Origin of the sequence: Maribacter vaceletii, assembly GCF_003634105.1 — a bacterium.
In the GTDB taxonomy this organism is placed as follows: domain Bacteria; phylum Bacteroidota; class Bacteroidia; order Flavobacteriales; family Flavobacteriaceae; genus Maribacter_B; species Maribacter_B vaceletii.
The window spans coordinates 1-461,373 of record NZ_RBIQ01000008.1 but is presented as its reverse complement, the minus strand read 5'-3'; the positions used below and the strand labels follow the sequence as shown (position 1 = coordinate 461,373).

The window sequence follows — 461,373 nt, the reverse complement described above, 5'->3', positions numbered from 1 at the left end:
TCGAGTAAAATAAGGAAAGGTATATTTATGGAGATAAATGATAAATCAGGAGTAACTAATTATGTGGCTCATTCTGAACGGTATAATACCATGAAGTATAATCGTTGTGGAAAAAGTGGTGTTTTATTGCCAGCAATTTCTCTAGGCTTGTGGCATAACTTTGGTTTTGTAGATAAGCAGCATAACGCAAGAGAAATTCTAAGAACAGCTTTTGATTTAGGTATTACGCATTTTGATTTAGCAAATAATTACGGACCACCATACGGTTCTGCTGAGGAGAATTTTGGAATGCTTTTTAAGAAAGATTTTAAACCGTATAGAGATGAGTTATTTATAGCTTCTAAAGCAGGTTATGATATGTGGCCTGGACCTTATGGTAATTGGGGATCTAGAAAGTATCTAATGGCTAGTATAGACCAAAGTTTAGAACGTATGGGATTAGATTATGTAGATATCTTTTACCATCATAGACCAGACCCAGATACACCTTTAGAAGAAACTATGGTTGCATTAGCAGATATAGTAAGGCAAGGGAAGGCGCTTTATGTAGGTATATCTAATTACCAACCAAAAGAAACTGCAGAAGCTGCGGCATTATTAAAAGAGCTACGTGTTCCTTTTATATTACACCAAGCTAGATATTCTATTTTTGATAGATGGGTAGAAGACGGACTTTTAGATGCTTTAGACAATAATGGAGTAGGATGTATTGCCTTTTCTCCTCTTGCTCAAGGCATGCTTACAAATAAGTATGTAAATGGTATTCCAGATGACTCTAGAGCAGCAAAGAATTTCACATATCTAGATAAGGAACAAGTAGAATCTAATTTAGGTAAAATTAAAAACCTTGCAGCACTAGCAGATAAAAGAGGGCAAAAACTTTCACAAATGGCAATTGCCTGGTTGTTGAATAGGCCAACTGTGTCTTCTGTTCTGGTAGGTGCTAGTTCTTCTGGTCAGTTAAGAGAAAATGTAAAAGCATTAGATAACCTGGAGTTCTCTAAAGAAGAAATGGATATCATAAATGCAAATTCTTAATTCTTTAAAAGACCTAAAAGTCTAAGGACTTTAAAGCTAAAAGATTTAACTAGCTTTGTAAATACTATGAATCCGGGTTCTATAGCTCGGATTTTTTTTGCAGTAAATACACTAACTCTTTTTGTAACCATTTCTTTATGTTTTTCATATTGCAACGCAAGGTAAGAGCAAGTAAACATAAATAGTATTGCACCTGGGATTACTAAAGAAGGAGAAATGGAGTGGCTAAAAAAGCGGTATAACCCCAAACCAGTGAAACTACCATATAAAATTATAAAATGAATAATATAGATAGACAGGGTACTTTGTCCTAAAGTAATAAGGGTCTTATTGCTTAATAGGTTTCTTGCTGTCATAAATAGAGCAAAAGCAACTAGAACGTCCCCAAAACGTATAAAAAGATAATTGTTATAATAGATAGATTTAAATAGGCTAATGCCCGTTACATTGGAAATTCCCATGAATACATTCGAAGAGAAAAATATTAATACCATTCCCAGTAAAAAACTTCCTGAAATAGCAATAGGGTAAAAACTTTGCTTTTCTTTATATCTATTAAATAAAACTGAAATTAATCCTCCAAGAGCAGTATATCCAAACCATGGGATTATTGTAAAAACAGAACCGCTATCCTTAGCAAAATAATTAGCTATAAATTGTGGTAAAAAACTAAAACTTGCATTAGCGTAAATAGGTTCCAGTATAAAGAGAATACCCCCTATAGCTCCCAAAATAGAAGGAAATACATATTTTTTTTGTTTACTAGTGAGTAAGTAAGCACCTAGAATACCAAGTAGGGAAAGTCCAATACAATGTAACACATCTACTAGGTAAAAAGCTTCATATATTTCGCCATGTAAAAGGCCTAGTAAATTAATACGTAATAAATAACCAAAGCCAATTAATTGTAAACCACGAATAATTCCTTTTTTTACTCTAGGGTTTTTAAAACCTTGTATAGGGCTTTTAATTAATAAAAATGTAAAAATGAAACCAGATACTGTAAAGAATACAGGAGCAGTAATGCCTCTAAAATATTTCCAAATAGAATAAAAAACATTAGAATTATCTCTAAATATAGGGTCTAGTAAGCCGTCTATAAAATGCCCTTGTAGCATCATTAGAATGGCCCATGCTCGCATAGCGTCTATAAAATAAAGGCGTTTTTTGTTTTTACTCATTACCCTTTGTTAGGTTATTATATTGAATAACAATTGTTTAGGTATTTTATTGCGGCAAAATTATGTAAAAAACTCGCAATTAAGGCGTATTTACTTTATTTTCGTTGAATAAACTTTTTAATCTATATCTATGGCAACTATATTGGCATTTGCGGGCAGTAATTCTTCAGAATCAATTAATTATAAATTAGTAAAGCATACGGTTTCTTTGGCAAAAGAACATTCTATTCAATTATTGAATCTTGCAAATTTCCCTTTTCCCATGTATAGTGAGGATTATGAAAAAGAAAATGGTTTTTCTAATTCTTTGGTTGAGGTTAAAGAAGATATACAAAAGGCAGACGGTATAATAATTTCTGTGAATGAGCATAATGGTAATCCTTCAGCTTATTTTAAGAACGTGTTGGATTGGCTCTCTAGATTAGAACGTAACTGTTTTGATGGTAAAAAGGTATTTTTAATGGCTACATCACCAGGAAAAAGAGGTGCTATTGGAGCATTAAGTATAATAGAGAATTCACTTCCAAGAATGGGGGCAGAAGTGGTAGTTACTTTTTCTTTGCCAGAATTTTATGTAAATTTTGATACTAAAAAGGGAATAACGAATACAGAGCTTGCTAAAGAACATCAAGACGCCTTACATTTATTTTTAAGTAAGTTGACATAATGTAAGCGCGTTATTTATTAAAAAAGTAATTGAATATTAATTACAACAAGGTCGGAGTATTTAAATCTCGATAACCGAGAAAATATCTTAAAATTTGAGAAAAACAGTAGCGTATGCTATCTCTAATATAAACCAATTTAAAAAGGCTGCTTTACAATGGGCGCAACAGTTTGATGAGGTTACTTGGTTAGATAGTAACAAGCATAAGTCTAATTATAACTCTTTTGATGCGCTCCTAGCAGTAGATGGTTTAACAGCCTTTGTGACGGATGCTACTAATGCATTTAAGGATTTTAAAGAATACCAAGCTACTACTAAAGATTGGTTATTTGGTTATTTTTCATACGACTTAAAGAATGATGTAGAGCACTTATATTCAGGTAATTGTGATAGATTACTTTTTCCAGAACTTTACTTTTATCAACCAAAAAAAATTATACGAATAATAGGGGGTACTGCGGAGTTTATTTATCTGAATATGGTAGATGATGAAATAGAGGAAGATTTTAAAACTATTTCATCTTTAGAATTAGAAAAAGATAAAAAGGAAATTTCGCTGGATATTAAAATAAAAATGCGAATTTTTAAGGATGAGTATTTTAGAAAAGTAAATAAAATGCTTCAATATATTCAGCGAGGAGATATTTATGAAGCTAATTTTTGTCAAGAGTTTTATGCTGAAGACACAGAAATAAACCCTCTAAAAGTATATAATAAGCTTAATACAATATCTAAAGCACCATTTGCAACCTTTCTTAAGGTTATGGATAAATATGTTTTATCTGCGTCTCCAGAGCGTTATATAAAGAAAGAAGGAAGTAAACTTATTTCCCAGCCTATTAAGGGAACAGCTAAGCGTTCTAAAGATAAAAAAGAAGATTATGAATTAAAGAGTAATTTATCTTTAGATGAAAAAGAAAGGGCAGAGAATATAATGATTGTAGACCTGGTGCGTAATGATTTGTCTAAAAGCGCAACCAAGGGCTCTGTGAAGGTAGAAGAGCTTTGTAAGGTCTATTCTTATGAGCAAGTACACCAAATGATTTCTACTATTACGGCAGAGATTCCTAAAAAAAAAAATATAGTAGAGGTGATACAAGAAACTTTTCCAATGGGAAGTATGACAGGGGCGCCTAAGGTCTCTGCTATGGAAATAATAGAAGAATTAGAGTCTTTTAAACGAGGTATGTATAGTGGGGCGGTAGGGTATATTACACCAGAACAAGATTTTGATTTTAATGTAATTATTAGAAGTATTCTTTATAATGCCACGGAAAAGTATGTTTCCTATGCTGTTGGTGGGGCAATTACAGCTAAAGCTATCCCAGAAAAAGAATATGAGGAATGTCTTATAAAAGCTAAAGCAATGCGACAGGTATTAGAAAGTTCTTAATACATTGGTTAGCAAAAAGACTTTAGTACCTTTGCGTTGTGCAAGAATATTTTAATACACATATAGAAAAATCGTTTCCAGAATTAAAACCCTCTAAATTTCTTTTAGCATGCAGCGGAGGAATTGATAGTGTTGTTTTAGCTCATCTATGTAACAATGCTAATCTAGATTTTGAGTTAGCACATTGTAATTTTCAGTTACGAGGAAAAGAGAGTGATGCCGATGAAGTATTTGTTAAGGAATTAGCAAAAAAAATTAATAAAAAAATTAACGTAACTAGTTTTAAAACAGTTGATTATGTTAATTTAAATAAGGTTTCCGTTCAAGTGGCTGCTCGCGAACTTAGATACACATGGTTTTCTACTTTACAAGAAAAAAATAATCTTAAATATTTGGTTACGGCGCACCATGCAGATGATGATTTAGAAACATTTATTATAAACCTTTCTAGAGGCACGGGAATTGATGGGTTAAAGGGTATGCCTTATAATACAGATGTTATAAAACGACCATTACTTAAATTTTCTCAAGAACAAATTATTGATTTTGCACATGTAAATACAATAGAATGGCGGGAGGACCAGAGTAATACAGATACCAAGTATTTAAGAAATAAAATAAGGCATCAAATAGTGCCACTATTAAAAGAATTACATCCTTCTTTTTTAGATAATTTTTTAAATAGCCAGCAGTATTTAGAGCAAACAGCTACAATAGCAGATAATGCATTAAATACAATTAAGAAAGATTTATTTCAGCTAAATGGCTCTCATTATAAAATAGCAATAGAAAGCCTTAAAGCTTTAAACCCTTTAAAGGGGTATATACACGGACTTTTTAAATTTTATGGTTTTACAGAATGGCAAAATGTAGCAGATTTGCTAGATGCTATGTCTGGAAAAGAAATACGTTCTAAGACCTATAGGTTGGTCAAGGATAGGGATTATTTGCTGTTAGAGATTCTAAAAGAAAATAAAGATGAGGTTTTTACTGTTTTAAAGGAAGATATATTTGTAGATAACCCCATACCTATTACTATTACTAATGTAGAAGAAGTAGCAGAATGTTCTTTAAATACGCTATATATAGATAAAGAAACGTTAAAATATCCTTTAACGATAAGGAAATGGAAAAATGGCGACTACTTTTATCCGTTTGGAATGCATGGCAAAAAAAAATTGGCTAAATTTTTTAAGGATGAGAAGATTGATGTCTTATCTAAAGAAAAGCAATGGTTACTTTGTAGTGAAAATCAAATTGTTTGGGTTATCGGAAAACGAGCAGATAATCGTTTTAGAGTAACTAATAAAACAAAACATATTTTAAAATTTGAAGTAAAAGAATGAGATATTTAATACTCCTATTTTTATCGTTTATAATCAGCTTTTTTGGATTAGCTCAGGACGATGAAAATCCTGTAATTTGGAAACAAGAGGTACATAAAATAAGTGATACAGATTATGAGTTGGTGCTAACAGGAACCTTAGCAAATGAATGGCATATATATTCACAATATACCCCAGATGGCGGCCCATTAAAAACAGAAGTAACTTTTGTAAATGCAGGGAAGGACTTTGAATTACTAGGGAAAACTGTAGAGAATAAAACGTATACAGAATTTAGTGATGTTTTTGAAGTGGAAGAAACCTTTTTTAAAGAACAAGCGGTATTTACTCAAAAAATAAAACTTTTAGACCCTTCTATATCTCAAATAAAAGTAGGACTCTTTTTTCAAATATGTAAAGAGGTTTGTATGAATAAAGATGAGGTTTTTACTTTTTCTTTAAAAGGAGAACCTATTGTAGAAATAGAAGAAACAGTTGATGCACGAAGCTTAGCAATGTCTTCGGCATTAAAACTAGATTTAAAGAATAAAGAAATTTTAGCGGACAATGTTGTTAGTATAGCTAGTTCTAGCCTTTGGATGATTTTTGGTTTAGGATTTTTAGGAGGATTAATAGCTTTATTAACACCTTGTGTTTTTCCTATGATTCCATTAACAGTTTCATTTTTTACAAAACATTCTAAAAATAAATCTAAGGGAATAGCCAGCGCATTACTATATGGTTTCTTTATAATAATAATCTACTTTTTGTTAAGCTTACCCTTTCATTTGTTCGATTCTGTAGACTCGCAAATATTGAATACAATAGCTACTAATGTTTGGTTAAATCTTGCCTTTTTTATTGTATTTGTTTTTTTTGCATTTTCATTCTTTGGGTATTATGAGTTAACCTTACCAAGTTCTTGGGCAAATAAAATGGATTCTGCATCTACAAAAACGGGAGGGTTTTTAGGTGTCTTTTTTATGGCTGTAACCTTGGCTATAGTATCTTTCTCTTGTACTGGACCTATATTAGGAGGACTTTTAGGAAGTACTGCATTAGCAGATGGTGATGTAGCAACAAACTTAACCGCAGGAATGACAGGTTTTGGCGTGGCGTTAGCTTTGCCCTTTATGTTATTTGCAATGTTCCCTGCGTGGTTAAATTCCTTGCCAAAATCTGGAGGATGGATGACAACTGTTAAGGTGGTTCTTGGGTTTTTAGAACTTGGCTTAGCGCTTAAGTTCTTATCTAATGCCGATTTGGTTGGTAATTGGGGATTTTTAAAACGCGAAATTTTTCTAGGATTATGGATTGTTCTTTCGCTGCTCTTAACTTTATACTTGTTTGGGGTGTTTAAATTCCCTCATGATGGTCCTAAACAAAAATTATCAATAGGAAGAAAAGTTACAGGAATAGTAAGTGTTGCCTTTTTAGTGTATTTAGTATTAGGGACAGTTAAGATTACTAATTTAAAATTGTTAAGTGGTTTTCCGCCCCCGGAGTTTTATAGTGTTTTTGAACAAGAGAATGATTGTCCTTTAGGTGTAAATTGTTTTAAGGATTTTGAAGAAGGTCTTGCACATGCTAAAAAAGTAAATAAACCTATTTTGTTAGACTTTACAGGTTGGGCATGTGTTAATTGTAGAAAAATGGAAGAAAATGTCTGGAGTGAGCCAGGAGTATTTAAATTACTTAATGAGAATTATGTTTTAATCTCTTTATATGTAGATGACAGAAAAGAACTATCTAAAGAAGCTCAATTTAAATTTAAATACGATTCTGGTCGTGTAAAGACGATAGAAACCATAGGGGAGAAATGGGGTACTTTTCAGGATATAAACTTCAATGTAGCATCTCAGCCTTATTATATATTGCTATCACCAGATTTAAAAGTACTAAATACTGCTATACAAACTACAGATGCTACTACGTATGAAGAGTGGTTAAAAGTAGGATTACAAAATTTATAGGTCAAACACAATATGTAGGAATAATATTACGTTTTAATGTAAAGTCCTTTTCTTTTTAAGAGGATATTTGGTTTAATATTAAAATAATATTCTAATGGTTAAATTAAAAAAAGCAGCTGTATTGGTATTGTTACTTTTTGGATTGGTTTCGTATAGCGTATTGTTTGTAAGGTATTTAATATCTCTTTTTTAGTTAAAATTTTAAATTAAAATTGTTAATAGTAAAGTAATAATATCAATAAAATATAGTTCCCCCTTTTTATAAAATGTAAAGCACCTTTTTAGGTGCTTTTTTTAGTTAAAATTTTTTATCTTAGAACCTCACCTATAAATAAAATTATGATAAGGTTAAAAAAGATAGCTGTTTTTCTAGTAATGCTATTAGGTATTTTAATTTTATTATTTTTTATAGTTACAGGGCTTCTTAAGCCAAATTACGAGGGTAACATAGAATTTAATTCTTTAGAAAAAGAGGTTTCTATATATTATGACACTTACGGAATACCACATATTTATGGAGAAACTCAAGAAGATGTTTATAAAGCTTTAGGGTATGTACATGCGCAGGATAGGCTCTGGCAAATGGAACTAATGCGAAGAATTGCAGCGGGTAAGTTATCCGAAGTTTTTGGAGAAGATTTAATAGCTACAGATAAATTTTTTCTATCTCTAGATATAGAAGAAGCAACAAAGAAAACGGTTGCAAATTTAGACCCAAAAAGTACGGTTGTAAAATTATCAAATGCATATATAGAAGGTGTAAATAAGTTTATTAAAGAAGGACCAACCCCTGTAGAATTTTATCTTACAGGAATAGAAAAAAAAGATTTTAAAATTTCGGACATGTATAACACAATGGGCTACATGGCGTTTAGTTTTGCCATGGCTCATAAAACAGACCCGTTATTAACCAATATTAAAGAGAAATTAGGAGAAACCTATTTATCGGATTTAGAAATAAATGTAGACACTAATACGGTTTGGTTAAAAAATTATAAGCCTCCAATCTCGGATACATTGCAGATTAAAAGAAAACTAAAAAATACAGTAGCTACAACGGTTAATAAAGCATTGGAGAAATTAAGTTTGCCATTGTTTGAAGGTAGTAATAGTTGGGTTCTTTCTCCAAAGAAAACAAAAAAAGGAGCCGTACTTTTTGCAAACGACCCGCATATAGGGTTTTCTCAGCCCTCGGTTTGGTATGAAGCTCATTTAAAGACTCCTGATTATGAAAAATATGGATATCATTTAGGAGGTATTCCTTTTCCTCTCTTAGGGCATAATAGAAATTTGGCTTATGGTTTAACAATGTTCGAAAATGATGATGTAGATTTTTATTACGAAAAAACAAATCCAACAGATAGTACAAAATATAAAACTGCAACTGGTTGGGAATCCTATTCTTATGTGTCAAAAACCATTAAAATAAAAGGAGAAAAAGATATACGTTTTACGTATAAGAAAACCAAGCATGGCCCTATATTAAATGGGATAGCAAAGCAAGTGCGAGGGGAAAAACCTATTAGTATGTCTTGGACATATACCTTGTGTGAAAACAAAGTTTTAGATGCTTTTTATAAAATATCTACAGCAAATAATTTTAAAGAATTTAAACAAGCACTTCCGGGTATTCATGCTCCTGGATTAAATGTAATGTATGGAGATGTAGAAGGAAACGTTGCTTGGTTTGCATCTGCAAAAATACATACACTCCCAGATGGTATAAATTCTAAAATGGTTTTAGATGGTACCAAAGGGAAAGAGGAGCGCTTAGAATACCTAGATTTTAGCAAAAATCCAAAGGCAATAAACCCGCCTTGGAATTATGTATATTCAGCAAATAATCAGCCAGACTCTGTAGAAGGTAAATTATATCCAGGATATTATTTGCCAGAAAACAGAGCCAAACGTATTACACAATTACTAGAGCCTAAAAACGATTGGGATAAAGAACAAGTTGGTACAATGATGCTAGATGTTACCTCTGCAGTTAACCCTTTGGTAGTTACAGAATTAGGTAAGGTTGTTGATGTTAAGTTGCTGAATGATAGTCAGATAGAGGTTTTAGATTTGTTAAAAGAATGGAAGGGAGATTATCCGATAGACAGTTATACCGCAACCATTTATCACCGCTGGATTTATTATTTTATTAAAGGCACTTTCTCAGATGAATTGGAAGAAGAATTATTCTCAGAGTTTTTAGGAACACATCTATTAAAAAGAATAATTGCACCTATGGCTGCTAAGTCAGAATCTGTTTGGTGGGACAATATAACTACAACCAATAGAAAAGAAACCAAACAGGATATAATAAATTCAGCTTTTGTAGCTGCTTGGAATTCTTTAGAGAAAGATTTTGGAAAAGATTATAAAAAATGGACATGGAATAAAGTACACACTTTAGAACATGAACATCCAATAGGAAAAGTAAAAGCTTTGCGTTCTTTTTTTAATGTTGGGCCTTTTCCTGTGCCAGGAACAAGAGAAGTTATAAATAATATGGGTTTTTTGTATAACAATACCGGTAAGTATAAAGTAACTTCAGGACCGTCTACTAGACGAATTGTAGATTTCTCCGATGTAGAGAATAGCATGAGTATATTGCCAACAGGACAGTCAGGAAACCCCTTTAGTCCTCATTATCAAGACCAAGCAGAGATGTTTGTGAGGGGAGAGTTCCGAAAAATGATGTTGAATAAAAAAGAGATACAAGAGACCTCAAAATCATTGCTTATATTTAGTCCAAATTAAATATTCTGAAAACGTAATCTGTATTTTCTAGGAGATGTTTTTTTATACCTATAAAACTGTCTATGAAAAAAAGAAAGGTTATTAAAACCAGATGCATAGCCAATTTCGGAAACCGACAAATCAGTATCCATGAGCATTTTACTGGCAATACTCACTTTGTATTCGTTTAAAAATGAAAAGAATGATGTATTAAAGGTCTTCTTGAAAAAACGACAAAATGTATCATTACTCATCGCAACTTCATTTGCTATATCGTTTAAAGAGATTTTATGTAAATGATGTTCCTTTAAATAGTTATATATCGTATTAATGCGTTCACTTTCTGTAGAAGATAAGCTGTTTGAAAAACTAGAACCTGCCAAAAGTTCAAACTCGTTGGTTAATGCAAGTTTTTGCAAAACCTGTAAAAAGCAAATTAATCGTTCAAAAGATTGTGATTCCACTAATTGCAATAAATTTTGTTTAATTTCCTTAGCAAAGGAGTTATTAAATTTTACACCTCTTTGAGAACGCTTAAGTAATTCCTGTATATGTTTTACTTCTTCTTTATCTAACCAACTAAGCAAAAGGTCTTCATGCCACTGTATCACAATACACTTAACATTTTCGGTTTGTTCCCCAATAGTTTTCCAACAGTGTGGTAAATTGGCGCCCACCATTACCAAATCGTCATGGTCAAACGTTTCCATGTTATTACCCACATAGCGTACACCAGTACTTTTTATGATATAGGTCAATTCATATTCTTTGTGAAAATGCCATGCAGCAGGAAATTCTTTATCTTCAAAAAGTTTTACGCTAAACGAGCTTCCAGGGGAGTTTCTTATGTCATGATATCTTGCCTTCAAAAAGTAATATTTTTTATTAAAAGTATATCTTTTTTGGAATTTATGATATGTAAGTTAGGGTGAATAACCAAAATGGTGTATAAAAATAGCGTTATTGTGGAAATAACACAATACATTAATCTATAAATTTGTAACTCTCAGAAATTTTATCAACTAAATTTAAAACTAATATGTCTAAAGACATTACAATTAGAGACGCTAAAATATACAAAGCAACTGCTCCATTAAAAAAGCCAATTTCGGATGCTACACATACTATTACAGAAATCTCATTTTTAGTATTGAGAATTCAATTAGAAAACGGTGTTGTTGGAGAGGCCTATTTATTATCATTTCAGTATTCACCAAATGCCATTGCTGGCGCAATGATAGATGCTGTACCTCATATTATTGGTCACAAAACCAATGAAATGGGTATTGTTTATAATAAGCTAGATAATTTAGGTGAATATTTTGGCAACCAAGGTATTAACCGATGGGCGCAAGCGGCTGTAAACATTGCTATGTGGGATGCTTGGGGGAAAACCTTGAACCAACCGATACACGAAATCTTAGGTGTTTGTCATGAGAAAGTATCAATCTACGGAAGTGGTGGATGGATTTCTTACTCTGTGGATGAGTTAATAGAAGAAGTTACAGGTTATGCAGACCGTGGTTTCAAAGCCGTAAAAATAAAAGTTGGTTCTCCAAAAGTAAGTACTGATATAGAACGTTTACGTTTAGTACGTGAAGCTATTGGAGATAAAGTAGATATCATGATGGATGCCAACCAAGGGATGGATTTGCCATCTGCCATGAAATTATCTGGAGCTGCCAAAGAATTGAACATCAACTGGTTTGAAGAACCTGTAAATCACCAAAATTTCCAAGCCTTTGAAATCCTTAAAAACCAAGCAGGTATTTCTTTGGCGATGGGAGAGCGTGAATACGACACTTTACCACTTAGAGAATTAGTAACAAGAAATGCAATAGATATTTGGCAACCAGATATTTTAAGAATTGGTGGTGTAGAAAAATGGAGAGAAAGTGCGGCGTTAGCACATAGTTTTAACTTGCCTGTATTACCACACTATTATAAAGATTATGATGTGCCGTTATTGTGTACTATTCCTAATGGTGTTGGTGCAGAATCTTTTGACTGGGTAGATCCTTTAATTGATAACCCTATGGTAATCCAAGATGGTTATGCAAAACCACATAATAGACCAGGTTGGGGATTCAATTTTATAGACGATACATTAATCGAAATCAAGTTTTAATGAGTTTACAAGTTTTTTCATTAGAAGGCCAACGTGCCATAGTAACCGGAGGAGGGGCAGGCATTGGGCTTGGAATTTCAAAAGCGTTAATTGAAGCAGGTGCAAAAGTAGTTATCACTGGACGTAGAGAAGGGGTTTTGCAAGAAGCAGTAACTGAACTTGGTGAAAATGCATCATACAGAGTGAATGATATTACAGATAGAGCAAGTATTCCTGTTTTAGTAGAAGCTATTGAAACAGAAGAAGGACCTATCGATATTTTAGTAAATAACGCAGGCATTCATCATAAAGCTTGGGCACAAGATACTACCGATGATGATTTTGAACGCATTATTCAAACCAACCTTATCAGTGTATTTGCATTAACACGCGAGTGTGCAAAATATATGTTGAAACGTAAAAAAGGGTCTGTAATCATGATTGGTTCAATGGCTGGGTTATTCGGTATTGACCGCGTAATTGCTTATAGTGCGTCAAAAACTGCACTTACCGGATTGGTAAATAGCTTAACAACAGAATATGCCAAAGACAATGTGCGTGTAAACGCCATAGCACCAGGATGGATTACCTCTAATATGTTCTTAAATGCTGTAAATAAAGACCAAGAACGCAAACTGCAAATCACCAATAGAATAGCCATGGACCATTTTGGAACTACCGAAGATATTGGAAATGCAGCCGTATTCTTAAGTTCAGAAGGCGCAAAATATATCACAGGTGTTATTTTACCTGTTGATGGAGGGGCAACCGTAAATTTCTAACCCACGTAGTGGGATTTGATATCTCACTCAAATGAAATTAGATTAATGTCATCCTGAACTTGATTCAGGATTTCATCAAAAAATTTAAATAAATGAAACCAACATACATCACAAGAGATTACTCTAAAAGTCCTGCATTTAATAACGAAACCAGATTGGTTTATGGGACCTCTGGCCTAGGAGGTGTTTGGGGAAAAGTAGACCAACGCGATTCTATCGATGCATTGTTATATGCTTTTGAAAACGGTATTGCTGCCTTAGATACCGCGCCATCCTATGCCAATGCCGAATATTATGTAGGTATGGCTTTAAGAGAATGGAAAGGTGATAAACCATTTGTAAGCACAAAAATTGGCCGTTTAAAAGGAAAAGATGCCTTTGAAGTCAAGTTAGATTACAGTACTGACGGCCTAAAGCGAAGTTTAGATAATAGCTTAAAAACGCTTGGACTAGATAAAATAGACTTATTATTTTTACACGAACCGCAATTTGTTCCTCTAGAAAATATTGATGAAGTTTTAAACACTTTAAAAGGCTTTAAGGCTGAAGGTTTAGTAAATTCTATCGGTGTTGGAGGAAATCCTTCAGAAGCATTTAAACCCTACATCACCAAAGATAATTTTGATGTGGTTTCGGGGTTTTTACACATGGATGCTTGTAATTTATCAGCGTTTAATGGTGAAATTCAATCCTATCAAAAGGAAGGAATTGCCTATTATGCAGCATCAGCATTACACTTTTCATTATTAGGAAATCGATTTGAAAAATATAAAAGTGAAGGTGTTGATGGCGAATGGATAACTCAATTAGATTTAGAAAATGCGATTCGCGTAAAAGCCGTTGCTGATAAATACGACATGTCTCAAGCTACACTAGCACAACGTTATTTATTTTCAATTAAAGAAGCAGACAGGGTGGTTATGGGCGCAAGAACACCTGCTCAAATTAAAGCAACAATAGATGATTGGAATGCGGGAAAACTTTCCGAAGACCTATTTAACGAAGTTACAGCTTGTATTTTAACTGAATAACATCATGAAAGTAGTTAGACTAAAAGAACCCGGCGTATGGGAACAATTGGAGGTTGAAAAACCAAGTGACGCAGTATCCTCTGGAAATGCACTCTTAAAAGTAAAGAAAATTGGTGTTTGCGGCACAGATTTACACGCCTTTAAAGGGCAACAACCTTTTTTCAGTTACCCTAAAATATTAGGACATGAATTAGCTGTTGAAGTGGTTGCCGTTGCAGACGACGTTACCAATGTGAAAGTTGGTGACAAATGTTCGGTTGAGCCTTATTATAATGATATTATTGGACAAGCCGTAAGACGAGGTAAAACCAATTGTGGTGAACACTTGCAAGTTTTGGGCGTTCATGTAGATGGTGGTATGCAAGAATATTTTGAATATCCTGCTAAATTTTTACATGCGACCAATTCTTTAACAGACGACCAATTAGCGATGATTGAACCTTTGGCAATCGGTTGTCATGCTGTAGATAGAGCAGATATTACACATGAGGATATTGTATTGGTTATTGGTGCAGGTCCTATTGGTTTAGGAACCATTCAATTTGCGCAATTAAAAGGCGCCAGAGTCATTGCCATGGATATTGATGATGCTAAATTGGAAAAATGTAAAAACATCACCAAAGTAAAAGATACCATTAACGCTTTAGGTAACGTTGAAGAAGAACTCACCACACTTTTAAACGGAGATTTACCAACGGTAATTTTGGATGCCACGGGGAATTCCACATCCATGATGAACACTTTTAAATATGCAGCCGCTGGTGGAACCATTGTTTTTATAGGATTATTTATGGGTGATGTGATGTTTCACGACCCGTCTTTCCACAAAAAAGAATTAACTCTTAAAGCAAGTAGAGCTGCAATGGGAGAAGATTTTGGTAGAATCATTCGCTTAATAGAAGCAGGAAAAATTGACGCCACTTCTTTTATCACGCATCGTATGAGTTTTGATGCCATTCCAACGGAATTTGAAAAGCTCTATGAAAAGAAAGATTTAATAAAAGCAATTATTGAATTTTAAATAAAAAACAACAACAACTAAACTAAAACATAATGTCATCAACAAAAGGAAGTAATTCAAAATTTTTAGTACCACTAATCATCGTGATGGCATTGATGTTTTTCTGGAATTTAGCAAGAAACATTAACGATGTTTTAATTCCTCACTTAAAAAGGGCATGTCAGCTCACCGATTTTCAATCCTCATTAGTACAATCTGCATTTTTTGGTGCTTACTTTATTGTAGCATTGCCAGCAGGGTGGTATATTCAGAAAAAGGGGTACAAAAACGGCATGATAACTGGGTTAATTATTGCCGCAATTGGTTCTTTTTTGTTTTATCCAGCAGTAGAAACACGAATATATTCATTCTTCTTGTTAGCTTTATTCATTATGGCTGCGGGTTTCGCTGTTTTAGAAGTTACAGCATCTCCATACATCACAAAATTGGGTAACCCAGAAGGTGCTTCCAGTCGTTTAAGTATGGCAGCAGCTATAGGTTCAGTAGGTGCAACTATTGCTCCTGCACTAGCAGCCATGTTGTTTTTACACGAAGTAGATGTACCACAGGAAACCATTGATGCTTTTACCCCAAGTCAATTAGAGACCTTTTTATCGGGAGAAGCAGATTTGGTAAAACCGCCATACATTATACTTGGTGGGATATTAGTTGTAATAGCTTTAATTGTAGTTTTTACAAAATTACCAACCATAAAAGATGAAGAAGGAGCTGGCAAAAAGCCACTACTAGATATATTAAAGTTTAAGCATACACTTTATGGTGTTGGTGCAGAGTTTTTCTATGTTGGTGCAGAAGTGGGTATTGTGAGTTTCATTATTCGCTATGCAAAATGGTTTAATCTTCCTGAACTTACCGAACAAAAATCGGCACAATACATTACCGCATTTATGGGATTAGTACTTATTGGACGATTATTAGGTGTTTACATTTTAAAGAAATTCAAACCACAACATGTATTGGCGTTTTGTAGCATTAGTGCATTTGCCTTGGTAACTTTGGCCATTGTTACAAATGGGTATTTCTCATTAACATGTTTATCTATCGTTGGTTTTTTTACCTCAATTATTTACCCAATTATTTTTAGTTTAAGTATGCAAGATTTAAAGGAATACACCAAAACAGGCTCTTCGGTGTTCCTATTGGGAATTGTTGGTGGCGCTATTGTTCCACCTCTAATGGGGTATATTTCAGATACAGTAGGTATTAAATATTCATTTATTATTCCACTAATTTGTTATGTATACCTATTGTTTTTTGCACTAAAAGGTTATAAAGTCAACATAAAAGCTTAGTAAAAATGGCTGTAGATACATTTAGACGATTTACTTATTTTATAACTTCTGATGATGATAACTTTTTGGAAATATTGACTTCTGAGACGTTTAAACAATTGCAATCTTTGGAAGGGGTAGAAGCATTTAATATCTATAAAAAAGATGGCGATTATTTTGTGGTTATAGATACTGATGCCTCGTTCAATTCAGAACAATTATTTGATGCTTTTAGTCATTTAGAAGATTTCAAAAACATATTTGTACAACATAGCGCCCCATTAGACCGGATATATGAATTAGACCAAAAAGTAGTTTATAAGCCAACCGAGGGGCAATTAAAAACGGCTGTTGCACCATACAAACGTTTTGTTTGGACATTGCTATTGGAACCAGACCTTATAGACGAATACAAAAGCGTGCATGCCATGGGAATGGCGTGGCCAGAAATTACCGCTAACATGAAATCTGTTGGCGTAAAGGATATGGAAATTTACATTCATAAGGAACAAGTGATGCTCATTATGGATACCATGCCTGATTTTAATTTAGATGAAGTTGGTCCAAAATGGCAGAAATTACCAAGAGAAGAAGAGTGGCAAGCCTATGTTGCCAAATTTCAAAAAACAGACACTGAAAGTTCTATACAAGAGAAATGGCAGGACATGATAAAGCTTTAATTTTATAACGAAACACTAAACTAAAACAAATGAGTAGGCACATTTTTTTATTATTACTTGTAATAACATGCTGTTTTAACTGTAGAACAAAAGAAGAAGACAAGCAAAAAGAAAAGAAAGAAGAACCAGAAATAGTATTCGAAGAAAATTGGGAAAGCTTAAAACAATACGAAATTCCACAATGGATGAAAGATGCCAAATTTGGAATTTTTATTCACTGGGGACCAAATTCAGTAGCAGAACTACATACTGATTGGTATCCGCGTTGGATGTATTCCGATAAAGGAGTTGCCAACCCGCAAACAGGAAAAGTTGTAAATGGAAAACCTCACCCAGCAGTAGCCTATCACAAAAAGAAATTTGGCGATCAAAAAGAATTTGGATACAAGGATCTAATACCTATGTGGACCATGGAAAAATTCGACCCTAAATCTTGGGTAGAATTGTTCAAAAAATCTGGGGCACAATATGTAGTGCCTGTTGCAGAACACCATGATGGTTTCGCCCTATATAAATCTAGCATTACCCCATGGAACGCTGTAAAAATGGGGCCTAAAAGAGATGTGTTGAAAGACTTAACCGATGAAATTAAAAAACAAGGGTTGATTTGCGGGGTAAGTTCTCACTTGGCATTTAACTACAACTTTTATAACCAACAACCTTACTTTGACAACTCAAATCCTAAATACTCAGATTTGTATGCACCACCTCACAAAATAGGAGATTCTGTAAGTGCAGATTGGTTGGCAAAAACGTGGTGGCCAAGAACCCAAGAAATTATAGACAAATATAATCCTGACATTTTATGGTTTGACTTCTACTTAGATAGACCAGAATTTGCTCCTTATCATAAAAAATTGGCAGCTTACTACTATAATTCAGGCTTAAAAAGAGGCAAAAATGTAGTGTTACAAACTAAAAATTATAAGTACGAATCTTATAAGAAAGGAACACACATGTTAGACTTAGAAAGAAGTAAAATGGACAATATCAAAAAAGAATATTGGCAAACTGATACTTCAATAGGAAAAAACTCTTGGTACTATACCAAAAACTGGATACCTAAAGATGCCAATGATTTGGTTGCAGACTTGGTAGATATTGTAAGTAAAAATGGGTGTTTATTATTAAACATTGGCCCAAGAAAAGATGGTATTATTCCAGATGATCAAAAGAAAATACTATTAGATATTGGTACTTGGTTAAAGGTAAATGGAGAAGCTGTTTATGGTTCAACATATTATGATGTTTACGGAGAAGGTCCTACAAAAACAGAAACTGGCCACTTGTCTGAAGGAAAAAACAAAGGATTTACTCAAAATGATATTAGATTTACAACCAATAACGGTTCATTGTATGCCACTGTTTTGAAGACACCTACGAAAGATATCAGCATCAAGTATCTAACAAAATCAAAGCTTAATATCAAATCTATTACCCTTTTAGGATTTGATGGAAAAATTGAGTTTGAACAATCGTCTGAAGGTACTACCATCAAATTACCAGAGGGTGTTGATTTAAACTATGCATGGGTATTTAAAATTTTATAATATTTATTTCATTAAAAAGAAATTAGAAAAACTTCAAAATCATTACTTATATTTAGCCCAAACTAAATAGGAGTATGCTTACAAAAGTTTATGGTAGTTCTGTCTTTGGGGTAGAAGCTACCACAATAGTTGTGGAGGTAAATGTGGATAAAGGAATTGGGTATCATTTGGTTGGTTTGCCAGATAATGCTATTAAAGAAAGCAATTATAGGATAGCAGCAGCCCTTTTAAATAATGGCTATAAAATTCCCGGAAAAAAGATTACCATTAATATGGCACCTGCCGATTTGCGTAAAGAAGGTTCTGCGTATGACTTAACTTTGGCATTAGGTATTCTTACAGCATCTAGTCAAATACAATCTGATAATTTAGAAAAATATATAATTATGGGAGAACTATCTCTAGATGGTAGTTTGCAACCCATAAAAGGAGCTTTGCCAATAGCTATAAAGGCTAGGGAAGAGGGGTTTAAAGGTTTTATACTTCCAAAAGATAATGTTAAAGAAGCTGCTATAGTATCCGATTTAGAAGTCTATGGCGTAGAAAATATTAAAGAAGTTATCGATTTTTTTGATAAAGGAACACCATTAGAACAGACTATAATTAATACAAGAGAAGAATTTGCTAAAAGTTTAGATTTTCCGGAGTTCGATTTTTCCGATGTAAAAGGACAAGAGAGTATAAAACGTTGTATGGAAATTGCAGCAGCTGGTGGGCATAATATTATTCTAATTGGTCCTCCAGGAGCAGGAAAAACCATGTTAGCCAAACGTTTACCCTCTATTTTGCCTCCAATGACCTTGAATGAAGCCTTAGAGACTACAAAAATACATAGCGTAGTTGGTAAGGTTAAGAATATGGGGTTAATGAGTTTACGCCCTTTTAGAAGTCCACATCATACAATATCGGATGTAGCATTAGTAGGTGGTGGAGCCTACCCTCAACCAGGAGAAATATCTTTATCGCATAATGGGGTTTTATTTTTAGACGAATTACCAGAATTTAAACGCGGCGTGTTAGAAGTCATGCGCCAACCGTTAGAAGATAGAGAAGTAACTATATCCAGAGCACGTTTTACGGTTACTTACCCTAGTAGCTTTATGTTGGTAGCGAGTATGAACCCTAGTCCTGGCGGTTATTTTAATGACCCCGATGCGCCCGTAACCTCATCACCAGCTGAAATGCAACGGTATTTAGGAAAAATATCGGGTCCTTTATTAGATAGGATAGATATACATATTGAAGTTACTCCAGTGCCTTTTGAGAAACTTTCCGAAGAACGAAAAGGAGAAAGTAGTGTAGAAATACGAAAAAGAGTTACAGCAGCTAGAGAATTACAAACAGAACGATTTGTAGGCCTAGAAAACGTGCATTATAATGCGCAAATGAATACCAAGCAAATACGAGCGTATTGTAAGTTAGACGAAGCCTCTAAAGAACTGCTTAAAAATGCCATGGAAAGATTAAACCTTTCTGCTAGAGCCTATGACCGAATTTTAAAAGTAGCAAGGACTATTGCCGATTTAGAAAACACGAATGAGGTAAACGGCACGCATATTAGTGAAGCTATTCAATACCGTAGTTTAGATAGAGAGGGGTGGTTGGGGTAATAGTGTGAAGTTGCAAACTTCGCAGAGCGGATAGTTACATTATTTATTAAAAATTTTAATTTTGTAATTAATTAATAATTTTTTTTAAAAAAGTAGATGTTGTCAATCCTGTATTTTATGCTCTTATTTTAAATTTATATAACGAAATCATCGACTAACCGTGATGTCAGTTATTAGATATGAGTTGTCATCCATATCATCACCTTCTTTCTCAAAATCTTTTTTATTTATTCTATCTAATTTGGTTTTTTCTTTTAAACGTTTTTGCTCCCTTTTGACCAAAGTAGTGTCATAAATAGATATAATAATACCAAAAATGAATAAATCTCCTAGAATTCCATGAGCCTCAACAACTAGATTCTCTTGAAAATCGTTTAATTTATTAAACCCAATTAATAAATTATCCACATGGTAAAGTACAATTCCAACACATATAGTAATTATTATAAAAATGTAAGTTGTTCCATAATTGTCTTTCCATCAAACTTAATTTAATAATTATTTAAAGCGTACTGTCTTATTAACCAAATATATTGATTTCTATGTGATTAATAGATTAGGGTATGGGATTATATGAATAATGATACTATTAAAAGAAAAACAATGGTATCTTCTTTGGAAAATTGGTATATTTCTGACACATCACTTAGAAGCCGATAAGAAGTTCAGCCTTTACGCTCTCTATGCTTTTTTTGTAGAAGTGGAACTAGACCCAAAAACAGATAAAATAATTGGTATGGGACACTTTAAAACAGGTGAGGAGCTGTATAAATACGTAGGTAATATTGATATTAATAAAATTTAAAATGGATAGACTGAATAGATTGGATAGAGCAAAATTAAAAGATAGGATTTTGAGATTTCTTCTTAGGAATAGAAATTGTGAACATTATCGATTTTACGCAGCATTAGGAAATCCTACCTTATATATACATGATTTTTTAAACATTGGATTGGAAATCTATAGGTATGAACCTCATGTGATGAATATTCATGCTTTCGCTAATGATATTTTTTTCGACGGAACCGATTTGACAGCCATTTTTTTAGAGAATGGAGGTTTTACGAAAATTGAAGAAGATTTGGAAAAAAATTAGAAGCTTGAAAGAGTATATTAGGATAATAAAAAAGAATACAAAAAACGCCCCATTTAGAATATTCTAAATGGGGCGTTTTACTATTGTAGTTGTAGATTTTATTGCAATACAAAATCTTCTTTTTTTAATCCGTTGTTAAATTTAACGTCGCTAAACGTAAATTCCCCAGCTAGGTTATATTCTCCTTTTTCGTTAGGGGCGTATACTTTACGAGATACAGGTACATATATTTCATCAATAACCGCATAGTTCACCATCATTTTTAAAACCGGTTTATTAATTCCCCATGCTGGTAAGGAAAAGTAAAACAAGTCTATTAAATGTGTTTCTGGGTTAAAGTATAAAATATAGGCGTCGTTTTGCTCTTTGTTAGTAACTGCACCGTCATAGGTAAGGCTAACTTTATCGTATACGATTCCGTCTGCCGTTTCTATTCCTAAATATTCGTAATTGGTACCAGGGTCTTGCAATTTATAGTTCATTGTAAACCAATAGGAGTTTACTTTACGCAAAAACACAGTAGCACCAATATTTTTAGCATCTTTAATTGCTTTGCCATCTAAAGTTAACTGTGCTTTACCGTCTACTAAAGATTGTACCGCATCGCCTTCTTGTTTTGGTAAAACATTTATATCATGGTGTGTGTAAATCGCCATGGAATGCTCACCATCAAAAATGTGCTTTTCGGTAGATAAGTCGTAACCCTTATCAAAGTTATCGTACTTGTACGAAAAAGATACGTCTTTCTTAGAGGCTAACTTTTCATACCCTCCATTTACTAAAACTAATGCATTTATTAGTTCTTTTGATTTTACATCAGTTTGGGCATTCATATATTGTAAGCCTATAAAAGCAATTAATACAAAGGCGATTAGTGATTTTGTTTTAAAATTAGGTAATGTCATAATACTATATATTTTGACAGGTATGTCGGGCTTAAAAAAATACCTTACAATTCATTATTTAAAATTGTAATAAATTTTAGGAACTCAATCTTTAGAATAAAAAACATTGTATTATAAATCTGATAATTATCATAAAATTTTGTTAGTAGCTTTTATATTTTTGTATTGTTATTATTGTGTTATTTAAAGTATATCAATACGTTAGATTAATTTATTTTGAAAAAAATAGAACAAAAATAGTATTTGCATAATTTTTTTTCTTAAATTTAAGTAGACGGATTTTTGAATCCAGAACTTACCCACTATATATTTAAGTTTGCGAGCATTTTACTAAAAAGTACGTCATAGGTTATTTACTATGAGGACTAATTACTTTTCTGATTGTAGTTATTTAGATGAATTTTAAACGAAAGCAATGTTACTTAAAAACAATAGAGAGACGCATTTAAATTCAGAAATTGAAATAGGAGATTCTTTAGTCAGGGTGGAACGTAGTTATAGAAATATAGTGCATCTCAAGAGCAAGTTAACTTCATATTCTTATGAACCAAGAACCTATAAATTATTTGAAGAGTTAGAAGATTTAAAACTTCATTTAGAATTGTTACACCTTTCCCATTTAGAACTGATAGATACCTTAAAAAATCCTATTAATTTTGTAGAAGCAAGACTGCAGCAGGTTAATGAATTATTAGACAAGTCTATTGTTGTAGAAGAGGGTGTTGCTAATTACATAAGTTCAGCCAAGTAATTTAAAAAGAACATTCATTTTTTATGTCTTTTATATAGAATGTGTTTTTTTCTTTAATAAGCTTTTAGTGCATTTACTATTTCTATTTCAAATTGTGTTTCTATATTTATATCAATTTTAGAGTGTATTTTAAAATTAGTATATATTCTTTTATTTTGTGTACTAAAAATATACACCTTAAAATTAGTACAATTATATGTTAAGTACTAATTTTGATATATGAAAGCAAGATATGCACTGTTAGATTCTTTTAATGAAAAAGAAGAAAAAAAACTTCATAAAAAATTTAAAAACCAATACCTTTTTTTAGATTTTTGTAGTGCAGCAATACCATTTAAAGAGCGTTTAAAGGCTAAAGAGCTATTAAATTTTTTAAACACTTTAGAGGGTTTTAAAATAGATTACTTGAGTATTGCTTCTATAGATCAATTGGGTAAAAATTTGCATGATATTCTTAGAACAATTAAGATATTTGACCAGTTAGGTATAACTATAAAAATAGATAATTTAGGTATAGAATCTCTGGTAAAAGGAAAACCAAATGAGGTTTTTTCTTTGCTGCTAACAGCCTTAGATAACATTTTTACAATAGAAAAACAGAATTTGTCCGAAGTGCAAAAAAGAGGTATTGCTATTGCAAAGGCAAACGGATCTTACAAGGGTCGTGTTAAAGGCTCTATAGAACCTAAGGAGATTGTATTGAAAAAACATAAAAAAGTTGTAGCAACTCTCTTAAAAGGTAAAACCTTAAGAGATACCGCCAAAATATGCAAAGTAAGTTTGGGAACTGTACAAAAAGTCAAGAAACTTATTTAAAAATTATAATTGAAACTCTCCGTTGTTATTCTGGTCTTTGTCTTCAAACTTTTGAGGCATAAAAAGGTCTTTTAATATATATCCGGTAATTACCGTTATACCTGCAGATAACAAATGTAATGCATATTCCCAATGTAAAACATTAAGTAAACCGCCAGTAATTGTGGCAAGTATGCCCAAAACTAGTGCAACATTCCAAATAATTTGTATTAATGTATTTTTAGTTTTTCTATCTTCATCCATAAAATAAGCAGTTCCCTCCATTATAAACCAAGCAATAAAAGTGAAAGCAGTTACAATTTGAAAAAATAGAGTATAAGGGAAATCTAATAATTTAAGAACACCATTAGTGGTCCAAAAAACTACTAAAATCATTTTAATATAATCTACAGTTTGTTTTTCTTCTTTTTTATTAAAACGTATAGTGTATAATACTCCAATTAATATAAAAGAAGCTATGATAACATGAAATGCATATGGCCAATTTAAAATTCTAGAAGCCATCCCTAACAATAAGGTAGCAATGGAAATACGTAATGGGGTCTTTAGTATTTTGTTTGTTGTAGACATAGCTTTATTTTAATTATATAGCTTTTATGTTGGCTTTTAAGCCCTCCATAATACCTATAATGTTATTCACTGTTTCCTTTAAATAATACCTAATCAAAACATGCGGAATTCTTATGGTTGTAAACCCATTTTTAAAGGAGTGCATGTCTTCCTCTAAATCATTAATAGCTTGTTCATGACTTAATTTGTCATATTGAGAGTCTATTTCTATGTTAAGCTTTACCCTAGAAATTGCAATGTCTATAGATTTTTTCCCATCCCACCATTCTAACATAGCACTTACACCAGCTTCTTTTAAGCCATAATATAACTGTATAGCTTCTAACGGAGTGTTGTTTTTTTCTATTAGTTTTTCTATTCTTGCTTGGTGTTTTTCACAAAGTTCTACGCCAAGAGATTCCATAGCGTTTTTATGGTCAAGGTATCCTAATTCTTTATTGCATTCTAAGCAGGTCATTTATTTCGGGGCATTAAAATTTGGGACTATTATAACCTAGTACTTTTAGTATTATTATATTCTTTCGATGTAATGCATACTACTTTTAGACGAACTGCAATTTTTTAGATGAACTGCACTTTAAATGTTAAATTTTGGCTAGTTTTAAGTTAGTATATAGAATGGTATTAATGGGAATGAATTTTTATCTTTACAATACAGATAGTTCCAAATGAATGTAAAATACATAGATGTTAATTGTGATGTAGGCGAGGGGATTGCAAATGAATCTGATTTATTTCCGTTTATTTCTTCTTGTAATATTGCCTGCGGAGGACATTATGGAACAAAAGAGACTATGAAAGCAACTGTAGACTTAGCAATTACGTATGGGGTTAAAATAGGAGTGCATCCATCGTACCCAGATAAAGAGAATTTTGGAAGAGTTTCTATAGATATATCAAAAAATGCATTTGTTAATTCTATAAAAAAACAAATAAGAGATTTTGTAGATGTTTTAAATGAAAAGAAAGCTGTTTTGCATCATATTAAACCGCATGGAGCTTTGTATAATGATTTAGTTAAGGATAAAGGCCTTGCTATAGCTTTTTTAGAAAGTATTTTAGCTTATAAAGAAAAGGTTGTACTGTATTCGCCGTATAAATCTATAATTGCAAAAGAGGCCAACAAACAAGGGTTTATGGTAAAATATGAAGCTTTTGCAGATAGAAACTATAATTCTGATTTAAGTTTGGTTTCTAGAAAATCTAAACAAGCATTAATAGAAAGTCCTCAAGAAGTATTAGAACATATAAAAGTTATGGTAGAACAAGAAAAAGTAAAGAATGTTTTGGGTGTTTTAGAGCCTATAAAAGCGTCTACTTTTTGTGTTCATGGAGATTGTGCTAATGCATTAGATATTTTAACCTACCTTTCTAAAGAATTACCAAAACTAAAAATAAAAAAGAGTGTCTAAATATACTATTTCAATAAGACCATTTGGACAACATGCTATATTAATAGAATGGCCAAATATTGTTGACGAAGCTATTTTGGAAGATATTTTACAGTTTAAAACCTATTTAGTAAATAATTTTTTATTTCCAGAGAAATGGGAGATTATACCAGCATACAACTCTTTAGTATTAGTGGAAAGAAATTTTCCAATAAATTTTAATGTTATAAAACATAATATAAAGCAATGGTATTCTGAAAAAAGTACCGTTGATAATAAAAGGGAAAAGAATTTATGGAGATTACCTGTTTGTTATGATTCTGATTTTGGAATAGATTTAGAGGAAGTAGCAAGTAAAGTAAATAAAAGTGTAGAGCAAGTAATAGCATTACATACCAAACAATCATATACGATTTACGGTATAGGTTTTCTTCCAGGTTTTATGTATTTGGGAGGCTTGCCTACAGATTTAGAAGTAAATAGAAGGCAGACTCCAAGGCAAAAAGTAATAAAAGGCTCTGTAGGTTTAGCAGGGAAACAAACAGGTATTTACCCTCAAGAATCTCCTGGAGGTTGGAATATAATTGGTAATTGTCCCGTATCTATGTTTAAGGCAACAAGGGAAAACCCAATATTTGTTAGTGTTGGAGATAAAGTTGAGTTCTTTCCTATAGAGAGAGCAGAATATAATTTACGCGTTATAGAAAATGAAGCCGGAGTTTATACTATTCAAAAAATTAAAATAGATGCTTAAAGTATTAAAGCAAGGTTTTTTTTCAACTTTACAAGATCAAGGAAGATTCGGTTTTAAGGATAAAGGGGTACCGGTATCGGGATCCATGGATACATATACCACAAAAGCTATAAACACTTTATTAGAGAATGCTTCTAATGCAGCGGTTCTAGAAATAACAATGACGGGACCTACGCTAGAATTTAATGCACCCACTTATATATGTATTGGTGGAGCAGATTTTGTAGTAACATTAAATAATGAACCAATTTCTCTATACAAAATATATAAAGTAAATACTGGTGATATACTTTTCTATGGTAAATTAAACATAGGTTTTAGGTCATATTTGGCAATAAAAGGTGGTTTTAAATCTACTGTAATTTTAAATAGTTCTTCCTATTACTATCCAATTACAAAATCTCGTTGCGTTAAAAAAGGGCAGGAATTAGATTATGAAGAATGTGTGGACTTTAGCCCAAAAATTTCTGAAATAAAAATAAGTTCTATTTTTAATAAAAATGAGCTAGAAATTGCTAAAGGACCTGAATATAACCTTTTAAATCCGTCACAAATAAAGCAGATATTTACTACAATTTTTTCTATATCAAATCAAAATGATAGAATGGCTTATCAGCTTCAAGAAAATATAGAAGGGGTAAATTATTCAATGTTAACATCAGCAACATTGCCAGGGACTATACAATTAACTCCGTCTGGAAAGCTTATTATTCTTATGAAAGACGGGCAAACAACAGGTGGTTACCCAAGAGTATTACAATTAACAGATAGAGCAATTAGTATCTTAGCTCAAAAAAAATATGGAGATACAATAAGCTTTAAATTAGTTTAGAAACTAGGATATTAAAAAAAGAATAAGTATTATTGTTTTATGAAAATAACAAAAACATTAGTTAGTATTATTATTGTCCCATTACTGGGATGATATAGTATTCTATTGTTTAGAAGCCTGTATCATATAATTATGATACAGGCTTTTTTATGACCTTAATAGTAGAAGTAAAAACTATTGAATATGATATGAAAGCATGTGTTAATTAATTGATTTTAAGTTAATTAGTTAAAATTGCTTAGACTTGAATTTGAACCAATAAAAAGTATAAATCAAATTGGTTTCAGTAAAGAATTATATTTGATTTGTTAAGAGTATCCAAGGAATATATAAAATAGAAAGAATAGTATAAATGGAATTAAATAAATACAGTAAAAACGTTACTCAAGATCCAACACAACCGGCAGCACAAGCAATGTTATATGCTATTGGTTTTAAAGATGAAGATTTTAATAAACCATTAGTAGGTATTGCAAGTACTGGTTACGAAGGTAATCCGTGTAATATGCACTTAAATGATTTGGCAAAATTGGTAAAAGAAGGAGTCAACTCTAAAGAAACTGTAGGTTTAATTTTTAATACTATTGGTGTTAGTGATGGTATTTCTATGGGTACACCAGGAATGCGTTTTTCATTACCTTCTAGAGATATTATTGCAGATTCTATGGAAACTGTAGTACAAGGAATGTCTTATGACGCATTAGTAACTGTTGTGGGTTGCGATAAGAACATGCCAGGAGCATTAATGGCAATGTTACGATTAAATCGTCCTGCAATTTTAGTATATGGTGGTACAATAGCATCTGGTTGTCATGAAGATAGAAAATTAGATATTGTATCTGCATTTGAAGCATGGGGAGAGAAAGTAGCTGGTACCATGGATGAAAAAAACTATAAATCCATTATTAAAAAATCTATCCCAGGAGCTGGGGCTTGTGGTGGTATGTATACAGCAAATACTATGGCTTCTGCAATAGAGGCCTTAGGAATGTCTTTACCATATAATTCTTCTAATCCAGCAATTAGTAATAATAAAGAGGAAGAATGTATCGCTGCAGGAAAGCAAATGCGCATTCTTATAGAAAAAGATATAAAACCTTTAGATATTGTTACTCGTAAGTCTTTAGAAAATGCTGTTCGTTTAGTAACCATTACTGGAGGTTCTACAAATGCAGTATTACATTTCTTAGCAATTGCTAGAGCTGCAGATATAGATTTTACTTTAAAAGATTTTCAGCATATAAGTGATACTACACCATTTATCGCAGATTTAAAGCCAAGCGGTAAATATTTAATGGAAGATGTGCATAGAATAGGAGGTATACCAGCGGTTTTAAAATATTTATTAAAGAATGGTCTTTTACACGGAGATTGTTTAACCGTAACAGGAAAAACTTTAGCAGAGAATTTAGAAAATGTTCCAGATTTAGAAGAAGGTCAAGATGTTATTATGCCTTTAGATAAGCCAATTAAGGCAACAGGGCATTTAAGAATGTTATACGGTAACTTAGCAGAAAATGGCTCCGTAGCAAAAATAACAGGAAAAGAAGGTTTGTTATTTAAAGGAACTGCAAAAGTATTTAATAGTGAGTATGATGCTAATGATGCTATACGAGGAGGTAAAGTAGAAAAAGGAAATGTCGTCGTCATTAGGTATGAAGGCCCTAAAGGAGGACCAGGAATGCCAGAAATGCTAAAACCTACAGCTGCCATTATGGGTGCAGGTTTAGGTAAAGAAGTAGCGTTAATTACAGATGGTCGTTTCTCTGGAGGAACACACGGTTTTGTAGTGGGGCATATTTCGCCAGAAGCACAAGAAGGTGGTACTATTGCTTTAGTTAAAGATGGAGATACAATTACGATAGACGCAGAAACAAATTCTATTAATGTAGAAGTATCTAATGAGGAATTAGCAAAACGTAAAGAAGCGTGGGTAGAGCCAGCTTTAAAGTTTAAAAAAGGGGTGTTGTATAAATATGCCCGATCAGTATCTTCTGCAGCACAAGGATGTGTAACAGATGAGTTTTAGAACATTAATTAATTTAATTAACCCGTAAAAATCTTAAAAGATTGTTGGGTAAGGCTTATGGAAACATTAAAAGCAAAAAATAAAGAAACTAAAAAAACTACTATGAAAATTAGTGGAGCAGAAGCTATAATTCATTGTTTATTAGAAGAAGGTGTCGATTTAATTTATGGATACCCTGGAGGGGCAATTATGCCTGTTTATGATGAGTTGTATAAGTTTCAAGATAAATTAACACATATTTTAGCTCGTCATGAGCAAGGAGCAACACATGCAGCACAAGGCTATGCAAGAGTAACTGGTAAAGTAGGTGTTGCAATGGCAACTTCTGGACCTGGAGCAACAAATTTAGTGACAGGTATTGCAGATGCTCAGATAGATTCTACTCCTATGGTGTGTGTTACAGGGCAAGTATTTAGACATTTACTAGGGTCTGATGCTTTTCAAGAAACCGATATTATTGGAATTTCTACTCCAGTAACAAAATGGAATTATCAAATCACAAAAGCATCCGAAATTCCAGAAATAATGGCTAAAGCTTTTTATTTAGCCCGTTCTGGAAGACCAGGTCCTGTTTTAGTAGATATTACTAAAAACGCACAATTAGAAGAATTTGAATTTTCTTATGAAAAATGTACAGGCGTGCGTAGTTATAATCCTGTTCCAAAACCAAAGGAAGAAGCAATAGATGCTGCTGCAGAATTAATAAACAATGCAAAAAAGCCATTTATAGTTTTTGGTCAAGGTGTAATTTTAGGAGAAGCAGAAGAAGAGTTAAAAGCATTAGTAGAAAAAGCTGGAATACCAGCAGCGTGGACTATATTAGGTTTATCTGCAATGGATACAGACCACCCTTTAAATGTTGGTATGGTAGGTATGCATGGTAATTATGGACCAAATATATTAACTAATGAGTGCGATTTACTTATAGCGATAGGTATGCGTTTTGATGATCGTGTTACAGGAAGGTTAGACGATTATGCTAAACAAGCAAAAGTTATACATTTTGAAATAGACCCTGCAGAGATTAACAAAAATGTAATGTCTGATGTAGCGGTATTAGGAAACTCTAAAGAAACTTTAAAATTAATTTTACCAAAGATTAATGAAAATAAACATGAATCTTGGCATAATGAGTTCAAAGAAAAATATAAAATTGAATTTGACCAAGTAATAAATGACCAACTTAACCCAACAAAAGAGGGGTTAACTATGGGAGAGGTGTTAAAAGAAATAAATATAGCATCCGAAAATAAAGCGGTAATTGTTTCCGATGTTGGGCAACATCAAATGTTCGCTTGTAGGTATGCAAAATTTAATCAAAGTAAAAGTAATATTACTTCTGGTGGTTTAGGAACAATGGGCTTTGCATTACCAGCAGCTATTGGAGCAAAAATGGGAGCAATGGATCGTGAAGTTGTTGCTATTATTGGAGACGGTGGATACCAAATGACAATACAAGAACTAGGGGTTATTTTTCAGCACAACTTGCCTGTTAAAATAGTAGTTCTTAATAATGAGCACTTAGGAATGGTGCGTCAGTGGCAAGAATTATTTTTTGATAAAAGATATGCATCTACTGTAATGACTAACCCAGACTTTGTGAAAATAGCAGAAGGGTATCATATAGAAGCAAAAAGGGTATCTAAAAGAGAAAATTTAAAAGCTGCTATACAGGAAATGATGGCCTCAAAAAATCCTTATTTCTTAGAAGTTAATGTAGAACAGGAAGATAATGTGTTTCCAATGATTCCTTCGGGGGCTTCTGTGTCAGAAATAAGATTAAAATAAATTAATAATAGTATTGCGCTATAGACAAAATAGATTAGAGAAAAACTAATGGAAAAAGAAACGTTTACAGTATCGGTTTATTCAGAAAATAATGTTGGCTTGCTTAACAGAATATCTGGAATTTTCTTAAAACGTCATGTTAATGTAGAGAGTCTTAATGTTTCTAAATCAGAAATAGACGGAGTTTCTAAGTTTACAATTGTTATTGTAGAAACACAAGAAGCTACTAGAAAAATTGCTGGTCAAATAGAAAAACAAATAGAAGTTATTAAGGCTTACTATCATAAAAATGATGAAACCATTTATCAAGAATCTGCTTTATTTAAAATAAAATCGAGCTTACTTTTTGATGAAAGACAAATTCAAAATATCATAAAAGAAAGTAATTCGGAAATTGTAACGGTTTCTAGAGAGTTTTTTGTTTTATCAAAAACAGGAAGACGTAATGAGGTAGATGCAATGCATGATTTATTAAAACCTTATGGAATTATGCAGTTTGTAAGATCTGGCAGAATAGCAGTTACAAAAGAAGAAATGCCAATATCGGCATTGTTAAAAGAATTTAATCAAAACTAAATAAATTAAAACACTTAATAAGTTCACAAATGGCAAATTATTTTAATACACTATCATTAAGAGATAAGCTTACGCAATTAGGAAAATGTAGGTTTATGGAATCTACAGAATTCTCTGATGGTGTATCTGCATTAAAAGGAAAAAAAGTTGTAATTATTGGTTGTGGAGCACAAGGTCTTAACCAAGGTTTAAATATGAGAGATTCTGGTTTAGATGTTTCTTATACGTTAAGAGATGCAGCTATAAAAGAAAAAAGACAATCTTTTAAAAATGCTTCAGAAAACGGATTTACAGTAGGTACTTATCAAGAGTTAATTCCTACTGCAGATTTATTAATAAACTTAACTCCAGACAAGCAACATACTGCGGTAGTAAAAGCAGTTATGCCGTTAATGAAAAAAGGAGCTACGCTTTCTTATTCTCATGGGTTTAACATTGTAGAAGAAGGAACACAAATTAGAGAAGACCTTACGGTAATTATGGTTGCTCCTAAGAGTCCAGGTTCAGAAGTAAGAGAAGAATATAAAAGAGGTTTTGGTGTACCAACATTAATTGCTGTACACCCAGAAAATGACCCTCAAGGTAAAGGTAAAGCAGAAGCAAAAGCATATGCTGTTGCAACTGGTGGTGATAGAGCAGGTGTTTTAGACTCTTCTTTTGTTGCAGAAGTAAAGTCAGATTTAATGGGAGAACAAACCATTCTTTGTGGATTATTACAAACAGGCTCTATTCTTTGTTTTGATAAAATGATAGAAAAAGGTATTGATGCGGGTTATGCTTCAAAACTTATTCAATATGGTTGGGAAACTATAACAGAAGGTTTAAAATATGGTGGTATTACCAATATGATGGATCGTTTATCTAACCCAGCAAAAATTAAAGCTTTTGAATTATCAGAAGAATTAAAAGATATTATGCGTCCGTTATTCCAAAAACATATGGATGATATTATGACTGGTCATTTTTCTAAAACTATGATGGAAGATTGGGCTAATGATGATAAAAACTTATTAGGTTGGAGAGCAGCAACTGGTGAAACTTCTTTTGAAAAAACTCCTGCAGGTTCTGTAGAGATTTCTGAGCAAGAATTTTATGACAATGGTGTACTTATGGTTGCTATGGTAAGAGCAGGTGTAGAGTTAGCTTTTGAGGCAATGACCGATTCTGGAATTATTGGCGAGTCTGCTTATTATGAGTCTTTACATGAAACGCCATTAATTGCAAATACAATTGCAAGAAAGAAATTATACGAAATGAACAGTGTAATTTCAGATACTGCAGAATATGGTTGTTATTTATTTGACCATGCTTGTAAGCCTTTATTAACAGATTTTATGAAGAACATGGATACAGATGTTATTGGTAAAAATTATGCAGAAGGTAAAGACAATGGTGTAGATAACGCTAAATTAATTGAAGTTAATAAAGCACTTAGAGAACACCCAGTAGAAATTGTAGGAGCAAGATTAAGAGCTTCTATGACAGCTATGAAACCAATTGTATAAATAAAATATCCCTCCCTTGGGAGAACTTAAGGGAGTACAAAACCTATGAAGTACTTCCCAACAATTGAGAATATTAAGAAAGCGGCGATAAACATTCAGCAAGTGGTGGATGTTACGCCGCTTTCTTCTAGTTTACGCCTTTCTAAACAATATGAAGCAAGTATTTCTCTAAAGAGAGAAGATTTACAAAGCGTACGTTCTTATAAAATAAGAGGAGCATTTAACAAAATTAGTTCTTTGTCTGCAGAGGAAAGAGCTAAAGGTGTAGTTTGTGCTAGTGCTGGTAATCATGCCCAAGGAGTAGCGTATGCATGCAAACATTTGGGTATTAAAGGCACTATTTATATGCCAGCTGTAACTCCTAAGCAAAAAGTGGAGCAAACAAAATTGTTTGGAGAAAGTTGGGTAACTATTGTTTTAGAAGGAGATACTTTTGATGATTCTTATAAAGCAGCAAAAGAATATTGCGAGTCCCAGAATAAAAGTTTTATTCATCCCTTTGATGATCCCAAAATTATAGAAGGACAAGGAACAGTTGGATTAGAAATTTTAAATCAAACTAAAAAACCTATAGATTATATTTTTGTGCCAGTTGGTGGTGGTGGCTTAGCATCTGGTTTAATAGGAGTTTTAAAATCGATGTCTCCAAATACTAAAATAATAGGAGTGGAGCCAGAAGGAGCTCCTTCTATGAAAACATCAATAGATAATACTATAAATACGGAGCTAAAAAACATAGATAAGTTTGTTGATGGTGCTGCAGTAAAAAGAGTAGGAGATTACACATTTGCTATTTGTAAAGATAACTTACATAAGATGGTAACGGTTGCAGAAGGTAAGGTTTGCCAAACTATACTAGATTTGTATAATAGAGATGCAATAGTTGTAGAGCCTGCAGGAGCATTAACAATAGCAGCTTTAGATATTTTTGCAGACGAGTTAAAAGGGAAAAACGTAGTCTGTATAATTAGTGGTAGTAATAATGATATTGCTAGAACAGCTGAAATTAAAGAAAGGGCTTTGTTGTTTGGGAAATTAAAGCATTATTTTATAGTTCGTTTTCCACAACGCCCAGGAGCTTTAAAAGAATTTGTAGCTGAAATTTTAGGCCCATCAGATGATATTACACATTTTGAATATTCTAAAAAATCTAACAAAGAAAATGCCCCCGCTGTGGTTGGTATAGAATTAAAAAGTCCTTCAGATTTAGAGCCTTTAGTTAAAAGAATGAAAGAGAATAATTTCTTCGGAGAGTATTTAAATGACAAACCAGACCTTTTTCAATATTTAGTTTAATATCAGATAGAAATTCTTTCATTATAAAATATTCTCGAAAACGTTTTCGTCTGTAACTCCTTAAAAATAAGGTATTCTAGAAGGTTCGTTGTTTTTTTGTTTTTCACTAACTTCGTTGTATAGAATTAAGTTTTAACACGACAAATTCATAAAAATATAACACATATGAGTAAAGAGGCAACTATTCCAGAGCAATATCAAATTAAAGAAGTTATTAATCAAAAACAGTATTTGGTTGATGGAGAATTAAAAGATTGGAATGGCAATTCTACAGAAGTTTTCTCTACTATATCTTCTACAAGTGATTATAAACCTACACTTTTAGGGACTATTCCAGATATGGGAGAACCAGAAGCATTAAATGCCTTAGATGCAGCTTTAGGCGCTTATAAAAAAGGACAAGGTGTATGGCCAACCATGCATGTTAAAGATCGTATTGAGTGTATGGAGACTTTTGTGGAAAAGATGAGCTCAAAACGAGAAGAAATTGTAAAACTTTTAATGTGGGAAATAGGAAAATCTTTACCAGATTCCGAAAAAGAATTTGACCGTACAGTAGAGTATATTAATGATACTATAGAGGATTATAAACAGTTAGACCGTAATGCAGCTAAATTTCAAAAGAATGCAGGGGTTTATGCCCATATAAAAAGAGGGCCGTTAGGTGTTGTCTTATGCTTAGGGCCCTATAATTATCCTTTAAACGAAACGTTTGCTTTATTAATTCCCGCTATTATAATGGGGAATACTACCATTTTTAAGCCAGCTAAACATGGGGTTCTTTTAATTACACCACTTTTAGAAGCTTTTCAGAGTAGTTTTCCAAAAGGGGTAGTGAATATTATTTTTGGTAGAGGTAGGGCAGTAGCAGCACCTATTATGCAAACAGGAAAGGTAGATGTGTTAGCTTTAATTGGGAATAGTAAATCTGCAAATGCTTTACAAGACCAACACCCAAAAAGTAACCGTTTACGCTTAGTTTTAGGTTTAGAAGCTAAAAACCCTGCAATTGTATTACCAGATGCAGATTTAGATTTAACTATAGATGAATGTATTGCAGGTACTTTATCTTTTAACGGACAACGATGTACAGCTTTAAAAGTTTTGTACGTACATGAAGATATTATCGAGGAGTTTAATAAACGCTTTACAGAAAAGGTGGATGCTTTAAAATTTGGTAACCCATGGGATGATGGAGCTAAATTAACACCACTGCCAGAACCTAGTAAGCCAGAATACATTCAAGGGCTTATTGAGGATGCTAAAACAAAAGGCGCAAAAATTTTAAACAAAAAAGGAGGAAAAACAACAGAAAACTATATTTGGCCTGCTGTCTTATATCCTGTTACTAAAGAAATGCGTGTATATCAAGAAGAGCAATTTGGCCCTGTAATACCGGTTGTTCCTTTTAAAGATATAGAAGAGCCTTTAGATGATATGGCGGAGAGTAATTACGGACAACAAGTAAGTTTGTTTGGTAAGGATATTTATGCCATTGCTCCGCTAATAGATTCATTAGTGAATTTAGTGTGTAGAGTAAACTTAAATAGTTCTTGCCAAAGAGGACCAGATGTATATCCTTTCACAGGAAGAAAAGATTCTGCTCAAGCAACATTAAGTGTGCATGATGCGCTGCGTTCTTTTTCCATTAGAACTTTTGTTGCTTTTAAAGACAATGAACTTAATACAGAAGTTATAGAACAATTATTAGATGCTAAAGTATCTAACTTTATTAGTACAGATTATATTTTGTAAAAATAGATTTATTTAAGAGAGGTTTTTCTCTAATAGAAAAAAGTCTTTAGGTTGATTCCTAAAGACTTTTTTTATATAAAATGTTCTGAATATTAATTCAAAAAAATGTAATTCAAGGGTGAAACAAAACATTTTAAAAATAATTCCGTTTTAAGTTTTGATTTACTAACCACAAATCAATAACCAAATCTAAAACTAAACTGTGAAACGTTTTAAAATCATAGTAGGAATAACCATTTTATTTGCACTACTTATACTTGTAATATCTTCTGTAAAGCAACCAACTACAGTTGAAAAAACAGATGTTTTGTTATCGGCAGAACAAATTAGGCTTCAACAAGCAAAAGCACGTAACTATTTACAAAAAAAGGAAAAACTAGAGCATGCTATTGGTAAATACTTTGATAAAGCAATTAAGTCGGGGGCTATTGTTGGTGCTGGTGTTAGTATTGTGCAAGGAGATTCCATTATAATTTCTGACGGTTTTGGTAAAAGAAATGTCAATAAAAAAGACGTCAATAAAAAAGATAAAATTAATGGCGAAACTGTTTTTCGTTTAGGGTCTTTATCTAAAGGTTTTGCCGGTGTTTTAACGGCAGATTTAAAAGAGGAAGGAAAACTGAATTGGAATGATAAAATAACAGATTATATTCCGGACTTTCATTTTGGAGATGACGAAAATACATCTCATATAAAATTAGCACATATTCTATCGCATACTTCAGGAACAGCATATCATAGTTATACTAATTTAGTAGAAGCGGGCTTATCTGTTTCTACAATAGCACAGCGTTTTACCCACTTAAACCCTATTAGTGCGCCAGGGCAGCAATATAGTTATCAGAATGCAATGTTCTCATTAAGTCAAGAAGTTATAAAAAAAGTTACAGGTAATGATATAACCGCTGCTTTAAGAAAACGTTTTTTTAAGCCTTTGGGCATGTCAACTGTTTCTATGAATCATAAAGCAATTATAAAAAATACAAATGTAGCTTTACCACATGCTAAAGGAAGAAAAGGTTGGAGAAGTTTACCATTAACAAATAAATATTATAATGCTGTAGCTGCAGGAGGTATCAATGCTAGCTCGTTAGATATGGCTAAATGGATGCGATTTTTACTAGGTCATAATCCGCAAGTAATGAATAAAAGTGCCTTAAAAGAAGTTTTTACGCCTTTTGTAGAGGTAAAAGGACATAGTAAATATTACCAAAAGTGGGCGGGTCATATTAAATCTGCTTATGGTTTTGGTTGGCGTATACACGAGTTTAAGGAAAAAAGCTCCCAGAAGAATATAAAAGTATATCATCATGGAGGTAGTGTTAATAATTATAGAAATGAAATTGCTATTTATCCTGAATCTGATTTAGGAATATGTGTATTACTAAATAGTAATTCTAAAATTGCAAGAACAGTTATTCCAGATTTACGCGCCATAGTAAGACGTGTCTACAAATCTCCAATAAAAGAAAAATCATTACAAAATACATATGCTATTGTTCAAAACGTAGAATAGTATTTGGGTAAATTCATTAAAGCAAAAAGCCCTCTAGCATAAACTAGAGGGCTTTTTGTTGTGAATTTAATCTTTTAAATATTACTAGCTAACCAATCTCCAACTTCACTAGTTTTGTAAGCTTTAGCTCCTTCTGCTAAATCTTCTGTTACAACACCTTCGGCTAAAGATTTGTTTACTACATCTCTAATAGATTTAGCTTCTTCAGTTAAACCAAAATCTTCGAACATCATTGCTGCAGATAAAATAGTTGCTAACGGGTTTGCTATATCTTTTCCGGCAGCTTGTGGGTATGAACCGTGTATTGGCTCGTATAATTTTGCTTTTTCACCTACCGATGCAGAAGGCATAAGTCCCATAGAACCAGAAATTACAGATGCTTCGTCGGTTAAAATATCTCCAAAGAGATTCATTGTAATCATTACATCATAAGAATTAGGCCATTGCACCAAACGCATTGCTACAGCATCTACAAATTCATAGGATACCGTTACCTCTGGATACTCTTTTTCCATTGCTTGTACAGTTTCTCTCCATAATCTTGAAGATTCTAACACATTAGCTTTATCTACGCAACATAATTTCTTAGAACGAGTCATTGCAAGTTCAAAGCCTTTGCGAGCAATACGTTCAACTTCCCCTCTTGTGTAAGTCATAGTATCAAAAGCAGTGTCATTATTATCTTTTCTACCTCTTTCTCCAAAATAAATACCACCAGTTAGTTCTCTTAATATGATTAAGTCTGTCCCTTCTATACGTTCTCTTTTTAAAGGAGATTTATCAATTAAAGAAGGAAAAGTAAACGTAGGTCTTACGTTAGCAAAAAGACCTAGCTTTTGACGCATTTTAAGTAAACCTTGTTCTGGTCTTACTTTTGCAGAAGGGTCATTATCAAAACGAGGGTGACCAATAGCTCCAAAAAGAACAGCATCTGCAGCTTCACAAACAGCATGTGTACTATCTGGATACGGTTCTCCTACAGCATCAATCGCTGCAGCACCTGTTAAAGCTGGAGTCCATGAAATATCATGTCCAAATTTTTCTGCTATTTTATCAGATACTTTAACTGCTTGATCTATTACTTCAGGGCCAATTCCGTCCCCAGCTAATAATGCTATATTTAATTTCATTCTATTTTGTTTTACAATAATTACTATTGCGGTTTAATATTTAGTTTATTTAAGTAGCTATTTAGATGATGTTTAACATCTTCTCTGTAGCTTTAATTGCCGATACGGTCTGGTCAGAATCTAATCCACGTGTGGTAAATTCTTTTGCGTTCTTCTCCCAAGTAATGCTAGTTTCGCAAAGTGCATCAGAATTACTCCCTGGAGGTATACGAACAGCGTAATCTATTAAGTTAGGAAAACTCATTTTTTTAATGCGATATACTTTTTTAATTGCATTTATAAAAGCATCAAATTGACCATCTCCTTGTGCATTTGCTTCATGAACTTCTCCGTCAATTTCAATGGCAATAGTTGTAGATGGTTTTAATCCTTTAGAGTGTGTAAGTACATAAGATTTTACCATTACCTTATTTAAATATTCTTGACTATCTAAAACATCAGAAATAATATATGGTAAATCTTCTTTAGTTACTCTTTCTTTTTTATCTCCTAAAGCAATTACTTTTTGGGTAACTTTCTTTAAATCCTCATCATTAAGTGTTAAGCCTAAATCTTGTAAATTTTTCTGAATATTGGCTTTTCCAGATGTTTTCCCCAAAGCATATTTACGTTTTTGACCAAAACGTTCTGGAAGTAAATCATTAAAATAAAGATTGTTTTTATTGTCCCCATCGGCATGAATACCAGCAGTTTGTGTAAAAACATTATCCCCAACAATAGGTTTATTTGCAGGTATTCTAAAACCAGTAAAAGCAGAAACTAATTTGCTTACTTTGTGTAAAGCAGTTTCATTTGCGCTAATTGTTACTTCTGGTAAAAAGTCATTTATTACCGCAATTGTACTTGCCATAGGGGCATTTCCTGCACGTTCTCCCATACCATTTACGGTAAGATGTAGACCATGACAACCGGCTTTTACGGCTTCCATAACATTTGCAACACCTAAATCATAATCATTATGCCCGTGAAAATCAAAATGTAAATTAGGGTAACGTTTTACTATTTCTGAAATAAAAGAAAATGTTTCTGTATGGGTTAAAATTCCTAATGTATCTGGAAGTAAAATTCTTTTTACAGGTTGCGTTGCCAAAAAATCTAGAAATTGAAATACATATTCTTTAGAATTACGCATTCCGTTACTCCAATCTTCTAAATAAATATTATTGGTATAACCTTTTTGTTTTGCAGAACTGAAAATTGCAGCAATGTCTGAAAAATGTTCTTCAGGCGTTTTTTTAAGTTGGTATTTTAGATGATTAAGGGAGCCCTTAGTTAAGAGGTTTTGCACTTTTGCACCTGCTTTTTCCATCCAATCTAAAGAAATACCTCCATCGGTAAATGTTAAAACTTCAACACGGTCCAGATTGTTAGTTTCTGCAGCCCATTCCGTAATCTTTTGTACCGCTAATAATTCACCATCAGAAACTCTTGCAGATGCAACTTCTATGCGATCTACTTTAAGTTCATCTAATAATAATTGTGCTAACGTAAGTTTTTCGGAAGATGAAAAGGATACTCCTGAGGTTTGTTCCCCATCTCTCAGGGTGGTATCCATTATTTCAAGTTTTCTTTTTTTCATGGTATGTAAAGCAATACCTGCTTAAATCTTATATTTTATAATGGTAATTCTTTTGCAAATTCGCTTATGTCAGATTTAATATTGTTTAAATAATCAATATCATCAAAACCATTAAGCATATTTTGTTTTTTGTACCCATTAATATCAAAAGATTCTTTTTCTCCTGTTTTTACAATTGTAACAGTTTGCTCTGGTAAATTAACAGATATTTCAGTTTTTGGATCGGCCTCTATTGCAGCAAAAACTTTTGCAGCAAATTCTGGACTAACCTGTACTGGTAAAACACCAATGTTTAAACAATTTCCCTTAAAAATATCCGCAAAGAAGCTAGAAATTACGCATCTAAATCCGTAATCATACACTGCCCAAGCAGCATGTTCTCTTGAGGAACCTGAACCAAAGTTTTTACCACCTACTAAAATTTTTCCAGAGTAAGTAGAATCGTTAAGAACAAAGTCAGATTTTGGAGTATTATCTCCATTATAACGCCAATCTCTAAAAAGATTATCTCCAAAACCTTTACGTTCTGTAGCTTTTAAGAAACGAGCTGGAATTATTTGGTCTGTATCTACATTCTCAATTGGAAGGGGTACAGCTGTACTATTTAATATTTCAAATTTATCGTATGCCATTTTGTAATTGCTATGCGCAGAAAGCTAAACGCTAAACGCTAGTTAAATTATAATTTATTTATTAAGTTGTTAAGACTTCTCTTAATCTTATTTGCTGAATCACTTAAATTTTTAAAATCATTCAGTTCTATTAAATTTAAATCTTTTACAAGAATTAAAAAATACTCTAACTCTGAAGCAGAGCCTCTAGCTATTGTTAAATACCTCTTAAATTCCTGATTCGATTCTCTACCGCAACCTTCTGCAATATTAGAAGGAATTGAATAGGAGGCTCTACGCATTTGACTAGTAAGAGAATAAAGTTCTTCTTTTGGAAAAGATGAAGTTAACTTATAAATTAATAAAGTTATTTCATGTCCAAGCTCCCAAACCGTATATTTCTTATAATCTCTCACTAAATAAATTACGTAAAATACTTATTGCTAACACTCTGCGTTCTTCGCATGGCGGTTAGCGCAAAGCGTTAAGCCAATTCTTTTTCCATTAATTCTCTTGGGTCGGTAACTTTTCCCGTTACTGCGGCAGCTGCAGCAACTAGAGGAGAAGCAAGTAAGGTTCTTGAACCTGGACCTTGACGACCTTCAAAGTTTCTGTTAGATGTACTTACTGCTAGTTTTCCAGCAGGTACTTTATCATCATTCATTGCTAAACAAGCAGAACACCCTGGTTCTCTAAGTTCAAAACCAGCTTCTGTTAAAATATCTAAAAGACCTTCTTCTTTAATTGCGGCTTCTACTTTATGAGACCCTGGTACTAGCCATGCTGTTACATGATCTGCTTTTTTTCTTCCTTTTACAATAGAAGTAAAGGCTCTAAAATCTTCAATACGACCATTAGTACAACTACCAATAAACACAAAATCGATAGGCTTACCAATCATATCCTCACCTTCATTAAAAGCCATATAACCTAAAGATTTTTTATAGGTAGCAACACCACCTTCTAAATCTTCTGCATTAGGAATACTTTTAGAAATTCCCATTCCCATTCCAGGATTGGTTCCGTAAGTAATCATTGGTTCTATATCTGCAGCACTAAATGTAAGTTCTTTATCAAACTCTGCACCCTCGTCTGTTTTTAAAGTTTCCCAATACGCCATTGCTTTATCCCAAGCAGCGCCTGTTGGTGTAAACTCTCTCCCTTTAACATACTCAAAAGTTTTTTCATCTGGAGCAATCATACCACCACGGGCACCCATTTCTATACTTAGGTTACAAACGGTCATACGACCTTCCATAGTCATGTTTTCAAAAACATCACCAGCATATTCTACAAAATATCCTGTAGCACCAGAAGTGGTTAACTTAGAGATGATATATAAAGCAACATCTTTAGGAGTAACCCCAAAGTTTAAATCACCTTCAATATTAATACGCATTTTCTTTGGCTTTGGCTGCATAATACATTGGGTAGATAAAACCATTTCTACTTCAGAAGTACCAATACCAAAAGCAATAGCGCCAAATGCACCGTGAGTTGATGTATGAGAATCTCCACAAACAATAGTTGCACCTGGTTGTGTAATTCCATATTCCGGACCTACAACGTGTACAATTCCGTTTTTTTCATGACCAAGTCCCCAGTGCGAAATACCATGTTCTTTTGCATTTTCTTCTAATGCTTTTAACTGATTTGCAGAAAGTGGATCTGCAACTGGTAAATGTTGGTTTATAGTTGGTGTGTTGTGATCAGCCGTAGCAAATGTTTTATTCGGAAATAAAACTCCAGATTTTCTGTTTTTAATACCTAAAAAGGCAACAGGGCTGGTAACCTCATGTACCAGATGACGGTCTATAAACAATACATCTGGGCCATCTTCTACATGTTTTACTACGTGGGAGTCCCACACTTTATCAAATAACGTTTTTTTTGTACTCATAATTTATTTGTATTCTAGCTAACAAAGCTATTAAAACTAGTTGTTTTAGGAAATTATTGTCTGTAAAAATTACGATGTTCAAGCTATCTTTTTGTGATATTTTGATAAGAATAATCGATATAGAGATAGGAATTATAAAAAGGTTGTAGATATATTACTTGTTTAACTAATATAATTCCAGATATTTTTGTGCTTTATAATCTGAGTATACATATGCCTTACTACTAAATTATTAGGATTTTCTAAAGAAGGGTCTTCTTTTAAGAGTTGTATGGCATGGAATCTTGCAGTTTTTAAGATGTCATTATCTTTTACAATGTCTGCTATTTTAAGGTGTAACATGCCACTTTGTTGGGTGCCCATAATATCACCAGGGCCTCGTAGTTTTAAATCTACTTCGGCAATCTCAAAACCATCATTTGTACGTACCATGGTTTCTAGTCTTGTTTTAGAATCGTTAGAGAGTTTATGACTCGTCATTAAAATACAGAAGCTCTGGTCAGCACCACGACCTACACGTCCACGTAATTGGTGTAATTGTGATAAGCCAAACCTTTCGGCACTTTCTATGACCATAACCGATGCATTAGGGACATTAACCCCAACTTCAATAACTGTAGTAGCAACCATTATTTGTGTTTCTCCTTTTACAAAACGCTCCATTTCATAATCTTTATCGGCAGGTTTCATTTGCCCATGTACTATAGATATTTGGTATTCTGGTTGTGGAAAATCTCGTACAATGCTCTCATAGCCATCCATTAAATCTTTATAGTCTAATGCTTCAGACTCCTGTATTAAAGGGTAAACAACATAAATTTGACGTCCTTTTTTTATTTCTTCCTTTATAAATCCAAAAACTTTTAATCTATTTGAGTCATACCTGTGTACTGTTTTTATTGGTTTTCTCCCTGGAGGCAATTCGTCTATCACAGAAATATCTAAATCGCCATATAAACTCATAGCCAAAGTTCTGGGGATAGGAGTAGCGGTCATTACCAAAATATGAGGAGGCAAATTATTTTTATGCCATAATTTAGAACGCTGGGCAACACCAAATCTGTGTTGCTCATCTATAATAGCCAATCCTAAATTTTTATATTTTACTTTATCTTCTAATAGGGCATGCGTACCAATTAGAATGTGAAGTTCTCCACTTTCTAATTGTTCATGAATTATAATTCTCTGGTTTTTTTTTACACTACCAGTTAAAATTGCAATTTTAATACCCAAATCACCTAAAAGCTCTTGAATACCATTAAAATGCTGATTTGCCAAAATTTCGGTAGGTGCCATTAAACACGCCTGGTAGCCATTATCTATAGCTAACAACATAGTCATTAATGCTACAATAGTTTTTCCAGAGCCAACATCGCCCTGTAATAATCTATTCATTTGTGCGCTAGTACCTAAATCTGCTCTAATTTCTTTTACCACTCTTTTTTGTGCATTGGTGAGCTCAAAAGGCAAGTGGTTTTTATAAAAATTATTAAAATGTGTGCCAACTTGGTCAAAAACAAACCCTTTAATACGCTGTTTTCTAGCTTTGCTTTTACCTAATAACTGTAGTTGTATATAAAAAAGTTCTTCGAACTTTAATCTAAATTGAGCTTTGGCTAATAGTTCCTGATTTTTAGGAAAATGAATATTAAATAAAGCGTCACTTTTAGAAATTAAACGCAATTCATGAATAATTTTTGGAGATAAGGATTCTGAAAATTGCCCCTTGCAGTCTAAAAACAATTGCTGCATCATTTTATTAATAACCTTGTTGGTTACACCAGTATTACTTAGTTTTTCGGTTGAAGGGTAAATGGGTTGCATAGCAATTTTAACCCCTTTTTCATGTTCTTCTAAAAATTCCATTTCTGGGTGTGGCATAGAAAATTTACCATTATACCAATTGCATTTCCCAAAAATCACATAAGCTTTATTAATTTTTATATTTTCTTTAATCCATTTTTGGCCACGAAACCAAACTAGTTCTATTTCTCCGGTATCGTCTACAAACTTTGCAACTAAACGTTTTCCTCTTTTTTGTTCTACTGTTTTTAAATGAATAATTTTACCAACAACCTGTACATCTGCACTGCTACGTTGTAGTTCCCTTATTTTATAGTATTTTGTTTTGTCAATATACCTATTGGGGAAAAGGTTAAGAAGGTCTTGAAAGCAAGAAATACCAAGCTCTGACTGCAAAGAATTTGCCCTATTAGGGCCTACTCCTTTTAAATAGGCAATGGGAGTTTGTAAATAATTTGCATTCATTCGTCTAAATTAGGGTATAGGGAATAACAATGCAACAAAGTAAAATGCTAAATTTGAAAGACGTTACTTATAACCCCCAAACTATGAAATTAATTTTTAAAGTTTTTTTTCTTTTTATTACATCTGGTTTATTTGCACAAATACAAGAAAAAGTAGACTTTATTAGAGCTGAAGCAGTAATAAAACCAATAGTTAAAGAAAAAGCAATAGAAGGTATTGTTACTTATGAATTTAATGCTTTAAATGATGTGAGCTATATTTTCTTAGATGCGCATGATATGGAGTTTACTTCAGTTTTATTAAATCATAAAAAGATAGATTTTTTAAATACGAAATCTAAACTATCAATAAAACATTCTTTTAAGAAAGGAAAGAAATATTTTATTACACTTAAATACAAAGTTTTTCCAAAGCAAACAGTCTATTTTGTTGGATGGGATACAAATTCTGACATGCTTAATATAGATGCTCAAATTTGGACACAAGGTCAAGGTAAATATACAAGCTATTGGTTGCCTTCTTTTGATGATATGACAGAAAAGGTGGAATTTGATATTAATATAGAGTTTGATAAAGACTACACCGTAATTTCTAACGGAAAACTTCTGGAAAAACAAGAAAAAGAAAATACGAATCTATGGGTATATTCTATGGATAAACCTATGAGTAGCTATTTAGTAGCCTTTGCTATAGGTAATTATAAATATGTAGAAGAGAAATCTAAAAGTGGCATTCCTTTAAAGTTATATTATTCCCCAAAAGATAGTTTGTTTGTAGAACCAACGTATAGATATTCTAAAGAAATTTTTAATTTTCTAGAAAAAGAGATTGGGGTTTCTTACCCTTGGTTAAATTATAAACAAATCCCTGTACATGATTTTTTATATGCAGGAATGGAAAATACGGGAACAACTATATTTTCAGATAGTTATGTAATTGACTCTGTATCTTTTATTGATAAAAATTACGTAACCATTAATGCACACGAATTAGCCCACCAATGGTTTGGGAATTTAATAACTGAAAAGAATGGAAATAGCCATTGGTTACATGAAGGTTTTGCAACATATTATTCCTATTTGGCAGAAAAAAAATTATTTGGAGAAGAACACTATTACTGGAAATTGTATGATAGTGCTAAGGCTATCGATGAAGCTCAAGTAAATGAAAAAGGGGAGTCGTTACTAAACCCAAAAGCAAGTAGCCTAACATTTTACGAAAAAGGAGCATGGGCATTACATATGTTACGTGAAAAAGTTGGAGACACTTTGTTTAAAAAAGGAATAACTTCTTATTTAAATAAATACCAATATAAAAATGTTGAAGTAGATGATTTTATAGAAGAAATGGAGTTGGCTAGTGGGCAAAAACTTACTGACTTTAAGGGCAAATGGTTGGTTGAAAAAACATTCCCTTTTGAAGAAGTAAAAAAACATTTGACTACTAAATCGGAAGCTATTAAAGTTTTAAATTTTATAGAAGAAGAGGTTGTAATAGCAAGCTCAAGTTATATACACAAAGAAAAAATAATAAAAAGCTATTGGGATAAAACAAGTTCTCCTGAATTAAAAAGTAGAATTATACAAGATTATTATAAATTTCTATCTCCTGATTTTTTAAAAGAAGCTCTCGAAACATCAAATTTAAAAATACGAAGAGCCGTAGCAAAATCAACTGTAAAGGTTTCAAAAGAGCTACAAGCTCCGTTTGAATCTCTTTTATCTGATAAAAGCTATATTACTCAAGAAAATGCATTGTTTGCTCTATGGAGTAGTTTTCCTGAAAAAAGAAATCAGTATTTAAATGCAACTAGTAATTTAATAGGTTTTTCCAATAAAAATATAAGGTTATTATGGCTAACATTAGCAATTGTAACCCCTGAGTATAATAGTTTAAACACTGGGATTTACTATAAAGAGTTGGTAGGGTATACATCTCCAAAATTTAGTGTAGATACTCGTATTTCAGCATTTCAGTTTTTAAATCAAACTATAGGCTTAAATACAGCAAGTTTAACCAATCTTATAATAGCATCTAACCACCATAGTTGGCAGTTTAAAAAATTTGCAAGAAATTTATTAGCAAAATTAATAGAAGATGAAGACTATAAACAGAGAATAAAATTGCAGTTGAAAGAATTAAAAACAGATAATTTTCGTTATATAGAAGAACTAGTTAGTAAATAATGAGAGCTTTAGTAATTTCAGGTGGAGGTAGTAAAGGTGCTTTTGCAGGTGGGGTATCCCAATATTTAATGCAAAAACTCCACTATAATTATGAACTTTTTTTAGGCACCTCAACTGGTAGTTTATTAATATCTCATTTAGCATTAGGGGAAATTGATAAGATAAAAAACGTATACACTTCCGTAAGTCAAGATGATATTTTTAGTAATTGTCCCTTTGTAATTCAAAATAAATATGGAGTAAATACTATTGGTATTAACCATTGGAATGTTTTTAAAAATTTTTATAGAGGTAGTAAAACTTTTGGCGAGAGTCATAATTTATTAAAGCTTATAAAAAAAACGATTACAAAAGAAGAATTTGAGGAACTAAAAAGTGGCCCAAAAGAGGTTGTTGTTACTGTTTCTAACTTATCCCATAATACTGTAGAGTACAAAAGTGTAAACGATTATAGTTATGATGATTTTTGCGAATGGGTTTGGATATCTTGTAATTATACTCCTTTTATGAGTTTAGCTCGTAAAAATGGTTGCGAGTATGCAGATGGAGGTTTAGCAAATATGGTACCTATCGAAGAAGCTATAAAAAGAGGTGCAACTGAAATAGATGTAATTGTTTTACAAACAGAAGTAAGTCATTTAAATAGAATGCCATCAAAAAATAGTTTTTCTTTGCTAACTAATATGTTCGAGTTTATGCTCGACCGTATTGAACATCAAAATATACGTATTGGCAAATATGTAGCCAACCATAATAATACAATTATTAATTTTTATTATACACCAACAGTACTAACAACGAACTCTTTAATTTTTAATGAAGAAAAAATGAGTGCATGGTGGGAGAGTGGTTATAATTTTGCCAAATTTAAAAATATAGAAACAAGTCAGATTAAAATTGAATGAGAGCCTTAGTAATTAGTGGAGGAGGTAGTAAAGGAGCCTTTGCAGGCGGTGTTGCCCAATATTTAATGGAAATTGAAAAAAGAGATTATGATTTACTTGTTGGAACCTCAACAGGAAGTTTGTTAATCCCTCAATTAGCTTTAAATAAAGTAGGAAAGTTATACGACTTGTACACGAATGTTAACCAACGAAAAATATTTAGTTTAAATCCCTTTATAGTACGTAAAAAAGGCGATAGGGAATTTGTTTCAATAAACTTTATTACAACATTTCTTCAGTTTATAAAAAAGAAAAGAACTTTTGGTGAAAGCAAATCTTTACGAAAAACAATCAGAAGAAATTTTTCAGTAGAAGAATTTAATGAAATCAGAAAAACACATAAAGATGTAGTTGTTACAGTATCTAACTTATCTAAAAATAGAGTAGAATATAAGTCGGTAAAAGAATTTACTTATAATGAATTTTGTGATTGGATGTGGATTTCTTGTAATTATATACCTTTTATGTCTTTAGTAAAAAAAGATGGCTTTGAGTATGGTGATGGTGGTTTAGGTTGTGTTTTACCAATACGAGAAGCTATTAGGCGGGGCGCTACAGAAGTAGATGCTATTATTTTAGAATCTGAGAAAATGGAACATAATAAGGTTCTAGGGAAAAACCCATTTTCATTAATGCTTAGTATCTATGGTTTTGTATTAGACCAAATAGAACATCATGATATTTCTGAAGGAATTTTGGCAGCAAAGCATAGAGGTGTAAAGCTAAACTTGTATTATACTCCAACAAAATTAACTGAAAACTCTTTAGTATTTAATAAAAAACTAATGACAGAGTGGTGGGAACAAGGTTTTAACTATGCAGAAGCAAAATTTAATGTGCTTAAATAATTAATTACCACAATTCTCCAATTTCCTTTTTTACAAAAGCTAATGCGGTACCAGAAGGAGAAGCTTTATCCATAGTTTCGGTTAAAACATCTTCTCTTAATTTATCAGCAGAATCTGTTTCACTTAAGGCAGCTTTACGAATCATTTGTATAGTAGCACTTTTTGCAGCCTTAATAATATTCCAACATTCGTCGGTCATATATATTTGTTGGGATAAGTTATGTTCAAATTCGTTTTCTATACTTTTTATAAGTAAGTTTTCATACTCGTTTTTATCAGAACTTTTAGGAGCAATACGAACAACTAAGCTTGGAATAGCAATTCTTTCTAAAAAAAGAGCCATTCTTTCGTATGCTTGTAAACGTATAGGCAATGTATTTGTTTGGCTATCTTTATGTAATAAAAAACGTCTTCTTCCTTCTTCATTTTTTGTATGTAATCTAAAAAAATAAAAAGCAACTGCTCCAGTTACAACAGCTGGTAGTAAATAAGCAAACATTTGTAAAATTCCTTCTTCGGACATGATTTTGGTTTTGGTTTCTGCATTAAAGAACGGAGTATTTATCTAAAAATTATGTAATAGTTAATTGTATATGCATTTTGTTTATTAATACTCGTTTATTTTATTTTCTTTTTCTAATTAGACTAATTGTGTTGTATTCTAGATCATTATGTATTCATAAGAATATGTTGTTCAGTTTTTGTAAAGGCATGTTTTTTTATTAAAAGATGTGAATATAATAATTTAGCTAGGTAAATAATATGAATATTATAAAGAGATATGCTTATTAATATCACTTTATAAAAATGATGAAAAAAGGTTTTATGAAAAAAATTGCAATGTTCCTCGCTTTAATGATTAGTGTGTATTCTTGTTCGCAAGATAATGTAGTAGAAGAACCAGAAGAAAAAGAAAATAAAGAAGACCCAAAAGATCCAGATCCAGACCCAGACCCAGACCCGGAACCTTTAACATGGAAAACAATACCGGTACCTGCAAATGCTGGAGATGGAAAAAAATGGGAATTTCAAGATGATATTTCGGATGATTTTGAATATGAATTTGCTGGAGAAAATAGCTTGTCAGAATTTGGTGGCGGAAAATGGACAAACTTTTACCATAATTCCTGGAATGGTCCTGGGCCAACAATTTGGAGGCATGAAAATGTTACGGTCTCAGATGGTAATTTAAAATTGTTAACAACAAGGGTAAATGGTGAAACAAAATCTTATGGAGGGTCTAATGGGACACTTACAGATAAAGCTACTAGATTAGGGTGTATTACTTCAACCAAGAGGGTAGTGTACCCTGTTTTTGTTGAGGCTAGAGTAAAAGTTGCAAACGCATTTTTTGCTTCAGATATATGGATGCTAAGCCCAGATGATACACAAGAAATAGATATATTAGAAACCTACGGAGCACAAAATCCAAGAAATGACCAGCAATGGTTTAGTGAAAGGTTTCATATAAGTCACCATGTGTTTATAAGAGATCCATTTACAGATTACCAACCTAAAGATGCTAGTACATGGCAAAAAATTGACGGGTATCCATATACTTCTAGTGATTGGGTTCGTATAGGTGTTTATTGGAAATCTCCTATTGATCTTGAGTATTATTTAAATGGAGAGTTAATAAAAGTAATGGACAATTTAGATAATGTTGGGAGTAAAGATGGTATAGATCCATTAGGATACACATCCGCTTCTGCTCCTCCTAATACTTCAGATAGAACAGGTTTAAGTAAAGAAATGGATATTATAATAAATGCAGAAGTTCAAAACTGGAATGCCGAAGCAGGTAGAATGCCTACAGATGAAGAAATAGCTAATTTCCCCGAAGACCATACCTTAAATGTAGACTGGATTAGAATTTTTAAACCAGTTGATGAAAACTAGAGAAAAAAATCCCGTAATACTAATTACGGGATTTTTTAAATTACTTATTTCCGTTCTTAATTCCTTCCCGAGCCATTAGGTAAAAAGCTTCGTAATTTGGATGTATTTTAAAATTAACACCTTCTTTAAAGCCACCATCTTTGGCATTTACATTAACTCTATCTTTAGCAATAGACATATCTTTTGTTAGATAGTTAGCGATAGATGTTGCTTGTAATGTGGGAGTGTTTAAATCTCCTGTCATACTTAGTCCTTCAACGGTGATAGTTGTTTTAGGATTAGCGCTTAAAACTGTTGCAATTTTTTGCAACCAAGCTTTTGCTTCTTCGGTTATAGTTGTATTAATATCAGAACCATACAAAGATGTTAAATCATTAGATATAACTACAACACCATTAGAAACTCCAATTTTAGCATTTTCTCCTAAAGTTTGTTTTGCATTTGTAAGAACCACAACAGCAGTAGAATCATGACTACTAATAGCGTCTGTAAAAACACTTAATTGCTTTTCTTTTTCTTCTAAACTTGCAAGCGCTTTATTTACACTTTCAGAATTTTTACTAGAAATTTGAGCAAAACTATTTAAGTTTTTTAATAAAGTACTATTTGCATTTTGCAAATCAACCACTTGTTTTTCAAAAGAGGCTGCTTTTTCTGCATTTACACTACCATTTTTTTTAGAGGATGCCAACTCTATGTTGGTAGAGTCTAATTTTGCTTTTAATAAGTTTACTTCATTTATTAAATCACTTTTTCTTTGAGCATGTAGCGAAAGACAAGAAATGAATAAAAGTGTAAAAATTGATAATTTAAAATTCATATTAATTTTTTTTACAAAAATAGCACATTAAGGTTATTTAATACTGCCTAAATGAGGGCAATCATATAGTTCTTGAACACCATTAAATGGAACTTCTGTTTTTTGATATTTATACGTACTTCTTAGGGTTCTACTTAAATCGGTGTCATCAACGTTTACTTGAACATCATCCATATTAAACTGGCATGGGTGCTCATAACCAGCAGCATGAGTAATTTCTGAAAATTCCTTCCTAAATGTTTTAAAATATTGCGCTAATCTATCCGATTTTAAAGGAACATTAACACCGTTTTGTAACCATTTGCTTTGTGTTGCAATTCCTGCCGGACACCTATTAGTGTGGCATACTTGCGCTTGAATACAACCAATACTCATCATTGCTTCTCTGGCAACATTTATACAATCTACTCCCATGGCAAATGCCATAGCTGCTTTAGCAGGGAAGCCTAATTTGCCACTACCAATAAATACAATTCTTTCTGTAAGCCCTTTTTCTGAAAACATTCTATATAAACTAGAAAAACCATAAACCCACGGTAAAGAAACATGGTCTGCAAAACTAGGAGGTGCTGCACCAGTACCGCCTTCACCACCATCTACAGTGATAAAGTCTGGTCCTTTACCTGTTTTAAGCATGATATCAGCAAGTTCTTCCCACTGTTTTAATTTTCCAATAGCCCCTTTTATACCAACTGGAAGACCAGTTTCATTTGCTATAGTTTCAATAAGGACCATTAATTCTTTTACATTGCTAAAAGCTTTATGAGTTGCAGGAGATAGTACATCTTTACCAACTTCTACACCTCTTATTTCTGCAATTTCAGGCGTTATTTTTGCTCCTGGTAAAACGCCTCCTTTTCCGGGTTTGGCTCCTTGAGAGAGTTTAATTTCAATAGCCTTTATACAAGGATTTTCTTGTGTTAGTTTTTTAAGTTTTTCTATAGATAAACTTCCTTCTTTGCTACGAACACCAAAATATCCGGTTCCAAAATGAAAAACAACATCACCGCCTTTTTTATGGTAAGGGGAAAGTCCTCCTTCTCCTGTGTTATGATACGCTCCTGCTTTATGCACTCCTTTATTTAATGCTTCTATTGCAGCTGCAGATAATGAGCCAAAACTCATTGCAGATACGTTTATAACAGAGGCTGGTCTAAAAGGTTTTTCTCTTTTATTATATTCTCCAATAACTTTAGCGCATGGTAAAAAAGAAGCATCTGTCTTGTTTGGATGATTTTCTGGCAGGCTATACGCCATCATTTGGTTCTTTATAAAAACATGTTGGTGTGCGTATAAATCTCTATCGGTTCCAAAACCTTCATAATTATTTTCTTTTTTAGCAGAAGCATATATCCAACCACGTTCAATTCTATTAAAAGGTAATTCTTCTCTATTATTTGCTACAAAATACTGGCGCATTTCTGGACCAATACTTTCTAACCAATACCTAAGATGGCCAACTACAGGAAAATTGTGACTTATGGTATGTGCTCGTTGTATAAATATATCTCTAATTGCAACTAATATAAGTCCAACTATAACCCACATCCACCATGAGATGTTTGAAAGAAATTCAAGAATAGTATCCATAAATATATTTATATATTACTTATAAAATTGCATCAAAAATAATACAAAATATAAACAAAGTTTCTCGATAATCTAGATTTAAATGCTCCGAGTCTTGCCTCGAAATCAAAATTAGTTTCCCTAATAAATGCCTCGTGGGCTTGCCCGGAGGTAGTTTACTTTTAAGTAGTAAAGAAAATTTAATTATTTAGATAGTCAATACTCATTTCTGTTAGTGCTTTTACACCCAATAACAAACCACTATCGTCTATTTTAAAATCTGGAGTATGGTGTGGAAAAGATTCTGTAGTACCAATAGACATTCCTCCTAAGAAAAAATAAAAACCAGGCACTTCATTTTGGAAATATGAAAAGTCTTCACCGCCAGTTACTGCCTTTTGTTGCAGAACTTTATCTATGCCAGCTACTTTTTGTAATGTAGGTAGCATTGTAGTAACAAGGGAAGGTTCATTATATGTTATATCTGTAAAATTTTCTAATACAATAGTGGCTTCTCCGCCATATGTTTTAGCAATAGATGGCACCATTTCTTGCATTCTTTTAGTAATTTGTTTCTGCATATCATAATCTAGTGTTCTAATGGTTCCAATAAGTTCTGCACTTTCTGGAATTATATTAAAACGCACACCACTTGTAATTTTACCTACACTAATTACTGCAGCTTCATTAGTAAGGTTAACTTCTCTACTAATTATTGTTTGTAGGCCATCAATTATTTTGGCACTGATTAAAATTGGGTCTATTCCTTTCCATGGCTGGGAACCATGTGTTTGTTTCCCTTTTACGGTAATTACAAAGCGTTGTACCGCAGCCATTGTACCCCCAGATTTGTATTTTATGGTTCCTACGGGAGTTTCAGAATTTATATGTAACCCAAAAATAGCATCTACATCAGGATTTTTTAAAACACCTTCTTTTATCATAAGTTTAGCCCCACCTTCTTCCCCAGGAGGAGGCCCTTCTTCTGCTGGTTGAAAAATGAATTTTATAGTTCCGTTTATTTTATCTTTATTTTTTGCTAAAATCTCTGCAACTCCCATTAATATAGCAGTATGTGTATCATGGCCGCATGCATGCATAACTCCAACTTTTTCTCCAAGAAATGTGGAAGTTACTTTAGATTTAAAAGGTAAATCATTACGTTCTGTAACTGGTAGCGCATCTATATCTGCTCTTAGAGCAACAACTTTCCCTTCTTTTTTCCCTTTTAAAATTCCAACTACTCCTGTGTGTGCAACTTTTGTTTGCACATCTATCCCTAAAGATTTTAGATGTTTTGCTATTTTTTCTGCAGTTTTAAATTCCCTATTGGATAGTTCCGGATTTTCATGAATATCTCTTCGCCAAGAAATTACTTTTTCTTCTATATTACTATATTCAGACTCAGAAATTGTTTGCTGAGCAATTACAAAAGAGCAACAAAGGAGTAGTAAAAAGAGTAGTGTATTTTTCATGGTATTTAATTGAATTACTAAATATATTCAAATTAAAAGGAATCTCCCTTTATTGTTCATAAATCTCTTCTTACTAACTTTTGGATAACAGTTATTATGGCTAAATTCACAGTTCTAAAAATTATTAGGATTTGAGTAGTTTTATTGATGGTTTAAATGATGCGCAAAAAGCCCCAGTTTTGCATAAAGACGGGCCAATGATTGTAATTGCAGGAGCAGGTTCCGGAAAAACAAGAGTGCTTACTTTTAGAATAGCCCATTTAATGGCGCAAGGAGTAGATTCTTTTAATATTTTGGCACTTACTTTTACAAATAAAGCAGCCCGTGAAATGAAAGCAAGGATTGCAAGTATTGTTGGTAATTCTGATGCTAAAAATTTATGGATGGGAACTTTTCATTCTGTTTTTGCAAAGCTTTTACGTGTAGACGGTAATAAATTAGGCTATCCTCCAAATTTTACTATTTATGATACCCAAGATTCCCAGCGTTTAATTTCTTCTATAATAAAGGAATTAGGTTTAGATAAAGATATTTACAAGTATAAGCAGGTGCAAAGTAGAATATCATCCTATAAAAATAGTTTAATTACGGTAAAAGCTTATTTGAATAACCCGGAGTTAGTAGAGGCCGACGCTATGGCGAAAAAGCCAAGAATGGGGGAGATATATCAACAGTATGTAGATCGTTGTTTTAAGGCAGGAGCTATGGATTTTGATGACCTTTTACTGCGAACTAATGAACTTTTAAACAGGTTTCCAGAAGTTTTAATGAAATACCAAGAAAGGTTTAAATACATTTTGGTAGATGAGTACCAAGATACAAACCATTCGCAGTACTTAATTATTAAAGCCCTTTCGGATAGATTTCAAAATATATGTGTGGTTGGGGATGATGCACAAAGTATTTATTCTTTTAGAGGAGCTAATATTAGTAATATTTTAAATTTTCAAAAAGATTATGATAATGTAATAATGTATCGATTAGAGCAAAATTATAGATCTACAAAAAATATTGTAAATGCTGCTAACTCTGTAATATCAAACAATAAAACACAACTAGATAAAGTAGTTTGGACAGATAATGATGAAGGACCAGCTATTAAAGTACATAGAAGTATTACTGATGCCGAAGAAGGTAGGTTTGTTGCAGGTTCTATTTTTGAGAATAAAATGCAACATCAGCTTAATAACGGGGAGTTTGTAGTGCTTTATAGAACCAATTCGCAATCCAGAGCAATTGAAGATGCATTACGAAAAAGAGATATTCCGTATAGAATTTATGGCGGACTTTCTTTTTATCAACGTAAAGAAATAAAAGATGTTTTAGGATATTTAAGATTGGTAGTAAATCCAAAAGATGAAGAGGCTTTAAAGCGAGTTATAAACTTCCCAGCAAGAGGAATTGGACAAACTACAATAGATAAGTTAGTGGTTGCCGCTAACCATTACGGGCGTTCTATCTTTGAAGTTATTCAGAATTTAGACCGTATTAATTTAAAAGTTAATGCAGGAACTAAAAGAAAATTGGTAGACTTTATTACCATGATACAGAGTTTCCAGATAATGAACGAAACTACCGATGCTTTTACACTTTCTGAGCATGTTGCTAAAAAAGCTGGTGTTCTTTTAGAGTTTAAAAAAGATGGAACTCCAGAAGGTATAGCTCGTATGGAAAATATTGAGGAGCTTTTAAATGGTATTAAAGACTTTGTTGAAGGGCAGAAAGAATTAGACGGTGCTACAGGAAATATAAGTGAGTTTTTAGAAGATGTAGCTCTTGCTACGGATTTGGATAATGACCCTGGAGATGATGATAGAGTAGCATTAATGACCATACACATGTCTAAAGGCTTGGAATTTCCATATGTGTATATTGTTGGTATGGAAGAGGATTTATTTCCATCTGGGATGAGTATGAACACTCGTAGTGAGCTGGAGGAGGAGCGAAGGCTGTTCTATGTGGCATTAACAAGAGCAGAAAAACAAGCATATTTAACGTATACACAAAATAGATATAGATGGGGTAAGCTAATTGATGCAGAACCTAGTAGGTTTATTGAGGAAATAGATGAAAAATATGTAGAAAACCTAACTCCTGTAGATGGTGGTTACCGTTATAAATCTTTTGTAGATACCGATATTTTTGGAGAGGTAGACAAAAGTAAACTTAGACAAACAAAACCTAAAAGAGGAACACCACCTTTAGTAGGTAAACCTACCGAAAATCAATTACGAAAACTTAGGAAAATTAAACCAGAATTATCCAAGCCTGTTGGGAATACAAATACAATAGACCCTGGACTTTCAGTTGGTTCTTTAGTAAATCATACAAGATTTGGTAGGGGAAAGGTGTTAAATTTAGAAGGTATTGGTAGCGATCGTAAAGCCGAAATACAATTTGATAAAGGAGATATTAAAAAGTTGTTACTTCGTTTTGCTAAATTAGAAGTACTTTAGGGTGTATTATGGCAGAGCTTATAAAATTATATGAGGAAAATCCCAATCCTAAACAGGTACAACGTATTGTTGCTGTTTTACGAAAAGGAGGTTTAGTTATTTACCCTACAGATACTGTTTATGGTTTGGGTTGCGATATTACAAACACAAGGGCATTAGAGAAAATTGCAAGAATAAAAGGAGTTAAACTAGCAAAAGCAAATTGGTCTTTTATATGTGCAGATTTAAGCAATATGTCTGATTATGTTAGACAAATAGATACAGCAACTTTTAAAATACTTAAAAGAGCTTTGCCAGGGCCTTATACTTTTATTTTGCCGGGAAATAATAATTTACCTAAAGATTTTAAGAAAAAGAAAACTGTAGGTATTAGAGTGCCTGATAATGCTATAGCTAGGATATTGGTAGAAGAGTTAGGAAACCCTATTGTATCTACATCTATTAGAGATGTAGATGAAGTGTTAGAATATACAACGGATCCAGAACTTATTTATGAAAAGTGGAATAATCTAGTAGATATTGTAATTGATGGCGGTTACGGAGATAATGTTGCTTCTACTGTTATAGACTTGTCTGAAGGCAAGCAAGAAGTAGTAAGAGAAGGAAAAGGCAGCATAGATATATTATAATACTATTTTTTTTGTAATAAAAAAAGCAGCCAATTGGCTGCTTTCTTATTTATAATTTAATGTGGAATTATTTTCCTCCAATTGCAGGATCTTTCATTCCTTCTTCAATCATACTATAAAATTGGTCAATTTTAGGAAGTACAACAATTCTTGTTCTTCTGTTTCTAGATTTTTCTGTTGTAGATAAAGGAACAAACTCCGCTCTACCAGCAGCTGTCATTCTCTTAGGGTCTACATTATAATCATTCTGAAGTATACGAACAACTGCAGTAGCACGCTTAACACTTAAATCCCAGTTATCTTGTAAAACACCACTTCTGTAAGGTACATCATCTGTATGACCTTCTACCATGAATTCAAAATCTGGTTTGTTGTTTACAACTTGTGCAACTTTTCCAAGTACTTTCTTTGCTTTACTTGTAATGTTATAGCTTCCGCTGCTAAATAATAATTTATCAGAGATAGAAACAAAAACAACACCTTTTTCTACACTAATTTCAATATCCTCATCATCTAAGTTTCCAAGAACACCTTTAAGACTTTGTACTAAAGATAGGTTAACAGAATCTCTACGTGTAATTGCATTGTTTAGTTTTCTAATAGTTAAATCTTTTTCTTGTAAGCTTTCTAAAGATTTTTCTAAGTTTTCTGCACCTTTAGTTGTTAGGGTAGTTAAGTTCCCCATATTATTAATTAACTCTTGATTGTTTGCTTTAAGGAAAGCATTTTGATCCTCTAAAGTTTTAATTTTTGCATTATCTTCTAAACAGTCATTTAATTTAACTGTAGCAGAATTTAACAAATCTTGAGTCTCATTTGCTTTAGCCTCTAACTCTGCATACTTTTTTTGAGATACACATGAGGATAACAAAAGGGTTACTCCTAAACATCCTAAAATAACTTTTTTCATAGTTCTAAAACTTAATATTTAAATAATTTATATTTTATTAATGGTTATCTAATAAATAAACACCAAAATTATACAATTGCAAAATTATATATACTGTAATTTAGTTAATCTTTTACTAAATTACTAAACCTTGCTACTTGATGTACGAAATGAGACCACACTATGGACTTTGTTGCATAGTATTTATTTATAAAGTTTTTCTTTTCTCTTTTTTTATACATTCTTCTAAAGTTTTTATAAAAGCTTAAATGTGCTTTTATAATAGCTAAACAATGTTTAGGTTTTAATTGAAAAACAAATCGAATACCAGCAATACCATCTAATAATAGTCTTAAGAAAATAATAATAAAAGCTTTTCTTAAAGGTAAATTCTTTGTGATTGAAAAAAGAGAGTTTCTAAAATTTAAGTATGTTTTTTTAGGGTTCATGTTACTTAATGTAGAACCGCCAAGATGATAAATACTAGAGGTGCCAACATAAAAAACTTTATATCCAATATTTTTTGCTCTCCAACATAAATCTACCTCTTCTTGATGCGCAAAATAATCTTCATCAAAACCGTTTAAGCTATGAAAAATATCACTTTTAATAAACATACAAGCGCCTGTTGCCCAAAAAATTTCTTGAATATCGTTATACTGTCCTGTGTCTTTTTCTAAAGCCTGAAAAATTCTTCCTCTGCAAAATGGATATCCTAACCGGTCTATATAACCACCTGCAGCTCCAGCGTATTCAAAATAGTCTTTACGCATATGGTCTAATATTTTTGGTTGAATAATAGATGCATCAGGAATATCTTTAAAAGCTTCAATGATTGGAGGTAACCAGTTTTTAGTAACTTTTACATCGGAGTTTAATAAGCAATATATATCTGCTTTTACATGCTGTAACGCATCATTATATCCTTTTGCAAAACCGCCATTGCTAGAATTTTGTATGATTTTTATAGTTGGGTAGTTGTTTTTTAAAAAAGAAATAGAGTCGTCTGTAGAGGCATTATCTGCAACATAAATATCTGCTCCTTCAGAATATTTCATTACAGAGGGTAGGTATCTTTCTAAAAGTACCTCTCCATTCCAATTAAGTATTACAACTGCTATATTCAAAACGGTGCAAATTAACGGCTAAAATCAGGAATTTGCCTTAAAAAGGAGTATTTTTCTTCTATAAAATTCATTTTACAGTATAAATGTTGCAATCCATTAGTAACCATTAAAAAGTTTGCATTTAATTGCATATTATATGTTGCTATTTGGTCAAAAGTATTTTGTGTGATTTTTATTTTTGGGGCTTTACATTCTACTAAAAGTTCTATACTCCCGTCTGAATTAAAAATAACAATATCGTATCTTTTTTTTAAACTATTGATTGTGAGTTGTTTTTCTACATTAATAAGACTTAATGGATATTTTTTTTCTTCCACTAAAAAGTGAATTACATGTTGCCTTACCCATTCTTCTGGTTGTAACTGCACAAATTTTTTACGAACAACATCAAAAATTTGCACCTTATTTTCGCTATTTTTGAATCGAAAGTTATATTTCTTAAAGTTTAAAGGTAACATTTCACAAATTTGATGATTTTTTTTTAATGGAGGAAGTAAAACAAATTGTATCGGATATTAAAGCAGGTAATTTGAAGCCTATTTACTTTTTGTTTGGAGAAGAGCCTTATTATATTGATAGAATATCGGAATACATTGAAAAAAATATTCTTTCTGAAGAAGAAAGAGGTTTTAATCAAATGGTTTTGTATGGAAAAGAAGTTACTATAGATGATATTGTTAGTAATGCTAAACGATATCCTATGATGGCTCCTTACCAGGTTGTTATAATTAAAGAGGCGCAACATTTGTCTAGGACTATTGAAAATCTTTTGGGGTATGTTAAAAACCCTCAAATGACAACTGTTTTAGTAGTTTGTTATAAATATAAGAAGCTTGATAAAAGAAAAAACCTTTATAAAGAAGTAAAAAAACAAGGTGTAATTTTTGAAAGTAAAAAATTATATGAAAATCAAGTTTCTGATTGGTTACGAAAAGTTCTTCGTTCCAGTGGATATACTATATCACACAAGGCAGCAATTTTACTAGTAGATTATTTAGGTACTGATTTAAGTAAAATTAGTAATGAGTTAGAAAAATTAAAATTAGCATTACCAAAAAACACAGAAATTACTCCTGCCCATATTGAAGAACATATTGGTATTAGTAAGGACTATAATAATTTTGAATTAAAAAAAGCTATTGGAGAGCGTAATGTTGTTAAGGCAACACGAATAATTAATTATTTTGCCCAAAACCCAAAGGACAACCCATTCATATTAACAATTACACTATTAAATTCTTTCTTTACACAGCTTTTACAGTATCATGGCTTAAAGGATCATTCTCCTAAAAATGTAGCTAGTAAATTACGTATAAACCCGTATTTTGTTAGTGAGTTTCAGACCGCTGCCAAAAACTACCCAATGCGAAAGGTTAGTCAAATAATTTCTCATTTAAGAGAAATGGATTTAAAAGGAAAAGGAGTAGGGGCAAGCGCATCTACTTCCTCAGATTTACTAAAAGAACTGTTGGTAAAGATTATTTAACCTTTTTAAATTAAAGGCGAAGTATTACATTAATTTTGGATAATCAGATGGGTTAGCCTCGTTCATAATTTCATAAGCTTTTTCAAAAATATCTTCAGCATTTGGTTTAGAGAAATAATCTCCATCAGAACCATAAGCAGGTCTATGCGCTTTTCCAGAAAGCGTAATTGGTTGGCTATCTAGATATTTGTAACCTCCTTGTTTGTTTACAATTTCGTCTAACAAATAAGCAGAACATCCACCAGGAACATCTTCATCTATTATTAGTAATCTATTGGTTTTTTCTAGACTTTTTAAAACGTCATGGTTAATATCAAAAGGTAATAAAGTTTGTGCATCTATTACTTCGGCATCAATACCAACTTCAATAAGTTCTTTTGCTGCTTGTTCTACTATTCTTAATGTAGAACCGTAAGATACCAATGTAATGTCTGTTCCTTCTTTTACGGTTTCTACTACACCAATAGGAACAGTAAATTCTCCTAAATTATTTGGTTTAGGTTCTTTTAGTCTATAACCATTTAGGCTTTCAATTACAAGTGCAGGTTCATCACTCTTCATAAGTGTATTGTAAAAACCTGCTGCTTGCGTCATATTTCTTGGGGCTAGAATATACATTCCTCTTAGTAGGTGAATTAACCCACCCATTTGCGAACCAGAATGCCAAATACCCTCCAAACGGTGCCCTCTAGTACGTACAATTAGTGGAGCTTTTTGCAAACCTTTTGTCCTGTATAGTGTTGTTGCTAAATCATCTGTTAAGGTAGGGAGTGCGTAAAATATATAATCTAAATATTGTATTTCGGCAATGGGTCTTAATCCTCTAAGAGCCATTCCCAATCCTTGTCCTATTATTGTGGTTTCTCTAATGCCAGTATCTGCAATACGTAACTCTCCATACTTGGCTTGTAGGCCTTCTAGTCCTTGGTTTACATCACCAATATTACCTGTATCTTCTCCAAAAATTAATGCTTCAGGATAATTTTTAAAAAGTTCGTCAAAATTCTCCCTTAGAATCATTCTTCCATCTACTTGCTCAGCATTTTCATCATAAGCAGGCTTAGTTATTGGAACATTTGTTGCTTTAGATTCTTTTTCGCTGTATAAATTAGAACTAAATTTTGTTTGCGCGCTCTCTAAATAGTTTTTAGTCCAAGAAATTAAATTTTGTTTTTCAAAAGTGTTTTCACCAATAAGATATCGCATTGCTTTTCTAGCACTAGTTGCTATATCTTTTTTAATTGGTTCGTCTATAGCTATAAGGTCATTTTTTATTTTAGAAATAAACACCTTGTTAGGGCTTTTAATTGCAGTTTTTTCTAGTAAGCCTACAAGTTCTCTTTTGGCATTTAATTGTGTAGTAAGGTGCTCTGACCAAGCTTCTCTTTTTGCAAGTCTTACTTCTTTTTTAATTTCTTTTTCTATAAGCTCTAGCTCTTCTTCTGAAGCTATTCTGGATTCTAAAATCCATTCTTTAAATCGTTTATTGCAATCATTTTCTCTTTCCCATTCTAAGCGATCATCACTTTTGTATCGCTCATGTGATCCGGATGATGAATGGCCTTGTGGTTGGGTTAATTCTGTAACATGAATAACAACAGGAACATGTTCCGTTCTTGCAATATCTGAAGCATTTTCATAGGCGTGCATTAATGCTGTGTAATCCCACCCTTTTACTTTTAAAAGTTCTAACCCTTTTTCATCAGTAGTTCTTTGGTAACCACTTAAAATTTTTGAAATATCTTCTTTTGTGGTATGATGTTTTGCAGGAACAGATATTCCGTACTCATCATCCCATATACTTATTACCATTGGTACTTGTAGGACTCCAGCGGCATTAATGGTTTCAAAAAACATGCCTTCACTAGTACTTGCATTACCAATTGTTCCCCAAGCTATTTCATTACCATTTTCTGAGAAATTAGAAGCGTCTATATCTTTTAAGTTTCTATATATTTTTGATGCTTGTGCCAAACCTAATAGCCTAGGCATTTGTCCTGCTGTACAAGAAACATCACTACTTGTGTTTTTTTGTTGAATTAAGTTTTTCCATGAGCCGTCTTCATTAAGGCTAGGAGTAAGGTAATGCCCAATCATTTGCCTTCCAGCACTCATTGGTTCTTTTTCTATATCTGTGGTAGCATAAAGGGCATGGAAAAAATCTTTAGGTTTTAATATTCCTATAGCCATCATAAAAGTTTGGTCTCTATAATACCCACTTCTAAAATCACCATTTTTAAAAGACCTTGCCATAGCTAATTGTGGAAGTTCTTTGCCATCTCCGAAAATTCCAAATTTTGCTTTTCCAGTTAAGACTTCTTTTCTGCCAAGTAGACTACAAGTTCTGCTTAAAAAAGCAGTTTTATAATCCTGCAGAATCTGAATTCTAAAATCTTCAAAAGAAATGTCATTACTGGTTTTTTCAGATATATCCATATTGAAACTATGATTTTTACAAAAATACCTAAACATTTAGATTAAAACAATGAAAACAAAAACAATTTTATTGCGTTATTTTTATAATATCGTGTTTAAATATGTGGTTATTGTAAATTTTGCGTACTTAAAGAGGTGTATTTTGTGAATATGAAAAAACTAAAACCATTTTCTAGTAAATAACCCAATTAAGGTTTTAGGACTAACTGTTATTATAAAACGAATTTTCTCTTCATAATTAGGCTGCGAAATTTCCCAACCATTGTTAGAGTAAAAAGGGAGGTATAATTCAAAGTAATCTGTTACTAAATTTAATCTTACTCCGGCATCATATACAAAGCGTTCCTTTAAGCCTTTGTTTTTCATAAAGCCAGCATCCCCATATACTTCAATCCACTTCCAAAGGTTAATACTTGCATTTGTTGTAGCCATCCAATCATTTGCATAAGGATTTTGTAGCATTGATTTAAACCCACCTTCTGATATAATAATTTGTTGGCTGTAAAGACCAGAATCTTCAGACCGACCTAAATAACTATAATCAAATAAATAATCTGTAGGACGATCTAGGGCAAAGCTATAAAAATTTGGGTCACTATATCCTGTGGTTTTATTTCTTAAAAATTTACCAGCAAAAAAACGAAGGTTTAACTGTCTGTTATTTTGAAAAAGTTTACGAAACTCCCATTCAAATACTAACTTGGAAAAATCATTGGCATGCTGGGCATCTATAAACCAGGAAGAATAATCTATTATTCCATTATTTGAGTTTCTATAACGAGCATTTAAAACACTATAATCTGGAGGGGTTTCAAAATCTCCTAAATTTTCATCTCTACTTCTAAATACATTTACATATCTAAAACTTAAAATTTCTCTTTTATTAGAACGTAAGTTATCTGGTTTCCAACCAAAACTAATAGAAGGTGTTATAGTAGAGTATCTAGAATTTTCTTGAAAGTGAAATGTAGAACCCCTAATAGAATAGTTAGCAAGGTATAGTCCAGTTTTACTTAATAATTTTTGGTAAGATAATCTGCCATAACCAACAAATGCTTTTTCTCTAAAAGAATAGGACGGAGAAAAATCATAAATAAAAGGTTTTCTTAAGAGTGTTTTATTATGTAATCGCATCCCTGGTGACCAACCATCGTATATATTAAAACTAATAGTAGGGACATAAAAAATTTGATTGTAATCTGGGTTTTCTGCATCTTGAAAAAACTGTAATTTAAGCTTTCTGTTACTTGATAAAAAACCTTTTAAGGATTTCCAGTTATCTCTTTGGTTAAATTCTGGTATTTTTTTATCGTAATTTAAAACTAGTTTATCTTCTCCTTTTTTGGGGATGGTAAAAGTTCTTTCTTCTTCTATATCTGTAAACCAATATTTTGAAACAACAGAATCTTTCTGTAATCCAAAAACAGAAATTGGCACATTGGTGCCTTCTTTATTTTTTAAAGTAATAATTAATGAATCTTTATACTTTTTTACATTTTTAATTTTAAAATCAATTTTTCGGTCAGTAGAAACATATGCGTTAAAAAACCAATTTATATCTGTAGTAGTAGATCGTTTTAGAATAGATTCAAAATCTAATACTTTAACCGTATTGCTTTGGTAATATTTATAAAAGGTTTTTATGCTTTCATCAATTTTTTCTTTTCCAATATATACACCTAAATATGTTAATCCTTGTCCCGCCTTATATTTATTAGCAATTTTTTGGTTAAACTTTATTAGAGAATCATTTGGTGTAGTTAATGATTGGTCTAAATTTTTACGAGCAGTAACATTATATAAAAATGGATACTGGTCATTAAAATCCATTTTGGCTAAATTAAAGCTTCGAATCCCCCAAATTTTAGATAATTTACCAAGAAGCTTTTGATTTGGATAATGTTGCTCAACGTAAGAAATTAATAAGTAGTTTGCTATAGCTTGGTTTACCCATTGGTCCTTTCTAGGGTCTAAAAAAATAGTTTCTCTTAAAATACTATTTAACGCAGTTTTTAAGAATTTCATTTCAAATTGAAATTGCTGCTCGTAAGGCCTAATAAATGATGGTAATTGGTTTATACCGTATAAAGGACTTTTGTTATAGTCTATTTGACTAACTAATAATTGAGGGTGTGGGTATTCCCCCAAATTTTCATGTATAAATTTTGTTACATTATTTATAGATATGCCCTGTGCAATGTTGTTATACTTAGGTGCTTCTATATCAGTTACCACGGTCATGTATGGCGTTACATGTGTTGTAAATTTTTTAGTAGTGTTTAATAGTATCTCACAGCTTTTTTGTTTTATTCCTTTTAGTTGTGCTAGTTGTCTTATAGGATACTTTGATGTTCCTAAATTTCTATAATTAGTAGTTAAAGATAGGCTGTCTGGATAATTAAAATTTACAGTAGTTTCAGTTACATCCGTATATAAATCTTCTAAGTTTTTATTGGAATACAATTTCCATTTTCCATTATAGACTGCGGGGGTTAAATACCAATCTTTTAAGTAGTATTCCCCTTTATTGTTGTAACCATAGGGAGTAAACTTACTCATTGGTAACTTAACTGTGTAACTAATAAATAGTTTAACGGTTTTGTTTGGTGGTAAAGGGTCGTTTAATCTAATTTTTAAAATATCCTTATTTTTCTCTCTTTCCCAATGCAGCCCCCTATATTCGTTATCTACTGCACTTAAAATTTTTGTGTGCCCTCTTTCATTGTCTTTTGCTAAATGTAGGCTTTTTTTAAACTCTTCAGCAAAACGTTTGGCTAAACCAGTATTTTTATTGGAATATGCATTAGCCCAATCATTAAAATATAAATAGCCTAAAGAATAGTTAGAGGTGTTTTTAAAAACAAACTCTTGTTGTATATTTAATTCTTTAGTTTCTTCATTTAGATGTACGGTAAGTGTGTTAATATGTTGTCCAAAAGTCTGAAATGAACTAAGGAAACATAAAAATATACTTACTAGAACTACTATGTTTGGGAACTTATGCACTAGAGATTAAAAATTAGGGCTAAGAGCACGTCCTTTGTAGAAAGAATCTATAATTGCTACAACTTCTTCTTCGGTATCTACAATTTTTATTAAATCAAGGTCTCTAGGGCTAATATTACCTTCGGAAAGCATGGTGTTTTTTATCCAATCCATTAATCCCGTCCAGAATTTAGTGCCTACTAAAATAATTGGAAATTTTTCTATTTTATTCGTTTGTATTAGAGTAATTGCTTCAAAAAGTTCATCTAAAGTTCCAAAGCCACCTGGCATAACAACAAAACCTTGAGAATATTTTACAAACATTACTTTACGAACAAAGAAATAGTCAAAATCTAAGCTTTTATCTCCATCAATATAAGGATTGTCATGTTGTTCAAAAGGTAAATCAATATTTAAACCTACAGATGTTCCTCCTGCTAAATTAGCTCCTTTATTACCAGCTTCCATTATTCCTGGTCCACCGCCTGTTATAACACCATAACCAGCGTCTGCAATACTTTTAGCAATTTTTACTGCTAGTTGGTAATATTCATTATTTTCTTTAGTTCTTGCAGAACCAAAAATAGATACACAAGGTCCTATTTTACTCATTTTTTCAAAACCATTAACAAATTCGCCCATTATTTTAAAAAGAGCCCAAGAGTCATTAGTTTTAATTTCGTTCCAACCTTTATGGTGTAATTCTTTTCTCATATTATTTTTACTATTTAATAGTGTGTTTTTTTATATAACGGTTTACAAACCTAATTCTTTTACTAAGAATTTTGCAGTATAACTTTTTTTGTCTTTACTTACTTGTTCAGGTGTTCCTTTTGCAACTACCATACCTCCGTTTCTGCCCCCTTCGTATCCAATATCGATAATATAATCAACCATTTTAATTACATCTAAGTTATGTTCAATAACTAAAACAGTGTTTCCTTTGTCGGCTAACTTGTTTAAAACTTCCATTAGAACACGAATATCTTCAAAATGGAGCCCCGTAGTAGGTTCGTCTAAGATATAAAAAGTGTTTCCAGTATCTCTTTTAGAAAGTTCAGTTGCTAGTTTTATTCGTTGGGCTTCTCCTCCAGAAAGTGTAGTAGATTGTTGCCCTAAGGAAATATATCCTAGACCAACATCTTTTATAGTTTTTAACTTTCTATATATTTTTGGTATTGCTTCAAAAAAAGAAACAGCCTCATTAATAGTCATTTCTAATACATCTGCAATAGATTTTCCTTTATAGCGTACTTCTAAAGTTTCTCTATTAAAACGTTTGCCATTACAGGTTTCGCATTCTACATAAATGTCTGGTAAAAAGTTCATTTCTATAACTTTTAGACCACCACCTTGACAGGTTTCGCAACGACCTCCTTTTACATTAAAACTAAAACGACCAGGTTTGTATCCTCGTATTGCTGCTTCAGGAGTTTTTGTGAATAACGAACGAATTTCGCTAAAAACGCCGGTATATGTAGCAGGATTAGAGCGTGGTGTTCTTCCTATAGGGGATTGGTTTATGTCTATAACCTTATCTATGTGTTCTAAACCAGTAATTTTTTTATATGGCATTGGAATTTTAACGCCGTTAAAATAATGAGCATTCATAATAGGGTAGAGGGTCTCGTTAATAAGGGTAGATTTACCACTGCCAGATACTCCTGTTATACCTATCATTTTCCCGAGAGGAATTTCTATATCTACATTTTTAAGATTATTTCCTGTACAACCTGTTAGTTTAATTTTTTTGCCATTTCCTTTTCTACGTTTTTTTGGAACAGCTATTTCTTTTTTACCAGTAATATAATCTGCAGTAAGTGTTTTATGTTTTTTTAAATCTTCAGGATTTCCTTCAGAAATTATTTGCCCACCATGTTTACCTGCTTTTGGTCCAATGTCTATTACATGGTCAGCGCGTTCTATCATGTCTCGATCATGTTCTACAACAATAACAGAGTTTCCTATATCTCTTAAAGCTTCTAAAGATTTTATTAAACGAACATTATCTCTTTGGTGTAGCCCAATACTAGGTTCGTCCAAAATATATAATACACCAACTAACTGAGAGCCAATTTGTGTGGCAAGTCTAATACGTTGTGCTTCTCCACCAGAAAGCGTTTTAGAGCTACGGTTTAAGGATAAATAATCTAAACCTACATCTAAAAGAAATTGAACTCGAGTTTTAATTTCTTTAATAATTTCTTCTGCAATGATTAGTTGGTTTGCTTCTAATTTTTTTTCTAAACCATCAAAGAAACTTGCTAAATCTGATATATCTAAGTTGGATAATTCAGAAATGTTTTTCTTATTAATTTTAAAGTTTAAAGACTCTTTTCGTAAACGAGAACCTTCACAGCTTGGACAAACAATTTTATCCATATATTCCTTTGCCCATCTTTTTATAGAGGTAGATTCTGCGTTATTAAACTGGCTTTTTATGAAATTAGCAATGCCTTCATAGTCAATTTTGTAGTTTCTTTTAACACCTAAAGTTTTAGATTCTATATCAAAACTTTCTTTTCCGCCATGTAAAAGAATGTCTAAAGCCTCTTGCGGAATACTATCAATAGAGTCCGTTATTTCAAAATTATAGCGTTGTGCAATAATATCTATTTGTTTAAAAGCCCATGAGTTTTTATAAGGACCAAGAGGAGCAATACCCCCAGCTTTTATAGAGAGTTTTTTATCGGGAAATATTTTAGTTTCATTTACCTCAAAAACATGACCAAGACCGCTACAATTTTTACACATTCCTTTAGGGGAATTAAAAGAAAACGTATTTGGTTCTGGAGAAGGGTAGGATATACCAGAAGTAGGGCACATTAAATCTCTACTAAAATAACGAGGTTCAGGCACACCTTCTTCTAATACCATTAAAACATTTTCCCCACTATACATTGCGGTGTTAATGGTTTCTGTTAGTCTTTTATCTAAATCCGTAGTTTCGTTAACTTTTAAACGGTCTATTACAATTTCTATATCATGTGTCTTGTAACGGTCTACTTTCATTCCCTTTACAATATCTTTTACTTCGCCGTCTACACGTACTTTCACAAAGCCTTGTTTTGCAATTTGTTCAAAAAGTTCTCTGTAGTGTCCTTTTCTAGATTTTATTACAGGAGATAAAATAGATATTTTCTTATTAAGATATTCCGTCTTTATTAGCTCTTTAATTTGCGCATCACTATAGCTTACCATTTTTTTGCCAGTAACATAGCTATAAGCATCACCAGCTCTTGCAAAGAGTAATCTTAAAAAATCATATATTTCGGTAATGGTACCAACCGTAGATCTTGGGGATTTAGAAGTTGTTTTTTGTTCAATAGCAATGACAGGAGATAAACCATCTATTTTATCCACATCCGGTCTTTCTAATCCTCCAAGAAATTGACGTGCATAGGCCGAAAAAGTCTCTATATACCTTCTTTGTCCTTCTGCATAGATGGTATCAAAAGCTAAGGAAGATTTACCACTACCAGATAAACCAGTTATAACCACAAGTTTTTCTCTAGGTATAGTAACATCTATATTTTTAAGGTTATGAGCTCTAGCTCCCTTAACTTCAATATTTTCCTCGTAGTTTATCATTTTTATGGCAAAGTTGCAAAGTTACTGTTTTGGCAATTAATATTAACACGGTCTTTATTTAGTTTTTGTTAATTCCTAACATAGTTTTAAATTCGTAATTATAATTTTTTGATATAATTTAAAGCATGAAAATTTTAGGAATAGGGTCTCGTATTAATCATAATGAATTTGGTAAAGGAGTAATTACAAATGTTACTTCTACTATGTATTGGGTAACTTTCATGGACAGTGGAATAGAAACTATTTCTTTGGATTCTGATTTTGAAATTATAGAAGCTGTTACAGATGATGTGGATACTATAAGTTTTTCTGAAGTAGAACAATCTTTAATTTCTATTTTACGAAAATGGAGTGATACTTCTTCTATAACTCCTATAGCAGATAAATGGAAAAAAGGAACTTTGGTAATACAGCCATTGGATGCTAACTTAGCAAATAAAGAAATTCCAATAGATACTTTTTTTCATAAAATTGTAATGGTTCGCGATAGAATTAGAGTTATGGAACAAAAAATTAATTCTAGTAAAAATTTAGATGACCAAGAAAAGGTAGATTTGCAACAATATATCACTAGGATTTATGGTAGTCTTACCACTTTTAATGTTTTGTTTAATAATAAAAGAGACCATTTTATAGGGGTAAAAAAGTAATTAATTAGCAATTCTATTTAGGTTTAATTTATTGTCATTTAATGTAAGTTTATTTTGTTTTAGTTTATTAATTACCAGTGTTATTAAATTATTTTTATTAAAGTATTTATTTAATACTTTAATTTTGGCACTATTATTCTTTAATTTCCTTTGTGAAGCTTTGAATATTTGATTTGTGTCTAGTACAATTATTTCAGTACTGTGAGTGTCATAATAAATACCATAATTTCTATTTACATCATATATTAACCATGGTTTTTTATTAACTCTAATCCTAAAATGTTTTGATAATAGAGGTAAAACATCGAAATCAGGAGCAATATTTATGTAAAAAATGCCATCATTAGATTCTTTAAATTGTATAGTTTTTTCTAAATATCTTTTTTCTTTTGCTACAGTTAAAGAAACATCCTCTATGTTAATTTGTTCTGAAATTGAAAAACCTATTTGTGCTGCTTGGTAGGGATTAAATAAGCTTTTGATATATAAATACAATACATTTTCTATATTTTTCTTTTCGCTTAAAAAAGTAAAATAAATGTTTTTTAGAGCGGTACTATTTTTATTTTGAATTGTATTCCAAACACGTTTAGCTTTTTTCATGTCTGTAAATATTATTTGAGTTTTTATAAATAAGTTGTTACTACAAGATGTTCTTTTGTTGATATTTAAAGTTTTTCTTTTTTCTTCGAACCCTACAAATACTGCGGTTAAAAAACCATTAAAACTGCCATCGTAAATTAATGTTTTTGTCTCTTCCATAATTAGCTAAATAAAGATAGTTGTACTGCATTAGTTTTCTTTATTGTTTTGCTATTTGCGATTGAAACAGTGTTTTTTGGAATATTTCCAAAAAATATAGGGATTCTTTTTTTTCTAGGAATCACGCTAATAAAGGTATCTTCCTCACCAACTGTAGCAATAGCGTGTAATTTGGAATGAATGTCTTTAAAAATCATAGTGTCTATTTTTAGTATCAATCCAAAAATATGGAATATTTCCTAATTATGGAAATATTCCAATATATTTTTTGGAAATAATCCTAATTGTGTATATTTGATATATGGAAAACGAAGCTATTTTAAAACGATTTACAGACTTAAGAAGAGAATTAGGGTATACTCAATCTGATTTTGCTAAACAAATTGGTGTTTCTAACACTACAGCAGATATAGAAAGAGGTAGAACAAAATTATCTGGAAAAGTGGTTGTAGAGCTTTTAAAAAAATATAAAATTAATCCTCTTTGGTTATTTGGAGAAAGTACCCAGCAATATATAGAAACGTCCTCTACTAATGTTATTCCAAAAGTAGTAACCGTTGATTCTGCAGATAATGATAATATGGTTTTAGTTAATGCAAAAGCTGCTGCAGGATATCCTCAAAATATTGAAGACACTAGTTGGTATAAAGAATTACCTGCTTTTGATTTACCTTTACCAGAGTTTAGAAATGCTACCTATAGAGGATTTCAAGTAGAGGGAGATAGTATGCTTCCTAATTTAAAACCAGGGGAGTGGGTTTTAGCAAAAGCTACTGAAGATTTAAAAGAAGTTAGCGCTAATAAAATATATGTAGTTGTACTGCAAGATGCTGTTTTGGTTAAAAAAGTTATTAGCAAGCCAAATTCTCCTAACGTTACTTTGGTGTCTTTGAATGAGTCGTATCCTCCTTATGATATAGAACCCCATCAAATACAAGAAATATGGGAAGTAAATAGTAAAATTACTTTTGGTATTGATGCTACAACGGAAAAAGGCTTGTTAAAACAGCTCCAGGAATCTATGGAGGAATTAAAAAGCCAAATAAATAAAACTAATAGATAGTATATTACTTATAAATGCATTTGTAAGAAGTATCTACACCTACCTTTACATTAAAAGATTGGTTAGCTTCTACTTCAAACATTTCATAAGGCTTATAGGTTTTCCAGTTAGACTCTCCTGGTAATTGTACTTCCATTTCACCAGATATTACAGTCATATATTCTTTAGAAGTTGTTCCAAAGGTATATTCTCCTGGAGCCATAACGCCAACGGTTGCTTTTCCTTCATTAGAGTCAAAGGCTATAGAAAGTACTTTTTCATCAAAATAAGAATTGGTCTTAAACATGTTTTTCTTTTATTATGAAGCACAAAAATAAATAGAATTTATAAGAGGAATATAAGCTTCACAAAGGAGTCTTATTTTGTGTTTTAATACGCTTTTATAGTTCCCATATCTAATGTTATAGGTCCTATTTTATGTTTGGAAGGAAGTAGAATACCACTTTTCATCCTCTTCCAACCTTCCCAACTTGCCTTAATACCACCTACTGGAATAATACTTACCCACATTTTATAACTCTTTGGTGTTCCATTTGGTTGCAGTAGCCATAAATACGAGTCTCCCGGAGTGGAGCCTCCAATCGTATACGATACTAATAATGCTTCTTCGCCATTTTCTAGTGTTACTATTTCTCTTTTGGTTCCTTTGTCAAAAACTTTAAAAGGAGCTACAAGCCAGAAAGAATCGTTATTAAAATAATCTAAAGCATTCTGTAATAATTCTTTTTTCTCTTTAGTGGTAAGCTTAGTATTTTCTTTGGTAATAGTACCTAGAGAATTGTTGTTTAAATTAAGTTTTGCAGTATAATCATCCCATTTTACAGTAACAAGCCCCATAGATTTATTCCATTTATACCTATGAGAACCATTCGCAAATGACCATTCTAAAAAGTTTGTATTAGCATATTTTTCGCCACCAATGGCTTGTGTCATTTTTTTTGCAAGAGCATCCGCTTTATTTCCTTCTTGTCCAGTAGGAACAGATTCATTGTAAAAAACATATATAATACCTATTCCTAAAAGAAAAAATACTAAAATATAGCTAAATATTTTTCCTGTTTTCTTTACATATTTCATAACTAATATCCTACAGCCGTGTCATCTCCTCTTTTATCTGCGCCGGCTTCTAATCTACCATCAGGTAAAACAAGAATAGCATCTACCTTACCAATAATTGGAGTACGTTCTTCATTTATTATGTATTCTTTTGCTTTTAATTCTTCTTTTAAAGCTTTAGAAAACCCATTAGGTTCAAAAATAACCGCATCTGGCAACCATTGGTGGTGAAAACGAGGGGCATTTACAGCCTCTTGCATATTTAAACTATACTCATAGGTATTAAGAATAGTTTGTGCTACAGCAGTAATTATTGTAGAGCCTCCTGGTGTACCAACAACCATCCAAAGTTTATTGTCTTTTTCTACAATAGTAGGTGTCATGCTGCTTAACATTCTTTTTTCTGGTGCAATACTATTTGCGTCTGCTCCAATTAAACCAAACATGTTAGGTATTCCTGGTTTTGCACTAAAATCGTCCATTTCATTATTAAGAAAAAAACCAAGTTCATCACAAAATAATTTAGAGCCATAATTACCATTTAATGTTGTGGTAACAGACACTGCATTACCGTCCTTGTCTATAATAGAGTAGTGGGTGGTTTCGTTACTTTCTGAAATTATATTTACTTCTCCATGAGATACTGTAGAAGATTTTGTTGCTTTATCAAAAGAAAAGTCTTTCATTCGATTTTCTAAATAATCATTACTTAGAAGTACATCCAATGGTATAGAAACAAAATCAGGATCTCCTAAAAAATAATTACGATCTGCATATGCTCTACGAGATGCTTCTGTGAATAACTGTATACTTTTTGTAGAATTATGACCAAATTCTTTAATGTTATGTGGCTCTATCATTTTAAAAATTTGTTGCATGGTTATGCCGCCACTGCTTGGAGCTCCCATAGAAATTATTTTTAATTCTTTATATTTAAAAATAACAGGCTGTCTCCATTTTACATTATATTTTTCTAAATCTTCCTCGGTAACAAACCCTCCATTTTTTTGAATAAAGGAAGATAGTTTTTTTGCCACATCGCCTTTATAAAAACCATCTCTTCCATGTTTAGAAATACTTTTTAATGTATTTGCCAGAGCTTTATACTTTATTGTATCCCCCGCTTTATATGGAATAGAAAATTTACTATATTCCCCATTTACTTTAATAAAGTCTTGTAAATAAGGTGCAATTTTTTTCTCTTGTTTTTCTGTAACAACAACTCCTTTTTCGGCCAAAGCTATTACAGGTGCTAAAATTTTAGAAAGAGGAAGGGTGCCAAATTTTTTGTGTACTTCAATAGCTCCCGCAACAGAGCCTGGAACTCCTACCGCTGTAGCTCCAAGTGTACTCATTCCTGGAATTACATTTCCTGTGGAGTCTAAATACATATCCTTATGGGCACTTAACGGTGCTTTTTCTCTAAAATCTATAGAACCAATATCTCCATTTTCTTTTCTGTATACCATAAAACCACCACCAGATATATTACCTGCAGATGGGTGGGCAACCGCTAATGCAAATTGTGTTGCTACCATAGCGTCAAAAGCATTACCTCCTTGTTTTAGTATGTCTGTACCAATTTTAGAAGCTTCTTCCCTTGCAGAAACTACCATGGCTTTAGTGGTGATTAAACCAGTTGTAGAATTATTTTTCTTTTTGCAACTGTAGATTAATGCAAGAAAGCATATTAATAGAATTTTTATTGTTCTCATAATGTGTAAAAATTAAAGCTCTTTAGGTTAAAGGGAAATATATTTTTGCCTAGAAAAGGTAACTAATTCTTCAAAAAAGGCAGTGAATTCATCTTCAAAAGCTAAATAATGTTCTTCAAGGTCTAAAATGGCAAAGTTCATTTTAGATTTGTTTTTTGTGCGCCTGTTCATTCCATTAAGTACACGGTTTATTCCTTCCATGTTAGAATAGTTGTAAATCCAATTTTCACTAATCATATAAGGCATCATACGTTTAACTCCGTCGGGTAAAATGGCGTAATTGTCTTCTAGCAAGTCATAAAAATCATTAACAAAAATATCTAATGGAGTGTCAGAATACTTTTTCCAATTTTTTGCAAGAAAGTGATCGTAAAAAATATCTACTATAACTCGGCTATAATGACTATAGTTTTTGTGTAGGCGCTTGCTGCTAATTTTTGGAATGGCATGCGTATCTGTAAAAGTATCAATAAAGCGGTGTAGCTGTATGCCTTGTTGCACACGTTCCGGTAAGTGTTTATACTTATTACTTCTAATACTATCAGCAATAAAATTGCCAATTGTAATATCATTATCACCAAAAGATAAATAAATGTGTGCTAAAAAGTTCATATAACGATAGAAGTTTTCTTAAGGTCGAATTTACGAAATGCTAAACTTAGGATAAGAAATAGACCTGTATATTTGCAAAAACTTTTTTATTTATTATATGACACTAATCAAATCAATATCAGGAATACGTGGAACCATTGGAGGACTTCCAGGAGATAATTTAACACCAATTGATGCTGTAAAATTTGCAGCAGCCTATGGAACATGGTTAAAAGGATATTCAAAAAAAGAAAAATTAAAAGTAGTAATAGGTAGAGATGCTAGGCTTTCTGGGCAAATGATTCAGAACCTTGTAGTTTCTACACTTACAGGTCTAGGTATAGATGTTATAGATTTAGATTTATCTACCACACCAACTGTAGAAATTGCTGTGCCTATTGAAAAAGCAGATGGAGGAATTATACTAACAGCAAGTCATAACCCTAAACAATGGAATGCCTTAAAGCTATTAAATGAAAAAGGAGAATTTTTAGATGCAGCGCAAGGTGCTGTTATTTTAGAATTAGCAGAAAAAGAAGAATTTACTTTTTCAGAAGTTGACGACTTAGGATCCGTTGTTGAAAACAATGCCTATATAGATATACATATAGATGAAGTTTTAGATTTACCATTGGTAGATGCAGAGACTATTAAAAAAGCTAAGTTTAAAGTTGTTGTAGATGGTGTAAATTCTACAGGAGGTATTGCTATACCAAAACTATTAGATGCTTTAGGTGTAGAAGTGGTTAAATTATACTGTGACCCAACTGGTCATTTTCCTCATAACCCAGAACCACTAAAAGAACACTTAGGAGATATTTGTGATTTAGTAGTAAAAGAAAAGGCCGATTTTGGTATTGTTGTTGATCCAGATGTAGACCGTTTGGCTTTTATAAGTAATGATGGAGAAATGTTTGGAGAAGAATATACTCTGGTTGCTTGTGCAGATTATGTTTTAGGAAAAACAAAAGGAAATACAGTATCTAATTTATCCTCTTCAAGAGCTTTAAGAGATATTACTCAGAAACATGGCGGTACTTATGAAGCTGCTGCTGTTGGAGAAGTAAATGTGGTAACTAAAATGAAAGCTAATAATGCAATTATTGGTGGCGAGGGTAATGGTGGTATTATTTACCCAGAAAGTCATTATGGTCGTGATTCTTTAGTTGGTACAGCTTTGTTTTTAATGCATATGGCAGAAAAGGGAGGTACAGTAGCCGAACTAAGAGCTAGTTATCCATCCTATTTTATGAGTAAAAAGAAAATACAATTAACTCCTGGATTAGATGTAGATGGTATTTTGGTAGCTATGGCTAAAAAGTATGATGGCGAAGAGATATCTACTATAGATGGTGTAAAAATAGATTTTGCAGAAAATTGGGTGCATCTACGTAAATCTAACACAGAGCCAATTATTAGAATATATACAGAGGCTAAAAGCCAAACTGAGGCAGATAGTTTAGCAGATAAAATTATTGGAGAAATTAAAGAAGTGGCTGGTATATAAATAAAATCATTTGTAGTATAAAAAAGAGGTTATCTTGTATAAGGTAACCTCTTTTTGTTGTAATATGCTTAAGCGTAAATTATATACAGTATTATATTAATTATAAAAAGATAATTATGAATAGCATATATTTTAAAGGGAAAATAACCAGTATTTATTTTTTTCTTTTTTTAATGGTAATTTCTTGTAATTCAGAAGAGGGTGCTATTAAAAAAGAAGTATGGGGTAATGTTACAGAAAAGGAAGTTTACTTATATACTTTTAAAAATTCTAATGGCATGGAAATGAAAATAACTAATTATGGGGGTACTATTACCTCTGTTATTGTACCTGATAAAGATGGGAATTTTGATGATGTTGTTCTTGGGTTTGATAATCTAAAACAATATTTAGCCCCACATCCTTGTTTTGGAGCTACTATAGGCAGATTTGCAAATAGAATAAAAGATGGTGAATTTAAAATAGATGGAAATATTTATTCGCTTGTTAAAAATGACAAAGGAAATACAGCTCATGGTGCAAATGAATTTGATAAAGCAGTTTGGGATAGTGAAATAGTTAAAACAGAAAAAGGAAGAGGAGTAAAACTGCATTATATGTCTAGTGATGGTGCCAACGGATTTCCAGGAAACTTAGAAGTTTACGTAACATATACTTTAACTAATGATAATGCAATAGAAGTTCATTTTGAAGCGGAAACAGATAAAGCCACCCATATAAATTTAACACAACATAGTTATTTTAATTTATCTGCTCTAAATGATAAAATTTATGACCATGTTATTACAATAGATGCCGATAATTATACAGAAATAGATGAAGAGATTGTTCCTACAGGAGTAATTTCTTCTTTAATAGGAAAAGATTGGGATTTAACAAAGCCAACGCGTATTGGGGATAATATTGGTAAACTAAACTTTAATGGCTATCATTATAATTATGTTTTTAATAAAAAAGAAAAAGAGCTAAAAGATGTTATTACGGTGATTGAGCCTAATTCTGGAAGAACTCTAAATGTAATAACCACTCAGCCAGGAGTACAATTTTATACTGGAAATGCAATTGATGATAAAATTGTAGGTAAAAAACAAATGAGCTATGGTCCTCATGATGCATTTTGTTTAGAAACCCAACATTTTCCAGATACTCCAAATCATTCTAATTTTCCTTCTACATTGATAAGACCTGGAAAAAAATATGATGAAACTGTTATTTATAAGTTTGGAGTTGTAAAATAATTTAAAGATATTCTTTAGGAACTCTATTTCTATGTTTCCACCTTCTATGGGTCCATAAATAATGTTCTGGCTTCTCTTTTATTTGTTGTTCCGTTAAGCGTAAGAATTGATCTGTTATTTCATTCTTTTCTGTGTTCGTTGCATTTGTAGTAATCGGAATAAACTCGGCTGTATAATAGCCTCTTTTTACTTTACTAACTTTTAGAAACACTACTGCTAAATCTAACTTTCTTGCCATAGTTTCTGCACCATTAAAAATAGGAACTTTTATATCCATAAACTCTGTCCAGTATTGTGCTCTACCAACCATTGGTGATTGATCACTCACCATTCCATAAACTGCTTTTACGTTATTTTTAGCATTAGCCATTACTGTTTTAACTGTTTCTCTTTGTGTAATTAAGGTTGTATTCCATCTAGCTCTTGTTTTTGTTATCCAAGAGTCAAAATGTTTGTTGCTAATTTTTTGATATACAGCATATCCTTTGTCATCAATATAATTATTCATACTTACATTCCATTCCCAATTGGCATAATGAGCGCATACTACTAAAATACTTTTATCATTTAAAATGTCTTTTAGTACTTGCATGTTGGTAACGTGGTATCTCTTTTTTACTTCTTCTTTAGAAAGGTTCATTGTCTTTACCATTTCTAAAAACATATCACACATATGTTTATAAAAATCTTTTTCTATTCTTCTGAGCTCAATATCGCATTTTTTTGGAAAAACTAAAGTAAGGTTATCCCGAACCACTTTTTTACGATACCCAAAAATCCGATATACAATGATATACACTACATCAGAGAAAAAGTAAAACAATTTATAAGGTAGTCTAGATATTATCCATAACAATGGATAGACTAAAACATAAACAAGCAACTGCATATTCTATATTATAATTGGCAAATATAGTTATATTTGAAAGGTATATAAATTTTTAGATAATGAACAATCTTCATGTAGCAACTATTGCTGTAATGGCTGCCAATATTATAGTTTCTTTTAAAGGGTTTAATGACACTTCTTTTTTTGAGCGTTATAAATTTGGTATAGGTCCAATTAAAGCTGGGCAAAAGGAACGCATGTTTACTTCTGGTTTTTTACATGTAGATATTTCTCATTTATTTATGAATATGTTTACGCTTTATTTTTTTGCCGATGTTGTTATAGATTATTTTGGACCGGCTAAATTTCTTTTAGTATATATGGTTAGCCTTGCTGCGGGTAGCTTATTGGCATTGTTTTTTCATAAAGATGAGCCGTATTATTCTGCAGTTGGAGCTAGTGGGGCAGTAACAGGTATATTATACGCGGCAATATTATTAGAACCAAATATGCGTTTAGGTATTATGTTTATTCCTATTCCGTTACCGGCATATGTTGTAGGTATAGGGTATTTGTTATATTCAATATATGGAATGAAAAGTAGATTGGGTAATATAGGCCACACTGCACACTTTGGAGGGGCAATTGGCGGTTATGTAGTAACATTGCTTTTTATGCCTAATTTATTGGTTACAGATACTCTAATTGTTTTGTTGTTAGCTGTCCCTATTATTATACTTATTGCTTTAGAAAGAATGGGGAAATTGTAAACTACTTTAAAAATAAAGCAAAACTTATCTGTAGTATAGTGTTAAATAGCTACACCTAAGTGTATTTCATCGAAAAATACAGGCGGAGGCATACATAAAGTTTAATTTTGACGTTACGTTAGAACCCAAATCTAATTAAACAACCTACTTTTATGAAAAAGACCCCCTTTTATGTAGTAGCCTTTTTAGGCTTAATGACATCGTGTGTAGATGAAACTACAGTATTCAGTGAAACCCAAGATGATATTACAATTGAAGCAAGTGAACAAGCGCTAGAAAATAGCATTGTTTATGATAATGCTGGTGTTTTAGATATTTTTGAAGAAGCTTCTACATCAGGAAAATCTGGATTAACTTCAAAAGATGAAGAAATAGCAGGAGATTATCCTTTAACTCTTGTAGCACAGGTAGATGCCCCTTCTTTTAAAGGAGGAGAAAATCTTACAGCATCGCATGTACATGTAGATGGAGACTATGCTTATGTATCTTATAATACAGTAGAAGATGGCTATGCTGGTGCAATGGACATTATTAATGTAAGTGATCCAAATAACCCAAGAGTAACATCAAGATTGTACTATTCTAATGCAGATATAAATTCTATTCAATATAATAATGGATATGTGTATTTTGCAGGTGGTGTAGATGCAGAATTATCTGTAAGAGCAACTTCAAATTCTTTTTTAGGTAAAATTGCTGCTTCAAGTGGCAGGTTTGCTGGAACAACAAATATTGAATATGTATTCCAAGAAGGTTACAATGCAACAGATGTTGTCGTTGAAGGTAATAATGTATACGTAACTAGTGGACAAGAAGGAACTTTGTCTATTTATAATAAGAGTACACTAAACTCTATTAATGAATCTGAATTTTTAGATTTACGTTCTGTAGCTGTTCAAGATAATAATGTTGCGGTTTTAGACGCAAGTAAAGGTGTAGCAGTATTAGACTTAAATTTAAATATTGTTAAAGAGATTGCTATTGATAGTGATTTTGGAATAAATACGAAAAGAACGTTAGATTTTTCTGGTGATAATATTGTAGTTGCAGAAGGAGCTAAAGGAGCAGGAGTATATAGTATTGCAACTGGAGCTTTAAAAGAATATATTCCAATATTAATTAACCCTAATGGGGTAGATTCAGGAGATGTTGTTACAAATTCGGTTGCAACTAATGAGGGTGTTTTGTTAATGGCAAATGGTGGTGCAGGATTATGTTTATCAGAAGAACAAAATGATAATACAGATTTAGTTGGTATTATTCAATTAGAAGGTTCTGTAAATTATGTTGCTACAAAAGGAGATTATGTTTTTGCAGCATCTGGAAAAGAAGGTTTGCAAATTATAAAATTAAATAAACCAGATGAAAGTTTAGCTAATCGTTGTTCTCAATTATCTTTATTTTCTGGAAGTGCAAACTTAAATGTAAATAGTAACCAAACACTAGAATATAGAGGTTCTAAAAGGTTTAACAGTTTAAATGTTAATGGTTCATTATTATTATGTGGTTCTTGGACTGTTAAAAATGAAGTTGGTGTTAATTCTAATGCTTTATTTGAGATGAATGGAACATTTGTAGTTGGTAGAAATAATAGTAGAAAAAACATTGTTGTTAATTCTGGAGCAACTATGCGTGTAGAAGGTAATTTAATAATTTACGGAGATTTAATTCTTAATGATGGAGCTACAATAGAATTTATTGGAGAAGATTCTGTAGTAAATATATTTGGAGACGTTAAAAAATCTGGAAACGTTTCTGTAGAAGGTAAATTTAAAGACGTTAGGAATAAGTTCTAGTTGTAGAAAACAATATTAAATTAAAAGCCCAAAACATAAATTTATGTTTTGGGCTTTTTTTAATGAATACTGTAGTTTAATTTAATAGCTCAGCAACTTTTTCTTCTATAACGTTATAGTTTAGGTATTTTTCTTTGTAATTAGGCTGTTTTTGTCCAGTGTAAAAGCAGTAGGTATATATGTTTTCTTATTTTTTTATTTTTTTAAATAAACAAATTAATCCAAATTAGGTTTTTTGTTTTTTTTTGAGTTTATAGTAATTTTATAATAGAAATATTAAAAAATTACTATATTTCGTATGAATTTACTTCATAATTTATAATTATTGTTTGTAATAAAATGACAAAAAACCTTCCGGATAATATTATACTAGAGAAAGTTATAAGTGGAGATACAATTGCTTTTAAGGAAATATATGATAGGTATTCAAAAGACATGTTTTATTATGCTTTTAAAATATTAAATAATAAAGAGGTTTGTGAAGATATAATCCAAAATATTTTTATAGATTTTTGGTCAAAACGTAATACATCTGATATAAAGAAATTAAAGCCCTATCTTTTTCAAAGTGTAAAATATCAAATATTCAACCATATTAGAAATAAGAAAATTTCCAATGAAGATTTAACAAGACTGAATTTGATTGACGTTTCTTTGAATATTTCTCAAAGAATGGAATATCTGGAATTAGAAGAATTAATTAAGGAAATTATAGAACAACATCTCCCAAATAGGTGTAGACAAATTTTTATCTTAAGCAGATTTGAGCATAAATCTAATCAGGAAATAGCAAACGAGTTAGGTATTACTATACAAGCTGTTAAAAATCAAATATCAAAGGGCATTCAGAAAATAAAATTGAGCCTTCAATCCGAGGAAGTAGTACTCCATATTTTTCTTATTTATTTTTCTATTTCGATGTAGCTCTAATTTAATTTTATTGGTGAAGTAACATTATTTGTTTAAGAATGATAAACTCATATTTTTTGCCTTAAAAAAAGATAAAATATTTAATATTTTATCTTTTTTTTTGATAAAACATCAAAAAAAATAAGAATGGACGTGTACCAAGAGTCGATTTTAGGTACTTAGTATTTGTGAAACATAATTTAGTTTAATTTTTTATGAATAAGAGACAAGTAAAAAATCTTTTTAAAAAATACATTAATGAGGAATGTACAAAGCAAGAAAGAGCTCTGTTAGATAATTATTTGGAGTCTTTTCAAGATAAACAAATATTGCTTAGGGATTTAAACTATGATACTGAAATGAAAGATAAAATTTGGAAAAAAATCATTTCCGAATCGACTCAAGATGAAAAAGTTAATAAATATTCATTTATTAATTATATAAAATACGCAGCAATTATAACCGTAATTATCTCTGTGTCTTTTTGGTTTATAAATAGTAAGAGTAGTACAGCAGAATCAAATTCAGAATTAATTATAGCAGAGCAGGCAATCATTCTTAAAACGAGTGATAGTGAAAAGGTTATAATTGATATAGAAAATCAGCAAAACTTAGTAGCAAAAGGACAGGTTGTAGGAAAACAGAATGGAGCAACAATTAATTATTTAAATAATAAGACTGTCACCGATTTAGTCTACAATGAAATTAGTATTCCGTACGGAAGAACATTTAATCTTACATTATCTGATGGAACTATGGTTCACTTAAATGCCGGTACTACAATGAAGTATCCGGTAAATTTTATAAAAGGAAAAGAAAGAGAAATTTTCTTAAAAGGTGAGGCATATTTTGAAGTGGCAAAAGATAAAGAACATCCCTTTATAGTAAATACTAATGATATTGGAGTTAGGGTTTTGGGTACCCATTTTAATGTAAATTCATATAAAAACACGGATTCATATGCTGTGTTGGCAGAAGGAAGTGTAGTTGTATATAAACAACTATTGAAGAGTGATTTAGAAACTCATATAAAAATAGTTCCTGGTCAAAAGGCATCTTTGCTTAAGGAGAATATAACAGTTAAAAATATTGATATTGATAAATACTTGGGGTGGCGAAATGGAAGATTGTTGTTTGATAATGAAGAGTTTAAAGATGTAGTTAAGAAAATTGAAAGAAAATATAATGTTAAAATTGAAAATGAATATTCAAAATTAAACAACTTGAAATTTAAAGGAGATTTTGAGGACGAATCTATAATTGATCTATTAGATACCTTTAAAGAAAGTGCAAGATTTAATTATGAAATAATAGATAACAAAATAATAATCAAAAAACCAATATAGATATGACTTGACTTAAAAACTAAAAAAACCGAGAAACGCGGGAACGTTTCTCGATTAAAAATGACTTTAACCGAATTGTAAAATAACTAATCAAAATCATACTAAAATATGAAAAAAACAGACAGGTTTTCTGTGTTTCTAGGAAACTTTTTAAAAAAGAACAGAGAAATGAAACTCTCATTATTGTTATTTGTTCTGGTGTTATTTAATGTTAATGCCAATACTTATTCACAGAATAAAAAAATATCACTAAACATAGAAAAAGAATCTATTGAAAGTGTTTTAAATAAAATAGAAAAACAAAGTCAATTTAAATTTTTTTATATCACTGGAGAAATTGATGTTTCAAAAGAAGTATCCATAACAGTAGAGAAAACTCCAATAAAAGAAATATTAGATATTCTTTTCAAGAAAAGTAATATTTCGTACACTTTGGTGAAAAAACAAATTGTATTAAAGAAAAGTGATAACTTAAAACAGCAACACAAAAAGTTAATTAAGAGTAAAAGTAAACTAGAACAGCAAAATTTTACGGTATCAGGTATTGTTACTGATGATGACGGTGCTCCATTACCAGGAGCAAATGTTATAGTAAAAGGCACAACAACAGGTACGCAAACAGACTTTGATGGTAAATATGAAATTGAAGCTAGTAGTGATGGTGTTTTAGTATTTAGTTACATAGGTTTTAAAACAAAAGAAGTTTCTATTAACAAAAAAACTTCTATAAATATCGTCTTAGAAGAAGATGCTGCTGGTTTAGATGAAGTTGTTATTGTTGGATATGCTAGTCAGAAAAAAGCGACAGTAACAGGTTCTATAAGTACATTAAAAGCAAAAGAAGTTTCTGAAATTCCTGTTTCTAATGTATCTAGTTCATTAGCGGGGCGCGTAACAGGTTTAAATATGAGGCCAAATGGAGGGGCGCCAGGAGATGATAGTCCAAATATTAATATTAGAGGTATAGTTACTACAGGTAGTACTACACCATTAATTGTTGTTGATGGAATAAGAAGAAATAATTTACAACAAATAAACCCAAGTTCTATAGAGACTATAACAGTTTTAAAGGATGCGGCAGCTGTTGCTCCTTTTGGAATTGGCGGAGCAAATGGGGTAATTCTTATTACAACTAAAAAAGGAAAACTTGGTAAGCCTAAGGTTTCAATTAATACATCTGTTGGTTTTCAAAAGCCAACTTACCTTCCGGAAATGGTATCTGCAAGAGATTATATGGCTATACAAAATGAAGGGTATTTTAATGATAACCCTAATGGAGCAACGCCACCTAATGATCCAAATTTAATTGCAAATTATCCAAGTTTACATCAAGATGACCCTTTTCTATATCCAGATTCAAATTTCACAGACGTTTATAGAAAAACTACACCAGTTACAACAAATGGTATAGAAATTGGAGGAGGAACAGAATTTGTTACTTATAGAGGAGCTTTAAATCGTTTTAAGCAAGAAGGAATTTTTGAACCAGTAGGGTATCAAAGATATAATTATGACCTGGCCTTAGAGGCAAAAGTATCTGGAACTACTAAAATTAGTATGTCTCTTATTGGTTCTATCGAAGATACAGATGGTATTGATGCAAATGAAAATTTGCCACATTTGTTTAGAAGTTTTTACAAATTTGTGCCAACGCAATCATTAGTGTATCCAGGTGGAGATAAGTGGGGGGAATCTTCTGCAAGCACACCTGTAGGGGTATTAAATTCTAACGGGTATGATAAAACAGAAAAAAATACATTATTAAGTAGCATTGCTGTTGAACAAGATATTCCATTTGTTAAAGGATTAAGTTTAAAAGGGGTGTTTAGTTTTGATACTAATACAAAACATAATAAAGGTTTTCATGTGCCATTTGTTTACCAAAATATAGATTTAAGTTCTACACCTTACACTTTTACAGATGCTGTGTCTAATCAAGAAGGAAATGGAGCTCCTTTTACATGGCTCCGAACTAGAAATGATAGGTTTAAAGGGTATACTTATCAAGGTTATATTAATTACAAAAGAACTTTTGGAGATCATAATATAACAGGTTTGTTTGTAGCAGAAGCAACTGAAAAAGAAGGAGACTGGTTTAGTGCTAGAAGAGAACGATTTGGATTAGATATAGACGAATTAAATTTAGGGAGTTCAGATTTGTTAGACTCTAGTAATGGTGGGTCATCATGGACTCAAAGTGAAATAGGGTATGTATACAGATTAGGGTACAGTTATAAAAATAAATATATAGTTGAGGCTTCTGGTCGATATGATGGGCATTATTCTTTTGCACCAGGTTCTAGATGGGGCTTTTTTCCAGCATATTCGGCTGCCTGGAGAGTATCTGAAGAAAAATTTATGAGTAATATATCTAGTATAGATAATTTAAAAATAAGAGGTTCTTGGGGTAAATCTGGAAACCTACCTTATTTTGAAAATAATGGGAATTTTACAATAGCGGATTATCAGTACTTAGATGGTTATGATTTACGTGGAAACGCTTATGCTTTTGGATCTGGTTCGGTAGTACAAGGATCAAGAATTCCTAATGAATCCAATCCAAATATTACATGGGAAATAGCAACTAAGTTAGATGTTGGTTTTGACTTATCTATGTGGAACGGATTACTAAATGTAGAATTCGATTATTTCAGAGAAGATAGAACAGATATGCTTCTTCGCCCTCAAGTTACTTTGCCAGTAGAATATGGGTTGGCAATAGCACAGGAAAATAAAGGAGAAATGAACAACCGTGGATTTGAAATAGCGGTAAGTACACATAAGGAGTTTAAGAATGGCTTAATTATGGATTTAGGAGCAAATTTTAGTTATTCTAAAAATGAAGTGGTAGAAACATTTCAATCGGATGCCCAAAGAGATAACCCTAATAGAACCTTAACAGGACGCCCTTATAGAACTCCTTTTGGGTATAAATCATTAGGACTTTTCTCAACGTCAGATGATGTAAATGGAGATGGTTTTATTAATTCGGATGATGGTTATAATGTGGTGCAATTTGGAGATTTGCGCCCAGGAGATATACGTTATGCAGATTTAAGTGGGCCAGATGGTGTGCCAGATGGAATTATAGATGTAAATGATGAGACAGTGATTGGAGACCCTTCTCAATATCCAGGGATGACATTTGGCTTTAACTCTTCTTTTAATTATAAAGGCTTTGATTTATCCTTGTTTTTTCAAGGAGCAGCAAAATCAAGCGTTAGTATGCGTACATTTTTAACGGTTCCATTTAGTAATAACGGAAGTAATTTTGCATATGAATATTTTGATAATAGATGGACACCAGATAATCAAAATGCAAGATACCCTAGAGCCACTACAGCGCCAACACCTAATAATGGTCAAAATTCAGATTTTTGGATGGAAGATACTAGTTATTTACGTTTAAAAACTTTAACTCTTGGATATTCATTACCTTCTTCTTTAACTTCAAAAATAGGTGTAGACTCTATTAGACTACATGTAATAGGGCAAAACCTATTAACTTTTAGTGGTTTAGATTTTATTGACCCAGAATTAGGGTATAGAGATTTGGAAAGAGCATATCCAGTAGGTAAATCATTTGCTTTTGGAGTAAATATTGGACTATAATTAATATAGATAATTACAAAAAATAATTATAAATGAAAAAAATAATATATAAAGGAAAATGGAATTCTATTCTTTATTTATTCTTGGTGTTATTAGTAGCATCATGTGATAGTGAAGAGTTTTTAGAAAATACAAATAAAGCTAAACTTACAGATGCTACACAATGGGCGTCTGATTCTAATGCAGATATTTTTATTAATGATTTATATAGTGAAATACCACAATTTAATAGATTTAGTGAGCAAATAGATTATTATACGGACGATTATAATATTAGTCATTATTACACAGCTTACCAATGGAGGAAAGGTATTTGCCAAGTACCAGGAAGTAGTAGTACTGGAGCATGGTTTGGTAGTCATGGTCCTACAAATGGATACTCGTGGGAATCTTTTTTCACAAAGGTTAGAAAGTGTAATACAGCACTTTTAAAGCTTGATGAAAATAAAGAAAATTTATCAGAAGATTTTTATAATAAAAGATATGATGAAGTACGTTTTTTAAGGGCATATTTTTATAGCGAGTACTTTATGCATGTTGGTGGACTTCCAATTTTACTAGAACCTTTGGATAGAAACACTGCTACTGAAGATGAGCTATTAGCTCCAAGAGCTACTTTTGAGGAAACTTTTAATTTCATTACAAGTGAATTAGAATCTATTGTTTCTAATGAAAATTTAAGTATTAAGTATAATAGTGGAGAAGGTGATGCAGGAAGGGCAACATTAGGTGCAGCATTAGTTGTTCAAGGTTGGATTGAACTTTTTGCAGCTAGTCCTTTATTTAATAGTGGAAGTGCCTATATTTCTGACCCAAGTAATTATGTGCATTTTGCAAATGCAGACCCATCAAGATGGGCAAAAGCTGCAGCTACAAACAAAAAGTTTATAGATGATTATGGAGGTGTTTATGCATTAATAGACGATTTGCCTAATTTATGGAGAGCTTCTAATGAATATAATTCTGAAGTTATATGGGATAGGCAAGCTATTGAAGATGTAGGAGGTCTTTCTAGTAATTATGAAAGAAGAGGAGGTGTTACTTATGTACTTGGGCAATATAGAACATGGGGTAATTATAACCCAACGCAAGAGTTGGTAGATAATTTTAAAATGGCAAATGGTAAAGCTATTACAGATCCTACTTCTGGGTATAACCCTCAAGCGCCATATGTAGACAGAGAAAAGCGTTTTTATGATTTTATAGTATTTGATGGAGCCACTTATAAATTAGATTGGATGCCAGAAGAAGATATTATTTATACGCGTATAGATGAAACTTATGCTGACCCCAGTAAAACTAATCAAATAGATTTAGCAGGAGCTACAGATGTTGGTGATTCTGGTTATTACCAAAAGAAAAGATTAAATCCAGATGCAGCGCCGGGAAGTGCTAGTGGACAGAATGATGTGTTTTATAGGTACTCTGAAGTATTACTAAACTATGCAGAAGCTCAAAATGAAGCTGTTGGTCCAGATGCGTCTGTGTATGATGCAATTAATCAAGTAAGAAATCGCTCAGATTTACCAAATTTAGAAACGGGATTAAGTAAAGAAGCTATGCGAGATGCTATACATTCAGAAAGGAGAGTAGAATTATGTTTTGAAAACAAGCGCTTTTATGATAATAAGAGATTAAAAACAGCAGAAGTTGTTATGGCGGTTCCAACACATAATATGGTAATTCGTAATTCCGTCCCATCTGATAATTCAGGGGTATGGGTATATAGTGTGGAAGAAGAAGAATTTGATACTGCAGCTTTTAATTTAAGACAGTATATGAGTCCAATTCCTCAAAATGTAATAGATCAGAACTCAAAAATTGCCCAGAATCCAGGTTATTAATATTGAGTGTCAGTTAGTTAGTTTTGCAGGTAACCCTATTAGGGTTACCTGCTTTTTTATTTTAGTAAGTTTAATTTAATAGCTCAGCAACTTTTTCTTCTAAAGCGTTACCTCTTAAGTTTTTTGCAATAATAACGCCATTTTCATCTAGTAAAAATGCAGCAGGAATAGCGTCTACATTGTATAGTTTCGCAATTTCATCATTAAAATAAGCTAAGTTAGATACTTGGTCCCATTCTAGCTTGTCATCTGCAATAGCTTTTTTCCAATCTTTTTCGTTTCTATCTAAAGAAACACCAATAATATTTAACCCTTTATCATGATATTTTTTATAAACTGCTAAAACATTAGGGTTTTCTGCTCTACATGGTTTACACCAAGCAGCCCAAAAATCTATTAAAGTAACCTTTCCTAAAATAGTATTTAAAGCTATTTCTTTTCCTTCTGGATTCTTTGCAGAAAACTCTGGTGCTTTACTTCCAATAGAGGTGTTTTTATTTGCAGCCTCTTTAGCTTCTATATCACCAATTCTTTTTAAAACGTCCTTCCCAACTTTGTTTTCTTTTATTTCTGGAGCAAGTCCTTCGTATAAACTTTTTAACTCTTCTAAAGGAACAGATTTAGATGCAACGGCACGATCAATTAGTAATGCAGAGATTAACCCATTAGGGTTTGCTTTTATATAATCAAGTTCAAAAGTTTTATATTCTTCTTGTAATTCTTTCATCTCATCACTTAAAGCGGCAATGGTAGCCTCGTCTTGAGACATAGTAGCTTTTTGTAAATCTTTCTGGATGGACATTGCTTTTTGTGAAGCAGCTTGAGATTTTTTCATATAATCAGAAAAGATGTCATTCTGTAATGTGCCTTCTGCTTTTGCTAAGTTTAAGCTATCTTTTTGAGCGGAGATTTCAATCTCTCCATTTTCTAATATAAGTACAGAGTAGCCAGGAAGCTTATCTATAAAAATATAATGCAATTCTGGTGTTACGGGCTTACCAGAAAATGAATAAAGACCTTTATTTGTGTAAGCAGTGTCTACAGAAACTGGTTGGTTGTTATCACCTATTTTTTTTAAAATTACCTGAGTACTGTCTGCAACATCTCCTCTAAGTGTACCATTAATTGTATAACCTTCTGGTTTACTATTACATGCTATTAGTGTAGCAATTAAAATAAGGGGCATTATAATTTTTTTCATATCCATTTTTTTCTGATGCAAATGTACTTATATATAGGATATAAAAAAAGCCCTTAACATTATTGAGTTAAAGGCTTATGTTATAGTAATGTATTCTAGAATTGGTATCGTATACCAAGGGCTATATCAAAATCAAAATTATCAGAAAAACCTTTGTAACCAATTACTCCAAATTCTGGCCTAAAATCTAAGGATAGTAATAAAGGGAAATCAAAATCGTATTCTATCCCAATATCTCCAGCTGCAAAGACAAAAAGACCATCATTGTCTTCTCCATTAGGAAAGGGGATAAAGTCTACACTTCCTAGTCCGCCTCCAAAACCATAATACCAATTAAAACCTTGATCTATAGGTAATACCCATTGGTATAAACCAGCTAGTTTAACTGCATCATAAGCTCTACTGTCTCTAAAACCTAAGTTTACTTCTATTCTATTAGTTCTGGACACCAAATGCTGGTAAGAAATTTCTGCACCAAAACCATCACTATCTCCTAATCGTAGCCCAGCGGTATGGTCCGCTATTTCTTGAGCATTACTGTTAAAAGCTGTAATACAGAATATTAGTAGTAATAATCTTATCATTTTCATAGTGTTTCTTTTTTAAGTTTAAAAAAAAGGAGCTCCTGTTCAATAGAGCTCACACAATAAAAACTTAAATTTGCATTCAAAATTGTGCCACTTTGGAAAAAATAGTCTTAGAAGAATTAGGGAACGCTTTAGAAGGTAATTTACGAATTGATGATTTAAGCAAAACACTGTATGCTACAGATGCTTCTGTCTATAGAAAAATACCTATGGCAGTAGCTTTTCCAAAGTCTATTTCCGATATTAAAAAATTAATTTCTTTTGCAACTGAAAATAAGATTGGTCTAATACCAAGAACAGCAGGAACTTCATTAGCAGGGCAATGTGTAGGGGAGGGTATTGTGGTAGATGTTTCTAAGAATTTTACTAAAATACTTCATGTAGATAAAGAAAAGAGGCAGGTTACACTACAACCAGGTGTTATTAGAGACGAATTAAATTTGCATTTAAAACCTTACGGATTGTTTTTTGGTCCTAATACGTCTACCTCAAATAGATGTATGATTGGGGGTATGGTCGGGAATAATTCTTCAGGGACTACTTCTATCCAGTATGGCGTTACAAGAGATAAAATTGTTTCTTTAAAAACAATTCTTTCTGATGGCTCGGAGGTAGAATTTAAAGATATTTCTAAAGAAGAATTCCATAAAAAAATGGAATTAGAAACACTTGAAGGATTACTTTATAAGAATATATATAATGAATTGAATAATAATTTAGTAAAAGAAGAAATTACTAAAGAATTCCCTAAACCATCTATCCATAGAAGAAACACAGGATATGCTGTAGATGAGTTGTTAGATAATGTTGTCTTTGGAGATTCTAAAAAGCCATTTAATCTATGTAATTTATTAAGTGGTAGTGAAGGAACTTTGGCTTTTACAACAGAAATTACAGTTACATTAGATGATTTGCCGCCAGCATTATCTGCGATGGTAATTACTCATTATAACTCTTTAGAAGATTGCTTAACAGATGTAGCGCCTTTAATGGAAAATAACCTTCATTTATGTGAGATGATGGATAAGGTTATTTTGGATTGCACTAAAAATAATAGAGAACAATTAGCAAATCGTTTCTTTGTGGATGGGGATCCAGAGGCTCTTTTAATGTTACAAGTAAGCAGCAATACAGAAGAAGGTTTAGAGCAACAAATTCAAAGGGTATTAAAAACAGTAAAAAAATCTAACCTTAGTTACGCAGAGGCTATATTAAAAGGAGAAGATATAGCTAAGGCAATAACCCTTAGAAAAGCTGGTTTAGGATTATTAGCTAACCTTGTAGGTGATAAAAAAGCAGTAGCTTGTATAGAAGATACGGCAGTTGCAGTAGAGGATTTAAAAGATTTTATTGGAGAGTTTACTTTGATTATGCAAAAGTATGACCAGAAAGCAGTTTATTACGCACATGCAGGTGCGGGAGAATTGCATTTGCGTCCAATATTAAATTTAAAGAAAAGTAAGGATGTAGGCTTGTTTAGAGATATTACTACAGACGTTGCTTTACTTACTAAAAAATATAAAGGTTCTTTTAGTGGAGAACATGGAGATGGTATTGTAAGGGCAGAATTTATTCCTTTAATGATTGGGGATACAAATTACCAGTTATTACGTAGAATTAAATCTTACTTTGATCCTAATAATATCTTTAATCCAGGTAAAATAGTAGATGCGTATCCTATGGATGTGTCTTTACGCTATGAAGTAGATAGGAAAGAGCCAGAAATAAAAACCCTTTTAGATTTTTCTGGCGATGAAGGGATTTTAAAAGCAGCAGAAAAATGTAACGGTAGTGGCGATTGTAGAAAAACCCACCATATGGCAGGTGCTATGTGTCCAAGTTACCAAGCAACAAAAGACGAAAAGGATACTACAAGAGGTAGGGCAAATGCATTACGAGAATTCTTAACAACATCAGACAAAGAAAATAAGTTTGATAGTAAAGAGTTAAAAGAAGTTTTTGATTTGTGTTTAAGTTGTAAAGCATGTTCTAGTGAATGTCCTAGTAATGTAGATGTAGCTACTTTAAAGGCAGAATTTTTATACCAATACCAAGAAGCAAATGGGTATTCTAGAAGAGCAAAAATGTTTGCGCATAGCACAAAGATGAATCGTTTAGGAAGTAAGTTTTCGGGGATAACAAATGCTATGTTTACTTCCGAATTTATTAGTGGATTAATAAAAAAAAGCTCAGGAGTTGCAAAACAAAGAGCTTTGCCAAAAGTTTCAAGTTATAATTTTGATAAACAATTGCAAGTGTCTAGTAATAAATTATCTGTGACTAAAGGAAAACTTGTTATTTATATAGATGAATTTACAAATTATCTAGATGTAGAGCTTGGAAAAGATGCTATTGATGTATTTACAAAATTAGGGTATGATGTTTCTCTTTTTTATGGGGAAAGTGGAAGAACATATTTGTCTAAAGGATTTTTAAAACAAGCAAAAGAACTTGCGCTTAAAAATATAGAAAATCTAAAACCTATTGTGGCAAAAAATATTCCTATCGTTGGTTTAGAGCCTTCTGCAATTTTAACTTTTAGAGATGAGTATAAGAGATTGTCTAAGGATAAAGAAACAGTAAAAGCTATTGCAGACAATTCTTTTTTGGTAGAAGAATTTTTAGCGAACCAAATTGCAAAAGGAATAATAACAAAAGATTTATTTACAACGGAAACTAAGGAGGTTAAAATTCATAACCATTGTCATCAAAAATCTTTATCTAATCAGAAAGTAACTTTTGATATGCTAAATTTACCAAAAAACTATAAAGTTTCTATTATAAGCTCTGGTTGTTGTGGTATGGCAGGTTCTTTTGGTTATGAAGAAGAACATTATGAGGTTAGTATGCAAGTAGGGGAATTAAAATTGTTTCCAGCAGTAAGAGCCGCATCAAAAGAGACAATTATAGCTGCAAATGGGACTAGTTGTAGGCATCAAATTTATGATGGTACAAAAAGACAAGCAAAACATCCAATTACTATATTTAAAGAGGCTATGCTTTAGCTTTTTTTAAGTTTGCTAAGTTGTCCATATTGTTTTCTCTATTGGATAAAGAGTTTATTAACTCCTGAAGGTTCATATTTTTTAGCTCTTCATCAGCAAAAAAGGGTATTAATTTGTCATGATTGTATTTGTATACTTTCCATCGTTTAAAAGAATACTCTAGTGCAGTTAAGTTCTCTACCCAATCTCCAGAGTTTAAATATGTACATTTTCCTTTCACTGTTATAAAAATTTCTTTTTTAGGAACATGGGTATGCCCGCAAATTACGTAGGAGTAACCACTGTCTATGGCAAGTTCCGTAACTGTTTTTTCAAAGTTGTCTATTTCTTTTAAATATTTTTTAAGACCTTTTTTTAATTTACTAGAAAGGGTAAACCTTTTTCTTCCAATTTTAGCGCAAAACCAATGTGTTAATCTGTTAATTTGTAAAAGTAGATTGTAGCCTGCGCCCCCTAATTTAGCTAACCACTTGCTGTTTTTTGTATCAAGATCAAAAACATCTCCATGAAAAAACCAAGCTTTTTTTCCATCCAAAGTCATTATATGTTTGTTATTTATTTTTAATGCTTTAGTAAGGTTTTTATTAAATTTTCTAAGGCTTTGGTCATGATTGCCTATCAGGTAAATAACCTCTGTGCCCTTAGAAGCCATTCCTAGTATTTTTCGCATTACTTTTAAATGAGAAGAAGGGAAATTTTTATCATTGGTTTGCGAGCTGTCTATAATATCTCCGTTTAGAACTAATGTCTTTGGTTGTATGCTGTTTAAGTAGTTTAATAACTCATTTGCATGGCAATTAGGAGCTCCTAAATGAACATCTGAAATTACTACAACTTCAATTTTCCTTTTTTTCAATGTAAAGTGCTTTCCTACAAATTAAGATATTTGAAAAAAAAATTAAATGAATTTAAAATCAATTTATTAGTTCTTCTACGTTAATAAATTATGTAAAATGTAATATTTAGGTTAGGTAATTATTAAGAGGGCTCATAATTTTTGTTTTTCTTTATTAACAATTACCTTTGACATAAATTATAAATTATGGCAGGTAATACCTTTGGAAACCTATTTAAATTAACAACATTCGGAGAGTCACATGGTGTTGCTATTGGTGGAGTTATTGATGGTTGTCCCTCTGGAATAACGTTAGATTTCGATGCTATACAAGAAGAGTTAAATAGAAGAAAGCCTGGCCAGTCTGCAATTGTAACACAGCGTAAAGAACCAGATGCAGTAGATTTTCATTCTGGAATATTTGAAGGAAAAACAACAGGTACTCCAATTGGTTTCGCAATTTTTAATACAAATCAAAAATCGCATGATTATGGCCATATAAAAGATTCGTATAGACCTTCTCATGCAGATTATGTGTACGATAAGAAATATGGATTTCGTGATTATAGAGGTGGAGGAAGAAGTTCTGCGAGAGAAACAGCAAGTAGGGTAGTAGCAGGAGCAATAGCAAAACAATTTTTAAAAGGGATTACTTTTGATGCTTATGTTTCTCAGGTTGGAGAATTACAATTAAATAAAAATTATAAAGAATTAGATTTTTCTTTAACCGAGTCTAATCCTGTTCGTTGTCCGGACCCTGCAATGGCAGAAAAAATGGAAAACTACATAAAAGACGTTCGTAAAGAAGGGGATACTATTGGTGGAGTAATTTCATGCGTTATAAAAAATGTTCCTATTGGTTTAGGGGAACCTGCTTTTGATAAGTTACATGCAGAATTAGGAAAGGCTATGTTATCTATAAATGCTGTAAAAGGTTTTGAGTATGGTAGTGGTTTTGAAGGAGTGAAAATGAAGGGTAGTGCACATAATGATAAATTTAATTCGGATGGTACTACACAAACAAACTATAGTGGTGGTATACAGGGTGGTATAAGCAATGGTATGGACATATACTTTAAGGTTGCATTTAAGCCAGTTGCTACGGTTATACAAGCTTATGAAACTATAGATAAAGATGGTAATATGGTAAAAACACAAGGTAAAGGTCGTCATGATCCATGTGTTGTTCCAAGAGCTGTGCCAATTGTAGAAGCAATGGCTGCTTTAGTTATTGCAGACTACATGCTTCTTAACAGAACTATTAAAGTTTAATTTTTTAAGGATTTTTCAGTCTAATTAGGTATCTTACAAACGACTAAAACTGACTGAATGAAAAAACTAGAATTGCATTGGCAAATTCTAATAGGTATGCTATTTGGAATTGCCTTTGGCTTTGTAATGACACAATTGGATTGGGGGGTAAACTTTGTAACCAATTGGATTAAGCCTATAGGAACTATTTTTATTAAGCTTTTAAAGCTTATTGCTATTCCATTAATAATTGCTTCATTAATTAAAGGAATTTCCGATTTAAAAGACATTTCTAAATTTAAAAACATAGGAATACGAACTATTGTAATCTATATTTTTACAACCATTGTTGCTATTACTATTGGTTTGGTTTTAGTAAACCTTACTAAGCCCGGAGATGGCATATCTGAAGAAACAATTACAAAATTAACTAATACGTACGCTCAGGATAGTGGGGTATTGGCTAAGATTAATGAGGCTACAAACCAAAAAGGAGCAGGTCCTCTACAGTTTTTAGTAGATATGGTTCCAGATAATGCTGTAAAAGCAATGGGTAGCAATAGTTTAATGCTTCAGGTTATCTTTTTTGCTATTTTTCTTGGTATTAGTATGTTATTAATAGGAGAGGAGAAAGCGCAACCCTTAAAAGATTTTTTCGACTCTTTAAACGATGTAGTTCTTAAAATGGTAGATTTAATTATGCTTACAGCTCCATATGCTGTTTTTGCTCTTTTGGCTAGCGTAGTTGTTTCTTCTAGTGACCCAGATTTATTATTTGCACTTTTAAAATATGCAGTTGTAGTGGTTGTTGGATTGTTGTTAATGATTGTGTTTTATTCTATTGTTGTATCTGTTTATACTAAGAAAAATCCTTTTTGGTTTTTAAAACAAATGAGTCCGGCTCAACTATTAGCATTTTCTACATCTTCTAGTGCGGCAACTTTACCAGTAACTATGGAAAGGGTAGAAGAGCATATAGGTGTAGATAAAGAAGTGTCTAGTTTTGTGCTACCTGTAGGAGCAACCATTAATATGGATGGAACTAGCTTGTATCAAGGGGTAGCTGCAGTATTTATAGCGCAAGCATTGAGTTTTGATCTTTCTCTTGCGGATCAATTAACTATAGTGTTAACTGCTCTTTTGGCTTCTATTGGTTCTGCTGCTGTGCCTGGAGCGGGCATGGTTATGTTAGTAATTGTATTAGAATCGGTAGGTTTTCCCCCAGATAAATTTGCAGTGGGCTTAGCATTAATATTTGCTGTAGATAGACCTTTAGACATGTGTAGAACTGTTATAAATGTTACAGGAGATGCAACAGTGTCTATGGTTGTAGCAAAATCTGTAGGAAAGTTAGGAAAACCTAATGTTAAAGATTGGGATGATAATTTAGAGGAAGTTCGTTAAGAGCTAACTAAAAATATGATTTAAAAGGGTCTAAATGTATTTAGGCCCTTTTTCTATTTTTTAAAATTAGAACTACTAGGTAGTTCAAACCCTTCTAAGTTAAAATAAGGGATTGCAGCTAGTAAATGGTCAAAAATATCAGCCATTATATATTCATAATTCTCCCAGCGTTTATCGGAGCTAAACGCATATATTTCTATAGGTAAACCTTGGCTGGTAGGGGCAAGTTGTCTTGCCATAATCATCATTTCTTTATTTATTCCAGAATGGTTATTTAAATACAAATCCACATATTTTCTAAAAACACCAATATTGGTAAGGTTTCTACCATTTATTAATACCGATTTATCAATCTCATTTTGTTGATTATAGTTTTTTATATCTTCTTCTTTGGAAGATAAGTAAGGTGTTAATAAACTAATGCTTTTCAGAGCTTCTAATTCACTTTTGGTTACAAAATGTATACTTTCCTGTTTTAGGATTAAAGAACGTTTAATTCGTCTCCCTTGCGCGTTAGTCATCCCTCTCCAGTTCCTAAAAGAGTCCGATATTAAGGCGTAGGTTGGGATTGTGGTTATGGTCTTGTCAAAATTCTGCACTTTTACGGTAGATAGGTTAATTTCTATAACATCACCATCGGCGCCATACTTTTCAAAGGTTATCCAATCTCCAATGCGTACCATATCATTAATAGAAACTTGAATACTAGCTACAAAACCAAGAATAGTGTCCCTAAATACTAAAATAATAATAGCAGAAGCAGTTCCTAAAGCGGTTAAGAACTTCCATAATTCCATCCCTGTGATAATCGAAAAAGCGAATAAAATACCAATGCCCCATGAAAATATCATAAAAACCTGTATGTAGCTATCTATAGGTTTGTCTTTGAGGTTAGGAAGTGTTTTAAAGAAATCTTTTAGTGTATTTAATAAACTACGAACAATCCAAAGGAAAAGTACTATGCCAAAAACTTCAATTACTTTAAATAGAATATTTTCGAGCTTTGGAAAATCTCTAAATATATGCGGTATAGTTTCATATGCTATAAGAATAGGGGCAATATGAGCAATATTTCTTGGGGTTTTATTTCGGACTAGAAAATCATCGAATTGTGTTTTGGATTTACTAATGAGTTTCCCAAAAGCATTAATTATTATTTTCTTTATAATAAAATCTACAAGTAGTAAAATTAGAGTTAAAGCAACTACTAAAATTAACATGTTTAAGTACTTTGCCCAATTTTCAGAAACTCCTATATTCTGAAGTTCATTATATAGCCAATGGGATATTTTTTCCATAATTAATAAATAAAAATTAGCACAAAATTAGTGTTTTATGTATTAAATGAAGCTTTAAATCTTTTAATCTAAAAACTTAGTCTTTAATTCTGGTGTTGGTATCATGCACTGTTCTTCTTTACCAAACCAACGATATCTATTTTTAGCTATAAAATCGTATACGAAATCTCTAAAACCTATGGGAAGCACTTTAAATATTCTTATAAATCGCCATGGAGTACTTAAATTTTTTACTATTTCTAATGCAGCATCAGATTTTATGTAATATGCAACATTGGGATCTATTAGTAGTATAGAATCCATGTTTTTAGTGTCAATTTTGCGCTCTTCTAAAAGTTTTTTTCCAGCTTTGCTTTGTAAAGGGGTAAAAAGAAAAAGATTTTGAGTGTCCCTTTTAATTATAAATTGAATAGCACCATTACAAAGGTTACAAATACCATCAAACAAAATAATTTTTTTAGTAGGACTAGACATCTTTATTTTTTTCTTTCTACAAGTTCTAGCTTATCTAAATCTACATTAGTGGTAAAAATGCCATAATTTATAAAAGCTTTTTTCTTTTCAATTTTATCAATACTGCCAACAGATTTACTGTCTATTAATCGTACCCGGTCTCCAATTTTAAAAATAACTTTAGGTTTGTTTTTTTCTTTTATTATTGCTTTTTTCTTTTCAATCTTTTTTTCTTCCCGAATTACTTTAACTTTTTCAATAACTTCTTTTTCAGTGATTGCTTTTTTTGCTTTTTCGGCCTTTGCTTGTTTTGCTGTTTTCTTTTTACGTTTGCTATTCTCAGTTTCAACAACACGAAGCATTTCTGAAACTAAAATTCTTTTTTTCTTATCTCTAAAATAACGCTCTGCAAGAGTGTTTACTTTATTTCCTAAATAAATCATACGTTGGTTGTGGTCGTATAATTGTTGGTAGTTTTCTAGTTTAGACTTAATTTTAGCATTAAGTTCTTCTAAACGTTGGTTTTCTTCTCTTGCTTTGTTTTCTTCTTCTTGTAGTCTAGAACCAGTTTTAACCATTTTACTGCGTTCTTTTTGCATTTTAGATATGGTGGCATCAAAACGAACCTTGCCTCGCTCTATCTTCTTTTTAGCTTTATTTATTAAACTATATGGAATGCCATTTTTCTGAGCAACTTCAAAAGTAAAAGAACTACCGGCTTCTCCTAAAACTAGTTGAAAGGTGGGTTCTAAGGTTTTTCCGTTAAATAACATATTTGCATTAGAAATATGCGGAAGTTCATTAGCTAATAATTTAAGGTTAGCATAATGCGTAGTAATTACACCATAAGCTTCTCTTTCATAAAATACCTCCAAAAATGTTTCGGCAAGAGCGCCACCTAATTCAGGGTCACTACCTGTACCAAATTCATCAATTAAAAACAAAGTGTTAGAGTTGCACTTACGCAAAAACTGATTCATGTTTTTTAATCGATAACTGTATGTACTTAATTGGTTTTCTATAGATTGATTATCTCCAATGTCTGTTAGAACTTTGTCAAATAAACACATTTTGCTACGTTCATGCACAGGAACTAATAAACCACTTTGTAGCATTACTTGTAGTAACCCTATAGTTTTTAAGGTAATACTTTTTCCGCCAGCATTGGGTCCAGAGATAACAATAATTCTATTTTCTGGATGTAATTTTATAGTTTGCGGAAAGGTTTTTTCGTTTTTAAACTTGTTATTTAAAAAAAGTAAAGGATGGTAGGCATCTCTTAAATACATTTCTTTTTCATCGCTTATTTCTGGTAAAATAGCATTCATTTCTGTAGCATACTTTGCTTTAGCAGAAGTAATGTCTATATGACATAAAAAATGTTGATAATTAGCAAGTAAATAATCATAAGGTCTTATTACACTTGTTAGTTCATTGAGAATACGTTGAATTTCTTCTTTTTCTTCGAACTCCAAATTATTAAGTTCTCTACTGTAACGTAATGTAGCTTCGGGTTCTATATAAACAATACTTCCTGTTTTAGAAGTACCCATTACAGAACCTTTAATTTTTTTGCGATACATAGCCTTAACCGCTAAAACCCTACGATTTTCTACAACAGATTCTCTTATATCATCTAAATAATTGGAGCTTTGGTAGGTGTTTAGGGCAGATAAAAAACTTTGATTAATCTTACCTTTAACTTGGCTCATTTGCCTACGAAGGGTTAATAAGGTGTTGGATGCGTTATCTTTTATTTCGCCAAACTTATCTATAACTCCATTAATTAAAATAGGAATCTCTTTGTTTTCATCAAACTCCTCGCTATAATTAAAAAGTAAAGGGTAGTATTCTTTAAATTTTTTGAGGAACTTTTTGTGAGTAACTATCGTTGTGCAAATACTGCTAATTCTTCTAAACCCAATTAATTCTAGGGTTGTATTCTCAATTTTTAAAAGTTTTAACTCATTATTGATGCTATCAAAACTGTGATTGGGTATTTTGTTTTCGCTAATTAATGAAGACAAGTATTCTGAGGTTTGCCCTAACACTTTCATTAATTCTTCTTCCTCTTTAATTGGAGTAATATGTAATGCTTGTTCTTTTCCAAGCTCCGTTATACTTCTTGCGGCAATTTGCTTAAGAACCGTGGGGAACTCTAAATCCTGTAATGTTTTGCTATGTATACTCTCCATCTAAATTTTAGTAGAATACAAAGGTAGGCATTGAAGCTGATATTAAAAATGTATAATTATAGGATAAAAAGAAGCATTATTTAAAGTTGAATAAAGGGTAAGTACTGCATTTTAAAGACTTGAAAGGATAATAAACCCTTGTTTTAAAAACAATAAAAAAAGGTTTTTAGAGTTATGTTTAGATTAAAACCAAATAAAAGAAACACCAACTTTACCCATGAAAAAGCCATTTAAAATACTTAGCTACTTAGTTTTTCTTATTTTAATCTCTGCATGTGGTTCTACAAATAGAATGACAATGGGAGTAACAGAGCCCGCTATTGTTCATCTTCCGTCCGATGTTAAAAGAATTGGTATAATAAATAGAAGTTTACCTTCCAAAGGTAATACCACCTTAGATAAAATTGATAAAATTTTATCTGCTGAAGGCTTAAACTTAGATAAAAAAGGTTCCGAAGCTGCAATTTCATCTTTATCTTCGGAACTTTCTGTAATTAAAAGTTTTGAAGAAATAAAAATTATTGAAGGTGTTGAAGAGATAAGAAAAGGATTAAATGTTTTTCCAGCAACACTTTCTTGGGATATGGTAGAAAAGCTTTGTAAGGAAAATAATGTAGATGTTATTTTTTCCTTAGCATATTATGATACTGATACTAAAACAGATTATAAGGTTACTACCATGAAATTGCCAAATAGTTTAGGTGTTGATGTAGATGTTCCTGCGCAAGAGGTAACCTTAAATACGCAAGTAAATTGCGGATGGCGATTATATGACCCACACACCAAAGAAGTTGTAGACGCTCGAAAATATACGAAAAACATGGCTTTTAGAGGAAAAGGGATAAACCCAATGAAAGCTGTAGAAGCAGTGGCAGATAGAAATGAAACAGTTCAAGAATATAGTAGAAATGTAGGTATTGCATATGCTAAAAGATTAATACCTAGATATGTTAGGGTTTCTAGAGAATATTTTATGAGTGGTACAGATAACTTTAAAATATCTCATAGAAGAGCAGTAGCTGGTGATTGGGATGGTGCTGCAGAATTATGGGAAAAGGAACTTAGCAACCCAGACACTAAAATTGCTGGTCGTGCAAATTATAATATGGCAATTAGTAGTGAAATTAATGGAGATTTAGATAAAGCCATAGAATATGCCTCAAAATCGTATACAGATTATGAAAACAACATGGCTATTGATTATGTAAAAATTTTAAGATACCGTGTTAAGCAAAACAATCTTTTAAATCAGCAAAGGACTAATTAAAGAGACTTTTAGTTACTCAATAAAATAGATTTAAATGCACTTAGGTTTGTTTTGATTTTTAAAATTCACAGCTATTCCATATTTTTAAAAAGTATGCTAATATGCTTTTTAAAATGACAGAAAATCTAAACATCTCTTGGAGAGATATTCTAAAGGAAGAACTAAATAAAGAATATTTTAAAAAATTAGAATCTTTTGTCTCTCAAGAGTATAAAGAACATAGGTGTTACCCTGAGAAAGAGAATATTTGGTCGGCTTTTAATTATTGTAATATAGAGGATATAAAAGTTGTTATAATAGGCCAGGATCCATATCATGGTAAAGGTCAGGCAAACGGACTTTGTTTTTCTGTTCAGGATGGGGTAAAACATCCACCTTCATTAGTTAATATTTTCAAAGAATTAGAAACGGATTTAAATATACCTTATCCCGTAAGTGGTAATTTAGAGCGTTGGGCTAAGCAAGGAGTATTGTTGTTAAATGCAACGTTAACTGTACAGGAAGGAAAACCTGGGAGCCATCAGAAAAAAGGATGGGAAACTTTTACAGATGCAGTTATTACAGAACTTTCTAAACAAAAAGAAGGAGTAGTATTTATGTTATGGGGCGGTTATGCAAAGAAAAAAGCTAAGTTAATAAATGAAAACAAACACTTTATTTTGCTTTCTGGTCATCCTTCTCCTTTAAGTGCAAATCGTGGTTATTGGTTTAAAAACAACCATTTTAGTAAATGTAATACTATTTTGGAGAAAAAAAGCTTAAAAAAAATAGATTGGTAGTTGTTTTTACGGGTAATTTTACTTAAATTTAATAGTGTAAATTCTTACAATATAAGAATTTTCTAAAATACAGCCTTAACTTATTTACACTTAAAACTTAAAACATGAGCAACTTTTCTCACTTAAACTCAATTTTGTTGATAGATGATGACGAATCTAGCAACTTTTTAAACACAATTTTCATTAACAAACTTAATGTTGATATTGATGTACACTCTACCTTAAACGGACAAGAAGGTCTTGACTTTATTATGAATAAAGGGGATTTTGAAGGGGATGATAAATTAGCAACTCCTTGTATGATTATGTTAGATATAAATATGCCATTAATGAATGGATGGCAGTTTATGGAAAAATATGATGAAATTGTTCCGGAAGAAATTAAGAAGGATATTTTTATTGTTTTGGTAACTATTAGTGATAGTGCGGAGGACAAGCGAAAAGCTAAAGAAAATCCTTATATTAATGAATACATTCAAAAGCCTCTTTCAGATATTAAATTTAAAAAATTAATAAACAAGCATTTTAAAGAAGTAGCAGCTTAAATAGTATACCAATTAGTATAAAATATCTTCCGTAGTTAATTTACTCTGTATTAGGTTTAATGTTTTTAAACTTTCTTGAACTTTAATTACGGTAGCTATTTTTATTTGATTTTGACTCCAAGAGGTAATACTTAGCCATTCTTGTATGTCTTCTAATTTTTGTTCGTATTTATTTGATAAAGTACGATCTATACTTGGAATAGATTTAAATTCTGAAGTATATGTGTTTATAACTTCTAGAATATGCGTAATTAAATTATTATTTGCCTCTAGAAATTTTTTTGTGCCAGCTATAACAAAACATGGCCACGGTGTAGGGAAGTCGTCTAATCTTCTAAAAGATTGATTATCTACATGCGGTTTTGTTGTAAAGTGTTCCCACATAAAATAATCGGCTTTTCCATTAGCTAAGCCTTCAATTGCACCATTAAGATTATTAATTACTTCAAATTTTAGTTTCCCGGTATCCCATCCCTTTTGTTGCGCATGAATATATGCCATAAGATGACTTCCACTACCATACCTGCTAATGGCAGCTTTAGTATTTTGTAATTCTTTTATAGAAGTGTAAGTACTTTTTGCATCTACATGAATACCCCATTGTAAGGGAGTACCAATGTATTCTTGTACTATTTTACACGGATTTCCCTCATGTATACTTTTTATGATACCCTCAGTGAGGATTATGGCTAAATCCGTATCATTGCTTTCTAGCATTTGACACATTTTCCCAGTACCTTCAGGTATATCTGTCCATTCTAAATTAATGCCTCTTTCTAAAAAAGCACCTTCTTCAATTGCTAAATGCCATGGTAAATTAAAATGTTCTGGTACACCAATAATTTTTATTGTTTTCAATCCTCTGTAAGTTTTTTAAGAGTGTATTTTATTAGGTCTGTCATAATTACTTCTGGGTTTTTAGAAAAATCACCAGTACTTCTATTCGCAATAATACAATTTAAAGAAACCGCTTTGTGGTTAAGTAATGCGGACAAAGTATATATTCCAGATGTCTCCATTTCTAGATTTGTTAGTTTTAAATTGTTGTACTCAAAACTAGAAAGTTTGTCATTTAATTCAGGGTCTTGTACAGCAAGTCTTAAGCTACGACCTTGTGGCCCGTAAAAACCAGTGTTTGTTCCAGTAAATCCTAATCGTATATGATTTGATAGTATCTTATTTCCTAGCTCCTCATCATATTTTATAATATATGGATCGGCTTTCTTGTTAGACCAATTTGTGTGTTCTATGAATGCATTTATAAGTTCAGTAAAAGGAGGGATTTTTGTATCGTAAAAATGTAGAAGTCCATCAAAACCTATAGCATACTCACTCATTAAAAAAGAATCTACAGGAATATCTGGTTGTATAGACCCAGAGGTACCAATTCTAATAAAATTTAAAGATGTATGTTTTTCTTTAATTTTACGAGTCTTAAAATCTATGTTTACTAAGGCATCTAGCTCATTAATAACAATATCTATATTGTCTGTACCTATACCAGTAGATATTACAGATATGCGTTTCCCGTTTAAATGTCCAGTGTGGGTTACAAATTCTCTTTTTTCCTTTTTAACCTCTATAGAGTCAAAATTTTGAGATACTTTAGAAACTCTATTTTGGTCTCCAACAAAAATTATTGTAGTTGCAATATCTTCCGGTAGTAAGTTTAAATGATAAATACTACCATCTTTATTTATGATAAGCTCAGAGTCTGATAGGTTCATGCTATAACTTTAGTATTTTGTCTGCAGTGGTGTTATATAAAAAGTTATATTTTAAAGAACCACCTAAATAAACTTCATTGTTTTTAATACAAGAGTAATAGCTGGTTTTCTGATCTAAAATATCTTTTCCCTTTTTAGTAAGTTTTGTAGGGTTAAAACTGCTGAATAAAGGTTTTAATCGATTTACAGCTCTTTCATACTGTGTGTCTGCAAAACCAAAATTGCCTTGATTTGTTAATAGGGAGTTTAGAAATACTTTTTTGCTTGAGGGTTGTTTAGAGTTTGCTACTTGTAAAATGTTATTTTCCATTAGGTTTAAACCGTTAGAAATACTTGGGAATCTTTTAAGATGTGTTTTTAATGCGTCTTCTAAATAGTTAAACTTATAATTTTTAAAATCGGTTAAATTCTCTAATCGCATTGGGTTATCGCTACAATATAGCTGCCATACATAATCTGCATATTCTATATCATCTAGAGAAAGTATGGTTTTATTTTTATAAAGTTTAAGAAGCTTTGCATCTGTTAATTCATTTAAAGCGTACAATTTATCTGTTTTGTCCTCTTTTCCTGAACAAACTAAAGATATTTGAGCATATTTTCTATGTGTTTTTAACCAACTAATTACGGCAAGCATATTTACTTGACAAAATAAATCATACTCAAACCACAAAACAATTTGGTCCTCTTTTTTATGGTTACATAACGAACGGTATTCTTTTAAAGTTTTTTCTATAAACCAGGACTTAGAAACTTTATAATTTTTGTGTAGAAACTCGTATCTAGTTTTCCAAAAAGATTCACTACCTACTTGATTTAATGTTTTGCCTTCGCATAACATTTCTCTCCAAGTAATTATGTCTCCGTCTAAATTTAATTTTTTAAAACGATTAGTGAAACTATCACCGTTTGTAATGTGTAAAAGGGAACCCATTTTTTGTGCAGTTTTGGTTGTTGTAGATAAATGTAATGTTTATAATAAAAGAATAAAAAGTATTTAACAGAAAAATACGCAACCTTTTATAGATTTTAGCATCTAAAGTTATTGATAATTAGCCACCAACACGTTTTACCTTAAATCCTTTATCCTGTAAAAGTTTCATGATTTTATCTCGGTAATCTCCTTGAATTATAATTTTATCATCCTTAAAACTTCCACCTACACTTAATTTGGTTTTTAATTCTTTAGCTAATTTTTTAAAATCTGAATCGGCACCTGTGTAACCTTCCAATATTGTAATAGGTTTCCCTTTTCTTTTTTCGTACTTACAAATTATAGGAGCGTCTTGCATCCAAATAGTACTTTTTTCTTTTTTTGCCTCTTCAGATAGTTTGTGATCGGGGAAAAGATTTTTTAGTTGGTCTTGTAAATCCATACATTTATTCTTTTATTAAACCCAGTTCAATTAATCTTTCATGTAAAAAAGCTCCAGCTGTAATATCTTCAAATTGTTTTGGGTTGTCATTATCTATGCAATTAGGAAGACAATTTAATGGCATTTCACTTATAGGATGCATGAAAAATGGGATTGAATATCTAGAAGAGCCCCATAATTCTTTAGGTGGGTTTACTACTTGGTGTATGGTAGATTTTAATTTGTTGTTGGTAAGCCTAGAAAGCATATCACCAACATTAATCATTAACTGGTCTGGTTTTGCAATAGCATCTACCCATTCTCCTTTATGATTTTGTACCTGTAGGCCTTTACCATGAGAGCCCATAAGCAGCGTTATTAAATTAATATCTCCATGAGCAGCAGCTCTTACTGCATTTTTAGGTTCCGATGTAATAGGAGGGTAGTGTATTGGTCTTAAAATAGAATTACCGTTTTTAATGTATTCATCAAAATAAGTTTCTTCTAGATCTAGGTGTAATGCTAAAGCTCTAAGGACATATTTTGCTGTTTTTTCAAGCATTTTATAGGTTTCTTTTCCTATGGTATTAAAATCTTTTAATTCTTTTACATTAACATTTTTAGGATACTCAGCCTCTAACTTAGGATTATTTTCTACATATTGTCCAAAATGCCAAAACTCTTTTAAATCTCCTTCTTTTTTTCCTTTCGCATGTTCTTTTCCAAATGAAGTGTACCCTCTTTGCCCACCAATTCCTTCAATTTCATAACTGTCTTTTGTTTCTTGATCTAGTGCAAAAAAGTTTTTTATTTCTGAATATAAGTTATCTACTAAATCATCCGATAAAAAATGACCGCTTAATGCAACAAAACCAATATCTTCAAAAGCATTTCCAATTTCATTAATAAATTTTTGTTTTTCCTCTTGGTTTCCTGAAACAAACTCTTTTAAGTTAACACTGGGTATAGCACTCATATATATGATTTTAATCGTTCTTTCAAAATTACAAATTATAACTTATATAAAACAGTTAATAGTAATAGTAACTCTTTTTATTTTGGTTACATTTAACTATACTATTTATCATTTTTTTCTGTTTTATAATCATGAATTATTCTAAATACCAGATATCCAAAGAAATGCACTTGCAATTGTATACTGCAATGCTTAAGCCTAGAATGATTGAGGAGAAAATGTTGGTATTACTTCGTCAAGGAAAAATTTCTAAATGGTTTAGTGGTATTGGACAAGAAGCAATCTCTGTAGGAGTAACTTCTGCACTTAAAGATAATGAATATATACTTCCTATGCATCGTAATTTAGGGGTGTTTACAACAAGGAATGTTCCCTTAGATAAATTGTTTGCACAATGGCAAGGAAAACAATATGGCTTTACAAAAGGGCGAGATCGTAGTTTTCATTTTGGGAGTCAAGCGCATAATATTATAGGAATGATTTCTCATTTGGGGCCACAATTAGGAGTAGCAGATGGAATAGCCTTAGCGCATAAATTAAAGAACAAAAAACTTGTTACAGCTGTTTTTTCAGGTGAAGGAGGAACAAGTGAAGGAGATTTTCATGAAGCATTAAACCTTGCAGCCGTATGGGATTTACCAGTGTTATTTTGTGTGGAGAATAATGGTTACGCTATTTCTACACCTACAAATGAACAATTTAAATGCAAATCTATTGCAGATAAGGGTATTGGTTATGGTATAGAGTCCTATTCTATAAATGGAAATAATATCTTAAAAGTTTATAAAAAAGTAAAAAAGCTGGCTAAAAGCATGCGTAAGAATCCTAGACCTATATTAATAGAGTTTAGGACTTTTAGGGTTCGAGGTCATGAGGAAGCAAGTGGTACTAAATATGTTCCTAAAAAGATACTAAAAAAATGGAAAGCTAAAGACCCATTAGAAAACTACGAAAATTATTTAATTAATAAGAACATATTATCAAAAGAGAATAAAAGACTAATTAAGAATAAAATAGATAACGAATTAAAACTAAATACCAGTAGTTTTAATGCCATGGAAGATTCTGAATATTCCATAAAGAAAGAGTTGGCAGATGTTTTTAAAAAACATTATTACCAAGATATTCCTCAAGGGGCAATTGTTAAAAATATTCGTTTTGTTGATGCTATTTCTGAGGGTTTAAAACAGTCTATGGAGATACATGATAATTTAATTATTATGGGGCAAGATATAGCAGAATATGGAGGTGTTTTTAAGATAACGGAAGGCTTTGTAGAAAAGTTTGGAAAAAATAGAATTCGAAACACGCCTATTTGTGAATCTGCTATAATTTCTGCAGCTATGGGCTTATCTATAAATGGAATGAAGGCCATGGTAGAAATGCAATTTGCAGATTTTGCCAGCAGTGGATTTAACTCTATTGTAAATTATTTGGCTAAATCTCATTATAGATGGGGACAAAATGCGGATGTTGTTATTCGTATGCCGTGTGGTGGTGGAATATCAGCCGGACCTTTTCATTCACAAACTAATGAAGCTTGGTTTACAAAGACTCCAGGATTAAAAGTGGTGTACCCTGCTTTTCCTATTGATGCAAAAGGTTTGTTAGCAACAGCTATTAATGATCCTAATCCTGTTTTGTTTTTTGAACATAAAGCTCTTTATAGAACTATTAATGAGAATGTGCCTGCAGATTATTATACAACACCTTTTGGTAAAGCAAGTTTTATAGAAAGTGGGGAAGATATAACTGTAGTTTCTTATGGTTTAGGAGTACATTGGGCTATAGAAACTTTAAATAATAATTCTGATATTAACGCAGATTTAATTGATTTAAGAACGTTACATCCTTTAGATATAGAAACTGTTTACACTTCGGTAAAAAAAACAGGGAGATTAATTATTTTACAAGAAGACAGTTTGTTTGGAAGTATTTCTAGTGATATTTCTGCTTTGGTGACAGAGAATTGTTTTGATTATTTAGATGCTCCAATAAAAAGAGTTGCCAGTGTAGAAACACCAATTCCTTTTGCAGCCCATTTAGAAGAAAATTATTTAGGAAAGAGTAGGTTTGAAACTGCATTACTAGAGTTGTTAAGGTATTAAAAGTTATATTGAAATTCTTTTGATTATATAAAATGTAGTATATTCCTAAAAATTATTATTTTAATGAATAGGGGTATACATTATATTTTAACTATTGTATCTTTTCTTTTAACTTTTTGTATTTATAGTCAAGAAAATATAGAGGAATGGAAGGTAGAGGATCTTAAGTTTAGTTCTAGCATTACTAATAAAAAAGAAGAAGAAAAAAAATCATCAATTTTTAAATTTGAACCAGATTACTTATCTGCTATAAAAAAAGAAAAAGTTGCTCAAGTTAGGAATAGAGAAATAGTAGATACATTATCTATTTCTGAAAAAAAGAAAAAACGATTGTTAAAAAAGGTGTTTAAGAAAAATTTTTCAGAAGAATTATCTAGAATGGTAGATATTAAGTTTGAAGACGAAGAGTAATTTTTTTCTTGTCATATAAAAAAAATGCGCTATTCTTAGCGCATTTTCATTTTTGCTTTTCTTTTTTGTAACTGCCTATCTAAATCAGATATAGAGTTAGCAATAGAGGTTTCAAAATTAGCATTACTTGAAACTGAAAATAGAGTGCTTCCAGGTGTATTTAAGCGAATATTACATATAAAACCCGTATTTGGGTCTGAAGTATTTTCTGTTTTAAAATACACATCTGCATTTACTATAAAATCAAATTTAGAAATAAGTTTTTGTAATTTTTCTGCTGCCATTATTTCAAGACGATTGCTAGCTTTTACGTCATCATACTCAAAGTTAATATTCATATATTTTCTTTTTTATTAAGGTACGAATTTTAAATGTTTTTTCACACTATATTTTTTGGGATTTATTTAACTTTTTTGTTAAGTATATGTTATTTACTTATTATCTGTGAGTTAAGTGTAATTTAAAAAGTAAGTTTGTTCTTATGTTTGTACTTGTATTTACAATGAAAGGGCTTTAATTTTATATTTTATGTTATTGAGAAAGGTATTTAAGGAGGGGAAAAACACATTAAGTGTAGAAAATTATATATTGAAAATAGAACGTAGTTATAAGAAGAATCTAGAGCTAAAGAAAAGACTTAATAATTATGCATTTGAGCCTAGAACATATGCTTTGCATCAAGAATTAGATAAAATAAAATTACGATTAGAGCTACTCCAAATTTCTCATTTAAAATTAATAAACACATTAAAGAAACCAATTAATTTTATTGAAGTTTATGAACAGAAAGTAAATAAACAATTAGCAGAGTCTAGACTTTTAGATAGCTATGTAAAGGATTACGTAATTGCTTCAAAGAAAACTTCTTAGTTAATTTTAAGTAGCTTTATATCAAAAATTAACACAGAGCCACCAGGAATAGAACTGTAATCACTACTTCCGTATCCTAAATGAGAAGGTATAAAAAGTATTCCGTCTCCTCCTTCATTAAAATATTGTATCCCTTCTGTCCAACCTTTTATAACTTGGTTTAAACCAAAAGAAATTCCATCCGCATCACTTTGATCAAAAACACTTCCATTAGTAAAGTAGCCTTTATAAGCAACTGTTACACTAGACGAAGAGTTAGGTTTTTCACCGGTTCCAACAGTATTAATTATATAATATAATCCAGAGGTGCTTTTTTTTGCTTCTAAATTATTTGCTTCTAAGTAATCTAAAATTTCTTGGTCGTTTTCTGCTCTATAATCTTTTACTCCATTCTTTTCGTCATTATTACAAGATAAAAAGAAAACTATAAATAGGGAACAAATAAAGTGCTTCATTGGTATACGTATTTTGAGTGCAAAAATACATGAAATTTAAGAGAAGAATTGCAGGTAAGTGTAGTTAATTAATATAAAATATTACATATGAACTTATTGTTAAGCAACACAAGCTCCTCTTTTTAACAACATGTATTCCCCGTTGTTTTTAAATTCTCTTATCGATGTACCTGCATATCGTTTAAATGTTTTAGATAAGTGACTAACATCTGTAAATCCTAATTCATCTGCAATCTCTGTAAGTGTATAATCAGAATTTAATATGCGTATTTCTACTAATTTAAGTTTGGCTTTAATTATGTATTCTCTTAAAGACATACTTACTTGCTTCTTAAAATATTCACTAACATAAGTAGAAGACATCATAAAAACATCAGCTAAATTTTCAACTTTTAGTAGTTCCGTTTTATCAATGTTTTCATTAATATAGGTGAGCATTTTAGTGATTTTATCATCAGAATTACTTTTTGGGGCTTCAAAATAACTACTCTTTTTAATATTACGAATTAAAATCTCTAGTATACTTGTCATAAAACTTGTTACCAAATTAATAGACTCTTCTCCATAACTTCTAGATTCTTGTAAAATCATGTTAATAAGGTTTTCTAAATAGTTACGGTCTACTTCATTTTTAATAATATCTCCAGGTAATTGATTGTAGTTAGATAATATATACGAAGCCTCTTTAAACCATTCATTTCTATCTATAGTAATTTTATTTGCATTTTTAAAAAATGAATCGGTAAATTTTAAAAAAACGAATGTTGTTGGTTTGCTTATCGTAAAAGAGTGGCATTTTAATGGAGGTAATAAAAACATACTTCCTCTTTCGTATTCATAATGATTATAGTTTATACACTGAGTTCCTTTTCCGTCTTTAATTAAAACCAGTTCAAAAAAATTGTTTTTAACAGGGCGTTGTTTCCAATCTTCTAATTTAATTTCTTGTATTTCAAAAGGTTTGTGTGCTTCTAATATTTGCATTATAAGGGTAGTTAAGTGATATATGACCAAAATTAATATAAAACCAATTAAAATCATTTACATTACCCTTTATTTATACAACTTTAACCATTACTATTACCAATTATAATTTTACTTTATCACTACTCCAATTTATATTTTTTAAAAAATGAAAAATAAAACACTAAAAATTACCGAATCTCTATTTTTGTTAAATTAACCAATTATTTAAGTAAGTAAACTGGTTTATAGCGCATCAATCTTTACTTTTATAGATTTAACTTTAGAACCCATTTACAGCATCTTATGAAAAAATCTTATTTAACCTTAGTGGTACATATATTAGTAAAAGAAGAATATAGAGACGAAATAAAATCGGAATTGCTGAAACTGGTTAGTCCCACTAGAGCGGAAGAAGGTTGTATCGCCTACGACTTACATCAAGATAACGATAACCCCAATCTGTTCTTATTCCACGAAAAATGGGTGAATCAAGATTATTTGACCAAACATTCACAAAGTGACCACATTGCTGCCTATAGACTTGCTTCTAAAGATAAGCTTGAGAATGTTTCTGCTTATAAAATGACAGAGCTTACCAATTAGAATTGTAATTATAAAGGCTTAACATTAAATTAATGTATTAAAACCTCGGTAATTTTACCTGTATCTAGCTTGTTTTGGCAATATTTTAAGATTTTGCCACTTAAAAACCTCCATTTATACCTTCTTTTCCTTTTTTTGTACCTTAAATAAGGAGTATTGTAGATTTACCTTTGTCTTCAGGAAAAGTAAACAATACAATAAAAAATATATAAAGATGAATACTCCAAACATTGCACAAGAAGATATTTTAAGTGCATTTAACTACAGGCATGCTACCAAAGAATTTGATGCGTCAAAAACATTAACCGATGAGCAAATCAATTTTATATTAAAAACTGCCAATTTATCGCCAAGTTCATTTGGTTTTGAGCCATGGCATTTTGTAGTTGTTCAAGATAAAGATTTACGTGAACTTTTAAAGCCGGTAGCTTGGGGTGCTCCCGTAAAATTGGATACAGCTAGTCACTTTATTTTAGGACTAGCTATGAAAGCCCCTATGGTAAAGCATGATGCGGCGTATATTGAACATATGATGAAAGAGGTAAAACAAATGCCCGAAGATGTTGTAGAAGTATACTCTAAGTTTTACCGAGAGTTTCAAGAGCGTGATTTTAACTTAGATTCAGATAAAAAATTATTCGATTGGTCTTCAAAGCAGACTTATATCGCTTTAGGAAATATGATGACTGCTGCTGCACTTTCAGGAATCGATTCTTGCCCTATAGAAGGTTTTCACCAAGAAAAAGCAGAAGCATTGCTTAAAGAGAAATTTGGCGTGGATACAGATAAGTATGGTTTAGCTTTTATGGCTGCATTCGGATACAGAAAGGCAGACCCGGAATTTCCAAAATCTAGAAGACCATTGGAGGACATTGTAACTTGGAAATAAGAAATATTATGAAAGTAATAGGATACAAAGAGAATCTTCCAATTGACAATACAAAGTCTTTACAAGATGTAGAATTGGAAACTCCAAAAGCTACAGGAAGAGATATTTTAGTAGAAATTAAAGCGATTTCTGTAAATCCAGCAGATTATAAAGTTCGTGCAGGAATGCCTGCAGAAGGTGACAACTGGAAAGTAATTGGTTGGGATGCTACCGGAATAGTGACAGCAATTGGTGAAGAGGTTACTCTTTTTAATGTTGGAGATGAAGTTTGGTATGCTGGTGATTTTACCCGTCAAGGTAGTTATGCAGAATACCAAATTGTAGACGAACGCATTGTAGGCAAAAAACCTCAAAGTTTATCTTATGCTGAAGCTGCTGCCTTACCATTGACCACACTTACAGCCTATGAAATGTTGTTTGATCGATTAGAGGTATCTAAAGACGATGCCAACAAATCTATTTTGGTTATTGGTGCCGCCGGTGGTGTAGGTTCTATTTTGGTGCAATTGGCTAAAAAACTGACGAAGTTGAATATTGTAGGTACGGCTTCTCGTGAAGAAACTACGTCTTGGTTAAAAGAATTAGGTGCAGACACGGTTATTAATCACAGAAATAAGTTGAGCGAAGAGTTCGAGAAATACAATTTACCAGCTCCAGAGTATGTAGTAAGCTTAAATGCTACGGAACACCACGTAGGTGAAATTGCTAAACTGATAAAACCACAAGGTAAATTCGGATTTATAGATGACCCAAAATCGCTAAATGTAATGCCTTTTAAAGGAAAAGCAGTTTCTACACACATAGAGTTAATGTTCACACGCTCAATGTTTCAAACGGAAGATATGATAGAGCAACACCATATCTTGAACAAAGCTTCTGAATTAATCGACAACGGAACTATTAGAACTACGTTAGGAGAAAATTTTGGAACTATAAATGCTGAAAACCTTAGAAAAGCTCATGCTTTTTTAGAAACAGGTAAAGCAAAAGGTAAAATTGTTTTAGAAGGATTTTAGGCTTATTGAGTTAAATAAAAACACTAATAAAAAATATCAAAATGAAAAAAACAATATTACTTGCATTAGCAATAGCAACAACGGTATACACAAACGCTCAAACACCAACAACAGATCCAACAAAATCTGTAAATGAGGTAGTAACAGCAGATAATGTAGAATGGGGATGGTTAAATCCGTTACGAGGCGATAAAAGTCCGGCTGCCGGAAAACTATGGGGAGATCGTACAAAAAATGAACCTGCGGGCTTTTTAGTGAAATTTAAAAAAGGATTTTCATCACCTCCACACATTCACAACATCACTTATAGAGGTGTTGTAATACAAGGTTTATTACATAATGATGATGAAAATGCAGAGAAACAGTGGTTACCAGCAGGTTCTTACTGGCAACAACCAGCAGGAGAAGCGCATATTACTGCAGCTGACGATAATGAAAATATGGCATTTTTAGATATTCAAGAAGGGCCGTATTTGGTACAACCAACTTCAGAAGCTTTTGATAATGGTGAACGACCTATAAATGTAGATAAAACCAATTTAGTATGGTTAAATGCCAACGATATTGAATGGGTCTCTGAAAAGAGTAAAGTACAAACAGCTTTTTTATGGGGAAGCCATGAAGAAAACCAATTGCGTGCTACACTTTTAAAATTACCAGCCGGTTTTAGTGGTAGCATTAAAAACCTGAGTCCAAATTTTAGAGCTGTAGTTATTTCTGGAAATATAAAACATCAACTTGTTAATGATAAAAATGTAGATGTTTTAGATGCAGGTACTTATTTTGGTGCTGCAGAAAATTCTATACATAATATTTCGGCAGAAAAGGAAACTATTATTTATATTAGGGCTAACGGAAAATTTGAAGTAACTAGTTTAGTTCTATAAGCATCTCACTAATATGGTAATATCAAATTCATGAAAAAAAATGTTTGTAGTCATATCAACTCCATTTCAGAATTAAAAGCTGCTACCAAACATGTGTGTGAAGAATGTGTGAAACTAGGCGATGTCTGGGTGCATTTGCGTACTTGTCAAGAATGTGGGGTTACACTTTGTTGTGATGATTCTAAAAACAAGCATGCTACTGCACATTTTCGTTCTACAAGTCATCCGGTAATTAGTTCTGCCGAACCTAACGAGCGTTGGCTTTGGTGTTATAAAGATGAAGCTTTTGTAACTTATTAAACCAACCAAACATGATTGATCCTAAATTTCCAGAACTTACAAACCAACAAATTGAAAAATTAAAAAATTACGGAACCATAGAGTTTCATGAGAATCCTACTGTTGTTTTAGATTTTGGAGATCAACATTACGATTTTTTGGTAGTGCTAAAAGGGGGAATAAAAATTATTGATCCTGACAAAAAAGATGAAAGTCTTACAATTCACAGAAAGCATCAATTTTCTGGCTCAAGTAGTATTTTATCCCATAGAACAGTTGGTGTTTGTGGCGAAACCTTAGAAAATACGAAACTTATACGCATAAAACCTGATAAACTTAAAAATGCCATTGCTAAGTTCAGTGATATAAGTGATGTGCTACTTAATGCATTTTTACTTCGTGAAGATGCAATGAAAAATAATATTCAAGGTATAAAACTTATAGGTTCTGAGCACTCCAATGAAACCTATGCCATCCGTGATTTTATGGATAAGAATGACATTTGGTATAAGTTTATTGATTCCGATAAAGAAGAAGGACTTGTCCAATTGTTAAAGACATTTAACTTAACTATGGAAGACCTTCCAGTTTTAATTAATAGCCAGAATGAAATAGCTATTCGCCCATCAATCGATGAAATAGGAGAATGCTCGGGAGTACGATTAAAATTAGATGATGAAGTTTATGATGTTCTAGTAGTTGGTGCTGGTCCTGCAGGTTTAGCAGCTAGTGTATATGCTTCTTCTGAAGGGTTAAAAGTATTAACCATCGATAGTAATTCCCCTGGAGGACAAGCAGGTAAAAGTTCTAAAATTGAAAATTACCTAGGTTTTCCCACAGGAATTTCTGGTAGAGATTTAGCAAATAACGGGTACATTCAAGCTCAAAAATTTGGATGTACTATTTCTGTGCCTCATAGAGTAGAAAGTATTGAACGTAAAGCAGGAATTTATGAAATTCACGCCAGCAACACATCTTCTTTAAAAGCTAAAACTGTAATCGCCGCTACGGGTGCCGCTTATAGAAAGTTACCTTTAGATGGAATAGAAAAATTTGAAGGTGCAGGTATTTATTACAGCGCAACTTCTATGCATGCCAATATGTGTAAAAACAGTGAAATTGGCATTGTCGGAGGTGGTAATTCTGCTGGTCAAGCAGCGTTATTCTTGGCAAATTTTGCGCATAAAGTATATGTGATTATTAGAAATGAAGATATTGGCGCCAAAATGAGCGATTATTTGGTGCAACGAATCTTTGCTTGTGAAAATATAGAGGTGCTAACCAATAGTAATGTAGTTAAAGTAGAGGGAGATACCTATTTAGAAAAAGTAAATATTAAGAAAAAAGATGAATTTGTAAAGAATAAAATAATTTACCTATTCACTTTCGTTGGTGCAAAACCGTGTACAGAATGGTTACATAATATTATTGATACTGACGAAAAAGGTTTTGTACATACCGGACTTACTATTTGTGAAAATGCATTGAATAGTGAATCGGTGTTTAAAAATAGAAAGCCCTATGCTTTTGAAACCAGTTTACCCGGACTTTTTGCAGTTGGTGATGTACGTTCGGGCTCTGTAAAACGTGTAGCATCAGCGGTTGGTGAGGGGTCTATTGTAGTTAGTGATATTCATAAGTTTCTAGCGCAAGAAAAATTTATAAATTCCAGTAAATAAATCATCAGTAAACTATGGCGCGCACTATAATTGAAAACATTGTAATTGCCCAGTATAAAGACCAAACCTTTTTTGAGTTTTGTAAATATACTACCATTCGTTTTTTTGAGATTGTATATATAGAAAAAGGCGAGGGGAGTATTAAAATAAATGGTAATACTGTAAATTACACTTCTAACAGTGTTTTTGTTTTTGTTCCTGATGACATTTATATTTTAAATCCAGACGCTGAGACTACAACTACCGCTATTAAATTTTTAAAAAGTTTTTTTAGAGGAGATGCTCCGCAAAATGAAAATCTTCCTGTTAACGATTGGTTTCGTAAAATTGAGGGAATATTAAATAGTGAAAGTCATCAACTTCGTGAAATGCAGTTTGAAATCGAATCAGATAAAGTACACCTGATATCACTAATAAAAATGGTAGCGGCTGAAAATGATAAAAAGAAATCGTATGATGTGTTTATTATTCAAAATTCACTTTCAGTAATTCTTCATTTAATAGCACGTAATATTCAGTTTCTTAATGCTGATATAACCACCAAGGTCGTTGAATCATCTAAGATCCAACAAATCATAAATTTTATTCATGCTAATATTTACAATTCTGAATTGCTCACAACTAAAAGTCTAGCAGAAGAATTTCATATGGCAGATAATTATATGAGTGAGTACTTTAAAAAACATACTGATGTTTCTTTAAAAAAGTATATCATCAACTACAAATTAAAGCTTGTTGAAACCCGATTAAAATATACCGATTTGCAGTTTTCAGAAATTGCAATGGAATTAGGATTTACAGATTCTAGTCATCTTAATAAGACTTTTCAGAGTTATAAAGGGATGACTATTGGTAATTTTAAAGCAAGTATCACTCAGTAAAATACCATTTACCTTTTTTTTTACTAAAACCCCTTCGTTTTTTACTTATCCAAAGCTTGTGTGCCGAGGTAACTTTGTACTGTAAGTAATACAGAATAAATAATAACCTAAAACATAAGATTATGGATTACAAGAATTTTCAAACATTTACAGCAGAGCAAAAAGGAGGAATTTTAACGGTAGATATCAATTTTGGACCAGTAAATGTTCAGGGACAAGAAATGCTAGCAGATTTAAGTAGTTTATGCTTACGATTAGAGCGAGATAGAAGTGTAAAAGTGGTGATTTTTGAATCATCAAATCCTGGATATTGGGTGTGTCATTATGATACCAACTTACTTAAAGATATGTCTACAGAAGCGGTACCACGAAATGAAGTACAACTTTTAGATTTACAATCGATTCTTGAGAGATTAAGCAATGTACCCCAAGCTACTATTGCAAAAATTGAAGGTTTCGCAAGAGGAGGCGGACACGAAATGGCATTGGCTTTAGATATGCGTTTTGCAGCCAGAGGAAAAGCCAAGTTTATGCAGATGGAAGTAGGAATGGGAATTTTACCTTGTGGTGGTGGTGCATCACGTATGGCTAGACAAGCAGGTTTAGGAAAAGCATTAGAAATAATATTAGGTGCTAGAGATTGGGATGCGGATGAGGCTGAAAAATTTGGAACTATTAACAAAGCCTTAGATGCAGATGAGATTGGTGCTTATGTAGATGCCTTGGCAGAACGCATATCGCAATTTCCTGCAGATTCAATTGCTGCTAGCAAAAGAGCAGTGTATGCTTCTATAGACCTGCCAATTAAAGAAGCTTTAAAAGAAGAAGCCTACCAATTATTTCAAGCTACAAGTAAAACGCCTGCAATAAAACGTTTTGCTTATGCAGATGATAACGGAGCTCAATTTGACCATGATAATCAAAAGAATTGGGAGCAAATGGTAATGGATATTCAAGCAGTGAATTAAGGGTGCTGAGCGCCTTGCGCTTTACGCTTTACGCTTAGCGCATATCGCTTTTAAATTTTTGAGTAAAGCGCGAAGCGTGTAGCGCATAGAGTAAAGCGAAAAACCAACAACGATTACCGATGAACGAAATAAATAAAAAAGATTAGATATGAAAGCAATGTTATTGAGCAGTTACGGAGAAAATGCAACATTTACCGCTACTGAAATTGAAAAACCAGCAGTAAAAACTAATCACGTATTAGTTAAAATAGCTGCATCTAGTGTTAATACTATTGATACTATGATTAAAAATATGGGGTCAGATTTACCATTATCACCAGCTGCTCCAGCATTATTAGGCATGGATTTTTCTGGAACAATAGAAGCTGTTGGAGAAGGTGTAACAGGTTATGCCGTTGGAGATGAAGTATATGGTTGTGCTGGGGGACTTGCAGATTTACCAGGAACGTTAACAGAATATATTGTTGCAGATAGTAACTTAATTGGTCACAAACCAAAGAATTTAACCATGCGCGAAACTGCAGCCTTACCATTAGTAGGTATTACAGCTTACGAAGGTTTAACTAGAGCAGGTGTAAAAGCAGGTCAAAAAGTATTAGTACACGGTGGTTCTGGTGGTGTTGGCCACTTAGCGGTGCAATTGGCTAAATATCTTGGTGCCGAAGTTTTTGCTACAGGAACAGGAGACAAACAAAAAGCAATTGTAGAAAAATTTGGAGCAACCTTCATCGATTTTAAAACTGAAAAGGTAGTAGATTATACTGCAAAATATACCGATGGTGGTTTTGATGTGGTTTTTGATACCGTTGGTGGTGCAAATCTTACCAATTCTATTGAAGCAGTTGCTTTAAACGGACATATTTCTACTACAGTTTCCTTATGTGAATTAGATTTAACGCCTTTACATTTTAAAGGTGCTACATTACACGTAGTATTTATGTTAATTCCTATGTTGCATAGTTTCAACAGAAAAAAACATGGGGAAATTCTTGAGAAATTGACCAAAATTTCAAACGAAGGACATTTAACTCCAATTGTTGACGAAAATCAATTTTCACTAGAACAAGTGGGTGATGCTTATGCACACTTAGCTAGTGGTACAGCCATCGGAAAAGTTGTAGTTGAAAATTAGATCATAGAATTAAAAATATGCCGTACGATTAGAGTTTTATACCCTAAACATGTCGATGATTATGTTTTGTTGAAAGCCCCAGAAATGGGGCTTTTTTATCTATTTATACGAAACCTTGAAATTTACCTAAACAACCATTTTTACTACCAAAAAACTACTAGTCTTCAGGCTTAACTTTGTAGTGTAATTAAATTGTATTGTAAAAAAGAAAAAAAATATTAACCATGTACACAAAACCAAAATATCCAATCGCAGTAGTTTTTAAATGGACGAGACGTTATATTTATATATTCGCCTTAACCGCATTAATTCCTGTGTTACTGTACGAGGTTGTAGCTTGCAAATGGTTAACACTGCCGTGGCAACCAATCGGACTTATTGGTACAGCGCTGGCGTTTATAACTGGTTTTAAAAATAATGCATCTTACGATAGACAATGGGAAGCACGTAAAATATATGGTGGTATTGTAAATGCTTCAAGATTATTTGCCACTATGGTAAATGATTTTATCACCAATGAATATGCGACGGATAAAAAAACAGATAACGAATTGTTTCAAATCCGAAAAATAATGATTCTACGTCATGTTTCTTGGATGACTTCTTTGAGACATGCACTTCGGCAAAAGAAAACATGGGAAACTGCTAAAACAAATAAATCAGATAGAGAACATATGAAATCCATAAAAGTTATGGAGTTTGAACATACACTTTCTGAAGAATTAGAGGGGTATTTATCGGAAACTGAGAAAACTTATGTTTTAAATAAAACCAATAAACAAACGGCATCATTAAATTTGCAATCTAAACATATTAGAGAACTTGAATCCGTTGGATTAATAGACAACTTTAGACATGTTGAATTTAAAAATATCATTGGTGAATTGTTTACTTTACAAGGAAAAGCTGAACGCATTAAAAATTTCCCTTATCCAAGGCAGTTTGCAACACTAAACTCTTATTTTATTTGGATATTCATAATCATTATGCCTTTTGGATTGATGAGACAGTTTGATATTACAGGGCAATCTCTAGTAGAATCTGGAATTTCAAATGAAGTTTTTGCATTCATAGCAGAACACTTTGTGTGGTTTACAATTCCATTTAGCATTATTATTTCTTGGATATTTTTCGCAATGGAACGCGTAGGAGATACTTCTGAAAATCCGTTTGAAGGCATGGGAAATGATGTGCCAATTTCCACTATTTCTAGAGCCATAGAAATTGATATAAGAGAAATGATTGAAGACAATATAGACTCAATTCCATCACAACTACCTGAGTATGCACATACGCAGATGTAAATTTTAAGTTCTTAATTTTTTAAACCTTGTTTTTTACTAAAACTTCCATTTTTACTACCAAAAATTAGCTACTGTTTAGCTTTAAATTTGTATCAAATAATAAAAGCAATTATAAAATTTAAAAAAATAATATCATGAAAACAATAACAAATACAAATGCACTTGCAGAGGCACGTGCTCTTGAATTACCTACACGAGAAGCTTCATTAAGACGTGAACCATCTGTCTCTAAATTTTGGAATGATAACCGAAAATTATTAGAAGAAGCATGGGCAGAATGGGAAATTGAAAATAAAGACAGTTTATTAGTTCCTGATGAAACGCTGCTTGACCCAAAATTGAGAAAAGCAATTAACGAAGCATGGGAAAATCCTGAAAAAGAAAATGCTGTTGCCGATTTATGGGAAGAAATTATCCCTGGAGTGTATTCTGCGCAGTTTTTTGATCTTGAACGTTTAGCGGAATTCCGTAAGTATTTAGAGGATACTGTAAATTCTGAAATTCCTAGACGTGCACCTTATGGTATTCAATTAAATCGTTATGGAGTTATGTTAGATCCACGTTCAGAAGGGCATCTTGCAGCACCTAATTTTCAGGCATTTTATAATGAAATTATGGATCGTTATATGCGTCCCATAGCTCGTTTATTATTAGGTACTTATGGCTACGATAACCAAACATTTGGATTTTCTATTCAGTATAATCCAGATAAGGATAAAGATTTACATGCCCATACGGATGCTTCGGCAGCTACTTTGAATATCAATATTAATTTACCTGATGAAAAATTTACAGGTTCACAAGTTGATTTTCACGATAAAACAACGAGAAAAGTTGTTCAAACTATATTTGAACCTGGAAAAGCAATAATTCACACCGGAAAAGTACCTCATGCTACCCACCCAATTACAAGTGGACAGCGTAATAATTTGGTAGTATGGCTATACGGAGACCGTATGCAAATACCACAAGGTGGTGCAAGTAGCTATGGTAGTGTTAATAATTCAGCATCTAAAGTTGTTACAACAGAAAGCATTACAGCTCGTGAACGTTGGAGTTTGCCAGAGGATCCTAAAGACACCTTTGCACCGTTTTAGAAAAATCAGAAATTAGAATTTTGGCAGAATATTTTCTGCCAAAATTTCGTTTAGAAAATTCAAAAGTTAATTAAAATGAAATATATATTAATTACAGGAAGTACAGACGGAATAGGAAAATTATTAGCATTACGTTTGGCGAAAGAAGGTCATTTTGTTGGTGTTCATGGTAGAACTGCAGCAAAGCTAGAAACCACTGTATCAGAAATAAAAGCGGAATCAAAGAATAACAATGTAGTAGGTTTTTTAGCCGATTACGCAAATTTGTCAGATGTACAAAAGATGGCAACCGAGGTCGCAGATAAAATGCCAAAAATTGATGTTTTGGTGAACAATGCAGGTGTTTTAAAAACAAAGACTGGTAGTACTGCGAATGGCGTAGATGTTCGTTTAGTAGTCAACTATTTAGCACCGTATAAATTTACTAATACGATTTTACCGCTATTGAAAAAAGCAGCTGCGCCTAGAATTGTAAATCTTAGTTCTGCCGCACAATCCCCAGTCTCTATAAATGCACTGCAAGGCGGTATGAATTTAGGAGCGAATGATGCTTATGCACAAAGTAAGTTAGCCTTAACCATGTGGAGTTTTGATTTGGCAAAAAAGGAGCCGAGTATTTTGGTTGTTGCAGTAAATCCCGGTTCGTTATTGAATACAAAGATGGCTAATGAAGCCTACGGTCAACATTGGTCTCCTGCAGAAAAGGGAGTAGATATTCTTTATGATTTAAGTATGACAGACAAGGCAAAAACAAACGCCTATTTTGACAATGATAAAGGAGGTTTTACTAAAGCACACCCAGATGCTTATGATGATAATAAAGTTGAAGAATTATTAAGTATTACCCAAAGTATCATATAAGTTTATTTAATTCGGTATAGAAAAGGCAACCTATTGGTTGCCTTTTCTTACTTAGTCTCCTCAAACAAAAACTCTCCCTTAGTTTCTGCCGCTTGTAATCCCCAATCAACAATTAGGTTTAGAATAGGAACCAATGTTTGTCCGAATTCAGTAAGGGTATACTCTACTTTTAAAGGTGGTTTTTTAGTAAAAACTCTCCTGTTTACCATTCCATCCGCTTCTAATTGTTTTAACTGTAAACTTAAAGTACGCTCAGTAATACCAGGAATTTCCTTTCTCAATTCGTTGTAGCGTTTTTTGTCGCCTATTAAATGGGTTAGTATAACACTCTTCCATTTACCACCTATCAATTCCATTGCTGCGCTCGTTGGGCAGAATGATATTTTATTATTGATTTTAATTTTTGGTTTCTTTTCAAACAGTTCTTTTCTGTCCATTTCTTAAATATTAAATATATGACAAAGATAATAAGCTTTACTATAGTATGCAACTATACTTTTTATAGTAAAATATTTTTTGTATATAAAACTGTATATCAGTTATTTAGAATTATATTTTCATACTATACTTCTTGACCGTTATTGACACGTATCAACCCTATATCTATATTTGCACTATAATTTTGATAGTATTAATAATCAACAGATTAAAAAAATAATAAAATGAATCTAACAGATATATTAAACAACCGCTACTCAGCAAAAGAATTTGATGCAACTAAGAAAATATCAGATGCAGATTTTCAACAAATAAAAGATGTACTGCGTTTAAGTCCTTCTAGTGTAAACCTACAACCTTGGCATTTTTTAATTGCAGATACTCAAGAAGGCAAAGAACGTATCGCAAAAGGCACACAAGGATTTTTCAAATTCAATATACCGAAAGTCTTAAACGCATCTCACGTAATTGTTATCGCAGCTCGAACTGATGCAGACGAAGATTATATGAACAGTATTTTGGAGCAAGAAGACCAAGATGGTCGCTTTGCAGCACAAGAGTTTAAAGATCAAATGCACGGTGGTCGTATGCTATTCGCAAATATTCATCGCTACGACCTTAAAGATTTACCACACTGGATGGAGAAGCAAGTGTATTTAAATATGGGCGCACTTTTATTAGGTGCAGCAACCTTAGGTATTGATGCTTGCCCAATGGAAGGTGTAGATGTAAAAGCCTTAGATGAAGAGTTTGGCTTACGCGAAAAAGGCTTCACAGCGCTAGCAGTTGTGTCTTTAGGTTATAGAAAAGACAGTGACTTTAATGCAAAATTACCAAAGTCAAGGTTTCCTGAAGAAACAGTTATCACTCAATTATAATAATCTTAAAAGCTAATAATTATGGAAACAAACACAAAAATTGTTCACGCAGCTATTGTACAATATCACCGTTGGTATCTTTTTTATGAACGTGATATTGAAAACAAACAGCGACTAGAAAATCAGTTAGAAATTTTAGCAGAGGATATAAAAATGAAATCTGCAGCTGGAGAAATGCAAGGCAAAGAAAATTATCCTGAAAGATTAAAAGTTTATAAAGGATGGAAGAATGCGCATCATATTCAAAATATAGAAGTTAATAAATTAGAGAACGGTTCTATTAATTTAGAAGCTGACATTATATATCAAAATTTAAAGTCAGACGGTTCTAATGACAGTTATCCTTTGCATTACAGCACATTTTTAAAAGAGGTTCCTGGTGCACTTTTACCTGTATTTACAGAAATCAATATTAACCCTACTGGAGAGATTAAAAATCCAACGTTTGAGGATGCGTATCCAGAAAACCGAATGTTATCTCTTGTGCATTACTGGCTCTTAAATATGGAACAGTTAGATGGTAATGTTGCGCCTTTTAAAGAAGTATTAGCAGATGGTTTTAAACTTAATTTTTCAACTAACAGCGAGCCTATTGTTACCATAGAGCAATTAGAACAATGGTTAAACGGAACACCAAAACAATTGAAGGAAAGCAGTCATTTTCCAGAGAACTTTACTGTAAAAGTAATTTCAGAAAATGAATATGAAGTCAAAGTAGATTTTGTTTGGAAAGGAGTAACAAAAGAAGGTCAAAAATTAACCGCAACTACTTCACACCATTGGATTGTACAGGATAATCCAAATGATAGGTTTGCAAAAATAAAAGAAGTTACAATCATTCAAAAAGTACCACTTACTCCATTAAAATAAAATATAATTCAATTATAAAGAACATTATTATGAAAAGTACAATAGTAAAATTTACAGCAAAACCAGAACACAAAGATACGTTTGTAGCAACGCTCAAAGAAGCACAAGCGGCAACACAAAAAGAAGCTGGTAATAAAGAGATTAGAGTATTTGTATCTAAAGCAGAAGACAATGTGTTTTTTGTTTACGAACGTTGGGCAGACAAAGCTGCTATTACATCTCACGATAACGAACCTCATACCAAAAAGTTAATGGAAGTAGGACAGACCGCCTTACAGTCGGCTCCTGATTTCTACTTTTTAGGCGATACTAATCCGCTTCCAGACCATTCTAAATCTGCAAATCCTGAAGATGAAGTATTTATAATTTTCTTCATTTTTAAACTAAGAACTGAATTTAGAGAAGCACTTCTTGAACAGTTTGAAGATCACATTATCCACACAAGAAAAGAGGAAGAAGGCAACATCCTTTTTGATTTATATACAGTAGATAATCAAGAAGATACCCTAGCAGTTTATGAGCATTGGAGAAAAGAATCTGATGTTTGGGACATTCACTTTAATCAACCTTATGCAGTAAAAACAGGCAAACTGATGGAAGAAGCTGTGATAGGTGATTTAAAGCAGTATATGAATTTTGTAAAAGAAATTTAAGAGAAATCAGTAATCAACTAAAAAGCACTATGATGAAAAAAGCAATTCTATTATTTTCCTTGGCAATTTTAGCAAGCTGCGGAAATCAGGACAAAAAAGAGGTTGTTTCAATGCTAGAAACGCACGATCACAAACACCCACATCCACACAACGTAGATGAAAACGGATTAGCACCACATACAGAAAATACCATTCATCAATATGCACCCACGGTTGCATTGTTAAATAGTATATATGAAGGTGATTTTACGCCAGAACAAATGGTACAGCAAGGTAATATTGGTATCGGAACCGTTAATCACCTAGCAGGTGAGTTGGTTGCTGTAGATGGTGTGGTATATACTATTGATGCGGAAGGCGGAATTAAAGAGGCTCCAGAAGATTTAGAATCACCTAATATGACGATGATAAATTTTCAACCTAAAAAAACGGTAACCGTTGAAAACATTGTCTCTTACGAAGAACTAAACAAAGAACTTCAAAAATACTCTACTTCTAAAAATAGTTTTTATGCCTACAGAATTAAAGGAGAGTTTGGATATCTAAAAATGGCATCGGCACATAAAGTAGAAAATGAAGATGTTTCTCTATTTGAATATTTAGATACAAGAGTAATGTATACTAGAGAAAATATTAAAGGAACTTTAGTAGGCTTATTTACGCCAGATTATATTGGAAACGTAGTGATACCGGGAATGCACTTTCACTTTTTATCTGAAGATATAACGCTGGGAGGACATTTAGAAGATATCAAGTTTGATAAACTTCAAGTTGAAATTCAAGAAATAAACCAAGTAAACTTGCAGCTTCCCCAAACTGAAAAATTCAGAAACAAAACGTTAAAACAAGGCGCAGCTCCAAAAGCTACGGCGAAACAAAACGGAAAATAAGAAGATTATGAAAAAGTACATAATTTTAGTTTTAGCATTGTCTTTCTCTTTTGCAGGTATTGCGCAAAACACAAAAGAAGACAACTATAAAATAGGCGTAAAAATTGTTAATGAGGTTAATGGTGAAGGCGCTGCAAAAGGATTAGAAGCAGCTTTTAAAAGTGTCTCTCCAGATATGGCAGATTATATTATTCGCTATGGTTTTGGAGAAATTTATAACAGAAAAGGCATAGATTTTAAAACCAAAGAATTATTAATCATAGCTAGTCTTACTACACAAGCTAATGCAAAATCGCAGTTAAAGTCGCATATAAAGGCTGCCTTAAATTTAGGTGCTACGCCAAATGAGATTTCAGAAACTATGATTTTGTTGAGCTTGTATACGGGCTTTCCAGCTGCAAATAATGGCATTTTTACTTTAAAGGAAGTTTTAGAAGAAACAAACTATACAGCATCTAATTACATAAATACAACACAGCAGCTAGTTAAAAACTGGGAGTTAGATGGCTTTTCTATGCCTGAATCAATTGTGGCATCGCCAACAGAGAATTGGTTGTATGTTTCTAACGTAAATCAAAATAGCAAAGGGTATATAAGTAGAATTTCAAAGGACGGAAAAGTTGATAATTACAAATGGGTAACTGGTTTAAATTCGCCAGCAGGCTTAGCACTATATCAAGACAAATTATACGTTGGCGATGGTAAGGAGCTACATATTATCAATGTTAAAAAAGGTAAAGTCGTAAATAGTATTACTTCTCCAGATGTTGTGTCATTAAATGATGTCGTGGTTTCTAAAAACGGACAGGTTTTTATCTCTGATATAGCAAGTGGTAAAATTTTCACATTAGTAAATAACAAATTAGAGATTTGGTTTCAATCCCCGGAAATTAAGCATCCAAACGGACTTTATATTCAAAATGAAGACTTAGTTATTGCAAATTTTGGTGAAGAATTGACCTTAGAAATTTCACCAGATAAGTTTGGCAGTCTATATAAAGTTAACCTAAAAGATAAAACGATAACACGGTTTAAAAGCAGTTGTCAACTAGGAGCCCTAGACGGTTTAACTGCTGTTAATGATGGTTTTTTAGTAACAGGAGGTACGGTTAGTGATTTGTTTTTTATAAATGAGAATACGCGACAATTAATTGGAAACTTCCCGAAAGGTTTAGCAGATATTACTATAGAAAACAATGTGTTATTTACTCCTGTTCTATTTAGTAATTCAATAGCATCTTACACACTTCCATCAACTATTAGTGAAGCCATACCTGTAGATGAAAATTGGAAACGAATAAACACAAAAGAAGAATATTTAAAGTTGGCTGCCGATAATTTCTATGGTGACAAAGACGGACAATCTGTTGCTACTCACGATGGTCAAATATTTGGAGTTTTTGGAGGTAAAGTTTTGACAGGGACTTGGGATTGGAAAAATAACTTCTTCACCAGAACTAGCAAAATCGGAGATATAGATTTAGGGTATGATGAACTTGTAATTGAAGTTACAGATACCAAAATGCGCTTAACACTTAAGCAAGGCAAGGGAATTACCGTTGTCTACAATAAAAAATAATTTAAAAATAAATATTATGAAAAAAATACAATTATCAATAATAGTTTTAGGCACAATTTTATTAGCCTCTTGTACAGACAACTCAGCTGAGTCAAAAAAACTAAAAGAAAATATCTCACGTCTTGAGACTCAAATATCTACTCAAAAAGAGGAGAAAGCAACCTTAGAAGCAAATAAAAAATTGGTAACAGATTTTTATCAAGACCTTTTCGGTAATCAGAATTATCAAAATATGGATAAATATGTAGGTCCGGTCTATGTACAGCACAATCCCAATGTTGCCGATGGTAGAGAGGCATTGCAAAAAATGCTTCCGATTTGGTTTAAAGATACTCCGAAGTATAAGCTAAATTTTAACCTTGTAATTGCTGAAAAAGACCTTGTTTTTGTGCAAGTAATTACCGAAAAAGACGGGAACAGAACATCTACAATGGATGTGTTTAGAGTTACAGATGGTAAAATATCTGAGCATTGGGATGCCTTTAATACTTTTAATGCGGGAGACAAATCTGCTAACGATAATCCATTATTTTAATCAAAAAAACGCACAATATGAAAGCAATAGTATTAGAAAAAGCAGGAGGACCAGAAAACCTTCATTTAGCAGAAGTAGCAAAACCAAGCATAAAAGATAACGAGGTATTAGTAGCGGTAAAGGCTATTTCATTAAACCCGGCAGATGTAAAACCAAAGTATCAAGATAAGATGCTGAATATGATGTACGGAGAAAAACGACCTGTTATTTTAGGCTGGGACATAGCAGGAACCGTTACAGAAGTTGGTACCGATGTCACCAATTTAAAAGTTGGAGACAAGGTCTTTGGTATGGTAAACTTTCCTGGTGTAGGTAACGCTTACGCGGAATTTGTTGCTGCGCCAGAAGCACATTTAGCTACAATGCCAGACAACGTCTCTTTTGAAGAAGCTGCGGCTACAACCTTAGCTGCTCTAACTGCACTGCAAATCTTAGAAGGAAGGATTAATAAAGGTGATAAAGTACTAATACAAGCAGGTTCTGGTGGTGTTGGTCATTTTGCTATCCAAATTGCAAAAGCAATGGGAGCTTTTGTAAACACAACTGCCTCGGCAAAAAACGGTGCATTTGTTACCTCTATTGGAGCAGATAACGCAATTGATTATCACACTCAAAAGTTTGAAGAAGTTTTATCGGATATCGACTTTGTGTTAGATACGCAAGGGGGAAAAGTTCTTGAAAATTCGGTAAAAATTTTAAAAAGTGGTGGTACCGTTTATACAACAGTTGGTGTTAATTTGGAAGAAGTTGAAGCGTTAGCTAAAAAAGAGCATAAGACACTTTCAGGCATTTTGGTGCATTCTAGCGCTAAAGATATGAACACCTTAAAAGGGATGCTAGAAAACGGTGCCATTAAACCAAACATTTACAAGACGTTTGCTTTTGAAGATATGGCTACTGCCCATACCGAAGTTGAAAAAGGAAGAACAGTGGGTAAAGTAATCGTAACATTATCATAAAAATGATGATAAAGGTTGTAGCTCAATTTGAGAATAAAACCAGAATAATTACATCAAATAGAAGAGATATGAAAAATTTAAAAAATATAATAGTCGTGTTGTTTGTTTTAATACTTGCAGGGTGCAAGGGCAAAACAACTCCTAAAAATGAGAAAGTATCGGAAATTCAAGAAAGTAGAAGCGTAATTACGAACGATTTTTCTGTAGCTATAAAATGGGAAATAGGTGGGTTTAAAATGCCTGAATCTGTATATGCTTCAACTAATCATAAATGGTTGTACGTTTCCAATACCAATGGTCCTGCTCCCGGTTTTATAAGTCGTGTATCTAAAGATGGTGTTATAGACAACCTAAATTGGGTAACAGGATTAACATCTCCAACAGGCTCTGATATTTATGAAAACACCTTGTACGTTGCCGACCAAAAACAAGTGCATCTTATAAACTTAGACAACGGAAGCATTGTAAAAAGTTATGCAGCAAACGAAGCAGGTTCTTTAAATGACTTAGCAATAAATCAAAAAACAGGGCAAGTTTTTATTTCTGATGTTCCAGGAGGTAAAATCTACACTATTGAGAATGATAAATTAGTGGTATGGTTACAGTCTGATAAAATTCCATTTCCTAATGGTGTTTATGTAGAAAACAACAGTTTAGTTGTTGCTAATTATGGGTTAGAAAATGGAGAGGGATTGATGCGTGCAACGTGGAAACCTGAAGATTTTGGGTCGCTATACAATGTTGATATTACTTCTAAAAAGGTAGAGTTAATTGCAACTTCAGACAAAAAAGGAGTTTTTGATGGTGTTACTTCAATAAATGACGTTTTATTGGCAAGCAGTAATCCAACGGGGCAATTATTCACATTTGATGGAGATAAAAGCTATTTAATTGATGCTTCTTCAAAAGGTATTGCAGACATCAACACTGACGGAAAAATTATTTATGCGCCTTATATTTTTGACAATAAGTTAGTAGCGTATAAACCAACACCTTGGGATAGAGTTACTACTAAAGCCGAGTATATAGAAAAAGGAGCAGACAATTATTATGGTGATGAAGGCGGAACGTCTATAGCTACTAGCGACGGAATAATTAAAGGGAGTTTTGGCGGACAAGAATTAAAAGGAACCTGGGATTGGCAAGATGAATTTTTCTGTAGAACAAGCACTTTAGGAACAATGGATTTAGGTTCAGATTGTATTCAGATTGATGTTACAGACACTAAAATGCGCTTAATCTTAAACAAAGGAACAGGAATGTCTGTGGTTTATGATAAAAAGAAAGACCCAGAAATCACTATCCTATCCACCTTTAAAATAAAACCAGAAAAGGTTGAATTGTTTAAAAAGGAAATGCTCGCAAACCAAGATGTGGTTCGTAAAGAGAAAGGTACTTTAGAGATGAAGTTGTTTCAAGATAAAAACAATCTAGAGAATTTTTTGGTCTTCGGAATAAATGAAGGAGAAAAGACTTTAGAATCGCATTCTGAAGCGGTAGACCAAAGAGGAATTGCAGATCGCGTAAAATCCGCTTTAATTGAAGCACCTAAAACCTTGTTTTTAAATAACGAAAAACCGTTACCAACTAATGATTTCAGTCAAATTAAAGTAGACAATAATGAAGTCTTATTGTTTTCCATTTTTGAAATAAAAGAAGGTTATAAAGAAAAATTTGTAAAACAATTAATTAAGCATACAGAGCTTACTAGACAAGAAGAAGGTAATATCCGTTTCGATTTTTACAGCATCAATGGAAAAGAAAACACATTTGTTTTTCAAGAGCATTGGAAGAATGAAGAAGCTGGTGCATTCCATAGAAAACAACCATACACACAAGAAACGGGAGCTATAATGAAGGAGGCTATTATAGCGTCTACAATGCAACCTTTTTTTGTGAATCAGATTGAAAAATAGAAGAACATCTAAAACATACTGAAAATGAAAACACAAGATAAATTACCGAATTATACGAGAAAAATATTTGTTGGTGGCGAATGGAAAGACGGAAAAGGACCAGCAATCAAGGATATTAACCCTTGGAACCAAGAGGAGTTATTCTCTTTAAATGGAGCTACCACAGATGATGTAAATGAAGCTTTTGAACAAGCAGCAGTTGCGCAGAAAAAATGGGCAGCGGTACTACCTCCTGAAAAGAGTAGAATGATGCTAAAACTAGCCGAAGTAGTTAGAAACCGAAAGCAAGAATTTGCAGAATGGGCAAGAAAAGAAGTAGGAGCAACATTAGCAAAAGGCTATTTTGAAGCGGAATTGGTTGCTAGTGTTTTTGAAAGTGCTGTGCATTTACCATTATTAGTAGAAGGTAAAATTTTGCCACAAGATATTGATGGCAAAGAATCTATTGCAGTTAGAAAACCATTAGGAGTTATTGGTTTAATTTCTCCTTGGAATTTTCCGGGTCAATTAACCGCGCGTACTTTAGGTCCTGCCTTAGCAGTAGGTAACGCTGTGGTCTTAAAACCGGCATCAACGTCTATAGTAACAGGTGGATTAATTTTCGCTTCTTTTTTAGAAGAGGCAGGTTTCCCTAAAGGGTTATTAAGTGTATTGCCTGGTGGAGGAAGTACTATTGGTACTGCAATTACAAAGCATCCTATTTCAAAACTAATTTCGTTTACAGGCTCAACACCAGTTGGTCGTCAAGTTGGTAAAAATGCTCTGGAAGCAGATATTATTAAAAATATCGAGTTAGAATTGGGAGGTAACAGTCCGTTTGTAGTGCTAGAAGATGCAGATATAGATCAAGCGGTTGAAGCTGCTGCTTGGGGCAAATTTATGAACCAAGGTCAGATCTGTATGGCTATCAACAGAATTATCGTTGAAGATAAGGTCTACGACGAATTTACAGAAAAGTTTATAGTAAAAGTAAAGACCTTGAAACGTTTGGATATGAATGACCCAGATACGTTTGTAGGTCCTATTATTGATCAAAATCAGTTTGATACTGTTAAAGGGTTAATAGACGATGCAAAAGAACAAGGTTACAAAATGGCATTAGGTGGTGAAGCTGAAGGGTTACATATGCCGCCACACGTTTTTGTAGATGTAGACGAAAACTGTCCATTATTTCAAAATGAGATTTTTGGACCAGCAGTGTCTATTGCTAGAGCAAAAGATACCGAAGATGCGCTACGATTAGCAAATGCTACAGATTACGGTTTATCTAGTTCTGTGTTTACACAAGACGAAGCTAAAGGAATGGCATTTGCACAAGGCATTGAAGCAGGTATGACGCATATTAATGACCAACCGGTTAATGATAGTGCGTATGCACCATTCGGTGGAGTTAAAAACTCAGGCCTAGGTCGTTTTAATGGACAATGGGGCGTAAAATCGTTTACCGTTGCACATTGGATTACTATTCAGAAAACACCAAGAAAATATCCTTTTAAGGCTTCTGATTTTCAGTAGTCAAAAGTAATTTAAGTTACATTTTTAAAAGCTGAGATTAATTTAGAATTAGTCTCAGCTTTTCTTATATTCTAACAATTGGTAAAAGTTTTAAAATATTCTTGGAATTTCAGTAAGAAATCAAGTTCTTGTATGATTAAATTTCGCTTTAAATAATGGATGATTTAATTACGTTTTCTATTGCTTTTTTTGAGATAACAAGCCCAATCTAATGTAAAAACAATAGACCATCTAAATATTGATGAAAACCATAGTATAATCACTAGATATTCCAATTTTAACGGAATTAGGTAAGTGGTTTGATTGTTAAAATAGTTGATAATACTATAACCTCAGTAATAGACAAAATTATGGATTTAATTATTGCCATTACTAGCACTGGTATACGGATAAAAAGTATTAAGTTTTCATTTATTTTAATGAAAGATATATAAACCTAAAATTCTAATCATTAAATTTTTATTTAAGTTGTAATATGAAAAAAATACTTATATTATTTTCGCACCCTAGATTAGAACAGTCTAGAGTAAACAAAATATTGATTGAAAATATAATTAATAAAAAAGGAGTTACTGTTCATGATTTATATGAGTGTTATCCAGATTTTCATATTAATGTTCCTTTTGAAAAAGAGTTATTAAGTAAACACGATGTTATCATTTGGCATCATCCATTTTATTGGTATAGTTGCCCGCCATTAATGAAACAATGGATTGATATGGTTTTAGAGTTTAATTGGGCTTACGGACCAGAAGGAAACGCTCTGCATGGTAAAATTTGTCTAAATGCCATTACCACTGGCGGTTCTAAAGAAGTGTATTGTTCTGAAGGATATAATAGTTTTACAGTAAAACAATTTTTAAGACCATTTGAGCAAACTGCAAATTTATGTGGAATGACGTATTTTCCTCCTTTTGCTGTAATGGGAACGCATAACTTATCTGATGAAGCATTAGATGAATATAAAATAAATTATGGAAAATTTATAGATTTACTACAAGCTAATTTAAGTATAAATGATATGGATAATAAATCATTTATAAACGATATTCCTAAACTAAAGACCATTTAAAATATGACGGGAAGTATACTTTTTGAAGCCATAGTTTTTTTAGCTGGAGCTATTATTTGTGTTTCTATAGCAAAGCGTTTAGGGTTAAGTTCAGTAATTGGCTATTTATTAGCAGGGGTATTAATTGGTCCGTATGTTTTAGGTTTTATAGGGAAAGAAGGGGAAGATATCTTGCATTTTGCTGAGTTTGGCGTAGTTATGATGCTTTTTTTAATTGGACTAGAAATTGAACCAAAAAATTTCTGGAATATGCGAAAAACTATTTTAGGAATGGGAGGTATACAAGTAGGAGGTACCATGCTACTCTCATACGTATTATTTGCTTTTTTTGGGTTTGATTGGAAAGTTTCTCTGGTAATATCTATGGCTGTTGCATTGTCTTCAACAGCAATTGCAATGCAAACCATAAAGGAAAAAGGTTTAATGGATACTACATTTGGAACTTCTTCTTTTTCCATTTTATTGTTTCAAGATATTATTGTTATTTTCATGATAGGGGCAATACCTTTATTGTCTAACACTACTTTAGAAACTAAAACAGAAGACCATGGCACGTCTATGAGTCTAATAGATTCTCTTCCCTTGGGCTTTCAAACTTTAGCTATTATTTTATCTGTTGTTGTTATTGTAGTTCTTGGGCGCTATTTAATTGTTCCAATGTTAAGGAAAGTAGCAAAAGCAGGTGTGCGAGAGTTACTTATTGCTGCTGCTTTTTTAATTGTATTTGGCATTTCTTTTATAATGGAATTGGTAGGGCTAAGTCCTGCTTTAGGAGCTTTTTTAGGAGGTGTTGTATTATCTAATAGTGAGTTTAAACATGAGTTAGAAAGTACTCTAGAACCATTTAAAAACTTGTTTTTAGGATTGTTCTTTATGGCTGTGGGTGCTTCTATAAATTTTATAGTTATAGCAAATAATCCTCTAACCATTGGTGGTGTTTTAATTGCAATAATAGTTATTAAAGCAATTGTTTTATTTATAACAGGTTCTATTTTTAAACTAAAATTAGACCAAAAATTATTGCTCTCTTTTAGTTTGGCACAAGTAGGGGAGTTTGCTTTTGTATTACTGTCGTTTGCTTTTGGGCTTCATATTTTAGAACAAGAACAAATGGATATGATGCTTGTAGTTACGGCGCTTAGTATGTCATTAACACCAATTTTTGGAGTTGTTAATGAACGTTTTATTCTCCCAAAAATTGGAACAAAAGAATCTGTAAAACGTCCAATGGATCATATTGCAAAATCGCATAAAATTATTCTTGTTGGTTTTGGACATTTTGGAAGCACAATAGGCCGTTTTTTACGTTCCCATGGTGTAGAAGCTACCATATTAGATCATGATTCTAATAGAGTAGATTTTCTTAGAAAAATGGGTTTTGAGGTGTATTATGGAGATGCAACAAGACAAGATTTACTTGAGTCTGCAGGTATTGCAGAAGCAAAAATAATTATTAGCGCTACTAATAAAATTGAGGTTTCTAAAGCCATAAGTAAAATTATAAAAGAACAATACCCACATGTAGAGTTAATGATACGAACTAAGAATAGATATGATGCTTATGAGTTGTTAAATCTTGGACATGAAAATATTTATAGAGAATCTTTGGATACATCTTTAGTTTTAGCAAGAGATGTTTTAAGTAAAATGGGTTTTAGAAAATATACTTTAAATAGACAAGTTCAAAATTTTAAAAAATATGATGAGGATAGTTTAAGACGACTTGCTTTAGAGCCAAAAAGAGAAGAAGATTATATTTTTAAAGCTAAGCAAGAATTAGCACAGCAAGAAAAATTCTTAAATGAAGATCTTAAGCGTGGTGTAGTAGAATATGATAGCCACTGGGATAGTGAGTATATTAGAGAGCTTTTAAATAAAAAGTAAATTTCATAATCTAAAGTAAGTCTACATAATATTTACATTTTAAAAGAGACTTTTAACATTTTACCAACCATCTAAAACACATTACATTGTATAGGGTTCTGTTTTAGTTAGAGATAACTTTTTCAACTTGCCTTCTTACATTATATAATTTGTAGTACAGTAGTCTCTTTAAAATGGCATGATTTACGATGCCTATGGAAGATAGTTGTAAAACACGGTATCTAAAATTATAGCTTTTTTTAGTTTAGGTTTAATAAATGTAAATTGATTAAAAAGAGGTAGTTTCGCGGCTTAAATTAGCCTATTGTTATGAAGCGCATAAATGAGTATAAAAAATTATTTGGAATAGAAAAAGAGATAGACCTTAAACTACTAAAAAAGAGTTACCGTAATTTAGTAAAAGAGTGGCATCCAGATAAATTTCAAGACGGAGATATTAAGCAACAAGAAGCTGAAGTGCAAAGCCGTAGAATTATTGATGGCTATCATTTTTTAGTTAGCATGGCTCCTGAAACTAAAGAGAAAAATCTAGAAGCATATACAGAAACTATTACAAAAGGAGCTATAGCAGATTATCAACATAAAGGGTTATTGTTAGAAGTTACCTTTACAGATGATACAACGTATGAGTATTTTGGAGTTACAAAATCGGTTTACATTAAAATGATGAATGCTTCTAACCTTAACCGTTTTGCAAGACGTAGTATTTATCCAAAATATACCTATAGAAAGTCTAAGGGAGCATTAGTAGGATAATTATTAAGTTAAGGAGTAAGTGTATAAAATTAGATTTTAATTTTTTCTATTAAAATTTTAGAAATCTTTACTTAAGCATATTTTATGATAAAACAGTTTTTAGATTTAGGGATTAAGGAGGAGTTTCAGCAAAGTTTAGAGAAATTAGAGATTTTTAAACCTACTGAAATACAGAAAAAAACAATTCCACTTATATTAAACGCAAAGAAAGATGTTGTAGCCCTAGCAAAAACAGGAACAGGAAAAACAGCTGCGTTTGGATTACCACTATTACAGTTAATAAATGTTAATAGTAAAAATATACAAGTGGTAATTTTAGCACCTACTAGAGAGCTAGGGCAACAAATTTATGCTAATTTGGTTTCTTATGCTTCTAATAGTAAATCTATTTCTATAGCCTCTATATGTGGAGGAATACCAATAAAACCTCAAATAGAAAGACTACAAAACATAACGCATATTGTAATAGCAACTCCTGGACGTTTGGTAGATTTAATAAATAGAAAAGCTATCGATCTAAAAAAAGTAGAATATTTAGTTTTAGATGAAGCCGATGAAATGGTTAGTAATTTAAAAACGGACCTAGATCCTATTGTAAACGAAATTCCTAAAACTAAAAGAACACTTTTGTTTACGGCTACTATGCCAGGTACTATTAAACAAGTAATACAAAATTATTTATCTAAGAATGTTACACAAGTAGAGGTAGATATGAGTACTGTTGGTCACCAAGGTATAGATCACCAATATATAGTTGTAGAGCCAATAGAAAAATTAGACGTTCTCCTTCATTTTTTAAGTACAAAAGAACGTAAAAGAGGTGTTATTTTCTGTAAAACAAAAGCAGCGGTTAATAAGCTGGCAAAAAAGCTAGCCATTAATAAGTTTTCATCAGGAGCACTTCATGGTAGTTTAACACAGGGAATAAGAGACCGTGTTATGGGGCAATTTAGAGAAGGGCATATTAATATTTTGGTAGCTACAGATCTAGCTGCTCGTGGAATAGATGTTAAAGAAATAGAATATGTTGTAAATTATCATTTACCAGATACGTATGATGCATATGTACATAGAAGTGGCCGTACGGCTAGGGCAGGAGCAAAAGGACTTTCTCTAACAATACTACAAAAAGAAGAAGAAATAGAAATTGCGGATTTTGAAAATGAATTAGGAATTACTTTTCATAGATCTAAAAAAGCAAATCCGCAAAGTATAGAAGAAAATAATAGTTTATTATGGGCTAAAAAGATTTTTAAAACAAAGCTTAATAGAGATGTTTCTGATGATTTTAAAGAGAAAATAAAAACTATTTTTCATCATTTAACAAAGGAGGAATTAGTAGAAAAAATAATAGCAAATCATTTAGAACAACACCATAGTATAGTACAAAAATTAGAAGCTCCTTTAAAAAATAAAAAGAAATAGTCTAATGGCAAACCCTATTAAAGCACAGGAAGACATTCTTAGGAAATTACAAATTAAAGCATTGCATCCAATGCAAGAAGAAGCTATTACTACTATAGCATCTACTAAGAATACAATACTTCTTTCTCCTACAGGAACGGGTAAAACTTTAGCTTTTTTATTACCCTTACTTAGTGATTTAAATCCCGATAATGAGGAAATACAAGCATTAATTATTGTTCCTACTAGAGAATTGGCAATACAAATTGAACAAGTAACCCGTACTATGGGAACAGGTTTTAAAGTTAATGCTGTTTATGGTGGTAGGCCCATGTCTAAAGACAAAATAGAAATAAAACATAAACCAGCTATTTTAATAGGAACTCCTGGCAGAATTTTAGATCATATAGATAGTGAAAGGTTTTCTACATTAAATATTAAAACTTTAATTTTAGATGAGTTTGATAAGTCTTTAGAAATAGGTTTTGAAGAAGAAATGAGTGCTATTCTTTCAGAATTACCTAATTTAAATAAAAGGGTTTTAACTTCTGCTACACAAGGAGTTAAGATTCCTTCTTTTGTAAAATTAGAACAGCCTAAAATTATAAATTATTTAAATAAAAAGAAAAACTCTCAATTACAGATTAAAACGGTTATTTCTCCTAGTAAGGATAAGTTAGATACTCTATTAAATCTACTTCTTCATTTAGGGAACAAACCAGGAATTATTTTTTGTAATTTAAAAGATAGTATTTCAATTGTAAGTTCTTTTTTAGAAAAGCATGCTATTTCTCACGATTGTTTTTCTGGTGGTATGGAACAAAAAGACAGAGAAAGAGCTTTAATAAAATTTAGAAATGGTACAAGTCAAATATTACTTGCCACAGATTTAGCAGCAAGAGGTATAGATATACCAGAACTAAAATTTATTATACATTATGAGCTTCCCATACATTCGGAAGAATTTACACATAGAAACGGAAGAACAGCCAGAGTAAATGAAAAGGGCACTGCATATATTTTACAATGGAAAAATCAAAGTTTACCAGACTTTATTACTAATGTAACAGAAGCTAGTATTTTACCAAAAACACAGAGAGAACCTCAGTTTTGGCAAACATTATTTATTTCAGGTGGGCGAAAAGATAAGATTTCTAAAGGAGACATAGCAGGTTTATTTTTTAAACAAGGGAAAATTACTAAAGAACAATTGGGTGTAATAGAGTTAAAACAAGATTGTGCTTTTGTTGCAGTGCCAGAATCTATAGCAAGTAATATAGTTGAAAAATTAAATAATAGCCGCTTAAAAAAAAAGAAAGTACGTATAAAAATTATTTAAAACTTTAAATAGAAAAGGGTTGTCTATAGTATAGACAACCCTTTAAAGAAAATGTATTTTTTTATTATTTTAAACTATCTAATAGCTTTTCAGCTACTAGTCCAGAGGAAGCAGGATTTTGTCCTGTTATTAAATTTTTATCCTGTATGGCATAAGCAGCCCAATCTTGCTTTTTAGAATAGATTCCTCCATTTTTAGAAAGCATATCCTCTACTAAAAACGGAACAACATTAGTAAGACCAACAGCTTCTTCTTCTGTATTTGTGAATCCAGTTACTTTTTTTCCTATTACTAAAGGAGTGCCATCTGTATTTTTAACGTCCTTTAATGCCGCAGGAGCATGGCATACAAAAGCGATTGGCTTTTCTTGGTTATTAAATTTTTCTATTAGTGCAATAGAAGTTGTGTCGTTTGCTAAATCCCATAAAGGGCCATGTCCTCCAGGGTAAAATACAGCATCAAAATCATCAGGATTCATATCCGATATTTTTCTTGTATTTGCAATTGCTTCTTTTGCTACTGCATCTTTATTGTAACGATTAGTGGCTTCTGTTGCTGCATCAGGAGAATCACTACTTGGATCTATTGGAGCAGCACCTCCTTTTGGTGTTGCTATTGTAATAAAGGCACCTTTATCTAAAAGGGCATAATATGGTGTAGCAAACTCTTCTACCCAAAAGCCTGTTTTTTTTCCAGTATTTCCTAATTTATCATGAGATGTTAATACAAATAATATTTTCATTTTTTTTGTTTTTAAATTCTAATTTTCCTTCTGAAACATTTTCAAATGTTTTTTCTAACAACTTAATTTACTTGTAGTTGTAAATATTAAGGCTATATTTTGTGTTAATTACATGTTTACTACTAGTAAGCCATTTTTACTATCTTTTCTACCATATATGGTGATAATGTTTGGTGTTCTCCTAACCCTAACCAACCACGATGAGTAAAGCGTTTTGCTATTTCTTCAGCAGTGCCTTCATAATCCTTTGTATAATCGGATAGTTTAGTATTTATACCCAAACCATGAAAAAATGTTATTGTTTTTTCAATTGCGCCATAGGCTTTGTCATCTATAGTACCTTTTGTAATATTCCAAACACGTTCACCGTATTGTGCTAATTTTTCCTTTTTTGTTTCAAAATTATATTTGTAATGGCTTGGAGCTATAACAGCTAAAGTACGAGCATGATCAATTCCAAAAAGAGCAGTTAATTCATGCCCCATTGCATGTACAGCCCAATCTGTAGGTACTCCTTTTTGTATTAAACCATTTAAAGCCATTGTACAACTCCACATAAAATTAGCCGCAGCGTTATAGTCTGTAGGATCTTTTAATACTTTTGGAGCTACTTCAATTATGGTTTGTAAAATACTTTCTGCAAAACGATCTTGTAATAAAGCACCAATTGGGTAGGTCATATATTGTTCTAGTACATGCATAAAAGCATCTGTTAAACCATTTACTAATTGGCGTTGCGGTATAGAAGTAATTACTTGTGGGTCTAATATTGAAAACTCAGGGAATAAGCCAGGACCGCCCATTGCTAGTTTTTCTTTAGTTTCTTTTCTCGTAATTACAGCGCCAGAGTTCATTTCAGAACCTGTAGCAGGTAAGGTTAAAACGGTTCCAAAAGGCATCCCTTTCTCTGTTCTAACTTTGTTTGCTAGGATATCCCATGGCGAATCACCTTTAAATACTGCCGCAGCAGATAAAAATTTGGTTCCATCTATTACAGAACCTCCGCCAACAGCTAATAAATAAGTAATATGTTCTTCTTTAATAACTTTTAAAGCTTCTATTAGTGTAGCATATTCAGGATTTGCAGGGATACCTCCAAACTCTATAACATTAATATTAGCTAAGGCAGTCTTAACTTGTTCGTAAATACCGTTTTTCTTAATACTCCCCCCACCATAAAGCAATAATACTTTAGCATCGCTAGGAATTTCATTCTTTACTTGCTCAATAGTGTCTTTACCAAAAATTATTTTGGTAGGGTTTTTAAATTCAAAATTATTCATCATCATCTTCTTTTAATAATTATCTACTGTAGATCATCAGTAGTTTATTCAATTACAGTAACCAAATCTTTCATTGGTTTTCTAACCTTTACAAGGTTTACTAACCAATCTTCTTCTTCTTTTCTATATCCTATCGGTAATAATACTGCGCTTCGTAATCCTTTTTCACGTAGTCCTAAAATCTTATCTACAGCATCTGGCTCAAAACCTTCTAAAGGAGTAGCATCTACTCCTTCGTATGCAGCAGCAGTTATAGCGTTTGTAAAAGCAATGTAAGCTTGCTTGGCAGCATGGTTAAAATTTTCGTCAGCGTCTCTTTGAGGATACATTCCTAATAACATTTGACGATAATTTTCCCAACCTTCATTTTTAAAACCACGAATTTCATTCGTTAAATCAAACATATAATTAATTCTATCTTCAGTATACGTATCCCAAGCAGCAAATACAAGTAAATGAGAACAGTCTGTAATTACAGATTGGTTCCAAGCTACTGGTCTTATTTTTTCTTTTATGTCTTGGTTTTTAATTACAAAAATTTCAAAAGGCTGTAAACCGCTAGAAGTAGGGGATAAGCGAGCTGCTTCTAAAATACGTTCTATTTTGTCTTCCGCTACTTTTTCTCCATTCATTGCTTTTGCAGCGTATCTCCAATTTAATTTATCTAATAATTCCATTTTTAAATTTTATTTTTTTGAAAGTTTTTCTATATCGTTTGATGTTATAATAACATCGGCATTACTTATATGATTTGTTAAATTGAGCATTGCTTGCGCAATACTTTCGGCATTAATAATCCGGTATTTCCTTAGATTTCCTATAAATAATGGCTGGATGATTTTAAAAATTATTAATCCAATTTTTTCTAATAACCTGTGTTCTTTACGTTCTCCACCAATTAAAGAAGGTCTTAAAATAAAAGTATTTTTTATGTTTTGTTTTAAAACACCTTGTTCCATTTCACCTTTTGTTTTATTGTAAAAAACACTACTGTTTTTATTAGCACCCATTGCAGAAATCACTAAAAAACTGGCTATGTTTTTTTCTTTAGCAAGCTTTGCTGCAGCTAGGGGAATACCATAATCTATTTGTTTGTAAACTAATTTGTTAGGTGTTTTTTTAGTAGTAGTTCCAATACAACAATATACCTCATCTGCTGTAAAATCTTCTTTAAAGTCTTCTAGCTTTATAAGGTCTCCAATAAATTGATGAACCTTATTTGGTAAATTTTCTATTCTGGCCCTAGAAAAAAGTTTTATAGTTTCATACCTAGAATCACTTATTAATTTATGAAGAAGAATACCACCTGTTAATCCAGTAGCTCCTAAAAGTATAGCTGTCTTTTTCATGTTATTTACAATTTTTTATACTGTTCCAAGCAGCTTCATAAGCTTCCTCAATATGTGTTTTATCTAATGTAAATGCACCACGCTTTTGCGATATCATTAAAAAAGATAAAGGATTTATGGAATAGGCATATAATAGATAGTCTGACATTGGTTTAATAATACCCTCTTTTTTACCACGACCCCAAAGATCTAAAAGAGGTTGTAAATGTTTAATACCCTCTTGTCTACTAGACTCATCTATCATAGGGGTATTATCACATTGTGCTAAAAACATAGCGCTTTCGCATTCCTTTAATTTAAAATCTGCAATACGTTTCCATATTAATTTAAAACCTTCTTCAACTGGCATACTTTCCTTATACGTCTCAAAAGCATATTTTGTGTATTCTGCCTTCATATCAACATAAGTCTGATTTACTAAATCTTGCTTATTTTCAAAATATAAATAAATTGTTGCAGGGGATACACTTGCCATTTTTGCAATTTTACTCATAGGAGTAGCATGAAAACCGTTATTGTTAACGAGCTCTATGGTTGCTTTTACTAATGCATTACGTTTTTCTATACTTTTTTTAAGTTTTGCCATTATTTCTAAATTCAGATACAAATGTATTTAAAAATGAACGTTCATTCTTTTTTTTAACAAAGGTTTATAATTTTGCCTTTTATTACAATAGGGTAAGAGTTAATTATATATAAAAAGATTCTTATTCTATTTTCTTGGGTAAAGAGTAAATTTTATTTAATTGTTTCTAATTTTGTTCATTAAATAGTATTTCAGTATTTGGATAGCGTTCTTTATGAAACTCTTTAGTAATTTAATTTTATTGTTTTTTTATATTAATTTTTGTTTAGGTCAGGGTTTAATACAAGACCCTGGTGGTAAGCTTTCTCAACGTTGGCAAATACAAGATGATACTACCAAACTTTTTAAGATAGTACCCTATAAACCTGTATATTTTTTAGCAGCAAATTATACCTCAAACATAAATAGCCAGCCTATTAGTGGAAACCCTACAAATTCAGCTACACAGTCTTATAATTATTTAAATACTGAATTTAAATTTCAGTTAAGTTTTAAAGCCAGGGTTGCTAAAAATTTATTAAACAATAAGTTAGGAGGTGATTTATGGGCAGGATATACCCAATCTTCTAGATGGCAATTGTACAGTTCTGATATTTCTAGACCTTTTAGAGAAACCAATTATGAACCAGAGGTAATCTTTGTAGTTCCCATAAAGTATTCCTTTTTTGGTTTAAAAAGTGTTTATACAGGTATTGGTATTAACCATCAAAGTAATGGTAAAGCAAATCCTTTATCTAGAAGTTGGAATAGGGTTGTTTTACAGATAGGTTGGGAGAGTCCTTCTTGGAGTTTTGTTCTTAGTCCGTGGTGGCGTTTACAAGAAAAAATTGCCGAAGATAATAATCCAAACATAGAAAATTATGTAGGACGTGCAGAGTTTTTGTCTGCCTACGTAAAAGGAAGACATAATGTAAGTTTATTAGTAAGACATTCTTTAAGAGGCGGAAATAATAATAAAGGAAGTGCAAAAGTAGATTATGCAGTTCGGGTTTTTGACTTTTTAGAAATGCATGCACAATTTTTTTATGGCTACGGAGAAAGTCTTATAGATTATAACCATAAGCAAACTACTTTTGGAATAGGAGTTTCTCTCTTGCAGTGGAAATAATTATTACGTATTACCTTAGTTATTAGCTAAGCCAATACGTAATAAGATACTAGATACTCTTACTCAGTGGCAAGAACATCAGCCATTTCTAAATCCTCATTCATACTCAAATCTACAGGGACAGAGTTTTTAAGAGCAGTAAATTTCTCTAAACGTTCCGTTTCATTTTCTTCACCAGAAAAATATGGAAAAACATCTATAATAGGAGATTCTGAAACCGACGGAATAGTAAATTCTCCCATAGAATCTTTCATTACACCAAAGGTGTTTTCGTAAGCTTCTTTAACATCATTCCCTTGTACTAACATGTATAAGTTAGTTTTGCGTTCTTTTCCACTTTCTTCATCAAAAGCAATTAAAGAAACTTTAGACTTAAACCACCTATCAGAATTTTCAAAAGGGTGTATTTCGGCATAATTAGCCACCTTAATATTTGTAATTTTAATTTCTTCATTGTCCATTAAGTAAACCGACATTTCTTCGGTTATTCTACTTTCTGCTTCCGTATAAGAAATAGCATCAACTAAAAAAGGTTCTGTTTTAACTTTTTGCGCACCAGACGCTTTATCAATTTTTCTATATTTTACCTTACATTCATACCAAGTAGCACTCATATTTTTTTTGTTTTAAAGGGGCCAAATATAGGGTTTCACTTTAGGTCTAATTATGTAAAACAAGAATAGATATTCACAATTTTAAAAGGCTTTTCACATTACTTTTAGCATGAGGAAGTTAGCTATAAATTTTGCTATATTATTTTTAAAGAAAAGTATTGTAGAGTGTAGCAGCAAAACATGTAAATAACTTAAATATAAATTTGGGTAATTATATTTAAGTGTACTCTCATGTTTTATTCGTTAGTTACTCATTTGGGTTTATAAAAATTGTATTTCGAAAATATATACTTAGCTTTTAAATGGAAGTCTGTATTTAAATAATTTATCATTTTGGTGTTTCTTTTAAAAGTGAAGAGCTTGAGGGGTATTTTTAATACGCTTAATACCAGTAAATATTTTTACTAATTTGTAAATCATTTTTAAAAAATCTTAATTTATCTTTATCGTTGAACTTTAATAAAGGCATATTATTTTTTGATGTGTTTTTTTATGATACTGTAATAGATTAAAATAAATGTAAGATGAGCAAAGAAAAGTTTATGCAAGAAGCTGTAAATGCAGCTTTAAAAGGAATGCAAAACAATGAAGGAGGACCATTTGGCTGTGTAATAGTTAAAGATGGGGAAATTATTGGTAGAGGAAACAATAAGGTAACTTCTACAAATGACCCTACAGCACATGCAGAAGTTACGGCCATTAGAGATGCGTGTAAAAATTTAAACTCTTTTCAGTTAGATGGGTGTGAAATTTATACTTCCTGTGAACCCTGTCCTATGTGTTTAGGGGCTATTTATTGGGCAAGACCAGATAAAGTGTATTATGGAAGTAATCAAGAAGATGCTGCAAATATTGGGTTTGATGACGAGTTTATATATAAAGAAATTCCATTACCTTATGCAAAAAGAAGTATTCCTTTTGAGCAATTATCTCCAGAAATAGCAATTAAACCTTTTCAAGAATGGAGTAAAAAAGAGGATAAAACTGAGTATTAATTAAAAAATATATAGTAAGTATAACAGTACATTTTGCTTATTTCTAGAAATTAACAAGACATTTTTTATATGATGTAAGCCTTTGTATTTTATCTTAGTATATTTTCAATACCACTGCGCGAATCTTCATTGTCTTATCAATTTCAAATTTTTACAGCGAAGCAGAAATTTTTAAAGCTTTACCTTCTTCATCAATAGCAGTTAAAGAATCTTTAGATTTAAAACAGTTGCCAGAATTTACAAAAAAATTGAATTTCGGCGTAATTAGCTGCCTTAATATTTAAAGTGTTTACGGAAAGCCGCAATTAGTTAGCTCTAATTTTTTTTATATTTAGCATAAATAAGACATAAACATATAGATTTCAACAATTTAATCATGAAAATTGTTTTCTGTATGAAATAGGAAAACATGAAAAAATTAGCAACACTACTAGTAGTAGTATTAATTTATACTAATAGCCTTTCTCAAAATAAGGAAACACTTCAAAACTGGCAGGAAAGTGTAGAAAAAGAATTTAAAGAAGTAGATAGAACAGCTACCATGTCTAATCTACGCTCAGGTAGCGCTATATATAATCGAGTTCGATTTAACCTTTTATCTGACACATATTTTGTTCCTGCATTTGGAAAACCTTTTGATAAGTTGAGTGCATCTAAAATTAAAAGTATAGGTAAAAAAATAAGAGGGTATAAACAGAAAAAGAAGTACGGTAATACTGGACCAAAAAACCCTTGGGCCCAAAGATTAGATTGGTATCTGTGGGGTGTCTTTGATCAAAACAAACCTTATAATGATGCAGTAAAAGAAGTTGTTTTTTTAAGAAAGCAAAGAGAAGACTATACTACTACTATAAATAACCTAAAATCTGGGAAGGTAAATTTTAATGCTATAGCCTTAGAGAAAAAACAATATGCAAGAAAATACGGAAAATTAACCTCTAAAGAAATAGAAACGCTTAGCATATTACTAAATTCCCAAGAAAAAATTACAGGAACAAAGTCCTTACTAGCACAAGTACAAGTTGTAAATGGATTGCAAAACAATTTTCAATCTTTAGCAAGAGTACATACATTACAACAACAAAACAGAGCATTTTACCAAACTGCAGATATAAATACACAAAGAGCATATGACAATGCTATTGAAACTAAAATTAATCAGATTTTGACGCATACTACTACGCAAGAAATTAAGAATATTTCTGCCATGAGTATCTCAGATTTAAATAGATTTAGAACCAATTTTAATAAAAAATATAACTCGTATATCTCTAAAAGACCGGTTAGGAATGCAAATTCAAAAATTAAAGAGGTGAAAACCCAAAAAATTGCAAATCAATTTTCAAAAATACAAACTGAAATTAAGGCCTCTACAAGTTTAACAGATTTGTCTAGAATTCAAGATAAGTATACAACACATGTAGCGAACAATACTAATATTACTAGTTTATACAATGTTATAGCGAAACAAAAAGTTAAAATTAAAACCGATGAAAAGCTTAAGTTAGAGCAGCAACGTGCTAACCAAGAAACAGCTTTGGGAGAAGACATGGTTTTTAATAGCGATGGTTTATATTTTGCAGAATTTTATGATTATATTTTTCGTGGTCACTTTGAGAATATTGAAATAAAACCAGATGACACTGTTCTGTACTCCATATTTAATCAATATCTAAGAGCATACGGTAGTCAATGTGCAAGTTATTTACCGCAAAACAAAGTAAAAATAATGGAACAAGAATGTGCTGAAGAACGAGTTACTACATACTATGATGGAACTCCTGAAGATAGAACATGTATTAGGTATAGGTGGGTGCCTTCTGGTTTATATGCAAAACCCGATTTATATAGTACCAAAATGGAATTAGAAAATTACCAAAAATCTGTGGCATTGCAAAAAGGTATAGCTTTTTATACGAACGAAAATGCTATGGGTAATTCTGTAGACGCATTGCATAAAGCTAAAGGATTAAAAGCAGATATGTTAAAAATTATTCCTCAGAATTCTTGTTCAAGTACTAGTATAAAACAATTTGAAGAAAATTTTAAAAGATTTGCTTTAGGTAAACCAGCTATTCGTTTACAAGGAATAAGTAAGTATGCCAAAATGAAAATTTCAGGAGGACCATCTGGACCACAGAATTTCAATAAATTAATTGATGATTTAGTTACTAACCAATCCAAAACATGGGGCTTTAATAGATATAAGAAAGGAAGTATTTCTAATGTTACAACTGGGTATAAAGATCAGCAAGGAAGACCCAAAAGATTGCAAGCAAATTATAGTTACACAGGTTTTGGCGGTGTAAGTAAAGGCACGGTTTCTATTACATTTAAAAACGGATTGCCAGAATGTATCTATTTTTCTGATTTCCCTACTAATTGTAAAAAATCTAATTCTAGTATTGTAGCTTCTTATGCCCAAGGAGATTATAGAAAATAATCTTTTCCTCGAAAAATATTAGAATATAATTCATCTAGCTATAACCAATTATGGATTCAATTGAATATCGCTATGTAAAAGAATAACATCTTTAGCTACAAATTCTTTAAAAGAATCTACGGAAGGATGCCCAATAAAAGGTACGTAAAAGTGATTGGGTGTTGCATTTCGCCAAACCATGATATATATCATTCCGCTACTATGTATAGGTTTTTTGCACCTTAATTATACTCAGAAAACCAATTCATCCACAATAATGTACAATTCAGTAACTTACAATACCTTTATAGGATCCTCTAGAATATATTTGACCAATAAATTACACGTAGTATGAAAAAAAGTAATAAAGGAAAACAAATATTTAGGGTTGTCTTACTCGTGAGTACTTTCATATCCTTGTGGTTTGTGCCATGGATTTTAGTAAAAGCATGGATATTACCTTTACCAAGTACAGTACAAGAGCAAGTAGATCAAACCCAAAGTTATGGTTTTGATGGTGTCTTAGTATATGTAGATGAAGCCGGAAAACCGCCTGCTTTCTATGGTGCTGGTTATCATAATAAAGAACAAAAAATACCCGTAAAACCTAATGCTTTGTTTAAAATTGCGAGTATAAGCAAACTATATGTTGCTGTTGCTATTACAAAATTGGATACTGAAAAACGTATCTCTTTAGATAAAACACTCTCGGAGTATTTTCCCGAACTCACAGGCAGAATTGAAAATTCAGATAAAATTACCTTGAGAATGATGGTACAACACCGAAGTGGCATTCCTAATTTCACGGACAGTGCAGATTTTTGGAAAAACCAACCCAACAAAGATATAGATGTACTTAAATATGCGCTAGATTTACCAGCAGTCTTTGAACCAAATAAGGATTATGGTTATTCTAATACAAATTACTTGTTGCTCTCAAGAATTATTGAGCAAGTTACAGGGGGTAGTCGTCAAGACTATTTTAAAAAGGAAATCTTATTACCACTTGGACTTAAAAATACTTTTGGTTCGATTAGTGAAGTAAATCTAGACGATGTTATGAGTGGTTATTATGTAGGAATTGATAAGGATTTCAAAAACGAGAATAATGGAATGATGATTGCTACCGCAGAAGATGTTGGTATCTTTTTAAGAGCCTTAAATGATGGATCTTTACTTAATGAAAAGGAGATGGAAATCTACACTTCACTTTATGAGTTTAATCATGGCGGTTTGGCTCCAGGGTATCAATGTTTAGCAGAATACCATAAAGATATAGATGCTGTAGTTATTCAATTTATGAATACCACTGATTTTGAAGGTTACCAATGGAACTTACTAGAAATAACCCATACTCGAGTTGTTAAAATCTTACGCAAAGCAAAGGGGCTGTAAAAAAGAAATAATAGGTTGCACTTATAAATTAATTAAGAGTGTAACAAATTTAGAAGCAAAACGTCTTTTAGATACATCAATCAATAAATCAATATGAAAGTTTTAGTAGTAGGAGCAAGTGGCGCTACGGGTAGTAAATTAGTAGAGCAACTTCTAATTGAAAAACATAAGGTAAAAGTAATTGTAAGGTCTCCAGAAAAGTTGCCAGAATCATGGAAAACTAATGAAGCCCTGGAAGTTATCTCTGCAAGTGTATTAGAATTAAGTGATACAGAAATGCAGGAGATTGTTAGCAATTGTAATGCTGTGGCGTCTTGTCTTGGTCATAATTTAACTTGGAAAGGAATATATGGCAAGCCTAGAAGGTTAGTAACTGATGCCACACAACGGCTATGTGATGCCATAAATGCGAACAATCACCAAACACCAACAAAGTTTGTTTTAATGAACACTACAGGCAATCGTAATCGCGATTTAAACGAACCTATTTCTTTTGCTCAAAAATGCGTTATTGGTTTGCTTCGTATGTTATTACCACCGCATGTAGATAATGAGAAAGCAGCAGATTATTTAAGAACTCAAATTGGTCAAAACAATACATCTATAGAATGGGTTACTGTAAGGCCAGATGGCTTAATTAATGAAGTAGCAGTAAGCGATTATGAAATACACCCTTCACCAACAAGAAGTGCAATTTTTAATGCCGGGAAAGTTAGCCGTATAAATGTTGGTCATTTTATGGCTAGTTTAATCCATGATAACAACTTATGGACTAAATGGAAAGGGCAAATGCCGGTAATCTATAGCAAATTACATTAAACCATAACCGTTAATTAAATCAAATAAACTCTTGTCAGATGAAAATAACAAATCTCATATTTATTTTGTTTGCAATACTATTAACTTGTTGTAAGCAAGAAAAAAATAATAATGATAGCTCAGCAGAAACCAAAAATTCGTCAAAAAAAGAAAATTTTATTGCCGTCTTAGATACTATATGGGAAGCAGAACAGCGACCAATTACCTCAAGAGATTCGCTAATTAAAATATATGGTACTGAATCAGAATTAGTTAAAGAACAACAACTGATATATAAGAAAAACCATATTATAAATGAAAAAAAAGTAAGAGGCATTCTAGATAATTTTGGTTGGCCAACTAAAGAAATGGCTGGTGATCAAGGAAATTGGACCATATGTAACGTTATTCAACATTCAGATAATGATGTTCGAATAAAATACCTTCCATTAATGAGGAAAGCTGTTAAAGAGAAGAAATTAGAACCTCGATTTTTAGTACGTGCAGAAGACAGAATTGCTACTGAAGCAGGAAACACACAAATCTATGGCGGGCAAATGAAATACTATCCTGAAACAAAAAGTTTTAATGTATGGCCAGTTTATGACCCAACCAATATTGATAAACGACGAGCAGAAATAGGACTTGACTCAATCGCGAAATTCCTTAAAAATAGATTTGATTTTGAATGGAATCTTGAAGAGCAAATAGAACGAACAAAAGCTTTTGAAACAAATCGGAATAAATTAAAGAATCACCAAAACAATTTATAGCGGTGTAAGCTACATACTTGATAAAATCTATTCCTTTTTATCTATTTTTAAGCTAATGTGTAATAATTGCTAATTTACGCCACTAACCAAATAAAAATAACACGATTGAGTAGCGATTTTTATAACATATCTATTTTACCTTATGCTGGCATAATTATAAAATTATGCAGAGCATATACTAATTCGCAACTAGATTTTGAAGACTATTACCAAGAAGTGTGTTTGCAAATTTGGAGGAGTAAAGACAATTTTAAAGAGGAGTCGCAATGGAGTACTTGGGTGTATAGAATTTCTTTAAATGTTTGTTTAACCTTACTTAAGAAAAAGAAAAATAATGTTCAACATTTTGTATCCGACTCTTTAACTGCGGAAGAAACGGAAGACAACTACGCTTTTTCAAACGAATCTCTAAATCTATTATATGATGCTATTAGAAAACTATCAGAGATAGATAGGGCTATCATTACGCTTTATTTGGAAGAAAAATCGCAAAAGGAAATTGCCGAAATTATTGGAACAAATCCTAATAATATTGGTGTACGTGTTCAAAGAATTAAAAATAGATTAAAAAAAATATTAGATGGAAAGATCAATTGAAACCATATGGAAAGAAGGTTTTCTAGCAAGTGATGCATTAGTAGCGCCAAAATTAAACAATCTTTACAACCAAAAATCAATTCATATCATTGATAAATTCAAAAGAATGTTTAAAATAAATTTGATTGCTATTGTAGCATTCTCATTTGCTTTTTTAATCGTCTCTTTTATTGTAGGAATACCCATAACAGGTGTTATCTTCTTTGTAACGCTTTCTGTTCTTGTTATAATTAATAAGCGATTATTAAATGATTTAGAAAAAATAGATTTAGGAATAAGTAGTTATAACTACTTAAAGGCTTTTAATCAATGGATAAACAAGCAAGTAGCCATTAATGAGAAAATTTCTAAGTTTCTTTACCCAATTATATTTATCTCAATGATTTTAGGATTTTGGTTTAAAGATGCCGAAGGAATTCCCTTAGGAGAAAGACTTGTGAGCGAAGTTCTTATTGGTTTTCCAGATACGTATCTTCTATTTGGAATACCTCTAATAGCAATAGTTATAGCTTTAGCTATAATAAGTTTACTAGTCCATTTTGGAGGTCGCATTTATCAATGGGATTTAAACTTGGTTTACGGGAGAGTATTTAAAAAACTAAAAGAATTAATGACAGATATTGAAAACTTAAGAAGCTAAACACTTTTTAAAAGACTTACTTATTAGTCTTTTGTAAAATTTTATAGAAAAATTAAATTTTACATGTAATAATTTTTGAGATAGACCACTAACCAAAAAAATAGTAAAAATTATGACATTAAAAAAAGCACTTAACTTTTTTGAAATTTTAAAAACGGAAACAACTAAAAAATCTGAAATTAAGATTTACGAGAAATTTATTGATATTCTTATAAAATTAGAAAACAGAGAATTCACCACGGATGAAATTCAATCTTTAGAAATAGAATTAGATAGTTTACAATTAGAAGCAAACCCTAAGAACAGAAAAAAATTCTTCAAAAAAGCATTAGAAAGATTTGAAAAATATTTAAAGGACACCTTTTCCTTAACCTCCAAGGGGTACTATACTAACTCGAGTGTAAGTTTTGGGATTTTATTTGGAGTTGTTTTAGGAGTTCTTGTAGGGGAGCGTTTTGAAAAAAGTTTAGGAACTTCTTTTGGAATTTGTATTGGTATGTTCATCGGTGCATTTATAGGGCACCGTTTGGATTCTCAAGCTAAAGAAGCTGGCAACGTGTTATAATCAATAGTAAAGCAAAAATCTTTTAAAGAATCATTGAAATTGAATCTTTAATATAAACAAGTGTAACAATCATAGTATTAACTCGTCTTAATAAAGTGTAATTCTCCCTAATAATAATAATAGGACTGTTTTTAATGCTGGTAAAATGAGCCTTGAAGATTTTGGTCACTTTATGGATAATTTAGCCTAATCAACTAAATGGAAAGGGCAAAAGCACGTAATCTTAAAGTAAAACAATATAAAAAACTAATAAAAATAATATTCCTTAAAACATAATGCATAACATAAAAATCGCAACAATAATATTCATCCTAATAACATCTTGTTTTGCTCTCTCTTGTAGTAATGATGAAACTATAAATGATATTTATTTAGATATCCCAGACGGTCATTTTGAAAATATTTTGGTAGAACAAGGTATTGACTCTGATGGTATTATTAATCAAAAAATGTTAAAATCAGATGCTGCTAAGGTTAATTTATTAGATTTAAACCATTCTGCTAACTTTGGTGAAATCACCGATTTAAGAGGTATTGAAGGTTTTATAAACATAAAGTCATTTTATGCGACTGGACAAAAAATTGAAACTGTGGATTTAAGCTATAACACTAAATTAGACACTTTAATTCTTAATGGAAATAATCTTACCACAATTGACATTAGTAATAATATAAATCTAGTTCTGTTAGATATTCAGTCCAATGAACTTAGTACAATTAATGGATTATCAAAATTGAAAAAATTGAAAAATGTAAATTTATCCTTTAATAACTTTGAAGAAATTAGCATTAATAATGAATCTATTGAGGTGTTGCTCATTAGTCATAATCTATTGAAATCTATAAACACAAATGATGCTGTAAATCTAAAAAATGTTTTAATAATACTTAATCAACTTACAACAGTTGATTTCAGCTCAAACACATTGTTAGAAACCTTAGTTATTTCCGGCAACAAGCTTCAAAACATAAATCTTGAGAATAATACTAGTTTAACGCATCTATATAGTTCAAGTAATTTACTTAACACTCTCGATATAAGCAAAAATCCTAAATTAATTGATTTAAGGGTAGATAGAAATCCAGATTTAACCTGTATTAAGTTAGAGAGTCGGCAAAACATACCAACAGTATCTTTATCCGATTACCAAGAATTAAATACATCTTGCAATTAGGTTTTAAATGGAGATAGTCACTAAAACTGAAATTTTAAAACATTTACTAGCAACATAAATTCTGTTGCTTTACAAACTGTACATCTAAAAATGAAACCACTATTTAAGTCCGAAAAAGGAAAAACAGAAATCTTAAAACTTTATAATCAAAAGTTAGAGGATTTAAATATCAAGTATCAGTATCAAAATGTGGATACTTCCTTTGGTGCCACCAATATAATTGTAACAGGAGATGCAGCTAAACCACCTTTATTTCTAGTTCATGGTTCTAATGGTTGTGCTCCCATAGCATTAGAAACCTATTCCGGATTAGAATCGCATTTTCAAGTATTTGCAGTGGATGTACTGGCACAACCCAATAAAAGTGCAGAAACACTACTATCTATGAAAAATGATGATTATGGCAAGTGGCTACATGAAGTGATAGATACTTTAGAGTTAAAGAATGTAACCCTTGCAGGATTTTCACTTGGCGGTTTGGTTATTTTAAAGACATTAGAATATAAAGATGCCAATATAAAAGAAGTTTTTTTATCGGCGCCGGCCTATATCGTAAACGGAAACCCATTAAAAGCATTGTTTAAGGTTTTTATACCAATGAAAAGGTATATGAAAACAAAAAAGATAAAGTTTGTAGAACGTTTTTTAAAAGAACTGTTTACAGAACAGGATGCCTTTGCAATACAATTCCTTTCAAAAGTGTTTTTGCATTTTAAGATGGATTTTACACCAGTGCCTGTTATTAAAACCCAAGCTGCAAAATCTTTACAAACACCTATCACGCTAATAGCAGCAAAAAACGATTTAATGTTTCCGGGTGAAAAAATGATTAAACGTGCCAATAAGATATTCCCTTCCTTAAAGCAGACTATACTATTAGAACAGTCTAAGCATGTTCAAAATAGTTTAGATAATTCGCGAATTGTAAATGTTATAAAAGATGCTTTGGAATAAGTTCTATAAATGCAGTAACACCCATTTTCCAAACCAACTTTAAAAGGCAGTATAATAGGTGTTTAATAAAGAATGATTTCTTAAAAAATTTATTTATGTTCGTTTATAAAATCTAAAACTCTTTCTACAAAAATATCTTTATCACCAACACTAGGACTATGACCGGATTGTCCTAAAACCAATAACTCTTTTTCTGTAGAGCCTAAATTCTCAAAAGCCTCCTGGGCAAATTTTGGAGGAACAATCATATCATGTTCACCTGTAATAATTAAAGATGGTATTGTTATTTCGGGTAGTCTATTAGTATAAGAAACATTCTCCCAAAGACCTTGCTTTGTAAGTATAGACTGAATACCTCCTGCATTCCAGGTTGATGTAAGCAAGTTATATTTAAAAAAAGAATCAAGTCCTTCTATATCATGATTTGCAATAATTTTATCATCTATCAGTTTTTCTTCAGCCTTAAAAGCTTCTGAATTCATTTTAAAAAAATCTTCCTCTTTGTAGCTTGGTTCCACATTTTTAATAAAATTCTGTACGCCTTCCCAATACACAATACTATTTCCTTTTTCAATTTGTGTTGTTGCTACCCGCTTAAAATTTTCTATATATTCTGCATACATCCCTTTTGGGTCATGAGCACCGTCCAACTCAATCCAACCAAGAAACTCATTCTGATTTTTTAATAAAGTGGCAGTTCCTAAAGTACCACCCCAACTGCCTCCCATGAGGAAAAAACGAGAATCATTTCCATATTTATGCTTTATTACCTTTACCAAGGCAAGAACATCTTCTACCATAATATCTATACTTACCTTTGATTCTGAATAACTACCTTGAGACATACCCGAACCTCGTTGGTCAAAATATACTACTGCACAGGTCTTTTCTATATTATTTTTAAAAGTGTCGTTTCTAAAATTTAAGCCATTACCTCCTGGCCCACCATGTAAAGTAATGAGGAAAACTTTTTCTGTACTATTGCCATGTATGTAAGCTGGCATATCTGCTTTTTTATGGCGTACAAATAGGGTGTCACTTAAATTGCTACTATCATCGCTCTCCTTAGTACATGAAGAAATATTAATTACGGCTACTAATACAAGTAGTACTTTTACTGAGTTACATATTTTTTTATACATTATTTTTTCTTTTTAAAGTTAAAACGATATCCGTATTGTAATGAAATTGAGGGAAGTGTGCCTGCATTATAAGGTGTTCTAAACATTAGATTCACATTAAAATACCTACCTGTAAGTTTTTTTCCTTTTCTTAATTTACCTAAACCAATAGATAGGGAAGGAGCATAATAACTTCTACCAGGGAAAGACACTTTATCTACTTGCTCTCCTTTAACTTCATAAGTTTCGGGTAAAATAGAGCGGTAATACCCTAAAGGGTTTAATGCAATACTAATTTGCTTTCCTTTGGCATTGGTTCTTCGCCAGATAAGGCCATAATTGGTATAAATTCCCGTATCTGTCTTTGTTGCAAAATTGGTAGTAAAACCTAGGTTACCATCTAGTAGGTATTGATGGGTTATTTTTTTAGGCCCTTTTCTTTTTTCTTTAATTTTAGTGTTTTGCTTCCATAAGTATTCGGCGCCAACGCTCAACCCATTATTCCAGAATAAATTACCACTATACCCAACTTTAAATTCTGTTTTGTCTAAAAAAGTAGCAGAATTGTCCGTATCGCTCTGTGCTTGCATAGTACATATGCAAAAATAAATTAGTAATGCTATTATAATACCGTTTCTCATTTGTCTTTTTTTAAAAATGATTTGTGATGAACTAATACTAAAAGACAAGAATATTATCCTAAGGTTGCATTTGGGATTAAATAAAAGCTAAAAGAAGAAATGAAGTATTGTAATTCTCCTGGCGTTACACACCCTATTATATTGTGTTAATTATGAGGTAGTTGCGCCATACTTAACCTAATAAATAATAGGTAAAATACAGCAATAGATATTCTTACTCATTATAATTATAGTCTTGTACGATTTTTCCCTTACATGCAACTATTTAAAAATTGAATTGTCTTCTATACTATACAAATCAAAAATATTTAATCATGGAAAAAGTATCTTTTAAGACGACACAAACAAATCATTTTCAAATCGTTACCAACGTTATGCTAATTGCTTTCTTATCTATCCTTACATTCTCTTGTACTAATGATGATGAGCCACCGGTAGTGGTTAAGAAGGAAATATCAGAAGAAATTAAAGATTTAATATATTTCAAAGGAGATGAAAAAGCGTCAACAGTTTTAATCAATGTACAGGGAGGCCCTGATACAAAACTTGATACCAGTTTGGTTGGTTCAATCTTGGATAATTCAGAAACTAAAGACTTTTTAACGGTAAATCCGCACCAAGCACAAACTTTAGACTCTACTATAGTAAAAGGCAATGATATAACATTAGACCAAGCCATTGCCTTCAATGAAGAAAGTATAGAAATACTGCATAAAGTGAGTACATATTTTAAAAAGCAGGGCAGAACAGTATATATTTTAGGAAATTCTTTTGGTGCTTTTATGACCCAAGAACTTATAGCAAAAAAAGGTATTGATAGTGCTGATAAATATCTAATCATGACCGGTAGATTAGATATCAATGCTGTGGTTTGGGAAGCGATGTCTGAAGGAAGGGTTGGTTATTTTGAAAACGGAGTTACTCCTATAATAGACGCGAATCCAGACCCAGATGTAAAGGAAAGAAATCTTAATAGAATAACCGCTGAATTAGGTAGCAACAGATATACACAAGAATTTAATTCTATCCCTGACCTCTCTAAAATAACATATGTATACGGAGCCACAGATCAGGCTGTTGGGGGCCTTACCTCTGAAGAAGTTCAGTTTTTACAGTCTAAAAACGCTACCGTATTGGCAGGTGAAGGCAATCATGATGTAACTTTCTTTGAATTTATTGTTCAGGGTCTTAATGACGCTTTCGGGATAGAAATAATACTGCAAAATTAACTGTACAATTAAAATAGAGTTTAAATTAATATAACTTATCTCAAGGTAAATTTACTTAAAACTACCCCGAAACTTCAACCATTTAATATAATCCATTTTGAAAAAGGGCTATACAAATTATAGCCCTTTTATATTTATAACTCCCCAATACACTAATAATTATAGTTATACATAGGGTTAATTTGGTAAATAACTAAACTTTTCAGTTATTGAAAATTATTTGAAGTAATTATGCCAACACCAACAGTACCCCTTTATAAGGTTGAAAATCAATTTACTCAAAAAGTTTTAGAAAATAAGCCAACCATTATTTTTATTCATGGTAATTCTACTTCAAGTATAGTTTGGGACCATCAATTGCAGGAAGAGAAACTTAAAACTTTTTCAATGGTTGCTTTTGACATTCCAGGTCATGGAAAGTCTCCTTCTTTAAAAGATTATAGCATTAAAAATTTAATCCAGATTCTAATAGAAAATTGCGAACAGTATAAAAGCGTAATTCTTATAGGGCATTCTTTTGGTGGGCATTTAGTTATGGAATCTTTACCATATTTATCTAATTGTATAGGAAGCTTAGTTTTTGGAGCGCCACCAGTAAAAAAGCCAATTAATATTGATGTAGCTTTTTTACCAAATGAGAAAATGGGAAATTTATTTAAAGGGGATTTAAATAAAGTAGAAGTTTCTGAATTTGTAAAGATATTAGTAGGAGAAAATCAAAATTGGATAAAGCCTCTTACTACACATATTAAAAAATCGGACTCTAATTTTAGAACCTCATTAGGAGGCTCTATTGCTAATGGCGAGTTTACAGATGAGTATACTATTTTAAAAGAATCAAAAATACCAATTGCTATTCTTCAAGGAGAAAAAGATTCATTGGTTAGTGTGGAGTATCTTCATTCTTTACAAATACCTCAATTATGGAAAAATAAAATAATTATAGTTCCAAAAAGTAGTCATAGTCCAAATATGGAAAATCCAAAGGCTTTTAATTTATTGCTATTAGAATTTATAAACTATGTTGTAAAGTAATGGTGGATTCTAAAAGTGAAATGGAATCTTTTCGTAAGGGGATTCATAAAGTTGTGGAAAAATATGATTATGAACCCAAAGATTATTCAATTTTTGAGAACTTTCCTTTAAACGATAAACAATGTCTTTATGTAGCACATTGGGCTTTTGAAGGTATGGTTTATGAAAAAAACCTTGAAAAACTCACAGGATATAGTTTAGATGAATTTTCGCCTGAAGACTTGGTTGGTTATACCCATCCAGAAGATAGACAAATTGTAAAAGACATTACAAAAGGAGTAGTCCAGCACGTTATAGAAACACCATTTAATAAAACAGAATCACACCTTTTTATATCGTTTAGATTTTTAAAAAAAGATGGAACCTATTGTAAAATCTTAAGGCAATCCTCTGCTTTTGAAAGAGATAAAAAAGGAAGAATGGTAAGTAATTTTTCTTTATTAACAGATATTACTTTTTTAGACACTCCAGATAGGGTAGAGTGGGATGTACAAGCAGATGAGCTAAACATTAAAGCATTTAAATCCTCTGTATATAATGCATACCAAAATTTCTTTACAAAGAGAGAAAAAGAAATTATTATGTTAATAGATAAGGGTAATACCTCTGATAGTATTGCCGATAATTTAAGCCTTAGTCCGCATACAGTACTTACTCACAGAAAAAATATATTGAGAAAAGCAAAAAGTCATTCCCAAGAAGATTTACTTCTTTTTTGCAAAAAAAATGGAATTATTATTTGAACTAAATTTATTGTATAAATTACACCGTTGTTAAGTGGTTATTATTTATTGCTTTATAAATTCTTATAAGTTACCTAGAGTTCTCAAAAGATTTGATTTTGTTTTAAGTAAAAGGTATTCTATATCTATATTTTTTAGTTGACTTTCTATAAACTTAACCTCTCTATAATTTACAAGAAAAAGAGAGCCTTCACCTAATATAAATTTTCGTTCTTCACTCTTAACAAACTTTTTATTGTCCTTAACTAGTTCTTTTAAAATACTATGTTGTGTTGTATAAGATTCTATTTCTTTTTCTAAACTTTCAATTTTATTTTTTAAGCTAACTTCTGTAGCGGTAATAGTATACTCTGTATCTTTTAATTTTAATTTTGCTAATTTTAAATCAGCACGTTCTTTTCTTAAAAAAAGAGGAAAATTTATAGATAACCCACTTTTGTAGTTTGCGGTGTTTAAAGAATTAGTAGTGTTGTATTCTGTTGTTAAAAAATTATATTCTAAATCTATTGTAGGCAATAAGTTGTTCTTTTTTAGTCGTTTATCAGTAATTAAAATATCTCTTTTTGCATTAAGTTCTTGTATTTTTGGATGATTTTTTATGATGTCATTTTGTATGTTTAAAACAGAACTATTTAATACAGTATCAATAGTATTAAGCGTATTTATATCTGGTTTTATAGTAGTTTCTAACTCTACAGGTAAATTATTTTCCAACCATAAATAGTTAGAGAGCTCTAGCTTAGATTTAATATAATTAATTTTAGATTTTTCCAAATCTAACACTCTATTTTTGTAGTTAATTTTTGCTTCTAAAGTATCAATTGCAGGCTTATCTCCAGCCATAAAGCTACTTTTTACATTATTAAACCTTATGTTAGCATTAGCTAAATAATCTTCATAAATTAATTTTGCATTATAATTTTTTAGCCAGTTATAATAGACCGAAATCGCTTCATATAAAATATCATTAACAACTAATTGTTGTTTTGCTTGAGCTAGTTTATTGTATGATTTTGCTTTTTTTAAGGTTGCCATTCGCTTATTAGTAAGCAAATTTTTAGCTAACGGTATAGAAAACCCTGCACTATATAAGCCATTATTTGGAGTATTAAACTCTGGGTTTAAGAAAGCTCCATCATTATTTTCATAATTAGCTTTTAATTCAATGCCATACCATGTAGGTATTTTAAAAGTTGTATTTAACTTATCATAATATTCTGTTTCTTTAAATTTTTTCCTATTATAATCTACTTCTATTTTGGGGTCAAAAGCACCTCTTGCTTTTAATAATTTTGCTTCACTATTTGTAGTAATAAGTTGTGATTGTTTTACAATAGGGTGGTATTTTTTTACGTAACCTAAATATTCCTCTAAAGATAAAATAGAGCTTATTTCTTGTGAAAAAACAAAAGATATATTAAGAAAAATTAGTAAAGTAAATATTTTTCGCATTATTCTTTATTTTGATATTTTTTATTTTTACCCTGGTTAGGCTGATAAAAATTAGGAGGAAAGCTGTTTAACTGCCTCCACATTTCAAACCAAATAGGTACATCATCTAAAAGGGCAATTGTTTTAGCTCCAGAACCTACACGAATATCTTTAGGCCACATAACTTCATTTTTATCTGGAGCTAGTAATACTCTATACATTCCATTTTTGCTACTATAGTTTTCAATAGCAATAACTTTTGCTCCATAAGTACCATAAGATACATTTGGCCATCCACTAAACACTATTGCAGGCCAACCATCAAACTGGACACGTACTTTTTCATCTAAATGTAATAGTGGTAAATCTATTGGACGAACATACATTTCTACAGCTAACTCATAGTTAGTTGGCATAATGTTAACTAAGTGTTCTCCTTCTTTAAACGTTTCACCAACACCAGATTTTATTGTTTTATTAATTAAACCATCCTGAGGTGCTGTTATAAATAGTAAACTATTACGCTTTTGGTAGTTTGCAAGATTAGTTTCTAATTTAGATACTTCTACTTCTGTATCATAACCGCTAGATTGCGCTGTATATAAATTACTTTGGGCTTTTGCAAGTTTGTCTGCATACGTTGCATTTAGGGTAGAAATAGAAAGTTCTGAAATAACTACGTCATTATTTGCACTTAAAAATTTATTTTCTTGTGAAATTAATTTTGCTTCTGCTTCTTGTAGTTTTGCTCTTTTTTCCTCTACATCTTTAACAGCTTTTAATCCTTCTTGTTGCAATAAGACAGCCCTATTAAATTGTGTTTTTGCTATATCTGCTTTTATTTTCGCAGCAACTAAATCTATGCTGTCTGTTTTTACTTTTAACCTTGTTTGTATTAATTTATTTTTTGCTTGCTTTAGTTTTAATACTCTTTCTTGTTTTAAAGCAGAAATTTGATTTTTTAATGCACCAACCTTACTTTTATATGCAGCAACTGAAGAACTTTTTGCAGTAATTTGGTTATCTGTTCTTTCTGCTAATTTTTTATCAAAATAATCGCTTTTTACCTCAGAAATTCTAAGAATAGTATCTCCTTTTTTAACAATGTTCCCTTCCTGTACAAACCATTCTTCAATACGGCCAGGTATTTGAGATTGTATGGTTTGCGGACGTTGGTTAGGTTTTATAGTAGTAACATTACCGTTACTAGTTATATTTTGTGTCCATGGCAAGAATAAAATAATTATTAAAGCAATGGAAAATACCAGTAAAAATATTTTAAACCTTTTATGATATTCCTTTGTAAATATTTCTTTACCAGATTCAAATTTCTTTAAATCTATATATTCAGAAACTTTGTTGTTAGATATATTTAACATTATCTATTGGTTTTTATAATATTACCTTCTTTAAGCGTAATATGCTTATTACATTTACCTTTCCAGGTTTCATTATTACTAACAACAATTAAACTCCAGGCATGTGTATCTTTAGTAATAAAATTGATTATTTTTTCTGCTTCTGTTTTATGAAATTGATCTAGTGGATCTTCTAGAATTAATAATTTTGGTTTTTTTACAATAGCTCTTGCTAAAACTATTTTTTTGGCTGTAGTATATGCTATTTGTTTTCCTTCAGGTTTTAAGATAGTGTTAAGCCCCATGGGCTGTTGCTTTAAAAATACAGTTAAATCTAAATTATCAAAAGCTTCATAAATTTCTTCATCCGTAATTGTGGTGTCACCAAAAGTTATGTTCTCTCTTATGGTACCTTCAAATGGTGTTTCTGAAGAAAGAGATAAACCTAGAATAGCTCTATATTTGCTAATAAACAGACTTTCTATAGATAAATTGTTGATGTAAATATATCCTGAAGTAGGCAATATAACTCCTGCAATTAATTGAAATAAGCTAGATTTTCCAGAACCACTTTCCCCTTCTATTAGTATTCTATCCTTTTGGTTTATCGTAAAAGAAATGTTTTCTAAAATTGGCTGATTTCTTTCTTTAACGGCATATGTAACATTTTGAAACTCTATAGTTAAGTCTTTGTTTGTATTAATTACTTCCCCTTTTTGAGATTCTATGGGTTTGTCTACAACTTGTCCTAGTTTTTCTATTGAGGTTAATACATCATAGAAAGATTCTAACCCTAATATTAATTTTTCAACAGAATTTATAACTAGAAGAATAATTATTTCTGCGGCTACAAATTGTCCTATATTCATACGTTGGTCAAGAACTAAAAAACCACCAATTAATAATAGTCCTGCCGTAACTAATACCTTAAAACCAATCATTTGTATAAATTGTAGTATTAGTATTTTAAAGTGGCTTTCTCTGGATTTTAGATAGTGAGAAACCAAATTGTCATTTTTAGACATTGCTAAATTTGTCTTGCCAGATAATTTAAAACTAATTACTACTCTAGATATTTCTTGTAGCCAATACGCTACTTGGTATTTTATCTTAGACTCTTTTAAACTAGTGTCTAGCCCTTTTTTAACAGTAAATTTAAAGACCATATAAATTAAAAGTAAAAGTAGTAACCCAAAAACTATAAAGAAAGGATGATAAAATGAAAGCAGAATTAATGCAAATATAATTTGTAAAAATGCAGACGGTACGTCTATTAAAATTTTGGATAATCCTTTTTGAATTGTAAGTGTATCAAAAAAACGATTTGCTAATTCTGGCAAATAGTAATTTCGTAATTCGCTCATTTTTATTTTAGGGAACCTATAACTCAATTCTAAGGAAGCTCTTGTAAAAATACGTTGTTGTATTGTTTCAATAATACGCATTTGCATTAACTTCAGAATTCCAGAAAATGCTACACCTGCGGTTACTAAGACTACTAAAACTATCCAAGAGGTAGATATTTGTGCACCTTGAATTAAGTTTATAATAGCCTGTATTCCAAGCGGTAGGGACAATGCTACAATACCCTCAAAAATTGCGTAATAAAAAACCTGAAAAATATCTTTTCGTTCTAGTTTTAATAGTCCTAAAAAGCGTTGCCATGGAGATAAAATAGTATTATTCATTTACTGAAATTGTTTTTAGTACTAAATCTGTGAAAAAATCAGAAGGAGTTATATTGGAATTGCAATTGGTAATTGATTTAAAATGCATTCTGTTATAATGTTGATGCAAGGCTCCCTCAATTACTGTATTTGCCAAACTTAAACTATGCTTATATTGGCTGTTGTATGCCGTAATTATATCTGAAAAGCGCTGAACAACTCTTTTGTAAGACATAAAATAGCCTTCTTTATTTTCCGTGTCAACATCTTTAGTTAAATAAGATTTTGAGTTTTCATTAATAATAATTTGGTTTAATAACACCTCATTTATATAACTAAAGTTAGTGTCCTGCTTTGTGGTTCTAGTAAGTATACTAATGGCCTTCAGTAGTTTTTCCTTTGCATTTGTTATGCTGTAGGTTTCTAATACTAATTGGTATTCTATCCATCCCCAATACCAAGAAGTAAGGTATACCAGAAGTTTGTGTTTACTATCAAAATACCTGTATATAGAACTTTCGTTAGAACCTATATGTTTTCCAAGTTTTTTAAAATTAAAGTTTTCAAAACCACCTTCTTCTATTAATATAATACTGTATTCTAGTATTTTTTTACCCAATGATGATGATTCAGGGTCTTTTAAATATATTTCTTGAGGTATTTCTATTTTAATATTTGATAGTAATTTTTTCATAATCAAAATTATTTATCGCTAAAATAATAGTATTACTATTAATTTTGAAATTTATCATATTAAAATAAAGTTAAAAAATTGTATTTAATGTGAATTTTGAAAAATCTGGATATTCCCCTATGTTAAAAGAACCAGATATATTTGCACAAGAAGTAATTGCGTTTATTAGGGATAATGAATAGGAAAAATAGTAGTACTATTTTAAAAAATATTCTACAAAATTGGATATGAAATTGTGGATGTATTTTTTATTTATATTAACTTTTTTTACAACTAAATAGTGATTTCTTTTTATTCCATTTTTACTAATACGTTTAAAAACAATATTCTCAGACACTTTAAAGGAGTTTAATTGCCATTTTGGGGCGCAAAAAACCCCCATGTTAGATTCAATCATCGATAAAGAAACCTCTGTAAATGGAATAGCTGATACTTTATTTGGTGTTACGTTATTTGGTTTTAAATAGTGTTCATATATAGAGACACTATCCAAAGGATAAGAATGTATGAGCATATGTATATCAGAAAAATGATTAGAATCCAAAAAATCTAAGTCGTTTAGCTTATTTTCTTTATGCATTACAGCGTAAATTTCATCCTCAAACAGCTTAATACTTTTTAATTCCTTAGAAATAGGTTTAAAGGTAACTATTGCTACATCAACTTCATTAGCTATTAATTTTGAAATAATTGGATGTCTAGAATCTAAGTTTAAATCAATATTAATCTCTGGGTAAAGAATCCCCATTTGTTGAACAAAATTAGGAATAGAGTGTAAAAAAGATTGGCATTCTGCACTTAAAGTTATAGAACCTTTAGAACCTTCTTTAATGTGTTTGATTGAATTAAAACTATGATCAATAGAAGTGAATAATTTGTTTGCTAATTTATAAAGTTCGTTTCCTTCATCAGTAAGATTCCATTTGTTTCTACTTCTATTAAAAACTTTAAAACCTAAACGTTCTTCAAGGTCCTTTAATTGATGACATAAGGCAGATTGAGTTAAAAATAAGCGTTCAGAAGAATTGGCAATACTACCTTCTTCTGCAATTGTTTTAATAAGTCTAAAGTATTTTAATTCCATCTCTCAAAGATACAATACATAAATATGTGTTATGATTGATAAATTTTCAACTACGAGAGTTAAAGCATTCAATTAAATTTCTGGGATATTATCATTTAGGACAATAATTTTAACACTAAATATGATGGTGAACAATGTAATATGTTCTCGCATATTTATGTAACAGCATTAATATAGCATTAAGTACAACAATAAAAAAATATATGAAAACAATAGGTTTAATAGGAGGCATGGGATGGGAGTCTTCTAAATTATACTATGAGCGTATTAATAAAAAAGTTAATAAGGTTTTAGGTGGTTCTCATTCGGCAAAAATTATAATGGTTTCTGTTGATTTTGGGGAAATTGAAAAATTAACTTTCAGAAATGATTGGGAGGCAATTAGCAAAATTATTGTTAAAAGTGCAAAACAGTTAGAGAAAGCGGGAGCAGATATGGTAGTGTTATGCACTAATCTTATACATATTGTGAGTGATGAGATTATTAGAGTTATTACTATTCCATTTATACATATCGCTACCGCTACTGCAGATGCTATTCTTAAAAAAAGACTTAAAAGAATTCTCCTCATAGGAACAAAATACACTATGGAAAAAGATTTTTATACTAATACTCTTAAAGAAAAAGGACTAAAAATAGTTATTCCGAATAAGGAAGATAGGAATATTATTCACAATATTATTTACGAAGAATTACTAAAAGGAGTGTTTAATGATAAAGCAAAACAAAAGATTTTAAAAATTATTAAGAATACAGAATTTGTAGAAGGGGTTGTTTTAGCATGTACAGAACTACCAATGCTTATTAAAGAAAAAGATATATCTATTCCATCGTTTGATACAGGTAATATTCATGTAGATAAAATAGTAAAAACGGCACTAGGTATAGAAAATACGAAGTATATAGATATTAAAAATATAGCAAAAGGTATTTGTTTTGAAAAACATTACCTGCCAGAAGAAAAAATTGAAAAAGAGTGGCAAAAGTTAAAAAATAAAATACTTTAATTATCTAAGCAATACATGCTTCGCATTTTCCTTGTATTAATAATTGAGAAAATTCTATTTTTCTATTAGGGATTTTAGGAAGAGTAACATTTACAGGTAAACAATCCATTTTTCCGCAACTTAGACATTGAAAATGAGGATGTATATCGTTATGTTCAGATGCAGAACACCCATTACATTTTGCATACCATTTATGGCCCTCTTTGCCTAAAAAAGAGTGTAAAACACCATCGTCTTCTAATTTATCTAATACACGGTAAATAGTGGTTTTATTGAATGAAGTATGTAATTCGTCAATTAATTTTTTTGCAGAAATAGCTGTAGCACTAGTGTTAAACTCCTTAAGTAAAACTTCAACAGCCTTTGTTTTTCTTATTACTCCCATAAAACAAATATAACGCAACAGTGTTGCATTAACAAATAATATCTTTACATTTGCAACTCAGTTGTAATAATAATTTTATAAATGATATTAATTAAACAGAGGTCAGATATTTTAGGAACTTTTGCAAGTTCATTATGTCTTGTTCATTGTGTAGCCACTCCATTTTTATTTTTAGCACAAGCTGGTTCAGCTACATTTTCCAGTGGTCCGCCAACATGGTGGAAGTTTATAGATTATTTTTTTCTTGCTATTTCATTTTTTGCTATTTATTGGACTACAAAAACAACAACTATAAAGTGGATTAAACCAATGTTTTGGTCTAGTTGGGGAGTATTATCAGTAATTATCTTAAACGAAAAGTTAGAAATATTTTCTTTCCCAGAAGCTATTATATATATTCCTTCTATTGCTTTAGTGGTATTGCATTTATATAATAGAAAACATTGTAAATGTAGGACTGATAAATGTTGTGTAAATGAGAAATAAATATGATTTAACCTATCGAGAAAGAAAAACGATAGCTAATTTGGAAAATGGAGACCTTATAGAGCCTGAAATCCAGGAATGGGAAAAACATTTATTTCTGTAACAATATCAACGACCCATAGAGTATTAGTATATTGCAGCATACAAAATTTAAGATGGTACAAACCAATAATCTTACATTTAAATATAATAATAAGGAAGCTGTTTTTCAATTCCCAAACATAACGTTACAGGAGCAAGAAAGTTTACTTATTCTAGGAAAGTCTGGAATAGGAAAAACAACACTTCTACACCTTTTGGCAGGTCTATTACAGCCTACTAGTGGTTCTGTAGTAATAGATGAATTGGATATAAATGCCTTGTCGCATTCGCAGTTAGATAACTTTAGAGGGCAAAATATTGGTCTTGTATTTCAAAAAAGTCATGCAATTACCTCTCTAAGTGTTTATGATAATTTAAAGGCGCGTCTCTTTTTTAGTAAAAAGAACATAAACCGTACAGAGATTGATATTTTACTAGAACAATTAGATTTAACAAATACTAAATATAGTACGATAAATGAGCTTAGCGAAGGACAATTGCAGCGTCTTGGCATTGCTATGGCGGTAATTCATGGTCCAAAAATTATTCTAGCAGATGAACCTACCTCTAGTCTAGACAATGAAAATTGTAGCATTGTAATGCATTTGTTGCAGCAACAGGCGCAAAAAAATAAGGCAAATTTAATAGTCATTACTCATGATGCACGTATTACATCATCCTTTAAAAATGTACTTACGTTATGAATAACTGGATTATAAGTATTAAAAATCTTCTTCATAAGCCTCTTTATGCCTTTCTTAGTATATTTTCTTTATCTATTAGTGTTGGTTTATTATTAGGAATTCAGCAACTCGATACCTCCATACAAAACCAATTTACTAATACATTAGGGAATATAGAAATGGTGGTAGGAGCAAAAGGAAGCCCTTTGCAATTAGTACTTTCTTCGGTATTGCATATAGATAATCCAACAGGAAATGTTAAGTATTCTGAAGTAGAAAAATTAAAAAAGAATCCATTAATAAAAAAGGCTGTGCCAATATCCTATGGAGATAATTTTAAAGGCTATCGAATTGTTGGTTCTACATTAGAGTTTGCTAAAATTTATGATGCACAACTCTTAAAAGGAAAAGAAGTAGAAAATTCTATGGAAGTAGTTTTAGGGAATAATGTAGCCCAAAAATTAAATTTAGAAATAGGAGATACATTTATAAGTTCACACGGTTTAACAGAAAATGCAATAGAGGAACATAAACAATCTTTTAAAGTTGTAGGTATCTATAAACCAACCTATAAAGTTATTGACAAGCTTATTGTAACTAACCTAAGTAGTATTTGGGACGTACACCATCATGAAGAAGAGGAAGAAGAGGAAGTTCATGAAGCGCATGAACATCCTACTCAAAAACATGAAGATAAAGAAGTAACTTCTATTCTGGTTTCTTTTAGAAATCCTATGGGGTTAATGACCATGCCAAGAAATATTAATGTAAATTCTAATATGCAAGCAGCCTTACCTAAATATGAATTAGATAGGCTATTTCGTTTTACTGGTGTTGGCGTTAAGGCAATTTCGTGGATTGCTTATATTATATTGCTTATTTCATGTATTACCATTTTTATAAGTCTATACAAAATGGTAAAAGAGCGTTCTTTTGATTTAGCTTTAATGCGAACCTATGGAGCAAGTAATTTTCAATTGTTTCGTATTATAGCTTTTGAAGGAATTGTAATAGTCTTTATTTCCTTATTTTTTGGGTTTTTATTTGCTCAGCTTGGGTTATATTTTATTGTTACCCTCTTTAAATCTCAATTTCAACAAGATATTATACTTACATATTCTATTAAACAAATGTTAAATAACATTTTAATAGTAATACTTATAGCAATGGTATCCATTTTATTTGCCATATTTCCCTTATTAAAAATGAATATTTCTAAAATTTTAAGTGATGAAAAGTAAATTCTTTTATCTGTTATTAATGTTCGCTTCTATGAGTGCTGTGGGGCAGGTAAACCTTACATGGGATGATTTGGCTGATATAGAATACACAGAAAAATATTTTATCGCTTATGATTCTAATTTTCTATACCCTGAATTTAGTAAAAAAATGGCTAGCCTAGCAGGTAAAGAAGTTACATTATCCGGTTATTTTTTGGATGTTTCTCCAGATGGAAAATTACTTGTATTGTCTAAAAACCCTTTAGCCTCTTGCTTTTTTTGTGGAAAAGGAGGACCAGAAACTGCTGTAGAAATACAATTTAAAAATAAACCCAATTTTAAGACCGATGATGTAGTGGTAATAACAGGAACATTAAAACTTAATAAAGACGATATAGAACACTTTAATTATATTCTTACTGATTGTTCAGGTATGGATATGAAATAATGGAATCCTTTAATTGCTAAATAATTTTTAAAAATGAACAGAAGAAAATTTTTTAAAAATGGATCGCTACTTACATTAGGAACAACAGTATTACACCCTTTTACAGGTAAAGCCAACACTATCCCATTTTATCTTCAATCTAAAAACAAAAAGGCAAAGAATATTATTATAGTTGTTAGCGATGGTATGAGTACAGGTACTTTAAATATGGCTGATCTTTATCTTTCAAGAAAAACAGGAAAAGGTTCTAATTGGTTACAACTATACAAAGATAATAGAGTTAATAGAGCTTTAATGGATATGGCATCTGCAAGTTCTATGGTTACAGATTCTGCTGCAGCAAGTTCTTCTTGGGGTGGAGGAGTACGTATAAGTAATGGTACAATTAATGTAAGTAAAAGTGGAGAAGTACATTTACCTATATGGCAAAAATTTAAACAAGCAGGTAAAAAAGCTGGTTGTGTTACTACCGTTCCAATTACCCATGCTACTCCGGCAGGTTTTTGTATAAATTCTAAATCTAGAAATGAGCAGGAAAAAATTGCAGAGAAATATTTAGAGCAAAAGTTTGATGTTATGATGGGAGGGGGAGATAAGTACTTTTCTTCAGAAAACAGAAAAGATAAAAAAGATATGTATAATGACTTTGTAAAAAGCGGTTATGAAGTAGTAAAAACAAGAGATGCTATGTTTTCTGCTACTAATGACAAACCTATTTTAGGCGTTTTTCATTATGACGGACTTCCATATTCTATAGATAGAGAAAACAATAAGGAAATATTACAAAAAGTGCCTACGCTTGCCGAAATGACTCAGAAAGCTATTGAAGCTATGAAAGACCATCCTAATGGTTTTGTATTGCAAGTAGAAGCAGGAAAAGTAGATTGGGCTGCACATGGTAATGATATTTCTGGCCTTATTTATGACCAAGTAGCTCATGATGAGGCTATACAAGTAGCAATGAATTTTGCAGAGCAAGATGAGGAAACTTTAGTAATTATAACTACCGATCATGGTAATGCAAATCCGGGAGTTATTTATGGGGGTAAGGCTAATGAAAATTTTGATTCCATTCAAAAATATAAACATACAAATGATTGGATATTAAATGGAATAGGGAGAGAAACTTCTGTAGCACAAATAAAAGAAAGAATAGCGTATGCTAATAATTTTGAGCTTACAAATGAGGAAGCAAAATTAGTATTAAGCTATTATTCTAACTTACAAAAAGAAGAAGGGCTTTATAATCCAAAGAATCTTCCGTTTAAGGTTTTGGCTGAAATTCAAAAACAACATAATTCTGTGGGTTGGATTAGTATGCAACATTCTGCCGATTATGTAGAATTAGCCATGTATGGCCCTGGCAGTAGTTTATTAAAACCATTTATAAAAAATACAGACCTTCATTATTTAATGTTAGAAGCTGCAGAAGTTGAAAATACGTTTTAAAACAAAACGTATAAAAATAACAATATCATTTTCTTTTTTTATTTTTGATTTAACAGATAATATAATTTGATAAACCAAAAATCCATAGCAGTTTTACCTTTTGTCAATATGAGTAATGATATTGATAACGAATATTTTTGCGATGGAATTACAGAAGAGATTATTAATGCTTTAACCAAAGTAAAGGGTTTAAAAGTTATTGCGCGTACCTCTTCTTTTGTATTTAAAAACAACAATTTAGATGTTCGCCATATAGGAAATCAATTAGGTGTTGCAACGGTTCTTGAAGGAAGCATAAGAATCTTTAATAAAAGAATTCGTATAAATATTCAATTAATTAGAACAGACGATGGTTTTCAGGTCTGGTCGCAAAACTTTGATAGAAACCTAGATGATATTTTTGAACTTCAAGATGAAATAAGCCTTATAATAGCAGAAAAAATAAGAGAAAATTTCGGGCACTTAAATATTTCAGAACATATATCTATAATAGGTACCAAAGATATTAATGCATATAAGTTATACTTAAAAGGAAGGGCATACCAACTTAATTGGGATTTAAAAGATTATTTAAAAGCGATAGACTGTTATAAAAAAAGTATTGAAATAGATTCTGATTTTTATGATTCATATTTTGCAATAAGCAGGTCATATGGCATTCTTTCTAGTTGGGGAGCCATAGATAAAAATAAAGGTTTAAAGGATGCTAAGAATTATTTAGACCAAGGTTTAAAAATTAATCAGGATTCTTATTTAGGTTATTTTTCTACCTCTTCATTATCTTTTTGGAATAATTGGAATTATACAAAAGGTATTACTTACTTAAAAAAGACATTGCACCAAAACCCTAGTTATGCTATTGCATACGAAGGCATCGCAGAAATTTACATAGCTACCAATCAATTACATAAAGCATTATCTAATATAAATAGAGCCATAGAAATTAGTCCTTTATCTCCAAACCATTATTTTACAAAAGGAAACATCTATTTTTTAAAAAAGGAATATACAACCGCAATTCATTATTTAGAAGAATGTTTAAAAATTGATACTAATTTTACTTTGGCGATAGAAACCAAATTAGCTTGTTATATGTTTCTGAATGATGCAGATAAGTTCCATAACTACATTGCAACAATGCCACAATTAATTAGCCCCAAGGTCTGTGAGGCTCTTTTTAATGCGATAAACAATAAACAGGTTGAAATTGATTTAACTACAATTAAGATAGATGTTGATGAAAGTTTCAAAAATGTTTATCCATGGCATTTTTATTTTCTGGTTCATCTGGGAAAGATTAATAAAGCTATGCAGGTTTTTGAAGAAAAGATTAATCTAAAAATAGGGCAGCTTGTTAATTTTAAACTAGACCCTTTTTTAAATCCGCTACGGGAACACAAACAGTATCAAATAATTGAACAACAAACCATATCTTCTGATTTACTTTCTGAAAAAGAGGAAGAAGTAAAAATTCTTAAAAAAGAAACTTCAAATTCTTTAAATAAAATAGAAATAGCTGAGAACAAATTACTTTTAGAAAATTTTATTGCAAGTAATGAGCCTTACCTAAATTCTAATCTTTCTCTAAAAAAACTAGCGGAAAGTATACATCTACACCCCAATAAATTGTCGTGGCTTCTAAATGCTGAATACGATAAGAACTTTAATGATTTTATAAATCAATATAGATTACAACATTTTAAAACTCTAGCTGCAAATCCCAAATTTAAGAATATTACCATTTTAGGATTAGCTTATGACAGTGGTTTTAATTCAAAAAGTGTTTTTAACACCTATTTCAAAAACGCAGAAGGGGTTACTCCTAGTCAGTGGATGAAAGCACATAGCAAGTAATTTTTAAATACTTTGTAAATTCTTAAATACACACTTTCAGAGTAAGTTTATAAAACATTCACAAGAAAACTTCATTTAATATTTGTGACAGGGTTTTGAGTATTTTATTATCAATTATTAGGTGTAAATTCTCAAGTAAATTCTAATAACTCGTATTCATTTTTTACAAATAGTCCTCTTTTTTCAATATATGAAAATAGGAAAATACTATGCTCTAATTTTAATGAAAACCAAATAAATTCCGAACGTTCTAAATTATAATTTAGGACGATTGACGTTCCATTACACTACATATTTGCAGTATTAAATCATTTAATATCAATCAATAAAAAAGCAATTATGAATTTATTTAATCAGAAAATAAAAAACAGTAGTAAGCATAAAGAAAGGAAAAAATTACACCTTTTTAAGCTAGCCTTTTTACTATGCATTACCGCATTTGTAGCTTCATGTTCTAGCGATGATAATAACATAGAACCTCCAAGACCTGAAGGTATAACAACTACGAAACAACTAGCCACATATTTAGAGAATATTGTAAACACTACTGAGGTTCCTGGCTTTTCAGTAAATGTAAGTGTAGAAAATGAAGTGGTCTTTCAAGAATCTTTTGGCTATGCCAATATTGCAAATCAAACGCCCTATACCAATCAAACAATAAACAATATGGCATCGGTAAGTAAAACCTTTGTAGGTGCGGCTACAGCAAAAGCTATTGAACAAGGGTATTTTACTCTAGAAACAGAAATTAATGACCTTTTACCTATTGCTATTAGCAATCCTAAAATGCCAAACGGAAGTATTAAAATTAAGCATCTGGTTACACATACTTCGGGGATTGTAGATGTACCAGAAACCTATATAGCTACAAACTATTACATTTTACCAGGAGAAGATATTACAACAAATATTGGCAGCATATTAGTAAACGAATTGGGGATGCAGCAAATGGAACAAGTAGAGTTAGATGCATATCTCGTTGAGATTTTTGATGAAGACGGAGACCTCTACAATTTGGATAATTATTTGGAGGTACTACCCGGTGAAACTTGGGCATATTCTAATGATGCAACATCGTTAATGGGCTATATTATTGCCTATGTTTCTGGGGAATCTTTTGATGCCTATGTAGAGAACTACATACTGAATCCATTACAAATGCAAAATTCAACATTTAATTTGGAGTCTGTAGATTTTCAAAATGCAGCTACTCAATATTATGATACAAACGAAGCCTTTCCTATCTATGGAAATCATGGCTATGTAGAAGGTGGCTTTTACAGTACTAGTGATGATATGAGCCACTACTTATTGGACATGATGAAAGGTGCAAGGGGAGAATCTTCTGTTTTATTCTCTAGTGAATATTACGAATTATTATTTACGGAACAATTGGCAGATGGAGTAGTGCCTAATGCTTTCGCTGAAAATCATGGATTGTTTTGGTATATGAAAGATGGTAATCTAATGCATGGTGGTAACAGTTTAGGGGTTTCTACACATATACAACTAAAGCAAGATGGTTCTTCAGGCTTCTTCATTATTTCTAATATGGATGGCACTTTTACAGGTAATGAAGTAAAATGGGAAGAAGTAAAATCATTAATAACAGAAGGAATAGAAGAATACATTTCAAATAACTCCTAGTTATCTCATTGAGAACAACATCAATAATAAAATCAAAAAACGAACAATCATGATTTCATCAAATCAATTAAAAACAAACACCATGAAAAAATTCTTATTAGTTAGTATGTTATTTAGTGTTCTAAATGTATTTGCACAAAATAAAACAGATAGCAATGAGCACAATTACAGAATTAGTTTTCCGGCAATAACCTTAGGTAATATTGGAAAAGGAGGAGAAACAACGAATACACAACATATTGAACTACACATAAAACGCGAACTAGATGCTAAAAATATAGTTGGAATAAAATTGTCCACTTGGAGACTTTTTCAGCCAATGGGAATTCAATGGTGGGACGGACTAAAGGATAAAATAGATACCGAAAGTGAGTTCTACCCTGGCCATGTTCGAGAAACGGGAGTAGGAGTTACCTACCAGCGAATGCTTTGGAAAGGTTTATTTGCATCGGTTGAAGTTTTACCACAATACAAAACCTATTTAGATATAAATAATGACAAAATTGCTAACGGATTTAAGCTTTACACATCCTATCACGTTGGTTACCATTTTGCTTTTGGTAAAAAGAAACGCTTCTTTGTTGAACCTCAAATTCACGGTCAAAATTGGATATTTGATACCAATACTCCAGAAGAATTTAAAACGCTAGACAATAAATGGAAAAGTTATTTTCTTTTTGAACCCAACCTATATATTGGATACAAATTTTAAGTAACTATTTGAAACACACAAAAATGAGCACCAATAACTTACAAACAGTATTACTTGCAGGAGCTACAGGTTATTTAGGTAACTACATTGCACAAGCTTTAGTTGAAGATGCTATTAAAACCAAATTAATTGCACGGTCACCACATAAACTTAAAAATTTTGAAAGTAAAACGGTCAAAATTATAAAAGCAGAAGTAACAAAACCTGAGCAATTATTAGGAGTTTGCGAAGGTGTTACTACTGTAATTTCTACAGTTGGAATAACACGTCAAAAAGATGGTGTAACCTACATGGACGTAGATTACCAAGCCAATCTTAACTTACTTAATGAAGCAAAAAAAGCGGGAGTAAAAAGGTTTATTTACATTTCGGCCATTAATGGCGATAAGTACAGGTATCTTAAAATATTTGAAGCTAAAGAAAAATTTGTAGATGCCTTAAAAGCATCGGGATTATCGTATACTGTAATTCGGCCTAATGGTTTTTTTTCTGATATGAAAGACTTTTTAGATATGGCTAGAAAAGGAAAAGTGTATCTTTTTGGTAATGGAAATCAAAAGTTTAACCCCATTCATGGGGAAGATTTAGCTATTGTTTGCTTGCAGGCTATTAATTCAACTAGTAATGAAATTGTTGTTGGTGGTCCAGATATTCTAACTTTAAATGAAATAGGGGAAATGGCACTACATACACTACAAAAACCTGTAAAAATTGTTCATTTACCAGATTGGATAAGAAGGTTTATAATATGGGCATTACGAACATTTACATCAACCAAAACATACGGACCCATTGAGTTCTTTTTAACCCTCATGGCAGAAGACAATATAGCACCAAGGTTTGGTCAACAAAGGTTAGAATCTTTTTTTAATGAAAGTGTAAAACAATCTTGAAATGAAATCAAAAATAAAATTAGTAGTATTTAGTTTTCTGTTCACTACAAGTCTTTCTTTTGGTCAGAAAGATGCTATGACCTCTTTGATTAAAGACAGAATAAATCATACTATTGAGAGTCCTGTACATAGTATTTTAATTAATATTGAAAATGATACTTTCCACTATAATGAAGGCTTTGGTTTAAAGGATAAAGCCGGAGATTCTGTTTCTAAGAATAGTTCATTTAGAATAGCTAGTAGTACAAAACTATTTGTAGCTACCATTATACTTCAACTTCAGGAAGAAGGAAAACTTCATTTGAATGATAAAGTGTCCCTTTACTTAAAAGGTTTATCCTATCTTAATTTTGATGATTTTCACAATTTTGAAGAGCATAAATATGCCCAAGAGATTACTATTGAACAGCTGTTATCTCATCGTTCAGGGCTTGCAGATACTTTTATAGATAAAGAAGAAGAGTTTTTTAATTTGGTGTTTCAAAACCCTTTAAAACAATATTCTCCCCAAGAAATGATTGGCTTGTATTATAAATTCAATTTAAATAACAATCCACATTTTAAACCTAATGATGGCTGGTATTATTCCGATGTTAATTATGTACTCTTGGGCTTATTAATAGAGCAAATAGACCAAAAATCGCTTTCAGCAGCTATTCGAAATAGAATTCTAGAACCTTTAAAAATGAAGGATACCTATTTTGAGTTTTATGAAGAAGCAATTGAAGAAAACAACATTATACAACAGTATGTAGGCGATGCAAATTTTTCAAATATCAACACCTCTTTTGATTGGTCTGGTGGAGGTTTAGTTTCTACAAATACAGACTTGTCCATATTCATTACATCGCTTTTTAGTCTAAAATTGATTAATAAAGAATCTTTAGATAAAATGATAGATGTAAAATTTACCAAAACCCATGAAAGTAGATATGGTTTAGGTGTTTATGAGTTTGCTGTAAACGAACATATATTTTATGGCCATTTTGGTTTTTATGGCACATTTGTAGGTTATAGTCCTAAAACGAATACAACACTATCTTATAGTATTAGTCAAGCAAAACCTGGCTTTAATCCGTACCAATTTATAAGTCAATTATTAAAACATGCCAAATAAGATGAGAAATAAACTTACTGCTTTTCTAGCTGTATTCTTTTTAGCATTCATTTGTAATGGGCAAGATGTAGAGGAATGGATAGAAGACATAGATTATTATCATAAAACACTAGAAATCAAACATATAAATCTTTACCATACTATTTCAAAAAATCAATTTACATCTGAAATTGAAAAACTAAAGTCCAATATCCCTCAACTAACAAATTTTCAAATTACTACAGAGCTTATGCGACTAACGCATAAGGTTGGTGCTGGTAAAAGAGATGGCCATACTTCTGTACCCCTTTGGGGCGTGAATTTAAACAAATTCCCTATAAAATTTTATGATTTCGAGGGAGATTTAAGGGTCATTAGTATCCTAGAAAACCATGCGCAACTTCTTGGAAAAAAATTAAAAAGTATAAATGGTATTCCAGTAAAAAAGATATACAAAAGAGTTTCTAAGCTTACTCCATTTACTGAAAATATACAATCCTCCATGGATAGAAAATGTAGATATTTGGTAGTAGCAGACCTATTGAAAGCGCTAAACATTATTGATAAGATTGAACAAAGCACCTTTACTTTTTCTGATAACTATGGTAAAGAAATATCTGTACAATTGAATTCTTTTGAAAAAGAAAAATATGCAACTCTAACTTTTAAAAATATACATTTAAACCCTATTATAAAGAAACCAAAAACGGTAAAAGATAAGGACCTTTGGTTCTCTTCTATAAATAATTCGAAAACAGTATATATAAATTTTAAAAAGTATCCTTCTAGAAAAGAAATGAATGATTTTTCTGAAAGTGTTTTTAAATTTATAGAAGCCAATAATTCACAACACCTTATTATTGATCTTCGCGATAATTATGGAGGAGATTTTTATAAAGGATTGTTATTAGCGAATTGGTTAAATATTTCAGATTCTGTAGAATGGCTTTCTAAAGTATATGTTTTAACAAATAGAAAAACATATTCGGCAGCCATGATAAACGCTCTCCAATTTAAGCAATTGTTACATGCAAAAATTATAGGTGAACCATCTGGAGGAAAACCTAATGGTTATCAAGATATGGGAGAATTTTCACTTTCTAATTCAAAATTAATAGTAACATACTCAAAAAGAGAATTTCAATTTCATAATAGAAAAAACAAATCTCTTAAACCAGATGTTTTAATAACTCCAAAATGGAAGAATTTTAAGAAGGGTTATGATGAAACCTTGAATTGGGTCTTAAAAGACATAACTAACTAAAAAAAAGCATATTACTCCTTTTATCCAATTGCAGAATAATAATTTACTCTGACTAAATTATCATATCGACAGTTTTTGTAAGTTTCTTGCTCTTTTTTTGTCTCGTAATCTTAAAAAAGAAAATAGTATGTTTAAAAAATACCGAATACTTAAATGAACGGGACTCTTTTTATGTAAAGCGAAGTAGGAGGGAAGCGTAATGTTTGTGGAATGAATTAATCTATTTCAAATCTACTTAAATAGCTGATTAACATTTGTTTTAAACAATTTCCCAATAGGAATAGTATGCTGTTGAATATAAATCCGATTTCCTTCAATACTCTTTATATGTTTTTTTGCGACTGCAAATGATTTATGTACTTGAAGAAAATTATTATTAGGAAGTAATTGTATAGTATCAGATATTTTTTCGCGGATGGTTATGGTGTCGTTTGTAGTGACCACTTTGGTGTAATTTCCTGACGCTTCAACAAATAGTATGGTATCTAAATCCACTTGAATATGACTATTATTTTGTTTTAGAAAAATGTGCTTTTCTTCAGGTTTTAAGTTTGTATTAGTTTCCTTTTTTACTGTGTTTGTGTTAGAAGTTGTCACTTTATTCACAGCACTCAAAAAGCGTTCAAAACTAAATGGTTTTAATAAATAATCAACAACATTTAATTCGTAGCCTTCTATGGCAAATTCACTATATGCCGTAGTTACAATAACTTTTGGAGGAAATGATAAGGTTTTCAAAAATTCAAACCCTTTTAATTTGGGCATATTTAAATCTAAAAAAATTAAATCAACCTTGTGTTTACTCAAATAATCAAGAGCTTCTATGGCATCATAACAATTGGCTTTAAATTCTAAATTGGGTAGCATATCACAATAGCCTTTTATAATATCATGTGCTATATGTTCATCATCTATTATTAAATACGTAATCATAGTGTTATATTCAATTTAGCATTATAAATACTATTAGCTTCATATATGGTTAACATATGCCTTTTGGGGTATACAATCTCTAATCTACGTTTTAAATTTTTTAAACCTATTCCTGCTTCATGATTTTCACTAGCTTCAAAGTTATTTTCTATTTCAAAATTAACGATATTGTTATGGGCTTCTAAATTTATTCTAACAAAAGCATGTTCTCTTAAATTTTCTACTCCATGTTTAAATGCATTTTCTAAAAGTATGATAAACAGAAGTGGCATTATCTCATAATCATCATCCTTAATATCAATATGAAATTGTATATCAATAGTTTTATGATAACGCATTTTATGAAGTTCTATATAATTTTCTAAATATATTACTTCTTCAGAAAGTAGAACCGTCTCTTTTTCGCCATCATAAATACTATAACGCATCATATCTGATAGTTTTAAAATGAGCTCTTGTGCTTTTTTAGAATCTTTACTTACTAAGCCATAAAGGTTATTAAGCATATTAAAAAAGAAATGTGGATTCACCTGACTTTTTAAATGCATCAATTCCGTTTTTGCTTTTTCGTTCTTTAATCTAATAATTGATTTGATGTTCCTTATAATCCAATAGATAACACCTCCTATTATCAATCCAATCAGTAACGTGTAATATGCAATCAAGGTATATCCCGTAATCGGGTTAAAATCTAATGAAATTGCGACAGAACTTCCTTCTTCAGTAAAGAGTTTATAGCTTACATATACTAATGGAATTAGTATAGATACTACACCAATTATAATAAGGGCGTTTTTATTTTTTTCCATCCAATTTATCATACTGCAAAGTTAGGAGAATCTATTATATAAGTAAGTAATAGTGACAAACGGGAATTTTTTTAATACATAACGCCCTGCAGGCGTGATAAAGGTCTTTTATACATCATGACGTGTTTTATGTCACTCATCCACATGTGTCTATCCCAATTGTTTTTATGATAGTGGGTATGTAAATATTTTCGCTCCAATCAAAAAACGAACAGCATCATATAATTAATAAAAATGAAAAAAAGAATTTTACGTTATTTAAAGCACATTTTCGGGACCATAACAGTGCTACTAATTTTAGGAGTTATAACGGTAGTCGCACTAAATGGCACATTTGATTTTGGCGATAATCCGTTAAAACTAAATTTAGAAAACGAAGGGCCATACGTTTTTTATGAAACAGACAGCACCCTAAATGTTAACTACATTAAAGGAAATAAAACAGATGGATTTTATCTTGATCAAAAGGAATATGCTATAAATGAAAAAATTCCTTCCAGTTGTTATTTTCCTTTAGACGATTCAACCTTCAATTTCACCTTAAATTCTAATTTTAAAATTCCCAATAGTACGTATTCGGATAAGGAACCTATACTTGCTGTTTCAGATATTGAGAGTGGTTATAAAGCCTTTAGAGACTTCCTTATTAACAGCAAAGTAATTGATACCAATCTAAATTGGACATTTGGTAAAGGGCATCTTGTATTGGTTGGCGACTTTATGGATAGGGGGTTTTCAACTACGCAAGTACTTTGGTTTATGTATAAACTAGAGCAAGACGCTAAAAAACAGGGCGGACACGTCCATTTTATTATAGGAAATCATGAACTCTACAATTTACAAGGAAAATTTAAATCTGCTTCTTATAAATATAATGGCGTAGCATCAATCCTTGGTAAACAGCAACATAACCTATACGATGAAAACGCATTTTTAGGAAGGTGGATGACCTCCAAAAACACTATAGAACTAATTAATGGGCATCTTTTTGTTCATGGAGGCATACATCCAGATTTTGCAAATTATGATATTAGTATAGACGAGGTCAATCACATTAATAGAGGCAACTATCGCAAAGCCTTTTTTCCTAAACCAGAAGAAACTGTTGCCCAACTAATTACCTCTAGTAAAAAAGGAATAAGCTGGTATAGAGGTTATTTTAATGAGGATTTATCTCAAGAAGATGTTGAAAAGGGCATTAACCAATTTAACGGTAAAGCAGTTGTTGTTGGTCATACATTGCAATGGAATGTAAATAAATTATTCAATGGAAAAGTATTTGCTATCGATGTTAAACACCCAAAAGATTATAGTAAACATTGGCCATTTAAAAAATCGGAAGGCCTACTAATAACAAAAGGAAAATACTTTCAGGTATTAGCAAATGGAGAAAAGAAACAATTATAAAAATTCAAAAAATGAACTTTTCAACGAAAAATCACGAACACAAAAAAAACAATAATAATGTCATGAGTAAAACTAAATTATTTAATTATGTAACAAAACCTTATGCGGTAGTATTCGTAATACTAATTGCAACACTGTTATCTTTAGTAGATAGAAACTTGGGTTACTTTTTTGGATTAGGCATTACACTATTTATTATTTGGCAAAAGAAATGGGATTGGTCATTTTCTGGAATTGGGCAAAAATTAAATCTTAATACCATAATAAAAAGTGTCTGGATATCCGTTCTATTCTTTTTTGCTACTGGTTTAATTGATACGATTATCCAGTATTATTTAGGAGCCCATAATTTAAGCTCATTAGATGATATTAGAGGTGACTTTGGTAGTTATTTAGGAATGATGGCAATGATGTGGGTTTTTGCAGCCTTTGGCGAAGAACTACTTTTTCATGGGTATTATATGCGACAATTTGCTAAACTATTTGGAGACACTAACAAAGCATGGTTACTATCTGGAGTATTAATTGCGATCTATTTTGGGATTTCACATGGATACCAAGGATTATCAGGAATAATAGGAGTGGGCATTGGAAGCTTATTTTTTGCTGCATTATATTATAAAAACAAAACTAACTTATTACTATTAGTTTTAATTCATGGTATATATGATTCTATTTGGATTACTTTAATTTATTTAAATAAAGATAGTATCGTAAATGAATGGTTTCAACAATTACTGTTTTTATAAATACAATTATTATGTATTTAACAAGTAAAGGAATTGCTGGAAATGCGATACAACTGTTAAAGCTTTAAAAATACCAGAAGTTAATTTGTTTCATGATATTTAAAGAAAAATGCTATTTCGGTACTAGTATGCGCTATTAATTTATTGTCTAAAATGTTAAAATTTATATAATATAGTACCTTTTTATGCATAGTACTGTAACAAAATAAACGCATACTCGTCTATTGGGTATAAACGAAGTATAAACAATTAATAATTAGAATATTAAAAACAACCAATCATGAAAGCATCAATCAACAAAACAGTAACAGAAACTAAAACAGGGCAGTATTTTTCTTCATTTCGCTCTAGCAAAAGAGCACAGTGGGCGCAGTATAGAAATTATAATCGATAATATCAGTTGTAAAGAAAATAACAACAATTGAGTAATTAAAAAATACAACTCGGTAATAAGCATTTTCTTTTTCTTCTAAATCGAAGCACATTTGTACTATCAATAAACAACAAACAATTTAAAAATATAAAATCATGAAAGCATCAATCAACAAAACAGTAACAGAAACTAAAACAGGACAGTATTTTTCTTCATTTCGCTCTAGCAAAAGAGCACAGTGGGCGCAGTATAGAAATTATAATCGATAATATCAGTTGTAAAGAAAATAACAACAATTGAGTAATTAAAAAATACAACTCGGTAATAAGCATTTTCTTTTTCTTCTAAATCGAAGCACATTTGCACTATCAATAAACAACAAACATTTTAAAAATATAAAATCATGAAAGCATCAATCAACAAAACAGTAACAGAAACTAAAACAGGACAGTATTTTTCTTCATTTCGCTCTAGCAAAAGAGCACAATGGGCACAGTATAGGAATTTTAATCGCTAATTACGATTTGTAAATATCATCAACAAAAAACAACAAGGTCATGAAAACATACATTAATCAAGCCATCAAAAACCAAGTCTATTATCCAACAGAATCTAAAAAATTCGTTTTCTTTTCCAATTTTAAGAATAGTAAAAAGATTCGTGGGGTAGATCAAATGTATTACCTTTCATAGGGTAATAAAAAAAGACTTAAAAAGGGACACACTTAATCAATGTGTCCCTTTCTTATAGGTTCATATTTTTATTTCGTAAGAATTGTTCCCAGTTGGCTGTGCGGAAAATTTATACTTCGATAAGCTCCGTATAAACTCCACGGCTATTAGGCTACAAACGCAAATACTAACCTATGTAATGTCTAGGAATTCACTTCCATTAGAAATAACTTATCGCTATTTTATATAACGCTGAATTATGGAACATTTCTGTTTCATAATGTTCTGCGTTATGTAACTTTGCTTTGGTTGGTGCGTAAAATCAGGTAAATGAGGATATATATAGCTTAGGGTGTTAACCTTCCTCTTTCATTTTCATAAAACGATATATAATCAAAAAAAACTATGTTTATGAGAACCAAAAATATGTTCATTTTGTTAGTAGTGGCCTTTCAATTATCTAGTTGTTGGAAAGACAATTGTGACCAATTTGGCGACACCTTTATTTCAATAAATATTGACAAAGTAGAAAAAGACGCGTCTGGGAACCTGATAATAGAATTTGCCATGAATACTATAAACGACTTACCTGCGCGTTATTTTGAGCAGGTAGTGTTACGGAATACTTTAACGGATTCGAGAACAGGGGAAGCAATAGAAGTTACTGAAAGTGTGGAGGCAACCAAGACTACAATAAGGCTGGTAGTACAATCAGCATTTGTTCCAGGCCCTGGAGAGGTGCTTAATTATGCTCCTTTACTGAACTTTCCAGATAGGGAAGACTACGTAGATTGTAGCCATCCTGGGAGTAGTGATGACTATCTACTTTATTTAGATATGAATATTCAAACCATTGACGGTAACGAATACGAATTAGAAAATTTTATTTGGTACGAAGAGGTTCTTAAAGGAGCCTTCTAAACCAAAAAAAGGAAGGTTATGAATCTTTTTTATGAGTATCCCGATAGTTAGTTTTAATCAAATCTCAGGGCTTTAGGTATATTTTACACGCGATAAAGGTATTACCCAAAAAGGCAATTTCTATTTTTTGCGAGAAAATGTAATGGAATACGCTTTACCCGAAGTGGCGATAGGAGCGAAGTGGTAATGTGTATGGAATGGTATTTTGTGTTCCAATGTTTCATCGTGACTGTAACAATGATAAAAGACATTCATCTTTAGAAGGAATTAACTTAATAGATAATATTCATGAAAAAAAAATCCGCTTCTAAGACAACACTTCTTTTATTAATCGCAATTTTCTCGTTTAAAAGTGGTAATTCCCAAGTAGAACCCTCATCAGAATTATACCAAAACATAAAAAAAATAGATAGCATCCTATTTGAGAATGGTTTCAATAAGTGTGTGCTTTCCGATATGGAAGCTTACATAAGTGAAGATCTTGAGTTTTATCACGACCAAAGTGGGCCAAGCACTACAAAAAAAGATTTTTTTAAGGCACTTGAGCAAAACATTTGCTCAAACCCAGATATGAAACCCATTCGCAAATTAATTGAGAATAGTGTAGAAGTCTACCCTCTGTACAATAATGGGGTTTTATATGGTGCCATTCAAAACGGTTTACATGAGTTTTATATGAAAGAAATTAATAAAGAGGTTTATCTAACCAGCACGGCTACATTCACTCATCTTTATATCCTTAAAAAGGAAACCTGGCAATTGAAACGTGTATTGAGCTATAACCACAAACAACCGAAACATGAAATTAGTGAGCATAAAGCAATTTCATTGGCAGATAAAATACTAGCGGAATACGTTGGTGAATATAAAAGTGCAACCACAAGTGCAAGTATCTCAAAAAAAGAAAACGCACTCCAAATGGTTTCTGGTGCATTGCAATTAATTATTCAACCTGTGTCACAAAATCTGTTTTTTAGCCCAGAAGCGCCGCTTACCTTTGAGTTTATTAAAAATGCTGAAGCTAAGATTATAAAGATGGTTGTTCGCGAGAACGGACAAGTAGTTGAAGAAATTGAAAGAATATATTAACTCATAAGCTAGTATTTTTAATAGCAATCCAAAAAATATTACAATAACTTATCGCTATTTTATATAACGTCGGATTATGAAACATTTTTGTTTCAAAATGTTCCGCGTTATGTAACTTGAGCTTTGGCTAAAAGCGAAAGTTCTTTTTATTGTTTCTTTAAAAAAATTTATTTCAAAAGTTTTTTCTACGATGCTAATGGAATACTCTTTTTACGTAGCGACGATAGGAGTGAAGTGGAATGGTTATTTTACGATATATTAAAAAATATAGCTATACAATCATGCTAATTCGATATACTTTAATTTTAATTTTAATTTTAAAACTCAATAGAAAAGGATCTAAAGAACAGTCATTAAATGAAAGCTTCCCTTAGGCCATTTTTCATTTTTAAAAACTTATTTTTGAAATATGCAAGAAATACCATTACATCTAGATTTTATCGCTCTATTAACTCTTTTGGGATTATTTCTAGGTTTTTTTGCATCTTATTTCCTGATTAAAAAATCTTGGAAATCTAATTTACCAAACCTTTTTATGGGTTTGTTTATTTTATGTATTTCTTTAACAATGTTAGAAGGCTGGTTAGATTATACTGGCTATATTTTTAAAGTTTTGTGGCTTTCCAATTTTTCGGAGCCAATAAATTTTCTAATTGGCGGCTTGCTTTATCTATTTATTGATACACAAATAGAACCTGAGATAAAAAAAAAATATTGGTTACATTTTATCCCTTCTATAGTATGGCTGGGAATTTGCATGTTTTATTTCCTTCAGCCAGATGTTGTCAAGTATAATGATACGATTGAAGTTATGCAATTGAACATACCTAGAGCTAATGAAACTCCTCCTTTTTCCGATAACCCTTTCAGAATTAGAAAACATACAAGTCTTTTAATTGGGATTTATTTCACCTTCTATATACTTATTATAGGAAGAAAGATACTTCTTAAAGCAAATTCTATCGGAGAATCTATTTTCACAACCACTAACAAAACACTTAAGATAGTACGTAATATATCTTATCACGTTTCAGTAATAATTATCATTTTTATTTTAGTGAAAATATTTTTTAAAAACGACGTCGGTGATTATTTTATTCATTTATATGCATCTTTTTTGATATTTATAACCGCAATGAATATCATGAATCAATCCAATTACTATAACGAAGTATCTACATTTTTAGAACTACCATCTCTAAAATATAAGAAGTCTTCTCTTGACGAGCTAGAAAAAAAATCTATTCATGAGAAGATTATTTCATTAATGGAAAATGAAAAATATTTCTTAAGCAGTACTGTATCATTATCAGGATTGTCTAAAGAGATTAAAGAAAGTTCTCACCATGTTTCACAAGTCATAAATGAAAAGCTCAATCAGTCTTTTTTCGAGATGCTAGCATCATATAGAATAGAAGAAGCTAAAACAATATTAAAAACTGATTTGGGTAAAAAATTAACCATTGAAGACGTTGCTGAACGTGTTGGTTATAACTCAAAATCTGCTTTTAATACAGCATTCAAAAAAATTACTTCGCAAACACCTTCTGCTTTTAGAGATTCATAAATTACTGATAATCAAGGGCAATTAGTACTTCCTTATAAACTCGAACGTCTCCCTTATAGGCTAATTCGCTTGAAATTACATAACTGTTATAGATTTGCTTCATAATCAAAAACGAGCAGTTATGAATTCACAAATTAAATCAAATAGAGAAAGAAAATATTTTATCGACTGGTTAAGAATTGGACTAATTATAAGTGTATTCTTTTTTCATTTGGGTATGATCTTTATACCAGAACAATGGCACGTTAATAGTGCAGAATCATTTCCTTTTTTAGAGCCAATTATGTGGTGGTTACATTTATGGAGAATGCCACTATTATTTTTAGTTTCAGGAGTCGGAACTTATTATGCTATTGGACACAAAACAAGTTGGCAATACGCTAAAGAGCGGTTTAGAAGATTATATATACCTTTTACTTTTGGTTTTTTTACGCTTGTACCATTAATGGTATATGTTGAACGTATTGATGCCTATGATTCATTTTTAGATTATATTCCTCACATGTTTGATGGTGGTGCTTACCCTGTTGGTAATATTTCTTGGCATCACCTCTGGTTTATTCTATATTTATTTATTATTTCTCTTTTAATCACACCTTTTTTAAATTATACTAAAAGTGGACATTATAATATGGTTAGAGGAAAACTAATAAATATGGCCTCTAAAAAAGGAGGATTAAATTGGTTGTTACCAATCATTATTTTATCCCAATTTATTCTAAGACAATACTTTCCCAAAAGTACACATGCGTTATATAATGATTGGGCATATTTCACTTACTATTTGTTATTTTTCTTAAGTGGTTTTATGTTGTTTACTAGTGATAAAGTAATTAAGACTCTTGCAAACAATAGAAGATTGTATTTATATCAAACCATTGTGTTTACAGCTTTATTATTCTTATTACCCTCTATTTTTCGAGAACTTTCGGTAATAAAGGGTAATGCAAGAGGGCTTACAGAAATGATAATCTCATTGTCATGTGGATTAACAGCAATTGGATATTTTAAACGGTATTTTAATAAAGACCATAAGTATAGAAAAATACTTAATGAAGCTATCTATCCCTTTTATTTATTACACCAGCCAGCTTTAATATTTGTTGGGTATGTGGTGTTGAAATTGGATATATCTTATGGTATGCAGGCATTACTAATCACAATATTTTCATTGATATCAATAATGGTTTGTTATTGGTTTATAATTAGAAAATTTAATTTCTTAAGAATAATTTTTGGAATGAAAAAGAAATCTAAAAAAGAAATTTTATTATCTGAAGAACACAATAAATCATTCGCATTCGATAAGTAATATATTAAAACGTATAAAATGAAACTATTTAAAAAAATAAGGAAGACCATGATAAAAGAAGGAAATTTAAAACGATATCTATTATATGCAATTGGTGAAATTCTATTAGTTATGGTTGGAATAAGCTTAGCTTTTCAATTGGACAATTGGAATGAAAACCGTATAAAGGAAAATACTGAAATAAATTATTATAAAAATATTAAAGATCAAATTGATGATGATAAAACCTTAATTATTGAGCAATTAGAATATAACAACCTTTACATGTCTCAATTCAAGTATGCTAATGAGGTTCTTGACGCAAATGATCGAAGTAAAATGGATACATTAGGACATATAATTCGTAACCTTACGCAATACTCAGACTTTGATAGAAAAGGAAATATTCATGAAACCCTTGTTAATAGCGGAGAAATAAAATTACTTAAAAATAATACCATTGTTAATAGAATAAGGATGCTAGAAGAAAAGTACAACTATGTCAATAGAATGGAAAACATTCATTATGACGCTATAATGTCTCATGTAATTCAAGCTATTAATCCTGTAATTAAGTTTTCAAACGGTAAAATTCAAAAGCCTGACGAAATTTATAATTATAAATTTCAAAACCTCGTACTTTCTATTCTTCAGGTTATGATTGAGAAAGACAAGGTATATCATGAAGTTCTATATGAGATTGAATTTACTATAAACTTAATTAATGAAGAACTAGTGATTAATTAACTAAAAAATAAGAAGTCTATTAATGTAGGTAATCGTCCATTTTATTTAGAATACAACTTAAAACAATTAGTTAAAATCAATTAAAATTTATAAGCCTTACAACTCGAATGCCTTATCAATAAGAAGTTCGGAAACAGGTTTGTTATGTCTAAAAATTAATATAAATCAATTAAAATGAAAACAATTAAAAGTACAGTAAACACATTTATGCTTGCAATAGTATTTCTATTGCTGATTACATCATGTAGTAATGATGACGACAACACACCAACACCTCAATTGCAAGAAAATATGGTTGATGTTGGAGACTACAATTTATTTGCAGAAAGTTTTGGTGAAGGAAACCATACTTTAGTTTTTGAATCTGGCCTTGGTGATAATTACGAATCTTGGTATAAGCTTTTAGGACTTTCTGAGTCGAACCAAGTTATTGCCTACAATAGAGCAGGATACGAACCCTCTGATGTTGCTAATAATGATAGAAATATTATTCAGTTAGCAGAAGATTTGCATCAGGTTATTATAAGTAAATCAGAAAATGAAAAAGTAATATTAGTTGGTCACTCTCTAGGTGGTGCTGTGATTCGATATTATGCAGTGCAACATCCAGAAATGGTAGAAGCACTATTATTTGTAGATCCTAGTCATGAAGATTTTGAGGTGGTTACTCAGGTAGCTGAAGATGCTGGAGTTGCATTTTTCATGGAAAATGGTAGCCCAGAGGCTGCAAATGAATACGCTCAAATAATTGAAAATTTCGAAATTTTAGAGAACCTAACAACTTTGCCAGATGTACCAACTATTGTACTTACAAGTATAAAAGATCGTCTAGAGGTTCCAGAGAATGCACAACATTGGATAGAAGTGCATGCCACACTTGGTGAAGGTGTTTCAGATTTTACACACTTGATTACCGAAGACAGTGGTCATTATATTCAAATTGAAGAGCCACAATTAGTCATAGATGCAATCAATGCATTATTAGACTAAATGTTACACCCCATATTATCAATCAAATTATAAAAAGTAAACAAATGAAAAAAATAGTAAGTATTACAATCATAGCAATCATTCTAAGCTTAACAATTAGCTGTTCTAAAGATGATTTACCAGAAGTACACCCTAGTGATTACTTAAACTATGAAACACAAACAGCACTAGAGCTTCCTTTTGATGAAGAATGGTGGGTTTTTTGGGGAGGTCGAAGTGTTAGCGATAATTATCATGCAGCACATCGAGAGCAAAGATTTGCCTTAGATATAGTACAAAAAATTAATAGAAGTACACATACTGGAAATGGTTCTCAAAATGAAGACTATTATTGTTTTGGAAAACGCTTAAATGCACCTGGATCTGGTGTTGTTATAGCGATGATAAACAATATTCATGACAATGTTCCAGGGCAGTTCAATAGAGATTTCCCTATCGGGAATTATGTAATTATCGATCATGAAAATGGTGAATTTTCAATTTTGGCACATTTTAAAAAAGGATCTATAATAGTATCTGTTGGAGAAATGGTATTAAAAGGTCAAGAATTGGGAAAAGCTGGTAATAGTGGTAACTCAAGTGAACCACATTTACATTATCATATGCAAACAACAGCAGACCCATTTGATGGTGATGGTCTACCTACCCAATTTATAAATTATTATGCAAATGACCAATATGTAGAAAGAGGAGAGCCTGTTCAAAATGAATATGTTATCAATGATTATTAATAATCATTTTGTGAAACACTAAACATCATAGAGCAAGAATTTGTTGGTGAAATTAATCGCCTCAACTATTTAAAGTTTGAGGTGATTAATAATAGCTGCGAAGTATCACTAAATGATTCATCTAACGATACAATAACAAAAGGGTATGGCAAAAGTGTTATTGAAGCAATTAATGATTTACACCATAATTTAATAAAGTAGGCCATATTAATTTTAATCAAAAATAATATAAATAGACTTGTTCTTATTTAAAACTCAAAATATAAATGTTAAAACAAAAGAACTGATATCAGAATTAATTGACAAAACAAGATGAAGCACTTAAAAGATATACTAAAAAAAGGATAAAATATGATAATATCAATAATTGGCAGCATCCTTTTTTCAATTGTTCTAGTTTTATACATTTTAATGGCCCTACGACTTCCTTATGGTGAATATGCTATGGGAGGCAAGTATAAGGTACTCCCGAAGAAAGAACGAATAATATCCCTCTTATCTGTTATAATTCAAACATTCGCAATTTTAATATTATTACAATGTGGAGGACTAATAAGTTTTGGGGTTTCGGATAAAATAGCGAATGTGTTTTGTTATTTTTTCGCAGTTTATCTATCTCTCAACATTTTAATGAACCTGTTATCAAAAAGCAAAAAAGAATTTTTTTATATGACTCCTTTATCATTTGTAATTGCAATTTGTTATTGGTTAACTGCTTTAAACGTTGAATTTTAAAGTTTAAAAAAATTATATGCTAGCTCCCAACAATGTTTGTAGTTTATTATGAGTAAAGTGCCAAATATGAGTGATTTAACAATAAATAAAAAGAAAATGGCAACTACTTTAAAAATGAAAGCAATGGGATTATTACAAAAACCAAAAATTGCTAATATTCCTAATGAAATAAAGGAACTGACAGTTTCAATTCCAAAAATTAATAGTACCGAAGTGCTTGTTAAAATAATAACATCAACAATTCATGTCGATGATATTGCAGTAGCCCAAGGTACAGCTATTGGAAGGTTCTATGGACCTAAAGAAGTCTCTGAAAAGAAACCATATATTATGGGAACTAACTTTTCGGGTGTTATTGAAGCTATAGGTAAGCAAGTTTCTCAATTCAAAATTGGTGACGAAGTCATTGGTATCCCAAATGTTGCAGGAGAACACGGTTCATGGGCAACCTATAGATGCTTGGATGAAAGGAATATTCGAATAAAACCGAAAGCATTATCTCATCAAGAAGCGGTTTCTATGATTGTTGCAGGCTGTGTTGCCTATGGGATGCTTGTTTCTTCAAAAGTAAAAAAAGGAGATCATTGTTTAGTACTTGGTTCATCTGGAGGAATAGGTAGTGTTATTACCCAAATGCTAAAGTCAAAGGGTGCAATTGTTATAGGTTTATGTAGTACTAGAAATATTGAAATGGTTAAAGCCAATGGAGTTGATTATGTTATTGATTATACAAAAGACAACTTTGTTAAAAAACTAACATCTCAAAATAAAAAAATAAATCTTGTTTTTGATTCTGTTGGTGGCAAGGAATTAGAAAATATCGCTATAAAAGTTTTACATAAAAAAGGTAGATTTTTAACGGTTTGTGGTCCTGAAAAATATATTGGTTCAAAAAAACTAAGCTGGAGAAAGGTGATACATATGCTTTGGTATATTATGTATCGGTCAATTTTATCAAAAATAATTGGGCCAAGATATATATTTTCTGCAAAGCCTCCTTCGACAACTATTAACGATATGCATGCCTTTGTAATTAAAAATAATATTAAAGTTCCTGTTGATAGAATCATTCCATTGGAAATTAAAAAATTGAAAGAAGCTTTAAAACACCTTTCGGCACACAAGGCTTCTGGCAGGATCATAATTGATATGACTAAATAGATTATGAATTAAATGATGAATAGTATTATAACTAGACATAGAGCATCAATAATAGGAGTATTAATTTTAGCAGCGTATAGTATGCTAACCTATTCAATCACAAAAAATATTACATTAGGAATTGTCACAGATATAATAAGTGGGTTAGCAGTAATTGGAATACCATTATTACTGTTACCTTTTTTTAAAACGGAAAAAAATAAAAAACTAACCTCCTTATATTTAGTTTGCAGAACTATTGAAGGTCTATTAATGATTCTTGGTGGGGTAATTCTAATAATTCCTTCATTACAAGGCTATAGAGATATTATATACAGAGATGTTCAAATTTATTTCTTCATTTTTGGAGCCTTATTATTCTACATCTTATTATATAGAACGCTAATTATTCCAAGGTTTATCTCCATATGGGGAATTATTGCAACGCTGGCACTTTTTATAGTAACAATTTTTAAACTGTTTGGAATTGAAGTAGAAATATTAAACGCATTAGTAATACCAATTATATTAAATGAATTGTTTTTAGCGATTTGGTTAATAATAGAAGGATTTAATTAAAAAATAATTTATGAAAAATATAGTATTTAAAAGCGCAACAGAAATAACAAAACTTATAAGAGAAAAGAAAATATCTTGTGTTGAAGTAACAAATCAATTTTTAGAGCATATTAAAAGTTATAATAGTACTATCAATGCTGTAGTTGATTTAAGAAATGAGGCTGATATTTTAAATGAAGCTAAAAAGAAAGATCAACTATTAAGAGAAGGAATAGTCTTAGGTACTTTACATGGATTACCGATGACAGTAAAAGACACTTTTAATGTAAAAGGTTTAATCTCTTCAAATGGTAACCCAAAATTAAAAAATAATATTGTAAATAATGATGCAGAGTTAGTTACAAGATTAAAAAACGCTGGAGCAATAATTATTGGAAAAACAAATTTGGCATTGTATGCTTTAGATTGGCAGTCAACAAATCCATGGTTTGGGCAGACGAACAATCCATACAACCTTAATCATGTCGTGGGTGGGAGTTCAGGAGGTTCAGCTGCGGCATTAGCTTCTGGTTTCACCTCCCTAGAGCTAGGAACAGATGCAGGGGGCTCCATTAGAGTACCGGCACACTTTTGCGGTGTCTGTGGTATTCGTACCACAGAAACGGCATTGCCAAATAGAGGTAATATGGTGACAACAAGTTTACCAAGATTAGGACGCTATTTAATAAGTAATGGTCCTTTGGCAAGAAATGTAAATGATTTAATATTAGCAATGGAAGTACTTTGGAGTGAAGGGCAAATCACTTCAGAAAATCCTCCTGTTGCATTAAAGAAGTATACTTATAAAGGAGAGAAACTAACTATAGCTTTTTCTGAAACTTTAGATGGTTTAACTCTTGAAAAAGATTATAAGGATGTTTATCAATCCTTTCTTAACAAAATTAATCAATCCAATCACATACTTATCCAATCAAAACCTAGTTATAGCAGTGGCACTCTTATTAATCTTTGGGGGAGAATAGCTGGTTACGATTTTGCTGCTGCTATGAAACGCATACCATTAAAAGGTTTAATTTCATATCTATTTATTAAATCAAAATATAAAGATAGTCAATGGGCTAAAGGAATGCGACAAGGTGCGACAAGTTCTCCAAATGATTATGCAAGCGCATTAGAACAAAAAGATGATGTATCAGATTCTTTTACTAGTTTTTTTAATAAACATGATATTTGGATAACCCCAGCTTCTATAACTTCTGCGTTTAAACACCAAAAACCTGGATTACCATTTGAAATAAATGGGCAGAAAGTAGCTTATACAAAAGCATTTATTCCTTTCAACTTTCCTTCTACTATCCCTGGACACCCAATTGTAGTTATTCCTATTGGAATTACTCAGAAAGGATTACCTGTTGGGGTTCAAATTCATGGTAAAAGATGGAATGATTATCGATTATTACAGATGGCGAAAGAATTAGAAAAGTTAACGGATGGCTTTAAGGTTCCAAAATTATTTTATTAAAACTTGTCTGACCTCATAAAATTTTGGTGAAAGAATAGGAGAGAGGAGCGTTATATTTTAGGGGGTTAGTTACTGTAATTAATGGTTTTTTTTGCTTTCTGAGGCATTTTCCTTTAGTAATTTTGGTTAGTTTCAATGTTTCCTAAAATTTAGCGACCGACCCGTACATTGTTTCCAAAATTATCTGTAAGCCTTGATTTTTTTGTTTCTTTTTTTATCTAGAAAAAAAGAAAGGAGACTTCTTTAAACAACGTACTAGTTAATGCCAACGCTACATCTGGCCTAAAATTTCAGAGATATTTAATCTCTAAAACTTACATACTATTTGACATAATATTAAAAGCACTTAAAGTAATTGTTGAAACGGGGCTAAATGGTAGTAAGTGCACAGAAATTTATTTTTCTTAAATTTTGTGCTCTTGCAGCAAACTGACTAAATGTTTGTGAAAAATTTATTGACGTATAGTTTCTTATAAATCGTGTATTTCAAAAAAATCTAAAAGTTTTGCTTTTTTTGGCGTTGGCAAGCGCTGGAAAATTGTGTTTAAATTTAAAATGCGTATTTCAGCATTTTATAATTTAAAAAGCAATTGAGCGATTGGCTGTGCGGCAATTTTACATAACGACTAATTATGGGACAAAATGAAATATGCGCCGTAGGCACCGCTTAAAAAAAGATTGATAACCCTGTTGTAAGTTTTAATCGATTCTCAGAGCTTGAGGGATATTTTACATAATATAGAATTATAGCAACTTGGTTTCAAATTTGTTACAAGCTTCCCGTAAATTGTCTTTTACATAATTGCTAACGATATAGTCCTAAAGGCCGATATCTGCAACTATGTAAAATAGACCGAAAATGGTCTATCCGCCAATTTACTATGCTTGTTCTATAATTTATATTATGTAAAATAGAAAATTTGGATACTACTCTTTTGTATCTGTTTTTGTTGCTTGTACATACATAGAAATACTAATTACTAGAATACTAAAAAAAGCAATAGTTACACTTAGTGTCCCTAAAAGTTCTACTAAAGAAAATTTAAATTCCATACAGTTCTCGTTCTATACCTTAAATATAGTTCTTGAATAACTTTAAGAAAAGTAAAACTGTATACATGGTATATTTTAGTTTATAACTAACAAAAAAAACATAAACTAAAGCTTTAAGTACGTACAGGGCTAAATTTTCTTTTGTACCAAATATTTAATAATACTCCAGTAATAATGAGCAGCATTCCTACAATACTTAAAAGAGTGTATTCTTCTCCAAGAAACCCAACGCCAGCAACAATAGAAAAAACTACTTCTATATATTTTATAGGTGCTATAATATTGGTTTCTCCAATCTGAAACGCTTTGGTCATAAATAACTGTCCTACATACCCTAAAACACCAAGACTAGATAATAGTAATATGTCTATACCGTGTGGGGTTTTCCAATTAAAAACAGCTAATACACCACCAACTACAGTAGCAATGCACATAAAGTAATTTACAATAACTACGGGATGTTCCCTATCTCCTATTTTTCTTATAATATTATATACTAATCCGCTGGTAGCAGCCGCTGCAATTGCAAACACAAACCCTATAATAGATACATTTTTATCGAACCCTTTTAAAGCAATAACGCCCACAAAGGACATTAAAAAAAACAACCATTGTACTGGTTTTACTTTTTCTTTTAGCATAAAAATGGCAAATATGGCAGCAAAAATGGGAGAAATATAGCGTAAGCCAACTGCCGATCCAACTGGCATATAATGTATTGCTAAAAAGAACAAGGACATAGATGTTACCCCCACTACGCCTCTTAGAACGAGTAATTTTTTATGAGTACCTAAAATGGGTATTTTTTTATGGATTAATATACCAAAAGTGAAGAATAAGGTTCCTAAAGATCTAAAGAAAACGAGTTCAAAAGTATCATAGGCTGTTAAATATTTTATAAGCACATTCATAAAAGCAAAAGCTATTGTACTTAGCATCATAAAATAAATTGCCCTCCTTAAGTCCATCTTGCAAATAATTTAATATTGCAAAGATATTATAATGAAGAATATACAGCACTACTCCCCTATTTGTTTTCTGCAATAGAATAGATAAGAACTTCCTTATCTTTTCCTTTTAAAAGTACGCTTCCAAGTTTATTAAAAGCATAGACATTGGTGTTTAAAGTATTTTTTAGACTTTCAGATAGGAGCACCTCTTGTTTGTATGCATTACATTTTTCTTGTATTCTAGCAGCCGTATTTATAGTATCTCCATGATAGGCAATTTCTTTTTTGTATTTACCTACTTCGGTTACTGTTACAATACCAGAATTTAAACCTGCTTTAAAAAATGGTACTACACCGTAATTTTTTATATAATAGGCTTCTTTTTTTAATAATTGATTTTTAAAATTAAAAAATGCGTTTATGCAGTTATTATTTTTAAGTCCGTCTTTTAACTTCCATGTTAAAATTACTTCATCTCCTACATACTGGTATATTTCGGCTTCGTTTTCTATAACAACACTTAGATCCATAAAGCAATCTTGTATTAATTTACTATATTTTAAATGTCCTAAAGTTTCTGCATGTTTTGTAGAAGAATGTAAATCTAAAAACATAAAAATCCTTTCTTCTTCTCTTGGTGTATAAAATTTACCTGAAAAAAGTTGCCATAAATTATTTTTACCCAACATTAAATTAATTAGCCTTAAAAGAGTCAAGAAAATATCTGTTACTATAATATAAAAATAGATAGCTCCACTCCCAGGCTCTATTGCAAATGCCCATATCCCTTTTGCTTCTCCCAGAAATTGAGTTACTATAAAATAGGAGGAAATTATAATTAGTATAAGTAATGATATTATATAAATTAATCTAAGTACTATAAAGTTTAGTATAGATATTTTTTTATACAATCTTTCTTCTATAAATATTTGTACATAGCCAGAAATATTCCCGAAAAAGAAGCCAAAGGATAAAGAAATTAATATAGAATGCCAAAACTCAAACTGTACAGAACCAACTTCTATAGTACCAACACCACGTACAATAGATAAAAAAATAAATGCTAGAGTCCACCCAATTACATAATCTCTAACTATTATTAATCTTCTTTTACTTCTAAAGTTCATTCTGTGTAAAATGTATTTTTTCCTTTATAGAAAATATATAGTGTTATACCATTTGTTTTTGTCTTTAACATCTGAGCTTCCCATTTTAGAAACATTAGCAGATATACTAAACATGGGGGAATTAATTAAAATAATAAGATACGAATTTGCTTTTTCACTTTTAGAAATAAAGAAAATTTCCTCTGGCGTATTCTCATAATTTGGAAGCCAATTATTTACTATTGCTTTTCTACAATTCTCATTTTTTCCAGAAAATTCTATCTTATAAATTTCACTCTCATTAGGAAGGTTTTTAAAATTGGAGTTATTAACTTTTTTTAAATCACACTCTAAAAGAACTTTATTAGAGCTAAATGTCTTTTTTAAATGTTTTTTTAAGGATATCGTGCTATTTTTTAACTCTTTACGTATAATATCTGACGGTGAATAAGAGAATTCTGAAGGAACATATATTGTTTCATTTTCTATAGCAATATGTATGTTGTTTACAATAGGTGTATTTCCTGTATATGCATTAATTGTCCCAGAAACATGTTGAAAAGCAATGCCGTTTTCTATATTTTTAAAGCTTTTTGTTTTTATCCACTTCTTTTTATTTTCTATCTGCTCTTTATGTTGCGATGTATAGTCAAAACTAAAATATAGTAAGGTTGCAATACACCCAAAAGCACCAAGAGCAATGATAAGAATTGGTATTTTAATGGAGTTTGTAAAAAAACTAAATAGGAAAGCTATTAGGGAGCAAACAAAAAGAACTAACACTACCACAGTAGGGAAAAAAGTACTTAAACCATCTGCACCTGCAGAAGCAAAATATTTTAAATAGATAAGTAGCCCAAAAAAGAGTATTGTTGCAACTAAAAATAGTTTGGATTTTTTTTTCATGGTACTTATTTATAAGCAGTGTACATTACTAAAAGATTATCTGCTCTGCTGCTTACATTAATAACAAAACCATTAGTAGTAAATGCTGTTAAATTGGCTGTAGTAAGTCCAATGTTATCTCCATTTTGGTTAGAATAACGTATACCCACACATTGAGAAGCATTAGAATATCTAGATATATCATTAATTGAAGTTCCGTTACCACCAACATATATAACTTGTTGGTTAATAGTTCCGTTATCATTTCTGGCATAGCCGTTCATAGTTCCAAATGCATTTACAATAGTATTAGAATTGTTACCAACGCCATTATCATTATTAATAGTTGTACTTTCTATATTGGCATGTGCCACAAATGTTATAGAACTAGGTTCAAAAGGTAAGTCAGAAATAGTTTGAGCTCCTGTAGCAGTAATAATAAAATGACCCGTATATGCGGTAGGCTGGGAATCATTAATTTCTACCCAAGTTGTTCCATTATAGAAATACATTTTATTTTCGGTTGTATTATAAACAAAAGAACCTTTTATAGGATTTACTATAGCATTAATTTCTATTGTAGTTGCTTCGTGAATCTTAACTAAATTCTCTGCTTCTGGTGCTTGAGAATATATTGCAATACTAAGAAAGAAAAAAAATATAAAGTGTTTCATTACAAATTTTGATTGTTAGCTAATTTGGATATTATAAAATAGTGCCTTTTACAATAGTAAACTTAGAAATAATTATTTTAAAATATAAAATGTTTAGTTTTTTAGAATAAAAAAAAGAGAGCAATACCTTCATTGTAAAAATATACATTGAAGGTATTGCTCATCTATTAAAGCAAATTAAATAAAGAACAGGTGTTATACCAACTCTTGCGTTATTAACTGTTGTTTTTCTCTTTTTAAGTCTTCTACAAATAAATCTATTTGTACTTTTTCTATGCCTGGAACACAAATAATATGCGCTATACCATCTTCACTTGCTAATTGGTATTTATGGCATAAAGCTTCAGATGGTTTATCTAAAACAACCGTAAGAGCTTCATTATTACGCCAAGCATTTACTCCTATTTCTTTTAATTTTTTCTCGGTATATGCAGCTACTTTCTGAGAATTTCTTGCACGTTCTATTAAACCTTGCTTTCCATGTTTTTGAATAAATGACCAAATAAACAAAGGTGTTAACGCGTTTCTAGAACCCGTAATAGTAGTGTCCATAGCGCCAATATAAGAAATAGAGTTAGCAATTCTATTTCTATGGTTTCTCTTTACAAGTACCACTCCAGAAGGTATTGGGCCACCAATAAATTTATGCCCAGATATAGATATACTATCTACTCCCTCCGCAAAATCAAACTTTGGTTTTGGTTCTATAAATGGAGCTATTAAACCAAGGAAAGCAGCATCACAATGTATATAGTAGTTTTTTATAGCATATTTTCTAATAATGCGTTTTATCTCATCTAATTTATCTATAGCCTCGGTCATTGTAGTACCAATGTTTAGAAAGAATATAGCAGGCTTATCTCTTCTTAACATTAGAATTTGGTCTAAATCATCATAATCCATTTCACCATTTGGTTGGCTTCTAACTACTATATTTTTTATGTTAAGCAAATGTAGGTTCTTTTTTACGCTATAATGTGTAGCTTCACTATAATACACAACAGCATCTGGAAAGGTTTCTCTTGCTAAATAGAGTCCGTATAAATTACCTTCTGTACCGCCATTAGTTATATAGCCCCAAGCATCTTTTACATTGGTAGATAAAATGTCAGCAAAAAAAGCAACACATTCTTTTTCTATATCTTTTGTATCAATAGCAAGAGTTGATGGTGATTCTGGATCTCCAATATTATTAAGACAAACATCTAAGAAAGGAGCAAATTCTTGGTATGAAAAATCTTTAGCTAGTGGGTACCCCAAAAAGCTTTCAGAATTAGTGTTAATTCTTTCATATATACCTTTTATTCTATCATTCATAATATTAATATTTTCTTTTACAAAGGTAATTTTTAGAATTATACAATTATATTTTAGTAGTAAATTGAAATATTATTCTAATTTTATGGTTTTAATTAAAAAAAAATTCTATTTGTAATTTATATTTTAAAGTAAAACAGAAAAATCTACTATGCAGACTTTAGATGCTATTGATAAAAAGTTACTTAACGAACTTCAGGAAGATGGCAAGCAGTCTATAAAACAACTTGCGCAAAAAGTAAACTTGTCTATTACACCTACTCATGAAAGAATAAAAAGGATTGAAGCTAGTGGTATTATAAAAAAATATGTAGCCCTTATAGATCCAGAAAGTATTAATATAAACTTAGTAGTGTATTGCCAGGTTACCTTAGCAAAACATCAAGAAGATTATTTTAAAGAATTTGAAGCATATATTAACACCTTAGAAGAAGTACAAGAAGTTTGTTATATAGCAGGTGCTTATGATTATTTACTAAAAATTGTTCTCCGTGATATGAAAGAGTACCAAGAGTTTATTTTAGATAAAATATCACAACTAAAAATAGTATCTAATTTGCAAAGTTCTTTTGTTATAAGACAACTTAAAGATGAAACCAAGATTAAAATAAAATAATTTAAAACTTAATTCCAACTGCTTCAAATAAATGACTCATTGTCCAAGCAGGACCAATCATTAAAAACTGTACATCTTTTAAAAAAGATGGTTTTTTTCCTTCATGATTATGCCCTACAAATTGCACAATCCATGCTATTACAAAAATACCAAGCATAATAACCCAAAGCGGTGCTATATTTAGAACTTGTATTTGATTTATACCAAATAATACTAAAGCCGAAAAAAGTAACATACCAATAAACAAAGGAATAGAGAGTCTTAAATAATATAACAATCCTAATATAATTACAATGCTACCAATATGTGCATAGGATACTAATGCGTTAGGAATAATTTCTGGTAGTAAATTTCCTAATGGGATAGATGCTAATAAACCAATTAGGCTAAAAAAGATTGCAGGAACGCAAAAATAGTGAACTATTCTATTAAATTTTGTTTGATGACTTTCTCCATATTCTTCTAATAGCTGGTCTATTTTTCTCATTAGTATTAATTTTTAAGTAGTTTAAATTTTGAGTTTCTCTCATAATTTAGGTAAAAATTAATAATTAGGAAGATTCTATGAAAGTATTTTTTTTGAGTCTCAGGTATGTTTTTTTATTTTTTTTGTTCTACTAGCTTATCATTTTCCCAAACTCCTTGTGTAATTATGTCTCCTTTTTTATTATAAAAAATACCTTGTCCATTACGTTTGTCTCCTTTCCAATGACCTACATATTTTTCGCCATTTGTCCAATAATATGTTCCTTCTCCATTTCTTTCATCATTTTCATAAGAGCCTTTATAGTGTTCCCCGTCTTTCCAATAAAAAACACCTTCACCATGACGTTGGTTATTATGCCATTGCCCTTCATAGCGGCTACCAGAGTCTAAAATTGCTATTCCAAAACCATTTGCTTTTTGGTTAGTTACTTTACCAACGTAGTGAATATAGTTTCCTTTTTTGCTTTTAAAAGTTACATATGCTCCTAGCGAATTATCTTGTAATTGCGCTCGCATACGTTTTACTTGTACTCTAGCTTTTTTTAATGCAAAATTTAAAGAATCTACCTCTCTTGTAAATACTTGTGTTTTTTCTTTGTTTGCGTTTTGTAAAGAATCTATATTTTCAGGAATAAACTCTTTTGTCTTAGCAGGTAGATTATCTCCTAAGGCCTGAAGTTTATTAGTTAATGCAATTTTAAGTTTTAGCTCCTTATTAAACTGAGCTTTATTAGATAATTGTGCGTCGTACACTTTTAAAGCCTTACTGTATTGTCCTTTTATTAATAAAGAATCGGCTTCAAGAATATTATCTTCTACCTCTACCCTATTTTGTAACTCTTTTTGTGCTGCTATACTTTCTTCTAGTTTTTTTTGAGTGCTAACTGTTTTTGTAATAAAAATTATAGAAGTTATTACGCTAGCTGCCAGTAGTATGTATAAAATAGTTTGTTTGCTTTTCATTTTCATAGGATTTAATCGTCCAAATGTATTTCTGGTAGTTTATTACGTACTTTTCTAAAATCAGGAGAAAAATAAAGGTGGCAACGTATAGCCCAGCTTTGTTTATATTCTCCGCCATTACTTAAATTTTGCCCTTGAGAATACATTGCTCCTGCAGCTACGGTAAGTCTTGGAGTTAATATATATCCTAAAGTAGTAGTTACCCTTAAGTCTTCCATTGGGCTAGCTACAACAGATTTTCCACTCTGCATAATTAGTTCGGTTTCTGGCGCTACGTAAAAAGTTTTTGGTTTTAGTTTATGATTATTTAGCGGAATTTTTAAACGAAACATATAGCGCCATCTATTTCTAAATGTATAGTTGCTATTTTCTTCAAAACCTTGTGTCCATCTATGTTCTATACGTAATCTATGATAAATCATCATACTAGACAATGGAACAGCAAATTGGTATTGGTGCCATATACGCCATTCTGGAACTAAATTACGGTCTGTAGAACTTTCATCGGTATTAAAATTAAGTCGCAAAACACCACCTAAACTAGCATTAAACTTTTTAGAATGTAAATATCCAATGGCATGGCGGTTATATATTTGTGCTACCTGGCCAACAAAAGGAGTATCTTCTGTTTCTGCAAATCTAAAATGGGTTTGTGCTATCCAAAAAAGACGTTTAGAAATACGAATATTACCGTATGTATTTATCCATGTCTTTGTAGAAGGCTCTTTATATTTAGATTCTTTTGGCAATACTTTTTCTGTTTCTTGTGCTTGTATACTATTGGAAATTCCTAAGATTAAAAACACCAAAATACCTGTAAAAATTTTCATAAACTGTATCATTCTTAGTGGTCTTTGGTATTTGCGTAATTATGAAACAACTCCATTATCGTTTTTGGATTTTGTTCTTTCTTTAATTTACGCTCTAGTTTATGAGTATCCTTATTTCGTAGGGCCAACACATCTATATATGTTGCTTTTATTTGTGTATTTATTTCCTCTGCTTGTTTACAATCTAAGTTACTTATTACTTGCTCTAAAAAATGAGGAATTACTACTTTTTCATAAGCATTGGTTATTTGCTTTTTTATAACTTCATCCATTAAAGTAGCCGTAAAAGGATTCCAAATTTTATCTATATATACTTTTTGAAGACTGTCTACTTGTACCGGAATATTAGCTGTAGTTTTCGCTAGTTCTAAATAGGTTTTATTACACGCAAGGATAGATTTTGCTTTTTCTAATTTAAGTCCGTTATCTTTTATAGTAGCATAAATACTTAATTGTTCTTTAGATTTAGCATTAATACTTTGCAATGCTGGAACATATTTTTTGCTGATGAAATTAGCTGTAGAATCTATGTAATTTGATAATGTCGTATTATCCGATATTAATGTTTCCTCTAAACTAATTAGTTCTTGCTGCCTTTGCTCTTTAGTTAATTTATTTAGTACTATTTCTTGAATATGTGCTAAGCTTTTTTGGGTATTAGAAGCTATTTGTGCAATTTGTTCTAAACTGGTAGATGTAGTAAAAGAAAAATCTTTATCGGCATAAAGTTCATATGTTTTTTTATTTTCTACATTGTTTACATCATTTGCTACAGTTATTGTTTTATAAGAAGGAATTTTATCTTCCCATAAGCTTTGTAAAACTGCTTCTCTTGGAACAAATTCTACTATTTGTTGCTTATTGTATAATACAAAATTTTCTATTGGGTTTACAAACGTATTGGTAATTTCATTTATAAGATTGTAGTAATAAAAAGATTCAGAATCGGAGAGTTTTAAAATATTTAATTGGGTATTTCGTAATAAAGCTTCACGTATTTTTTTTGAAGAGTTATTCTTATCTACAATAGTTTTTACTAAACCAATTTCTACAGAATCTAATGGGTAATATGGTACTTTTACTTTAAGTTCTGGTGAAAAAGTAGATTTTCCTAGGTTAGAAAGTATCCCATCTATCTTTTTGTAGTAATCATTATTCTGTTTTAATAACTGTTCTATATTACCATGATAAATAGAATCTTCTCCATTTAATGCTATTTGTAATTGAATAGCGTTTAAATAACGTTTATCTAAATGTACGGTTTTTGTATTCTTATTTTTGAGTGTATAAATGGGAATACTTTTATTTCTAGAATCATTTATTTGAATGTTTTTTAGAATACCATCAGAAAAATTCCAATCCTCATTAGTCCCCATAGCATTACTAGAGAATAAGGACCATTGGTCATGCGCTACTCCATTTCTTAAAAACCTTCCAACCAGAGTATTTTGGTCATTTTCTATACTAAAATCTTTTTGCGGCACACCTTTATTAAATTCTATAGTACTTTTAAAGGTGGTTTTTTCTATTTCAGAATCCTTAATATGATTTACGGTATATACCCATATACCATCTGGTCTTCCTTCTCTAATTTTACCCTTTGCTTCTTCTTGAATACCATTAATATTTACTCGGTATTGGTAATTTACAAGTTGCGAACTTTTATCTGTTTTAAAATCTCCGAATTGAAAAAGCCATTCTCCTGTAGGATAATTTTCTTTAAAACCACCTTCAAATAAAAAGGAAGAATCTTCTTTGTTTATTAATAAATCTAGATTAGAGCGATACATTTTAAAATCACCTTCTAAAACAGTATCCTTAGAAACTAAATAATAATCATATTCAGCAATACCAGCATATTTCTCAATAGCATATGGGCCAGAATACTGTTTTGTTTGCCCAAATAAAGAACTAGAAAAAAATAAAATTACTACTAAGCCAAATAAAAAGGGGTTGGTAAGCCTTTTATGGTTCATATAATGGTTTTAATTATAATTCTATACGTAAAAAAACGCAAGTTAGATGTTCTTTTAAAAAAAATAGAATTTTAATAGTATAAAACCCTAACAATGCTTGTATTATATTGTTAATTATATGGTGTGAAAAGTTTTCGTGAATTGTTATTTTTTTAGGTTTAAATACACAAAAAAATACGTTTCAAAAAAGTATCTTCGCGCGAATGTGGATGTATTTAGGCCTGTTATCGGCTTTATTTTTAGGGTTACATAATTTATGTAAAAAGCATGCAGTACAAGGAAATGAAGTATTCCCAGTGCTTTTAGGTACTACAATTGCTGGTTTTATGTTGTTACTGCCATTTTACATTGGTTCTTTAACATCTCCGGAATATATGCAAAAAATAGGTTTTTATGTTGCCAATATTTCTTGGAAAGTGCATGGTTTTATAGTAATAAAATCTATGATTATGGCCTCTTCGTGGCTTTTGGCTTACCAAGCATTAAAACATTTGCCCATAACCATTGTTACACCAATACGTTCTGCAGGGCCATTTTTTACTTTTATAGGTGCTATATTCTTATACCAAGAAAGTCCTAATTTTTTACAATGGATTGGTTTTTTTCTTATTATATTTTCTGTACTTCTATATTCTAGAGTTGGTAAAAAAGAAGGTATAAATTTTAAAAAGAATAAATGGATTTTTGCAATTATTGGTGCTACTTTCTTAGGTGCTTCTAGCGGTTTGTACGATAAATTTTTAATTCAATACCAAGATTTAGCCCCACAAACTTTACAATTTTGGTTTTGTTGGTATACCGTGTTAATACTTTTAGTAATACTATCCATAACATGGTTCCCAAATAAAGAAAAAAGAAAAGCATTTAAATGGCGGTGGACCATTCCTCTTGTTGGAGTTTTATTACAAACAGCGGACTATTTTTATTTTAAGGCTCTGCAAGACCCAGAAGCTTTAATAATGCTATTATCAGCCATAAAAAGAAGTCAAATACTTATAGCAGTTTTAATTGGCGGTATTGTTTTTAAAGAAAAAAATAAACGAAAAAAGCTTGTTCCCCTAATAGGTATTATGTTAGGAGTAGCACTAATTTTATATTCTTAGTTTTAACCAAATAGATATTTATATTTTATGAATTTTTCTAGAGGACTTATTTTATGTAGTTTTTTATTTTTCCAATTTTCATTTGCACAAAGTATTTCTGGTACTATTTCTGATGCCAAAGGAAATAGATTATCAGGAGCAACAATACGCATAACCCCAACAAATAGTTCTATAATTTCAGATACTAAAGGAGAATTTCTTTTCTCTGATATAAAAACTGGGAATTATAACCTTACAGTCAATTATTTAGGCTATAAAACAGTATCACAACCTATTAAGGTTGATAATGGGAATAATACATTTAATTTTATCTTAGAAGAAGATTTGCTGTACTTAAATAATGTAATTGTTACAGGGAATTTTGCTCCCAAAACTTTATTGGCTAGTGCTGCTACAGTTTCTGTAGTATCCTCTAAAGCTATTAATAATCGTATTCCTAGAGGTACTGCAGACCTTTTAAGTGAAGTTCCAGGAACTTTTGTAGATGCTTCTGCAGGGGAAGTATTTACAAGAGTATATTCTAGAGGAATATCTGCTTCTGCGGAAGATGATATGGGTTGGTATTACGCATCTTTACAAGAAGATGGTTTACCTGTTAGTTTAGTACAGCACTCGTATTATGGCCCAGACCTATTTCATAGAGTAGACATAACAACAGAAAGAGTAGAAGCTGTTACTGGCGGAAGTAGTGCCATTACTGCATTAAATGCACCTGGTGGTATCTATAATTTTATATCTCAAGGAGTTCATGAAAAACTATCCGGAAAAATTAGATTGGGGAGTAATTTACAAGGCAACGATAATAATTTATATAAAGTAGAAGGTACTATTGGCGGAACACTTGGTAATAATTGGTATTTTAATTTTGGCGGACATTATAGAAGAGATCAAGGAATTAGAGATACCGATTTTACTTTTGGAAAAGGAGGACAAATAAAATACAATCTTATAAAAAAGACCAAAAAGGGTTCTATTAAATTTTATGGAAAAGTCCTTAGCGATAATACAAATAGATATACTGGTGTAGCTGCAACTAATTGGGAAGAGCCACAAGCAGCATTTGGGCAAGACTTTAATTCTACCGCCTTATTAATGCCTGCATATAATGGCACCATACCTGATGGCAGATTTATCTCGGAAAACAAAACCAATAGTTTTGATCCTTCGCAAGGGGTAAAAGTGCAAGACATTTCTTTTGGATTAGACATAAATCAAGAATTAGGCAACAATTGGTCTATTCATAATAATGGTAAATTTTCTAATAAAATTGCAAACTGGCAAACCAGTATAAGTAATGCTTTTGTTTCTTTAAGTAATCCTTTAGCATATTTTATAACTGGATCCCCCTTCCCTATTGGGCAAGTTGTTTTTAAAGAAGCAACATCTGGTCAAGAATTGGCTCGTGTAGATAACAGTGGCATTTTAGCAGGGGAATCTTTTCAATATATTGGAGAAGGCACTTTACCAAACGATGCTATAATGGGAACTTCTGCTTGGTATAAAGACAATACTTCTAAAGAATTTATAGACCAACTTACTATTAGAAAACAGCTAGAAAAACATGATATAAACTTTGGTGTAGCTTTAGGGTTGGCAAATACAGAAACTTTTACACAAGGAACATTTGGTTTTGTAACTTATGAACCTAACCCAAGAATGTTGCAAGTAACATTAGAAAACCCTAATGTCCCTATAGAGGCGTTATCAGATGCTAATGGGTTAAGTAATTATGGAGGATTGTTTTTTGTAAATGCAAGAGCAGATGTTAGTCAATTTGCAGCTTTTGCAAGTGACCGTTTTATTTTAAATGATAAATTAGAGTTTGATATAGGTTTGCGATGGGAAACTATTAATCATGATGGTATTAAAGATAGGTATGCTCCTTTTATTACTCCAGGAGGAATAGATGGGGATGCAACAACTAGCTATGATAATAGTGTAAATACACCAACAGGCGAACAAGATACTTTTGATTTTAATTATAAATACCTTTCTTATTCTTTAGGTATAAACTATTCTTTATCAGATAAAATGTCCCTATTTACTAGGTTTTCTAGAGGAAACAAAGCTCCGGAGTTAAACTATTACTTTAACAATTTTTCTAATATAGAAATTCCAAATAAAGGAGAAATACAAAAAATTAATCAAGCAGAGTTAGGATTAAAATGGAATGCGCAAAATTTCTCGCTCCAAACTACCGCATTTTGGAGTCAGTTAAGTGATATAGGGTCTTCAAATTTCGAGTTTGATGAAGATACAAATACTGTTTTCTATTCCCCTGTTCAATTTAATACTTCCACTACTATTGGATTAGAATGGGAAGCTGCATATTCTCTTAGTACTAATTTAAATTTCTCTTTTGGTGGAACTATACAAAAAGCAGAAGCTACCAATTGGAAAGTTTATGATGCAGCAGGTTCTGTTGCCACAGATGATGATACAATCCTAGATTATTCTGGTAATAATTTACCATTTAACCCAACAAGCATGTTTAATCTAGGTACAGCTTATGATAATAATAAATTCAACACCTTTCTAAAATGGCAATTCATGGGTAAAAGAGAGGGGAATGTAGCCAATGCTTTTCAATTAGATTCGTATAGTATTTTTAATTTTGGAGCAGGATATTCTATTACAAAGAATTTGGAAGCTAACCTTTTAATTACAAACTTGTTTAATTCAGAAGGTTTGGCTAATTTCTTTGGAGCTAATAGTTTTGGAGCTAGTGCTAATGGTGTAACTAAGGAATTTATTCAAGATAATCCAGATGCAAGTTTTGTAGTAGTTCCTGTATTACCAAGAGCAAGTATGGTACAATTAAGCTATTCATTTTAAGAGTTAATTATACTTTATAAGTAAAAGGTAATTGCTGTAGAGTTTTTTTAGAAATTTATTTATTTTTCTCTAATAGATTTCTATATTCTGTTGGAGATTGATTCAGGTGCCTTTTAAAATATTTTACAAAGTAAGAAACATCATCAAAACCAAGTTTATACCCAATTTCATTTATTTTTAAAGGGGTAAATGCAAGTAAACGTTTGGCTTCTAAAATAATCCGCTCGGCTATTAAAGCAGCGGGCGATGTATTTGCCATGGTTTTGGTTATAGTAGTTAATGTTTTTGTAGATGTATTTAAAAGAGATGCATATTCTGTAAGTTTATATTTCTGATTATAGTAGGTTTCAATAAGTTCTTTAAATTGAATGTATTGATTAGTATATGGATGGTTTAAACCAACATCTGAAGTGTTTTCTTTATTATGAACACGTTCTAAAATAACTAATAAAGATTTTACTAAAGACCTTATAACTTCTTGATACCCAAATGCATTTTCATTATTTAGCTCAAGATTAATTAAATCTATATAGGAATTAACCAAAGCAAGAGACTCTTCTTTTAAACAGTACGATGGTCTTTCATAATTATTAAATACTTGGTATTTTAAAAAAATATCCAAATCGGTAGGTTTAAAAAGACTGTCATTAAAATGTATTAAAACACCTTTATGATTTGCTTTACCATCAAAATAGTGAATTTGATTTTTACTAATAAAAAACAATGAATTTTCTTTTACAGGGTATCCATTAAAATCAATATAATGTGTGCCACCTGAATTCTGCATCCATATAATTTGATAATAACTATGCGAATGGGCTTTTAAAGCATGTGAACCACTATATTCTAAATAGCTTTCTAAATCATACACCCCAAATTGTAACTTTTCGGGATTTTCTTTATGTAAGTGGTATTGCTTTATTTTACTCATTACTAATAGAGTTATTCTTGCATTATTACTTTAGCTGCTTGTAAACCGCTATAAACAGCACCTTCTAAATATCCGCCATAATGAGCCGAAGTTTCTGTACCCGAAAATAGTAATTTGTTATTAAAATAGGTAGAATTAAAAACTTTATTACCATACTCAGGGCTCATGTAGACAGAGTTTAAGTGTTGGCAAGCAGTACATCTATCCTTAGACCAATCTTTTTCTATATAGTTTGTATATTCTCTTATTTCTTCCCCTAAATACGTTTCTAAGTATTTAAGAATTCGGGATTTTCTTTTCTCTGGAGAAGTGCCTCTTAAACCTTCATTTACAAAACCCATTAAGCTAAACTCCGTATTATCTGCATTAGAATGGTCATATAATTCTATTACAGGCCCAATTTGGCCAATAACAGTACCAGAAAAACCTTTGGTTCTCCAAAAAGGAGTTTTAAATGATATGCCAACTTTTATGGCATTACTCATCCAGGTATGTGTTTTATCCATTACCTTTTTTAAATCTTTGGGTAATTCCGGAGTATATTTTAAACTCGTAGCTAATTTTGGTGGAATAGTACTAATTACTTTAGATGCTATAAAAGTATTTGTATTAGTTTCAATTACAATAGTATCTTCTTTTTCTGTTAGTTGTTTTACTTTGCAATTGCAAATTATTTTATCCTTTACTTTTTCAGCTAATACATTTATTAAAGAAATTGATCCTCCAACAATTCTTTGTGCACTGGGACCAGAAGTATCTGTTTTAAAATAATGAGCAGGAGCCATAGAATTATATACTAGTACACTTTTACCATCACTATATTGATCAAAACTTGGAATAGTAAGCTCTTTAAGCAATTGAGATAAATACACATGATGCCCTTGAAACCAAGTAGCGCCTACATCTATACTAGTATCAGTATAAACCCTACCTCCTATTCTATCTCTACCTTCTAAAATAAGAAAGTCGGACTCTCCTGCTTGTAACAGTTTATTTGCTGTTAATAAGCCCGAGACTCCGCTTCCTATAATAACATATTTATTTTTTTTCATGCAAATATTACATAATATGTGTACCGTGAACTACTGCTGCACCAGCTCTTAAAGCCGCCGAAATAAAAGTAACTTCAGCTAGTTCTTCTTTAGTTGCTCCAGCATCTTCTGCTTTTTTCTCATGAATTTCTAGGCAATAAGGACACTGTGTGGTTAATGCCACAGCAATAGCAATTAATTCTTTATATTTTTTAGGAATAGCACCATCTTCTAATGCTACTTTGTCAAATTCTTGAAAAGCTTTCATTGCAATTTCAGCATTTTTACCTAAATCGCCCAATTTATTTAAATGTTTCATATCGTACATAATACAAGACTTTTTTAGTTAAAAAAATTAGTTTCTTCCAGCCATTACACCACCATCTGTATCCCAAATAGCACCAGTTACCCATGCAGCATCATCAGATAAAAGATAAGATATTGTATTTGCTATATCTTCAGATGTACCTATTCTTCCAATTGGATGAAAAGCATGAAAACCTTGTAACGCTTCATGAGCCTCTTCTTTACCTCCAAAAACACTTTCATAAACAGGTGTTTGTACTACTGCAGGAGATACTGCATTTACTCTAATATTACTATCTGCAAGTTCCATTGCTAAATGTTGTGTAAGACTATGTAATCCTGCTTTTTGCATAGAATATGCGCTAGAAGGTGTTGCTTTTACAGCTTGTTTTGCCCACATAGAACCAACGTTTACGATTGATCCACCTTTTGTTGCTGCCATCTTTTTTGCAGCGGCTTGTGTAATAAAAAAGAACCCACGATTTAAATCTAAATAGGTGTTATAATCTTCTTCTGTATGGTCTAAGAAAGCTTTAGGCCCAAAAACACCAGATGCGTTTACTAAATAATCTAAGTTATCAAATTTGTTTATTTTAGAAATAAGCTCTTGAACAGCATTCGTATTTGTAATATCTACCTTATGTGTTTCTAAAGAACCACTTTCTTCTTTAGCAAAATTGCTTAGTTTTACTTCATTGGTACCTACTACATGTACCTGAACCCCTTGTGATAATAACTTTTTTGCTGTAGCTTTTCCTATTCCACTACTTCCTCCTATAATTAATGCACTTTTTTTCATACTATTTTGTTTTAATTTTATACTGTAAAATTAGAACAAGCTGTAAGTGTATACACGGTAGAATAAGGAGTAAGTAGGGTAATTTTAGGAAACAATAGAATTTTAAGCTATTTTAAAACTTCCTTTTTTATAAAAGAGGTTAGAATATCAGCCGATACTTTATGATCATCTATTTTAGGGTGTCCCAATCCTTGCGTATCTATATATGGAGCGGTTGTCATGTATACATTTTTTGGAAATTTAGCAACTACTTTGGCTACTCTAGTAGGCCAAATAGAACCTGGTTTTGTAATATCCATATTCCCCATATAACATACTACTTTAGTATTAGGGTAATGCCCTTTTATTTTATTTATAAAATCTACATAAGCATCTATATATTCTTGTTCTGATGGAGCATTTTTTCCAAAACGACGAATAAACTCTTCATTAGTAGGTTTGTTTACAATCCAAGAATCATTTTGCAAAAGATTAATTACTACAACATCTGGTTGTCTTTTATTAAAATTCCACCTTGTTATGCTGTCCTCAGGATTAAGAGCATCATACATTTCGGGCATTATTCTATTAAACCAGCTTACTTTTAAACCTATTCCGCTTAGAGCTATACAACTATATTCTGCATTTAAATTTCTAGCAGTTCTTGCCGCATAAGAATAGTAGTTGTTAGATACTTCTCCAGAAGAAGAATCATCTCCAGAATAATCTTCATTACCATAGCCTACCGTAATAGAATTTCCATAAAATTCTATAAAAAGGTCTTTTTTAGTAGTAGGTAGGGTTTTTTCGCCTTTTATATTAAAACCATAGAATAAAGTTTTTCCATAGGTCCAATCATTTCTCTTATGCAACTCTACCGTATGCTTTTCATTTTTCAAATCTGTAGCAAGAATATATTCTTTTTTGCCTTTCTCTAAATGAATTTTTTTAGAGAAAACGCCATCTATTATCACATTGTAATAATTTGTTCCATTTTGGTCTTCTAAAATAGCTTTAGCTGCAGTACCTATAAAATTTAAGCGTATAGAGGAGCCAGGCCAATATATTTCTTTAGCATTTTCTGCTTTGTTACTTAAGATTCTTCCTTCATAAGAGACATGTTCTTGGTTAGGAGAGATTACTAATACATTTGAGGTATCAATCTCTATAGATTTAGGGGCTCTACAAGAACTTATTAAAATAAAAAATGCTAAGGCAAATACGTATCTTTTAGAGTAGTTTGATTTTTTCATATAAATATTATGGTCTAGTATACTACCTTGGGGCAAGCCCACGAGGCATTTTTTAGGAAACTAATTTTTATTTCGAGGCAAGCCTCGGAGCATTTAAATCTCGATTATCGAGTAAAATTACAAAGTAAATCATAAGATTTAGGCCAGAAATGATCCTATTATAAAAACATAAGTATTTATTAAATTAATTGTTGAAATTTGATGCTTTAATTTATGATACGAAAAGAAGATATTTTTTTAAAACTTTACAAGCCCTATGGTGTTCTTAGTCAGTTTGTATCTAACAATGAGAAACAGACTAGAAAAAAAAGCTTTTTAGGAGAATTATATGATTTTCCTGATGGAATTATGCCAGTAGGTAGATTAGATGAAAAATCGGAAGGTTTATTATTACTAACTACCAATGGTAAATGGAGTGATACTATAAACCAATCTGGAATTGAAAAAGAATATTTAGCACAATTAGATGGTGAAATAACAGAGGAGGCTATTGCAAAACTTATACAAGGTGTTGAAATAGGTTTTTCAGGTAAAAAATATATAACCAAGCCTTGTAAGGTTCAAAAACAAATAGAACTTCCAGAAATGCCTTTACCAAATGCAGCAATACGATTAGGAAGACACCGCCCAAACTCATGGGTACGTATAATTATAAAAGAAGGTAAATTTAGACAAGTACGTAAAATGACGGCAGCAGTTGGATTTCCTACACTTAGACTAATTCGTGTTAGAATTGGAGATGTTTATTTAGAAAATATGATACCTGGTGCAGTAGCACCACTAGACAATTCTACTTTATTAGAAATTAATTTTTCCACCAAAGAGAGTTCTTAGGATTTTCTTTTAAATAAATTGGTTCTCCTATTTGCGGTACTATCGTATTTATTTTTAGTTCGTTTGCCTTATTTAAAATACGTTCTACAGGGTCTGTCCATGAATGCATAGCAAGTTTAAAAGCACCCCAATGTATTGGCATAATAGTTTTTGCTTTAATATCTATACCAGCTTGTGCGGTTTCTTCGGGCATCATATGAATTTCACTCCATAACTTATTATATTGTCCGCATTCTAGTAATCCTATATCAAAAGGGCCATATTTAGTTCCAATCTCTTTAAAATGAGGCCCATAACCACTATCGCCACTAAAGAATATGTTTTCTGTAGAAGATTGTATAACCCATGAACTCCATAACGTAGTTCCACGGTCGTTAAGCCCTCTTCCAGAAAAATGTTGTGCGGGAGTACAAACTAATTTTAAATCGTCTAAAGTATTTTCTTGCCACCAATCTAGTTCTGTAATATTTTCTTTTGGTATTCCCCAGGCCTGTAAATGTGCACCTACTCCTAAAGGCGTATAAAAATGAGAAACCTTCCCTTTTAACTTTTGAATAGAACCATAATCCAAATGATCGTAATGGTCATGAGATAGTATAACAGCATCAATCTTTGGTAATTTTTCTATTTCTATAGGTAGTTCTTTACTAAATCTATTATTTCCTAATAATGGATGTGGTGCAGGAACCTTCCCAAACATAGGATCTATTAGGATATTTTTAGTATTCATTTGCAATAAAAAAGTAGAATGTCCAAACCAAACTAGTCTAGTCTGTTCTTTATAATCTACAATTGCAACAGAGTCAATTTTTTGGACTGTAATATCCTTTTTAGGAATTGTGTTTGGTTGTGGGCTAAAATATAGTTTCAGCATTTTGGTAAAATTGCTAAAATTCATATTCATTTTTACATCTCCCAAATTTATAAATGTTCCTTTTTTATAATTACTAGAGGCTGCAAATTTTTCTTTTTGTTCTTTGGAAGGAGAACCTCCAAATTCTGGACTTAAATTCACGAATAAAGTTATACCAATACCTATAACAATAAGTGTTATTCCAATACCTGCAAGCATACGTTTAAAAAATTTAACTATTTTTTTCTTCATTTTACCAATCTATAGGTCGGTAGTCTTTTAAGAATTTTCCAGACCAGTGTTTTCCAGTGTTAATACCATCTATTAAAGGATCCATTACTCTAGCAGCACCATCTACAATATCTAAAGGAGGTTGAAAATCATGCAATTCTTCTTTTTTCTTGGCTAATTCTACAGGGTCTTCATCGGTAACCCAACCCGTATCTACTGCGTTAATATATATACCATCTTTAGCCAAACTACCAGCAGCAGTATGTGTAAGCATATTTAAAGCAGCTTTTGCCATATTGGTATGCGGGTGCCTATCTTCTTTGAAGAATCGATGGAATTTACCTTCCATAGCAGAAACATTTATGATATGCTTTTTACCTGTATTATCTTTCTTCATTACCTCAGACAAACGATTACAAAGTACAAAAGGAGCAACTGAATTTACTAATTGCACCTCTATCATTTCGGTAGTTTCTATTTCTCCTAATTTAAGCCTCCAACTATTGGTTTTACGCAAATCTACTTGTTGTAAATCGGCATCTAACTCGCCTTCAGGAAACACTTCTTGCGCTTGTAATGAATTGTCAAAACTATACGGTATTTGTGATAATTTTGCAGAAGCGCGGATACCAATACCAGGTTCTGGGCCATGCCAAGTTACAGGCATATTCTGGTTTGGAGAAGCAGTAGTTCTTAATTGCTTTAGTTCTGTTAAACAATTGGCATGGTCTTGTAACAAGTCCGCCGCATATTTAGGCAACTCTTCTATAGACAATTCTTCATTAGGCATTAAATGTTTATAAAAACCTGCTGGTCTACGAACTGTTTGTGCTGCATTATTTATTAAGATATCTAAGCGTTCATATTTTTGTTCTATAAAATTACAGAAGATTTCTACACTAGGAATATGTCTTAAATCTAATCCGTGAATTTTTAATCGATGCCCCCATTGCGTAAAATCTTCTTCTTTAGAAAAACGTAAGGCAGAATCTACAGGAAAACGTGTGGTAGCTATAACGGTTGCTCCTGCGCGTAAAAGCATAAGGGTTATATGATATCCTATTTTTAGTCTAGAACCGGTAATAACCGCTACTTGTCCTGCTAAATCAGTAGTTTGAAAACGTTTTGCATAATTAAAATCACCACATTCGGTACACATAGTATCATAAAAATGATGTAATTGTGTAAAAAGTGTTTTACATACATAGCAGTTTCTAGGAGATTCTAATTCCTGTAGGTCTTTTTCTTTAAGCTCCGCTTCTGGTAATAGTTTAGGAGCTACAAAAACTACAGACTCTCTAGCACTACGTATTCCGGTTACTTTACGGGCGTTTTTATCTCTTGCAGCTTGTTTTCTTTTTTGTGCTTTTTTAGCATCTTTTTTTCTTCTAGAAAATTCCTCTCTACTAGGTCTAGATAGTTTACCCGAAGCTTTTAATAAAGCGGTTCTTTTCTCTTTAGAAATTTCAAAAATCTCATCCGTATTATTAATTAAATGTTCTAAAACAGAAATACATTTATCTATTTCGGACTCACTAATACTATTCGAGTTTTCTATATCTTCTTTATCACTCATAAAATATATCCAATAAAACTATTTTAAAAAATAGAAACCTATTTACGTTTGTTTCTTTTGTTATAGTTTTTATCTCCTTTTGTTTTTCTCTTTTTGTATTTCTTTTCTATAGTTCTTTTGTAAGAACCTCCTTGGTTTGTTTTCTTGTTTTTTTCTGATTTCTCATGAAAACTGGCACCTGGAATATCTTCATCCTTAATTTTAATAGGATTATTAGGCTCCATCACTTTTGGCTTTTCTTCTGGAGTTTTCTTTTCAGAAATTTCTACATGTTCTGGAAAGGGTATGTTTGGAATAGAAAAATCCATAAGACTCTCTATTGCCTCTTTATCTTCTGCTTCTTTTGGAGTATAGAACAGTAAAGCATTTCCTTTTTTCTCTGCCCTACCTGTTCTACCAATTCTATGAATATAGTTTTCGGGAAAAGATGGGGTGTCAAAATTTATAACATGAGATATCTCCTCTAAATCTAAACCACGCGCCATAACATCTGTAGTTACCAATATTCGGTTTTTACCTTCATCAAACTGGCGAATAGAACGTATTCTATAATTTTGTGTTTTGTTAGAGTGAATTAAACAAATTTCTTCACTATAAATATCTTCTAAAACCGCAAACAAACGGTCTGCACTTTTTTTATTAGAAACAAATACTAACACTTTATGAAAAACTTCTGCATCTTGAAGAAGGTCTACCAAAAGATTTGCTTTGGTATAAAAATTAGGCACTTCATAACAACTTTGTGTAATGTTTTCTAATGGTGTGCCACTTAATGCCACAGATACTTTCTGCGTATCTTTAAAGAAATTGGTTATTAGGCTTTCAATTTCACTAGTCATGGTTGCGGAGAACATTATGTTTTGCCTTTTCTTTGGAAGCAAATCCATAATATTTGTTAGCTGAAAACGGAAACCTAAATCTAGCATTACATCCACTTCATCTATCACCAATTTTTTAATCATTTTAAGCTGTAAAGCTCTACTAAGGACTAAATCATATAAACGCCCTGGTGTAGCTACAATAATATCTGCACCCTGCATTACTGCCATTTTTTGGGTATTTATATTGGTGCCACCATACACCGCTAAGGTTCTTACGTTCTTATATTTGGTAAATTTTTCTATCTCTTCTACTACTTGTAATACTAATTCTCTAGTAGGAACAATGACTAAAGCTTTAGGATGAATATCTTCTGAATACGGCAATGTGTTTAGTACAGGAAGCATATATGCAAAGGTTTTTCCTGTTCCAGTTTGTGCAATACCAATCATATCTTTACCCGACATAATTACAGGAAAAGCTTTAGATTGTATTGGTGTTGGTTGGGTAAACCCCATGTCTGCAATTGCATTGCGTAATGGCGTTCCTATTTTAAAATCATCAAAAGATTGCATACACTAAATTTTGGCAAAGATAGCTACATTTATAGTGTTACATTACACAAATAAAAAGATATAATTGCTCCAAGATTAATTAAGAGTAAGAAATCAAAAAAAATAGAAGAAAAAAGTCTATTTATGAACCAGTCTTCTAAGTGCTACCCATTGTTTAAGCATATCTCTAGAATCACAAGCAGGATATCCTAAAACTGTTTTACCAGCAGGAACATCACTAACCACACCAGAACCAGCACCTACTTTTGCACCAGCGTGTATAGTTGTATGGTCATTTATTGAGGCGCTACCTCCTATTATTACCCCGTCTCCCAAAGTTACAGAACCAGCCAAGCCACTACTCCCAGCCATGATGCAACAACGACCTAAGACACAATTATGACCTATTTGTACTAGATTATCTATTTTACAGCCGTCTCCAAGAATGGTAGAGCTAAATTTGCCTCTGTCTATACAAGAATTAGCACCAACTTCCACATAATTACCAATTACAACATTACCAATATGTGGAATCTTAACTAGGCCTCTACCGTCTTCACTTGGTCTATATCCAAAACCATCTGCACCAATACTTACATTATTATGAAAAATACAATGCGCACCAATTATAGAACGCTCTCTAATTACGGTTCCAGACCAAATGGTTGTATTTGCACCAATTTCAGAATCATCAAAAATACTAACATTAGGATATACTATTACGCCTTCTGCAATGTTAACATTTTTTCCAATATAGCTATTTGCTCCAATTTGTGCTCCTTTACTAATAGTAGCAGTTTCATGAATAACCGCTGTAGGGTGTATTTCAATTTCAAACACAGGTGGCTCTGGGCTAAAAACACCTAATAATTTAGCCATTGCTAAATCTGCACACTTTACTTTAATAACCGCTTGGTTTTCTTTAGCTTCTACTTTGATGTTTTCACTAACTATTGCAGCACATGCCTTAGAGTCTTTCCAATGGGATGTATGTTTTTTACTCCCAATAAAAGTTATTTGATTTGGAGTAGCGTTTTTTAATTGATTTAGTCCTGTAATTTTTTTAGAAGTATCTCCTATTAATTCTCCAGATAAAATAGTGTTTATCTCTTGGATACTGAATGAATGCATATGGTAATTATTGGTTATTTTTTAACTGAAAAAATGAAAATTACATAAAATATATCCTAATATGTAAATTATTTTAAAATATGTTAGAAAAATGCTAAAAACAAAAAAGCTCCTTTGAATCTTTACAAAGGAGCTTTTATATTTTATACCGAAAATTTAATCTTCTGGTGGGTAACCATGAATATCTTCAAAGACCGTATCAAAATTTGCTCTTAAATAAGCATTTAATTTCTTTTTATAATCGTCTTTTAACCAATGTAAAAAATTAAAAGTACTTCTGCTTATACATTTAGCATAGGTTTGTATTCTATTGTTTATATCTTCTGCAAGTAATTTAGCTAAGCCTAAAGCATCATAAACATCTTCACTGTTTTCTATACAAATATATGCGTGTTGTGCAATAGAACGCTCTAAAACAACTTTAGAGGACTCTCCATTAGAAGTTGCACTAATATAGGTTGCTTTTATATCAAAATAAACCTCTTTAGATTTAGGAAATTCTGCTCTAACCTCTTCAGACATTTCATGTCTAAAATTAGCTTCAATATCATCATCATCCTGCAATCTATCCATGTAGAAATTAGGATTATTAAATATAGTTTGCCAATCTAAATCTGCTCCCCATGGTCCAAATCTGTAATAGTTATTTCCTAAATCAATAACCTTAAAAGTAGATTTGTTATTTAAAATACGAGAACCACGACCAATCATTTGGTAATATAGAGTAAGTGATTTTGTTGCTCTATTTAATATAATAGTATCTATAGTAGGTTCATCAAAACCAGTAGTTAAAATACTAACCGATGTTAATACAGCATCTGGTGTTTCTTTAAACCAATTAAGAATTTCTTTTCGTTGTTTTTTAGTAGCGGTATTATCTAAATGCCTTACCGGTATACCTGCAGCATCAAAAGTATGATACACATGTATAGAGGTATTAATACCATTATTAAAAATAAGTGTTTTTTTACCTTTAGAGTGCTTCTTATAGGCATCTAAAAGCTTTTCTAACATGGCAGGGCTAGAATATAAATCTTCAGAGGATTTAACGGTATAATCTCCATTAGAACCAACTTCTAAAGAAGTAAGTCCCATATCATACTGAAAAACTTCTGCTTTTGCTAAAAACTCATTTTCTATAAGCGAACCAATACTCTCTCCTGCAATTAACTCATCATAATTATCTTTCATTGGTAAGTTCTTGTTAGAACTTAGTGGTGTTGCTGTAACACCAAGTATAAAAGAATTATTAAAGAACTTAAATAATTTATTAAACGAGTTATAGTGGGCTTCATCAATAATAACCAATCCAACGTCTGATATATCTAACATATCATCATTTAACCTGTTATTTAAAGTTTCAACCATTGCCACAAAACAAACGTATTCGTCCTGGTCCTCAAGGTTAGCAGTACTATTAACCACTTTGTTTACCACCCCAAAGCTCGTAAGCATTTTAGAGGTTTGGTTACAAAGTTCTACACGGTGTGTCATTACTAAAACCTTCTTATTGTGGTTTTTTAAGTATTGCCTAACCAGTTCTGAAAATATTACTGTTTTACCTCCACCTGTTGGTAGCTGGTAAAGAAGATGGTAATCATCGGGAGCACTATCAAATTTTTCAAAAACTTGGTCTATTGCTCCTTTCTGATAGCTATAAAGTTCTTTATCTGTCTTTTTTTCTTGTACTTCGTGTGATAAGTTTGCCATACCTTTCATTTCTCGGGACTGCAAAATTACGGCCTTTTATAGGGTTTTGCCCAATTTTTTAATAAAAACTCTGTTCCTTTTTGTTTAAATGTCTAAAAATTAAGACAATTGGTAGTTTCACCATTTATAAATTATATATAGGTGTATCTAAAAAACTTTTATAGTATTAAATTACTTAATTAGTTTGAATTAATTATAATTTCTTGAGTACCATAAAGTTCTGATTTAGCAATGACTTTAATTTTACCGGATTCTTTAGTAGATTGTATAATTGCTAAACTATGCCCTTTTGCTGTAACTATTGTATTGGATTGAAAATCTTGAATATTTTCTCTTGCGCCATTATCTACTCCTAATAATATAGCTGGGCCTTGTATTTCAAATTCAATTTTAGCATTTTCAGTCTTTACTACTCTTCCCTTTTCATCAACCAATTCAACAATTAGATGAGAAACATCATAGGCGTCAGATTTTAGGTTGGTTTTATCTGCTGTTAAAGTAAACGCAACTGGTTTAGTAGTAGTTTCTATTTCTGCTGTAATTTCGCTACCATCAAAACCTGCTTTTGCAGTTAATGTACCAGCTTCATAAGGTATAGTCCATCTAAATAAACGGTCTGGACTTTCAGACATACTACGCCTTCCTAAAGAACGTCCATTTATAAATAATTCTACAATAGAATAGTTAGAACATACCTCTACCACTACAGTTTCTCCTTCTTTATAATTCCAATGTGTATTGGTATCTCTCCATTTGTATGCTGCCGCATTTTCAGGTAATTGCTGTGCCGAAAAACCACTTTCTTTAAAACCAGAATCTGCTAAAGGCACCGTACCTAATGATATATGGGGTTTGTTTACCCATATGCTTTTAAAGTAATTCCAACCTTGAAGCTTAAATCCAGCTAAATCTAACATATCTCCCCATCCACTTTTGGCTGGCCAATCCCCATCGCGTTCTCCCATATAATCAATCCCTGTCCACATAAAAATGCTATATATCCCTGGATTTTCAATCACTTGTTTCCAGTCATCCCAAGTACCTGGGTTTTCATTTATTGTAATTTGTTTATTCGGGAAATGTTCTAATGCCCATGGAATATCTTTATTTCTGTAACTAAACCCTGCTATATCTACAGCATCCGCATAACCACTTACTAGACTTGTTTGTGGAACAACTAAATTTGCTGTAGTTACTCTACTAGGATCTAATTCTTTAATCCAACCATTTACTTTTTTTGCTGTTTCTGCTAAAATATATTCTCCTTTTTTAGAAGCTTCATATCTTTTTTTCATTTCCTCAGGACTAAACATAGGAGCACTTCCCCAGTATTTTCCAGATTTTTGTGGGTCGTTAGGGTCTTTCCAAAAACCTGTAACATATCTATAATGTAAATACGTCCATTCAATTTCATTACCTACACTCCATTGAAATACACTTGGGTGGTTTCTATCTCTTAAAAGCGTACGAGTTAAATCACTTTTTCCCCATTTTTGAAAGTGTTCTGTATAGCCACGAGAAATATAATCATTATGCCTATCATGGTAATTTTGTCTTTTATCTTTTGGGTAATCTAATTCATCAAAAACTTCATTCTGGATTAAAATTCCCATTTCATCACACAAATTCAAAAATTCTTCAGAAAAAGGGTTGTGAGAAGTTCTAATGGCATTTACACCAGCTGCTTTTAGTATTTTAAATCTACGTCTCCAAACTCCTTCTGGGACAGCTGCACCTACTAAACCTCCATCATGATGAATACAAATTCCTTTTACATCTGTATTTACTCCATTTAAATAAAAACCAGATTTTACATCAAAATGTAAACTTCTTATGCCAAAAGGAGTAGTATACTCATCTATAATTTCTCCATTTTTACTAATAGAAGTTACTGCCTTATACATAGTAGGATTTTCGGTATCCCATAGTTCTGGATTTACTACTATTATTTCTTGATTAAAAGTACTTTTAGAGCCTTTTTTAAGTTTTAATTTACTATCTGTTTTTAAAGCTACTTTATTTCCATTTTTGTCTATTATTTTTGTAGAAAGCTCAAATTTATTGTTGAATTCTTCTTTATTTTCTACAGTTACAGCAATAGACACTTTAGCCTCTTCTTTGCTTATTTCTGGTGTAGTAAGATAAGTTCCCCAGATTGGAATATGCAATTTATTAAGAGTTACCAATTTTACGTTTCTATATATACCACTACCGGTATACCAACGGCTATCTACATAACGAGAGTGGTCTACATGAACCGTTAGAACGTTCTCTTGCCCTCCTTCATTTAAAGCATTTGTTATATCAAAATAAACAGGAGAATATCCATAAGGGTTTTCTCCAAGTAATTTACCATTTAACCAAAATGTAGCATTATTATAAACTCCATCAAATAAGATATAGGTATTCTTTTCTGATTTCTTAGCAGGGGTTTTAAAATGTTTTTGATATACACCTACTCCACCAGGTAAATATCCTGTAGCTCCTTCTAAAGATTCACTAAAAGACATTTCTACACTCCAATCATGTGGCAATCTAATATCTCGCCAATCTTCATCATTTAAAGGTGTTTTCTTTAGTGAAGTAGTGTCTTTTTGTAATTTAAATTTCCAATCAAAATTAAAATCTATTTCTCGTTTAAGGTTAGTTGTTAATTCTTTTTGACCATAAGAAGATATGACAACTAATAAGGCTATAATTATTGGAATAAATTTTTTCATGGATAGTATATTTATTTTGAAACGTGAATTTACAATTCAATGCAATTATAAAACAAAAAAGGCAGTAATATAAAATTACCACCTTTAGTATATTATTTCTGTAACAATAATAACGTATGTTACTTCTATGTAATTAAATTTTCTTTACTCGTACAGCATTCATCCCTTTCATTCCTTTTTCTAATTCAAAAGAAACTTTATCATTTTCAGCAATTTCATCTATTAAACCGCTAACGTGGCAAAAATACTTCTCTTGATTATCAGAATCTATGATAAAACCAAATCCTTTAGAGGTATCAAAGAAAGATACTTTACCATTACGTACTGGGTCAAATTCTTCTTCTTCCCCTTCTATTTTTTTAGGAATACCTAAAACAATATCTTCTGCTTCAATTTCTACTTTCATAGATGGGTCTGGCGGAGTATCTACAAGGTTTCCATTAAAATCTACATAAGCCATTGGAATACCTTTTTTTCCATTTTCTTTTGCTTCTTCTTTACGAGCAAGCATTTTTTTTCTTTTTTCTTCACGTTTTTTTAAACGCTTTTTTTCTTTTTCACTTTTATTAAACGTTTGTTGCGACTTTGCCATTATTACTTATTAAGTTAGGGAATTAGTTATATGGCTTAATGTGAAATAAAATAATTACTTGAAGAGTGCTAAAAAATTTAATCAGAAAAAAATTAACCCTAATAAATGTAATTTACTGATGTGTATATTACATTAAACCTGCTGTAAAGATACTATTTCTAGCAAATTTTTAAAAGAATTGTGTGTAAAAAAATAGTAATGAAACCTATAAGTATTCGATTTTAAATACTTTGATCCAAATTTTAATTCCGCATATGAAAATGAAAAATTCTTTTTTGCATGTTGTAAGTGTTTGACATACATATTTTTACAATATATTATTACTACTTTTACTATATTGGTTATTTAACTAATTAAGACAGGTTTGGAATGTTGCAATTATTTAGTGAAAAGCTAACCTAAATGAACTTTAAAATGTTATTAATCGATAAATAGTAACATAATATCTATTGAAAAATAGACTCGTTTAATTATAGTGTATTTTTAGGGATTAGAATTTAAAATTATTCCATGAAGATTTTTAATTTTTTAAAAAGTAGAAAGAATATATTTTTACTAGGAATTATTTTTTCTGTAAAACTATGTCTATTGTCTTGTTCTAGTGATAGTGCATCCGAAGTAATAATAGATAAAGAACCAGAAGAAGAAACTGTGGTTATAAAAACCCAACCAATACCTTTTTCTGAACAACGAAATGGTAATGCAGAAGCCGGTAAAGAGTATTTATTATCTGGTAATTATATGAGTTCTGGAGTTCCGTATAATGCCTTTGTACAAGGGAATGGAGAAGACACAAGTAATGTATTAAATAGAACAGGAGACAATGCTGTAATTCCTTATGATTATACTGCAGTCACAGCTAGTAATGGGGTGCGTGTTGTTGCTCCTAATTGTTTAAATTGTCATTCTTCTAGAATAAATAACGAATACATAATTGGTTTGGGTAGTCATGATTCTGATTTTACGGTTAACCGAGCAATCCAAACACAAACATTAAATGTTGCCATTCCTTTTGTTTATGGAGCAGATAGTGAAGAATGGGAAGCCTATGACCAATTTAGAAAAAGTATTGAAGCCATAGCTCCTAAAACAATTACTAAAAGTAGAGGGGTAAATACCGCAAATAAAATTGCAGAAGTTTTGGTTTCTCATAGAGATAAAAATACGCTTGCTTGGTCTAATGAACCTTATGTAGAATTACCAGATGAAGTTATACCAACCGATGTTCCTGCTTGGTGGTTATTAAAAAAGAAAAACGCTATTTTCTATAACGCCATGGGAAGATTAGATTTTTGTAAATCTATGATTGGTGCAAGTATGCTTACTCTTACAGATGTTACTAAAGCAGCAGAGTTAGACGAAAATACGGTAGATGTTTTAGCATATATAGAAACTTTAGAAGCTCCAAAGTATCCCGAAGCTATAAATGAGCAATTAGCAACCACTGGAAAAGAATTATTTAATGGTACTTGCGCTACTTGTCATGGAACGTATGGAGAAAATGGTGCTTACCCTAACCTATTAGTAGCTTTAGAGAGTGTAGAAACGGACCCCGAATTATCTAACCACTATACTACCGTAACAGAGGAAAGTACTTATTTTTTTGATTGGTTTAATACTGGCTGGTTTGGTAGTACTACGGACCCTTTAATATTAACTCCTGAAGGTGGTTATATAGCTCCTCCTTTAGATGGAATTTGGGCTACAGCACCATATTTGCATAATGCCTCTGTGCCAACTTTAGAAGATATGCTACATAGTAAAGAAAGACCTAAGTTTTGGAAAAGGACTTTCAATACTAACGATTACGACTATGTGAAATTAGGGTGGAATTATACCGTAGAAAGTAGTCAAACAGATAAAAACACCTATGATACCACATTAAAAGGTTATGGTAATGGCGGACACCGATTTGGAGATAAATTCTCAGATGAGGAGCGTAAAGCTGTACTGGAGTATTTAAAAACTTTATAAAAAGAAAAGGCTTCGTAGTTACGAAGCCTTTTCTTTTTATATTACTATATTTTACTCGTTTAATAAAATATCTTCTGTAATTCCGTTTGGATAAATAACCGTAGCATTAGCGTCACATGTACCTTCTCCAAAATTAACTTTTACAAGTAATCCGTTTTTACTTAAACTCATTATACCTGCAGTAAAATGCTCACAAGCTAAGTTTCCTTCTAGAGTATTTTGCACTACTATAGCATACGTAGTTTCATCTACTTTTAGGGTCCAATCACCCTCTACAGTAAAAGTACTTGTTGCGTCTGTTGCACCAGTAGTTAAACGAACTGTTTTTGTTCCATTTTCAGAAACAACCGAACCATCAGCCATAACTATTGTAATAGCATTAAGAACCGTAAAAGAAACCTCAGATTGCATAGTTGATGAACTTACTGTAAAGCTTTTAGTTCCATCTATCTTAATATCTCCAACATAAAAAGCGTCATAGGTTGCTGTATACGTAATTATTTCATTTTCAACACTAAAAGTAATATCTACACTACCATTTACATTATCTGTTCCGTTTAAAACACAATTATTAAAAGTGGCAGTATATCCATTTTCATTAAAAACAATAGAATGACATTCCGATGTCTTGTTTGAAGTTCCTTGTTTTCCAGAAGTACCATTTTCGGCAAATAAATCAGTAATAATAGTGTCTGCTACATTAGAAACTCCTTCAGCAGCTAATACAGAAGTAATCTCTTCTTTTTCAATAGAATTGTCAGTACTACTATCTGTATCATCACTACAGCTATTAAATATAGATACTACTAAAGCAAGAGTAGCTATAATTTTTACATTTTTAAGTAATTTTTTCATTTTAAAATAAATTTAGGTTACGGGAGTCAAACGTACTTTTTTGGTTTTTAGTGTTTTATATTATTCATTTTCGATAACATTACTATCATAAAATCGTATACGATACGTTATCTTTGTATAATGGCACAAAAACTAGTATTAAGAGATCAGGTTAGAGAACATTTGCTTAAACAAATGGTGCTTGGTAATTTGCAAATAGGAAATACAATTAATTTAGCTGCATTAGCAAGAAAATTAAACGTTAGTGTTACCCCTATTAGAGAAGCATTAACACAATTACAACAAGCTAATATTATTAAAGCAATACCAAATAGAGGTTTTGTAATTGCAGCATTAAATGCCAAAGAAGCTAGTGATTTGTATGAATTAGTAGCCAATTTAGAAGTTTTGGCAATAGAGAATAGTGATTTTTCTGCCACAGCTATAGAAAGATTAAAAGAACAACAAATAGTATTTGAAAATGCACCAGATGCTATTTCTAGAATTAATGCCGATTTTGAGTTTCATAACTTACTTACTAAATATTATACAAATGATATAGCACTACAGGTTTTGACAGATTTAAAAACAAGAATCTTTTTCTATGAAAATGCGTTTATGAAAAACGAATTTTTTTACAATAGAACAGACAATCAGCATGAGGCTATTATAGCTGCTATTGAAGATGACAATATACCTACAGCATCTTTATTATTAAAGATGAATTGGATGTTGATATTAAATTATATATTAAAACAGCTTGGTGTAGAATAGAAGCAACTTAACTAGGAACTAGTTACTTTCAACTAAAAAAGTGTGTTTTTTATAGGTGATAGTATAAATTTCTGTTAATAAATCACAAAGTATTTGTAAATTGTTAGATAAAAACAACAAAAGAAAGTACTATTGTACTGTATTTAATTCGTTGTAAGAAAAAAAATGTAAGAATTACACAACAAAGTAATAATTACAACGTTTTTATAGAAATTTAAAATTTAGGCATTATGAAATATCTTTCTCCTGAAATAGAAGCTATTTTAAATAGCAAGAAAAAATCTGAAAAATCTTTAATTAAAGAAAACATTTCTTGTGGTATTTTTCAAGACTATGACATTACAGAAGATAACACAAATGAAGAACTAGTTAGTTAATAACAGTTCTCCAATATGTTTTAATCATTTGGTGTGTTTAGCATTTACATATTTATGCTATTTCTCCACTTACTCTTTTAGCAATTAAATTTGCTCTAAGCTCTACATACATAGCTTCTTTTATAGCATGGTCGCTTAAAAAGTTATTCATCATGGCGTAGCCATGAACAAAACTAGAGCAAAACTCATCTATATCACCACCTGCGCAGGTAGCTTCATATTCTTTAATTATATAATCCCAATCAAAAGTATAAGGCTTTGCTTCTACAACGCCATATAATATTTGATTAAGTCTTTTTAAGGTTTCTCCTAGTTTAGTGTTTATAACGCCTACTGCGCCTTTTACAAAGTTAAATTGTGTCCCGTTTGTGTACATAGCTAGCTTACTATATGTTTTTTTCTTTGGTTTGTAATGGTTTTTTATTAGTCTTGAGGGAATTTTTATGTTTGAGAAAGTGTTCTGATAGTATTTTTTTATTATTAAAAAAGAAGTTTATAGCTAAGAGTGAACTAATTGCTATAGTTAAAACTATTTTTATGTGTGGTTCATTTAAATCAGAGCTTCTAAAATCAAATAAAATTAGTATAATTTGATATAAACTAAGAGAGACAGGAACTAATAAAAAAGGACGATATAATTTATCTTTAGCATCAAAAAACCAACCAACATAGCCTAAATGAGCAAAAAGATGTATTAAAAAAGTGTATATAAAAACACGATAAGAAGAAAATCCTGCAATATAACCTTCAGAATTGGTTAAAAATTCTTCAATGCCCCAATCAGGAACCCAAGCAGGAAAGGCTCCTCCACGAATAGTAATAACATCATGAATATAAGGTAGCGATGACAATGCAATGATTGCCACCGCTTTAAAAAGTTCTTTAAGTATCTCTTTCTTCAATTTCATCCCTTGCAACACCATAGGTTTCATCAGTCTCTGCTGTAGATTCTTCTGTACAAGAATAATTTAAAGCAACTAAACAAAAACAGGCTGCTAGAAGATAAAGCTTTTTAGTAATCATAATATTATTTTTTAGGGGTTTGTAACCCTTAAATAACAATAGCACTACTAAAAAAATTGTACAAAAGCATCAGCTTTCGACGAACTACAACGTATTATAATTCTTACTAAAGGTATGCGTATTAAGATAATTGTGCAAACTTATAACCTCACAAAAACTGAGGTTTTTGTTTTTGTCTCTATAATCCCCTGACATACAGATGGTAATAAAACACAGGCAAGAGAACTATTTTTGTCTTTTTTGCGCAACTAATTGCAAATAACTTTCAAAAGTATCAATATCTAAAGTATTTAAAGTACTCTCACATTTTTGAACTTCTTGCTTTTCTTGTTCTAAAAGTTTTTTTGCACCAAAATCTTTATGCAACATTTCTAAGGTTATAAAGTATTTGTTACTAAATAAAGCAGGAACACCAAAACCATGTGCGTAGGTAGTAGCTACAATGCTAGAATTCTTAGCACCTCTTATCATCGCATTTATATATTCTGTAGAAATATAAGGTTGGTCCGCTAGTAAAATTAAAATGTTTTGGTATTTATTTTCTAATGCTCGTATTTGTTTTACACCAAATGCAATACTAGAGCCCAAACCATTTTTCCAATTTGGGTGTATCGTATACTTTACTTCTTGTTTTTTACACTCTAGACTCACTTTACTTGCATAAGCACCTAAAACCACTAAAATTTCTTGGGCATTAGATTCTCTGGCAACTTTTATCGTAGTACCAAGTAGTGTACTTTCTTTCCATGGTAGTAGTTGCTTTATTTTATTTTTCATCCTAGTAGATGCACCTGCTGCAAGAATAAGAATAGCTGTAGAGGGTTCTATACTCATTGGTGAATTCCTTTTACTTTATCTTTAAGCATTATAGGTTTTCTGTCTCTAACAACTGCCAAAATCTCTGCCATAATAGAGATAGCTATTTCTTGGGGTGTTTCTGCTCCTATATCCAAACCAGCTGGGCCATGAATGTTTTCCATAAAATCCAAATCTGCATCTGGTTTATATTCCATAAAATCATGCAATAACTTTTCTCTTCTTTTTAAAGGCCCTAAAGTACCAAGGTACATAGGAGAAGTAGTGCTTATAGTTAATAAGTATTTTAAATCTTTTGCATAACTATGTGTCATTAACATTACAGCTGTATGCGTATCTATATTTTCCGTACTAAGCATTTCTGGTTCTACAGCAATTAAATTCTTAGCTCCAGGGAAATCCAAAATATCTTTTTCCTCTAAAGGAGAAGTTATAATAGTTACATCCCAACCTAAGGCAGTAGCAAAAGAGCATAACTGTACCGCATCATGCTCTGCTCCTATTAATAGTAACTTATTACTAGGAGCCATTTCTTGTGTGAATTCTAAAAGAGAAGTAGTATTGATTTGTTTTCCTTGAATTGAAAAAGTCTTCTTATCTATAAAACATAAAGTTCCGTAGTTATTATCTACACCATCTTTCTTATTGTAATAAGAGCTTAGAGAAAAACCTTTTCTATTTTTTATTGTAGCGGCAAATACCTCTAAAAACTCTTGACTAGGTTTAAATGGTTCTATTAATATGTACAACACACCTTCACAGCCTAGTCTAAACCTACCATCATACGTCATAATTTTTGGGGTTCCAGAAGAAAAAACAGTTGCAGCCTGCCTTTTAATTTCTTTTTCTACACAACCACCACTAACAGCTCCTGTAAATTTGCCGTTTTCCCAAATTAGCATTTGTACACCAGGTCTTCTATAAGAAGAACCATCTAATGCAACAACAGTCGCTAATACCGTTTTATATCCTTCTTTATTAGCTTGGTTGTTACTTTCTACTATATTTTTAAATTCATGTATCATACTAGCTAGCAAAATAAACTTTTATAAAAGTAATAGAAGCAAATCAAAGTTTCTTTAACAATCTTTAACATATAATTTACGTGTATCTATACTTAATATCTAAAACCTACGTTCTGCTTGTTGAACTCAAAATTAATGAAAATGAAAAATGTTTTAAAAGCTATAAGTATATGTTTTGTACTTTTTATAGCTATTTCATGTGGAAATGCAGATGATGATGTGAATTTAAACTTAAACCTTGGAGATGGTTTAGGAAAGGGAAAACCTGTGGATGACTGTTTAGGTTTAGATGAAAGTGATTTGGTTTTATCTATTCAAGATGAATTTACTACGCTACCAGGCAAAGTTTCTATTTTCTTTAAAGTATCAGACACGGATGGAAAACCAGTTCCTGGTTTAACAGCAGATCAATTTACCATTTATGAACAAGGTAGAAATGATGCGTGCTTTAATACTATATCTACATCAGAGTCTTTTGCAAGAATTTCTCCAAACTCACAAATATTTAGCACAAGTACCATTTTGGTATTAGATTTAAGTAATAGTGTTCTTAGTAGTAGTTTAGAAGAATTAAAATTGGCAACCATTAGTTTTATAGACAATGTAATGCCTGCAACTACACAGGAATCTTTTAAAATGGCTATTTATTGGTTTGATGGGGAAGATAAATTGCACTTATTAAATGAATTAACTTCTAATAAGCAAGAGTTAACCGGATCAGTAGATGCTATTACGGATGACATAAGTAATGACCCCTCTACAGATTTATATGGCGCGGTTATAAAAGCAACCAATATTGCAGAAGATGTTTTAAAACAAAGCACTAAGAATAATACTATTGGAGCATCATCCGTAGTATTATTTACAGATGGTACGGATCAAGCATCTAGATATGAAAAAGATGCTGCTCTTAAAAAGGTAACCGATGCTAATGCTAATATTTCTTTTTTCTCTATTGGTTTAGGAGCGGAGATTGATACGGATGTTTTAACCGAAATTGGAAAAACTTCCAGTGTTTTTGCTAGCAATAAAGAAGAGTTAGAAAATACTTTTAATGATATTTCTTTTAAAGTATCTGAACAAGCAAATAGTTTTTATCTATTTGAATATTGTAGCCCTAAGAGAGATGGCAGTGGAGAAAACAATTTAGCCATACAGGTTAGAAACGGGAATAAGCAAGGAGCTGTGCAAACTAAGTTTAATGCATCTGGCTTTAAAGGAGGATGTAATTAAAGAAATACCGATTATATTATATAGTAAAAGGCTCTTTTTTAGAGCCTTTTTTTGGTTTTCATGAAAAAACTTATCAAAAAAAATATAAATTAAATTACTGTTTAACAGTTGCTTACAGTATAGGTTAGCAATAAACATCGATTAAAAACATCTTTATCCTAAAAAATACCGTAGATATGGAAACCTATTTTTTAAAAGAAGATGAAAAAATTATTAATTACAAGTACGTTATCTGTTGCATTATTAACTTCATGTGTTTCTAAAAAGAAATATGTTGCTTTAGAGAACGATTTATCTAGCACTAAAAGTGTTTTATCTAAAACACAAGTAGAAAAAGAAGAATTAGAGTCTAAAATGGCTAAAATTGAAGCTAGAGTTACAGAGTATAACAATAAAATTAGCTCTTTAAAAGAAATAAACGATAGCCAAATGACAAGTGTTGATGGTATTGCTGTTATGAGCAACAACACTAAAAAGAAAATGAGAGCTACGTTAAAAAATGTAGACCCAGCTAAATTGGCAGGTGCTAAGACTTTACAAGATTCTATGAACCTTGCAATTTCTTACAAATTAAAAAAATCTATTTCTGATGAAGAAGGTGATGTAGATGTAAATATTGACAAAACAGTAGTTATGATTAATATTTCTGATAAATTACTTTTTAACAGTGGTAGCTACAGAGTAAGTAGTAAAGCAAATACTGTTTTAGCAAAGTTAGCAGAAGTTATTAATTCTGAATCTAGTATGGAAGTTATGGTAGAAGGCCATACAGATGCTAGAAGCATTAATACTGCAATGTTCAAAGATAACTGGGATTTAAGTGTAAAAAGAGCAACTTCTGTAGTTCGTATACTTCAAAACAAGTACAATGTAGATCCTGCAAAATTAATTGCATCTGGTAGAAGTTCTTATTTACCTTTAGTAGAAAATGATACTAGAGATAATAGAGCTAAAAACAGAAGAACCAAAATTGTTATTCTTCCTAATTTAGATAAATTCTTTGCTTTATTAGATGCAGAGAATAATTTATAAAAAGTTTATATACTTTATTTCTAAGGGGAAGCAAATGCTTCCCCTTTATTTTTTAATACTATTGGTAGGGTTTTTATCTTATAAATTGTTATATTATAGAGAAGCCAAACAACTACAACTACCTACATCCTAAAAACAAAATAAAAAATTCTAAAATGAAAGATTATGGATGTACTAAACGATATTTTTGAAAAAACAGCATTAAGTCTTTTCCCTAATCTAGTACGAAGTATTATACTAGTAGTATTTACTGTAGTATTGCTACTTATTATTGGTATGTATACAGCGCTTCTTATTTATGGAATAGATAGCCCTATACGATTTAGTTACTAACTAATCATTATCTATAAATCATAGCATTTTTAAAAGCTCCCTCCCCATTTTCTAGATTAATTAAAAAACCATTAATTACAGCATATTTATTTTTACCATTTTTCTCTAGAAGAAAAGTAGGATTTACACCGGGTTGTAAAAATAACTTATCTGAAATTATAAATTTAGAACCTATAATATGTAAAGGGAATGGAGAAGAAAGCTGTTTGTATGGTATTTTAGAAATTCTAAGATGTGTATACCCTTCTTTTAAAAGAGAAATAAAATTTAAGTGAGATGCCTCTTTAATTGTAGCTATTTGTTTTGGATACACTTTTCCTTGTTTTAAAGTATATCCTGCTGCATTAAAAGTTTCATACCCATAATAGGTAGATAAATCTCCTTGATCTAGTATTCTACTACTATACCAAAAATCGGAGTAATCTTCTGTATTTACTTCTAAGCGATTTATGCCAACATCTATTTTATACGCTTTATTATTTAAAATGTACTTTGCTCCTTCTATTTTTAAATCGAATAGTTTTCTATCGTTTTCTGGAATTTTTTCATAATCCGTAATGTCTAAATTTTTAAAGTTTTGGGTAGCTATACTATATATGGCAGAAAGGATGGAGACATAGTTAAGCTTTCTAATTTCTTGCTTTTCTATATCATTATTATAACCCCCAGATTCTATTAAAATAGTACTTGTCCCCCATTTTTGAATGTTATCTCCAAAAGCTCTTGGTTCAAAATCATCATTATATTTGGCTACCTGTCCTGGAGCGTATTTTTGAATTATACTATTCATAAAAACAATAACCTTCATGGCATTTGCACGAACCTCATTTACATCTTTTTCATAATTATATGCTGGTGCTAAATAAGAGATGGTAGCTGGCTTTCTGGTTCTTTCTGCATTGTAATAAATGCTTTGGTCATGTAGATTAAATCCAAAATCTGCTTTAAGACTGTCCCTAACTCGTTTTAATGTTTTACCTTCTGGAGATTGCAATCGCAGCGCATCTCTATTAATATCTATTCCTAATAAATTTCTACGCTGGTACAATGCTGCTCCGTCTGGATTTAGCATTGGAAGAAAATGTAGTGTTAAATTAGTTAGAATAGCATCTTTTTCATCATTAAAATCAGGGCTTTCCAAAAATTTTAAAATATCAAAAATTGCTTGTGTTGCCGTTGGTTCATCGCCATGCATTTGGGACCATAAAAACACTTGTGTTTTCCCTGTTCCTAAACTTACTAAAGATAAATCTCTACCAGCAATAGATGTACCTACTTTGGAGACCGTAAAACCAGAAACGTTTTTATAATGTGTTAGTAATGGTTGTAGGTCTTCCTGTTTTATTCTTCGCTTTGCTAAAATTTTTTCTTTATAGGTTTCATATGTAGTATACAAAGAGGCTGTTATATCATTTTCTTGGCTAAAAGTTACAGCGGATAGTAAACTTAAAAGCAATGGTAGTATGTAATTTTTCATATAAAATTAAAAATTAGGGATTTCTTTAAACTCCAGATTTTGGGTAGCCTCACGTATGTTTTTCATAAAAAAAGTACCTGGATCTGTTTTTTTAGTTCGGTAATTGGCATTTTTTTCTAACCAGAGTGGAGTTCCTTCAAACTTAGTATATTCATAATGACCTATAAGAAAATCTATATCTGGATATTTCTCTTTTAAATAATGTATCAAATCTATATTTGCTTGTAACTGTTCCTTAGTTAATGGTAGTTCTTTACCACCACCAACATTTTCAATTCCAATGGCACAATGGTTTAAGCCAATTACATGCCTTGCCATGGTGGTTTCATGCATAAGTCTATAAATAGTTCCGTTACGGTCTACCATAAACTGTGAAGAAACATTAAGACCACTTACATTTTTAATATCTGGTCTCCAATTAGGAAGTTTAGAAGGTTCAAAAGCATTAAAAGATGCTTCTAAAGTAGAAAACACTGTCCAATGCAAAACTATTATTTTGGGGGTAATTTTAGGCTCTTTTTGTACTACCCCATATCTATTTTCTAAATATTCTAAAGTTAGTTTTTTTCTTTCTGCATCAAAAACTATTGGTTTATCTATGATTTTAATAGTGGACGAACATGAAAAAAGAAAAAAACAATAAATAAAAATAAGCCGCCTCATTACTGTTTTGATTTAGTATTTAAAGAATCTTTTTTAACACGATAGTAAATTTTCTTTTTCCTTTTTCCCCACTCTTTAGCCTTTACAACATCTACTCCCATATAAATATCAATTCTGTTACGCCATTTTTTATTCATTTTATCATTTACAATATAAACGCCCTCTAAACCTTCTATCTTTATTTGTGTGTTATGTGTAATGCCTAGCGAAATTAAGTTTCTAGAAACTGCAACACATTTCATTCCAGGTACTAAAGTATCTCCCCATGCTGTAATATTAGGCGTACTAGAGGTTTGCGATGCTAAAGAATTATATGCGGTAGCAGTAACCTCAAAAGGCTTCCATATATATTCCTCTTTATTAGGTGCTTTTTTACAACTAATTACTAAGAAGATGAAAATACTTAAACCTGTTATTTTAGAATAAAAAGACATATTAGAAGATGCTTATTAGTATCATTTCTTTTTTTAAATTTACGATAATAACTAAAACTACACTTTTGAAAATAATAAAGAGAATTTTACTCGCCTTAATTATCATAATTGGAATTGCTATATATGTAAATTACCCAAAACTGAATATAATATCTGGGTATGCCTCTAAAAATTTAACCTCTAACGCTCTTATTTCTAAGCGTTCTGTAGCTTCCATAACGGCTAATGATAACAATATGCCATTGATAAAAATGGCAGATGTTACTTTTAATGAAAAGGATAAAATTGGTTCAGCTACTGTTTTTGGACTAATGGAACGCAAAACTGTTTACAGAGAAGGTTTGGGTTGTGTTTTAGTAAATGATAGTTTTGATGCTTCTAAAATGACATTAAAACCGGAAAGAAATAAAGTAATAGATACGCTACTCTATCCTTTTGGACATAATGAACCTCTAGATACTATTTTTACCTCTGTAGATTATAAACAATTAAACAAAGCGGTAGATTTTGCTTTTAGCAATCCAGAGGTTCATAAAACAAGAACCGTTCTTGTGCTACACCAAAATAGGATTATAGCAGAAAAATATGCAGATGGTTTTTCTAAAGAAACGCCAATATTAGGTTGGTCTATGACCAAAAGTATTATAGCTACATTATATGGTACATTAGAACATGAAGGTAAGATAAATATAAACTCTTCTACTTCTATTCCAGAATGGCAAAATGATGAACGCAAAAATATTACTATTAACCACTTACTACGTATGCAAAGTGGTTTAGAATGGGAAGAAGATTATACTAAAATATCTGATGTTATTAAGATGTTGTACTTAGATGCTGATATGACACAAGCCCAAAGAGATAAAAAAGCAATAGCAAAGCCAACAGAAATATGGAATTACTCTTCAGGAACCAGCAACCTACTTTCTGGTATTCTTAGAGACCAATTCTCTTCAAGACAAGAATATTTAGATTACCCGTATAAAGCTTTAATAGATAAAATTGGAATGAACTCCATGCTTTTAGAAGCAGATATGGAAGGTAATTATGTAGGTTCATCCTATGGTTGGGCAACAACCAGAGATTGGGGTAAGTTTGGAACGTTATATTTAAATAATGGAAATTGGAATGGAAAACAACTATTCTCTAAAGATTGGGTAAAGTATATAACAAAACCAACTAAAAATTCTGACGGTGTCTATGGGGCTCATTTTTGGTTAAATGCTGGGGGTAAATTCCCTGATGTTCCAAAAGACATGTATTCTGCAAATGGTTTTCAAGGGCAGCGAGTATTTATTATACCTTCTAAAAATTTAGTTGTAGTTCGCACTGGTTTAGAGCAGGACCCTATCTTTGATATTAATACATTTTTAAGTGGAATAGCAAAAAGTATAGATTAAGATTCCTACAATAAAATCTTACCTGTTACGTAAGTTGCTAACAACAATTTTTAAGAAGATAACCACAAGTTTCTCTTGTGTGGCAACATAACTTTTTAGAATAACTAAATGAGAAATATATTTACCATGTAATTAAAAAACAAAGAGTAAATTTTTTCATTTTCATATAGTGTTCTCGTAAAAGAGCCTTGTCTTAATTGACAAGGCTCTTTTTAGTTTTAATAGATATGATTTTGAGATGGCACTATTGTTCTTTTATCTCTTTTATCAATTCTAATGGCTTTTTATGTTTTCGGCCTGTAACTTTTTCAAAATCGGACGGAATGTTATTTACACCATTCTTTATTCCTTCATAAATACCTGTAATAACAGAGCCTAAAAATTCTCCCAATTCTTCTTTTCTTTCTTTAGCATATGCTTCTACAGAAACTGAATTAAAAATAAGATTTGTATCAAAGGCTTGGTTTATGTATTCCGCTAATTGGTTTTGTGTAATTGGTTCCCCAACAAGATTATATACTTGTCCGTTTAAATTTTCATTTAGTAACATTTTGGTATACGCATACCCTAGTTCTATTCTACTAGTATATGTGCATTTGCCATCTGCCGCACAGTTTCTAATTTCACCTTCTTTTATATACGTTTCTATATATTCAACGTCTGGCTCAATATAAATCCCGTTTCTACCAATAATCCAATTTAATCCAGAGTTTTGAACATCTTTTTCTGTTTGCCTGTTACTTTGAACAACAGGACTAAAGGCATTTTCATTTTTATCACCAACAATACTTGTATAGACTATTTTTTTTACCCCATTGTTTTTTGCAGCCTCAATGACATTTCTATGCTGTTCAATTCTTTTTTGAGGTTCATCCATTCCAGAAACAAGTAATACGGTATCAATACCTTTTAAAGCAGTATTAAAATCCTCACGAAGATTATAATCTCCTTTTCTAACTTCAACTCCTAATTGTTTTGCTTTTTCTACCGTTCTGGCAATACCAATAACATTTTCTTTTCCAATTTCTGCAATTAAATGTTTTACTATAGATGCACCTAATTTTCCACTTGCGGATGTAACTGCTATTTTCATGTTATTTGAATTATTGTTTTGCTACATTTCTTTTTTTACGAAATGCTAATATTTTTTCTTTCACTTTTGGGGTTCTAATTATAAAACCAACACCTACAATTATGGCATATATAACCCATGTTTTTTCTAAAATGGCCACATGTAATAGGCTCAAAAAAATAGCGACATAGGCCAAACTTTGCAATTTTTTCCATGTAGTTTTTAACCATTTCATTGATTTTCGATTAGAGGTAAGCAACAATGGAATTAAAATTAATACTGCTATAAAACCTGCAACATAGTTTACTTGGGTAAATGTTTCTAAAAGACCTTCTGCCAAAATAAAAATGATAAAGTGTAGTAAACTCCAAATTGCTGTTGCAATACCCATTGCTTGTCTGACATATAAATTAGTTACTCCAAAAAGAATAAAAAAGGGTGTGCATGTTAGTACCGCTGTCATCCATCTTATAGCAAATTCTCCAGATACATGATATAACATTTCAAGAGTGGTTCTCCCCTCTCCAGTGGCATTTTCTACTAAAGTAATAGCTAATCCGTTAAAAAAGCTAACACTAATCATATTTGATAAAATGAATAAAGGAAAACTAGCTAAAATAGTTACTAAAACCCAACCATAATTTCTTTTTATAAATGCCATTCTATTTTGCTAATTTTAATTCTTCTAGCTCTTTTTCTAAGGCTTCTGCTTTGTCTTTAAATATTTGCATTGCTTTTTTTAGTTGTCCTACCTTTTTTAGAACTTCTTTGTCTTGGAGTGCTTCATAGATAATAACTCCTTCTTTTTCTTTTATTTTGGATTTGCCGCCACAAGTGGGGCATGCTGCTACTTGACTCATATAATTTATTTTTTTACATGAATTAATACCACTTTACCATCAAATTTTGATTGTAATTGGTAGTTATTATTTTTGCTTATCGATTTTAAAAATTCTTGGGAATCTGCCATATCTGCATTATCCACATACACTATTGTGTTTTCATGAAAATTTGGCTCCAACATTTTAAATAAAGGTAAATACAAATCTTTCCAGCCATCTAACAATAGTAAGTCTATAGGTTTGTTGTAGCTTTTTAGTGTTTCTAAAGCATTACCCTCTCTAACTTCAATTAGGTTATCTACACCAGCCTTTTTAAAGTTTTCTTTAGCTTTTTTTGCTTTAGATTCTATTAATTCTGTAGTTATAATGCTACCTTTTGTTTGTATAGCACCTTCTGCTAAAAAGAGTGTAGAAATACCAAAAGAAGTGCCAAATTCTACAATATTTTTTAAGTTATTTTTCTTTATTAAGGAAACTAATTCTTCTCCTTGGTGTTTAGAGATAGAAAGGTATACCTCTTTAAAATCTATAGGTTTCATGGCTCTAAAAGGATTTTTAGCAAAGCTTTTCATCATTCTTAAACGATCATTCTTTGCATCTTTAAAAAGTTCATTCAAAACCTCATTTATATTTTCATCTTGTATAATATGCATCAATTTATTTTTTTGAATAGATGTTTATGTGTAAATTTTGTCTCATACATAATAGATTTTTAAACATAGTTTGTATCTACATTGTCATAAACTCTAATTCCTGTTATTTTTCCTGTTTTTTTATTTATATCGTAAATAGATATTCCTGCTTGAGGTTTAAAAGTTGCAGAACCCCAAACATCGCATGTATATTCTCCTGCGAATGTTGCTTCATTAGTATCAAAAATATAGTTATGGAATTTTAAAGGAACACCACCATCTGCGAAGAAATGATTAAAATGTTCTCTAAGTCCGCCTTTAGTTTTATGATTCCAACGCCAACCTGCTGGTTCTCTAAAATATACATCGTCTTCAAAAGATAAAGTCTGCATAGTTTCTTCTGTTGAGCCTTTACTTATTCCTTTAAAATAATTTACAACCTCTGTAGGTTCTTTAAGTTGTATTTCTTTACTAAAAATGGAAGCTCTAAATACATGACCTTCAGTAATAGGATATACAGAATGATAGGTTCTTACTTGGCTATATTTATTCCCTTCTTTAACTAAAATTACTACAAGTGGCAAATCAAAAGTATTCTGTAAAAGAATATCATATTCAATTACCAAGTGTTTATCATCTTCAAATTTTCTAAAAACTTTAATTTCTTTAATCTCTTTTTTTAGATATTCATTTTGCCTTTTTAATAACTCAATACCTTGTGCTTTACCTTTTGATTCCCCTACTGTTTGTAAGTTTAATAGTGCACTTTCAGTTAACTGTGTTAAAATACTTCTGTAATCTTCAGCAATAATAGCTTCAATAAAGTTCATATAAGTTATTTTTAGTTTGTATAGATTTTTAAATGGAAGAATATAAATTAAACAAAGAGGTAAAAGAGTTTTTTTTACCTCCTTATTTTATATTGTAATTAAATTAAAACTTGCCATTTTCATTTTTCCATTCAGATTTTGGTGGTATAGGAGCAATAACATCCCAGTGCTCCACAATAAGACCATCTTCAATTCTAAATAAATCATAATAAGCGGTGTGCTCTCCTTTACCAAACTTACCTTCACTCACAGTTAAGACAAAATTACCCTGCCCTAGAACCATATGAAGTTTATCATACTCCATAACTAAACCATTTTCTGCAAAATATTTCATTGCTTCTCCAAAACCACTTAAACCATCTGCTACAGCCGGATTGTGTTGTATATATTTTTCTGGGTTAATAAATGAAGATACTTTATCCATTTCACCATTTAATAGTACTTTCTCTATAAAACCTCTTACTATACCTTTATTTACTTCTGTTTTATCTAAATTAGAAATTGTAGTTGCACCATCAAATTGGGTTCTTCCACTTGGATTTGGTTTCTGAATTTCTAACAAATTATCCCAATGTTCTACTATTAAACCATCTTCAAAACGGAAAATATCAAAACCAGCTTTTGGGCCAAAAAAGTCGTATTTTGTATGTGTAAATACATAATCCTCATCTTGAAAAGCTCTAATAACTTCTGCTTTAAAACCTCCTTCTGGTGCATGTTGCATTACTGCTCCAAATCCTTCTAAACCATCTGCAACTCCTAAATTATGTTGTATATATTTTTTTGGATTAATGTAAGATATTGGGGTCTGATCTCCTGTATTAAAACTGTTTAATAAGGCAACTACTTTATCTTTATTGGATAGGGTTACATTTTTTAATGAAGTAAGAGATTCATAACGAACCATATCTATTGTAGATTGATCCATCATTCCCATAAACTCTTTTGCTATTGGGGCACTCATAAAATCATTAATTACAGCATTTGAGTTTTCTTTTGTATCCCAATAAACTAAAACAACTTGTTCTCCTTTTTCATTAGAGCCAGTAATTCTTTGTAAAAATCCTTTTTGTTTTACCGTAAATTTAGTCTCTACTTTTTTATTTGTTTTATTAAAATCTTTAATATTAATACCTTCTTTAGTATTAAAAGTCATTAACTCTGTAAAGGTACTTGTAGGTGCTGTAAACGCATCATTAATGGTGAAACGAGACATTTTCATGCTTTCTCCCTCAATCATAGAAGCGTAGTTAGTAACTGAAGAATCACTCATAAATTTATTCATAGAAGCTTTAGCATCTGCTAAGCTTTTCCAATAAACAAGTACCACATATTTTCCTTGCTCATTTACACCACTTTGGCGTCTTATAAAACCAGGCTGTTTACTTGTATAATTGTTTTCAATTACAGCATCAATCTTATTAAACTCTAATGCATTGGCTGTAGTTTTTAAATTAAAAGTAGTTACTTCTAATACTGTTTCAATATTCTTTGCTTCACTAGTACAGCTACTTAAAATTAATGTAACTATTATTAAGAATAAAAATCTTGGTTTTAAATATTTCATTTTATAATGTATTTAGTTATTTAATACTGCAAAGTTCTCGCAATTCTATAGTAAATGCATTATCAAAATGATAGTAAAAATGGTAAAAGTATAACTAAGCGTTATTCTGCTTGTCTAAATTTAAGAGGTGTGAAATTAGTATTTTTCTTGAAAAATTTAACCATATTGGCTGGTTCTTCAAAACCAGTTTTATAACTAATTTCTTTTACAGATAATGAGGTGGATATTAAATAGCGCTTAATTTCCATAGTAACAAAATCATCAATAAAAGTTTTAGCGGTTTTTCCAGTAAGGCGTTTTACAATATCATTAAGAAATTTATATGAAATGAATAATTTAGAAGCGTATTCCTTTGAATTTCTTGTATTTACATAGTCTGTTTCTAATAAATTCTTAAAGGAGCTAAAGGTCTCTAACCATTGATTTTTAATACCACTTATAGAACGATATTCTTTAGCTCTTTCTGCTTTTAGGAGTAATATTTGTAACATTGCATTTAACATTTCGGACTTTGCGAACGTATTAGAAAAATGGTATTCTACATACATTTGTTGTGCAATATTGATAAGAGTATCCTTACCCATTTCTTTTGAATGCAACAGAGGAGTTTCAATATGGTAATTAAATAACCTGTTTAATTTTAAATTTTTAGAAAGATAGTATGATTTGTCTTCAAAAAAACTATCAAAAATGATACAAATACCTTCTGCTTTTTTTAGATCATTTGTAAAGTATTGTACTTGATTTTTAGCTATAAATAATGCGCTTCCTTCTTTTAAAGTATAGGAGGTAAAATCTACAAAATGGGTATAAGTATTTTTTGTTACTATTATTATTACATAGAATTCAATTTTGTGAGGCTCAAATGGGTTATGGTTAATTTGGCTATTTTTTAATTTCACTAAAAGCTGTTTAAAATCCATAACCTCAATACGAAGTTTATGTTCTTCATCAAAAGATACTTTTGGGATTTCGTTTTTCATTTTAGCTACTTAGAGAAATAAATAATTATACTGATTAGTAAATTCTAGATTCTTAAATAAGTACTCTCATTTACCGAGTAGTATCTACGTTCTTAATATTTTTTCCATCTTTCTTCCTTTAGCTAATTCATCTACTAATTTATCTAAATACCTTACTTGTTTAGTTAATGGAGTTTCAATATTTTCTATTCTATAACCACAAATTACACCTTTAATCTTATCTGCATGAGCATTAAGTTTTGCTTCTTCAAAAAAAACTTTAAAAGTTACCTTTTTAGTTATTAACTCTTGGAGTTTATTACCATTAAAACCTGTTAACCATGAAATTACTTGGTGTAATTCTTCTTTTGTTCTTCCTTTATTCTCCACTTTTGCAATATAGTGAGGGTAAACTGATGAAAAAGTCATTGTAGCAATGCGAGTATCATGTTCCGGTGTTGTTGTCATGATTAAGTTTTTTATAATATCATTTTATTTACATCTAACAAACCTCCTAAAATTACACAAGTCCTTTCAATAAAATACATAGACTTTATACTGTAACTCTTAAATTAATACATAATAAATTGAACTAAAGACAACAATTTAGTAACATAAACTTTTAAAAACCAATAATTTCTATACTACTTTTATAATAAAAATTAAATAGCACAAAAAATGGCATTAGCAAAAGAAATTAAAAAAAATAGTTCCTATACTACAGTAAAATTTATAATTGAAGAGCATGAAGCTCCTAGTTCTTCTTCTATTTTATTATTAGGAGATTTTAATGATTGGCAAACAAATAGTAGTGCAAGCCAAATGAAAAAAGAAGGAAATACCTTTGTAAAAAATGTAAAACTTGAAAATGGAAAACGTTATGAGTTTCGTTATTTAAGTGAAAATAAGGGATGGTTTAATGATAGTGCTGCTGATGGCTATACATCTTCTCCTTTTGAAGGAATAGAAAATAGTGTTGTAGATTTAAGTACAGTACCAGTTAAAAAGAAAGCGGTAAAAAAAGTTAAAAAAGACGATTTAAAAAAGATTGAAGGAGTTGGTACTAAACTCTCTTCTATTTTAATAGAAAATGGTATAGAAACTTTTAAAAAGCTAAGTAACACATCTGTTTCTGTTCTTGAAACCATTATAAAAGAAGCAGGACCTAGATACAGAATGCACAAGCCTGGTAGTTGGCCAGAACAAGCTAAACTAGCCCAAGATGGTAAGTGGGAGGAACTTAAGCAGTTGCAGGATATATTAGACGGAGGTAAATAATTACACCTACTTATATTTTTAACAAAAAGCTCTAAGATTAATCTTAGAGCTTTTTGTTTGTATTTATATTTTAGCTAATTTAAAAATTTGCTCGTTTTGCCTTTTATTAATAGATGATGGCGTTACTTGTAACATTAAATTACGTAACCTAATTAATACTGGGTTGGAAAAATGAGCCATTTTTCCAACCATCCAACTGGCTTTGACTACTTGATGTGCTTTGGGCAATCTTATTTTTTGATATTCTAAAAAAGCTTTATTTACATCATATTTAGATATACATTCAGAAAGCACGTAAGCATCTTCTATAGCTTGGCATGCTCCTTGTCCCATATTTGGGGTTGTAGCATGTGCAGAATCTCCTAGTAAACAAACGTTTTCTTTATGCCAAATGTTCGTAGGTTTTAAATCTGATATCTCTGCGGTATTTATATGTTCTTTCTTAGTTTCTTGAACTAACTCTTTAATAATAATATTATAGTCCTTAAAATAAGCGTTTAAATCTTTAATAGAGAATTCATTTTTGTCTTTTTTAAATGCTTTTAAAGCATACCAATACACTTTATTTTCTGCTATTTGTACAAATCCAAAACGTTCTGTTTTTCCCCAAGCCTCATTTAATTCATTTCCATATTTTTTTGGCAATTCATAATCTGTTACTCCTCTCCAGCATATTTGATTTGCATTTCTAATGCTAGTATTGGGGAATATAGTTTTCCGTACCATAGAATTTAATCCGTCTGCTCCTATAACATAGTTAGATTTTATTTTTTCTCCATTAGAAAACTTCAAATCATAATCATTTCCGGTTTTTTCTATTTTAGTTAGTTTATGATTTAAATATATTTTGGTAGTTTTTAACTCTTTAATTAATATTTGTTGTAGGGTTCCTCTATGTATTGCAATATTTTTAGTATTGTGCTTTTGCTCAAAGTAGGACAAGTCAATTTTAGAAAGCGGTTTTAAACTTTTCTTTGTTATGTTCATAGAAGAAATAGCATTTCCATTCTCTTCAATTATATTTCTTAAACCCAATTTGTCATATACTTGCATTGCATTATTGGCTAAAATAATACCAGCTCCTACTTGTTTTATTTCATCTGCTTGTTCAAAAATTCTTGTTTTAATTCCTTTTCTTTCTAATGCTATTGCAGTAGTTAACCCACCTATTCCTGCTCCAATAATGTCAAAAATTTTGCTCATAATGTAGTTTATTTGGTAACTTATTCTGTTTTAATTGGTATGCATATTTCTATTAAAAACCTATTAGTATCTATAACGTAGCCTACTTTTTGCCCCAAGGATTTTCTATAAGGACTTCAAATTCTGTTGCTCCAGAAATTAGTTCTTCATAATTATTTTCTGGAGATATATTTTTTTTATGAATTTTCATAGAATATAATAGTTTCTGTTAGACTAGTTGCTTATAGTATAAGCGTACTTCATTTTTAATAATTTTATAATTCCTATAGAATACAACTGAAATCTCCTGTTTTTTTTCAATTTTATAGATTCTAATTAATCAACAATAATAGTTTGAGAATAATTTAAAACTAAGTTAATAAGATATCTATTTAATAGCAATAGTAGCTTAGATATATATATATCTAAGCTACTATTATTAACTACTAAAAGTTATTATTCTATATGTGTAAAAATCTTGTTTGTAATTTTCCACTCCTCTTTAATTTTTACAAGGGATAAATAATCATAATAATTATAGCCAAGCATAGGAACATGTAGTTTTACCATTGCAACTTTCCCCATAATATCTATACCTATAATTTTCATTTTAAAAATTTCATCTAAATCTTTGGGGCTTTTTCTATTAGCAACACCTTCTAAGTATTCTTTAGCACTTTTTTCATAATCTAAACCTTTAATGTCCCCATATATATACACATTTTTATGGAAGCATTTTTCTAGTTTATCTATATCTCCGTAAAAAATTCCTTCAAAATAATTAGTAATTAAATTTTCTACTTGTCTTATATTCTCTTTATACATTGTTTTTCTTTTAAATGGAATGCCCAACGGTATGACCGCCAGCAACATTAATAGTTTCTCCTGTTATAAAATTTGCTGTTGCTAAATAATAAGCAGCTTCTGCAATCTCTTGTGTTTCCCCTATTCTATTTAATAAATGCAAACCTGCCAAACTATCGGCATCGTCAATTCCTATTTTACTTTGTAGCGGACTCCTAATAATTCCTGGTGCAATGGTATTAACTCTTATATTGTCTTTTCCAAATTCTGCTGCTAGTTGTCTTGTTAGAGAATGTATAGCACCTTTACTTGTTAATGGTGCGGATGCAGGAAACCCATCTATGGCATGTTCTACTAAAACGGTTCCTATATTTATAATAGAACCATCTTGTTGCTTTATCATGGAAGGGATAACTGCTTGTGTAGTAAAATAAGTTCCTTTAAGATTTATATTCCAGTAAAGTTCCAAATCTTGTTCTTCTACCTCTAAGAAGGCTTTAGGAGAAAAAACTCCTGCGTTATTAATTAAAACATCAATAGTTTTAAACTCTTTTAACGCTAAGTCTACCAGTTTTTTACTTGTTTCTTGTTTACTAATATCTCCTGCTAAAAAAACAGCATTTTTTGGAGCTCCAAACTCCACATAAGTTTTTCTTAAATTTTCTTCTTTAGAAGAATTCATAACCACATTACTTTCTTTAGCAATAAAGTATTTTGCAATTTCTTTCCCAATACCAGAAGATGCACCTGTAATAATTACTGTTTTATTTTTCATTTTTCAGTATTTTTTTGTTCCTAAATATTGTTTTCCATTCACACCCCAATTTTTAATAGGAACTTCATCAATAACTATATGTATTGTTTTTGGGTTTTTGTTTAGTACATCTACTAAAAGTTGTGTAGTACCTTGTATTAAAAGGCTTTTTTGTTCATCAGTTACTTGTTCATCAGTAACTTTAATATTAATGTATGGCATAATTTATATATTAAATTAATAGTCATACAAAGGTGGTTAGTACCTTAAATTTTAGAAAGGAGGTATGTCACTTCTTTAAAGTGATATACATCACACTAAGGGAAGTTTTTAGATTATTCATTTAACCTACTAAGCGTTTCTCTAGAAACACCAAGGTAAGAAGCAATCATTTTTTTAGGAACACGCTGAAAAAGTTTTGGGTATTGTTCCAGTAGTAAATCATATTTTTCTTTAGTAGAATTTTTTAATAATGAAAGGATTCTATTTTGAAGTGATATTCTACCAATTTTACTCTTTTTTGCCCAAAAACGTTCCATTTTGTGCATTTTTTGGGTTAGTTTATCTCTATTCTCAAAAGTAATATATAGCAATTCGCTATCCTCAATACAGTCTATAGAAGTTTTAGATTTGGTTTGGTTTACAAAAGATTCATAATCCGTAATCCACCAATTTTCCATACCAAATTGTAGAATATGCTCTTTTCCGGCATTGTCTACAAAATAACTTTTTAAGCAACCTTTAATTATCCAATATTCTTTATTTACAATTTCTCCTTCTTGAACAATATATTGGTGTTTACGCTTTTTTATGGTTGTAAAATGACTAAGTATAAAAGTAAACTCCTCATCTGTAACACTAATTATTTCTTCTATATGTTTTCTTAGAGGATGCGTCATTTCATTTATACAATTATGTTATACAAATTTTCTAATATTCGTCATACACCCCAAATGTAGGCCTTCGTGATAATTATTGAATTCAAAAGCATCCATTAGGGAGCTTAAATGAAAGCCTGTTCCAGTCATTCTCTCATTGTAGGTGTTGAATTTTCCATTATAAAAATCTACCTCCGTTTTTTCAATAAGTGATATTAGTAAAGTTTTAAGTTCCTTTATTTCTGTTTCTGTAGTAAGACCAGTAGGTATTGTACCAGGCTTATAAAGTCCATATAATTCTACCGAGATGTATCCACTTAGGTTGGATCCTTTGTAAATCAATGCTTGTTGTGCAACTATTATATGCCCAATATTCCAAATTAAATTATTGCTAAACCCATCAGGTATTTTATTTAATTGTTCTAATGTGTATTTTTCAAAATATTCTAAGTATAGATTCCTACTTGTTTTCCAAGCTTTAAATATTGATTCCATTTCTATTTTGTTGGCTATTATACTTGTCTTTTTTATTGTTCGTAAAGAGACATAGTTTACACAAGTTAAAGATTAGGGTTTGTTGTCATTAGTACTTTTCCGTCCAGATTGTATCAAATCTTACGTAAACAATTAGCATTTCCTTGGTCGGTTTCTCTCCGCTTTCTTTTAAAAAGCTCTCAAAAAAGTCCCAATGCGCTTTTTTCCATTTTTCTAGCGGTTCGATATCCGTTCCCATATCCAATTCGGCATACTCAGCGGAAATTTTATTGAATGGAATTGTGTCCACACTTCTATTTTCTATTATCACTCGCGCTTTGCCGTCAAAATCCGTAATTATTTGTTTCGTCCCAACTTTGGGTAAATCAACCTCATATTGTTGATACAAACTATATAATCCTGAAGAAGCTTTCTTTTTTCCATTCAGAGCTAATTCCGCAAGTCGATTAGCATCTTCTCTATTATTATGAAAAAAATCAGATTCTGGAATTTCTTCATCTTAAAATTCAGGATTTGATTCAATATAGTTGTTCCACATTTCAGAGACTGATTTATCAATCCCATTTTCCGTTTCCATTTCTATTGTCGTTTCCGCTTGAGTTTCAGTTTTGGTTTTCGGCTCGTTTTTACAACCAATAAAAATCAAAAATAAAATGAGGGCTAAATATTTCATGGATTATTTCAGTATTAATGGCAAAACTCGTTATATCGAGAATTCCTTATATTTTGTTTCCTTTAAAATAAGTTAAAAATAACAAAAAAGAAGCGTTTAAAAACCCTTGAAATGAGGGGTTTTACCTCTATTTTAATGGAGGTTTTATAAAAAAGTTATGGCAGCCATTTTTTCTCAAAATTAGGCTTACGCTTTTCTAAAAATGCATCTCTCCCCTCTTTAGCTTCTTCGGTCATATATGCTAAACGTGTAGCTTCTCCCGCAAATACTTGTTGGCCAACCATACCATCATCGGTTAAATTCATTGCAAATTTTAGCATTTTTATAGAGGTTGGCGATTTTTCTAAAATTTCTTGTGCCCATTGGTATGCAGTAGACTCTAATTCTGCATGCGGAACTACAGCGTTTACCATTCCCATTTCAAGGGCCTCTTGTGCAGAATAGTTTCTTCCTAAAAAGAAAATTTCTCTTGCCTTTTTTTGGCCTACCATTTTTGCTAGGTATGCAGAACCGTAACCACCATCAAAACTAGTAACATCGGCATCGGTCTGTTTAAAAATAGCATGTTCTTTACTTGCTAAAGTCATATCGCAAACCACATGCAAACTATGGCCTCCACCAACAGCCCAACCTGGAACAACACAAATTACTGCTTTTGGCATAAAGCGTATTAAACGCTGTACATCTAAAATATTTAATCTATGGTACCCATCTTTACCAACATAGCCTTGGTGCCCGCGTGCTTTTTGATCACCTCCACTACAAAAACTATACACGCCATCTTTTGTAGATGGTCCTTCTGCACTAAGTAAAACAACACCTATGCTTGTATCTTCTTGTGCATCATGAAAGGCTTCTAAAAGTTCACTGGTTGTTTTGGGTCTAAAAGCATTACGCACATTAGGTCTGTTAAAAGCTATACGTGCTACGCCGTTGCTTTTTTTATAGGTAATATCTTCAAATTCTTTGGCTACTTTCCAATCTGGTGTATTCATGGGTAATTATATATCTTAGTTTTATGCTTATTTTTTTAACTATTAGAGTGTAATCCTATTCTGTTACCTTCGGTATCTATACACTGCGCAAAAAAACCAAATTCTCCAATATCGGTTTTAGGAACAATTAGTTTACCACCTGCTTTTTCTACCAAAGCAGCCTCTGTAGCAACATCTTCACAAGAGAAATAAACAATAGTACCATTTGTACTTGGGATATTTTCTTTAGATTGTACCAAACAACCCGAAGAACCTGCTTTTGTTGGATCCCCAAACATATACATTTTACTATCTGGCATTTCTATAAATTGAAATTCTAACTTAAAAACACTTGTGTAAAAGTCTTTTGCTCTTTCTATATTAGTTGCAGCAATTTCTAACCATTGTACCGGATTATTCATATTCTTTAGTTTTAGAGTATCAAATTAAGAACTAAAGATACTATTCTATTTTTTTATTTTTAGCTTCTATCCACTTAGACATATATTTTGTGCTTGCCATAGTGTGTTGTTGTAGCATTGCTCCTATAAAATTAGAGCTTCTGTGTTCCTGTAAATTCTGTATAGTTTCCTCTATTTTTTTAAAAAATTCTTTTTCGGTTTTTTCCTTGTTAGATAATTTTTTTAAAAGCTTTTCTCCCTTTTCTTGTGCCTTATTCCATGCTTCTTTAGAAGAATATAATTCAACTGCAGCTGCGGCAATGGTTTTTGCAGTTTCGGCAATTGTACCATTTAATTCTAGATGTTTTGTACTAAACCCCTCTGCTCCTATTGCCGTAGTTACACTCGGGGTATTTGCTTGTAATGCAGTTATAAGTTTGCCTTTTAAACCTGCTCCAAAACGTAATGGTGCTAAATTTACTCTTGCTTTTCTCATAACCTCTATAGCGCTTGGCGCCCACCCTTTTACTAAAAAACCCTGATTAGGATTATGCATTTGCAGAATTTGTTCTGGTAAGTGTCCGCCATAAATAGAAATCATAGCTTCTGGTAATTGCTTACGAATAAGTGGCCATATTTCTTTTTTTAGCCAAATAACCGCATCTTTATTTGGTGCATGATTACCATTACCAATACAAATAAATTCTTCTCTTTCTTCAAAAGGAATTTTCTTTACCTTTTTAGCTTTGAGTAAAAAAGGCAAATGGTGTAATAAACTATTATTTATGTTTAGCTCCTTTGTTAATAATTGCATTTCATAGGAAGATATTATTAAAGAAACATCGGATCTATATATACTTGCAATTTCTCTTTTGGTAACGGAATTATTTTTCCAATTTTCTATGGTAAACGGCACTCCTTTTTTAAAAGCATTTTCTCTTGTATTACGTAACGAATGTAAATCTTCGGTATCTAAAATACGAAGTGCTTCTGGGTTGTTTTCTGCCACACGCCAACCAAATTGTTCTTCGGTTAAATAGCGGTCAAAAATTACTATATCTTTCTTGTTATCAGATAAATACAAATCAAAACCTGAATCGTTAAGTGAAATTTCTTTTTGAGCAACTCCTAAAGAGTCTAGTGGATAAGAAAATGTATTCTTCTTTGCGGTACTTGCAAAAGTAATGTTACAATCTTGTTTTAAGAAAAAATGGATTAACTCTAACATTCTTTGGCCTGCAGCTGTAGTAGTTGGCTCTGGCCATACAAACCCAATAATTAAAATGTTTAATGCCTTCATATTGGCTTACATTTTTGCGGCAAACTTTTTAGAAATATTTGAACGTAGCTTGCGCTCATAATCTTCCTCTAACCATTCTTTGTAGTTTTTTGTATTGTTCATAATACAATATGAGTATTGTTTTACTCTAAAACTAATTTCTTCCTTTAGTTGCTTGGCGAGTATTCTAGCGTCAAAAACATCTTCTGCATTTTCAACACAAATAGTAGCGTGTTGTTCTATACTTTTTTCTAATACTATTTTAGATTTAAGGCCTTGAGCAAATACTTTTTTGTATTCTTCCTTAATATCAAACTCTATATTTTTAGATTTGGAGAACATTGCTTTTATAGATTTTGGCATTTCGTAGACAAATTCTCTTTCTATATCCTCATCGTTCTTAATATTTTCCAAAAAGAAATCTGGAAAATGAAATATCTCTTGCCAATCTATAGGTGCACTCCACATACCAAAACGAGCAACATTGTTCCCAAAATCTATTACCGTAAACTCTTTCTTATTGGGCAATACACGAGAACCACGCCCTATCATTTGAAAATACAAAGTAAGCGACCTAGTGGCTCTATTTAGCATTATAGTTTCTACCGTAGGTTCATCAAAACCAGTGGTTAAGATACTTACCGATGTTAAAATAGCATCTGGTGTTTTAGAAAACCATTCTAGTATTTCTTTACGCTCCGTGGCATTATTCTTATTATCTAAGTGTCTAATATTATACCCTGCCTTTTTAAAGGTTTCATACACATAAATAGAGGTATTAATACCATTATTAAAAATAAGCGTTTTAGTACCTTTAGCAACCTCTGTATAGCCATTTAAAAGCTTGGTAAGCATGCTTTGATTCCCATATAATTCATCCGAAGATTTTACTGTATAGTCGCCATTAATACCAAGTTTTAAGTTTTGTAGACTAACATCGTAATTATAAACATTTGCTTTTGCCAGGAAGTTTTTAGAAATTAAGGAAGATATAGACTCACCTACAATAAGTTTACTGTAGTTATCTTTCATTGGTAACTTTATATTAGAACTTAATGGTGTAGCAGTAACTCCTAATATGATAGCATCATCAAAATACTTAAATAATTTACGGAAAGAATTGTAGTGGGCTTCATCTATAATAACCAAGCCAATATTACTAATTTTTACTTTCTCTTCCTGTAAGCGATTATTTAAGGTTTCTACCATAGCAACATAACAACTTATATTGTCTTGGTCCATGACCTCTTTAACCTCGCTGTTAATAATTTTGTTCTTAACCCCAAACCCATCTAACATAGAAGAAGTTTGTACGCTAAGTTCTATTCTATGGGTAAGAACTACTACTTTCTTCTTAATTTCATTAATGTACCTTTTGGTAATTTCTGAAAATACAACGGTTTTACCGCCACCCGTAGGTAATTGGTAAAGCAGGTTTTCGTTATCCTTAGAATTCTTTAAATGCTCAAAAATGGTATTTAAATCTTCTATTTGATAATCGTAGAGATTTTTCTCTTTTGTATGCTTTTTATACTCCAAAGGTATGCTAGTAGTTTTGTTTGAGATTGTAAAATGCTAATCTTACAAAACTATAAGTTTTTTGTAGGTAAAAGAAAAAATACCTGTAAAATGAAGATTTTTTTTAATTGTGTTATAATTTATAAACAATATTAGTGAGATAAAGTTCTAGTCTACAAGGTCTAATGCTTTAGAGAAATCTTCGGAAAAGGTCCAATTATTTTCTTGCGTAAGCGTATATATTTTTACAATACGTTCTTTATTTTCGGTTACAAAACCATGTAAGGCAGCATACTGCAAAGCTTCTTTAAAAGAGTTTAACATACTTTTGTAAAAAGAATCGGGTACATTTTTTTCTAAAGAAAAAGATTGTGCTATTTCTAAATTAAAAAGCATTACATCTACAATTAAAGAAGGAGCTACACCTAGTTTTATAAAATGCTTAATATATTTTTGAGCTACAGACCTACGCGCTTTGGGTCTTTTTCTTTTTACAGGAAAATACTCGTTTGCAATTTTAGTTTTTGCCTCCTGTACTAACTTATCTTCTTTAGGATTAAATACAAAATCGTAATATTCTTTCACTAAAGGAAACCGCTGGTATAAGTCTACCAATTGTTCTTCTAATTCTTTCTTTTTTAAATCCTTTAAATAGGCAGTTAGGGCTCTTTTACTCATTTTTCTATAATAATTTCAAAAATAGAACAACTCTGTTAATTTATTAGATTTCTTACAGAGATTTACAAAGTTTGTAATAAAATATGTATAACTAAGTATGCATCTGTTTGGAAAAGAGATAATAAAAATGTATTATGAGTTCTTGTACAAGAACTAAAAACACACGAATATATGAGGCAACTAAAAATTATCAAGCAGGTAACTAATCGTGAATCCAAATCATTAGATAAATACTTGCAAGATATTAGTAAGATTGATTTAATAAGTGCAAGTGAAGAAGTAGAATTAGCCCAATTAATACGTACAGGAGACCAAGCAGCATTAGAAAAATTAACAAATGCGAACTTAAGGTTTGTTGTTTCTGTAGCAAAGCAATACCAAAATCAAGGTTTAAAATTACCAGATTTAATAAATGAAGGAAATGTAGGACTTGTAAAAGCCGCAAAACGTTTTGATGAGACCAGAGGATTTAAATTTATTTCCTATGCCGTATGGTGGATAAGACAGTCTATATTACAAGCATTAGCAGAACAGTCTAGAGTAGTACGTTTACCTTTAAATAAAATTGGCTCTATTAATAAAATTAAAAAAGCTTTTTCTTATTTAGAACAATCGCATGAAAGACCTCCTTCTCCAGAAGAAATTGCTACCGAGTTAGAAATGACTGTTTCTGAAGTGAAACAATCTATGAAAAATACAGGTAGACATGTTTCCATGGACGCCCCATTACGTGAGGGAGAAGATTCTAATTTATATGATGTATTACGTGCAGGTGAATCACCAAGACCGGATATGATATTATTACAACAATCTTTAAATACCGAAATTAATAGAGCTTTAGACACTCTTTCTCCAAGAGAAGCAGATGTGGTTAAATTATATTACGGTATTGGAGACCAACATTCTATGACATTAGCAGAGATAGGCCAAACTTTTGATTTAACTAGAGAACGTGTTCGCCAAATACGAGAAAAGGCAATTCGTAAACTACGCCACAACTCCAGAAGTAAGCTATTAAAAACCTATTTAGGTTAATATTTAAAAACAAAAAAGACCGCTACTATTAGCGGTCTTTTTGTATATTTTTTTGAAACCCTTTATTAAGAGTAGGTAAGTTTATTAATATTATAATCTACTAGAATTTCATTTAAATTCTGAATAAAATTTAAATACGATGTGTTGTCTTGATTCTTGTTTGCCATGACTTGTTGGGGTTTTAGTGATACATTTAGGTTTAATTAAAGACTACATAAAGTCTAATTCTACCAATTCGTTAATACTTAATATTTCATTTAAATCTTGAAGGAAAGCTAAATACTCTTCTCCGTAGGTATCATAAAGCATATTAATGTAGGTTTAATTAATACTAGGACTTGGTTATAATTTCATTGTAAACATATATATAACGAGAATTAAGAACAATTAATTGTGGTGTACTATCCAATTTTTGTGGTATAACTATACTTCTTTTGTTGTGAAAGTAAAAATTGGCTGTAATCCCTTTATAAATGGGAGTTATAGTGCTATGCAGTTCATCGAATATTTTTACATTTGTTAGAATTTCACCTGGTAGGTTATCCCTGCAGACACGGACCAAAAGAATTTTCCTGGCTCAAAAATAAGCTCCTGCCGTGTTACTCCTAAGTTGGTTTTATAAATATTAGGATTCTTTTTTCCTGTAAATTGATATTCAAAAAGTACTTGTTGCGATTCTACATACAATACGGTTTCTGCTAATAAAGCATCTTGTGCGTTTCGTAATTGTTTTAATTCTGATGCATACCCAACTCCAGCAATAACACCTAAATAATTATCCTTATCTCTTAAATATTTTCTAGCCAATACAGTTCCAGAAAATCCAAGATTATTATCGCTTATAGTCGTTACATAAGGTCTAGCAGAAAAGAAATAGTTTCCAGAGTATAAACCAACACTTGCAGTAGCAATAGTTGCTTTTATAGATTTAAAGTCTAAATAACGTAGTCCTAAGGAAAGTTCCATATTTTTTGGGTAATTAGCATATACCTCTACTCCTGCCCTATGTTTAGGAAAAGTTGGTGCATTAGAAAAACCATAATTTAAATACCCGTAAATTTTTTTAGAAAGTTTAGGGTAAAAATCTAGTTCATATTGTAAACCGTGAGTACCAAACCTATTGCTATAATTTATTCTTGGAATAATAGGTCCAGCAAGAGTTTCTCTTTTATACTCTATACTAGAATAAAACATAGGATCATAAACAACATCAAAAATCTCAAAGCTATTGGTTAATCCAAATTGATTTTTTAAAGAAGTTGTAGTAGTATCTATTTCAGATTCTTGCCCTTCTTCAGTAACACCAGTTATACCGTTTATTGCATATTGTTTTTGTTTTGCTAAATCCTCATCGTTTGGAATATATTTTAAAGCCTTATTTGCTAAACCTAAAGCTGTAGCATAATTTTCAGAATACAACTCATTATTAATAGCGGCTACCCAAACTTCTTTAATTTCCTTTTCTTTAGAAGTTATAGTATTAAAGTGTTTTCTTGCGCTTTCGTATTCTTTATCCCAGGTATGGGTTTTTGCTAATAGAACACGAACATCTGTATATTCTGGGTATGCACTTAAAATCGTAGTAAGCGTATCTCTAGCAGCAATTCTATTCCCTGCAAAAGCTAATTCCCTAGCAGTAAAAAAAGAGGAGTCTGGATCCCCAGAATACGTAACCTTCTCTTGTGCAGCAATAAATAAACTGCAAAAGCAAAATAGGATAAGAATGTATGTTTTTAGTACTTGCATTAAAAATTGATTTCTGCTACTTCTTTATTTTTAGACAGTATGGTATTTGCTCTTAAAAGTTTAACTGCTATTTCTTTAGAACTAATATTGTTTTCTTGTATTATTTCTTGAATCTCTGGTACTCTATCATTATTGTTAGACCAATAGTATACATCTAATAAAGCAGCATAACCATCTTCATAGGTTGGGTATTTACGAATAACTTCTTCTAGCGCTTGAATAGAATTTTTGTACTCTTTTTTCCATGCATAAACTCTCCCAACAAGAATTTCAGTATCTGCATGTCTTGGTATTTTAGATAGTATATAATTACATAGTAATAAAGAGCGGTCCCATTCTTTATTAAAAGCTAGTTCACGAGCAGTTTCATAAGCATTATCAAAATCCTTATCATTAAAAACACTCTCTACCCAAATTAGGTCTTGTTTAGAAAACTCTTTTGTTTTTGTTACATAGAGAGATAAATCTTCAGGAATTATTTTATTAGTGGCAGTAACATATTTATTCACCGATTTAAAATAACGAAACCTCTCTTTTATAGCGTCTTTATTACTAGAATCCTCTTCTTCTAAAAGGTCTAAATCTTTATACAACTTATATACTTTGCCCTTACTAATAAAATTAGAACCACTTATATAATCTACTATAGCATTTCTCCTTTTAAATAAAGGTATTTCTTTACCTATTTTAAATGTATTTTTATGTACTAAATTATCTCCTAACCAAGCATTTTTTGCTGGTACTTTTAACGAATAATTAGCATCTAAAAAAGAAATTAAAGAAGGTGTAATATCTGCATGTGAAGTAAGCGATTTTATTTTTTTAGTTGTTTTTAAAAGTGGGCTAATTAGTATTAATGGCACTTTATACTTTTGTAAATTAGTAGTTTGTGGCACATCGGTACTATTGTGCGTGCCCGTAATAATGAATATTGTATTCTTATATTCTGGTTTTGTTTTATAATTTTCTATAAACGATTTTACAGCACCATCTGTATATAATAAACTAGCAAATAGCTCTTTATTATTTGAAATTATTTTTCTGACTCTTTTAGTATATCGATTTTTATTCTCTAATTGTTTTTCTACCGTTTGCAAATACTTTTCTGCATTAGGAATAGCATACGGATTTTTAGTGCTAAGTGTTACAAAAAAATCTAACCTAGGTTTTTTTGTACTAAAAAATGAAGTGTTAAATTTTTTAAATAATTCTGCATCTGGGTATCCTAAAGAAATTCCGGCAGCATCTTTTTCTTGTAAACTATAAGTTTCATTAAATACTTTTTTATCTATAATACGGTCTACACGTTCTTCATCTAAAAACTTATCTATATAATTAAGAGCACTATTACCACCATAATTAAAAGAAGTAGCATAGCCATTTTTTTTAAGAATACTGTATAAAGTATTTCTATTAGTATAAGTATCTAAATTGGTAAAGCCCTCTTGTCCAAAAGGTAAAGACCCAAGTATATTTGGTATGGCAGCAAAACTTTCTCCACTATTACTTAAATGGTTTTCCCAAAAAAGCCCTTTTTTAGTTAACTCTTGCAAATATGGTGTAAAACCTTTATAGTCTGGTTTATCCCCAATAAAATTGGACCCTAAACCTTCTACGACTAAAAATAATATATTTGGCTTTTCTTCTTTTATATTAAAATAGGTGGATAAAACATCTTCTTTTGTATAGTCTTTTAAAAGTGGATATTCCGCTGTTCCTTCATACGTGTTATTTTCTAATACATAATTCTTTAAACTAGAAATTAAATGGTGTGTTTTATTTTCATTAATTGGTTTTTTATCAGCATATAAAGTAGCTAAAAACAAACTAAATAAAATTAGCGTAACAGGATACATTCTACTAATAATCGTATATGTTTTTGCAGTAAATTTTTGCACATAATAACAAATTGCAAAACAAATAAGTAAAAGACCAATAACTGGTAGTAAAGAATAAATTACCGTATCCGATTTAAAAATACCAAGAATACCTGTTCCTAATATTTCATAATTCTGAATGTAATATTGTATTAATAAAGCTTCTATACCAATAAGAAGTAGTAAGATTATTCTGGTTACTCTATAACCTAAGCCAGCTTTTTTATTTTCTAAATAATTAAATAAGAACGATAAGATTAATGCTGTAATTGCTACATACCCTGTATGGTTAAGGAGCAAATGAAAAAAGCTTTTATTAAAAACACTATCTATAACACCACTTAAATACAGACTTAGATTTTGATAGATAGAAAGCACAAAAAGAGCCACAAAGAAAGTTAATAGCATTGGAATAAAGTCCTTTAACTTTTTTGGCGCACCCTTTTTTGATATGTTTTTTTCTACTTGCATTATTAGGAGGCTTTTGCAAATCCTTTACGAACTTGAGATCCCCAGCCAGATTTAATTTTAAACAGTTTTTTATAATTTCCACGTATTGCTGCCCATACTACTATTGGATGAAAAGTAATAGGTTCTATAATTGCACAGAACATAAGAATTAGTATGTCTTTTGTTCTTTTATACTCATTATATGCATATACATCCCAAAGGATAGCATAAAAAGAAAACATGATAGAGAAAACGTAAACCGTAGTGGTAATTGCAATAAAGAAATCCCAGTTTAATATTCCTAAATAATAAAAAAGGATAATAGTAAACATTCCAAAAAACTCTAGCATTGGAGCTAGCCATTCGTAAAAAAACCAATATGGATAACTAAGCATACCTAGTTTTCCAAATTTGGGATTAAAGAACATTTCTTTATGCTTAAAAAGTGTTTCTAAATTACCTCTTGCCCACCTATCTCTTTGGTTTACAAGTATTTTTAAGTCTTCTGGAACTTCGGTCCAGCATAAGGGGTCTGGTATGTATTCTACAGTATATGGTATTTTACGTTCGTGCATGTACTTACGCATCTTAAAAACAATTTCCATGTCTTCCCCTACCGTATTCGTATCATAACCATCTACTGCTAATGCTATTTCTCTATCAAAAAAACCAAATGCCCCAGAAATAATTAGTAAACTATCTATTCTTCCCCACGCCATTCTGCCTAAAATAAATGAACGTGTATATTCTAATAATTGAAACCTTGCCAACCAATTTGTTGGTAATTTAATTTCTTCTAACTGTCCGCCTTGTATAACACAAGAATTTGCGACACGTATTACCCCACCAACAGCAATAACACGTTTTTCAGAACGTTGGTAAAAAGATTTTACAACATGTAATAATGCATCTGGTAATAAAAGGCAATCTACATCTATACAGCCAACATACTTGTTTTTAGATAACGCCATGCCTGTATTTAAAGCATCGGACTTACCGCCATTTTCTTTATCTATTACAGTTAATTTAGAAAATGCTCTTTGAGGTGATTTATAAATGCCTCTAATAGGTTTAGATTTCCAATTTGGGTCTATTTCTTGGTCTATTTTTACTAAGTCATAAGCATCAATCATTTTTTGAAGCGTATCATCTTTACTTCCATCATTAACCACCATAACCTCGTAGTTAACATATTTTAATGACATTAGAGACCTAATATTTTCTACAATTGTCATTCCCTCATTATAGGCAGGAGCAATTATTGTTATACTTGGTGCTAATGGAGAAGCCATTAATTTTGACATGTCTCCAAAACTATTTTTGTTCTTGTAGTGTATGGTGTTTCGGGTAGATAAATACCCCATTGCGGTAAAAAATGAGAATAGAATAACTGTAAACAAGAAAAAAACAATGTTTATATATTCTAAAATAATATTGAAAAAACCGCTATCCATTAAAATTTATCAAAGAGTTTACTGGAAAAAGAATAAAACTGTTCTAAGAAAGAAGGCTCTTTAGTTATGGTAGAAACTTCTTCTATATCTAGATTACTTATTTTAGAAGGATTAATATTATTTTTTTGTAATTCTGCTTTATAGTCTTCAAGGAAAGCATACTCTAACGGAATTGGTTCGAGCGAATTAGCTTTATTTTTAGCTTCAATTTGTGCTTTTAATTGTTTTAAGCATTTTTTTGCTTTTTCTCTAACTCTTTCATCTTCATCATCCACTAAATCCATTAATAATTTTAATTCTTTTTTATCGCTAACAGCAACTATTTCATTTAATAAAATAAGCTTAGATTCTGTATCTGTATTTGCAAAAAGCTCTTCAAGTATCGAAGTCTCTGTTGTAACATCATCCATTTTTATTTCTTTTTTAGTAGTAGATAATTCTTTATAAAATTTTTCTAAAAGTTCTATAATACGGTCTCTTATAATACCATCTTTTTCTTTTACTAAATATTCTTCTAGTAATGGAATTTCTCTAACATCTCCTAATTCATTTAAATCCTCTAAAAGAGATAACATTTCTAATTCTCTTTTATCAGAGAATATGGCCTTAGGAATGGAGAATTCTTCTTCTACAATAGTATTAGTAGTTATCTTATTTTCATTATTTAATTCTATATTAATGTCTAGTATAGTATCTTCTGAGTTTTCTTCTTTAGAAATCAATTCTTTAGAACTACTAATTTCTTCAGAAATAGTAGGAATATTTTTGATATTTAAAATATCAATATCTACCGTAGATAGGGGTTCTTTGTCTTCTTTAATTACATCATAAATAACAGGCAAGAAATCTACATTTAAAACTTCTTTTTTTTCAATACTAATTTCTTCTCCTATTACTTCTAAATTTAAAGGGTTTATTTCTACAGGTTTTTCTTCTATAACTTTAGTAGTAACAATTGGTAGAAAATCTAAATTTAAAGAAGAAATTTCATTTGTTATGTTAGGCGTTACAATAGAATACTCCACTTGTATATTAGTACTTTTAGTTGGAACAACCTTTTGAAAATTAACAATAATATCTTCTGGATTTACTTTTGGCTTACTATCTTGGTTAGTAACCATCTTATTTTCATCGTCAGTTACTATTGGAAGAAAGTCTAAACTATCAGAAATAGCCCTATTTAAAAATTCTTCATCATTAGAATTTACAGCTAAAGCCAATTCTTCCTGTCTTAGTTCATGAATAGAATCGTTTAGTATTTCATCTTCTATGTTTTCCATATGTTCTTTTGGATTTTCTGCATCTTTAATAACTACATTCTCAGGTATTTCTTCTATTAAACTATCTTGTTCTTCGGAGGTAATAATATCATCAGGAGTATTATGCGCTATATTTTTTTCAATTTCTTGAGTTGGCATAATAGTTTCAGGAGCAATACTGTTTATAGTGCTTAACGCTTTGCTTTTTACATAAAAGTTACGTTCCTTATTTTCTATTTGATTTAAGAAAGGCAAATCTTCTTCTTTTCCAATTTCAGACAGGGCACTTAGTATTGTTATTTTTATATCGGTAGAGCTATTCCAAAAAATTAATTTTAAAGTATCTGTAGCGCTCATAAAACCAAATTCTTTAATACATAAAATAGCTTCTTGCTTTATTTGTGTATTCTTGTGTTTTACTAACTCTATGATAGAAAGTTCTGCGTCATTCTGGTTATAATGCTTAATTAATCTTAATGAAAAAAGAACAACATATTTATTATTAGAAGTTAACCATTGTTTAAATTTAGGTGGATTAAAATCTTTTTTATTACGTAATACTTCTAATATTTTTAATTGCTGCCATTCTGATATTTTATATCTAGTAGAATCTAAAAAATAAGAAATGCCTTCATGTTTTAAAGTAACTGTTGCAATTTCCGCTTGTTTACGAATGGTTCCTCTTTTATCATTTATACGTTTTATAATAAAACCATAAGATTCTGAAACTTGCATTTGTGTTAATTCTAAAATTCCTTTAGAGACAATTTCCCAACGCCAACTTTCTAACTTTGCATAGGCATCTTTATGTAAGTCTAATTCTTTATATAATTTAAAAAGAGATTTTTGAGTGCTCCCAGAAACATCTATACTTAAATCTAATAATACTTCAGATAATATTCTTCTATTAAACGTGTCTTTTAAAAATTGTCTTATTTCAATTTTTAATTGAATGTAATTGGTTTTTTCATCTTTAGAACTTTCCTCTTCAAAAAAAAGAAACTCACTAATAATTGGAGAAAGGTCTTTCTTTTTTTGTGTTACCTTTTTTGTTTTGGCAGATAATTTGTTCCTAAAGTAAAAGATAAATAAAAAGTATAGCAAAGCTAACCCCACAAACAAAAAGGATAAATCCCAGAGTAGATCTGTGTGAATTTTAGGCGCAGTAATTAACGCTCGGGGGTTATGCGTATTAATACTTAACAATTGGGGGTTGTTTTACTTAGTTAATTCTTTGGTTATTCTTAATAATAATTCTGTTGGACTAAATGGTTTTGATATAAAATCGTTTGCGCCTAACTCAAAAGCGCTTAATACATTTTCTTCATTACCAGCGGAAGAAATTATTATTATTGGTATGGTTAATTTTAGTTCATTTCTTACAAAATCAACTAACTCAATTCCAGAGAAATAAGGCATCATAATATCACTAACAATAACATCTGGAATGGTGTTATTTAGATATTCTTTTACTTGTTTACCATTAGACACAAAAGTTACCTCATGGCCTTCTTTTTTAAGTCTAAATTGTAGTAAAGAAATTAAAAGTTCATCATCATCTGCAAGTAATATTTTTTTTTTCATGCCTTATTATTGATTGCTTTTAATTTTCACGAAAGCAACATCTAATTCTTTTTCTACCATAGGGTATTCTATTAAAAATCTACCATATAAAAACTCAAGGTGCTTTTTATCTACGTTGTCTTTACAACTATTTTGTATTTGCACAATAATTTCTAACAAACTTTCTGTTTGTAACATGGCCAAACCAGCTTTAATTTTATGAGCAGCTAAACCAACCTCCTCAAAGGCGTTGTTTTTTAATTGCGTTTTTACAACAGTAATAAATTCTTGTGCATTTTTTTTATATAACGATAATAATTCTTCTAACAATTCTATTTGTCCCATGCACTCTTGCCATATAGGAGTTAGATCTATTTCTTTATTAGAAACTAGTTCTTTTTTAACTTCTATAAATTCTTTTGGTTCTTTTTCTATAGTTATCATTTTGGTTTTATTTTTTACAAGTTTTATTAATAAATCGTCTGGTGCATAGGGTTTTAAGATAAAGTCATTAATTCCATGTTCCGCACATTGTTCTTGATCCCGGATACTAAAATCTGCCGATAAAGCAATAATTGGCACCGCTTTGATATAATTCTTTTTATGACTTCTTATGAGTTCCGTTATTTGAAAACCATTCATATTTGGCATTCTTAAATCCATAAGAACAATATCAATTTTTTTGTTTTTCAGAATATTTATTCCATAAGTAGCACTATCTGTTATATACACTTTACAACCCCAAGTTGTTAAACGTTGTTCAATTAAACGTTGGTTTAAAAGGTTATCTTCAAAAACTAAAACGCGAGTACCATTTACCAGCTGTCTTCCTTTCTGTAAGTTTATAGTGTTTTTATTTTTCTTTGGAACCTTAGAGTCGTTTCCTTCTTTATATGGGAGTATAAAACTAAAAGTGGTTCCAATATTTACCTTACTTGTAACATGAATGGTTCCGCCAAGTTTTTCTATAATTTGTTTTACAATACTTAATCCAAGACCAGTTCCTCCATATTTAGTAAACGTATCATATTCAGCTTGCTTAAAAGAATCAAAAATATGGTTTAGTTGTTCTTTAGTCATACCAATACCAGTATCTTGAACACTAAATTCTAGGACAAAACTTTTTTTATCTTTTAGCTCTTTTAAATTAATAGTAACCTTAATTTCTCCATTTTCAACAAACTTTATTGCATTTCCAATAAGGTTCAATAAAATTTGAGATAATTTAGAAGGATCCCCTATTAATGTTTCTGGTATTGCTTCATCAATTTTAGTATGTATAGTTATATTTTTATTTGCACTCAAGGTTTGGCATAAATAAACTACATCTTTTACTAAATCATGAAAGCTAAAGTCTACACTTTCAAATTCTTCTAAACCTGCAGAGAGTTTAGAGTATTCTAAAAGTTCATTAATTATTTCCATTAAAGAATAAGAAGCAGATTGTATTGCATTTACTTGCTCTAATTGCTCTCCTTTTAGTTTACTTTCTTTAAGTAAATCAGCAAATCCAATAATACCATTTAATGGTGTCCTAATTTCATGACTAACATTGGCTATTAATTTATTAGCGTCTGAGTCTGTGTTATTAGAAGTATTTGGTTTTATATCTCTAACATCTAAAAATTGGTCCTCTACATGTGCAGATACTAATGAACCAAAAATTTTAGTTTCTAAGTTATTTTTAAAAGATAAAAAAGATTTTTTAAGCTTTGTAGCCTCTTTAGTATTTAATTCTTCAAATGAAAATTCGTTTAACGTATTTTCTAAACGTAACATTTGATTAAGTAGGTCTTGTGTTTTCAATAAAATATGGGTTTAATATTTAATGTCACATTCTCTATTTTTTGTTAATTGTCATTTATAGTAAACAACATATTTAAAGAACTTAACATCCTTAAAACTCTGATAATAATGCTTAGTTCACAATAAAATGTTCTCTAATACCCAAAAAGTGTTGTAAAAAGGCTAAATCTGTTGGTCAAAAAACCTTTGAAACCATGTATTTTATCTATGTTTTTGGTATTTCATAGATATTATATTCGTAAATTTTATTGCAGAAAAAAAAATAAAAAAAATAAAGGCATAAAAAATATGCCTTTATACGTAAGAAAATTAATTGTAAAAAATAGAATAATAAGCTATAATTACTCTACAGCTAACCTATCTTTTACATATTCTATTTTTGTTTTTCCATGTGGTTTTGGCTTCCCATTTTCACCAAGATTTACCATTATAATATTATCTACAGTAACAATAGTTTCATGGGTCATTTTATTACGAACTTCACAATTTAAAGTAAGTGAAGATTTTCCAAATTTTACCACTTCAATTCCAATTTCTATGACATCTCCTTTAACAGCAGAACTCATAAAATTAATTTCAGACATATATTTTGTAACTACTCTTTTATTTTCTAACTGAATAATAGCATATAATGCACATTCTTCATCTATCCATGCTAAAACGGTACCTCCAAATAAGGTAGAATTTGCATTTAAATCTCCTGGTTTTACCCATTTTCTAGTATGAAACCTCATAGTCAAGATATTTTTTTTTGTAAAATTAAAAAAGAATAAAATTCTAAAATAACTTTGGATTAGAAATATTAATCGTTTTTGGAATAATTAAATTACTCCCTATTCTTTTATTTAATTATGCAATAAAATAGTCTGATAATAATGGAAATTCTAATTCTAAGTTCTGATGTATTAAAAAATGAATATTTTTTAACCCTTGCTCTTTCCAAGTTATAAATCTTGTTATCTATTTGTAGGCTTCCCTTTATTATTAATAATTATAAAGATAAAGTAATAGAGGTTTTGTTCATAACCACGTTAAAAACTAATTTAAGTTTAAGAATTTTAAGATAAGGTTTCTTTTACCTTTATAAAAAAACATAGGATTATTATGTTAGATCGGTCCCAATACCTTTTAAAGATTCGTCCAGATATACCAACAACAGCAATAAATGAAACCATGGGTCTTAATGAAAGATTCCAAAATGAAACATTACGGCCTGTGTTAAAGTTTCAGAATGGTTTGCTTATAGCAGTGTTTAAAAACTACATAACTAAACATAAAAATAAGTTTCAAGAACTTTCTATAGAAAAGAGATTACTCTATATAGAAAATGCAATACAAAAAGATATAAAATTTAGAAATTCACTAAAGGGCATAATTATAGGCGCTTTTACTGAAGAAGAATATGCTATTTATATACAAGATTCATCTGCATTAAATAAACGTATGATGAATTTAGTTATAAAAAGGCTACAAGATCAAATACTAGTATTTGAGGAAAAAGCATTAATCCACTAAAGATTCGCCATTTAAATTAGTAGTTAATATGCTACTCATTAAATTAAAAAAGGGTCTTATGGATTTATAAGAGTTGTCTATAATGGTACTAAAATCCTTTGAAAGCACTTCTTTATCTGAGAATTTCTTTATAAAAATATATTGTTTTCTTTTAATTAAATCAATGTTTGGGTGTGTTTTATCAAACCCCTTTGGTGAAGTTTTTACTTGGTCGCCTACTACATCTCCCCATATTTTTTTAAAAGAAGGAGCTTCAATAATTTCTCTAATTTCGGTAGCGTCTAATTCTAATTCTTTTCTTATTCGTAATAAATCTGCAGGATTAGGGTCCCAAAAACCAGTAGCAACAAAAGAATCTCCTGGTTTTATTTGTAAATAATACCCTCCTCTTAATTTAGCTCCAGATCTAGCAAAAGATATAGAAAAATGAGCTTTATAAGGGGTTTTGTCTTTAGAAAACCGTACATCTCTATATATTCTAAAAACTTTCAACTTTTCAATTTTGTCATGTTTATTTAAGTTTTCCATAACTATAGAGGCCAAATTCTTTATGGTTGTTTGGTGTTCTTTAAAAACCTCTTTATTCTCTGTAAACCATTCTCTGTTATTGTTTTTATCTAATTCTTTTAAAAAATCAAAGACAGGTTTTGTAATCATGGAATCTAACATTCGACTTAGGTGTTGTTATTTTATGCTAAAGTTAACCATTGAAAATAATATTCTCTTTAATATTTGGTTAATTTTGATGTATTAAGTTATACCTATGAAATTAGAATCTGTAATAAATAAAATAATTCAACATAAAAAACAACCTAACTTAAGATATCAGTTAAAAGAAAAAGTAGAAGAATTTACGAATAGACTTTTTTATACTCTTTTTGATATTGATACCCCAGTTGAAGAAAATTTAAAGCAATTAGAAAAAGATTTTGATGCTTTAGTAAACCTTGCTTGTTGGGAAGTTAAAAAACCTTGTAAAAAAGTTTGGGATAATTATGTTGAAAAATTACCTAGAATTTTAGAAAAACTTAATATAGATGCAGAAGCAACTGTAGAATGTGACCCCGCTTCTTTATCTATAGAAGAGGTATATATGGCTTATCCTGGTTTTTATGCTATTGCTATTTATAGGTTAGCACATGAATTGTATAACACCGGTTTCCCCTTAGTACCAAGATTAATGACAGAATATGCGCATAGACAAACAGGAGTTGATATAAACCCTGGAGCAACTATAGGAGATGCTTTTCATATAGATCATGGTACAGGTATTGTTATTGGTGAAACGGCAATAATTAAGAATCATGTAAAAATTTACCAAGGTGTAACATTAGGTGGTTTATACGTAGCAAAGAATTTACAAAAAACAAAAAGACACCCAACTATAGAAGACAATGTTACAATTTATGCAAATGCTACTATTTTAGGTGGTAATACTATAATTGGCCAAAATAGCATTATTGGTGGTAATGCATGGATTACTGCTTCTGTACCAGAAAATTCAACGGTTTACCACACACCCGAAATTAAAATAAAAACACTTCCAAATGTCTAAAACAATTCTAGATTTAATAGGTAATACTCCACTTGTAGAAGCACGAGTGCTAAACCAAAACCCAAATGTTAAATTATTTTTTAAGTTAGAAGGTCATAACCCTGGAGGTAGTGTAAAGGATCGTGCAGCTTATAATATGATAAAGAATGGGTTAGAAACAGGTACTATAAAAAAGGACGATAAACTTATAGAAGCTACTAGTGGTAATACTGGTATTGCTTTAGCTATGATAGCTGGTGTTTATGGTTTAGATATAGAATTAGTTATGCCAGAAAACTCTACTAAAGAAAGAGTGCAAACCATGCGCGCATATGGTGCAAAGGTTACACTTACTAGTGCAAATGTAGGTATTGAAGGAGCAAGAGATTATGCAGATGCAAAAGTTGCAAATGAAGGATATGTAATGTTAAACCAATTTGCAAATAATGATAATTGGAAAGCGCATTATAAAACTACAGGTCCTGAAATTTGGAAAGATACTGAAGGAGAAATAACACATTTTGTATCTGCCATGGGTACCACAGGAACTATTATGGGAACTTCAACTTTTTTAAAAGAACAAAACCCAAATGTTACAATTGTAGGTGTACAACCCATGGACGGAGCAAAAATTCCTGGAATACGTAAATGGCCAAAAGAATATTTACCAAAAATATTTGATGCATCCAAAATAGATAAGGTTATGGAAGTTAATCAAGAACAGGCTACACAAACCACAATTAAACTAGCAAAAGAAGAAGGTGTTTTTTCTGGTGTTAGTAGTGGTGGTGCTGCATACGCAGCAATACAATTAGCAGCAACTTTAGAAAAAGGGGTAATAGTTTCTATTGTTTGTGATCGCGGAGATAGGTATTTATCTTCAGATATATTTGGATAATTTTATGGTAAAGCTTCTGTTAATCCCATTTTAAAGGTTTTATAATCTTGTAAATAATTATGGCCTGCATTTTCTATGGTATAAAACTTTTTATTATTGCCTTTAATTTCATCAAATAATTTTTTACTCGAAGAAAAAGGAATAACACGATCATCTTTTCCATGGAAAATATAAATTGGACAAGAACTCTTTTTAATATACTCATTAGAAGGGAATCTAAATTTAGATAACCAATTTATTGGTAAAAACGGAAATCTATGTTGACCTAAACTAACTGCGCTATAAAAAGGAGATTCTAAAATAAGTTTACAAGGTTTATTTTTTGCCGCTAATGCAGAAGCTACTCCTGTACCAAAAGACCTTCCGTATAGTATAATTTTATCTTCAGAATAGGTTTCTAATGCATATGTATAAACCATATCTGAATCTGAATAAATAGCTTCTTCTGTTAGAGTTCCACTACTCTTTCCAAAGGTTCTATAATCTATCATAATAATATCATAGCCTTTTTTAGAAATCATATTTGCAACATGTCCTAAATGAGATAAATTCCCTGAGTTTCCATGAAAATAAAGTACAACACCTTTGGTAGAATTATTTTTAATATGGATTCCGTTTATTTTCCCTCCATCTTCCGCATTTAACCAAAATTCTTGAAAAGGTTGGCAAAAATCATATTCATGATTCATAGGCATTTTAGAAGGCATAAAAACAAGTTTGTCTTGATTATAATATGCTAATGCAGTAATTGCAATGTATAAAACACCAATAACAAGTAGTATTCTTTTTAATCTTTTCATAAAAATTTTAATTGAAAGTCAAATTATTTAGTAATAAACCAGAACCTGGAGCTACATGTTTTAATAGGGCGGTCTCTTCAGAAGTTAAACTAGTTTTAAGTTGTTCTAAAGAAAACTCCCCTTTTCCTATTTGTAGTAATGCTCCCATCATCATTCTAATTTGATACCTAATAAACCCCTTTCCTTTTACATGAAAGGCATAAGATTTTTCAGGAAAAAAATTTGCGGATAACAAGGTGTTTTCTGTAATATAAGAAGAGACAACTTCTCTTTGCACTTTAGTGTTCTCCTGTAATCTTGCGGTAAAGCTTGAAAAATCATGTTCCCCAACAAAGTAGCCAGCAGCTTCTTTCATTAAATCCAAATCTAAATGTTCTTGTATGTTCGTTAAATAAGGAGCACAAAAAGGGTGATTTTTATCTCCAAAAGAAAACAAGTAAACATATTCTTTTAGTTTACTATGCTGTATTATATTAAACTCTTTTGTAGTTTCTTCAATATTTAACACTCGAATATCAGAAGGCAAGTTTTTATTAAAAAGAGGTATAAAACTAGTTATATCCTCAATTGGGGTATCCGTCAAAAATAACTCAAAAGCTGCATCTAGAGCAGATACTTTAGCATCTGTTCTACCCGCTCCTAATATTTTAAAAGGAGTTTCTGGTAAAATATATTTTAAAGTTTTAGTGAGCATTCCTTCAATAGTTTTTTGTCCAGGCTGTTTTTGCCAACCACTAAAACGGAATCCCAAATACTGCAATCTCACCAAATAATAATATTTCTTTTTTTGCATTAATGTAAAATCATAAAATATAAACTTATATTTTTTTTGTAATTTAAGAAGAACTTTAATCAACTAAAATAATATTATGTCAACAATTAGAGAAAAAGCTCCAGCTTGGTTCTGGATAGTTAGTGTAGTAGCCTTATTATGGAATTTAGCTGGTGTTGGAGCATATTTACAGCACGCGTATATGAGTATAGAAGATTTAGAAAAATTATCCCAGGCAGAAAGATTATTGTATGAATCGCAACCATCATGGGTTACAGCAGCTTTTGCTATTGCCGTTTGGGGCGGAGCATTGGGATGTATTGCACTTTTACTAAGAAAAAAATGGGCTAAACCAATTTTATTAATTTCGTTAATTGGAGTACTTGCACAAATGGCACATTCATTTTTTATGACAAATTCTTTTGAAGTATATGGGCCTGGCGCAATGATAATGCCAATAATGGTAATTATAATTGCCATAGCTTTGGTTTTCTTTGCCAGAAAGTCTTCTGACAGAAAATGGTTAAATTAATTTTCACAACACTTTTTTAAAGGTTCTCAACATTAGATGTTGTTCATCGATTTTTTAAAATAAACCAAATAGACGTCCGTTTTATAGTTTTAATACGAGTTCCCCAAAGACTCAAAAAATTATTTATTTACATGCAATTACTAACTAAGTTTCTTCCATGGAAGAGAAGTATTTTAATATCGAGTATAGCTCTAATTTTATTAATTATTTTAAGTTTTTATGGGTTATATACGAATAAGTTTTACTTTTTTAAGTATGATAATTATATATTACCTATATTTTCAATTATTCACTTTATTTTCCTGTATGTATTGTGGTTTAAAATAAAAGAAGGCGAAATAAGTGATTCTCCAATGCGAAATATAGAATATGCTCTTTATGTAGTGTTTATTGTTTACTTATTTAAATTGTTTGATACTTTATATATAATATCTACCTATACCGAGTTTGAAAATCATCAAATTCCGGCTACATTTTTCCCAATGGGAAGCTTAATTACTGTTTTATATTTACTTTTAATTGGGCTAACAATAGTAACTTTTATGTATCGCAAAAAATATGTTGGACCATATAATGTGGACATACTTAATGAACAAATAGATTCCTGGGAATAATAAAAAATATTCTACGTTATGGCAAAAGCCCTTGAGATATATTCTCAAGGGCTTTATTATTTTAAATAAACACTACTCTTTTATCTAGAAACAGTACCTGTAGGGAAACTTTCTGTTACATAATCTCCAATTTCTTGCACTCCCATAGCGTCTGTAGGAATCATACCAAATAATGGTTTAAGAGTAAAAGGAGCTGCACTATTATCTGGATAAGGTTCTATACTAATTACTGCAACTTTACCTCTAACATCTGTTGGGAAAGTTACACCATCAGGAGCATTTACTAAGAAATCTTCTCCTGGGTAATTAGGTCCAGGGTTACTACCACTAAACGGACTAGCATCATCTGCCGTATCAACCGAAGTAAAAGTACCAGTAGATAAAGGAACACCATCTATTACTACCCAACCTTCATATTTCCATCCGGCTTCTAATGCAGGTAACTCTAAACCAGCAACTGGACTTCCTGAACTATTATCTAAAAACCATACACCACTATACTTTTCTTCCTCTGCACCTGTTCCTGTAGGTGTTGCAATTATATACTTACCTGTAATTGCATCAAAAGAAGGCGCAACAGTACCTGTAGTTAAACTAGCAGAATTACCATCAAAACTTCCAATAAATATTTTAGTATCCGCAGGTGCATCAGATGGATCTGGATTAGGCTCAATAGTTAGAACAAAATCAGAAGCACTTTCCAAGACTTCAGCATCTAAAGTAAAACTAGACTGTGATAAAGTATGGTTATCATCTACAGAAAAAGTACCTGTAGAAACAGGAGCTCCATTTACAATTATCCAACCTTCATACAAATAATCGGACCCCAGGTTATCTAAACCATTAATATCTAAAGTTAAAGCACTAGATTTAGGAGTATCATCTAAATCATCACTACTACAGGAGGATACCAATACTACTAAAGCAAGTAGCATTACATTAGTTAATTTAAAATTTTTCATCTTTTTAATTGTTTTATGATTATGGGACAAATTAACTGACACAACATAACAGAGATATCACAGAAGTATAAACTTTTAGTGATATTCTGTAAGTTTTGCGTATAACTTTCGGCTTAAAACAGTGTTGACTAAGAACTTAAAAAGTAAAAACATAGAAATAAGGACGATTATAGAAGATTTTAACTCTTGTGATATTTGTGTGATACTTTTTAATTTATTTCGTAACAACCAATTATGAAGAAAATATTACTTATAGAGGATGATTTAGAAATAGTAAAATTACTAGAAATTCATCTTACAGATTTAATTTATGAAACCTCTAAAGCTACAGATGGTGCTGTAGGTTTACAAATGGCTTTGGAGAACGATTATGATTTAATTCTTCTAGACCTTACACTACCAAGTATGGATGGCATAGAGATTTGTAAAAAACTTAGGTCTGTTAAAAATACTCCAGTAATTATGTTAACCGCAAAATCTGAAGAAATAGATAGAGTTCTTGGACTAGAAATAGGTGCAGATGATTATATAACAAAACCATTTAGTATTAGAGAACTATTAGCAAGAGTTAAAGCAGTTATGCGAAGAACAGTTATTTCTACGGCAGAAAATCTAAACGATGATTCTTCTTTAATTACAGCAGATACTATGCAAATTGATATTGATAAAAGAAAAGTAGTAATAGAAGATAAAAAAATAGAATTATCCCCTAAAGAGTTTGAATTGTTGGTTTTAATGGCCTCCAACCCTGGAAGAAATTATTCTAGAACTGAATTGCTGAATTTAATTTGGGGGTACAATTTTGAAGGTTATGAGCATACTGTAAATTCTCATATAAATAGATTAAGAGCTAAAATTGAATCAGATATGACCAACCCAACCTATATATTAACAACATGGGGAGTTGGTTATAAGTTTAATGAAGAAATATTATAATGGACCAAAAAGATAAAGCACTTACTCCCAAATTAGTCAAAAAATTATGGTTGGCGTTTATACTATTAATTTTACTAATGGGCACCTCTTATATTTTTATAACTGGGTATTATGCCAATAAATATAACCAAGCAACCATACAACAAGTAAATGCAAATGTTGCCAATCATGTAATACAAGAAAAATTTGCAAATGCTTCCCCTTTTTTAGAAGATGGCTCTGTAAATAAACCATTGTTTGGAGATTTAATGCATGATATGATGGCAGTAAATCGAAGTATAGAAGTGTATTTGCTAGATGATGTTGGCGAAATTTTATATTCAGTAGTTTTAGACCATAGTGATAATGCACCTGCAAAATCTGTTACTCTAGAACCTATAAAAAAATTCATAGAAAATAAGGGTAACTCATATATTGAAGGTGATGACCCAAGAAATCCCGGAGAACAAAAAATATTTTCAGCAGCACCTTATGAAGTAGACTCAAGAAAAGGATACGTTTATGTAATACTGGCAAGTGCTGAATTTCAACATATTAGCAATAGTCTATTAGGCTCCTATTTTAAACAACTAGGTGTAGGTGCTACATTATTAACTATGTTCTTTACTGCAATTATTGGCCTTTTAAGTATTTGGTTTTTAACTAAAAATTTACGTTTAATTACAGGTACAGTAAGAAGGTTTCAGGAAGGAGATTTAGAAGCTAGAATAGAAAATCCTGAGGACTCTGATATAGAAGTTTTTGCACATTCCTTTAATGAAATGGCAGATACTATTGTAGATAATATGGAGAAAATGAAATCCGTAGATTTATTGCGTAGAGAACTTATAGCTAATGTTTCTCATGATTTAAGAACACCTTTAGCAATTTTAAAGGGATATATAGAAACGTTACAAATTAAAAAAGACACACTTTCTGAGGTTGAAACAGATGAATATTTACAAATTACACATGATAATGTAGATAAATTATCTAATTTAATTAACCAATTATTTGAATATTCTAAACTAGAAGCAGAACAAGTTACACCAGTTAAAGAGCCTTTTTCTATAACCGAATTATCACATGATTTAATTGCAAAATTTAATGTTCTGGCTCAGAAAAAAGAAATTAAATTAGAGCTTGAAAATCCTAAGGAAAATTGTATGGTTTTTGCAGATGTTAGCCTTGTAGAAAGGGCTTTGCAAAACCTTATAGAAAATGCAATAAAATATACAAACCCTCACGGTTTAGTAACATTATCTTTGAATAAAATAGGAAAAAATATAGAAATAAACCTTACAGATAATGGTGCTGGTATACCATTAAATGAACAGCCTTTTATTTTTGACAGATACAAGCAAGTAAATAAAAGTGCTAAAAAACAAGGATATGGTTTAGGTCTAGCAATTGTTAAAAAAATCATGGATTTACACGATACTACCATTACTGTTTTAAGTAAACCTAAAGAAGGTAGTTCTTTTGTTTTTAACTTGCCTGCTTACCAATTTTAACTGTAATAATTAATTAAGAGAATTCTCTTTAATTAAATTTGAAACTGTAACAAATTTATAACCTTGCTTTATTAACTCGGGCAATAATTTTTTAAGAGCATTTAATGTATGTAATCTTTCATGACATAAAATAATTGCACCTGGAAAAACTTTATTTACAAGGTTATTATAAATTATAGTACTATTTAGGTTCATTTTAAAATCTTTAGCAGTAATAGCGGCGTTTATAGGGGTTAAATTTAATTTAACTAAAATTTCAGAAATAATTGAATCACTTTTCCTACTACTTGTTTTAGTTTTAAAATCTAGTACCGGTGCTCTATATATCTTAGGGGTATATTCAAAATGTTTTTTATATTCTTCTTGAAAACAAACAATTTCACATTCTAATTTATCATAATTAACTTCATCAGAAGGTTTTAAATGTTCAATTGTATGGTTACCAATTTCATGGTTATATATTATTATAGAATCAACTAAAGATTTATTTTGAATCCCATAATTTCCAATATTAAAAAATGTAGCCTTTCCATCATTTTCTTCAAACAATTTTATAATTTCCAGAGTTATACCTTTAATAGGGCCATCATCAAAAGTAAAAGCAATTATTTTTTCTTGTGTATTAATTTTTTTTACAGGCTCAATAATTTCTTGAGAAATTCCTTTAATAAAGGAAAATATTAGAAAAAAAGAAACTATATAATATTTCATAAAATAATATTAGTATTTATTTTTAAAGAGAACAATTTAGAGACCACTTATATAATTACCATACAAATCATTAAACTGATAGCCTTCAGAAAACCTTTGTTTACTTAATTTTTTATGAGCAACTAACCCCCAAAGAAGCACTTCTTTTAAAAAGTTTTTGTCTTTCTCTTCAAAGTCTGGTTGGTATTCTTTAATTAATTGGTTTAATGGAGGTATATTATTTAATGCTCTAATATACTCTTCATCTGTAAAATCATCATCTAATTCAAACCCTTCTCCATCATAAAACCATTGAATTAATTCATCATAAGGAGTTTCTTCTCCTTTACGTTCTAATTTATTTATTGCAGGAAAATAGCTAGTAAAAATAGTTTTAACAGCTTCATCTAACAACAAACTAGCAACGCCATCTGCACCTTCTTGCTCTCCTTCATAAACCAATTCTATTTTTCCTGTAATTGCAGGAATAACACCAACAAAATCGGTTAACCTCACAGTTGTTGTTTCTGCCCCACTTAATAATGTTCTCCTTTCTGCTGTACTTAATAAATTTTCAAAAGCAGTAATACTAGTACGCGCACTTACACCACTTTTAACGTCTACGTACTCACTTTTACGAGCTTCAAAGCTTATTTGTTCTAATATATCTTTTGCTATACTAGGAACGTAAACAACATCTTCTTGTCTAGAATCTAAGTTAGATTCCTGTTCTGTAATTTTACGTGCTGTTTCTATATTTTCTGGATAGTGTGTTAATATTTGTGAACCAATTCTATCTTTTAAAGGGGTTACAATACTACCTCTATTGGTATAATCTTCTGGGTTTGCTGTAAATATAAATTGGAGATCTAATGGTAGTCGTAATTTAAAACCTCTTATTTGTATATCTCCTTCTTGTAAAATATTAAATAAAGACACTTGTATTCTTGCTTGTAAATCTGGTAATTCATTAATAACAAAAATACAACGATTAGCTCTCGGAATCATTCCAAAATGTAATACCCGTTCATCTGCATAAGACAATTTAAGATTTGCTGCTTTTATTGGATCTACATCCCCTATTAAATCTGCAACAGTAACATCTGGAGTTGCTAATTTCTCATAAAAACGATCGTCTCTATGCAGCCATGAAATTGGTGTTTTATCTCCTTTTTCTTTCAATAATTCTATTGCGTAACGAGACATGGGTTGCAAAGGGTCATCATTTATTTCGGAACCTTCTATAACAGGTATCCATTCATCTAATAACGTTATCATTAACCTTGCTAAACGGGTTTTTGCTTGTCCACGTAATCCTAATAAATTTATATTATGTCTAGATAAAATAGCTCTTTCTAATTCAGGAATAACGGTATTTTCATACCCCCAAACCCCTTCAAAAGTTGTTTCGCCATTCTTTATTTTATTTCTTAGATTATCTCTAAGCTCGTCCTTTATACTTTTACTCTGGTATCCTGCTTTTTTTAATTCTGCTAATGTGGATATTTCTTTATAACTCAATTTCATATATGTTTTGTCTATTATTCTAAACCAATTTGGACTCCACTCAATTCCTTATAATTAGGAAATTTGGTCACCGTTGAAGTCAATTATTTTAATCTTTTTCTTCTATTTGTTTCATAATCTTCAAAAATCATTTCTCCCAAACCTTTTAAACCTGTAAAAAATGCTTTCCCTTTATTTGCTTCTGTAAATTGCCTAATAAATTTCATTAAATAAGGGTCTTGGGCAATCATAAAAGTAGTAATAGGAATATGTAGCTTTCTAGCTTGACTAGCCATATTGTAACATTTTTCTACAATATATTCGTCAAGACCAACACTATTTTTATAATAAGTGCCATCTGGCATACGCAAACAACTTGGTTTACCATCTGTAATCATGAATATTTGTTTGTTGGTATTTCTTTTTCGTCTTAGCATGTCCATTGCCAACTGTAAACCAGCAACTGTATTGGTATGGTAAGGACCAACTTTTAAGTATGGTAAATCTTTAATAGGTATTGGCCAAGCATCATTCCCAAAAACAAGAATATCTAAAGTGTCTTTTGGGTATCTTGTAGTAATAAGTTCTGCAAGTGCCATAGCCACTTTTTTTGCAGGTGTTATTCTATCTTCTCCATACAAAATCATACTATGACTTATATCTATCATAAGCACCGTACTCATTTGCGCCTTATGTTCGGTGTCTTCTACTACTAAATCTTCTTCATTTAAAGTAAAATTACCTATACCACTATTTACTTGTGCATTTTTAATGCTCTCGGTCATAGAGATATTATCTAAACCATCTCCATATTTATACGCTCTTAAATTTCCTGTATGTTCATCTCCATTTCCAGATTTTCCAGTTTTATGGTTTCCAGAACCACTACGTTTAAGTTTACCAAAAATTTGATCTAAGGCACGTTTTCTAATAATGCGTTCCATTTTCGCTGTTATAGAAACAGTTCCTTTAGGGTGTTCTGTACCTTCACCATCTTTATTTGGTTCTCCTGCCCCATCTTTAAACTCTTCTTTTATATATCCTTTTTGTTTTAACTCTTCAATAAAATCATCAATAGTATAGTCTTGGTCTGTAAGTTGGTATTCTTTATCTAATTCTCGTAACCAATCTATTGCCTCATCAAAATCACCAGAGGTATGCGTTATAAGTTCCTGAAAAATATCAAACAACTTTTCAAAAGGGGTCTGATTTGGAGCCTCATAATTTGAAAAACGAAAGCCTTTTCTTGTTTGTAATGCCATTCTATAAAAATAACACATAAACAAATTATAAAATAACTTTTAAGAAAACTTAACTATTTGTTTAGCAACTATTTTAAATAAATTATACAAATAATAATATTTAATTTTAATTTGATGCAACCTTTTACATTTACAATTGTCTTTATAATAAGAATGTAACTAAGATTAAAAAAACAACCAAAGAAGCGGAACTACTTAATTGGAAACTATAGTCCAAAATACACACAAAGAGCTTGTAGAAAAAAGCAAGCTTGGCGATAGAAACTCACAATACAAATTGTATGAGTTATATGTAGATGCTATGTATTCTATAAGTATGCGTATGGTTGGTATTAAGGAAGATGCTGAGGATGTTGTACAAGATAGTTTTATTGATGCTTTTAAAAAAATTAACAGTTTTAAGTATGAAAGTTCTTTTGGAGCATGGTTAAAAAGAATAGTAATTAATAAAAGTATAAATCATTTAAAAGTTAAGCGTATTGCCTTAACACCTATAGAGGATCATGAATATCATTTAAAAGATGAAACTCCGGAACCTATAGAAAAAATAGATTTGATAAAAGTGAAATTAGGAATAGAAAAATTGCCACAAGGTTATAAACAAATAATATGTCTGTACTTAATTGAAGGGTATGATCATAATGAAATTGGAGAAATTTTAGAAATAAGCACATCCACTTCTAAATCGCAATACCATAGAGCAAAAAAGAAATTAATTGAAATTATTAAAGGGTTATGATGGATAATTTTGAAAAACATATACGAGAGAATAAAGACTTTTTTAATGATAAAAAAGCAGATAAAAATAAAATGTGGGATGCCATATCTAAAGAATTAGATACTGTAGAATCTAAAAAAGTTATTCCGTTATGGAAGTCTACAGGGTTTAAAATAGCAGCTAGTATTATAATAATATTAGGACTCTTAACTATAGCTGGCCCAATTTTATTACATCCAAATAATGCAGGTATAGAAACTAGTTATGCTAATAAAGAAGTGTTAGACATTGAATTTCATTATAAAAATTTAGTAGAGCATCAGGTAAAACTAGTACAAGAACATCCTGCTTTATCTAAAGAAGACAAAAAAGAATTTTTATCCTTTATGCAAGATTTAGATGATGAGTATGATGAATTAAAAATTGAAATGAAGAAAAACCTTGATAATGAGCGAATACTAGAAGCGCTTATTGGGAATTATAAGAAAAGAATTGAATTAATAGAGAATTTATTAAAACAAATAAATTCTTCTAAAAAAATAAATGAGGATTATGGTTATACATTATAAAAAACTACTGCTATTATTAATGGCTATTGTTTTAAACTTTAGCCTACATGCGCAAAATAAAATTTCTAAGAAAATAGAAAAAACTTTTCCTATGACTAATTCAGGAAAACTTTATCTAGAAAATAACTATGGAGATATTTCTGTACAAGGTTGGAATAAAGAACGCTTAGTTATTAAAATGGAAATTGAGGTAACTCATAAAAAAAGTGAGAATGCAAAAAATCTTTTAGATAGAATTGGTACTTCTATAAACGAAAATAAAGATTATATCATTTTTAAAACTGCAATAGCAGAAAAAAGCACGGGCTTTTTTGCAAAGTATTGGAGTAAAGCAAATCCTTTTGATTATGATAAAAGTAACTTAAAAATTAACTATAAGGTATTTTTACCAAAAAATGCCGAATTAGATATTACCAACAAATTTGGAGATATTATTGTAGAAGATTGGACGGGAAAATTCAAAACAGATATACAACATGGAGATTTATGGCTAAATGGAAATTTAAATTTTGTAGACATAACCATGAAATATGGAAAAATTAAGGCAGAAACTATTAACTATGGTAATGTTCGCGTAAAAAATGGAAAATTTATTGTAGAAAACTCCGAAGATTTACGAGTTAATAGTTCTGGGTCTACCCTTAATTTAGAAACTATTAATGCGTTAGAATTATACTCCAATAAAGATGAAATAAAAATTGATGTAGTAAATAAAATAAAGGGTTCTATGAAGTTTACTACTATAGACATTAATTCTTTAAAGAAAGAAACTAATCTTGATTTAAAAATAGCAGATTTAATAATTAAAGAAATTATCACAACAAAGCCCTTTATAAAAATAAATCAAGAATCATCAGAAATTAACATTAATGTAGAAGACACTTCTTTAAAGTTTAATGCAACATTAGAAGAAGGTCTATTAAGATTACCAAAATCTTTTAAAAATGTTACCTCAGATGTTATAGATAAAGGAGATAGAATTAGAAAAATTAATGCCACCTACGGAAAAGAACAATTGGGTAGCATTACTATTATAGGAAAAAAAGGCCTTATTCAAATAAAAGACAATTAAAAATTAACAGTGTTAATGTAACAATAACTAGTAAAAAGTAGTCTACTTAATACAACAATTAAAAAACAACCAATAATGAAAAATCATAATATAATAATGCTCATAGTTTTGTTAGGATTTTGCCTAATAACTAACGCGCAGGACAATGGAGATTATATAGAGTTTAACGACCGTAAAAATGTTGTACATGGTGTTTATCTAGGGCTCTCTATGCATTATGGCGAAATGGATAACAAAAGCACTTATTTACCAAGTTTTAAAGTTGCATATGTTGCTAATAGAAAAGTAGAAGTTGGTTTTGTAGCAACATTCTTTTATTCCCAGCAAAACTATTTTAATGAAATAGAAGGCATAAATGAAGATATTATTGGTGCCTACGGTGGTTTACATATAGAACCTATACTTTTTAGTAAATCTACTGTAAATCTATCTTTTCCTTTATTAGTTGGTGCTGGTGGACTTGGTGTTTTTGATTCCGATTTTGATTTTGAAAATAATGATTTAGAAGATGACGAATTACGAGAATCTGATGGTTTCTTTGTTGTAGAACCAGGTGTTAATCTTTTATTTAATGTATCTAGATATTTACAATTAGAAGCAGGAGTTAAATATCGAATTTCAAGTAAAACAAAGTTAGAGCCTGCAACTTTAAATCGCATAAATGGCTTTTCAGCTGGGATAGGAGTTAAAGTAGGTGTTTTTAATATGGGAAGAAATCGCTACAAGAAAAAAATATAGTCTTAATAAAAAATTAGTTTTTACTAACTTTTTTATAACCAAAAATAATTTTAAATTTTTGTATGGAAAATAAAAACAAATTATTACTTTTTTTTCTACTAGCATTTAGTCTTTTAAGTAAAGCACAAGATACTACAGACTATATAGAGTTTAATGATCGTAACAATGTAGTAAATGGTGTTTATTTAGGTTTGTCTGCAATTTATGGAGAATTAGGAGGAGAAGCATTATATGGAGGACAGTTTAAAATAGCATATGTAGCAGATCAAAAATTTGAAGTTGGAATAGAAATTACAGGATTTCAATCGGATCAACAATTTATAACTAGCTCTACAATAGAAAACAAACTTACTGGGGGATATGTTGGAACACATTTAGAACCTATTCTATTTAGTAAACGTAAGGTTAGTTTGTCTTTTCCTCTGTTTATTGGCTTAGGGGCTATTGGTTACACTAATAATGGAGATGATTTTGATAATGATTTTATTGAAAAAGAATATGAAGACGTTAAAGCAATTTTTGTTTTAGAACCAGGTGCAAATGCACTTTTTAATATCTCTAGATATTTACAATTAGAAGCAGGTATTAAATACCGTATCACAAACAACTTTAATCTTGCTACAAGTCCTATTAAAAATTTTAATGGTTTTTCGGCTGGTATTGGCATAAAAGTTGGAGTTTTTAATATGGGAAGAAATCGTTATAAAAAGAAACCATAATGTTTAAAAAAAGAAAAAGAAAGGCTATAAAAACACAAGCTGTATTTGTAAAAAACAACCAAGTGTTTTTTAAAACAAGTTCAACTAATAAAAACTATTCAGAAGAATGGTTGCCTGTTGCGCTACAATGGACAACTGTTTAACTTACATATATTCATCAATAATCAATCAAAATTAACAATCATGAGAATCAATCAAAATCAATTACTTACAAAAACTATTTTTTTTAAAGTAATAATTGTATTAATTACCGCAACAACTCTTCTCTCTTGCGAAGATAATTTTATAAGGGCATCTGGAGACATAGAAACTAGAGAATACTCTTTTTCAGAGTTTAATTCTATTGAAGTTTCTAATGATTTTAATGCTTATGTACATTTTACAGAAGGAGAAGAATCTGTAGAGATTGAAGCAAATAGCAATGTCTTTAGAGCTATACGTATAGACCAAGAAGGAAGTAATTTAAAAATTAGACTTAAAAATTTTGTAGTTATAAAAGGTAAGGAAACACTAAATGTTTATATATCAGCAAAAAATATAACAAATTATAAAGTTTCTACAGATGCTAAAATTGAGTTAGAAGATAAATTAATATCTAATAATGTTTTTATTGAAGCTTTTGCCAATGGTTCTTTTAAAGGAGAAGTGGAAGCTGAGAATATTGAAGTAAAACTATCTGCAGATTCTAAAGTAGATTTATTTGGTTCTGCAACCAAACTAAAAGCTAAATTAACCGCAGATTCTGAACTAAGAAATTATGATTTAGAAGTAGAAGATTTAAATATAGACCTCTTAGCAGATTCTAGAGCTTACTTATCAGTATCTAATACAATAGATGTAGAAGCTAAAGCAAATAGTAGACTATACTATAAAGGAGATGCTGAAATTACGCATGAAAAAGTAAATAGTGGTTCTAAGCTTATACATAAAGACTAAAGCATTATAGCCGAAAAAAAAAGAGCCTTTTAATCCTATTAAGATAAAAGGCTCTTTTTTGTATTTATATAAAAAAACTACTTTTCTCTTCCTTTTAAAACTGCTTCAATATCTTTTAAAGTAAAACCTTTGGCTTGTAAAAGCATTAAATAGTGAAAAAGTAAATCTGCGCTTTCATTTAAGAATAAATCATCATTATCATCTTTAGCTTCTATAACAACTTCAACAGCTTCCTCACCAACTTTTTGAGCTAACTTATTAATTCCCTTTTCAAAAAGAGAAGCAACATAAGATTTAGTTCCATCAGAAGTAGTTCTTCTTTCTTCAATGGTTTTTTCTAATTTAGATAAGAAACCAAAACTAGAAGTATTCTCTTCTTTCCAACATGTATCTGTACCCGTATGGCATGTTGGCCCTACTGGGTTTACTTTAATTAATAAAGAATCGTTGTCACAATCATTTTTAATAGAAACTAAATTTAAGAAATTTCCACTTTCTTCTCCTTTAGTCCATAATCGTTGTTTACTTCTACTAAAAAAAGTAACCTTGTTAGTTTCTACAGTCTTATCATATGCTTCTTGGTTTAAATACCCTAGCATAAGCACATTTTTAGTAGTAGCATCTTGTATAATTGCTGGTACTAAACCATCCTTATTTTTATTGAAATCTATTTTCATTACTTCTATTAATTTAATCGTAGTAAACTTATAGGAAAACCTAATGTTTTTTCCTCTCTTATTATTTTAAACCCAAATTTTTGATACAGCTTTATATTATATTCTGATACGGTATCTAAAACCACAGGCTTTTTATTTTTTTTGTATTGACTCATTACTCGCAACACCATTCTTGCAGCAGAACCACTACCATAAGCTTCTTTTAAAGCTCCCATTATAACTGGTTTTATATGTGCTTCTTTGGGATAAAAATCTTTAATTATTTTTTGTCTTTTTAGAACATTAAATAAATTTTTAAAGCCAATACACTTAAAAAGTAATTTTATATCTAAACCTATAGTTTTTAAAGTGACTTTCTCTTTTTCTGAAAAAGATAGTAAAAGACATGCATTTTTATTCTGAGATAAATATACCTCGCCAAAAAGCATCGATTTTTCGAACAAATATCCCATTAAAGCTCTCATTCTATCTATTCTGTCCTCCCCATTTTCCACAATAAAATTAATAGAATTATCCTCTTCTAAATCTTTAAAAGCAGAAACTAAAATACTAACTACTAAATCTTTATCTTTATCTGTTGCTTTAATCAAAATCTTATAATCTTACTGGTATTCCTTCTTTCTTTAATTGGCGCTTTAAATCTATAATTTCAATTTCTTTAAAATGAAAAACACTAGCTGCTAAAGCGGCATCTGCCTTACCTTTAACAAAGGTATCGGTAAAATGTTGAATAGATCCTGCGCCTCCAGAGGCAATTATAGGAATATTTAATTCTGTAGACAATTTATTTAATGCCTCATTTGCAAACCCGTCTTTAGTACCATCATTATTCATAGAAGTAAAAAGTATTTCTCCTGCACCTCTTTCTTCTACTTCTTTTGCCCAATCAAACAAATTTAATTCTGTAAGAACCTTACCTCCTACTAAATGTACAATCCACTCGTCATTTATCTTTTTAGCATCTATAGCTACTACTATACATTGCGAACCAAACTTAGCAACTAAATCATTTATTAATTGTGGATTCTTAACTGCAGAAGAATTTATAGAAACTTTGTCTGCTCCGTTTTGTAAAAGTATATCTACATCTTCTACTGAGGATATTCCGCCACCTACTGTAAATGGAATATTTACTTTCTCAGCAACGTGGTAGACTAATTCTGCTAATGTTTTTCTGCGCTCTTCAGTTGCAGAAATATCTAAAAACACCAATTCATCTGCTCCAGAAGCTGCATAAATTTCTGCAAGTTCTACAGGGTCTCCTGCATCTCTTAAATCAACAAAATTGATTCCTTTTACGGTTCTTCCGTTTTTAATATCTAAGCAAGGGATAATTCTTTTAGTAAGCATTTTAGTCTTATTTATTTAAAATAAAATCTTCCAGTTGTTTTAAGCTAATTCTATTTTCATAAATAGCTTTACCAATTATGGTTCCTTCGCAACCTATTTCCGCTAGCTTTGGTAGTTCATTAAAAGTAGAAATACCACCACTTGCAATAAGTTTTAACCCAGATTCTGATTGCTCTATTATTTTTTGATACAAAGCAAAAGAAGGACCTTCTAACATACCATCTTTACTAATATCGGTACAAATAACATAGCTTACTCCTTCTTTTTGGTAGCCTTGAATAAAAGGAACTAATTCTTCTTTTGATTCTTCTAACCAACCAGATACAGCAACTTTTTCATCCATAGCATCTGCACCAAGGATAATCTTTTCTGCTCCAAAATTAGAAATCCATTTGGTAAAAGTATCTCTGTCTTTTACCGCAATACTACCTCCTGTTATTTGGTTAGCTCCACTTTCAAAAGCAATACGTAAATCATCATCGGTTTTTAAACCTCCTCCAAAATCTATTTTCAAACTGGTTTTACTAGCAATTTGCTCTAGTATTTTATGATTTACAATGTGCTTAGACTTTGCTCCATCTAAATCTACCAAATGTAAATATTCAATTCCGTGATCTTGAAACTGCTTAGCTACCTCTAGAGGGTCTTCATTATACACTTTTTTAGTATTATAATCGCCCTTAGATAAGCGTACACACTGTCCTTCAATAATATCTATTGCTGGTATTATCCTCATTTTATTCAAGTAATTAGTATTAAGTACAAAGTGCTAAGCTATATTATTTATTAATTTAAACTCTTTTGAAGAGAATAATTCATTCTTTTAATTTCAACACATAATTCAAGTAAATCTATTACTTGAGAATTATCCGCATAATTTAATCTTTGAATTAGAAGCAATTGAGTTTCTAATTCTGAGGTTGAACCGTTAGCAATACTTAAAAATCTTTTGAATTCTTTATTAGAATTTCTTCCTGCACCTTCGGCTATATTTGAAGGAATGGAGACACTACATCTTTTCATCTGAGAAATTAATCCAAACTTTTCTTCTTCAGGTAGTGTTTTCATCAAATTATAAATTTGTTCAACCAAATTCATAGCTTTTTGCCATATTTTTAAATCTTGATACTTATTCATGTTTTTATTTTAAAACAAGCTTAGTACTCTGTACTAATAACTTGGTACTTTCTATCATCACATTCCTAAAAAATTGCGTAAAATTTGTTCTCCAACAGTGCTACTTTTTTCTGGGTGAAATTGTGTGCCATAAAAATTATCTTTTTGTAAAGCAGCACTATAATTAATTCCATAGCCAGAAGTAGCAATTGTTTCTTCACATATGGGAGCATAAAAACTATGAACTAGGTATATGTGTGCATTATCCTTTATATTAGAAAACAAAGCTGATTTTAAATTAGAAATTTCGTTCCAGCCAATTTGTGGAACTTTTACTTCGTTATTAAATTTCACAACATTTACATCAAAAATTCCTAATCCTTTAGTATTTCCTTCTTCAGAGGCATTACACATTAATTGCATCCCTAAGCATATGCCTAAAACTGGCTGCTTTAAAGTTGGCACAAGTGCATCTAAACCACTGTCTCTAAGTTTAGTCATTGCACTGCTCGCCTCTCCTACTCCAGGAAATATAACTTTATCTGCCGCTTTTATCTCTGCAACATCATCAGTTAAAACAGCTTCATAACCTAAACGTTTAATGGCAAATTTTATACTCTGAATATTACCAGCTCCATAATTTATAATTACTATTTTCATTTTCTATTTAAAGTATTAAGTATTAATTACAAAGTATTTAGTTATCTATTTACTTTGTACTTAATACTATGTACTGGAATGCTAAAGCATTCCTTTAGTACTAGGTAAAAACATTTTATTCACATCTCTTTTTACAGCCATTTTCATTGCTTTAGCAAAAGCTTTAAAAATACCTTCTATTTTATGATGTTCGTTATCTCCTTCAGCCTTAATGTTTAAATTACATTTTGCTCCATCAGAAAACGATTTGAATAAATGTAAAAACATTTCTGTTGGCATGTCTCCTATTTTTTCACGTTTAAAATTGGCATCCCAAACTAACCAAGGCCTTCCTCCAAAATCTACCGCAACTTGTGCCAAACAATCATCCATTGGCAAACAGAACCCATAACGTTCTATTCCCAACTTGTTTCCTAATGCTTTTGCGAATAATTCTCCTAAAGCAATCATGGTATCTTCTATAGTATGGTGCTCATCTACGTGTAAATCTCCTTCTACTTTAACAGTTAAATCCATCGCGCCATGTCGTCCAATTTGGTCTAACATATGATCAAAGAAGTCTAATCCAGTAGAAATATCATTCTTTCCTGAACCATCTAAATTTAATTTTATATAAATTTTTGTTTCATTGGTATTACGTGTAATTTCTGCTACTCTATCTTGTAACTTTAAAAACTCATAAATCTTTTCCCAGTCTGTAGATGTTAATGCAATAGCATCTAAAATAGTTTGCTTATTAGCCTCTATCTCATCTGCACCTAATTCTGGGTCTTCTGATAAAAATATCCCTTTAGCTCCTAAATTTTTAGCCAATTCCATATCGGTAATACGATCTCCTAAAACAAAAGAGTTTTGTAAATCATATTCTTCTTTATTAAAATACTTAGTTAATAAACCTGTCCTAGGCTTACGAGTTTCTGCATTTTCATGCGGAAAAGTTTTATCTATACAAACATCCGAAAAAACAACACCTTCTTTTTCAAAAGCAGAAATAACTTTATTCTGAGCTGGCCAAAAAGTATCCTCAGGAAAAGAATCGGTTCCTAACCCATCTTGGTTAGTTACCATAACCAATTCATAATCCAATTCAGAAGCTATTTTAGCCATATATTGAAAAACTTTTGGATAATATTCTAACTTCTCCAAACTATCTAATTGGTAGTCTACAGGGGGTTCTAATACCAGTGTTCCATCTCGATCTATAAAAAGTACTTTTTTCATTTTATACTAATTCTTTTAAAGCTATTATTAAAGCATTATTTTCTTGGATTGTTCCTATGGTAAAACGTAAAGTGTTTTCACATAAAGCTTGTGTAGTTCTATTACGAACAACAATACCTTTTTTTAATAATTGATTGTATCTTTTTGTAGCATCATCTACTTTTACAAGAACAAAGTTTGCATTGGTAGGGTATATTTCTTTTACATAAAATATATCTTGCAGCGCATTTATTAAAGAGTCTCTTTCTTTTAGAATATTTTGCACTTCTGTAGTAACCGAGGTTTTATCCACAACACGTTCTAATGCTTTTTTCTGAGTTAATTCATTTACATTATACGGTGGTTTAATTTTATTTAATACCGTTATTATTTCTCTAGATGCTAAACAAATACCTAAACGTATACCTGCCATACCATAGGCTTTAGATAATGTTTGCGTTATTATTAAATTAGGATAATTAACTAATTCTGAAACCCAACTTTCATCTTCAGAAAAATCGATATAAGCTTCGTCTATGACTACTAAACCTTTAAAATTAGTTAATAATTTTGAAATCTTATTTTTTGAGATTGTATTCCCTGTTGGATTATTTGGGGAACAAATAAAAAGGATTTTAGTATTTTTTGTAGCTAATTTTAAAATAGCTTCGACATCTGGTTGAAATTCTTTAGTTAATAAAACTTCTTTATTTTCTATAGCATTTATATTGCATAAAACCTTATACATACCATAAGTGGGAGGTAAACTAATAATAGCATCGGTATTGGGTTCGCAAAATGCTCTAAATAATAAATCTAAAACTTCATCGCTACCGTTTCCCAAAAGTATATTTTCTAATGAAATTCCCTTTTGTTCTGCTAGTACTGTTTTTAGACTTCTCTGTTGCGGGTCTGGATATCTATTTACGCCATTATTATAAGGGTTTTCATTAGCATCTAAAAAGACCATTGTAGAACCATCAGACACATATTCATCTCTAGCAGACGAATATGGCTGTAACCCTTTAATATTTTCTCTAATTATAGTATCTAAACTAAACATTATTCTAAACTTTTTAAACGTAATGTAACTGCATTTTTATGCGCTTGCAAGCCTTCTGCTTCTGCCATAAGTTCTATAGCTTTACCTATTTCTTGTATTCCTTTTGGCGTAATTTTTTGGAAAGTCATACTTTTCATAAAACTATCTAAATTTACTCCGCTATACTGTTTTGCATAACCATTTGTTGGTAATGTATGGTTGGTTCCAGACGCGTAATCTCCAGCACTTTCTGGTGTGTAATTCCCAATGAATACAGAACCTGCATTTTTTATTTGTGATATAAAAAAATCTTCATTATCCACACATAAAATATAATGCTCAGGACCATATTCATTTATTAAATCTATTGCAGTTTGTGCATTCTCTAGATAAATAAGTTTACTGTTTGCAATAGCTTGTTTTGCAATTTCTTTTCTAGGTAAAACATTAAGCTGTTCCGCAACTTCTTTTTCTACAGCATCTATCATACTTTTTGATGTAGAAACTAAGATTACTTGACTATCTACACCATGTTCTGCCTGGCTTAATAAATCTGACGCCACAAAAGCTGCATTTGCAGAATCGTCTGCCATTACTAAAAGTTCACTTGGGCCAGCAGGCATATCTATTGCAACACCATATTTAGTTGCTATTTGCTTTGCCACTGTTACAAATTGGTTTCCGGGACCAAATATTTTATAGACCTGAGGAATTGTTTCTGTTCCAAATGTCATTCCTGCAATTGCTTGTATACCACCTACCTTAAAAACTTTAGTAACTCCGCAAAGGTTTGCTGTATATAATATAGCAGGATTTACATTTCCTTCCTTATCTGGAGGTGTACATAATACAATCTCTTCGCACCCAGCAATATTTGCTGGTACAGCAAGCATTAAAATTGTTGAGAATAATGGTGCTGTTCCTCCTGGAATATATAAACCAACTTTTTGAATAGGGCGTTTTTCTTGCCAACATTGAACTCCGTTAGCAGTTTCAACTGCAACTTTAGTAGTTTTTTGAGCTGCATGAAAAACTTCAATATTATTTTTTGCTAGTTGAATAGCTTTTTTTAAATCTTCAGAAATAAGAGAGGCCGCAGCATTAATTTCGTCATTAGAAACTATGTTCGAAGAAAGTTCTACACCATCAAATTTTTGAGTGTATTTTGCCAAAATACTATCACCACCCTCTTGCACTTCTTTAAAAATACTATTTACAGTGCCTTCTATATCTGCAACCGTTTGTGTTGGTCGCATAAGAATAGTTTTCCAGTCTTTTTTATTTGGGTTATATATTTTATTCATTATTTCTATCAAAAACATTTCTCATGTGGTATCCTTCTGGAGTATATCCTTGTTCTTCCCAAAATTGTACTCCTCTAGTATTTTTTACATAGCAATTAATCTCAGAGCTATTACAGTTATTTTCTTTTGCATACTCATAAATCCAATCTAACATTAATTTGCCTACACCTCTACTTCTATATTCTTTAGCTATATAAACATTATCTGGTTCTATATGTTTTCCTATATAAAACTTATTCAAAATCCAGAAACCACATATACCAATTAATTTATTTACATCATAAACACCTATACATTGAAAATTCATTTTTTTCATTTCAATTAAGCGTTCTTCAAGTATTTTATTACTTGTTTTACCATTATTTAGTTCATAAACCAAAGGTAATATTGTATGCAGTTCTTCTTGTGGTATTAGTAAGATTTCTAATTTAGAATTCATAAAGTAATTATTATAGAACCATTTTTTCTATAGGACAAACTAATATTCCTTCTGCTCCTGCCTGTTTAAGTTCGTCTATAACTTCCCAGAACTTATTTTTATTAATAACAGTATGCACAGAGCTCCAGCCTTCTTCTGCTAATGGTAAAACAGTAGGGCTTCGCATACCTGGCAATAAAGAAATTATTTTATCCAATTTATTGTTTGGAGCATTTAAAAGAACATATTTAGATTGTCTGGCTGTTAATACCGCCTCAATTCTAAATTGTAATTTTGTAAGTATCTTTTTACGTTCTTCAGATATTTTAGGAGAAACAGCCAAAACTGCTTCACTTTTTAACATTACTTCTACTTCTTTTAATCCGTTTTTAAATAACGTACTACCGCTAGAAACTATATCACAAATACCATCGGCTAAGCCAATATTTGGCGCAATTTCTACAGAGCCATTAATTATGTGAATGTCCGCAGAAATACCTTTTTCTTTTAAATACCCTTTTACCGTATTAGGGTAAGAAGTTGCTATTCTTTTCCCTTCAAAATAATTAATAGAAGAATATTTTACTTCTTTTGGGACAGCTAAAGATACTTTACATTTAGAAAACCCTAGTCTTACATCAAACCCAATACCTTCGCCTTTTTCTATTAAAACATTCTCCCCAATAATAGCTATGTCTACAACGCCATCTTTTAAATATTGTGGAATATCTCCGTTTCTTAGGTAAAAAACCTCCATAGGAAAATTACGGGCAGACGCTTTTAATTGGTCTTTACCATTGTCTATAGATATACCACAATTTTTTAGTATCTCTATAGAGTCTTCATTTAAGCGTCCAGATTTCTGAATTGCAATTCTAATTTTTGTCATTCCTTCTTTATTTTGTTTGGAAATCAAATTGGTTTAAAAATAAAACCCGTTTGATTTCTCAAACGGGTTATATATATTTAGTTTACACAATATAGTATCACCTCGCTTGACAGCCAGTATGAAAATGATGATGTGTAGTTTTGTTTCTCATTACTTTGTAAATGTAAAATATATTTTAATTACATAAAAGCAAAACCTATTTTTTTAACAACTATTAATGTTTTGATAAAAAAAATAACAGTTCTTTAATTATTCCCTAAAATTAAAGGCAAACCAGAATCACCGCTACCAACTACAATAACTTTTGCATTTGGAGATTCTGATAATTTAATAGTAGCATCTATACCTTTATCTTGTAAAATTTTATCTGTTAAAGAGGCACTTAAAATACGGTTAGCATCTGCTTTACCTTGTGCTTCAATAGTAACTTTTTCTGCTTCTTTCTTAGCTGTTACTAACCTAAACTCATACTCTAAAGACTCTTGCTCTTGTTTTAATTTGCGCTCAATAGCCTCTTTTATTGTTGGTGGCAATGTTACATCACGTACTAAGATTTCATTTAACTGTATGTATTGGCCATCTACAATTTTCTTAGTTTCTTCAAAAATTTCTTGTTGTATAGCATCTCTCTTACTTGAGTATAATTGTTCTGGGGTATACCTACCAACTACACTACGAGCCGCAGAACGTATGGTAGGCAACAAAACACGTTGTACATAATCTGCTCCTTTTTCTTGGTGCAATTTACCTAAAAACTCCATTTTTGGTTGAAACCAAGCAGAAGCATCTAACTTAATTTCTAGACCATTAGAAGATAAAACTTGCATTTTTTCAAAAACTTCTTGCTGTCTTACCTCATAAACATATACTTTATTCCAAGGAGCAACAATATGAAAACCTTCTCCCATAGCAGGCTCATCTGTAACAACACCACCACCAAAAGTTTTATACAACACTCCCGCTTCACCCGAACCAATAGTTACTGCTGATTTTGAAATTAATATAGCCAATAAAACCAATACAAATACTACTGGCACTGCTATTTTAGGTAATTTATCCATAATTATATATTTACATTAAACCTTTATACTTTCTTATAAACCACTCCAATGTAAGAGCTCCTATTATTAAGCCTAAAAGAATTCTAAAGTCTACCAAAGGTACAATATTTTCAGTCCGCTTTTGCACAGGTATAAATGCTTTATTTGATAACAAGGCATTTTCTAAATCTGAAATTTGACTCGGAAATAAGAGTTTTCCATTACTATCATCTGCTAGAGATTGCATTTTTTTATAATTAGAAGACAAAAACTGTTGTTCTACATTAAAATTTTTAATAGAAAAAGTTCCTGATTTTGAATAGTTTTTATCTTTGACTGCAACATTGAAGTTGTAATCTCCGGGGGACAAATTAGATAAATCTACTTCAAAAAAGTCTTGTTTTAAAAGCATTGGAATTTCTACCTTTTTCTCTTTATTTGTATTTTGAACAGTAAATATAATAGTGGCATTAGAATCAAAAGTGAAAGATTCATCAAAATAGGTTGTTGTTATTTTGGAATTACTATTCCCTTGGTATAGTGGTTTATACTCTATATTTAGTCTATCCTTATTTTTTGAACTAGTTAAATAAATTATTAGTTTCCCTATAAAATCATCAAAATTTTTAAACTCTTTAGAATTTCTATATTCCTGAACTCTCCATTTCCAAATATTTTCACCAAACCAGAATACCTCTTTTGTTACATCATTATCTAAAACTATGCACAGAGGGTTATCTATATGTACTCCTTTTACAATCATATTTAATAAGGACTCCGCATTATCATTAAAAGTAATAGGGCCTACATTAGTTTCTAAAGGTGGATAATCTATGGGATTAAAATCGGAAATATCAAATTTTGAAAAACTTGGATTTAATATAGGAGCCACCTCTTGTATTGGATAATTATCCTGAATTTTTATATTCTTTTGAATAGCATTTAAAAAACGCCAGTCGGTTTTAACTCCTGTTACAGTAAAATTATTTACTTGTTTTTGTTTGATGTAATTATAAATTGAAGAAAAAGAACTGTTAGGCTGATAAATTATAAATAAATCTATTTTTTCTAATTCTGAAGAACTTGCAGTAGGTTTTAAAATAAAAACTTCTCTTTGCTTATTTATTTCAATAGATTTTTTTAAAGCACCAATATCTGGATGCATTATTGAGGAAATTATTCCAATTTTTGTTGTTTCATCTATTACCTCTATAAATGCAATTTTACGGTTATTAACTACATTTTTTTCCTTCTCTAAGGTTTCCACATTAACCTCTATAGATTTTACACCTACACTTAAAGCCTTTAAATTTGTAGTTATAGTTTTAGAATTATTATTCTTAGAAAAAGAAATTTGTTCTTGATATTCTTTTTTCCCATCAACAATAATTGTTAGTTTTTTATTTATTTGTGATGCACCTTCATAATTCACAATTACTTCAACTGGAAATTTATTATTCAAGAAAGAGTACGGATTACTATTAATTTGTTCTATTCTAATATCACTATATTTAGTTGTATCTCCTACACAAATTGGAAAAATTGGAATCTCATTTTTTAATTTTAAATGCTCGTAATCTTGCCCAATAGTTTGGTTACCATCTGTAAATAGTACTACAGCAGAATTTGTTCTAGCATAAATATCCTCTGTAGTTAATAAAGCTTTTGAGATATTAGTGTTTTGCTCTAAAAAAGATAAAGTATCTAATGGACTAAAGTCTTTGCCAAAAGCATATTTATGAATAACAAACTTATCTTTTAAAGCATTATTAGTAGTTAACCTTTCTAAAAGTTTTTTAACAAGAGATTCATCTTTTTTTAAAGAAGATGAATTATCCACCAAAAGAACCAAATTAGTTTTTACTATTTCATACTTGTTCTTAACAAACTTTGGATTTATTAGAAGTAATAAAATAGTAAAAATAGAAACAAAACGTAAAAAGGAAAGAGCAATAATTGTCTTTCCTTTTATTTTTCTTTTGTAGTAATATTGATATAGGACCAAAAATAATGCTACAACTGCAGCTAAAATAATAAATAGTACTGTTTTGGTTTGCATGTATTAGTTATCTCTCTTCTCAAAATTTTCTTTCTTCTTGTCTTCAATCCTTTTAAATATTAAATAAATTATAATCGCAAAAAAGCTACCATAAATTAATAGCATTAGAAAGACAGGAAAAAGTTCCATAAATACAACTATTTTAATTTTACTGCAGTACCATAAGCAAGCATTTCTGCTGCTCCTTGCATAACTTGAGATGTAGTAAAGCGAACATTAACAACAGCATCGGCACCTAATCTATGTGCATCATCTAACATGCGTTTAATAGCTTGCTCCCTAGCATCTGCTAATAGTTTTGTGTATTCTGATATTTCACCACCAACAATATTTTTAAGTCCAGCAAAAATATCTCTTCCAATATTTCTTGCTCTTACAGTACTTCCTCTAACTGTACCTAAAGCAGCTTCAATTTCTTTACCTCCAACTGTTTCTGTAGTTACGTATATCATAATAGTTATTTTAAGTTAGCATTCCACCGTCTACATTAAGTACTTGACCAGTAACATAAGAAGATAAATCTGATGCAAAAAATAAACAAGCATTTGCAATATCCTCTGTAGAACCTCCTCTTTTTAAAGGAATACCATCTCTCCACCCCTGTACTACTTTTTCATCTAATTTAGCAGTCATTTCGGTTTCTATAAAACCTGGCGCAATAGCATTACAACGTATATTTCTAGAACCCAATTCTAAAGCAATAGATTTAGTAAAACCAATCATACCTGCTTTAGAAGCTGCATAATTTGCCTGACCAGCATTCCCTTTTACACCTACAACACTACTCATATTAATAATAGATCCTTTGCGTTGTTTAAGCATAGTACGCTGTACAGCTTTTGTCATATTAAAAACAGATTTAAGGTTAATTTCAATTACTTTATCAAAATCATCCTCTGCCATTCGCATTAACAAATTATCTTTTGTAATACCTGCGTTATTAATTAACACATCAATACCTCCAAAATCTTCTAAAACTTTAGCAACTAACTCCTCAGAATCACTAAAGCTCCCAGCATTACTTTTATATGCTTTTGCTTTTATTCCTTTTTCTGATAATTCTTTTTCTAAAGCTAAAGCAGGAGCTTCGCTAGAACTATATGTAAATGCAACATTTGCACCATTTTCTGCAAACACCTGTGCTATTCCCGTTCCTATTCCTCTACTTGCACCTGTGATTATCACATTTTTTCCTTCTAATAATTTCATACTAGCTTAATTTGTTATTTTTTGGTTTGCAAAACAAATATACCAATTAAAAATACTCTTCATAAATTATAAAAGAGCTTTTCTTTTAATTTTATTAGCCCTTTACTGGAGCCGATTTTTCAAAATTAAAAATTTCATCAATATCCATTTCTTTAATATCTCCTAACTTTTTTAATGCCTTAAAATCTATGTCTTTTTTATTTCCAATTACCATAACATTGTAATTTTCCCCTTTAATATTTGTATTAAAAAAAGTTTTTAAATCATTTAAAGTCATGTTTTTTATAGCATTATACAGCGCTTCTCTATTATCATTTTCAAATCCTCTTTTCTTTAAAGATTCATACGTCCAAAAAATGTTAGATTTTGTAATTCTTTCTGCTGCTATCTTTTTTAATGTTGCTTCTTTAGCTTGATTAAATTGTTCTTCTGCCTCTGGCATTGTTGTCATTAATTCCATCATAGCATCTACAGCTTCTGGCAGTTTATTTGCTTGTGTTCCTACATACGCCATAACGTAGTCTGAATTTCCTTTTTCTCTTGCATTGCTATAACTAGAAAAAGCAGAATATGCTAATGATTTAGATTCTCTAATTTCTTGAAAAACTATAGAAGATAAACCACTACCAAAGTACGTGTTAAACAATCTAGATACAGCCATTTTTTCAGCATCAAACTCTGCTCCTTTTGCTAATAAAAGAATTTCACTTTGTACCATATCATAATCTACAAAGTAAACATTACCTCCCGTTTCTTTTTCCTCATACTTTTTTCTTTCTGGATAGTCTTTCAAGGAAGCCACGTTAACATTATGATTCTTATCCAAAGATGCAATAGCATTATCTACATCCTTCCCATAGTAGAAAATACGTTGTTTATAATTTCTAAGTGCTTTTACTTTATCTACTAATTCTAAAGGTGTAATAGCCCTTAATTCAGTCATAGTATAAATATCTCTCAAACGTGAATTTTCACCATATTTGCTATAATTCATTAGTCCGTTCCAAAAAATATTTCCTTTTTGAGTTTTTGAATCCTGTCTTCCTTTTAATATTTTATCTACATATTTATCATAAGACTCTTGATCAGGAACAGCATTATTCCAAAGATGCTCTAATAAAACTAAACCTCCATTTAGATTTTCTTTTAACCCTGAGATACCTACATACGTTTTATCATCTTTAGCGGTTACAGAATATGAAATTCCAATTTTGTAAAATTCTTGTTTTAGCTCTTCAGGAGTATATTTATCGGTGCCTAAATAGTCTAAATACCCTGCTGCTAAAGAAACCATTGGGTCGTTATCTTTACCCATATCAAAAATAATACTCATATTAAAAATATCGTTATTAGGGTTTTCTATATAGGAGACATTTAATCCATTTTTAGTTTTTGTTTCTTTAATAGCAGATTTATAATCTACAAATTGAGGTTTTAAATCTGGAGAAGTAAGTTTATTAAAGCCCTTTATAAAGTCAGACTCTTTATCTCTATTTATCTTTATTGGGGTAATTCCAGGGTTTTCAACTTTAACAATGCTCTTGTCTTCTCCTTTAATTTTATGAACCTCTACATAATTATCTGCATATAATTCATTTGCAAATAAAACTACCTCTTCTTTTGTGATTTTTTTCATTTCATCTAGCATACTTAAACGCTTATTCCAGTCTTGAAAACCAATAAAAGCTCCTAAATATTCATATGCTGTTGATGAGGAGTTTTCAAAAGACTTAATTTTAGAAAGTCGTAAATCATTTACAACTGCATCTAAAAGCCAATCCTCAAATTCTCCTTTTTTAATTTTCTCTAGTTGCTCTAATAGTAAATTTTTAACCTGATCTAGAGTTTGTCCTTGTTTTGGAGTACCGTATAACAGATGAAAACCATAATCATTATTAAAATTGGTAAAAGAAGAAGCGCTTTGCACCATTTGTTTTTGATTTAAATTTAAATCTATTAATCCTGCATTAGAATTTGCTAACATATAATCTATTAAAGTAACCATTACTTCTTCTTTATCACCTTTTCCTTTGGTTCTAAAAGCAACATATATAGATTCTGCCGTAGGCCCATATACTTCTTTTTTAATAGGATTTGCTAAAGGTATTTCTTCTGGAAAAGTAGGGTGCGAAACTTCTTTAGATGTATAGTCCCCAAAAGAATTATTAATTTTTTTTATAGTTACCTCAAAATCTAAATCGCCAACCATAATAACTGCCATATTATTTGGTACATAATAGGTATCAAAATAATTATGAATAGCCTTCATTGATGGATTCTTTAAATGCTCTGACTTCCCTATTGTAGATTGTGTACCGTAAGGATGATTTGGATACAGGCCTTCTAAAACTGCAAAATATTGTTTCCTTCCATCACTATCCTGCCCTCTATTAAATTCTTCATAAACGGCCTCTAATTCGGTATGAAATAAACGTAATACTAATGTTTTAAAACGTTCACTTTCTACTTGTAACCATTTATCTACCTCATTAGAAGGTATTTTATTAACATATACTGTTTGTTCATTAGAAGTAAAAGCATTTGTACCTTCTGCACCTAAAGAGCTTACCATTTTGTCATACTCATTAGCAATAGAAATATTAGAAGCAAGTAAAGAAACAGAATCTATTTTTTTATAAATATCTTTTTTCTTTATTGTATCGCTTTCAGCTTTATGAGCTTCATACAGGTCCGAAATTTGATTTAAAAAAACTTTTTCTTTTTCAAAATCTTGTGTTCCTATTTTGTCGGTGCCCTTAAAAACCATGTGTTCTAAATAATGTGCTAAACCAGTATTATCTGCAGGGTCATATTTAGAGCCTGCTCTTACAGCAATTAAGGTTTGTATTTTTGGTTCTTCCGTATTTTTTCCTAAATAAACTTTTAAACCGTTATCTAAAGTGTACAATCGTAAACCAGTTGGATCATTATTAAAAGACTCATAAGTGAACCCATTTGCATCTTTTGTGATACTTGAAGAATAGGCTTCTTTTTTAGAGTCTATTTTACAAGCCAATAAAAATAAAAACGCGAAAGCGGTACTTAATACTAGTTTTTTCATTTTAATTAAGTATTTAAAAGTCATTAGTAGTTTACATAATTTATCAAGGAAATGTTGACGAAAATTAACTGTAAAAAAAATCCATCATTCTAATGTAAGAATGATGGATTTAATGTAAGAATTATTTTGAAAGATTTAACACTTTACATGTTATTATCCCATAACTTCTTTTACTTTAACACCTATTTCGGCAGGAGAATCTACAACATGTATTCCACATTCTCTCATAATACGTTTTTTTGCTTGTGCAGTATCATCACTACCACCAACTATAGCACCAGCATGCCCCATAGTTCTTCCTGCAGGAGCAGTTTCACCAGCAATAAAACCAACAATTGGTTTTTTACTTCCACTTGCCTTATACCATTCTGCAGCATCAGCTTCTAGTTGTCCTCCAATTTCTCCAATCATAACAACACACTCTGTTTCAGAATCATTAATTAATAATTCTACAGCTTCTTTTGTTGTAGTTCCAATTATTGGGTCACCACCAATACCAATTGCAGTAGTTATTCCTAGTCCTTGACGAACCACTTGGTCTGCAGCTTCATAAGTTAAAGTTCCTGATTTAGAAACAATACCTACATTCCCTTCTTTAAAAACAAATCCTGGCATAATACCAACTTTTGCTTCGCCTGGAGTAATAACACCTGGACAGTTAGGACCAACAAGTCTACAGTCTTTATCTTTTATGTAATTAGAGGCTTTTACCATGTCAGCTACAGGTATACCTTCTGTAATAGTAATTATAACTTTAATACCTGCATTAGCTGCTTCCATAATAGCATCGGCAGCAAATGCTGGCGGTACAAATATAATAGTTGTATCTGCCCCTACTTTTTCAACTGCTTCTAAAACTGTATTAAAAACAGGTTTTCCTAAATGTTCTTGACCTCCTTTTCCTGGAGTAACACCACCAACAACGTTAGTACCGTAATCAATCATTTGTCCGGCATGGAAAGTTCCTTCACTTCCTGTAAAACCTTGTACTATTATTTTAGAATCTTTGTTAACTAGAACACTCATACGATATTATTTTTTTAATAACACAAAAATATGCGTTTGTAAATGATTTTTAAAGTAAACTCCTTTTTAATTTACTTTTCTACTTTTTTTATTATTTCTGGAATCTTTTTTATGTAAGCCAATTGCTTTAGTTTTTCTCTAGATTCTTCTATTGGAGTTCCAAAATAGCTTTTTCCTCCTGGCACAGATTTAGTAACTCCAGTTTGTCCCATTATAACAGCTTTTTTTCCAATAGTAATTCCACTATTAGTTCCTACTTGCCCCCATAAGGTAACTTCATCTTCAATAATAACACAACCAGCAATTCCTGTTTGTGAGGCTATTAAACATTTTTCTCCAATAACAGTATCATGCCCTACATGTACTTGATTATCAAGTTTTGTTCCTTTACCAATAGTGGTATCTCCTGTAACTCCTTTATCTATAGTACAAAGAGCTCCAATATCTACATTATCTTCTAAAACAACTCTTCCTCCAGAGCGCAATTTATCAAAGCCTTCAGGTCTATTTTTATAATAAAAAGCATCTGCACCTAAAACACTTCCTGCATGAATGGTAACATTATTTCCTATAACACAATTATCATATATAGCAACATTAGAATGTACAACACAATTTTTCCCTATTGAAACATTATTACCTACAAAAGTATTGGGTTGTATAACGGTGCCCTCTCCTATTTTTGCACTTTCTGCAATAGTAGAACTTGCAGGCACAAATGGCTTAAAATAAGTTGTTAGTATATTAAAATCTCGAAAAGGGTCATTAGAAATTAATAGCGCTTTACCTTCAGGACAGGTTACTTCTTTATTTATCAATATAGTAGTAGCCTTAGAGTTTAGCGCTTTATCATAATATTTTGGATGATCCACAAATACAATATCTCCCTTTTCTACAACATGAATTTCATTCATACCAGTTATAGAAAAATTATCTTCCCCTATATATTTGGATTGAATAATTTGAGAGATTTCTTTTAAAGTATAAGATTTAGGAAATTTCATTCTAAAAAACTACTATTCTTTTACTCTTTCCATGTAGCTACCTTTTTCTGTATCTACTTTAATTTTATCTCCTTCATTAATAAATAAAGGCACGTTTACTTCTGCTCCAGTTTCTACTTTTGCAGGTTTTGTTGCATTTGTAGCTGTATTACCTTTTACACCAGGCTCTGTATATGTAACCTCTAACACTACACTTGCAGGCATTTCTACAGATAAAGGCATGCTATCTTCTGTATTAAACATAATTTTTACAACAGTACCTTCTTTTAACAAGCCAGGAGCATCTAAAGAACTTTCTTGCAATGTAATTTGGTTGTAATCATCAGTATTCATAAAATGAAACGTATCTCCTTCTGGATATAAAAATTGATATGAACGCGTTTCTACACGAACATCTTCTATTTTATGCCCTGCAGAAAAAGTATTATCTAAAACTTTTCCAGAACTAACACTTTTTAATTTTGTTCTAACAAAAGCAGGGCCTTTTCCTGGTTTTACATGTAAAAATTCAATGATTTTGTATATATCATTATTATATCTGATGCATAATCCTTTTCTAATATCTGATGTAGATGCCATTTATTTGTTGTTAGTTATTCGTTAATTATTAAAAGATATACTCTCTTAACTTATCCTATATTTTATACTTAATTATTACTAAAATACCCTTTCATAATACCACGTTGCGAGTCTCTAATAAACTGAAGAATTTCATCGCGCTCGGGCGTTGCTTCCATTTCTGCTTCAAGAATTTGAACTGCTTGTGTATTATTATAATTTTTTTGATATAGTATTCTATATATATTCTGAATTTCTCTAATTTTTTCTGAAGCTATTCCTCTTCTTCTTAAACCAACAGAGTTTATACCAACATAAGAAAGTGGCTCACGTGCAGCTTTTACAAAAGGCGGTACATCTTTACGTACTAAAGAACCTCCAGTTACAAAAGCATGCTGCCCTACAGATACAAATTGATGCACTGCAACTAAACCAGCTAATATTACATTATCTCCAATAGTTACGTGTCCTGCTAGAGTTGAGTTGTTAGAAAAAATACAATTATCGCCAACTAAACAATCATGCGCTACATGACAATAAGCCATAATTAAACAATTTTTACCTATAACAGTTTTCATTCTGTCAGAGGTTCCTTTATGTATTGTCGCACATTCTCTAATAGTAGTATTATCTCCTATAACAACTGTAGTTTCTTCGCCATCATACTTTAAATCTTGTGGCGGTGCAGAAATTACTGCTCCTGGAAAAATATTACAATTTTTTCCAATTCTTGCTCCTTCCATAATGGTTACATTGGACCCAATCCAAGTACCATCACCAATAGAAACATTATTATGAATTGTTGTAAAAGGTTCTACAACAACATTTTTTGCAATTTTTGCACCAGGGTGTATATAAGCTAAAGGCTGATTCATTTTTATTTCTTTTTAGCTATTTGTGCCATTAATTCTGCCTCACAAACTAACTTATTATTAGCATAAGCATATGCTTGCATATGACAAATTCCTCTCCTTATTGGAGTAATTAAACTACAATGAAAAACTAGTGTATCTCCCGGAAGCACTTTTTGCTTAAACTTTACATTATCCATTTTCATAAAAAAGGTAAGGTAGTTTTCTGGGTCTGGTACAGTACTTAAAACTAAAATACCGCCAGTTTGTGCCATTGCCTCTACTTGTAATACGCCAGGCATTACTGGTGCACCAGGAAAATGACCAACAAAAAATGGCTCATTCATAGAAACATTTTTCATACCAACAACATGTGTATCAGAAAGCTCTAAAACCCTATCTATTAATAAAAATGGAGGTCTATGAGGTAACATATCCATAATTTGATGAATATCCATTAAAGGTGGTTGGTTTAGATCATAACTAGGAACTTTATTTCTTTTCTCTAGTTTAATAATCTTTGCAATTTTCTTAGCAAATTGTGTATTTACATAATGCCCTGGTTTATTTGCTATAATTTTTCCACGTATTCGAGTTCCTGCTAATGCTAAATCTCCAATAACATCTAACAATTTGTGTCTTGCTGCTTCATTTGGTTGGTGCAATGTTAAGTTATCTAATATACCATTAGGCTTAACAGATAGCTTTTCTTTATTAAAAGCTTTCTCCAATTTTTTCATTGTGGTTTCGGAAATTTCCTTATCCACATAAACAATAGCATTATTTAAATCTCCTCCTTTAATAAGTCCGTGCTCTAATAAAGCTTCTAACTCATGCAAAAAACTAAAAGTTCTTGCATCTGCTATTTCAGTTTTAAAATCACTAAGTTTTTCTAAAGTAGCATTTTGAGTTCCTAAAACTTTAGTACCAAAATCTACCATTGTAGTTACCATATACGTATCAGATGGTATTATAGTTATTTCACTACCAGTGGCTTCATCTTTATAAGAAATAACATCTTTAACAATATATTCTTCTCTTTCTGCTTCTTGTTCTACAATACCAGTTTTTTCTAAAGCTTCAACAAAAAACTTAGATGAACCATCCATTATTGGTGGTTCTGGAGCATTTAATTCTATTAAAACATTGTCAATTTCTAGACCAACTAAAGCGGCTAAAACATGCTCAGATGTTTGTATTTTAACACCATGCTTTTCTAAATTTGTACCTCTTTGTGTGTTTACTACGTAATTAGCATCTGCCTCTATTATTGGCTCCCCTTCTAAATCCACTCTTTTAAAAGCATAACCATGATTTTCTGCCGCAGGTAAAAATTTAAGAGTTACATTTTCTCCTGTATGTAATCCTACACCTGTTAGGGTAATTTCTTTTCCAATTGTTCTTTGTTTTTGTGGTTTCATATTCACAATTATTCTTTTTTTTCCAATTGATTTATTCTATTAACAATTTTTGGTAAATTTTTAAAATGCACATAAGATTTGTTATAATCTCCATAATTTAATGCTGGAGAACCTTGTAAAATCTCATTATCTTTTACATTTCTCCCAATACCAGATTGCGCTTGTATTCTAACATTATCACCAATAGTAATGTGCCCAACAATACCTACTTGCCCACCTATCATACAGTTTTTACCAATCTTTGTAGATCCTGCAATACCAGTTTGGGCAGCAATAACTGTGTTTTCTCCAATTTCTACATTATGCGCTATTTGTATTTGGTTGTCTAATTTTACACCTTTACGAAGTATTGTAGACCCTAATGTTGCTCTATCTATTGTAGTTCCTGCTCCAACATCTATATTATCTTCTAAAATTACATTCCCTGTTTGTGGTATTTTACTATAGGATCCATCTTTATTAGGTGCAAAACCAAAACCGTCTGCCCCAACAATAACACCACTATGAATGGTACAGTTTTTTCCAATAACAGACTCCGAACAAACTCTTGCACCTGCTAAAACAGAACTATTATCTCCAATTATCACATTGTCTCCTATAAAAACATTTGGATAAATCTTTACATTTTTTCCTAAAACAACATTAGTACCAATATAAGTGAAGGCTCCTATATAAACATCTTCTTCATATTTTGCAGTATCTGCAATAAATACAGGACTCTCTATTCCTTTCTTATTATTTTTTACTTCATTATAATATTCTAATAGTTTAGAAAAAGATTCATAAGCATCTTCTACTTTTATTAATGTTGTAGATATGCTTTGCTCTGGAATAAAGTCTTTATTTACAATTGTAACCGATGCTTTTGTAGAATATATATGTGAAGTATATTTTGGATTAGCTAAAAAAGTAAGAGATCCTTTTTCTCCTTCTTCTATTTTGGCTAATTTGTGAACGGCAATCTCTGGGTTTCCTTCAATTTCCCCTTCTAATATGCCTGCAATTTGACTCGCTGTAAATACCATGAGCACAAAAGTAAGAAAAATAGTTAAACGTAATCTTTAGGGTAGCATATATAATATTTAGAAACCGTTTTAGAAAGCGTTTTTATTTTTAAATAATCAGACAGTTTTGCAATATCTACTACTCTTCCAGATTTTTTAAGAATATTAATTGGCTGATAATCTCTATCATACGCCTTATTTTTTATCTCCCCTGTAAAAACAAAATAGTTTGTTTCTTCATCAGTTAAATCATTTTCTGCCTTAAAATCATTAAAATGTTTTTCAAATTTAATGTCAGAAATAGGTTCATTTTTAACTTTTACTTGTAAAAGTCTTCTATTTATAACCATTTGGCATAATTGAGACAAAACAAAATCGGAACTTTCTTGCCAATTCTTAATTGCAGAAAGAATATCAATATCGTCTAACTTAGAAAATCGTACTAATGTATCTAAATCAAAATTATCAATATCAATTTTATTTTCTAAAAAGAACTTTAAATTCTTACTGCACTCTAGATCTTCTCCTCTTACTATTAATTCTTTAGAACGTTTTAATATGCGCATTAGTAATTGCTCTGCAGCTACTCCAGTTTTATGCAAATACACTTGCCAATACATAAACCTGCGAGCCATAATAAATTTCTCAATAGAATAGATCCCTTTTTCTTCTATTACTAACTCTCCATTAACTACATTAAGCATGGTAATTAAGCGTTCTGCATTTGTATTCCCTTCTGCCACACCGGTATAAAAACTATCTCTTTTAAGATAATCTAACCTATCCATGTCTAATTGACTAGATACTAATTGATTTAAAAATTTTTTAGGGTAATTACCATTAAATATTTCAATAGCTAATGTTAACTTCCCTTCAAACTTTATATTTAGCTCTTTCATAAAACATAAAGAAATATGTTCATGGTTAACCCCTTCTACAATACTATGTTCCATTGCATGCGAGAAAGGTCCGTGGCCAATATCATGTAGAAGAATTGCTATTAAAAGCCCTTCTTCTTCTTCTTTTGTTAATTCTACTTGCTTAAACCTTAGTACTTGTATAGCTTTTCGCATTAAATGCATACACCCTAAAGCATGATGAAAACGTGTATGATGTGCTCCTGGATATACCAGATAAGAAAGTCCCATTTGAGAAATTCTTCGCAACCTTTGAAAAAAAGGATCTGCAATAAGATCAAAAATTAAAGTGTTGGGAATTCTAATAAATCCGTAAATTGGATCATTAAATATTTTAAGCTTGTTAGATTTTATCAAAATCGGTATAATTTACGCACAAATATAAGTACTAAATGAACAAGATAACAATACTTTGGGTAGATGATGAGATAGATTTATTAAAACCACATATTCTATTCTTAGAAGCAAAAAACTATTTAGTTGTAACCTGCAAAAGTGGGCAAGAAGCCTTGGAAGAACTCCAAGAAACTCGTGTAGATATTGTTTTCTTAGATGAGAATATGCCCGGTATTTCTGGATTGGAAACTTTAAACGAAATTAAAATATTAAATTCTTCTTTACCCGTAGTAATGATTACTAAAAGTGAAGAAGAACTTATAATGGAAGAGGCTATTGGCTCTAAAATAGCAGATTACCTTATAAAACCTGTTAATCCTAATCAAATTTTACTGTCTTTAAAAAAGAACTTAGACCATTCTCGTCTGGTTTCAGAGAAAACTACTGCAAATTATCAACAAGAATTTAGAAAAATAGCTATGGATTTAGCTATGGTAAATTCTAAGGAAGAATGGGTAGAATTATACAATAAGTTAATATACTGGGAATTACAATTAGAAGAAATTGAAGACAGCAGTATGTTCGAGATTTTAGAATCTCAAAAAACAGAAGCAAATAATCAATTTTCAAAATTTATTGATAAAGAATATAAAGATTGGTTTGTAAATAATAATGCCCCAGTATTATCGCACACTTTATTTAAAAAATGGGTAGTTCCTGAGCTTAAAAACAATAAAACATTATTAGTTGTTATTGATAATCTTAGATTAGATCAATGGTGTGCTTTTGAAGATACAGTAAACACTTTTTATAAAAAGATTAAAGAAGATTGTTACTTTAGTATTTTACCTACTGCTACGCAATATGCCAGAAATGCAATATTCTCTGGGCTTACCCCATTAGAAATGGAAAAAAAACATCCGAACTGGTGGAAAAACGATACAGATGAAGGAGGGAAAAACCTTTTTGAAGATAAATTTCTTGGTGCACAAATAAAGAATTTAGGTTTAGACATAAAATGGGAATATCATAAAATAAGTAGCTTAAAGCAAGGAAAACAACTTTCTCAAAATTTCAAATCTCAGAAAGATAATGATCTAACCGCCATTGTTTACAATTTTGTAGATATGCTCTCACATTCAAAAACTGAAATGGAGGTTATTAAAGAACTTGCTTCTAATGATAAAGCGTATAGATCATTAACACAAAGTTGGTTTAAAAATTCTCCTTTATTAGAAATAATACAGCAAGCCCAAACTATGGGAATGAAACTTATTATTACTACAGATCATGGAACCATAAATGTAAAGCAAGCATCTAAAGTAATTGGAGATAAAGACACCAGCTTAAACTTAAGATATAAAACAGGTAGAAGTTTAACTTATGACGAAAAAGAAGTAATTGCTGCAACAAATCCTAAAAACATACAATTACCAAGTATAAATATGAGTAGTTCTTTTATTTTTGCAAAAAATGATATGTTTTTTGCATATCCAAATAACTATAATCATTATGTAAAATACTATAGAAATACCTACCAACATGGTGGCGTTTCTTTAGAGGAAATGATTATTCCTTTTGTAGTATTAGAGCCTAAATAAAATTAGATGAACATTATATATTCTGAAAATCAGCTAAAAGAAGTTGCCGAAGAGATTTTAAGAAACGCTCCAAATAAATTTTTAGCTTTTAATGGTGAAATGGGAGCTGGTAAAACAACATTAATAAAAGAAATAGTAAAACTTCTTGATGTAAAAGATATAGTAAACAGCCCTACTTTTGGAATTGTAAATGAATATGAAAATACAGAAGGAGAATTAATTGCCTATCATTTTGATTTTTATAGATTAAATGATGAAAATGAAGCGTTAGACTTTGGCTTAGAAGATTACTTAAATTCTAAAGCATGGATTTTAATGGAGTGGCCAGAAAAAATACCTTCTTATCTTCCTGAAGATACTACACAAATTACTATAGAAATTATTGATGCTACTAACCGCCAATTAGTTATGTAACCCTTTATCTTATACTTCACCTCGATTTAAAAACATCGACAAAATACTTATTTATACGTTAAAGCGCTCAATTTTAACGTTTAAATGCATTTTCGCATCAATTTTTTAGTTACTTTCGTTTTTAGAAACACTCCATGTCTAACTAAATACTTATGAAAATGAAAAAAATTATTTTTGCTTTTGCAGCAGTAGTTACCTTAATGGCTGTCTCTTGTTCCCCAAACACATCTTCTGATGATGATCAACTGTATGAACAAGGAATAGATAAAAAACATCTAAGGCCAGAATAAAAAATATAAAAAAAGGGCGATATTAATTGCCCTTTTTTTATACTTTTTTTAAAACATAATCGTTAGTAGAAAAGAACTTCTACCTAATGATTAATAATTCTACAAGTAAAAAAGCTAAAACAAAAATAATTTTAGAATCTATTTTTGTATTTTTTATTGCTGTATCTCCTTTTTTATATAAGTTTTATGATTACTTGCCAAAAGAACCAAATGAGACAATTTCTTTACTTGGTTATACAATAGATAATGGAGGTTTTCATAGTGTTTCTGTATATTTCTGGTTCCTTTTCAGTAAAATCATTCCTTTATATCTTATGATTATTTGGTTTTTTTCTTCTAAAAACTGGTGGTATCATATTATTATTATTCCAATCGCAATGTATGCATTTCAGTTATTTGAGGTTTTCTCAGATTCTGATGATATCATTGATACAGAAAACATATGGTGGGTAATTCCTATTTGTATGGTAGTTATTCCTATTGTCTATTTTATACGTATTAAATTATATGATAGGTATGTGCATGGTATAGATATAGAAGCCATGGAAAAAGAACTTCACATTCTTAAAGAAAAACAAAAGTTAAAGAAAGAAACTAAAGAGTTTAAAACAGAACAACTTTCAGAAGAGGAAGATATTTATAAAAAATACTCCTGGTCAGAAATTATAAATAGAAAATTATCTACCCGTAGTTTAGAAAAGTATTTTAGAAGCTTTGGGAATACACTTAATAATTGGTAATCAAAGTGTAAACAAAAATAACTAAAAACAAAAAAGGGAAATCTTATTTAGATTTCCCTTTTTTTATGCGTTTTCACGAGCAGCTTTTTTAGCATCTCTTTTTTCTTTTAGTAATTCTTTAATGTTACCAAATAACCAGTAAGGGATAACAAATGTTAACAAAAAAATCATTAACCAAAAACCTATGGTTAAAATGGTTAAAAATGATAAAAATCCTAAATATTGGTCAAAGTCAAACATGATATATAATATTAACAATGCAAAGATACTTTTAAATACACTAATAGTGCAAATCAAAATTAAAAAAAATGGAAATAAATCTGTAAACCCCTACCTTTGATATAAATAAAACTTTTTAAAAAATGAGCTTTAGGATAGAAAAAGACACTATGGGCGAAGTAAAAGTTCCTAGTGATAAGTATTGGGGAGCACAAACAGAACGCTCCAGAAATAATTTTAAAATTGGAGCAGCTGCATCTATGCCATTAGATATAGTATATGGTTTTGCTTATTTAAAAAAAGCAGCAGCTTATACCAATCATGAATTAGGAGTACTTGCCGTTGAAAAAAGAGATTTAATAGCTACTGTTTGCGATGAAATTCTTGCTGGAAAACATGATGACCAATTTCCTTTAGTTATTTGGCAAACTGGTTCTGGTACGCAAAGTAATATGAATGTAAATGAGGTAATTGCTAATCGTGCTCATGAAATTGCAGGAAAAATAATAGGTGAAGGCGAAAAAACTATACAACCTAATGATGATGTAAACAAATCGCAATCTTCTAACGATACCTTTCCTACAGGAATGCACATTGCAGCTTATAAAAAAATAGTAGAAAATACTATTCCTGGTGTTAGTCAACTACGAGATACTTTTGCTAAAAAAGCTAAAGAGTTTAATACGGTTGTAAAAATTGGTAGAACCCATTTAATGGATGCTACTCCCCTAACCTTAGGACAAGAATTTTCTGGTTATGTATCCCAATTAGACCATGGATTAAAAGCATTAAAAAACACACTAGCGCATTTAAGTGAACTTGCTTTAGGTGGTACTGCCGTAGGTACAGGTTTAAATACTCCAGAAGGTTATGATGTATTAGTAGCAAAATATATTGCAGAATTTTCTGAACTACCTTTTAATACTGCGGAGAATAAATTTGAAGCTCTAGCTGCACACGATGCTATAGTAGAAAGTCACGGAGCTTTAAAACAATTAGCAGTTTCCTTAAATAAAATTGCAAATGATGTAAGAATGATGGCTTCTGGTCCTCGTTCTGGTATTGGTGAAATTATTATTCCTGCAAATGAACCAGGTAGTTCTATTATGCCTGGAAAAGTAAACCCTACTCAATGTGAAGCACTTACTATGGTATGTGCGCAAGTAATGGGTAATGATGTAGCTGTTACTATTGGCGGTACACAAGGTCATTATGAATTAAATGTTTTTAAGCCAATGATGGGCGCAAATATTTTACAATCTGCGCAATTAATTGGAGATGCATGTGTAAGTTTTGATGTTAATTGTGCCTCTGGCATAACGCCTAACCATAGTGTTATTAAAGAATTATTAAACAATTCTTTAATGCTTGTTACGGCTTTAAACACTAAAATTGGGTATTATAAAGCTGCCGAAATTGCAAATACTGCACATGAAAACGGAACTACTTTAAAAGAAGAAGCCATTAATCTTGGGTATGTATCTGCAGAAGATTATGATGCTTGGGTAAAACCAGAAAATATGGTAGGTAGCTTAAAGTAATAATTAAATTCTACTACAAAATAAAAGAGCCAATCAAATTAATGATTGGCTCTTAAATATTAATGGATAGTGTGTGTTCTCGTTATTACTTCAAAGTAAACTTAGAAGTTCCTAATAATTTTAATTTATCATCATAAACATTCACCATATAATTTCCTTTTTGGAAATCTCCAACAGGCTTTCCTATATAGTCACAAACATCTAAAGATTTATTTTCATAATAAAAACTTGTAGACTTACTATACGTTACAGAAGCTCCAGATTCATTTGTTTTAGAATAACTTTCTCCTAAAACATTTCCTTGAGGATCTAAAACTTCCACAAAAAATTCTCTATCACCAGCTCCTGCAATTACATTATCTGCAACTGTAAAGCAAATTTTAAATTTATCCGTTCTACCAGCTCTAGAAGTAGATACTAGTTTACCACTATTACGCTCTTTTACAGCATCTACAGAAAATTTTGATAAATTTAATGCAGAACCTTTTTCTACTACATCTGCTAATTGCGTGTTTTGTACTACTAGAGAATCATTAAAAACTGTTTGCTTTTCTAACTCTACATAAGTACTATCTCTTTCCATAGCAATTAAAGTATTAGAGCGTGTAAGAGAATCTACTTGCTTTAATAATTTAGCTCTTTCTGCTTTTAAAACACCTACTTGTCTTCTATATCTAGACAAAGATGCTATATCTCCTTTCATTGCTTTTACAGAATCAATATACTTTGAAATGTTATCTCTTGCAGTTACTAATTCTTCATTAGTTGCATTACTCTCTAAAATAGCTTTATCGTACTCCGATTTTAAACTATTTAAATCTTCTACTACTAATTCTTTTTCTTTAGTAAGAACAGTTTCCGTCTTTTTCTTCTCTTGATAAAGACTAACAGTATAAATAATAGTACCTAAAAGAATTACTCCTAGTAACCCTGCTAATACCTTTAAACCGTTGTTATTTTTAGATTCACTCATAATGTAAAAAATTAATTAACCTTGTTTAACTTTTAAAATTGGTTGTTTGTTTTTTAAATATACGCAGGAAAAGTAGTTTTAGATTTTTTTTGTTAAAAAAAGTTGCAATTATTTTTATTTCTATGAATTCTATATCTTTAATAAAATACAGTAATGACAAAAAATGAGCTTACAAATAATACCCTACAAACCTATACACGCAAAAGCTTTTAAAGATTTAAATATAGCTTGGCTGAAAAAATATTTTCATGTCGAAGAAAAAGATTCTCAATTATTAGAAAATTGCGAAGATGCTATTATTAAGCCCGGCGGTTATATTTTCATGGCCCAATACCAAAATACTATAGTTGGATGCTTTTCTTATATTATAATGAAAGATGGTAATTATGAATTAGGAAAAATGGCTGTAGACCAAGATTACCAAGGTTTAAAGATAGGGCAACAATTAGTAGAGTTTGCTATAAATTTTGCCCAAGAAAAGAAATGGCCTAAAATTCTATTATATTCTAGTACCAAATTGGATACTGCTCTTCATATTTATGAAAAATATGGTTTTACACACATTCCTTTGGAAAAAAATTTACCCTATGTTAGAAGTGATGTAAAAATGGAATTAATTTTAGAATAAAAAAATGCCTCTTGTGTATATTACAAAGAGGCATCTAGGTTAATACTCTATTTTCTATCTAATCAACTTTTTATACTTAATACGTTTTGGCATTAAATCGCCACCTAAACGTGCTTTCTTATTTTCTTCGTAATCAGAAAAAGAACCTTCAAAGAAATATACTTGAGAATCTCCTTCAAAAGCTAATATATGCGTACAAATACGATCTAAGAACCAACGGTCGTGAGAAATAACTACCGCACAACCAGCAAAATTCTCTAAACCTTCTTCTAGTGCTCGTAAAGTATTAACATCTAGATCATTGGTAGGTTCATCTAAAAGCAAAACATTTCCTTCTTCTTTAAGCGTCATCGCTAAATGCAAACGGTTACGCTCCCCACCAGAAAGCATATTTACTTTTTTATTTTGTTCACTACCAGAAAAATTAAACCTACTTAAATAGGCTCTAGAATTTACTTGCCTACCTCCCATCATAATAAGCTCTTGCTCATCACTAAAATTTTGCCAAATAGTTTTTTCTGGGTCTATATTAGAATGACTTTGATCTACATAGGCAATTTTTGCTGTTTCTCCTACAACAAACTCTCCTTTATCTGGAGTTTCCTCCCCCATTATCATTCTAAAAATTGTGGTTTTACCAGCACCATTTGGACCAATAATACCTACAATACCAGCTTGCGGAAGATTAAATTTTAAGTCCTCATAAAGTAATTTATCGCCATAGGCTTTACTAACTCCTGTTGCCTCTATAACATTAGTTCCTAATCTAGGTCCATTAGGAATATATATTTCTAGTTTTTCGTCAAGTTGTTTTTGATCTTGACTCATTAACTTATCATAATTCTTAAGACGCGCCTTTTGTTTTGTTTGTCTTCCTTTTGCTCCTTGGCGTACCCACTCTAACTCTCGTTCTAAAGTTTTTTGTCTTTTAGAAGCTGTTTTGCTTTCTTGTGCTAATCGTTTAGATTTTTGATCTAACCAAGAAGAATAATTTCCTTTCCAAGGAATACCTTCTCCTCTATCTAATTCTAAAATCCATCCTGCAACATTATCTAAAAAGTACCTATCATGCGTTACAGCAATAACAGTTCCTTTATATTGTGCTAAATGGTGTTCTAACCAGTGTACAGATTCTGCATCTAAATGGTTAGTAGGTTCATCTAATAATAAAATTTCTGGTTCCTGCAATAACAATCTACATAATGCAACTCGTCTTCGCTCCCCTCCAGAAAGTACTGCTATTTTCTTATCGGAATCTGGAGTACGTAACGCATCCATTGCTATTTCTAATTTTGTATCTAACTCCCAAGCATTAGAAGCATCTATCTGATCTTGCAAAACAGCTTGCCTAGCCATTAATTTATCCATCTTATCAGCATCAGAATATACTTCTTCTAATCCAAACTGGTCATTAATATTATTATACTCATCTAATATAGCTACTGTTTCTGCAACACCTTCTTTTACAATTTCCAGAACCGTTTTATCTTCATCTAACTGGGGTTCCTGTTCTAAATACCCAACATTATATCCTGGAGAAAAAACTACATCGCCTTGAAAATTTTTATCAACGCCTGCTATAATTTTTAATAAGGTAGATTTACCAGAACCATTGAGCCCTAAAATTCCAATTTTTGCCCCATAAAAGAAGCTTAAATATATATTTTTTAATACTGGTGTATTTGCAGTTTTAAACGTCTTGGAAACTCCAGACATGGAGAAAATTACTTTCTTATCGTCAGACATAGTATGTATTTATCGTAATGAAAAGTGTGAAAATTTGTTTTAAACTCTACCTTTTAAAGCATTAAAAACCCATGCAATAGCAAAAAAACCTATACCTACAGAAGCAAATCCCCATCCGGCTACATCATCATATCTAAAAGCACCAAGTGCAATAAGAGCTACTCCTACAAATAGCATTATAAATGTTGCCCACGCGAGTACGGTGTTTTTATTCATTCCCATAGTTTTTTTGGTTTAGTTTTTGGTAATTTCAAATATCGGAAAAATTCCAAGATTTATAAATGTATAATTCTAATATTATTCTTCAAAAGGAAAAATAATTCCTACTTCTTTACGAATAGAATCTAACAATTGTGCTAAATCTATACTATTTTGATGATTCCACAATTCACTTTCTGTTTTATTTTTTAAAATACATTGGTGCACTTCTTCAATTTCATAAGTAAATCCAAGTCCATTTCTTGGCATAGAAACGAAAGAAGATTCATTTCCTTTTTTTAATTCATACCCTTGTGCCACATGCCATCTAGAAGGAATTATTATGGAACCTTCTGAGCCAGAAAACTCCGCAATAGTTTGTGTCGTAGAATTTAATCCAGAATAAAGTACTGCTTGTGCATTTTTATATTGAAAAATTATAGAGGTTTGAATTTCTACACCTGTACTATGAAAATTAGATTTAGCAAGGATGGTCTCTGGTTTACCTAAAAATAAATAAGCCAAAAAGACAGGGTAAATTCCAATGTCTAACAATGAACCTCCCGCCATACTAGGGTTTAGCAATCTACCATCCTCTTCTCTATCTAACCCATAAAAAGCGAAATCTGCATACATATAGTTTAAACTACCTATCTCTTTTTTATTTATAAGATTTTTTACTTTTTTAATTGTCGGGTTAAATCTAGACCACAAACCTTCCATTAAAAACACCTTATTATTTTTAGAAGCAGCTACCATTGCTCTTACTTCTTTTTCATTAACACCTATAGGTTTTTCACACAAAACATGTTTGCCATGTGTCATAGCCTGTATACTCAACTCTGCGTGGTTATTATGTGGTGTAGCTATATAAATAACTATAACTTCCTTGTCTTCAAAAAGTTGTTGGTAAGTTCCATAAGTTTTAGAAGCATTATTTTCATTAGCAAATTCATTTGCCTTACTTAAATCTCTAGAAGCTACAGCATGGAGTGCAGCTGTAGGGACTAACTTTAAATCTGAAGCAAATTTTTTAGCTATATTTCCTAGACCTAAAATACCCCATTTTATCATTACTATCTTTTTGATTATTGATTTTTATCAAATGTAATCAATTTAACTCCTTATCTTTATACGGACTAATAAACAAAAAATAAGGAATGGATTTAACCTTCAATAAAAACGAAGACCACAATAAATTACTTTTATCAGAATTAAGAAAAAGACTTGCTCTAATTAAATTAGGGGGAGGAAAAAAAAGAATAGAAAAACAACATGCTCTAGGCAAAATGACTGCTAGAGAGCGTATAGACTATTTATTAGATAACAAAAAAGATAGTATTGAAATTGGAGCTGCTGTAGGCGAAGGAATGTATGAAGAACATGGCGGATGCCCTTCTGGTGGAGTGGTAATAAAAATGGGATATGTTTCAGGAAAGCAATGTCTTGTTGTTGCAAATGATGCAACCGTAAAAGCTGGCGCTTGGTTCCCCATTACAGCAAAAAAGAATTTAAGAGCACAGGAAATTGCAATAGAAAATAGATTACCAATTATTTACTTAGTAGATAGTGCTGGGGTATACCTTCCACTACAAGATGAAATTTTCCCAGACAAAGAGCACTTTGGACGTATTTTTAGAAACAATGCAAAAATGAGCAGTATGGGTATTACTCAAATATCTGCAGTTATGGGTAGTTGTGTTGCTGGGGGAGCCTATTTACCTATTATGAGTGATGAGGCTTTAATTGTGGATAAAACAGGAAGTATATTTCTTGCTGGAAGCTACCTTGTAAAAGCTGCCATTGGGGAGCAAATAGATAATGAAACTTTAGGAGGAGCCTCTACACATTGTGAAATTAGCGGTGTTACAGATTATAAAGAAAAAAATGATGCCTCTGCATTAGATACCATTAAAGGTATTATGGATAAAATTGGTGATTTTGATAAAGCTGGTTACAACAGAACAAAAGCTACTAAACCAAAAGAGAACCCTGAAGATATATATGGTTTACTACCAGCTGCTCGCCATGAGCAATATGACATGGTAGAAATAATAAAAAGACTTGTAGACAACTCGGACTTTGAACAATATAAAGAAGGTTATGGACAAACTATATTAACTGGTTATGCTAGAATAGATGGTTGGGCTGTAGGTATTGTTGCTAACCAACGTAAAGTTGTAAAAACAACTAAAGGCGAAATGCAATTTGGTGGCGTAATATATTCCGATTCTGCAGATAAGGCTACAAGATTTATTGCCAATTGTAACCAAAAGAAAATTCCACTAGTATTTTTACAAGACGTTACTGGCTTTATGGTAGGTAGCAAAAGTGAACATGGAGGAATAATTAAAGATGGCGCAAAAATGGTAAATGCTGTTAGTAACTCTGTAGTTCCTAAATTCACGATTGTTATTGGTAATAGTTACGGTGCTGGCAACTATGCTATGTGTGGCAAAGCTTATGACCCAAGACTTATTGCTGCCTGGCCAAGTGCAGAATTGGCAGTAATGAGTGGTAACTCTGCCGCCAAAGTTCTTCTACAAATAGAAAAATCTTCTTTAAAGAAAAAAGGAGAAGAAATAACTCCAGAGAAGGAAGCTGAGTTATTCTCCAAAATTAAAGAAAGGTATGATAATCAAGTTTCTCCTTATTATGCAGCCTCTCGTCTTTGGACTGATGCTATTATAAATCCATTGGATACTAGAAAATGGATATCTATGGGTATTGAAGCTGCTAACCACGCTCCTATTGAAAAACCATTCAATATGGGAGTTTTACAGGTTTAAAGAATTTAAAGTTGCTTTCCTATTTAATTTTCCATTAGGTGTATATATAAAGTTCTCTTTTATATATACACTTTTTGGAATTTGATATTTTGTAATAGTTTTTATTTCTTTTATTTTTTCCAAAATTAGAGAGTTTTCATTTTCATTCTCTAAAACTAACACAAGTTTTTCTCCCAAAATTTCATCAAAAATTCCAGCAACAAAAAAAGTGTTTTTAACGATAGAAGAAAGCTTAGCTTCTATTTGTTCTGGGTGTAATTTTACCCCGCCAGAATTAATAACATTATCTACTCTACCCAACCAATTAAATTCTGTTTCAGAAATTATTTCTACAATATCATTTGTAACAATGGTAGTATTTGTAATTTTTGGGGCATCAATTACTAAACAATCTCTACCATCTTTAGAAACTTTTACATTAGGAAGAACAGAAAAAGTTTTTTTTGGATTATTGTTTATTTTTTTTAGAGCTATATGCGTAATTGTTTCTGTCATTCCATAAGTTTCAAAAACAGCTGTTTTTAAACCTTGTACTTTTTCTTTTAATGAAATAGACATTGGAGCACCACCAATAATAACCGTTCTTAACGCATTTAATTTACCCAAAGAGTTTTGCAATTGTAATGGTACCATTGCACAAAAATCAAATTGTTTTTTTGCTTTTTCTAAAGGATTAGAAGATGGGGCTATAACAGTTATGTGTAACCCCAAAACCATTGCCCTTACCAGCATCATTTTACCAGCAATATAATTTGCAGACATACACAAGAGTGCAGTATTTTTAGGTTCTAAATTAAAATACTTTCCTGTAGCTATAGCAGAGTTTACCATATGTTCTTTTTTAAGAACAAGTAATTTTGGAACACCTGTAGAACCTGAGGTTTTTACTTCTATAGTTTCTTTATTATCTATCCAATTCTGTAAAAATTCGCCAATTTCTTTTTCAAAATCCTCTCCTTCTTTTATATAGGAATAAGCAACCTCTGGAATTTCTTTTTTAGAAATAGAAACACCGTTTAATTTAAAGTCTGAATGTATTTTACTCCAATCCAATCTTTTCCATTTTTTCTTCTAAAAAAGCTTCTTTAGATACAATTTTTCCAGATAGTTTTTCTTTCCAATTAGTCCAGCTATATTTTTTAGAAAATATATAAAGTAGAATAGGAAAAATTACAAATACTGGCACAAAAACATCCAAACCTAATTCTGGATTAGATATATCTCTATAAATAGAATCGGTCTGAAAAGCAGTCCAGTCTGCCGTTACAAGCAATGCTGTAATTAAATTATTTGCAGCATGAAAACCTAATGCAAGTTCTAAACCTTCGTCCATTAACGTTAAAATACCTAGAAAAAAACCAGTTCCTATATAGAATACCATAATACCATACCCTAATTTATCTACCTCAGGATTAGCCAAATGCAATAATCCAAAAATTACAGAGGTTATAACTAAAGGGAGCCATTTGTTTTTAGCTACAATCCCTATTCCTTGCATTAAATATCCTCTTAAAAAATATTCTTCAAAACTAGTTTGTATCGGAATTAGAATAATACTTATTACAGCAAGAATAAGAAATGGTTTTAATTTAAAATTTAGTACATAATCATCAGGAGAGAGATAAACATCTATCAACATTAACCCTGCAGATAGTATTCCCCATAAACCAAAAGAAAAAAACACTCTACTCCAATCTATTTTTGCTCTAGAAGTAGTTAGAGCAACTATTTTTTGTTGATGCAGTACAGATGTGGTAAAAAATGTAGCTACAAGACCAAAAACAAAAGAGACTAACATTAAAAAGAGAAACATATTAGACCCCAATAAGGAGCTCATTCCTGCTACATCTGTTGGTAAATTTCCTAAACTATCTACTTTAGATGCAAGACCAATCATTAAAGGAATCATCCCTAAAATTTGCCAACCTACAAAGATAATTAGTACACCAATAATATATCTCCAAAATTCTTCTCTTCCTTTAAACCCTTGTTCTATATACATAAATCTTCTATTAAATTATTTTGCCAACCTACAAATTTACTATAGAACAATTCTCCGTTTTCTACATATAACGGACTAGTAAAATTGTTTGTAAATAATGCTCCTGTACCAAGTCCTTGGTGCATTTTACTAGAAAGTGTGTACGTCCATTGCGCAATTGCATTTAAACCAATATTACTTTCTAAAGCACTGGTTATCCACCAACCAATATTATATTTTTTTGCTAAAGTAATCCATTCTAAACTTCCTTTAAAACCACCAACTAAACTTGGTTTAAGGATTATATATTGTGGCATTATAGTTTGTAATAATTTTTCTTTCTCTGCAATTGTAAAAACTCCTATTAACTCCTCATCTAAAGCAATTGGTAAAGGGGTAGTACTACACAAAGCTTTCATATCTAAAATAGCACCTTGCTTAATAGGTTGCTCTATAGAATGAATTTTAAATTGTGCCAATTGTTTTAATTTAGATGAAGCTTCTTCTATAGAAAATGCGCCATTAGCATCTACTCTCAATTCTATTTCCTCAGGTGTGTATCTTTTTCTAATAGATTTTAAAAGTGCTAATTCTTTATCAAAATCTATTGCCCCAATCTTTAATTTTATACAATTAAAACCCTGTTGTAATTTTTCTTCAATTTGTTGCAACATAAAATACTCATCTCCCATCCAAACTAATCCGTTAATAGGAATTGAAGCATTATTACTTGTAAAATTTGAAGGCAAAAGAGAAAAAGAGTTTTCCGAATTTAACGATAAAAAAGCTTGTTCCAATCCAAATTGGATACTTGGAAAAAATACTAATTCATCTAATAGAGTTTCTAACCCTAAATGAATGTTTGCTATTGTCCATTTAATTTTTTCTTCATAATCAGGTACATCATCTATACTTAACCCCCTAAAAAGACCACATTCTCCAATTCCCTTCTTATCTTTTTCTTCTATAATAATAAACCACGTTTCTTTAGTAGTAAGCACTCCTCTAGAGGTACCGCTAGGTCGCTTAAATATTAAATTATATTTTTTATAGGTTGCTTTCATATATTACTATCAAATTTAACTATATTTTTAAGCAGTAAAAACATTTTAATGAAAAGGATAAATAATAAAATTGTTTGGATTACTGGAGCTTCTTCTGGTATTGGAGAAGCATTAACGTATTCACTAAACACAAAAAATTGTAAGTTAATTATTTCGGCTCGTAGAGAAGATGAATTAAATAAGGTTAAACAACAATGCGCCATTCCAGAGAATGTAAAAATAGTACCTATTGATTTGGGTGATCATGATAAAATGGCCTTAAATGTAGAAAAAGCAGTTTCATTATTTGGTAAGATTGATGTTTTAATTAATAATGCTGGCATTAGCCAACGCTCCTTAATTAAGGATACTAATTTTGATGTTTATAAAAAACTAATAGATGTAAATTACCTGGGTACTATAGCTTTAACAAAGGCCTTGTTACCTTATTTTATAAAACAAAAAAGTGGAAATTTCACAACAATAACTAGCTTAATGGGGAAATTTGGCTCTCCTTACCGCTCTGGTTATTGTGGAGCCAAACATGCATTACACGGTTTTTTTGATGTCTTAAGAATGGAACATGAAAAAGATGCTATTAGTGTTACTCTTATTTGCCCAGGATTTATACAAACAGATGTTGCTAAAAATGCTCTAACAGCAAACGGCAGTAAACAAGAAACAGAAGATGAAGCTACCAAGAATGGAATACCACCTAGTGTTTTATCTAAAAAAATTATTCATGCAATTGAAAAAGAAAAATTTGAAGTTTATATTGGAAAAAAAGAAATTATTGCAATTTATATAAAACGTTTTTTTCCAAAATTACTTCATAAAATTATTTTTAAAAGTGAGGTAAGGTAGTTTTACTCTATAGTCGAGATTTAAATGCTCCGAGACTTGCCTCGAGGTAGTTTACTTAAAATTAAACCAAAAACGCACTCCTTCTGCTGTTCTATCCGTGTTTAAACTAGTTTGAAGCTGGTTTGCTAAACGATTCATTAAACGAATACCCATAGAAGCCTCTGCTCTAACCTCAGTATCTTCTGGTAAGCCTATACCATTATCTGTGTATTCAAAAAAGCCTTCTTGCCCAATAATTTTTCTAAGGTGAATATATATTTTTCCATCTGCATTATCATCAGGAAAAGCATATTTAAAAGAATTAGAAACCAATTCATTTAGCATTAAACCAAAAGGAATTGCCCTATCAATATCTAACTCTACTCCTTCTGCATCTATAGTAATATTAATATTGTGTCCGCCTTTTTTATATACCGACTGTACACTATTAATTAAGCTTTCTATATATCCTTGCATTTCTATAACAGAAAGATCCTCATTCTGATATAATTTTTGATGTATTAATGCCATGGCCTTTACCCTACTCTTACCTTCTTCTAAAGCAGCAATAGCAGCTTTACTTCTTGTGTTCTTTGTCTGAAGACTTAACAAACTAGATACCATTTGTAAATTATTTTTTACTCTATGGTGTATCTCTTTTAAATGCGAATCTTTTTCTACTAATGCCTTTTCTATTATATGTTTTTGTTCTACAATTAGTCTTTGACTTTTAATAATTCTTAAATATGCATAAACTAAACCTGCAAAACCTAATAATAAAAATACTAAGGATATGAATACAATATTTATACGTTCATCTTTAGCAATCATCTCATTTCTAGAATCCTCAAGAGCTTGCTTTTGTTGCTCCATCATCTTTTTAGAGTATTCCAAATCTTGCCCTACAACTGCAGCTAATTGCTGTTTTTTTAAAGAGGATTGGTTTAAACTAACGGAGTCTTTAATACGTATTACTTTATTTAAATAAGCTGTAGCATTTTTATAATCCCCAGTTCTATTATAATAAGAAGCATAAAGTTTATATTTTTTAAGAATATTGTCGGTTTTAATTGGAGTAATGGTATTACTTAGAATATCAGTAGTTTTTTCTAAATCATCCATGTGTAAATAACACTCCGCCATTTCTAAAGTGTTTTCTACAGCATCCGAAGAAAATTTACCTGCATTAAATTCTTTTATAGTAGCTACACTTCTTTCTAAATATGGTAAAGCATCCTTATATTGTTTTAACAATACATGACATTTTCCAATATTACCTTCTATAATTCCTTTAAGATGGTTGGCTTCAGATAATTGTTTCTCTGTTTTTATTTTTGTTACATCATTCAAATAAATATCCACAAAGCCTTTTGCTTTTTTATACGTACTTAATGCTGTTGGTGTAGATTTATCTAAACGTAAATAATTACCAACATTATTATAAAAAACAGCCTGACCATAAAAATCATCTTCCGCAATAAATTTTTTTTCCTCTTTAAAATAATCATCCATTGCTTTTCTATGGAGACCTAAATTGGAGTAAATATCGTAAAAAGCAATGTTTTCTGTAATACCCAAATCTTTCTTTTCCTTTCTAATTTCTATTTGCTTTGCATAAAGCTCTAGTTTAGAATAGTTAGTATCTAAAAGATTTAAGACTATAAGCTTAGAGTCTGTTCCTAAATTTTCTTTTTTTACATATAATTCTTTAGCAATTGCTAAACTTTTGTCATAATCTCCTAAATCATAATGAATTTGAGACTGCACAACAGAATACTTTTGTACAGCTATAGAATCGTTGTTATGTTCCGATTCATTTAAATATAAATTAACAGAATCTAACCAATCATAGGCGGAATTATCTATATATCTATTTGGGGTATTAAAAAAGAAGTTAAATCTAGTATTTGCGTTATCTAGCAACTTAAATTCTTTAAAAACTTTAGGTTTAAGGTCTAAAGAATCCTGAGCATAAATACCAGAAATAATAAAGAAGCATAATAATGTGGCGTGTAAGAATTTTTTTAGCAGTTTTCTCATAGTTTTATAATGCAACAAATTCAAACATAATTACTCTTCTTTTTGTATTATTTTAACGCAATTATTATTTTAAAATTATCACGCGTTAATATCATCCAAAAATATTCTATCTCTAGAAAATTTTAGAAATATTGTTGTGTAACCACTAATTTTTGTTGTGTAATTTCATTTGACACAAAAAGAGTGTATTTCATCGATAAAATACGTATTTCATGGAGTTGGTAAAGTGTGGTAAAATATAAAAAAGCGACATAAATGTCTCTTTTTTATATAAATATTTCTTCTTTTTAAGAATTCATTGCAGAGATAATAAACTCTTTAAAATCTTTAGATATAGGAATCAAATTATTATTTATCATAATGTCTTTAGAGTTAATGGCATCTATATGGTCCACATTAACTATGTACGATTTATGAGCTCTATAGAATTTATTTTTTGGTAATTTTTCTAAATAATCTTTTAAAGGAGATCTAACTAAAAACTTTTTATCTACAGTGTTTACTTCTAAGTAAACATTATCTGCTTTTATAAATTGAATATCTCCGAACTGAATTCTATAATAAAGATGTTGCTTTTTAACAAAAATTGAATCTTTAAGTATAGAGTTAGACATAGGAGCATCTTCTGAAGATGCTACGTTACCATTTTTTTCTGCTGCACCGTATGTAAAATTAGAAAGTGCTATTTCTATAGAAGTATAAAGGTCTTGTTGCTCAAAAGGTTTTACTAAATAACCATTTGGTTTTACTGTTTTTGCATTTTCTACAGTTGCTCTATCCGAGTTAGATGTTACGAAAATAAAAGGAATATCATAATTATCGCGAATATGCTTACCTAAATCAATTCCAGTTTTATCAGATGCTAATATAATATCAATTAAAACTAGGTCTACCTGTTGTGTTTTTAGAACTTCAACAGCCTGTTCATATACTATAACATTGTCTACAATCTCGTAACCAATTTCTTCTAACATAGATTGCATATCATCCGCAATTATGACATTGTCCTCTACGATAAGTATTTTAATTGGTTGTTCCAAGGTTATTTAGTTTAAATGGTTTAAACTCAAAATTACAAAAAATAATTGTAACAAAAATATATGAGGATTGACATAAAAAAAGTTGCTAATGCTAATTTTTTAAGTTCTGGATCTAATTTAATGGGTTCCAAAGTAGTAACAACTTTTTTAGCATGTACTAATAAAGGAAATATGACTATTAAAGGTAGTAAAGAAAACCAGTTTTGATATATTTTAATGGTAAATACTAATAAGCATAAAACTGCTATTGCTAATAAAACATAATGGTAAATTTTTCCATTTTCATAACCCATTTTTACTACCAAAGTATTTTTTAAAGCTTTTTTATCAGAATTAAAATCTCTTAAGTTATTTAAGTTTAGAACCCCTGTACTTAATGTTCCAACTGTAATAGCAGGTAATATGGATAAAAAAGTGATGTATTTAGTATATAAGAAGAGTGTTCCTAAAACACTTAAAAGTCCAAAAAAAAGAAAAACAAAAATATCTCCTAATCCTCTATAACCATAAGCAGACTTACCAACCGTATACTTTATTGCTGCCCAAATACTAAAAGCGCCTAAGATTAAAAAAAGTATTATGTATTTCCAATTTTCTATTCCAAAACTATAGAAGACTAATGCAAGAACAAAAACTATATTAATACCTATTGAAATAAATATTCCTTTTTTTAATTGAACTCTAGATAATAATCCACTTTGTAATACTCTTTGGGGGCCTATACGATCCTCGTTATCTGTTCCTTTAACTCCGTCTCCATAATCGTTAGCAAAATTAGAAGTTATTTGAAAACCTATGGTAGTACATAAAGCAAGAACCAAAATAATATAGTCTTTAAAACCATACAAATTAGCAATTGCAGTTCCTACCAAAATACCGGAAACAGATAATGGTAGTGTTCTTAATCTGGCTGCATTTAACCAGATGTTTACTTTATTCAAAATTAATAAGGGTCTTCTATTTGAATACGTTTTCCATCTTTATAAGAAGCAACAAAAGCATCTTGAAAACCAAGGTCTACCAATTGTTTTCTAAATTTTTGAGCTTCATTAAGAGTTTGGAAATTTCCTAAAGAATAGGAATAAAAAGGGTTTGTTTTTACAAATAAGGTATTTGTTAAAGCTTCTGAAGCTAGAGTAACATTATTCTCTACAAAAGATTTAACTTGTACAGAATATATTTTTTCTTTCTCTATAAATTCTTTAGCTAAATAAAATTCTTTAACTAAACTTAACTCTTCATTCTGAATTTTAAGATTGTCTATTCTACTTTTAATAGCATCTAAACTATCTATAGAAACCAATAAGTTACTAGTATTGTTTTGCTTTTTAAAAGTGTTAGAACTACTAAGACCCGCTGTAAATGAAGTAATAGCTAAAGTTCCAATTAAAAATAAAGCAGTTACACCAGCAAGTACATTACGCTGAATATTACTTTTTTTTAATTCTTTGTTTTTAATTTTTATTTGATCCAATAAACGCTCATTAATTATTTGAGCTTTATCAATATCTTTATGCAATTCTAATAAATCGCTTTCTTCTATAAATGGCATGCAGTATTAGTTTTGGGGCTAATTTAACACGCTAAAGTTAATTAAAATAGCCGAATGTCTACTCTTTTTTTTAAGAAAAATTAAATTTTATCTTATTATTATTAATAAATATAGTAAATTTTATAAACAACTAAAAACCAAATAATTAGACAAGTATATTTAATTTGATTTTATAACATGAATACCGTCTGTTTTAATTTCTATTTTTCTTTCTTTATACAAACTTCCTATTCCTTTTTTAAAAGTCTTTTTGCTCATCTGAAAAGTTGTCGTAATTTCTTCTGGAGAAGACTTATCATTAAAAGGTAAAAAACCATTTTCTTTAATTAGCATTTCAAAAATCTTATTCGCAGCAGGTTCTAAAACCCTAGTTCCTAATGGTTGTAAAGAAATATCTAACTTATTATCTTTTCTAATTGTTTTTATACAAGCAGGCATAGTATCTCCTATTGCAATTTTCTTAAACACCTCATTAGAATATACTAATCCTTTATGTTTATTATTTACAATAACTTCCCAACCTAAATTGGTTTGTCTTGTTACAATAATCTCAATTTGATCCCAAACTTTTAACTCTATATTATCGTTACTTAAAAAGCGGTCTAATTTATTAGATGCAACTAAACGGTTAGAGCGTTCATCTAAATAGCAATAAACAACATACCATTGTCCTTCTTGCATTTTAACTCTTTGTTCTCTAAAAGGAACTAACATATGCTTTTCTAAACCCCATTGCATAAATGCACCAAATTCATTCACCTCTACTACTTCTAATAGCTGAAATTCATTCGCCATTATATAAGGTTCTAAAGTGGTAGCAATTGGTCTTTCTTCATAATCTAAATAGCAAAAAACAGATATTTTACTTCCAATTTCATAAGACTCTGGCACATATTTATTTGGCAAAAGAATGTCATTACCATCATTATCTCCTAAAAACAGCCCTACACTTGTTGTTCGTAATATTTCTAAACTATTTAACTTCCCTAATTCTATCATGCTGCAAAATTACATTTTAAAAAAGAATTATAAGTCTTGTTATTAAAATATATAAAACAGTATATACAACATTAAAATTAGTACAAACAAAAAAACCGCTCTTGAGGAGCGGTTTCATTTTTTTAAAGAAATTCTTTCTAGTAAGCAGATTGCTTTCCAAAATGTTTACAAAGCATATAATAAACAACAGCTCTATGCTTATTTCTATTAGAAGAACCATATTTATCCATAACAGTTTTAATACCTTCATCTAACTTAGCAGAATCTGCCATACCTAATTTTTTGATTAAGTAGTTGTTCTTAACAGTTGCTAATTCTTTCTCGTCTCCACCAGATACTTTAGAAGCATCAATGTTGTAGATAGAAGGTCCTAATCCTATAGTAACTTTTGTTAATAAATCCATATCAGCACTTTCTCCAAACTTGTCTTTTATGTCTGCAGCGTACTTAGCAATTAGATCGTCTCTTTTACTCATAATGTTTAGTATTGTAATTAATTAATGGTTAATAAAAGTCTAAGATATGAAATCAAAATAATCAATCAAAATTTTATCATTTATTAATCTGGGGGTTTTTATTTCTAAAATTGCAGGTTTCTCTGTTATTTTATACATTTTTTTTAATTGTTCTTCTAATAAGTATTCAACATCCGCTTGCAAATATTCTAAATTATATAGTTTACAAATTTCTTTTGCAGATAAATTATTTTGCGTTTCAAAAAAAGTATTAAACATTTTAGAATCCTCTTTCCCAGGTAAAATTCTAAAAATTCCTCCTCCTCCATTGTTTACAACAATAATTTTAAAATCTTTTCTTAAATAATTATTCCATAAACCATTACTGTCGTAAAAAAAGCTTAAATCCCCAGTAATCAATAACGTAGGGGCGCTATAATATATAGAAGCACCAACAGCGGTTGACACACTCCCATCTATTCCGCTTGTTCCTCTGTTACAAAAAACAGGAATAGTTTTGTTATTATTAAAGAGTTGTGTGTAACGAATCGTAGAACTATTTGCTAATTGTAATTGATAATTATTAGGTATGCTTTTTAAAATAATATCAAAAACTTTAAAATCTGAGAACGGAATTTTACACAAATATTCCTTTCTTTTTAATTGATACTGATTTCTTTTTGCATTCCAAAAATCAAAATAGTTACTTTTATTATTTTTTGAATTCACTATAGATTTTAAGAAAAAAGAGGGTTTTTCCTTTATATGATTGGATAAACTAAAGTAAGTATCCAACGCTTTTAGCTTATCTATATGCCAATGTTCTGACGGTTTATAGCTTCTTAAAAAGGCTTTAATTTTTTTTGAAACTACTAATCCTCCAAAAGTTACTAAAATTTCTGGCTGTAAATTCTTAAATAGTTCTTCCTTATTGTTTGACTTTTCTATGGGTGCAAGAATACTATCTATACTTGGAAAAAAATTAGGATGATGTAGATTAGATGTAGTTTCTGTAAAAACAATAATTCGCGAATCTACCCCTAATGCATCTAATAACTCTTGGTCTATGGCATTAGGTTCATTAACCCCTACAAGTACTATTATACGCTCTGCACTACTCCATTTTTCTTTAAAAAACTCTATATTATTAGGTTTTCTATCATTTTTTTTATCAAAAATAATATTTGGAACTACAGATGGCTTAGATACCTTATTATATAATGGCTCTTCAAAAGGAATATTAATATGTACTGGTAATTTTAAATGTATTGCAGTGTTCAAAGCTGTATTTAATTCTGCATCATTATAAGTTTGTATGTTATCCTGAACATCTATATTTAATTCATACGCATTATAAACTTCACTAGCATGGTTCGCATCTTGTTTTAAGTTTGCCGAATACCCTATATGATTATTAAAAACATTAGTTTGCCTTATAGTTTGCCCATCGCCAACATCTACTTTATACGTAGGCCTATCTGCAGAAATTACAACTAAAGGAATACCACTATAATATGCTTCTGCAATTGCAGGATAGTAATTTAATAATGCACTTCCTGAAGTACAAACAACAACAACAGGTTCTTTTAATTGCTGCGCCATACCAAGTGCAAAAAATGCTGCACAACGCTCATCTACAATACTATAACAATTAAAAAAAGTGTTTTCTGTAAATGAAATTGTTAAAGGAGCATTTCTAGAACCAGGAGATATTACTATATTCTTAATTCCCTTTGCTTTACAATGTAAAATTATAGTTTGTGCAGATGCAATTGTAGAGTACTTCATGTAAAACAAAAATACAACGATGTACTAACTAAACCCAATTCTACAATAAGATTATACTGTATTAAGTATAAACAACATAGTTTTACTTTTATTTACAGTTTCTTTCCACTCTTTTTCTGGGTCAGAGTCTTTTGTTATACCACCACCAACATATATAATTGCTTTTGCATCTTTTAGTTGCATGCAACGTAAATTAACATACAATTCAGACACTGTTTTTAAAGATTTATAAGCATTATTTTCTGTGTTTTTACGCCTTGTAGTTCTTAAATTTTCTTGTTTAAAATTTAATTCTCCTAAATATCCAGTATAATACGCTCTCTTATAATTTTCCTCTTCTAAAATAAAAGATTTAGTTTCTTCTTTAGGCATACCACATACTGCTGGCGTAGGGTGTAGTACTTGTAAAATACTTTTTAAAGACTCATCTTTAATATCTGCAGTTAACTTAGTTCTTAAATGCCACAAATTTCCAGCACGAATAGATTCTACCTTAGAATACAATAGTTTGTCTACTTTATTCTCTAACGCATTTGTTATATACTCTGTGACTAAATTTTGCTCTACTAACTCCTTTGTTCCCCAAATAACTTCTTTATCTTTCTCATAGGATTTTGTTCCTGCTAAAGACATGGTAGTTAGCCTTTTATTTTCTAATTTTAAAAGAATTTCTGGAGTTGCTCCTAACCACATTCCTACTTTAGGATGATACCATAAATAGCAAAAAGCGGATGCATACTTTTGCAATAATGAACTAAAAAGTAAAAAAGGGTTTTTAGTACAGTTTAGTTCTATTTTTCTAGAAACTACTACTTTTTTAAAATTGGTATTCTCAATTTTAGAAATAGCCTTTTTAACTAACTCTATATGCATTTCCTTACCTTCTGTACTACTAGGATAATCTATTTCCAGTTCAGAATCAACAGCAACAGATTCATAAGTTTCTTCTAAAAATTCATCAAATTTTAATAATACAATAGGAGAATCACTATTAAAAGGAGCAAAAACAAATCCTTTTTCATCAAAGGAATTTACATTAAAAACAGTAGATGTAGATTGATAACCTGCATGTACCATAGTACTATTAGGTTTCCTATATAAAACAAAAGGCAAGTTAACTTCCAGTTGTTGTTTTGCTTTATCTAAAATTTGGGCAAGCATATTATTTTCTTGGTAAGGCAATGGTACTTAATTTACAAACAGATATTAAATTATTAGCATCATCTGTAACCTTAATTTCCCATAATTGTGTAGTACGCCCTTTATGTACTAAAAGTGCTTTAGCATATACAAAGCCTTCTTTTACACTCTTTACATGGTTTGCTGAAATTTCAATACCACGCACAAAAAAGTTTTGTCCGTCTAAAAAAATATACGAAGCTGTACTCCCAACACTTTCCGCTAAAGCTGCAGTAGCACCACCATGCAAAACACCATCTGGCTGATGGACTCTAGTATTTACTGGCATTTTTGCAATTAAAAAGTCTTCTCCAACATCTGTATATTCAATTTCTAAAGTCTCCATAAGTGTGTTTTTAGAGCTTTCATTACAAATAGTTAGAATCTTTTCTTTATAATCGTTCATGCCTTTTTTTTTGTAAAATTAAGCATTAGCTAAGAATAAAAGAAGTGTTTAAAAGGGAATGGCCTCTTATAGTAAAGTTTGGTTTTTTACCTTTACTCGATAATCGAGATTTAAATACTCAGAGGCTTGCCTCGAAATCAAAATTAGTTTCCTAATAAATGCCTCGTGGGCTTGCCCTGAGGTAGTTTACTATAATATAGCTATTATAACAAAATGAGTAATCAAGAAAAAAAAGTAAGTTACACTACAACGAACACCTACGAAACTCTAAACTCCTTAACCACTAAAACCAAAAACATATGGATTGTTTTACATGGTATAGGGTATTTAAGTAGATACTTTATTAAACATTTTGATTCCTTACCTCCGGAAGAAAACTATATAATTGCACCACAAGCCCCTTCTAAATATTACTTAAATAATAAATATCGTCGTGTTGGCACTAGTTGGCTCACTAAAGAAAATACTACTTTAGAAACACAAAACGTTTTAAATTATTTAAACAAAGTATACCAACAAGAAAATATAACAGACCAACATAAAGTTATTATTTTAGGGTATTCTCAAGGCGTTTCTATTGCTAGCAGATGGGTTTGTTATTCTAAAATCCAATGTAATCATTTAGTATTATATGGTGGTATTATACCTAAAGAATTAACTAAAGAGAAATTTTCTAACCTAATAAATAACAAGACAAAAATAACCTTCTTTATTGGGGATAAAGACGAATATATTACAGAAGCCAAAAGAGTTTTGGAAGAAAAAAGAATACAACTTTTATTAGATGGCAAAGCCAATATAATAGTCTATGATGGCGAACATGCCATTAAAAAAGAAATAATAGAATCTTTAGCGTAAACTACTTATTCAAAGTAAGTTATAGTCCTAGTTTTGTAGCTATTATCTGGCGTAATAATTTGTTTAATCCAATTACCAGAATCGCCATCATCATATTGGTACACATATTCTTTTATGGTGATAGTGTCTTCTAATTTCTCCTCCGTTTTAATCAGCATATCGTTTTCGTTATAATCATATCGTATAACTTCCTGTGGCTCAAACTCTTTTTTAACTGTATTAAATAAAAACTTTGTCTTAGAAACTATTTTACCATTTAGATTAACTATATCTTCCTCTGCAGATATTGCTTCACCATTTAAAAAAGTCTTAGTGAGTACTAATTTTTGTTCTGGAGTATTTTTCCTTTTTATTTTTGATGTTCTAATAGATTTAATAACCTCTCCGTTTAAACTGTACGTTTTTGTGTTTTCTCCTTTAAAATTTGTAAACGTAATAACTGTAGTATCTATACCAGTATCATTAGTTCTTGTAATTTTCTCTAAAACTTTTTCTTTAGAATAGGTATATTCATATTGTTCTAAAAACTCTTTAGAATACGTAAGTATTTTTTCTGTGATTTTTAAAGTTGTTGTACTGTCTATAGTATAAATATTAGCAATGGAAGTACTAGGGTCAAAAGTATTTTCTCTATAGTTTTCAAATCTTTTTTCAATTAAAAATTTTTCCTCATATTTATAATACGTAATAGAATAATCAGCATCACTATGTCTTGTAATTGATTTAGATAAGCGTCCATCTTTTAAAAATTCATATTCTTCTTTACCATATTTAGTATTAACTAAACATGTTTGCACGCTGTCTTTTAAATCAAAATCTTTCGTTGAAAAAATTCTAATTTCCTGAGCATTAACAGGAGAAAAAAAGTTTAAAAATAAAAACACAAAAAAATAGAGGGTGTAATTTTTCATAAAACAAAATTAGTTATATTCTTATTTACCAGAAACAATTACATAATAAAAGAACATTAAATTATTACTAATCTACCACAATAAGCACTAAGATTTTCCTTTATCTTATTATTGCATTAAAAGTTGTAAATTTGGTAATAACACCATTAATATTATTGCTTTTATTTATATGGATTTACCAATTTCTCCTTTTAGTAAACAACAACTTCTTCCGCAAGAAGAAACATTAGAAATATTAAAACAGAAAGGAGAACTTTTCATAGGCTTACCAAAAGAAAATCAACATCAAGAAAAAAGAATTTGTTTAACTCCAGATGCTGTTAATGCTATAACAGCAAATGGGCATAGAATTTTAATAGAATCTGGTGCTGGTGAAGGTGCAAACTTTACAGATGTAGAATACACCAATGCTGGTGCAGAAATTACTAAGGACACTAAAAAAGTATTTTCTTGTCCGCTTCTATTAAAAGTGGAGCCACCAACTTTAGCAGAAATAGAAATGCTAAATCCGCAAGCAACTATTATATCTGCTTTACAAATAAAAATACAAGAAAAAAGGTATTTTGAAGCATTGGCAAAAAAGAGAATTACGGCTATTGCTTTTGAGTATATTCGTGATGAAGATGGTAAATACCCTGCTGTACGTTCTTTAAGTGAAATTGCTGGAATATCATCTGTGTTAATTGCTTCTGAGTTAATGGCGGTTACTAATGAAGGAAAAGGTTTAATGTTTGGTAATATTAGTGGCGTTCCTCCTGTAGAAGTTGTAATTATTGGTGCTGGAACCGTTGGCGAATTTGCAGCTAGGTCCGCAATTGGTTTAGGAGCTAATATTAAAGTTTTTGACAATTCTATTACCAAGCTTAGAAATATACAAACCAATTTAAATCAGACCATATATACTTCTACAATACAACCAAAAAATTTATTAAAAGCATTAAAAAGGTGTGATGTTGCAATTGGTGCCACTAGAGGAAAAGACCGCTCACCTGTAGTAGTTTCTAGTACTATGGTAGAACACATGAAAAAAGGTGCTGTAATTATTGATGTTAGTATAGATATGGGTGGTTGCTTTGAAACTAGTGAGGTTACATGCCACAATAAACCTACAGTAGAAAAATTTGGTGTAGTACATTATGGTGTTCCTAATATTCCTTCTAGATACCCAAAAACTGCATCGGTATCTATTAGTAATATTTTTACTCCTTATTTACTAAAACTTGGAGAAGATGGCGGAATAGAAAATTCTTTACGTTTTGACAAAGGTCTTAGAAATGGTCTGTATCTTTACCACGGTATTTTAACAAATAAATCTGTAGGCGAATGGTTTGACTTACAGTATAGCGACATCAATTTTTTGATTTTTTAATATGGCATTTTTAAAGCGTTTAGGTTACTTTGTATTTGGCCTATCATTAGGCATTGTGTGTTTAACATTTTTCTTCAAGAAAAAATCGGATGAGACAGGTACTAGTTTATCTTTTTGTTATTTACCAAATTGTAGAACATTAAAAGACATACGTTCTAAACCTTTACATTACTCAGAAGAAATAAGTACCTTATTTTTAAATAAAGAATTAGACTCTACAGATATTGCTACTTTTTTAATTAACGGAGATGTAGATTTTGGTAATAGTGATACTAAATCTAATCCGTGTAAAACATACCTTATAGAAGGGGAATTACACGGAAAAGAAGCTACTTTAACAGTAAAAAATTGCAAAGACAAAGCACAAATAAGTAAAATTGAATACTAAATTTTCCTTCTCTTTCTTTCTTCTTTTAACAAAGTTAATTCTCTTGTAGTTTGCCCTGCTACAGATGTATTTTCTTCTGCCCTACGTATTAAATACGGCATAACATCTCTTACCGGGCCAAAAGGCAAATATTTAGCAACATTATACCCTTCGTCTGCTAAATTAAAAGAGATATGATCGCTCATACCATAGAGTTGTCCAAACCAAACTCTAGTATCCGATTTTTCTATGTTTTTATCTTTCAAAAGCTTTATTAAAGCATAACTACTAGACTCATTATGTGTACCACAAAAAAGAGAAATAATATCTAAATTATCTAAGATATAGCTAACTGCTGCATCAAAATTAATATCAGTATCTTTTTTACTAGCGCAAATAGGTGTTGGGTACCCCTTTTCTTTTGCTCTAGTATTTTCTTTCTCTAAATAAGCACCTCGTACTACTTTTAAACCTACAAAAAAACCTTTCTCTTTAGCTCTTTTATGTAAGCCTTCTAAATACTCCAAACGGTCCCATCTATACATTTGCAGAGTGTTAAATACAACCACTTTTTCTGTATTATATTTTGCCATCATATCTTCTACCATTTGGTCTGCCGCATTTTGCATCCAACTTTCTTCCCCATCAATTAACAAAGCTACTTCCATGTCGTAAGCTTTTTTACAAACTACATCAAATCTTTTTTTAACACGCTCCCACTCTAGTTTCTCATCTGTGGTTAACTCTGTGTTACTAGATACTTTTTGGAATAATGCAAACCTTCCAAAGCCAGTAGGTTTAAAAACTGCAAAAGGAATAGAATCTAATTCTTTTACAAAATTTAAAATTTTTAAAATCTTTTCTAAGGCTTCATCAAAAGTGGCTTCCTCTTCTTTACCTTCTACAGAGTAATCCAATACAGAACAAACTCCTTTTCCCCACATTTTTTCTACAACAGGCAAACAATCTTCTTCATTCACACCTCCACAAAAGTGGTCAAAAACAGTAGCTCTTATTAATCCTTCTACTGGTAAATGTGCTTTAATTGCAAAATTTGTCATTATTGTACCCATTTTTACTAGAGGCTCATTTGCAATCATTTTAAAAAGAAAATAAGCTCTTTCTAGTTCTGAATCTGTTTTTAAAGCGAATGCCGTTGCAGTATTCTCAAAAATTTGTTTCATTTATTAAAATATTAGTCAACATCAAATATAATAACACTTTTTGCATCCATTTCATTTAAAATAAGCTTTATTTTGTTCCCTATTAAAAAAAGATTTTTCTTTGAAAAATCTTTGAAAGAAACGTAATCGCAAATATGAAATCTATTACTACTACATCTTATTCTATACATTTTAATTTGGATGCTTTTAATGCTCTTAATGCGCATTTAGAGGAACATACGTATTCTACTATATTTATTATGGTAGATGAAAATACGCATGAGCACTGTTTACCTGCTTTTATGTCTCAAATTACTGGAGACTATGCGTTTGAAATTATAGAAATAGAATCTGGAGAAGAAAATAAAAACATAGAAACCTGTACTGGTGTTTGGAGCGCGCTTTCGGAACTTGGTGGGGACAGAAAAAGTATTCTTCTTAACCTAGGAGGTGGTGTTTTAACAGATTTAGGTGGCTTTGTTGCTTCTACTTTTAAAAGAGGAATTAATTTTATAAATATACCTACAACATTGCTTTCTATGGTTGATGCATCTGTAGGTGGTAAAACTGGTGTTGATTTAGGACCTTTAAAAAACCAAATTGGAGTTATAAACCAGCCACAAATGGTTCTTATTGTTCCAGAATTTTTACAGACTTTAGAAGCTAGGCAAATAGAAAGTGGCTTTGCAGAAATGCTAAAACATGGTCTTATTAAAGACAAAAACTATTGGGGAGAGCTTAAAAAGATAACCTCTTATAAAGAAATGGAAGCGCACATACATGATTCTGTTATTATTAAGAATGATGTTGTTACCATTGACCCAACAGAGCAAAACCTACGTAAAATATTAAATTACGGCCACACTTTAGGACACGCTATAGAGTCTCATTATTTAGAGAGTGAAGAATTGCCTACACTTTTACATGGTGAGGCAATTGCTATTGGTATGATTTTAGAAGGATACTTATCCTATAAACTTACAGGACTGCCTAAAAGTGAATTAGAAGATATTAAAGAAACTTTTTTAGGTAGATACAAAAAAATTGAATTTACAGAGGAAGGAATAAAAAGTATTCTAAAACTTTTAATTTTTGATAAGAAAAATTCTCATGGTAACATCAATTTTGTTTTACTAAAAAGTATTGGCGAAGCTGTCTACGACATTAAAATTAAAGACGAATTATTTTCCGAAGCTTTTTCTTACTACAAAGAATAAGAGATTCATACACTAAATTCTTCATTTTACAACTCTTTAAAAAAAGGAAAGCATAAATTATATAGATTCGGTAGTATAAAAACCAAACCTATACATTATGTTACGCAAACTTGTAGATTACAAAAAATTAGACCACAGCCTTGTTTCTCTTTTAATTGAAACATACCCGCATGGATATGGTGATGATGATATTATCATTTTTAAAAATTTAAATGGTGAAATTATAGAAACTGTTGAATTAAAAACAAAAGACACTGTTTATTTAGTAAAGATTAGTAAAAGCTTATCTAACTTTATTGCAAATTTTGAAGACAACGTAGAAAAAGAACTAGAGCCCAATACTACAAATGTTTTAGAAGAAGTAGACTCCTCCGAAATTCAATTAGGTATAGATTCAGATTCTTTAGAGAATGAAATAGAATAGATTAAAAATACCTGTCTTCTAAAATTTTCATGTGGTGTTTTTGGTGACCGCAAATAACAAAGCCTAATCCACCAACACTCCATTGTATATTACTTGCAGTACCTGTATGCAGCAACTGCTTTTTAGTAACATTTTTAAACAACGCAATTGTAGATTCTCTTACAGCAAGGAATTCTTCTAGTATGTTTTCTTTATTTCTATTCGCAATAGAAACTTCTTTTGCATAATCATTTTCATTAAATCCAGGTAAAGCTGTTTTATCATTTCTACAAAAGCATAGTGCCCTATATTGAAAAACTCTTTCTGTATCTATAATATGTAGTAAAACTTCTGCCACTGTCCATTTATCCTTACCATAGGCATAAGATAATTTAGTAGCATCTATAGTTTCTACTAAATCTTTAAACTGTTTTTTTCCATTAAGCAGTTCAGACATTAGTTCTACATCTTCAATAGCATTTAAATAAGTGGCATAAAACTCTTTATACGCTGCTTCTTGTAAATCCGATTTTTTCATTTTTATTAAATAAAAAATCCTAATTAAAATAATTTCAATTAGGATTCAGGTTTTTATTAATTAATGCTATTACAATTCATTAAAAATTTTATGCATTAATCGTTTTTTATCATTAATGCTTTCTTCTAAAGAAATCATTGTTTCTGTTCTACTAATTCCCTCAATATCATCAATTTTAAAAATAATATTTTTAGCATGAGTAGTATCTTTTGCTCTAATCTTACAGAAAATATTAAACTTTCCTGTAGTAATATGAGCAACAGTTACATTTGGAATTTCATTTAATCGCTCTAACACAAATTTTGTCTGGTGTGTTTTTTCTAAGAATACACCAACATAAGCTATAAAAGAATATCCTAACTTAACATAATCTATAGTTAAAGAGGAACCTTTTATTATTCCAGCCTCTTCCATTTTCTTTACTCTAACATGTACAGTACCAGCAGATATTAATAATTTCTTTGCTATATCTGTAAATGGTGTTCTAGTGTTATCTATTAACATATCTAGAATCTGATGATCTATCTCGTCTAACTTAACTTTGCTCATGGTTATAAATAGTTTAGATGCGAAAATAATAAATTACAATAGAAAACTCAATAAAAGTTGCCTTATTATAACAAAAATGTAACGTTCAGGTAATTAAATATCATATTATGCAATATATTCCTCCAAAAGTTCTATAAAAGGTTCCTTTTTTAAGACAAACAGCTCTTCATCTTTTAAACAATTATACGTTTTATGACCATAATAGGAGTTTTTTAATTTTCCAACCTTCTCTATAGTTGGCACAAACTCAATAAAACCATCTTTTAAGGTTTCTTTAAACAATATACCTATATCAGTATTTGCATCTAAATTTGGATTAATTTCCTCTACATTACTTATTAAAACATCTAAAAAAAGTTTTCCATTTTCTGGTATGGCAGTATAGTCTTTCTGGCTATAATTAGTAATAATCCCCAAACTAATTGTTCCAATTGCTTTTAGTAAAGATATATATATAAGCTCTCGTGTAGTTTCCCTTTCATAATCGTTAGGATAATGACCAGATTCAAAAAGTATCGTAGGAATATGTAACATTTGAAAAGTGTCTCCAACACAATTTGCATTAAACCCATCATCATACCTACCAACTTGCCCTGGAATTAGTTTTTGCAACTCAGTATTCATTGCCACAATTAATTGCATACTTATTCCTCTAGTTGTAGAAATAGTTCTTTCTTCATCGTGTGCAGGAGCTAAAAAAGAAACTGTTGCGGGCTTATTAGTTGTACCTACATTAAAAATAGTACGCTGATCATGTAAATTAAAGCAATAGTTAGGTTTAAACTTTTTATACTCTGCCATTAAAATAGTACTCTCGGGTTGCGTTTGGTTTTGCGCATCTCTATTCAAATCTATCTTATTTGCATTTATTCTAGTATACGCATCTGCTCCATCTGGATTTAGCATGGGAATAATATGCAAAGTACAATTTGCTTTTATCTCATGTACCTCTTTAGTATCTTCTTGTAAATAATTAAATAAATCTAATACTGCTTTTGTAGTGGTAGATTCGTTACCATGCATCTGAGACCACATTAAAATTTTATTAGAACCATTACCCACAGTAACACTATAAATTTTTCTTTTTTGGACAGAATCCCCAATATAGGAAACACTAAATTCTGAAGGTAATTTTTCTAAAACAGAGATAATTTGTTCATTAATTACATAACGACCAGTAACCGATTTCTCTTTTATTCTCTTATATTCTGTGGATGATAGCATCTAAAATTCTTAAATTTAATTAGTAAAAATACAATCTATATAAATTACATTTGCAACCAGTAGAGTATTTTTTGTTATGTTATTAATTATTCAAACAGAGTAAAACTAAAAACACACTGCAATTATTTAAAAATCAATTATTTAACTAAATTTACATGCATAAAAACTTAAGCCAAAACGTACAAAAAGATATATCAATTTAAATACCTCATTAAACTATGATAAAAAAGTTAAGCTGTATACTATTACTAGTATTATCAGTAATTTCTTGTTACCAACCAGAACGAAACTGTTCCGACTTTAAAACCGGAGAATTTTTGTTTACTTATGAAGTAAATGGAGTTACTAAAACTGGTAAATTTATACGTGATAAAGATTACAGCGTAGATTATTATGATAATAAAATTGACAGCGCTTCTGTACGGTGGTTAAATGATTGTGAATTTGTTTTAAAAGATTTAAATAATGATATTGCCATTCATTATAAAATATTGAGTACCACAAAAAATTCTTATACTTTTGAATATAAGAATGCAGTAAAAGACACCAATAAAAAACTAATAGTAAGAACAGGAACCGCAACAAAAACTAAATAACCATGTTTGAAATTTTTTCTAATCCAGATGCTTGGATAGCTCTTTTAACCTTAACCTTTTTAGAAATTGTATTAGGTATAGATAATATTATTTTCATATCTATTGCTGCAGGAAAATTAGAACCTGCTCAAAGAAAAAAAGCAACCAACATAGGGTTAGTATTGGCTATGGTTATGCGTATTGTACTTCTTTTTGGTATATCCTTACTAACGTCCATGAAAAAACCTTTCTGGGTTATTGATTTGGATTGGATTTCTGGCGGTATTAGCGGACAAGCAATAATTCTCTTTGCTGGTGGGTTATTTCTACTATATAAGAGTACAAAAGAAATACATGAAAAAGTAGAAGATAAAGGTCATGATGAAAGAGAGGTAACCAATGCACGTTCAAAAACATTAAGTAACGCCATAGTACAAATAACAGTTATTAATATTGTTTTCTCTTTTGATTCTATTTTGACTGCCATAGGAATGACCAATGGAATTTCTCCAAATCCTAATGATGCATTAATTTTAATGATTGTTGCCGTGGTAGTTTCTGTAATAATAATGATGTTATTTGCTAACCCAGTTGGGGAGTTCGTAAATCGTCATCCTTCCATACAAATACTTGGATTATCTTTCTTAATATTAATTGGCTTTATGCTTATTGCAGAAGCAGCACACCTTGCTCATTTAATTGTTTTTGACAATGAAGTTGGTACCATACCAAAAGGATATTTATACTTCACTATAGCCTTTTCTTTAATGGTAGAATTTTTTGATTTAAGAATGAAAAAAAATAAAAAAGGAGTCCCTAAAAATATGGAATAGTAATTTTTACTCGATAATCGAGATTTAAATGCTCCGAGGCTTGCCTCGAAATCAAAATTAGTTTCCAAATAAATGCCTCGCGGGCTTGTCCTGAGGTAGTTTCCTATTTATAAAAAAACACTCTAGTAAAACATTTTACTAGAGTATTTTACTTTCAATAACCTTAATGCCTCTCTCCTACTTAATGGCTCTAAATTTGTATTCTCTACAAATTCTTCAACCCATTTAGGATTGGTTCTGCTATATTCTCTTAAAACCCACCCTATAGCTTTATTTATAAAAAACTCTTTAGAGCCTAACAAATTATTAATTGTATTACGCAATACCAATGTATCTAATTCCTTTTTATATTTTAATTGAAAAAGTACAGTACTACGTTGTAACCAAATATTATTAGACTCCAACCACTTTTTAATAGTTGTAGCTTTAGTTTCAGGGAATTTTTTAAAATAAGCACCCAATAGTTTAACTGCAATAAAATCTACTGTATCCCACCAAGATTTATTAGTAATCATAAATTCGTAAAGTAAAATATCATCTAATTCTTGGCCTTTTATATATTTAAACACTAATTCTTGTCCAAAATGCTGAAACTCTCTTTGTGGTTTATCCCATAAAATTTTAACCAATTTTGGTAACACCTCTTTAGGAAGAAGGTAAGATGTAATTAAAAAAGGTTTTTGAATTTCTCTTCTAATTGGAGTTTTTAAGCCATAATAATCAAATTGATCACGCATATACGCTTTTTGATGCTTAGCAACTAGACTATTAGCACTATTAGCAAATTCATTTTCAAGGCTCTTTATATATTCTTCCATTAGTAAAATATCAATCTTAAAGTACAAATTTATTCTACGATACTAAATTTCTTTAAATTTTCTATTTCTGGAAGAATAACCTCTTTAATAAAACTATGATCGTCTGTATATATACCAGATGTAATAAGGTTATAAATATATTTACCATGACGTATGGTAAGCAATACACCATTAGGTTCGCCATCATAGGTTCTAATAGCATAAAAATTATCATCCCCAGGAAGGTTTATGTTTTTCACTTCCTCTGTACCTTGACCAAAAGAACTTGTAACTATATCATAAGCGCCATTAGTTAATTGATACGCTTTTTTTGCTTCCCTAACACTTCGTTCTTTAGAAATTATTATAGAATAATATAAAGGGGTATACCTATCTGTGTCTATTAAATCATAGGTATACTCTAGCTCCACAGAACCATCAAAATACTTATGCACACTACAAGTTTCACTTTTGCCACTTAAATCTAAATTTACTTCATAAATATCAGATACTTCTTTTACTGTAGTAAGTATAGGATATTTAGATGCATCTATTTTATCTTCAGACAAACAAGAACTTAAAATTAAAACAAAAAGAAGCGTAAACTTTTTCATTAAAAAGGTTTTATAAAAAAAAGAAATTGGTTTACTACAACGGAAAATTCTTACTTTCTGTATATTATAATAACACCTTTTTTAAACAAAAAAATTACCAAATTATTACTTAAACATAAAGTAATCACTTATTCCACTAAGTATACTTTGAACGGCATAAGAAGCTAATATTAATCCCATAATTTTACTTATAACAGTTATACCGTAACTACCAATGCGTTTTTGAACACTATTAGCTGCTAATAAAATTAAAGAAGTAATAATAATTACAATAAAAACAAGTAACGTTGTAATTACTTGCTGTTCTATGGAATAAATATGGTTATCTGTCATTATTACAACTGCCATTATAGCGCCTGGAGATGCCATAGACGGTATTGCTACAGGAAAAATTGTAACGTGCTTATAGTCTGATATTTGACTTTTTTCTCTTTCTGGTTTTCCATCACCAAAAATCATCGTAAGAGCAAAAAGAAAAAGAATTACACCCCCGGAAATTTGAAAAGCATCTAAAGACACGGACATGCCTTCTAGGATTAGTTGACCAATAACTATAAAAAAGAGCAATATACCAAAAGCAATTAAAGATGCCCTTATTGCAATTTTCCTTTTATGTAATTTATCAAATTCTTTTGTTGCTTCTAAATAAACTGGCACAGAACCTATTGGGTCTATAACAGCAAAAAGAAAAAAAATAGTCGTTATTACTTCTTTCATAACATTACTCTATTCTTTTAGCTTGTGTTGTAAAAGAAAGCCCTTGTTGCCCAAGAGTAGAACTCATAACTGCTTCAAATAAAGGTTCTGAAGTTTTTTGTTGTTTTTTCCATTCTATTAAAAAATTAGAACCTGTACCTCCCGAAACATCTCCTTCTTCTATAATTATTTCTGTAGTCTCCATAGGAGCTAAGTATATAGGAAAATCAAAATAGGATCTAATTAACTTTCCATGTGTATCAAAATACTTAGAATTAAGTAAATATATGGTGTCTTTATCACTAGTATTTCTTAAACTCACCATAGCTGTTAAGTTATGCCTTTTATGCTCCGATAAACTATAAATTTGAGAATATATAGACAAATAAGATTTCCCATATTCTAAGGAATCTTTTACGGATGTACTTGCAGCTCTTTTTGTCCAATTTTCAGTAGCAACAGAGCTAAGTTCCTTCTTTTTTTCACAAGCTAGAAAAACAAAAAATAGTAGTATAACAGGAATATATCTTTTCATTTTATTTTTTTTAAGTGAATATAAACTTAGAAAACTAAAACCAGTATCTCAAAATATATTATGGATTAAGATACAATTATAAAGATAAAAATATACTTTAATTTGGTCTACTAAATTTAGTATTGGGACTAGTACTCTTATGGTCTTTAAATAAACGTTGTTGTTGTTTAACAGTCATAGTACTGCCGTCATGGCTCCAGCCTGGAGGCCCAAAAATATACATTAACTTATGAGAGAATTTTGGAGACTTCTTAGTGTCATTCCAAATATCTTTAAACTCATGGGTCAGTATTACTAAAGGATTATAAGAATCTGGTGCATGTATTACTCCAAATTTTACATCAATATCATCATCTAACTCTTTCCAAGTTCCAAAAATTTTATCAAAAATATTCAAAAAACCTCCATGGTTTTTATCTAAATACTCCACATTTTGAGAGTGGTGTACTTGGTGCATAGTATGGGTGTTAAATATTTTTTCTACCCAGCCCATTTTAGGCACATATTTAGAATGTAGTTGAAATTGCCAAAAAGATTCTATTGCTAAAGCAAAAACCACAACTTCTACAGGAAACCCTACCGCAGGCATCCACATATAAAAGAAAGGTTTATACAATAATGTAAACCAACCATTTCTAATAGCTGTTCCTAAATTAAAGTGGTCCGAAGAATGGTGAACAATATGTGCTGCCCATAATAACCTAATTTCATGATTAGCCCTATGGAACCAATAGTAGGTAAAGTCATCTGCTAACTGACATAATAAAAATACATACCAAGCATAACCAAAAGACTCATAGCCCATAATATTGGTACGAACACCATCTACTAAAGGATTAAAAAATTCATAGGTATAATTAAAAACAGTTATTAAAACAGTAATTTTAATTAACGGTCCTAAAATAGCAGAACCTATTCCCATAGCACCACTAGCCATTAAATCTTTCCACACATATAAATCTTCATTATCATGGGTATGACTATAGGTTATTTCTAGTAAAATTAATGCTATAAAACAAGGAACACCATATATTAGGGGGTTGGTTAAATCCATAAATTAAAAACGTTTTTTTTCAAAGATAGCTATACAATACTTAGATATAATGTTTAGGCTATTTTTATTTATAATTTCTAAATAATTATTATTTATTATTCTTTTCTAAAATCTCATTTTGCCTTTTTAGTAACTGCTCCATTTTAGATAACAGTTCTATATCTTTTGGGGTTGCTACTGTTTTATCTTCTGGATTTTCTGCCTTATCCTTAAAATGATTTATAAACTTTAAAACCACGAAAATTGTCAGAGAAATAATTCCAAAATCTATTAAAACTTCTATAAGTTCTCCATACCAAATAGCAACTTCTTCTATGCCATTTCCATTCCCTTCTCGCAAAATAATTTTTCTATTGGTTAAGGTAACACCCTCTGACAATAAAGATAAAGGTGGCATTATTATTTTTTTTACTAAAGTATTTACCACTTTGTTAAATGCTGTTCCCACAATAATACCAATAGCCATATCTATCATATTACCTTTTACAGCGAAATTTTTAAACTCTTCAATAAATTTTTTCATAAACAGGAAATTAAAAAAGTGTTATTTGTCCATCATCCTCAATATCATTATCATCATTAGAATCTTCTGTAGAAAGGTCTTCTTTTTTTGTTTCGGACTCACTCTTTTTCTCCTTAACCTCTGGTTCTTTATTTTCTTGTTCTTCTACAACTTCCAATTCATTTATTGGAGTTTCCTCTTCTTCTTGGTATGGTAAAGCTTCTAAAGAATTAACATTTTTTACTTTATCTGAAGTAAGTTGATTTCCTAATGCTTTAATACCCTTAATAGAAATAAATTCTTCTAAATTTATAGTAACATTAGGTTTTGGGTCTTTCCCCCTTGGCTTCACAAACTCAAGCTCTACCATTGGTCTCCAATCTGTAGAAATTAACTCTAAGTAAGATTTTGGATGCTCTGTAATAATAAGGTCTTCTCTGTTTTCTTGTTCTATTAAAAAACGTTTTACAGCTAACCTTTCTTTATCACCATCCCAGTAAACAGCAGATAATGGTTTTTTAGGAATCCATTTTTCTAAAACTATCATATCGTCTTCAAAATGAGAAGTTAAGGTTGGTAACATGGTTTTAACCATACCTTTTTGAGTTACAATCAACAATAAATCGTCTCCTCTAAATTCTCCTAACAACTCCCCTCTCCCATCTACATTTAATCTACGCACCACATCATCAAACCAAATTTTTCTTGGCTTTAAGGTAGAAACACCTTTTTCTTTAAGTTCTATACGTTTTACAGCATATTTGGTTACAATATTTCCTTTAGAGCTACGTCCTTTTATTAGAACATCAGAAAAATCTATATCCCATTTTAGTTTTTTAACACTACCAACTTGTCGCAAGTTAATAGTTGCCACTTCTGCTTCTCCATTAGGGTTGGCCGAATAATATAGTACTTGAGAGCCAGGTTTACCCGTTGTTAAATCGTACAACTTATCACGAGTCATGCTCGTTACATTAAACCTTTTAATATATGTAGCTCCACCTTTACCATCTTTATAAATCATATTATAAGTGGTTCTAGAATCCTTCTTTTTAAAAACCGCTACATGAATAATATTTTTACCTACAAAAGTTTTAGAGTCTACCTTAGATACCATCATTTTACCTTCTTTAGTAAAAACAATAATATCATCAATATCACTACAATCTGTTACATACTCATCTCTACGAAGCGATGTTCCAAAGAAACCTTCTTCTCTATTTACATATAGTTTTGTATTTCTAATAACAACTTTGGTAGCTTCTATATCGTCAAAAACTCTAATTTCAGATTTACGTTCTCTGCCTTTACCGTATTTAGCTTTTAAATTTTTAAAGTAATCTATAGCAAATTCAATAATATGAGCAAGATGATGCTTAACCTCCGCTATACGTTCTTCTAAACTATCTAATAATTGTTGCGCTTTATCAATATCGAACTTAGAAATACGTTTTATTCTAATTTCAGTAAGTCTAACAATATCTTCCTCGGTAACTGCTCTTTTTAAATGTTTAACGTGTGGTTTTAATCCTTTATCTATTGCAGAAATTACACCTTCCCAGGTTTCTTCCTCTTCTATATCTCTATAAATACGATTTTCAATAAAAATACGCTCTAAAGAAGAAAAGTGCCATTGTTCTTCTAATTCGTTTAATTGAATTTCTAATTCTCTCTTTAACAATTCTACAGTATAATCTGTAGATCGCTTCAGCATTTCTGTTACTCCAATAAACAAAGGTTTATTGTCTTCTATAATACAACCTAACGGAGAAATGGAAGATTCACAAGAGGTAAAAGCGTATAATGCATCTATAGTTTTATCTGGAGATATACCACTTGGCAAATGCACCAAAATCTCAACATCTGCAGCCGTATTATCTTCTATTTTTTTAATTTTTATCTTGCCTTTTTCATTTGCTTTAAGGATAGATTCTATTAAAGAAGAAGTATTAGTTCCGTATGGTATCTCACTTATTACTAATGTTTTACTATCGTACTGAGATATTTTTGCGCGAACTCGTATTTTTCCACCACGGAGTCCGTCATTATAATTACTAACATCTATAATTCCTGAAGTTAAAAAATCTGGAAAAATAGTAAATCTGGAACCTTTTAAATGCTTTATAGATGCGTCTATAAGTTCATTAAAATTATGTGGCAATACTTTTGTAGATAATCCTACTGCAATACCTTCTGCTCCTTGTGCTAATAAAAGAGGAAACTTAACCGGAAGGTTTACTGGTTCTTTTTTTCTACCATCATAAGATAATTGCCATTCTGTAATTTTAGGACTAAAAACTACTTCTAAGCCAAATTTAGATAATCTAGCCTCAATATACCTAGAGGCTGCTGCTCTATCTCCTGTTAAAATATTTCCCCAGTTTCCTTGGGTATCTATCAGTAAATTTTTCTGCCCAATTTGTACCATGGCATCTGCAATACTAGCATCCCCGTGCGGGTGATACTGCATGGTGTGCCCAACAACATTCGCTACTTTGTTGTAGCGACCATCATCTAACTCTTTTAAGGCATGTAGAATTCTTCTTTGTACAGGTTTAAAACCATCTTCTATAGCTGGTACTGCACGTTCTAAAATTACATAAGAAGCATAATCTAAAAACCAATCTTTATACATTCCCGTAACCTTGGTTAAGGCCACTTGGGAATCGTCATTGTTTTCTATATGTTCTTGGTTTGGTTCTTCGTTGTCTTCCATAAAAGAAGATGCGTATTTTTATTTATTATTATTTTTCCTCTACTAAATCAATCTCTACCTTAAGATTCTCTATGATAAACTTTTGTCTGTCTGGTGTATTTTTACCCATATAAAACTGTAATAAGCTCTCTATAGACATTGCCTTATCTAACATTACAGGTTCTAGACGAATATCATCCCCAATAAAGTGCACAAATTCATCTGGAGATATTTCTCCCAAACCTTTAAATCGCGTAATTTCTGGTTTTCCGGTTAATTTATCTATTGCATTTCGCCTCTCTTCTTCGCTATAGCAGTAGATAGTTTCTTTCTTGTTACGCACTCTAAACAATGGCGTTTGTAAAATATACAAATGATTTTCTTTTATTAGCTCTGGAAAAAACTGCAAAAAGAAAGTTATTAATAAAAGACGAATATGCATTCCATCTACATCGGCATCGGTAGCAATTACAATATTGTTATATCGTAAATCCTCCATAGATTCCTCTATGTTCAGTGCAGCTTGTAAAAGGTTAAATTCTTCATTCTCATATACTACTTTTTTAGACATTCCGTAAGAATTTAAAGGCTTTCCCTTTAAACTAAAAACAGCTTGTGTATTTACATCTCTAGATTTTGTAATAGAACCAGATGCAGAATCTCCTTCGGTAATAAAAAGTGTACTTTCTAAACACCTATCTTTCTTTGTATCTCCTAAGTGTATACGGCAATCCCTAAGCTTTTTATTATGTAAACTTGCTTTTTTAGCACGATCTTTTGCTAATTTTCGTATTCCAGAAAGTTCTTTGCGTTCCCGCTCTGCTTGTACAATTTTCCGTTGTAAAAGCTCTGCAGTTTCGGTATTTTTATGAAGGTAATTATCTAAATATTTACCAACAAAATCGTTTATATACGTACGTACGGTAGGTAAATCTCCTCCCATATCTGTAGAACCAAGTTTTGTTTTGGTTTGACTTTCAAAAACTGGCTCCATTACTTTTATAGATATTGCCGAAATAATAGACTTACGTATATCTGATGCCTCGTAACTTTTGCTATAAAAATCACGCACCGTCTTAACAATAGCTTCTCTAAAAGCAGATTGGTGTGTACCCCCTTGAGTGGTGTTCTGTCCGTTTACAAAAGAATGATATTCTTCGCTATATTGGGTTTTACTATGCGTAATAGCAACTTCAATATCATTACCTTTTAAGTGAATAACAGGATACAACATATCCTCTACATTGTTATTATCTTCTAAAAGGTCTTTAAGTCCGTTTTCGGAATGAAACTTTTCGCCATTAAAAACAATAGTTAAACCTGGATTTAAATACACATAATTTTTAAGCATGCGTTCTACATACTCATTACGATATTTAAAGTTTTTAAAAATTAACTCATCTGGAATAAAAGATACTTTTGTTCCCTTACGTTGCGAAGTCTCGGAAGGCCCCTCTTCTTGCATTAAATTACCCTGACTAAACTCTGCTGTTTTTAATTGACTATCTCTAGAAGATTGTACTTTAAAAAAACTAGACAACGCATTTACCGCTTTGGTACCAACACCATTTAAACCTACCGATTTTTTAAAGGCTCTAGAATCATACTTACCACCAGTATTCATTTTAGAAACTACGTCTACAACTTTCCCTAATGGAATTCCACGACCATAATCCCTAACATTTACCAATTTATCTTTGATAGATATTTCAATGGTTTTACCAGCCCCCATTACAAACTCATCTATACAGTTATCTATAACTTCTTTTAAAAGAATATAAATACCGTCATCTGCAGAAGAGCCATCACCCAATTTACCAATATACATACCAGGACGCATACGAATATGTTCTTTCCAGTCTAGGGAGCGTATATTATCTTCGGTATATTGTGTGTTTTCTGCCATATATTGTGATTTATTCGAAAGTGTTGCTAATATAGCACGAGTTTAAAAAAAATAAAACCCTTAACCACTAAAGTAATTAACAATAAAAAAAGAGTTTTTGTTGATAGAATAGGTATTTTACTCAAAAAAGAGACCAAATAGGTAGCTTTTTACCATTTATTTCTCTTTTTTCTTTGAAATTATAGAAACACCACCAATTACAATTAGCATACCAACTACTTGAAGAAATGAAATATGTTCTCCTAAAAAAATAAAAGCTAAAATTATAGTAGAAACCGGACCTAAGCTTCCAAAAATTGAGAAGGTATTTGCTCCTAATTTTTCTATAGCTGCAGAGACAAGAAAAGAAGGAATTAGTGTACAGAATACTGCCATAACAACACCAATAAAATATACCTCTTTTGGATAATTAAAAATTTCATAATTACCCTGAATTAAGAAATGAATTACTACACAAAATGTAGACACTATCATTGCATTTGCAGTAAAACGAAGCACCCCAAATTTAGGAATTAACCAACCACTACCCACCAAATAAGAAGCATAAGTAATTGCACTTAAAAATATGAATATAGCTCCTTTATACACAGAAGAACCCTCTAAACCTATTTCATCCCAAAAAGTAATTAGAACACCTATATAGGTAATAAAAATAGCCAAGGATTGTTGGGTAGTTATTTTTTTATTAAAAAACAACCAAGAAAGTAAAACAACAATGGTTGGGTATATAAAAAGTATAATTCTTTCTAAACCAGCTTTAATATATTGCAAGCCAATAAAATCGAAAAGACTTGCCAAATAATACCCTAAAAAACCAAAAACAAAAAGCCAAAAATAATCTTTGGGCTTTATTTTAACAAAACCCACATTCTTCTGCTTATATGCTATAACCAAATAAAAAGGTATAGCAAATACCATTCTAAACAACAATAAGGTTAAATGGTCTACATTATATTTATAAGCCAATTTTACTAATACTGCTTTTGCAGAGAATAATAATATTCCAAAAATGGCATAAATAATACCAATAGTAGTTTTTGAAGAAGTTCTAAACATAGTACAAAATTAGAATACTTACGCAAAATTAATTTTAAGTAGTAGCTCTAAATACAATGCTCAATATAGATAAACAGAATAATTTATACTAAAAAAAAGGTTTTAAAAACAGATGTTTTTAAAACCTTTTTTTATCTATTATATAAACTACTATACATTAAAACGGAAATGCATAACATCGCCATCTTTTACAATATATTCTTTCCCTTCAACTCTCATTTTACCAGCTTCTTTTACTTTTGCCTCACTACCATAAGTAGCATAATCATTATAGCCAATAACTTCTGCTCTAATAAATCCTTTTTCAAAATCGGTATGGATTACTCCTGCCGCTTGTGGTGCAGTAGCTCCTACAGGTATTGTCCAAGCACGAACTTCTTTTTCTCCTGCTGTAAAATACGTTTCTAAGTTTAATAATTTATAGGCGCCACGTATAAGCTTAGCAGACCCAGGTTCTTCTAACCCTAAATCTTCTAAAAACATTTGTCGTTCTTCATACGTTTCCAACTCCGTAATATCTGCCTCTGTACCAACTGCCAATACAATTACTTCTGCATTTTCTACAGCTACATTTTCTTTTACTTTTTCTACATATGCATTACCAGAAACAGCAGCATCTTCATCTACATTACAAACATATAAAACAGGCTTATCTGTAATAAACTGCAAAGGTTTTACAAACTCCGTTCTATCATCTTCACTTATTTCTATTGCTCTAACAGATATTCCAGATTCTAATCCAGTTTTTATAGCTACCAATACAGCTTCTTCTTTCTGCGCATCTTTATTACCTGTCCTAGAAGCTTTTTTTACTTTTTCTAATTTCTTATCTACAGCTTCCAAATCTTTTAACTGTAACTCCATATCTATGGTTTCTTTATCCCTAATAGGGTCTACAGAACCGTCTACATGCACAATATTATCATTATCAAAACAACGCAAAACATGGAGAATAGCATCTGTTTCTCTAATATTACCCAAAAATTGATTCCCTAATCCTTCTCCTTTACTTGCTCCTTTTACTAAACCAGCAATATCTACAATATCTACAGTAGCAGGCAACACACGTTCAGGATTTACTAATTCTTCTAATTTCTGAAGTCTAGCATCCGGGACATTAACTACTCCAATGTTTGGTTCTATAGTACAAAAAGGGAAGTTTGCACTTTGTGCTTTTGCATTTGACAAACAATTAAAAAGAGTCGATTTTCCTACGTTTGGTAGACCTACTATACCTGCTTTCATGTAAATTAATTTTTAAACGCTGCAAATATAGTTTTTACTTCTGTAATACATATTGATAAAATTAACAATGGTATTATTAAGAATACTAAAATTTAATTATGTGTTATTGTTTTTATAACAAAACCCTACAATTTATTACAGATTATTCATTTTTTTCGCACAAAAAGTATATATTTGAGTAACAACTACTCAAAAACATATGGAAATTTCATCTGAAAAATCTTTGTGGTATTTATTTATTGAGGGAGATTTAAATGCTTTTTCTAGTTTATTTAAGCATTTTTATCCCATGTTGCATAACTATGGCTTAAAAATATCTGGCAACACAGAACTAACAGAAGATTCTTTGCAAAGCTTCTTTGTTTATTTACATGAACATAGGCACACTATAGGCAACGTAACTAATATAAAAGCTTACTTATTTATATCTTATAGAAGAAGTTTATTAAACAATTTAAAAAAAGAACGTAAGTATACTTCCTACGATGATTCTAACATACTAGAATCTAATTTTTCTTTATCTATTGAGGAGTTAAGTACAAAACAAGAAACGTTTAAATTAAAGTCTGTTATACTCATAAAATTATTAAATTCTCTATCTGCAAGAGAAAGGGAAGCTATTTATTTAAAATATTATAGCGACTTAAATACAAAAGAAATAGCAGAAGTAATGGATATAACTTACCAAAGTGTTCTAAATACTTTACAAAAAGCCTTTACCAAGCTAAGAAACACATCTGAATCTAGCTTAATTCAAAATATATTAAATTCCTAGTTAAAATTAGGGTATAAAATAATTATTTACTTCTCTTATAGTATATATGGGCTAATAATTTGTTTTAAATCTCTTTCCCCTTTACATTACATATTTGTGAGAAATATCTTATATTTATTACCCAGTATCTAACTCTCAAAAACAATTACATTATGAAAAAAATGAAACTTTTAAATGTTTTATTATTAAGCCTATTCTCTATGCTTGCCATAGAAAGTCAAGCATCAAAGAAAAGTAATAAAACAATTTTACACAATTTAGATTTACAACAAGCTATATCTGGTATAATTACAGATGACGCTGGGGAACCTTTACCTGGAGCCTCTATTATTGTAAAAGGAACAAATAAAGGAACAACTACTGATTTTGATGGTAAGTACACTTTAGACGCATCTATGGGAGATATTTTAGTTATTTCCTATATAGGGTTTACAACACAAGAAAAAACAGTAAACAATGAAACAATAAACATTACCTTAGTTTCTGGTGTAGAATTAGCTGAAGCAATTGTTATTGGGTCTAGAAACCCAAATAGAACAGCTACAGAAAGCACTGTACCTGTAGATGTTATAGACGTTAAAACCTTAAACTCAGTAGCTCCACAAGTTAATCTTAATCAAATTCTTAACTACGTTGCCCCTTCTTTTACTTCAAACACGCAAACCATTTCAGATGGTACAGATCATATAGACCCTGCATCATTAAGAGGTTTAGGTCCAGACCAAGTATTGGTTTTAATTAACGGAAAAAGAAGACACACTTCCTCTTTAATAAATGTTAACGGAACTTTTGGACGTGGTAGTGTTGGTACAGATCTAAATGCAATTCCTGCAGCTGCTATTAAAAGAATAGAAGTTTTAAGAGATGGTGCTGCTGCTCAATATGGTTCAGATGCAATAGCAGGTGTTATAAATATTGTATTAAATACTAGTGTAAATGAATTAACAACCACTGTAACAACAGGAGCAAATTTTGCAAAAAATGCAAATAGCCAAACAGGAGGTGTAGATGGTGCTACTACAAACTTTTCTGCAAGTTATGGGCTACCTGTAGGTGATAAAGGAGGATTCATAAATTTTTCTGGAGACTTTGATGTTAGGCAAGATTACAACAGAATGAAAGAATGGGAAGGAAACGTTTTTAATGCATACAATACTGTAGAACGTGTTGCAAGCGCAGATGGATATGATATTACAAATTTATTAGATGATGATGTAAATGATGTAATAAATTATGCAAACCAAGCTGGAATAAATTTAAATGGTGCTACAACTAAAGAAGAATTAAGAGGTGTTCTTTCCGCAGATGTTACAGATTCTGAATTAGCTGCAAGAGGACAAAAAAGAAGTGACTATAACATGCGTGTAGGACAATCTGCTTTAAGAGGAGGACGTTTCTTTGCTAATTTTTCTTTACCATTAGATGATAACGGAACAACTCTTTATGCTTTTAGCGGAATTAGCTCTAGGACAGGAAATTCTGCAGGTTTTTATAGATTGCCTAACCAAAGTAGAACTTTTACCCCAGCATATATCAATGGTTTTTTACCAGAAATTAATTCTACAATTAAAGATAAATCAATTTCAGTAGGTATAAAAGGTAAAGTTGGTGAATGGGATGTAGATTTTAGTAACACCTATGGAAAAAATTCTTTCCTCTATACAATTGGAAATACTTTTAATGCCTCATTACAAGGCTCCTCCCCTACTGTTTTTGATGCAGGTGGATTTTCTTTTGCACAAAACACTGCTAATTTAGATATTTCAAAATTTTATGAAGATGCTCTTGCTGGAGTAAACGTTGCTTTTGGTGGTGAGTATAGAGTGGAAAATTATGACATTCTTGCTGGTGAAGAAGCATCTTACAGTCAATACACTGCAGATGGACAAAGAATAACTTTAGCATCTCAAAGTCCATCAGAAGACTTTTTTGGAAACTCTAGACCTGGAGGTTCTCAAGTTTTCCCAGGATTTAGTCCTTCTAATGAATTATCTAGAGGGCGTAGCAGTGTAGCTGGTTACTTTGATATTGAAGCTGATTTTTCTGAAAAATTCTTAGCTAGTTTTGCAACACGTTTTGAAGATTACAGTGATTTTGGTTCTACTATTAATTTTAAACTTGCAACTCGTTATAAAATTTCTGACAATTTTAATTTAAGAGCTGCTCTTAATACAGGTTTTAGAGCGCCATCATTGCACCAATTAAATTTCAACTCTACATCAACAATATTTGATCAAAACGGGGACCCACAAGAAGTTGGTACTTTTGCAAATGATAGTAGAGCTGCTAAATTATTAGGAATTCCACAATTAAAAGAAGAAACATCTAGTAGCGCAAGTTTAGGTTTAACAACTAAATTACCAGATGCTAATCTAACAATAACAGTAGATGGTTATTTTGTAAAAATTAATGATAGAGTTGTTTATACTGGTCAATTTAGAGGTCCTGGAACAGGTTCTGAGTTAGACAACTTATTAAGTCAAGCAAATGCAACTGCGGCATCTTTCTTTGCAAATGCAATAGATACAGAATCTAAAGGATTAGATATTGTTGTTACACATAAAGCACAATTAGGTGAAAACTGGAGATTAAAATCTGATTTATCTGGTACTTTTAGCCAAACTAGACAAGTAGGAGATATAAACTCTTCTGAAGTACTTAGAAATGCTGGTTTAGTAGATACTTATTTCCCTGAAGATAGTAGAGTATATTTAGAAGAAGCTGTACCACGTACTAAAATAAATTTATCTAACAGTTTAACATCAAATAAGTTTATGATTTTTCTAAGAAATGTATACTTTGGAGAAGTTACCGAAGCAACAACTACTGTTGCTAATCAACAAGTTTTTGGAACTAAAATAGTTACAGATTTATCTGTAGGCTATAAAGCTTCAGACGCATTAACATTTACAGTAGGTGCTAATAACTTATTAGATGTTTACCCTGATCGTGCAGATGACGCTTTTAACAATCGCAGTAGTGGTCGTTTTGATTGGTCAAGAAGAGCACAACAATTTGGTATTGGAGGTAGGTATTTATTTGCTAGAGTAAGTCTAGTTCTTAAATAAAAAGAAATAGAAAAGAGTTTTAAAAAGCTGCCCTAACAGGCAGCTTTTCTTATTTTATTATAAGAAGTTCTTAAAAAATTAAAAAAAAATTAAAAAAATAGGGTATAAAACTAAAAGTTAGCACTCTTTATGTATGTAAAGCTAGCTAATGAAAAATATTGACCAACATTTTTTAGACAATTTAATAAAAGACCAATCTTTTATTAATTGGATTAAAAAAAGCAACAGAAATGACATACAATACTGGAATTCATGGATTTCTAATAACCCTGAACAAATAGAAACTATAGAATTAGCCAAATCAATTGTTTTAGGAATACGTTTTAAAGAGACAGTAATAGCCGAAGAAAAAATTGATATAGAATTACAAAAAGCATTAGGCACTATTCAATCAAAAACAAAACCAGTTCTACCTTTTTACAAGCAAAAAAAATCCTTTGCATTTTATGGTATTGCTGCTTCCATTTTAATGATTTTTGGACTATTTATAGGGTTAGATAAATATAATTACAATACAACAACAGTTCATAAAACCGCATTTGGTGAAATTATTAATTTAACATTACCAGATGGTACTTCTGTAGTCTTAAATGGAAATTCTACCATTAGTTATGATAAAGAAAATTCTAGAGATATAAACTTAATTGGAGAAGCATATTTTAAAGTTAAACCTATCCCCGCAACAAAAGCAAAATTTTGGGTAACTACAAATGACTTAAAAGTAGAAGTTTACGGAACCCAGTTTCATGTAAATACAAGAGATGAAAAAACAGACGTTGTTTTAGATGAAGGCTCTATTCATTTAGTTTTAGATAATGGAATTACTAAAAAAATGATTCCTGGAGAGTTTGTTTCTTTTTCAAAAAACACAGAAAATATAACTCATAAAAAAGTAAACCTACAAGTTCCCTATGGTTTATGGAGAGATGGTACCTATATTTTTAACAATTTAACTTTAAAGGAAGTAATGAAAAACATGGAGTACACCTATGGCATTACAACAAATTTTGATACTAAAGAATTAGAAAAAAAATTAATCTCTGGAGGTATTCCTAATAAGAATTTAAAAATTTGTTTAGCAGCTATAGAAAAATCTGCAAACGTAAATATTATTCAAAACAATGATACATTAACAATAACTAACAACAACTAGAAAATAACCTAAATTAAGAACATTATGAACAAGACAAGACTTACTATTGTGGGTATTGCTTTATTTCTAATTATTGGAAATTTTAAAGCAAATGCTGCCGAGAAAAGCAATAAGCGAATAACGCTTACAGAATTATTAACAGAAATTAGTGCTAAACATGAGGTTTTCTTTACGTATAACCCATCTATAGTATCTACTACTGTATTAAATCCTGAAGAATACAAATATTCAGTTTTAGATAGGATAATTTCAAAACTCGAAAAAAATACTAGATTCGATTTTGAATATCTTGGAAATAAATATTATGTAGTTTATAGAAAAAAAGCGGAAAGAGTTACTCTTAAAAAAGTTTCTACGACTAATACTTCTTCAATTTTATCAAATACAACAGTAAATTTAGCAGTATTTCAAAATATTGTAAAAGGTAAAGTTACCGATGAATCTGGAACCCCATTAGGTGGTGTTAATATTGTTGAAAAAGGAACAACGAATGGTACAACCACAGATTTTGATGGTAATTATGAACTTAAAGTTGGAGATGCCGCTACATTAATATATAGCTATATTGGTTTTGGCACACAAGAAGAGGTTGTTACTGGAAGGTCTGTCATAAATGTTTCTTTAATAGAAGGCGAAGCTTTAGATGAGGTAATAATGGTAGGTAACCGTTCTAAACCAAGAACAGCTTTAGAATCTGCTGTACCTATAGATAATATTGGTGTATCTGAATTAAGAAATACAGGACAACCAACTGTAGATAAAATGCTTACCTATAAAGTACCCTCCTTTAACTCTACAAACCAAACAGTATCTGATGCAACCGCACATTTTGACCCAGCAGATTTAAGAGGATTAGGACCAAGTAGAACTTTAGTCCTTGTAAATGGTAAGAGAAAAAACCAAAGCGCATTAGTATATATTAATGATACTCCAGGAAAAGGAGAAGTTGGTGTGGATTTAAAAAGTATACCAGCAGCTGCTATCCAAAGAATAGAAGTTTTAAGAGATGGTGCTTCTGCACAATATGGTTCTGATGCAATTGCAGGAGTTATTAACATGATATTAAAGAAAAATGTAGAATACACTACAGTTAATTTAAAGACAGGCGTAACAACCGAAGGAGACGGTTTTAACTTTGGCGCAGATTTAAATACTGCTATTAATCTTGGAGATAATGGAGGGTATTTAAATATGACTTTTGGATATTACCAACAAGATAAAACGAACCGTGCAGGAGAACCTGGCGAAGATAATTTATTTGGCGTTCCTGCAGATGACCCTACTTGGGGAAGTTGGTTAGCTGATAATCCTGATTTAGGAATGACAGTAGGACAACCTGATATGAAGAATATTGACTTATTCTTTAATGCAGGTGTTCCATTTAGTAATGACAAAGGAGAATTTTACACTTTTGGAGGTTTAACAGCTAGAAAAGGTACTAGTTTTGCTTTATACAGAACTCCATATTGGGTAGGAGATCCATTTAATTTATTACATGATAGTAGTGAAGAATACAATGGTTTTCAACCAAGTTTTGATACGGATATTAGAGACAATAACCTTACTGCTGGTATAAAAACAGAAGTACTAGGGTTTAATATGGATGTTAGTGGAACTTATGGTAGAAATGCTGTAGATTATACTGTAAACAACAGTTTAAATCCTGCTTTAGGTGCTAGTAGCCCTACTTCTTTTGATGTTGGAGGTTACACTTTTAGTAATACTTTAGGAAATTTAGATTTTACTAGAAACTTTGGAGAGGTAAGTATTGGTTTTGGTACTGAATATAGATCAGAACGCTTTACTGCAAAAGCAGGAGAACCTGCCTCTTATGTATCAGGAGGCGCACAATCATTTCCAGGGTTACAACCTTCTAATGTTGTGGAAGCAACACGAAATAACTTAGGTGTTTACGGAGATTTAGAATGGGATATTACAGAAAAATTCTTAGTTGGCGGTGCATTGAGGTATGAAGACTTTAGTGATTTTGGTAGTAACACTTCATGGAAAATAAGCTCTAGATATTTATTAGGAGATAACAAAGGTGCTGTTCGTGCTTCCTATAGTACAGGTTTTAGAGCACCATCTTTACATCAAATTTATTTAAGTAACATTCAAACATTAGTTTCTGGTGGAACAATTTCTAACCAAGGTACTTTTAACAATGTGGATCCAATAATTAGAGAAGGTCTTGGTGTACCGCAATTAACTGCAGAAACTTCTAAAAATATTTCTGCTGGTATTACTTTTAAACCAGTAAATAATCTTTCTTTATCTATAGATTTATATAATGTAAAAATGGATGATAGAGTATTATTCACTGGTGAAATTGGTTTTGATGGAGATGATAGTTCTACAAACCCTGTAGAACAAATATTAACAGATAATTCTATTACAAGTTTAAAGTTCTTTGTAAATGCAGTAAACACAAACACTACTGGTGTAGATTTAGTTGCTAGTTATAGAAATATAGAATTAGGTGCTGGTACATTAGCAGCTACACTTTCTGCAAACTACAATGAGACTAAAATAGACGGACAAATTAATACTCCAACTTTATTAGCGCAAAATGGATATGAAATATTTAATAGAAAAGAACAATCAAGAATTACTTCTTCTAGACCAAAATCTAAAGTATTATTAGGTTTAGATTATAATTTAAATGATTTAATGGTAAGCCTTAACAATACTTATTTTGGAGAAGTTACATGGCAACATGCTACTACCCCAGCTAATGATCAAACATTTGCAGGAAAAGTTATTACAGACTTAATTATTAATTACAATTTCTCTGAAAAAATTTCAGCAAATATTGGTGTAAATAACCTTTTAGATGTTTACCCAGATGAGATAGACACTAAAGGAGATGTAGTTACTGATTTAGGTGGTCGTTTTAAATACCCATGGGAAGTAAACCAATTTGGCTTTAACGGAACTACTGTAAATGGTGGAGTAACATTTAAATTTTAATATACATTTTAAGATAATAATAAAATAACCATTCAAATCATAATCTAACAATTATACACTTTGGGTGGTTATTGTTTTTTAAATAGTTAATAATCAAAAATTACTATATGAATTTAAAAAGAGGATTAAAAACATTGTTTGTTGTAAGCCTAGCTATGACAGCAAACAAAGGACTTTCTTTAGAGGGCAAAAAAATAGTTACAGAGCATTACAATGCTACTATTTTTCAAAGCTCTATTAGTGGTGTTGTAACTGACGAAAGCGGAACCCCGTTAGGTGGTGTTAATATTGTTGAAAAAGGAACAACAAATGGTACAACTACAGATTTTGATGGTAATTATACTATTAATGTAGCAGAAGGTGCAACTCTTGTATTTAGCTATATAGGCTTTGGTACTGTTGAGAAACTTGCAGATAGTACTACTCTTAACGTAAGCTTATCGGAAGGAATGCAATTAGACGGAGTTCAAGTTGTAGGTTCTAGAAGTCCAAAAAGAACAGCTACAGATTCTTCTGTTCCTGTAGATGTTATAAATGTAGCAGATGTAGCTACACAAAGTGGTAGTATAGAAGTAAACCAATTATTACAATATGCAGCTCCTTCTTTTAACGCAAATAAGCAATCTGGTTCTGATGGTGCGGATCATATTGATCCAGCTTCATTACGTGGTTTAGGGCCTGATCAAACATTAGTTTTAATTAATGGTAAAAGAAGACACCAATCTTCATTAATAAATATTTTTGGTACTCGTGGTAGAGGTAACACAGGAACCGATTTAAATGCCATACCTACCAGTGCAATTAAAAGAATAGAAATTTTAAGAGATGGTGCTGCTGCACAGTACGGATCAGATGCAATTGCAGGTGTAATTAATATTGTTTTAAAGGACAATATTGATAAAGTAAGTGGTTTTGTTAGTTACGGTGCATATAATACAAATGCAGATGGAGATTTTCCTGATGGCACACCAAATACAGACGGAAATAGATTAGATACAGATAAAGACGGCAACCAAATTGGAAGCGATCAAAGTTTTGATGGTGGTTCTGTAAAAGCTGGAGTAAACTATGGTATAGCCTTAGGAGAAAAAGGTGGTTATGTTAATATGACTGCAGAATATATTAATAAAAACAAAACCTTACGACCTGGCTATAGTTTTAGAAGAGGATTTGGAGAAGCATCTATAACAGGATTTAACTTTATGTTAAATGCATCTGTACCAGTATCTGATAAATCTGAAATATATGCTTTTGGAGGAAGAAATTATAGAGATACCGATGCATACGCATTTACAAGAAATAACCCAACAGAAAGAATTGTTACTAGTATATACCCAGATGGGTTTACACCAAGAATTACATCTATTATACTAGATAACTCTATTTCTGCAGGTTTTAGAACAGAATTAGATAGCGGTTGGAAAGTTGATTTTAGTAATACGTATGGAAAAAACAATTTTCATTACTTTATTAAAGGAAGCTTAAATGCTTCATTACAAGAATCTTCTCCAACGGATTTTGATGCAGGTGGCCATAGTTTAAGTCAGAATACATTAAATTTAGATTTTTCTAAATATTATGATGAAATTCTAGAGGGACTTAACTTTGCTTTTGGTGCTGAGTATAGAAATGAAAATTTTGTAATTTTTGCAGGAGAAGAGGCAGCTTATGGTACTTTTGATACTAATGGGGTTATAATTACAGACCCATCTACACAAACGCAGCCAACAGATCCAGAAACTGGAAACTTAAGGCCAGGTGGTTCTCAAGGTTTCCCAGGATATGGTCCAGCAAATGAGGTAGACCGTAATAGATCTAACTTATCTTTATATGCAGATGCAGAAGTAGATTTTTCTGAATCCTTTTTATTAAGTGGAGCAGCTAGATATGAGAATTATAGCGATTTTGGTAGCACTCTTAATGGGAAATTAGCAATGCGTTTAAAAGCATCCGATAATATTAATGTTAGAGGTTCTGTAAGTACAGGTTTTAGAGCTCCCTCATTAGCACAAATATATTACAACTTAAAATTCACAAGTTTTGATGGTGGAGTTGCACAAGAATCTTTATTATCTCCAAATAACAGTCCTGTAACTGCTTCATTTGGCATTAATGCATTAAATGAAGAAAAAGCAGTAAATGCTGGTTTAGGTTTCACAGCTTCTTTTGGTAATTTTAATGCAACTATAGATGGTTATTACATAAATATTAAAGACCGTATTGTATTAACAAGTCCGTTTGATGCTCCACAACTTCCTAATGTAGATAATGCACAATTTTTTGCTAATGGAGCAGATACAGAAACTACAGGTTTAGATGTGGTATTAGCTTGGAAAAAACACTTAGATAAAGGTAGTGTATCTGCTACTTTTACAGGGAATTTTAATAACATGGATATTAAAAGTATTAATAATGGCAATTTAGACCAAAATACTTTTTTTAGTAATAGAGACCAATCTTTCTTGTTAGCCTCTGCTCCTGACAGTAAACTAGGATTAAACTTAGGATATACAAGAGAAAAATTTAATGTTTCTCTTGCTGCAACAAGATTTAGTGAGATTGTATTAATAGATTTTGCAGATACTGAAGATGTTTTTGAAGCTAAAATGACAGTAGATTTAAATCTTGGTTTTGATTTAACGGATAACTTAACACTTAATGTTGGTGGCAATAACTTATTTAATGTATATCCAGACCAGCAAAATGATGGAGAAACAGATTCTGGAGGATACTGGGAAGCTGTACAAATGGGATTCGGAGGATCATATTACTATGCCAAACTAGGTTTTAACTTTTAAGCCATAATAAATATATTTTTAGTTCATTTGTTTATTTAAAAGCTATCCTTAATTGGGTAGCTTTTTTACTATTAGTCTATTATCAATAATAAAGCCCGAACTAAATTTAGTTCGGGCTTTTTAAATAATTTTAAAATTTACCTACCCATCAGGGTGCATAAATTTTTGTTTTCCTAAAAGTATTTCTTCAGTCTCTACGTTATCATCATCAGGAATACAACAATCTACAGGGCATACTGCCGCACATTGAGGTTCTTCATGAAATCCCATACATTCTGTACATTTATCCGGAGCTATATAGTATACTTCATCACTAATTGGCTCTTGGGCTTCTTCTGCATTTACAGATTTTCCACTAGGTAAAACAACATCCCCCTCTAAAGAAGTACCATCGTTATATCTCCATTCATCTGCTCCTTCATAAATAGCAGTGTTTGGGCATTCTGGCTCACATGCGCCACAATTTATACATTCGTCTGTTATAATAATTGCCATAATATCTTTGTTTACTTCCTGAATTTAATTGCTCTTAACTTGTTTCAAAAACCCAGTATCTATACTTTTGCGCAAAGTTAGTACCAAATAAAATCTTTTACAAATATAATGATAGACCATAAGGTTAGATTAAAAGCTTTTGTTAAACTTGGAGCATTCTTCCAAGAGTTTTGTGAATATGTTAATAATAACGCTGTTTCTTTAGAAAATGATACATCTTGGAAAGAAGAATTTTTACAAGTAGTAAATAATGCTAAGCATTATAATGGGTGGTTTACACAAGAAAATATTCTTTTAAGTATAAAAAGTTGGGGTCATTTACTAACAGTACACAATTTAGAGAAATGGTTAAATGACTATAATTTATCAAAAAACACCTCTAAAACCGTAGCACTTATTCTTGCAGGAAACATTCCTTTAGTTGGTTTTCATGATTTTTTAACAGTATTAATTACAGGAAACAAAGCGCTTGTTAAGCTATCATCAAACGATAAATTATTATTTAATTTTATAGCAAAATATTTAATTTATACCGAACCTACTTTCAAAGAAAGCATAATATTTTCCGATGGAAAGTTAGAAAATTTTGATGCTGTAATTGCTACCGGAAGTAATAATACTGCTCGTTATTTTGAACATTATTTTAGTAAAGGCCCTAATATTATTCGTAAAAACAGAAATTCTGTTGCTGTATTAACCGGACAAGAAACTACAGAAGAATTAACTGCTTTGGGAGATGATATATTTACTTACTATGGTCTAGGGTGCAGAAGTGTTTCTAAACTTTTTGTCCCAGAAGGTTATAATTTTGATGATTTTTATAAAGCAGTTTATAAATTTCATCCTATAATAAATCAAAATAAATACGCTAATAATTACGACTATAATAAAGCTGTTTATTTAATGAGCGAATTTAAAATACTAGACAATGGTTTTTTAATGCTTAAAGAAGATTCTAACTACGGCTCCCCTATTGCGTCGGTGTTTTTTGAGTATTATACTTCTTTAGAAGAATTAAAAATTAAATTAGAGCAAGAAAAAGACCAATTACAATGTATTGTTGCGAATAATTTTTACACAAATGAAATAGCATTTGGAAAAACACAAATGCCAGAATTATGGGAATATGCAGATCATATAGATACTGTAGAATTTCTTTTATCAATATAGTACGCAAACAAGACAATCATAAAGCATATTCTTAGTATTTTTATGCTCCTCAAAAAAACAAATATGAAAAAACATAATTTTAGTGCAGGCCCATGTATTTTACCTAAAGAAGTTTTATTACAAGCTTCAGAAGCAGTAATGGATTTTAATGGCTCTGGGCTTTCTCTTATAGAAATATCTCATAGAAGCAAAGATTTTGTTGCTGTTATGGAAAAAGCAAGGTCTTTAGCATTAGAACTTTTAGGGTTAGAAGGTCAAGGTTATGAAGCATTGTTTTTACAAGGTGGTGCAAGTACACAATTTTTAATGACAGCCTATAACTTATTAGAAAATAAAGCAGGCTACTTAAATACAGGAACCTGGAGTGATAAAGCTATTAAAGAAGCTAAATTATTTGGAGATGTCATGGAAGTAGGATCTTCTAAAGATGAAAACTTTAAATATATTCCAAAAGGGTACACTGTACCAGAAGGGCTAGATTATCTTCATTTAACATCAAACAATACTATTTTTGGAACGCAAATAAAAAAGTTTCCAAAAACAGATGCGCCATTAATTTGTGACATGAGTTCTGACATTTTCTCTAGACAGTTAGATTTTTCTCAGTTCGATTTAATTTATGCAGGGGCACAAAAAAACATGGGACCTGCAGGAGCAACTCTAGTAATTATTAAGCAAGATATTTTAGGGAAAGTTACTCGTAAAATACCATCAATGCTAGATTACCAAGTGCACATTAACAAGGAGAGTATGTTTAACACGCCTTCTGTATTCGCTGTATACACCTCTATGTTAACTCTAGATTGGTTAAAAAATCTAGGTGGAATTTCTGCAATAGAAGAAATTAATGATAAAAAAGCTCAGTTATTATATTCAGAAATAGAACTAAACCCAGTCTTTAATGGATATGCAAATAAAGCAGACCGTTCTAATATGAATGCAACTTTTAATCTTTCGGATGATAAATTAAAAGGTGAGTTTGAAAAACTATTACAAGAAGCAGGTATAAATGGATTAAATGGTCACCGTTCTGTTGGTGGTTACCGTGCCTCTATGTACAATGCACTAAGCTTAGAAAGTGTAGGTGTACTTGTAGATGTTATGAGCGAAATGGAAAGAAAAGGATAATAACTCAACTATTTTAATAGAATATATATGACAATATTAGCAAATGATGGTATTTCTTCTTCAGGAATATCTACTTTAGAAGCTAATGGTTTTAAAGTATTAACTACTACCGTTGCTCAAGAGCAATTGGCTAACTATATAAATGAACAAAAGGTATCTGTACTATTAGTACGTAGCGCCACTAAGGTTACCAAAGAAGTTATAGACCAATGTTCTTCCTTAAAATTAATAGGTCGTGGAGGAATTGGTTTAGATAATATTGATGTTGCTTATGCAACTAAAAAAGGGGTTAAAGTAATAAATACTCCTGAAGCATCTTCTATATCTGTAGCAGAACTAGTTTTTGCTCATTTATTAAGTGGCTCCAGGTTTTTATATGATGCTAACCGCAACATGCCATTAGAAGGAGATAGCAATTTTAAAAAGTTAAAAAAAGGCTATGCTAAAGGTTTAGAACTGCGTGGAAAAACTCTTGGCATAATTGGTTTTGGAAGAATAGGTCAAGAAACTGCTAAAATTGCAATTGGCCTAGGTATGAATGTACTTTATTATGACCCAGCTGTGCCCAATTCTTCTTTAGAAATTAGTTTTTTTGACAATCAAAAAATATCTTTTTCTTTAACTAATACACCTAAAGAAGAAGTTTTAAAGGCTGCAGACTTTATTACGCTACATGTACCCTCCCAAAAAGAGTATACTATAAATAAAAATGATTTTAATAGTATGAAAAACGGTGTTGGTATAATAAATACTGCTCGTGGTGGTAGTGTAGATGAAGTTGCTTTAGTTGCAGCGCTAGAAAACAAAAAAGTTTCTTTTGCAGGTTTAGATGTTTTTGAATCAGAGCCTACACCGGAAATTAAAATTTTAATGCACCCAAGTATTTCATTATCTCCACATATTGGTGCTTCTACCATAGAAGCACAAGATAAAATTGGCATGGAACTTGCAAAGCAAATAATAGAAATATTTAAAGCATAATAGCTAATTATTCTTTAAATTTAGAACATTGAAACATTAATTAAACAACTATTACATGTCAGGATTATTAGACTTATTAAACAGCCCAATGGGTAAACAATTAATTAGCGGTGTTGCTGGACAAACTGGACAATCAGAATCTGGTACTGCAAACTTATTAAGTATGGCTATGCCAGTTCTTATGGGAGCTATGAAAAGAAATGCTGCAACTCCAGAAGGAGCACAAGGACTTATGTCTGCCCTATCTAGCAAACACGATGGTGGTATTTTAGACAACCTTGGTGGTTTATTTGGTGGCGGTGTAGACCAATCTGTAATGGATGATGGCGCTGGTATATTGGGTCATATTCTTGGTAACAAACAGCCACAAGTACAAAATGCATTAAGCCAAAAATCTGGAATAGATGCTGGTAGTGTTGCTAATATATTAAAAGTTGCTGCTCCATTATTAATGGGTGTTTTAGGGAAACAAGCAAAACAACAAAACGTTACAGATGCTAATGGTATTGGTGATGTTCTTGGTGGATTATTAGGCGGTGGAAGTAACGCTGGCCAACAGCAATCTTTAATTGAGTCTTTCTTAGATTCTGATGGTGATGGTAGCATTTTAGATGATGTAGCAGGAATGGTACTTGGAGGAAACAAAAGTTCAGGAGGACTTGGTGGTCTTTTAGGAGGCTTATTTGGAAAATAAATCCGATATGAATAGATAAAAAAATCCGAACAATTACTTGTTCGGATTTTTTTTATACATCAGGTTTTATAATAAATTAAACAACATCTGTATCTTCCTTTGCTTTAAAAGGAGTAATTATTAAACGAGAGGCTTTATCAAAATTAATATAATTATAAACCCAATTAAATAAAGTTACTACCTTATTTCTAAATCCTACTAAGAAAACTAAATGAATAAACATCCAAATAAACCAAGCAAAGAAACCGCCAAAACGTAATTTCCCTAAATCTACAACTGCTTTATTACGCCCTATAGTTGCCATAGAACCTTTGTCAAAATATTTAAAAGCTTTTAATGACTTTTTGTTATGTAATGCTCGTAAGTTTTTCCCTAAATGACTTCCTTGTTGTATAGCAGGTTGCGCCACCATTGGTAGTCCTCTTTCATATTTTTCGGTTTGCATTAATGCAATATCTCCTATTGCAAAAACATTCTCAAAACCTAAAACTTGATTAAACTCGTTTACTTTATAACGATTTGCTTTTTCTATTAAAGCATTGCCACCTATACCATTAATAGGCGCTCCTGTAACTCCCGCAGACCAAACAAATGTTGCTGCTTTTAATTCTAAATTTGTATTAGTAGAAACTATGTGGTTTTCATAATTAGTAACTATAGTATTAAAATGAATTTTAACTCCCAATTTTTCTAAAAATTTCTTGGCATTTTTACTAGCCTCAGCACTCATAGGTGGTAAAATTCTATCTGCTCCCTCTATAAGATGTATTTCCATTTCAGAAAAATCCATATCTGGATAATCTTTTGGTAATACATTTTCTCTAAGTTCTGCTATACCACCTGCAAGTTCTACTCCTGTTGGTCCTCCTCCAACAATAACAAAATTCAACAACTCTTTTCTTACTTCTAAATTAGGTGTAATTACAGCTTGTTCCAGATTTTCTAACATTAAGCTACGTAATTTTAGAGCCTGTGGCACACTCTTCATTCGCATAGCATTTTGCTCTATAGCTTTATTCCCAAAAAAATTAGTTCGCGCTCCTGTAGCAATTACTAAATAATCATAATTAATAGAACCTATGTTGGTTTTAATTTCTTGTTTAGATGTATCTACTTCTAAAACTTCTGCCATCCTAAAAAATGTATTTTTTCCTCTTTTTACAATTTTACGTAAAGGATAGGCAATAGATTCTGGTTCTAAAGACGAAGTAGAAACCTGATATAATAAAGGTTGAAAAGTGTGGTAATTTTGTCTATCAATTAACACAATCTGAAAATCTTTCCTAGTTACTAATTCTTTAGCAATAGAAACTCCTCCAAAACCTCCTCCTATTATTATTACTCTAGGTTTTTTTGTTTTTGGTATATTTAATGTTTTGTCCATAGATTATAATTGGAATAAAAACCTCTTATTTTTGGACAAATATCTTATCTAAAAAGGTTTAAACCATAAAAAAACTATTCGTTTTAGAAAAAATAGTAACTTTATAACAAATGAAAAATTTTACGTATAAAATTTGTGTTTTTCTTATTATTAGCATCCTCACTTTTAATAATTGTAAAACTTCTAAAAACAGCCTTTCTATATCTAATGAGGAGAAAATTTCTTTTAGTAAAATAGAAGGAGATACAATTACAATCTCTAGTGATGTTACAGAATATGATATTATAATAATAGAACCTGGTTTTAATTTTTGGTTACAGAGCACTGCAAGACCAGAGGGGTTTTATTCACAAACGTATTTAGAAAATAGAAATCAAATTTATGTTTCTGAATGGAATAGAAGGGTTTTACAACCACAAAGATATAATCCCAACTTATATGAGCTTGAAATTAATTACCAAAATAATATAGACTATGGTTATGAAGTAAATTATAAATTATATAATTACTTTATTTATTTCCAAAGAAAATATAATCAACGCTTAGGTCCTTTTATGCCTCGTATTTAAAAAGTATATTTGCAAGCGATTAAAATACGCTATGGAAAAATTGAAACAACGATGGGGAATAGATTCTAATTTTGCTATCATTATTATACTAATTGTTTTCTCTATTACTGGCTCTTCAGCTGTATTTTTAGCAAAACCTATATTGAATGCTATTGGATTAGTTAGAGAATCCTTTTCAGAAGCTTGGTGGGGCGGTTTTATATACTGGACATTTCGTATTTTAATTATTTTTCCAATTTATCAGGTTTTATTAGTTGCTTTTGGCTGGTTATTTGGGCAATTTAAATTCTTCTGGAATTTTGAAAAAAAAATGCTTAGTAGATTTGGTTTAGGCTTTTTGTTTAAATAAAGAACTATTTTATTTAGCCTGTTTTTCTTTACTGAAGCCAAAAGTTAATTGACTAAAAAAAGAACTTGGAACTTTTTCATCTCCTTTAAAACCTAAACTAATTTTCCCTTCAGATTCTGGTATATAATGAGTTTTAAAAATATAATCCCAAATACTTAAACTAATTCCAAAATTTACGCCGTATTTTCCTTCCGGCAAAGTATAAGCATGATGGTACAAGTGCATTACTGGGTTGTTAAAAATATACTTTAACGGCCCCCAAGTAATTTTCACATTAGAATGATTTAAATGCCCAATAATAATAGCAAAAAAGTGAACAATATAAGCTTGCTCTGGTTCAAAACCACCAAGTAACATCACCCCAATAGTTTTTAAAGGTTTATATAAAATATTTTCCATCCAATGGTAACGTAAATGCGCAGCAAATCCCATTTCTTTAACACTATGGTGTATTTTATGAAAACGCCAAAGCAAAGGAAGTTTATGCAATAATATATGTGTAAACCATTGCACAAAATCTAGAATTATAAAAAAAACTAGTAGTTTTCCCAAGACAGGAAAAGCATCTAAATTAAAAATTGCTAAACTAGTAACAGTAATATTAAACTCTAAAAAAAATAACTCTATAACTTTATAAAAACCACTTATTATAATAGAAAATATAAAAAAATTGAAATACATATAAAAAGCATCTAACCAAAAATCTTTCCTAAAAATAGATTGATTTTTGCGCCATGGAAATACAATTTCTAAAAGCCAAACTAGTAAAGAAATAACAAACAAACCCCAAAAATAATTCGTATACCAAGGAACGTCTAAACAAATAGATTTCCATGTCCAGTTTATACTACCTTCAATTGCATTACCAAAACCAAGTATGTATTTATTCATCCTCTAAATTATACCATTCTACAGTAGACAAAATAGTTCTCCTCCCCTTTTTAACAGGTGGATAATTAGTAACCAAATAATTTATTATAATAGCTTCATTATCTCCTAAATCCCATAAATTTTGGGTTTCTTGCATCCAGTGTATTGTTTCTTCCCATCTTTCTTTATTCATCCTATTTTGAATAACTAATTGAGCAGAATGGCAATTAGTACAATTATTTACAGTTTCCATTAAGCCTTCTCCTTCTTTAAAACCTGTTCTTATATGAATTCCATTCTCAATTTTGTCGTAGTTATCATCTTTACTTACTTCTATATAATCTTTAGTGTCTATTTCCTTTTTACTATAAAAAATATCTGGGTTACTATTATATAATAAGATAACAATACTCAGAAGTACTAAAAGAGAAATACACACCAATAAAAACGCATAAAAAGCCTTTACTTGAATCCTAAAATCTGAATTTTTCATTTTAAATTACCTTAACTGCTATTCTATGACATGCGTTATTAAGATACCCTTTTGGGTTCCACCCTGGCAAAACCATTGGTTGCTTTACTCCTTGAGAGTCTGTTGCCCTTGCCCATATTTCATAATATCCTTTTTGGGGAAAAGAAAGTGATGCGCTAAAATGTTGCCAAGCTAACCTATTTACCGGTTTATCTATAACACATTCTAGCCATGTAGCGCCAAAATCTATAGAGTACTCCATTTGGGCAACTTCTAACTCTCCAGCCCAAGCATGTCCCCTAATATGTAGTTTTTTATTCTCCTTAATTATTGCACCTGTTTTAGGAAACGTAATTAATGATTTAACAGGCATAGATTCTATAATACACATATCCTCATCTTTAACCTTTTCTCCCGGAGCTACAGGTTTACATGGCACACGGTATGCTGTACCCGTCATTTTAGTACCATCATGTACTTTATTACGAATACTAATTCTATTAATCCATTTTCCAGATACAGAAGCAGGCCAACCACCAGCAATTAAACGTAACGGGTACCCATGTGCTAAAGGAATAGCCTCATTATTCATTTTAAAAGCTAACAAAGTTTCATCTTGTACTACTTTTTCCATTGGGGCACCACGAGAAATAGGCTCTTTATTTGGATCCCTACTTAAATGCGAATCTATTGCGTGGTATCCTATATAAACAGCATCTTCTTTAATACCCGCATCTTCTAGAACATCTTTTAACCGTACTCCTGTCCAATTTGCACAAGAAACAGCGCCAATAGTCCATTGGTTACCTTTTGCAGGAGGATCAAACTCACTACGCCCATTACCACCACATTCCAATGTAAGTTGATAGGTATATTGTTTAAATTTTGATTTTAATTCTGACAGAGAATATGTTTTTTTTTCTTTTACAGATTCACCATCTATTGTAAGAGTCCATTTATCTAAATCTATTTTCTCAGGAAGTAACCCATTGTTACGCAAAAACATAGCTTTATTAGGTGTAATTTTGTCATCTAACAAATGTGCTTTTGCCTCTATATTCCATGGTTTAGTATTCAAAACCGTCATTTCTGGACTTTTACCAAATAGTTGAAATAAATCTGGTTCTTGTAAAGCAATTGGAAAATAATTTTTTGGCATTGAAGCTCCAAAAACAATATCGGCACCTATTAAACCTGCTAGAGTACCTAGAGTGGCTTTTTTAATAAATTTACGTCTACTCATTACTAATTATCTCAAAAATTGTCTTATGTAAAGTTACAATTTTTGAATTCTATTTTTGTAACAATTAATACATTGTAATAAGAATTAGCAAATAACCTATGGGTAAATCTATATGAAAATAATCTTAAAAAAATTGAGAAAAACCTCTAAGTATTTAAATTTAGATTATAAGCATTTTTATGAAGTAATTAATCTACATCTATAATCTTGCTAAATTTAGATTTTTTAAATACATAAGTATATAACCACATTATGGTAAAGGTTGGTATAACATCTAGTCCAGGTATTATTTCTTCTACAAAAGATACTACTCCGGCTGCTTTCCCTATTTTTCCTTTATAAAGTTTAATCATTAACCAAGCAGAAATAGGAGCCCAAATAACATCTGAGAAATCCCCTAGAAAAGGAACTGCAAAAGAAAGCATTCCTATACCATCAAACAAAAGGCTTAGAAAAAGGTGTTTTATTTTTTTATTAGATTTAGTAGGCATATAAATAATTTAGTGTTCTATACTTACTAAAGCAACAAAGATGCCAAATTATGACAAATGTGAGCTTATAAGCTTAAGAAACTCATTTCTAGTTTCTTGTTTTTCAAACTGTCCTCTAAACCCTGATGTAGTTGTAACAGAATTTTGTTTTTGCACACCACGCATCATCATACACATATGAGAAGCTTCAATAACGACTGCTACACCCTGTGGTTTTAATGTATTATTTATGCACTCTAATATATCATGTGTTAGCCTTTCTTGCACTTGTAATCTTCTTGCAAAAACATCCACAATTCTTGGTATTTTACTTAACCCAACTATATGACCGTTAGGAATATAAGCTATATGCGCTTTTCCAAAAAAAGGTAGCATGTGGTGTTCACATAAAGAATATAATTCTATATCCTTAATAATAACCATATCATCATAATCCTCTTTAAACATGGCTCCCTTTAATATTTTCACAGGGTCTAAATCATACCCTTGCGTAAGAAACTGCATTGCTTTTGCAGCTCTTTCTGGAGTTTTTACTAAACCTTCTCTAGAAACATCTTCCCCAATTCCGTTTAAAATAGAAGTATATTTTTCCTGTACTTCTTTTGTAACTTCTTGATCGTATTCTTCTAAATTTTTATATGATGACATGCTTTATACTATCTTTTAAACCTAATATTATGCAAATATATGCCTATTCTATTAATTCCTAGTATTTTGGTATGTTTACTGGCATATATATAAAGACAACCCCATTGATTGTCTCTATATTTTGGTATGTCCGTGCTAATGTTTACTTTCATCCCGTTAAAAAAAATTAGATGATAAAGGCTTCCAATATTCAAAAATTTTATGGAGAACTTCAGGTTTTAAAAGGAGTAGATTTACACATAAAAAAAAGTGAAGTTATATCTATTGTAGGACAATCTGGTGCAGGAAAAACAACCCTTTTACAAATATTAGGAACATTAGATGCGCAATATAATAAACAAAATAGTAGCCTTTTAATTAATAATATAGATGTTACTAATTTAACGGATCAAGAGCTTGCAAAGTTTAGAAATGAACATATTGGTTTTATTTTTCAATTTCACCAGTTACTACCAGAATTTACAGCATTAGAAAATGTTTGTATTCCTGCATACATAAAAAAAACGAATAGAACAGATGCAGAAAAAAGAGCTAAAGAGTTATTAAACTTTTTAGGGTTATCTCACCGATATAATCACAAACCAAATGAATTATCTGGAGGAGAACAACAACGTGTTGCTGTTGCCAGAGCCCTAATTAATAACCCTTCTATAATTTTTGCAGATGAACCTAGTGGTAATTTAGACTCTGAAAGTGCCGATAATTTACACAAGTTGTTCTTTGAATTAAGAGAAAAATACGGGCAAACTTTTGTTATTGTTACACATAATGAAGAGTTAGCAAACTTAGCTGATAGAAAATTAGTTATGGTAGACGGCAACTTTACACAAAAAGAGGAATCTATAGAATGGCAAGAATGGAATGCAGATAAATAATGTATGACTAAAAAAGAACTTAAAGATTTTTTAGATGCCAAGGTTGTACAATACAATAGACCAGATTTTATAGAAAGTGACCCCATACAAATTCCGCATACCTTCTCTAAGAAAGAGGATATAGAAATTAGTGCTTTTTTAACCGCAACAATAGCTTGGGGAAACAGAAAAAGTATTATAAAAAATGCAAAACAAATGATGACTATTATGGGAAATTCTCCTCATGATTTTGTTATGCAACATAAAGAAGAAGATTTAAAAGCCTTTAATACATTTGTACATCGAACTTTTAATAGTGAAGATGCAAAGTTCTTTATAAAAAGTTTACGCAATATTTATGAAAATAACGGAGGGTTAGAATCTGTTTTTAAAACCAACCTCACCGAAAATTCTTTACAACCAGCTATTTCTAGTTTTAAATCTGTTTTTTTTGAAATTCCACATCCAAAAAGAACAACCAAACACGTGTCTGACCCTTTAAAAGGTTCTGCTGCCAAGCGTATAAATATGTTTTTACGTTGGATGGTGAGAGACGCTTCTACCGGAGTAGATTTTGGTATTTGGAAAACCATACCTACCTCCTCTTTATCTTGCCCCTTAGATGTGCATTCTGGTAATGTTGCTAGAAAGTTAAAACTTTTAAACCGCAAGCAAAATGATGCAAAAGCACTTTTAGAATTAGATGCCTCTTTACGAAAATTAGACCCTACAGACCCCGTAAAATATGATTTTGCTTTATTTGGCTTAGGAGTTTTTGAAAAATTTTAATCTATAAAAAATCTATTAACTCTTCTGGAACTAATACCTTATCTATAACATGTATTACTCCTCTTAAAACCTCTTTATTAGATTTAGAAATCTTTGCTAAAGCATCTGTTTTATCTTTAATATAAATACCATTATCATTAACTAAAAGAGTAATTTTTTCCCCTTGCGCTGTATCTAGACTTTCATTATTTATTATGCTAGATGACATTAACTTTCCTGTTTCTACACAATGGTATTTAAAAATCTTTTTTAACATTTCTAAATCTTCAGCTGTATTAAATTCTTCTAATGAAGTATACCCTTTTTCTTGTATAAGTTTCATAAATGCTGCATCAGAAGGTATAAAAAAAGTAAATTCTTTATCTAAGAAACCTCCAAGACTACTTTGCAATGTTTTAAATAGGTTATGCGCTATGTTACAATTATCCAAATTTTTTAAAGCTGCAGCAAATACTTTACTGGCTTCGCTACTTAAACCATCTATCACAGATTGTGGTAACAAAACTCTATCTATAGTATGTATTATTCCATTTTTTGCTGGTATATCTATTAAAACAAAATTTGCTCCTAAAGTAGTTGCATCTACTAATTCGTATCCATTATCTATAGAAGAAATTTTTATTTTATTATCTCCAGATAAAGTTTCGATTTCCCCTTCAGTAATATCAGAAAATTTTATAACCCCTTCAAATACATGATAAGATAATACATCACGCAGTAAATCTATTTCAAACGCAGTATCTATATCTTCTAAAGAAGTAATTCCAGCTCCTAAAAGAGCATATATACCTCCAAATGAATCATTTGTAGGAGCAAAAACCGTATAAGGTCCGTCTTCATTTAAAGTATCTAACAATCCTGTAATTTCTAAAGCATCTTTTAAAAGTGAAAAATCTTGATTTTCCTGTACTAATTTAGATATTGTTTTATCATTAGTTGCATTTGTATTGTTTAAAAACTCTTGTACCTCTGCTGGAATTAAAATTTTATCTATAGTGTGTATTATACCGTTAGTTGCTTTAGTATCTATTTCTAATAAATTAGCATCTACCTCAGATGCATCACCAATAACAAATGTTTCACCAGAAGCTATAATTTTAATACTATCACCATCTAATAATGTTTCTATTGTTTCTTCTGATAATGCATCTGAATTCAATTGTTTTTCTATACCATGATATAATATGATACGTTTAAGTAATTCAATTTCAATAAAATTATTAAAATCATCAAAACTATTATAATCATTTCCTAGTAATGTAAACAACTCCTCTATTGCAGTATTAGTAGGCGCAAATAAAGTTAATGGGCCAGCAACAGAAAATTCACTTTCTAGGCCAGCTTTTACAATTGCAGCTTTAAATAATGATAAGTCTTCTGTAGCACTAATTGATTCGATAATATTTAATGTAGCTACTTGTTCTACAATTTCCTCTTCTTCTTCCTTAGTAGATTTTTCTTTTATTATTTCTTCATCTTTTTCTTCAGAATCATTTTTACTACAAGAAAATAGTATTGTAAAAATGCTTAATAGTAATAGTAATTTTCTTAACTGTGAGGTGGTTTTCATTTTGTTGTTTTTGGTTCTCTAAATAATTCAGGAAAATTAGTATTAAACAAGACCAACTAGATAAACCTATCCTTAATTTTAGGTTATTCAAAGTTTAAATTTTAAAAATTGAATAACCTAAAATTAAGGATTGTTTTTAGAAAAAAACGTAACTATTAAAACTACCTGCACAAATAAAAATAGGTCTTTAAACATACCTACTACTAGACACTTAACTACGAACATTAAGAATAACAACACAAAATACAACTTAAAGTTACAAGATTAACCACATATTTTAAATTAATGAAAATCAAACAGTTACAAATACAAAGCAATCAATTTAGAATCATTATAATTAATAACAATATAATAATAATCCTAACATTAAAAACAACAAAACAAAATATTCAGTTAAAACTATCTTAAACCATTGCTTCTAATTTTACACCAGAATATATAACCCATAACAAACACATTAAAGAAAATGAAAAAATTTACAAGTGTATTGCTTTTAGCAGGTTTAGTTTCGGCTACTTCTTGTGACAAATTAGACGATTTTACTGGAGGCGGAAACGGTGAACCTAAAGAAGGTGTAACTTTAAAAAACCACTCTACTGTTCCTGCTTACTTTAAAGTTGCTCCAGAATTTAATGATTTAAAAATATACTCTTTATTAAGTTCTCCAGATGTATTACAAGATTCTCCAAACTTTGTTTATGGATCTATGGCGGATGGCGCTGGTCTTTTAAAAGAAGCTGACGGAACTTTTACCTTAATTAATAACATTGAAGCAGATTATTCTATTGCTAGAGTAACTTTTGATGAAACTTTTAAGCCAGTTAAAGGAGAATATATTCTTAATGCTGAAGCTACAGCTTATACTGCACAATGTTCTGGTTCTTTAATTACGCCAGAAGAGCACGGTTTTGGACCAACTTATTTATCTGGTGGTGAATGGGGTGGATCTTCTAAAGCAGTTTTTGCTGTAGATCCTTACAAGAGTACTTCTAATGCATCTGTAGCTACTACATTATCTGCTTTAGGAGAATGGTCTACTGAAAATGCTGTTGCAATTGGAAAAGATGCTTTCCCTGGAAAAACAGTTATTTTTATTGGTGATGACCATTCTGATAATGAAGTTCCTTCAGGACAGTTAGGTATGTATGTTGCAGATCAAGGAGATCTTAACAATGGAAAATTATATACTTTAAAAGTAACTACTGAAGGTGTAGCATATGAAATGGATATGGCTGAAGGAGAGACTTACGAAGCTGAATTCATTGAAATGGAAGAAAGAAGTATTGACCTTTTAGATGCTGAAGCTAAAGAAAAAGGTGCTATGGGATTCTCTAGATTAGAAGATATTGACTGGAGAAGAGGTATTGCTGCTAACCAAAGAGAATTATATATTACTGTTACTGGTAGAAAAAAAGATGGTCTTGTTGGTAAAGGTTCTACTTACGGTAGAATATACAAAGTAGTTTTAGATAAAGAAGAGCCTACAAAAGCAACTATTTCTTGTGTTTTAGATGGAGATAAATTAGATGGTAAAGCAAAAGCTTTCCATAGTCCTGATAACATTGTAGTTACTAAAAACTATGCATACATTCAAGAAGATCCTAATGGATATCCTGATACTGCAGATAAAGCGCACTATGCTCAATTATACCAATACAATTTAAATACAGGAGAATTAAAAACGGTATTAGAGTGTGATCAAGTTGCTGCTGCAGCTGCTGGTGTAGGTAACACAGAAAGAAATTGGGAAATTACAGGTATGATTGATGTTTCTGAAACTTTAGGCATGGAAGGTACATTTATTATGATTACTCAAAACCATGGCTGGGAGCCTGCAGATGGTTCTGCTTTTACAGATCCTTTAGCTAATTCACAAGCAGATAGCCGTAAAGAAGGTAGTCAGTTATTTGTTCTTAAAGGTTTATCTAACTAATAATTTTTGAATGATTAAGCATTTAAAAAAACAATTAAAAAAAGGGGTTTATGTTTACATAAGCCTCTTTGCTTTATCTATTATTTCATGTAATCAGGTAAAAAAAGACACTAAAGAGGTTCGTCTAAACATAGGGCAAAAACTTCAAAAAAACTATACAGGTAAACTTATTACGTGCCAATCGTATTTAGACAGTTTATCTAAAAGTAATTCTAAAAAAGATTTTGAAAAATATTATTTAAATGCTAGAAAAGTATTTAAACAAGTAGAACCAATGATGGCGTTTGTTGATGCAGAAAATTATAAGTTTTTAAACGCACCAAATATTTTAAAAGTAGAAGAAGAAGATGCTACTAATATTAAAGTAATGTATCCTAAAAGCTTTCAAGTATTAGAGGAATCTATATATACAGTGGAGTCTTTAGACATTAAAAAAGTACAAGAAACCGCTAAACTTATATACCATAGATTAAAACTAATTGAAAAAAACACCAAAATAGAGTACTTTAAAGAACACCATGTTCTTTGGTTACTTAGAGATGCTATACTAAGAGTTTCGCAAACAGGAATTACAGGGTTTGATTCCCCTGTCTTAGAGCAATCTTTAGCAGAAGCACAAGAAGTATACAGTACTTTAAATGATTATATAAAGATTTTAGAAACAGTATTTGAAAATAAAGAGCTTTATAATAACTGGGTTTCTGAAATTGAATCTACTATAAAAAGCCTAGATACTAAAGACTTTAATTCATTTAACAGGTATAGTTTTATTAAAAATCACACGCACAAACAATTACGTTTATTTAATGAAACTGTAGTAGACTGGAATACTAAATTTCCATTTACTTTGGCCCTTAATAATGATGCTCCTTCCCTATTTTCTGATAAAACATTCAACACAGAATATTATTCAGATATAAAAAACAAAGGATTTTCTAAAGAAGTTATTGCTTTAGGACGTGATTTATTCAATGATAAAAGTTTATCTATAAATAACTCTATGAGTTGTGCTACATGTCATAACAAAGAAAAAGCTTTTACAGATGGTCTTAAAAAACCTAAAGGACAATTAAGAAATAGTCCAACGTTAACATATGCATCGCTTCAACAAAGTTTTTTTTATGATAATAGTGCAGGAAGTTTAGAAGGCCAAATAGTATCTGTTGTAAATAATGAAACAGAATTTCATACAAATTTAGAAACATTACAAAAAGCTGTAAATACAAGTTCTGATTATAAATCTCGTTTTGATAGCATTTATAATGGTAAGGCAACTGACTATAATATACGTAATGCCATTGCTGAATATATTAGAACCTTAAATAAATTTAACTCTAAGTTTGATAAAAACATTAGTGGCCTAGAAAATTCTTTAACCAAAAAAGAAATTAATGGTTTTAATTTATTTATGGGTAAAGCTAAGTGTGCAACTTGCCATTTTGCTCCTGTTTTTAATGGTACATTGCCAACATTATATAAGGATACAGAAATAGAATTATTAGGGGTGCCTACTAAAAACGACACAATTAATGCTATAGTAGACGCAGATTTAGGAAGGTATAACGTCTTTAAAACTGAAGAAAGAAAACACTTTTTTAAAACTCCTACAGTTAGAAACATTGAACTTACAGCACCTTATATGCATAATGGTGTTTACACTACTTTAGAGGAAGTTGTAGATTTTTATAATCGTGGTGGTGGTGCAGGAATAGGAATAGACTTAGAATTACAAACACTACCTCCTACCCCGCTAAATTTATCCAAAACAGAAAAGGAAGACCTTATTCTTTTTATGAAAAGTCTAACGGATACTTCTAAAGAAAATATTTAAATTAAGTTATTAAATCTAAAATAGCCTTGCAGAAATACATACCTGTAAGGCTATTTTTATTTATAAGTATTTATAAGCTATCTTAGGGGTTTAATTATTTTATTATAAATAAATATGCAACCAAAAGCCTTTTTAAAAACCTTAAAATTTCTTCACCTTTCTTTAGTATTGGGTCTAGTACTTTTTGCAGTAATAGCTTATATGCAAAATTCAGAAATAACAGCCCAACCAGACTCTAATAACCCATTTTTATATGCTGTCCCTATTATTGCTATTATTGGTTATTTTGGCAGTCAGTTTTTATCAAAAAAAATGTTGTCAAAAATTACATCTAACTTATCTTTAGAAGAAAAGTTAAAAAAATATAAATCGGCATCTCATGTAAAGTTTATGATTATTGAGCTTCCTGCAATTTTTGCATTGTTTGCTTTTTATACCACATCAAATGCTTTGCCTCTTGTAATTGCTGTTTCCTTAATTGCTTATTTATTCTCTCAAAAACCTTCTTTAAATAAAATAAAAACAGATTTAAACTTAAACAAAGAGGAAATAAAAGCTTTAGAATCATGAAAAATTCCAAAATTCTTATCGTAATTATGTTAGCATTCTTAGGTATAAATAAGGCAAAAGCACAAACGGAAGATTGGCCAAATTTAAAACATTTTCAAAAAGAAAATAAAGCTATTAAAGCTCCTTTAGAAAATGAGGACAGAGTAGTATTTATGGGAAATTCCATTACTATTGGTTGGCTACACAAAAGACCAGATTTTTTTAAAGGCAAACCATACATAAATAGAGGAATTAGCGGGCAAACTACACCGCAAATGTTAGTTCGATTTAGACAAGATGTTGTAGAATTACAACCAAAAATTGTTGTTCTATTAGCTGGCACAAATGATATTGCAGGTAATACAGGCCCATCTACTCTGAATATGATTGTTAATAATATTAAGGGAATGGCCGAAATTGCAAAAGAAAATAACATTAAAGTAATTCTATCTTCTACACTACCAGCTTATAAATATCCTTGGAGTCCAGAAATAAAACCTGCAAATAAAATTGTTTCGTTAAATAAAATGATAGAAGAATATGCACTTGAAAATGACTGTATTTATTTAGATTATTTTTCTGCTATGGTTGATGATAGAAAAGGTTTACCTAAAAAATATGCAAAAGATGAGGTACACCCAACTGCAGAAGGTTATGCGGTTATGGAACCTTTAGTAGAAGAAGCAATTAAAGAAGCTCTAAAAAAATAATTTGGAAAAAAAGCAACAAGACTGGGATACAATTATTATTGGTTCTGGAGCAGGTGGTTTAGCAGCTGCTATATGTTTGTCTAGAGAAGGACTAAAAGTTTTAGTTTTAGAAAAACATGACGTTCCTGGTGGTTGGTGTCATAGTTTTTATTTAAATGGCCATAGGTTTACTCCTGGAGTACATTATATTGGTTTATTAGGAGAAGGAGAATCTACAAGTGATTTATATAAAGGTTTGGGCATAGCAAACGATCTTGTTTTTTTTAGAATGAATCCTGATGCCTATGAACACTGTTGGATAGGAGATGAAAAATTTGACTACCCTTCTAACCTAGAAGAATTAAAAGAACGATTAGCGAAACGTTTCCCGCAAGAAAAAAAGAATATTGAAAAATATTTAACTTTAGTAAAAAATGTAAGTACGCAAATATATTCTCTTCCATATATTAAAGGTTTTTGGCAAAAATTAACTACTCCATATCGTACACGTCATATGGGTAAATATGGTTTATTTAGTCTTAAACGTGTAATAAACTGGCATATTAAGGATCCACTTCTAAAAAACATACTTAACGTGCAATGTGGAGACCACGGGCTACAACCAAGAAAAGCAGCTTTTCCGCTTCATTGTGCATTAATGAGTCATTATTTTAATGGTAGTTACTACCCTATGGGTGGTGGTGGTGCGCTAATAAAAGCCAAAACAAATGCTTTAAAAAAACATAACGGTAAAATTCGTACTAGCACAGGCGTTAAAAAAATTATATTAGAAGAAAACTCTAAAATTAAAAAAGCGGTAGGTGTAGAATTAGAAAATGGAGAAAAACTATATGCAAAGAATATTATTTCTAATGCAGACCCAGGAATCACCTATTTAAAACTTATTGGGGAAGAAAAATTAAGTAAAAAACTTTTAAAGAAGCTTAGTAAAACTAAATATTCCTGTACATCTTTAATGCTCTTCTTAACGGTAGATTTAGATGTAAAAAAAGCAGGTCTAGACTCTGGTAATATTTGGCTAATGCCAGATAAAGATGCCGATGAATTTTATGATGGCTTAATGAAGGAAGATATTTTAAAGGATGATGCTTTTGAAGGTATGTTTATAAGCTGTACAACACTTAAAGACCCATCTAGTTATAACGGAAAAGAACATTCTTTAGAAGTTATTACTTATATAAATTATGACTCTTTTAAAGAATTTGAGAATGAAAATGAAGAACGTTCAAAAGCATATTTAGAGTTTAAAGAGAAATTAACCCAAAAGATGCTTAATGGATTGGAAAAGGCTATTCCAAATATTAGAGAACATATTATTCACCAAGACCTAGGTACACCTATTACAAATGAGTATTATGTAAATAGTACTAGAGGAAATGTCTATGGTACGGAAAAAAGTTTAATGCACATTGGTCCATTTTCTTATAAACCTAAAAGTGAGATAGAAAACCTATACTTATGTGGTGCTAGTATTTTATCACACGGTGTAGCTGGGGCGGCGCATTCTGGAGTAGAAACTGCTAGTATTATTCTAAATTGTGAAGCAGACAGTTTAAGAGAACCACAACCAGGACAGGAGTTAACTATTTTAGAGGCAGAAGATTCTACAAATTATCCAGATTGGTTAGCTAAAAAAATTGAACATAGAAAAACAAGAGCAAAAGCTAAATCATTAGTAGATTAAAAATAGCTAATAAATAGAATCAAAAAAATTCATAAACTTTTAAGTATTTTTGTAAAACATAATTTACAACTTAATAGCTATATGAAAAAAATACTTTTTTCTACAATGGGGCTCTTTTTTGCTTGCAATACATCGCAAAAAACTGTCACAGAAGAACCTAAATCCGTAAAAGAAATAGATGTAACTACTATTGCTAGTTCTATTACCGAGGATGAATTAAAAGAGCATTTATACGTTTACGCTTCGGACGAATACGAAGGGAGAGAAACAGGGCAACCTGGACAAAAAAAAGCAGTAGAATATATTAAAAAAGAATATGAAAAACTTGGTATACCTGCTGCCAAAAAAGATGGAGATTATTTTCAAAATGTTCCCTTAAAACTTAATAATGTACCATCTGGAAAAATTGTTTTTAACAATAAAGACTACAATGTAGGCGAACACGTTCTTACCTTTAATGCTGCAAATTTAAATTTTAACTCTATATCTTATGTTGGTTTTGGCATAGAAGTAGATAATTATTCAGACTATAAAGATATTGATGTAACAGACAAAATTGTTTTATTAAAATCTGGAGAACCAATAGATGATAATGATAATTATATTATATCAGGATCTAAAGAAAAATCTATCTGGAGTAATGCCTCTGAAGCCATAGGCAAAAAAATAAAGATAGCTCTAGATAAAGGAGCCAAAGGGGTTCTTTATTATGATTCCACTAGCTATAATAGATTTAAAAGCAGATTTAATTTCATGAAAGAAAACAATAGTGGACGCATGGAAGTAATAGATAAAACTAAAAAACAATTTGCTAGTTTGTTTATTGATACTTTTTTAGCAAAAAATATTTATCCAGAAATAGACACCAATAATGTGCCTAAAATTTTGGAAAAACCACTATCAATAGAAGTTGCAAGTACAGATAATACGCTAAATTCTGAAAATGTGGTTGCAATATTAAAAGGTTCTGAAAAACCAGAAGAATATATTGTTATTTCTTCTCATTTAGATCATATTGGCGTAACCCCAGAAGGGGAAATTAATAATGGTGCAGATGATGATGGTTCTGGTACTGTAGCACTCCTAGAAATAGCAGAAGCATTTAAAAAAGCAGAAAAATTAGGACAAGGTCCAAAAAGATCTATTGTTTTCTTACATGTTACAGGTGAAGAAAAAGGGTTATTAGGGTCACAATATTATGCAGATTTTGATCCTATTTTTCCCTTAGAAAATACTGTAGCCAACCTAAATGTAGATATGATTGGTAGAATAGACCCTAAAAGAGAGGGGGACAGAAATTATATTTATCTAATTGGGTCGGACAAGTTAAGTATCGATTTACACAACCTTTCTGAAGAAGTAAACAAAAAGTACACTAATATTGAATTAGATTATACTTATAATGATGAAAATGACCCAAATCGTTTTTACTACCGAAGTGATCATTATAATTTTGCAAAAAATAATATTCCAATTATTTTTTATTTTAATGGTACACATGATGATTATCATAGACCAACCGATACTCCTGACAAAATTAATTATGATTTATTAGAGAATAGAACTAGATTAATTTTTTATACTGCTTGGGAAGTAGCCAATAGAGATAAACGTTTAGTAGTAGATAGTACAACTAAATAAACTTAAGATTATAGTACTAAAAAAGCCTTATCAAAAAAGATAAGGCTTTTGCTTTTAGGGTGGAAGACGGGATTCGAACCCGCGACCCTCGGTACCACAAACCGATGCTCTAACCAACTGAGCTACAACCACCATTTGTAAGCGAGTGCGAAGATAATTTTTTTTATTTAATCTATCAAAATAAACTAAATAAAAAAATGAGAAAAAGCACTAGTAATAATTAATTAATATTGTTAACTTGTTAGGTATATAACTATATATTATAAGTGAATACTATAGGAGCATTTATTGAATCATTTTAAAATTACATAAAATTCTAATAATGAATAACTTAAAAGATTTTCTTAAGTCGCTCCTTTACATAAAAATATTTTTTTGGTTTTTTATTTTTAATACTTCCAGTATTTATTCTCAAATAAATAATATAAAAAAAGATAGTTTATTAAACTTAATTAAAGAACAAGAGAACAAAAAAGATTTTACTGTAAAGGATACTGTTTATATTAACTTATTAAATAAGCTAGCAATTGAATATACGTATTCTACATCAGATACCTTGCTAACCTTATCTAATAGCATTTTAGAATATAGCAATTCTATTAATTATGATAAAGGAAAAGGGTTTGCATACATAGGTTTAAGTAACTATTATTTAGAAAAAGGAAAAGATACATTAGTCTTTAAATATTTAAAAAATGCAAAAAAAATTGCTTTAAAAACTAAAGATACAAGCCTTTTATTAGAAATAAGTAATCATTTAGCAATTGAATATGACCATACTGGAGACAGCTCTAAAGCATTAAAAGAATATTTAAAAGGAAAAATATTAGCAGAAAAAATTGAGAATAAACAATACTTACTTACTATATATCAAAATATAGCCGTCACGTATAGTCACAAAAAACTATACCGTAGAGCCCTTAAATATTTTAATAAAGCAAATGTTTTAGCTACTAAAATAAATGATTCTACTTCAATAGGTATAACCATGTGTAATATGACTAGAGCATATATTGGGTTAAATAAATTAGGCCAAGCTACTACTTCTATTAACAAAGGGATAAAAATTGTAGAGGATAATGATTTATACGAATGGTTAGGTTATGCCTTTATGCTTAAAGGGGATATTCTTTTAAATGAAAAAAAATATGATGATGCTTTAATTTGGTATAAAAAAAGTGAACCTATTCAACTTTCTACAAATTATGACATTGGTGTTATGGATTTATATAATTCTATGGCAAAGTTATATATAGAAAAAAACAATATTGCACTAGGAAAAGAATTTGCTATTAAAGCCTGTAATTTAGCCGAAGAAATAAGATATCCAATAGGGATATCTAAATCAGCTGAGAATTTGTCATTGATATATGAAAAATTAAATGATGACACTAATGCTTTAAAATATCATCGTCTTTTTAAAAAAATGTCTGATTCTCTTTCTAAAAATGAGCAAGTAATAGGTATTGCGTTACTAGATATTGAAAACCAACATAAAAAGGAACAGCGAAAATTAATTAATGAGAACAAAACTAAAGTCAATAAGCAAAAGAATTTACTCTATTTCTCATTAATTACGTTATTTATTTTATTTGTTATAGCATCATTAATTATTAAAAATTTAACTACTCAAAAAAAATTAAGTGAAGCTCTAAAAGTAAAAAATGAAATCTTAGCATTTAATGAGCAAGAATTAAAAAAAATTAATACAACTAAAGATAAATTATTCTCTATTATAGGTCATGATTTAAGAGGACCTATAACATCCTTAAAACAATTACTAGAAGCAACTGAAGAAGAAACTGTAATTAAACGTTTTATACCTAAGCTAAAAAATGATGTAGAACATATTCATTTTACATTAAACAATCTATTAACTTGGGGGCATACACAAATGCAAGGTTCTAAAGTTTTTTCAAAAAAAATAAATTTAAATGAAATTGCAGATAATAATGTAAAATTATTTTCTGATAGAATTAACAAAAAAGAATTAAATGTTTCCATAGAATTACCAAAAAACAGTAATGCTTTTGCAGATGAGGATCACATAGACCTAGTTTTTAGAAATATATTAAATAATGCTATTAAATTTACTCCAATAGGTGGTTCAATTAAAATTAGCACAGCACATACAAATAAAGAAGTTCAAATCTATATTACGGATACCGGTAAAGGGATAAAAAAAGAAGACATTAATAAGCTTTTTAACGAACGTAAACATTTTTCCACTTATGGCACATCTAATGAAAAAGGGACAGGTTTAGGTTTATCCTTATGTAAAGAAATGATAGAATTAAACCATGGAAAAATATGGGTTAAAAGCAAAGAAAATAAGGGTAGTACTTTTGCTTTTAGCATTCCTAATTATAAAAAGGAATAAACGTTTAAGAACATTACAAATCTTCAAAACATCGACGAAACGCACGTTTTACATGATAAAACACACAAAATATAGTGTTTCACAACATTTATTAGCAAACTACTGTGTATCAAGGTAATTTTATTTTCTTAATATATTAAGAAACCATGACTAAAAACTGTACTCAATTAAAGAACAGTTTTCCCCAACGAGTAATCCGTAAAATTATATTTACGGTACTATTCTTATTTATTCTAACTGGAAGCGCACAACAAACAGTTCGTGATAGTCTAGAAAAAGTAATATATGCTTCAGAATTAAAAAGTGATTTTAGTACAAAAGACACTTTATACATTTCTTTATTAAATAAATTAGGAAGTGAACTACGCTACTATAATACAGATAGTTTATTACATATATCTAAAACTGCATTAAAGTATAGTAATGAAGCAAATTATAATTCTGGAAAAATTAACGCTTTAATTTCTTTAGGAATATATTATTCTGACCAAGGTTCTCATAAAAAAGGTATTTCGTATTTTAAAAAGGCTTTAAACGTTTCAAAAGAAATAGAAGATTCTAAAAAAATTATACGTTCTCAAAATAATCTTTCTGGTGAATACACCTATTTAGGGGATTATGCAATGGCACTTAGTGGATATTTAGAAGCAGAAGAATTAGCAACTACTACTGATAACAAAAAAATGTTATCTATAATAAATGAAAATATAGCTAATCTTTATATAAGTCAAAAAGATTATATGCAAGGTTTATTTTTCTTTAAAAAAGTAAAAAAAATAAATGAGGAGTTAAAAAATCCGGTTTTCTCTGCCGAAACAATGAGTAATATGGCTTCTGCTTATGCAGATATGGGAGAACTAGAATATGCAATGTTTAATATAAACCAAAGTGTTGCAATATTTGAGAAAAGGAAAATTATGGATTGGCTTGCCTATGCGTATGAAATAAAGGGCAAAATTTATTTAAAACAAAATAAATACAAATGGGCTCTTTATTGGTATAAGCAAAGTGAAATGCTTCATAAATCACTACAAGATGTTAGAGGAAAAATAAGTCTCTTAAATGGCATGTCTGAAGCTTACCTAGGGCAACAAAAGGATAGCACATCTCAAGTTTATGCGCAAAATGCTTTTAAATTATCAAACCAACTACAATTTAAAGAGGGAATACAAGAATGCGCAAAAATATTATATAAGATAAATAAAAATAAAAAAGATTATGCTCAGGCTTTAACATATCATGAACTTTATCAAAAAATATCGGACACATTATCAAGAAATGAAAACCAAACAAGTTTAACAATGCTCAAAACAAAAATTGAGCACGAAAGACAAAAAGAAGAATTAATACTTTCCAGTGAAAAAGCCATTGCAAAGCAAAAAAATTATGTTTACTATGCTTTATCCATACTTCTAATTTTTATTATAATAACTTTTATTATTAAAAGGAATGAAAAAATACAAAAGAATTTAAATTTAGAACTAAACACAAAAAAGAAAGATTTAGAGAAAAAAGAAATTAATTTACGAGAAATAAATTCTACAAAAGACAAGCTATTTTCAATAATAGGGCACGATTTAAGAGGGCCCATTGGTGCCTTTCAAGGGCTATTAAAACTATTTAAAGATGGAGAAATAGGCCAAGAAGAGTTTTTAGGTTTTGTTCCAAAATTAAAGTTAGATATAGACCATATATCTTTTACTCTAAACAACTTGCTTTCATGGGGGCAATCTCAAATGAACGGTGCAATATTAAAGCCTTCAGAAATATGTTTAGAAAATTTAGTGTCCGAAAACATTAATTTACTATCAGAAACTGCACATGCAAAAACTATAAAATTAATTAACCAATTACCACCTAAAACCTATTCTTGGGCAGATAAAAACCAAATAGACATAGTTATTAGAAATTTAATAAGTAACGCTCTTAAATTTACTCCAGAGAAGGGGACTATAACTGTAGGGCATATGCAAAAACGTAATTCGTGGGAAATTTTTGTTAAAGATACTGGTGTTGGTATGAGTGTTGATATGCAGGACGCAATTTTTAACAAAAATTCTAATGTTACTACTTATGGTACCAATAATGAAAAAGGTACGGGATTAGGCCTTTCTTTATGTAAAGAAATGGTAGAAAAAAATGGCGGTAAAATTTGGGTAACAAGTACCTTAGGAAAAGGATCTTGCTTTTATTTTACAGTACCTAAAACAAAAAAAGAATATAAACAAATTGCTTAAAAAATAGCATCTAAATTATCTACCCCTATTACTCTTTCTACTGTAAAACCTTCTGCATGGTTAACACCTATTAGTCTTCCTAAATCTCTTGCTCTATAATCTACACTATCAAAAAAATTCTTGCTTGTTATTGGGGTCTCTGGCTCTTCACTATTTGGATCATAAAATTGCGAAGCATAAGCTTTTATAGATTCCATTTTAATATCTACAAAGCCAGTAATATCTACAGCAAAATCTGGAGTTAAGCTTTTCCATTGTATATAATGATATACATTTTTTGGCCTCCAAGGTTCTTGTATTTTACCTTCTATTTTTGTTTCAATTTTTACTAAACCACTTAAAAAACAAGCATCACTTACTAATTTACTCCCTTTGCCATGATCTATATGCCTATCATCTACAGCATTACATAAAACAATTTCTGGGCTATACCTTCTAATTTGTTCTATTATTTGTAATTGATGCTCTTTGTCATTCACAAAAAACCCATCAGCAAAACCTAAATTAACACGAACTGCAACACCTAAAATTTCTCCAGCCTTAGCAGCTTCTTTATCTCTTATTTCAGCAGAACCTCTTGTTCCCAACTCTCCTCTTGTTAGATCTACAATGCCAACTTTTTTTCCATTAGCAATTGCCTTTGCTATAGTACCCCCTGCCCCTAGCTCTGCATCATCTGGGTGTGCTCCAAAAACTAAAATATCTAATTTCATCCTTTATTATATTTTAAAACTAGTCGGTAATAGCAAAAACAACTTTCAGTTCTTATTATTATTTTTTACTAAAATTTACTTTATATCTCCAATAACTTATTGCTCCTAAAACAAAAACTCCAAATACAGTATAATAAATAAAATTTGGGGTTATAACTTGATCTCCACTAGCATAACTATGCAAACCAACCAAATAAAAGTTTACTCCAAAATAGGTCATCATAATAGAACCAAAAGCTACTACACTTAAAAAATTAAAAGTCCATTTACCTCTTAAACCAGGAACTAGCCTTGTGTGTATTACAAAGGCATAAATCATAATAGATACTAATGCCCATGTTTCTTTTGGGTCCCATCCCCAATAACGCCCCCAGCTTTCATTTGCCCATTGTCCGCCTAGAAAGTTTCCAATTGTTAACATTATTAAACCTACAGTTAAAGACATTTCATTAATAATTGTTAATTCCTGTAAGTTAATATCCATTCTTTTCTTATTCTTCTTATTGGTTAAAACCATAAGTAATAAAGAAACTACACCTAAAATCATACCCACAGTTAAGGGGCCATAACTACCAACAATTACAGCAACATGAATCATTAACCAATAACTATCTAAAACTGGTTGTAAATTTGCTATAGATGGATCTACCCAACTTTGGTGCGCTATCCATAATAACATAGAAGTAACAAATGCAGTAGCTGCAATTGTCATATTATTTTTTCTTCCTAAAAACAATCCCATTGCCATAGTAGCCCAAGCAACGTACAATATACTTTCATAAGCATCACTCCAAGGGGCATGGCCAGATATGTACCAACGCATTATTAAACCTGCTGTATGCCACATAAAGAAAATAACAATTATGCCTTTAAAAGCATAAATTCCAATTTTCCAAATTTCTCGATCCTTAAAGATTTGAAAAATCAATGTAAAAAACATTAATACACCTACTAAAGCATAATATCTATATAAGCGATTAAAAATATTAAGCTTATTATAAATTACTTCGGCATTAACCTTTTCATCTGAAGGTAAAACTTCTTCTCCATGATTTTTCTGGTTTTGTTTAAAAGCATCTAATAACTTATCTGCTTCTGCATAGTTACCAGATTTTTTTGCTTTAGATAAAGTCATTAAATAATAAGGAACCGCATTCTTTACAAAGTTGGCATATAAAGAATCGGTAACTTGATATTGTCCTCCCCTATATTCTACTGCAGATATCCACTTATTATTCTCATCATTTAATAATGGAAAAATTTTTACAATTTGTCCGCTCAATGCCTGGTTTAATAGGCTAAGTCTAATATTTGCATCTTTAATATCTTGCTGAAACTTGTTAGGATTATTTGTACCTGTAGCTTCTTCTAAAAAAGGCTCTAATTTGTAATTCCCATTGGCATCAAAAAAATCTGTTGCTTTTACAAATTCCTTGCCCTTTTCTACCCCTATAGTTTTTCTAATACTATCATTTTGTTTTTTCTTATCTACAGCAATAAACTCCGTATTATACCATATAGCAGGATTCATCATCATAGATAAAAATACTTGGTCTGCATTTAAATCTTTATAAGTATCCTTTAAACTAAGTTTTCTTAATAACTCTGATGAAAAAGTATTTATAGGTTTCATTCTACCACTCTCATCTTGTATAACTAGTTTTCCAAATTTTTCAGCGTGTTCTTTAGAAACCAAAGTAGCCATTAAAACAGAATCTATTTGCGCAATAGTGGGTTCATTGTTATGATTATGTCCATCATTTGCATGATGCTCTTGGCTTAAAACAGATACTGTAGAACTTAGTAGTAATAGTAATGTAAGTGCTGCTTTTTTTGCTTTTATTTTATTTAGCTTTTCTACTAAATCTCTAAAACGAGTTTTACCAAAGAAAAGAGTTCCTAACAAACCAATATATAAAAGAGTATATCCTATATAAGTTATCCAAGTTCCCCAAAAATCATGATTTACAGAAAGAACAGTTCCTTTTTCATCTGGGTCAAAACTTGCTTGAAAAAAACGATACCCTTGATGGTCTAATACATGGTTCATAAATATTTTATAATCAAAAGGGCGCTCGTCTTCAATAGTAACTTTACTCATAAAAGAAGCATAACCTTTTTCTGTTCCTGGGTATTTTTCGGCAATAAAATCATTAAGTTTTATACTAAAAGGAAGTTCATGTACTTTAGAACCATAGGCTAAAGCAAAATCTAAACCTCCTACTTTTATTTTATCTGTAAAGTTTGATGTTCCTTTCCCTCCAAGTATTTTCTTTTCTACAACTTCACCATTACTCTCTATTTTTACAACTAAAGCATCTTGACTAGCTTTTGTAATTTCTTCTTCTGGTAATTGCACCACTCCATATTCGCCTTGTATAATTGGATCTGGAATTACAAATTGCATGCCTGCTGTGTTATATAAAGACCTTAATTGTAGTTCTTGCAAACTATCTTTCACCACAGTACCTTGCATTTGGTCTGCCATTCGCATAAAATTACCTTCAAATGGAGATTTTATACTATAAGAACCATCTTTAGCAAAAATATTAATAGCACCTTCTGTACTTTTATTTAAAGCAAATAATACATTATGAATACTTACTACTTTACCACTCTCTAAATAATGGTCATGCCTTTGTCCATTACCAGCTTCTACAATCTTTAAAAAGAAATTTCCTGTAGCACTTGGTACTAAACCTAACTTAGCCCCTTTTATAAAATCTACATAAGAAATTGTAAAATCTTGGTTATTATAATCGGATTTCCAAGGTAAGTTAGATTTTAATGCTTCAGGAGTTACAATTAAATCATCTTCAAGAACCTTTCTTTTAGGTTCTCCGTTTATTTCCCCATCAACAAATGCTGTTAAATACGTTTTATCAGAATAAAAAACTTTTTCTGTATTGCCTTCTCTAATCGGCATCATACCTTCAAAACTAATATACCTAGTTACAAAAGCACCTAAAATTATTAATATCCAAGAAAGGTGTAATACTAAAACTGGCCATTTTTCTTTTCTTAAAAGTTTATACCTAAAAATATTACCCACAAAATTAATTACAAAAAACACCATTATAGCCTCAAACCATGTGGTATTATAAATCCAGATTCTTGCGGTTTCTGTACTATACCAACTTTCTATAAAGGTTCCAAATGCCATTGCTGTTGCAAATACAATAAATAGAACAGACATTAAACGTGTAGAGAAAAAGAATTTTTTAAGTATGTTGGTCATTACAAAAATGAGTTAATTTTCAGCCAGTAAAAATACAGCCTTTTTGCGAGTATTATTTACAATACTACTGTTAAAATAATTACAACGTTTAGTTTTATTTGACTAATTATTTGCTTTATTAAGAGTAAATATATCCTTAATTTAGCAAGATGTTACAGATAGTAATTTTAGGCACAGGAAATATTGCACAACATTTGTTTGATGTATTTTCTAGCTACACAAATATTACAATTGCACAAGTAGTAGGCAGAAACAGTAAAGCTTTAGAGTTTTTTAAAGAAAAAACAGAGACCCAAACTAACTTTAACAATATTAAAAATGCTGACTTTTATATCCTAGCAGTTAGTGATTCTGCTGTTGAAGAAGTGGCTTCTTTCCTGAAGGACAAAAACGGTATAGTTGCCCACACAGCTGGGAGTATACCAATGAAAGTATTACAAGACCACCCTAATCATGGGGTTTTTTATCCGCTCCAAACATTTACAAAAAATTATCCTGTAGATTTTAAGAGTGTACCTATGTGTATTGAAGCAAATAATAATGAAAGTAATATCCTTTTAAAAAAATTAGCCAATATAATATCAGATTCTATATACGATGTTACCTCTGAACAAAGAAAAAAATTACACTTAACAGCTGTTTTTATTAATAACTTTAGCAATTATATGTACCAAATAGGTAGCGATATTTGTGAAAAAAACGACTTGTCTTTTGACATTATAAAGCCTTTAATCCTAGAAACTGCAAAAAAAGGAACATTATTTAATCCTGAAACTATTTTAACTGGACCAGCACGCAGAGGTGACTATAAAACAATAGATATTCATAAATCTCAAATAAATAATAAAGAGCATTTAAAAATATATAATGTTATAACAAATGCAATTCTAAATAAATATGGAAAAGAGTTATAAAGAGTACCTAGAAAACATTACAACCTTTGTTTTTGACGTAGATGGTGTATTTACAGACGGTACTGTACAAGTTACTACCTCTGGAGAAATGCTACGTACAATGAGCGTAAAAGACGGTTATGCTCTAAAAGTTGCCATTAAAAAGGGGTATAATGTTTGTATAATTTCTGGAGGAACAAATGAAGGGGTAAAAATTAGACTTCAAGGACTTGGTGTAAAAGATATTTATATGGGTGCACATTTAAAAATGGAACCTTTAAATGAATATTTAAACGCCAATAATATTGCGCCTAAAAATGTTCTTTACATGGGAGACGATATGCCCGATGTGCCTGCTTTAGAATATGTAGGGCTATCCACTTGCCCACAAGATGCAATCCCTGAAGTAAAAGCAGTTTCAAAATATATTTCCCATAAAAATGGCGGTCATGCTTGCGTAAGAGATGTTATAGAGCAAGTACTTAAAGTTCGTGGAGATTGGTTAGGTAATTACAGTGCATCAAACGATTAATATGCTTTTGGATACACTAAGAAAGTATAAAATAATTTTAGCTTCTGGATCCCCTAGAAGACAGCAATTTTTTAAAGATTTAAAAATTCCTTTTGAAGTTCGATTAAAAAATGTAGATGAAGTATATCCAGAAAATTTAAAAGGGAAAGAAATATCAGATTATTTAGCAGAATTAAAAGCATCTCCTCAAAAAGAAACTTTATTAGCTAATGAAATTTTAATAACATCAGACACCGTTGTTTGGCATAATAATGAGTCTTTAGCTAAAGCTGCAAATAAAGATGAGGCATATGAAATGTTACAGAAATTATCTGGAGATTGGCACCAAGTCATAACATCTGTATGTTTTACAACTTCAAAGAAACAAAAAACAGTTAACCATACAACCAAAGTAAAATTTAAAGAACTAAGTGATGCCGAAATTTGGTATTATATAGAAAATTATAAGCCTTTTGATAAAGCAGGCGCGTATGGTATTCAAGAATGGATAGGTCTTATAGCTATTGAAAAAATAAAAGGTTCTTATACTAATGTGGTAGGCTTACCAACACAACTAGTATATAACTATTTAGAAGAAATTACTAAATAAAAATGATTCTAGGTTCTTACTATCAAAACCTAGAATCATTAATAATTTACTTTGTAATAGAGATTTAAACGCTCCGAGACTTTCCCGGAGAAGTTATTTACTTTCTTTTTTTAAAAATAATAAGCTAATCCAAAAAGAAGATCAGATGAACTTAAAGAAAAATTAAAAGAATCGTTTTTATTTTCATTAAACTGATTTTCTTCTTCTGTTTTAGAAGAAGAATATCCTAATGAACCAATACCCGCTTCTAATGCTAATTTATTAGAAATTAAAAAAGAAATTCCTGGACGAAATCCAATAAAAACACTTCTCCCATCACTCTTATATTCCGGTGAATTAGAAGTTTTATTATTTCTCCAATTTTTTGAATAATTAATTTCTGCTTGCAAATAAATAGCTAGCCTACTTCCTAAACTTTTATACCCTCTTATAAATGGTAAAACACCAATACTTGTTGATGTATTTTCACTTTCACTAGAATTAAGAGCGGGATAATCAAGATTGTTTTTAGAATAAATAGAAGTAATACCTAAACCAACTATAAAATTATCCTTAACTGCATAACCTAATTTTGGAGCAAAACCCAAATAGGTATTATTAGACTCTACACTCCCATTACTAGAATTGTTTTCAGAATTTGAAAAATTAAAAGAAATAGAACCTCCTAAATATTTAGAGCCTTTCTCTATTTTAAAATTTTCATTCTCTACTTGTGCTGTTAAAAATAGAACGGTAAAAAAACTGGCAAAAAAGAATACTTTTTTCATTTAAATTATTTTTAAAGATTAAGTAATTCCCAACATCAACTTTAATGCCGTAAGAATTCTAATTTTCTTAATTAGCATATAAATAACATTGAATTAACTTTTTGTTTTTATGCCTTCAAATCTTTTAAAAACATAATTCGCTTCTATTCTATTTAAAAAACTAACCCTAATTATATTTTTGGTAATTTTATTAAAAAATTACAATCATGAGAAATACTTGGTATTTATTAAGTTTTTGCTTTATACTATTTCTAAATTTTAGTGCTTGCAAGAATAATACTAAACAAAAAGATAATGTTTTAGCTCATGAAGCAAGTTTTAAAAAAGAAAGCAATGCAAAACCTAAAAAAGAACTTAATCCAGAGTTTAAAGAGTATTGGTATGCTGGGGAAGCTGAAATTACCTCATACCAACTTACCCAAGCCCGTTATGGCGAACTAAGAGAAGGTAATGCTGTACTTGTTTATGTTACAGAACCTTTTTTAGCTAACAAACAAGTAAAAGCAGATAAACCTAATAAAGACAATATTCCAGTTCTTAAACTTAACAGCACAAAAAATTACTTAACTGGTATTTATCCTTACTCTATTATGAGCAGTAGTTTTTATCCTGTGCACGACAATTCTCATGCTTTAAAAATATCATTTTCTGCGCAAGAATGGTGTGGTCATGTTTATGGCCAAATAAATAATAAAGAAGAATTTGAAGTAATGTCTCACTCCTATTTTGAGAATGATGCAGATCAAAACTTTAAACTTCAAAAATCAGTTTTAGAAAACGAAATATGGAATAAAATTAGAATTAACCCAAGCAACCTACCCATTGGTAATTTAAAAATGATTCCTTCTATAGAATATACAAGACTGTCTCATAAAGAATTAAAAGCGTACAACGTTATTACTTCACTAGAAAGCAAAAAAAATAGCAACTATTATTCTATTACCTATCCAGAATTAGAAAGAAATTTAACTGTACAATTTTCTTCTAAATTCCCTTATTATATAGAAGGTTGGGTAGAGACTTTTAATAGCGGTTTTGGAGCAAACAAGAAAAAATTGATCTCCACCGCAAAAAAAATAAAAACTATTAAAACGGATTATTGGAATATGCATGATAATGCGCATTTACATTTAAGAGACAGTTTAAAATTATAATATTTTAAAAATTATTAATGGATAATTATTTTACACGAAACCAAACAGAATTACTAGCCACAGCGGTAACAATTGCTCTTTTTATTATAGTAAAATTAGTAATAACTAAAGTTGTGAAAAAAACAGGAGAATCTAGCAAGTTTATAGAAATACGTACAAAACTAGTAAACAAGTATATAACTATAATATTATATATTATTACTATTGGCATCTTGACCTTTATTTGGGGTGTGAATTTTAAAGAAATAGGGCTTTTATTTTCCTCTATTTTTGCAGTAATAGGTATTGCATTATTTGCGCAATGGTCCATATTAAGTAATTTAACAGCAGGCGTTATTCTATTCTTTGCTTTTCCATTTAAAATTGGAGATAAAGTAAGGATTTTAGATAATGATATTAATAGCGAAACTATTTATCTTATAGAGGATATTAAAGCTTTTCATGTGAGTTTACGTAAAGAAAGTGGCGAATTGTTGGTTTACCCAAACAGTTTAATGATGCAAAAAGCTGTAGCTCTAATTAACTAAAAACACTTTTTATCTGTTAAAGAAGTTTTAAAAAAAATTACTTGGGGTTTAATCTTTATATCTTTGAGGGCAATTTAAACCAAAACTCATGCTTCAAAGACTAGCAACTTGCTTACTAGCATTTTTTACCTTTATATTAAGTTTCTCCCAAGCCCCTCAAAAAAATACGCCCTCAGAAATTTATCATTCTATAGAAAAACTTAATTTTCTAGGGACTGCATTATATGTTGCAGCGCATCCAGATGATGAGAACACAAGGCTTATCTCCTATTTATCTAATAAAGTAAAAGCTCGTACAGGATATTTATCGCTCACTAGAGGAGACGGAGGACAAAATATTATAGGCCCGGAATTAAGAGAATCTTTAGGGGTTCTTAGAACACAAGAATTGTTAAAAGCACGTAGCGTAGATGGAGGGGAACAAATATTTAGTAGAGCCAATGATTTTGGGTATTCTAAACATCCAGACGAAACTCTTCAAATTTGGGATGAAGAAGAAATTCTAGGAGATGTTGTACACACAATAAGGACATTTAAACCAGATATCATTATAAATAGGTTTGACCACCGTAGTCCAGGTACAACTCATGGACACCACACCTCTTCTGCAATGCTTAGTGTAGAAGCTTTTGATTTGGCTAATGATGCTACCTCATATACAAAGCAACTAGAAACTACAAATACTTGGCAACCACAAAGATTATTTTTTAATACTTCTTGGTGGTTTTATGGTAGCGAAGAAAAATTTAAAAAGGCCGATAAATCTAAAATGCTAAATGTAGACATTGGTGTGTATTACCCAATGTTAGGAATGTCTAATAATGAAATTGCTGCTATTGCTAGTAGCCAACATTTATGTCAAGGTTTTGGCCGTTTAACAGAAAGAGGTTCCACAAAAGAGTATGTAGAACTATTAAAAGGAGATTTACCACAAAACAAACATGATTTATTTGATGGCATAAACACCACATGGTCAAGAATTAATGGTGGTAAAGAAATAGGAGCTATCTTAAATAAAATAGAAGCAGAATTTAATTTTAAAAATCCATCTACACATATACCTGCCTTAGTAAAAGCATATAATTTGCTTCAAAAATCTAGCAACAAACATTGGAAAACTATTAAATCTAAAGAGCTAAAACAAATAATAAGTAACCTAGCAGGGTTACATTTAGAAGCATTTGCAGCTAATACAAATGCAACACCCGGAGAAACTGTTCCTGTTAACATTGAAATTATTAATAGAAGCGCATCTCCTATTACACTTAAAGAAGTTTATTTACAAAAAAATAGTGTTAAACATGAGAATATTGTTTTACAAGAAAATGAAAAAAACAATTTAAAATTAAGTCTTAGTATTCCTGAAAATACGCCATATACTAGTCCTTACTGGTTAAATGAAAAAGGAACATTAGGAATGTATGTTGTAAAAAACAAAGAATTACTCGGCAAACCAGAAACACCAAGAGCCTTTAACGCTACTTATGTTCTTGATTTTAATGGTTCTACAATTACATTTTCAAAACCAATTGTATATAAATATGCAAAAAAAGATAAGGGAGAAATTTTTCAGCCTTTTGAAATTGTTCCAGAAGCAACTGTAAGTTTTAAAGACAAAGTAATAATATTTGCTGATGAAAAACCTAAAGAGATAGAGGTTTCTGTAAAAGCGCATAAGAATAACATAGAAGGCACAGTGCAATTATGTTATGACAAAAAGTGGAATGTAAATAAAGAAACTAAAAATTTTAAAATTGCAAAAAAAGGAGATGAACAAATACTAAAATTTACATTAACACCCCCAGAGAGTGAAAATGAAAGCTATATTTCTCCTATTCTAAAAATTAATGAAAAAGAGATTACTAAAGATTTAGTGACAATAGCATATGACCATATACCAACACAAACTATTCTTTTACCTGCCGAAGCAAAAGTAGTTCGTTTAAACATAAAAAAAGTAGGAGAAAATATAGGGTATATTATGGGAGCTGGTGATGAAGTTCCAAAAAGTTTACAACAAATAGGATATACAGTACACACTATAGATCCAGCAACAATCACAAAAGGTTCCTTACAAAAATTTGATGCTGTAGTAGTTGGTATACGAGCCTATAATGTTATTCCAGAACTAAAATTTAAACAACCATTTTTGTTAGATTATGTTAAGCAAGGAGGAAATTTAATAATACAGTACAACACTGCTGGCAGATGGGATAAACAGTTTGAAAACATTGCCCCTTACCCACTCCAAGTATCAAGAGACAGGGTTACCAATGAAAATTCAGAAGTTAAAATTCTTGCAAAAGATCACTCTCTAATTAATTTCCCAAATCAAATTAACCAGAACGATTTTAATGGTTGGGTACAAGAAAGGGGATTATATTTTCCAAATAAATGGTCTTCAGAATTTACCCCAATTTTACAAATGAAAGATAAAGGAGAATCTGCTACAAAAGGAAGTTTATTAGTAGCTCCTTATGGTAAGGGAAATTACATTTATACAGGGCTAAGCTTTTTTAGAGAATTACCAGCAGGAGTTCCTGGAGCTTATAAACTATTCTCTAATCTTTTATCTATAGGAAAAGATACTGTAGAGAAAAAAACAAAGATTAAAGGATGAAAAACAAAATAAAAGAAGCTTTATGGAAAAAAGAATACACATTAGTTCTTGTTCTTAATATAGTATACATATTAGTTTTTTTCTATATAATGACTTCTTTCTGTTAATATGGGAATATTAGATTGGGTAATACTTAGCGGAACTCTACTTTTTATTGTTGGTTATGGCGTTTGGAAAACAAAAGGAAGTGCCAATGTAGATGAATATATCCGTGGTGGCAATAAAGCAAAATGGTGGACAATTGGTCTGTCTGTAATGGCAACACAAGCAAGTGCTATTACTTTTTTATCTACACCAGGGCAAGCTTTTCATGACGGTATGGGATTTGTTCAATTTTATTTTGGACTACCTCTTGCAATGATTATTATTTGTATGGTTTTTATACCTCTTTATCATAAAATGAAGGTATATACCGCTTATGAATTTTTAGAGAATAGATTTGACCTAAAAACAAGAACCTTAGCTGCTATATTATTTTTAATACAAAGAGGGTTAGCAGCAGGAATTACAATTTTTGCTCCTTCTATAATTTTATCTGCCGTATTAGGTTGGCATTTAAGAACTCTTAATATAATAATAGGAACTTTAGTTATTATATACACTGTATCTGGAGGTACAAAAGCAGTAAGTGTTACACAAAAACAGCAAATGTTTATCATAATGTCAGGAATGTTTTTGGCGTTCTTTTTTATATTAGATTATTTCCCTTCAGATATTTCCTTTTCAAAAGCTTTAAAAATTGCTGGAGCTAATAATAAACTAGAAATATTAGATTTTAGCTTTAGTACTAAAAGTAGATATACTTTCTGGAGCGGAATTACAGGAGGTTTGTTTTTGGCACTGTCCTATTTTGGTACAGACCAAAGTCAGGTACAACGTTATTTATCAGGAAAATCTGTACGTGAAAGTCAATTAGGATTGGTATTTAATGGTATCTTAAAAATTCCAATGCAATTCTTTATCCTTCTTGTAGGTGTTATGGTTTTTGTTTTTTATCAATATAACCCAGCACCTTTAAACTTTAATCCTTCTGCAACAGAAACCGTACTAAACTCTAAATACAGTGATGAATATAAATTACTGCAAAATGAACAAATAAAATTAGAAGCACAAAAACATATTGCACAAAATAAATTCTCTGCAGCTCTAGATTTAAAAGAATATACTGCAATACAAGAAGCAAAACAGCACATTATAAAAATTAACCAGAAAGATGCCGAAAATAGAGTTCTTGCAAAAAAAATTATAAAAAAAGCAGACAAAAGTACAGAGACAAATGATAAAGATTATGTGTTTATACATTTTATACTAAACAACCTACCAAAAGGGTTAATTGGTCTTTTGCTTGCCGTAATACTATCTGCTGCAATGTCATCAACCGCATCAGAATTAAATGCTTTAGGAACAATAACAGCATTAGATTTATATAAAAGGAACAGAAAAGGAACTTTTACAGAAAAACATTACGTAACCGCCTCTAAATGGTTTACTTTAATTTGGGGCGTAATTGCCATTTTAATTGCTTGTATAGCCAATTTATTCGACAATTTAATACAACTCGTTAATATTATAGGAAGTATATTCTACGGAAACGTTTTAGGTATATTTTTATTAGCATTCTTTTTAAAATGGATAAAGGGTAATGCTGTATTTTTTGCTGCTATAATTACCCAAATCATTGTATGCTTTATATATTATTACCTAATACATATTTACCCTGCTGGCGAAGAAAAACTTGGGTATTTATGGTTAAATTTTATTGGTGCTGCATTAGTAATATTTATTGCAATACTCTTTCAACTTTTTGATAAAAAAGAGCAAAAAAATCAGATTAGAGCTTAAACAAGATTTTCTTTATATTGCGTAAATTATTATTTAAATCACTTTTTCTTGTATATTTTACATTAAATAGCGACTTAAATTAAACCTTTTACATGAAATTATTAGATTCGTCTTATGACGTTCAACAAAAAATTCTAGTTGCAGTAGACTGTATAATTTTTGGATTTGACTCCAACAACCTTAAACTTTTATTATTTAAAAGAAAAGTAGCTCCACTAAAAGGGCAATGGTCTTTAGTTGGTGCTTTTGTAAAAAATGATTTATCTATTAATGACGCTGCAAAACAAATTTTATTTGAATCTACAGGTTTAAAAGACATTTTTTTAGAAGAACTAAAAACCTATGGAGATCTAAATAGAGATCCAGGAGAACGTGTAATTTCTATTGGGCATTATAGCCTTATAGGAATAAATGACTTTGATATTGAACAGGTAAAAGAATTTGATGCAGAGTGGTTTAATATAAATGAAATACCAGAACTAATTTTGGACCATAGAAATATGGTGGAAGATGCCATCATAGAATTAAGAAATAAAGTAAGACACCAACCTATTGGTTTTAAATTATTACCTAAATATTTTACCTTACCAGATCTTCAAACTTTATATGAATGTATTTACCAAAGACCCTTAGATTCAAGAAATTTTAGAAAAAAATTTCTTTCTCTAAATATTTTAATAAAAACGGACAAAAAAGATAGGACTAGTTCTAAAAAAGGAGCTTTTTTATATCGTTTTGATAAAGAAAAATTCGATGATTTAATTGCAAAAGGATATAACTTCGAAATTTAGATTTTTTATAAACCACACTCAATAAGTGTAAAATATACATTTAAAAAAATATCCTTATATTGCATCCATTATTCATTAATAATTTAAAGTATGATTAAAGATAGCGTTGAAAGCTTTTTTAAAGAAAATTATTCTCCTAACCCTGTATTAATAAAGTCCCCAGGAAGAGTTAATATAATAGGAGAACACACAGATTATAATTTAGGTTATGTTTTACCCGCATCTATAGAAAAGGCTATTTATTTTGCAATGCAAGTAAATAACACCTCCACATTTAATATAGAAGCTTTTTTAACACTTCCAGAAAAAATAACTTTAGATGTAAAAGGAAATGGCCCAGAATTCTCTTGTTTTTGGGGAAAATACTTTAAAGCCATAATTGAAATATTAAACGAAAAAAATTATACTCTTAAAGGTATAGATTGTGTTTTTGGAGGAGATATTCCAATAGGATCAGGTCTTTCTTCATCAGCTGCTTTATGCTGTGGTTTTACTCTTGCTATTTCTGAGTTGCTAGATTTAAAAATACCTAGAGAAGAAGTTGCCAAAATTGGGCAAGCTGCAGAACACAGAATTGGTCTTAATTGTGGATTAATGGATCAATATGCTGTTTTATTTGGTAAAAAATCTAATGCACTATTTTTAGATTGTAAAGATTTAAGTTATAAATATGTTCCAATTAATTTAGTAGGATATAGTTGGGTACTTATAAATTCTAATATAAAACATGAATTAGCTGTTGGTAATGAATATAATGACAGAAGACAATCATGTGAAAATATAGTAGCAAAAGTTAAAGAGACTAACCCAGCAGTTGCCTCTTTAAGAGATGTTACAGAAGAAGCTATTTTAAAAGTAAAAGATAGTGTTTCTCCAATAGATTTTAAAAGAGCTCTTTACGTAATTAAAGAAAACGGTAGAGTTCTAAAAATGATAACAGCCTTAGAAAAAGGCAATGCAAAAGATATTGGAACTATTTTACTAGAAGGTCATAGATCCATGTCTTCAGATTTTGAAATAAGTACCTCTGAAATAGACTACTTAGTAGACGTAAGTCAAGAACAACAAGGAGTTGTAGGCTCTAGAATGATGGGTGGAGGCTTTGGAGGTTGCACCATTAATTTAATTAAAGACGAAAATAGAGAGGAAGCTGTAAAAAATATTTTAGCAGCTTATAAAAAAGAAACTGGAATAACTTCTGAATATTATCATTTACAAATAGACGATAGCGTACATATTTTAAATTCTTAAGCAAAATGAACGACAATTTTAATGCTGCACCGCATAGACGATATAATATTTTAACAGGAGAATGGGTTTTAGTTTCTCCTCATAGGACAAAAAGACCGTGGCAAGGAAAAAAAGAAGAAACTTCTAAACCAGAAATGATTGCACATGACCCAAATTGTTATTTATGTGCTACAAATACAAGAATTAATGGAGAGATAAACCCTGATTATAAAAACACTTTTGTTTTTTCTAATGATTTTGGAGCTTTACTACCAGACAGTTTAGATTTTAAGGAAGATAATGGTCTTTTAAAAGCAGAAGGCGAAACTGGTATTTGTAAAGTAATATGCTTTTCTCCAAACCATTCTTTAACATTACCTGATATGGAAGTATCAGATATAGAAAAAGTAATTACTACATGGCAAGAAGAATATAAAGAATTAGGTGCCAAGCCTGAAATTAATCACGTACAAATATTTGAAAATAAAGGTGCTACAATGGGATGTAGTAATCCGCACCCGCATGGGCAAATATGGGCTCAAAAGTCTATCCCAAATGAAGTTATAAAGAAAACTGAAAAACAAAAAGAGTATTTCCAAAAGCATGGAAAAAGCTTATTAACAGCTTATATAGAACAAGAACTTAAAGAGAATGAACGTATTGTTTCTCAAAATGATAGTTTTGTTAGTTTAGTCCCTTTTTGGGCTGTTTGGCCATATGAAGTAATGATTGTTCCTAAAAACCATAGAAAAAGTATTAGCGAACTTACAGATAAAGAAAAGTTAGATTACGCCGAACAATTAAAAGTTGTTACGCAGAAATATGACAAATTATTCGATACTTCTTTTCCATATTCTTCTGGTATACACCAATCTCCAACAAACGGAGAATATCCAGAGTGGCATTTTCATATGAGCTTCTACCCTCCTTTATTACGTTCTGCAACAGTAAAGAAATTTATGGTAGGTTATGAAATGTTTGGTATGCCGCAAAGAGACATAACAGCAGAGTTAGCTGCTAAAAGTCTAAGAGAATTATAAAATTAAAGACAAATCCCCCGAGTATTTACGTAGAAATTATTTTATAAAATTAATAACCAACTCTAAACAACAAAAAGCCATAATTTTAAATAATTATGGCTTTTTAATTTTATATAATCAGAGTTACAGAAGGCTATTCTACTTCAATACCCCACTCTGTTAAAGAGTCTTTGTTCATTTTTACATAATCTGCATTTCCAGCAGCTTTAGCAGCTGCTAAAGACCTTTTGGCAGCAGCAATAGCATTTTTATTATCTCCCTGCTTAGCATAAATAAGAGACTGTCTTCTAGACATCCAAAAAGCTTTATCATTCATAGAAACCGCTTTAGCTATCCATTCTTGTGCTTGTTTTAAATCTTTATCTGCCTCATAATAGTAGGAAGCTGCTGCATAATAATCATTTGCAGAAGGCCCATTCATTACATTTTCTATACTTTTAGTTGCTTTAACATCTGTAGGAACAGTAAAAGGAATATTTACCATTGTTTTATCCCATAAAATTCCTAATGACGCACCGTTATTAGTTAAATCATCAATAGTAATTGTAAAACTTTCTACAGCCATTGGTAAAGTATATACTTTAGCAGTTGCTTTAGCAACAACTAAACTCTCATCCCATGTTTTTGGCGCACCCCAGTTTTCTGTATTAGAATAAAAAAGCACTTCCCAATTTTCTTTTCCCGGTTTTGTAAAAACAGCATAAGTACCAGCTTTTACTGTAGTACCACTGATTACTACATCATCACTAAAAGATATTGTAGTATTTTTATTGGCTCCTGTTCTCCATAAAGTATTAAAAGGAACTAAGTTTCCAAAAACCTCTCTACCTTTTTTAGAAGGTCTAGAATATTCTACAGTAACTTCTGTTAAGCCTACTTTTTGCTCTAATTTAGAAGCAGGACTAGGTGCTGGTGCTGTAATCTGAGCATTTATAGATATTGAAGTTGCTGCAGCTACTAATAGTAATATTAATTTTTTCATTTTCATATTATTTTTATTGTTCACGCAAAATTAAACATTATGAAAAGGTGTATTTGTTAAGAAATCCTTAAATTAAAATAGAAGAAACTTACAAAATTAAGTCATAAACACATATTTTGTTTAAATAAAATTAAATATAATTAAACAAAATCGTATATTTGTTTAATGAAACTTTATCAACTACATGCCAAACAAAAACTACCTATATCACAAAAAGATGCATGGGAGTTTTTATCAAATCCATCTAATTTAAAAATAATTACACCAGATTACATGGGATTTAACATCCTATCTAATCAAGATAAAAAAATGTATCCTGGTCAAATAATACATTACAAAGTAACTCCTGTTCTTGGAATAAAGACAACTTGGGTTACAGAAATTACTTATGTTAAAGAAGGAGAGTATTTTGTAGACGAACAAAGGTTTGGGCCATATTCTTTATGGCATCACAAGCACTTTATAATACCTACAAGCGAAGGAGTTATAATGGAAGATATTATAGACTATAAAATTCCAATGGGTATTTTAGGGCAATTAGCAAATCCTCTAATAATCAAAAAAAAACTAAAAGAAATTTTTACTTACAGGTATTTAAAACTAGAAGAATTATTCGGAAAAGTTACTGACAAAAATCCTGAATTAACTTTTAAAAGTTTTTAAAATGAAAAAAAATATTCTCATAATTGGTGGCTCTAGCGGAATTGGAAATACTATTGTAAATAATATAAAGGAAGAATATAATTTATATGTAGCAAACAGGTCTAAAGAAAATAGTACCCACGAAGATGTAGCGTATATTAAATTTGATGCTACCAAAGACAAATTAGAAACTTCATTGGTGCCAGATGTTCTTCACGGATTAATATATTGCCCTGGGAGTATAAATTTAAAACCTTTTAAAATGCTAAAAACGGAATCTTTTCGGGAGGATATGGAAATTAACTTTTTTAGCTTAGTTAATGTAGTAAAGACTGTAATTCCTAAAATGACTCATGGAGCAAGTATTGTATTATTTAGTACTGTTGCTGTTGGTACTGGAATGCCTTTTCATACAAGTATTGCTGCTGCTAAAGGTGCTATTGAAGGTTTTGCAAAATCACTAGCTGCAGAATATGCCCCAAAAATAAGAGTAAATGTAATTGCCCCATCTATAGTAGATACTCCTTTATCCAAACGCTTATTAAACAATGACAAAAAAAGAGAAACAATGGCCAATAGACATCCATTAAAAAGGATTGGCAATACAGAAGATATAGCCTATATGGCTAATTTTTTAATTAGTAATAAAAGTAGTTGGATTACAGGTCAAACAATAGGAATAGATGGTGGCCTATCGCAACTAAATAAAGGGTGAAAATGAAGACTAAAATCACTGTTTTTTGGTTTAGAAGAGATTTACGTTTACATGATAATGTTGGTTTTTATAACGCATTGAAAAGTGGAAACCCTGTTCTTCCTATTTTTATTTTTGATAAAAATATTTTAGACAAACTTCCTAAAAATGATGCTAGAGTTAGTTTTATACACAAAACTCTTCAAGAAATGAGAGAAACGCTCTCTAAAAAATACAGTAGCTCACTAGCCATATTTTATAACGATTCAAAAGAAGTCTTTAAAAATCTTTCTAATAACTATAACATAGAAACTATTTTTACAAATCATGATTATGAACCTTATGCTATAAAAAGGGATTTAGAAATTCAAAAAATATTAGGTGCTAAAAAAATAGGCTTTAAAACGTATAAAGACCAAGTAGTTTTTGAAAAAGGAGATATTTTAAAAGCAGATACTACACCTTACGTAGTATACACTCCCTATAAAAATAAGTGGAAAACACAATTTAATCCTAGTATTCACTTAAAACAATTCTCTAGTGAAACTATTTTAAATAATTGTATTAAAGTTAGCAATACAGAAAATAAAACTTTAAAAGAAATTGGTTTTACGCCTTCTTCTATAAAAGTAGAAAACCCTACCACTACTCCATTTTTAATTCAACATTACGAGGAAACAAGAAATTATCCTGCAAAAGAAAATGGCACTTCAAAATTAGGTCCTCATTTACGATTTGGAACCGTATCTATTAGACAAATGCTACAAAAAGCAATTAATGAAGACAATGAAGTTTTCTGGAACGAACTAATTTGGAGAGAATTTTTTATGCAAATTCTTTGGCATTTTCCCAAAACAATTAATTATTCTTTTAAACCTAAATACGATAGAATAGTTTGGAGAAACAATGAGCAAGAATTTGAAGCATGGAAAAATGGAAAAACTGGCTATCCTTTAGTCGATGCTGGAATGCGAGAATTAAACGCAACTGGTTATATGCATAATAGAGTACGTATGCTTACCGCTAGTTTTCTATGCAAACATTTATTAATAGATTGGCGCTGGGGAGAAGCCTATTTTGCAGAAAAGCTCTTAGATTATGAATTAAGTTCTAATATAGGAAACTGGCAATGGGCCTCTGGTAGTGGCGTAGATGCTGCACCTTATTTTAGAATTTTTAACCCTACTACACAAATAAAAAAATTTGATAGTAAGTTAGAGTATATAAATAAATGGGTGCCACAACTTCAAGAACTAAATTATCCATCAAAAATTGTAGACCATACTTTTGCAAGAGAACGTTGCTTAAAAACGTATAAAGAAGCCCTAAACTAAAAAGACATATTAACAATTTATTAAAACTCTAATCTTAAATTTTTTAATTAATTTTAAAAGGTAATTAAAAAACATAAAAAATGAACACTCAAGAAGTTGCAAATAAATGGCGTAAAATGTGTACTGAAGGTAAAAATTTAGAATGTATTACTGAATTATATGCAGAGAATATTGTTAGTAAAGAAATGCCTGGTATGCCTGGAGAATTAATTACGGGCAAACAAAATGTTTGGAATAAAAGTAAAGATTGGTTAGAAAGTGTAGAGGATTTTCATGCAAGTGAAATTTCTGAGCCAGTTGTAGCTGGAAATTTTTTTACTGCTAAAATGACTTTTGACTGCACTTTTAAAGAAAGAGGAAGACAGCAAATGGAAGAACTTTGTGTTTACGAAGTAAAAGATGGAAAAATTGCTAGCGAACAGTATTTATATACTATGGGATAATTTTATTTGTTAAACTAAACACTTTATTGTTATTGACACATAAAAAACTAAGTATAAAGCAAATACAAGCCTCAGAAACATGGCCTCTTAGACATGTTGTAATGTACCCAACACACCCTAAAGAGTACGTTATATTAGAAAATGATAAGGAAGGAATTCATTTTGGAGGTTATGCAGAAGGCATATTAGTAACTGTTGTTTCTTTATTTATTAAAGAAAAAAATGCACAATTTAGAAAATTAGCTACCTTAGAGGAACACCAAGGAAAAGGATATGCTTCACAGCTATTATCCTTTGTTTTTGATTTTTCTAAAAAGAAAAACACTTCAAAAATTTGGTGTAATGCACGAGAAAATAAGGCAAATTTTTACCATAACTTTGGGATGACAAAAACAAATAAAACCTACAAAGAATCAGGAATAAATTTTGTTATCATGGAGGTTAACTATTAAAATTAATTAATGAAAAAAATACTATTATTTTTAATTCTAATACAATGCTCTATTTTATCTTCTCAAGATTTTAGCCTTACGTATGATCATTATTCTATTATTGTCAAAGACTCTGATAAAAGCGCAAAATTTTATGCTGAGATTTTAAAATTAAAAGAAACTCCTCACCCAACCCTAGCAAAAGGCTTTAGATGGTTTCTAATAAATAATACCCAACAAATTCATTTAATTCAGAAAGAAAACCCAGAATACAAGAAACATAAGTCGGTTCACTTATGTTTAGCAACACAGAACTTAGATACTTTTACAAAGCATTTAAAAGAAAAAAGTATTACGTATTACGATTGGCCCGGTACTAAAAATGAAATTACACGTAGAGCAGATGGGGTACAACAAATTTATTTTCAAGATCCTGATGGATATTGGATAGAGGTTAATGATGCTAAACATTAAAAAAATATGAATTCTATAAAAAACATATTCCCGCTAGGATTTCCTTGGCAAACAAAAGACCCCTTTCTTTTTTGTGCATATCATTATGATTTATACCCTAAAGGAAATGAAGAAATGGGACCCGCAGAGTCTTTGGAAGGCAGATCATTAGGTAACGATTTTACTATTAAAAATGGTTGGCGTATGTATCATGGAAAAACTATTCCAGGATTTCCATCGCATCCGCACAGAGGTTTTGAAACCATTTCTATAGCAAATAAAGGTTTTTGCGATCATTCAGACTCTTTAGGTGCTGCTGGTAGGTTTGGAAACGGAGATGTGCAATGGATGACTGCCGGAGCTGGTGTGCAACATTCCGAAATGTTTCCATTATTAAATACGGAAAAAGAAAACCCTTTAGAATTTTTCCAAATATGGTTAAACCTTGCTAAAAAAGATAAATTTGTAGCGCCGCATTTTGCTATGTTATGGAACGAATATATTCCAATAATAAAAAACACATCTGCTACTATTAAAATAATAGCAGGGAGTTATAATAAAGTAAATGCATGTGCCCCTGCTCCTAATTCATGGGCAGCAAATCCTGAAAATGAAGTAGCTATATGGACACTACATCTAGAAGCTAATACAAGTTTTAGTATACCAGCTTCTAAAAACGATATAAGCAGAACGCTATATTTTTATGAAGGAGATTCTATTCTGATAGAAGACAAAACTATTACTCCAAATCATGGTATAGAATTAATTTCTAATACAGAGACAATTATAAAAGTAGGTAGCAAAAAAGCACATATATTATTATTACAAGGAAAACCAATTAAAGAACCTGTTGTACAACACGGTCCTTTTGTAATGAATACAGAATCTGAAATTAGAGATACTATGAAAGAATATGGTCTTACCCAATTTGGTGGATGGCCATGGCAATATACAGACAATGTTCACCCAAAAGAAAAAGGAAGATTTGCTAAGTTTCCTGATGGAACTTTAGTAGAAAAGTAACATCTTTTAAAACCAAAAAAGCAACTCTAAAATAGAGTTGCTTTTTTATTTATAATTTAATCAAATATTATACACGAACAATTTTTGCTCCAATAGCGCGTAAACGTTCATCTATATTTTCATACCCACGATCTATTTGTTCTATATTATGAATGGTAGATTCTCGTTTTGCAGATAATGCTGCAATTAATAAAGAAACACCTGCTCTAATATCTGGAGAGGTCATTGTTGTAGCTTTTAAGGTTGATTTAAAATCATGCCCCATAACTGTTGCTCTATGCGGATCACAAAGTATAATTTTTGCGCCCATATCAATTAACATATCTACAAAGAAAAGTCTACTTTCAAACATTTTTTGATGAATAAGTATCTTTTATTTCCTGTACTTGTTATTTACTTATTTTTTTTTGAAAATTTACAAGAAACAAACAATAAAGATTAAAATTTAAATTGAGTTCTTCATGTTTAGTTTATAGAATACCCAATTAATCAAAAATATTTTATAAAATATAATAATAAGTAGTATTAAAATTATTCTTCTTCTGTATTTAGTTCATTTTTATTAATGGTATAGTGCTTCTCTAAAATCTTCACTATTTTATCTTTGGTCATACCACTTTTAAGGGTTTCAGAGAAAAAAAGACTAATTAATTCTTCATCATTTATAGATAGTAAAGGGGTATTGGCATCTATTTTACCAAAAATTTCTGAGGATTCAAGATTTTCCATTTGCAACTTAAAACCTAGTACAATTAATAATTGTTTTAATATTATTTTTTCTCGAGCAGATTCTTCAATTTTATTATCTCTATTAAGGATTAAAATCTTGCCTTTATATATTTGGTACCTTAGCATATCTTTTCCTGTATAGGAAAACTGATTGAAACTTTTTTCTTCTTGTTCGTAATAAAATGTTAAGTTAGCATTGTACTTTTTCCTTTTTTTGTATAAAATTTTTCTAGCCCCAATTAGCTTATTAATTAACGTTATGTTACGACTTATTAATACAGAATCTACATATGCTATTTTGTCTTTAAAAGTGTATTCTAAATTATTATGCCATTTTTGAATATTAGGAGAGTTTATAATATAATTACTTTCTTTAAAACCCGTTTTAAGAAATAAGTTAATGGTTTCTTGGGAAAATTCTTTTTTTAGTATAAAATTTTCAAAATCTAAATACGCTTGGTTAGTTAATTGTGTATGTGGGAGTATCTCTTTAAAATTAGCATAAAACTCTTCCATAGTAAGCCCTACAGCTATGTTTTTAGAATATAATAATTGTAAAACCTTTTTATCTAGATTAATTAGTTTAAAATCCGCTATAGGGCTCCTACTTTGATAAAAAATGCTATTTATATGGGAGTAAGAATCTCCAGGTATACCTAAAACTTGTGTTAATTCTTCTAATATTCTGTTAGAAGCTTCTGATTCTGTTGATTCATACGAATCTTCAATTCCTATAATAGCTTTCATATTATACCCCTTAGAGTTTATTTCATAATCTCCAAAGCCATTATCAAATGCAAATCCTTGAGGTAGTTTTTTATTCAATTCTTTTTCCAGATACTCTTTGGAGCCAAAATAAACATGTATATTATTTCCTTCTTTTTTATTAGACAAATAAAGTTTTATAGGTAAATCTAAAGTATTTAAAGATTTAATACTTTTTTTAAGAGATGCTATATTTTCCTCTGTTTTGTTCCCATAAACCTCTATATAAATATCTGTATCCCATTTACATATTTTTGTATTTCCCTTAAAAGGTTTGTAATCTCTTGCCTCGGGGTCTACAAAAAATACGGTTTCATAAAAATAGGTTATTTCTTCTGGGATATACGTATCTTTAATTTCCTGTACTTGTTCTTTACTTAATTTTTTATTAGAGGGGTTACAAGAAATAAAAAAGCTATATATACATATAAAAATATATTTTGAATTCTTCATGTTTAGTTTATAAAATACCCAATAAAACAAAAACAACTCTCCTTGTATTAATTAATCCACTAGTCATTTTCTTTTCATAATAATGGACTGGTAAGCGAAGTGTTTTTCTAATAAAATCAGAAACCATACTTATATTTATACGATTCGCTACATACAACATCATACTATTTTGCAAATATTTCAAATAAAAAGTGAGCTAACAGTTAGTGTTATGGAGGCTATTAATAATATAAAATCTTTAGAACTTTTATATAGTCTTTGTAGGGAACTTGATTTTTCAAAAATAATCTAAAAAAATGTAAGAAAAAACTAATAAAAAACGAAAAAACCATCTATTTTAATACTATTTTTCTTAAAAAATTTATTTAAAATAACAAAACAACACTTTTTACTGTAGCTAAATAGTCTTGTTTATCTTTACCTTTTCAAAATCATATAAAAAATGATAACTTAATTAAGAAAATTATGTTTTTTTAAAGTGAAAAGCTTTAAGTAATTTTTCCTCGAATTATTATAACACTATTTCAGTACTAGATGTTTTAATAAAAAAGCCATTCTTTATTATAAGAATGGCTTTTTTAAATAATCTTTTTTATATTATTATTTACACACGAACAATTTTTGCTCCAATAGCGCGTAAACGTTCATCTATATTTTCATACCCACGATCTATTTGTTCTATATTATGAATGGTAGATTCTCCTTTTGCAGATAATGCTGCAATTAATAAAGAAACACCTGCTCTAATATCTGGGGAGGTCATTGTTGTAGCTTTTAAGGTAGATTTAAAATCGTGTCCCATAACAGTTGCTCTATGCGGATCACAAAGTATAATTTTAGCGCCCATATCTATTAGCTTATCTACAAAGAATAATCTACTCTCGAACATCTTCTGATGTATAAGAACTTCTCCTCTAGCCTGTGATGCTACAACCAAGATTATACTTAGTATATCTGGAGTAAGCCCTGGCCATGGTGCATCTGCAATAGTTAAAATAGAACCATCTATATAATTCTGAATTTCATAACCATCTTTATGGCAAGGAATATAAATATCGTCCCCTTTCTTTTCTACAGTAATACCAAGTTTTCTAAAAGTAGTAGGTATTTGTCCTAAATCTTTCCAACTTACATTTTTAATAGTAAGCTCACTTTTAGTCATTGCAGCAAGACCAATCCAACTACCAATTTCTATCATATCTGGCAGCATAGTATGCTCTGTACCCCCAAGAGAATCTACCCCTTGTATAATTAGCATATTAGAACCTATTCCAGAGATTTTAGCACCCATACGCACTAACATTTTACAAAGTTGTTGTAGGTAAGGTTCACAAGCTGCATTATAGATAGTGGTTTCTCCTTCTGCTAAAACGGCAGCCATTACTATGTTTGCAGTACCAGTTACAGAAGCCTCATCCAGCAACATATATGTTCCTTTGAGTTTTTTTGCTTCTACACCGTAAAAATGTTCTTCTTTATTATATCTAAATTTTGCACCAAGATTAATAAAGCCTTCAAAATGGGTATCTAATCTTCTACGACCAATTTTATCTCCTCCAGGCTTAGGAATATATCCTTTTCCAAAGCGTGCTAATAATGGCCCCACAAGCATTATAGAACCTCTAAGTCCTCTACCGTCTTGTTTAAACTGATCCGATTGTAAATATTCTAAATTAACATCATCTGCTTTAAAAGTGTAAGTTCCCTTACCTCTTTTTTGGATTTTTACACCCAAATCTTCTAATAAAGCAATAAGTTTATTCACATCCACAATATCTGGAATGTTATTTATTGTTACTTTTTCTGAAGTTAATAATACTGCACAAAGTATTTGTAAGGCTTCATTTTTTGCACCTTGAGGTGTTATTTCACCAGATAAGGCATGACCACCTTCAATCTTAAATGTTCCCATGTAGTTATATGAAGAAGTTTAATAGCGTTTTTTACCGCGATTATTATTTTTTGAATATTTTTTTCCTGAATTATTATTTCTTGGTGTTTTTGCAACCCTATTTTTTAAAAACTGACCGCTATCTGTTAAAGTAACTTCTTCCGTTTTTAAATCAATCTTACCATCACTTAACTCATGCAAATGCTTAAATATAGCTTTATCATCTACGGTGTCTTTATTCCAGTTTAGGTAACACTTTTTCATATGGTTTGCTATTGCAAACTCTAAACCTTCACGCATATCTCCTTTTTCCCATTCTACAGCAACATCAATCATACGCTTAATGTTATTACCATAAAAACGATACTTTGGAAAATTCTGAGGATACTCTAATGCTTCTGGTCTTTGCTTTAAAACCTCTTTGGATGTAATAGGAAAAGGCGAGTCTACATCTAATTTAAAATCAGACATAATAAACAATTGATCCCATAACTTATGTTGAAAATCTGGCACATCTCTTAAATGTGGTTGTAAATTGCCCATTACGTCTATAATAGACTTTGCAATTTTATTTCTTTCCTCGCGATCTTCTATAGCCACCGCATGATCTACCATTTTCTGAAAATGACGGCCATATTCCGGTATTATTAAATGAGGGCGTTCTGTATTGTACTCTAAGTTTTCTATTAAATTCAAATTAAAAGTTTTAGGCTTTTATAAGTATAAAAGTGAAGTATTTTTATAACGACTGCAAAATAAGAAAATTATACTATATATTATTATTTTACAAGGATATTACACCCTCTATCTGTGTTACCTCTTTATATTTAGCAACAACAGCTTCCGGATTTTTAAGGGTTACTGTAATAGAAAGACTTGTATATTTTCCGTTTTTAGATTTTTTAGACTCAATAACTGCTCCCGTATTATCAAAAATAGTATTTATAGCCTCAATCTTTTCTTTCTCGCTAAGTACTATAAATTTATACAAATAGGTAGAAGGCCATTTTGATGTATCATACAATTGCTCAATTAGTTTTTTATAAAACTCTTCGGATTTTTCTGTATCCATTTTTATTTCTTTTTACACAAAGATAGTAGTTAGTTACTAATTTTTTTATCCTTTAGGTTTCCTTACTTTTGTTTCTTTAAATTTTAAAATTTGTATTCAAAAAAAATAGTAATTACTGGTGGTCCAGGAACAGGTAAAACCTCTGTAATAAACGCTTTAGAAAATGAAGGTTTTTATTGCTTTCATGAAATAATAAGAACCATGACATTAGAAGCTAAAAAAGAACTAGATGAAAGTTCTTTAGCATCTAACCCTTTGGCTTTTGTAAAAGACCCTAATGCATTTAATAATATGCTTTTTAATGGTCGTCTTGAGCAATTCATTGAAGCAAATAGTCGTAAAGAAAATGTGCTTTTTTTTGATAGAGGTGTGCCAGATGTACTAGCTTATATGGATTATTTTAAACAAGAATATCCTGAAAATTACATACGTACTTGTGAGGATTATAAATATTCTAAAATTTTTATTTTACCACCTTGGAAAGAAATCTATGTTTCGGATAATGAAAGACTAGAAAATTTTGAAGAAGCTGTAGAAATTCATAATCATTTAGAAAAAACATATACTAGCTTTGGATATACTACCATAACAGTCCCAACAGGAACTGTAGCAGATAGAGTCTCCTTTATAAAAAAGAAAATAGACAGTGCTAACAAACCCTAAAGATCTTCTTGAAAAATATTGGGGTTTTACAACCTTTAGAGGGTCACAAGAAAAAATAATAAATGCTGTATTAAACGGTAAAGATGTGCTTGCTTTACTACCAACTGGCGGAGGCAAATCTTTGTGTTTTCAATTACCCGCATTAGCTTTAGACGGTATTTGCATTGTAGTATCTCCTTTAGTAGCGTTAATACAAAACCAAGTAGACAGCTTACAAAAAAAGGGCATAAAAGCTATTGCGCTAACAGGTGGTATTCCTTTTAACGAAGTAAATAATTTATTAGATAATTGCCTCTATGGAAATTACAAATTTTTATACCTTTCTCCTGAGCGTTTAAAACAAGAAATTGTTGCTACTAGGATACAACAAATGAATGTGAACCTGCTTGTTATAGATGAAGCACATTGTATATCGCAATGGGGGCATGATTTTAGACCTGCGTATTTAGAGTGTGCCAATCTTAAAACCTTAGCTCCAAACATTCCAATGATTGCTTTAACAGCAACCGCAACAAAACAAGTAGTAAAAGACATTGAAGTAAATTTAAAGTACAAAGACTCGCTTTTCATTAAAGACTCTTTCTACAGAAGCAATCTTGCATATAAAGTACTCTGGGATGAAAACAAAAAAGGGCGCCTAAAGCAACTATTTAGCGGAGAAATTAAAAGTGGAATTGTTTATGCAAGGAATAGAAAAAATACTATTGAAATTGCTAATTTCTTAAACGCAAATAATTTTAGTGCAACTTTTTTTCATGGCGGACTTTCTAAAAAAGAAAAAGAAAAAAAGTTAGACTCTTGGCTAGCCAATAAAACTAACATTATGGTTGCTACTAATGCCTTTGGTATGGGCATAGATAAACCAGATGTGCGTTTAGTAGTACACTTCCAAATACCAGATTGTATAGAAAATTACTTTCAAGAAGCTGGTAGAGCTGGTAGGGACAATGAGTTTTCTGAAATAGTGCTTATTACCAATAAAACAGATGAAGAACGTTTAAAAAAACAGTTTCTAAGTGTTTTACCAGATGTAAAAACATTAAAAATAATTTATAGAAAATTAAGCAACTTTTTTCAAATTTCTTATGGAGAAGGGCATACTATAAAACAACAATTAAACTTTAATGAATTTTGTACTAGATACTCTTTAAATCCTTTATTAACGTATAATTCGTTGAAAATTTTAGATCAGAACTCCGTTATTTCTTTATCTGAAGCCCATCATATAAAAACAACTATACAGTTTATAACTACAAAAGAGCAATTATTAAATTATTTAGAAAAAAATGAATCTATTGCTTTAATTACGCAAGTAATATTAAGAACTTATGGAGGCATTTTTGAATTTGAAACCAAAATAGACACGTATCTTCTTGCTAAAAAAACAGGACAAAAAGAAGAGTTAATTATTTCTATCCTAAAACAATTAGAGAAAGCAGAAATTATAACCTACAAAGGAAAACATAGCGATTTAGAAATAACCTATTTAATTCCAAGAGAAGACGACCATACTATTAATAGGTTTGCTAATAAAGTGGTAGAAAGAAACACCATTAAAAAAAACCAAATAAAAGATATGCTTTCTTTTATTAATAATAATACTAGCTGTAGAAGTAAATTATTACTAAAATATTTTGGAGAAGATAAAAAAGAAGATTGTGGTATATGCGATGTTTGCATTGCAAATAACACAAAGCCAGATTTTAAAAAAATCTCAAAAGACATATTACAATTAGTGCACTCTAAAGGTTTTTCTTCCAGAGAAATTATACAGCTCCTACCCTATTCAGAAACTAACTTAATTTATACGTTACAACAATTATTAGAGAAAGGGTATTTAATAATAAATTCTAAAAACGAATACGAAATAAGCCAAAAATGAAAGATATAAGAATACTCTTTATGGGTACACCAGACTTTGCCGTAGCAACACTATCTGCAATAGTAACATCTAAATATAATGTTGTTGGCGTAATTACTGCTCCAGACAGACCAGCGGGTAGAGGTCGTAAACTAAACACCTCGGCAGTAAAAAAATATGCATTAGAACAAAATATTCCTATACTACAACCAACCAACCTTAAAGACTCCTCTTTTTTGGAAGAATTAAAAAAGCTACATGCTAATTTACAAATCGTAGTTGCGTTTAGGATGCTCCCAAAAGTGGTATGGCAAATGCCAGAGTATGGCACTTTTAATTTACATGCATCTTTATTACCAAGCTACAGAGGTGCTGCACCAATAAATTGGGCTATAATTAATGGAGAAACAAAAACGGGAGTTACTACCTTCTTTATAGATGATAAAATAGATACTGGAGAAATAATATTACAAGAAGAAACGACTATTACACAAGAGGACACTGCTGGTACTTTACATGACAAATTAATGGATATTGGTGCTGCATTAGTAATAAAGACTATTACTGCAATATCTAATAACACTGTAACGCTACAAAAACAAAAGGAGTCTAAAGAATTAAAGTCTGCCTATAAAATTCACAAAGAAACCTGTAAAGTAGATTGGCAGTTACCATTACATGCTATTTATAATCATATTCGCGGTCTTTGTCCCTATCCAGCAGCATGGACTACCTTATATACTAATGAGGAAGAAGTTTTTTTAAAAATATATGCTATTTCTAAAACAGAAGAAGTGCATACTTATAAATTTGGGAAGCTAATTTTTAATAAAAAAGAAATTAAAGTGGCAGTAAAAAACGGATTTATTAATTTATTAGAAATTCAATTACCAGGGAAGCGTAAAATGAAAACTAACGATGTTCTTAATGGGCTAAAATTAGAAGAAAACGCACATGTTGCGTAAAGTCCCACTACCATTGGGCTGCGAGAAGCGTAAAAAATGCCCTACTTTATTAACAAACCGCCTGAGTTATCAACAAAATAGGGGATTTCCCTTGATTTTACTTGTGTTCGTCGGAAATCCATATAAATTTGTTAGAGGATTGAAATTATTTTAACAATTAATTTAATTATATTATGAACAAAACAGAATTAATCGATGCAATGGCAGCTGACTCAGGTATTACAAAAGCAGCAGCAAAAAAAGCTTTAGAATCTTTCTTAGGAAATGTTGAAGGATCTCTTAAAAGTGGTGGACGTGTTTCTCTAGTAGGATTCGGATCTTGGTCTGTATCTAAAAGAAATGCAAGAGAAGGAAGAAACCCTTCTACTGGAAAAACTATCCAAATTGCAGCTAAAAATGTAGTAAAGTTTAAAGCTGGAGCTGATTTAGGGAAAGCAGTAAACTAATCTGTATAAAATACAGTATATGAAAAGCGTTTCTACTCGTAGAAACGCTTTTTTTATTGCAAAGGTTTTTTGTTATCTATTATAAATACCTTATTTTAGATAATGTAAGGATGTTATAATGATAGATATAAAACCCAATAAAGGAAAACTATTAATTGCAGAACCTGCTTTAACAGGAGACGTTTCTTTTAACCGATCTGTGGTTTTATTAGCCGAACATAATCAGGAAGGCTCTGTTGGTTTTATACTAAACAAACCGTTAGATTATTTTATAAATGATTTAGTCAAAGAAATTAAGTTTCCTTTTCAAGTATATAATGGTGGACCTGTAGAACAGGACAACTTATACTTTATTCATAAAGTTCCTCACCTAATTACGAATAGTATTGAAATTTCTGACGGAATTTTTTGGGGCGGAGATTTTGATATTGCTGTAGAATTAATTAATAAAAAATTAATCACGGAGAACGAAATTCGTTTTTTTCTAGGATACTCAGGCTGGTCCTCTCTTCAATTAGACCAAGAACTTACTTCTAAATCTTGGATTGTTATAAAAAACAAGTACCAAAGCGCTATTATACAAAAATCTGCTGGAGCATTTTGGAAAGAAAAAATGGTAGAATTAGGTGGCAAGTATCTTATATGGTCTAATGCTCCAGAAAACCCAAGTTTAAACTAAATCTCTTTTTTGTAAACGAATAACTGCATTTAGTTTACCAATTAACTCTTGGGAAACTACCGTAGTATATTCTTTTTTACGATAGTTAGTTATAGGTCTAATTCCTTGTATACAATTAGTTAAAAATAGCTCCTCTGCTTTTTGAAGTTCAAAAGTAGAAATAGAGGCCTCCTCTAATGTATATCCTTCTATTTTTTTAATAACACTTATAAGTTGGTTTCTAATTATACCATTTATACAACCATCCTGTAACGGTGGTGTTTTAATAACGTTGCCTTTTACAAGAAAAATATTGCCATTTAAGCCTTCTACAACGTTTTTAGAGTTGTTTATTACTAAACAATTATCATAATCATTCTCTTTTGCAAAAACACTTCCTACTACGTTTAAAATCCTATTATTGGTTTTTAAATTAGATAGCATATCTGCATTAATGTAAAAATCTTTAAATAGCTCTACTTCGTATTTATCAGTATTTAAAATATAGTAAGGACTTTCTAAAGGACTTGTTTCTATAACAAATGATACTATATTTGTTTTTGGCAAATAAAGCCCTCCAGAGTTTCTATAAATTGTTAATCGCACTCTAGCCTGATTGTTACATTTATTCTGAACAGCCAACTTTTTTATTTGCTCTTCTAAATACTCTAAGGTAAATTCCATTGGTATTTCCATACGAATAATACGCATAGAAGCCATTAATCTTAAATAATGTTCTTCCCACAAAAGTACCTCATCATTTACTAAGCGAATGGTTTCAAAAAGAGCATCGCCATATCTAAGTCCCCTGTTTTCTTGATTAAGAAAAAGAACGTCATCTTCAATAATTTCACCATTAAAATTAACCATAAAAAAAGCCTTAAATAAATTAAGGCCAAAGATACTATTATTATTAGAAAAGATTATTTAGACCCTAAAATACTCTTTAAATCTGAAACTTGATTTTCCCATAACATTTTTGCTTCATCTAACTCATCTTCCTCTGCAAAATCTGTAATAAATAAAGAAACATCCTTTGTTATTTCGTCTACAATTATTTTAAGCTCAAAGAAACTATCATCTTCATTATCTACCCAAGCAAACCTAACAAAATCATCATTTTTCTTTTTTAATAATTTTGCTTCTTCTTCTGCGCCATCCCAAATAAACTCAAACAACTCTCCTCTAGAATTTACATTATCTGCAAACCACTCTGATAAACCAGAAGGTGTAGACAAATATTGATATAATAGTTGTGGTGAGGATTGTATTACAAATTCTATTTCATATTTTATTTTATCACTCATTCTATACAATTTAATATAGCCCAATATATATATTTATAAATGATAAAAAAATAAAACAGGAAGAATATTTTTTTTTGCAACTATAGTTGAAGGTATTAAAATTAAACTATATATTTGCAGCCGTTAAAAAAACCTGGCGAGGTAGCTCAGTTGGTTAGAGCGTCGGATTCATAACCCGGAGGTCACGAGTTCAACTCTCGTTCTCGCTACTATAAAAACAAAAAACCCAAGATTCTAATCTTGGGTTTTTTTATTTCGTTTTTCTTGTTTAATTACCTCACTATCAACAAATCACTAGACCCATGTAATTCTCCTGAGTTAGTTTTAATAGTAACTTTTCCTTTAGAAATAGATTTAACATAAATAACTGCTTGCCCATTAAATAGTTTTCTTTCTGGTTTAGATAAGTTTTGAAGATTTGTTGGATCACCATTACCAGAGGCTAAAAATTTAGCAGCTCCACTAACTTTTATTTTCATATTCTTATTATAAGTATAACAAATATTACCCTTTTTATCTACCACAGAAACAATATAAACAGCAACTTCTCCTTCTTTTATACTTTTTTGCTCCTCTTCTATCTTTATATCATATGGCTCTCCCGAAGTCTCTTTAACAACCTCTGCCACTTTTTTTCCTTTTTTATTATAAGCGACAACCTTAACTTCTCCAGGCTCATAAATAACAGACTCCCATACTATCCCATAAGCCTTTAATTGTGACATTGTTGCTCCACCAGAAGTTTCTTTTTTAATACTATTTGCTAAAAATTCTGGCACTTCTGGTTTTTGCTTGGTTTTTACTCCGTAGCTTTTACCATTAACAAACAATTCTGCTTTGTCATAGGTTGTATAACAAACTACAGGTATTTTTTTTCCAATACTTTCTGGAAGTGTCCAATGCGGATAAAAATGCAACACATCTTCTTCTGTATTCCATTGACTTTTATATAAATAGAATTTATCTTTTTCTAAACCAACCATATCTACAGGAGCAAAATAAGAGCTTCTAGATCTAGCATCATGGTATGGGGAGGGCTCTCCTAAATAATCATAACCTGTCCAAACAAATTCTCCGTAAACAAATTTATTATATTCTTGCGCTGCAAATTCTTTATAAGACGGATACCCCCAAGGAACGTTTGTGTTTTCATAATTACCAGGCTGCCCATCTTTATAAATTTTAATATTTGTAGATGCACCTCTTTTATTATGAACCGTATCAAACTCAACCGGAAATTTATAAGAATTTCTTGTGCTTAAAGCTCCCCCAGTTTCGCTTGCATAAAATTTTAAATTTGGATTTTCTTCTCTTATTTTATGGTAAATTCCTGGTTTGTAATTAAATCCTGCTATATCTACTGTTGTTGCTAAACCATTTTTAATACTTCCTTCTACATAATTAAAACCTGCTGTAGTTGGCCTTGTTGTATCTATAGCTTTGACAATATCATTTAGATATTTGCAAACTTCTGCTCCTGGTGTATATTGTTCCATAATTTCGTTACCAATACTCCACATTATTATACTTGGGTGGTTACGGTCTCTTAAAATCATATCGGTTAAATCTTTTTTAGCCCATAAATCAAAATGTTTAGAATAACCATTAAGAACTTTACCTTTTTTCCATTCGTCAAAAGCTTCATCTATTGCTAAAATTCCTAATGAATCGCATACATCTAATGCTTCTGGAGCTGGTGGGTTATGAGAAAAACGAATAGAATTTACTCCCATTTCTTGCATCTTAACCATTTGGCGAACAAACAATTCCTTATGAAAAGCCGCTCCTACAGGACCAAAATCATGATGCATATTAACCCCTTTAAATCTAACTTTTTTATTGTTTAAATAAAAACCATCTAAATTAAAATGTATGGTTCTTATTCCAAAAGTAGAAACATAACTACTTAACTCTTTGTTATCTTTTAAAATAGTAGTTTTTAGCTTATATAGATTTGGAGTTTTTATATCCCATATTTTAGGTTTACTAACTATAAAATCTTCAGAAAGTTTTCCTTCGCCTTTTAAACTAACTTCTTTTTCTTTTGAAGTTAGGATACTTCCGTCCGGTGCCATAATTTCATTAACTATAGTACATGTACCAGTTCCTAAAACCTCTACTTCTAAATGAACTCTAGCTTTTTTCTTTGTAATTTCTGGAGTAGTTATAAAAGTTCCCCAAGTTTTTACATGAGTCTTATTTGTTTTTAAAATTGAAACTTTCCTATATAAACCAGCCCCAGGGTACCAGCGAGACTGACTATTAAAATTCTCTAGTCTTACTGCTATAGTATTATTTCCAGGTTTTAAGAATTTAGTAATATCAAAATAGAAAGATATATAACCAAAGGGTCTTTGCCCAACGTACTTACCATTAACATATACTTTTGCATTACTCATTGCTCCATCAAAAAGCAATTGTACTTTTTCTTCTAAGTCTTTTTTATTAATTGTATAATTAGTTCTATACCAACCAACACCTACATATGGTAACGCCCCAGTTCTTCCTGTTCTATATTTTGGTTTTGTTTCTCCATCTTGTACTACCATTGTTAATTGCACATCATGGGAAAAATTAAAATCTTCTTTTACTGCCCAATCATGTGGAACAGTAACATTTTCCCAATCTTCATCATTAAAATCTAAAGCTTCTGCATTTCCAAAATCATAATTTGAAAATTTCCAATTTGTTAAAAATTCTGTTTCTTGTGCTTTTACATATACAGAAATAAATACAAGTAAAAAGCAAATAATTTTTTTCATAAATTAAGTTTTAAGTTGGTTACTGCTATAGAATTAAAAGAAGCCTATAGGCGTTAATGTAATGTAGGCTAGAATAATTCTATGTATTGTTGAGTTATCTTACCAAAAATAGAAGGTCTTTAAAAAGAAAAAAGAATGGATTTTAGCTTATTACTATCCTATTTTGACATAAAACAGAATTTTTAATCAAAATTTGAAACAGAATAGATTACAATAGGTTCGTATTTAGGTAATTTTTTTCACAAATGGTAATTGCTCCTTTTTTAATTCTTTAATAATTTTCACAATTTTATTCTCTTTTCTTTTTTATTTTTCTCTGATAGTATTACTTTAATTTTATGAAAAACACTATTTCTGAACGCGTAGCAGATTTTCTTAAGAACTATCCTCCCTTTAATTTATTACAAAAAAAAGAGTTACTAACACTGTCAGAACAAGTTAGTATCCTTTATCAAGAAAAAAACAGTTTTATATTTACAAGTGGAGAGGATCCACATACTAGTTTTTATATGGTTCATAAAGGTGCTATAGCGCTTCATAAGGCAAGTAAAAAAAATACTACTAAAAGTGAAATAGTAGATATTTGTGATGAAGGAGATATTTTTGGAATACGTCCTTTATGGGTAAAAGAAAATTACAAATTAGAAGCTGTAGCCCATGAAGAAAGTATTATTTATGGTATTCCTATTGCAGCTTTTAAACCTTATGCTCAAAATAACGAAAATGTTGGAAATTTTCTTTTAGAAAGTTTTGCGTCGAATACCGCTAACCCCTACTCTAAAAGACACAAAGGAAATTTATACAGCTCTGATTATTCTGAAAACATAACCCCAGAAGTTAAGCTTCTAGACTTACAACCAGTTACTTATACCAAAAAACTAATTAGTTGTTTAGAAACTACGCCAGTAAACGAATTGGCCGAATTAATGAATAAAAAAAGAATAGGTTCCATTGTAATTCTTAAAGATGATTTGCCTATTGGTATTGTTACAGATAAAGATTTAAGAACTAAAATAGTTACAGGACAGTACCCTATAACTACACCAGCTTCAAAAATTATGTCCTCGCCCGTAATTACGTATCCAAAAAACATGACGGTTACGCAGGCACAAATGGCCATGATGAAAAGTAACATTAGTCATATTTGTTTAACAGAAGATGGCACCGTTAATACCAAGGTCATAGGAATACTTTCTAAGCATGATATTATGGTATCTCTTGGAGACAACCCAGCTGTATTAGTAAAAGCGATAAAAAGAACTACTAAGTATAAACAAATAAAAGCCATAAGAAAAAGCATAATGAATCTTCTACAAGGATATTTAGATGAAAATATTCCTATGGGGCTTACCGCTAAAATTATATCGGAGCTCAATGACGCATGTACAAAACAAGTAATTGAAATTTCATTAGAAAAAATGCCTACCCCACTGCCTTGTAAATTTGCTTGGATGGCAATAGGAAGCCAAGGACGTAGTGAACAATTGTTACACACAGATCAAGATAATTTTTTAGTTTTCGAAGATGTTCCTGAAGATATATTACCAAAAACAACAAATTATTTTTTAAAACTAGCAAAGCACGTTACTAAAGGGTTAAACACTATTGGATATGAATATTGTCCTGCAGAAATGATGGCCTCTAACCCTAAATGGTGCTTAAGTTTACAAGAGTGGAAAAATATGGTGTCGCATTGGATCATTAACCCTGGACCAGATGAGGTTCTTATGTCTTCTATATTTTTTGATTATTCTTTAGCATACGGGGACAAAAATTTAGTAGATCAATTATCGGAACATATTTTTACTACTACTAAAAAATACCCATTATTTTTATTACACCTAACAAAAGGTGCCTTACAAAACCCATCGCCCTCAGGTTTTTTCAGGTCTTTTTTAGTAGAACAAGATGGCCAAAACAAAGATTTTTTTGACATAAAATCTAGAGCTCTTATGCCTCTTGTAGATGCCGCTAGAGTATTAATTTTATCCCATTCTGTAAAATCTATAAGTAATACATGGGAACGATATGAGAAGTTAGCAGAACTAGAACCTAACAATTCAGAAATATATTTAGCATGTTCCTATGCTACCAAAGCATTACTAAAATTTAGAACCAAACAAGGTTTATTACACAGAGATTCTGGCAGGTATATTGCTTTAGATAAGTTAAGCAAAGAGGAAAAAATTAAATTAAAACGAACTTTTAAAACAGTAAAGGAAATACAGGAGTTAATTTCTATACGTTATAATGTTGCAAATTTATTAGGGTAATGTGGTTTAACAAAAATAAAAATACACCTCAAAAATCTATAGACAAAATACGTTTTGTTGTTTTAGATACAGAAACTACAGGTTTTAGTTTTTATAAAGATCGTATTCTTTGTATTGGAGCTTTATCTATAGAAAATAATGTAATTGCAGTACGTAATACTTTTGAAGTGTACGTTAACCAAAATATTTACAATAAAGAAACTGCCAAAATTCATGGTATTTTAAAAAACTCTAAAAAGTCACTTATAGAGGAAAAAGAAGCTTTATTACAATTTTTAGATTACCTAGGAGATGCGGTAATTATAGCACACCATGCCATGTTTGATATTCAAATGCTTAACCATGCCTTAGAAAGACAGGGGTTACCTGAACTAAAAAATGAGTATATAGATACTTCTCGCCTTTATAAAAAAACACTTTTAAAATCAAACTTGTTACTAAAAAAAGAGCAATATTCCTTAGATGAACTTGCAGAAAAGTTTAGCATCTCTAAAGAGGATCGTCATACCGCTTTAGGAGATGCTTTTATTACTGCCATTGCTTTTTTAAAAATACTAACTTTACTTAAACAAAAGAAAGAAGTTACTTTAAGGTATTTGCTTAAATAATTTTTAAGTACTCTAAAACATTACTATTGATACGCTCTTGAATATCAGATATATCTGCTTTTACAAAGTTTTCTCCTGTAATATTTTCATAAAGCTCAATATATCTATCAGAAACAGAGGTAATATATTCATCGGTCATTTCTGGAACTGTTTGTCCCTCTAATCCTTGAAAGTTATTACTTATTAACCATTGTCTTACAAACTCTTTAGAAAGCTGTTTCTGAGCTTCACCTTTTTCTTGTCTTTCTTCATAACCATCTGCATAAAAATATCTAGAAGAATCTGGCGTATGTATTTCATCAATTAAAACAATTTCTCCAGAAGCAGTTTTACCAAATTCATATTTAGTATCTACTAGAATTAAACCTCTTTTTGCTGCTATTTCTGTGCCTCTTTGGAATAATGCATTGGTATATTTTTCTAACACCACATAATCTTTTTCTGAAACTATACCCTTTTTAAGAATATCTTCTCTAGAAATATCTTCATCATGGTCTCCCATTTCTGCTTTGGTAGCAGGAGTAATAATTGGAGAAGGAAACTTATCGTTTTCTTTCATCCCTTCTGGCATAGAAACACCACAAAGCATTCTTTTACCTGCTTTATATTCTCTTGCTGCATGGCCAGACATATAACCACGAATTACCATTTCTACCTTAAAAGGGGCACAAGCTTCTCCTACCGCTACATTAGGATCTGGTGTTGCTGTTAGCCAATTAGGAACAATATCGGCAGTATCTGCCATCATTTTAGTGGCAATTTGGTTTAGTATTTGGCCTTTATAAGGTATTCCTTTTGGCATTACTACATCAAAAGCAGAAAGGCGGTCTGTAGCCACCATTACTAAAACATCATTCTTTAATTTATATACCTCTCTAACTTTTCCTTTATAAACGCTTTGTTGCTCTGGAAAATTAAAATTGGTATCTATAATTGTATTACTCATATTCTTTATTAATTCTGATGTTCTATACTCTTGTATGCTGAAATTACTTTTTTAACTAATTTATGTCTAATTACATCTTTATCATCTAAATGAATTATCTCTATGCCTTCCACATCTTTAAGCACTAAAATAGCTTCTTTTAAACCAGATATAGTTCTTCTTGGCAAATCTATTTGTCCTGGATCCCCTGTTAATAAAAACTTTGCATTTTTACCCATACGTGTTAAAAACATCTTCATTTGGGCATGGGTAGTGTTCTGTGCTTCATCTAAAATAACAAAAGCATTATCTAAAGTTCTACCTCTCATAAATGCCATTGGTGCAATTTGTATGGTACCGTTTTCTATAAAATGTACTAATTTTTCTGCGGGAATCATATCTCGTAGTGCATCATATAAAGGCTGCATATACGGATCCAATTTTTCTTTTAAATCTCCAGGTAAAAAACCTAAATTTTCCCCTGCTTCTACTGCTGGTCTTGTTAAAATAATACGTTTTACTTGTTTTTCTTTAAGTGCTTTAACAGCAATTGCCACCCCTGTATAGGTTTTTCCTGTTCCTGCAGGTCCAATTGCAAAAACCATATCATTTTTTCTAGCAGCATCTACTAATTTTCTTTGATTGGCCGTTTGTGCTTTTATTAATCTACCACTAACGCCATGTACTAAGGTTTCTCCACTATTGGCAGAGGAAGTGTACTCATCCTCATCACTACTTGTTAAAACCCTTTCTATAGCATTTTCATCTAATTTATTATACTTAGCAAAGTGCGCTGTAAGCATATCAAAACGCTTTTCGAACTCTTCTAAAAGTTCTTCATCACCATAAACCTTAATCTTACTTCCTCTTGCTACTATTTTCAGCTTTGGAAAATACTTCTTAATAAGGTTAATTTTCTCGTTTCCTTGTCCAAAAAACTCTCTAGGACTAATCTCCGTGATCTCTAAAATAAGTTCGTTCAAAAAATTTTACAGTTTTTAAGTTATGGTATAAAAATATTAAAATGCTCCGTTAATTTTGTTTAATTTTGTTTAACAAACTTAAGTAATTTTTCAGTTTGCATAACCAAAAACATATCAACATTGCTGTATGGCAATAATTACACTAACTACAGATTTTGGACTTAAAGATTTTTATGTTGGAGCTCTCAAAGGTTCTATATATAAAGAATTGGATGATATTAAGATTGTAGACATCTCTCATCATATAGAACCTTTTAATATACAACAGTGTTCGTATGTTTTAGAAAATTCTTACAAAAGCTTTCCTAAAGGGACTATACACATAATTGGTATAGATTCGGAATCTACCATAGAGAACCAACATATTGTTGCTTTAATAGATGGGCATTATTTTATTACTGCTAATACGGGTGTTATTGGTTTATTAACTTTAGATAAAAAACCAACAAAAATAGTTAAGATTGCTATACCAAATCCAAATAAAGGTCCTTTCCCTGTAAAAGATGTATTTGTAAAAGTTGCTTGCCATATTGCAAGAGGTGGTACGCTAGAGGTCATAGGAAAACCGTTTGAAGCTCTTAAAGAAATAAAAGAATTTTCTGCTATGGTTTCTGACAATGGAAATAAAATTATTGGAAATGTTATTTATATTGATAATTACGGAAATGTAGTTAGCAATATTCCAAAACATCTTTTTGATTCTTATAGAAACGGAAGAGATTTTGAATTACATGCTAGAAACAATATCATTAAAAAAATTCATAATAGATATAGTGATATTATTGATTTTAGTATAGACAAAGCTAGCCGTAAAGGCCCAGGAGATTTATTGGCTTTGTTTAATTCCTCAGAATATATAGAACTTGCCATATATAAAAGTAATTTAGATACTGTTGGTGGAGCCTCTACTCTATTAGGGTTAGATTATAGAGACACTATAACTATAAATTTTATCTAGTATGATAGTACGAATTGTAAAATTGACTTTTAAAGAAGAAAACATTTCTACTTTTGAAGCTATTTTTGAAGAAACAAAACATAAAATTAGAAGTAGTAATGGGTGTACTTTTTTAGAGTTATACCAAGATAAAAACAACCCTTCAATATTTTTTACCTACAGTTATTGGGAAAACGAATCTTTTTTAAACGCCTATAGAGAATCTGATTTTTTTAAAACAGTTTGGCAAAAAACTAAAATTCTTTTTGCAGATAAGCCACAAGCGTGGAGTGTTCATAAAAAAGCAATTCTAAAATAGCAATAAAAGCATTATTAACTTTGTGCTCTTTGTAACAAAAGTAAGAAGCTCTTACTTAGAGTTTTATTATTCTAATTATTAAAATGTCTTCCAAAATTTGTTAATAAATAATAAGCACAAAATTAACATTACACACTCATTTACAATAACTTAACTACACAAAACAGTATTTACCGCTACTAAATTCTGTTAATAAGTTTGTTTCCATAAAAAGAGCATTTAAAATATCTTTGTTAAGTAAGATAAAAATAGCTTTACTCCTATTTTACTTTCATTACTGTTTACAAAAAGATATTTTCAACAAAAAACTAACGAATGAAATTTATAGTATCTAGTACGTACTTATTAAAACAATTACAAACTTTAGGTGGTGTAATTAACAATAGTAACACTCTACCTATTTTAGATAATTTTCTTTTTGATCTTAAGCAGAATAAATTAACAGTCTCCGCTTCCGATTTAGAAACTACCATGAGTTCTATATTAGAAGTAGATTCTGATGCAGAAGGAAACATTGCAGTTCCTGCAAAATTATTATTAGAAACTTTAAAAACTTTTCCAGAGCAACCTTTAACATTTGTTGTGGAAAACAATAATACGGTAGAAATAAGCTCTAACCACGGTAAATATGCTCTTGCATATGCAGATGGAGCAGAATTTCCTAAAGCAGTGGAATTAGCAGACCCTAGTTCTACTACTATTTTAGGAGATGTTTTAGCAACCGCATTAAACAAAACTATTTTTGCAGCTGGTAATGATGATTTAAGACCCGTAATGAGCGGTGTTTTCTTTCAATTTTCTCCAGAAAATTTAACTTTTGTTGCAACAGATGCGCATAAACTAGTAAAATACCAACGTACAGATATTACAGCGTCTCAAGTTGCAGAATTTATAATGCCTAAAAAACCTTTAAACTTATTAAAAGGAATTTTAGCTGGTAGCGAGGCAGATGTTACTATAGAATACAATGACAGTAATGCAAAATTTAGTTTTGAAAACACAGAACTAATATGTAGACTTATTGATGGTAAATACCCTAATTACGAAGCGGTAATACCAAAAGAAAATCCAAACAAACTTACCATAGCAAGAACACAATTATTAAGCTCTGTACGTAGGGTTTCTATTTTCTCTAATAAAACTACGCACCAAATAAGACTTAAAATAGCTGGAGCAGAATTAAACATTTCTGCTGAAGATATAGATTACAGTAATAAGGCAGAGGAAAGATTAACATGTTCATACCAAGGAGATGATATGCAAATTGGTTTTAACTCGCGTTTCTTAACCGAAATGCTTAATAACCTTACTTCTGATGATGTTGCTTTAGAAATGAGTTTACCAAACAGAGCAGGTATTCTTACTCCTGCAGATGGTTTAGATGAAGGAGAAACCGTTACTATGCTTGTTATGCCAGTAATGCTAAATAGCTAAGAAACTAATTTTTAGATATTAAAAAAGTCCACCCAAAAAGGTGGACTTTTTGTTTTATATCACTCATGGTATTTAAGAGAGAAACTTGAACGTTCCAAAATAACTTGGCGCTTCTCCGTTATTAGCCTTTATAGCATTTACTGCAGGCATGATTAACCCTAAAACAGCTGCAAAACCAATAATTAAAAACCCTAAGCCTAAAAGTAGTATGCAAGGAATTCCTATACATATATAAGCTAGTAAACTTAATTGAAAGTTAATAACTGCTTTTCCATGTTCGTCCATGGCATGTACTTTGTCTTTTGTTGTAAACCAAATAAGTAATGGCACTATAAGTCCGCCAAAACCGGTTACATAATCTAAATATTGCGATAAGTGAGTTACCACTAATAATTGTTTATCTTCTCTTTTTGCTACATGTGTATTTACTATTTCCATATCTTTTTTGATTTTTTTTAATTGATGCTTAACTACTAATAAGACGAGGAACTAGCCCTTTTGTTACAAAAAAAATACCTCCAGAATTTATCTCGAGGTATTAATAAGAAAATAATTATAAAAATTTAACTATCTAAAAAATACAGCTTATTGCTTTTTAATCAATTTGGTTAATTTAGACTTGTCTTTAAGAATAGAGCTTTTAGCTTTTGCTATCTTTTCATTAATTTTTTCAATATCTACAGGAGATAAACTTCCTTTAGCTTTTCCTTTTGCTAATTTAGACTCTAATTTACCTATTTGTTTTTCGCTCTTCGCAATGGCCTTCTTTTTTCCAGATATAGCTTTTGCTAGTTTCTCTTTCTTTTTAGCTTCCTTTTCTGCTTTTTTAATTTCTTTTTCGGCCTTTTTAGCCTTTTTTTCTGCTTTCTCTATTTTCTTTTCAGCTTCTTTTTGTTCCTTCTCCTCTACTTCTTTAATGGCCTCTGCATCCATTTCAATCGCTTCCACTTCTTTCTCTACCTCTTTTACTATTTCTGTTTCTTTAATTTCTGGTTCTAGAGAAGTTGTCTCTTCTAGAGTCATTTCTGTCCCTGTAGTAACATCTACTTCTGTAGGTATTCCATCCTCTCCTACTAGTTCTTCAACAACTTTCTCTTGTGTAATAGTTTCTTGCGCATTTGTAATACTAGCTACAAAAAAACTTACTGCTAAGGCACATTTTAATACGTTTTTCATTTTCTTTTTTTTAATGTTAATGGTAAATTAATTAGCACGAATTTATATTATTTTTTGATATAAAAAGCCAAATAAATAAGCAACCTTCACATAAAAAAGATATCCCTATTCCTATTTTCATTTTACTTATTTTTGCTTAAGATGCAAACAACAACAAACGATACTATAATTGCTTTAGCTACACCCTCTGGTGCAGGAGCTATTGCTGTAATACGCCTTTCTGGTCCTGATGCTATTTTATTAGTATCTAACTATTTTATATCTTCATTTAATAAGAAACTAAAAAAGCAAAAAAGTCACACAATTCTTTTAGGAAATATTATAGATGGTGATAAAACATTAGATCAGGTACTTGTATCTATATTTAAAAACCCTAATTCTTATACGGGAGAAAATGTTGTTGAAATTTCTTGTCATGGCTCTCCGTATATTCAACAACAAATAATTCAGCTATTCTTAAGAAATGGTTGCCGTATGGCAGATGCCGGAGAATTTACGCTAAGAGCATTTTTAAATGGCAAGATGGATTTAAGCCAAGCGGAAGCCGTTGCCGATTTAATTTCTTCAGAGAACGAAGCATCACACCAAATAGCCATGCAACAAATGCGTGGTGGTTTTAGTAATGAAATTAAAAATTTACGAGACCAATTATTAAATTTTGCTTCGCTCATAGAACTAGAATTAGATTTTGCAGAGGAAGATGTAGAATTTGCAGATCGCTCCGCTTTCATTGCTTTAGTTAATAAAATTTCTGTGGTTTTAAAAGGGCTAATAGATTCTTTTGCGGTAGGTAACGTAATAAAAAACGGAATTCCTGTTGCCATTGTGGGCGAACCCAATGTTGGAAAATCCACCCTATTAAATGCTCTTTTAAATGAAGAAAGAGCTATTGTAAGTGATATTGCTGGAACTACTAGAGATACGATTGAAGATGAAATTTCTATTGGCGGTATTGGTTTTCGTTTTATAGATACTGCCGGAATACGAGACACAAAAGATGTTGTTGAGAGTATTGGTATTAAAAAAACTTTTGAGAAAATAGAGCAAGCGCAAGTGGTTTTATTTTTAGTAGATACAAAAGAAGTTCTAAGTTCTGCGTTAGGAGTTCAGAATTTGGTAATAGAGATTGAAAAGATAAAAAATAAATACCCTCTAAAACCTTTGCTGGTAATAGCCAATAAAAGAGATATACTTTCTAATGAAGAGATGGAGAATCTTTCCTCTAGCGTTTCAAACCTCCTACCCATATCTGCAAAAACGGGTGAAGGTGTAGATACTTTAAAAAACAAATTATTAGAATTTGTAAATACAGGTGCCTTGCGTAATAATGAAACTATTGTTACGAATACCAGACATTACGATTCCTTACTTAAAGCACTAGAAGCAATTCAAAAAGTACAATTTGGTATAGACGAGGAACTCCCTAGCGATCTTATGGCTATAGATGTTAAAGACGCTTTATCCCATCTAGGTGAAATTACAGGGCAAGTTACCAACGATGAACTTTTAGGTAATATTTTTGCTAATTTTTGTATTGGAAAGTAAAAATTTAAATAAAACACTCAAAACATCTTATTTTCATTTTTTAAAGAACCTTAACATTACTACTTTTTTAGGGCACTACTATTATTTACACAATAGATACTTTTATTATTAAATAGCTTCTCTTTATAACATAAACTTATATCTACACTTTTAGTAAAAAAATATCATTAGAATATAATTGTATGCATTCCAACAAGATTATATTTTTAATTCCCCAAGTACCGCAGCAGCTACCGTTTTAGATTGTGCTGCTAATGGCTGGATGTCGTGGAAAAATAAAGAGGGTAAAACTTTAGACGAATTAAAAAGGAAATAAACTCAAAATCACTTCGCTTTCAAAGTTATAACCAGGTATAGAAAAAGAACATCTAATAAAAAAGAAAGTCAAGGCTTGGTCATATATTTAAGTCGTATCTAGTACTGCGACCTCCACCAGCGGGTACAAATATTCCTTTCCCGACCAAGTCTTGCAGGTCTCTAGTTGCCGTAGCTTTAGAAGTTTTTACAAGTGAAACATATTTACGCGCATTCATCCCTCCCTCAAAACCTTGATGACCTTCATCTAACATTCGGCGAATGACTTTTTGTTGACGTTCATTTAAGGAGTCTTTATATTGGTCAAAGAACTTTGTTTTCTTTAAGGTAAACTCGATTTCTTGTTCGGCATCCATTTGAGCATCAAGAACGGTTTGGACAAAGTAACTTATCCAATCGGTAATTTCATTAGAACGCTGAGCGGTCTTTAAAGCATCATAATAATTTGCCTTATTAATTTCTATAGATTTGGAAAGACTAAACAAAACAGGACGTTTAATACTTTGTGATAATGCTTTTTCTGCTATTGCCCTACCTATTCTACCGTTTCCATCTTCAAAAGGATGAATGGATTCAAAATATAAGTGAGCAACAGCAGCCCTCAGAATAGGTTTCTTTATTTCTGTTTGGGAGGCATTAAACCAATGGAGAAACTTATCCATTTCTTCTGGTACTTTTTGAGATGGTGGAGCCTCAAAATGCACCACTTCTTTTCCTATTGCTCCAGAAACTATCTGCATAGGTTCTTCATGTGACCGCCATTGTCCAATTTGTATTTGAGAATTACCCTTCATTAACATACCATGCCAATCAAATAAAACTTCACTTGTCAGTGGTTTTAAATAATCATTTCTAACGGTTAGCATTAATTCAGCTACACCTTCAGCTCGTTTATCTTTAGTACGAGGTGAATCTACATTAAGTCCGATATTCCTTCTAATGGAAGACACCACATCGTTTCGGCTTAAGTACTCTCCTTCGATTTCCGAAGTTTTGATTGCCTCAGAAACCATAAGATTAATTATTGTTTCGGTTTGTTCAGTTTCTGAAAACCCTTCCAATACTCCGCTAATTCGACCAGTTCGTTGAACAAAATCAAAGAGTAAGTCATCAATATCTGTGGTCAAATATTGAAAATTAAGCCAGTCTTTTTGTTGCCAATTGTATTTCATGAGCCAATTAAAAAAAATATTCAGCTCAAAAATAATAAAAAAATGAGTTGAATACACTAAATAAACAACTCATTTGACATTTTTTTAATCTTTAGTCTGGTAACCCTAATCTATAATTATATTTATTTTAGAGGTTGCGTATTTACAATAAAAATTATTGGTAGACCATATTTCTTTAAGTTATTAACAAGACTTATAAACCAATATCCAGTAAAAAGAAACTATTGTAGTATAACTCATTTGTACCTTAAACTTCACTACTTTCTTTCTGTATTGGAAAGTAAACTACCTCGGGGCAAGCCCACGAGGCATTTATTAGGAAACTAATTTTGATTTTGTGGCAAGCCTCGGAGCATTTAAATCTCGACTATCGAGTATAATAGAATTCTATAAGTTACTATAAACAATTATTATCTAGACAAAAATATTATTTATTGTATCTAAAAATTATGAAAATCTATAATTTTAGAGGTCTCTTATTATTTATTTAATAGATGTAAGCTAATCTATTAATGCTAAATTAATATCTAAAAGCTTTTCTACAGTAAGAGGCTTATTTATAAAACGTTCAATATAATTACTAGCCTCAGAGTTTAATTTATCTGCAGGATTAAGAGATGTAGATAACATCATTACCATCATGTCACTTTTTAAATCATCCTCTAATTCTTTATATTCTTCTAAAAATTCCCAACCATTCATAACAGGCATGTTAATATCTAAAAAAATAATGTCTGGCTTTATATAATCTTTTGCACTCTTAGATTTTAAAAAATTTAACGCCTCTGCACCGTTTTTCTTTACAATTATCTGTTTTGCAAAATTTGCTTCTATAATTACGTGTGTATGTATGTAATTTGTAGCATCATCATCATCTACTAATAATACACAATTTACCCCTCTTTCCATTTTGTTTTATTTTATTTTAGGTATTAATTTTAAAAATATTTTTTTTAATACTTGGCTACAAAAACATAGATAGCCCTACAAAAGCAAACGCTTTATAATAGTTTTTCATACTATTAGTATATAATTTTTTTGAAATTTTATTATAGCTATTTTTTATTATGGATACGATTTTCATGACTAGGTATATTTAATGATTACTTTATTTATTATAATTTTTAAAAGGTTTCTTTATGAAAATTCAAAGCCTGTAGATACTCTAAATACAAATGCAAACACTACAATGGCATACATTGAAAAACCAAACCATGCAAATGCCTTAAAATAACTTTTTACAAAATGGTTTCCTAAGTTCTTAAAACCTTCACTATATATTTCTTTTACTAATGTTACTCTTTTCATAAGTAGGTATATTTAAGGGTTATAAATTTAAAAGTGTAATAAATTATTTATTAAAGTTGTTTTAGGTTTAAGAAAATTCAAAGCCAGTAGATACTCTAAATACAAATGCAAATACTACAATGGCATACATAGAAAAACCAAACCATGCAAATGCTTTAAAATAACTTTTTACAAAATGGTTTCCTAAGTTCTTAAAACCTTCACTATATATTTCTTTTACTAATGTTACTCTTTTCATAAGTAGGGGATTTAAAGGGTTACTATTAATTAAAATTATATTGTTTTTAGTTTTCTTAGATTAGTAGCAGCCTAAAAAAGAAAAGCAGCTAAACATAAAGTTGATAATAAGGATACTACTGAATTATTAATTTTTAAATTTCTCATAATAAAAAGGTTTGGGATTATTATTACTTTAAAATTAAGGAGAACACTCGTGGAACGTTAATCTTTTTCGGTGAATGACACTTTAAGATAGATAAGTGGGAATAAACCTACAAATTATAATGTCAATATAGATATTGTTATAAAAGATAAAGTGGTTATTAATGTGCTTATTGAGTTAATAAATTTTAAATTTTTCATAATAAAAGGTTTGGGATTATTAATACTGTAAAATTAAGGAGAACACCCGCCGAACGTCATTCTTTTTCGGTGAATGACATTCTAATGTAGATAAGTGGGAATAAACCTACGAAATTGTAGTGTTTTAATATTTACTTTAAACAATAATAGCCGAGGTAATTCTCGGCTATTATTGTTTATAACATTATATGTTATGTTCTTTAGAGAAGATTTAGACGTTCTAAGAGTTCTTTTCTGTAAGAACGACTTACAGGAACAACATCTTTATCTACTAAAACACTACTATCTTCAATATCTATAATACGCTTTGTATTAATTACATAAGACCTATGCACTCTTAAAAAAAAATCATTTGGTAGCTTGTCCTCTATTTTTTTTAAAGTAGAATGTACCATATAATTTTTATTTGAGGTTTTTAACATAATATAGTCTCCTTTAGCCTCAATTAAATATATAGTTGGAATATCAATTTTAACAAGTCTCCTGTCTATGCTTACATAAAGATCATCTATAGATTCATCGGGTATTTGGTTATCATTTACAACTACGTCCTCTCTATGTACAGATAAAGCTTTTTCTACACTTTTATCAAAACGTTCTTGTGTAATGGGTTTAACCAAATAATCTATTATACACTTATACTCAAAAGCATCTAATGCAAAAGCTTTGTCTAATGAGGTTAATATTATTTTGGGTGGGTTCTTAATAGTTTTAATAAAATCAAAACCTGTAAACATTGGCATATGAATATTGAGAAAAATGAGGTCTACAGAATTATCATTAAGATATTTAATAGCACTAGTAGCATTATGAAAACTATCTAAAATTTTTATCTCTGGATTATTTTCTGCCAGAAATAAAACTATAGCTCTAGATGTTTCTTCATCATCAATAACAATACAATTCATACTACACTGTCTTTATATAAAGTAATAATATTGCTAATATTTTCTCAAAATCTAATTTTAAAAGAAAGTTTTTTTCTAATAAATTTAGTCTATAAGCTTCAGCAATTTTATGCCCTTTATCTAGTCCTAGAATTTTAAACTTATGGTTTATCTTGTGAACATATTCTGCCGTTTCTTCAAAATCCCCTTCGTTAACAAAGGATTCATAAGCACCTATTTCCAGTGGAAGTTCCTTTTTTATTATAGCTAAAAGATTTTTTTCAAAAACTTTATTTCCATTTGACAGCTTGGTGATGTAACTAAGATTTGGAGTTTCTTTCATAATCTTACATATTAACTTATTATTCCTATAATTCTATATATTGATGAAGAATTAATAGTAGCACATTACACTTAGGCTTAGATTTACTATAGTGATATCACTAAATAAAAAAGTAGTAAAAATCTTACTAAAATATTTTATAATACTACAACATAAAATATTTAAATCTATTATATTTCTAGAACTATATGTTGTGAACCTATAAATAAACGATGTGAAAAATTAATAAAGCTATATAATTGGTCTACAAATATGAGAGTCATTTCTATTAAGTAGTTTGTCGTAAGTTTTTAGAAATAGTAATTGTAAAAGTACTTCCTTGATTTAATTTAGAATCTACACTAATTGTACCTTTATGCAATTCTATAACCTTAGAACAGTGAGCAAGACCTATTCCTGTTCCTTCAAAATCAGATTGATCATTGAGTCTATGGAACATCTTAAAAATAGTATCAATTTTATTTTCTTTAATACCAATACCATTATCCGAAATCATAAATTTCCAAAAATTACTATGCTCTTTTACTTTTACTTTTATAATTGGAGATATATTTGGCCTACGAAACTTTATCGCATTGTTAACAATGTTTTGAAAAAGTAATCTTATCTCTGTTTTATATGCACGTATTTCTGGTAAATTTTCTACATCTATTTTTGCATTAGTGTCTAATATTAAATGAGAAAGGTCCGTTTTTAAATCTTTAAACAAATCATTGCAATTAACCAAAGTAAGCTCCTTGTTGCCTCCTATACAACTATAATCTAGTAAGCCTCTTACCAGCAGACTCATTCTTGTAGATGCCTGGGATATAAATTTTATATAAGTTATAGCATGTTCATCTAATTTAGAGCTATAACCTTTAACAAATAATTCTGTGAAACTAGTTATTGTTCTTAAAGGTTCTTGTAAATCATGAGAGGCTATATATACAAATTGTTCTAGTTCTTTGTTTTTTGATTTTATCTGGTCAAAACTGGCTTGCAGAGAATCTGACATTTTATTAAAAGCATTTCCCAACATGGATAGTTCATCAATTCCTTTAACCGCTACTCTATTTTCATAATTGCCGCTTTCAATATCTTTAATATTATTTAATAATAACTTAATTGGCTTTACTATTGCTAAAGTGTTCTTATAAGTTATTATTAAACCAAAACAAATAAATAATATACTTGTCCATAAAAAAAATTGCGAATTATTTTTTAATGTTTTAGATAATTCGGAAAAATTATTTTCTAATTCTTTATTATATTCTATTTGTAAAAAGGACAATCTATTATCAATTTCAGAAGAAAAAACAGAAAGTTGATTATTTTGCATATTTGTAATCATTCCCATTTTAGCTGTGTCCTCATAATCCTTGGGAGTTACTAATAAAGAGTTTACTTTTTTTATTAAACCAATAGATTTATTAGAATATTTAATAACAGAGTCTATACTACTATTTCTAGGATCAGAAGTTTCTATAGACCCTTTTAATTTTTCTAGATTTAAAATATAATAGGGCAAATCTACCTCAATAATTTGTTGCACCCGATTTGATGCTTTTGTATTTTTATAATTATAAACTTTATTTTCTACAAGTAAAAAAAGCTCTTTATTTTCCATTCTAAATTCATTAAGAATTTTAACAGCTGGAGCTATCTTTCTTGTTAAGGAGTTATGACTTTTTGTTGCTTGTTTAGTAGTTAAATTTCCCAAAACTGTATGTATAATTAGAATGCATATAAACATTCCAAATCCAAAAAGTAATTTAGTTCCTATTTTAGTCAAAACAGTATATTTATCGTTTTACTTTTATAAGACTCCCTTTACTCTCATAGTTATATAAGGAAAAATAAATACCTTTAGAAGCACCATTTTTTCCTATTGATATATTACCGCAGGTACCTTGAAAAAATTTTACATTATTAAGGCGTTGTCTTAACCATTCATCAAAATATTGATCGCTATTTTTAGTATCATTAATTGTTTTTACTTCATTTAACACCAAATTCATTGCATCATATGCTTGCAGGGGTGGCCAAACCGAAAATGGTTTTTCTCCGTAAGTTAATTTGTATGTATCTAAAAATTCATTTGCCAATACCCAATTACCATCAGCAGGTGTAAAAAAAGTACACTCTGTTCCTACAATAGTACCTTGAGAATTTTCATAATAGGCAGGATCTAATAATACTGTAGATCCAAAAAAGGGGGCTGTAATACCTAATTCTCTGGCTTGTTTCATTGCAAAACCAAAATTTTTATAACCAAAAAACACATAAGCATCATAACCTTCTTTTTTAAAACTTTTTAATTCCTTTTCAAAGTCAGTAGCTTCTTTATTTATGGTAACAATTTTGTTTTTTATTCCATTTTTATCTAATAGTTTTTTACAACTAGTACTAGCTATGGTCATAAAATCGTTTGGGTAATTCATAATAGCAACTTTTTTTAAACCCAACTCTATTATTCTTATTGCTATTAAAGAATTTGCTTGTTCTGTAGATTTAGCTATTTTAAAAGTATTAGAATTAAGCTTTGAAAGTAAAGCATCATTATTTAAAGGGTTTACCAAAATAACTCCGTCTTCTAGTGCTTTATCACTTATAGCAATTGTACCTTCACTATTACTAATAAAAATAATATTTATATCCTGCTCTCTTCTTAATTTTTCATAAGTAATTATTGCGTTGTCTTTTTCCCATTGATCATCTTCTATAAACAAATTAACTACTGGTTCTTCAGGTTTTTTATTTCTATTATATTCTTCAACTGCAATTTTTAAAGCATTTGCAGGACCAATACCTAAATCTGTGGCTCTTTTAGTTAAAGGTCCTATATACCCTATATTAATAACTTTAACATCCGATTGACATGCGCTACATATAGATAGACAAATAAATAACAAACATAACCTAAGTACAGTTTTTGTAAGATTGATATTAAATATTTTTTTAAAAAGCATGGTCCTTAATTGTATTATTAGTTATTATTAAAATGAAATTTTGTACTCTAAACCATATCCCAAACCATAATTTTCTGTAACATAGTAATCGTTTATTCTGTATTCTAGAACTGCATATAACTTGTCTAATACTCTAAAACCCAGTTGGTGTTCCGAAACCCACTTAAAAGAAACTCCTCCAGTATTATATACAATATTTTGATCCGCAAAACCACCAAGGTAAAGCCGTTTCCCAAATGTTTTTGGCGCTATTAAAAAAGAATACACATGCTCTATCTGCGTTACATATTTTGTTTCTTGGTTTTTTCTAAATTGTACCAACATAGGATTTATAGAATAGGACATGTTAAGCTTACTTATAATTTTTTTTATTCCTTTTGTTTGGTTAAGTTTCCATCGAAACCCTAAACGTATATCATCATTATTTTCCCCGTTTCGTAATACATATTGTAAGGTTAAATCAAGTGGAATTTTATCTCCAACTCCCCAACGTAAATTATGTTCTGCATAATTTTTAGAAAAGTCAGATGAGTACTTAGAGCTTTCATAATTTGTTAAAGAAAAATACTGAAACCTGTTTGGCAAATTTGCTAATATATTATAAGTTAAAACACTAAATTCTCTAGTGTCATAATACCCATTAAAATCTATAAAACCAGACACTTTAGGTATTTTATCTTGACTATATATTTGCCAAAAATTGCAAATACCAAGTATTGTAATTAAGTATATAAAGTTAGGGAGTTTCACTATTTTTAATTGGCTTTTCTGGGTTAACAGACTAGTAAATAAAGCATGAATGAGTCTTAAATATTAAACTAAAGAATACTTTAATAGTACTATCTTTAACTTTATACAATAACTTTATTTAAAGTTAAATATTGCATATTTTGTAAGAAAAAACTTTCTAAAATTAAAATCTATAATTTTTTAGTTTATAAACTAATAATATAAAATGAGTGTTTATTAGAAAAAATATAAACAATAAAATTATTTTTTTAAGTTTTTAGCTATTGTAATACTAAAAGTACTTCCATTATTTAACTCAGAATCTACTTTAATAGTTCCTTTGTGCATTTCAATAATTTTAGCACAATGCGCTAAGCCTATCCCAGTGCCTTCAAATTGCGATTTATCATTGAGTTTTTGAAACATTCCAAATATTTTGTCTTTTTTATCTTTAGGAATCCCAATTCCATTATCCGAAATAATAAATTCCCAAAAATGAATATGCTCTTTTGCCTTAATTTTTACAATTGGAGGTATGCCTGGTTTATGAAATTTAATTGCATTATTAATAAGGTTTTGAAAAAGTAATCTTAATTCCGTTTTATAGGCAAGTATTTCTGGTAAATTTTCTGCGTTAATTTTAGCATTATTGTTATTTATTAATACAGAAAGATCTATTTCTAGAGATTTGAGCATTTCATTACAATTTACCAATGTTAATTCTCTATTTTTCCCTAAACAACTATAGTCTAATAAGTTTCTAACTAATAAACTCATACGAGTAGAAGCTTGAGAAATAAATTGTATATAAGTCATTGCAGTAGTATCTAACTTGGCACTATATCCTTTTATTAACATATCTGAAAAGCTATTTACTGTTCTTAAAGGTTCTTGTAAATCATGTGAAGCTATATAAACAAATTGTTCTAATTCTTGATTTTTTAATTCTACTTCATTGAATTTTTTTTGTAATATGTTAGACATATTATTAAAAGAGTTTCCTAGAGTTGAAAATTCATAAATTTTATTTAAAGAAATTTTATTATTATAATCACCATCTTTTATTTTTTTAACACTACTAAGTAATTCTTTAATTGGCTTAATTATATCCCTAATATTCTTATATGTTATTATAAGACCTAAGCATATAAACAATAAATTAGCCCATAAAATAAAACGAGAATTATTTTTTAACACACCAGACAAATTATTAAAACTATTTCTAAATTCTTTATTAAATTCTATTTGCAAAAAGGATAATCTATTATCAATTTCAGTGGAATACATTAATATTTTGGTGTTTTTTATATCATTTATCTTCTCCATTTTTACAGTATCATTATAATCCTTTGGGGTTAGTAATACTGTATTTAATTCTTTTACTAATTCTATATATTTTGAAGAATTTTTAACAATAGAATCTATAATTATATTTCTAGAGTCTGATACGATTAAAGATTGTTTTAATAAAGTTAAATTTGAAATATAATAAGGTAAATTAACATCCGTAATTTGCCTTATCCGATTTAAATTTTCCCTATTTTTCTTATCCACTACCCTGTTAGAAACAAGTAAAAAAAGCTCTCTACTTTCCATTCTAAAATCACAAAGAAGTTTTACGACATCAGGAGCCGTTTTTTTTGTTAATATATTGTAACTTTCCGTTGTTTTATTAATAGTTAATTGCCCCAATATTGTATGTAGAATAAGAATAAAAATTAACATTCCAAACCCGAGTAGTAATTTTGTTCTTATTTTAATCACCCTAATATATTTTAAATTTAAAGCTCTTACCTTTACTCCCTTTGTTAGAAAGCAAATAGTATTATAAAAATTTTTTGAATACTATTAAAAAATTATACAAATAGTATCATAACTCTTTTAAAGATTTCTAGGCATAAAAGTGCTAACTAATAGGCATCAAGAAATTTTAAAAAACAATATTAAAAACTAACTCTTTGTATATGTGTTTATATTTATCCGTTAAAATTGAGTCTTCTAGATTCTATATCTATCTGTTTTGCATATAATTTTCTCTAAAAAACTTCCAAAATATAATACGCAAGCAAAATTTAGCATGTAATTCTATATAGTATTATATGTATAGTTTGTGCAATAAAATTATCATTATTACTCTAAAAAAAATTCTGGGGGATGGTATTCTATAATTGAAAATTTAATAAAAAAATTGATGGATTTTACATAATTAATTGTCGTAAAATTCCTACAAATATAATGCTGCCGAAAGATATAAAAAACAAATTAAAAATAAATAATTTTTTTGAAAAATTATTATTTATATAAAAAATGACATATATATACACATAATAGACAATAAAATACGCTAAATTTTATAAATTAAACATCGACTCATACAGTTATTATAAATTAATTAGATTTAAGATAACTTCAATAATTTGTGAAAAATTACTTCAAATTTATTCTTGATCAAATGTTAAATCCAGAAAGAATATTAAAATTAAAAAAAATATGGTTATTATTAACATTGAAAAAAATAATAAAAAAATACACTCACTATCATAAAGTAATTGCATGAAAGATTAAAACAATAACATATACTTTCTATTCATAAAAGAAATACAATCAAAGTTCATGTCACTATCATTCTTCTATTTAAACACTAAATATTGAAACACTATTCTCTGTATCGGTATTATCATTGTTCATTTATAATCCAACGTTAAATCAACATTTACAGTAGTATCATCTAAAACATCGCCAATATAAGCTTATTGAAAACCCTGTGCTTGCAAGAATTTTACTATACTCTATTTTAAGCACGCATTACAAACTGCATACCTTTTTTGTCTTATAACCACAGAGATTTTGATTATTGTCCTCCTCTACGTTTTACAGTTGATAATCCACCCATAAGTGTATCTAAAAAACTACCGGCGCAGTACTTCTTGCAAGAGTTTTTAATCTATTTCTAAGTCAACTATATTGTTTTTTGATTTTTTTTCGTTAAACCCACCAACATTATTAAGGAAATCTTTTTTTATTCATTCTGATAGAAAGATACATAGTAACAAATACGATTTACCTTGAGCTTTCATAAAAAACTATTCAATAAATATAAGTTCTTTAGCATTTATGGCTTCTTTATAATTTGCTTTAATAGTTGCATACCTATTAAAGAACTTTTTATTATCTACATGCTTTAGCGTAACAATAATAGTGTTGCCATTACTTTTTTCTATTGCAGTCACAACCACATTTAAATTATATAAACTTTTATAATTGGCTAACCCTCCTTTTTTTATTATAAAATTTTTTCTTGGTAAGATTAAATATTTATAATTAGATGTAGAAGGGTGTCCTATCTCTAATTTAGTTCCTATTTTAATGTCATTACTTTTTGAAGAGGTATTTGCTGTTATTCTAGGACTCATACTTATAAATAATAATACTATTACTAAATTTCTCATTGTATTTTTTTAAAAATTTTAATCTTAAAATACAATATCAAAAAATGTTTATATGTTAACAATTTAATAATTAACATAAATTATCTTCATTAAATTTAGAATATTAAGATGTTTAATTATCTAATTCACAAAACTTCCTGTATATCAGAAGTTTTTCTTTATTCGTAAAATTCTTATTCTCAAACCAATCTATAGCTTTTATTTTTTCATTTTCAATTTGAGCTTCTCGTATAGCTTTTAAAGAAACTAAATGCCAATGTGTAGCGTAATCTCTATAAACAGAAAAACCAACATCCTCCATTATATAAGATATTTTTGGGTCATTTTTTAAGCGTATTCCATTTTTTAAAACAGCAAGCGTTTTTGTAGTTTTTTCAACTACTGAGAAAGTATATCTTGCCAAGTCTTCAAAACCATCTCTTTTAACATTATATACTTTATCTCCTATTTTAAGTTTTTCCATACTCTTATTTTAAAGCTCCCAAAAATAAAATGTATAAAGTAATCTTTCGTTATTTTCTTTTCTTTTTATAAACAAAATACTTCTAAATAAATAATCTATATAACCAACATTAAACCAATATGTTACTCATATTTTAGTAAATTCTAACTTAATTTTATTAAAATATATGCACTTTTGCATTCTAATTAATATTCTAATATGTCATTTGATAGAGAAATAAATAAAAGGTCTGGAGGAAATTGTGAATTATGTAGTTCTTCTGAGAATTTAGAGGTGTATGCTGTTACTCCTCAAAAATTAGGGGATATTAATGAAAGTATACATGCCTGTAAAATTTGTGTAGAACAAATAGAAAATCCTGAAATTACAGAAGCAAATCATTGGAGGTGCTTAAACGATAGTATGTGGAGTGAACAATCCGCTGTAAAGGTAATTGCCTGGCGTATGCTTTCTAGATTAAAAAAAGAAGGTTGGCCGCAAGACTTATTAGACATGATTTATCTTGAAGAAGAAGAACTTTTATGGGCACAAGCAACTGGCGAAGGTGAAGACCCTGAAGATAAAGTTATACATAGAGATAGTAATGGCGTAATAATTAATGCCGGGGATAATGTTGTACTTATTAAAGATTTACCCGTTAAAGGCTCTAGTATGGTTGCTAAAAGAGGTACGGCAGTGCGTAGAGTTTCCTTAGATCATGAAAATGCAGAATTTATTGAAGGGAAAGTAAATGGCATACAAATTGTAATTATTACTAAATATGTAAAAAAGATATAAGCTGTAATAACTTTATAATGTACTCGTTTTATACTATACTAACTAAGATTAATTTATATGTTTAGTTTTTTTGAAAAGAAAACCTTTTTAATAGACCATTTAAATGGTTTTACGGATATACATAATCATATTTTACCAGGGATTGATGATGGTGCAAAAACTGTTGAAGACTCTATAGAACTTATTAAAGGGTTTTCTGAATTTGGTGTGACTAATTTTATCGCAACACCACATATTATGCATAATTATTATCCAAATACTCATGAAAGTATCACTAAAGCTTCTGTAGAACTTAAAAAAGAGCTTGCAGCTAGAAACATGAATAGTGTTTCTATTTCAATAGCAGCAGAACATATGATTGATGCCAATTTTGAAACAATATTAAAAGACGATGAGGTAATGCCTTTAGAGAAAAGTTATCTTTTGGTTGAAATGTCTTACTTACAAGCTTCTATAAATTTTGATAATGCTATTAAAAAAATTTCAGAGAAACGTTTGTTTCCTATTCTTGCACATCCTGAACGCTATGTTTATTTGCATCCTAAATTTAGAAAATATGAAAAATATAAACGTAATGGTATTATGTTTCAATTAAATTTACTGTCTTTAAGTACTTATTACGGTAAAGATGTTCAAAAAACTGCAAATAGACTTTTAAATGAAAACTTAATAGACTTTGCTGGTTCTGATATTCATAATATTCGACAATTAAATAGTCTAAAAGAAATAAAGCTTACTAAAAAACAATTGCAAAAAATACAACCCGTTATTGAAAAAACTAACCAAAGTTTCTATTGATTAAAACACAATAACAAAAAAAGTCGCGTTAATAAAATTATTAACGCGACTTTTTTATTTGTAAAATTTATTTTATTAAAACTTCCACCATTTTTTTACAGTTTTCCCATAACCGTATCCATACTTCCCTCCATATCCTAAGTTAGATTCCTTTACATCATTAACTACAAATGATAATCCATTTAACTTACCTTCTTCTTTAAGTTTTAATGGAAACTCCAACACTCTTGTTTCTGTAACACCGGCTCTTGTTACGTACAATATATGGTCTGCATAATCTGTAAGTAATAAAGTATCTGTAACAACCATTAAAGGAGCTGTATCTACAATTACATAATCGTACTTTAAAGAAGCTTCAGCAATTAAATCTTTTATTCTATCACTCATCAATAATTCAGATGGGTTTGGTGGTATTTTCCCTGAATAAATAACATCTATAGTATTCGTATGTACCAACATTGGGTTAATTATATCTTTAGATGATAATGAATCATCATATAAGTACTCTGTTAACCCAGCATCTTTATTTCTACTTGGTTTACCTAGTTTGTCTACATCTTTATTATTACTAAAAAATGTGTATAGTTTTGGGTTTCTAATATCTGCTCCTATTAACAATACTTTTTTATTAGTATTCGCAAAAATCATAGTTAAATTAGAGGACAAAAATGTTTTTCCCTCCCCTGGAACACTTGAGGTAACAAATATTACATTATTTTTTCCTCCCGTTTTAGATTTTATCAGGTAATCTAAATTAGTTCTTAGAATACGTAAAGATTCTCCTAAAACTGATCTATCTTCATTAGAAACTAAAAACTCATCTTTTTTAGTAAGTCTAGGCAATTCTGCTAATACAGGAACATCTTTAACTAATTTTTCTAAACTTGTTTTACTATGTATCTTGTTATCTAATAAATCATCTGCATAAATTATTGAAAATGGAATTAACATACCTAATATCAATGATGCCAATAAAATTAGTGGCTTTTTAGGACTTATAGGGTCGTCACTAACTTGATATGCATTATCTATAACTTTAGATTTAGGAGAACTAGAGGCTGCAGTAATTTGAGATTCTTCCCTTTTTTGTAGTAAATACAAATACAAAGACTCTGTTGTTTGTTGTTGTCTTGTTATATCTCTTAATTGTCTTTCGTTTTTAGGAGCAGAATAAATTTTAGAATTAATTCTAGACATTTGCCCAGATAAGTTATTTACTTGTAAACCCAAATTACGTTCCATTCCAGACAAACTAGATTTCATACTTTCCTTTAAACCATTTAACTGCTGGTCAAGATTAACAATAATAGGGTTTTGTTCATTAGAACTCTTTAATAACCTATTACGTTCTAGAACCAATTCATTATACTTCGCAGTAGTATTTGCAATTGTTGGATCAGATAAACCTACATTTGAAGGTAATACTTCATAACCACTTTCTGCAGAAACATAATCCTTCATCCCTGAAGCAATATTTAATTGTGTTTTTGCATTCTCTAATTCTTGTCTATTAGCAGCACCAACATTTAAAGCTATATTAGCTTCACTTGCAATATCAGTAACACCTTTACTTGTTTTAAAGTCTTGTGCATCTTGATCTACAGATGTTAAGTTTCCTGAAATTTCTTGAATTCTATCATTTATAAACTTAGAAGTTTTATCTGCTATAAGCTGTTTATCCTCTACAGCATTTTCGTTATAAACCTTAACTAATGCATCAATAATATTAATAGCTTTTTCAGGAATAGCGTCATTTAAAGAAACATTTATTATGTTAGAAAATTCCTGAGCAGGAGACACAATTATTTTACTCTGATAAGCTTCTGCTATTATATGAATAGGTGAAACGCTAACTTTTATTTTATTCCCTTTATGCTTCTCAAAATGAGGAATATTAGGCGTAATAACAATATCTCCTATTTCTGTTTTAATATTTTCTCCAAAAGTATATACTTTAAGAGGAGCATCTTCATCTTCACTATACCCAAAAGATGTATCCGAAGACAATTCTATAAAAAATTCAAATAAAGAAGAGTTTATTATAGAGTCGTTAGCAATAAAATTAATATTAAATGGTCTATTTTTATATAACTCAGTATTTTTTACATTACCTAAATGTGTAACATTTATGTTAAGTTTTAAGTCTTGCACAACCTGTATAAAATTAGATCTGGAATTTAAAATTTCCATTTCGTCCTCTATCTTATTTTTTGCTCCACCACCAAGAAGACTTAACTCACTAAAAGCAGACAGCTCAGATGCAGCTGCTTTATCTTCAATAATTTGAATTTTAGCCTTGGCAGAAAATTCAGGTGTTGCATACCTTATGTAAATAAATGCAAGAAATAAAGCAATTATCCCAGATATTATAAACCATTTCCAATTTTTGGTATAAGTTGAAATTAACTCTTTTAAATCTATGGTATTTGATGAAAATTCTTTAGAACTCATTACTATTTTTTACTTTATTTTAAAATAATTATATTCAGCTTATTTTATTAATTTCTTGTGATAATTAAAACTGTAGAAGTTATTAATACAGAAGCAATAGACACCCATATAGATGCCCTATTATCCAAAGAAGAAGACGAAACAGCTGATTGGTTAGGCTCAACATAAACAACGTCATTTTGGGTTAAATAGTATACAGGAGAATTTAAAGATTCTTTCTGAGTTAAGTCTACTCTTGTATATACCTTAGTACCGTTAAAGTCACGTATAACCATTACATTATTACGCATACCCTTAATTGTCAAATCATTTGCTAATCCTAAAGCCTCTAATATTGTAATTTGCTCTCCGTTAACCAAATAAGTTCCTGGTCTATTAACCTCTCCTAGCACAGTAACAGAAAAATTCTTTAAACGAATATTAACAATTGGATTTTTTAAATATAAACTTAACTTTTCTTTTATGAGCTCTTTTGTCTCTTCAGGAGAAAGACCTACAACTTTTACAGCTCCTAATACTGGAAAATCTATTTCTCCATTCTTATCTATAATGTAATCTACTTGTTCTGGTCTAATACCTCCTTCTTCAGCTCCTTTAAATAAATTAAATGGCATACTAGCTTCAGGATCTAGAGTAGAAACATGAACACTTATCACATCATCGATTTTAAACTTATTGGTATGTGAATTATCACTTACTATAGTTTCATAGTCACTAGCATTTTGAAAATAAACTATGTCTTTTTTTGAAGCACAAGAGCTAAAAAACAATATAGAAATAGTAATTAAACACAAAGTAGGCAATGAAATATTCTTAATGGTCATAATAAAATGTTTTGTTTATAATTTACAAGATTAGTCAAAATTTACGATTGAACAATTTTTAGATTAGGTTTATCAGAAAGTTTCTTTTCACCCTTTTGATCCAACTCACATAACTCAGAGTTACTAGACACATATTCAGGAACAATTTTTTTCATTAACTTAACTGTATTACCATTAAAAAACATATTAGTTATACAAAGTTCATCAATTCTAGAACGAACATCAGCGTAATCTAAATCTCTCACTTTACTAATTTTTATTTTTTTATGATAAGTAGGAAGAGTGCTTTCTCCATTGGCCAATAACTCTTCGTACAATTTTTCTCCAGGTCTTAAACCTGTTATTTTTATATCTATGTCGTCTGGGTAATTAAGGCCAGATAATTTAATCATGTTTTTGGCTAAATCGAAAATTTTAACTGATTCCCCCATATCAAAAATAAATATCTCTCCTCCTTCTCCCATAGCACCAGCCTCTAAAACTAATTGAGAAGCTTCTGGAATCGTCATAAAATATCGTGTAACATCTTTATGTGTTAAGGTTAAAGGACCTCCCTTTTCTATTTGTCTTCTAAACAAAGGGATAACTGATCCATTAGAACCTAAAACATTACCAAACCTAGTTGTAATAAATTTAGTTTTTCTTTCTTGTTGCATACAACTTATATACATCTCTGCAATACGCTTACTAGCCCCCATAACATTAGTAGGGTTCACAGCTTTATCTGTAGAAACAAATACAAATTTGTCTACATTATGTACTAAAGACAAATCTGCTACAGTTTTTGTGCCTGCAATATTAATTTTTATTGCTTCGTATGAATTATACTCCATTAAAGGCACATGCTTATATGCAGCAGCATGAAAAACCATATTAGGTTTATGTTCTTTAAAAATAGTATTTAATCTATTTTTATCTCTTATATCTCCTACTATTGGGATGAAATTATGAAACCCATTTTGCTTTAATTCTTGTTGCAAATCATATAGAGCAGACTCTGCTTGATCTATAACTATTAAAGATTTGTAATCATAACAACAAATTTGTCGAACAATCTCACTACCTATAGAACCCGCACCTCCAGTTACCATTACTACTTTATTTCTAAGCTCTACTTCAATTTTACTATTCTTAATGGTAATAGGAGCTCTATCCAACAAGTCTTCTATTTGCACTTGCTTAATTTGAGAAACTTTAAGTTCTCCATTAATCCAATCATCAACTGGTGGGACTATTTTCACTTGTACAGGGTAGTCCACTAAACTTTCTACTAAAATTCTAAGTTTTTTTGGGTCCACATTCTGCATAGAAAAAATAACTTCAGTAATATTTTTCTTTAAAATAAAATCTTCCGTTAACTCATCTTCATGAAAAACCTTAACACCATTTATTTGTTTTCCTGATTTTTTGTTGTCCTGATCTATATAGCCAACAACTCTAGATATACTCCTTGAATTACTTGTCAAAGCATTATGAGTTAATATCCCTGATTCGCCAGCACCATAGATAATTACATTTTTACTTACTTTTAAATTACGAGCCATTAAATTACTATACATAGATTTAAATATAAATCTAGATGCTGTTAAACCAATAAAACTAAGTAAGCTATGAATTATTATAATAGCAAGCGGTATAGTAAAATCTTCTAGCAATTCAATCTCCCGATTAACTAAAACCATAGTAATAAGTAAAATACTCGAAAGACAAGTAGTATTAAAAAGATTATACACATCTTTTACGCCTGTATGCCTTACTACTCCTTTATAAGAGCCAACGAATAAAAAAGAAATTAAAGTTAATATGGCAACAATAGGTAGCTGCACTAATAATTTATTAATCTCAAAATCAAAAGAAAGATTAAAACGTATACAATACGCTAAAAAAAATGCAATACTTGTTGTTACTATATCAATAACTAAAACAAGCCATTTTGATGCGTAACGAGATACACTGTTTGTGAGGTAGTTTTGTATCATTATTATGTTATTGTTAGTATGATATTAATTATTCTTTTTAAATCACCTTCTTGTAAGTCTGAACCACTAGGCAGGCATAAACCCCTTTCAAATAATTCCTCTGAAACGCCATTTGAAAAATTTAAAAAATCTTCAAAAACAGGTTGCATATGCATAGGCTTCCATAGTGGCCTGGAGTCAATATTTTCAATTTCTAAAGCCAATCTAATTGATTCTCTAATTTCAGAATTAGGTAATAAAACACAAGTAAGCCATCTATTCGAATAAAAACCTTCTGGTTCTTTTAAAAATTCAATATTCTTATTATTGCCTAGCTCTTTTTTGTAAAACTTAAAATTATCTCTCCGTGCATTTACTCTTTCTACTAGAACCTCCATTTGCCCCCTTCCTATACCAGCTAAAACATTGCTCATTCTATAGTTAAATCCAATTTCTTTATGTTGATAGTGTACTGTTTGTTCTCTAGCTTGGGTAGCTAAAAAAACAGCTTTTTCCTTTTCTTTCTGGCTTTTGGTAATTAATGCGCCGCCACCAGAAGTTGTAATTATTTTGTTTCCATTAAATGATAACACACCTATATTTCCGAAAGTTCCACAGTTTATATCATCTACAGAACTACCTAATGATTCTGCACTATCTTCTAAAACAGGAATATCATATTTCTCAGATATGGCTTGAATTTCTTTCACTTTATATGGCATTCCATAAAGGTGAACGGCTATTATAGCTTTAGGTTTCACACCATTTGCTATTCTATCTAATATAGCTTTTTCTAATAGAATTGGACAAATATTCCAGGTATCTCTCTCACTATCTACAAAAACTGGCTTTGCCCCCATATATATTATTGGATTAGCGGAAGCCGAAAAAGTAAAACTTTGACAAATAACTTCATCTCCAGACTGGATATTAAGTAATTTCAACCCTAAATGAATAGCTGCCGTGCCTGAACATAATACCGCAACTTTAGATTCTTCATTCAAAAATTCGGCTATATCATTCTCAAAACCATCTACATTTGGTCCTAATGGAGCTATCCAATTCTGTTCAAAGGCTGAATTTATATATCCTTGCTCCTTACCTCCCATATGTGGAGAAGACAACCATATTTTAGTTTTAGCAACTGTTTTCAAGTTCAAATAATTTTAGATTTAATTAAGAGGAATTCTAATTAATTTTTGGTAAACTTATATATACTTTTTCATACTTAAATAATAAGTGTTATATAATTCGTTTAAGCATTAAAATACTCGTTTAATAACAACTGTTCTACATTTTATCGAGTAAAATACAGTATGTAAACCTATATTTTTTAAAAATATTATTTCTAGAATACTAAAAAATTGTAAATGTAGTTTTTCAATTATATTTTTAACTAAATCATGAATTTCTTTTTTACATTATCATCTAAAAACGCACAAATTTATTCAAAAAAACATATTATAACTAATATACTGAAATACTTAAACCTAACCACAAAAAAATTCTAATTCATATCTTATATTTATACTATATGTTATATATAACATAAAACTATTAAAAGTATGTTATTTACACTTTGTACTTTTAAACTTTTTTTTGTACTCTTTTTCCTATTGCTATAGAACGATTTATTATTAATTTTCAACGTATATATATTTAATATCAATTTCCATATAATTAAATTCGCATATAATTTTTAATTACACTCCAAGTTATGCTGAAATTTTACAATTTGACTTTTTGCTTTCTATTATCCTTAACTATTACATCAGTTACAGCTCAGACCTCTTCTCAGGATGGTGAATGGAGTCCTGTTCTTCCATTTGGGATAGTGCCCGTTGCTGCGGCTAATTTGCCAGATGGCACTCTTATTA

The 461,373-nt window shown here is 30.7% G+C and carries 433 protein-coding genes, 2 tRNA genes and 2 pseudogenes; 212 read left to right on the top strand and 225 right to left on the bottom strand.

What is annotated here, in order from left to right; genetic code table 11:
- Positions 1-27 precede the first annotated feature (27 nt).
- Positions 28-1,038 (top strand): L-glyceraldehyde 3-phosphate reductase, encoded by a 1,011-nt coding sequence (gene mgrA / locus CLV91_RS09585; protein ID WP_121067034.1) that lies wholly within the window; start codon positions 28-30, stop codon positions 1,036-1,038.
- On the opposite strand, the gene CLV91_RS09580 is transcribed toward mgrA, so the two are convergent.
- Positions 1,035-2,219, bottom strand: coding sequence for an acyltransferase family protein (locus CLV91_RS09580; protein ID WP_121067031.1), 1,185 nt, complete (start codon positions 2,217-2,219; stop codon positions 1,035-1,037). The two genes, mgrA and CLV91_RS09580, sit on opposite strands and share 4 nt — an antisense overlap.
- A 130-nt stretch (positions 2,220-2,349) precedes the next feature.
- Here CLV91_RS09580 and CLV91_RS09575 point away from each other — a divergent pair, with 130 nt between their 5' ends.
- The 5 genes from CLV91_RS09575 (at position 2,350) to CLV91_RS09555 (ending at position 10,328) form a co-directional block, all read left to right on the top strand.
- On the top strand, positions 2,350-2,886 hold the full coding sequence (locus CLV91_RS09575; RefSeq protein ID WP_121067028.1) for an NADPH-dependent FMN reductase: 537 nt from the start codon (positions 2,350-2,352) through the stop codon (positions 2,884-2,886).
- 94 nt (positions 2,887-2,980) lie between these two features.
- The gene (locus tag CLV91_RS09570; RefSeq protein WP_121067025.1) at positions 2,981-4,279 is read left to right on the top strand and encodes an anthranilate synthase component I family protein; all 1,299 of its coding nucleotides are present in this window, start codon (positions 2,981-2,983) and stop codon (positions 4,277-4,279) included.
- A 38-nt stretch (positions 4,280-4,317) separates the two neighbouring features.
- Entirely contained in the window at positions 4,318-5,625 is a 1,308-nt protein-coding gene (gene tilS, locus CLV91_RS09565) for a tRNA lysidine(34) synthetase TilS (protein WP_121067022.1), read from the top strand.
- Positions 5,622-7,577: a protein-disulfide reductase DsbD family protein gene (locus CLV91_RS09560; RefSeq protein ID WP_121067019.1), complete on the top strand. Its 1,956-nt coding sequence runs from the start codon at positions 5,622-5,624 to the stop codon at positions 7,575-7,577. The genes tilS and CLV91_RS09560 overlap by 4 nt, the downstream gene beginning before the upstream one ends.
- A gap of 339 nt (positions 7,578-7,916) precedes the next feature.
- Entirely contained in the window at positions 7,917-10,328 is a 2,412-nt protein-coding gene (locus CLV91_RS09555; RefSeq protein ID WP_121067016.1) for a penicillin acylase family protein, read from the top strand.
- Here the strand turns inward: CLV91_RS09555 and CLV91_RS09550 are convergent.
- On the bottom strand, positions 10,325-11,176 hold the full coding sequence (locus CLV91_RS09550) for an AraC family transcriptional regulator (RefSeq protein WP_121067014.1): 852 nt from the start codon (positions 11,174-11,176) through the stop codon (positions 10,325-10,327). The two genes, CLV91_RS09555 and CLV91_RS09550, sit on opposite strands and share 4 nt — an antisense overlap.
- A 170-nt stretch (positions 11,177-11,346) precedes the next feature.
- Here CLV91_RS09550 and CLV91_RS09545 point away from each other — a divergent pair, with 170 nt between their 5' ends.
- The 8 genes from CLV91_RS09545 (at position 11,347) to CLV91_RS09510 (ending at position 20,359) form a co-directional block, all read left to right on the top strand.
- Positions 11,347-12,435, top strand: coding sequence for a mandelate racemase/muconate lactonizing enzyme family protein (locus tag CLV91_RS09545; protein ID WP_121067011.1), 1,089 nt, complete (start codon positions 11,347-11,349; stop codon positions 12,433-12,435).
- Entirely contained in the window at positions 12,435-13,196 is a 762-nt protein-coding gene (locus CLV91_RS09540; RefSeq protein WP_121067008.1) for an SDR family NAD(P)-dependent oxidoreductase, read from the top strand. The genes CLV91_RS09545 and CLV91_RS09540 overlap by 1 nt, the downstream gene beginning before the upstream one ends.
- Positions 13,197-13,288: 92 nt before the next feature.
- A complete protein-coding gene (locus CLV91_RS09535; protein ID WP_121067005.1) occupies positions 13,289-14,227 on the top strand; it encodes an aldo/keto reductase in 939 nt (312 codons plus the stop codon).
- A 4-nt stretch (positions 14,228-14,231) separates the two neighbouring features.
- On the top strand, positions 14,232-15,248 hold the full coding sequence (locus CLV91_RS09530) for a zinc-binding alcohol dehydrogenase family protein (RefSeq protein ID WP_121067002.1): 1,017 nt from the start codon (positions 14,232-14,234) through the stop codon (positions 15,246-15,248).
- A gap of 32 nt (positions 15,249-15,280) precedes the next feature.
- Positions 15,281-16,540 carry an L-fucose:H+ symporter permease gene (gene fucP, locus CLV91_RS09525; RefSeq protein WP_121066999.1) on the top strand — a complete coding sequence of 420 codons (1,260 nt, stop codon included), beginning with the start codon at positions 15,281-15,283 and terminating at the stop codon, positions 16,538-16,540.
- 5 nt (positions 16,541-16,545) lie between these two features.
- Positions 16,546-17,199 (top strand): L-rhamnose mutarotase, encoded by a 654-nt coding sequence (locus tag CLV91_RS09520; protein WP_121066996.1) that lies wholly within the window; start codon positions 16,546-16,548, stop codon positions 17,197-17,199.
- A 29-nt stretch (positions 17,200-17,228) separates the two neighbouring features.
- Entirely contained in the window at positions 17,229-18,749 is a 1,521-nt protein-coding gene (locus CLV91_RS09515) for an alpha-L-fucosidase (protein ID WP_121066993.1), read from the top strand.
- A gap of 74 nt (positions 18,750-18,823) precedes the next feature.
- Complete coding sequence (locus CLV91_RS09510; protein ID WP_121066990.1) at positions 18,824-20,359, top strand: YifB family Mg chelatase-like AAA ATPase; 1,536 nt, start codon at positions 18,824-18,826, stop codon at positions 20,357-20,359.
- Between the two features lie 147 nt (positions 20,360-20,506).
- Here the strand turns inward: CLV91_RS09510 and CLV91_RS09505 are convergent, their stop codons facing one another.
- Complete coding sequence (locus tag CLV91_RS09505) at positions 20,507-20,767, bottom strand: hypothetical protein (RefSeq protein ID WP_121066987.1); 261 nt, start codon at positions 20,765-20,767, stop codon at positions 20,507-20,509.
- Positions 20,768-20,939: 172 nt separating this feature from the next.
- On the opposite strand from CLV91_RS09505, the gene CLV91_RS09500 reads away from it, so the two are divergent.
- Positions 20,940-21,164, top strand: coding sequence for a hypothetical protein (locus CLV91_RS09500; protein WP_121066984.1), 225 nt, complete (start codon positions 20,940-20,942; stop codon positions 21,162-21,164).
- A gap of 390 nt (positions 21,165-21,554) precedes the next feature.
- Here the strand turns inward: CLV91_RS09500 and CLV91_RS09490 are convergent, their stop codons facing one another.
- Entirely contained in the window at positions 21,555-22,361 is an 807-nt protein-coding gene (locus CLV91_RS09490; RefSeq protein WP_121066979.1) for a DUF6503 family protein, read from the bottom strand.
- A gap of 415 nt (positions 22,362-22,776) precedes the next feature.
- On the opposite strand from CLV91_RS09490, the gene CLV91_RS09485 reads away from it, so the two are divergent.
- Together CLV91_RS09485 and CLV91_RS09480 are read left to right on the top strand one after the other, a co-directional pair.
- Positions 22,777-23,112, top strand: coding sequence for a hypothetical protein (locus CLV91_RS09485; RefSeq protein WP_121066976.1), 336 nt, complete (start codon positions 22,777-22,779; stop codon positions 23,110-23,112).
- A 219-nt stretch (positions 23,113-23,331) separates the two neighbouring features.
- Entirely contained in the window at positions 23,332-23,928 is a 597-nt protein-coding gene (locus tag CLV91_RS09480) for a recombinase family protein (RefSeq protein WP_121066973.1), read from the top strand.
- Positions 23,929-23,931: 3 nt separating this feature from the next.
- Here CLV91_RS09480 and CLV91_RS09475 read toward each other — a convergent pair whose 3' ends face one another.
- Both CLV91_RS09475 and CLV91_RS09470 read right to left on the bottom strand, forming a co-directional pair.
- Positions 23,932-24,498, bottom strand: coding sequence for a hypothetical protein (locus CLV91_RS09475; protein WP_121066970.1), 567 nt, complete (start codon positions 24,496-24,498; stop codon positions 23,932-23,934).
- A gap of 13 nt (positions 24,499-24,511) precedes the next feature.
- Complete coding sequence (locus tag CLV91_RS09470; protein ID WP_121066967.1) at positions 24,512-24,955, bottom strand: hypothetical protein; 444 nt, start codon at positions 24,953-24,955, stop codon at positions 24,512-24,514.
- Between the two features lie 211 nt (positions 24,956-25,166).
- On the opposite strand from CLV91_RS09470, the gene CLV91_RS09465 reads away from it, so the two are divergent.
- The 10 genes from CLV91_RS09465 (at position 25,167) to CLV91_RS09420 (ending at position 37,940) form a co-directional block, all read left to right on the top strand.
- Entirely contained in the window at positions 25,167-25,910 is a 744-nt protein-coding gene (locus tag CLV91_RS09465; RefSeq protein WP_121066964.1) for a LamB/YcsF family protein, read from the top strand.
- On the top strand, positions 25,903-26,643 hold the full coding sequence (gene pxpB / locus CLV91_RS09460) for a 5-oxoprolinase subunit PxpB (RefSeq protein ID WP_121066961.1): 741 nt from the start codon (positions 25,903-25,905) through the stop codon (positions 26,641-26,643). The genes CLV91_RS09465 and pxpB overlap by 8 nt, the downstream gene beginning before the upstream one ends.
- The gene (locus CLV91_RS09455; protein ID WP_121066958.1) at positions 26,636-27,475 is read left to right on the top strand and encodes a 5-oxoprolinase subunit C family protein; all 840 of its coding nucleotides are present in this window, start codon (positions 26,636-26,638) and stop codon (positions 27,473-27,475) included. The genes pxpB and CLV91_RS09455 overlap by 8 nt, the downstream gene beginning before the upstream one ends.
- 352 nt (positions 27,476-27,827) lie before the next feature.
- On the top strand, positions 27,828-29,504 hold the full coding sequence (ilvD, locus tag CLV91_RS09450; protein WP_121066955.1) for a dihydroxy-acid dehydratase: 1,677 nt from the start codon (positions 27,828-27,830) through the stop codon (positions 29,502-29,504).
- Between the two features lie 57 nt (positions 29,505-29,561).
- Positions 29,562-31,292, top strand: a complete 1,731-nt coding sequence (ilvB, locus tag CLV91_RS09445; protein ID WP_121066952.1) for a biosynthetic-type acetolactate synthase large subunit — start codon at positions 29,562-29,564, stop codon at positions 31,290-31,292.
- A 48-nt stretch (positions 31,293-31,340) separates the two neighbouring features.
- Positions 31,341-31,868 (top strand): acetolactate synthase small subunit, encoded by a 528-nt coding sequence (gene ilvN / locus CLV91_RS09440; RefSeq protein WP_121066949.1) that lies wholly within the window; start codon positions 31,341-31,343, stop codon positions 31,866-31,868.
- Positions 31,869-31,897: 29 nt separating this feature from the next.
- Positions 31,898-33,373 carry a ketol-acid reductoisomerase gene (ilvC, locus tag CLV91_RS09435; protein ID WP_121066946.1) on the top strand — a complete coding sequence of 492 codons (1,476 nt, stop codon included), beginning with the start codon at positions 31,898-31,900 and terminating at the stop codon, positions 33,371-33,373.
- 45 nt (positions 33,374-33,418) lie between these two features.
- Positions 33,419-34,669 (top strand): threonine ammonia-lyase IlvA, encoded by a 1,251-nt coding sequence (gene ilvA / locus CLV91_RS09430; RefSeq protein WP_121066943.1) that lies wholly within the window; start codon positions 33,419-33,421, stop codon positions 34,667-34,669.
- Between the two features lie 165 nt (positions 34,670-34,834).
- Complete coding sequence (locus CLV91_RS09425) at positions 34,835-36,424, top strand: NADP-dependent glyceraldehyde-3-phosphate dehydrogenase (RefSeq protein ID WP_121066940.1); 1,590 nt, start codon at positions 34,835-34,837, stop codon at positions 36,422-36,424.
- 202 nt (positions 36,425-36,626) lie between these two features.
- Positions 36,627-37,940, top strand: a complete 1,314-nt coding sequence (locus tag CLV91_RS09420) for a serine hydrolase domain-containing protein (RefSeq protein WP_121066937.1) — start codon at positions 36,627-36,629, stop codon at positions 37,938-37,940.
- A 74-nt stretch (positions 37,941-38,014) separates the two neighbouring features.
- On the opposite strand, the gene leuB is transcribed toward CLV91_RS09420, so the two are convergent.
- The 6 genes from leuB to recG form a co-directional block, all read right to left on the bottom strand.
- The gene (leuB, locus tag CLV91_RS09415; protein ID WP_121066934.1) at positions 38,015-39,070 is read right to left on the bottom strand and encodes a 3-isopropylmalate dehydrogenase; all 1,056 of its coding nucleotides are present in this window, start codon (positions 39,068-39,070) and stop codon (positions 38,015-38,017) included.
- Positions 39,071-39,131: 61 nt separating this feature from the next.
- Complete coding sequence (locus CLV91_RS09410) at positions 39,132-40,649, bottom strand: alpha-isopropylmalate synthase regulatory domain-containing protein (RefSeq protein WP_121066930.1); 1,518 nt, start codon at positions 40,647-40,649, stop codon at positions 39,132-39,134.
- 35 nt (positions 40,650-40,684) lie between these two features.
- Positions 40,685-41,281: a 3-isopropylmalate dehydratase small subunit gene (gene leuD, locus CLV91_RS09405; RefSeq protein ID WP_121066927.1), complete on the bottom strand. Its 597-nt coding sequence runs from the start codon at positions 41,279-41,281 to the stop codon at positions 40,685-40,687.
- Between the two features lie 47 nt (positions 41,282-41,328).
- On the bottom strand, positions 41,329-41,676 hold the full coding sequence (locus tag CLV91_RS09400) for a four helix bundle protein (protein ID WP_121066924.1): 348 nt from the start codon (positions 41,674-41,676) through the stop codon (positions 41,329-41,331).
- 68 nt (positions 41,677-41,744) lie between these two features.
- Positions 41,745-43,160 (bottom strand): 3-isopropylmalate dehydratase large subunit, encoded by a 1,416-nt coding sequence (gene leuC, locus CLV91_RS09395; protein ID WP_121066921.1) that lies wholly within the window; start codon positions 43,158-43,160, stop codon positions 41,745-41,747.
- Between the two features lie 162 nt (positions 43,161-43,322).
- Entirely contained in the window at positions 43,323-45,428 is a 2,106-nt protein-coding gene (recG, locus tag CLV91_RS09390; protein ID WP_121066918.1) for an ATP-dependent DNA helicase RecG, read from the bottom strand.
- Between the two features lie 83 nt (positions 45,429-45,511).
- Here recG and CLV91_RS09385 point away from each other — a divergent pair, with 83 nt between their 5' ends.
- From CLV91_RS09385 to CLV91_RS09375, 3 genes are read left to right on the top strand one after another with little or no spacing between them, the layout of a single operon-like run.
- Positions 45,512-47,614 carry a M1 family metallopeptidase gene (locus CLV91_RS09385; protein ID WP_121067870.1) on the top strand — a complete coding sequence of 701 codons (2,103 nt, stop codon included), beginning with the start codon at positions 45,512-45,514 and terminating at the stop codon, positions 47,612-47,614.
- The gene (locus CLV91_RS09380) at positions 47,614-48,519 is read left to right on the top strand and encodes a patatin-like phospholipase family protein (protein ID WP_121066914.1); all 906 of its coding nucleotides are present in this window, start codon (positions 47,614-47,616) and stop codon (positions 48,517-48,519) included. Before CLV91_RS09385 ends, CLV91_RS09380 begins: the two co-directional genes overlap by 1 nt.
- The gene (locus CLV91_RS09375; RefSeq protein WP_121066910.1) at positions 48,516-49,406 is read left to right on the top strand and encodes a patatin-like phospholipase family protein; all 891 of its coding nucleotides are present in this window, start codon (positions 48,516-48,518) and stop codon (positions 49,404-49,406) included. The genes CLV91_RS09380 and CLV91_RS09375 overlap by 4 nt, the downstream gene beginning before the upstream one ends.
- A gap of 4 nt (positions 49,407-49,410) precedes the next feature.
- Here CLV91_RS09375 and CLV91_RS09370 read toward each other — a convergent pair whose 3' ends face one another.
- Complete coding sequence (locus CLV91_RS09370) at positions 49,411-49,929, bottom strand: DUF7935 family protein (protein WP_121066908.1); 519 nt, start codon at positions 49,927-49,929, stop codon at positions 49,411-49,413.
- A gap of 302 nt (positions 49,930-50,231) precedes the next feature.
- On the opposite strand from CLV91_RS09370, the gene CLV91_RS09365 reads away from it, so the two are divergent.
- Positions 50,232-51,305, top strand: coding sequence for a LamG domain-containing protein (locus tag CLV91_RS09365; RefSeq protein ID WP_245987167.1), 1,074 nt, complete (start codon positions 50,232-50,234; stop codon positions 51,303-51,305).
- Positions 51,306-51,345: 40 nt separating this feature from the next.
- Here the strand turns inward: CLV91_RS09365 and CLV91_RS09360 are convergent, their stop codons facing one another.
- From CLV91_RS09360 to CLV91_RS09350, 3 genes are all read right to left on the bottom strand, one after another.
- Complete coding sequence (locus tag CLV91_RS09360) at positions 51,346-52,125, bottom strand: OmpA family protein (protein WP_121066906.1); 780 nt, start codon at positions 52,123-52,125, stop codon at positions 51,346-51,348.
- A 33-nt stretch (positions 52,126-52,158) separates the two neighbouring features.
- The gene (locus tag CLV91_RS09355) at positions 52,159-53,715 is read right to left on the bottom strand and encodes an FMN-binding glutamate synthase family protein (protein ID WP_121066903.1); all 1,557 of its coding nucleotides are present in this window, start codon (positions 53,713-53,715) and stop codon (positions 52,159-52,161) included.
- A 179-nt stretch (positions 53,716-53,894) separates the two neighbouring features.
- On the bottom strand, positions 53,895-55,169 hold the full coding sequence (locus CLV91_RS09350; protein WP_121066900.1) for an amidohydrolase: 1,275 nt from the start codon (positions 55,167-55,169) through the stop codon (positions 53,895-53,897).
- A gap of 131 nt (positions 55,170-55,300) precedes the next feature.
- Between CLV91_RS09350 and CLV91_RS09345 the strand changes: the two genes are divergently transcribed.
- Both CLV91_RS09345 and CLV91_RS09340 read left to right on the top strand, forming a co-directional pair.
- On the top strand, positions 55,301-57,625 hold the full coding sequence (locus tag CLV91_RS09345) for an ATP-dependent helicase (RefSeq protein WP_121066897.1): 2,325 nt from the start codon (positions 55,301-55,303) through the stop codon (positions 57,623-57,625).
- A gap of 8 nt (positions 57,626-57,633) precedes the next feature.
- Positions 57,634-58,254, top strand: coding sequence for an L-threonylcarbamoyladenylate synthase (locus CLV91_RS09340; RefSeq protein WP_121066894.1), 621 nt, complete (start codon positions 57,634-57,636; stop codon positions 58,252-58,254).
- A gap of 67 nt (positions 58,255-58,321) precedes the next feature.
- Here CLV91_RS09340 and CLV91_RS09335 read toward each other — a convergent pair whose 3' ends face one another.
- The 3 genes from CLV91_RS09335 to CLV91_RS09325 form a co-directional block, all read right to left on the bottom strand.
- On the bottom strand, positions 58,322-59,164 hold the full coding sequence (locus CLV91_RS09335) for an OmpA/MotB family protein (RefSeq protein ID WP_121066891.1): 843 nt from the start codon (positions 59,162-59,164) through the stop codon (positions 58,322-58,324).
- A gap of 104 nt (positions 59,165-59,268) precedes the next feature.
- Entirely contained in the window at positions 59,269-60,270 is a 1,002-nt protein-coding gene (locus CLV91_RS09330; protein ID WP_121066888.1) for a glycosyltransferase family 2 protein, read from the bottom strand.
- An 11-nt stretch (positions 60,271-60,281) separates the two neighbouring features.
- Entirely contained in the window at positions 60,282-60,728 is a 447-nt protein-coding gene (locus tag CLV91_RS09325; RefSeq protein ID WP_121066885.1) for a type I restriction enzyme HsdR N-terminal domain-containing protein, read from the bottom strand.
- Positions 60,729-60,754: 26 nt separating this feature from the next.
- Between CLV91_RS09325 and holA the strand changes: the two genes are divergently transcribed.
- On the top strand, positions 60,755-61,756 hold the full coding sequence (gene holA / locus CLV91_RS09320) for a DNA polymerase III subunit delta (RefSeq protein ID WP_121066882.1): 1,002 nt from the start codon (positions 60,755-60,757) through the stop codon (positions 61,754-61,756).
- Between the two features lie 24 nt (positions 61,757-61,780).
- Here holA and CLV91_RS09315 read toward each other — a convergent pair whose 3' ends face one another.
- The 4 genes from CLV91_RS09315 to uvrA form a co-directional block, all read right to left on the bottom strand.
- Entirely contained in the window at positions 61,781-64,192 is a 2,412-nt protein-coding gene (locus tag CLV91_RS09315) for an alpha-ketoacid dehydrogenase subunit alpha/beta (protein ID WP_121066879.1), read from the bottom strand.
- 159 nt (positions 64,193-64,351) lie between these two features.
- Positions 64,352-67,198: a metalloprotease gene (locus CLV91_RS09310; RefSeq protein ID WP_121066876.1), complete on the bottom strand. Its 2,847-nt coding sequence runs from the start codon at positions 67,196-67,198 to the stop codon at positions 64,352-64,354.
- Positions 67,199-67,204: 6 nt separating this feature from the next.
- A complete protein-coding gene (locus tag CLV91_RS09305) occupies positions 67,205-67,891 on the bottom strand; it encodes an LOG family protein (protein WP_121066873.1) in 687 nt (228 codons plus the stop codon).
- A gap of 42 nt (positions 67,892-67,933) precedes the next feature.
- Positions 67,934-70,768 carry an excinuclease ABC subunit UvrA gene (gene uvrA / locus CLV91_RS09300; RefSeq protein ID WP_121066870.1) on the bottom strand — a complete coding sequence of 945 codons (2,835 nt, stop codon included), beginning with the start codon at positions 70,766-70,768 and terminating at the stop codon, positions 67,934-67,936.
- Between the two features lie 125 nt (positions 70,769-70,893).
- Between uvrA and CLV91_RS09295 the strand changes: the two genes are divergently transcribed.
- On the top strand, positions 70,894-71,418 hold the full coding sequence (locus CLV91_RS09295; RefSeq protein WP_121066867.1) for a hypothetical protein: 525 nt from the start codon (positions 70,894-70,896) through the stop codon (positions 71,416-71,418).
- On the opposite strand, the gene CLV91_RS09290 is transcribed toward CLV91_RS09295, so the two are convergent.
- Both CLV91_RS09290 and CLV91_RS09285 read right to left on the bottom strand, forming a co-directional pair.
- Positions 71,419-72,180: a TIGR03915 family putative DNA repair protein gene (locus CLV91_RS09290; protein ID WP_121066865.1), complete on the bottom strand. Its 762-nt coding sequence runs from the start codon at positions 72,178-72,180 to the stop codon at positions 71,419-71,421. It lies immediately after the preceding gene.
- 2 nt (positions 72,181-72,182) lie between these two features.
- Positions 72,183-72,377 (bottom strand): hypothetical protein, encoded by a 195-nt coding sequence (locus CLV91_RS09285; RefSeq protein ID WP_121066862.1) that lies wholly within the window; start codon positions 72,375-72,377, stop codon positions 72,183-72,185.
- 104 nt (positions 72,378-72,481) lie between these two features.
- Here CLV91_RS09285 and CLV91_RS09280 point away from each other — a divergent pair, with 104 nt between their 5' ends.
- Positions 72,482-73,243 carry an XRE family transcriptional regulator gene (locus CLV91_RS09280; protein ID WP_121066860.1) on the top strand — a complete coding sequence of 254 codons (762 nt, stop codon included), beginning with the start codon at positions 72,482-72,484 and terminating at the stop codon, positions 73,241-73,243.
- A gap of 4 nt (positions 73,244-73,247) precedes the next feature.
- Here CLV91_RS09280 and ppnP read toward each other — a convergent pair whose 3' ends face one another.
- The 4 genes from ppnP to CLV91_RS09260 form a co-directional block, all read right to left on the bottom strand.
- Complete coding sequence (gene ppnP / locus CLV91_RS09275; RefSeq protein ID WP_121066857.1) at positions 73,248-73,529, bottom strand: pyrimidine/purine nucleoside phosphorylase; 282 nt, start codon at positions 73,527-73,529, stop codon at positions 73,248-73,250.
- A gap of 83 nt (positions 73,530-73,612) precedes the next feature.
- Positions 73,613-74,320 carry a hypothetical protein gene (locus CLV91_RS09270; protein WP_121066854.1) on the bottom strand — a complete coding sequence of 236 codons (708 nt, stop codon included), beginning with the start codon at positions 74,318-74,320 and terminating at the stop codon, positions 73,613-73,615.
- Between the two features lie 2 nt (positions 74,321-74,322).
- The gene (gene ggt / locus CLV91_RS09265; RefSeq protein ID WP_121066851.1) at positions 74,323-76,014 is read right to left on the bottom strand and encodes a gamma-glutamyltransferase; all 1,692 of its coding nucleotides are present in this window, start codon (positions 76,012-76,014) and stop codon (positions 74,323-74,325) included.
- A 27-nt stretch (positions 76,015-76,041) separates the two neighbouring features.
- Positions 76,042-76,626: an acyl carrier protein phosphodiesterase gene (locus CLV91_RS09260; protein ID WP_121066848.1), complete on the bottom strand. Its 585-nt coding sequence runs from the start codon at positions 76,624-76,626 to the stop codon at positions 76,042-76,044.
- A gap of 97 nt (positions 76,627-76,723) precedes the next feature.
- Between CLV91_RS09260 and glmM the strand changes: the two genes are divergently transcribed.
- A complete protein-coding gene (gene glmM, locus CLV91_RS09255) occupies positions 76,724-78,112 on the top strand; it encodes a phosphoglucosamine mutase (protein WP_121066845.1) in 1,389 nt (462 codons plus the stop codon).
- Between the two features lie 116 nt (positions 78,113-78,228).
- Positions 78,229-79,350, top strand: coding sequence for an aldose epimerase family protein (locus CLV91_RS09250; protein ID WP_121066842.1), 1,122 nt, complete (start codon positions 78,229-78,231; stop codon positions 79,348-79,350).
- A gap of 1 nt (position 79,351) precedes the next feature.
- Here CLV91_RS09250 and CLV91_RS09245 read toward each other — a convergent pair whose 3' ends face one another.
- Positions 79,352-80,239 carry a lysophospholipid acyltransferase family protein gene (locus tag CLV91_RS09245; RefSeq protein WP_121066838.1) on the bottom strand — a complete coding sequence of 296 codons (888 nt, stop codon included), beginning with the start codon at positions 80,237-80,239 and terminating at the stop codon, positions 79,352-79,354.
- 59 nt (positions 80,240-80,298) lie between these two features.
- Between CLV91_RS09245 and CLV91_RS09240 the strand changes: the two genes are divergently transcribed.
- From CLV91_RS09240 to CLV91_RS09215, 6 genes are all read left to right on the top strand, one after another.
- Positions 80,299-80,949, top strand: coding sequence for a rhomboid family intramembrane serine protease (locus CLV91_RS09240; protein ID WP_121066834.1), 651 nt, complete (start codon positions 80,299-80,301; stop codon positions 80,947-80,949).
- Between the two features lie 152 nt (positions 80,950-81,101).
- Positions 81,102-82,745 (top strand): LVIVD repeat-containing protein, encoded by a 1,644-nt coding sequence (locus CLV91_RS09235; RefSeq protein WP_121066831.1) that lies wholly within the window; start codon positions 81,102-81,104, stop codon positions 82,743-82,745.
- Between the two features lie 339 nt (positions 82,746-83,084).
- Positions 83,085-83,669: an RNA polymerase sigma factor gene (locus tag CLV91_RS09230; protein WP_121066828.1), complete on the top strand. Its 585-nt coding sequence runs from the start codon at positions 83,085-83,087 to the stop codon at positions 83,667-83,669.
- A gap of 200 nt (positions 83,670-83,869) precedes the next feature.
- Positions 83,870-85,000, top strand: coding sequence for a FecR family protein (locus CLV91_RS09225; RefSeq protein WP_121066825.1), 1,131 nt, complete (start codon positions 83,870-83,872; stop codon positions 84,998-85,000).
- Positions 85,001-85,108: 108 nt separating this feature from the next.
- Positions 85,109-88,612, top strand: coding sequence for a TonB-dependent receptor (locus tag CLV91_RS09220; protein WP_211333209.1), 3,504 nt, complete (start codon positions 85,109-85,111; stop codon positions 88,610-88,612).
- Between the two features lie 32 nt (positions 88,613-88,644).
- Positions 88,645-90,456, top strand: coding sequence for a RagB/SusD family nutrient uptake outer membrane protein (locus CLV91_RS09215; protein WP_121066822.1), 1,812 nt, complete (start codon positions 88,645-88,647; stop codon positions 90,454-90,456).
- A 70-nt stretch (positions 90,457-90,526) separates the two neighbouring features.
- Here CLV91_RS09215 and CLV91_RS09210 read toward each other — a convergent pair whose 3' ends face one another.
- Positions 90,527-91,657, bottom strand: a complete 1,131-nt coding sequence (locus CLV91_RS09210) for a TlpA disulfide reductase family protein (RefSeq protein WP_121067864.1) — start codon at positions 91,655-91,657, stop codon at positions 90,527-90,529.
- A 95-nt stretch (positions 91,658-91,752) separates the two neighbouring features.
- Complete coding sequence (locus tag CLV91_RS09205; RefSeq protein ID WP_121066819.1) at positions 91,753-92,247, bottom strand: hypothetical protein; 495 nt, start codon at positions 92,245-92,247, stop codon at positions 91,753-91,755.
- A 92-nt stretch (positions 92,248-92,339) separates the two neighbouring features.
- On the opposite strand from CLV91_RS09205, the gene CLV91_RS09200 reads away from it, so the two are divergent.
- Positions 92,340-95,249, top strand: a complete 2,910-nt coding sequence (locus tag CLV91_RS09200) for an FAD-binding and (Fe-S)-binding domain-containing protein (RefSeq protein ID WP_121066816.1) — start codon at positions 92,340-92,342, stop codon at positions 95,247-95,249.
- Here CLV91_RS09200 and CLV91_RS09195 read toward each other — a convergent pair.
- On the bottom strand, positions 95,239-96,105 hold the full coding sequence (locus tag CLV91_RS09195) for a UDP-2,3-diacylglucosamine diphosphatase (protein WP_121066813.1): 867 nt from the start codon (positions 96,103-96,105) through the stop codon (positions 95,239-95,241). The genes CLV91_RS09200 and CLV91_RS09195 overlap by 11 nt on opposite strands.
- Before the next feature lie 186 nt (positions 96,106-96,291).
- On the opposite strand from CLV91_RS09195, the gene aroC reads away from it, so the two are divergent.
- Both aroC and CLV91_RS09185 read left to right on the top strand, forming a co-directional pair.
- Positions 96,292-97,356 carry a chorismate synthase gene (gene aroC, locus CLV91_RS09190; RefSeq protein WP_121066810.1) on the top strand — a complete coding sequence of 355 codons (1,065 nt, stop codon included), beginning with the start codon at positions 96,292-96,294 and terminating at the stop codon, positions 97,354-97,356.
- Positions 97,357-97,413: 57 nt separating this feature from the next.
- The gene (locus CLV91_RS09185) at positions 97,414-98,739 is read left to right on the top strand and encodes a dicarboxylate/amino acid:cation symporter (RefSeq protein WP_121066807.1); all 1,326 of its coding nucleotides are present in this window, start codon (positions 97,414-97,416) and stop codon (positions 98,737-98,739) included.
- Between the two features lie 53 nt (positions 98,740-98,792).
- Here the strand turns inward: CLV91_RS09185 and CLV91_RS09180 are convergent, their stop codons facing one another.
- The 3 genes from CLV91_RS09180 to CLV91_RS09170 form a co-directional block, all read right to left on the bottom strand.
- Positions 98,793-100,037: a mechanosensitive ion channel family protein gene (locus tag CLV91_RS09180; RefSeq protein ID WP_121066804.1), complete on the bottom strand. Its 1,245-nt coding sequence runs from the start codon at positions 100,035-100,037 to the stop codon at positions 98,793-98,795.
- A 63-nt stretch (positions 100,038-100,100) separates the two neighbouring features.
- Complete coding sequence (locus tag CLV91_RS09175) at positions 100,101-100,511, bottom strand: thiol-disulfide oxidoreductase DCC family protein (protein ID WP_121066801.1); 411 nt, start codon at positions 100,509-100,511, stop codon at positions 100,101-100,103.
- A gap of 2 nt (positions 100,512-100,513) precedes the next feature.
- Entirely contained in the window at positions 100,514-102,685 is a 2,172-nt protein-coding gene (locus tag CLV91_RS09170) for an endonuclease MutS2 (RefSeq protein WP_121066798.1), read from the bottom strand.
- A gap of 217 nt (positions 102,686-102,902) precedes the next feature.
- Between CLV91_RS09170 and CLV91_RS09165 the strand changes: the two genes are divergently transcribed.
- The 3 genes from CLV91_RS09165 (at position 102,903) to CLV91_RS09155 (ending at position 105,276) form a co-directional block, all read left to right on the top strand.
- A complete protein-coding gene (locus CLV91_RS09165; protein WP_121066795.1) occupies positions 102,903-103,952 on the top strand; it encodes a DUF6340 family protein in 1,050 nt (349 codons plus the stop codon).
- Positions 103,953-104,065: 113 nt separating this feature from the next.
- On the top strand, positions 104,066-104,731 hold the full coding sequence (locus CLV91_RS09160) for a uracil-DNA glycosylase (protein WP_121066792.1): 666 nt from the start codon (positions 104,066-104,068) through the stop codon (positions 104,729-104,731).
- A 104-nt stretch (positions 104,732-104,835) separates the two neighbouring features.
- Entirely contained in the window at positions 104,836-105,276 is a 441-nt protein-coding gene (locus CLV91_RS09155) for a response regulator (protein ID WP_121066789.1), read from the top strand.
- A gap of 12 nt (positions 105,277-105,288) precedes the next feature.
- Here the strand turns inward: CLV91_RS09155 and CLV91_RS09150 are convergent, their stop codons facing one another.
- The 5 genes from CLV91_RS09150 to CLV91_RS09130 form a co-directional block, all read right to left on the bottom strand.
- Positions 105,289-106,134, bottom strand: coding sequence for a substrate-binding domain-containing protein (locus tag CLV91_RS09150; protein ID WP_121066785.1), 846 nt, complete (start codon positions 106,132-106,134; stop codon positions 105,289-105,291).
- Positions 106,131-107,003: a nucleoside phosphorylase gene (locus tag CLV91_RS09145; RefSeq protein WP_121066781.1), complete on the bottom strand. Its 873-nt coding sequence runs from the start codon at positions 107,001-107,003 to the stop codon at positions 106,131-106,133. The genes CLV91_RS09150 and CLV91_RS09145 overlap by 4 nt, the downstream gene beginning before the upstream one ends.
- Before the next feature lies 1 nt (position 107,004).
- Positions 107,005-107,937 carry a DUF1835 domain-containing protein gene (locus CLV91_RS09140; RefSeq protein ID WP_121066779.1) on the bottom strand — a complete coding sequence of 311 codons (933 nt, stop codon included), beginning with the start codon at positions 107,935-107,937 and terminating at the stop codon, positions 107,005-107,007.
- A 118-nt stretch (positions 107,938-108,055) separates the two neighbouring features.
- Entirely contained in the window at positions 108,056-108,379 is a 324-nt protein-coding gene (locus CLV91_RS09135; RefSeq protein WP_121066776.1) for a translation initiation factor, read from the bottom strand.
- Between the two features lie 4 nt (positions 108,380-108,383).
- Entirely contained in the window at positions 108,384-109,334 is a 951-nt protein-coding gene (locus tag CLV91_RS09130; RefSeq protein WP_121066773.1) for an isopenicillin N synthase family dioxygenase, read from the bottom strand.
- 131 nt (positions 109,335-109,465) lie between these two features.
- Here CLV91_RS09130 and CLV91_RS09125 point away from each other — a divergent pair, with 131 nt between their 5' ends.
- Together CLV91_RS09125 and CLV91_RS09120 are read left to right on the top strand one after the other, a co-directional pair.
- Entirely contained in the window at positions 109,466-111,442 is a 1,977-nt protein-coding gene (locus tag CLV91_RS09125) for an alpha-ketoacid dehydrogenase subunit alpha/beta (RefSeq protein WP_121066769.1), read from the top strand.
- Between the two features lie 63 nt (positions 111,443-111,505).
- Positions 111,506-111,853 (top strand): hypothetical protein, encoded by a 348-nt coding sequence (locus CLV91_RS09120; protein ID WP_121066766.1) that lies wholly within the window; start codon positions 111,506-111,508, stop codon positions 111,851-111,853.
- 35 nt (positions 111,854-111,888) lie between these two features.
- On the opposite strand, the gene hpf is transcribed toward CLV91_RS09120, so the two are convergent.
- On the bottom strand, positions 111,889-112,191 hold the full coding sequence (gene hpf, locus CLV91_RS09115; protein ID WP_121066762.1) for a ribosome hibernation-promoting factor, HPF/YfiA family: 303 nt from the start codon (positions 112,189-112,191) through the stop codon (positions 111,889-111,891).
- Between the two features lie 190 nt (positions 112,192-112,381).
- Between hpf and CLV91_RS09110 the strand changes: the two genes are divergently transcribed.
- A complete protein-coding gene (locus tag CLV91_RS09110) occupies positions 112,382-112,723 on the top strand; it encodes a hypothetical protein (RefSeq protein WP_121066758.1) in 342 nt (113 codons plus the stop codon).
- Here CLV91_RS09110 and CLV91_RS09105 read toward each other — a convergent pair.
- Together CLV91_RS09105 and CLV91_RS09100 are read right to left on the bottom strand one after the other, a co-directional pair.
- A complete protein-coding gene (locus CLV91_RS09105; RefSeq protein ID WP_121066755.1) occupies positions 112,720-113,178 on the bottom strand; it encodes an FKBP-type peptidyl-prolyl cis-trans isomerase in 459 nt (152 codons plus the stop codon). The two genes, CLV91_RS09110 and CLV91_RS09105, sit on opposite strands and share 4 nt — an antisense overlap.
- A gap of 99 nt (positions 113,179-113,277) precedes the next feature.
- The gene (locus tag CLV91_RS09100) at positions 113,278-114,162 is read right to left on the bottom strand and encodes an AraC family transcriptional regulator (RefSeq protein WP_121066752.1); all 885 of its coding nucleotides are present in this window, start codon (positions 114,160-114,162) and stop codon (positions 113,278-113,280) included.
- Positions 114,163-114,447: 285 nt separating this feature from the next.
- On the opposite strand from CLV91_RS09100, the gene CLV91_RS09095 reads away from it, so the two are divergent.
- From CLV91_RS09095 to CLV91_RS09040, 12 genes are all read left to right on the top strand, one after another.
- On the top strand, positions 114,448-114,747 hold the full coding sequence (locus CLV91_RS09095) for a putative quinol monooxygenase (RefSeq protein WP_121066749.1): 300 nt from the start codon (positions 114,448-114,450) through the stop codon (positions 114,745-114,747).
- 214 nt (positions 114,748-114,961) lie between these two features.
- Positions 114,962-115,636, top strand: coding sequence for an NAD(P)H-dependent oxidoreductase (locus tag CLV91_RS09090; protein ID WP_121066746.1), 675 nt, complete (start codon positions 114,962-114,964; stop codon positions 115,634-115,636).
- 8 nt (positions 115,637-115,644) lie between these two features.
- A complete protein-coding gene (locus tag CLV91_RS09085) occupies positions 115,645-116,652 on the top strand; it encodes a zinc-binding alcohol dehydrogenase family protein (protein WP_121067863.1) in 1,008 nt (335 codons plus the stop codon).
- Positions 116,653-116,693: 41 nt separating this feature from the next.
- The gene (locus CLV91_RS09080; protein WP_121066743.1) at positions 116,694-117,539 is read left to right on the top strand and encodes a DUF4437 domain-containing protein; all 846 of its coding nucleotides are present in this window, start codon (positions 116,694-116,696) and stop codon (positions 117,537-117,539) included.
- A gap of 108 nt (positions 117,540-117,647) precedes the next feature.
- Positions 117,648-117,839, top strand: a complete 192-nt coding sequence (locus CLV91_RS09075; protein WP_245987166.1) for a UBP-type zinc finger domain-containing protein — start codon at positions 117,648-117,650, stop codon at positions 117,837-117,839.
- An 11-nt stretch (positions 117,840-117,850) separates the two neighbouring features.
- Entirely contained in the window at positions 117,851-119,497 is a 1,647-nt protein-coding gene (locus CLV91_RS09070) for an FAD-dependent oxidoreductase (protein ID WP_121066737.1), read from the top strand.
- Between the two features lie 14 nt (positions 119,498-119,511).
- The gene (locus tag CLV91_RS09065; protein WP_121066734.1) at positions 119,512-120,378 is read left to right on the top strand and encodes an AraC family transcriptional regulator; all 867 of its coding nucleotides are present in this window, start codon (positions 119,512-119,514) and stop codon (positions 120,376-120,378) included.
- A 122-nt stretch (positions 120,379-120,500) separates the two neighbouring features.
- Positions 120,501-121,346 (top strand): enoyl-CoA hydratase/isomerase family protein, encoded by an 846-nt coding sequence (locus CLV91_RS09060; RefSeq protein ID WP_121066731.1) that lies wholly within the window; start codon positions 120,501-120,503, stop codon positions 121,344-121,346.
- Positions 121,347-121,494: 148 nt separating this feature from the next.
- Entirely contained in the window at positions 121,495-122,478 is a 984-nt protein-coding gene (locus tag CLV91_RS09055; protein ID WP_121066728.1) for a zinc-dependent alcohol dehydrogenase family protein, read from the top strand.
- A gap of 224 nt (positions 122,479-122,702) precedes the next feature.
- On the top strand, positions 122,703-123,782 hold the full coding sequence (locus tag CLV91_RS09050) for a bestrophin family protein (protein WP_121066725.1): 1,080 nt from the start codon (positions 122,703-122,705) through the stop codon (positions 123,780-123,782).
- A gap of 134 nt (positions 123,783-123,916) precedes the next feature.
- Positions 123,917-124,879, top strand: coding sequence for a 2OG-Fe(II) oxygenase (locus tag CLV91_RS09045; RefSeq protein ID WP_121066722.1), 963 nt, complete (start codon positions 123,917-123,919; stop codon positions 124,877-124,879).
- Between the two features lie 75 nt (positions 124,880-124,954).
- Positions 124,955-125,740 (top strand): SDR family NAD(P)-dependent oxidoreductase, encoded by a 786-nt coding sequence (locus CLV91_RS09040; RefSeq protein WP_121066719.1) that lies wholly within the window; start codon positions 124,955-124,957, stop codon positions 125,738-125,740.
- 47 nt (positions 125,741-125,787) lie between these two features.
- On the opposite strand, the gene CLV91_RS09035 is transcribed toward CLV91_RS09040, so the two are convergent.
- Positions 125,788-126,177 (bottom strand): winged helix-turn-helix transcriptional regulator, encoded by a 390-nt coding sequence (locus CLV91_RS09035; protein ID WP_121066716.1) that lies wholly within the window; start codon positions 126,175-126,177, stop codon positions 125,788-125,790.
- Between the two features lie 225 nt (positions 126,178-126,402).
- On the opposite strand from CLV91_RS09035, the gene nfsB reads away from it, so the two are divergent.
- The 14 genes from nfsB (at position 126,403) to CLV91_RS08965 (ending at position 142,428) form a co-directional block, all read left to right on the top strand.
- Complete coding sequence (nfsB, locus tag CLV91_RS09030) at positions 126,403-127,056, top strand: oxygen-insensitive NAD(P)H nitroreductase (RefSeq protein ID WP_121066714.1); 654 nt, start codon at positions 126,403-126,405, stop codon at positions 127,054-127,056.
- 21 nt (positions 127,057-127,077) lie between these two features.
- A complete protein-coding gene (locus CLV91_RS09025; protein ID WP_121066711.1) occupies positions 127,078-127,926 on the top strand; it encodes a hypothetical protein in 849 nt (282 codons plus the stop codon).
- A 29-nt stretch (positions 127,927-127,955) separates the two neighbouring features.
- Positions 127,956-128,579, top strand: coding sequence for a putative quinol monooxygenase (locus CLV91_RS09020; protein ID WP_121066708.1), 624 nt, complete (start codon positions 127,956-127,958; stop codon positions 128,577-128,579).
- A 32-nt stretch (positions 128,580-128,611) separates the two neighbouring features.
- Positions 128,612-129,469: an acetolactate decarboxylase gene (budA, locus tag CLV91_RS09015; RefSeq protein ID WP_170146733.1), complete on the top strand. Its 858-nt coding sequence runs from the start codon at positions 128,612-128,614 to the stop codon at positions 129,467-129,469.
- A 7-nt stretch (positions 129,470-129,476) separates the two neighbouring features.
- Positions 129,477-131,048: a carboxymuconolactone decarboxylase family protein gene (locus CLV91_RS09010; protein ID WP_121066702.1), complete on the top strand. Its 1,572-nt coding sequence runs from the start codon at positions 129,477-129,479 to the stop codon at positions 131,046-131,048.
- A 16-nt stretch (positions 131,049-131,064) separates the two neighbouring features.
- On the top strand, positions 131,065-131,583 hold the full coding sequence (locus CLV91_RS09005; protein WP_147406414.1) for a nuclear transport factor 2 family protein: 519 nt from the start codon (positions 131,065-131,067) through the stop codon (positions 131,581-131,583).
- A gap of 17 nt (positions 131,584-131,600) precedes the next feature.
- Positions 131,601-132,542, top strand: coding sequence for an NADP-dependent oxidoreductase (locus CLV91_RS09000; protein WP_121066696.1), 942 nt, complete (start codon positions 131,601-131,603; stop codon positions 132,540-132,542).
- Between the two features lie 2 nt (positions 132,543-132,544).
- A complete protein-coding gene (locus CLV91_RS08995) occupies positions 132,545-134,458 on the top strand; it encodes an antibiotic biosynthesis monooxygenase (protein ID WP_121066692.1) in 1,914 nt (637 codons plus the stop codon).
- A 24-nt stretch (positions 134,459-134,482) separates the two neighbouring features.
- Complete coding sequence (locus tag CLV91_RS08990; protein ID WP_121066690.1) at positions 134,483-135,973, top strand: aldehyde dehydrogenase family protein; 1,491 nt, start codon at positions 134,483-134,485, stop codon at positions 135,971-135,973.
- Between the two features lie 475 nt (positions 135,974-136,448).
- Positions 136,449-137,045, top strand: a complete 597-nt coding sequence (locus CLV91_RS08985) for an NAD(P)H-dependent oxidoreductase (protein WP_121066686.1) — start codon at positions 136,449-136,451, stop codon at positions 137,043-137,045.
- Between the two features lie 3 nt (positions 137,046-137,048).
- Entirely contained in the window at positions 137,049-138,929 is a 1,881-nt protein-coding gene (locus CLV91_RS08980) for a monovalent cation:proton antiporter-2 (CPA2) family protein (protein ID WP_121066683.1), read from the top strand.
- 309 nt (positions 138,930-139,238) lie between these two features.
- Positions 139,239-139,685 (top strand): KTSC domain-containing protein, encoded by a 447-nt coding sequence (locus CLV91_RS08975; protein ID WP_121066680.1) that lies wholly within the window; start codon positions 139,239-139,241, stop codon positions 139,683-139,685.
- Positions 139,686-139,769: 84 nt separating this feature from the next.
- Positions 139,770-141,110, top strand: coding sequence for a DEAD/DEAH box helicase (locus CLV91_RS08970; protein ID WP_121066677.1), 1,341 nt, complete (start codon positions 139,770-139,772; stop codon positions 141,108-141,110).
- Positions 141,111-141,114: 4 nt separating this feature from the next.
- Positions 141,115-142,428 (top strand): DEAD/DEAH box helicase, encoded by a 1,314-nt coding sequence (locus tag CLV91_RS08965; protein WP_121066674.1) that lies wholly within the window; start codon positions 141,115-141,117, stop codon positions 142,426-142,428.
- Positions 142,429-142,492: 64 nt separating this feature from the next.
- On the opposite strand, the gene CLV91_RS08960 is transcribed toward CLV91_RS08965, so the two are convergent.
- The 5 genes from CLV91_RS08960 to CLV91_RS08940 all read right to left on the bottom strand — a co-directional run bounded on the left by CLV91_RS08960 (position 142,493) and on the right by CLV91_RS08940 (position 146,388).
- Positions 142,493-143,170 carry a type 1 glutamine amidotransferase domain-containing protein gene (locus CLV91_RS08960; protein WP_121066671.1) on the bottom strand — a complete coding sequence of 226 codons (678 nt, stop codon included), beginning with the start codon at positions 143,168-143,170 and terminating at the stop codon, positions 142,493-142,495.
- A gap of 122 nt (positions 143,171-143,292) precedes the next feature.
- Positions 143,293-144,453 (bottom strand): iron-containing alcohol dehydrogenase, encoded by a 1,161-nt coding sequence (locus tag CLV91_RS08955; RefSeq protein ID WP_121066668.1) that lies wholly within the window; start codon positions 144,451-144,453, stop codon positions 143,293-143,295.
- Between the two features lie 44 nt (positions 144,454-144,497).
- Positions 144,498-145,130: an NAD(P)H-dependent oxidoreductase gene (locus CLV91_RS08950; protein WP_121066665.1), complete on the bottom strand. Its 633-nt coding sequence runs from the start codon at positions 145,128-145,130 to the stop codon at positions 144,498-144,500.
- Between the two features lie 9 nt (positions 145,131-145,139).
- Positions 145,140-145,802, bottom strand: a complete 663-nt coding sequence (locus tag CLV91_RS08945) for a Rossmann-fold NAD(P)-binding domain-containing protein (RefSeq protein WP_121066662.1) — start codon at positions 145,800-145,802, stop codon at positions 145,140-145,142.
- A 1-nt stretch (position 145,803) separates the two neighbouring features.
- Positions 145,804-146,388, bottom strand: coding sequence for a TetR/AcrR family transcriptional regulator (locus CLV91_RS08940; protein WP_121066658.1), 585 nt, complete (start codon positions 146,386-146,388; stop codon positions 145,804-145,806).
- 214 nt (positions 146,389-146,602) lie between these two features.
- Between CLV91_RS08940 and CLV91_RS08935 the strand changes: the two genes are divergently transcribed.
- Positions 146,603-147,496 carry a phospholipase A gene (locus CLV91_RS08935; protein ID WP_121066655.1) on the top strand — a complete coding sequence of 298 codons (894 nt, stop codon included), beginning with the start codon at positions 146,603-146,605 and terminating at the stop codon, positions 147,494-147,496.
- A 59-nt stretch (positions 147,497-147,555) separates the two neighbouring features.
- Here the strand turns inward: CLV91_RS08935 and CLV91_RS08930 are convergent, their stop codons facing one another.
- On the bottom strand, positions 147,556-148,110 hold the full coding sequence (locus CLV91_RS08930; RefSeq protein WP_121066653.1) for a DUF4494 domain-containing protein: 555 nt from the start codon (positions 148,108-148,110) through the stop codon (positions 147,556-147,558).
- Between the two features lie 524 nt (positions 148,111-148,634).
- On the opposite strand from CLV91_RS08930, the gene CLV91_RS08925 reads away from it, so the two are divergent.
- Together CLV91_RS08925 and CLV91_RS08920 are read left to right on the top strand one after the other, a co-directional pair.
- Positions 148,635-149,105, top strand: coding sequence for a nucleoside deaminase (locus CLV91_RS08925; protein ID WP_121066650.1), 471 nt, complete (start codon positions 148,635-148,637; stop codon positions 149,103-149,105).
- Positions 149,106-149,514: 409 nt separating this feature from the next.
- Positions 149,515-151,548 (top strand): hypothetical protein, encoded by a 2,034-nt coding sequence (locus tag CLV91_RS08920; protein WP_121066646.1) that lies wholly within the window; start codon positions 149,515-149,517, stop codon positions 151,546-151,548.
- Positions 151,549-151,596: 48 nt separating this feature from the next.
- Here CLV91_RS08920 and CLV91_RS16860 read toward each other — a convergent pair whose 3' ends face one another.
- Positions 151,597-151,740, bottom strand: a complete 144-nt coding sequence (locus tag CLV91_RS16860) for a hypothetical protein (RefSeq protein ID WP_170146732.1) — start codon at positions 151,738-151,740, stop codon at positions 151,597-151,599.
- 138 nt (positions 151,741-151,878) lie between these two features.
- Here CLV91_RS16860 and CLV91_RS08915 point away from each other — a divergent pair, with 138 nt between their 5' ends.
- From CLV91_RS08915 to CLV91_RS08880, 8 genes are all read left to right on the top strand, one after another.
- Positions 151,879-152,922 (top strand): serine hydrolase domain-containing protein, encoded by a 1,044-nt coding sequence (locus tag CLV91_RS08915; protein WP_121066643.1) that lies wholly within the window; start codon positions 151,879-151,881, stop codon positions 152,920-152,922.
- 93 nt (positions 152,923-153,015) lie between these two features.
- Positions 153,016-153,741, top strand: a complete 726-nt coding sequence (locus CLV91_RS08910) for an NAD(P)-dependent oxidoreductase (RefSeq protein ID WP_121066640.1) — start codon at positions 153,016-153,018, stop codon at positions 153,739-153,741.
- Between the two features lie 38 nt (positions 153,742-153,779).
- The gene (locus CLV91_RS08905; protein WP_245987164.1) at positions 153,780-154,493 is read left to right on the top strand and encodes a DUF6624 domain-containing protein; all 714 of its coding nucleotides are present in this window, start codon (positions 153,780-153,782) and stop codon (positions 154,491-154,493) included.
- A 105-nt stretch (positions 154,494-154,598) separates the two neighbouring features.
- On the top strand, positions 154,599-155,090 hold the full coding sequence (locus CLV91_RS08900; protein ID WP_121066637.1) for an RNA polymerase sigma factor: 492 nt from the start codon (positions 154,599-154,601) through the stop codon (positions 155,088-155,090).
- Entirely contained in the window at positions 155,074-155,730 is a 657-nt protein-coding gene (locus CLV91_RS08895; protein ID WP_121066634.1) for a hypothetical protein, read from the top strand. The genes CLV91_RS08900 and CLV91_RS08895 overlap by 17 nt, the downstream gene beginning before the upstream one ends.
- Before the next feature lie 112 nt (positions 155,731-155,842).
- On the top strand, positions 155,843-156,295 hold the full coding sequence (locus CLV91_RS08890; RefSeq protein WP_121066631.1) for a DUF456 domain-containing protein: 453 nt from the start codon (positions 155,843-155,845) through the stop codon (positions 156,293-156,295).
- A 275-nt stretch (positions 156,296-156,570) separates the two neighbouring features.
- Entirely contained in the window at positions 156,571-157,470 is a 900-nt protein-coding gene (locus CLV91_RS08885) for a leucine-rich repeat domain-containing protein (protein ID WP_121066629.1), read from the top strand.
- 90 nt (positions 157,471-157,560) lie between these two features.
- Complete coding sequence (locus CLV91_RS08880; RefSeq protein WP_121066616.1) at positions 157,561-158,424, top strand: alpha/beta hydrolase; 864 nt, start codon at positions 157,561-157,563, stop codon at positions 158,422-158,424.
- An 89-nt stretch (positions 158,425-158,513) separates the two neighbouring features.
- Here CLV91_RS08880 and CLV91_RS08875 read toward each other — a convergent pair whose 3' ends face one another.
- Both CLV91_RS08875 and CLV91_RS08870 read right to left on the bottom strand, forming a co-directional pair.
- Entirely contained in the window at positions 158,514-159,566 is a 1,053-nt protein-coding gene (locus CLV91_RS08875) for an alpha/beta fold hydrolase (RefSeq protein ID WP_121066613.1), read from the bottom strand.
- The gene (locus CLV91_RS08870; RefSeq protein ID WP_147406413.1) at positions 159,566-160,186 is read right to left on the bottom strand and encodes a hypothetical protein; all 621 of its coding nucleotides are present in this window, start codon (positions 160,184-160,186) and stop codon (positions 159,566-159,568) included. Before CLV91_RS08870 ends, CLV91_RS08875 begins: the two co-directional genes overlap by 1 nt.
- 314 nt (positions 160,187-160,500) lie before the next feature.
- On the opposite strand from CLV91_RS08870, the gene CLV91_RS08865 reads away from it, so the two are divergent.
- The 3 genes from CLV91_RS08865 to CLV91_RS08855 all read left to right on the top strand — a co-directional run bounded on the left by CLV91_RS08865 (position 160,501) and on the right by CLV91_RS08855 (position 163,193).
- Positions 160,501-161,415 (top strand): hypothetical protein, encoded by a 915-nt coding sequence (locus CLV91_RS08865; protein WP_121066608.1) that lies wholly within the window; start codon positions 160,501-160,503, stop codon positions 161,413-161,415.
- A gap of 231 nt (positions 161,416-161,646) precedes the next feature.
- Positions 161,647-162,450 (top strand): alpha/beta fold hydrolase, encoded by an 804-nt coding sequence (locus CLV91_RS08860; RefSeq protein ID WP_121066605.1) that lies wholly within the window; start codon positions 161,647-161,649, stop codon positions 162,448-162,450.
- Positions 162,450-163,193, top strand: a complete 744-nt coding sequence (locus CLV91_RS08855) for a LuxR C-terminal-related transcriptional regulator (RefSeq protein WP_121066602.1) — start codon at positions 162,450-162,452, stop codon at positions 163,191-163,193. The genes CLV91_RS08860 and CLV91_RS08855 overlap by 1 nt, the downstream gene beginning before the upstream one ends.
- Before the next feature lie 63 nt (positions 163,194-163,256).
- Here CLV91_RS08855 and CLV91_RS08850 read toward each other — a convergent pair whose 3' ends face one another.
- The 5 genes from CLV91_RS08850 to CLV91_RS08830 all read right to left on the bottom strand — a co-directional run bounded on the left by CLV91_RS08850 (position 163,257) and on the right by CLV91_RS08830 (position 169,427).
- On the bottom strand, positions 163,257-164,645 hold the full coding sequence (locus CLV91_RS08850; protein ID WP_211333208.1) for a TolC family protein: 1,389 nt from the start codon (positions 164,643-164,645) through the stop codon (positions 163,257-163,259).
- A complete protein-coding gene (locus CLV91_RS08845) occupies positions 164,645-166,003 on the bottom strand; it encodes an HlyD family secretion protein (protein WP_121066599.1) in 1,359 nt (452 codons plus the stop codon). The genes CLV91_RS08850 and CLV91_RS08845 overlap by 1 nt, the downstream gene beginning before the upstream one ends.
- Positions 166,003-167,670 carry a peptidase domain-containing ABC transporter gene (locus CLV91_RS08840; RefSeq protein WP_121066596.1) on the bottom strand — a complete coding sequence of 556 codons (1,668 nt, stop codon included), beginning with the start codon at positions 167,668-167,670 and terminating at the stop codon, positions 166,003-166,005. Before CLV91_RS08840 ends, CLV91_RS08845 begins: the two co-directional genes overlap by 1 nt.
- Entirely contained in the window at positions 167,663-168,343 is a 681-nt protein-coding gene (locus tag CLV91_RS08835) for a TetR/AcrR family transcriptional regulator (protein WP_121066593.1), read from the bottom strand. Before CLV91_RS08835 ends, CLV91_RS08840 begins: the two co-directional genes overlap by 8 nt.
- Before the next feature lie 196 nt (positions 168,344-168,539).
- On the bottom strand, positions 168,540-169,427 hold the full coding sequence (locus CLV91_RS08830) for a LysR family transcriptional regulator (RefSeq protein WP_121066590.1): 888 nt from the start codon (positions 169,425-169,427) through the stop codon (positions 168,540-168,542).
- A 203-nt stretch (positions 169,428-169,630) separates the two neighbouring features.
- On the opposite strand from CLV91_RS08830, the gene CLV91_RS08825 reads away from it, so the two are divergent.
- Complete coding sequence (locus tag CLV91_RS08825) at positions 169,631-170,434, top strand: aspartate/glutamate racemase family protein (RefSeq protein ID WP_121066587.1); 804 nt, start codon at positions 169,631-169,633, stop codon at positions 170,432-170,434.
- A 4-nt stretch (positions 170,435-170,438) separates the two neighbouring features.
- On the opposite strand, the gene CLV91_RS08820 is transcribed toward CLV91_RS08825, so the two are convergent.
- Positions 170,439-170,819: a Fur family transcriptional regulator gene (locus tag CLV91_RS08820; protein WP_121066584.1), complete on the bottom strand. Its 381-nt coding sequence runs from the start codon at positions 170,817-170,819 to the stop codon at positions 170,439-170,441.
- 81 nt (positions 170,820-170,900) lie between these two features.
- On the opposite strand from CLV91_RS08820, the gene CLV91_RS08815 reads away from it, so the two are divergent.
- The 11 genes from CLV91_RS08815 (at position 170,901) to CLV91_RS08765 (ending at position 182,652) form a co-directional block, all read left to right on the top strand.
- A complete protein-coding gene (locus CLV91_RS08815) occupies positions 170,901-171,305 on the top strand; it encodes a MerC domain-containing protein (RefSeq protein WP_121066581.1) in 405 nt (134 codons plus the stop codon).
- A gap of 155 nt (positions 171,306-171,460) precedes the next feature.
- Positions 171,461-172,090, top strand: coding sequence for an ABC transporter ATP-binding protein (locus tag CLV91_RS08810; protein WP_121066578.1), 630 nt, complete (start codon positions 171,461-171,463; stop codon positions 172,088-172,090).
- Positions 172,087-173,310: an ABC transporter permease gene (locus CLV91_RS08805; RefSeq protein ID WP_121066575.1), complete on the top strand. Its 1,224-nt coding sequence runs from the start codon at positions 172,087-172,089 to the stop codon at positions 173,308-173,310. Before CLV91_RS08810 ends, CLV91_RS08805 begins: the two co-directional genes overlap by 4 nt.
- Positions 173,300-173,737: a hypothetical protein gene (locus tag CLV91_RS08800; RefSeq protein ID WP_121066572.1), complete on the top strand. Its 438-nt coding sequence runs from the start codon at positions 173,300-173,302 to the stop codon at positions 173,735-173,737. The genes CLV91_RS08805 and CLV91_RS08800 overlap by 11 nt, the downstream gene beginning before the upstream one ends.
- 33 nt (positions 173,738-173,770) lie before the next feature.
- Positions 173,771-175,186 carry an alkaline phosphatase gene (locus CLV91_RS08795; RefSeq protein ID WP_121066569.1) on the top strand — a complete coding sequence of 472 codons (1,416 nt, stop codon included), beginning with the start codon at positions 173,771-173,773 and terminating at the stop codon, positions 175,184-175,186.
- Positions 175,187-175,294: 108 nt separating this feature from the next.
- Positions 175,295-177,040: a helix-turn-helix domain-containing protein gene (locus tag CLV91_RS08790; RefSeq protein ID WP_121066566.1), complete on the top strand. Its 1,746-nt coding sequence runs from the start codon at positions 175,295-175,297 to the stop codon at positions 177,038-177,040.
- Between the two features lie 339 nt (positions 177,041-177,379).
- Positions 177,380-178,687, top strand: coding sequence for a serine hydrolase domain-containing protein (locus CLV91_RS08785; protein WP_121066563.1), 1,308 nt, complete (start codon positions 177,380-177,382; stop codon positions 178,685-178,687).
- Positions 178,688-178,736: 49 nt separating this feature from the next.
- Positions 178,737-179,399, top strand: coding sequence for a hypothetical protein (locus tag CLV91_RS08780; RefSeq protein ID WP_211333207.1), 663 nt, complete (start codon positions 178,737-178,739; stop codon positions 179,397-179,399).
- A 23-nt stretch (positions 179,400-179,422) separates the two neighbouring features.
- Positions 179,423-180,292 carry an SDR family oxidoreductase gene (locus tag CLV91_RS08775; protein ID WP_121066557.1) on the top strand — a complete coding sequence of 290 codons (870 nt, stop codon included), beginning with the start codon at positions 179,423-179,425 and terminating at the stop codon, positions 180,290-180,292.
- A gap of 1 nt (position 180,293) precedes the next feature.
- A complete protein-coding gene (locus CLV91_RS08770; protein WP_121066550.1) occupies positions 180,294-181,409 on the top strand; it encodes a serine hydrolase domain-containing protein in 1,116 nt (371 codons plus the stop codon).
- Position 181,410: 1 nt separating this feature from the next.
- A complete protein-coding gene (locus tag CLV91_RS08765; RefSeq protein WP_170146731.1) occupies positions 181,411-182,652 on the top strand; it encodes a S41 family peptidase in 1,242 nt (413 codons plus the stop codon).
- A 231-nt stretch (positions 182,653-182,883) separates the two neighbouring features.
- Here the strand turns inward: CLV91_RS08765 and CLV91_RS08760 are convergent, their stop codons facing one another.
- Both CLV91_RS08760 and CLV91_RS08755 read right to left on the bottom strand, forming a co-directional pair.
- Positions 182,884-183,585 carry a LytR/AlgR family response regulator transcription factor gene (locus CLV91_RS08760; RefSeq protein ID WP_121066543.1) on the bottom strand — a complete coding sequence of 234 codons (702 nt, stop codon included), beginning with the start codon at positions 183,583-183,585 and terminating at the stop codon, positions 182,884-182,886.
- Positions 183,582-184,406, bottom strand: a complete 825-nt coding sequence (locus tag CLV91_RS08755; RefSeq protein ID WP_121066540.1) for a sensor histidine kinase — start codon at positions 184,404-184,406, stop codon at positions 183,582-183,584. The genes CLV91_RS08760 and CLV91_RS08755 overlap by 4 nt, the downstream gene beginning before the upstream one ends.
- 222 nt (positions 184,407-184,628) lie before the next feature.
- On the opposite strand from CLV91_RS08755, the gene CLV91_RS08750 reads away from it, so the two are divergent.
- The 12 genes from CLV91_RS08750 to CLV91_RS08690 all read left to right on the top strand — a co-directional run bounded on the left by CLV91_RS08750 (position 184,629) and on the right by CLV91_RS08690 (position 198,846).
- Positions 184,629-185,801, top strand: a complete 1,173-nt coding sequence (locus CLV91_RS08750; protein WP_121066537.1) for a metallophosphoesterase — start codon at positions 184,629-184,631, stop codon at positions 185,799-185,801.
- A 62-nt stretch (positions 185,802-185,863) separates the two neighbouring features.
- The gene (locus CLV91_RS08745) at positions 185,864-186,550 is read left to right on the top strand and encodes a CPBP family intramembrane glutamic endopeptidase (protein WP_170146730.1); all 687 of its coding nucleotides are present in this window, start codon (positions 185,864-185,866) and stop codon (positions 186,548-186,550) included.
- A gap of 1,479 nt (positions 186,551-188,029) precedes the next feature.
- Positions 188,030-188,515 carry a hypothetical protein gene (locus tag CLV91_RS08740; RefSeq protein WP_147406412.1) on the top strand — a complete coding sequence of 162 codons (486 nt, stop codon included), beginning with the start codon at positions 188,030-188,032 and terminating at the stop codon, positions 188,513-188,515.
- A 288-nt stretch (positions 188,516-188,803) separates the two neighbouring features.
- A complete protein-coding gene (locus tag CLV91_RS08735; RefSeq protein ID WP_121066528.1) occupies positions 188,804-189,604 on the top strand; it encodes a DUF4440 domain-containing protein in 801 nt (266 codons plus the stop codon).
- Between the two features lie 409 nt (positions 189,605-190,013).
- Positions 190,014-191,171, top strand: a complete 1,158-nt coding sequence (locus CLV91_RS08730; RefSeq protein WP_121066525.1) for a helix-turn-helix domain-containing protein — start codon at positions 190,014-190,016, stop codon at positions 191,169-191,171.
- Between the two features lie 121 nt (positions 191,172-191,292).
- Positions 191,293-192,483 carry an acyltransferase family protein gene (locus CLV91_RS08725; protein WP_121066522.1) on the top strand — a complete coding sequence of 397 codons (1,191 nt, stop codon included), beginning with the start codon at positions 191,293-191,295 and terminating at the stop codon, positions 192,481-192,483.
- Between the two features lie 18 nt (positions 192,484-192,501).
- A complete protein-coding gene (locus tag CLV91_RS08720; protein ID WP_121066519.1) occupies positions 192,502-193,209 on the top strand; it encodes a DUF6090 family protein in 708 nt (235 codons plus the stop codon).
- Between the two features lie 174 nt (positions 193,210-193,383).
- Entirely contained in the window at positions 193,384-194,199 is an 816-nt protein-coding gene (locus CLV91_RS08715; protein ID WP_121066516.1) for an alpha/beta fold hydrolase, read from the top strand.
- Between the two features lie 44 nt (positions 194,200-194,243).
- Positions 194,244-194,930 (top strand): M23 family metallopeptidase, encoded by a 687-nt coding sequence (locus CLV91_RS08710; RefSeq protein WP_121066513.1) that lies wholly within the window; start codon positions 194,244-194,246, stop codon positions 194,928-194,930.
- Between the two features lie 801 nt (positions 194,931-195,731).
- Positions 195,732-196,826 carry an NAD(P)-dependent alcohol dehydrogenase gene (locus CLV91_RS08700; protein ID WP_170146729.1) on the top strand — a complete coding sequence of 365 codons (1,095 nt, stop codon included), beginning with the start codon at positions 195,732-195,734 and terminating at the stop codon, positions 196,824-196,826.
- 12 nt (positions 196,827-196,838) lie between these two features.
- Positions 196,839-197,384 (top strand): DUF4386 domain-containing protein, encoded by a 546-nt coding sequence (locus CLV91_RS08695; RefSeq protein ID WP_121066504.1) that lies wholly within the window; start codon positions 196,839-196,841, stop codon positions 197,382-197,384.
- Between the two features lie 10 nt (positions 197,385-197,394).
- The gene (locus CLV91_RS08690; protein ID WP_121066500.1) at positions 197,395-198,846 is read left to right on the top strand and encodes an amidase; all 1,452 of its coding nucleotides are present in this window, start codon (positions 197,395-197,397) and stop codon (positions 198,844-198,846) included.
- Between the two features lie 927 nt (positions 198,847-199,773).
- Here the strand turns inward: CLV91_RS08690 and CLV91_RS17020 are convergent.
- The 6 genes from CLV91_RS17020 to CLV91_RS08665 all read right to left on the bottom strand — a co-directional run bounded on the left by CLV91_RS17020 (position 199,774) and on the right by CLV91_RS08665 (position 204,831).
- Complete coding sequence (locus CLV91_RS17020) at positions 199,774-199,899, bottom strand: hypothetical protein (RefSeq protein ID WP_262697340.1); 126 nt, start codon at positions 199,897-199,899, stop codon at positions 199,774-199,776.
- Between the two features lie 113 nt (positions 199,900-200,012).
- Entirely contained in the window at positions 200,013-200,867 is an 855-nt protein-coding gene (locus CLV91_RS08685) for a DMT family transporter (protein WP_211333206.1), read from the bottom strand.
- A gap of 59 nt (positions 200,868-200,926) precedes the next feature.
- On the bottom strand, positions 200,927-201,976 hold the full coding sequence (locus tag CLV91_RS08680; RefSeq protein ID WP_121066494.1) for an adenylate/guanylate cyclase domain-containing protein: 1,050 nt from the start codon (positions 201,974-201,976) through the stop codon (positions 200,927-200,929).
- 24 nt (positions 201,977-202,000) lie between these two features.
- Positions 202,001-202,861, bottom strand: coding sequence for a hypothetical protein (locus CLV91_RS08675; protein ID WP_121066491.1), 861 nt, complete (start codon positions 202,859-202,861; stop codon positions 202,001-202,003).
- Between the two features lie 5 nt (positions 202,862-202,866).
- Entirely contained in the window at positions 202,867-203,514 is a 648-nt protein-coding gene (locus CLV91_RS08670; RefSeq protein ID WP_121066488.1) for a hypothetical protein, read from the bottom strand.
- Between the two features lie 195 nt (positions 203,515-203,709).
- A complete protein-coding gene (locus CLV91_RS08665; protein ID WP_121066485.1) occupies positions 203,710-204,831 on the bottom strand; it encodes a histidine decarboxylase in 1,122 nt (373 codons plus the stop codon).
- 151 nt (positions 204,832-204,982) lie between these two features.
- Between CLV91_RS08665 and CLV91_RS08660 the strand changes: the two genes are divergently transcribed.
- Positions 204,983-205,447 (top strand): Lrp/AsnC family transcriptional regulator, encoded by a 465-nt coding sequence (locus CLV91_RS08660; protein WP_121066482.1) that lies wholly within the window; start codon positions 204,983-204,985, stop codon positions 205,445-205,447.
- Between the two features lies 1 nt (position 205,448).
- Here CLV91_RS08660 and CLV91_RS08655 read toward each other — a convergent pair whose 3' ends face one another.
- The 4 genes from CLV91_RS08655 to CLV91_RS08640 all read right to left on the bottom strand — a co-directional run bounded on the left by CLV91_RS08655 (position 205,449) and on the right by CLV91_RS08640 (position 209,702).
- On the bottom strand, positions 205,449-205,934 hold the full coding sequence (locus tag CLV91_RS08655; RefSeq protein ID WP_121066479.1) for an Mpo1 family 2-hydroxy fatty acid dioxygenase: 486 nt from the start codon (positions 205,932-205,934) through the stop codon (positions 205,449-205,451).
- A gap of 113 nt (positions 205,935-206,047) precedes the next feature.
- Complete coding sequence (locus CLV91_RS08650; protein ID WP_170146728.1) at positions 206,048-206,896, bottom strand: MORN repeat-containing protein; 849 nt, start codon at positions 206,894-206,896, stop codon at positions 206,048-206,050.
- An 11-nt stretch (positions 206,897-206,907) separates the two neighbouring features.
- Complete coding sequence (locus CLV91_RS08645) at positions 206,908-207,726, bottom strand: DUF2490 domain-containing protein (protein WP_245987163.1); 819 nt, start codon at positions 207,724-207,726, stop codon at positions 206,908-206,910.
- A 14-nt stretch (positions 207,727-207,740) separates the two neighbouring features.
- Positions 207,741-209,702, bottom strand: a complete 1,962-nt coding sequence (locus CLV91_RS08640) for a hypothetical protein (protein WP_121066469.1) — start codon at positions 209,700-209,702, stop codon at positions 207,741-207,743.
- Positions 209,703-209,905: 203 nt separating this feature from the next.
- Between CLV91_RS08640 and CLV91_RS08635 the strand changes: the two genes are divergently transcribed.
- Together CLV91_RS08635 and CLV91_RS08630 are read left to right on the top strand one after the other, a co-directional pair.
- Positions 209,906-210,805 carry an EamA family transporter gene (locus CLV91_RS08635; protein ID WP_121066466.1) on the top strand — a complete coding sequence of 300 codons (900 nt, stop codon included), beginning with the start codon at positions 209,906-209,908 and terminating at the stop codon, positions 210,803-210,805.
- A gap of 27 nt (positions 210,806-210,832) precedes the next feature.
- Positions 210,833-213,640 (top strand): TonB-dependent receptor, encoded by a 2,808-nt coding sequence (locus CLV91_RS08630; RefSeq protein WP_121066463.1) that lies wholly within the window; start codon positions 210,833-210,835, stop codon positions 213,638-213,640.
- Between the two features lie 55 nt (positions 213,641-213,695).
- Here the strand turns inward: CLV91_RS08630 and CLV91_RS08625 are convergent, their stop codons facing one another.
- The 5 genes from CLV91_RS08625 to CLV91_RS08605 all read right to left on the bottom strand — a co-directional run bounded on the left by CLV91_RS08625 (position 213,696) and on the right by CLV91_RS08605 (position 217,939).
- Entirely contained in the window at positions 213,696-214,571 is an 876-nt protein-coding gene (locus tag CLV91_RS08625) for an AraC family transcriptional regulator (RefSeq protein WP_121066460.1), read from the bottom strand.
- Positions 214,572-214,582: 11 nt separating this feature from the next.
- Positions 214,583-215,623, bottom strand: a complete 1,041-nt coding sequence (locus tag CLV91_RS08620; RefSeq protein WP_121066457.1) for a flavin monoamine oxidase family protein — start codon at positions 215,621-215,623, stop codon at positions 214,583-214,585.
- Positions 215,624-215,630: 7 nt separating this feature from the next.
- On the bottom strand, positions 215,631-215,930 hold the full coding sequence (locus CLV91_RS08615) for a carboxymuconolactone decarboxylase family protein (protein ID WP_121066453.1): 300 nt from the start codon (positions 215,928-215,930) through the stop codon (positions 215,631-215,633).
- A 27-nt stretch (positions 215,931-215,957) separates the two neighbouring features.
- Positions 215,958-216,707 carry an SDR family NAD(P)-dependent oxidoreductase gene (locus CLV91_RS08610; RefSeq protein WP_121066450.1) on the bottom strand — a complete coding sequence of 250 codons (750 nt, stop codon included), beginning with the start codon at positions 216,705-216,707 and terminating at the stop codon, positions 215,958-215,960.
- 107 nt (positions 216,708-216,814) lie between these two features.
- Entirely contained in the window at positions 216,815-217,939 is a 1,125-nt protein-coding gene (locus tag CLV91_RS08605) for an SGNH/GDSL hydrolase family protein (protein WP_121066447.1), read from the bottom strand.
- Between the two features lie 213 nt (positions 217,940-218,152).
- Here CLV91_RS08605 and CLV91_RS08600 point away from each other — a divergent pair, with 213 nt between their 5' ends.
- Complete coding sequence (locus CLV91_RS08600) at positions 218,153-218,773, top strand: pseudouridine synthase (protein ID WP_121066444.1); 621 nt, start codon at positions 218,153-218,155, stop codon at positions 218,771-218,773.
- On the opposite strand, the gene CLV91_RS08595 is transcribed toward CLV91_RS08600, so the two are convergent.
- The 7 genes from CLV91_RS08595 to CLV91_RS08565 form a co-directional block, all read right to left on the bottom strand.
- The gene (locus CLV91_RS08595; protein WP_211333205.1) at positions 218,745-219,878 is read right to left on the bottom strand and encodes an MBL fold metallo-hydrolase; all 1,134 of its coding nucleotides are present in this window, start codon (positions 219,876-219,878) and stop codon (positions 218,745-218,747) included. The genes CLV91_RS08600 and CLV91_RS08595 overlap by 29 nt on opposite strands.
- Before the next feature lies 1 nt (position 219,879).
- Positions 219,880-221,433, bottom strand: coding sequence for an SDR family NAD(P)-dependent oxidoreductase (locus CLV91_RS08590; protein ID WP_121066441.1), 1,554 nt, complete (start codon positions 221,431-221,433; stop codon positions 219,880-219,882).
- 38 nt (positions 221,434-221,471) lie between these two features.
- On the bottom strand, positions 221,472-222,827 hold the full coding sequence (locus CLV91_RS08585) for a DEAD/DEAH box helicase (protein ID WP_121066438.1): 1,356 nt from the start codon (positions 222,825-222,827) through the stop codon (positions 221,472-221,474).
- Positions 222,828-222,944: 117 nt separating this feature from the next.
- On the bottom strand, positions 222,945-223,937 hold the full coding sequence (gene lpxD, locus CLV91_RS08580) for a UDP-3-O-(3-hydroxymyristoyl)glucosamine N-acyltransferase (RefSeq protein WP_121066435.1): 993 nt from the start codon (positions 223,935-223,937) through the stop codon (positions 222,945-222,947).
- Between the two features lie 156 nt (positions 223,938-224,093).
- Positions 224,094-225,647 carry a DEAD/DEAH box helicase gene (locus CLV91_RS08575; RefSeq protein WP_121067855.1) on the bottom strand — a complete coding sequence of 518 codons (1,554 nt, stop codon included), beginning with the start codon at positions 225,645-225,647 and terminating at the stop codon, positions 224,094-224,096.
- A gap of 179 nt (positions 225,648-225,826) precedes the next feature.
- Positions 225,827-228,367: a sugar-binding domain-containing protein gene (locus tag CLV91_RS08570; protein ID WP_121066433.1), complete on the bottom strand. Its 2,541-nt coding sequence runs from the start codon at positions 228,365-228,367 to the stop codon at positions 225,827-225,829.
- 133 nt (positions 228,368-228,500) lie between these two features.
- Positions 228,501-228,959, bottom strand: coding sequence for a cold-shock protein (locus tag CLV91_RS08565; RefSeq protein ID WP_121066430.1), 459 nt, complete (start codon positions 228,957-228,959; stop codon positions 228,501-228,503).
- Positions 228,960-229,469: 510 nt separating this feature from the next.
- Here CLV91_RS08565 and CLV91_RS08560 point away from each other — a divergent pair.
- Positions 229,470-230,933 (top strand): c-type cytochrome, encoded by a 1,464-nt coding sequence (locus tag CLV91_RS08560; protein ID WP_121066428.1) that lies wholly within the window; start codon positions 229,470-229,472, stop codon positions 230,931-230,933.
- A gap of 51 nt (positions 230,934-230,984) precedes the next feature.
- On the opposite strand, the gene CLV91_RS08555 is transcribed toward CLV91_RS08560, so the two are convergent.
- On the bottom strand, positions 230,985-231,788 hold the full coding sequence (locus CLV91_RS08555) for a hypothetical protein (protein ID WP_121066425.1): 804 nt from the start codon (positions 231,786-231,788) through the stop codon (positions 230,985-230,987).
- Between the two features lie 120 nt (positions 231,789-231,908).
- On the opposite strand from CLV91_RS08555, the gene CLV91_RS08550 reads away from it, so the two are divergent.
- Both CLV91_RS08550 and CLV91_RS16855 read left to right on the top strand, forming a co-directional pair.
- On the top strand, positions 231,909-232,541 hold the full coding sequence (locus CLV91_RS08550; RefSeq protein ID WP_121066422.1) for a GntR family transcriptional regulator: 633 nt from the start codon (positions 231,909-231,911) through the stop codon (positions 232,539-232,541).
- A gap of 230 nt (positions 232,542-232,771) precedes the next feature.
- Positions 232,772-232,918 (top strand): hypothetical protein, encoded by a 147-nt coding sequence (locus tag CLV91_RS16855; RefSeq protein WP_170146727.1) that lies wholly within the window; start codon positions 232,772-232,774, stop codon positions 232,916-232,918.
- Between the two features lie 52 nt (positions 232,919-232,970).
- Here CLV91_RS16855 and CLV91_RS08545 read toward each other — a convergent pair whose 3' ends face one another.
- The 5 genes from CLV91_RS08545 to CLV91_RS08530 form a co-directional block, all read right to left on the bottom strand.
- A complete protein-coding gene (locus CLV91_RS08545) occupies positions 232,971-233,294 on the bottom strand; it encodes a hypothetical protein (RefSeq protein ID WP_121066419.1) in 324 nt (107 codons plus the stop codon).
- A gap of 10 nt (positions 233,295-233,304) precedes the next feature.
- Complete coding sequence (locus tag CLV91_RS08540) at positions 233,305-233,820, bottom strand: hypothetical protein (RefSeq protein ID WP_211333204.1); 516 nt, start codon at positions 233,818-233,820, stop codon at positions 233,305-233,307.
- Positions 233,801-233,941, bottom strand: a complete 141-nt coding sequence (locus tag CLV91_RS16850; protein WP_170146726.1) for a hypothetical protein — start codon at positions 233,939-233,941, stop codon at positions 233,801-233,803. Before CLV91_RS16850 ends, CLV91_RS08540 begins: the two co-directional genes overlap by 20 nt.
- Before the next feature lie 225 nt (positions 233,942-234,166).
- The gene (locus CLV91_RS08535; protein ID WP_121066413.1) at positions 234,167-234,775 is read right to left on the bottom strand and encodes a nucleotidyltransferase family protein; all 609 of its coding nucleotides are present in this window, start codon (positions 234,773-234,775) and stop codon (positions 234,167-234,169) included.
- On the bottom strand, positions 234,772-235,782 hold the full coding sequence (locus CLV91_RS08530; RefSeq protein ID WP_121066410.1) for an XdhC family protein: 1,011 nt from the start codon (positions 235,780-235,782) through the stop codon (positions 234,772-234,774). The genes CLV91_RS08535 and CLV91_RS08530 overlap by 4 nt, the downstream gene beginning before the upstream one ends.
- Positions 235,783-235,923: 141 nt before the next feature.
- Here CLV91_RS08530 and CLV91_RS08525 point away from each other — a divergent pair, with 141 nt between their 5' ends.
- The 3 genes from CLV91_RS08525 (at position 235,924) to CLV91_RS16845 (ending at position 238,380) form a co-directional block, all read left to right on the top strand.
- Positions 235,924-237,015, top strand: coding sequence for a vWA domain-containing protein (locus tag CLV91_RS08525; RefSeq protein ID WP_121066407.1), 1,092 nt, complete (start codon positions 235,924-235,926; stop codon positions 237,013-237,015).
- 201 nt (positions 237,016-237,216) lie between these two features.
- Complete coding sequence (locus CLV91_RS08520) at positions 237,217-238,047, top strand: OmpA/MotB family protein (protein ID WP_121066404.1); 831 nt, start codon at positions 237,217-237,219, stop codon at positions 238,045-238,047.
- Between the two features lie 165 nt (positions 238,048-238,212).
- Complete coding sequence (locus tag CLV91_RS16845) at positions 238,213-238,380, top strand: hypothetical protein (RefSeq protein ID WP_170146725.1); 168 nt, start codon at positions 238,213-238,215, stop codon at positions 238,378-238,380.
- 7 nt (positions 238,381-238,387) lie between these two features.
- Here CLV91_RS16845 and CLV91_RS08515 read toward each other — a convergent pair whose 3' ends face one another.
- Genes CLV91_RS08515 through CLV91_RS08505 form a run of 3 tightly spaced genes read right to left on the bottom strand, consistent with a single transcriptional unit; the run spans position 238,388 to position 240,954 of the window.
- The gene (locus CLV91_RS08515; protein WP_121066401.1) at positions 238,388-239,857 is read right to left on the bottom strand and encodes a M14 family metallopeptidase; all 1,470 of its coding nucleotides are present in this window, start codon (positions 239,855-239,857) and stop codon (positions 238,388-238,390) included.
- A 6-nt stretch (positions 239,858-239,863) separates the two neighbouring features.
- Entirely contained in the window at positions 239,864-240,520 is a 657-nt protein-coding gene (locus tag CLV91_RS08510) for a peptidoglycan recognition protein family protein (protein WP_121066398.1), read from the bottom strand.
- Complete coding sequence (locus CLV91_RS08505; protein WP_121066395.1) at positions 240,520-240,954, bottom strand: 3D domain-containing protein; 435 nt, start codon at positions 240,952-240,954, stop codon at positions 240,520-240,522. Before CLV91_RS08505 ends, CLV91_RS08510 begins: the two co-directional genes overlap by 1 nt.
- A gap of 65 nt (positions 240,955-241,019) precedes the next feature.
- On the opposite strand from CLV91_RS08505, the gene CLV91_RS08500 reads away from it, so the two are divergent.
- The gene (locus CLV91_RS08500; RefSeq protein WP_245987162.1) at positions 241,020-242,354 is read left to right on the top strand and encodes a serine hydrolase domain-containing protein; all 1,335 of its coding nucleotides are present in this window, start codon (positions 241,020-241,022) and stop codon (positions 242,352-242,354) included.
- Between the two features lie 244 nt (positions 242,355-242,598).
- Here the strand turns inward: CLV91_RS08500 and CLV91_RS08495 are convergent, their stop codons facing one another.
- The 8 genes from CLV91_RS08495 to CLV91_RS08460 all read right to left on the bottom strand — a co-directional run bounded on the left by CLV91_RS08495 (position 242,599) and on the right by CLV91_RS08460 (position 248,727).
- The gene (locus CLV91_RS08495) at positions 242,599-243,447 is read right to left on the bottom strand and encodes an SDR family oxidoreductase (protein ID WP_121066389.1); all 849 of its coding nucleotides are present in this window, start codon (positions 243,445-243,447) and stop codon (positions 242,599-242,601) included.
- Positions 243,448-243,457: 10 nt separating this feature from the next.
- Positions 243,458-244,087, bottom strand: coding sequence for a ferric reductase (locus CLV91_RS08490; protein WP_121066386.1), 630 nt, complete (start codon positions 244,085-244,087; stop codon positions 243,458-243,460).
- Position 244,088: 1 nt separating this feature from the next.
- Positions 244,089-244,286, bottom strand: coding sequence for a hypothetical protein (locus CLV91_RS08485; RefSeq protein ID WP_121066383.1), 198 nt, complete (start codon positions 244,284-244,286; stop codon positions 244,089-244,091).
- 5 nt (positions 244,287-244,291) lie between these two features.
- On the bottom strand, positions 244,292-244,921 hold the full coding sequence (locus tag CLV91_RS08480; protein ID WP_121066380.1) for an O-methyltransferase: 630 nt from the start codon (positions 244,919-244,921) through the stop codon (positions 244,292-244,294).
- 59 nt (positions 244,922-244,980) lie between these two features.
- Entirely contained in the window at positions 244,981-245,730 is a 750-nt protein-coding gene (locus CLV91_RS08475; protein ID WP_121066377.1) for a hypothetical protein, read from the bottom strand.
- A gap of 103 nt (positions 245,731-245,833) precedes the next feature.
- Positions 245,834-247,297, bottom strand: coding sequence for a nuclear transport factor 2 family protein (locus tag CLV91_RS16995; RefSeq protein WP_245987161.1), 1,464 nt, complete (start codon positions 247,295-247,297; stop codon positions 245,834-245,836).
- Between the two features lie 101 nt (positions 247,298-247,398).
- Positions 247,399-248,280, bottom strand: coding sequence for an AraC family transcriptional regulator (locus CLV91_RS08465; protein ID WP_121066374.1), 882 nt, complete (start codon positions 248,278-248,280; stop codon positions 247,399-247,401).
- Between the two features lie 84 nt (positions 248,281-248,364).
- A complete protein-coding gene (locus tag CLV91_RS08460; RefSeq protein ID WP_121066371.1) occupies positions 248,365-248,727 on the bottom strand; it encodes a DUF2200 domain-containing protein in 363 nt (120 codons plus the stop codon).
- A 210-nt stretch (positions 248,728-248,937) separates the two neighbouring features.
- Between CLV91_RS08460 and CLV91_RS08455 the strand changes: the two genes are divergently transcribed.
- On the top strand, positions 248,938-249,537 hold the full coding sequence (locus CLV91_RS08455; protein WP_121066368.1) for a hypothetical protein: 600 nt from the start codon (positions 248,938-248,940) through the stop codon (positions 249,535-249,537).
- A gap of 63 nt (positions 249,538-249,600) precedes the next feature.
- On the opposite strand, the gene CLV91_RS08450 is transcribed toward CLV91_RS08455, so the two are convergent.
- The 13 genes from CLV91_RS08450 to CLV91_RS08395 all read right to left on the bottom strand — a co-directional run bounded on the left by CLV91_RS08450 (position 249,601) and on the right by CLV91_RS08395 (position 259,173).
- Positions 249,601-250,740 (bottom strand): FAD-dependent monooxygenase, encoded by a 1,140-nt coding sequence (locus CLV91_RS08450; protein ID WP_121066365.1) that lies wholly within the window; start codon positions 250,738-250,740, stop codon positions 249,601-249,603.
- Between the two features lie 435 nt (positions 250,741-251,175).
- Positions 251,176-251,544, bottom strand: coding sequence for a nuclear transport factor 2 family protein (locus CLV91_RS08445; protein WP_121067851.1), 369 nt, complete (start codon positions 251,542-251,544; stop codon positions 251,176-251,178).
- Between the two features lie 10 nt (positions 251,545-251,554).
- Positions 251,555-252,298 carry an SDR family NAD(P)-dependent oxidoreductase gene (locus CLV91_RS08440; RefSeq protein WP_121066362.1) on the bottom strand — a complete coding sequence of 248 codons (744 nt, stop codon included), beginning with the start codon at positions 252,296-252,298 and terminating at the stop codon, positions 251,555-251,557.
- 3 nt (positions 252,299-252,301) lie between these two features.
- On the bottom strand, positions 252,302-252,499 hold the full coding sequence (locus tag CLV91_RS08435) for a tautomerase family protein (RefSeq protein ID WP_121066359.1): 198 nt from the start codon (positions 252,497-252,499) through the stop codon (positions 252,302-252,304).
- 113 nt (positions 252,500-252,612) lie between these two features.
- Positions 252,613-253,176, bottom strand: coding sequence for a Crp/Fnr family transcriptional regulator (locus tag CLV91_RS08430; RefSeq protein WP_121066356.1), 564 nt, complete (start codon positions 253,174-253,176; stop codon positions 252,613-252,615).
- An 18-nt stretch (positions 253,177-253,194) separates the two neighbouring features.
- The gene (locus tag CLV91_RS08425) at positions 253,195-253,650 is read right to left on the bottom strand and encodes a DinB family protein (RefSeq protein WP_121066353.1); all 456 of its coding nucleotides are present in this window, start codon (positions 253,648-253,650) and stop codon (positions 253,195-253,197) included.
- Between the two features lie 88 nt (positions 253,651-253,738).
- The gene (locus tag CLV91_RS16990; RefSeq protein WP_262697342.1) at positions 253,739-254,140 is read right to left on the bottom strand and encodes an ASCH domain-containing protein; all 402 of its coding nucleotides are present in this window, start codon (positions 254,138-254,140) and stop codon (positions 253,739-253,741) included.
- A gap of 9 nt (positions 254,141-254,149) precedes the next feature.
- The gene (locus tag CLV91_RS16985; RefSeq protein ID WP_245987159.1) at positions 254,150-254,323 is read right to left on the bottom strand and encodes a hypothetical protein; all 174 of its coding nucleotides are present in this window, start codon (positions 254,321-254,323) and stop codon (positions 254,150-254,152) included.
- Between the two features lie 155 nt (positions 254,324-254,478).
- Positions 254,479-255,318: a 1,4-dihydroxy-2-naphthoyl-CoA synthase gene (locus CLV91_RS08415; protein ID WP_121066350.1), complete on the bottom strand. Its 840-nt coding sequence runs from the start codon at positions 255,316-255,318 to the stop codon at positions 254,479-254,481.
- 35 nt (positions 255,319-255,353) lie between these two features.
- A complete protein-coding gene (locus CLV91_RS08410) occupies positions 255,354-255,719 on the bottom strand; it encodes a VOC family protein (protein WP_121066347.1) in 366 nt (121 codons plus the stop codon).
- A gap of 40 nt (positions 255,720-255,759) precedes the next feature.
- Complete coding sequence (locus CLV91_RS08405) at positions 255,760-256,998, bottom strand: glycosyltransferase family 4 protein (protein ID WP_121066344.1); 1,239 nt, start codon at positions 256,996-256,998, stop codon at positions 255,760-255,762.
- A 6-nt stretch (positions 256,999-257,004) separates the two neighbouring features.
- Complete coding sequence (locus CLV91_RS08400) at positions 257,005-258,522, bottom strand: DEAD/DEAH box helicase (RefSeq protein ID WP_394340492.1); 1,518 nt, start codon at positions 258,520-258,522, stop codon at positions 257,005-257,007.
- A 141-nt stretch (positions 258,523-258,663) separates the two neighbouring features.
- Positions 258,664-259,173 (bottom strand): DUF6155 family protein, encoded by a 510-nt coding sequence (locus CLV91_RS08395; protein ID WP_121066338.1) that lies wholly within the window; start codon positions 259,171-259,173, stop codon positions 258,664-258,666.
- A 171-nt stretch (positions 259,174-259,344) separates the two neighbouring features.
- On the opposite strand from CLV91_RS08395, the gene CLV91_RS08390 reads away from it, so the two are divergent.
- Positions 259,345-260,208, top strand: coding sequence for a sigma-70 family RNA polymerase sigma factor (locus CLV91_RS08390; protein ID WP_121066335.1), 864 nt, complete (start codon positions 259,345-259,347; stop codon positions 260,206-260,208).
- 519 nt (positions 260,209-260,727) lie between these two features.
- Here the strand turns inward: CLV91_RS08390 and CLV91_RS08385 are convergent.
- The 7 genes from CLV91_RS08385 to CLV91_RS08355 form a co-directional block, all read right to left on the bottom strand.
- Positions 260,728-261,954, bottom strand: a complete 1,227-nt coding sequence (locus CLV91_RS08385; RefSeq protein ID WP_121066332.1) for a YaiO family outer membrane beta-barrel protein — start codon at positions 261,952-261,954, stop codon at positions 260,728-260,730.
- Complete coding sequence (locus tag CLV91_RS08380; protein ID WP_121066329.1) at positions 261,954-264,302, bottom strand: LTA synthase family protein; 2,349 nt, start codon at positions 264,300-264,302, stop codon at positions 261,954-261,956. The genes CLV91_RS08385 and CLV91_RS08380 overlap by 1 nt, the downstream gene beginning before the upstream one ends.
- Positions 264,303-264,304: 2 nt before the next feature.
- Positions 264,305-265,735: a glycosyltransferase family 2 protein gene (locus CLV91_RS08375; protein ID WP_121066326.1), complete on the bottom strand. Its 1,431-nt coding sequence runs from the start codon at positions 265,733-265,735 to the stop codon at positions 264,305-264,307.
- Positions 265,735-268,200, bottom strand: a complete 2,466-nt coding sequence (locus CLV91_RS08370; RefSeq protein ID WP_147406411.1) for a HEAT repeat domain-containing protein — start codon at positions 268,198-268,200, stop codon at positions 265,735-265,737. The genes CLV91_RS08375 and CLV91_RS08370 overlap by 1 nt, the downstream gene beginning before the upstream one ends.
- A 12-nt stretch (positions 268,201-268,212) precedes the next feature.
- Entirely contained in the window at positions 268,213-268,578 is a 366-nt protein-coding gene (locus CLV91_RS08365; RefSeq protein WP_121066320.1) for a response regulator transcription factor, read from the bottom strand.
- A gap of 6 nt (positions 268,579-268,584) precedes the next feature.
- Positions 268,585-270,363: an ATP-binding response regulator gene (locus CLV91_RS08360; protein WP_147406410.1), complete on the bottom strand. Its 1,779-nt coding sequence runs from the start codon at positions 270,361-270,363 to the stop codon at positions 268,585-268,587.
- Between the two features lie 341 nt (positions 270,364-270,704).
- On the bottom strand, positions 270,705-271,097 hold the full coding sequence (locus tag CLV91_RS08355) for an acyl-CoA thioesterase (RefSeq protein WP_121066314.1): 393 nt from the start codon (positions 271,095-271,097) through the stop codon (positions 270,705-270,707).
- Positions 271,098-271,467: 370 nt separating this feature from the next.
- Between CLV91_RS08355 and CLV91_RS08350 the strand changes: the two genes are divergently transcribed.
- On the top strand, positions 271,468-271,878 hold the full coding sequence (locus CLV91_RS08350) for a glyoxalase (RefSeq protein WP_121066311.1): 411 nt from the start codon (positions 271,468-271,470) through the stop codon (positions 271,876-271,878).
- Here the strand turns inward: CLV91_RS08350 and CLV91_RS08345 are convergent.
- Entirely contained in the window at positions 271,867-272,535 is a 669-nt protein-coding gene (locus tag CLV91_RS08345; RefSeq protein WP_394340488.1) for a DUF2461 domain-containing protein, read from the bottom strand. The two genes, CLV91_RS08350 and CLV91_RS08345, sit on opposite strands and share 12 nt — an antisense overlap.
- Before the next feature lie 106 nt (positions 272,536-272,641).
- Between CLV91_RS08345 and epsC the strand changes: the two genes are divergently transcribed.
- Positions 272,642-273,433: a serine O-acetyltransferase EpsC gene (gene epsC / locus CLV91_RS08340; protein WP_121066305.1), complete on the top strand. Its 792-nt coding sequence runs from the start codon at positions 272,642-272,644 to the stop codon at positions 273,431-273,433.
- Positions 273,426-274,310, top strand: a complete 885-nt coding sequence (gene cysM / locus CLV91_RS08335) for a cysteine synthase CysM (protein ID WP_121066302.1) — start codon at positions 273,426-273,428, stop codon at positions 274,308-274,310. The genes epsC and cysM overlap by 8 nt, the downstream gene beginning before the upstream one ends.
- Positions 274,311-274,312: 2 nt before the next feature.
- On the opposite strand, the gene CLV91_RS08330 is transcribed toward cysM, so the two are convergent.
- Both CLV91_RS08330 and truA read right to left on the bottom strand, forming a co-directional pair.
- Complete coding sequence (locus CLV91_RS08330) at positions 274,313-275,110, bottom strand: alpha/beta hydrolase (RefSeq protein WP_121066299.1); 798 nt, start codon at positions 275,108-275,110, stop codon at positions 274,313-274,315.
- A 7-nt stretch (positions 275,111-275,117) separates the two neighbouring features.
- Positions 275,118-275,903, bottom strand: a complete 786-nt coding sequence (truA, locus tag CLV91_RS08325; protein WP_121067849.1) for a tRNA pseudouridine(38-40) synthase TruA — start codon at positions 275,901-275,903, stop codon at positions 275,118-275,120.
- Positions 275,904-275,979: 76 nt separating this feature from the next.
- Between truA and CLV91_RS08320 the strand changes: the two genes are divergently transcribed.
- A complete protein-coding gene (locus CLV91_RS08320) occupies positions 275,980-276,414 on the top strand; it encodes a hypothetical protein (protein WP_121066296.1) in 435 nt (144 codons plus the stop codon).
- Between the two features lie 353 nt (positions 276,415-276,767).
- Positions 276,768-277,028 (top strand): hypothetical protein, encoded by a 261-nt coding sequence (locus CLV91_RS16980; RefSeq protein ID WP_245987158.1) that lies wholly within the window; start codon positions 276,768-276,770, stop codon positions 277,026-277,028.
- An 80-nt stretch (positions 277,029-277,108) separates the two neighbouring features.
- Here the strand turns inward: CLV91_RS16980 and CLV91_RS08310 are convergent, their stop codons facing one another.
- Complete coding sequence (locus tag CLV91_RS08310) at positions 277,109-277,990, bottom strand: anti-sigma factor (protein ID WP_211333203.1); 882 nt, start codon at positions 277,988-277,990, stop codon at positions 277,109-277,111.
- Positions 277,991-278,224: 234 nt separating this feature from the next.
- Here CLV91_RS08310 and CLV91_RS08305 point away from each other — a divergent pair, with 234 nt between their 5' ends.
- Entirely contained in the window at positions 278,225-278,926 is a 702-nt protein-coding gene (locus CLV91_RS08305) for a response regulator transcription factor (RefSeq protein ID WP_121066290.1), read from the top strand.
- Positions 278,926-280,419, top strand: a complete 1,494-nt coding sequence (locus tag CLV91_RS08300; protein WP_121066287.1) for a sensor histidine kinase — start codon at positions 278,926-278,928, stop codon at positions 280,417-280,419. The genes CLV91_RS08305 and CLV91_RS08300 overlap by 1 nt, the downstream gene beginning before the upstream one ends.
- A 9-nt stretch (positions 280,420-280,428) precedes the next feature.
- Here the strand turns inward: CLV91_RS08300 and CLV91_RS08295 are convergent, their stop codons facing one another.
- The 3 genes from CLV91_RS08295 to CLV91_RS08285 form a co-directional block, all read right to left on the bottom strand.
- Complete coding sequence (locus tag CLV91_RS08295; protein WP_121066284.1) at positions 280,429-281,130, bottom strand: polysaccharide deacetylase family protein; 702 nt, start codon at positions 281,128-281,130, stop codon at positions 280,429-280,431.
- 36 nt (positions 281,131-281,166) lie between these two features.
- Positions 281,167-282,636, bottom strand: coding sequence for a magnesium chelatase (locus CLV91_RS08290; RefSeq protein WP_121066281.1), 1,470 nt, complete (start codon positions 282,634-282,636; stop codon positions 281,167-281,169).
- A gap of 83 nt (positions 282,637-282,719) precedes the next feature.
- Entirely contained in the window at positions 282,720-283,877 is a 1,158-nt protein-coding gene (locus CLV91_RS08285) for a vWA domain-containing protein (RefSeq protein ID WP_121066278.1), read from the bottom strand.
- Positions 283,878-284,076: 199 nt separating this feature from the next.
- Between CLV91_RS08285 and CLV91_RS08280 the strand changes: the two genes are divergently transcribed.
- The 7 genes from CLV91_RS08280 to CLV91_RS08255 all read left to right on the top strand — a co-directional run bounded on the left by CLV91_RS08280 (position 284,077) and on the right by CLV91_RS08255 (position 288,629).
- Complete coding sequence (locus CLV91_RS08280) at positions 284,077-284,616, top strand: RNA polymerase sigma factor (protein WP_170146723.1); 540 nt, start codon at positions 284,077-284,079, stop codon at positions 284,614-284,616.
- On the top strand, positions 284,613-285,164 hold the full coding sequence (locus tag CLV91_RS08275; RefSeq protein ID WP_147406409.1) for a hypothetical protein: 552 nt from the start codon (positions 284,613-284,615) through the stop codon (positions 285,162-285,164). The genes CLV91_RS08280 and CLV91_RS08275 overlap by 4 nt, the downstream gene beginning before the upstream one ends.
- Positions 285,148-286,236, top strand: coding sequence for a hypothetical protein (locus tag CLV91_RS08270; protein WP_147406408.1), 1,089 nt, complete (start codon positions 285,148-285,150; stop codon positions 286,234-286,236). Before CLV91_RS08275 ends, CLV91_RS08270 begins: the two co-directional genes overlap by 17 nt.
- 75 nt (positions 286,237-286,311) lie before the next feature.
- Entirely contained in the window at positions 286,312-286,974 is a 663-nt protein-coding gene (locus tag CLV91_RS08265) for a hypothetical protein (RefSeq protein WP_121066269.1), read from the top strand.
- Positions 286,975-287,036: 62 nt separating this feature from the next.
- Positions 287,037-287,693, top strand: a complete 657-nt coding sequence (locus CLV91_RS08260) for a hypothetical protein (RefSeq protein WP_121066266.1) — start codon at positions 287,037-287,039, stop codon at positions 287,691-287,693.
- A complete protein-coding gene (locus CLV91_RS16840) occupies positions 287,693-287,836 on the top strand; it encodes a hypothetical protein (RefSeq protein WP_170146722.1) in 144 nt (47 codons plus the stop codon). Before CLV91_RS08260 ends, CLV91_RS16840 begins: the two co-directional genes overlap by 1 nt.
- Before the next feature lie 40 nt (positions 287,837-287,876).
- Positions 287,877-288,629: a head GIN domain-containing protein gene (locus CLV91_RS08255; RefSeq protein ID WP_121066263.1), complete on the top strand. Its 753-nt coding sequence runs from the start codon at positions 287,877-287,879 to the stop codon at positions 288,627-288,629.
- A 77-nt stretch (positions 288,630-288,706) separates the two neighbouring features.
- Here CLV91_RS08255 and hisIE read toward each other — a convergent pair whose 3' ends face one another.
- The 23 genes from hisIE to CLV91_RS08140 form a co-directional block, all read right to left on the bottom strand.
- A complete protein-coding gene (hisIE, locus tag CLV91_RS08250; protein WP_121066261.1) occupies positions 288,707-289,306 on the bottom strand; it encodes a bifunctional phosphoribosyl-AMP cyclohydrolase/phosphoribosyl-ATP diphosphatase HisIE in 600 nt (199 codons plus the stop codon).
- A gap of 8 nt (positions 289,307-289,314) precedes the next feature.
- Positions 289,315-289,896 (bottom strand): N-acetyltransferase, encoded by a 582-nt coding sequence (locus tag CLV91_RS08245; RefSeq protein WP_121066258.1) that lies wholly within the window; start codon positions 289,894-289,896, stop codon positions 289,315-289,317.
- Between the two features lie 4 nt (positions 289,897-289,900).
- Positions 289,901-290,656: an imidazole glycerol phosphate synthase subunit HisF gene (gene hisF / locus CLV91_RS08240; protein WP_121066255.1), complete on the bottom strand. Its 756-nt coding sequence runs from the start codon at positions 290,654-290,656 to the stop codon at positions 289,901-289,903.
- 7 nt (positions 290,657-290,663) lie between these two features.
- Positions 290,664-291,392, bottom strand: coding sequence for a 1-(5-phosphoribosyl)-5-[(5-phosphoribosylamino)methylideneamino]imidazole-4-carboxamide isomerase (hisA, locus tag CLV91_RS08235; protein ID WP_121066252.1), 729 nt, complete (start codon positions 291,390-291,392; stop codon positions 290,664-290,666).
- Positions 291,393-291,442: 50 nt separating this feature from the next.
- The gene (locus CLV91_RS08230; RefSeq protein ID WP_121066249.1) at positions 291,443-291,793 is read right to left on the bottom strand and encodes a four helix bundle protein; all 351 of its coding nucleotides are present in this window, start codon (positions 291,791-291,793) and stop codon (positions 291,443-291,445) included.
- 57 nt (positions 291,794-291,850) lie between these two features.
- On the bottom strand, positions 291,851-292,432 hold the full coding sequence (gene hisH / locus CLV91_RS08225) for an imidazole glycerol phosphate synthase subunit HisH (protein ID WP_121066246.1): 582 nt from the start codon (positions 292,430-292,432) through the stop codon (positions 291,851-291,853).
- A gap of 81 nt (positions 292,433-292,513) precedes the next feature.
- Entirely contained in the window at positions 292,514-293,653 is a 1,140-nt protein-coding gene (gene hisB, locus CLV91_RS08220; RefSeq protein WP_121066243.1) for a bifunctional histidinol-phosphatase/imidazoleglycerol-phosphate dehydratase HisB, read from the bottom strand.
- A gap of 1 nt (position 293,654) precedes the next feature.
- On the bottom strand, positions 293,655-294,695 hold the full coding sequence (hisC, locus tag CLV91_RS08215; RefSeq protein WP_121066240.1) for a histidinol-phosphate transaminase: 1,041 nt from the start codon (positions 294,693-294,695) through the stop codon (positions 293,655-293,657).
- Positions 294,695-295,978, bottom strand: a complete 1,284-nt coding sequence (hisD, locus tag CLV91_RS08210; RefSeq protein ID WP_121066237.1) for a histidinol dehydrogenase — start codon at positions 295,976-295,978, stop codon at positions 294,695-294,697. The genes hisC and hisD overlap by 1 nt, the downstream gene beginning before the upstream one ends.
- On the bottom strand, positions 295,971-296,417 hold the full coding sequence (locus CLV91_RS08205; protein WP_121066234.1) for a GNAT family N-acetyltransferase: 447 nt from the start codon (positions 296,415-296,417) through the stop codon (positions 295,971-295,973). Before CLV91_RS08205 ends, hisD begins: the two co-directional genes overlap by 8 nt.
- A 10-nt stretch (positions 296,418-296,427) precedes the next feature.
- Positions 296,428-297,285, bottom strand: a complete 858-nt coding sequence (hisG, locus tag CLV91_RS08200; RefSeq protein ID WP_121067842.1) for an ATP phosphoribosyltransferase — start codon at positions 297,283-297,285, stop codon at positions 296,428-296,430.
- Between the two features lie 245 nt (positions 297,286-297,530).
- Positions 297,531-298,346: a prohibitin family protein gene (locus tag CLV91_RS08195; protein WP_121066231.1), complete on the bottom strand. Its 816-nt coding sequence runs from the start codon at positions 298,344-298,346 to the stop codon at positions 297,531-297,533.
- Between the two features lie 10 nt (positions 298,347-298,356).
- Positions 298,357-300,384: a vWA domain-containing protein gene (locus CLV91_RS08190; RefSeq protein WP_121066228.1), complete on the bottom strand. Its 2,028-nt coding sequence runs from the start codon at positions 300,382-300,384 to the stop codon at positions 298,357-298,359.
- A 137-nt stretch (positions 300,385-300,521) separates the two neighbouring features.
- Positions 300,522-300,836 carry a YbjQ family protein gene (locus tag CLV91_RS08185; protein ID WP_121066225.1) on the bottom strand — a complete coding sequence of 105 codons (315 nt, stop codon included), beginning with the start codon at positions 300,834-300,836 and terminating at the stop codon, positions 300,522-300,524.
- A gap of 10 nt (positions 300,837-300,846) precedes the next feature.
- The gene (gene fabG, locus CLV91_RS08180; protein WP_121066222.1) at positions 300,847-301,593 is read right to left on the bottom strand and encodes a 3-oxoacyl-[acyl-carrier-protein] reductase; all 747 of its coding nucleotides are present in this window, start codon (positions 301,591-301,593) and stop codon (positions 300,847-300,849) included.
- A gap of 94 nt (positions 301,594-301,687) precedes the next feature.
- A complete protein-coding gene (locus CLV91_RS08175; RefSeq protein WP_121067840.1) occupies positions 301,688-304,654 on the bottom strand; it encodes a M16 family metallopeptidase in 2,967 nt (988 codons plus the stop codon).
- A 153-nt stretch (positions 304,655-304,807) separates the two neighbouring features.
- Complete coding sequence (gene sucD, locus CLV91_RS08170) at positions 304,808-305,680, bottom strand: succinate--CoA ligase subunit alpha (RefSeq protein ID WP_121066219.1); 873 nt, start codon at positions 305,678-305,680, stop codon at positions 304,808-304,810.
- 71 nt (positions 305,681-305,751) lie between these two features.
- Entirely contained in the window at positions 305,752-306,684 is a 933-nt protein-coding gene (locus tag CLV91_RS08165) for a UDP-3-O-(3-hydroxymyristoyl)glucosamine N-acyltransferase (RefSeq protein ID WP_121066216.1), read from the bottom strand.
- 12 nt (positions 306,685-306,696) lie between these two features.
- Entirely contained in the window at positions 306,697-307,263 is a 567-nt protein-coding gene (gene efp / locus CLV91_RS08160; protein WP_121066213.1) for an elongation factor P, read from the bottom strand.
- A 68-nt stretch (positions 307,264-307,331) separates the two neighbouring features.
- Complete coding sequence (lpxA, locus tag CLV91_RS08155) at positions 307,332-308,117, bottom strand: acyl-ACP--UDP-N-acetylglucosamine O-acyltransferase (protein ID WP_121066210.1); 786 nt, start codon at positions 308,115-308,117, stop codon at positions 307,332-307,334.
- A gap of 2 nt (positions 308,118-308,119) precedes the next feature.
- Complete coding sequence (locus tag CLV91_RS08150) at positions 308,120-309,514, bottom strand: bifunctional UDP-3-O-[3-hydroxymyristoyl] N-acetylglucosamine deacetylase/3-hydroxyacyl-ACP dehydratase (RefSeq protein WP_121066207.1); 1,395 nt, start codon at positions 309,512-309,514, stop codon at positions 308,120-308,122.
- A gap of 8 nt (positions 309,515-309,522) precedes the next feature.
- Positions 309,523-310,539, bottom strand: coding sequence for a UDP-3-O-(3-hydroxymyristoyl)glucosamine N-acyltransferase (lpxD, locus tag CLV91_RS08145; protein WP_121066203.1), 1,017 nt, complete (start codon positions 310,537-310,539; stop codon positions 309,523-309,525).
- Between the two features lie 23 nt (positions 310,540-310,562).
- Positions 310,563-311,792 carry an HD domain-containing protein gene (locus tag CLV91_RS08140; RefSeq protein ID WP_121066201.1) on the bottom strand — a complete coding sequence of 410 codons (1,230 nt, stop codon included), beginning with the start codon at positions 311,790-311,792 and terminating at the stop codon, positions 310,563-310,565.
- A gap of 35 nt (positions 311,793-311,827) precedes the next feature.
- Here CLV91_RS08140 and porX point away from each other — a divergent pair, with 35 nt between their 5' ends.
- From porX to CLV91_RS08125, 4 genes are all read left to right on the top strand, one after another.
- The gene (gene porX / locus CLV91_RS08135) at positions 311,828-313,372 is read left to right on the top strand and encodes a T9SS response regulator signal transducer PorX (protein ID WP_121066198.1); all 1,545 of its coding nucleotides are present in this window, start codon (positions 311,828-311,830) and stop codon (positions 313,370-313,372) included.
- 6 nt (positions 313,373-313,378) lie between these two features.
- Positions 313,379-313,786, top strand: a complete 408-nt coding sequence (gene tsaE / locus CLV91_RS08130; protein WP_121066195.1) for a tRNA (adenosine(37)-N6)-threonylcarbamoyltransferase complex ATPase subunit type 1 TsaE — start codon at positions 313,379-313,381, stop codon at positions 313,784-313,786.
- A gap of 158 nt (positions 313,787-313,944) precedes the next feature.
- Positions 313,945-314,076, top strand: coding sequence for a hypothetical protein (locus CLV91_RS17015; RefSeq protein ID WP_262697339.1), 132 nt, complete (start codon positions 313,945-313,947; stop codon positions 314,074-314,076).
- Positions 314,077-314,162: 86 nt separating this feature from the next.
- Entirely contained in the window at positions 314,163-314,816 is a 654-nt protein-coding gene (locus CLV91_RS08125) for a hypothetical protein (RefSeq protein WP_121066192.1), read from the top strand.
- A gap of 63 nt (positions 314,817-314,879) precedes the next feature.
- Here the strand turns inward: CLV91_RS08125 and CLV91_RS16835 are convergent, their stop codons facing one another.
- The gene (locus CLV91_RS16835; RefSeq protein WP_170146721.1) at positions 314,880-315,056 is read right to left on the bottom strand and encodes a hypothetical protein; all 177 of its coding nucleotides are present in this window, start codon (positions 315,054-315,056) and stop codon (positions 314,880-314,882) included.
- Positions 315,057-315,178: 122 nt separating this feature from the next.
- Between CLV91_RS16835 and fumC the strand changes: the two genes are divergently transcribed.
- The gene (gene fumC, locus CLV91_RS08120; protein ID WP_121066189.1) at positions 315,179-316,576 is read left to right on the top strand and encodes a class II fumarate hydratase; all 1,398 of its coding nucleotides are present in this window, start codon (positions 315,179-315,181) and stop codon (positions 316,574-316,576) included.
- A gap of 85 nt (positions 316,577-316,661) precedes the next feature.
- Here the strand turns inward: fumC and CLV91_RS08115 are convergent, their stop codons facing one another.
- Positions 316,662-317,549, bottom strand: coding sequence for a hypothetical protein (locus CLV91_RS08115; RefSeq protein WP_121066186.1), 888 nt, complete (start codon positions 317,547-317,549; stop codon positions 316,662-316,664).
- 163 nt (positions 317,550-317,712) lie between these two features.
- Between CLV91_RS08115 and CLV91_RS08110 the strand changes: the two genes are divergently transcribed.
- Complete coding sequence (locus tag CLV91_RS08110) at positions 317,713-318,177, top strand: GNAT family N-acetyltransferase (RefSeq protein WP_121066182.1); 465 nt, start codon at positions 317,713-317,715, stop codon at positions 318,175-318,177.
- Between the two features lie 54 nt (positions 318,178-318,231).
- On the opposite strand, the gene ettA is transcribed toward CLV91_RS08110, so the two are convergent.
- From ettA to CLV91_RS08095, 3 genes are all read right to left on the bottom strand, one after another.
- A complete protein-coding gene (gene ettA / locus CLV91_RS08105; protein WP_121066179.1) occupies positions 318,232-319,923 on the bottom strand; it encodes an energy-dependent translational throttle protein EttA in 1,692 nt (563 codons plus the stop codon).
- 39 nt (positions 319,924-319,962) lie between these two features.
- Positions 319,963-320,145 (bottom strand): CAL67264 family membrane protein, encoded by a 183-nt coding sequence (locus CLV91_RS08100; RefSeq protein WP_121066176.1) that lies wholly within the window; start codon positions 320,143-320,145, stop codon positions 319,963-319,965.
- 75 nt (positions 320,146-320,220) lie between these two features.
- Complete coding sequence (locus CLV91_RS08095) at positions 320,221-321,195, bottom strand: Gfo/Idh/MocA family protein (RefSeq protein ID WP_121066172.1); 975 nt, start codon at positions 321,193-321,195, stop codon at positions 320,221-320,223.
- An 86-nt stretch (positions 321,196-321,281) separates the two neighbouring features.
- Here CLV91_RS08095 and CLV91_RS08090 point away from each other — a divergent pair, with 86 nt between their 5' ends.
- Positions 321,282-322,910, top strand: a complete 1,629-nt coding sequence (locus CLV91_RS08090; RefSeq protein ID WP_121066169.1) for an acyl-CoA carboxylase subunit beta — start codon at positions 321,282-321,284, stop codon at positions 322,908-322,910.
- Here CLV91_RS08090 and CLV91_RS08085 read toward each other — a convergent pair.
- Genes CLV91_RS08085 through CLV91_RS08075 form a run of 3 tightly spaced genes read right to left on the bottom strand, consistent with a single transcriptional unit; the run spans position 322,899 to position 325,955 of the window.
- Positions 322,899-323,963 carry an AMP-binding protein gene (locus tag CLV91_RS08085; RefSeq protein WP_121066166.1) on the bottom strand — a complete coding sequence of 355 codons (1,065 nt, stop codon included), beginning with the start codon at positions 323,961-323,963 and terminating at the stop codon, positions 322,899-322,901. The two genes, CLV91_RS08090 and CLV91_RS08085, sit on opposite strands and share 12 nt — an antisense overlap.
- Complete coding sequence (locus CLV91_RS08080; RefSeq protein ID WP_121066163.1) at positions 323,950-324,912, bottom strand: CPBP family intramembrane glutamic endopeptidase; 963 nt, start codon at positions 324,910-324,912, stop codon at positions 323,950-323,952. Before CLV91_RS08080 ends, CLV91_RS08085 begins: the two co-directional genes overlap by 14 nt.
- Positions 324,903-325,955, bottom strand: a complete 1,053-nt coding sequence (locus tag CLV91_RS08075; protein WP_121066160.1) for an o-succinylbenzoate synthase — start codon at positions 325,953-325,955, stop codon at positions 324,903-324,905. The genes CLV91_RS08080 and CLV91_RS08075 overlap by 10 nt, the downstream gene beginning before the upstream one ends.
- Before the next feature lie 48 nt (positions 325,956-326,003).
- Here CLV91_RS08075 and CLV91_RS08070 point away from each other — a divergent pair, with 48 nt between their 5' ends.
- Positions 326,004-326,798, top strand: coding sequence for an SDR family oxidoreductase (locus CLV91_RS08070; protein WP_121066157.1), 795 nt, complete (start codon positions 326,004-326,006; stop codon positions 326,796-326,798).
- Positions 326,799-326,849: 51 nt separating this feature from the next.
- Here CLV91_RS08070 and CLV91_RS08065 read toward each other — a convergent pair whose 3' ends face one another.
- From CLV91_RS08065 to CLV91_RS08025, 9 genes are all read right to left on the bottom strand, one after another.
- A complete protein-coding gene (locus CLV91_RS08065) occupies positions 326,850-328,817 on the bottom strand; it encodes a sensor histidine kinase (protein WP_121066154.1) in 1,968 nt (655 codons plus the stop codon).
- 287 nt (positions 328,818-329,104) lie between these two features.
- Complete coding sequence (locus CLV91_RS08060) at positions 329,105-329,857, bottom strand: LytR/AlgR family response regulator transcription factor (protein WP_121066151.1); 753 nt, start codon at positions 329,855-329,857, stop codon at positions 329,105-329,107.
- A 32-nt stretch (positions 329,858-329,889) separates the two neighbouring features.
- Entirely contained in the window at positions 329,890-330,798 is a 909-nt protein-coding gene (gene menA / locus CLV91_RS08055) for a 1,4-dihydroxy-2-naphthoate octaprenyltransferase (protein WP_121066148.1), read from the bottom strand.
- A gap of 2 nt (positions 330,799-330,800) precedes the next feature.
- Positions 330,801-331,409 (bottom strand): SPOR domain-containing protein, encoded by a 609-nt coding sequence (locus tag CLV91_RS08050; RefSeq protein WP_121066145.1) that lies wholly within the window; start codon positions 331,407-331,409, stop codon positions 330,801-330,803.
- 159 nt (positions 331,410-331,568) lie between these two features.
- Entirely contained in the window at positions 331,569-332,408 is an 840-nt protein-coding gene (locus tag CLV91_RS08045) for a CvfB family protein (RefSeq protein WP_121066142.1), read from the bottom strand.
- 137 nt (positions 332,409-332,545) lie between these two features.
- On the bottom strand, positions 332,546-332,884 hold the full coding sequence (locus CLV91_RS08040; RefSeq protein WP_121066138.1) for a DUF2853 family protein: 339 nt from the start codon (positions 332,882-332,884) through the stop codon (positions 332,546-332,548).
- A gap of 39 nt (positions 332,885-332,923) precedes the next feature.
- Positions 332,924-334,651 (bottom strand): 2-succinyl-5-enolpyruvyl-6-hydroxy-3-cyclohexene-1-carboxylic-acid synthase, encoded by a 1,728-nt coding sequence (menD, locus tag CLV91_RS08035; protein ID WP_121066134.1) that lies wholly within the window; start codon positions 334,649-334,651, stop codon positions 332,924-332,926.
- Between the two features lie 51 nt (positions 334,652-334,702).
- Entirely contained in the window at positions 334,703-335,812 is a 1,110-nt protein-coding gene (locus tag CLV91_RS08030) for a chorismate-binding protein (RefSeq protein WP_121067837.1), read from the bottom strand.
- A 1-nt stretch (position 335,813) separates the two neighbouring features.
- A complete protein-coding gene (locus CLV91_RS08025) occupies positions 335,814-336,236 on the bottom strand; it encodes a hotdog fold thioesterase (RefSeq protein ID WP_121066131.1) in 423 nt (140 codons plus the stop codon).
- 213 nt (positions 336,237-336,449) lie between these two features.
- Between CLV91_RS08025 and CLV91_RS08020 the strand changes: the two genes are divergently transcribed.
- Positions 336,450-337,094 carry an alpha/beta hydrolase gene (locus tag CLV91_RS08020; RefSeq protein WP_121066128.1) on the top strand — a complete coding sequence of 215 codons (645 nt, stop codon included), beginning with the start codon at positions 336,450-336,452 and terminating at the stop codon, positions 337,092-337,094.
- Between the two features lie 5 nt (positions 337,095-337,099).
- On the opposite strand, the gene CLV91_RS08015 is transcribed toward CLV91_RS08020, so the two are convergent.
- Positions 337,100-338,005 carry a hypothetical protein gene (locus CLV91_RS08015; protein WP_121066125.1) on the bottom strand — a complete coding sequence of 302 codons (906 nt, stop codon included), beginning with the start codon at positions 338,003-338,005 and terminating at the stop codon, positions 337,100-337,102.
- 169 nt (positions 338,006-338,174) lie between these two features.
- Here CLV91_RS08015 and CLV91_RS08010 point away from each other — a divergent pair, with 169 nt between their 5' ends.
- Together CLV91_RS08010 and CLV91_RS08005 are read left to right on the top strand one after the other, a co-directional pair.
- Positions 338,175-339,374 carry an alanine dehydrogenase gene (locus CLV91_RS08010; protein WP_121066122.1) on the top strand — a complete coding sequence of 400 codons (1,200 nt, stop codon included), beginning with the start codon at positions 338,175-338,177 and terminating at the stop codon, positions 339,372-339,374.
- 1 nt (position 339,375) lies between these two features.
- Positions 339,376-339,762, top strand: coding sequence for a DUF4258 domain-containing protein (locus CLV91_RS08005; protein WP_121066119.1), 387 nt, complete (start codon positions 339,376-339,378; stop codon positions 339,760-339,762).
- On the opposite strand, the gene CLV91_RS08000 is transcribed toward CLV91_RS08005, so the two are convergent.
- Positions 339,759-340,925: a proline dehydrogenase family protein gene (locus tag CLV91_RS08000; RefSeq protein ID WP_121066116.1), complete on the bottom strand. Its 1,167-nt coding sequence runs from the start codon at positions 340,923-340,925 to the stop codon at positions 339,759-339,761. The two genes, CLV91_RS08005 and CLV91_RS08000, sit on opposite strands and share 4 nt — an antisense overlap.
- Positions 340,926-341,059: 134 nt before the next feature.
- Between CLV91_RS08000 and aroB the strand changes: the two genes are divergently transcribed.
- Entirely contained in the window at positions 341,060-342,121 is a 1,062-nt protein-coding gene (aroB, locus tag CLV91_RS07995; protein ID WP_121066113.1) for a 3-dehydroquinate synthase, read from the top strand.
- 97 nt (positions 342,122-342,218) lie between these two features.
- The gene (locus tag CLV91_RS07990) at positions 342,219-342,545 is read left to right on the top strand and encodes a hypothetical protein (protein WP_245987157.1); all 327 of its coding nucleotides are present in this window, start codon (positions 342,219-342,221) and stop codon (positions 342,543-342,545) included.
- 1 nt (position 342,546) lies between these two features.
- Here CLV91_RS07990 and CLV91_RS07985 read toward each other — a convergent pair whose 3' ends face one another.
- The 3 genes from CLV91_RS07985 to CLV91_RS07975 form a co-directional block, all read right to left on the bottom strand.
- On the bottom strand, positions 342,547-343,062 hold the full coding sequence (locus CLV91_RS07985) for a DinB family protein (RefSeq protein ID WP_121066110.1): 516 nt from the start codon (positions 343,060-343,062) through the stop codon (positions 342,547-342,549).
- A gap of 69 nt (positions 343,063-343,131) precedes the next feature.
- Positions 343,132-343,611, bottom strand: a complete 480-nt coding sequence (locus CLV91_RS07980) for an Lrp/AsnC family transcriptional regulator (RefSeq protein ID WP_121066107.1) — start codon at positions 343,609-343,611, stop codon at positions 343,132-343,134.
- Between the two features lie 105 nt (positions 343,612-343,716).
- Positions 343,717-344,835, bottom strand: a complete 1,119-nt coding sequence (locus CLV91_RS07975) for a M14 family metallopeptidase (RefSeq protein ID WP_121066104.1) — start codon at positions 344,833-344,835, stop codon at positions 343,717-343,719.
- A gap of 218 nt (positions 344,836-345,053) precedes the next feature.
- Between CLV91_RS07975 and CLV91_RS07970 the strand changes: the two genes are divergently transcribed.
- Positions 345,054-345,431, top strand: a complete 378-nt coding sequence (locus tag CLV91_RS07970; RefSeq protein ID WP_121066101.1) for a hypothetical protein — start codon at positions 345,054-345,056, stop codon at positions 345,429-345,431.
- Between the two features lie 2 nt (positions 345,432-345,433).
- The gene (locus CLV91_RS07965; protein WP_121066098.1) at positions 345,434-346,243 is read left to right on the top strand and encodes a TerC family protein; all 810 of its coding nucleotides are present in this window, start codon (positions 345,434-345,436) and stop codon (positions 346,241-346,243) included.
- Positions 346,244-346,365: 122 nt separating this feature from the next.
- Here the strand turns inward: CLV91_RS07965 and CLV91_RS07960 are convergent, their stop codons facing one another.
- From CLV91_RS07960 to ychF, 10 genes are all read right to left on the bottom strand, one after another.
- On the bottom strand, positions 346,366-347,061 hold the full coding sequence (locus tag CLV91_RS07960; RefSeq protein WP_121066095.1) for a DNA alkylation repair protein: 696 nt from the start codon (positions 347,059-347,061) through the stop codon (positions 346,366-346,368).
- 29 nt (positions 347,062-347,090) lie between these two features.
- Positions 347,091-347,654 (bottom strand): hypothetical protein, encoded by a 564-nt coding sequence (locus CLV91_RS07955; RefSeq protein ID WP_121066092.1) that lies wholly within the window; start codon positions 347,652-347,654, stop codon positions 347,091-347,093.
- A 105-nt stretch (positions 347,655-347,759) separates the two neighbouring features.
- A complete protein-coding gene (locus tag CLV91_RS07950) occupies positions 347,760-348,371 on the bottom strand; it encodes a MarC family protein (RefSeq protein ID WP_121066089.1) in 612 nt (203 codons plus the stop codon).
- A gap of 4 nt (positions 348,372-348,375) precedes the next feature.
- Complete coding sequence (locus CLV91_RS07945; protein WP_121066086.1) at positions 348,376-348,885, bottom strand: DUF3124 domain-containing protein; 510 nt, start codon at positions 348,883-348,885, stop codon at positions 348,376-348,378.
- A gap of 97 nt (positions 348,886-348,982) precedes the next feature.
- Positions 348,983-349,939 (bottom strand): sterol desaturase family protein, encoded by a 957-nt coding sequence (locus CLV91_RS07940; protein ID WP_121066083.1) that lies wholly within the window; start codon positions 349,937-349,939, stop codon positions 348,983-348,985.
- 88 nt (positions 349,940-350,027) lie between these two features.
- Positions 350,028-350,462, bottom strand: a complete 435-nt coding sequence (gene mscL / locus CLV91_RS07935; RefSeq protein ID WP_121066080.1) for a large conductance mechanosensitive channel protein MscL — start codon at positions 350,460-350,462, stop codon at positions 350,028-350,030.
- Positions 350,463-350,472: 10 nt separating this feature from the next.
- Positions 350,473-353,157 (bottom strand): DNA gyrase/topoisomerase IV subunit A, encoded by a 2,685-nt coding sequence (locus tag CLV91_RS07930; protein ID WP_121066077.1) that lies wholly within the window; start codon positions 353,155-353,157, stop codon positions 350,473-350,475.
- 28 nt (positions 353,158-353,185) lie between these two features.
- On the bottom strand, positions 353,186-355,042 hold the full coding sequence (locus CLV91_RS07925) for a DNA topoisomerase IV subunit B (RefSeq protein ID WP_121066074.1): 1,857 nt from the start codon (positions 355,040-355,042) through the stop codon (positions 353,186-353,188).
- Between the two features lie 156 nt (positions 355,043-355,198).
- Positions 355,199-356,098, bottom strand: coding sequence for a DMT family transporter (locus CLV91_RS07920; RefSeq protein WP_121066071.1), 900 nt, complete (start codon positions 356,096-356,098; stop codon positions 355,199-355,201).
- Between the two features lie 150 nt (positions 356,099-356,248).
- Positions 356,249-357,343, bottom strand: a complete 1,095-nt coding sequence (gene ychF / locus CLV91_RS07915) for a redox-regulated ATPase YchF (RefSeq protein WP_121066068.1) — start codon at positions 357,341-357,343, stop codon at positions 356,249-356,251.
- Between the two features lie 199 nt (positions 357,344-357,542).
- On the opposite strand from ychF, the gene CLV91_RS07910 reads away from it, so the two are divergent.
- From CLV91_RS07910 to CLV91_RS07890, 5 genes are all read left to right on the top strand, one after another.
- The gene (locus CLV91_RS07910; protein ID WP_121066065.1) at positions 357,543-358,118 is read left to right on the top strand and encodes an RNA polymerase sigma factor; all 576 of its coding nucleotides are present in this window, start codon (positions 357,543-357,545) and stop codon (positions 358,116-358,118) included.
- Positions 358,119-358,270: 152 nt separating this feature from the next.
- Positions 358,271-361,186, top strand: coding sequence for a TonB-dependent receptor (locus CLV91_RS07905; protein ID WP_394340487.1), 2,916 nt, complete (start codon positions 358,271-358,273; stop codon positions 361,184-361,186).
- A 148-nt stretch (positions 361,187-361,334) separates the two neighbouring features.
- On the top strand, positions 361,335-362,339 hold the full coding sequence (locus tag CLV91_RS07900) for a FecR family protein (RefSeq protein ID WP_121066062.1): 1,005 nt from the start codon (positions 361,335-361,337) through the stop codon (positions 362,337-362,339).
- 24 nt (positions 362,340-362,363) lie between these two features.
- A complete protein-coding gene (locus CLV91_RS07895) occupies positions 362,364-365,309 on the top strand; it encodes a TonB-dependent receptor (protein ID WP_121066059.1) in 2,946 nt (981 codons plus the stop codon).
- A 107-nt stretch (positions 365,310-365,416) separates the two neighbouring features.
- Positions 365,417-368,107 (top strand): TonB-dependent receptor, encoded by a 2,691-nt coding sequence (locus CLV91_RS07890; protein ID WP_245987156.1) that lies wholly within the window; start codon positions 365,417-365,419, stop codon positions 368,105-368,107.
- 141 nt (positions 368,108-368,248) lie between these two features.
- Here the strand turns inward: CLV91_RS07890 and CLV91_RS07885 are convergent, their stop codons facing one another.
- Complete coding sequence (locus CLV91_RS07885; protein WP_121066056.1) at positions 368,249-368,602, bottom strand: 4Fe-4S dicluster domain-containing protein; 354 nt, start codon at positions 368,600-368,602, stop codon at positions 368,249-368,251.
- A 111-nt stretch (positions 368,603-368,713) separates the two neighbouring features.
- On the opposite strand from CLV91_RS07885, the gene CLV91_RS07880 reads away from it, so the two are divergent.
- The 4 genes from CLV91_RS07880 to CLV91_RS07865 all read left to right on the top strand — a co-directional run bounded on the left by CLV91_RS07880 (position 368,714) and on the right by CLV91_RS07865 (position 372,575).
- The gene (locus CLV91_RS07880; RefSeq protein ID WP_121067829.1) at positions 368,714-369,772 is read left to right on the top strand and encodes an acyl-CoA reductase; all 1,059 of its coding nucleotides are present in this window, start codon (positions 368,714-368,716) and stop codon (positions 369,770-369,772) included.
- Between the two features lie 63 nt (positions 369,773-369,835).
- Entirely contained in the window at positions 369,836-370,900 is a 1,065-nt protein-coding gene (serC, locus tag CLV91_RS07875) for a 3-phosphoserine/phosphohydroxythreonine transaminase (RefSeq protein WP_121066052.1), read from the top strand.
- 27 nt (positions 370,901-370,927) lie between these two features.
- Complete coding sequence (locus CLV91_RS07870; RefSeq protein ID WP_121066049.1) at positions 370,928-371,881, top strand: D-2-hydroxyacid dehydrogenase; 954 nt, start codon at positions 370,928-370,930, stop codon at positions 371,879-371,881.
- Positions 371,882-371,936: 55 nt separating this feature from the next.
- Entirely contained in the window at positions 371,937-372,575 is a 639-nt protein-coding gene (locus tag CLV91_RS07865; RefSeq protein ID WP_121066046.1) for a DUF937 domain-containing protein, read from the top strand.
- Positions 372,576-372,651: 76 nt separating this feature from the next.
- Here CLV91_RS07865 and CLV91_RS07860 read toward each other — a convergent pair whose 3' ends face one another.
- Positions 372,652-373,959: an NAD(P)/FAD-dependent oxidoreductase gene (locus CLV91_RS07860; RefSeq protein WP_121066043.1), complete on the bottom strand. Its 1,308-nt coding sequence runs from the start codon at positions 373,957-373,959 to the stop codon at positions 372,652-372,654.
- 110 nt (positions 373,960-374,069) lie between these two features.
- On the opposite strand from CLV91_RS07860, the gene CLV91_RS07855 reads away from it, so the two are divergent.
- Together CLV91_RS07855 and CLV91_RS07850 are read left to right on the top strand one after the other, a co-directional pair.
- Positions 374,070-374,528 carry a DUF6146 family protein gene (locus CLV91_RS07855; RefSeq protein ID WP_121066040.1) on the top strand — a complete coding sequence of 153 codons (459 nt, stop codon included), beginning with the start codon at positions 374,070-374,072 and terminating at the stop codon, positions 374,526-374,528.
- Positions 374,529-374,559: 31 nt separating this feature from the next.
- Positions 374,560-374,877 (top strand): DUF6787 family protein, encoded by a 318-nt coding sequence (locus tag CLV91_RS07850; protein ID WP_121066037.1) that lies wholly within the window; start codon positions 374,560-374,562, stop codon positions 374,875-374,877.
- Positions 374,878-374,886: 9 nt separating this feature from the next.
- On the opposite strand, the gene CLV91_RS07845 is transcribed toward CLV91_RS07850, so the two are convergent.
- The 5 genes from CLV91_RS07845 to folE all read right to left on the bottom strand — a co-directional run bounded on the left by CLV91_RS07845 (position 374,887) and on the right by folE (position 378,601).
- Positions 374,887-375,768 carry a sterol desaturase family protein gene (locus tag CLV91_RS07845; protein WP_121066034.1) on the bottom strand — a complete coding sequence of 294 codons (882 nt, stop codon included), beginning with the start codon at positions 375,766-375,768 and terminating at the stop codon, positions 374,887-374,889.
- Positions 375,761-376,240, bottom strand: a complete 480-nt coding sequence (locus CLV91_RS07840; RefSeq protein ID WP_121066031.1) for a monoheme cytochrome C — start codon at positions 376,238-376,240, stop codon at positions 375,761-375,763. The genes CLV91_RS07845 and CLV91_RS07840 overlap by 8 nt, the downstream gene beginning before the upstream one ends.
- 1 nt (position 376,241) lies before the next feature.
- The gene (locus CLV91_RS07835; RefSeq protein ID WP_121066028.1) at positions 376,242-377,462 is read right to left on the bottom strand and encodes a sulfite oxidase; all 1,221 of its coding nucleotides are present in this window, start codon (positions 377,460-377,462) and stop codon (positions 376,242-376,244) included.
- A 188-nt stretch (positions 377,463-377,650) separates the two neighbouring features.
- Positions 377,651-377,953: a hypothetical protein gene (locus CLV91_RS07830; RefSeq protein ID WP_121066025.1), complete on the bottom strand. Its 303-nt coding sequence runs from the start codon at positions 377,951-377,953 to the stop codon at positions 377,651-377,653.
- Between the two features lie 48 nt (positions 377,954-378,001).
- Positions 378,002-378,601 (bottom strand): GTP cyclohydrolase I FolE, encoded by a 600-nt coding sequence (folE, locus tag CLV91_RS07825; RefSeq protein WP_121066022.1) that lies wholly within the window; start codon positions 378,599-378,601, stop codon positions 378,002-378,004.
- A gap of 170 nt (positions 378,602-378,771) precedes the next feature.
- Between folE and CLV91_RS07820 the strand changes: the two genes are divergently transcribed.
- Together CLV91_RS07820 and CLV91_RS07815 are read left to right on the top strand one after the other, a co-directional pair.
- Positions 378,772-379,476 carry an ABC transporter ATP-binding protein gene (locus CLV91_RS07820; protein WP_121066019.1) on the top strand — a complete coding sequence of 235 codons (705 nt, stop codon included), beginning with the start codon at positions 378,772-378,774 and terminating at the stop codon, positions 379,474-379,476.
- Positions 379,477-379,479: 3 nt separating this feature from the next.
- Positions 379,480-380,244: a TIGR02757 family protein gene (locus CLV91_RS07815; protein ID WP_121066016.1), complete on the top strand. Its 765-nt coding sequence runs from the start codon at positions 379,480-379,482 to the stop codon at positions 380,242-380,244.
- 1 nt (position 380,245) lies between these two features.
- Here the strand turns inward: CLV91_RS07815 and CLV91_RS07810 are convergent, their stop codons facing one another.
- A complete protein-coding gene (locus CLV91_RS07810) occupies positions 380,246-381,814 on the bottom strand; it encodes a fasciclin domain-containing protein (protein WP_121066013.1) in 1,569 nt (522 codons plus the stop codon).
- A gap of 466 nt (positions 381,815-382,280) precedes the next feature.
- Here CLV91_RS07810 and CLV91_RS07805 point away from each other — a divergent pair, with 466 nt between their 5' ends.
- The 6 genes from CLV91_RS07805 (at position 382,281) to CLV91_RS07780 (ending at position 390,162) form a co-directional block, all read left to right on the top strand.
- Entirely contained in the window at positions 382,281-383,747 is a 1,467-nt protein-coding gene (locus CLV91_RS07805; protein ID WP_121066010.1) for an alkaline phosphatase PhoX, read from the top strand.
- A 10-nt stretch (positions 383,748-383,757) separates the two neighbouring features.
- The gene (locus CLV91_RS07800) at positions 383,758-385,578 is read left to right on the top strand and encodes a cytochrome-c peroxidase (RefSeq protein ID WP_121066007.1); all 1,821 of its coding nucleotides are present in this window, start codon (positions 383,758-383,760) and stop codon (positions 385,576-385,578) included.
- Between the two features lie 201 nt (positions 385,579-385,779).
- On the top strand, positions 385,780-386,148 hold the full coding sequence (locus CLV91_RS07795; RefSeq protein ID WP_211333201.1) for a hypothetical protein: 369 nt from the start codon (positions 385,780-385,782) through the stop codon (positions 386,146-386,148).
- Complete coding sequence (locus CLV91_RS07790; RefSeq protein WP_121066002.1) at positions 386,145-386,837, top strand: SGNH/GDSL hydrolase family protein; 693 nt, start codon at positions 386,145-386,147, stop codon at positions 386,835-386,837. The genes CLV91_RS07795 and CLV91_RS07790 overlap by 4 nt, the downstream gene beginning before the upstream one ends.
- Before the next feature lies 1 nt (position 386,838).
- Positions 386,839-388,521 carry a phytoene desaturase family protein gene (locus CLV91_RS07785; RefSeq protein ID WP_121065999.1) on the top strand — a complete coding sequence of 561 codons (1,683 nt, stop codon included), beginning with the start codon at positions 386,839-386,841 and terminating at the stop codon, positions 388,519-388,521.
- Positions 388,522-388,602: 81 nt separating this feature from the next.
- A complete protein-coding gene (locus CLV91_RS07780; RefSeq protein ID WP_121065996.1) occupies positions 388,603-390,162 on the top strand; it encodes a M28 family metallopeptidase in 1,560 nt (519 codons plus the stop codon).
- A gap of 57 nt (positions 390,163-390,219) precedes the next feature.
- Here the strand turns inward: CLV91_RS07780 and CLV91_RS07775 are convergent.
- A tRNA-His gene (locus CLV91_RS07775) sits at positions 390,220-390,295 on the bottom strand.
- 189 nt (positions 390,296-390,484) lie between these two features.
- On the opposite strand from CLV91_RS07775, the gene CLV91_RS07770 reads away from it, so the two are divergent.
- Positions 390,485-392,542 (top strand): tetratricopeptide repeat-containing sensor histidine kinase, encoded by a 2,058-nt coding sequence (locus CLV91_RS07770; RefSeq protein ID WP_121065993.1) that lies wholly within the window; start codon positions 390,485-390,487, stop codon positions 392,540-392,542.
- Between the two features lie 146 nt (positions 392,543-392,688).
- Positions 392,689-394,779, top strand: coding sequence for a tetratricopeptide repeat-containing sensor histidine kinase (locus tag CLV91_RS07765; RefSeq protein ID WP_121065990.1), 2,091 nt, complete (start codon positions 392,689-392,691; stop codon positions 394,777-394,779).
- Here the strand turns inward: CLV91_RS07765 and bshB1 are convergent.
- Positions 394,776-395,492 carry a bacillithiol biosynthesis deacetylase BshB1 gene (gene bshB1 / locus CLV91_RS07760; protein ID WP_121065987.1) on the bottom strand — a complete coding sequence of 239 codons (717 nt, stop codon included), beginning with the start codon at positions 395,490-395,492 and terminating at the stop codon, positions 394,776-394,778. The genes CLV91_RS07765 and bshB1 overlap by 4 nt on opposite strands.
- A 58-nt stretch (positions 395,493-395,550) precedes the next feature.
- Positions 395,551-398,730, bottom strand: a complete 3,180-nt coding sequence (gene ccsA / locus CLV91_RS07755) for a cytochrome c biogenesis protein (RefSeq protein ID WP_121065984.1) — start codon at positions 398,728-398,730, stop codon at positions 395,551-395,553.
- Between the two features lie 149 nt (positions 398,731-398,879).
- Here ccsA and CLV91_RS07750 point away from each other — a divergent pair, with 149 nt between their 5' ends.
- Genes CLV91_RS07750 through CLV91_RS07740 form a run of 3 tightly spaced genes read left to right on the top strand, consistent with a single transcriptional unit; the run spans position 398,880 to position 400,744 of the window.
- Positions 398,880-399,644 carry a Rossmann-like and DUF2520 domain-containing protein gene (locus CLV91_RS07750; RefSeq protein WP_121065981.1) on the top strand — a complete coding sequence of 255 codons (765 nt, stop codon included), beginning with the start codon at positions 398,880-398,882 and terminating at the stop codon, positions 399,642-399,644.
- Positions 399,628-400,155: a KdsC family phosphatase gene (locus CLV91_RS07745; RefSeq protein ID WP_121065978.1), complete on the top strand. Its 528-nt coding sequence runs from the start codon at positions 399,628-399,630 to the stop codon at positions 400,153-400,155. Before CLV91_RS07750 ends, CLV91_RS07745 begins: the two co-directional genes overlap by 17 nt.
- Before the next feature lies 1 nt (position 400,156).
- Positions 400,157-400,744, top strand: a complete 588-nt coding sequence (locus tag CLV91_RS07740) for a Maf-like protein (RefSeq protein WP_121065975.1) — start codon at positions 400,157-400,159, stop codon at positions 400,742-400,744.
- 110 nt (positions 400,745-400,854) lie between these two features.
- Here the strand turns inward: CLV91_RS07740 and CLV91_RS07735 are convergent, their stop codons facing one another.
- The gene (locus CLV91_RS07735) at positions 400,855-401,511 is read right to left on the bottom strand and encodes an outer membrane beta-barrel protein (protein ID WP_121065972.1); all 657 of its coding nucleotides are present in this window, start codon (positions 401,509-401,511) and stop codon (positions 400,855-400,857) included.
- A gap of 206 nt (positions 401,512-401,717) precedes the next feature.
- Here CLV91_RS07735 and CLV91_RS07730 point away from each other — a divergent pair, with 206 nt between their 5' ends.
- The 7 genes from CLV91_RS07730 (at position 401,718) to CLV91_RS07700 (ending at position 410,715) form a co-directional block, all read left to right on the top strand.
- The gene (locus CLV91_RS07730; RefSeq protein WP_121065969.1) at positions 401,718-402,665 is read left to right on the top strand and encodes a septum formation inhibitor Maf; all 948 of its coding nucleotides are present in this window, start codon (positions 401,718-401,720) and stop codon (positions 402,663-402,665) included.
- A gap of 17 nt (positions 402,666-402,682) precedes the next feature.
- The gene (locus tag CLV91_RS07725) at positions 402,683-403,192 is read left to right on the top strand and encodes a mechanosensitive ion channel domain-containing protein (RefSeq protein ID WP_121065966.1); all 510 of its coding nucleotides are present in this window, start codon (positions 402,683-402,685) and stop codon (positions 403,190-403,192) included.
- An 88-nt stretch (positions 403,193-403,280) separates the two neighbouring features.
- On the top strand, positions 403,281-405,812 hold the full coding sequence (locus CLV91_RS07720) for a PIG-L family deacetylase (protein ID WP_121065963.1): 2,532 nt from the start codon (positions 403,281-403,283) through the stop codon (positions 405,810-405,812).
- Between the two features lie 108 nt (positions 405,813-405,920).
- Entirely contained in the window at positions 405,921-407,654 is a 1,734-nt protein-coding gene (locus CLV91_RS07715; protein ID WP_121065960.1) for a sodium:solute symporter, read from the top strand.
- A gap of 92 nt (positions 407,655-407,746) precedes the next feature.
- Positions 407,747-408,445, top strand: coding sequence for an NUDIX hydrolase (locus CLV91_RS07710; RefSeq protein WP_121065957.1), 699 nt, complete (start codon positions 407,747-407,749; stop codon positions 408,443-408,445).
- 90 nt (positions 408,446-408,535) lie between these two features.
- On the top strand, positions 408,536-409,696 hold the full coding sequence (gene galK, locus CLV91_RS07705; RefSeq protein WP_121065954.1) for a galactokinase: 1,161 nt from the start codon (positions 408,536-408,538) through the stop codon (positions 409,694-409,696).
- A gap of 5 nt (positions 409,697-409,701) precedes the next feature.
- A complete protein-coding gene (locus CLV91_RS07700; RefSeq protein WP_121065951.1) occupies positions 409,702-410,715 on the top strand; it encodes a UDP-glucose--hexose-1-phosphate uridylyltransferase in 1,014 nt (337 codons plus the stop codon).
- Between the two features lie 133 nt (positions 410,716-410,848).
- Here CLV91_RS07700 and CLV91_RS07695 read toward each other — a convergent pair whose 3' ends face one another.
- Entirely contained in the window at positions 410,849-411,697 is an 849-nt protein-coding gene (locus CLV91_RS07695) for a DUF2911 domain-containing protein (RefSeq protein WP_121067826.1), read from the bottom strand.
- Positions 411,698-411,862: 165 nt separating this feature from the next.
- Here CLV91_RS07695 and CLV91_RS07690 point away from each other — a divergent pair, with 165 nt between their 5' ends.
- The 7 genes from CLV91_RS07690 to CLV91_RS07660 all read left to right on the top strand — a co-directional run bounded on the left by CLV91_RS07690 (position 411,863) and on the right by CLV91_RS07660 (position 416,717).
- Complete coding sequence (locus tag CLV91_RS07690) at positions 411,863-412,360, top strand: SRPBCC family protein (protein ID WP_121065948.1); 498 nt, start codon at positions 411,863-411,865, stop codon at positions 412,358-412,360.
- 1 nt (position 412,361) lies between these two features.
- On the top strand, positions 412,362-413,054 hold the full coding sequence (locus tag CLV91_RS07685; RefSeq protein ID WP_121065945.1) for an SDR family NAD(P)-dependent oxidoreductase: 693 nt from the start codon (positions 412,362-412,364) through the stop codon (positions 413,052-413,054).
- 2 nt (positions 413,055-413,056) lie between these two features.
- On the top strand, positions 413,057-414,367 hold the full coding sequence (locus CLV91_RS07680; RefSeq protein ID WP_121065942.1) for a cryptochrome/photolyase family protein: 1,311 nt from the start codon (positions 413,057-413,059) through the stop codon (positions 414,365-414,367).
- A gap of 80 nt (positions 414,368-414,447) precedes the next feature.
- Positions 414,448-414,810, top strand: coding sequence for a nuclear transport factor 2 family protein (locus CLV91_RS07675; protein ID WP_121065939.1), 363 nt, complete (start codon positions 414,448-414,450; stop codon positions 414,808-414,810).
- A gap of 32 nt (positions 414,811-414,842) precedes the next feature.
- On the top strand, positions 414,843-415,262 hold the full coding sequence (locus CLV91_RS07670; RefSeq protein ID WP_245987155.1) for a GNAT family N-acetyltransferase: 420 nt from the start codon (positions 414,843-414,845) through the stop codon (positions 415,260-415,262).
- Positions 415,263-415,271: 9 nt separating this feature from the next.
- A complete protein-coding gene (locus CLV91_RS07665) occupies positions 415,272-415,715 on the top strand; it encodes a VOC family protein (RefSeq protein WP_121065935.1) in 444 nt (147 codons plus the stop codon).
- A gap of 6 nt (positions 415,716-415,721) precedes the next feature.
- On the top strand, positions 415,722-416,717 hold the full coding sequence (locus CLV91_RS07660) for a pirin family protein (protein WP_121065932.1): 996 nt from the start codon (positions 415,722-415,724) through the stop codon (positions 416,715-416,717).
- Positions 416,718-416,784: 67 nt separating this feature from the next.
- On the opposite strand, the pseudogene CLV91_RS07655 reads toward CLV91_RS07660, so the two are convergent.
- The 5 genes and pseudogenes from CLV91_RS07655 to CLV91_RS07635 all read right to left on the bottom strand — a co-directional run.
- Positions 416,785-417,090: pseudogene (locus tag CLV91_RS07655) on the bottom strand (UDP-N-acetylglucosamine 1-carboxyvinyltransferase); the annotation flags it as partial.
- A gap of 158 nt (positions 417,091-417,248) precedes the next feature.
- Complete coding sequence (locus CLV91_RS07650; RefSeq protein ID WP_121065929.1) at positions 417,249-418,664, bottom strand: DUF2927 domain-containing protein; 1,416 nt, start codon at positions 418,662-418,664, stop codon at positions 417,249-417,251.
- A 604-nt stretch (positions 418,665-419,268) separates the two neighbouring features.
- Positions 419,269-420,576 carry a UDP-N-acetylglucosamine 1-carboxyvinyltransferase gene (gene murA / locus CLV91_RS07645; RefSeq protein ID WP_121065926.1) on the bottom strand — a complete coding sequence of 436 codons (1,308 nt, stop codon included), beginning with the start codon at positions 420,574-420,576 and terminating at the stop codon, positions 419,269-419,271.
- A gap of 18 nt (positions 420,577-420,594) precedes the next feature.
- Complete coding sequence (locus CLV91_RS07640) at positions 420,595-421,251, bottom strand: DUF4290 domain-containing protein (protein WP_121065923.1); 657 nt, start codon at positions 421,249-421,251, stop codon at positions 420,595-420,597.
- Positions 421,252-421,339: 88 nt separating this feature from the next.
- Positions 421,340-421,627 (bottom strand): DUF493 family protein, encoded by a 288-nt coding sequence (locus CLV91_RS07635; RefSeq protein ID WP_121065920.1) that lies wholly within the window; start codon positions 421,625-421,627, stop codon positions 421,340-421,342.
- 90 nt (positions 421,628-421,717) lie between these two features.
- On the opposite strand from CLV91_RS07635, the gene CLV91_RS07630 reads away from it, so the two are divergent.
- The 5 genes from CLV91_RS07630 (at position 421,718) to CLV91_RS07610 (ending at position 426,241) form a co-directional block, all read left to right on the top strand.
- Positions 421,718-422,290, top strand: a complete 573-nt coding sequence (locus CLV91_RS07630) for an AAA family ATPase (protein WP_121065917.1) — start codon at positions 421,718-421,720, stop codon at positions 422,288-422,290.
- Positions 422,274-424,172, top strand: coding sequence for a RecQ family ATP-dependent DNA helicase (locus tag CLV91_RS07625; RefSeq protein WP_121065914.1), 1,899 nt, complete (start codon positions 422,274-422,276; stop codon positions 424,170-424,172). The genes CLV91_RS07630 and CLV91_RS07625 overlap by 17 nt, the downstream gene beginning before the upstream one ends.
- Positions 424,169-425,116 (top strand): methionyl-tRNA formyltransferase, encoded by a 948-nt coding sequence (fmt, locus tag CLV91_RS07620; RefSeq protein WP_121065911.1) that lies wholly within the window; start codon positions 424,169-424,171, stop codon positions 425,114-425,116. The genes CLV91_RS07625 and fmt overlap by 4 nt, the downstream gene beginning before the upstream one ends.
- A 173-nt stretch (positions 425,117-425,289) precedes the next feature.
- Positions 425,290-425,562 (top strand): HU family DNA-binding protein, encoded by a 273-nt coding sequence (locus CLV91_RS07615; protein WP_121065908.1) that lies wholly within the window; start codon positions 425,290-425,292, stop codon positions 425,560-425,562.
- A 118-nt stretch (positions 425,563-425,680) separates the two neighbouring features.
- Entirely contained in the window at positions 425,681-426,241 is a 561-nt protein-coding gene (locus tag CLV91_RS07610; RefSeq protein ID WP_121065905.1) for a YqgE/AlgH family protein, read from the top strand.
- On the opposite strand, the gene CLV91_RS07605 is transcribed toward CLV91_RS07610, so the two are convergent.
- A complete protein-coding gene (locus CLV91_RS07605; protein WP_121065902.1) occupies positions 426,233-427,090 on the bottom strand; it encodes an aminotransferase class IV in 858 nt (285 codons plus the stop codon). The genes CLV91_RS07610 and CLV91_RS07605 overlap by 9 nt on opposite strands.
- A gap of 53 nt (positions 427,091-427,143) precedes the next feature.
- Positions 427,144-427,527 carry an START-like domain-containing protein gene (locus CLV91_RS07600; RefSeq protein WP_121065899.1) on the bottom strand — a complete coding sequence of 128 codons (384 nt, stop codon included), beginning with the start codon at positions 427,525-427,527 and terminating at the stop codon, positions 427,144-427,146.
- A 135-nt stretch (positions 427,528-427,662) separates the two neighbouring features.
- Here CLV91_RS07600 and CLV91_RS07595 point away from each other — a divergent pair.
- Positions 427,663-427,736, top strand: a tRNA-Met gene (locus CLV91_RS07595).
- Between the two features lie 63 nt (positions 427,737-427,799).
- On the opposite strand, the gene CLV91_RS07590 is transcribed toward CLV91_RS07595, so the two are convergent.
- Complete coding sequence (locus CLV91_RS07590; protein WP_121065896.1) at positions 427,800-430,289, bottom strand: glycoside hydrolase family 2 TIM barrel-domain containing protein; 2,490 nt, start codon at positions 430,287-430,289, stop codon at positions 427,800-427,802.
- Positions 430,290-430,627: 338 nt separating this feature from the next.
- On the opposite strand from CLV91_RS07590, the gene CLV91_RS07585 reads away from it, so the two are divergent.
- A complete protein-coding gene (locus CLV91_RS07585) occupies positions 430,628-432,562 on the top strand; it encodes a DUF294 nucleotidyltransferase-like domain-containing protein (protein ID WP_121065893.1) in 1,935 nt (644 codons plus the stop codon).
- Positions 432,562-433,170, top strand: coding sequence for a 3'-5' exonuclease (locus tag CLV91_RS07580; protein ID WP_121065890.1), 609 nt, complete (start codon positions 432,562-432,564; stop codon positions 433,168-433,170). Before CLV91_RS07585 ends, CLV91_RS07580 begins: the two co-directional genes overlap by 1 nt.
- Here CLV91_RS07580 and CLV91_RS07575 read toward each other — a convergent pair.
- Complete coding sequence (locus CLV91_RS07575; protein ID WP_121065887.1) at positions 433,163-434,116, bottom strand: phosphoribosylaminoimidazolesuccinocarboxamide synthase; 954 nt, start codon at positions 434,114-434,116, stop codon at positions 433,163-433,165. The genes CLV91_RS07580 and CLV91_RS07575 overlap by 8 nt on opposite strands.
- A gap of 8 nt (positions 434,117-434,124) precedes the next feature.
- Entirely contained in the window at positions 434,125-435,078 is a 954-nt protein-coding gene (locus CLV91_RS07570) for a PhoH family protein (RefSeq protein ID WP_121065884.1), read from the bottom strand.
- A gap of 127 nt (positions 435,079-435,205) precedes the next feature.
- Between CLV91_RS07570 and CLV91_RS07565 the strand changes: the two genes are divergently transcribed.
- The 3 genes from CLV91_RS07565 to dnaN all read left to right on the top strand — a co-directional run bounded on the left by CLV91_RS07565 (position 435,206) and on the right by dnaN (position 437,768).
- Positions 435,206-436,036, top strand: a complete 831-nt coding sequence (locus CLV91_RS07565) for an SAM hydrolase/SAM-dependent halogenase family protein (protein WP_121065881.1) — start codon at positions 435,206-435,208, stop codon at positions 436,034-436,036.
- A gap of 1 nt (position 436,037) precedes the next feature.
- A complete protein-coding gene (locus tag CLV91_RS07560) occupies positions 436,038-436,334 on the top strand; it encodes a putative quinol monooxygenase (RefSeq protein WP_121065878.1) in 297 nt (98 codons plus the stop codon).
- Between the two features lie 315 nt (positions 436,335-436,649).
- On the top strand, positions 436,650-437,768 hold the full coding sequence (dnaN, locus tag CLV91_RS07555) for a DNA polymerase III subunit beta (protein ID WP_121065876.1): 1,119 nt from the start codon (positions 436,650-436,652) through the stop codon (positions 437,766-437,768).
- A gap of 72 nt (positions 437,769-437,840) precedes the next feature.
- Here dnaN and CLV91_RS07550 read toward each other — a convergent pair whose 3' ends face one another.
- Together CLV91_RS07550 and CLV91_RS07545 are read right to left on the bottom strand one after the other, a co-directional pair.
- Positions 437,841-438,206, bottom strand: a complete 366-nt coding sequence (locus tag CLV91_RS07550) for a DUF4870 domain-containing protein (RefSeq protein WP_121065872.1) — start codon at positions 438,204-438,206, stop codon at positions 437,841-437,843.
- A 147-nt stretch (positions 438,207-438,353) separates the two neighbouring features.
- On the bottom strand, positions 438,354-438,944 hold the full coding sequence (locus CLV91_RS07545; protein ID WP_121065869.1) for a hypothetical protein: 591 nt from the start codon (positions 438,942-438,944) through the stop codon (positions 438,354-438,356).
- 141 nt (positions 438,945-439,085) lie between these two features.
- Here CLV91_RS07545 and mnmE point away from each other — a divergent pair, with 141 nt between their 5' ends.
- Both mnmE and CLV91_RS07535 read left to right on the top strand, forming a co-directional pair.
- Positions 439,086-440,489 (top strand): tRNA uridine-5-carboxymethylaminomethyl(34) synthesis GTPase MnmE, encoded by a 1,404-nt coding sequence (gene mnmE / locus CLV91_RS07540; RefSeq protein WP_121065866.1) that lies wholly within the window; start codon positions 439,086-439,088, stop codon positions 440,487-440,489.
- 178 nt (positions 440,490-440,667) lie between these two features.
- Entirely contained in the window at positions 440,668-440,805 is a 138-nt protein-coding gene (locus tag CLV91_RS07535; RefSeq protein ID WP_121065863.1) for a DUF4357 domain-containing protein, read from the top strand.
- 79 nt (positions 440,806-440,884) lie between these two features.
- Here the strand turns inward: CLV91_RS07535 and CLV91_RS07530 are convergent, their stop codons facing one another.
- The 13 genes and pseudogenes from CLV91_RS07530 to CLV91_RS07485 all read right to left on the bottom strand — a co-directional run bounded on the left by CLV91_RS07530 (position 440,885) and on the right by CLV91_RS07485 (position 452,688).
- Positions 440,885-441,670 carry a Fic family protein gene (locus CLV91_RS07530; RefSeq protein ID WP_245987176.1) on the bottom strand — a complete coding sequence of 262 codons (786 nt, stop codon included), beginning with the start codon at positions 441,668-441,670 and terminating at the stop codon, positions 440,885-440,887.
- Positions 441,671-441,736: 66 nt separating this feature from the next.
- Positions 441,737-441,976: pseudogene (locus CLV91_RS16975) on the bottom strand (DUF4172 domain-containing protein); the annotation flags it as partial.
- Between the two features lie 501 nt (positions 441,977-442,477).
- Positions 442,478-442,885, bottom strand: coding sequence for a response regulator (locus tag CLV91_RS07525; protein WP_121065858.1), 408 nt, complete (start codon positions 442,883-442,885; stop codon positions 442,478-442,480).
- Positions 442,886-443,113: 228 nt separating this feature from the next.
- Positions 443,114-443,284 (bottom strand): DUF6747 family protein, encoded by a 171-nt coding sequence (locus CLV91_RS16830; RefSeq protein ID WP_170146720.1) that lies wholly within the window; start codon positions 443,282-443,284, stop codon positions 443,114-443,116.
- Between the two features lie 67 nt (positions 443,285-443,351).
- The gene (locus CLV91_RS16825; protein ID WP_170146720.1) at positions 443,352-443,522 is read right to left on the bottom strand and encodes a DUF6747 family protein; all 171 of its coding nucleotides are present in this window, start codon (positions 443,520-443,522) and stop codon (positions 443,352-443,354) included.
- Between the two features lie 544 nt (positions 443,523-444,066).
- Positions 444,067-444,774: a LytR/AlgR family response regulator transcription factor gene (locus tag CLV91_RS07520; RefSeq protein WP_121065855.1), complete on the bottom strand. Its 708-nt coding sequence runs from the start codon at positions 444,772-444,774 to the stop codon at positions 444,067-444,069.
- 1 nt (position 444,775) lies between these two features.
- A complete protein-coding gene (locus CLV91_RS07515; protein WP_121065852.1) occupies positions 444,776-445,096 on the bottom strand; it encodes an Hpt domain-containing protein in 321 nt (106 codons plus the stop codon).
- A gap of 268 nt (positions 445,097-445,364) precedes the next feature.
- Positions 445,365-446,870: an ATP-binding protein gene (locus CLV91_RS07510; RefSeq protein WP_121065849.1), complete on the bottom strand. Its 1,506-nt coding sequence runs from the start codon at positions 446,868-446,870 to the stop codon at positions 445,365-445,367.
- Between the two features lie 10 nt (positions 446,871-446,880).
- On the bottom strand, positions 446,881-447,990 hold the full coding sequence (locus CLV91_RS07505; protein ID WP_170146719.1) for an ABC transporter substrate-binding protein: 1,110 nt from the start codon (positions 447,988-447,990) through the stop codon (positions 446,881-446,883).
- A gap of 84 nt (positions 447,991-448,074) precedes the next feature.
- Positions 448,075-448,797 (bottom strand): hypothetical protein, encoded by a 723-nt coding sequence (locus tag CLV91_RS07500; protein WP_121065843.1) that lies wholly within the window; start codon positions 448,795-448,797, stop codon positions 448,075-448,077.
- A 240-nt stretch (positions 448,798-449,037) separates the two neighbouring features.
- Entirely contained in the window at positions 449,038-450,540 is a 1,503-nt protein-coding gene (locus CLV91_RS07495; protein ID WP_147406407.1) for an ATP-binding protein, read from the bottom strand.
- A 1,319-nt stretch (positions 450,541-451,859) separates the two neighbouring features.
- Entirely contained in the window at positions 451,860-452,225 is a 366-nt protein-coding gene (locus CLV91_RS07490) for a hypothetical protein (RefSeq protein ID WP_121065838.1), read from the bottom strand.
- Positions 452,226-452,337: 112 nt separating this feature from the next.
- The gene (locus tag CLV91_RS07485; RefSeq protein ID WP_121065836.1) at positions 452,338-452,688 is read right to left on the bottom strand and encodes a pyruvate kinase; all 351 of its coding nucleotides are present in this window, start codon (positions 452,686-452,688) and stop codon (positions 452,338-452,340) included.
- Positions 452,689-452,886: 198 nt separating this feature from the next.
- Between CLV91_RS07485 and CLV91_RS07480 the strand changes: the two genes are divergently transcribed.
- Positions 452,887-453,465 (top strand): PhnA domain-containing protein, encoded by a 579-nt coding sequence (locus CLV91_RS07480; RefSeq protein ID WP_121065832.1) that lies wholly within the window; start codon positions 452,887-452,889, stop codon positions 453,463-453,465.
- A gap of 57 nt (positions 453,466-453,522) precedes the next feature.
- Positions 453,523-454,263 carry a tyrosine-protein phosphatase gene (locus CLV91_RS07475; RefSeq protein ID WP_121065830.1) on the top strand — a complete coding sequence of 247 codons (741 nt, stop codon included), beginning with the start codon at positions 453,523-453,525 and terminating at the stop codon, positions 454,261-454,263.
- A 75-nt stretch (positions 454,264-454,338) separates the two neighbouring features.
- Here the strand turns inward: CLV91_RS07475 and CLV91_RS07470 are convergent, their stop codons facing one another.
- The 4 genes from CLV91_RS07470 to CLV91_RS07455 are packed head-to-tail and all read right to left on the bottom strand — an operon-like array spanning position 454,339 to position 460,605.
- Positions 454,339-456,714: a GumC family protein gene (locus CLV91_RS07470; protein ID WP_121065828.1), complete on the bottom strand. Its 2,376-nt coding sequence runs from the start codon at positions 456,712-456,714 to the stop codon at positions 454,339-454,341.
- Positions 456,715-456,761: 47 nt separating this feature from the next.
- Positions 456,762-457,538 (bottom strand): polysaccharide biosynthesis/export family protein, encoded by a 777-nt coding sequence (locus CLV91_RS07465; protein WP_121065826.1) that lies wholly within the window; start codon positions 457,536-457,538, stop codon positions 456,762-456,764.
- Between the two features lie 41 nt (positions 457,539-457,579).
- Positions 457,580-459,517, bottom strand: coding sequence for a polysaccharide biosynthesis protein (locus CLV91_RS07460; RefSeq protein WP_121065824.1), 1,938 nt, complete (start codon positions 459,515-459,517; stop codon positions 457,580-457,582).
- 2 nt (positions 459,518-459,519) lie between these two features.
- The gene (locus CLV91_RS07455) at positions 459,520-460,605 is read right to left on the bottom strand and encodes a DegT/DnrJ/EryC1/StrS family aminotransferase (protein WP_121067820.1); all 1,086 of its coding nucleotides are present in this window, start codon (positions 460,603-460,605) and stop codon (positions 459,520-459,522) included.
- Between the last annotated feature and the right edge of the window lie 768 nt (positions 460,606-461,373).

What these genes read in the sequence shown, in the direction of transcription:
- CLV91_RS09110 (WP_121066758.1), top strand. Translation starts at nt 112,382, where the DNA reads ATGTTATTGAGAAAGGTATTTAAGGAGGGGAAAAACACATTAAGTGTA.
- CLV91_RS09000 (WP_121066696.1), top strand. Translation starts at nt 131,601, where the DNA reads ATGAAAGCAATAGTATTAGAAAAAGCAGGAGGACCAGAAAACCTTCAT.
- CLV91_RS07820 (WP_121066019.1), top strand. Translation starts at nt 378,772, where the DNA reads ATGATAAAGGCTTCCAATATTCAAAAATTTTATGGAGAACTTCAGGTT.
- CLV91_RS08910 (WP_121066640.1), top strand. Translation starts at nt 153,016, where the DNA reads ATGAAAGTTTTAGTAGTAGGAGCAAGTGGCGCTACGGGTAGTAAATTA.
- CLV91_RS08685 (WP_211333206.1), bottom strand. Translation starts at nt 200,867, where the DNA reads ATGGACTTAAGGAGGGCAATTTATTTTATGATGCTAAGTACAATAGCT.
- CLV91_RS08045 (WP_121066142.1), bottom strand. Translation starts at nt 332,408, where the DNA reads ATGATAGAATTAGGGAAGTTAAATAGTTTAGAAATATTACGAACAACA.
- CLV91_RS08775 (WP_121066557.1), top strand. Translation starts at nt 179,423, where the DNA reads ATGAGCACCAATAACTTACAAACAGTATTACTTGCAGGAGCTACAGGT.
- CLV91_RS09315 (WP_121066879.1), bottom strand. Translation starts at nt 64,192, where the DNA reads ATGGATATATCTGAAAAAACCAGTAATGACATTTCTTTTGAAGATTTT.
- CLV91_RS07740 (WP_121065975.1), top strand. Translation starts at nt 400,157, where the DNA reads ATGCTTTTGGATACACTAAGAAAGTATAAAATAATTTTAGCTTCTGGA.
- CLV91_RS09370 (WP_121066908.1), bottom strand. Translation starts at nt 49,929, where the DNA reads ATGTCCGAAGAAGGAATTTTACAAATGTTTGCTTATTTACTACCAGCT.
- CLV91_RS07745 (WP_121065978.1), top strand. Translation starts at nt 399,628, where the DNA reads ATGGAAAAGAGTTATAAAGAGTACCTAGAAAACATTACAACCTTTGTT.
- CLV91_RS08440 (WP_121066362.1), bottom strand. Translation starts at nt 252,298, where the DNA reads ATGAAAAATAAAACAGTAATTATTACAGGTGCATCTTCTGGTATTGGG.
- CLV91_RS07930 (WP_121066077.1), bottom strand. Translation starts at nt 353,157, where the DNA reads ATGGAAGACAACGAAGAACCAAACCAAGAACATATAGAAAACAATGAC.
- CLV91_RS08270 (WP_147406408.1), top strand. Translation starts at nt 285,148, where the DNA reads ATGGTTATACATTATAAAAAACTACTGCTATTATTAATGGCTATTGTT.
- lpxA (WP_121066210.1), bottom strand. Translation starts at nt 308,117, where the DNA reads ATGAATCAGCCTTTAGCTTATATACACCCTGGTGCAAAAATTGCAAAA.
- CLV91_RS07490 (WP_121065838.1), bottom strand. Translation starts at nt 452,225, where the DNA reads ATGAGAAATTTAGTAATAGTATTATTATTTATAAGTATGAGTCCTAGA.
- CLV91_RS08610 (WP_121066450.1), bottom strand. Translation starts at nt 216,707, where the DNA reads ATGAAAAAAAGTGCATTAATTATAGGAGGAAGTAGTGGAATAGGAAAA.
- CLV91_RS08260 (WP_121066266.1), top strand. Translation starts at nt 287,037, where the DNA reads ATGGAAAATAAAAACAAATTATTACTTTTTTTTCTACTAGCATTTAGT.
- CLV91_RS08840 (WP_121066596.1), bottom strand. Translation starts at nt 167,670, where the DNA reads ATGAATAATACTATTTTATCTCCATGGCAACGCTTTTTAGGACTATTA.
- CLV91_RS08805 (WP_121066575.1), top strand. Translation starts at nt 172,087, where the DNA reads ATGAATAACTGGATTATAAGTATTAAAAATCTTCTTCATAAGCCTCTT.
- nfsB (WP_121066714.1), top strand. Translation starts at nt 126,403, where the DNA reads ATGAATCTAACAGATATATTAAACAACCGCTACTCAGCAAAAGAATTT.
- CLV91_RS09380 (WP_121066914.1), top strand. Translation starts at nt 47,614, where the DNA reads ATGAGAGCTTTAGTAATTTCAGGTGGAGGTAGTAAAGGTGCTTTTGCA.
- CLV91_RS08345 (WP_394340488.1), bottom strand. Translation starts at nt 272,535, where the DNA reads ATGATTACAAAACCTGTCTTTGATTTTTTAAAAGAATTAGATAAAAAC.
- mscL (WP_121066080.1), bottom strand. Translation starts at nt 350,462, where the DNA reads ATGAAAAAATTTATTGAAGAGTTTAAAAATTTCGCTGTAAAAGGTAAT.
- CLV91_RS08765 (WP_170146731.1), top strand. Translation starts at nt 181,411, where the DNA reads ATGAGAAATAAACTTACTGCTTTTCTAGCTGTATTCTTTTTAGCATTC.
- CLV91_RS08150 (WP_121066207.1), bottom strand. Translation starts at nt 309,514, where the DNA reads ATGAAACCACAAAAACAAAGAACAATTGGAAAAGAAATTACCCTAACA.
- lpxD (WP_121066203.1), bottom strand. Translation starts at nt 310,539, where the DNA reads ATGGTATTTACAGCGAGTCAAATTGCAGGCATATTAGAAGGGGAAATT.
- CLV91_RS07770 (WP_121065993.1), top strand. Translation starts at nt 390,485, where the DNA reads ATGAATAACTTAAAAGATTTTCTTAAGTCGCTCCTTTACATAAAAATA.
- CLV91_RS07580 (WP_121065890.1), top strand. Translation starts at nt 432,562, where the DNA reads ATGTGGTTTAACAAAAATAAAAATACACCTCAAAAATCTATAGACAAA.
- CLV91_RS07850 (WP_121066037.1), top strand. Translation starts at nt 374,560, where the DNA reads ATGGAAAAATTGAAACAACGATGGGGAATAGATTCTAATTTTGCTATC.
- CLV91_RS07840 (WP_121066031.1), bottom strand. Translation starts at nt 376,240, where the DNA reads ATGAAAAATTCAGATTTTAGGATTCAAGTAAAGGCTTTTTATGCGTTT.
- hisG (WP_121067842.1), bottom strand. Translation starts at nt 297,285, where the DNA reads ATGACAAAAATTAGAATTGCAATTCAGAAATCTGGACGCTTAAATGAA.
- CLV91_RS09180 (WP_121066804.1), bottom strand. Translation starts at nt 100,037, where the DNA reads ATGGAAAAAATATCCCATTGGCTATATAATGAACTTCAGAATATAGGA.
- hisB (WP_121066243.1), bottom strand. Translation starts at nt 293,653, where the DNA reads ATGAAAAAAGTACTTTTTATAGATCGAGATGGAACACTGGTATTAGAA.
- CLV91_RS09270 (WP_121066854.1), bottom strand. Translation starts at nt 74,320, where the DNA reads ATGAAATATGTAAAGAAAACAGGAAAAATATTTAGCTATATTTTAGTA.
- CLV91_RS08665 (WP_121066485.1), bottom strand. Translation starts at nt 204,831, where the DNA reads ATGAATGATAGAATAAAAGGTATATATGAAAGAATTAACACTAATTCT.
- CLV91_RS07830 (WP_121066025.1), bottom strand. Translation starts at nt 377,953, where the DNA reads ATGCCTACTAAATCTAATAAAAAAATAAAACACCTTTTTCTAAGCCTT.
- CLV91_RS08010 (WP_121066122.1), top strand. Translation starts at nt 338,175, where the DNA reads ATGGATTTACCAATTTCTCCTTTTAGTAAACAACAACTTCTTCCGCAA.
- CLV91_RS07990 (WP_245987157.1), top strand. Translation starts at nt 342,219, where the DNA reads ATGTTACGCAAACTTGTAGATTACAAAAAATTAGACCACAGCCTTGTT.
- CLV91_RS09325 (WP_121066885.1), bottom strand. Translation starts at nt 60,728, where the DNA reads ATGTTACCTTTAAACTTTAAGAAATATAACTTTCGATTCAAAAATAGC.
- CLV91_RS08855 (WP_121066602.1), top strand. Translation starts at nt 162,450, where the DNA reads ATGGTGGATTCTAAAAGTGAAATGGAATCTTTTCGTAAGGGGATTCAT.
- CLV91_RS09085 (WP_121067863.1), top strand. Translation starts at nt 115,645, where the DNA reads ATGAAAGTAATAGGATACAAAGAGAATCTTCCAATTGACAATACAAAG.
- CLV91_RS09035 (WP_121066716.1), bottom strand. Translation starts at nt 126,177, where the DNA reads ATGGACAGAAAAGAACTGTTTGAAAAGAAACCAAAAATTAAAATCAAT.
- menD (WP_121066134.1), bottom strand. Translation starts at nt 334,651, where the DNA reads ATGAAGTACTCTACAATTGCATCTGCACAAACTATAATTTTACATTGT.
- CLV91_RS09295 (WP_121066867.1), top strand. Translation starts at nt 70,894, where the DNA reads ATGAAAATTTTAGGAATAGGGTCTCGTATTAATCATAATGAATTTGGT.
- CLV91_RS08890 (WP_121066631.1), top strand. Translation starts at nt 155,843, where the DNA reads ATGACATTAAAAAAAGCACTTAACTTTTTTGAAATTTTAAAAACGGAA.
- CLV91_RS07795 (WP_211333201.1), top strand. Translation starts at nt 385,780, where the DNA reads ATGCAAAATTCAGAAATAACAGCCCAACCAGACTCTAATAACCCATTT.
- CLV91_RS07765 (WP_121065990.1), top strand. Translation starts at nt 392,689, where the DNA reads ATGACTAAAAACTGTACTCAATTAAAGAACAGTTTTCCCCAACGAGTA.
- CLV91_RS09355 (WP_121066903.1), bottom strand. Translation starts at nt 53,715, where the DNA reads ATGGATACTATTCTTGAATTTCTTTCAAACATCTCATGGTGGATGTGG.
- CLV91_RS07870 (WP_121066049.1), top strand. Translation starts at nt 370,928, where the DNA reads ATGACAATATTAGCAAATGATGGTATTTCTTCTTCAGGAATATCTACT.
- holA (WP_121066882.1), top strand. Translation starts at nt 60,755, where the DNA reads ATGGAGGAAGTAAAACAAATTGTATCGGATATTAAAGCAGGTAATTTG.
- CLV91_RS08865 (WP_121066608.1), top strand. Translation starts at nt 160,501, where the DNA reads ATGGAAAAAGTATCTTTTAAGACGACACAAACAAATCATTTTCAAATC.
- CLV91_RS08790 (WP_121066566.1), top strand. Translation starts at nt 175,295, where the DNA reads ATGAGTAATGATATTGATAACGAATATTTTTGCGATGGAATTACAGAA.
- CLV91_RS16860 (WP_170146732.1), bottom strand. Translation starts at nt 151,740, where the DNA reads ATGATATATATCATGGTTTGGCGAAATGCAACACCCAATCACTTTTAC.
- CLV91_RS09010 (WP_121066702.1), top strand. Translation starts at nt 129,477, where the DNA reads ATGAAAAAGTACATAATTTTAGTTTTAGCATTGTCTTTCTCTTTTGCA.
- cysM (WP_121066302.1), top strand. Translation starts at nt 273,426, where the DNA reads ATGTCTAAAACAATTCTAGATTTAATAGGTAATACTCCACTTGTAGAA.
- CLV91_RS08435 (WP_121066359.1), bottom strand. Translation starts at nt 252,499, where the DNA reads ATGCCATACATTAATATTAAAGTTACTGATGAACAAGTAACTGATGAA.
- CLV91_RS07720 (WP_121065963.1), top strand. Translation starts at nt 403,281, where the DNA reads ATGCTTCAAAGACTAGCAACTTGCTTACTAGCATTTTTTACCTTTATA.
- fmt (WP_121065911.1), top strand. Translation starts at nt 424,169, where the DNA reads ATGAAAGATATAAGAATACTCTTTATGGGTACACCAGACTTTGCCGTA.
- CLV91_RS07805 (WP_121066010.1), top strand. Translation starts at nt 382,281, where the DNA reads ATGAAAAAATTTACAAGTGTATTGCTTTTAGCAGGTTTAGTTTCGGCT.
- CLV91_RS09175 (WP_121066801.1), bottom strand. Translation starts at nt 100,511, where the DNA reads ATGTCTAGTCCTACTAAAAAAATTATTTTGTTTGATGGTATTTGTAAC.
- CLV91_RS07815 (WP_121066016.1), top strand. Translation starts at nt 379,480, where the DNA reads ATGACTAAAAAAGAACTTAAAGATTTTTTAGATGCCAAGGTTGTACAA.
- CLV91_RS08075 (WP_121066160.1), bottom strand. Translation starts at nt 325,955, where the DNA reads ATGAAAGCAACCTATAAAAAATATAATTTAATATTTAAGCGACCTAGC.
- CLV91_RS09220 (WP_211333209.1), top strand. Translation starts at nt 85,109, where the DNA reads ATGAAAAAAACAGACAGGTTTTCTGTGTTTCTAGGAAACTTTTTAAAA.
- CLV91_RS07650 (WP_121065929.1), bottom strand. Translation starts at nt 418,664, where the DNA reads ATGAAGAATTCAAAATATATTTTTATATGTATATATAGCTTTTTTATT.
- CLV91_RS07480 (WP_121065832.1), top strand. Translation starts at nt 452,887, where the DNA reads ATGTCATTTGATAGAGAAATAAATAAAAGGTCTGGAGGAAATTGTGAA.
- CLV91_RS07575 (WP_121065887.1), bottom strand. Translation starts at nt 434,116, where the DNA reads ATGAGTAATACAATTATAGATACCAATTTTAATTTTCCAGAGCAACAA.
- CLV91_RS08870 (WP_147406413.1), bottom strand. Translation starts at nt 160,186, where the DNA reads ATGAGAAACGGTATTATAATAGCATTACTAATTTATTTTTGCATATGT.
- CLV91_RS08755 (WP_121066540.1), bottom strand. Translation starts at nt 184,406, where the DNA reads ATGATAAATTGGATGGAAAAAAATAAAAACGCCCTTATTATAATTGGT.
- CLV91_RS07960 (WP_121066095.1), bottom strand. Translation starts at nt 347,061, where the DNA reads ATGGAAGAATATATAAAGAGCCTTGAAAATGAATTTGCTAATAGTGCT.
- CLV91_RS08095 (WP_121066172.1), bottom strand. Translation starts at nt 321,195, where the DNA reads ATGATAAAATGGGGTATTTTAGGTCTAGGAAATATAGCTAAAAAATTT.
- aroB (WP_121066113.1), top strand. Translation starts at nt 341,060, where the DNA reads ATGAAATCTATTACTACTACATCTTATTCTATACATTTTAATTTGGAT.
- CLV91_RS09280 (WP_121066860.1), top strand. Translation starts at nt 72,482, where the DNA reads ATGGAAAACGAAGCTATTTTAAAACGATTTACAGACTTAAGAAGAGAA.
- CLV91_RS08635 (WP_121066466.1), top strand. Translation starts at nt 209,906, where the DNA reads ATGTGGATGTATTTAGGCCTGTTATCGGCTTTATTTTTAGGGTTACAT.
- CLV91_RS08390 (WP_121066335.1), top strand. Translation starts at nt 259,345, where the DNA reads ATGAGGCAACTAAAAATTATCAAGCAGGTAACTAATCGTGAATCCAAA.
- CLV91_RS08875 (WP_121066613.1), bottom strand. Translation starts at nt 159,566, where the DNA reads ATGTATAAAAAAATATGTAACTCAGTAAAAGTACTACTTGTATTAGTA.
- CLV91_RS09365 (WP_245987167.1), top strand. Translation starts at nt 50,232, where the DNA reads ATGAAAAAAATTGCAATGTTCCTCGCTTTAATGATTAGTGTGTATTCT.
- CLV91_RS16825 (WP_170146720.1), bottom strand. Translation starts at nt 443,522, where the DNA reads ATGAAAAGAGTAACATTAGTAAAAGAAATATATAGTGAAGGTTTTAAG.
- CLV91_RS08825 (WP_121066587.1), top strand. Translation starts at nt 169,631, where the DNA reads ATGAAAACAATAGGTTTAATAGGAGGCATGGGATGGGAGTCTTCTAAA.
- CLV91_RS08090 (WP_121066169.1), top strand. Translation starts at nt 321,282, where the DNA reads ATGGATTTAACCTTCAATAAAAACGAAGACCACAATAAATTACTTTTA.
- CLV91_RS08205 (WP_121066234.1), bottom strand. Translation starts at nt 296,417, where the DNA reads ATGAATTCTAAATTAGAAATCTTACTAATACCACAAGAAGAACTGCAT.
- CLV91_RS08915 (WP_121066643.1), top strand. Translation starts at nt 151,879, where the DNA reads ATGAAAAAAAGTAATAAAGGAAAACAAATATTTAGGGTTGTCTTACTC.
- CLV91_RS08720 (WP_121066519.1), top strand. Translation starts at nt 192,502, where the DNA reads ATGAAACTATTTAAAAAAATAAGGAAGACCATGATAAAAGAAGGAAAT.
- CLV91_RS09520 (WP_121066996.1), top strand. Translation starts at nt 16,546, where the DNA reads ATGGCTGTAGATACATTTAGACGATTTACTTATTTTATAACTTCTGAT.
- CLV91_RS09070 (WP_121066737.1), top strand. Translation starts at nt 117,851, where the DNA reads ATGATTGATCCTAAATTTCCAGAACTTACAAACCAACAAATTGAAAAA.
- CLV91_RS09005 (WP_147406414.1), top strand. Translation starts at nt 131,065, where the DNA reads ATGAAAAAAATACAATTATCAATAATAGTTTTAGGCACAATTTTATTA.
- CLV91_RS08365 (WP_121066320.1), bottom strand. Translation starts at nt 268,578, where the DNA reads ATGAAAAAAAAAATATTACTTGCAGATGATGATGAACTTTTAATTTCT.
- CLV91_RS07965 (WP_121066098.1), top strand. Translation starts at nt 345,434, where the DNA reads ATGTTTGAAATTTTTTCTAATCCAGATGCTTGGATAGCTCTTTTAACC.
- CLV91_RS16995 (WP_245987161.1), bottom strand. Translation starts at nt 247,297, where the DNA reads ATGAAATATTTAAAACCAAGATTTTTATTCTTAATAATAGTTACATTA.
- CLV91_RS08285 (WP_121066278.1), bottom strand. Translation starts at nt 283,877, where the DNA reads ATGGCATTACAAACAAGAAAAGGCTTTCGTTTTTCAAATTATGAGGCT.
- CLV91_RS08430 (WP_121066356.1), bottom strand. Translation starts at nt 253,176, where the DNA reads ATGACGCATCCTCTAAGAAAACATATAGAAGAAATAATTAGTGTTACA.
- CLV91_RS08070 (WP_121066157.1), top strand. Translation starts at nt 326,004, where the DNA reads ATGAAAAGGATAAATAATAAAATTGTTTGGATTACTGGAGCTTCTTCT.
- CLV91_RS08640 (WP_121066469.1), bottom strand. Translation starts at nt 209,702, where the DNA reads ATGAACCATAAAAGGCTTACCAACCCCTTTTTATTTGGCTTAGTAGTA.
- CLV91_RS07475 (WP_121065830.1), top strand. Translation starts at nt 453,523, where the DNA reads ATGTTTAGTTTTTTTGAAAAGAAAACCTTTTTAATAGACCATTTAAAT.
- CLV91_RS09140 (WP_121066779.1), bottom strand. Translation starts at nt 107,937, where the DNA reads ATGGGTTCCCTTTTACACATTACAAACGGTGATAGTTTCACTAATCGT.
- CLV91_RS07690 (WP_121065948.1), top strand. Translation starts at nt 411,863, where the DNA reads ATGAAACTTTATCAACTACATGCCAAACAAAAACTACCTATATCACAA.
- CLV91_RS08675 (WP_121066491.1), bottom strand. Translation starts at nt 202,861, where the DNA reads ATGAAAAAAAAATCCAAACTATTTTTAGTTGCAACAATACTCTTTTTT.
- CLV91_RS08955 (WP_121066668.1), bottom strand. Translation starts at nt 144,453, where the DNA reads ATGAATAATTTTGAATTTAAAAACCCTACCAAAATAATTTTTGGTAAA.
- fabG (WP_121066222.1), bottom strand. Translation starts at nt 301,593, where the DNA reads ATGAAATTATTAGAAGGAAAAAATGTGATAATCACAGGTGCAAGTAGA.
- CLV91_RS07810 (WP_121066013.1), bottom strand. Translation starts at nt 381,814, where the DNA reads ATGAAAACCACCTCACAGTTAAGAAAATTACTATTACTATTAAGCATT.
- CLV91_RS08485 (WP_121066383.1), bottom strand. Translation starts at nt 244,286, where the DNA reads ATGAGTCAAGTAGCAGCATGCCCCACTTGTGGCGGCAAATCCAAAATA.
- aroC (WP_121066810.1), top strand. Translation starts at nt 96,292, where the DNA reads ATGGCAGGTAATACCTTTGGAAACCTATTTAAATTAACAACATTCGGA.
- CLV91_RS07710 (WP_121065957.1), top strand. Translation starts at nt 407,747, where the DNA reads ATGAAATTATTAGATTCGTCTTATGACGTTCAACAAAAAATTCTAGTT.
- CLV91_RS08490 (WP_121066386.1), bottom strand. Translation starts at nt 244,087, where the DNA reads ATGGCATTTATAAAAAGAAATTATGGTTGGGTTTTAGTAACTATTTTA.
- CLV91_RS08555 (WP_121066425.1), bottom strand. Translation starts at nt 231,788, where the DNA reads ATGAAAAAATTACTTAAAAATGTAAAAATTATAGCTACTCTTGCTTTA.
- CLV91_RS08975 (WP_121066680.1), top strand. Translation starts at nt 139,239, where the DNA reads ATGAAGCGCATAAATGAGTATAAAAAATTATTTGGAATAGAAAAAGAG.
- hpf (WP_121066762.1), bottom strand. Translation starts at nt 112,191, where the DNA reads ATGAATATTAACTTTGAGTATGATGACGTAAAAGCTAGCAATCGTCTT.
- sucD (WP_121066219.1), bottom strand. Translation starts at nt 305,680, where the DNA reads ATGAGTGTTCTAGTTAACAAAGATTCTAAAATAATAGTACAAGGTTTT.
- CLV91_RS09230 (WP_121066828.1), top strand. Translation starts at nt 83,085, where the DNA reads ATGACAAAAAACCTTCCGGATAATATTATACTAGAGAAAGTTATAAGT.
- CLV91_RS09225 (WP_121066825.1), top strand. Translation starts at nt 83,870, where the DNA reads ATGAATAAGAGACAAGTAAAAAATCTTTTTAAAAAATACATTAATGAG.
- CLV91_RS08645 (WP_245987163.1), bottom strand. Translation starts at nt 207,726, where the DNA reads ATGAAAATTTTTACAGGTATTTTGGTGTTTTTAATCTTAGGAATTTCC.
- CLV91_RS09385 (WP_121067870.1), top strand. Translation starts at nt 45,512, where the DNA reads ATGAAATTAATTTTTAAAGTTTTTTTTCTTTTTATTACATCTGGTTTA.
- CLV91_RS07725 (WP_121065966.1), top strand. Translation starts at nt 402,683, where the DNA reads ATGGATAATTATTTTACACGAAACCAAACAGAATTACTAGCCACAGCG.
- CLV91_RS08730 (WP_121066525.1), top strand. Translation starts at nt 190,014, where the DNA reads ATGCAAGAAATACCATTACATCTAGATTTTATCGCTCTATTAACTCTT.
- CLV91_RS08510 (WP_121066398.1), bottom strand. Translation starts at nt 240,520, where the DNA reads ATGAGGCGGCTTATTTTTATTTATTGTTTTTTTCTTTTTTCATGTTCG.
- CLV91_RS16830 (WP_170146720.1), bottom strand. Translation starts at nt 443,284, where the DNA reads ATGAAAAGAGTAACATTAGTAAAAGAAATATATAGTGAAGGTTTTAAG.
- CLV91_RS08535 (WP_121066413.1), bottom strand. Translation starts at nt 234,775, where the DNA reads ATGAGTATAGAACCCTCTACAGCTATTCTTATTCTTGCAGCAGGTGCA.
- CLV91_RS08905 (WP_245987164.1), top strand. Translation starts at nt 153,780, where the DNA reads ATGAAAATAACAAATCTCATATTTATTTTGTTTGCAATACTATTAACT.
- CLV91_RS16855 (WP_170146727.1), top strand. Translation starts at nt 232,772, where the DNA reads ATGAAATATCTTTCTCCTGAAATAGAAGCTATTTTAAATAGCAAGAAA.
- CLV91_RS08445 (WP_121067851.1), bottom strand. Translation starts at nt 251,544, where the DNA reads ATGTATAAAGAGAATATAAGACAAGTAGAAAATTTAATTACTAATTAT.
- uvrA (WP_121066870.1), bottom strand. Translation starts at nt 70,768, where the DNA reads ATGATAAACTACGAGGAAAATATTGAAGTTAAGGGAGCTAGAGCTCAT.
- efp (WP_121066213.1), bottom strand. Translation starts at nt 307,263, where the DNA reads ATGGCATCTACATCAGATATTAGAAAAGGATTATGCATCAGATATAAT.
- mgrA (WP_121067034.1), top strand. Translation starts at nt 28, where the DNA reads ATGGAGATAAATGATAAATCAGGAGTAACTAATTATGTGGCTCATTCT.
- CLV91_RS08040 (WP_121066138.1), bottom strand. Translation starts at nt 332,884, where the DNA reads ATGAGTAAAAGAGACGATCTAATTGCTAAGTACGCTGCAGACATAAAA.
- CLV91_RS09130 (WP_121066773.1), bottom strand. Translation starts at nt 109,334, where the DNA reads ATGAGTGCTATACCCAGTGTTAACTTAAAAGAGTTTGTTTCAGGAAAC.
- CLV91_RS08185 (WP_121066225.1), bottom strand. Translation starts at nt 300,836, where the DNA reads ATGATATACGTAACTACAGAAACAGTTGGAGGTAAAGAAATTGAAGCT.
- CLV91_RS09040 (WP_121066719.1), top strand. Translation starts at nt 124,955, where the DNA reads ATGAAATATATATTAATTACAGGAAGTACAGACGGAATAGGAAAATTA.
- CLV91_RS08275 (WP_147406409.1), top strand. Translation starts at nt 284,613, where the DNA reads ATGATGGATAATTTTGAAAAACATATACGAGAGAATAAAGACTTTTTT.
- CLV91_RS08525 (WP_121066407.1), top strand. Translation starts at nt 235,924, where the DNA reads ATGAAAAATGTTTTAAAAGCTATAAGTATATGTTTTGTACTTTTTATA.
- CLV91_RS08725 (WP_121066522.1), top strand. Translation starts at nt 191,293, where the DNA reads ATGAATTCACAAATTAAATCAAATAGAGAAAGAAAATATTTTATCGAC.
- CLV91_RS08125 (WP_121066192.1), top strand. Translation starts at nt 314,163, where the DNA reads ATGATTAATAATTCTACAAGTAAAAAAGCTAAAACAAAAATAATTTTA.
- CLV91_RS09260 (WP_121066848.1), bottom strand. Translation starts at nt 76,626, where the DNA reads ATGAACTTTTTAGCACACATTTATTTATCTTTTGGTGATAATGATATT.
- CLV91_RS08100 (WP_121066176.1), bottom strand. Translation starts at nt 320,145, where the DNA reads ATGGGAATGAATAAAAACACCGTACTCGCGTGGGCAACATTTATAATG.
- CLV91_RS07460 (WP_121065824.1), bottom strand. Translation starts at nt 459,517, where the DNA reads ATGATACAAAACTACCTCACAAACAGTGTATCTCGTTACGCATCAAAA.
- CLV91_RS07545 (WP_121065869.1), bottom strand. Translation starts at nt 438,944, where the DNA reads ATGAAAAACGTATTAAAATGTGCCTTAGCAGTAAGTTTTTTTGTAGCT.
- CLV91_RS08940 (WP_121066658.1), bottom strand. Translation starts at nt 146,388, where the DNA reads ATGGCAAAACTTAAAAAAAGTATAGAAAAACGTAATGCATTAGTAAAA.
- CLV91_RS07885 (WP_121066056.1), bottom strand. Translation starts at nt 368,602, where the DNA reads ATGGCAATTATTATAACAGACGAATGTATAAATTGTGGCGCATGTGAG.
- CLV91_RS08710 (WP_121066513.1), top strand. Translation starts at nt 194,244, where the DNA reads ATGAAAAAAATAGTAAGTATTACAATCATAGCAATCATTCTAAGCTTA.
- CLV91_RS08350 (WP_121066311.1), top strand. Translation starts at nt 271,468, where the DNA reads ATGTTAGATCGGTCCCAATACCTTTTAAAGATTCGTCCAGATATACCA.
- hisF (WP_121066255.1), bottom strand. Translation starts at nt 290,656, where the DNA reads ATGCTTACTAAAAGAATTATCCCTTGCTTAGATATTAAAAACGGAAGA.
- CLV91_RS07950 (WP_121066089.1), bottom strand. Translation starts at nt 348,371, where the DNA reads ATGAAAGAAGTAATAACGACTATTTTTTTTCTTTTTGCTGTTATAGAC.
- CLV91_RS08570 (WP_121066433.1), bottom strand. Translation starts at nt 228,367, where the DNA reads ATGAAAAAATTTATTCCAATAATTATAGCCTTATTAGTTGTCATATCT.
- CLV91_RS09545 (WP_121067011.1), top strand. Translation starts at nt 11,347, where the DNA reads ATGTCTAAAGACATTACAATTAGAGACGCTAAAATATACAAAGCAACT.
- CLV91_RS08630 (WP_121066463.1), top strand. Translation starts at nt 210,833, where the DNA reads ATGAATTTTTCTAGAGGACTTATTTTATGTAGTTTTTTATTTTTCCAA.
- CLV91_RS09250 (WP_121066842.1), top strand. Translation starts at nt 78,229, where the DNA reads ATGAATAGCATATATTTTAAAGGGAAAATAACCAGTATTTATTTTTTT.
- CLV91_RS09500 (WP_121066984.1), top strand. Translation starts at nt 20,940, where the DNA reads ATGATACTATTAAAAGAAAAACAATGGTATCTTCTTTGGAAAATTGGT.
- CLV91_RS08530 (WP_121066410.1), bottom strand. Translation starts at nt 235,782, where the DNA reads ATGATACATGAATTTAAAAATATAGTAGAAAGTAACAACCAAGCTAAT.
- CLV91_RS07900 (WP_121066062.1), top strand. Translation starts at nt 361,335, where the DNA reads ATGAAAAATATTGACCAACATTTTTTAGACAATTTAATAAAAGACCAA.
- CLV91_RS08830 (WP_121066590.1), bottom strand. Translation starts at nt 169,427, where the DNA reads ATGGAATTAAAATACTTTAGACTTATTAAAACAATTGCAGAAGAAGGT.
- CLV91_RS07605 (WP_121065902.1), bottom strand. Translation starts at nt 427,090, where the DNA reads ATGGTTAATTTTAATGGTGAAATTATTGAAGATGACGTTCTTTTTCTT.
- CLV91_RS07530 (WP_245987176.1), bottom strand. Translation starts at nt 441,670, where the DNA reads ATGCTAACCGTTAGAAATGATTATTTAAAACCACTGACAAGTGAAGTT.
- CLV91_RS07600 (WP_121065899.1), bottom strand. Translation starts at nt 427,527, where the DNA reads ATGAGTGATAAAATAAAATATGAAATAGAATTTGTAATACAATCCTCA.
- fucP (WP_121066999.1), top strand. Translation starts at nt 15,281, where the DNA reads ATGTCATCAACAAAAGGAAGTAATTCAAAATTTTTAGTACCACTAATC.
- CLV91_RS08425 (WP_121066353.1), bottom strand. Translation starts at nt 253,650, where the DNA reads ATGGAATCAATATTTAAAGCTTGGAAAACAAGTAGGAATCTATACTTA.
- CLV91_RS07585 (WP_121065893.1), top strand. Translation starts at nt 430,628, where the DNA reads ATGAAAAACACTATTTCTGAACGCGTAGCAGATTTTCTTAAGAACTAT.
- CLV91_RS07550 (WP_121065872.1), bottom strand. Translation starts at nt 438,206, where the DNA reads ATGGAAATAGTAAATACACATGTAGCAAAAAGAGAAGATAAACAATTA.
- CLV91_RS07675 (WP_121065939.1), top strand. Translation starts at nt 414,448, where the DNA reads ATGAACACTCAAGAAGTTGCAAATAAATGGCGTAAAATGTGTACTGAA.
- CLV91_RS08880 (WP_121066616.1), top strand. Translation starts at nt 157,561, where the DNA reads ATGAAACCACTATTTAAGTCCGAAAAAGGAAAAACAGAAATCTTAAAA.
- CLV91_RS07865 (WP_121066046.1), top strand. Translation starts at nt 371,937, where the DNA reads ATGTCAGGATTATTAGACTTATTAAACAGCCCAATGGGTAAACAATTA.
- hisA (WP_121066252.1), bottom strand. Translation starts at nt 291,392, where the DNA reads ATGAGGATAATACCAGCAATAGATATTATTGAAGGACAGTGTGTACGC.
- CLV91_RS08670 (WP_121066488.1), bottom strand. Translation starts at nt 203,514, where the DNA reads ATGAAACACTTTATATTTTTTTTCTTTCTTAGTATTGCAATATATTCT.
- ilvN (WP_121066949.1), top strand. Translation starts at nt 31,341, where the DNA reads ATGGAAAAAGAAACGTTTACAGTATCGGTTTATTCAGAAAATAATGTT.
- CLV91_RS07845 (WP_121066034.1), bottom strand. Translation starts at nt 375,768, where the DNA reads ATGAATAAATACATACTTGGTTTTGGTAATGCAATTGAAGGTAGTATA.
- CLV91_RS07515 (WP_121065852.1), bottom strand. Translation starts at nt 445,096, where the DNA reads ATGAAAGAAACTCCAAATCTTAGTTACATCACCAAGCTGTCAAATGGA.
- CLV91_RS16845 (WP_170146725.1), top strand. Translation starts at nt 238,213, where the DNA reads ATGGATGTACTAAACGATATTTTTGAAAAAACAGCATTAAGTCTTTTC.
- CLV91_RS08650 (WP_170146728.1), bottom strand. Translation starts at nt 206,896, where the DNA reads ATGAAAAGCAAACAAACTATTTTATACATACTACTGGCAGCTAGCGTA.
- CLV91_RS09350 (WP_121066900.1), bottom strand. Translation starts at nt 55,169, where the DNA reads ATGAAAAATACACTACTCTTTTTACTACTCCTTTGTTGCTCTTTTGTA.
- CLV91_RS08925 (WP_121066650.1), top strand. Translation starts at nt 148,635, where the DNA reads ATGAGCAAAGAAAAGTTTATGCAAGAAGCTGTAAATGCAGCTTTAAAA.
- CLV91_RS08465 (WP_121066374.1), bottom strand. Translation starts at nt 248,280, where the DNA reads ATGAAAAACGAAATCCCAAAAGTATCTTTTGATGAAGAACATAAACTT.
- CLV91_RS08935 (WP_121066655.1), top strand. Translation starts at nt 146,603, where the DNA reads ATGAAACTCTTTAGTAATTTAATTTTATTGTTTTTTTATATTAATTTT.
- CLV91_RS09080 (WP_121066743.1), top strand. Translation starts at nt 116,694, where the DNA reads ATGAAAAAAACAATATTACTTGCATTAGCAATAGCAACAACGGTATAC.
- porX (WP_121066198.1), top strand. Translation starts at nt 311,828, where the DNA reads ATGAACAAGATAACAATACTTTGGGTAGATGATGAGATAGATTTATTA.
- CLV91_RS09185 (WP_121066807.1), top strand. Translation starts at nt 97,414, where the DNA reads ATGAAAAAACTAGAATTGCATTGGCAAATTCTAATAGGTATGCTATTT.
- CLV91_RS09540 (WP_121067008.1), top strand. Translation starts at nt 12,435, where the DNA reads ATGAGTTTACAAGTTTTTTCATTAGAAGGCCAACGTGCCATAGTAACC.
- CLV91_RS16850 (WP_170146726.1), bottom strand. Translation starts at nt 233,941, where the DNA reads ATGATTACTAAAAAGCTTTATCTTCTAGCAGCCTGTTTTTGTTTAGTT.
- CLV91_RS07485 (WP_121065836.1), bottom strand. Translation starts at nt 452,688, where the DNA reads ATGGAAAAACTTAAAATAGGAGATAAAGTATATAATGTTAAAAGAGAT.
- CLV91_RS09360 (WP_121066906.1), bottom strand. Translation starts at nt 52,125, where the DNA reads ATGAATTTTAAATTATCAATTTTTACACTTTTATTCATTTCTTGTCTT.
- CLV91_RS09555 (WP_121067016.1), top strand. Translation starts at nt 7,917, where the DNA reads ATGATAAGGTTAAAAAAGATAGCTGTTTTTCTAGTAATGCTATTAGGT.
- CLV91_RS08505 (WP_121066395.1), bottom strand. Translation starts at nt 240,954, where the DNA reads ATGTCTTTTTATTCTAAAATAACAGGTTTAAGTATTTTCATCTTCTTA.
- CLV91_RS08460 (WP_121066371.1), bottom strand. Translation starts at nt 248,727, where the DNA reads ATGACAACAACACCGGAACATGATACTCGCATTGCTACAATGACTTTT.
- CLV91_RS09410 (WP_121066930.1), bottom strand. Translation starts at nt 40,649, where the DNA reads ATGAAAAAAAGAAAACTTGAAATAATGGATACCACCCTGAGAGATGGG.
- CLV91_RS07940 (WP_121066083.1), bottom strand. Translation starts at nt 349,939, where the DNA reads ATGGATTTAACCAACCCCCTAATATATGGTGTTCCTTGTTTTATAGCA.
- CLV91_RS08780 (WP_211333207.1), top strand. Translation starts at nt 178,737, where the DNA reads ATGATTTCATCAAATCAATTAAAAACAAACACCATGAAAAAATTCTTA.
- CLV91_RS08835 (WP_121066593.1), bottom strand. Translation starts at nt 168,343, where the DNA reads ATGAAAAAATTACTATCAAATATTAAAATAGAAATACCTCAAGAAATA.
- glmM (WP_121066845.1), top strand. Translation starts at nt 76,724, where the DNA reads ATGACACTAATCAAATCAATATCAGGAATACGTGGAACCATTGGAGGA.
- CLV91_RS16985 (WP_245987159.1), bottom strand. Translation starts at nt 254,323, where the DNA reads ATGAAATATTTAGCCCTCATTTTATTTTTGATTTTTATTGGTTGTAAA.
- CLV91_RS08615 (WP_121066453.1), bottom strand. Translation starts at nt 215,930, where the DNA reads ATGTACGATATGAAACATTTAAATAAATTGGGCGATTTAGGTAAAAAT.
- CLV91_RS08375 (WP_121066326.1), bottom strand. Translation starts at nt 265,735, where the DNA reads ATGGATAGCGGTTTTTTCAATATTATTTTAGAATATATAAACATTGTT.
- CLV91_RS09210 (WP_121067864.1), bottom strand. Translation starts at nt 91,657, where the DNA reads ATGAAAAAAATTATAATGCCCCTTATTTTAATTGCTACACTAATAGCA.
- CLV91_RS08380 (WP_121066329.1), bottom strand. Translation starts at nt 264,302, where the DNA reads ATGCAAGTAGAAAAAAACATATCAAAAAAGGGTGCGCCAAAAAAGTTA.
- CLV91_RS08295 (WP_121066284.1), bottom strand. Translation starts at nt 281,130, where the DNA reads ATGAAATATTATATAGTTTCTTTTTTTCTAATATTTTCCTTTATTAAA.
- CLV91_RS09120 (WP_121066766.1), top strand. Translation starts at nt 111,506, where the DNA reads ATGAATAGGGGTATACATTATATTTTAACTATTGTATCTTTTCTTTTA.
- CLV91_RS08845 (WP_121066599.1), bottom strand. Translation starts at nt 166,003, where the DNA reads ATGTTAAATATATCTAACAACAAAGTTTCTGAATATATAGATTTAAAG.
- CLV91_RS08625 (WP_121066460.1), bottom strand. Translation starts at nt 214,571, where the DNA reads ATGAGTAAAATAAAGCAATACCACTTACATAAAGAAAATCCCGAAAAG.
- CLV91_RS09560 (WP_121067019.1), top strand. Translation starts at nt 5,622, where the DNA reads ATGAGATATTTAATACTCCTATTTTTATCGTTTATAATCAGCTTTTTT.
- CLV91_RS08920 (WP_121066646.1), top strand. Translation starts at nt 149,515, where the DNA reads ATGAAAAAATTAGCAACACTACTAGTAGTAGTATTAATTTATACTAAT.
- CLV91_RS09215 (WP_121066822.1), top strand. Translation starts at nt 88,645, where the DNA reads ATGAAAAAAATAATATATAAAGGAAAATGGAATTCTATTCTTTATTTA.
- murA (WP_121065926.1), bottom strand. Translation starts at nt 420,576, where the DNA reads ATGGGAACATTTAAGATTGAAGGTGGTCATGCCTTATCTGGTGAAATA.
- CLV91_RS09245 (WP_121066838.1), bottom strand. Translation starts at nt 80,239, where the DNA reads ATGCAGTTGCTTGTTTATGTTTTAGTCTATCCATTGTTATGGATAATA.
- CLV91_RS07910 (WP_121066065.1), top strand. Translation starts at nt 357,543, where the DNA reads ATGGAAATTTCATCTGAAAAATCTTTGTGGTATTTATTTATTGAGGGA.
- CLV91_RS08745 (WP_170146730.1), top strand. Translation starts at nt 185,864, where the DNA reads ATGAGTAAAACTAAATTATTTAATTATGTAACAAAACCTTATGCGGTA.
- CLV91_RS09490 (WP_121066979.1), bottom strand. Translation starts at nt 22,361, where the DNA reads ATGACATTACCTAATTTTAAAACAAAATCACTAATCGCCTTTGTATTA.
- CLV91_RS08600 (WP_121066444.1), top strand. Translation starts at nt 218,153, where the DNA reads ATGATACGAAAAGAAGATATTTTTTTAAAACTTTACAAGCCCTATGGT.
- CLV91_RS09305 (WP_121066873.1), bottom strand. Translation starts at nt 67,891, where the DNA reads ATGAGAAAAGAATTACACCATAAAGGTTGGAACGAAATTAAAACTAAT.
- CLV91_RS09335 (WP_121066891.1), bottom strand. Translation starts at nt 59,164, where the DNA reads ATGAAAAAAGTTATTTTAGGATGTTTAGGAGTAACCCTTTTGTTATCC.
- CLV91_RS08030 (WP_121067837.1), bottom strand. Translation starts at nt 335,812, where the DNA reads ATGCTTGCCCAAATTTTAGATAAAGCAAAACAACAACTGGAAGTTAAC.
- CLV91_RS09515 (WP_121066993.1), top strand. Translation starts at nt 17,229, where the DNA reads ATGAGTAGGCACATTTTTTTATTATTACTTGTAATAACATGCTGTTTT.
- CLV91_RS09125 (WP_121066769.1), top strand. Translation starts at nt 109,466, where the DNA reads ATGAATTATTCTAAATACCAGATATCCAAAGAAATGCACTTGCAATTG.
- CLV91_RS08605 (WP_121066447.1), bottom strand. Translation starts at nt 217,939, where the DNA reads ATGAAAAAATCAAACTACTCTAAAAGATACGTATTTGCCTTAGCATTT.
- CLV91_RS16835 (WP_170146721.1), bottom strand. Translation starts at nt 315,056, where the DNA reads ATGTTTGACTTTGACCAATATTTAGGATTTTTATCATTTTTAACCATT.
- CLV91_RS08310 (WP_211333203.1), bottom strand. Translation starts at nt 277,990, where the DNA reads ATGAAAAATTTTAAATTAACTAATGTAATGCTACTTGCTTTAGTAGTA.
- CLV91_RS07665 (WP_121065935.1), top strand. Translation starts at nt 415,272, where the DNA reads ATGAAAAAAATACTATTATTTTTAATTCTAATACAATGCTCTATTTTA.
- CLV91_RS08660 (WP_121066482.1), top strand. Translation starts at nt 204,983, where the DNA reads ATGCAGACTTTAGATGCTATTGATAAAAAGTTACTTAACGAACTTCAG.
- CLV91_RS07835 (WP_121066028.1), bottom strand. Translation starts at nt 377,462, where the DNA reads ATGAGTAGACGTAAATTTATTAAAAAAGCCACTCTAGGTACTCTAGCA.
- CLV91_RS08475 (WP_121066377.1), bottom strand. Translation starts at nt 245,730, where the DNA reads ATGAACTTTATTGAAGCTATTATTGCTGAAGATTACAGAAGTATTTTA.
- CLV91_RS09060 (WP_121066731.1), top strand. Translation starts at nt 120,501, where the DNA reads ATGGATTACAAGAATTTTCAAACATTTACAGCAGAGCAAAAAGGAGGA.
- CLV91_RS07860 (WP_121066043.1), bottom strand. Translation starts at nt 373,959, where the DNA reads ATGGACAAAACATTAAATATACCAAAAACAAAAAAACCTAGAGTAATA.
- CLV91_RS07680 (WP_121065942.1), top strand. Translation starts at nt 413,057, where the DNA reads ATGAAGACTAAAATCACTGTTTTTTGGTTTAGAAGAGATTTACGTTTA.
- CLV91_RS09235 (WP_121066831.1), top strand. Translation starts at nt 81,102, where the DNA reads ATGAAAAAGACCCCCTTTTATGTAGTAGCCTTTTTAGGCTTAATGACA.
- truA (WP_121067849.1), bottom strand. Translation starts at nt 275,903, where the DNA reads ATGCAAAAAAAGAAATATTATTATTTGGTGAGATTGCAGTATTTGGGA.
- CLV91_RS07455 (WP_121067820.1), bottom strand. Translation starts at nt 460,605, where the DNA reads ATGGGAGGTAAGGAGCAAGGATATATAAATTCAGCCTTTGAACAGAAT.
- CLV91_RS08895 (WP_121066634.1), top strand. Translation starts at nt 155,074, where the DNA reads ATGGAAAGATCAATTGAAACCATATGGAAAGAAGGTTTTCTAGCAAGT.
- CLV91_RS09170 (WP_121066798.1), bottom strand. Translation starts at nt 102,685, where the DNA reads ATGGAGAGTATACATAGCAAAACATTACAGGATTTAGAGTTCCCCACG.
- CLV91_RS09045 (WP_121066722.1), top strand. Translation starts at nt 123,917, where the DNA reads ATGAAAACAATAACAAATACAAATGCACTTGCAGAGGCACGTGCTCTT.
- CLV91_RS07525 (WP_121065858.1), bottom strand. Translation starts at nt 442,885, where the DNA reads ATGGAAAGAGGGGTAAATTGTGTATTATTAGTAGATGATGATGATGCT.
- CLV91_RS08550 (WP_121066422.1), top strand. Translation starts at nt 231,909, where the DNA reads ATGGCACAAAAACTAGTATTAAGAGATCAGGTTAGAGAACATTTGCTT.
- CLV91_RS08690 (WP_121066500.1), top strand. Translation starts at nt 197,395, where the DNA reads ATGAAAAATATAGTATTTAAAAGCGCAACAGAAATAACAAAACTTATA.
- CLV91_RS08620 (WP_121066457.1), bottom strand. Translation starts at nt 215,623, where the DNA reads ATGAAAAAAAATAAATATGTTATTATAGGAAGCGGAGTCTCGGGCTTA.
- CLV91_RS07970 (WP_121066101.1), top strand. Translation starts at nt 345,054, where the DNA reads ATGATAAAAAAGTTAAGCTGTATACTATTACTAGTATTATCAGTAATT.
- CLV91_RS09285 (WP_121066862.1), bottom strand. Translation starts at nt 72,377, where the DNA reads ATGATTTTTAAAGACATTCATTCCAAATTACACGCTATTGCTACAGTT.
- leuC (WP_121066921.1), bottom strand. Translation starts at nt 43,160, where the DNA reads ATGAGTACAAAAAAAACGTTATTTGATAAAGTGTGGGACTCCCACGTA.
- fumC (WP_121066189.1), top strand. Translation starts at nt 315,179, where the DNA reads ATGAGCTTTAGGATAGAAAAAGACACTATGGGCGAAGTAAAAGTTCCT.
- CLV91_RS08885 (WP_121066629.1), top strand. Translation starts at nt 156,571, where the DNA reads ATGCATAACATAAAAATCGCAACAATAATATTCATCCTAATAACATCT.
- CLV91_RS08760 (WP_121066543.1), bottom strand. Translation starts at nt 183,585, where the DNA reads ATGATTACGTATTTAATAATAGATGATGAACATATAGCACATGATATT.
- CLV91_RS08795 (WP_121066569.1), top strand. Translation starts at nt 173,771, where the DNA reads ATGAACAGAAGAAAATTTTTTAAAAATGGATCGCTACTTACATTAGGA.
- CLV91_RS07735 (WP_121065972.1), bottom strand. Translation starts at nt 401,511, where the DNA reads ATGAAAAAAGTATTCTTTTTTGCCAGTTTTTTTACCGTTCTATTTTTA.
- CLV91_RS09095 (WP_121066749.1), top strand. Translation starts at nt 114,448, where the DNA reads ATGAAAAAATCTTATTTAACCTTAGTGGTACATATATTAGTAAAAGAA.
- CLV91_RS07800 (WP_121066007.1), top strand. Translation starts at nt 383,758, where the DNA reads ATGATTAAGCATTTAAAAAAACAATTAAAAAAAGGGGTTTATGTTTAC.
- ilvD (WP_121066955.1), top strand. Translation starts at nt 27,828, where the DNA reads ATGGAATTAAATAAATACAGTAAAAACGTTACTCAAGATCCAACACAA.
- CLV91_RS08770 (WP_121066550.1), top strand. Translation starts at nt 180,294, where the DNA reads ATGAAATCAAAAATAAAATTAGTAGTATTTAGTTTTCTGTTCACTACA.
- CLV91_RS08590 (WP_121066441.1), bottom strand. Translation starts at nt 221,433, where the DNA reads ATGAGTGATAAAGAAGATATAGAAAACTCGAATAGTATTAGTGAGTCC.
- CLV91_RS09455 (WP_121066958.1), top strand. Translation starts at nt 26,636, where the DNA reads ATGCTTAAAGTATTAAAGCAAGGTTTTTTTTCAACTTTACAAGATCAA.
- CLV91_RS07470 (WP_121065828.1), bottom strand. Translation starts at nt 456,714, where the DNA reads ATGAGTTCTAAAGAATTTTCATCAAATACCATAGATTTAAAAGAGTTA.
- serC (WP_121066052.1), top strand. Translation starts at nt 369,836, where the DNA reads ATGAAAAAACATAATTTTAGTGCAGGCCCATGTATTTTACCTAAAGAA.
- CLV91_RS08700 (WP_170146729.1), top strand. Translation starts at nt 195,732, where the DNA reads ATGAGTGATTTAACAATAAATAAAAAGAAAATGGCAACTACTTTAAAA.
- CLV91_RS08715 (WP_121066516.1), top strand. Translation starts at nt 193,384, where the DNA reads ATGAAAACAATTAAAAGTACAGTAAACACATTTATGCTTGCAATAGTA.
- CLV91_RS07565 (WP_121065881.1), top strand. Translation starts at nt 435,206, where the DNA reads ATGGCAATAATTACACTAACTACAGATTTTGGACTTAAAGATTTTTAT.
- CLV91_RS07615 (WP_121065908.1), top strand. Translation starts at nt 425,290, where the DNA reads ATGAACAAAACAGAATTAATCGATGCAATGGCAGCTGACTCAGGTATT.
- CLV91_RS09530 (WP_121067002.1), top strand. Translation starts at nt 14,232, where the DNA reads ATGAAAGTAGTTAGACTAAAAGAACCCGGCGTATGGGAACAATTGGAG.
- CLV91_RS08020 (WP_121066128.1), top strand. Translation starts at nt 336,450, where the DNA reads ATGAGTAATCAAGAAAAAAAAGTAAGTTACACTACAACGAACACCTAC.
- CLV91_RS08965 (WP_121066674.1), top strand. Translation starts at nt 141,115, where the DNA reads ATGGCAAACCCTATTAAAGCACAGGAAGACATTCTTAGGAAATTACAA.
- CLV91_RS07955 (WP_121066092.1), bottom strand. Translation starts at nt 347,654, where the DNA reads ATGAAAAAGTTTACGCTTCTTTTTGTTTTAATTTTAAGTTCTTGTTTG.
- budA (WP_170146733.1), top strand. Translation starts at nt 128,612, where the DNA reads ATGAAAAAAGCAATTCTATTATTTTCCTTGGCAATTTTAGCAAGCTGC.
- CLV91_RS09105 (WP_121066755.1), bottom strand. Translation starts at nt 113,178, where the DNA reads ATGAAGCACTTTATTTGTTCCCTATTTATAGTTTTCTTTTTATCTTGT.
- CLV91_RS07985 (WP_121066110.1), bottom strand. Translation starts at nt 343,062, where the DNA reads ATGAAAAAATCGGATTTACAAGAAGCAGCGTATAAAGAGTTTTATGCC.
- CLV91_RS07945 (WP_121066086.1), bottom strand. Translation starts at nt 348,885, where the DNA reads ATGAAAAGATATATTCCTGTTATACTACTATTTTTTGTTTTTCTAGCT.
- CLV91_RS08990 (WP_121066690.1), top strand. Translation starts at nt 134,483, where the DNA reads ATGAAAACACAAGATAAATTACCGAATTATACGAGAAAAATATTTGTT.
- CLV91_RS08515 (WP_121066401.1), bottom strand. Translation starts at nt 239,857, where the DNA reads ATGAAAAATTACATACTACCATTGCTTTTAAGTTTACTATCCGCTGTA.
- CLV91_RS08395 (WP_121066338.1), bottom strand. Translation starts at nt 259,173, where the DNA reads ATGAGTAAAAGAGCCCTAACTGCCTATTTAAAGGATTTAAAAAAGAAA.
- CLV91_RS08175 (WP_121067840.1), bottom strand. Translation starts at nt 304,654, where the DNA reads ATGAAAAAACTAGTATTAAGTACCGCTTTCGCGTTTTTATTTTTATTG.
- CLV91_RS08495 (WP_121066389.1), bottom strand. Translation starts at nt 243,447, where the DNA reads ATGAAAATAGCAGTTACATCCGCAAGTGGAAAATTAGGTGCATCTATA.
- CLV91_RS09100 (WP_121066752.1), bottom strand. Translation starts at nt 114,162, where the DNA reads ATGCAAATATTAGAAGCACACAAACCTTTTGAAATACAAGAAATTAAA.
- CLV91_RS08355 (WP_121066314.1), bottom strand. Translation starts at nt 271,097, where the DNA reads ATGAGGTTTCATACTAGAAAATGGGTAAAACCAGGAGATTTAAATGCA.
- CLV91_RS08735 (WP_121066528.1), top strand. Translation starts at nt 188,804, where the DNA reads ATGAAAAAAAAATCCGCTTCTAAGACAACACTTCTTTTATTAATCGCA.
- CLV91_RS08750 (WP_121066537.1), top strand. Translation starts at nt 184,629, where the DNA reads ATGAAAAAAAGAATTTTACGTTATTTAAAGCACATTTTCGGGACCATA.
- CLV91_RS08330 (WP_121066299.1), bottom strand. Translation starts at nt 275,110, where the DNA reads ATGAAAAGATTAAAAAGAATACTACTTGTTATTGGTGTTTTATACATT.
- CLV91_RS17020 (WP_262697340.1), bottom strand. Translation starts at nt 199,899, where the DNA reads ATGGAATTTAAATTTTCTTTAGTAGAACTTTTAGGGACACTAAGTGTA.
- CLV91_RS08860 (WP_121066605.1), top strand. Translation starts at nt 161,647, where the DNA reads ATGCCAACACCAACAGTACCCCTTTATAAGGTTGAAAATCAATTTACT.
- CLV91_RS09025 (WP_121066711.1), top strand. Translation starts at nt 127,078, where the DNA reads ATGGAAACAAACACAAAAATTGTTCACGCAGCTATTGTACAATATCAC.
- CLV91_RS08945 (WP_121066662.1), bottom strand. Translation starts at nt 145,802, where the DNA reads ATGAAAAAGACAGCTATACTTTTAGGAGCTACTGGATTAACAGGTGGT.
- CLV91_RS07660 (WP_121065932.1), top strand. Translation starts at nt 415,722, where the DNA reads ATGAATTCTATAAAAAACATATTCCCGCTAGGATTTCCTTGGCAAACA.
- CLV91_RS08575 (WP_121067855.1), bottom strand. Translation starts at nt 225,647, where the DNA reads ATGGCAAACTTATCACACGAAGTACAAGAAAAAAAGACAGATAAAGAA.
- CLV91_RS08950 (WP_121066665.1), bottom strand. Translation starts at nt 145,130, where the DNA reads ATGGAATTATTAGATAAATTAAATTGGAGATACGCTGCAAAAGCAATG.
- CLV91_RS08005 (WP_121066119.1), top strand. Translation starts at nt 339,376, where the DNA reads ATGGCATTTTTAAAGCGTTTAGGTTACTTTGTATTTGGCCTATCATTA.
- CLV91_RS08265 (WP_121066269.1), top strand. Translation starts at nt 286,312, where the DNA reads ATGAAAAATCATAATATAATAATGCTCATAGTTTTGTTAGGATTTTGC.
- CLV91_RS08050 (WP_121066145.1), bottom strand. Translation starts at nt 331,409, where the DNA reads ATGCCATTTATAGAAGAAAGCGATTTATTAGAATTGCATAAAGATATT.
- CLV91_RS08480 (WP_121066380.1), bottom strand. Translation starts at nt 244,921, where the DNA reads ATGCATATTATACAAGATGAAAATATAAATGAGGTTTTGAATGAACTT.
- CLV91_RS09155 (WP_121066789.1), top strand. Translation starts at nt 104,836, where the DNA reads ATGAGCAACTTTTCTCACTTAAACTCAATTTTGTTGATAGATGATGAC.
- ilvA (WP_121066943.1), top strand. Translation starts at nt 33,419, where the DNA reads ATGAAGTACTTCCCAACAATTGAGAATATTAAGAAAGCGGCGATAAAC.
- CLV91_RS08000 (WP_121066116.1), bottom strand. Translation starts at nt 340,925, where the DNA reads ATGAAACAAATTTTTGAGAATACTGCAACGGCATTCGCTTTAAAAACA.
- CLV91_RS08015 (WP_121066125.1), bottom strand. Translation starts at nt 338,005, where the DNA reads ATGAAAAATTACACCCTCTATTTTTTTGTGTTTTTATTTTTAAACTTT.
- CLV91_RS16840 (WP_170146722.1), top strand. Translation starts at nt 287,693, where the DNA reads ATGTTTAAAAAAAGAAAAAGAAAGGCTATAAAAACACAAGCTGTATTT.
- CLV91_RS09375 (WP_121066910.1), top strand. Translation starts at nt 48,516, where the DNA reads ATGAGAGCCTTAGTAATTAGTGGAGGAGGTAGTAAAGGAGCCTTTGCA.
- CLV91_RS07790 (WP_121066002.1), top strand. Translation starts at nt 386,145, where the DNA reads ATGAAAAATTCCAAAATTCTTATCGTAATTATGTTAGCATTCTTAGGT.
- folE (WP_121066022.1), bottom strand. Translation starts at nt 378,601, where the DNA reads ATGTCATCATATAAAAATTTAGAAGAATACGATCAAGAAGTTACAAAA.
- CLV91_RS07685 (WP_121065945.1), top strand. Translation starts at nt 412,362, where the DNA reads ATGAAAAAAAATATTCTCATAATTGGTGGCTCTAGCGGAATTGGAAAT.
- CLV91_RS08980 (WP_121066683.1), top strand. Translation starts at nt 137,049, where the DNA reads ATGACGGGAAGTATACTTTTTGAAGCCATAGTTTTTTTAGCTGGAGCT.
- CLV91_RS08995 (WP_121066692.1), top strand. Translation starts at nt 132,545, where the DNA reads ATGATGATAAAGGTTGTAGCTCAATTTGAGAATAAAACCAGAATAATT.
- hisIE (WP_121066261.1), bottom strand. Translation starts at nt 289,306, where the DNA reads ATGAAAATAGATTTCAATAAAAATAAGGATGGTTTAGTACCAGCAATT.
- CLV91_RS08290 (WP_121066281.1), bottom strand. Translation starts at nt 282,636, where the DNA reads ATGAAATTGAGTTATAAAGAAATATCCACATTAGCAGAATTAAAAAAA.
- CLV91_RS08305 (WP_121066290.1), top strand. Translation starts at nt 278,225, where the DNA reads ATGAAGAAAATATTACTTATAGAGGATGATTTAGAAATAGTAAAATTA.
- CLV91_RS16980 (WP_245987158.1), top strand. Translation starts at nt 276,768, where the DNA reads ATGCGAAATATAGAATATGCTCTTTATGTAGTGTTTATTGTTTACTTA.
- CLV91_RS17015 (WP_262697339.1), top strand. Translation starts at nt 313,945, where the DNA reads ATGAAAAAAATTATTTTTGCTTTTGCAGCAGTAGTTACCTTAATGGCT.
- CLV91_RS07780 (WP_121065996.1), top strand. Translation starts at nt 388,603, where the DNA reads ATGAAAAAAATACTTTTTTCTACAATGGGGCTCTTTTTTGCTTGCAAT.
- ychF (WP_121066068.1), bottom strand. Translation starts at nt 357,343, where the DNA reads ATGAAAGCAGGTATAGTAGGTCTACCAAACGTAGGAAAATCGACTCTT.
- CLV91_RS07695 (WP_121067826.1), bottom strand. Translation starts at nt 411,697, where the DNA reads ATGAAAAAATTAATATTACTATTAGTAGCTGCAGCAACTTCAATATCT.
- CLV91_RS07895 (WP_121066059.1), top strand. Translation starts at nt 362,364, where the DNA reads ATGAACAAGACAAGACTTACTATTGTGGGTATTGCTTTATTTCTAATT.
- CLV91_RS09485 (WP_121066976.1), top strand. Translation starts at nt 22,777, where the DNA reads ATGTTACTTAAAAACAATAGAGAGACGCATTTAAATTCAGAAATTGAA.
- CLV91_RS08115 (WP_121066186.1), bottom strand. Translation starts at nt 317,549, where the DNA reads ATGAGTGAATCTAAAAATAACAACGGTTTAAAGGTATTAGCAGGGTTA.
- CLV91_RS09465 (WP_121066964.1), top strand. Translation starts at nt 25,167, where the DNA reads ATGAATGTAAAATACATAGATGTTAATTGTGATGTAGGCGAGGGGATT.
- CLV91_RS09340 (WP_121066894.1), top strand. Translation starts at nt 57,634, where the DNA reads ATGGCAGAGCTTATAAAATTATATGAGGAAAATCCCAATCCTAAACAG.
- CLV91_RS08545 (WP_121066419.1), bottom strand. Translation starts at nt 233,294, where the DNA reads ATGTACACAAACGGGACACAATTTAACTTTGTAAAAGGCGCAGTAGGC.
- CLV91_RS08970 (WP_121066677.1), top strand. Translation starts at nt 139,770, where the DNA reads ATGATAAAACAGTTTTTAGATTTAGGGATTAAGGAGGAGTTTCAGCAA.
- CLV91_RS08230 (WP_121066249.1), bottom strand. Translation starts at nt 291,793, where the DNA reads ATGAATAAGTATCAAGATTTAAAAATATGGCAAAAAGCTATGAATTTG.
- ggt (WP_121066851.1), bottom strand. Translation starts at nt 76,014, where the DNA reads ATGAGAACAATAAAAATTCTATTAATATGCTTTCTTGCATTAATCTAC.
- CLV91_RS08025 (WP_121066131.1), bottom strand. Translation starts at nt 336,236, where the DNA reads ATGAACGATTATAAAGAAAAGATTCTAACTATTTGTAATGAAAGCTCT.
- CLV91_RS08080 (WP_121066163.1), bottom strand. Translation starts at nt 324,912, where the DNA reads ATGTATATAGAACAAGGGTTTAAAGGAAGAGAAGAATTTTGGAGATAT.
- epsC (WP_121066305.1), top strand. Translation starts at nt 272,642, where the DNA reads ATGAAATTAGAATCTGTAATAAATAAAATAATTCAACATAAAAAACAA.
- CLV91_RS08985 (WP_121066686.1), top strand. Translation starts at nt 136,449, where the DNA reads ATGAAAAAAATACTTATATTATTTTCGCACCCTAGATTAGAACAGTCT.
- leuB (WP_121066934.1), bottom strand. Translation starts at nt 39,070, where the DNA reads ATGAAATTAAATATAGCATTATTAGCTGGGGACGGAATTGGCCCTGAA.
- CLV91_RS08930 (WP_121066653.1), bottom strand. Translation starts at nt 148,110, where the DNA reads ATGAGTGCTACTTGGTATGAATGTAAGGTAAAATATAGAAAAATTGAT.
- CLV91_RS07920 (WP_121066071.1), bottom strand. Translation starts at nt 356,098, where the DNA reads ATGTTTAGAACTTCTTCAAAAACTACTATTGGTATTATTTATGCCATT.
- CLV91_RS08065 (WP_121066154.1), bottom strand. Translation starts at nt 328,817, where the DNA reads ATGAGAAAACTGCTAAAAAAATTCTTACACGCCACATTATTATGCTTC.
- CLV91_RS07560 (WP_121065878.1), top strand. Translation starts at nt 436,038, where the DNA reads ATGATAGTACGAATTGTAAAATTGACTTTTAAAGAAGAAAACATTTCT.
- CLV91_RS08455 (WP_121066368.1), top strand. Translation starts at nt 248,938, where the DNA reads ATGGCATTAGCAAAAGAAATTAAAAAAAATAGTTCCTATACTACAGTA.
- CLV91_RS09470 (WP_121066967.1), bottom strand. Translation starts at nt 24,955, where the DNA reads ATGACCTGCTTAGAATGCAATAAAGAATTAGGATACCTTGACCATAAA.
- hisC (WP_121066240.1), bottom strand. Translation starts at nt 294,695, where the DNA reads ATGTTTAGTTTAGATACTATAATTAGAGAAAATATTAAAGGGTTACAG.
- dnaN (WP_121065876.1), top strand. Translation starts at nt 436,650, where the DNA reads ATGAAATTTATAGTATCTAGTACGTACTTATTAAAACAATTACAAACT.
- CLV91_RS09135 (WP_121066776.1), bottom strand. Translation starts at nt 108,379, where the DNA reads ATGGATTTACAAGACCAACTAAAAAATCTTTTCCCCGATCACAAACTA.
- tsaE (WP_121066195.1), top strand. Translation starts at nt 313,379, where the DNA reads ATGAACATTATATATTCTGAAAATCAGCTAAAAGAAGTTGCCGAAGAG.
- ettA (WP_121066179.1), bottom strand. Translation starts at nt 319,923, where the DNA reads ATGTCTGACGATAAGAAAGTAATTTTCTCCATGTCTGGAGTTTCCAAG.
- CLV91_RS09510 (WP_121066990.1), top strand. Translation starts at nt 18,824, where the DNA reads ATGCTTACAAAAGTTTATGGTAGTTCTGTCTTTGGGGTAGAAGCTACC.
- galK (WP_121065954.1), top strand. Translation starts at nt 408,536, where the DNA reads ATGATTAAAGATAGCGTTGAAAGCTTTTTTAAAGAAAATTATTCTCCT.
- CLV91_RS08190 (WP_121066228.1), bottom strand. Translation starts at nt 300,384, where the DNA reads ATGCAAACCAAAACAGTACTATTTATTATTTTAGCTGCAGTTGTAGCA.
- CLV91_RS08255 (WP_121066263.1), top strand. Translation starts at nt 287,877, where the DNA reads ATGAGAATCAATCAAAATCAATTACTTACAAAAACTATTTTTTTTAAA.
- CLV91_RS07890 (WP_245987156.1), top strand. Translation starts at nt 365,417, where the DNA reads ATGAATTTAAAAAGAGGATTAAAAACATTGTTTGTTGTAAGCCTAGCT.
- CLV91_RS07465 (WP_121065826.1), bottom strand. Translation starts at nt 457,538, where the DNA reads ATGACCATTAAGAATATTTCATTGCCTACTTTGTGTTTAATTACTATT.
- CLV91_RS09050 (WP_121066725.1), top strand. Translation starts at nt 122,703, where the DNA reads ATGTACACAAAACCAAAATATCCAATCGCAGTAGTTTTTAAATGGACG.
- CLV91_RS09475 (WP_121066970.1), bottom strand. Translation starts at nt 24,498, where the DNA reads ATGTCTACAACAAACAAAATACTAAAGACCCCATTACGTATTTCCATT.
- ilvC (WP_121066946.1), top strand. Translation starts at nt 31,898, where the DNA reads ATGGCAAATTATTTTAATACACTATCATTAAGAGATAAGCTTACGCAA.
- CLV91_RS07635 (WP_121065920.1), bottom strand. Translation starts at nt 421,627, where the DNA reads ATGGATACAGAAAAATCCGAAGAGTTTTATAAAAAACTAATTGAGCAA.
- CLV91_RS08680 (WP_121066494.1), bottom strand. Translation starts at nt 201,976, where the DNA reads ATGAACTTTAGAAGTAAAAGAAGATTAATAATAGTTAGAGATTATGTA.
- CLV91_RS08595 (WP_211333205.1), bottom strand. Translation starts at nt 219,878, where the DNA reads ATGAAGAAAAAAATAGTTAAATTTTTTAAACGTATGCTTGCAGGTATT.
- CLV91_RS08565 (WP_121066430.1), bottom strand. Translation starts at nt 228,959, where the DNA reads ATGGCAAAGTCGCAACAAACGTTTAATAAAAGTGAAAAAGAAAAAAAG.
- CLV91_RS09480 (WP_121066973.1), top strand. Translation starts at nt 23,332, where the DNA reads ATGAAAGCAAGATATGCACTGTTAGATTCTTTTAATGAAAAAGAAGAA.
- CLV91_RS08165 (WP_121066216.1), bottom strand. Translation starts at nt 306,684, where the DNA reads ATGAAATTTCCTAAATCTTATACTTTAAAAGAAATCTCTCAAATTATT.
- CLV91_RS07730 (WP_121065969.1), top strand. Translation starts at nt 401,718, where the DNA reads ATGAGAAATACTTGGTATTTATTAAGTTTTTGCTTTATACTATTTCTA.
- leuD (WP_121066927.1), bottom strand. Translation starts at nt 41,281, where the DNA reads ATGGCATACGATAAATTTGAAATATTAAATAGTACAGCTGTACCCCTT.
- CLV91_RS07700 (WP_121065951.1), top strand. Translation starts at nt 409,702, where the DNA reads ATGAACGACAATTTTAATGCTGCACCGCATAGACGATATAATATTTTA.
- CLV91_RS08110 (WP_121066182.1), top strand. Translation starts at nt 317,713, where the DNA reads ATGAGCTTACAAATAATACCCTACAAACCTATACACGCAAAAGCTTTT.
- CLV91_RS07925 (WP_121066074.1), bottom strand. Translation starts at nt 355,042, where the DNA reads ATGGCAGAAAACACACAATATACCGAAGATAATATACGCTCCCTAGAC.
- CLV91_RS07520 (WP_121065855.1), bottom strand. Translation starts at nt 444,774, where the DNA reads ATGAATTGTATTGTTATTGATGATGAAGAAACATCTAGAGCTATAGTT.
- CLV91_RS08410 (WP_121066347.1), bottom strand. Translation starts at nt 255,719, where the DNA reads ATGAATAATCCGGTACAATGGTTAGAAATTGCTGCAACTAATATAGAA.
- CLV91_RS09425 (WP_121066940.1), top strand. Translation starts at nt 34,835, where the DNA reads ATGAGTAAAGAGGCAACTATTCCAGAGCAATATCAAATTAAAGAAGTT.
- CLV91_RS07980 (WP_121066107.1), bottom strand. Translation starts at nt 343,611, where the DNA reads ATGAGCAAAGTTAAGTTAGACGAGATAGATCATCAGATTCTAGATATG.
- CLV91_RS08585 (WP_121066438.1), bottom strand. Translation starts at nt 222,827, where the DNA reads ATGCAATCTTTTGATGATTTTAAAATAGGAACGCCATTACGCAATGCA.
- bshB1 (WP_121065987.1), bottom strand. Translation starts at nt 395,492, where the DNA reads ATGAAATTAGATATTTTAGTTTTTGGAGCACACCCAGATGATGCAGAG.
- recG (WP_121066918.1), bottom strand. Translation starts at nt 45,428, where the DNA reads ATGAATGCAAATTATTTACAAACTCCCATTGCCTATTTAAAAGGAGTA.
- CLV91_RS08820 (WP_121066584.1), bottom strand. Translation starts at nt 170,819, where the DNA reads ATGGGAGTAATAAGAAAAACAAAGGCTGTTGAAGTTTTACTTAAGGAG.
- CLV91_RS07610 (WP_121065905.1), top strand. Translation starts at nt 425,681, where the DNA reads ATGATAGATATAAAACCCAATAAAGGAAAACTATTAATTGCAGAACCT.
- CLV91_RS09165 (WP_121066795.1), top strand. Translation starts at nt 102,903, where the DNA reads ATGAAAAAGCCATTTAAAATACTTAGCTACTTAGTTTTTCTTATTTTA.
- CLV91_RS07905 (WP_394340487.1), top strand. Translation starts at nt 358,271, where the DNA reads ATGAAAAAAATGAAACTTTTAAATGTTTTATTATTAAGCCTATTCTCT.
- hisD (WP_121066237.1), bottom strand. Translation starts at nt 295,978, where the DNA reads ATGAATAAAATATATAACCCAAATAAAAAAGACTGGAAAACTATTCTT.
- CLV91_RS08385 (WP_121066332.1), bottom strand. Translation starts at nt 261,954, where the DNA reads ATGCAAGTACTAAAAACATACATTCTTATCCTATTTTGCTTTTGCAGT.
- CLV91_RS08785 (WP_121066563.1), top strand. Translation starts at nt 177,380, where the DNA reads ATGAATTTATTTAATCAGAAAATAAAAAACAGTAGTAAGCATAAAGAA.
- lpxD (WP_121066435.1), bottom strand. Translation starts at nt 223,937, where the DNA reads ATGCATTCATTCAGTATCCAAGAGATAAACACTATTTTATCTGGAGAA.
- CLV91_RS09055 (WP_121066728.1), top strand. Translation starts at nt 121,495, where the DNA reads ATGAAAGCAATGTTATTGAGCAGTTACGGAGAAAATGCAACATTTACC.
- ilvB (WP_121066952.1), top strand. Translation starts at nt 29,562, where the DNA reads ATGGAAACATTAAAAGCAAAAAATAAAGAAACTAAAAAAACTACTATG.
- CLV91_RS08450 (WP_121066365.1), bottom strand. Translation starts at nt 250,740, where the DNA reads ATGAGCAAAATTTTTGACATTATTGGAGCAGGAATAGGTGGGTTAACT.
- CLV91_RS08560 (WP_121066428.1), top strand. Translation starts at nt 229,470, where the DNA reads ATGAAGATTTTTAATTTTTTAAAAAGTAGAAAGAATATATTTTTACTA.
- CLV91_RS09145 (WP_121066781.1), bottom strand. Translation starts at nt 107,003, where the DNA reads ATGAACCTATCAGACTCTGAGCTTATCATAAATAAAGATGGTAGTATT.
- CLV91_RS08520 (WP_121066404.1), top strand. Translation starts at nt 237,217, where the DNA reads ATGAAAAAATTATTAATTACAAGTACGTTATCTGTTGCATTATTAACT.
- CLV91_RS07750 (WP_121065981.1), top strand. Translation starts at nt 398,880, where the DNA reads ATGTTACAGATAGTAATTTTAGGCACAGGAAATATTGCACAACATTTG.
- CLV91_RS08960 (WP_121066671.1), bottom strand. Translation starts at nt 143,170, where the DNA reads ATGAAAATATTATTTGTATTAACATCTCATGATAAATTAGGAAATACT.
- CLV91_RS08320 (WP_121066296.1), top strand. Translation starts at nt 275,980, where the DNA reads ATGTCAACAATTAGAGAAAAAGCTCCAGCTTGGTTCTGGATAGTTAGT.
- CLV91_RS07855 (WP_121066040.1), top strand. Translation starts at nt 374,070, where the DNA reads ATGAAAAATTTTACGTATAAAATTTGTGTTTTTCTTATTATTAGCATC.
- CLV91_RS08300 (WP_121066287.1), top strand. Translation starts at nt 278,926, where the DNA reads ATGGACCAAAAAGATAAAGCACTTACTCCCAAATTAGTCAAAAAATTA.
- CLV91_RS09580 (WP_121067031.1), bottom strand. Translation starts at nt 2,219, where the DNA reads ATGAGTAAAAACAAAAAACGCCTTTATTTTATAGACGCTATGCGAGCA.
- CLV91_RS08850 (WP_211333208.1), bottom strand. Translation starts at nt 164,645, where the DNA reads ATGCGAAAAATATTTACTTTACTAATTTTTCTTAATATATCTTTTGTT.
- ppnP (WP_121066857.1), bottom strand. Translation starts at nt 73,529, where the DNA reads ATGTTTAAGACCAATTCTTATTTTGATGAAAAAGTACTTTCTATAGCC.
- CLV91_RS08405 (WP_121066344.1), bottom strand. Translation starts at nt 256,998, where the DNA reads ATGAAGGCATTAAACATTTTAATTATTGGGTTTGTATGGCCAGAGCCA.
- CLV91_RS08800 (WP_121066572.1), top strand. Translation starts at nt 173,300, where the DNA reads ATGAAAAGTAAATTCTTTTATCTGTTATTAATGTTCGCTTCTATGAGT.
- CLV91_RS09205 (WP_121066819.1), bottom strand. Translation starts at nt 92,247, where the DNA reads ATGAAAATGATAAGATTATTACTACTAATATTCTGTATTACAGCTTTT.
- CLV91_RS07590 (WP_121065896.1), bottom strand. Translation starts at nt 430,289, where the DNA reads ATGAAAAAAATTATTTGCTTTTTACTTGTATTTATTTCTGTATATGTA.
- CLV91_RS07975 (WP_121066104.1), bottom strand. Translation starts at nt 344,835, where the DNA reads ATGCTATCATCCACAGAATATAAGAGAATAAAAGAGAAATCGGTTACT.
- CLV91_RS09575 (WP_121067028.1), top strand. Translation starts at nt 2,350, where the DNA reads ATGGCAACTATATTGGCATTTGCGGGCAGTAATTCTTCAGAATCAATT.
- CLV91_RS08415 (WP_121066350.1), bottom strand. Translation starts at nt 255,318, where the DNA reads ATGAATACACCAGATTGGAAAGTAGCCAAAGAATTTGAAGATATTACC.
- hisH (WP_121066246.1), bottom strand. Translation starts at nt 292,432, where the DNA reads ATGAAAATAGTAATTATAAATTATGGAGCTGGTAATATTCAGAGTATA.
- mnmE (WP_121065866.1), top strand. Translation starts at nt 439,086, where the DNA reads ATGCAAACAACAACAAACGATACTATAATTGCTTTAGCTACACCCTCT.
- CLV91_RS09535 (WP_121067005.1), top strand. Translation starts at nt 13,289, where the DNA reads ATGAAACCAACATACATCACAAGAGATTACTCTAAAAGTCCTGCATTT.
- CLV91_RS08695 (WP_121066504.1), top strand. Translation starts at nt 196,839, where the DNA reads ATGATGAATAGTATTATAACTAGACATAGAGCATCAATAATAGGAGTA.
- CLV91_RS09020 (WP_121066708.1), top strand. Translation starts at nt 127,956, where the DNA reads ATGAAAAGTACAATAGTAAAATTTACAGCAAAACCAGAACACAAAGAT.
- CLV91_RS09290 (WP_121066865.1), bottom strand. Translation starts at nt 72,180, where the DNA reads ATGGAAGAGACAAAAACATTAATTTACGATGGCAGTTTTAATGGTTTT.
- CLV91_RS08815 (WP_121066581.1), top strand. Translation starts at nt 170,901, where the DNA reads ATGATATTAATTAAACAGAGGTCAGATATTTTAGGAACTTTTGCAAGT.
- CLV91_RS09090 (WP_121066746.1), top strand. Translation starts at nt 114,962, where the DNA reads ATGAATACTCCAAACATTGCACAAGAAGATATTTTAAGTGCATTTAAC.
- CLV91_RS08655 (WP_121066479.1), bottom strand. Translation starts at nt 205,934, where the DNA reads ATGAGAAAAATAGACCAGCTATTAGAAGAATATGGAGAAAGTCATCAA.
- CLV91_RS07715 (WP_121065960.1), top strand. Translation starts at nt 405,921, where the DNA reads ATGGGAATATTAGATTGGGTAATACTTAGCGGAACTCTACTTTTTATT.
- CLV91_RS09240 (WP_121066834.1), top strand. Translation starts at nt 80,299, where the DNA reads ATGAACAATCTTCATGTAGCAACTATTGCTGTAATGGCTGCCAATATT.
- CLV91_RS08810 (WP_121066578.1), top strand. Translation starts at nt 171,461, where the DNA reads ATGGTACAAACCAATAATCTTACATTTAAATATAATAATAAGGAAGCT.
- CLV91_RS09160 (WP_121066792.1), top strand. Translation starts at nt 104,066, where the DNA reads ATGACAGAAAATCTAAACATCTCTTGGAGAGATATTCTAAAGGAAGAA.
- CLV91_RS09065 (WP_121066734.1), top strand. Translation starts at nt 119,512, where the DNA reads ATGGCGCGCACTATAATTGAAAACATTGTAATTGCCCAGTATAAAGAC.
- CLV91_RS08195 (WP_121066231.1), bottom strand. Translation starts at nt 298,346, where the DNA reads ATGGATAAATTACCTAAAATAGCAGTGCCAGTAGTATTTGTATTGGTT.
- ccsA (WP_121065984.1), bottom strand. Translation starts at nt 398,730, where the DNA reads ATGACCAACATACTTAAAAAATTCTTTTTCTCTACACGTTTAATGTCT.